This window comes from Wandonia haliotis (genome assembly GCF_039523435.1).
Lineage (GTDB): Bacteria > Bacteroidota > Bacteroidia > Flavobacteriales_D > Crocinitomicaceae > Wandonia > Wandonia haliotis.
In genome coordinates, this window is the sequence record NZ_BAAAFH010000003.1 from 57,672 (window position 1) to 436,613 (window position 378,942).

Annotated in this window: 331 protein-coding genes, 6 tRNA genes and 2 pseudogenes (1 of these 339 cut by a window edge); 172 read left to right on the forward strand and 167 right to left on the reverse strand. The window is 40.0% G+C overall.

The genetic code is table 11. The features are described from left to right. The 7 genes in view from ABDZ97_RS00760 to ABDZ97_RS00790 are tightly spaced (at most 60 nt apart) and all read right to left on the reverse strand, a layout consistent with a single transcriptional unit that may run on beyond the window. On the reverse strand, nucleotides 1–1,266 hold the 5' portion of the coding sequence (locus ABDZ97_RS00760) for a hypothetical protein (RefSeq protein ID WP_343784071.1). 108 nt of this gene lie to the left of the window's left edge; 1,266 of the gene's 1,374 nt are visible here — the first part of the coding sequence; the start codon lies at nucleotides 1,264–1,266; its stop codon lies beyond the left edge, outside the window. Nucleotides 1,267–1,299: 33 nt separating this feature from the next. Then, nucleotides 1,300–2,733 carry an oligosaccharide flippase family protein gene (locus ABDZ97_RS00765; protein WP_343784073.1) on the reverse strand — a complete coding sequence of 478 codons (1,434 nt, stop codon included), beginning with the start codon at nucleotides 2,731–2,733 and terminating at the stop codon, nucleotides 1,300–1,302. Nucleotides 2,734–2,774: 41 nt separating this feature from the next. Continuing rightward, a complete protein-coding gene (gene rdgB / locus ABDZ97_RS00770; protein WP_343784075.1) occupies nucleotides 2,775–3,350 on the reverse strand; it encodes an RdgB/HAM1 family non-canonical purine NTP pyrophosphatase in 576 nt (191 codons plus the stop codon). Then, entirely contained in the window at nucleotides 3,316–4,908 is a 1,593-nt protein-coding gene (locus ABDZ97_RS00775) for an O-antigen ligase family protein (RefSeq protein ID WP_343784077.1), read from the reverse strand. The genes rdgB and ABDZ97_RS00775 overlap by 35 nt, the downstream gene beginning before the upstream one ends. Nucleotides 4,909–4,911: 3 nt before the next feature. After that, on the reverse strand, nucleotides 4,912–6,570 hold the full coding sequence (locus ABDZ97_RS00780) for a S41 family peptidase (protein WP_343784079.1): 1,659 nt from the start codon (nucleotides 6,568–6,570) through the stop codon (nucleotides 4,912–4,914). Continuing rightward, nucleotides 6,551–6,937 (reverse strand): ribonuclease P protein component, encoded by a 387-nt coding sequence (rnpA, locus tag ABDZ97_RS00785; protein ID WP_343784081.1) that lies wholly within the window; start codon nucleotides 6,935–6,937, stop codon nucleotides 6,551–6,553. The genes ABDZ97_RS00780 and rnpA overlap by 20 nt, the downstream gene beginning before the upstream one ends. Nucleotides 6,938–6,997: 60 nt before the next feature. Further along, a complete protein-coding gene (locus ABDZ97_RS00790) occupies nucleotides 6,998–8,512 on the reverse strand; it encodes a GH3 family acyl-acid amido synthetase (RefSeq protein WP_343784083.1) in 1,515 nt (504 codons plus the stop codon). Nucleotides 8,513–8,699: 187 nt separating this feature from the next. Between ABDZ97_RS00790 and ABDZ97_RS00795 the strand changes: the two genes are divergently transcribed. Continuing rightward, entirely contained in the window at nucleotides 8,700–9,521 is an 822-nt protein-coding gene (locus ABDZ97_RS00795) for a universal stress protein (RefSeq protein WP_343784085.1), read from the forward strand. A gap of 50 nt (nucleotides 9,522–9,571) precedes the next feature. Here the strand turns inward: ABDZ97_RS00795 and ABDZ97_RS00800 are convergent, their stop codons facing one another. Next, entirely contained in the window at nucleotides 9,572–10,156 is a 585-nt protein-coding gene (locus ABDZ97_RS00800) for a DUF3109 family protein (protein WP_343785669.1), read from the reverse strand. A 157-nt stretch (nucleotides 10,157–10,313) separates the two neighbouring features. On the opposite strand from ABDZ97_RS00800, the gene ABDZ97_RS00805 reads away from it, so the two are divergent. Beyond that, nucleotides 10,314–11,126: a hypothetical protein gene (locus ABDZ97_RS00805; protein WP_343784087.1), complete on the forward strand. Its 813-nt coding sequence runs from the start codon at nucleotides 10,314–10,316 to the stop codon at nucleotides 11,124–11,126. 71 nt (nucleotides 11,127–11,197) lie between these two features. Here ABDZ97_RS00805 and ABDZ97_RS00810 read toward each other — a convergent pair whose 3' ends face one another. From ABDZ97_RS00810 to ABDZ97_RS00870, 13 genes are all read right to left on the reverse strand, one after another. Beyond that, a complete protein-coding gene (locus tag ABDZ97_RS00810; protein WP_343784089.1) occupies nucleotides 11,198–11,806 on the reverse strand; it encodes a hypothetical protein in 609 nt (202 codons plus the stop codon). 263 nt (nucleotides 11,807–12,069) lie between these two features. Further along, on the reverse strand, nucleotides 12,070–12,945 hold the full coding sequence (atpG, locus tag ABDZ97_RS00815) for an ATP synthase F1 subunit gamma (RefSeq protein WP_343784091.1): 876 nt from the start codon (nucleotides 12,943–12,945) through the stop codon (nucleotides 12,070–12,072). Between the two features lie 27 nt (nucleotides 12,946–12,972). Further along, nucleotides 12,973–14,547, reverse strand: a complete 1,575-nt coding sequence (gene atpA, locus ABDZ97_RS00820) for a F0F1 ATP synthase subunit alpha (protein ID WP_343784093.1) — start codon at nucleotides 14,545–14,547, stop codon at nucleotides 12,973–12,975. A gap of 55 nt (nucleotides 14,548–14,602) precedes the next feature. Beyond that, entirely contained in the window at nucleotides 14,603–15,136 is a 534-nt protein-coding gene (atpH, locus tag ABDZ97_RS00825) for an ATP synthase F1 subunit delta (protein ID WP_343784095.1), read from the reverse strand. Nucleotides 15,137–15,145: 9 nt separating this feature from the next. Then, nucleotides 15,146–15,646, reverse strand: a complete 501-nt coding sequence (gene atpF, locus ABDZ97_RS00830) for a F0F1 ATP synthase subunit B (RefSeq protein ID WP_343784097.1) — start codon at nucleotides 15,644–15,646, stop codon at nucleotides 15,146–15,148. A gap of 86 nt (nucleotides 15,647–15,732) precedes the next feature. Then, on the reverse strand, nucleotides 15,733–15,924 hold the full coding sequence (atpE, locus tag ABDZ97_RS00835; protein WP_343784099.1) for an ATP synthase F0 subunit C: 192 nt from the start codon (nucleotides 15,922–15,924) through the stop codon (nucleotides 15,733–15,735). A gap of 37 nt (nucleotides 15,925–15,961) precedes the next feature. Beyond that, nucleotides 15,962–17,011: a F0F1 ATP synthase subunit A gene (gene atpB / locus ABDZ97_RS00840; RefSeq protein ID WP_343785670.1), complete on the reverse strand. Its 1,050-nt coding sequence runs from the start codon at nucleotides 17,009–17,011 to the stop codon at nucleotides 15,962–15,964. A gap of 193 nt (nucleotides 17,012–17,204) precedes the next feature. Beyond that, nucleotides 17,205–17,597 (reverse strand): DUF6168 family protein, encoded by a 393-nt coding sequence (locus ABDZ97_RS00845; protein WP_343784101.1) that lies wholly within the window; start codon nucleotides 17,595–17,597, stop codon nucleotides 17,205–17,207. Beyond that, on the reverse strand, nucleotides 17,597–17,818 hold the full coding sequence (locus ABDZ97_RS00850; RefSeq protein WP_343784103.1) for an AtpZ/AtpI family protein: 222 nt from the start codon (nucleotides 17,816–17,818) through the stop codon (nucleotides 17,597–17,599). The genes ABDZ97_RS00845 and ABDZ97_RS00850 overlap by 1 nt, the downstream gene beginning before the upstream one ends. 8 nt (nucleotides 17,819–17,826) lie before the next feature. After that, nucleotides 17,827–18,264, reverse strand: a complete 438-nt coding sequence (locus ABDZ97_RS00855; protein WP_343784105.1) for a bactofilin family protein — start codon at nucleotides 18,262–18,264, stop codon at nucleotides 17,827–17,829. A 2-nt stretch (nucleotides 18,265–18,266) separates the two neighbouring features. Then, a complete protein-coding gene (gene porW / locus ABDZ97_RS00860) occupies nucleotides 18,267–20,957 on the reverse strand; it encodes a type IX secretion system periplasmic lipoprotein PorW/SprE (protein WP_343784107.1) in 2,691 nt (896 codons plus the stop codon). Between the two features lie 157 nt (nucleotides 20,958–21,114). Next, on the reverse strand, nucleotides 21,115–21,753 hold the full coding sequence (locus ABDZ97_RS00865; protein WP_343784109.1) for a YceI family protein: 639 nt from the start codon (nucleotides 21,751–21,753) through the stop codon (nucleotides 21,115–21,117). An 83-nt stretch (nucleotides 21,754–21,836) separates the two neighbouring features. Further along, nucleotides 21,837–22,772 (reverse strand): hypothetical protein, encoded by a 936-nt coding sequence (locus ABDZ97_RS00870; protein ID WP_343784111.1) that lies wholly within the window; start codon nucleotides 22,770–22,772, stop codon nucleotides 21,837–21,839. A gap of 155 nt (nucleotides 22,773–22,927) precedes the next feature. Between ABDZ97_RS00870 and hemN the strand changes: the two genes are divergently transcribed. Continuing rightward, nucleotides 22,928–24,292, forward strand: a complete 1,365-nt coding sequence (gene hemN, locus ABDZ97_RS00875; RefSeq protein ID WP_343784113.1) for an oxygen-independent coproporphyrinogen III oxidase — start codon at nucleotides 22,928–22,930, stop codon at nucleotides 24,290–24,292. A 12-nt stretch (nucleotides 24,293–24,304) separates the two neighbouring features. Beyond that, nucleotides 24,305–26,674, forward strand: coding sequence for a heavy metal translocating P-type ATPase (locus ABDZ97_RS00880; protein WP_343784115.1), 2,370 nt, complete (start codon nucleotides 24,305–24,307; stop codon nucleotides 26,672–26,674). A 5-nt stretch (nucleotides 26,675–26,679) separates the two neighbouring features. On the opposite strand, the gene ABDZ97_RS00885 is transcribed toward ABDZ97_RS00880, so the two are convergent. From ABDZ97_RS00885 to ABDZ97_RS00905, 5 genes are read right to left on the reverse strand one after another with little or no spacing between them, the layout of a single operon-like run. After that, nucleotides 26,680–27,141, reverse strand: coding sequence for an FKBP-type peptidyl-prolyl cis-trans isomerase (locus ABDZ97_RS00885; RefSeq protein ID WP_343784117.1), 462 nt, complete (start codon nucleotides 27,139–27,141; stop codon nucleotides 26,680–26,682). 36 nt (nucleotides 27,142–27,177) lie between these two features. After that, the gene (locus tag ABDZ97_RS00890) at nucleotides 27,178–27,972 is read right to left on the reverse strand and encodes a J domain-containing protein (protein ID WP_343784119.1); all 795 of its coding nucleotides are present in this window, start codon (nucleotides 27,970–27,972) and stop codon (nucleotides 27,178–27,180) included. Nucleotides 27,973–27,985: 13 nt separating this feature from the next. Then, the gene (locus ABDZ97_RS00895; RefSeq protein WP_343784121.1) at nucleotides 27,986–28,831 is read right to left on the reverse strand and encodes a DnaJ domain-containing protein; all 846 of its coding nucleotides are present in this window, start codon (nucleotides 28,829–28,831) and stop codon (nucleotides 27,986–27,988) included. Nucleotides 28,832–28,838: 7 nt separating this feature from the next. Continuing rightward, on the reverse strand, nucleotides 28,839–30,365 hold the full coding sequence (locus tag ABDZ97_RS00900) for a phytoene desaturase family protein (protein ID WP_343784123.1): 1,527 nt from the start codon (nucleotides 30,363–30,365) through the stop codon (nucleotides 28,839–28,841). Beyond that, a complete protein-coding gene (locus tag ABDZ97_RS00905; protein WP_343784125.1) occupies nucleotides 30,358–34,083 on the reverse strand; it encodes a 1-acyl-sn-glycerol-3-phosphate acyltransferase in 3,726 nt (1,241 codons plus the stop codon). Before ABDZ97_RS00905 ends, ABDZ97_RS00900 begins: the two co-directional genes overlap by 8 nt. 222 nt (nucleotides 34,084–34,305) lie before the next feature. On the opposite strand from ABDZ97_RS00905, the gene flxA reads away from it, so the two are divergent. From flxA to ABDZ97_RS00995, 18 genes are all read left to right on the forward strand, one after another. Further along, nucleotides 34,306–35,820 (forward strand): flexirubin biosynthesis tyrosine ammonia-lyase FlxA, encoded by a 1,515-nt coding sequence (gene flxA / locus ABDZ97_RS00910; protein WP_343784127.1) that lies wholly within the window; start codon nucleotides 34,306–34,308, stop codon nucleotides 35,818–35,820. 15 nt (nucleotides 35,821–35,835) lie between these two features. Continuing rightward, the gene (gene flxB / locus ABDZ97_RS00915) at nucleotides 35,836–36,567 is read left to right on the forward strand and encodes a flexirubin biosynthesis SDR family reductase FlxB (RefSeq protein WP_343784129.1); all 732 of its coding nucleotides are present in this window, start codon (nucleotides 35,836–35,838) and stop codon (nucleotides 36,565–36,567) included. Nucleotides 36,568–36,570: 3 nt separating this feature from the next. Next, nucleotides 36,571–37,794, forward strand: coding sequence for a beta-ketoacyl-[acyl-carrier-protein] synthase family protein (locus ABDZ97_RS00920; RefSeq protein WP_343784131.1), 1,224 nt, complete (start codon nucleotides 36,571–36,573; stop codon nucleotides 37,792–37,794). Further along, nucleotides 37,791–38,039, forward strand: a complete 249-nt coding sequence (locus ABDZ97_RS00925; protein ID WP_343784133.1) for a phosphopantetheine-binding protein — start codon at nucleotides 37,791–37,793, stop codon at nucleotides 38,037–38,039. Before ABDZ97_RS00920 ends, ABDZ97_RS00925 begins: the two co-directional genes overlap by 4 nt. Beyond that, nucleotides 38,039–38,902, forward strand: a complete 864-nt coding sequence (locus ABDZ97_RS00930; protein WP_343784135.1) for a lysophospholipid acyltransferase family protein — start codon at nucleotides 38,039–38,041, stop codon at nucleotides 38,900–38,902. The genes ABDZ97_RS00925 and ABDZ97_RS00930 overlap by 1 nt, the downstream gene beginning before the upstream one ends. Before the next feature lie 5 nt (nucleotides 38,903–38,907). Next, nucleotides 38,908–39,336, forward strand: coding sequence for a hotdog family protein (locus tag ABDZ97_RS00935; RefSeq protein ID WP_343784137.1), 429 nt, complete (start codon nucleotides 38,908–38,910; stop codon nucleotides 39,334–39,336). Between the two features lies 1 nt (nucleotide 39,337). After that, nucleotides 39,338–39,772 carry an acyl-CoA thioesterase gene (locus ABDZ97_RS00940; RefSeq protein WP_343784139.1) on the forward strand — a complete coding sequence of 145 codons (435 nt, stop codon included), beginning with the start codon at nucleotides 39,338–39,340 and terminating at the stop codon, nucleotides 39,770–39,772. Beyond that, nucleotides 39,739–40,857, forward strand: a complete 1,119-nt coding sequence (locus tag ABDZ97_RS00945; RefSeq protein ID WP_343784141.1) for a beta-ketoacyl synthase N-terminal-like domain-containing protein — start codon at nucleotides 39,739–39,741, stop codon at nucleotides 40,855–40,857. The genes ABDZ97_RS00940 and ABDZ97_RS00945 overlap by 34 nt, the downstream gene beginning before the upstream one ends. Next, a complete protein-coding gene (locus ABDZ97_RS00950) occupies nucleotides 40,854–41,456 on the forward strand; it encodes a 3-oxoacyl-ACP synthase (protein WP_343784143.1) in 603 nt (200 codons plus the stop codon). The genes ABDZ97_RS00945 and ABDZ97_RS00950 overlap by 4 nt, the downstream gene beginning before the upstream one ends. Before the next feature lie 6 nt (nucleotides 41,457–41,462). Beyond that, entirely contained in the window at nucleotides 41,463–41,720 is a 258-nt protein-coding gene (locus ABDZ97_RS00955; RefSeq protein ID WP_343784145.1) for a phosphopantetheine-binding protein, read from the forward strand. 73 nt (nucleotides 41,721–41,793) lie between these two features. Further along, a complete protein-coding gene (locus ABDZ97_RS00960; protein WP_343784147.1) occupies nucleotides 41,794–42,969 on the forward strand; it encodes a beta-ketoacyl-[acyl-carrier-protein] synthase family protein in 1,176 nt (391 codons plus the stop codon). 6 nt (nucleotides 42,970–42,975) lie between these two features. Then, on the forward strand, nucleotides 42,976–43,539 hold the full coding sequence (locus ABDZ97_RS00965; RefSeq protein ID WP_343784149.1) for a hypothetical protein: 564 nt from the start codon (nucleotides 42,976–42,978) through the stop codon (nucleotides 43,537–43,539). Continuing rightward, nucleotides 43,536–44,456: a beta-ketoacyl synthase chain length factor gene (locus ABDZ97_RS00970; RefSeq protein WP_343784151.1), complete on the forward strand. Its 921-nt coding sequence runs from the start codon at nucleotides 43,536–43,538 to the stop codon at nucleotides 44,454–44,456. Before ABDZ97_RS00965 ends, ABDZ97_RS00970 begins: the two co-directional genes overlap by 4 nt. A 34-nt stretch (nucleotides 44,457–44,490) precedes the next feature. After that, nucleotides 44,491–45,450, forward strand: a complete 960-nt coding sequence (locus ABDZ97_RS00975; RefSeq protein WP_343784153.1) for a hypothetical protein — start codon at nucleotides 44,491–44,493, stop codon at nucleotides 45,448–45,450. A gap of 97 nt (nucleotides 45,451–45,547) precedes the next feature. Next, nucleotides 45,548–46,258, forward strand: a complete 711-nt coding sequence (locus tag ABDZ97_RS00980) for a hypothetical protein (protein ID WP_343784155.1) — start codon at nucleotides 45,548–45,550, stop codon at nucleotides 46,256–46,258. Nucleotides 46,259–46,283: 25 nt separating this feature from the next. Further along, nucleotides 46,284–46,847 (forward strand): Crp/Fnr family transcriptional regulator, encoded by a 564-nt coding sequence (locus ABDZ97_RS00985; protein ID WP_343784157.1) that lies wholly within the window; start codon nucleotides 46,284–46,286, stop codon nucleotides 46,845–46,847. 71 nt (nucleotides 46,848–46,918) lie between these two features. Beyond that, nucleotides 46,919–47,608, forward strand: coding sequence for a deiodinase-like protein (locus ABDZ97_RS00990; protein ID WP_343784159.1), 690 nt, complete (start codon nucleotides 46,919–46,921; stop codon nucleotides 47,606–47,608). An 11-nt stretch (nucleotides 47,609–47,619) separates the two neighbouring features. After that, a complete protein-coding gene (locus ABDZ97_RS00995) occupies nucleotides 47,620–48,771 on the forward strand; it encodes a DUF3179 domain-containing (seleno)protein (RefSeq protein WP_343784161.1) in 1,152 nt (383 codons plus the stop codon). Between the two features lie 169 nt (nucleotides 48,772–48,940). On the opposite strand, the gene ABDZ97_RS01000 is transcribed toward ABDZ97_RS00995, so the two are convergent. Then, nucleotides 48,941–50,068 carry a pirin family protein gene (locus ABDZ97_RS01000; protein ID WP_343784163.1) on the reverse strand — a complete coding sequence of 376 codons (1,128 nt, stop codon included), beginning with the start codon at nucleotides 50,066–50,068 and terminating at the stop codon, nucleotides 48,941–48,943. 140 nt (nucleotides 50,069–50,208) lie between these two features. Here ABDZ97_RS01000 and dxs point away from each other — a divergent pair, with 140 nt between their 5' ends. Next, complete coding sequence (dxs, locus tag ABDZ97_RS01005) at nucleotides 50,209–52,167, forward strand: 1-deoxy-D-xylulose-5-phosphate synthase (protein ID WP_343784166.1); 1,959 nt, start codon at nucleotides 50,209–50,211, stop codon at nucleotides 52,165–52,167. 10 nt (nucleotides 52,168–52,177) lie between these two features. Here dxs and ABDZ97_RS01010 read toward each other — a convergent pair whose 3' ends face one another. From ABDZ97_RS01010 to ABDZ97_RS01035, 6 genes are all read right to left on the reverse strand, one after another. Continuing rightward, entirely contained in the window at nucleotides 52,178–53,146 is a 969-nt protein-coding gene (locus tag ABDZ97_RS01010) for a polyprenyl synthetase family protein (RefSeq protein WP_343784167.1), read from the reverse strand. Beyond that, nucleotides 53,146–54,009 carry a glucose-1-phosphate thymidylyltransferase RfbA gene (rfbA, locus tag ABDZ97_RS01015; RefSeq protein WP_343784170.1) on the reverse strand — a complete coding sequence of 288 codons (864 nt, stop codon included), beginning with the start codon at nucleotides 54,007–54,009 and terminating at the stop codon, nucleotides 53,146–53,148. The genes ABDZ97_RS01010 and rfbA overlap by 1 nt, the downstream gene beginning before the upstream one ends. A 67-nt stretch (nucleotides 54,010–54,076) precedes the next feature. Next, nucleotides 54,077–56,722 (reverse strand): efflux RND transporter permease subunit, encoded by a 2,646-nt coding sequence (locus tag ABDZ97_RS01020; protein ID WP_343784172.1) that lies wholly within the window; start codon nucleotides 56,720–56,722, stop codon nucleotides 54,077–54,079. A 150-nt stretch (nucleotides 56,723–56,872) separates the two neighbouring features. Continuing rightward, nucleotides 56,873–57,910, reverse strand: a complete 1,038-nt coding sequence (gene cydB / locus ABDZ97_RS01025; protein WP_343784174.1) for a cytochrome d ubiquinol oxidase subunit II — start codon at nucleotides 57,908–57,910, stop codon at nucleotides 56,873–56,875. 5 nt (nucleotides 57,911–57,915) lie between these two features. Further along, nucleotides 57,916–59,298 carry a cytochrome ubiquinol oxidase subunit I gene (locus ABDZ97_RS01030; RefSeq protein ID WP_343784178.1) on the reverse strand — a complete coding sequence of 461 codons (1,383 nt, stop codon included), beginning with the start codon at nucleotides 59,296–59,298 and terminating at the stop codon, nucleotides 57,916–57,918. A 79-nt stretch (nucleotides 59,299–59,377) separates the two neighbouring features. Further along, nucleotides 59,378–60,865: an NAD(P)H-hydrate dehydratase gene (locus ABDZ97_RS01035; RefSeq protein WP_343784180.1), complete on the reverse strand. Its 1,488-nt coding sequence runs from the start codon at nucleotides 60,863–60,865 to the stop codon at nucleotides 59,378–59,380. A 101-nt stretch (nucleotides 60,866–60,966) separates the two neighbouring features. On the opposite strand from ABDZ97_RS01035, the gene queG reads away from it, so the two are divergent. The 7 genes from queG to crtD all read left to right on the forward strand — a co-directional run bounded on the left by queG (nucleotide 60,967) and on the right by crtD (nucleotide 68,098). Next, on the forward strand, nucleotides 60,967–61,911 hold the full coding sequence (gene queG / locus ABDZ97_RS01040) for a tRNA epoxyqueuosine(34) reductase QueG (RefSeq protein WP_343784182.1): 945 nt from the start codon (nucleotides 60,967–60,969) through the stop codon (nucleotides 61,909–61,911). 104 nt (nucleotides 61,912–62,015) lie between these two features. Further along, the gene (locus ABDZ97_RS01045; RefSeq protein WP_343784184.1) at nucleotides 62,016–63,599 is read left to right on the forward strand and encodes a SulP family inorganic anion transporter; all 1,584 of its coding nucleotides are present in this window, start codon (nucleotides 62,016–62,018) and stop codon (nucleotides 63,597–63,599) included. 95 nt (nucleotides 63,600–63,694) lie between these two features. Then, nucleotides 63,695–64,318, forward strand: coding sequence for a methylthioribulose 1-phosphate dehydratase (gene mtnB / locus ABDZ97_RS01050; protein WP_343784186.1), 624 nt, complete (start codon nucleotides 63,695–63,697; stop codon nucleotides 64,316–64,318). A 1-nt stretch (nucleotide 64,319) separates the two neighbouring features. Further along, nucleotides 64,320–64,841 carry a 1,2-dihydroxy-3-keto-5-methylthiopentene dioxygenase gene (locus ABDZ97_RS01055; RefSeq protein WP_343784188.1) on the forward strand — a complete coding sequence of 174 codons (522 nt, stop codon included), beginning with the start codon at nucleotides 64,320–64,322 and terminating at the stop codon, nucleotides 64,839–64,841. A 6-nt stretch (nucleotides 64,842–64,847) separates the two neighbouring features. Beyond that, nucleotides 64,848–65,531 (forward strand): acireductone synthase, encoded by a 684-nt coding sequence (mtnC, locus tag ABDZ97_RS01060; RefSeq protein ID WP_343784191.1) that lies wholly within the window; start codon nucleotides 64,848–64,850, stop codon nucleotides 65,529–65,531. Next, entirely contained in the window at nucleotides 65,532–66,632 is a 1,101-nt protein-coding gene (gene mtnA / locus ABDZ97_RS01065) for an S-methyl-5-thioribose-1-phosphate isomerase (RefSeq protein WP_343784193.1), read from the forward strand. Beyond that, on the forward strand, nucleotides 66,629–68,098 hold the full coding sequence (gene crtD / locus ABDZ97_RS01070) for a 1-hydroxycarotenoid 3,4-desaturase CrtD (protein WP_343784195.1): 1,470 nt from the start codon (nucleotides 66,629–66,631) through the stop codon (nucleotides 68,096–68,098). The genes mtnA and crtD overlap by 4 nt, the downstream gene beginning before the upstream one ends. Here the strand turns inward: crtD and ABDZ97_RS01075 are convergent. After that, nucleotides 68,079–69,023, reverse strand: coding sequence for a hypothetical protein (locus ABDZ97_RS01075; protein ID WP_343784197.1), 945 nt, complete (start codon nucleotides 69,021–69,023; stop codon nucleotides 68,079–68,081). The two genes, crtD and ABDZ97_RS01075, sit on opposite strands and share 20 nt — an antisense overlap. Nucleotides 69,024–69,136: 113 nt before the next feature. On the opposite strand from ABDZ97_RS01075, the gene ABDZ97_RS01080 reads away from it, so the two are divergent. The 3 genes from ABDZ97_RS01080 to ABDZ97_RS01090 are packed head-to-tail and all read left to right on the forward strand — an operon-like array spanning nucleotide 69,137 to nucleotide 73,008. Continuing rightward, the gene (locus tag ABDZ97_RS01080) at nucleotides 69,137–70,366 is read left to right on the forward strand and encodes an OmpP1/FadL family transporter (RefSeq protein WP_343784199.1); all 1,230 of its coding nucleotides are present in this window, start codon (nucleotides 69,137–69,139) and stop codon (nucleotides 70,364–70,366) included. A 4-nt stretch (nucleotides 70,367–70,370) separates the two neighbouring features. Next, on the forward strand, nucleotides 70,371–71,675 hold the full coding sequence (locus tag ABDZ97_RS01085) for a hypothetical protein (RefSeq protein ID WP_343784201.1): 1,305 nt from the start codon (nucleotides 70,371–70,373) through the stop codon (nucleotides 71,673–71,675). Between the two features lie 19 nt (nucleotides 71,676–71,694). Then, a complete protein-coding gene (locus ABDZ97_RS01090; protein ID WP_343784203.1) occupies nucleotides 71,695–73,008 on the forward strand; it encodes a T9SS type A sorting domain-containing protein in 1,314 nt (437 codons plus the stop codon). A gap of 80 nt (nucleotides 73,009–73,088) precedes the next feature. Here ABDZ97_RS01090 and ABDZ97_RS01095 read toward each other — a convergent pair whose 3' ends face one another. After that, nucleotides 73,089–74,138: a M42 family metallopeptidase gene (locus ABDZ97_RS01095; protein ID WP_343784205.1), complete on the reverse strand. Its 1,050-nt coding sequence runs from the start codon at nucleotides 74,136–74,138 to the stop codon at nucleotides 73,089–73,091. Between the two features lie 106 nt (nucleotides 74,139–74,244). Here ABDZ97_RS01095 and ABDZ97_RS01100 point away from each other — a divergent pair, with 106 nt between their 5' ends. The 6 genes from ABDZ97_RS01100 to ABDZ97_RS01125 all read left to right on the forward strand — a co-directional run bounded on the left by ABDZ97_RS01100 (nucleotide 74,245) and on the right by ABDZ97_RS01125 (nucleotide 79,027). Continuing rightward, nucleotides 74,245–74,778 (forward strand): hypothetical protein, encoded by a 534-nt coding sequence (locus tag ABDZ97_RS01100; RefSeq protein ID WP_343784207.1) that lies wholly within the window; start codon nucleotides 74,245–74,247, stop codon nucleotides 74,776–74,778. 105 nt (nucleotides 74,779–74,883) lie between these two features. Beyond that, nucleotides 74,884–75,561, forward strand: coding sequence for a response regulator transcription factor (locus ABDZ97_RS01105; protein WP_343784209.1), 678 nt, complete (start codon nucleotides 74,884–74,886; stop codon nucleotides 75,559–75,561). Next, nucleotides 75,558–76,826, forward strand: a complete 1,269-nt coding sequence (locus ABDZ97_RS01110) for a sensor histidine kinase (protein WP_343784211.1) — start codon at nucleotides 75,558–75,560, stop codon at nucleotides 76,824–76,826. The genes ABDZ97_RS01105 and ABDZ97_RS01110 overlap by 4 nt, the downstream gene beginning before the upstream one ends. Nucleotides 76,827–76,887: 61 nt before the next feature. Next, entirely contained in the window at nucleotides 76,888–77,712 is an 825-nt protein-coding gene (locus tag ABDZ97_RS01115) for an HAEPLYID family protein (RefSeq protein WP_343784213.1), read from the forward strand. 59 nt (nucleotides 77,713–77,771) lie between these two features. Beyond that, nucleotides 77,772–78,221 (forward strand): PepSY-like domain-containing protein, encoded by a 450-nt coding sequence (locus tag ABDZ97_RS01120; RefSeq protein WP_343784215.1) that lies wholly within the window; start codon nucleotides 77,772–77,774, stop codon nucleotides 78,219–78,221. After that, the gene (locus ABDZ97_RS01125; protein WP_343784217.1) at nucleotides 78,218–79,027 is read left to right on the forward strand and encodes a DUF2490 domain-containing protein; all 810 of its coding nucleotides are present in this window, start codon (nucleotides 78,218–78,220) and stop codon (nucleotides 79,025–79,027) included. The genes ABDZ97_RS01120 and ABDZ97_RS01125 overlap by 4 nt, the downstream gene beginning before the upstream one ends. A 23-nt stretch (nucleotides 79,028–79,050) precedes the next feature. Here ABDZ97_RS01125 and ABDZ97_RS01130 read toward each other — a convergent pair whose 3' ends face one another. The 8 genes from ABDZ97_RS01130 to ABDZ97_RS01165 all read right to left on the reverse strand — a co-directional run bounded on the left by ABDZ97_RS01130 (nucleotide 79,051) and on the right by ABDZ97_RS01165 (nucleotide 87,445). Beyond that, a complete protein-coding gene (locus ABDZ97_RS01130) occupies nucleotides 79,051–79,758 on the reverse strand; it encodes a toxin-antitoxin system YwqK family antitoxin (protein ID WP_343784219.1) in 708 nt (235 codons plus the stop codon). 26 nt (nucleotides 79,759–79,784) lie between these two features. Further along, nucleotides 79,785–80,324, reverse strand: coding sequence for a hypothetical protein (locus tag ABDZ97_RS01135; RefSeq protein WP_343784221.1), 540 nt, complete (start codon nucleotides 80,322–80,324; stop codon nucleotides 79,785–79,787). Between the two features lie 57 nt (nucleotides 80,325–80,381). Beyond that, complete coding sequence (locus ABDZ97_RS01140) at nucleotides 80,382–80,963, reverse strand: YdeI/OmpD-associated family protein (RefSeq protein ID WP_343784223.1); 582 nt, start codon at nucleotides 80,961–80,963, stop codon at nucleotides 80,382–80,384. 33 nt (nucleotides 80,964–80,996) lie between these two features. Continuing rightward, nucleotides 80,997–81,371: a VOC family protein gene (locus ABDZ97_RS01145; RefSeq protein ID WP_343784225.1), complete on the reverse strand. Its 375-nt coding sequence runs from the start codon at nucleotides 81,369–81,371 to the stop codon at nucleotides 80,997–80,999. Nucleotides 81,372–81,553: 182 nt separating this feature from the next. Continuing rightward, a complete protein-coding gene (locus ABDZ97_RS01150) occupies nucleotides 81,554–83,236 on the reverse strand; it encodes an MBOAT family O-acyltransferase (protein WP_343784227.1) in 1,683 nt (560 codons plus the stop codon). Further along, nucleotides 83,236–84,465: a GDSL-type esterase/lipase family protein gene (locus ABDZ97_RS01155; RefSeq protein WP_343784229.1), complete on the reverse strand. Its 1,230-nt coding sequence runs from the start codon at nucleotides 84,463–84,465 to the stop codon at nucleotides 83,236–83,238. Before ABDZ97_RS01155 ends, ABDZ97_RS01150 begins: the two co-directional genes overlap by 1 nt. Then, on the reverse strand, nucleotides 84,462–85,976 hold the full coding sequence (locus ABDZ97_RS01160) for a GDSL-type esterase/lipase family protein (RefSeq protein WP_343784232.1): 1,515 nt from the start codon (nucleotides 85,974–85,976) through the stop codon (nucleotides 84,462–84,464). Before ABDZ97_RS01160 ends, ABDZ97_RS01155 begins: the two co-directional genes overlap by 4 nt. Next, nucleotides 85,976–87,445, reverse strand: coding sequence for a LysM peptidoglycan-binding domain-containing protein (locus ABDZ97_RS01165; protein WP_343784234.1), 1,470 nt, complete (start codon nucleotides 87,443–87,445; stop codon nucleotides 85,976–85,978). The genes ABDZ97_RS01160 and ABDZ97_RS01165 overlap by 1 nt, the downstream gene beginning before the upstream one ends. Nucleotides 87,446–87,595: 150 nt before the next feature. Here ABDZ97_RS01165 and ispG point away from each other — a divergent pair, with 150 nt between their 5' ends. Next, complete coding sequence (gene ispG / locus ABDZ97_RS01170) at nucleotides 87,596–89,500, forward strand: (E)-4-hydroxy-3-methylbut-2-enyl-diphosphate synthase (RefSeq protein WP_343784236.1); 1,905 nt, start codon at nucleotides 87,596–87,598, stop codon at nucleotides 89,498–89,500. Nucleotides 89,501–89,698: 198 nt separating this feature from the next. Here the strand turns inward: ispG and ABDZ97_RS01175 are convergent, their stop codons facing one another. From ABDZ97_RS01175 to ABDZ97_RS01195, 5 genes are read right to left on the reverse strand one after another with little or no spacing between them, the layout of a single operon-like run. Further along, nucleotides 89,699–90,577 carry a class I SAM-dependent methyltransferase gene (locus tag ABDZ97_RS01175; RefSeq protein WP_343784238.1) on the reverse strand — a complete coding sequence of 293 codons (879 nt, stop codon included), beginning with the start codon at nucleotides 90,575–90,577 and terminating at the stop codon, nucleotides 89,699–89,701. A gap of 6 nt (nucleotides 90,578–90,583) precedes the next feature. Then, a complete protein-coding gene (mnmG, locus tag ABDZ97_RS01180; RefSeq protein ID WP_343784240.1) occupies nucleotides 90,584–92,455 on the reverse strand; it encodes a tRNA uridine-5-carboxymethylaminomethyl(34) synthesis enzyme MnmG in 1,872 nt (623 codons plus the stop codon). A 60-nt stretch (nucleotides 92,456–92,515) separates the two neighbouring features. After that, entirely contained in the window at nucleotides 92,516–92,929 is a 414-nt protein-coding gene (gene ybeY / locus ABDZ97_RS01185; RefSeq protein WP_343784242.1) for an rRNA maturation RNase YbeY, read from the reverse strand. Between the two features lies 1 nt (nucleotide 92,930). Then, nucleotides 92,931–93,347, reverse strand: a complete 417-nt coding sequence (locus ABDZ97_RS01190; protein ID WP_343784244.1) for an ATP-binding protein — start codon at nucleotides 93,345–93,347, stop codon at nucleotides 92,931–92,933. Further along, nucleotides 93,337–96,672, reverse strand: a complete 3,336-nt coding sequence (locus ABDZ97_RS01195) for a hypothetical protein (RefSeq protein ID WP_343784246.1) — start codon at nucleotides 96,670–96,672, stop codon at nucleotides 93,337–93,339. Before ABDZ97_RS01195 ends, ABDZ97_RS01190 begins: the two co-directional genes overlap by 11 nt. A gap of 115 nt (nucleotides 96,673–96,787) precedes the next feature. On the opposite strand from ABDZ97_RS01195, the gene gltX reads away from it, so the two are divergent. From gltX to ABDZ97_RS01215, 4 genes are all read left to right on the forward strand, one after another. After that, nucleotides 96,788–98,305, forward strand: a complete 1,518-nt coding sequence (gltX, locus tag ABDZ97_RS01200; RefSeq protein WP_343784248.1) for a glutamate--tRNA ligase — start codon at nucleotides 96,788–96,790, stop codon at nucleotides 98,303–98,305. Nucleotides 98,306–98,308: 3 nt separating this feature from the next. Then, complete coding sequence (gene folB / locus ABDZ97_RS01205) at nucleotides 98,309–98,662, forward strand: dihydroneopterin aldolase (RefSeq protein WP_343784251.1); 354 nt, start codon at nucleotides 98,309–98,311, stop codon at nucleotides 98,660–98,662. A 46-nt stretch (nucleotides 98,663–98,708) separates the two neighbouring features. Beyond that, nucleotides 98,709–98,779, forward strand: a tRNA-Cys gene (locus tag ABDZ97_RS01210). Nucleotides 98,780–98,878: 99 nt separating this feature from the next. After that, on the forward strand, nucleotides 98,879–99,529 hold the full coding sequence (locus tag ABDZ97_RS01215; RefSeq protein ID WP_343784253.1) for a hypothetical protein: 651 nt from the start codon (nucleotides 98,879–98,881) through the stop codon (nucleotides 99,527–99,529). A gap of 38 nt (nucleotides 99,530–99,567) precedes the next feature. Here ABDZ97_RS01215 and ABDZ97_RS01220 read toward each other — a convergent pair whose 3' ends face one another. The 3 genes from ABDZ97_RS01220 to ABDZ97_RS01230 form a co-directional block, all read right to left on the reverse strand. Continuing rightward, nucleotides 99,568–100,851, reverse strand: coding sequence for a pyridoxal phosphate-dependent aminotransferase (locus ABDZ97_RS01220; RefSeq protein WP_343784255.1), 1,284 nt, complete (start codon nucleotides 100,849–100,851; stop codon nucleotides 99,568–99,570). Between the two features lie 132 nt (nucleotides 100,852–100,983). Continuing rightward, nucleotides 100,984–101,925, reverse strand: coding sequence for a T9SS type B sorting domain-containing protein (locus tag ABDZ97_RS01225; protein ID WP_343784257.1), 942 nt, complete (start codon nucleotides 101,923–101,925; stop codon nucleotides 100,984–100,986). Next, complete coding sequence (locus ABDZ97_RS01230) at nucleotides 101,912–102,466, reverse strand: RNA polymerase sigma factor (protein WP_343784259.1); 555 nt, start codon at nucleotides 102,464–102,466, stop codon at nucleotides 101,912–101,914. Before ABDZ97_RS01230 ends, ABDZ97_RS01225 begins: the two co-directional genes overlap by 14 nt. A 107-nt stretch (nucleotides 102,467–102,573) precedes the next feature. Between ABDZ97_RS01230 and ABDZ97_RS01235 the strand changes: the two genes are divergently transcribed. Next, a complete protein-coding gene (locus tag ABDZ97_RS01235; protein ID WP_343784261.1) occupies nucleotides 102,574–103,767 on the forward strand; it encodes a peroxiredoxin family protein in 1,194 nt (397 codons plus the stop codon). A 13-nt stretch (nucleotides 103,768–103,780) separates the two neighbouring features. On the opposite strand, the gene ABDZ97_RS01240 is transcribed toward ABDZ97_RS01235, so the two are convergent. Further along, a complete protein-coding gene (locus ABDZ97_RS01240) occupies nucleotides 103,781–105,196 on the reverse strand; it encodes a M28 family peptidase (RefSeq protein WP_343784263.1) in 1,416 nt (471 codons plus the stop codon). 10 nt (nucleotides 105,197–105,206) lie between these two features. After that, nucleotides 105,207–105,644: a ribose 5-phosphate isomerase B gene (rpiB, locus tag ABDZ97_RS01245; RefSeq protein WP_343784265.1), complete on the reverse strand. Its 438-nt coding sequence runs from the start codon at nucleotides 105,642–105,644 to the stop codon at nucleotides 105,207–105,209. A gap of 552 nt (nucleotides 105,645–106,196) precedes the next feature. Here rpiB and ABDZ97_RS01250 point away from each other — a divergent pair. The 8 genes from ABDZ97_RS01250 to ABDZ97_RS01285 all read left to right on the forward strand — a co-directional run bounded on the left by ABDZ97_RS01250 (nucleotide 106,197) and on the right by ABDZ97_RS01285 (nucleotide 116,324). Further along, on the forward strand, nucleotides 106,197–107,714 hold the full coding sequence (locus ABDZ97_RS01250; RefSeq protein ID WP_343784267.1) for a toxin-antitoxin system YwqK family antitoxin: 1,518 nt from the start codon (nucleotides 106,197–106,199) through the stop codon (nucleotides 107,712–107,714). Between the two features lie 9 nt (nucleotides 107,715–107,723). Continuing rightward, nucleotides 107,724–110,459 carry a PAS domain-containing sensor histidine kinase gene (locus tag ABDZ97_RS01255; protein ID WP_343784269.1) on the forward strand — a complete coding sequence of 912 codons (2,736 nt, stop codon included), beginning with the start codon at nucleotides 107,724–107,726 and terminating at the stop codon, nucleotides 110,457–110,459. A gap of 3 nt (nucleotides 110,460–110,462) precedes the next feature. Then, nucleotides 110,463–111,215: a response regulator gene (locus ABDZ97_RS01260; RefSeq protein ID WP_343784271.1), complete on the forward strand. Its 753-nt coding sequence runs from the start codon at nucleotides 110,463–110,465 to the stop codon at nucleotides 111,213–111,215. Nucleotides 111,216–111,360: 145 nt separating this feature from the next. Beyond that, nucleotides 111,361–112,917, forward strand: coding sequence for an L-piperidine-6-carboxylate dehydrogenase (amaB, locus tag ABDZ97_RS01265; RefSeq protein ID WP_343784273.1), 1,557 nt, complete (start codon nucleotides 111,361–111,363; stop codon nucleotides 112,915–112,917). A gap of 158 nt (nucleotides 112,918–113,075) precedes the next feature. Continuing rightward, nucleotides 113,076–114,467, forward strand: a complete 1,392-nt coding sequence (locus ABDZ97_RS01270; protein WP_343784275.1) for a PSP1 domain-containing protein — start codon at nucleotides 113,076–113,078, stop codon at nucleotides 114,465–114,467. Beyond that, nucleotides 114,448–114,924, forward strand: coding sequence for a gliding motility lipoprotein GldH (locus ABDZ97_RS01275; protein ID WP_343784277.1), 477 nt, complete (start codon nucleotides 114,448–114,450; stop codon nucleotides 114,922–114,924). The genes ABDZ97_RS01270 and ABDZ97_RS01275 overlap by 20 nt, the downstream gene beginning before the upstream one ends. A 13-nt stretch (nucleotides 114,925–114,937) precedes the next feature. Further along, nucleotides 114,938–115,123, forward strand: coding sequence for a hypothetical protein (locus ABDZ97_RS01280; protein WP_343784279.1), 186 nt, complete (start codon nucleotides 114,938–114,940; stop codon nucleotides 115,121–115,123). Nucleotides 115,124–115,166: 43 nt separating this feature from the next. Continuing rightward, complete coding sequence (locus tag ABDZ97_RS01285) at nucleotides 115,167–116,324, forward strand: 1-deoxy-D-xylulose-5-phosphate reductoisomerase (RefSeq protein ID WP_343784281.1); 1,158 nt, start codon at nucleotides 115,167–115,169, stop codon at nucleotides 116,322–116,324. On the opposite strand, the gene ABDZ97_RS01290 is transcribed toward ABDZ97_RS01285, so the two are convergent. Beyond that, nucleotides 116,325–119,777, reverse strand: coding sequence for a TonB-dependent receptor (locus ABDZ97_RS01290; RefSeq protein ID WP_343784283.1), 3,453 nt, complete (start codon nucleotides 119,775–119,777; stop codon nucleotides 116,325–116,327). A 152-nt stretch (nucleotides 119,778–119,929) separates the two neighbouring features. On the opposite strand from ABDZ97_RS01290, the gene ABDZ97_RS01295 reads away from it, so the two are divergent. Beyond that, a complete protein-coding gene (locus tag ABDZ97_RS01295; protein WP_343784285.1) occupies nucleotides 119,930–122,185 on the forward strand; it encodes an inorganic phosphate transporter in 2,256 nt (751 codons plus the stop codon). On the opposite strand, the gene mnhG is transcribed toward ABDZ97_RS01295, so the two are convergent. The 7 genes from mnhG to mbhE are packed head-to-tail and all read right to left on the reverse strand — an operon-like array spanning nucleotide 122,182 to nucleotide 127,881. Further along, complete coding sequence (gene mnhG / locus ABDZ97_RS01300; RefSeq protein WP_343784287.1) at nucleotides 122,182–122,568, reverse strand: monovalent cation/H(+) antiporter subunit G; 387 nt, start codon at nucleotides 122,566–122,568, stop codon at nucleotides 122,182–122,184. The two genes, ABDZ97_RS01295 and mnhG, sit on opposite strands and share 4 nt — an antisense overlap. Beyond that, on the reverse strand, nucleotides 122,561–122,836 hold the full coding sequence (locus ABDZ97_RS01305; RefSeq protein ID WP_343784289.1) for a cation:proton antiporter: 276 nt from the start codon (nucleotides 122,834–122,836) through the stop codon (nucleotides 122,561–122,563). Before ABDZ97_RS01305 ends, mnhG begins: the two co-directional genes overlap by 8 nt. Continuing rightward, the gene (locus ABDZ97_RS01310; RefSeq protein ID WP_343784291.1) at nucleotides 122,833–123,309 is read right to left on the reverse strand and encodes a Na+/H+ antiporter subunit E; all 477 of its coding nucleotides are present in this window, start codon (nucleotides 123,307–123,309) and stop codon (nucleotides 122,833–122,835) included. Before ABDZ97_RS01310 ends, ABDZ97_RS01305 begins: the two co-directional genes overlap by 4 nt. Before the next feature lie 5 nt (nucleotides 123,310–123,314). Further along, nucleotides 123,315–124,823 carry a proton-conducting transporter transmembrane domain-containing protein gene (locus tag ABDZ97_RS01315; RefSeq protein WP_343784293.1) on the reverse strand — a complete coding sequence of 503 codons (1,509 nt, stop codon included), beginning with the start codon at nucleotides 124,821–124,823 and terminating at the stop codon, nucleotides 123,315–123,317. Next, complete coding sequence (locus ABDZ97_RS01320) at nucleotides 124,820–125,173, reverse strand: Na+/H+ antiporter subunit C (RefSeq protein ID WP_343784295.1); 354 nt, start codon at nucleotides 125,171–125,173, stop codon at nucleotides 124,820–124,822. Before ABDZ97_RS01320 ends, ABDZ97_RS01315 begins: the two co-directional genes overlap by 4 nt. Before the next feature lie 5 nt (nucleotides 125,174–125,178). After that, nucleotides 125,179–125,592, reverse strand: a complete 414-nt coding sequence (locus tag ABDZ97_RS01325) for a Na+/H+ antiporter subunit B (RefSeq protein WP_343784297.1) — start codon at nucleotides 125,590–125,592, stop codon at nucleotides 125,179–125,181. Between the two features lie 3 nt (nucleotides 125,593–125,595). Further along, nucleotides 125,596–127,881 carry a hydrogen gas-evolving membrane-bound hydrogenase subunit E gene (gene mbhE, locus ABDZ97_RS01330; protein ID WP_343784299.1) on the reverse strand — a complete coding sequence of 762 codons (2,286 nt, stop codon included), beginning with the start codon at nucleotides 127,879–127,881 and terminating at the stop codon, nucleotides 125,596–125,598. Between the two features lie 198 nt (nucleotides 127,882–128,079). Between mbhE and ABDZ97_RS01335 the strand changes: the two genes are divergently transcribed. The 6 genes from ABDZ97_RS01335 to ABDZ97_RS01360 all read left to right on the forward strand — a co-directional run bounded on the left by ABDZ97_RS01335 (nucleotide 128,080) and on the right by ABDZ97_RS01360 (nucleotide 138,402). Continuing rightward, nucleotides 128,080–131,808, forward strand: a complete 3,729-nt coding sequence (locus ABDZ97_RS01335) for a PKD domain-containing protein (RefSeq protein ID WP_343784301.1) — start codon at nucleotides 128,080–128,082, stop codon at nucleotides 131,806–131,808. Nucleotides 131,809–131,904: 96 nt separating this feature from the next. After that, nucleotides 131,905–131,986, forward strand: a tRNA-Leu gene (locus tag ABDZ97_RS01340). Between the two features lie 515 nt (nucleotides 131,987–132,501). Continuing rightward, nucleotides 132,502–133,872, forward strand: coding sequence for an ATP-binding protein (locus tag ABDZ97_RS01345; RefSeq protein WP_343784303.1), 1,371 nt, complete (start codon nucleotides 132,502–132,504; stop codon nucleotides 133,870–133,872). After that, nucleotides 133,872–136,940, forward strand: a complete 3,069-nt coding sequence (locus ABDZ97_RS01350; RefSeq protein ID WP_343784305.1) for a hypothetical protein — start codon at nucleotides 133,872–133,874, stop codon at nucleotides 136,938–136,940. Before ABDZ97_RS01345 ends, ABDZ97_RS01350 begins: the two co-directional genes overlap by 1 nt. A 17-nt stretch (nucleotides 136,941–136,957) precedes the next feature. Beyond that, the gene (locus tag ABDZ97_RS01355) at nucleotides 136,958–137,698 is read left to right on the forward strand and encodes a PoNe immunity protein domain-containing protein (protein WP_343784307.1); all 741 of its coding nucleotides are present in this window, start codon (nucleotides 136,958–136,960) and stop codon (nucleotides 137,696–137,698) included. Between the two features lie 365 nt (nucleotides 137,699–138,063). Further along, nucleotides 138,064–138,402 carry a hypothetical protein gene (locus ABDZ97_RS01360; protein WP_343784309.1) on the forward strand — a complete coding sequence of 113 codons (339 nt, stop codon included), beginning with the start codon at nucleotides 138,064–138,066 and terminating at the stop codon, nucleotides 138,400–138,402. 217 nt (nucleotides 138,403–138,619) lie between these two features. Here the strand turns inward: ABDZ97_RS01360 and ABDZ97_RS01365 are convergent, their stop codons facing one another. From ABDZ97_RS01365 to ABDZ97_RS01380, 4 genes are all read right to left on the reverse strand, one after another. Next, entirely contained in the window at nucleotides 138,620–138,910 is a 291-nt protein-coding gene (locus ABDZ97_RS01365) for a hypothetical protein (RefSeq protein ID WP_343784311.1), read from the reverse strand. A gap of 119 nt (nucleotides 138,911–139,029) precedes the next feature. After that, nucleotides 139,030–139,704 (reverse strand): response regulator, encoded by a 675-nt coding sequence (locus tag ABDZ97_RS01370; protein WP_343784313.1) that lies wholly within the window; start codon nucleotides 139,702–139,704, stop codon nucleotides 139,030–139,032. Next, entirely contained in the window at nucleotides 139,701–140,468 is a 768-nt protein-coding gene (locus ABDZ97_RS01375; protein ID WP_343784315.1) for a sensor histidine kinase, read from the reverse strand. Before ABDZ97_RS01375 ends, ABDZ97_RS01370 begins: the two co-directional genes overlap by 4 nt. A 652-nt stretch (nucleotides 140,469–141,120) precedes the next feature. Further along, entirely contained in the window at nucleotides 141,121–141,729 is a 609-nt protein-coding gene (locus ABDZ97_RS01380; protein ID WP_343784317.1) for a hypothetical protein, read from the reverse strand. Between the two features lie 283 nt (nucleotides 141,730–142,012). Between ABDZ97_RS01380 and ABDZ97_RS01385 the strand changes: the two genes are divergently transcribed. From ABDZ97_RS01385 to ABDZ97_RS01475, 19 genes are all read left to right on the forward strand, one after another. Continuing rightward, entirely contained in the window at nucleotides 142,013–142,546 is a 534-nt protein-coding gene (locus ABDZ97_RS01385) for a Pvc16 family protein (protein WP_343784319.1), read from the forward strand. A 26-nt stretch (nucleotides 142,547–142,572) separates the two neighbouring features. Then, a complete protein-coding gene (locus ABDZ97_RS01390; protein WP_343784321.1) occupies nucleotides 142,573–143,232 on the forward strand; it encodes a hypothetical protein in 660 nt (219 codons plus the stop codon). Nucleotides 143,233–143,259: 27 nt separating this feature from the next. Continuing rightward, a complete protein-coding gene (locus ABDZ97_RS01395) occupies nucleotides 143,260–145,116 on the forward strand; it encodes a phage tail sheath family protein (RefSeq protein WP_343784323.1) in 1,857 nt (618 codons plus the stop codon). 33 nt (nucleotides 145,117–145,149) lie between these two features. Beyond that, nucleotides 145,150–145,599 carry a phage tail protein gene (locus ABDZ97_RS01400; protein WP_343784325.1) on the forward strand — a complete coding sequence of 150 codons (450 nt, stop codon included), beginning with the start codon at nucleotides 145,150–145,152 and terminating at the stop codon, nucleotides 145,597–145,599. A 25-nt stretch (nucleotides 145,600–145,624) separates the two neighbouring features. Then, nucleotides 145,625–146,083, forward strand: coding sequence for a phage tail protein (locus ABDZ97_RS01405; protein WP_343784327.1), 459 nt, complete (start codon nucleotides 145,625–145,627; stop codon nucleotides 146,081–146,083). After that, nucleotides 146,074–146,235 carry a hypothetical protein gene (locus ABDZ97_RS01410; protein ID WP_343784329.1) on the forward strand — a complete coding sequence of 54 codons (162 nt, stop codon included), beginning with the start codon at nucleotides 146,074–146,076 and terminating at the stop codon, nucleotides 146,233–146,235. The genes ABDZ97_RS01405 and ABDZ97_RS01410 overlap by 10 nt, the downstream gene beginning before the upstream one ends. Then, entirely contained in the window at nucleotides 146,235–146,870 is a 636-nt protein-coding gene (locus ABDZ97_RS01415) for a CIS tube protein (protein ID WP_343784331.1), read from the forward strand. Before ABDZ97_RS01410 ends, ABDZ97_RS01415 begins: the two co-directional genes overlap by 1 nt. A gap of 7 nt (nucleotides 146,871–146,877) precedes the next feature. After that, nucleotides 146,878–148,710 carry a type VI secretion system tip protein VgrG gene (gene vgrG / locus ABDZ97_RS01420; protein WP_343784333.1) on the forward strand — a complete coding sequence of 611 codons (1,833 nt, stop codon included), beginning with the start codon at nucleotides 146,878–146,880 and terminating at the stop codon, nucleotides 148,708–148,710. 17 nt (nucleotides 148,711–148,727) lie between these two features. Further along, nucleotides 148,728–149,027, forward strand: coding sequence for a PAAR domain-containing protein (locus tag ABDZ97_RS01425; protein ID WP_343784335.1), 300 nt, complete (start codon nucleotides 148,728–148,730; stop codon nucleotides 149,025–149,027). Beyond that, nucleotides 149,028–149,426, forward strand: coding sequence for a GPW/gp25 family protein (locus ABDZ97_RS01430; RefSeq protein WP_343784337.1), 399 nt, complete (start codon nucleotides 149,028–149,030; stop codon nucleotides 149,424–149,426). It abuts the gene before it with no gap. Nucleotides 149,427–149,437: 11 nt separating this feature from the next. Beyond that, complete coding sequence (locus tag ABDZ97_RS01435; protein WP_343784339.1) at nucleotides 149,438–152,491, forward strand: baseplate J/gp47 family protein; 3,054 nt, start codon at nucleotides 149,438–149,440, stop codon at nucleotides 152,489–152,491. A 1-nt stretch (nucleotide 152,492) separates the two neighbouring features. Further along, nucleotides 152,493–153,233, forward strand: coding sequence for a hypothetical protein (locus ABDZ97_RS01440; protein ID WP_343784341.1), 741 nt, complete (start codon nucleotides 152,493–152,495; stop codon nucleotides 153,231–153,233). Then, entirely contained in the window at nucleotides 153,205–155,115 is a 1,911-nt protein-coding gene (locus ABDZ97_RS01445; protein WP_343784343.1) for a hypothetical protein, read from the forward strand. Before ABDZ97_RS01440 ends, ABDZ97_RS01445 begins: the two co-directional genes overlap by 29 nt. Nucleotides 155,116–155,120: 5 nt before the next feature. Further along, entirely contained in the window at nucleotides 155,121–157,988 is a 2,868-nt protein-coding gene (locus ABDZ97_RS01450; protein ID WP_343784345.1) for a contractile injection system tape measure protein, read from the forward strand. A gap of 11 nt (nucleotides 157,989–157,999) precedes the next feature. After that, a complete protein-coding gene (locus tag ABDZ97_RS01455) occupies nucleotides 158,000–158,875 on the forward strand; it encodes a hypothetical protein (RefSeq protein ID WP_343784347.1) in 876 nt (291 codons plus the stop codon). 6 nt (nucleotides 158,876–158,881) lie between these two features. Continuing rightward, the gene (locus ABDZ97_RS01460; RefSeq protein ID WP_343784349.1) at nucleotides 158,882–160,243 is read left to right on the forward strand and encodes an eCIS core domain-containing protein; all 1,362 of its coding nucleotides are present in this window, start codon (nucleotides 158,882–158,884) and stop codon (nucleotides 160,241–160,243) included. A gap of 25 nt (nucleotides 160,244–160,268) precedes the next feature. Then, nucleotides 160,269–161,720 carry an eCIS core domain-containing protein gene (locus tag ABDZ97_RS01465; protein ID WP_343784351.1) on the forward strand — a complete coding sequence of 484 codons (1,452 nt, stop codon included), beginning with the start codon at nucleotides 160,269–160,271 and terminating at the stop codon, nucleotides 161,718–161,720. A 74-nt stretch (nucleotides 161,721–161,794) separates the two neighbouring features. Continuing rightward, entirely contained in the window at nucleotides 161,795–163,087 is a 1,293-nt protein-coding gene (locus ABDZ97_RS01470; protein ID WP_343784353.1) for an ATP-binding protein, read from the forward strand. 17 nt (nucleotides 163,088–163,104) lie between these two features. Beyond that, the gene (locus ABDZ97_RS01475) at nucleotides 163,105–164,394 is read left to right on the forward strand and encodes a hypothetical protein (RefSeq protein ID WP_343784355.1); all 1,290 of its coding nucleotides are present in this window, start codon (nucleotides 163,105–163,107) and stop codon (nucleotides 164,392–164,394) included. On the opposite strand, the gene ABDZ97_RS01480 is transcribed toward ABDZ97_RS01475, so the two are convergent. Next, nucleotides 164,395–164,760 (reverse strand): DUF983 domain-containing protein, encoded by a 366-nt coding sequence (locus tag ABDZ97_RS01480; protein ID WP_343784357.1) that lies wholly within the window; start codon nucleotides 164,758–164,760, stop codon nucleotides 164,395–164,397. It lies immediately after the preceding gene. A 68-nt stretch (nucleotides 164,761–164,828) separates the two neighbouring features. On the opposite strand from ABDZ97_RS01480, the gene ABDZ97_RS01485 reads away from it, so the two are divergent. From ABDZ97_RS01485 to nadD, 6 genes are all read left to right on the forward strand, one after another. Continuing rightward, entirely contained in the window at nucleotides 164,829–165,713 is an 885-nt protein-coding gene (locus ABDZ97_RS01485; protein ID WP_343784359.1) for a helix-turn-helix domain-containing protein, read from the forward strand. 77 nt (nucleotides 165,714–165,790) lie between these two features. Continuing rightward, the gene (purN, locus tag ABDZ97_RS01490; RefSeq protein WP_343784361.1) at nucleotides 165,791–166,360 is read left to right on the forward strand and encodes a phosphoribosylglycinamide formyltransferase; all 570 of its coding nucleotides are present in this window, start codon (nucleotides 165,791–165,793) and stop codon (nucleotides 166,358–166,360) included. Beyond that, entirely contained in the window at nucleotides 166,354–166,935 is a 582-nt protein-coding gene (locus ABDZ97_RS01495; RefSeq protein WP_343784363.1) for a MarC family protein, read from the forward strand. The genes purN and ABDZ97_RS01495 overlap by 7 nt, the downstream gene beginning before the upstream one ends. A gap of 50 nt (nucleotides 166,936–166,985) precedes the next feature. Next, nucleotides 166,986–167,855: a YicC/YloC family endoribonuclease gene (locus tag ABDZ97_RS01500; protein ID WP_343784365.1), complete on the forward strand. Its 870-nt coding sequence runs from the start codon at nucleotides 166,986–166,988 to the stop codon at nucleotides 167,853–167,855. Nucleotides 167,856–167,858: 3 nt separating this feature from the next. Next, nucleotides 167,859–168,428 carry a guanylate kinase gene (gmk, locus tag ABDZ97_RS01505; protein ID WP_343784367.1) on the forward strand — a complete coding sequence of 190 codons (570 nt, stop codon included), beginning with the start codon at nucleotides 167,859–167,861 and terminating at the stop codon, nucleotides 168,426–168,428. After that, nucleotides 168,425–169,036 (forward strand): nicotinate (nicotinamide) nucleotide adenylyltransferase, encoded by a 612-nt coding sequence (gene nadD, locus ABDZ97_RS01510; RefSeq protein ID WP_343784369.1) that lies wholly within the window; start codon nucleotides 168,425–168,427, stop codon nucleotides 169,034–169,036. The genes gmk and nadD overlap by 4 nt, the downstream gene beginning before the upstream one ends. 18 nt (nucleotides 169,037–169,054) lie before the next feature. Here the strand turns inward: nadD and ABDZ97_RS01515 are convergent, their stop codons facing one another. The 3 genes from ABDZ97_RS01515 to ABDZ97_RS01525 are packed head-to-tail and all read right to left on the reverse strand — an operon-like array spanning nucleotide 169,055 to nucleotide 171,461. Next, complete coding sequence (locus ABDZ97_RS01515; protein ID WP_343784371.1) at nucleotides 169,055–169,408, reverse strand: DUF4296 domain-containing protein; 354 nt, start codon at nucleotides 169,406–169,408, stop codon at nucleotides 169,055–169,057. Beyond that, nucleotides 169,408–170,748, reverse strand: coding sequence for a dihydroorotase (locus ABDZ97_RS01520; RefSeq protein ID WP_343784373.1), 1,341 nt, complete (start codon nucleotides 170,746–170,748; stop codon nucleotides 169,408–169,410). The genes ABDZ97_RS01515 and ABDZ97_RS01520 overlap by 1 nt, the downstream gene beginning before the upstream one ends. After that, nucleotides 170,745–171,461: a polyprenol monophosphomannose synthase gene (locus ABDZ97_RS01525; protein ID WP_343784375.1), complete on the reverse strand. Its 717-nt coding sequence runs from the start codon at nucleotides 171,459–171,461 to the stop codon at nucleotides 170,745–170,747. Before ABDZ97_RS01525 ends, ABDZ97_RS01520 begins: the two co-directional genes overlap by 4 nt. Before the next feature lie 102 nt (nucleotides 171,462–171,563). Between ABDZ97_RS01525 and ABDZ97_RS01530 the strand changes: the two genes are divergently transcribed. Both ABDZ97_RS01530 and ABDZ97_RS01535 read left to right on the forward strand, forming a co-directional pair. Then, entirely contained in the window at nucleotides 171,564–172,958 is a 1,395-nt protein-coding gene (locus tag ABDZ97_RS01530) for a choice-of-anchor B family protein (RefSeq protein WP_343784377.1), read from the forward strand. A gap of 48 nt (nucleotides 172,959–173,006) precedes the next feature. Then, complete coding sequence (locus ABDZ97_RS01535) at nucleotides 173,007–173,621, forward strand: hypothetical protein (RefSeq protein ID WP_343784379.1); 615 nt, start codon at nucleotides 173,007–173,009, stop codon at nucleotides 173,619–173,621. Nucleotides 173,622–173,657: 36 nt separating this feature from the next. Here the strand turns inward: ABDZ97_RS01535 and ABDZ97_RS01540 are convergent, their stop codons facing one another. Both ABDZ97_RS01540 and ABDZ97_RS01545 read right to left on the reverse strand, forming a co-directional pair. Beyond that, nucleotides 173,658–176,558: an ATP-binding protein gene (locus ABDZ97_RS01540; protein WP_343784381.1), complete on the reverse strand. Its 2,901-nt coding sequence runs from the start codon at nucleotides 176,556–176,558 to the stop codon at nucleotides 173,658–173,660. Further along, entirely contained in the window at nucleotides 176,555–177,814 is a 1,260-nt protein-coding gene (locus ABDZ97_RS01545) for a metallophosphoesterase family protein (RefSeq protein ID WP_343784384.1), read from the reverse strand. The genes ABDZ97_RS01540 and ABDZ97_RS01545 overlap by 4 nt, the downstream gene beginning before the upstream one ends. Before the next feature lie 167 nt (nucleotides 177,815–177,981). Here ABDZ97_RS01545 and ABDZ97_RS01550 point away from each other — a divergent pair. The 10 genes from ABDZ97_RS01550 to ABDZ97_RS01595 all read left to right on the forward strand — a co-directional run bounded on the left by ABDZ97_RS01550 (nucleotide 177,982) and on the right by ABDZ97_RS01595 (nucleotide 185,341). Further along, nucleotides 177,982–178,055, forward strand: a tRNA-Ile gene (locus ABDZ97_RS01550). 424 nt (nucleotides 178,056–178,479) lie between these two features. Next, a complete protein-coding gene (locus ABDZ97_RS01555) occupies nucleotides 178,480–178,896 on the forward strand; it encodes a hypothetical protein (RefSeq protein WP_343784386.1) in 417 nt (138 codons plus the stop codon). A 230-nt stretch (nucleotides 178,897–179,126) separates the two neighbouring features. After that, complete coding sequence (locus ABDZ97_RS01560) at nucleotides 179,127–179,453, forward strand: helix-turn-helix domain-containing protein (RefSeq protein WP_343784388.1); 327 nt, start codon at nucleotides 179,127–179,129, stop codon at nucleotides 179,451–179,453. Further along, complete coding sequence (locus tag ABDZ97_RS01565; RefSeq protein WP_343784390.1) at nucleotides 179,450–180,499, forward strand: DNA cytosine methyltransferase; 1,050 nt, start codon at nucleotides 179,450–179,452, stop codon at nucleotides 180,497–180,499. The genes ABDZ97_RS01560 and ABDZ97_RS01565 overlap by 4 nt, the downstream gene beginning before the upstream one ends. Continuing rightward, nucleotides 180,496–181,338 (forward strand): NgoPII family restriction endonuclease, encoded by an 843-nt coding sequence (locus ABDZ97_RS01570; RefSeq protein WP_343784392.1) that lies wholly within the window; start codon nucleotides 180,496–180,498, stop codon nucleotides 181,336–181,338. Before ABDZ97_RS01565 ends, ABDZ97_RS01570 begins: the two co-directional genes overlap by 4 nt. Further along, nucleotides 181,335–182,819: an AAA family ATPase gene (locus ABDZ97_RS01575; protein WP_343784395.1), complete on the forward strand. Its 1,485-nt coding sequence runs from the start codon at nucleotides 181,335–181,337 to the stop codon at nucleotides 182,817–182,819. Before ABDZ97_RS01570 ends, ABDZ97_RS01575 begins: the two co-directional genes overlap by 4 nt. Before the next feature lie 193 nt (nucleotides 182,820–183,012). Then, nucleotides 183,013–183,243 carry a type II toxin-antitoxin system ParD family antitoxin gene (locus ABDZ97_RS01580; protein WP_425542640.1) on the forward strand — a complete coding sequence of 77 codons (231 nt, stop codon included), beginning with the start codon at nucleotides 183,013–183,015 and terminating at the stop codon, nucleotides 183,241–183,243. A gap of 288 nt (nucleotides 183,244–183,531) precedes the next feature. Next, on the forward strand, nucleotides 183,532–183,906 hold the full coding sequence (locus ABDZ97_RS01585; RefSeq protein WP_343784397.1) for a hypothetical protein: 375 nt from the start codon (nucleotides 183,532–183,534) through the stop codon (nucleotides 183,904–183,906). Nucleotides 183,907–183,953: 47 nt separating this feature from the next. Then, a complete protein-coding gene (locus tag ABDZ97_RS01590; RefSeq protein WP_343784399.1) occupies nucleotides 183,954–184,319 on the forward strand; it encodes a DUF2200 domain-containing protein in 366 nt (121 codons plus the stop codon). Nucleotides 184,320–184,453: 134 nt separating this feature from the next. Beyond that, nucleotides 184,454–185,341: a LytTR family transcriptional regulator DNA-binding domain-containing protein gene (locus tag ABDZ97_RS01595; protein WP_343784401.1), complete on the forward strand. Its 888-nt coding sequence runs from the start codon at nucleotides 184,454–184,456 to the stop codon at nucleotides 185,339–185,341. Nucleotides 185,342–185,381: 40 nt separating this feature from the next. On the opposite strand, the gene ABDZ97_RS01600 is transcribed toward ABDZ97_RS01595, so the two are convergent. From ABDZ97_RS01600 to ABDZ97_RS01610, 3 genes are all read right to left on the reverse strand, one after another. Continuing rightward, nucleotides 185,382–185,999, reverse strand: a complete 618-nt coding sequence (locus tag ABDZ97_RS01600; protein WP_343784403.1) for a hypothetical protein — start codon at nucleotides 185,997–185,999, stop codon at nucleotides 185,382–185,384. A gap of 10 nt (nucleotides 186,000–186,009) precedes the next feature. After that, nucleotides 186,010–186,819: an alpha/beta hydrolase gene (locus tag ABDZ97_RS01605; protein ID WP_343784405.1), complete on the reverse strand. Its 810-nt coding sequence runs from the start codon at nucleotides 186,817–186,819 to the stop codon at nucleotides 186,010–186,012. 206 nt (nucleotides 186,820–187,025) lie between these two features. Continuing rightward, on the reverse strand, nucleotides 187,026–187,568 hold the full coding sequence (locus ABDZ97_RS01610; protein ID WP_343784407.1) for a hypothetical protein: 543 nt from the start codon (nucleotides 187,566–187,568) through the stop codon (nucleotides 187,026–187,028). A gap of 183 nt (nucleotides 187,569–187,751) precedes the next feature. Here ABDZ97_RS01610 and ABDZ97_RS01615 point away from each other — a divergent pair, with 183 nt between their 5' ends. From ABDZ97_RS01615 to ABDZ97_RS01645, 7 genes are all read left to right on the forward strand, one after another. Then, nucleotides 187,752–191,042: a choice-of-anchor I family protein gene (locus ABDZ97_RS01615; protein WP_343784409.1), complete on the forward strand. Its 3,291-nt coding sequence runs from the start codon at nucleotides 187,752–187,754 to the stop codon at nucleotides 191,040–191,042. Between the two features lie 159 nt (nucleotides 191,043–191,201). After that, nucleotides 191,202–191,465: a cbb3-type cytochrome oxidase assembly protein CcoS gene (gene ccoS / locus ABDZ97_RS01620; protein ID WP_343784412.1), complete on the forward strand. Its 264-nt coding sequence runs from the start codon at nucleotides 191,202–191,204 to the stop codon at nucleotides 191,463–191,465. Beyond that, nucleotides 191,446–193,635 carry a cytochrome-c oxidase, cbb3-type subunit I gene (gene ccoN / locus ABDZ97_RS01625; RefSeq protein ID WP_343784414.1) on the forward strand — a complete coding sequence of 730 codons (2,190 nt, stop codon included), beginning with the start codon at nucleotides 191,446–191,448 and terminating at the stop codon, nucleotides 193,633–193,635. Before ccoS ends, ccoN begins: the two co-directional genes overlap by 20 nt. A 190-nt stretch (nucleotides 193,636–193,825) precedes the next feature. Beyond that, nucleotides 193,826–195,334 carry a c-type cytochrome gene (locus tag ABDZ97_RS01630; protein WP_343784416.1) on the forward strand — a complete coding sequence of 503 codons (1,509 nt, stop codon included), beginning with the start codon at nucleotides 193,826–193,828 and terminating at the stop codon, nucleotides 195,332–195,334. Nucleotides 195,335–195,448: 114 nt separating this feature from the next. After that, nucleotides 195,449–196,843 (forward strand): cytochrome c oxidase accessory protein CcoG, encoded by a 1,395-nt coding sequence (gene ccoG / locus ABDZ97_RS01635; RefSeq protein ID WP_343784418.1) that lies wholly within the window; start codon nucleotides 195,449–195,451, stop codon nucleotides 196,841–196,843. A gap of 4 nt (nucleotides 196,844–196,847) precedes the next feature. After that, nucleotides 196,848–197,276, forward strand: coding sequence for a FixH family protein (locus ABDZ97_RS01640; protein ID WP_343784420.1), 429 nt, complete (start codon nucleotides 196,848–196,850; stop codon nucleotides 197,274–197,276). Nucleotides 197,277–197,278: 2 nt separating this feature from the next. After that, complete coding sequence (locus ABDZ97_RS01645; RefSeq protein WP_343784422.1) at nucleotides 197,279–198,028, forward strand: sulfite exporter TauE/SafE family protein; 750 nt, start codon at nucleotides 197,279–197,281, stop codon at nucleotides 198,026–198,028. Between the two features lie 350 nt (nucleotides 198,029–198,378). Here ABDZ97_RS01645 and ABDZ97_RS01650 read toward each other — a convergent pair whose 3' ends face one another. Both ABDZ97_RS01650 and katG read right to left on the reverse strand, forming a co-directional pair. Beyond that, nucleotides 198,379–198,930 carry a hypothetical protein gene (locus ABDZ97_RS01650; protein ID WP_343784424.1) on the reverse strand — a complete coding sequence of 184 codons (552 nt, stop codon included), beginning with the start codon at nucleotides 198,928–198,930 and terminating at the stop codon, nucleotides 198,379–198,381. Between the two features lie 519 nt (nucleotides 198,931–199,449). After that, complete coding sequence (katG, locus tag ABDZ97_RS01655) at nucleotides 199,450–201,756, reverse strand: catalase/peroxidase HPI (protein WP_343784426.1); 2,307 nt, start codon at nucleotides 201,754–201,756, stop codon at nucleotides 199,450–199,452. A gap of 100 nt (nucleotides 201,757–201,856) precedes the next feature. Here katG and ABDZ97_RS01660 point away from each other — a divergent pair, with 100 nt between their 5' ends. The 3 genes from ABDZ97_RS01660 to ABDZ97_RS01670 are packed head-to-tail and all read left to right on the forward strand — an operon-like array spanning nucleotide 201,857 to nucleotide 205,106. Beyond that, nucleotides 201,857–202,807 carry a LysR substrate-binding domain-containing protein gene (locus ABDZ97_RS01660; RefSeq protein WP_343784428.1) on the forward strand — a complete coding sequence of 317 codons (951 nt, stop codon included), beginning with the start codon at nucleotides 201,857–201,859 and terminating at the stop codon, nucleotides 202,805–202,807. Nucleotides 202,808–202,858: 51 nt separating this feature from the next. Further along, complete coding sequence (locus ABDZ97_RS01665) at nucleotides 202,859–203,980, forward strand: glycosyltransferase (protein ID WP_343784430.1); 1,122 nt, start codon at nucleotides 202,859–202,861, stop codon at nucleotides 203,978–203,980. Next, the gene (locus ABDZ97_RS01670) at nucleotides 203,967–205,106 is read left to right on the forward strand and encodes a glycosyltransferase (protein ID WP_343784432.1); all 1,140 of its coding nucleotides are present in this window, start codon (nucleotides 203,967–203,969) and stop codon (nucleotides 205,104–205,106) included. Before ABDZ97_RS01665 ends, ABDZ97_RS01670 begins: the two co-directional genes overlap by 14 nt. Nucleotides 205,107–205,125: 19 nt before the next feature. On the opposite strand, the gene ABDZ97_RS01675 is transcribed toward ABDZ97_RS01670, so the two are convergent. Then, on the reverse strand, nucleotides 205,126–205,845 hold the full coding sequence (locus ABDZ97_RS01675) for a cell division ATP-binding protein FtsE (RefSeq protein ID WP_343784435.1): 720 nt from the start codon (nucleotides 205,843–205,845) through the stop codon (nucleotides 205,126–205,128). A 145-nt stretch (nucleotides 205,846–205,990) separates the two neighbouring features. Here ABDZ97_RS01675 and ABDZ97_RS01680 point away from each other — a divergent pair, with 145 nt between their 5' ends. Both ABDZ97_RS01680 and ABDZ97_RS01685 read left to right on the forward strand, forming a co-directional pair. Then, on the forward strand, nucleotides 205,991–209,089 hold the full coding sequence (locus ABDZ97_RS01680) for a tetratricopeptide repeat protein (RefSeq protein WP_343784438.1): 3,099 nt from the start codon (nucleotides 205,991–205,993) through the stop codon (nucleotides 209,087–209,089). Further along, entirely contained in the window at nucleotides 209,061–210,788 is a 1,728-nt protein-coding gene (locus ABDZ97_RS01685; protein ID WP_343784440.1) for a TonB-dependent receptor, read from the forward strand. Before ABDZ97_RS01680 ends, ABDZ97_RS01685 begins: the two co-directional genes overlap by 29 nt. 462 nt (nucleotides 210,789–211,250) lie before the next feature. Here the strand turns inward: ABDZ97_RS01685 and ABDZ97_RS01690 are convergent, their stop codons facing one another. The 9 genes from ABDZ97_RS01690 to dprA form a co-directional block, all read right to left on the reverse strand. Further along, nucleotides 211,251–211,961 (reverse strand): hypothetical protein, encoded by a 711-nt coding sequence (locus tag ABDZ97_RS01690; protein WP_343784442.1) that lies wholly within the window; start codon nucleotides 211,959–211,961, stop codon nucleotides 211,251–211,253. 135 nt (nucleotides 211,962–212,096) lie between these two features. Continuing rightward, nucleotides 212,097–212,582 carry a helix-turn-helix transcriptional regulator gene (locus ABDZ97_RS01695; RefSeq protein ID WP_343784445.1) on the reverse strand — a complete coding sequence of 162 codons (486 nt, stop codon included), beginning with the start codon at nucleotides 212,580–212,582 and terminating at the stop codon, nucleotides 212,097–212,099. 15 nt (nucleotides 212,583–212,597) lie between these two features. Then, on the reverse strand, nucleotides 212,598–213,122 hold the full coding sequence (locus ABDZ97_RS01700; RefSeq protein ID WP_343784447.1) for a hypothetical protein: 525 nt from the start codon (nucleotides 213,120–213,122) through the stop codon (nucleotides 212,598–212,600). Nucleotides 213,123–213,398: 276 nt separating this feature from the next. Beyond that, on the reverse strand, nucleotides 213,399–214,190 hold the full coding sequence (locus tag ABDZ97_RS01705; protein WP_343784449.1) for a hypothetical protein: 792 nt from the start codon (nucleotides 214,188–214,190) through the stop codon (nucleotides 213,399–213,401). Nucleotides 214,191–214,451: 261 nt separating this feature from the next. Further along, complete coding sequence (locus ABDZ97_RS01710; protein WP_343784450.1) at nucleotides 214,452–214,751, reverse strand: HPF/RaiA family ribosome-associated protein; 300 nt, start codon at nucleotides 214,749–214,751, stop codon at nucleotides 214,452–214,454. Nucleotides 214,752–214,847: 96 nt separating this feature from the next. Further along, complete coding sequence (locus tag ABDZ97_RS01715) at nucleotides 214,848–215,192, reverse strand: BlaI/MecI/CopY family transcriptional regulator (RefSeq protein ID WP_343784452.1); 345 nt, start codon at nucleotides 215,190–215,192, stop codon at nucleotides 214,848–214,850. A gap of 128 nt (nucleotides 215,193–215,320) precedes the next feature. Further along, nucleotides 215,321–217,096: a T9SS type A sorting domain-containing protein gene (locus tag ABDZ97_RS01720; protein ID WP_343784454.1), complete on the reverse strand. Its 1,776-nt coding sequence runs from the start codon at nucleotides 217,094–217,096 to the stop codon at nucleotides 215,321–215,323. Nucleotides 217,097–217,271: 175 nt separating this feature from the next. Beyond that, the gene (locus ABDZ97_RS01725; RefSeq protein WP_343784456.1) at nucleotides 217,272–218,477 is read right to left on the reverse strand and encodes a C1 family peptidase; all 1,206 of its coding nucleotides are present in this window, start codon (nucleotides 218,475–218,477) and stop codon (nucleotides 217,272–217,274) included. Nucleotides 218,478–218,540: 63 nt separating this feature from the next. Next, entirely contained in the window at nucleotides 218,541–219,662 is a 1,122-nt protein-coding gene (gene dprA, locus ABDZ97_RS01730; protein WP_343784458.1) for a DNA-processing protein DprA, read from the reverse strand. Between the two features lie 153 nt (nucleotides 219,663–219,815). On the opposite strand from dprA, the gene kdsB reads away from it, so the two are divergent. After that, complete coding sequence (gene kdsB, locus ABDZ97_RS01735; protein ID WP_343784460.1) at nucleotides 219,816–220,550, forward strand: 3-deoxy-manno-octulosonate cytidylyltransferase; 735 nt, start codon at nucleotides 219,816–219,818, stop codon at nucleotides 220,548–220,550. Here the strand turns inward: kdsB and rnr are convergent. After that, nucleotides 220,547–222,709: a ribonuclease R gene (gene rnr, locus ABDZ97_RS01740; RefSeq protein ID WP_343784462.1), complete on the reverse strand. Its 2,163-nt coding sequence runs from the start codon at nucleotides 222,707–222,709 to the stop codon at nucleotides 220,547–220,549. The two genes, kdsB and rnr, sit on opposite strands and share 4 nt — an antisense overlap. 218 nt (nucleotides 222,710–222,927) lie before the next feature. On the opposite strand from rnr, the gene ABDZ97_RS01745 reads away from it, so the two are divergent. Both ABDZ97_RS01745 and ABDZ97_RS01750 read left to right on the forward strand, forming a co-directional pair. After that, entirely contained in the window at nucleotides 222,928–223,452 is a 525-nt protein-coding gene (locus tag ABDZ97_RS01745) for a ferritin (RefSeq protein ID WP_343785671.1), read from the forward strand. An 18-nt stretch (nucleotides 223,453–223,470) separates the two neighbouring features. Beyond that, the gene (locus ABDZ97_RS01750; RefSeq protein WP_343784464.1) at nucleotides 223,471–227,367 is read left to right on the forward strand and encodes an adenylate/guanylate cyclase domain-containing protein; all 3,897 of its coding nucleotides are present in this window, start codon (nucleotides 223,471–223,473) and stop codon (nucleotides 227,365–227,367) included. Nucleotides 227,368–227,429: 62 nt separating this feature from the next. On the opposite strand, the gene ABDZ97_RS01755 is transcribed toward ABDZ97_RS01750, so the two are convergent. Beyond that, on the reverse strand, nucleotides 227,430–229,559 hold the full coding sequence (locus ABDZ97_RS01755) for a M3 family metallopeptidase (RefSeq protein ID WP_343784466.1): 2,130 nt from the start codon (nucleotides 229,557–229,559) through the stop codon (nucleotides 227,430–227,432). Nucleotides 229,560–230,072: 513 nt separating this feature from the next. Between ABDZ97_RS01755 and ABDZ97_RS01760 the strand changes: the two genes are divergently transcribed. Then, a complete protein-coding gene (locus ABDZ97_RS01760) occupies nucleotides 230,073–231,014 on the forward strand; it encodes a hypothetical protein (RefSeq protein WP_343784468.1) in 942 nt (313 codons plus the stop codon). A 53-nt stretch (nucleotides 231,015–231,067) separates the two neighbouring features. Here ABDZ97_RS01760 and ABDZ97_RS01765 read toward each other — a convergent pair whose 3' ends face one another. The 12 genes from ABDZ97_RS01765 to lysS form a co-directional block, all read right to left on the reverse strand. Then, on the reverse strand, nucleotides 231,068–231,631 hold the full coding sequence (locus ABDZ97_RS01765) for a T6SS immunity protein Tdi1 domain-containing protein (protein WP_343784470.1): 564 nt from the start codon (nucleotides 231,629–231,631) through the stop codon (nucleotides 231,068–231,070). Nucleotides 231,632–231,714: 83 nt separating this feature from the next. Next, on the reverse strand, nucleotides 231,715–232,764 hold the full coding sequence (locus tag ABDZ97_RS01770) for a WD40 repeat domain-containing protein (RefSeq protein WP_343784472.1): 1,050 nt from the start codon (nucleotides 232,762–232,764) through the stop codon (nucleotides 231,715–231,717). 17 nt (nucleotides 232,765–232,781) lie between these two features. Next, on the reverse strand, nucleotides 232,782–233,480 hold the full coding sequence (locus ABDZ97_RS01775) for a hypothetical protein (protein ID WP_343784475.1): 699 nt from the start codon (nucleotides 233,478–233,480) through the stop codon (nucleotides 232,782–232,784). Between the two features lie 79 nt (nucleotides 233,481–233,559). Further along, the gene (locus tag ABDZ97_RS01780; protein ID WP_343784477.1) at nucleotides 233,560–234,759 is read right to left on the reverse strand and encodes an ankyrin repeat domain-containing protein; all 1,200 of its coding nucleotides are present in this window, start codon (nucleotides 234,757–234,759) and stop codon (nucleotides 233,560–233,562) included. Nucleotides 234,760–234,856: 97 nt separating this feature from the next. Continuing rightward, nucleotides 234,857–235,801 carry a hypothetical protein gene (locus ABDZ97_RS01785; RefSeq protein ID WP_343784479.1) on the reverse strand — a complete coding sequence of 315 codons (945 nt, stop codon included), beginning with the start codon at nucleotides 235,799–235,801 and terminating at the stop codon, nucleotides 234,857–234,859. Then, a complete protein-coding gene (locus tag ABDZ97_RS01790; RefSeq protein WP_343784481.1) occupies nucleotides 235,798–236,265 on the reverse strand; it encodes a DMP19 family protein in 468 nt (155 codons plus the stop codon). The genes ABDZ97_RS01785 and ABDZ97_RS01790 overlap by 4 nt, the downstream gene beginning before the upstream one ends. Nucleotides 236,266–236,599: 334 nt before the next feature. Further along, nucleotides 236,600–236,884 (reverse strand): ankyrin repeat domain-containing protein, encoded by a 285-nt coding sequence (locus ABDZ97_RS01795; RefSeq protein WP_343785672.1) that lies wholly within the window; start codon nucleotides 236,882–236,884, stop codon nucleotides 236,600–236,602. Nucleotides 236,885–237,099: 215 nt separating this feature from the next. Beyond that, nucleotides 237,100–237,840 (reverse strand): SDR family oxidoreductase, encoded by a 741-nt coding sequence (locus ABDZ97_RS01800; protein WP_343784483.1) that lies wholly within the window; start codon nucleotides 237,838–237,840, stop codon nucleotides 237,100–237,102. A 42-nt stretch (nucleotides 237,841–237,882) separates the two neighbouring features. Continuing rightward, the gene (locus ABDZ97_RS01805; protein ID WP_343784485.1) at nucleotides 237,883–238,272 is read right to left on the reverse strand and encodes a helix-turn-helix domain-containing protein; all 390 of its coding nucleotides are present in this window, start codon (nucleotides 238,270–238,272) and stop codon (nucleotides 237,883–237,885) included. 73 nt (nucleotides 238,273–238,345) lie between these two features. Next, nucleotides 238,346–238,696 carry a DUF5713 family protein gene (locus ABDZ97_RS01810; RefSeq protein WP_343784487.1) on the reverse strand — a complete coding sequence of 117 codons (351 nt, stop codon included), beginning with the start codon at nucleotides 238,694–238,696 and terminating at the stop codon, nucleotides 238,346–238,348. A gap of 96 nt (nucleotides 238,697–238,792) precedes the next feature. Continuing rightward, on the reverse strand, nucleotides 238,793–239,479 hold the full coding sequence (locus ABDZ97_RS01815; RefSeq protein WP_343784489.1) for a hypothetical protein: 687 nt from the start codon (nucleotides 239,477–239,479) through the stop codon (nucleotides 238,793–238,795). 258 nt (nucleotides 239,480–239,737) lie between these two features. Then, nucleotides 239,738–241,456, reverse strand: a complete 1,719-nt coding sequence (gene lysS, locus ABDZ97_RS01820) for a lysine--tRNA ligase (RefSeq protein WP_343784491.1) — start codon at nucleotides 241,454–241,456, stop codon at nucleotides 239,738–239,740. A 495-nt stretch (nucleotides 241,457–241,951) separates the two neighbouring features. On the opposite strand from lysS, the gene trpB reads away from it, so the two are divergent. Continuing rightward, nucleotides 241,952–243,145 (forward strand): tryptophan synthase subunit beta, encoded by a 1,194-nt coding sequence (gene trpB, locus ABDZ97_RS01825; RefSeq protein WP_343784493.1) that lies wholly within the window; start codon nucleotides 241,952–241,954, stop codon nucleotides 243,143–243,145. A gap of 52 nt (nucleotides 243,146–243,197) precedes the next feature. On the opposite strand, the gene ABDZ97_RS01830 is transcribed toward trpB, so the two are convergent. From ABDZ97_RS01830 to pheS, 12 genes are all read right to left on the reverse strand, one after another. Beyond that, nucleotides 243,198–247,019: an FG-GAP-like repeat-containing protein gene (locus ABDZ97_RS01830; RefSeq protein WP_343784495.1), complete on the reverse strand. Its 3,822-nt coding sequence runs from the start codon at nucleotides 247,017–247,019 to the stop codon at nucleotides 243,198–243,200. A gap of 246 nt (nucleotides 247,020–247,265) precedes the next feature. Then, nucleotides 247,266–247,736: an ExbD/TolR family protein gene (locus ABDZ97_RS01835; RefSeq protein WP_343784497.1), complete on the reverse strand. Its 471-nt coding sequence runs from the start codon at nucleotides 247,734–247,736 to the stop codon at nucleotides 247,266–247,268. Nucleotides 247,737–247,747: 11 nt separating this feature from the next. Next, the gene (locus ABDZ97_RS01840) at nucleotides 247,748–248,491 is read right to left on the reverse strand and encodes an ExbD/TolR family protein (protein WP_343784499.1); all 744 of its coding nucleotides are present in this window, start codon (nucleotides 248,489–248,491) and stop codon (nucleotides 247,748–247,750) included. Nucleotides 248,492–248,495: 4 nt separating this feature from the next. After that, nucleotides 248,496–248,969, reverse strand: a complete 474-nt coding sequence (locus tag ABDZ97_RS01845; protein WP_343784501.1) for a hypothetical protein — start codon at nucleotides 248,967–248,969, stop codon at nucleotides 248,496–248,498. Nucleotides 248,970–249,009: 40 nt separating this feature from the next. Continuing rightward, entirely contained in the window at nucleotides 249,010–249,840 is an 831-nt protein-coding gene (locus tag ABDZ97_RS01850) for a MotA/TolQ/ExbB proton channel family protein (RefSeq protein WP_343784503.1), read from the reverse strand. 86 nt (nucleotides 249,841–249,926) lie between these two features. Then, nucleotides 249,927–250,015 (reverse strand) — tRNA-Ser (locus tag ABDZ97_RS01855). Between the two features lie 97 nt (nucleotides 250,016–250,112). After that, the gene (locus ABDZ97_RS01860; RefSeq protein WP_343784505.1) at nucleotides 250,113–251,135 is read right to left on the reverse strand and encodes an asparaginase; all 1,023 of its coding nucleotides are present in this window, start codon (nucleotides 251,133–251,135) and stop codon (nucleotides 250,113–250,115) included. A gap of 55 nt (nucleotides 251,136–251,190) precedes the next feature. Continuing rightward, a complete protein-coding gene (locus tag ABDZ97_RS01865) occupies nucleotides 251,191–251,988 on the reverse strand; it encodes a TatD family hydrolase (RefSeq protein ID WP_343784507.1) in 798 nt (265 codons plus the stop codon). 63 nt (nucleotides 251,989–252,051) lie between these two features. Next, complete coding sequence (locus ABDZ97_RS01870) at nucleotides 252,052–253,119, reverse strand: glutaminyl-peptide cyclotransferase (RefSeq protein WP_343784509.1); 1,068 nt, start codon at nucleotides 253,117–253,119, stop codon at nucleotides 252,052–252,054. Continuing rightward, the gene (ytxJ, locus tag ABDZ97_RS01875) at nucleotides 253,116–253,544 is read right to left on the reverse strand and encodes a bacillithiol system redox-active protein YtxJ (protein WP_343784511.1); all 429 of its coding nucleotides are present in this window, start codon (nucleotides 253,542–253,544) and stop codon (nucleotides 253,116–253,118) included. Before ytxJ (ABDZ97_RS01875) ends, ABDZ97_RS01870 begins: the two co-directional genes overlap by 4 nt. Then, nucleotides 253,541–253,927 (reverse strand): bacillithiol system redox-active protein YtxJ, encoded by a 387-nt coding sequence (ytxJ, locus tag ABDZ97_RS01880; RefSeq protein ID WP_343784513.1) that lies wholly within the window; start codon nucleotides 253,925–253,927, stop codon nucleotides 253,541–253,543. The genes ytxJ (ABDZ97_RS01875) and ytxJ (ABDZ97_RS01880) overlap by 4 nt, the downstream gene beginning before the upstream one ends. A 2-nt stretch (nucleotides 253,928–253,929) precedes the next feature. Next, nucleotides 253,930–254,955, reverse strand: coding sequence for a phenylalanine--tRNA ligase subunit alpha (pheS, locus tag ABDZ97_RS01885; RefSeq protein ID WP_343784516.1), 1,026 nt, complete (start codon nucleotides 254,953–254,955; stop codon nucleotides 253,930–253,932). Nucleotides 254,956–255,165: 210 nt separating this feature from the next. Between pheS and ABDZ97_RS01890 the strand changes: the two genes are divergently transcribed. Continuing rightward, nucleotides 255,166–255,552 carry a hypothetical protein gene (locus tag ABDZ97_RS01890; RefSeq protein WP_343784518.1) on the forward strand — a complete coding sequence of 129 codons (387 nt, stop codon included), beginning with the start codon at nucleotides 255,166–255,168 and terminating at the stop codon, nucleotides 255,550–255,552. A 163-nt stretch (nucleotides 255,553–255,715) separates the two neighbouring features. Here ABDZ97_RS01890 and ABDZ97_RS01895 read toward each other — a convergent pair whose 3' ends face one another. Then, the gene (locus tag ABDZ97_RS01895; protein ID WP_343784520.1) at nucleotides 255,716–258,076 is read right to left on the reverse strand and encodes a ribonucleoside-diphosphate reductase subunit alpha; all 2,361 of its coding nucleotides are present in this window, start codon (nucleotides 258,074–258,076) and stop codon (nucleotides 255,716–255,718) included. 35 nt (nucleotides 258,077–258,111) lie between these two features. Continuing rightward, complete coding sequence (locus ABDZ97_RS01900; RefSeq protein ID WP_343784522.1) at nucleotides 258,112–259,089, reverse strand: ribonucleotide-diphosphate reductase subunit beta; 978 nt, start codon at nucleotides 259,087–259,089, stop codon at nucleotides 258,112–258,114. Nucleotides 259,090–259,526: 437 nt separating this feature from the next. Here ABDZ97_RS01900 and ABDZ97_RS01905 point away from each other — a divergent pair, with 437 nt between their 5' ends. The 4 genes from ABDZ97_RS01905 (at nucleotide 259,527) to ABDZ97_RS01920 (ending at nucleotide 263,041) form a co-directional block, all read left to right on the forward strand. Continuing rightward, the gene (locus tag ABDZ97_RS01905) at nucleotides 259,527–260,249 is read left to right on the forward strand and encodes a ComF family protein (protein ID WP_343784524.1); all 723 of its coding nucleotides are present in this window, start codon (nucleotides 259,527–259,529) and stop codon (nucleotides 260,247–260,249) included. A 3-nt stretch (nucleotides 260,250–260,252) separates the two neighbouring features. Continuing rightward, entirely contained in the window at nucleotides 260,253–261,311 is a 1,059-nt protein-coding gene (locus tag ABDZ97_RS01910; protein ID WP_343784526.1) for an NAD(P)/FAD-dependent oxidoreductase, read from the forward strand. 74 nt (nucleotides 261,312–261,385) lie between these two features. Then, a complete protein-coding gene (locus ABDZ97_RS01915) occupies nucleotides 261,386–262,591 on the forward strand; it encodes a sensor histidine kinase (RefSeq protein ID WP_343784528.1) in 1,206 nt (401 codons plus the stop codon). A gap of 36 nt (nucleotides 262,592–262,627) precedes the next feature. Beyond that, nucleotides 262,628–263,041 (forward strand): BrxA/BrxB family bacilliredoxin, encoded by a 414-nt coding sequence (locus ABDZ97_RS01920; RefSeq protein ID WP_343784530.1) that lies wholly within the window; start codon nucleotides 262,628–262,630, stop codon nucleotides 263,039–263,041. A gap of 75 nt (nucleotides 263,042–263,116) precedes the next feature. Here the strand turns inward: ABDZ97_RS01920 and ABDZ97_RS01925 are convergent, their stop codons facing one another. Continuing rightward, nucleotides 263,117–263,794, reverse strand: a complete 678-nt coding sequence (locus ABDZ97_RS01925; protein WP_343784532.1) for a DUF4412 domain-containing protein — start codon at nucleotides 263,792–263,794, stop codon at nucleotides 263,117–263,119. Between the two features lie 230 nt (nucleotides 263,795–264,024). On the opposite strand from ABDZ97_RS01925, the gene ABDZ97_RS01930 reads away from it, so the two are divergent. The 7 genes from ABDZ97_RS01930 to pyk all read left to right on the forward strand — a co-directional run bounded on the left by ABDZ97_RS01930 (nucleotide 264,025) and on the right by pyk (nucleotide 271,892). Then, a complete protein-coding gene (locus ABDZ97_RS01930; RefSeq protein ID WP_343784534.1) occupies nucleotides 264,025–266,769 on the forward strand; it encodes a TonB dependent receptor in 2,745 nt (914 codons plus the stop codon). Beyond that, on the forward strand, nucleotides 266,756–267,481 hold the full coding sequence (locus ABDZ97_RS01935) for a GLPGLI family protein (RefSeq protein WP_343784536.1): 726 nt from the start codon (nucleotides 266,756–266,758) through the stop codon (nucleotides 267,479–267,481). Before ABDZ97_RS01930 ends, ABDZ97_RS01935 begins: the two co-directional genes overlap by 14 nt. Nucleotides 267,482–267,711: 230 nt before the next feature. Then, entirely contained in the window at nucleotides 267,712–267,948 is a 237-nt protein-coding gene (locus ABDZ97_RS01940) for an acyl carrier protein (protein WP_343784537.1), read from the forward strand. 42 nt (nucleotides 267,949–267,990) lie between these two features. Continuing rightward, nucleotides 267,991–269,244, forward strand: a complete 1,254-nt coding sequence (gene fabF, locus ABDZ97_RS01945; RefSeq protein WP_343784538.1) for a beta-ketoacyl-ACP synthase II — start codon at nucleotides 267,991–267,993, stop codon at nucleotides 269,242–269,244. 5 nt (nucleotides 269,245–269,249) lie between these two features. Beyond that, nucleotides 269,250–269,969 (forward strand): ribonuclease III, encoded by a 720-nt coding sequence (gene rnc, locus ABDZ97_RS01950; protein ID WP_343784539.1) that lies wholly within the window; start codon nucleotides 269,250–269,252, stop codon nucleotides 269,967–269,969. Nucleotides 269,970–270,005: 36 nt separating this feature from the next. Continuing rightward, nucleotides 270,006–270,431 carry an IPExxxVDY family protein gene (locus tag ABDZ97_RS01955; protein WP_343784541.1) on the forward strand — a complete coding sequence of 142 codons (426 nt, stop codon included), beginning with the start codon at nucleotides 270,006–270,008 and terminating at the stop codon, nucleotides 270,429–270,431. A gap of 42 nt (nucleotides 270,432–270,473) precedes the next feature. Then, nucleotides 270,474–271,892: a pyruvate kinase gene (gene pyk / locus ABDZ97_RS01960; RefSeq protein WP_343784543.1), complete on the forward strand. Its 1,419-nt coding sequence runs from the start codon at nucleotides 270,474–270,476 to the stop codon at nucleotides 271,890–271,892. Between the two features lie 52 nt (nucleotides 271,893–271,944). Here pyk and ABDZ97_RS01965 read toward each other — a convergent pair whose 3' ends face one another. Continuing rightward, nucleotides 271,945–272,571 (reverse strand): YceI family protein, encoded by a 627-nt coding sequence (locus ABDZ97_RS01965; RefSeq protein ID WP_343784545.1) that lies wholly within the window; start codon nucleotides 272,569–272,571, stop codon nucleotides 271,945–271,947. A gap of 161 nt (nucleotides 272,572–272,732) precedes the next feature. Here ABDZ97_RS01965 and ABDZ97_RS01970 point away from each other — a divergent pair, with 161 nt between their 5' ends. The 13 genes from ABDZ97_RS01970 (at nucleotide 272,733) to ABDZ97_RS02030 (ending at nucleotide 285,462) form a co-directional block, all read left to right on the forward strand. Further along, nucleotides 272,733–273,641, forward strand: a complete 909-nt coding sequence (locus ABDZ97_RS01970) for a cell division protein FtsX (RefSeq protein ID WP_343784547.1) — start codon at nucleotides 272,733–272,735, stop codon at nucleotides 273,639–273,641. A 33-nt stretch (nucleotides 273,642–273,674) separates the two neighbouring features. After that, the gene (locus ABDZ97_RS01975) at nucleotides 273,675–273,917 is read left to right on the forward strand and encodes a DUF3098 domain-containing protein (protein WP_343784550.1); all 243 of its coding nucleotides are present in this window, start codon (nucleotides 273,675–273,677) and stop codon (nucleotides 273,915–273,917) included. A 9-nt stretch (nucleotides 273,918–273,926) separates the two neighbouring features. Beyond that, the gene (locus tag ABDZ97_RS01980) at nucleotides 273,927–274,718 is read left to right on the forward strand and encodes an undecaprenyl-diphosphate phosphatase (protein WP_343784552.1); all 792 of its coding nucleotides are present in this window, start codon (nucleotides 273,927–273,929) and stop codon (nucleotides 274,716–274,718) included. A 13-nt stretch (nucleotides 274,719–274,731) separates the two neighbouring features. Beyond that, nucleotides 274,732–275,445, forward strand: a complete 714-nt coding sequence (gene truB / locus ABDZ97_RS01985) for a tRNA pseudouridine(55) synthase TruB (protein ID WP_343784554.1) — start codon at nucleotides 274,732–274,734, stop codon at nucleotides 275,443–275,445. A 90-nt stretch (nucleotides 275,446–275,535) separates the two neighbouring features. Further along, nucleotides 275,536–276,585 (forward strand): tRNA preQ1(34) S-adenosylmethionine ribosyltransferase-isomerase QueA, encoded by a 1,050-nt coding sequence (gene queA / locus ABDZ97_RS01990; protein WP_343785673.1) that lies wholly within the window; start codon nucleotides 275,536–275,538, stop codon nucleotides 276,583–276,585. Nucleotides 276,586–276,666: 81 nt separating this feature from the next. Continuing rightward, the gene (locus tag ABDZ97_RS01995) at nucleotides 276,667–277,341 is read left to right on the forward strand and encodes a 2-C-methyl-D-erythritol 4-phosphate cytidylyltransferase (protein WP_343784556.1); all 675 of its coding nucleotides are present in this window, start codon (nucleotides 276,667–276,669) and stop codon (nucleotides 277,339–277,341) included. 135 nt (nucleotides 277,342–277,476) lie between these two features. Next, on the forward strand, nucleotides 277,477–279,006 hold the full coding sequence (gene purH / locus ABDZ97_RS02000) for a bifunctional phosphoribosylaminoimidazolecarboxamide formyltransferase/IMP cyclohydrolase (RefSeq protein WP_343784558.1): 1,530 nt from the start codon (nucleotides 277,477–277,479) through the stop codon (nucleotides 279,004–279,006). Between the two features lie 101 nt (nucleotides 279,007–279,107). Continuing rightward, a complete protein-coding gene (locus tag ABDZ97_RS02005) occupies nucleotides 279,108–280,133 on the forward strand; it encodes a rod shape-determining protein (RefSeq protein WP_343784560.1) in 1,026 nt (341 codons plus the stop codon). A 91-nt stretch (nucleotides 280,134–280,224) separates the two neighbouring features. Next, the gene (gene mreC, locus ABDZ97_RS02010) at nucleotides 280,225–281,001 is read left to right on the forward strand and encodes a rod shape-determining protein MreC (RefSeq protein WP_343784561.1); all 777 of its coding nucleotides are present in this window, start codon (nucleotides 280,225–280,227) and stop codon (nucleotides 280,999–281,001) included. Next, nucleotides 281,002–281,520, forward strand: coding sequence for a hypothetical protein (locus ABDZ97_RS02015; RefSeq protein WP_343784562.1), 519 nt, complete (start codon nucleotides 281,002–281,004; stop codon nucleotides 281,518–281,520). Next, nucleotides 281,517–283,364, forward strand: coding sequence for a penicillin-binding transpeptidase domain-containing protein (locus ABDZ97_RS02020; protein WP_343784563.1), 1,848 nt, complete (start codon nucleotides 281,517–281,519; stop codon nucleotides 283,362–283,364). Before ABDZ97_RS02015 ends, ABDZ97_RS02020 begins: the two co-directional genes overlap by 4 nt. Continuing rightward, nucleotides 283,361–284,755 carry a rod shape-determining protein RodA gene (gene rodA / locus ABDZ97_RS02025; protein ID WP_343784565.1) on the forward strand — a complete coding sequence of 465 codons (1,395 nt, stop codon included), beginning with the start codon at nucleotides 283,361–283,363 and terminating at the stop codon, nucleotides 284,753–284,755. Before ABDZ97_RS02020 ends, rodA begins: the two co-directional genes overlap by 4 nt. A 2-nt stretch (nucleotides 284,756–284,757) precedes the next feature. Beyond that, complete coding sequence (locus tag ABDZ97_RS02030) at nucleotides 284,758–285,462, forward strand: CPBP family intramembrane glutamic endopeptidase (protein WP_343784567.1); 705 nt, start codon at nucleotides 284,758–284,760, stop codon at nucleotides 285,460–285,462. Between the two features lie 15 nt (nucleotides 285,463–285,477). On the opposite strand, the gene ABDZ97_RS02035 is transcribed toward ABDZ97_RS02030, so the two are convergent. The 3 genes from ABDZ97_RS02035 to ABDZ97_RS02045 form a co-directional block, all read right to left on the reverse strand. Next, nucleotides 285,478–286,596, reverse strand: a complete 1,119-nt coding sequence (locus tag ABDZ97_RS02035; RefSeq protein ID WP_343784569.1) for a DNA polymerase III subunit — start codon at nucleotides 286,594–286,596, stop codon at nucleotides 285,478–285,480. Between the two features lie 95 nt (nucleotides 286,597–286,691). Continuing rightward, nucleotides 286,692–287,939: a hypothetical protein gene (locus tag ABDZ97_RS02040; protein WP_343784571.1), complete on the reverse strand. Its 1,248-nt coding sequence runs from the start codon at nucleotides 287,937–287,939 to the stop codon at nucleotides 286,692–286,694. Between the two features lie 85 nt (nucleotides 287,940–288,024). Then, nucleotides 288,025–289,182 (reverse strand): glycosyltransferase family 4 protein, encoded by a 1,158-nt coding sequence (locus tag ABDZ97_RS02045; protein ID WP_343784573.1) that lies wholly within the window; start codon nucleotides 289,180–289,182, stop codon nucleotides 288,025–288,027. 53 nt (nucleotides 289,183–289,235) lie between these two features. On the opposite strand from ABDZ97_RS02045, the gene ABDZ97_RS02050 reads away from it, so the two are divergent. Next, nucleotides 289,236–290,429, forward strand: coding sequence for an HU domain-containing protein (locus ABDZ97_RS02050; protein WP_343784576.1), 1,194 nt, complete (start codon nucleotides 289,236–289,238; stop codon nucleotides 290,427–290,429). Here the strand turns inward: ABDZ97_RS02050 and ABDZ97_RS02055 are convergent. The 3 genes from ABDZ97_RS02055 to ABDZ97_RS02065 are packed head-to-tail and all read right to left on the reverse strand — an operon-like array spanning nucleotide 290,406 to nucleotide 298,457. Next, complete coding sequence (locus ABDZ97_RS02055; RefSeq protein WP_343784578.1) at nucleotides 290,406–293,852, reverse strand: DEAD/DEAH box helicase; 3,447 nt, start codon at nucleotides 293,850–293,852, stop codon at nucleotides 290,406–290,408. The genes ABDZ97_RS02050 and ABDZ97_RS02055 overlap by 24 nt on opposite strands. A 24-nt stretch (nucleotides 293,853–293,876) precedes the next feature. After that, nucleotides 293,877–294,488, reverse strand: a complete 612-nt coding sequence (locus ABDZ97_RS02060) for a polysaccharide deacetylase family protein (RefSeq protein ID WP_343784580.1) — start codon at nucleotides 294,486–294,488, stop codon at nucleotides 293,877–293,879. A gap of 3 nt (nucleotides 294,489–294,491) precedes the next feature. After that, a complete protein-coding gene (locus tag ABDZ97_RS02065; protein WP_343784582.1) occupies nucleotides 294,492–298,457 on the reverse strand; it encodes a protein O-mannosyl-transferase family in 3,966 nt (1,321 codons plus the stop codon). A 179-nt stretch (nucleotides 298,458–298,636) separates the two neighbouring features. On the opposite strand from ABDZ97_RS02065, the gene ABDZ97_RS02070 reads away from it, so the two are divergent. The 3 genes from ABDZ97_RS02070 to ABDZ97_RS02080 all read left to right on the forward strand — a co-directional run bounded on the left by ABDZ97_RS02070 (nucleotide 298,637) and on the right by ABDZ97_RS02080 (nucleotide 300,401). After that, nucleotides 298,637–298,709 (forward strand) — tRNA-Gln (locus tag ABDZ97_RS02070). Between the two features lie 120 nt (nucleotides 298,710–298,829). Beyond that, the gene (locus ABDZ97_RS02075; protein WP_343784584.1) at nucleotides 298,830–299,846 is read left to right on the forward strand and encodes a hypothetical protein; all 1,017 of its coding nucleotides are present in this window, start codon (nucleotides 298,830–298,832) and stop codon (nucleotides 299,844–299,846) included. 3 nt (nucleotides 299,847–299,849) lie between these two features. Further along, nucleotides 299,850–300,401 (forward strand): hypothetical protein, encoded by a 552-nt coding sequence (locus ABDZ97_RS02080; RefSeq protein WP_343784586.1) that lies wholly within the window; start codon nucleotides 299,850–299,852, stop codon nucleotides 300,399–300,401. Between the two features lies 1 nt (nucleotide 300,402). On the opposite strand, the gene ABDZ97_RS02085 is transcribed toward ABDZ97_RS02080, so the two are convergent. From ABDZ97_RS02085 to ABDZ97_RS02100, 4 genes are all read right to left on the reverse strand, one after another. Beyond that, the gene (locus ABDZ97_RS02085) at nucleotides 300,403–302,868 is read right to left on the reverse strand and encodes a S8 family peptidase (RefSeq protein ID WP_343784588.1); all 2,466 of its coding nucleotides are present in this window, start codon (nucleotides 302,866–302,868) and stop codon (nucleotides 300,403–300,405) included. Between the two features lie 3 nt (nucleotides 302,869–302,871). Continuing rightward, nucleotides 302,872–303,864, reverse strand: coding sequence for an AAA family ATPase (locus tag ABDZ97_RS02090; protein WP_343784590.1), 993 nt, complete (start codon nucleotides 303,862–303,864; stop codon nucleotides 302,872–302,874). A 41-nt stretch (nucleotides 303,865–303,905) separates the two neighbouring features. Continuing rightward, entirely contained in the window at nucleotides 303,906–304,139 is a 234-nt protein-coding gene (locus ABDZ97_RS02095; RefSeq protein ID WP_343784592.1) for a hypothetical protein, read from the reverse strand. Nucleotides 304,140–304,450: 311 nt separating this feature from the next. Continuing rightward, a complete protein-coding gene (locus ABDZ97_RS02100; protein WP_343784594.1) occupies nucleotides 304,451–304,858 on the reverse strand; it encodes a hypothetical protein in 408 nt (135 codons plus the stop codon). 99 nt (nucleotides 304,859–304,957) lie between these two features. Between ABDZ97_RS02100 and ABDZ97_RS02105 the strand changes: the two genes are divergently transcribed. Then, nucleotides 304,958–305,158, forward strand: coding sequence for a helix-turn-helix domain-containing protein (locus ABDZ97_RS02105; protein ID WP_343784596.1), 201 nt, complete (start codon nucleotides 304,958–304,960; stop codon nucleotides 305,156–305,158). Between the two features lie 3 nt (nucleotides 305,159–305,161). On the opposite strand, the gene ABDZ97_RS02110 is transcribed toward ABDZ97_RS02105, so the two are convergent. The 9 genes and pseudogenes from ABDZ97_RS02110 to erpA form a co-directional block, all read right to left on the reverse strand. Continuing rightward, nucleotides 305,162–305,653, reverse strand: a complete 492-nt coding sequence (locus ABDZ97_RS02110) for a hypothetical protein (RefSeq protein ID WP_343784598.1) — start codon at nucleotides 305,651–305,653, stop codon at nucleotides 305,162–305,164. A gap of 11 nt (nucleotides 305,654–305,664) precedes the next feature. Continuing rightward, nucleotides 305,665–306,096 carry a hypothetical protein gene (locus ABDZ97_RS02115; RefSeq protein ID WP_343784600.1) on the reverse strand — a complete coding sequence of 144 codons (432 nt, stop codon included), beginning with the start codon at nucleotides 306,094–306,096 and terminating at the stop codon, nucleotides 305,665–305,667. A 555-nt stretch (nucleotides 306,097–306,651) separates the two neighbouring features. Beyond that, on the reverse strand, nucleotides 306,652–307,485 hold the full coding sequence (locus tag ABDZ97_RS02120; protein WP_343784602.1) for a site-specific integrase: 834 nt from the start codon (nucleotides 307,483–307,485) through the stop codon (nucleotides 306,652–306,654). A 13-nt stretch (nucleotides 307,486–307,498) separates the two neighbouring features. Further along, a complete protein-coding gene (locus tag ABDZ97_RS02125) occupies nucleotides 307,499–307,720 on the reverse strand; it encodes a HipA N-terminal domain-containing protein (RefSeq protein WP_343784604.1) in 222 nt (73 codons plus the stop codon). Then, a pseudogene (locus ABDZ97_RS02130) lies at nucleotides 307,717–307,913 on the reverse strand (helix-turn-helix domain-containing protein). Before ABDZ97_RS02130 ends, ABDZ97_RS02125 begins: the two are co-directional and overlap by 4 nt. Before the next feature lie 117 nt (nucleotides 307,914–308,030). Continuing rightward, nucleotides 308,031–309,299: a Fe-S cluster assembly protein SufD gene (gene sufD / locus ABDZ97_RS02135; protein ID WP_343784607.1), complete on the reverse strand. Its 1,269-nt coding sequence runs from the start codon at nucleotides 309,297–309,299 to the stop codon at nucleotides 308,031–308,033. Between the two features lie 12 nt (nucleotides 309,300–309,311). Further along, nucleotides 309,312–310,070: a Fe-S cluster assembly ATPase SufC gene (gene sufC / locus ABDZ97_RS02140; RefSeq protein WP_343784609.1), complete on the reverse strand. Its 759-nt coding sequence runs from the start codon at nucleotides 310,068–310,070 to the stop codon at nucleotides 309,312–309,314. Between the two features lie 132 nt (nucleotides 310,071–310,202). Continuing rightward, a complete protein-coding gene (gene sufB, locus ABDZ97_RS02145; protein WP_343784611.1) occupies nucleotides 310,203–311,651 on the reverse strand; it encodes a Fe-S cluster assembly protein SufB in 1,449 nt (482 codons plus the stop codon). A 23-nt stretch (nucleotides 311,652–311,674) separates the two neighbouring features. Next, the gene (gene erpA, locus ABDZ97_RS02150; RefSeq protein WP_343784613.1) at nucleotides 311,675–311,998 is read right to left on the reverse strand and encodes an iron-sulfur cluster insertion protein ErpA; all 324 of its coding nucleotides are present in this window, start codon (nucleotides 311,996–311,998) and stop codon (nucleotides 311,675–311,677) included. A 107-nt stretch (nucleotides 311,999–312,105) separates the two neighbouring features. Between erpA and ABDZ97_RS02155 the strand changes: the two genes are divergently transcribed. After that, nucleotides 312,106–312,387, forward strand: coding sequence for a hypothetical protein (locus tag ABDZ97_RS02155; RefSeq protein WP_343784615.1), 282 nt, complete (start codon nucleotides 312,106–312,108; stop codon nucleotides 312,385–312,387). A 5-nt stretch (nucleotides 312,388–312,392) separates the two neighbouring features. On the opposite strand, the gene ABDZ97_RS02160 is transcribed toward ABDZ97_RS02155, so the two are convergent. After that, the gene (locus ABDZ97_RS02160; RefSeq protein ID WP_343784617.1) at nucleotides 312,393–312,740 is read right to left on the reverse strand and encodes a hypothetical protein; all 348 of its coding nucleotides are present in this window, start codon (nucleotides 312,738–312,740) and stop codon (nucleotides 312,393–312,395) included. Nucleotides 312,741–312,854: 114 nt separating this feature from the next. On the opposite strand from ABDZ97_RS02160, the gene ABDZ97_RS02165 reads away from it, so the two are divergent. Next, the gene (locus ABDZ97_RS02165) at nucleotides 312,855–313,565 is read left to right on the forward strand and encodes a YebC/PmpR family DNA-binding transcriptional regulator (protein ID WP_343784619.1); all 711 of its coding nucleotides are present in this window, start codon (nucleotides 312,855–312,857) and stop codon (nucleotides 313,563–313,565) included. A gap of 150 nt (nucleotides 313,566–313,715) precedes the next feature. Then, entirely contained in the window at nucleotides 313,716–314,285 is a 570-nt protein-coding gene (locus ABDZ97_RS02170; RefSeq protein WP_343784621.1) for a CvpA family protein, read from the forward strand. Nucleotides 314,286–314,290: 5 nt separating this feature from the next. Here ABDZ97_RS02170 and ABDZ97_RS02175 read toward each other — a convergent pair whose 3' ends face one another. Next, nucleotides 314,291–315,415, reverse strand: coding sequence for a sulfotransferase family protein (locus ABDZ97_RS02175; protein WP_343784623.1), 1,125 nt, complete (start codon nucleotides 315,413–315,415; stop codon nucleotides 314,291–314,293). Nucleotides 315,416–315,536: 121 nt separating this feature from the next. On the opposite strand from ABDZ97_RS02175, the gene ABDZ97_RS02180 reads away from it, so the two are divergent. Both ABDZ97_RS02180 and ABDZ97_RS02185 read left to right on the forward strand, forming a co-directional pair. Then, on the forward strand, nucleotides 315,537–316,709 hold the full coding sequence (locus ABDZ97_RS02180; protein ID WP_343784625.1) for a lysylphosphatidylglycerol synthase transmembrane domain-containing protein: 1,173 nt from the start codon (nucleotides 315,537–315,539) through the stop codon (nucleotides 316,707–316,709). Nucleotides 316,710–316,784: 75 nt separating this feature from the next. Beyond that, a complete protein-coding gene (locus ABDZ97_RS02185) occupies nucleotides 316,785–317,954 on the forward strand; it encodes a lipase family protein (RefSeq protein ID WP_343784627.1) in 1,170 nt (389 codons plus the stop codon). A 59-nt stretch (nucleotides 317,955–318,013) separates the two neighbouring features. Here the strand turns inward: ABDZ97_RS02185 and aspS are convergent, their stop codons facing one another. Then, entirely contained in the window at nucleotides 318,014–319,777 is a 1,764-nt protein-coding gene (aspS, locus tag ABDZ97_RS02190; protein ID WP_343784629.1) for an aspartate--tRNA ligase, read from the reverse strand. A 418-nt stretch (nucleotides 319,778–320,195) separates the two neighbouring features. Between aspS and ABDZ97_RS02195 the strand changes: the two genes are divergently transcribed. After that, on the forward strand, nucleotides 320,196–320,555 hold the full coding sequence (locus ABDZ97_RS02195; protein ID WP_343784631.1) for a helix-turn-helix domain-containing protein: 360 nt from the start codon (nucleotides 320,196–320,198) through the stop codon (nucleotides 320,553–320,555). A 71-nt stretch (nucleotides 320,556–320,626) separates the two neighbouring features. Then, on the forward strand, nucleotides 320,627–321,535 hold the full coding sequence (locus ABDZ97_RS02200; RefSeq protein ID WP_343784633.1) for an NAD(P)/FAD-dependent oxidoreductase: 909 nt from the start codon (nucleotides 320,627–320,629) through the stop codon (nucleotides 321,533–321,535). Between the two features lie 60 nt (nucleotides 321,536–321,595). Here the strand turns inward: ABDZ97_RS02200 and ABDZ97_RS02205 are convergent, their stop codons facing one another. Continuing rightward, nucleotides 321,596–322,537: an aldo/keto reductase gene (locus tag ABDZ97_RS02205; protein WP_343784635.1), complete on the reverse strand. Its 942-nt coding sequence runs from the start codon at nucleotides 322,535–322,537 to the stop codon at nucleotides 321,596–321,598. Between the two features lie 185 nt (nucleotides 322,538–322,722). Between ABDZ97_RS02205 and ABDZ97_RS02210 the strand changes: the two genes are divergently transcribed. Next, a complete protein-coding gene (locus ABDZ97_RS02210) occupies nucleotides 322,723–323,280 on the forward strand; it encodes a DNA-3-methyladenine glycosylase I (protein WP_343784638.1) in 558 nt (185 codons plus the stop codon). An 84-nt stretch (nucleotides 323,281–323,364) separates the two neighbouring features. Beyond that, nucleotides 323,365–324,687, forward strand: coding sequence for an APC family permease (locus tag ABDZ97_RS02215; protein WP_343784640.1), 1,323 nt, complete (start codon nucleotides 323,365–323,367; stop codon nucleotides 324,685–324,687). Between the two features lie 13 nt (nucleotides 324,688–324,700). On the opposite strand, the gene ABDZ97_RS02220 is transcribed toward ABDZ97_RS02215, so the two are convergent. The 4 genes from ABDZ97_RS02220 to ABDZ97_RS02235 form a co-directional block, all read right to left on the reverse strand. Beyond that, nucleotides 324,701–325,363, reverse strand: coding sequence for a uroporphyrinogen-III synthase (locus ABDZ97_RS02220; RefSeq protein WP_343784642.1), 663 nt, complete (start codon nucleotides 325,361–325,363; stop codon nucleotides 324,701–324,703). Nucleotides 325,364–325,370: 7 nt separating this feature from the next. Continuing rightward, complete coding sequence (hemC, locus tag ABDZ97_RS02225; protein ID WP_343784644.1) at nucleotides 325,371–326,261, reverse strand: hydroxymethylbilane synthase; 891 nt, start codon at nucleotides 326,259–326,261, stop codon at nucleotides 325,371–325,373. 16 nt (nucleotides 326,262–326,277) lie between these two features. Then, nucleotides 326,278–327,555: a glutamyl-tRNA reductase gene (gene hemA / locus ABDZ97_RS02230; protein ID WP_343784645.1), complete on the reverse strand. Its 1,278-nt coding sequence runs from the start codon at nucleotides 327,553–327,555 to the stop codon at nucleotides 326,278–326,280. Between the two features lie 171 nt (nucleotides 327,556–327,726). Then, nucleotides 327,727–328,086 (reverse strand): hypothetical protein, encoded by a 360-nt coding sequence (locus tag ABDZ97_RS02235; protein ID WP_343784649.1) that lies wholly within the window; start codon nucleotides 328,084–328,086, stop codon nucleotides 327,727–327,729. Between the two features lie 178 nt (nucleotides 328,087–328,264). On the opposite strand from ABDZ97_RS02235, the gene ABDZ97_RS02240 reads away from it, so the two are divergent. After that, nucleotides 328,265–328,897, forward strand: a complete 633-nt coding sequence (locus tag ABDZ97_RS02240; RefSeq protein WP_343784651.1) for a LysE family translocator — start codon at nucleotides 328,265–328,267, stop codon at nucleotides 328,895–328,897. A 48-nt stretch (nucleotides 328,898–328,945) separates the two neighbouring features. Continuing rightward, nucleotides 328,946–330,640 (forward strand): hypothetical protein, encoded by a 1,695-nt coding sequence (locus tag ABDZ97_RS02245; RefSeq protein ID WP_343784654.1) that lies wholly within the window; start codon nucleotides 328,946–328,948, stop codon nucleotides 330,638–330,640. A 6-nt stretch (nucleotides 330,641–330,646) separates the two neighbouring features. On the opposite strand, the gene ABDZ97_RS02250 is transcribed toward ABDZ97_RS02245, so the two are convergent. The 4 genes from ABDZ97_RS02250 to ABDZ97_RS02265 all read right to left on the reverse strand — a co-directional run bounded on the left by ABDZ97_RS02250 (nucleotide 330,647) and on the right by ABDZ97_RS02265 (nucleotide 333,610). Continuing rightward, nucleotides 330,647–330,946, reverse strand: a complete 300-nt coding sequence (locus tag ABDZ97_RS02250) for a hypothetical protein (protein ID WP_343784656.1) — start codon at nucleotides 330,944–330,946, stop codon at nucleotides 330,647–330,649. A 195-nt stretch (nucleotides 330,947–331,141) separates the two neighbouring features. Then, nucleotides 331,142–332,473, reverse strand: a complete 1,332-nt coding sequence (locus ABDZ97_RS02255; RefSeq protein WP_343784660.1) for a hypothetical protein — start codon at nucleotides 332,471–332,473, stop codon at nucleotides 331,142–331,144. Between the two features lie 103 nt (nucleotides 332,474–332,576). After that, on the reverse strand, nucleotides 332,577–333,221 hold the full coding sequence (locus tag ABDZ97_RS02260; RefSeq protein WP_343784662.1) for a PHD finger domain-containing protein: 645 nt from the start codon (nucleotides 333,219–333,221) through the stop codon (nucleotides 332,577–332,579). An 8-nt stretch (nucleotides 333,222–333,229) separates the two neighbouring features. After that, nucleotides 333,230–333,610 carry a hypothetical protein gene (locus ABDZ97_RS02265; RefSeq protein WP_343784664.1) on the reverse strand — a complete coding sequence of 127 codons (381 nt, stop codon included), beginning with the start codon at nucleotides 333,608–333,610 and terminating at the stop codon, nucleotides 333,230–333,232. 403 nt (nucleotides 333,611–334,013) lie between these two features. Here ABDZ97_RS02265 and ABDZ97_RS02270 point away from each other — a divergent pair, with 403 nt between their 5' ends. Next, nucleotides 334,014–337,763, forward strand: coding sequence for a LamG-like jellyroll fold domain-containing protein (locus ABDZ97_RS02270; protein WP_343784666.1), 3,750 nt, complete (start codon nucleotides 334,014–334,016; stop codon nucleotides 337,761–337,763). A gap of 7 nt (nucleotides 337,764–337,770) precedes the next feature. Here ABDZ97_RS02270 and ABDZ97_RS02275 read toward each other — a convergent pair whose 3' ends face one another. The 8 genes from ABDZ97_RS02275 to panC all read right to left on the reverse strand — a co-directional run bounded on the left by ABDZ97_RS02275 (nucleotide 337,771) and on the right by panC (nucleotide 344,850). Beyond that, a complete protein-coding gene (locus ABDZ97_RS02275) occupies nucleotides 337,771–337,965 on the reverse strand; it encodes a hypothetical protein (protein WP_343784668.1) in 195 nt (64 codons plus the stop codon). A gap of 93 nt (nucleotides 337,966–338,058) precedes the next feature. Continuing rightward, nucleotides 338,059–339,873: a T9SS type B sorting domain-containing protein gene (locus ABDZ97_RS02280; protein WP_343784670.1), complete on the reverse strand. Its 1,815-nt coding sequence runs from the start codon at nucleotides 339,871–339,873 to the stop codon at nucleotides 338,059–338,061. A 2-nt stretch (nucleotides 339,874–339,875) separates the two neighbouring features. Further along, nucleotides 339,876–340,484 carry a hypothetical protein gene (locus ABDZ97_RS02285; RefSeq protein WP_343784672.1) on the reverse strand — a complete coding sequence of 203 codons (609 nt, stop codon included), beginning with the start codon at nucleotides 340,482–340,484 and terminating at the stop codon, nucleotides 339,876–339,878. Nucleotides 340,485–340,502: 18 nt separating this feature from the next. Beyond that, nucleotides 340,503–341,978, reverse strand: coding sequence for a hypothetical protein (locus tag ABDZ97_RS02290; RefSeq protein ID WP_343784674.1), 1,476 nt, complete (start codon nucleotides 341,976–341,978; stop codon nucleotides 340,503–340,505). 116 nt (nucleotides 341,979–342,094) lie between these two features. Next, a complete protein-coding gene (gene rfaE2, locus ABDZ97_RS02295; RefSeq protein ID WP_343784676.1) occupies nucleotides 342,095–342,607 on the reverse strand; it encodes a D-glycero-beta-D-manno-heptose 1-phosphate adenylyltransferase in 513 nt (170 codons plus the stop codon). Then, nucleotides 342,582–343,622 (reverse strand): lysylphosphatidylglycerol synthase transmembrane domain-containing protein, encoded by a 1,041-nt coding sequence (locus tag ABDZ97_RS02300; protein ID WP_343784678.1) that lies wholly within the window; start codon nucleotides 343,620–343,622, stop codon nucleotides 342,582–342,584. Before ABDZ97_RS02300 ends, rfaE2 begins: the two co-directional genes overlap by 26 nt. Beyond that, the gene (gene panD / locus ABDZ97_RS02305; protein ID WP_343784680.1) at nucleotides 343,623–343,973 is read right to left on the reverse strand and encodes an aspartate 1-decarboxylase; all 351 of its coding nucleotides are present in this window, start codon (nucleotides 343,971–343,973) and stop codon (nucleotides 343,623–343,625) included. 25 nt (nucleotides 343,974–343,998) lie between these two features. Next, the gene (gene panC / locus ABDZ97_RS02310; RefSeq protein WP_343784682.1) at nucleotides 343,999–344,850 is read right to left on the reverse strand and encodes a pantoate--beta-alanine ligase; all 852 of its coding nucleotides are present in this window, start codon (nucleotides 344,848–344,850) and stop codon (nucleotides 343,999–344,001) included. 105 nt (nucleotides 344,851–344,955) lie between these two features. On the opposite strand from panC, the gene ABDZ97_RS02315 reads away from it, so the two are divergent. From ABDZ97_RS02315 to glmS, 3 genes are read left to right on the forward strand one after another with little or no spacing between them, the layout of a single operon-like run. Next, nucleotides 344,956–345,780 (forward strand): glycogen/starch synthase, encoded by an 825-nt coding sequence (locus ABDZ97_RS02315; protein WP_343784684.1) that lies wholly within the window; start codon nucleotides 344,956–344,958, stop codon nucleotides 345,778–345,780. Next, nucleotides 345,780–347,093 (forward strand): DUF4270 family protein, encoded by a 1,314-nt coding sequence (locus ABDZ97_RS02320; protein ID WP_343784686.1) that lies wholly within the window; start codon nucleotides 345,780–345,782, stop codon nucleotides 347,091–347,093. Before ABDZ97_RS02315 ends, ABDZ97_RS02320 begins: the two co-directional genes overlap by 1 nt. A 3-nt stretch (nucleotides 347,094–347,096) precedes the next feature. Further along, nucleotides 347,097–348,941: a glutamine--fructose-6-phosphate transaminase (isomerizing) gene (gene glmS, locus ABDZ97_RS02325; protein WP_343784688.1), complete on the forward strand. Its 1,845-nt coding sequence runs from the start codon at nucleotides 347,097–347,099 to the stop codon at nucleotides 348,939–348,941. Between the two features lie 75 nt (nucleotides 348,942–349,016). Here the strand turns inward: glmS and ABDZ97_RS02330 are convergent, their stop codons facing one another. Further along, a complete protein-coding gene (locus ABDZ97_RS02330; RefSeq protein ID WP_343784690.1) occupies nucleotides 349,017–351,857 on the reverse strand; it encodes a TonB-dependent receptor domain-containing protein in 2,841 nt (946 codons plus the stop codon). A 78-nt stretch (nucleotides 351,858–351,935) separates the two neighbouring features. Then, nucleotides 351,936–353,255, reverse strand: a complete 1,320-nt coding sequence (locus ABDZ97_RS02335; RefSeq protein WP_343784692.1) for a hypothetical protein — start codon at nucleotides 353,253–353,255, stop codon at nucleotides 351,936–351,938. A gap of 262 nt (nucleotides 353,256–353,517) precedes the next feature. Here ABDZ97_RS02335 and ABDZ97_RS02340 point away from each other — a divergent pair, with 262 nt between their 5' ends. The 3 genes from ABDZ97_RS02340 to ABDZ97_RS02350 all read left to right on the forward strand — a co-directional run bounded on the left by ABDZ97_RS02340 (nucleotide 353,518) and on the right by ABDZ97_RS02350 (nucleotide 355,677). Continuing rightward, nucleotides 353,518–354,189 carry a response regulator transcription factor gene (locus tag ABDZ97_RS02340; RefSeq protein ID WP_343784694.1) on the forward strand — a complete coding sequence of 224 codons (672 nt, stop codon included), beginning with the start codon at nucleotides 353,518–353,520 and terminating at the stop codon, nucleotides 354,187–354,189. 30 nt (nucleotides 354,190–354,219) lie between these two features. Further along, nucleotides 354,220–355,227 carry a sensor histidine kinase gene (locus tag ABDZ97_RS02345; protein ID WP_343784696.1) on the forward strand — a complete coding sequence of 336 codons (1,008 nt, stop codon included), beginning with the start codon at nucleotides 354,220–354,222 and terminating at the stop codon, nucleotides 355,225–355,227. Nucleotides 355,228–355,311: 84 nt separating this feature from the next. Further along, complete coding sequence (locus ABDZ97_RS02350) at nucleotides 355,312–355,677, forward strand: hypothetical protein (protein WP_343784698.1); 366 nt, start codon at nucleotides 355,312–355,314, stop codon at nucleotides 355,675–355,677. On the opposite strand, the gene ABDZ97_RS02355 is transcribed toward ABDZ97_RS02350, so the two are convergent. Further along, on the reverse strand, nucleotides 355,667–356,923 hold the full coding sequence (locus ABDZ97_RS02355; RefSeq protein WP_343784700.1) for a glycosyltransferase: 1,257 nt from the start codon (nucleotides 356,921–356,923) through the stop codon (nucleotides 355,667–355,669). The two genes, ABDZ97_RS02350 and ABDZ97_RS02355, sit on opposite strands and share 11 nt — an antisense overlap. 116 nt (nucleotides 356,924–357,039) lie before the next feature. Between ABDZ97_RS02355 and ABDZ97_RS02360 the strand changes: the two genes are divergently transcribed. The 6 genes from ABDZ97_RS02360 (at nucleotide 357,040) to ABDZ97_RS02385 (ending at nucleotide 362,341) form a co-directional block, all read left to right on the forward strand. Continuing rightward, nucleotides 357,040–357,225 carry a Sec-independent protein translocase subunit TatA/TatB gene (locus ABDZ97_RS02360; protein WP_343784702.1) on the forward strand — a complete coding sequence of 62 codons (186 nt, stop codon included), beginning with the start codon at nucleotides 357,040–357,042 and terminating at the stop codon, nucleotides 357,223–357,225. A gap of 8 nt (nucleotides 357,226–357,233) precedes the next feature. Next, nucleotides 357,234–358,643: an Asp-tRNA(Asn)/Glu-tRNA(Gln) amidotransferase subunit GatA gene (gene gatA / locus ABDZ97_RS02365; protein ID WP_343784704.1), complete on the forward strand. Its 1,410-nt coding sequence runs from the start codon at nucleotides 357,234–357,236 to the stop codon at nucleotides 358,641–358,643. Between the two features lie 8 nt (nucleotides 358,644–358,651). Beyond that, the gene (locus ABDZ97_RS02370; RefSeq protein WP_343784706.1) at nucleotides 358,652–360,106 is read left to right on the forward strand and encodes a lytic transglycosylase domain-containing protein; all 1,455 of its coding nucleotides are present in this window, start codon (nucleotides 358,652–358,654) and stop codon (nucleotides 360,104–360,106) included. Between the two features lie 37 nt (nucleotides 360,107–360,143). Next, nucleotides 360,144–361,202 carry a DUF4837 family protein gene (locus ABDZ97_RS02375; RefSeq protein WP_343784708.1) on the forward strand — a complete coding sequence of 353 codons (1,059 nt, stop codon included), beginning with the start codon at nucleotides 360,144–360,146 and terminating at the stop codon, nucleotides 361,200–361,202. Between the two features lie 129 nt (nucleotides 361,203–361,331). Further along, entirely contained in the window at nucleotides 361,332–361,526 is a 195-nt protein-coding gene (locus tag ABDZ97_RS02380; RefSeq protein ID WP_343784710.1) for a hypothetical protein, read from the forward strand. A gap of 89 nt (nucleotides 361,527–361,615) precedes the next feature. Beyond that, nucleotides 361,616–362,341, forward strand: a complete 726-nt coding sequence (locus tag ABDZ97_RS02385) for a lysoplasmalogenase (RefSeq protein WP_343784712.1) — start codon at nucleotides 361,616–361,618, stop codon at nucleotides 362,339–362,341. Here the strand turns inward: ABDZ97_RS02385 and mfd are convergent. Both mfd and fbp read right to left on the reverse strand, forming a co-directional pair. Next, entirely contained in the window at nucleotides 362,338–365,694 is a 3,357-nt protein-coding gene (gene mfd, locus ABDZ97_RS02390) for a transcription-repair coupling factor (protein WP_343784714.1), read from the reverse strand. The two genes, ABDZ97_RS02385 and mfd, sit on opposite strands and share 4 nt — an antisense overlap. Before the next feature lie 60 nt (nucleotides 365,695–365,754). Then, nucleotides 365,755–366,780: a class 1 fructose-bisphosphatase gene (gene fbp / locus ABDZ97_RS02395; RefSeq protein WP_343784717.1), complete on the reverse strand. Its 1,026-nt coding sequence runs from the start codon at nucleotides 366,778–366,780 to the stop codon at nucleotides 365,755–365,757. 103 nt (nucleotides 366,781–366,883) lie between these two features. On the opposite strand from fbp, the gene ABDZ97_RS02400 reads away from it, so the two are divergent. Next, nucleotides 366,884–367,117, forward strand: coding sequence for a hypothetical protein (locus ABDZ97_RS02400; RefSeq protein ID WP_343784720.1), 234 nt, complete (start codon nucleotides 366,884–366,886; stop codon nucleotides 367,115–367,117). Here ABDZ97_RS02400 and ABDZ97_RS02405 read toward each other — a convergent pair whose 3' ends face one another. From ABDZ97_RS02405 to ABDZ97_RS02435, 7 genes are all read right to left on the reverse strand, one after another. Beyond that, complete coding sequence (locus ABDZ97_RS02405; protein WP_343784722.1) at nucleotides 367,118–368,926, reverse strand: hypothetical protein; 1,809 nt, start codon at nucleotides 368,924–368,926, stop codon at nucleotides 367,118–367,120. It abuts the gene before it with no gap. Nucleotides 368,927–368,988: 62 nt separating this feature from the next. Beyond that, entirely contained in the window at nucleotides 368,989–369,645 is a 657-nt protein-coding gene (locus tag ABDZ97_RS02410) for a CoA transferase subunit B (RefSeq protein ID WP_343784724.1), read from the reverse strand. 69 nt (nucleotides 369,646–369,714) lie between these two features. Next, a complete protein-coding gene (locus ABDZ97_RS02415; protein WP_343784726.1) occupies nucleotides 369,715–371,568 on the reverse strand; it encodes a hypothetical protein in 1,854 nt (617 codons plus the stop codon). 3 nt (nucleotides 371,569–371,571) lie between these two features. Continuing rightward, nucleotides 371,572–373,347 (reverse strand): ArnT family glycosyltransferase, encoded by a 1,776-nt coding sequence (locus ABDZ97_RS02420; protein ID WP_343784728.1) that lies wholly within the window; start codon nucleotides 373,345–373,347, stop codon nucleotides 371,572–371,574. Nucleotides 373,348–373,358: 11 nt separating this feature from the next. Further along, the gene (locus ABDZ97_RS02425) at nucleotides 373,359–374,054 is read right to left on the reverse strand and encodes a CoA transferase subunit A (protein ID WP_343784730.1); all 696 of its coding nucleotides are present in this window, start codon (nucleotides 374,052–374,054) and stop codon (nucleotides 373,359–373,361) included. A gap of 11 nt (nucleotides 374,055–374,065) precedes the next feature. Further along, nucleotides 374,066–376,393 carry a transglycosylase domain-containing protein gene (locus ABDZ97_RS02430; RefSeq protein ID WP_343784732.1) on the reverse strand — a complete coding sequence of 776 codons (2,328 nt, stop codon included), beginning with the start codon at nucleotides 376,391–376,393 and terminating at the stop codon, nucleotides 374,066–374,068. A gap of 93 nt (nucleotides 376,394–376,486) precedes the next feature. Further along, nucleotides 376,487–376,966, reverse strand: coding sequence for an Lrp/AsnC family transcriptional regulator (locus ABDZ97_RS02435; protein WP_343784734.1), 480 nt, complete (start codon nucleotides 376,964–376,966; stop codon nucleotides 376,487–376,489). A gap of 111 nt (nucleotides 376,967–377,077) precedes the next feature. Between ABDZ97_RS02435 and ABDZ97_RS02440 the strand changes: the two genes are divergently transcribed. The 3 genes and pseudogenes from ABDZ97_RS02440 to ABDZ97_RS02450 form a co-directional block, all read left to right on the forward strand. Then, on the forward strand, nucleotides 377,078–378,319 hold the full coding sequence (locus tag ABDZ97_RS02440; RefSeq protein ID WP_343784736.1) for a cystathionine gamma-synthase family protein: 1,242 nt from the start codon (nucleotides 377,078–377,080) through the stop codon (nucleotides 378,317–378,319). Nucleotides 378,320–378,385: 66 nt separating this feature from the next. Continuing rightward, a tRNA-Ala gene (locus tag ABDZ97_RS02445) sits at nucleotides 378,386–378,462 on the forward strand. Between the two features lie 174 nt (nucleotides 378,463–378,636). Further along, a pseudogene (locus ABDZ97_RS02450) lies at nucleotides 378,637–378,801 on the forward strand (IS110 family transposase); the annotation flags it as partial. Nucleotides 378,802–378,942 lie beyond the last annotated feature (141 nt).

A 378,942-nucleotide genomic window follows, 5' to 3' on the forward strand; every position in this document is an offset into this window, starting at 1 on the left:
TCTTACTAATACTCCAAAAAGGATCGCCGTAAACCCGACCGAAAATCCAAAAATCAGAATAAACAGTAGTGAAAACGTAAGTAATTCGTTCTTTCTAATCAGACGAATTTTTCGGAATACCCCACCACCTGAAAAGACAAATTTTAAGGTAAAAAAAATAAAAAGCATACTTTCAATACCACTCACCATTAAAAAAATGCTACCTGATTCCCAAAGAAAGGGGCGATAAAAAGCAGCAATCAGGGCTGCCGGGAATGTTTTAATCATCCCCCACAATGAATAATCCGTAACCCCCAGATCATATCTTTTTCCCGTATATAAATGGTTTTGTGCAAAATCCTGCTGAATTAATGCAGCCTCTTCCAGATAGGTTTCCGGTCCTAATGAACCCAAACTACCCTGCGATTGAAAGTAGACAGCTATAACACCTAATGTAACAATTCCTACCACCGTTCGGAAAACCAGTATCAGCATTTTATTATCACTCATTCTCCTCACAATTGCTGAACTAAAAGCCAGAAAGAGAGGTGGTAGTATAGCTATCAACATAAAGGGTCTTACATGATAAAGAATAAATAAGTAGAAGACGATTACACATGCACCATACCCTGATAGTTTTTGTTTCCCTGAAAAAATACCGAAGAATCGGTATACTAAAAACAGCAGGGAAATGTATATAAAGGTATCTTTAGAGATACCACTACACCAAATGGCAACTGTCGGAATAAACAATGTTGCAATTGCTGTGTATAATGGTGAAAGAATCGAATACGACCGTACAGTTTCAAAAAGACGCCAACTGGCAAGTGCAGATAAATAACTCAGAATAAGTGTTATTGCAATGTAGCTGTTAAATGTGAAAAAAGCCAGTATTGAAATCAACTTGGAAACAAACCAGCTTTCAGGCTCGCGATATATCCAGCTGGGTGGGTATCCCGTATGTAGATTAAATCGCTGAAACTGCATCCCGTGTACGGGCGTTGTAAACATTTCTTCAAAGTATGCCGAGGGATTGTCCCAGAACAGCCTGTTTAGATTAACTGCACCTTCCCAATATGCTACAGTATCTCCTCCCTGATAGTACAGTACGTAAACCGCAGCAAAAACAACCCCAAAGAAGAGTTTAAAAAGCACACCCGGAATGAAATACCTGCGGTCTTCACGATCAGCAATCCTTGCTCTTTTTCGAAAAGCAAAAAACAAGATCAGTAACAGCCAGACTAATCCAACACCCAAATCTACTATTCCGAACAGTTCGCCTTTCACAAAGTGAAGTTAATTAAATTCAATAAATGCGATCTATAGAGCTCCTGATTTAAGGAACCATGTTTTACGCAACCTGAATACAATAACTAGGATTACGAAAACAAAAGTCATCAAAACAATCTTAAAGAAAAAAGTATGGGTTCCGAAGTCCAAAGCTAAACGTGAAGAAGTGGTAAATAGTACGTGTACACATGCCACTCCTACCGCAGCCATTACTGTGAAAGGTTTTACTTCAAACGTATAAAACCGGCGGGAAATAACGAAAACAGTTGCATAATTTACGATACTTGCTCCCAAAGTAGCCAAAGCGGCCCCTTTGATCCCGAAAACAGGAATCAACCAGATGTTAAGTCCAATATTTAATATAGCCGCAACAACAGAAACACCTGCTATCCATTTTGTCCTGTTCTGTAAATTCATTCCTGGCGCAAACATGGATAGTCCCGAAAACCAGACAGAAAGATACAGCATCGGCATTACATCTGATGCCTGATAAAATGGTTTTTGTGTAAACAGTATTATGGTTTCTTCTGCAAATACAGACAATGTCGTAACAGCAAAAAGTCCACCAAAAACATACCAGTTAAACAAAACAGACATGTCTGTTTTCGTTTCTTTCTCTTTGTAACGCTGATACAATAGAGGTGCCATTGCCGTAGAAAACCCTGAAACAATCAGTGAAATGGCAAATGAAAATTTATACCCGACACTGTATACTCCAAGATCGGTTTTTGTCAAAAAGTAGTTGATACAAATACGATCCGTTAACGTCAGAAAAACATAGGCAACAGCGGCAGGAACAAGCGGCATGCTATATTTCAGTAATTTTTTCATCAATTTTTCACTGAAAAAGAATTGGTAATCCTGCTTAAGTTGGAAAAACTGATAAAGTAGTACAACCGGAACAATAGCGATGGTTGCATAAAACACCCCGTTTATTCCTTTATCCAATACAATGACAAAAAAGTAGGTGGCTAAAATTCCTAGAAGAGCATGTAAAAAAGAGGCTATAGAAAACTCTACCTTTCTCCGCAATGCCTGCAGGTGTCCACTGAAAAACAGAAACATTCCGTTCAGAATGATCGAGACAACTGCCAGTATATAGGTTTTAGTATGGCTTGGATGGGTAATTCCCAACACATCAAGTATCGGCTTTCTGAATACAATCGCGACCACACCTCCTAGTAACAAGGTTGTGATAATAAACACTAAAGCGGTAGATGAAAGATTTCTTTTCCGAATACTATCCTGATGTGATTCTCCGAGATACCGGGTTAATCCCTGTCCGATCTGAAAAGAAAATACCGCAGCAAAGAACATGCTGAATACATACAGCAAATCAAGGATTCCATAATCATTGGGAGAAAAATAGGTTGTAAACACGGGAATCAGTGCTAAACTGATTCCTTTTGCCAGAAAACCGGCCAATGTGTATATTGTTCCCTCTTTTAAAAAGTCCCGGATCACAAGTCTGGTAATTAGGATGAAAGGCTGAAATTAACCAATTATCACTGATTACGAAGAAAATCTATTAATTTTTGTACTGCTCTTCCCCTGTGGCTCATAGTATTCTTCTCTTCAAGACTCATTTCAGCAAATGTTTTTCCACAGTTCTCCGGTTCAAATACAGGGTCATACCCAAATCCATTTGTTCCGGATCTGCCTGCACGAATTATCCCCTCAACGATTCCTTCAAACTGCATAGGCTTCCCTTCCCAAATCAGATGAATCACAGTCCTGAAACGAGCTCTCCTGTTGGATTCTCCTGACAGTTCTTGCAGCAGCTTATCGATGTTTTTCTCATCTGACTTCTCCTCCCCTGCATACCGTGCTGATTTTACCCCCGGAGCTCCCTGTAATGCTTCTACTTCCAATCCTGTGTCGTCAGCAAAACAGGCTTTACCGAATTTTGAATAAATTTCTTCTGCTTTAATACGTGCATTCCCTTCCAGTGTTTCCGCTGTTTCGGGAATATCATCGTAAAACTCAAGATCGGCGAGTGACATTACCTTCATTCCATCAGGCACCAGAGATTGAATTTCCTGTGCCTTATTTCTGTTTCCCGTAGCAAATACTATCTCCATTGTTTTCTTTTTTTACAACTCCTGCACTAAGTACTATCAGGAAGAAGGCAACAAAGGTAGCACCTGTTTGTGTTTCCAGCGTGTCTTCCGTCAAATAAGAGGATACGACCACTATACCAAAAATAAAGGAATTAATCAGGTTCGCTTTCCATACCTGCACCAAAAATACGATATGCAGTATCAGAAATAATGCTATACCCGGAATTCCAAAAGTAACCCACATGGTCAAAAACTGTTGGTGTGTCCTGTGCCTGTTTTCGGGCAGAAGGCGTGTCTCCCTGACGTTATAATATTGCTGAAATGTATTTTGAATATCCCCAGTTCCCACTCCTAAAAGCGGATGGTCGCCAATAATATCCCAACCAGTCTCCCAGGACTCCAGCCTTTCCAGTACCGTTGAACCATTCGGATCACCTCCATCCCAATACTTTTGTAACTCCAGAGATACTATTGCCAAACGGGAACGCAAACCTCCGTAGGTATATACGACAGAAGCAACCCCCTGCTCAATATAACGGATATCCTCTTTGGAGAGTTTCTTTAAATCTGTAGCGTCCTTTCGCAGTCCTTTGGATGCCATGTACCTAATGAGTGTTCCATATATTTTATTTCCTTTAGCATCTAAACTGTCAATAGGAACGGAGGAATACTCGGACCAGTGTTGACGTAGTTCTTTTTTGCAGATATAATAAAAAACAAGGTTTCCGTTTTCTGTCAAATCACTTTCCAGTATATGTGTATACGTATTTCCAAGAGGTGTTGTGTATTCCAGATCTGCCGGAACCGGCCTTGTTTTTTTCTCCGGTAAAACGGCAAAAACCACCAGTGTTGTTACACTTACTATGATTAGCGGGTAAATAATCATTCCAACTATTCTTTTAGTTCCCGAATAGTTTTTTGACAAAAACCAGAATAACAGTGCTACTACCAGCAAACCGATTGCAAGAAATCCCGACAAAACCTGTGAGTACCAAGTATAATATAACAGCCATATTCCAATTGGAAAGAGAAGAGCTTTCTTCCAGCCTTCCTTTGCAAAACCAGAAAAGGCCAATACCAAAGCAACGAAACTGGCAAACACAACCATTAATCCGAAACGGATATGTGACACGAACAAGGATAAATCTCTAAGTTCTGTATGGCTGCCTGTCTCTCCACCCCGGAAAACAACCCAGTTGATGAAGGATAAAAGAGTAACAACAACAGTAAAAATAAATAGCAGGTAATTTATCCGTTTTTTATTCAACCCTTCTATTCCGGGAATGACTACCGGAAATAACAATAAGGGAAGCTTAATTCGTATATCTCGGAGGGCGTATTCGAAATCTGTTGTCCAGATGAGTCCGAAAATATGCAGGAAAAAAATCAGGAAAAGTAGAACCGCTACTTTATTCTTTGTAAAAAGAAGTATCTTCTTTTTGTAGTGTCCTTCAAGAATCCAGTTTACAGCAAGTAACAATCCCGAAAGACTGAGAACGATCTTATTAAGCGGCAAACCAACCGTTATTCCTGTTAACGCAAGAAAGTATAAAAAGCGATGAATCTTTGATCCAAACATGGGTTATTCTCCCGCAAGAATGGCTTTGTATTTTTCTGTATCCCCTAAAACCTTTACTGCCTCCACAAGTGCCTTATCACGTTTGAAGCTATTGATAATCCTTCCGTTCTGGTAATAGTATCGAGAAACAATTTCATTCTCCAGTAATTCCTCAATTTCTTCTCTGAACATATCCAAATCCCGCTCTTTAGAAGGGTGTACAAGTTGATATACCGACTTATACTCGGCAGACGTTGTGTCAAGGTATCCTTCCCGTTCAGCTACCTCCATAAACCTGTTGAGCATTTCTTCACTTGCTGTTGAGTAGGTAAAGTCCTTGCCTAACGCGAACTTCTTGAAAGCATTATAGGTTTCATCCGCTAGCTCAAACTGATCCGGCTTGGCAATTGTCGGATTATCAATTACAAATTGTGTCGTAAAATCAAAGATCACATTTTCGATCACCAACATGGCAGTTAATCGGCTGTACTCCTCTTCTTCTACCTTAACGTCCGGTTCAATACCACGACCATCCATTACTTCACGTCCATTTTTTGTAGTAAACGTCGCTAACAACGTCTCGTCTATTTCTTTTGCACGTTCTCCCTCTTTGCGGCTGGCATAATCCAGTTTTTGAATACATCTCCCTGAAGGCGTGTAGTACTTAGCAATAGTCAGTTTTACTTTCGATCCGTACTTCAAATCCATTGTACGCTGCACCAGTCCTTTTCCGAAAGTCGTTGACCCTACAATAACAGCCCTGTCCAAATCCTGAAGAGATCCGGAAACAATCTCACTTGCTGAAGCAGATCCCCCGTCTACCAATACCGCAACGGGAATTTCAAGATCAGTTGGTTTGTCCAATGCGGTGTACACCCGGTTTTCTTCCTGAATTCGTCCTTTCGTACTCACCACTTCCTGTCCCTTCGGAACAAACATATTGACTATTTTAACGGATTCGATCAGTAATCCCCCGCCATTTCCTCTGAGGTCAAAAATTAGTTTCTCCATCCCCTGACCTTTCAATTCATCGTACGCTTTTTTAACTTCGGCATACGCAGATTGTGTAAAAGAAGTCAACTTAATATATCCTATACCATCTTTCACAATCCCATGATAAGGAACATCCGGAATCTTTATCTCATCACGTGTAATTTTAATGGTCTTTTTTCCAACTCCGGGACGCTCTACTTCCACAGAAATAGAAGAGCCTTTTGGTCCTTTAAGAGCCGCACTTACTTCATCTGATGGTTTGTCCTTCATCGAAACTCCATCAATCGCCAAAATAACATCTCCAGCTTTCACTCCGGCTTTAAATGCCGGGTTATTTTCGTACGGTTCTGTAATAACAACGTGATCTCCCGAAGAACGAATCAGAGCTCCTATTCCTCCATACTGTCCCGTAGTCATCAATCGGTAATCTTCAATATTTGACTCCGCTATAAAAACCGTATACGGGTCTAATTCGCGCAGCATAGCATCAATACCGGCTTTCATTAATTTTCCGGGCACCGGCTTGTCTACATAGTACATGTCCAGATTCCGATAAATCAAATCGATCAGCTCCAGATTTTTAACAACTTCAAAACCATCACTCTGTGCTCTTGAAATCAGCGGATTCATTACAACCGCCAAAGAACAGATCAGGATCGATACTCGTATGTTATTCCAAATTGATTTCATGTACTATCCGTTTATACAGTTTCTTTATTTTTCGTTCAATATCGTGAAAATTCGGCTCCCTGTTACCTACATACAACAGAAATAGTGCCAATTGTCTGTTTTTCTCATTCAGCACCATTTCCAGTTCCTGCTTATTCAGTCTCAGGGCTTCCCGAATATAACGTCTTATCTGGTTTCTTGTTGTGGCTTTTCTGAATTTACGTTTGGGTACGACGATCACTACCTGAAAAGCAGCAGCATTTGGGTCACTTTTGTCTATATACTTAAGGATAAAGGGGATTTCTTTTACCTCCGTTCCCTTTTCATACACTTCCTGTAAGGTGCGTTTTGAACACAGTTTATATGCCTTGCCAAACGAATTGTCCACGGGGTAAAGGTAGTGAGAATTGGCATATAGCTTAATACCTTACCAAAAACAACTCTTGTTTTACCCCAAAAAGGATTTCCATTCTTCCAATTGCTCCGGCTTCATTACTCTTGGGAATTTATTTTGTCCTCCCAACTTCCCTTTGCGGGCGAGAAAATCAATGAAATATTCCTTTGGTAATAGTGTAACCGTCGGCTTGTCCAATGTATGTTTTCGTACTGACGCATAATCATCATTGATTTTTTGGAGTTCCTGATCCAGTAATAATGCCACTTCCTGATCCGAAACAATTTTATCTGTTCCAAGGTACCAGTGGTGACGAATTTTACCGTTCTTTACTGCATGTGCCGTGTACTCCGGGATATGAATACCGAGTTTTTCTGCTGTCTGCTGAATCCCTTTATTCATGTTATCAACCGAGAGATGTTCGCCACATATACTGAGGAAATGCGTAATTCTGCCCGTAATTCGAATCTCATAATCCAACAGACTGGTGAATCGTATGGTATCACCAATCAGGTAACGCCATAACCCCGAACAAGTTGATACAACAAGCGCGTAATCCACCCCTTCTTTTACCTCATGTAATGGCAACGCCACAGCTTCCGGACGCAACTTTCCGGTTTCGTCAAAATTGTTCCTGTCAAATGGAATGAATTCAAAATAGACACCGGAATTCAATAAAAGTCGCATACCTTTTCGGTTCCCTCCCTTCTGGTAAGCGAAGTACCCTTCACTCGCAAGGTATGTTTCCTGGAAAAAGACTTCCTGCCCGAATAACTTCATCAACTCCGGTTTGTAGGGATCAATTGCCACACCTCCATGTGCATATACTTTGAGAGAAGGCCAGATGTCATGAATCGAATTCAGATTATAGGTTTTAATAATGGATTTCAGCACCATCTCCACCCAGGCCGGAACCCCCGAGATAATACCAATATTCCACTTTGGAGCTTCTTTTACAATTGCACCCAACTTCATTTCCCAATTGGGTAAGCGGCTAATCGTTTTTCCCGGTTTCGAGAATTTGGAAAACCAGAAAGGAATTTTTCCTGCTAATATACCACTCAGATCACCTTCCTTGTATAGCTCCATGTCCTTTAACTGGCTGCTCCCCCCTATTATTAGTAATGATTTTTCGTAAAAATCCGTTTCCATTCCATAATCGTGCAGAGTCAGCATTTGCGTCAGGCTTACGCGCTGGAAATTTTTGATAAACGTTTCGGAAACAGGTATTCGTTTTGATGGAGATCCCGAAGTTCCGGATGATAAGGCAAAGTACTTCATTCTTCCCGGCCAGATCACATCTTTCTCTCCCTGCAAAGTCCGGGTTAACCATTTTTCGTAAAATTCTTCGTACGTTGTTATCGGAATTGCCGAAGAAAATTCGTGCAAGGGGGATGTCGATTGTAATATTTCCTTAAAGTTATATGTCCGTCCAAAATCAGTTCCTTTTGCTTTGTCTAAAAGCTTCTGGAGTACTTTGGTTTGCAGGGAATAATCAAACCGCTTCTTTTCCTCAAACTGGTTTCCCAATTTCGCCGTTCCCTTTAATATTGAGCCAATTAACGCCATAGGTTTAAATTTACAAAGAACGCCACATAGCCAGAACGTAACGTTATTACATAGTTAAGAAATTTTTATTTTCGATTTTCTTAAGAATTTAAAAAATTTTAAGCATATTAGTATCGCTAAAACTGGTTAGGTCAAGCTATTTATATGTATTTTTGACCTGACTTATAAAAACCAATAATACCCTGTTATGCAAAGGAAAAGCTTTATAGTGCCTCATGATTTTACCAGCGTTGCCAACTGCGCTCTGAGTCACGCACTAAAAACCGCAAAGATCGTTGACGCAGATGTCTACCTGTTACACGTTGTGAGTAAAGAAAAAGCAATACGAGAAGCTGAAGAAAAATTAGGACAAATTGCAGAAGAACACAAAGGAGAAGGTGTTACTATCCTACCTGCCGTTCGTGTAGGTAATATATTTGAAGATATAGGAGATTTTGCTGCCGAGCATCATGCACAACTCATTTTCATGGGAACACATGGCGCACATGGTTGGCAACACGTTACCGGAAGTCATGCTCTCAAAGTAGTTACGCACTCTTCGGTTCCGTTTGTTATTGTGCAGGAGAAAGAAGTAAAAGATACCGGTTATGATGACATCGTAGTTCCTCTTGATTTCAATAAAGAAACAAAACAAAAGCTTGTTCTGGTAGCCAATATGGCGACTTATTTCAATTCGCGGGTACATGTTGTTATTCCTGACGAAACTGATGAGTTTCTTCGCAATAAAGTTCTCGGGAACATTCAGTTCGCGAAGAAATTCTTCTCGGAACGAGATATCGAATTAACCATCACATTGGCTCCTAGTTCAGGATTCGATAAAGAAGTAGTTAAATACGCTGTTAAGAATGATGCTGACCTTATTGCAATCATGAACTTGCAGAAAAACAGCTTCCTTGGAATTCTGGGAGCAAATTACGAGCAATACATGATTACTAACGACGCACAAATTCCGGTGTTGATGGTAAATCCTATTGAGTCTGCATACGGGCAGAGTGTTCTTTTCTCTTAAAATAGAAGAAAAAGCTATATGAAAAGCAGTCTGTGTTTCAGGCTGCTTTTTTAATGCCCGGTATTTTCATTTTCCCAAACGGTGTCTGCCTCTTCCATCTGTTTGTAAAATACTTCTCCGTAGGCACGAATTAACGGCTCCTTAAGGAACTTATATACTTTTACGTTTAATTGCTCACCAAATGTACAGGCAGGCGCGCAAATCGACCAATATTCGTAGTTCAGGATCTGGAAAGACTTTGTCTTCTTCACCCGTATAGGATACAGGTGACATGAAATCGGTTTTTTGAAGTCCAGTTTTCCGTCATTATGAGCTGCTTCGATTGCACACTTTGTAATTCCCTTTTCATCAAAATACACAAAGGCACATTCTTTTCCATTCACCAATGTCGTAACCGGCTCATTAAAATCATCCGGATAACTTACTCCACTCTCTTCAACGGCTGCAATGCCTTCCGGTCTCATATACGGTTTGATCTCCTCAAGATGTTTCTCAATAATCTTCACTTCTTCTTCCGTAACAGGAGCTCCTGCATCCCCTTCAACACAACAAGCCCCTTTACATGCGTTCAGATCGCATACAAACTTCCGCTCAAAAAGCTCAGAAGCAACCAGTTTATCTTCTATCTCGAAAATCATAGTACAAAGGTAGAGAAATACTTTTTATCAATAACTGAATTAGAACATCTCTAATAATTGGTATTTTTAACCGGAATTCATTTTTACGAATGACTATAACACACATATTTCTGGCATATAATTTGAATTATCACTTTTAAACAAACATTGAATTATGAAGAAGTTATTTTACCTTATGTTTACGCTCGGTCTTACCACTACACTAAATGCTCAAAAAGCCCCTAAATATGACAAAATTTATTACAAGCCTGTTCATTTTGAAAATGAGGTAGTGAAGGTTGAAATTGACAATATTGTTTCTCTTCCGAAAGAGACAAAGTTTAGAATGAGTATAACCAATAAAACCGGAGATTATCTGATCTACAATTCGGAAGAAAGCAGCTTTACTATCCCCGATCAAAACGTTAGTGCTAAAGATAAAAGCTTTATTATTGAACCAAACGGGTCTAAAACAAAGGTATACCGTGCTTTCGGTGAAAACCTTAATACCATAGAGAGTTTCACGTATGTTTGTGAGGGGTTTTATCAGGTAAAAATGCAGAACCCTTTAGAAGCTGAGAATTTCCGTCTGCCTGTGGCGAAAAATAATTTTACCGTTGGTCCGTATTCTGTTTCACATGTTGGTCATAAAAAGGCGACTGGGAAAACAGATATAAAATTCACTGCCAATTATCAGGGGGACAATCTGGGGTTTATTTTCCCGGTCAATATAGCTGTCATAATGCCTGACGGTAATTCATACGCTACTGCCAACTCCAAAGTAAATCCGATCATTCTCAAAAAAGGCGAAAGTGATTCATTTTCTGCTTACTGGAACCGAATGCCCGGAGGAAGTAAAAACGACATGCAATTACGCGAAATGAACATTACCTTTCTGGGGGTTTTTGTAGAAGGAACACCTGTTAAAGTTGCAGGAAAATCAATAAGCATTGAGTGGGACGAGGCAATGACGGATGGAAAGAATTAATCCTCATTTTTGATATAAAAAAAGGGATAGCGTTACTCTATCCCTTTTTAGTAAAATTTTGTTTCTACTCGTTATGCTTTCTTCAAGATCTTGTTAATCAGAGCAGCTAGTCTTTTAGCAGAGATAGCATACGATTCTGCTATACGCGTCCCCGTATCATAATCAAATCCCATTGCCTGAGATCCCGGTGCTCCTGTAATCGTAAATTCAGCAACAATAGTATCCGGATTATCTACTTCTACAATTCGAATAATTGAGTTGGAGCTCGCCGGTTTTTTCATTACCCCAACATTGAAGCCAGGTTCAATAAAAGTTGTAACAACAATCATTTTATATTTTGCATCATCTGCATTCGGATTTACTTTAGCATACTGTGATCCTTTGTTGTATAATTCTATAAATTTCTCAGGAAAGCGAACTTCTTTGTCTCTTTCCCAGGATTCAGACCAACTGTCTCCTCTCCCGGATTCTTTTTCATTATACTCTTCAATTTTTTTCTTCTTGTAATCTTCTTCATTCTTAAATTTTCCAACAGAAAAATCGGAAAAATCAAATTCAAGAAGCATTTCTTTTTCGTTCTTTATAGCAGCCGGATTTCCTTTCGTTAGCTTCAGTTTCTGAGCGACAACACCCATTGGCAACAGAAAAGCCACCATAAGTACAGCAAATAACTTTTTCATAAGGTTTCTTTTTGCCTACTAAAATAACTGATTTTTAATACAAAACAAGAAAAATACAGTGAATAGGAATAAGAGTAGGTAATTCGCCCTACAAAAGCTACTTCGTACAATAACCATCATGGTTGTATCTTTATTACAAAAGACTCTTCAACGGATCGTTCTGTGGTTAAAGAAAACCAACGCATTTAAAGCTTTCCGTTAAATTCCTCTCACAAAAAAAGGAGCACCTAGCGATGCTCCTTTACTCTATTTCAATACTATACTTACGAATTCAACGCTTCAGCACCACCAACGATCTCAAGGATCTCAGCTGTAATAGCTGCCTGACGTGCCTTGTTGTATTCAAGTGTTAATGCACGTTTCATAGCTCCGGCATTGTCCGTTGCTTTGTGCATCGCTGTCATACGTGCACCATGCTCAGATGCCCATGAATCCAAAATGCCTTTGAATAATTGTATACGAATCGTCTTTGGAATAATATCCTCAACAATCTCCTGTTTATTTGGTTCAAAGATATATTCTGTCCCCAGGTCTTTTGCCTCTTCAGCAGGAACAATAGGCAAAAGTTGCTCTATCGTAACCTTTTGTACCGCTGCATTCACAAACTGGTTGTATACAATAACTACTTTATCATAGTTTCCGGCAATGAACTTGTCTGTCAAAAGATCAGCTAATTCAGCAACACGCTCGAATGTAAGATCATTGAATAACTCTTCAAGGTTATTCGGAAGTTCTTCATCCTTATTGATAAAAGAAGAGTTCTTGAATGCGTCCTTTACCTTCTTTCCTATCGGAAGAATAGTTACAGCTGCAGTACCATTGTGTTCATTCAACAATGCGTTTACACGCTTGATAATATTGTTGTTGAATCCACCACACAAACCTCTGTTAGATGTAATCGGAACGATCAATACATTCTTTTCTTCACGCACTTCCGAAAAAGGATTCTCGGAAAGGTCAAGTGTTGCACTCAGATTTCCTAAAATATCTCTCAGCTTTTCAGCATAAGGTCGCATCTGAACGATGGAATCCTGAGCCCGCTTCAATTTCGCAGCAGAAACCATTTTCATAGCAGAGGTAATCTGCATGGTCGAACCAACCGACTGGATCCTGTTACGTATTTCCTTTAAGTTTGCCATTTATCTGAAACTTGATTACTTTACCGATTAGTATTTTTCAGAAAGTTCAACTGCAACTTTCGCTAATACATCAGTCAAATCATCATTGATTTTACCTGCCTTCAACTGATCCAACACATCTCTGTGTTTTGCATCAAGGTAATTCAGGTACTCGTTTTCAAATTCTTTTACTTTGTTAACAGGTACGTTCTTTAACAACCCTTTTGTTCCAACATAGATAATAGCTACCTGCTTTTCTACTGACATCGGGTCTCCTTCTCTTTGTTTAAGGATCTCAACGTTTCTTGAACCTTTGTCCAACACTGATTTTGTAGCAGCATCTAAATCTGAACCAAACTTAGCGAATGCTTCCAACTCACGATACTGTGCCTGATCCAACTTCAATGTACCGGATACTTTTTTCATCGACTTGATCTGCGCAGAACCTCCAACACGTGATACAGAGATACCTACGTTAATCGCTGGTCTTACACCTGAGTTAAACAAGTCTGTTTCTAGGAAAATCTGACCATCCGTAATCGAAATAACGTTTGTTGGAATATACGCCGATACGTCACCCGCCTGTGTTTCAATTATCGGAAGTGCTGTAAGTGATCCTCCTCCTTTTACTACACTCTTAAGTGATGCAGGAAGGTCATTCATTCTCGCAGCAATCTCATCATCGTTAATCACCTTAGCAGCACGTTCCAATAAACGCGAGTGAAGGTAGAAAACGTCTCCCGGATATGCCTCACGACCCGGAGGACGACGAAGCAATAGTGAAACCTCACGATAAGCAACTGCTTGCTTTGAAAGGTCATCAAATACGATCAATGCCGGACGTCCCGTGTCACGGAAATACTCTCCGATCGCTGCACCTGCCAAAGGAGCATAGAACTGCATAGGAGCCGGGTCAGAAGCGTTTGCAGCAACTACTGTAGTATATGCCATTGCTCCTGCATCTTCCAATTTCTTAACAATTCCCGCAACCGTTGAACCTTTTTGTCCAACTGCTACATAAATACAATATACAGGTTGACCTGCGTCATAAAATTCTTTCTGGTTGATGATTGTATCGATCGCCACAGTAGTTTTACCTGTTTGACGGTCACCAATGATCAACTCACGTTGACCTCTTCCGATTGGAATCATCGCATCGATTGCTTTAACTCCTGTCTGAAGTGGCTCGTTTACCGGCTGACGGAAGATAACTCCCGGTGCCTTACGCTCAATAGGCATTTCGAACAATTCACCAGAGATAGGTCCTTTTCCGTCTATCGGATTACCTAATGTATCTACTACACGTCCAACGATTCCTTCTCCCACATTGATAGAAGCAATACGACCCAAACGCTTAGCTGTGTCACCTTCTTTAATTGTAGTGGAACGACCCAAAAGTACGGCACCCACATTATCTTCTTCAAGGTTCAACGCAATTGCCTGCAGTCCACCGTCGAACTCAATAAGTTCTCCGTACTGAACTCCGTTCAATCCGTAAATACGTGCAATACCGTCACCTACCTGTAGTACGGTACCAATCTCTTGTAGTTCCGCTTCTGAGCGAAATCCTGAAAGCTGTTCTCTTAAAATTGCAGAAACTTCTGCCGGTTTTACATCTGCCATATTACAGTTGTTTTAAAACTTGAACTCCGGTTTTCGGAGCCTTTAAAGTCTTTAATTATCTTGTTAAACGTTGTTTCAAATTATTCAACTGGCTCGATACACTTGCATCGATTCGTACGTCTCCCATCTCTACTACAAATCCACCAATCAATTCTGGATCAATTTCCTCTCTCAGTTCGATGTCGCCCTGTATAGAAGGCTTTATTTTTGCCAATATCTGCTCACGAACAGCATCATCCAGCCTGGAGGCAGTCAGCACTGTAACCTCAACGATTCCTTTATGTGCTTTATACTGCTCGATAAAACTAGCCGCGATGAAAGGAAGTAAATTCTCTCTGCGGTTTGCCGTTACCAAAGCTATAAATGAAGAAGTCAGCTGAGCAAAATCAGGAAATACTGCCATTAACACGTCCTTTTTCTTAGAACTGTTAATCACAGGGTTATTCAAAAATAACTGGAACTCCTTTGTCTCTTTCACTGCCTGAGCAAAAGTTATCATGTCAGCATAAACCTGCTCCAGCTGATTCTGTTCAATCGACAGATCCAAAAGGGCCTGCGCATATCTCGAAGCTGCTTTTGTTCCTTTCATCTCTTTCGATTAGTTTAAGCTGATATCTTCAGCAAGTTTTGAAGCCAATGTTTTTTGTTTCTCGTCAGAAGCTAATTCTCCACGAACAATCTTCTCTGCAATTTCTAACGAAACAGAAGCCACTTGTGTCTTCAATTCAGAAATAGCAGCAGCTTTCTCAGCATTAATTGCTGTACGTGCATTTTCCAATTCTTTTTCAGAAAGAGTTTTTGCCTCAGCTTTAGCTTTCTCAATCATTTGGTTTGCTGTTTCCTTCGCTTCGCGAATGACTGCATCACGTTCAGCACGTGCTTCTTTCATCATGCTTTCGTTCTGCGCCTGTAACGCTTTCATCTCAGCTTGTGTTTTCTCTGCAGCACTAATAGCATCCTGAATTTTATTCTCACGCTCTTCAATTCCTGAAAGGATCGGTTTCCAAGCAAACTTTTTCATCACAAGAATGATGATAAGAAGCAAAACTGCCTGCATCGCAAACAATCCAATCGAAAAATCATTAACTAATTTATCCATGTTCTAGGTATATCTTGTTCAATTATTTGTTCTGAAATAACCTTACCTTACAACCAACCGTTGCAAGGTAAGGAATTTTGTTTGGATTATTGTCCAAGGATCAAAGCACCAAATGCAAGACCTTCCAAAAGTGCACCGATGATGATCATCGCTGTTTGGATTTTACCTGCTGCTTCCGGCTGACGAGCGATACCTTCCATCGCTTTGCTACCGATCTGACCCAAACCGATACCTCCTCCGATAACGATTAATCCAGCTCCAATTAAATTTAGTGACATACTATTTATTTTGAACGGTTAAAAAATACAACTTAAATTAATGATGGTCATGATCTGCAACGGCAACACCGATAAACAGTGCCGACAACATTGTAAAGATAAATGCCTGCAGGAAAGCAACCAACAATTCGATTAAAAAGATGAACAAAGAAAGTACCAATGACATCCCCGTAGAACCAACCGGTCCGAAGGAAGCTTTCATCAACACCATCAAAGCGATCAAACTCATCATTACTGTGTGTCCTGCCGTGATGTTGGCAAAAAGACGAATCATAAGTGAGAAAGGCTTTGTGAACATCCCCAACACCTCAATTGGTGCCAGAATAATTTTCATAGGAACAGGAACACCCGGCATCCAGAAAATATGTTTCCAGTAATCCCCGTTTCCGGAAAACTGAACAATAAAGAAGGTAAACAACGCAAGCACCATTGTTACTGCGATATTTCCTGTAACGTTAAACCCTAGAGGAGTCAATCCGACAAGGTTCAGGATAAAGATGTAAAAGAATACCGTCAGCAGGAATCCCATAAAACGCTTATACTTCTTTTCCCCGATATTCGGACGGGCAATCTCATCACGTACGTATAGCACCAAAGGCTCAAGGAAACGACCTACACCTGTAGGTATCGGACCTTTTTTATACGATTTGGCAAGACTTCCGAACAACAACAACATCAACACAAACGCAAAGATAATTCCTACAACATTCTTCGTAACCGAGAAGTCCAAAGGCTTTGCATTTGTAACGTGACCTTCATCGTCATAGTCCACTGTTCCCAGCTCGTCTGTCTTGTAGATTTTCCCGTGGTACAGTGTATAGTAATTTCCTTTACTTTCAACGATCTCCTCTCCGTGATGGAACTTTGAAGACATGAAAACATGAAGACCGTCATCCCACAAAATTACCGGAAGCGGAAAACCATAATGTTTCCCGGTCTCTCCATCCGTAAAAAAGATAAAATCATGAGCATCCTGTAAGTGGTGATCAATATAATCCTTTACTTCCTCCGGCGTATCTACCTGTCCGCCACCTTTTCCGTGATGATCTTCTGAACTCCCCGCATACGCGAATCCTCCCGTTACCATCAACACCAAGGCTGTTAAATATCGAAATGATCTCAAAATGACGCCCATAACAATCTATAAACTATGTGTTATCCAAAAATTTGGTGCAAAAGTACACATTTAATTGTAATTACAAACTTTTTTATCGAATGAAGCGTCTTATTTAAACTCCCCATCCGGCAACAAACATTTCACCTGCCTTTGACTCACGTAATTATTGTTTGTTTAAAAAACGAAATACTGCAGTTGACTCTAAAATCATAAAAAGGAATAACGGTACTATTATCCCCACTTTTCCTGCCATCGCTATTCCTTCTGTTCCCAATGTTGTTTTGTAAAAAAGTAGCAGAAAAAAGCCTAGCTTGACCATAATCAATGCTAAAAAAGCCAGGCCTGTTTTATCCGGAACCATTGTACTTACAAATAATACTATTGAAAAAATAAAAATCGCAGACAGTGCAAAAAACAAATAAACTGCAAATAAGCTATAGTTCACAACTGTCTCTGTACTTTGTAATACGTACTGGTGTGTAAAAAACCCCGCTAACAGAAAAAAAACGGAAATAAGACTAAAAACCAGAATCTGCTTGATTTCTTTCGCCTGCATCAGTTATTCATTTTAATTACTTCCCGAATTACGGAAACGATAGCAATAAAAACTGCTATAAGTGTTACTATTTTAAAATATGAAAAAGACTCTGAAGGATATTTGTCATCGAGCCACTCTCCCAACAAACTTCCCAAATAAATCGTAATCCCCATCTGAAGTCCAAGCGAGGTAAATTTGATCCATTGCTTCCCGTTTCCAGGTTCTTTGGGAGATTCCATGTCTATACTTAGTATACCAGATCCTCTTCACGCTGTTCCTGAAGAACTTCATCTTCCGACTTTGCCGGTTTACGGTTTTCTTCTCCTTCACCCATACGGCAGGCTCCGTTAAACTCCGCACCATCTTCGATGATTAGTTTTTTTGTTGAAATGTCTCCGTTTATCTTGGCTGTCGCCCGTAAAATCAATAACTCCGAAATAAAAAGATCTCCATCTATGGTCCCTTCTATCTCTGCCTGTTTAGCATTTACGGTTCCTTTCACCACTCCTTTTGTGCCTAAAACGAGTTTAGCTCCACAATCAATTGTTCCGGTAACCACTCCGTCCAACCGGATACTGGTCAGTGTTTTCAGGTTTCCTGTAATCTCCGCCCCAATTACTAAACGATTCAGGTTCTCCGGCCCGTCTAGCATCATCTTCTCTTTCTGTCCCTTAAATACCGCCATAACTAATAAAAATCTTTATAGAATTTTAAATAACCATCCAGGTTTTTGTTGCCTATAAGTTTTACAAAATTATCATTCGTAATCAAAAATATCTGTCTGTCCTGTAAATCCCCAATATGTTTTTTCGTACGCAGGAAAGAAGTCAGGTATTTATTTCCTTTAGATTCATTCTCGAATTCGCGAACCATAAGGAAAGGGCGGTTTTCATCGAATTGTGACAATTGGACTTTCAATTTCTCTGAACTGAAAAACTCACGTCCGAAATTCGACACATTGGTCTTTGCTTCGTTTGTATTGTCGTCTTTCTCCAAAAGGATTATTACCATCAGCGGAGAAGAAGGGTTGTATTCAAATTCAGACTCGGTAGCACCAAAGTCGGCAATGATATCTTCTGAATATCCGTTTTTAATAATATCAATCATTAGTTGTGCTCTCTCCGCCTCAGGTGTACCCGGGAAGGACTCTATAACGAGTTCAAAAGCAGGAATTGTTTCTTCTTTCTCCCGGGTTAGCGCTGCCTGTGACATTGCCGACAGCAACATATAGCCCGATCGGTAAGCATTCGCCGGGTCATTCTCAATAATGGAATTCGCTCTGATTTTAACAATGGAATACATTCCCTGGCCAAAACGATCGACCACCTTCAGGTAATCATCCATGTCCAGTTTTTCCCGTTCCTTTTTCTTTATAAAGAAATTCGGATCACGGATAAAATTAGCGTAATCACTATTCGGATAATTATTCAGGATGTAGTTTTTATGCTCACTTACTTTCGCTTCATCCTTGCCCTGGTATAATTGATAGAGTTGGAAAGAAGAAAGTAAAATGTGTTTATCTTCAATCTTTCTTGAAATAATGTCTTCGTATTGCTCAATTGCCAGCTGGTCTTCTTCCAGTTCACCCTGATAAATTCGCCCTGCTTTGTATTTAGCTTCCAGCATCTCTTCCTGAAGAGCCGCTATAGAACTATCACCCTCAGGAATTCCGGCAAGTAATGTTTCAACTGCAAACGGATCTACAGGCTCTGTCTCTTCAGCAAGGCTGTCTGCCAACTCACCTTCTTCGGAAGTTCCGTCACCCATATCAGCAATTGTCGGCATTTTATTACTTCTTCTCCAGTCATCTTCAAACGTTCTTTGTCCCCAAATACGCTTAAAGTCCTCAAAACCTTCGGTTCTTTGTTTCTGATTATAGAAGTACCATTTACCTCCTGAACCGCCCTGGTTAGGCCCTGAAGAAGATGCTTGCATTGCTTGTATTTCAGCCAATCGTCTTGCTTCTGCCTCCTGTCTGATGCGTTCTTCTTCTTCAAGCTGTTTCTTTACCTTTTCTACAAATGCCAGTCTTTGGTCCTCAGGCATCGCAGCAATACGCAACAAACTATCATTGTGTTCAGCTGTCTCAATGGAAACAACAAGATCTTTTAATCGCATTGCCCGGGTACGAACCAGGTCATAGTTTTTATAATCTTCGGAAACTACCTGAACACAACTATCATAATACTTTTGTGCTCTGATATAATCCCGCTGTCCAAAACGAATGTCCCCCATTCGTTCATAACTCGCTCCTTTTTGACGGTCATTACTTACCGAATAATAAACAGATTTTGTAAATTTTTGCATCGCCAGATCAATCTCTCCTCCGGACTGATCCATATCTCCCAATGCAAAATAAATCTGATCTTTGTATTCTGCATTTTTCGAATCGCGCAGCATTTTGTTCAATTCTTTCCGCAGTTTCTCCCGGTTTGCTCCGGAAGAAGCCATAGCGCGATTAAGGCGAGCAGAAAAGTGCATATTAAACTTGGCCGTTTTGCGCAATGTCATTGTATAGTTCTCAACTCCCTGCGAATTGTTTCCATTACGAACTGACAATTGTGCCAAAATGTAATGCATACGTGCTGCTTCTTTTCGGTTCTTACAAGTACGAACGACTTCTACCATCGCCTTCTCCGCTTCTGCAAGCTTACCGGTTTCAATGTACAGATCCGCTTTGGCTTTGTTAAATTCGTACTCAAAATCTTTTGGGAGCTTTAGCGGTTTCTCCTTCTTTCCTTTTTTCTTCTTGTTTTGTTTTCGGATGATCTTCGACGAACTCTTTTCAGAGGATTTTTTCTCTTCAAGTGCCGTTTTCACCTTTTCACTGTCTCTTTCAATTTCTTTCAACAGAAGTTCCGCTGAACGGTAGTCTTTTAACCGCACATGTGATTTAACAATCCAGATCTTCGCCGTAAATTTGCTCGGTTTATTTTTGAAAAACTTGGTAACATATTCAAACTGATCGATAGCATCCTGATATTCTCCTTTGATGTATTTCGATTTGCCAATTGTCAACCAAACACGATCAATCCACTTATTATACTCTTCCTTTTTAGAACGCCCCTCCATTGATGGCATACTATGCCGGCTGATCACATTAACGCACTTCGAAACAGCCGTGTCTAAAGCAGGTGTCATCCCAAGAGCACTCTCTTCATCCGGCAAAGGTTCAATCGGCAAAATTTCCGTAAAATCCTCTTCCCGGTTCACCAGGTACCCCCGCATGGCCTCATTAATCAGTTCATTTGCATTAAACCATCCGTTGTATTTTGTAGTCGTCTGGTGATAAAACCGATTAAGCGCAGCATCCTTCTCTGTAGAACAGGCAAGGACTAAAGCAACCAACAATACAGCTGAAAATATATGTAGTTTCAATCTTGTCATGAAAAATCAAGCAACACAATGTTGCTTAGATAACTTAATTTGAACAAAATTATTTTAATTTCTCAAACTCAGAACGCAATTTAAAAGAAAAGCGAATAAAAAAACCCGAAATCAACATTTGATTCCGGGTTTTCAATTCAACAATAAATTAATTACAATCCATGTTCAGTTTTGTCTCAAAGGAAACATCTATAACTTCCCAAAGCTTAGATACTCCATCCGCTCCAATATGCAAATCATGACAAATCTTATTCAACTCCTCCACTCCGTTTAGCGCTTCAAAAGCTGCCAAATCAACAGTAGCCATAAATTTGAAATCTCCCTCTACTAATGTGTATGTTCCTTCCACCACCTTCTCTCTATTGTTAATTGTCATAACAACTTCGGCCTTACCATCATCTTTTAGTGATTGAACTTTTCCTGTCAGTACAGATGTATTCTCAAGCACCCCGAAAAAGGAATTTTTAATTTTTTCGTCACGTTCCGGGTTTTGTGTATTAATCGTCGCAATTGGAATGGAAAAAGACAAACCTTCCAATAGTGCGATAGGGTCATTTAACACTTCTGCTCCCTCGATATTAACTTCGTTGAACGTACCACTTACAGGTGTTTTCTCCGTAAATTTATACGCCGTCCACGTCATTTTGGAATTTGCCGGGTTGTAGGTATAGTAACATTCTTTTATTACTTTCTCCTCTACTTTTTCTTCTTCAGGTTCTGTTGATCCTCCGCAAGATGAAAGAATTACGGCTGCAGCTCCAAGTACTAACCAATTTATTTTATTCATTTTTAAAAATTTTTGCAATTAATTCTGTCCGAAGTTACAATTTCCTGCTTTGAAATCATAACTATTTATCGCTAAGTTCCTCTTTATTTCCAGTGAAACACATGTTTACTCATCATCTGCTTCAACCCTGATTGTGTCTCTGAAAAAAAGACAAGCTGTGCTGGCATTTCCAACGAATCATAGGTAAGATCAAAAACCTGTTTTCGGATAAACTCTCCTTCCGACATCATTGAGTCAATACATCTGTCAAATCTACCTGTATTGTCGTACAAATAACTGCGTTTTACTCTATTCCCATAAAACAAAAAATATTCTTCATCCGGATAACCAACCGGGTGTCTTTTTTTCTCATGGATTGTTATCCAACCCAATCCTGGAGTGTTGATTAATCTTTTATGCCAGTCTTCCGGTGTGCCTAGCGAAACTACTGTTCCAAACGGAAATGTATCCTTCACCTGTTCCGATTGTATAAACCACTCCTCTCTTCTGTCTTCCGGATCCATCTTTTTAAGTTGTATAACAGAATCTGAAATAATCCGGAACCTATTTTCACTCAATCCCGCATATTCAATTGCAACAGCACCCAAACCAAACAATTGTTGTACAATATCACTGGATTTCTTTTTCTGATTTGTAATAACAGGTGCCAAAAAATAATTACCCGAATACCGGAATCTCCTTTTGTGAATACTCTTTCTGTTATACAACAATTCTTCATCCAGATACCGTAGGGCATTTCGATAATAGGTATAATCCAGATTGCGCTCCAGTCGATATCCCGGATCAAGATTTAACAGACTATGCACCAATACGGAACGAATAGCAAGGCTGTCTGTAGCTTTTGCTGTGATCAGGTTTGGATTATAATAATCCGGTTCTCCCGATAAAAAAACAAGCTTTTCAGGCATAAAAATCTGAAAATCAGAGGGTGCATTTACAGGTTCCGGCGAAATAATTTCCGGAACGGGGGAAGAACAGGCTGTAAGCACCAAAATGAAGATCAGAAATACTTTAAACATGAATTTCCATTTTAACAATAATACGAATTTTTTGATGTACTCTGCGAGGAATCCTATTGTCTCCTGCCTTCTCCCGAAAAACAACTGATAAAAATTAGTCCGAAAACCTGACAATCGTCATATTTTAAACTATATAGCAAATGTAATTTCGCAATATGATTCTTAATCATGATTTAATAGCGAAATACAACGTCCCCGGACCACGATACACTTCGTATCCCACGGTACCACACTGGGAAACAGCACCTACACAGGAGCAATGGAGGAAATCTGTTCGTACACGTTTCGAGGAAACCAATGATGAGCAGGGTATTAGTATATATATCCACCTTCCTTTCTGCGAAAGCTTGTGTACGTATTGCGGTTGTAACACCCGGATTACTGTAAATCACGGAGTTGAAGTACCCTACATGAATGCAATTCTTAAAGAATGGGAGTTGTATAAAGAAACGTTTGGTGGCACGCCAAAAATTAAGGAGCTTCACCTTGGGGGAGGAACTCCTACCTTTTTCTCACCTGAAAATCTCAAAATTCTGGTTGAGGGGATTCTTAAAGACAGCCTGATCGCTGACAATCATGAATTTAGTTTTGAAGGACATCCCCGCAACACAACTGCTGATCATCTACAAGTATTATATGATCTGGGATTCAGAAGATTAAGTCTTGGGATACAGGATTTCGATGAAAAAGTTCAGATTACCGTCAACCGGATTCAGCCGTTTTACATGGTAAAAGAAGTAGTGGATGTTGCCCGAAGAATCGGTTATAAGTCTATTAATTTCGATTTGATTTATGGTCTTCCTTTCCAAACACTGGAAAGTATCGAAAGAACATTTTCGCTTGTCAACCAACTTCGTCCTGAGCGAATTGCTTTTTACAGTTACGCTCATGTTCCCTGGGTTAAACCCGGACAACGCCGATTTACGGAAATGGACCTCCCTTCTGATTCGTATAAGCGTGCCCTTTATGAACTCGGAAAAGAGCTTCTTGAGAATGCCGGTTATATCGAAGTAGGAATGGATCACTTCTCACTTCCAGAAGACGATTTATATATTGCCCTGAAAGAGCACAGACTGCACCGCAATTTCATGGGGTACACTACTGACCACAATGAGCTGATGATTGGTCTTGGAGTATCCTCTATCAGTGACTCATGGGACATGTTTGCTCAAAACGTTAAGGTAGTGGAAGAGTATTATCGTATTCTTGAAGAAGGTGATTTACCAATATACCGGGGGCACGTATTAAATCCCGAAGACCTTCTGATCCGTCGAAAAATACTAAATTTGATGTGTCACTTCGAAACGGATGTTGCAGATTTGATGCGGTACGAGCTACAGTGGATTATGATCAGGAACAAGTTAACTCCTCTCATTAAAGACGAGTTGGCAGCGATCAACGGAACAACAGTTTATATTCTGGATGCCGGTCGCCCGTTTGTCAGAAACATCTGTATGGCTTTTGACTATCGCATATCTGATCCGCGAAGTATGACAAATGTTTTTAGTACAACGGTCTGACATCCCTTTTTTATGGAAAAGTGTTATCACTGCGGGGACGATTGCGGAAAATCTCCCCTGATTTTTGACGGAAAGCCTTTTTGCTGTTCCGGCTGTAAAACGGTCTACAGTATTCTTTCTGAAAACGGAATGGGCACTTACTATTCCATTGAATCGGCTCCGGGAATCAAACCAAAAGATGCCGGTGGTAAATACGCCTTTCTTGATAATGAAGATCTTACACGCGAACTGGTTAATTTCAAAGAAGGAAATTTAACTAATTTCACCGCTTTTTTACCTGAGATACATTGCAGCTCATGCATCTGGTTACTGGAAAACCTTCATAAGCTTCAACCTGGTGTAAAATCTTCTCAGGTTAATTTCACAAAAAAGGAGGCTACTATTACGTTTGATCATTCTGTTATTTCACTTCGAAAGATGGCTGAATTAATGGACGCAATTGGCTATCCTCCTGCTATCGGCAAACCCCAGGGACAAAAAAATAAGATCATCAACAATCATTTTATTATCCAGCTTGGAGTTGCCGGTTTTTGTTTTGGGAATATTATGCTGTTTTCCTTTCCCGAATACCTCAATGTGGATGATACCTTTGATGAATACCGCAATTTTTTTGCTTATCTGATCTTTGCGCTTTCACTTCCCATTCTGTTCTTTTCAGCAAAAGATTATTTGATCTCTGCATATAAAGCGTTGCGCATAAAAGTTCTGAATCTCGATGTACCAATCAGTTTGGGGATTCTCGTCCTGTACGCGAAAAGTACGTATGATATTTTTTCAGGACTCGGTCCGGGATATATGGATTCTTTTGCCGGTTTCATATTTTTTCTTCTGGTCGGTAAATGGTTTCAGAACAAAACCTATCAGGCACTTTCTTTTGATCGGGATTACACTTCCTATTTCCCGCTTGCTGTTACGCGATTTACAGCAGACAATAAAGAAGAAATTGTACAAATTGAAAAAATAAAACCTGGCGACGAGCTTCTGATTCATAATGAGGAAATTCTTCCTGCCGATGCCATTCTCTTGGATAGTGAGGCGAGGATGGATTATAGCTTTGTCACCGGAGAGTCCGACCAGATAAAAAAATCAGCGAATGCTGTTTTGTTTGCAGGCGGAAAGTTAATTGGTAAATCTGCCCGGGTAAAAGTCAAAGAACAGGTAAAGCGTAGTTATTTGACTGATTTGTGGAATAATGAAGTTTTTAAACGTGAAAAATCAGGTCTGTCGAAAATTCAGGACACTGTTTCACGTTACTTCCTTCTTGTACTGCTTATTATTACCTGTATCATTGCCGGTTTCTGGTTGTGGATTGATCCTTCTATGGTTGTCCCGGTTGTAACAGCAGTATTGATTGTAGCTTGTCCCTGTGCGTTGTCGCTCTCCTATCCTTTTACTTTTGGCAATATCCTGAGAGCCATCGGACGCAATGGTTTGTATTTAAAAAACACCCGGGTAATAGAAGACCTGGATGAAATTACGGATGTTGTATTTGACAAAACCGGAACACTAACCCTTGGTTCTTCAAAAGATGTAACGTATGAAGGAGAGCTACTAACTCCGGATCAACTTGCTTTAATTGATTTTGCAACGCGCAGTTCAACACACCCCATGAGTGTTGCTATCCGTTCTTATATTCAGCACAACTACGAATACGAACCTATTTCAGGGGAGTTTGAAGAACATGCCGGATTAGGTATTGCAGCAAGTACTTCTTTGAATCAATTGAAAATCGGATCTTATCGTTTTGTTGATACAGAAAAAATTGATGAGGAAACCACTTCCTTTATCCAATGGAACGGTTACATTATCGGGCGTTTTTACATTCGTCAGGTATTCCGACCGCACATCGAAAACCTCATCAGTACGTGGCAGAAAAAAGGGTATAAATTGCATGTTTTGACTGGCGATAATGAGCGCTCACGAGACTCCCTCGAAAAGCTTTTCTCAGAAAGTTCTCTCCTGAATTTTCATCAGAGTCCGCAAATGAAACTGGAATATATCCGTTCGCTACAGGAAAATGGAAAACGTGTACTTATGTTCGGTGATGGGCTTAACGATGCGGGAGCACTGAAACAAAGTGATGTCGGAATTGCCGTTTCAGACAACATCTACCAATTCTCACCTGCATGTGATGGTATTCTGGACGCTGGACATTTTTCTAAACTTCCCAATATCATGGAGTTGGCCGCATACGGAAAACAAGCGTTAAAAATCTGCTTTCTGTTTTCCCTGCTCTATAATATCATAGGACTTTCCTTTGCCGCTACCGGAATGCTTTCTCCATTAATAGCTGCAATACTTATGCCGCTCAGTTCGATTACCGTTGTTTTCCTGAGTTTTATTCTGGTAACATTACGAGCAAAAAGAACAGAGTTGTTATAGCAGAATTAATTCAATACTTCCAGTATTTCGACATCAAAAATCAGGACTGTATTCGGAGGCACAGTGCTGTTTCCGTTCGGACCATAGCCCAATGCCGAAGGAATAAGTAACACTCCGCTTCCCCCCTGTTTGAATTTTGGAATTCCTTCCGTCCACCCTTTAATAACATTCTGCAGATTGAAAGTAACTCCGGAAACTGAACTTTGATCAAACGTATTCCCATTGGTATAATACCCGATATAAGCAACAGTAACGTCACTTGTAGATGTCGGATTCGAACCGCTTCCCTGCTGGTTGACAATATAATATAACCCACTCGCAGTTGACTCAGCTGTTAGATCATTATCCGCCAAATATTTTTCTATAATCTCTTTGTCTTTTTTCAGTTGTTCTTCAGCATCAAACGTATCTTTTTTACATGCACCTGTCAACAACGCAACTATTGAAAATAAAAGAAGTGTTCTCATGTCTCTTTTTGTCAAAAATAGTAAAATCAACTTATTCTAATTAAACCTCCTTTCGAGGTATTCATATGCCAGATTGATCTCTGTAAAACGTTCATGCGCCATTTCCTGCTCTTCTTTAGACATTCGAACAAATCTATCCGGGTGAAAGCGACGTACCATTTTCCTGTACGCCTGTTTTATTTCTTCAAAATCGACTGCCGTATCCAGCCCCAAAACTAAAAGATTCTTTTCCACTTCGGATTGCCCCTCTTCTTTCGGAACCTGTCTTCTGGTCTTGTTATAATACCGTTCCCGAACGCCTATAATTACTTTAAGCTCCTCTTCGGAAAAAGAAATTTTGCTCGCAACCCTAAATAAATATTCCATCTCCGATGAATTGACCTGTTGATTATAATACCCAAGATCAACCAACAAGTCGATAAGCTGCGTTTTTTCATCCTGTGTAAAGCGTTTTCTGACAAATCTTAACACACCTCTGGTATCTATCCCCTTGCTTATATAATAGCGTATGGTCTGAACAATCTCTCTTCCCGACAAAGAACTTTTCTCCTTTCGCAAAAAATACTTTGTCATATAAATCCGCTTCTCTCTCAGATCGTCCCGGTCTCTAATCAACATTTGTACAGCAATCATAACCGACACCTTAAAACGGGTTCTTTTGGTTTTGAAAGGTCGAAAAACAAAATTTTTATAGGCTTTCCTCAGCTGATAAATAGCAATCCAAGTACCTATGAAAATAAGTGCAAACACATTTAAACCAGAAGAAAGAATCAAGTTATCTCCAGCTGCAGGTTCATCTGTCAATGCAAAAAAGGTATCAATAGCACTCATTCAGGTAACATATTCAATTAAACCTTCCTTCCAGGTATTCGTATGCCAGATTGATTTCCGTAAATCGTTCGTGTGCCATTTCCTGTTCCTCTTTTGACATTCGTGCAAACCGATCCGGATGAAAACGACGCACCATCTTTCTGTACGCCTGTTTTATTTCTTCAAAAGAAACTAGTTTCTCCAGTCCAAGAATGCGGAGTGAAGCTTGTATCCGCTCATCATCTCTAACAGGCGTCTTTCTTGATTGTTGTTTTTCATAACGTTGAAAACGAATAGATAAAATTGCCGTTACCTGTTGCCGGTCTACTTCCAGAATATCTGCTACACGATTAATCATTGCAATCTCCCGAGGATGCGCCTGATGATCATAAAAAGCTAAATCTGCCAGAAAGTCAATCACCTGAATCCGTTCTGCTTCCGGCATTTTCTTTTGCAACCACGCCAATGTTGATTCGAGTGAAACATCCAATTTCAACATGTTTCTCAAATTCTCAAGGGAATAATCCATATCATTAGCAAACCTGTTCTTAAGATAGGATCTGAAATAAGTTGTTTGTTCCTTATAGTCCGAGATATCTTTCTTCATCATGTGAATACCCAAAACCACATACGCATCAAACAAGTTAACTTGATTGTAAGCTAATCTTTTCGGAAAAATTCCTTTTTGCCACATTCGGGTAGTACTAAAAAACAAAAAATACAACCCTATTATTATTGGTACTAACAAGAAAAGCATCGCCCACAAATTAGGGCCTTCCTCCCCCTGAGAATAAACCACTTCACTAAAATTCATTTGCTGAATAAGCCGTTGAATAGAATCATACGTAATTGTTTGTGGTATGTCGCCGGAATCTATCACTCTTTACTTAGTTTATCCGGTTCAGATCTTCTATCAATGTTTTCCCGTCAATCAGGTGCATACATGTAGCAAAGGCACTTACTGTAACACCAATAATACCATGCAGGTTTATGCTTTGTCCCGTCAGAAAAAAGTTCGGAATTTTTGTTCGTGGATCAACCATTGTCGCCACCGGATTGTCGGCATTTTTCTGAATACCGTACATGCTACCTGTCAGATCACCAATGTAGTTCTTATACGTCAGGGGGGTTGAACTGTAAACCGATTCTATTTTCTCCCTGATTTCCGGGAACACAACCTCCAGTTCATCCAATACTCTTTCTTCACATCTTTTTTTAAAACGATAATACGAATCGGGACGTTCTCCCGGAAGCGCAACCGTATTAAAACTCGTTTCCCATGGTTTTACTTCCGCATAATCCATATAGGTTAGAACAGACGCCGCTTCGGCATAGTTGGAATCGGTATCCGGCACTGTCATAGAAACCATTAACGTACAGGGCCAGGATTCATCAACCTTACCTTTTGCTTTCCACACCCCCTCCGGAGTTTTATGATGGTATATATTATAATTCAGATAAGGAAAACTTCCTGGTTTAAATTTTATATGCACAGAAAAAGCAGACTGCGTATCTGTCAGGGTAGTAATTCTACTGACAAATGCCTTTCGGAAGTTGGCTTCTCCTACAAGGCGGATACTTGCCTTCGGATGAAGACTGCTAATAAAGTCGAGGCCCTTTATTCTTCTACCGTCTGTCAAACAAACAGCAGCTACCCTTCCCTGTTCTATTTCACATTTCTCAACCTCTGCCCGCTTTAGTACTTCACCACCATTCTCCCGGATATTTTTCACAAGCAATTTGGCAATTTGGGAGCTTCCTTTCACACAACGGTGTGCACTTCTAATGTACCCGTCAACGACCAGTGCATGTACATAAAAGGGTGTTATTTCAGCGTTTGCACCGTATAACAAGCTATTTCCTGTTAACACCTCTCTGAGACGTTTATTACTAATCGTTTTTTCTAACATTTCCTGTAGAGAAGTCGTGAAGAAATCGCTAGAAAAATAGTCGGCCTGATCGTACCTGAGATTATACAATGGAAAAGCAGAACAAACGTCCTGAATCAAGCGACAATAGCCCTCAATTTCTGCTTTGCTCTCCGGAAAAACAGTTGTCAGTTGCTTTGAGAAATTATCATACCCTTGTGCTATCGGGTAGAATTTATCTTCGTTTCCAAAATGAATCCGATCTGCTGCATCTACATCCATACGAACAAGATTTAACCCCTCTCGAATTCCCAAAAATTTAAAAAACCGATCCAGATTGTTTCCTTTCGCAAGCGCTCCTATATAGTGAACACCTGTATCAAAGATTACCTTGTCACGGCTAAACACTTGTAAATTCCCTCCTATCTGGTGGTTTTTTTCAAGTACAACCACCCGTTTCCCATAACGCGAAAGCAATGCTCCACAGATCAATCCACCAAGCCCCCCTCCAATTACAACAACATCATATTCTGCTTCTCTACTCATTTTTGTTTTGAAGAATAAAGAGGTGATTAGATGTTGTTTTAGAGTGGGAAACCATCTCTAACTGTAACCTGTGCTTCTCCGCAAAGTCCTTCATAAATGTACTGGTAAAAAAGTGGAGGTCTCCCACCGTTTTATTGAACCTGACAATCTGTGTCGACAACACTTCGGTTCGCTCTGTATTTTTATGATGGTCCGGATCATCTGCAATACCATCTCTGACAAATAAAATACCGTTTTCATTGAGCCCCTTCAAACAGTTCTCCAGTACCTGAACCTGCTTTTCTTGCGGCATATAGTGTAAAACATCCATCAGGAAAATAGCGTCTGCATTTTCCGGATATACAGTTTCAATAGCAGCACAGGAAAAATGAATCGAATCATCTTTCAGATAACAGTTAGCAGCAATTTCTATTTTTTCTTCATCGTAATCATAACCATGAATGGTTCTTCCGGTGTCTGCTACTTTCAGGTAATAACTCAGAAAGCCCAATCCGCAACCTAAATCATATATGTTTTTTCGGTCATCGATCATTTCGTGATACAACTGATAGTTTGCTTTTTCAAGGCGGTATTTGATTCGGAAATACCATTCAATAGATGGTGTTTTGTAAAGATAATTCAATACTAAAACCTGCCGGATGTATCTTTCGTTTTTTCGCTCCTGTTGCAGACGCTTATATTCTTCCTTAAAATAACGACTGATTTTTTTCGTTTTTTCTGCATAAGTGGTTCCAAAACTTGTATCATCATAAGCGATTCTTGGAAGAGCCTTGACAGTGATCTCCCCATTCTTCAATAGAAAGTCCGACTTGGACATAGCAAAGTGGAATCCGTGCAATACAATCGGTTGAATGTCCAGTTTAAGCTCTTCCGCCAGATAAAAAGCACCTTTGTGAAATCTACCAATGTCTTCACTTCTGCTGCGTGTTCCTTCCGGAAAAATCATGATGGAATACCCATCATCAACCAATTGTCGGATGCGGGGCATCATATTTTCATACCCGTCCGAAGCCGGCAGGTAATCCGCATAACGCACTGCTGCTCCGAAAAAAGGAGAGTTATAGACCCATTTGTTGGTCATAATAATCACACGATGATCCAACATGATCATTACCAGAATATCTACAAATGACTGATGATTAGCAATAATCACTGCCGGTTTTTTATAATCCAGAAGGTCCCGGTTAATGATTTTTTTACGCAGGTTTACCATGACATACACCTGCGCCCAGGTAAACGCCTGCAGGATTCTGTGCATGGTTTTCTTCAGTCCTTTTTGCCCAAAAGGAATTATCTTAAAAATCAGGAGTGCGCCATAAATAATAACACAACCAGAAAGAAAAAACGAAAAAGCAAATACAGAAATGAAAAAACCCGACAGTGTTAACGGCGCTTTCCCTTTCTCTGTTCGTCCCGAAATGAAAAAATCAAATAGTATGGGCTGAACGACAAGGGAGATAAATAGAATAGAAATCAATCCGACAATACTGATTAAACCGATACTATGTATTGCCGGGTGTTCTGCCAGAACAAGTACACCCGTACCAACAATTGTTGTAATAGCTGAAAGGATGATTCCTGTTCGGAAAGAAGCCATACTGTTACTTCCTGTTCGAAACTTATTCAGCTTTCCTTCTGTAACAAAAATAGCAAAGTCATCTCCCAGTCCAAAAATAAAGGTAGTCACCACCACATTCACCAGGTTAAACTTAATGTCCATCCACCCGGCAAACCCAAGAATCCACAACCAACTTAGAATCATTGGGAGGTAAGTAATTAACGTCAGCTCAATCCGACCGAAATTAATCAGCAATACAACAAATACGATTAAAGAAGATACATATAGGATGTAATTGAAATCAGACTCTACAGCCTCTACCATCTTCGACGCCAGGTCCGATCGGTCTAAAACAACAAAATCATTGTCTGATCGCAAGGAGTTCTTAACCTCTTCCAGGTTTTCCCGCGAAGCAGTTATCACCGTTAATACAGTCGCTTCATCATTTTTTGAACTGACCAGCTTATCAAACAACTCTCCCGTAATCACAAAATCCTTTGGATCTATATCTTCCGGACGTTGTTCAATACGTTCCTTAAACTCGTTAAAGGCAATCTCCGAATATCCTGCTTCATCTGAAAAAACATCTAGTAATTCATATAGGTTTTCCTTGACCGGACTCCAATACCCCAACCATTCCTGCCACTTTCGTTCTTTTTGCTTTTCTGAAAAAAGATAGGAAGAAACACTCAAAAAACTACGAATCTCCCCCCTGTTCTCTGCTTTTATTAATTCTTTTGCCAGTTTTTCATTCTTTACAAGAGCTCCATCCAGATCAGCATCCCGAACTGCAACAAAAAGCCGTTTATCCTCTTTTGCCAGAAACCCGGTATGACGGGATTCTGCTTCACGAATTTCCTCCGGATAAAAATTCAGGGCATCCAAATCCCCTTCAAAACGCACTCGCGAAATTCCGGAAACCGCAATTATGGTCAGAACTACAGTTATTGCAATTCCCCATTTCCCTGAAATCTTTCTGCCCTTGAGAAAAGAACGTTCTTTTTTGCTTTTGGATTTTTCCTGTGCAAACTTCTCCACCCACTTGTCTGTCAACACAATCGGCAAAACAGACAACACTCCCAGTAAGGTTCCTACCAGGGAAAGTGCTGCGAAAAGTCCAAAATCATTGAGAATAGCCGAATTGGTAAACAAAAGAGCCCCGAAAGCTAATACCGTAGTGAGACAACCTATTACCAGTGGGTGAGACACCTCCAATATAGTCTCACGTACTGATCCCGTATGTTTAAGATGTGTAAAAAAGTGAAAAGAATAATCCATTATAATCCCAATCACCACTGCACCTGCCCCCAGTGCCAGGCCGGTCACTTCCGGTTTAAAATATCCCATCAGACCAAGACTGACAAGCAACCCGATCACTCCGGGGGTAAGGAAATAAAAAGGAATTGACCACTTGCGATAATACGAAAACAGCAAGAAGAAAATGATCAGTAAAGAAACAACTAATGTTAGCGTTGTATCCTTTTTCACTTGTCGGGCATTTGCCAGAGCTATTCTTGAAGGCGTAAAGTAATCAATTGTCAACCCCGATTGTTCTGACCTAGCATGTAACCAGCTCTCCATTTCCTCCAACACGGTTAACTTTTCAGGAGAAGTCAGAAAATCATTACTTAGTTTTCCTTTCAGGATGATTGTTGTATCCGCTAACGCATAACTGCCTTCTATTACTTCAATGCCCCCCTGAGAAGAACGCTTTCTGAACGCTGACAAAACAGGCGGGACCAGTCCCAACGGATCCTTAAAGAGGTATTTTTTAAAGAAGAATCCTTCGGGTGTATATAAACGATCATGATTCTCCTGCAATATAGCAGTGACTGTATCTCTATCAATCCAGGCCAGTTCACCCGTGTCTTTCAAATACGGTAACTGTTCATACACCAGGTCGTACAATTCACTGACATCAGGAGCTTCGTGCGTTAATTCCGTCAAATACCCCGGAAACTGTTGCAAAAGATCGTTGGAAACAGACTCTGCAACACGTTGCAGACTATCAAAATCAACTTCATCCGATGCAATTGAGATCAGCAGATCCTGATTTAACCCTTTGTTATTTAACAGGTCCGAATACTCCGCAAAGACTTCACCCCCATCGACAGACTTGGTGATATCCTGTAAAATCGTAAGCTTCACTATTCCATTCACTAGAACCGATGTGAACAGTACTGAAAGCAGGATAAAAAGCCACTTTCTAGACTTCCAGAACTTATACCATTTCACAAAAACTTTCCCCATGAATCTGCTTCAATACGACAAATGCCCGATTTCTATCTATCAATGGGGCAAAGTTAATTTTTTTATCTAATTTTGGCCTTTGTATTTTTGGGAGTCTTGTGACTATAGAATTGTGGAATTGAATCGTATAAAATGAGTCTTAATTTAACCGACTTAAAGTCATTTATTGATAAAAATCAACCGGTAACTTTAACTGAAAATCAGTTAAAGAATGTCCATGAATCATACGCTTTCTTAAAAGAATTTGCATCCAATAAAGTAATATACGGAATCAATACGGGGTTTGGTCCGATGGCTCAGTACAAGATCAGTGAAGAACACCTGAACCAGTTACAATACAACCTCATACGCAGTCACTCCAACGGAACCGGAAAAGCACTTTCTGAAAAACAGGTAAGAGCCGTAATGCTTTGCCGGTTAAACTCACTTTCTTTAGGAAAATCCGGGATCAGTCCGGGGGTTGTAGAGAAAATCACTGAATTTCTAAATGCAGATATCTATCCTGAAATTTTTGAGCATGGTGGTGTTGGAGCGAGCGGAGACCTTGTTCAGCTGGCTCACCTTGCTTTAGGATTGATTGGTGAGGGATATTCCTATCACAAAGGAGAACGTTTAAAGACCGCTGAATTACTTGCTCAAAAAGGAATAACACCTCTTGAATTACAACTTCGTGACGGACTTGCCATTATTAATGGTACTTCCTGTATGACCGGGGTGGGTGTTCTCAACTATTTTAATAGCAAGAATCTGTTGCATTTGTCGATCATTGCTTCTTCCATGTTGAATGAGATTATTTCGTCCTACGACGATTCTTTTTCACTGGAACTTAATGCAGCTAAAATGCATGCCGGACAGCAGAAGGTTGCAGCAGAAATGCGTGCAGCAGTATCAGGAAGTAAATTGATTCGAAAAAGAGAAGATTTTCTTTTCTCTGATACGGAGGAAAGCCGACAGAATATTTTCCGTGAAAAAGTTCAGGAATATTACAGTATCCGATGTGTTCCTCAAATTTTAGGCCCGGTTTGGGATACACTGGAAACTTCAAGAACTATTCTTGAGCAGGAAATTAATTCGGCAAATGACAACCCTATTGTTGATCTGGAAACACAAAACGTGTATCACGGAGGGAATTTCCATGGTGACTACATTTCACTGGAAATGGATAAGATGAAAATCGTTGTTACGAAATTAACCATGTTGGCAGAACGTCAGCTGAATTATATGATGAATGCTAAAATGAACGAAAAATTCCCACCGTTCCTTAATAAACAAACCTTAGGTTTGAATTTCGGTCTTCAGGGAATGCAGTTCACAGCAACATCCACAACAGCCGAAAATCAAACACTTGCCAACCCGGTTTATGTACATTCTATTACCAATAACAACGATAATCAGGATTTGGTTTCGATGGGTATGAACTCAGCAATACTGGCAGAGCGTGTAATAGAAAATGCTTATCAGGTTATGGCTATTGAGTTCATTGCAATCTGTCAGGCGGTAGATATTCTTGAGGTGGCACAGAATTTGTCAGAAACATCACAAAAATGGTATTCGGAGATTCGCAACCTGGTTCCTGTTTGTGAATCTGATGTACCTCAATTTGAACAAATTAATAAGCTGATCGGTTTTCTTAAAAGCCGAGTTTAATTTTTGATATCAGTTATGAAGTGTGCGCTAGTTACAGGAGGATCACGAGGAATAGGAAGGGCAATTGCCATTACCCTTGCTAAAGACCACGGTTATCATATTTTGGTGAATTATGCCAGCAATGCCGCAGCGGCAGAAGAAACCGTTACAACCATTCAAAACAATGGAGGCTCAGCTGAAGCTCTGGGATTCAGAGTAGAAAATTTTGAAGAAGTAACTACTGTTTTGGGAACATGGTTGGAAAAGAACCCGGAAAGCACCATTGAAACCATTGTGAATAATGCGGGCATCACACGTGATAATCTTTTACTGATGATGACCGAGAAAGATTGGGACGATGTGGTGGATACATCTCTCAAAGGAATGTACAATGTTACAAAAACGTTGATACAGCCATTACTTCGCAACCGATACGGAAGAATTGTTAACGTCGTTTCTCTGTCGGGATTAAAAGGGAACCCCGGTCAAATGAATTATTCTGCCGCTAAAGGAGGAATGATTGCGGCTACTAAAGCATTGGCACAGGAAGTTGCTAAAAGAAAAATCACAGTTAATGCGGTTGCTCCCGGTTTTATTGCAACCGACATGACTTCAGAGCTGCCTGTTGACCAACTAAAGCAAATGGTTCCCGCTAATCGATTCGGGGAGGTACAGGAGGTCGCTGATCTGGTGAGTTTTCTTGTTTCTCCAAAAGCTTCATACATTACCGGAGAGGTTATCAACATTAACGGTGGTTTGTATTCTTAATATATGAGAAGAGTCGTAATAACCGGAATTGGAATCTATTCTTGTCTAGGAAAAAACCTTGACGAGGTACGTGATTCTCTTTTTAAAGGGAAAAGCGGAATTATACTCAGCCAGGAACGTAAAGAGTTTGGTTACCGATCAGGGTTAACGGGGCATGTCGAAGAACCAGACCTGAAAAACTACCTTTCCCGTCGCCAGCGGCTGGGTATGGCTGAGCAGGTAAAATATGCATACCTGGCAACTCTCGAAGCATTGGAGCAGGCTAAAATTGATCAGGATTACATCGATGCCAACGAAGTAGGTATTCTGTATGGAAATGATTCGTGTGTACAACCTGTAATAGAAGCTATTGATACAATTCGCGAGAAAAAAGATACAACGCTTGTAGGTTCAGGGTCTATTTTTCAGTCCATGAATTGTACAACAACCATGAATCTTTCAACGATTTTCCGTCTGAAAGGAGTCAACTTTACCATCAGTGCTGCCTGTGCATCAGGTTCTCACTCTATTGGAATGGGATACTTTCTTATTCAGCAGGGATGGCAGGACACGATTATATGCGGAGGAGCACAGGAACTAAATGTATACTCATTCGGAAACTTTGACGGACTGGGTGCTTTTTCGATTCACGAAAGTGATCCGGCAAGCGCATCTCGTCCCTTTGATCGTGATCGCGACGGGTTGATTCCCAGCGGTGGTGGAGCAACCGTAATTCTGGAGTCATACGAATCGGCAGTAAAGAGAGGTGCTCCGATATTAGCAGAAGTGGTCGGATACGGGTTTTCATCAAACGGAGAGCACATCAGCAATCCCAATAAAGACGGACAAATTCGTTCACTGGAAATGGCTTTACGCCAGGGCAATCTTACTCCAAAGGATATTGATTACATCAATGCTCACGCAACGTCAACTCAGGTGGGAGATTATTTCGAAGCTCAGGCCCTTGGAGAAACATTCGATGGTTGTAATACCCCGGTTAGTTCGACAAAGTCCATGACCGGTCATGAGTGTTGGATGGCAGGGGCAAGTGAAATTGTTTATTCACTATTGATGATGCAAAATGATTTTATCGCGCCAAATATTAACTTTGCAAACCCCGATGAAGCATCGGAAAAATTAAATATTATTGCAGAAACCAAAGAGCAGAAGCTGGATACAATCCTTTCTAATTCTTTTGGTTTCGGAGGAACAAACTCTACACTAATTATAAAAAGATTTAAGCCATGACAGAACCAGAAATCGTTGAACGGGTAAACAGCTTTCTTGCAGAAGAATTTGAGGTGGATGCATCTGTTATCACGCCTGCAGGTTCGCTTAAAGAAACGCTTGACCTGGATAGTCTGGACTACGTTGATCTGGTAGTAGTCATTGAAAGTAACTTCGGCTTTAAAGTGAAAGGTGAAGACTTCGTGGGAATCAAAACATTCCAGGATTTCTATAACTACGTCTCTGCTAAGTTGAACAATAACTAATGTCATCGTGGGAAGGAAAAAGTAAGGGTTCAATACTCGGCTACCGGATTTTTGTCTGGTCGCTGAAAATTTTTGGTATCCGATCCGCTTATGCACTCCTTGTCCCGGTCACATACTTCTACTACCTGTTTTCCAAACGAGCCTCCAGTGCTCTTCGGGAATTTTATCAAAACATGTATCAGGATAACAAGAGTCACACTAAACTGATTCGCAAGACCTTTTTGGTTTTTGGAAGGACACTTGTTGATCGCGTTGCTCTAGGTATGGGTATGTATGAAAAATATAAATTCAAATCTACTGGAAGAGAATACATGCGGGAATCATATGAACAGGGAAACGGAAGTCTGTTGATCAGCGCTCACCTAGGAAACTGGGAAATAGCGGGAAACCTGCTCGAACAGTTAGAGATGCCTGTAAATGTTGTTATGTTGGATGCGGAGAACGAACAACTTAAATCCTATCTTCAGCAACAAAACAAACAGGCTACATTCACCGTTATTCCTATTAAGAACGACATGTCCCACCTGTTAGCCATACGCATTGCTTTACAAAAAGGAGAAATTGTTTGTATACATGGTGATCGGTTTGTTCCGGGTGCGCGTACAATGACAGCTGACTTTTTTGGAAAAGAGGCTCATTTCCCGCAGGGACCCTTTCAGGTGGCAGCAAAGTTCAAAGTACCCTATCATATTGTATTTGCCTTAAAAGATGGTAAGTACGGGTATAAATTTTTCTCTACACCTGCCCGCATATCGAATGATCCGAACAAGATTGTAGGTGATTTTGTGGAAGAACTGGAAAAACAAGTCTTATCCCATCCCGAACAATGGTTTAATTTTTATAACTTCTACGCTCAAGCTTAAAAATTATGACATTAATCGCACGAAATTCGATAGAAAAGCTGGTACCGCAACGCGAACCTATACTAATGGTTCACGAGCTTATCAGTCAGGAAGAAAAGAAAACAGTCAGTCGTTTTCACATTGCTGCGGACAATTTGTTTGTAGAAAACGGACAGCTTCAAGCTCCCGGGTTAATAGAAAATATTGCACAAACGGCAGCAGCACGAGCCGGATATGTATCTTTTTCCACAAATGAACCTCCAAAAATTGGTTTTATCGGAGCGATTTCAAAGCTAATTGTTCATGAGCTCCCTCAGGTGGAAGAGGAAATTGAAACGACTGTGGAAGAAATCAGCAGTTTTATGAATGTGTCCGTCATCAAAGGCAGTAGCGTACGCAATGGTCGCGTACTGGCAGAATGTGAAATGAAAATTTTTATCCAGGAAGATGTCTAAAATGCATAAACGGGAAGTGATAAGTCTGGAAATTGAAGGTGATATCCGATTCAGTGAGGTAGACTCCATGAATGTGGTCTGGCACGGAAATTATCTGAAATATTTCGAGGATGCCCGTGAAGCTTTTGGTATTCACTACGGAATGGCATACATAGATATTTATAACAGCGGATTTCTTACTCCTATTGTGAAAAGTGAAATTGAACATAAGTTTCCCCTGAAATATGGCGATAAATTCCGCACAAAAATAGCACTGGTAAAAACGATTGCCGCTAAAATAGTTTACGAATATGAAATACTGAATGTAACGACTGGTAAGATTAGTGCTGTTGGAAAAACAATTCAGGTTTTTATTGATAACCAGGGAGAACTTCAATTGGTGAGTCCCCGATTTTATAAAGAATGGTTCAACCGGATTCAATGGGAGAAAGAATGATTTATATAGGTGCTGGTAATATCTACAGCCCACTGGGTAAGTCCCTCAGTGAAAACTGGGAGAATCTGCTTGCGGGGAAAACAGCAATCCGACCTTATTCTTCCTTGAAACCTGAAGATCCACCTCTTTATCTCTCCCGGTTTGAAGAAAAAGGAAACTTTTACACCCGAATTTTTGACTGTATTGACACGACTCTTCTTTCGCTTGTGGGTCAAGAACCTGACTGGTCGAAAACCGTACTTATTTTTTCAAGTACAAAAGCAGATATAGAACAGTTAGAGTCCAGAAATATTGAACAATCATTGTTGGATTACACCTGTACTAAACTTCAGGAGAAATATCCTGCCAAAACTGCGATTACTGTATCCAACGCCTGTATTTCAGGTATTACAGCCCTTTTGTTAGCACACGATCTGATAAAAACAGGACAATATGAAAATGCCCTTGTCGTAGCCGCAGATAATTGTTCCACATTTGTCTCGGAAGGGTTCAAATCGTTTTATGCCATTGCTTCGGACTTCTGTAAACCGTACGATACCAACCGACAAGGCATTAATCTTGGAGAGGGTGTTGCTTCTGCATTTGTCAGCTCAGATCGTAATATATTTACGAATACACCCACGGCACTTTTAGGAGGAGCTTCTGCAAATGATGCCAACCATATTTCGGGACCAAGTCGTACGGGAGAAGGTTTGTTCAGAGCGACAAAACGTGCATTGGAATATGCCGGAAAGTCACCTGAACAAATTGATTACATCTCTGCACATGGTACAGCAACCCGCTATAACGATGACATGGAATCTATGGCGATTGACCGCCTGAACCTGAATGAGGTTCCCGTAAACAGTCTTAAAGGTTATTTTGGACATACTTTAGGTGCTGCAGGATTAATAGAAACACTTGTTACCATAGAACAAATGAATACGAATCTGATTCTCGGAACAAAAGGATTGGAAAACCCGGGAACAGTAAAACCCATTAACGTATTCCCAGATACTATTGAAAAGCATCTTAATACTGTTCTCAAAAGCGGATCCGGTTTCGGGGGATGCAATGCAGCAATCGTATTGGAAAAATTAAAATGATGGAGAGCCAACCCACATATTGCCGGATAACCGATGACCTTTGCAGTAGTAACGGACAAAAAATCCACAATACCCAAAAACTGCCAGCTCAGCAATGGTTTCGTTTTCTCTTTGACCATTTGGAACTGGAGTATCCTAAGTTTCATAAAATGGATGGTTTGTCCAAACTTGGCGTCCTTGGAGTAGAGTTTTTAAAAACAGTCGAATCACTTCCGACGGAAACAGATGAAATAGCGGTTGTATTTGTGAACAAACACTCCAGCCTTGACGCTGACCTTTCCCATCAGGAACAAATAGAAAAAGGAAGCGCCAGTCCGGCTATGTTTGTATATACCTTACCCAATATTGTGTTGGGTGAAATTGCTATTCGTAATAAATGGTATGGAGAACAACAGTTTTTCATAAAAAACGAATGGCCCCATGAATTGATACACGAGTATATTGTAACTATATTTGAACTGAACAAAGCCAACCGCATTATCATAGGTTATGTCGATTATTTCCAGGAAAAAACGGATGGTAAATGGGTCATTCTGACTCAGGATCAGTTCAACAATGAAAAAATACGCGAAGAAATAAACACTTTTTTTGATAAATAATTTTCCATGGAAGCATTAAAGGAAACCTTAAAACAACAGATTATTGAGCACCTGAACCTGGAAGAGCTGACAATAGCAGACTTCCCGGATGACGAACCGCTTTTCGGAGAGAATATCGGTCTTGATTCTATTGATTCTCTTGAATTGATTGTACTTCTTGAAAACGAATACGGTGCCAAATTATCCAGTCCTGAAGAAGGAAAGCAAGTATTTCATTCTGTGAATTCGCTGGCTGAGTTCATCTCCTCGCACCGCACTAAATAAACCTACAGGAATAGACGATTCACGACCTTCTGAATTGTTGTGCTCCGGCATTTGACAATTAAAAACGAGACGGATGAAAATATACATAACCGGTTTAGGAGCTGTTTCTGCGATTGGAATGTCCGTTGCTGAGCACCTGAAATCATTATTGGAGGAGAAACATGGCATTTCTAAAATTGAGCTTGTACGGGAGCTAAAAACACCCTATACAGGTGGTGAAATCAAGTTCAGTAATGCTCAACTCGCAGACCTGTTAGAGGTTTCGGAAAATGGTTATTCCCGAACAGCTCTTTTGGCTATGATTGCCGCCCGCGAAGCATTCCCCGTTACAGCACCTCCCTCCGACCGAATCGGGGTTATAAACGGAACCAGTGTTGGGGGAATGGATCTTACTGAAAATTTTTACGAAGAATATCTTCATGGAAATCTGGCTAATGCGTCTGTGATTCTTTCTCACGAATGCGGAACATCAACAGAGAATATCGCCCGGCTTTTAGGAATAAATGGCTACAAAACGACATTGTCCACCGCTTGTTCTTCGGCAGCAAATGCTATTATGCTGGGAGCACGACTGATGAAAGCAGGAAAACTCGATGCTGTTCTCGCAGGGGGAACGGATGCTCTGTCTGCCTTTACCGTAAACGGATTTAATTCCTTAGGAATTTATGACAGTGAGCTGAGTCGCCCGTTCGATAACACCCGTAAAGGGCTGAATCTGGGTGAAGGAGCCGGTTTTATTTTCCTTGAAACAGAAGAAAGTATAAAGAAAACAGGAAATCCTGTTCTAGCAAAGTTGATCGGATGGGGAAATGCCAACGACGCATTCCATCAAACCGCCTCATCTCCCGAAGCAACAGGTGCTAAGCTGGCTATGCAAAGTGCAATGAACATTGCGGGGATTCTTCCGGAAGAAATTGATTACATCAATGCGCATGGAACGGGTACAGAAAATAATGACAACACAGAAGTCAAGGCTATTTCTGATCTTTTTCCCGGAAAAAAACCTCCCTTTAGTTCTACAAAACAATATACCGGACATACACTGGCAGCCGCAGGCGGACTGGAAGCTGTTTTTTCGGTCTTATCCATTCAACACGGTATTATTTACCCGAATATGCGATGGAAGAATCAAATGGAAAACACTCCATTGACACCATCACAAACACTAGAACGTAAAGAAATACGTTGTGTTTTGTCTAATTCTTTTGGGTTCGGAGGAAATAATTCAACTTTGATTTTCAGAAAATAAAAAGAAATGCGTTGGCAAATTACATTTCTTAGTGCCTGTTCTCTCGTTCTTTTTTATTCCTGTACAGCTTACAGGGAAGATGATCAGAGACAAATCGTCTCAAAAGAAAAAATATGGATTGATCTGAATAAAATTGTTGGAACCTGGCAAATTATTGATGCCAAAGTCATCGATAAAGACAATCAATTTCTTAAGGAATGTAAGAAAGAATATGGATCCTACTGCCTTGCTCTTTTAGATTACTACAAACATGCATTTATTGGTTGTCAGCTGATCTTTAAAAGCACTTATGCAACAGAAATCTTGTACGTGAATACGGGAAAACAGCAAGAATATAAATTCCCAGATATGGAATATGGATCGTATGAAGCCTATCAGAACAACTCAAAAAGTAGTTCTTTTACACTATTTATCAATGGTTCTTCTTATTTTACAACGAATGATACCTCACACAATAATTATATAGAATATCAAGCCATCCCTGTAAGTGACACAGAGCTAAAGTTAAAATTTACAGAGGCTTCCAGCTTGCTAGAAATTAATTTTCTACTAAAAAAAGAACTCCAATGAAAACATACATTCACTCATACGCAACCATATCAAGAGTAGACTCTTTCGAAAACGGGATTGTATCCGGTGAATCCATAACTGTACATCCGGAAACTGTACATCCGAATTACAGAGAGTATATCACTCCTGCCCTCATTCGTCGCATGAGTCCGGTTGTAAAAATGGGAGTGACCGCAGGACTAAAATGTATTCAGGAATATTCCGGTGAGTTGGGAGGAATCGTTGTTGGAACGGATTTAGGCTGTTTACGTGATACGGAAAAATTTCTGGGAACAGTTGTCAAACACGAAGGACTGGCCATATCTCCCACTGCTTTTATTCAGTCTACGCACAACACGGTTGCAGGACAAATTGCTCTGACGATTGGAAATAACGGGTACAACATGACTCACTCGCAACAGGGAATTTCCTTCGAGTGCGCTCTGTTGGATGCACAATTACTCTCTTTTGAGACCAACCTGCCAACACTGGTCGGTGCTTGCGAGGAAAACATCCCTTTTTTAGGAGAAATGGCAAACGAATTTGGGCTTGAAAACACCGATCTTTCGGAAGGAGCCTCTTATTTCATGATTTCATCCGAAAAAAGAGAGGCAAAAGCAGCCATTACCGCTGTTCAAACCGGATTACATAAAGAGGAATTAGCAAACTACCTCTCTGACAAGTCGGTCGATTTTGTGCTATATGCTTCGCAGTTTGATCAGCTTCCTGATTTGCAACAATCTTCATTTGATTTTTCCGAATACTGTGGTAATTATGGAACAAATACAGCTTTCGGAACTCAACTTGCAGTAGAATTGCTCGAAAAACCCATCCAAAAGTTGGCAACAATAGAGTTGACTTCAGTACATCGTATCGCAGTGTTAAACCTGCACCGCAACAAAGAGGTAAGCTGCATTCTCGTAGAACGAGAAGCCTAGCCGATAAAGTTTATAATCTTACATAGTTTCTGTAATGAAAACGTTTCTAGCACTTTTTACTTTAGCACTTTCGGTTTTAGGTTATAGTCAGGACTATAACTTCAAACCAAACTGGAATGAAGGCACTGTTAAACACATTAAAATTGTCCGGATTGAAAGAACGTATGAAGATGAAACGTTAATTTCAGACACAACTCTATATAACGAAGCTCAGATTAAAGTTCTAAAAGATAACAGAAACGATTATACACTTGAAGTTCTTTTTGAAAATCAGGCATTGAGAGCAGCCGTAAGACTTTATGAAAAGCTCGGAGAAGAACTAAAAGATCTTCAGGACTTAAGATTAATCTTTTCCGTAAAAAAAGAAACCGCTGAATCTACATTACTAAACTGGAAAGAAGCCCAACGGTTTATGAATACCAGTTTTGACCAAATATATTCTGTTATCACCGATAAAGTTCCAGATGCTTCGCCTTATATTGAATTACTATTTTTACCATTACAGGAGATTTTCGACAACAAAGAAAACCTCGAAGAATACATGCAAACAAACATTGGTTATATTTTAATTCCTTTCAACAAGAACTTTCAGATTGGGAAGACCATTACCCACACAGAAACCCAAAAGAATCCTTTCGGCTCAATGCAAGAGATTTCTGCTACAACTTTACTAACACTTGAATCAGTAAATGAACACTCAAAAACCGGTACAATTCATCAGGAAATTAAACTCGATTTAACTGAATTTACAGAAATGATAAAGAGCATGGTGAGCAGAATGTCACAATCTGTTTCTGATGAAGAACTTAGCCCCGAAAAAATAAAAGAAATTGACGCATTTGAAATTGATGTTAAAAATAATCAGGTCATAATATTTAATTACGAAACAAACTGGGTAACTAAAGTAATTAGAAAAGAAGTTGTTTCTGGAGTCAACCCTAAAAAGGCGGTAAAAACAAAAAAGGAAACAATTACAACAATAGATATACAGTAAAGATACAGGCTTAATACATCTCTTTCGTTTTATTACTTTACTGAAATACTCAAAAGGTTGTTTCTATTCAAAACGATATAACTAATTCAATATCAGAATGAGAATATTCCAAAAAAAAATAACAACCCTTGCTCTTTACATAGTGACATTAGCTCTACTAACCAGTTGTTCAGTAAAAAATGATTGCAATAACCAATTTGAATTTGTTTCATGCAATATCGATTCTATTCCAATCCTGAATCTGGACATAACAAAACATCCCGATACGATTCGTAAAGAAATGAACAAATTGTATAACTCTGATCTCTGTAAAAATTGCTCTCTAGTAGACTTTAGGTTACCTTTTACGATTGATAATCAAAAAGGATATCTAAAAATTATGACAGATTTTGATTTTCCCGTTTGTGAAAATTGTCCTATACCCATTCGTCGAAGAAACAATTTTTCAATAATGATTAATTCAAGAAATCAATTGTCCGCGGGAGGAAAACTCATTCCACTTGATTCTTTACAATCAGAAATTAATAGATACTTAAGTACTGTGGGAATTGACAAAATGGGTCCTGAAAATTTTGGACAAGTAAACTTCAGAATGTTTTGGGATCAAAGTTCATCTATTGAGTTTTTAGATTCTGTTCTTATCTCCTTGTATTCTTCACATCTTTCATTTGTTTTAGCAGAACTAGAAAAAGAAGGAATCGATTTTTGTAAATTAGAAAAAACTACTATCAAACAATTGAAAGAAAAGTATCCGCTAAGAATAGAGTTTGATTTAGGGAAAATCGAAAAAAACAGTCCGAAACGTTGAAAACAGAAAAATAAACACACGTAAAATGGAATCATTCATCTCTTTTATCAGTCAACTCAGTGCTCTTGATGAAAAGGTAAAAGAAGAATTGTTGGAGATCGTAGAAACAAAGACGATCGCAAAAGGAAGAACCGTTTTTTCTCCTAACAGACGTTGTCAGGAACTCTTTTTTGTTAATTCAGGGCTGGTAAAAATGCTGTTTCATTCAGATGGTGATCAATTCATTATGCGCTTCTTCGAAGAGAACACTATGTTCACAGATCTCGAAAGTTCTAACACAAAGCGGCATTCAAAGTATGAAGTTATTGCTTTAGAAGATACCGAATTGGTTGTAGTCCCCTTTTACCCATTTGAGAAACTTTGCCTAAAACACCATGCCCTCGAAACTTTCTACAGAAAATTTCTCACCATTGCCAACCTCAATATGATGGCAAGAATCAAAGAAATGCTGGAAGAAGACGCGAAGAAAAGGTACGAAAACTTTGTGCTAAATTACCCTCATATTGTTCAACGAATAAATCTGGGTGACTTATCCGGGTATCTTGGAATTACTCAGGTATCATTAAGCAGAATTCGTGCACAGAAATAGCGTTTTTATCATTTGTTAAAAGAATTAGTATTTCATACGTCTAATTTTGCTCGTAATTACGCAAAAAGATTATGGAATCAAACAAGGAGATATCGGCCTACAATTACAAGCATTTTAAAGCAACGGATTACGATTTCACGAATTTTAAAGGACCAAAACCGGGCGAAAAGTACGTTGATTTCAAGGCAACTACTTTGGATGGAAAAACAGTTCGTCTGTCGGATTACCTGAACCAACCAGTTGTTTTGGATACAGGCAGTATTACCTGTCCTATGTATGCCAACTCCAAAACATCTATGATCGTTCTACAAAAAAAGTATCCCACCATACATTTTTTGCTCCTGTATGTTAGAGAGGCGCACCCCGGAAGCAGAACAAACGGAGTTACCTCCTTTCAGGAAAAAATGGTAAATGCAAAATCTACACTTAAGCTGTACAATGAGAGAAGAACTGTTTTGGTTGACGATCTGGAGGGCACAGCACATCAGCTGTATGGCGCAATGCCAAACATGACATACTTAATCGGAACAGATGGGATTATAAAATTCAGAGCGAACTGGACAAATATAGAAGCCTTAGAAAAAGCCATTGTAAACCCAACAGAACACTTCGTTGAAAAACAGGACTTCTATCCTGTTACAAAACCACCAATAAGTGTCGTTCTAAGGACGCTAATGGTTGGCGGTTTCAGAGCATTATATGAATTTCTTATCAGTTTACCACAATTAATTAGACAACACAAAGAAGTCGATTCCCTATAAAATCTTACGATATGACCAGTATGCTTTTTTACAGCCTTTCCTTTCTTTCAGTCATCATTGCATTTGGAGCCATTTATATTACAATGGTAGCAGCCTTCCCCACACAATGGACGTACTATCACTATCATTTTCGAAAACCCATAAACTGGTTATTATTTACCGGTTTGCTTATTTGGACAATTAGCATTTTTCTTCAGACAGACACTTTTCCCTTTTGGACAATAATCCCTCTCATTATTTGCGCACTGGGGCTTTTTCTAACGTATAAAATACACCAGGAGGTCTTTTTTAAAGCTGTCAATTTTCCGAAAATGACAACCAACCTTACCACTTTACCTATTAAAGAAGACATGGAGCTGGCAGTAATCGAATATGATGGAAAAACAAAATGCTATCCTCTGGATTATCTAATTCATCATCACATTCTGAACGACTCGTTCAACACAAAACTCGTTTCATTAACCTACTGTGCCATGTGCAGGAGTATCATTCCGTTCGATGTCACCGAAACAGGCCCCTTATTTGTGGGGTCCTTTAAGGGAGGAAACATGATTGTGGCAGACGTAAAAACAAAGACCTTTTTTCAACAGTCTACCTTTCAGTCAATACGTGGAAAACTACACCCCTCAGAGCTACAAATGATTCCTTTCCAGATATTGACATGGAAAGAAGTTAAAACCGCTCTCCAGAATCCGGAAGTTGCGATCGTAACATCCGATGATTTAAAAAAGTTCGAACTCCCTGTTCCCGGAATCTGGGACAAATTAATCAACTCAGAAAAAACACCGGGTGTTTCAAATAAAGATAAATCATTCCCTTCAAGAACACGGGTTATCGGAGTTAGAAGCACACCTCCCGGGGAAGAAGTTGTCTATCTGAAATCTGAAGTACTCGCCCAAAAGACGGTCAGGAATGAACAGCATAATTTCATATTGATACGTGTCGAAAATACCGTTGTGGGATTTACAACCAACCTATCCCTTGTTTATGAAAGACAACGGCTAATAGACAACTCTTCAAAAACAGAATGGACAATTAACGGAACGCACATAAAAGGTCCAGTTAACGAAAATCTATCTCTCCTTTCAATGTCTGATGAGTACTGGTTTTCCTGGAAAAAATTTCACCCGAAAAGTATTTTAATCCGGTTAGGTGGAAAGTAATACTCTGCGCACCCTTTCTTCTTAACTACATAAATTTGAACTATTTTTCCATTATAAAAAGAACAGTACGCGTTAATGGGTCACAAGAAGAGAACCTAACAACACACAAATACAAGAGAAATTGTGTTTTCTCTTGTATCACCTTTTGAACAGTTCTTTCACAAAAAAATTATCCCTTTATCTCCTCTGTTCCATCCGAATATCTGGCAAAGCGTCCTGATTTTCTATCATGTACCTGATCGTAACGACTCCAGGGCCATCCCCCGAATTGAGTCCGTTGGTATTCCATAAAGGCCTCCTGAATCTCTTGCCGGGAATTCATTACAAACGGACCATGTTGGACAACAGGCTCGTTAATGGGTCTCCCCTGTAAAACAAGTATTCTAGCTCCGTTTTCACCGCTCTCGATCTGTAAGTCTTTTGTTGGCTCAACATCAACAGCGTGATACTCCGGTATTTCTTTATCCGCTATACGGAGGTTCTTCCCATCATAAAAAAACAAGGTTCTGTTCACTCCCTCCTCCGTTGCGGGTAATGTGAACTCAGTATTGCCGTCCATTCGAATAACATAAACTCCCACATGATTATTCCTGTCAAATGCCCAGGATTCCTTTGGTGGAACAGGTGCCTTTTTTCCAAACAACTCTCCTGCCATTACTTCGATGTAAACACCTTCTTTGTGATAGAAATGAGGTATTTCTTCATTCCAGAACATCTTATAATCCGGTTCAGCCATTTTACTTTTTGCCGGTAAATTCAACCAAATCTGAAATAGCTCTAATGGATTTCTCTCCCCCTGCTTTAACAAAGGAAACATCTCTGAATGCATCAGTCCTTTTCCTGCCGTCATCCATTGTAAATCTCCGTTTCCATATCTTCCTGCTCCTCCTGCAGAATCAGCATGGTCCACCATTCCTTTTCGAACAACAGTTAGCGTTTCAAACCCACGGTGCGGATGTCCGGGAAAACCAGGTACTCTTTCACCGTGGTACATTCTCCACCCGTCTTTTATATGAAAATCAGAACCAATCTGTCTCCCTTCAAGGGAAGCCTGAGGTCCCATTTCCGCATTGCCTTCCGGGAAATCATCTTCATGATGCACACAAAACAAAAATGGATCCTGCGTTTGCCACTGAAAACCTAATGCCCGTATTTTTTTAATTGCTTCCATATCTCTATTTTTTTCAGAAGAACCTGAAGAACGAAACGCTCCCAAAACCGGGATAGCCGCTAAAGCCGTTGAACCCAACGCTATTTTCTCAAGAAACTTTCTGCGATCATTCTCTTTTCTTCCCATAGTATACACTTCTTTTTATTTACCAAGGTAAATATATGGTTTTTTACGAATTCTTCCAACAGCAGAACAAAATATTCCCCGGGATTGTTAGTTAAATACTCAAGAAAGGCCGTAAATTTGTATAGATTAAAGCCGTTAGGATGACGGAATATAAAACTGGTACATATCTCTCTCAAATTACTATTCCGCAGGATATGCGGGATAAATTTGCTTTGGAAGATCTTCCCCACATTTCAGAAGATGTTCGTCAGTACATTATTGATGTCATCTCCGAGATTGGCAACTCCCATTTCGGCGCGAGCTTGGGAGTAGTAGAGTTAACAGTTGCTTTGCATTATGTGTTCAACACACCTTATGACCAGCTAGTATGGGATGTTGGGCATCAGGCCTATGGACACAAGATTTTAACCGGCAGAAAAGAAGTGTTTCCCACCAACCGTACGAAAGGAGGAATCAGTGGTTTCCCAAAACGCTCAGAAAGCGAATACGACACGTTTGGTGTTGGTCACTCCTCCACCTCTATTTCAGGAGCATTGGGAATGGCTGTCGCGAGTAATTACAAAGGAGAAAAAGAGCGCCAACACATTGCAGTAATCGGAGACGGAGCGATGACTGCCGGACTCGCTTTTGAGGGACTGAACCATGCAGGTATGCTCAATGATGCCAACTTACTTGTCGTTCTTAACGATAATTGTATGTCCATTGATCCAAATGTCGGCGCTCTTCGTGAATATCTGACGGATATCACTACTTCTCACACGTACAATAAGGTAAAAGACGAAGTGTGGCAGTTACTTGGAAAGATATCAAAGTTCGGACCCAACGCCCAGGCAGTCGCTTCAAAAATTTCCTCCGCACTCAAAGGGTCACTCCTCAAGCAAAGTAATTTGTTTGAATCACTGAACTTTCGGTATTTCGGTCCAGTAGATGGTCATGACAGTATAGCTCTTGCCAAAATTTTAAACGACCTGAAAGACATACCCGGACCCAAGATCCTTCATTGTATCACAATGAAAGGAAAGGGGTATAAATTTTCGGAAGAAGGCGACCCTACCAAATGGCACGCACCGGGAATTTTTAATAAAGAAACCGGAGAAATAGTAAAAGTTGTTCCCAGCTCTCCACAACCTCCAAAATACCAGGATGTTTTTGGACATACCATTGTTGAGCTGGCTGAACAAAATGAAAAAATCATGGGAATCACTCCCGCCATGCCTACGGGGTGTTCACTGAACATTATGATGGAAGCCATGCCTGATCGTGCTTTTGATGTCGGTATTGCTGAGCAGCATGCCGTTACTTTCTCAGCAGGTCTTGCCACACAAGGTATGATTCCATTTTGCAATATCTATTCCTCTTTCATGCAGCGGGCTTATGATCAGGTGTTGCATGATGTTGCTCTTCAGAATCTGAATGTTGTATTTTGTCTGGATCGCGGTGGTTTAGTCGGTGCTGACGGAGCTACACATCATGGCGCTTATGATCTTGCCTATATGCGGAGTATTCCCAACATGATCGTATCCGCTCCCATGGACGAAATAGAACTCCGCAACCTGATGTTTACCGCCCAACAGGAAAATATGGGACCTTTCTCTATCCGCTATCCACGTGGTAAAGGAGTTACTACTAACTGGAAAAACCGAATGAAAGCTATTCCGGTAGGTCGTGGTCGTAAAATCTGCTCAGGAGAAGACATTGCCCTTTTATCCATCGGACACGTTGGTAATTTCTGTAAAACAGCCGTAGAACAGTTAAAAACGATTAATGTTTCAGCAGCTCATTATGACATGCGTTTTGTCAAACCAATTGACGAAACAATTCTACATGAAGTTTTCTCGCGATTTGATCATGTCATCACCATAGAAGATGGTTGTCTAATGGGAGGAATGGGATCTGCTGTTTTGGAATTTATGGCAGATAATAACTACACATCACGCGTTGTCCGGTTGGGGATTCCGGATCGGTACATTCATCAGGGAACACAGGAAGAATTATGGGCAGAATGTGGTTTTGATACGCAAGGTATCATTTTAAAAGTCTGCTCCGTTCTGGGAGTAGAGCCTCATCTTAAGAATAGGCTGGCAGGAGGAATGAAATAATTCTATTCTCTTATACTTCCCGGTTCATCAAATACTCAGCAACTTTTAAGAGAGGTTTTTTCTTTTCAACAGAGGCCGTAACAAGTTCCATTGACTCAAGCGCAAGAGCATAATGACGTTCCATCTCAATACGCGCCAGCTCTCTCACACCCAATTGATCGAAAATCTTTCGGGTTTCCTCAACTTTCATTTGTTCGTCGACCTCTTCTGATAATTCTTGCAACTTTTTCTGCTGGTCATTATCGGCTAATTCAAACGCTTTTAATAGTAAAAAAGTCTTTTTATTCGCCAGAATATCACCCCCTACCTGCTTTCCGAACTTATCCGGATCCGCATACAAATCAAGAATATCATCCTGCAACTGGAATGCGATACCTACATTCTCACCAAAACTATAAATCCGTTGTACATCATCTCTGGAAGCATCAGCCACTATTGCTCCCATTTCCAGAGCAGCACCAAGTAAAACAGATGTTTTCAGACGGATCATTTCAATGTATTCATCGATCGAAACATCGTCACGTGTTTCAAAGTCCATATCCATCTGCTGCCCCTCGCATACTTCCATAACGCGAACACTGAACGTATGCAAAAGCGTATTCAGATAAGTAACCGTATTCTGTGCCAGATAGTGATAAGCTACAACAAATAACGCGTCACCGGATAGGATTCCCGTCTTCTCAGACCATTTCGTATGTACGGTAGGATATCCACGCCTCAATGGAGCATTATCCATTATATCATCGTGAATAAGACTAAAATTGTGAAACAATTCGATCGCCAATCCTGAATTAAGTGCTTCTTTCGGATTCCCACCAAACAATTCAGCACTCATCATACTCAGAATAGGACGCATTCGTTTTCCTCCCAAACCAAGCAAATACGTAATCGGACTATACAGACCAGATGGTTCATCTTTGATCTTTAGCTCCGTAATTTCTTTTTCAATCAGCTGTTTATAAGCGTCAATGCCTTGCATCAGTCCTTTATTAAATTCAACAGATAATTGCCATATCCGCTTTTCACAAGAGGTTGTGCCAACTCTTTTAATTGCTCTTTATCGATAAATCTGTTCCGATATGCGACCTCCTCTATACAACCTATTTTTAACCCTTGTCTATCCTCAATGACCTGTACAAACTGACCTGCCTGCATCAAAGAAGGAAAAGTCCCCGTATCTAACCATGCTGTTCCCCTGCTAAGAACAGCCACTTTGAGTTTTTCTTCTTTAAGATAATGCGCATTGACATCCGTTATCTCATACTCCCCCCTGGCCGAAGGTTTTAACTGCCGTGCGACCTCAATAACCGAGTTGTCGTAAAAATAAAGTCCGGGAACAGCATAATTGGATTTCGGTTGCTCCGGTTTCTCTTCGATCGAAACCGCATTCATATCCTTATCAAACTCAACAACACCGTATCGTCTGGGATCAGAAACGTGATATGCATAAACAACTCCTCCCTCCGGATCACTGTTTTCCTTTAACAGTTCATCCATTCCGACACCATAAAAAATATTATCTCCCAGAATCAGTGCAACTTTATCCTCCCCAATAAACTCTTCTCCAATAATAAACGCCTGCGCCAATCCATTCGGTTCTGGCTGTTCGGCATACTGAAAATTACATCCTAATTGTGAACCGTCTCCCAATAATCTCTTAAAATGAGGAAGATCATGCGGCGTTGAAATAATAAGTATCTCATTAATTCCTGCACTCATCAAAATAGACAGGGGATAATAGATCATCGGCTTATCATAAATAGGCATCAATTGCTTACTGATAGCCAATGTAAGGGGGTGTAGCCTGGTTCCGGATCCTCCGGCTAAGATAATTCCTTTCATTATAGCGTCTTTTTATGCTAATTGCGCATAAAGTTCTCAAAAAAATAAGAACAAATGATTTCGAATCTTAGTTTTTATCCACATCAGTTGTACCTTCTGATTTCACCTGAAGATCATCCAGTTCAATATCTTCTTCCTCGTCCAATAATTCGAAATACGGTTCTTTAAATGACTTCGTACTTAACTTACGTTGTAGAGACAATAACAAGGAAGGAAGCACAACAAGATTGGTAATCATGGCCACCAAAAGGGTTAAGCTCACCAGAAGTCCTAATGCTTGTGTTCCCCCAAACTGTGATAAAGAGAACATATTAAATCCGAAGAACAGAACGATAGAAGTATAGAACATACTCAAACCTGTTTCCCGAAGGGCGCGAAGTACACACCCATTTAAGTCCCAGGCTCTGTTTTTGAGTTCCTGACGATACTTGGCAAGGAAGTGAATCGTATCATCTACCGAGATACCAAAGGCAATACTAAACACCAGAATTGTCGATGGTTTAATCGGAATATGAAAATATCCCATTATCCCGGCAGTTACTAGCAAAGGTATAAAGTTCGGAACCAAGGAAATTATTACCATTTTCCACGATCGGAAAAGGAAAGCCATCAAAATCGAGATAATGACAATTGCAAAGAAAAGACTCGTTAGAAGGTTTTTCACAAGGTATTGTGTTCCTTCAGCAGCCACAACCGAGGTTCCGGTAACTGTAAAGTCAAAGTACTGATTACTAATAGCCGACCGAAGCACCTCATCAAAATTATCCTTTTCGTAATATTCTCGTATCAGCTCTGGATTCATATCAAATTCCAACTGCTTATCCGCATCCCCTCCTGACAACAAATCTGTTGTTGCCATGTAAATACTATTATTACCAAAAAGAATAGAATCCGCGTACGTCGTTTCTCCTTCTTTGAATTTTACATAATAGTGCTCCAGTTGTTTTTTATCCGGGTTAAGAATACTGTCCAAAACAGGTTTGAGACTGTCTACCATTTCCGCAATCTCATATGACCCTATATCCAGGATTTGAAGGCGTACACGGAGTGTGGTATTGGTTGTATCTACTAATTCCTTTAGTGTAAATCCGCCCATACCATCCGCAGACTCCCGGAAATTATCAAAATAGGGCTTCAGAAAGCGACGATCCTTATTCGCAATTAAGCTATACTGATCGGGGTTATTCCCGTAATACGCCATATTAATGGCTTTTACAAAGTCGACCAAAGAAAGAGACTTGCTGAACAACGTATCTGCTTTGAAATACTGCTGCATTTCTTCTACTTTCTCCAGAGTAGACCGGGCAAAAAGTCGTCCGGGCTCTTTATAATTTACCATTACCTCGAAAGGAATCGCTCCCTGGAAGTGCTCCTGAATGAAGTTTACATCTTCCAGAATCGGATCTCCTTCAGGTAAATCACCCGTCAGATTTCCGGTTGCTTCTATCTGCGTAATTCCTATCGCACTAATCAGGATTACAACTCCTGTAGCTCCATAAACCCACTTTCTTTTATTGGAAACAAGAAAGGTGAATTTATCTACCAAGGTCCCGGTATATCTATTTTCAAGGTGCTTAAGGTGTCTTTCCTTCGGATTGTTTGCTAAAGAGAAAACAATAGGAATGATAGTAATGGAAAGCAGGAATACCATTAGAATGTTCACAGATGCGACAATTCCGAACTCAATCAGTTTTTCAGAGTTGGTGAAAATAAATGTTGAAAAACCAAGTGCTGTTGTAAGGTTGGTCATAAAGGTCGCATTTCCGATCTTTACAATCACCCGTTGCAGTGCTTTTATTTTATTCCCGTGGTGCGCAACTTCTCTATGGAATTTAGTCAGCAGGAAAATACAGTTCGGGATTCCTATCACAATCATGAGTGGAGGAATCAGCGCCATAAGAATAGAAAGGTGGAAGCCAAACAAACCAATGGAACCAAGTGACCAGACAACCGCAATTATCACAACAAGATTACAGATCAATACGACCCGTACCGAGCGGAAGAAAATGAAGAGTAAAAGAGAAGTAACTCCGATTGCCAGCGCAATAAAAATATACATTTCATTCAGCACCCGTTTACCAATTACAACGCGAATGTGCGGAAGTCCGGCAAAATGTATTTTTCCAAAATTGTGTTCATACGTCAATGCCAACTCTTCTATATCCAGCACAACATTTGCTTTCTTCTGATCAGATAAAAAGCTTTCGTCGACGGAAATAAGCATCAATGAAACACTTGTAGAATCATTAAACAGGATATGATCATACAGAGGATTCGTTCGAATTAACGTTTTAATTTCATCGATACTTTTTTCAACGTAATTCGTATCAACAAAAATAACTTCCGTTTCAAACTTTTTCTCCTCTTTGTTATTGACCAGCTCGACAAGGTTTGCTTCAGAGATAACCGATTCCACTCCCGGAATGTCCCGCACTTTATCTCCAAGTTCCTTCCATTTTTTAAAATTTTCCTCGGTATACAGTTTCTCGGACTGGATGGCAAAAACAAGGGTTCCCCCGTCTTCACCAAACATACTTTTAAACTTCAGGTAATTCCGCTGCGCCGGAGAATCTTTCGGGAGCATGTTCCCGTATTTGTTGTCCAGCTTTAATTTTGTAGTCGCAAAATAAGCAAACCCTCCGGTAATAAGGAGAATAACCGTTACGATTAACAGCCGGTTTCTAAGTATAATCTGAGACAGTGTTTGCCACATAGTTCTTTACAGTTCAAACCTACAAAGGTAATCAAATTGAGGTAGTATAGAGTTCCCTTTAGATTTTTTTGACCAAAGGCAAAACTCTGTCAATCATTCGGCTAAAAACGGGTATGAATAAAACACGGGCTATCTTTTGTCCTTTAACTGTCAATAACTCGTTTCATCCATTTTAACTTTACCACGAAAAGTGTAGTACACAATGGTTGTATAAGTGATAACCAAAGGCGTACCTATTGCTGCCATTAGCAACATTATGCCCAGTGTTTTTTCAGAAGCTGCTGCATTGTATATGGTAATGTGATACTCCGGATCAAGTGTAGAAAAAAGAAGGTTTGGGTATAAGTTTACTGCGACGATCATAAACATGAAAGCAGTAGATAGAGACGTAAAAATAAAAGCATACCCATATTTTCTCCGGGAAGCAAGCCTTGGAACGTTAGCAATACTCAAAAGAGCCAGAACAGGTACAAGGAACCAGGCCGGGTTTTCTTTAAAGACTTCCGTCAGGTGAGGAATAAATACCAGTGCGTATACCGAAGCAAAGGCAAAAGCAACCAGAAAGAAAACAATTCCTCCTTTTAAAAGTCGTGTCAATTTTGCGTACAATCTTCCTTCTGTCTTCAATAGCAAATAAATTGCACCATGCGTCATAAAAAGAGCGAGTGTCGTTATTCCAACTAATACCGGAAATGGTGTTAAAAATCCGAAAAAGCTGTCTCCACTGTAAGAAAAATCCGGACCTACTTTCAACCCCTGTAAGACATTGCCCACCACAACTCCTAACAAAAATGATAAAACAATACTTGAAATACTGTAGACAAAGTCCCACATTTTCCGCCACCATTTCATTGGCTCCTTACTCCTGAACTCTATTGAAATAGCTCTGAAAATAATGAACACCAAAAACAACATAAAAGGGGTGTACATAGCAGAGAAAAGAGTGGCATACATCACCGGGAATCCGGCAAACAGCGCTCCTCCTCCAATCACCAGCCAGACTTCATTTCCATCCCAGACAGGTCCTATCGCGTTCAAAGCAATTCTACGGCTTTCTTCTTTTCTGAAAAACAAATGCCATGCCCCTGCTCCGAAATCAAATCCGTCCAGAATGGCGTAACCGGAAAAAAGTCCACCAACCACTAAAAACCACAATGTAGGATAATCCAAACCAAACAGTGTTTCCATTTCAGTTATTTTTTTGATTCAAACAAATGCGCCATCTCCTTCTGGTTAGGTCGTACAGTTTCTTCTTTCGGATCGTATGGGCCATGTTTGATCTTTTTGGTAAGCAAATAAATAAACAGCAGGAATAGTATAAGATATACAATAAAAAAGAGAACCAACGAAAACACGATCTGATTGGCACTAACGGCCTGCGAAAACGCATCGGAAGTACGAAGAAGACCGTAAACCACCCAGGGCTGTCGTCCCATTTCAGCAGCAAACCAACCTGCCTGATTTGCTATCTGCGGTAAAATAACTGCAAGTGCAAACGCAATAAGCAACCACTTACTTGTAAAAAGACGTCCCCGCCACCATGCCCAGATACCGACAAGCGATAAAACGATCAACAACATTCCGATTGCTACCATAATATGGTAAAACTGAAAAACAGCATTCACCTGTGAGGGTCTTTCATCCTCGGGAAACGCATTGAGTCCGGTAACGTTCGATTCCTGATCACCGTGGAGTAAAAGAGACAATCCGCCAGGCACTTTTACGCCTGTCACTTCTTGTTTTTCCTTATCCACCCAACCAAAAAGATACATATCCGCAGGGGCAGAAGCCTCAAAATGCCCCTCTAAAGCAGCCAGTTTAGCAGGCTGATTCTTTGCTACTCCTTCTGCCGAATGATGACCTGTAAATAATTGTCCCAGTGAGAACACGGCGGCTACTACAAGAGCAATTTTCATCGCTTTCTTCGAGACCTCTACATGCCTGTTCTTTAAAAGATAGAAGGCGTGAACACTCAGTACGAGAAAAGCTCCTGCCAGAAAAGCACCAATCCAGACATGCGTCAATCTATCTACACTGGACGGGTTAAACACCATTTCCCAGAAATCTGTAATCTCCGCTCTTGCATGCATTCCCTCCCCAACAATTTTATAGCCTGCGGGAGTCTGTTGCCAACTGTTTGCTACAACAATCCAAACCGCAGAAAATAGAGACCCTAAAAAGACTCCGATAGTTGAAACAAGATGTACCCAGGGTTTTACACGGTTCCAGCCAAAAATGAGAATTCCAAGAAAACCACTTTCCAAAGCAAAGGCAAAAATACCTTCTGCTGCAAGTGCACTTCCAAATATATCGCCGACATACTTGGAATAGGTTGCCCAGTTTGTCCCAAACTCAAACTCCATTACAATCCCGGTAACGACTCCTATTCCAAAAGTAAGCGCGAAAATTTTTGTCCAGAATCGGGCAAGTATTTCGTATTCTTTATTTTTTGTATATAAAAAAAGGGACTCCATGATAACCATCAACAGTCCCAGCCCGATACTCAAAGGCGGATAAATGTAGTGGAAGGCTACGGTAAAAGCGAATTGAATTCGGGCAATTATTTCTACATCCATAGCTCCTGTTTTTTGACAAAGTTAGGTACCATATCCCTGGCTTTATGTAACAATTAGCACAGAAATCAAGCAAAAACAATTAGCTCACCGGATGAATACGCAAATGACCGGCAATATCTCCTGCCATAACAGCGTTTTCTCCCAACTGAGCCGCTGCCGCATCTCCTGCAAGTCCATGAAAAAATACCCCAATTAAAGCTGCGTCTTCAGGCGAGTAATTTTGTGCCAGCAAACCTAACAGTACTCCTGTCAACACATCGCCCGACCCCGCCGTCGCCATACCCGGATTACCCGTTGTATTGAAATAAATTCGGCCACCCGGAAGAGCAATGGCCGTAACCGCATCTTTAAGCACAACTAGTACATTATATTCTTGAGAAAACGCTCTTAAAAGCTCCAATCTTTCTAAAGAGTTATCGCTTTTTCCTACCAGTCGTTCAAATTCTCCCGGATGCGGAGTAAGAATACTTTTTTCCGGAATTTTATTCAACAAATCTCTGTTTAGTGCTAATGTATTCAACGCATCTGCATCCAGCACCATCGGTTTATCATATACCTGAAAAACGGACGACAACACTCGTACAGCCCCCTCTCCTACTCCAATTCCCGGTCCTACAGCTATTGCAGAATAATTCGAACCAACAGTCACACTTGTAACCTGATTTTCATCCGGGTCTACTGTACACATTGCCTCCGGAAGCGCTGTTTGCAGGATTGTATACCCACACCCTGGTATATGAGCTGTCAACAAGCCTGCTCCGCTTCTCAGAGCTGCTTTTCCAGCCAACACGGCAGCCCCCATTTTCCCTTTACTTCCCGCGATCAACAACCCGTGTCCGTAGGTCCCTTTATGCGAAAATTTCCGTCTGGGAAGAACCTTGCACGAGAGCATTCCCGAAGAAATATAAAACTCCCGATTCTCCATCCGTTCAATGTAATCCTGATTCAACCCAATCGGAATAACCCGCCAATCCGGAACGAACTCTGAAGACTCCGGTAAAAAGAAAGACAATTTGGGTCGTTCAAACGTACCCGTAAAATCAGATCTAACGACTGCCCCCTTTTCAAAAGGAATCCTATCGCACGGCAACCCGGAAGGGACATCTACCGACAACACAAAAGCGTGTGACCCATTGATCGCAGTAATCACTTCAGCAGCAATTCCACTAACTGGTCGTGAAAGACCACTCCCAAACAAAGCATCAACAACGACGTGCTCGTGATGAATTACCGGAATATCACCCTGATCTTTAATGATACAAACGTCTTTGATTCTCGAAAGGTTAATTTGTGTATCCGCCGCCAACATTTCGCTGTACCTTACCAAATACACATAAACCGTACACCCTTTTTCGCGTAACATGCGTGCAATCGCCAGACCATCTCCCCCGTTATTTCCGGTTCCGCAAAAAACATGAATCGTCTTCTTACCATGTATGTAGGGGATAATGGATTTAACAAACTCAGCGGAAGCCCTTTCCATAAGATCGATGGAAGAAATAGGTTCATTACGTATCGTAAAACCATCCGCAAGTCGTTGTTGTTCGGCTGTCAGTATCTCATTCATAACCCGGTTTCTTTTCGTTCTGAATTTAGGAAATAATTCGTAAAAAGACAACAAAAATCCGGCTGTCAGGTCTTCTTGACAAAAGAAAAAGCTATGCTTGAATGAATTATATTTGCAATGTGTCATTACTAGCAGAAAATACCCGTTTCATCAAGTCCCGTGCGCAGGAACTCGGATTTTTCTATTGCGGGATTTCTAAAGCAGAATTTTTAGCAGAAGAGGCTCCCCGACTGGAAAAATGGTTAAAAGCCAACATGAATGGGAAAATGAGCTACATGGAAAATCATTTTGACAAACGACTGGACCCCCGGTTGTTAGTTGAAGGAGCAAAATCAGTTGTTTCTCTGGCACTCAATTATTTCCCCGAAAAAGATCTCGCGGAAGACGATAAACCTAAACTGTCAAAATATGCCTATGGTGAAGATTATCATTTTGTGATAAAAGAGAAATTAACCGCGTTTATGCGCTCCATCCATGAAGAAATCGGAGAGGTAGGCGGGCGAATGTTTGTCGATTCTGCACCGGTTCTTGATAAAGCATGGGCCGTAAAAAGCGGAATGGGCTGGATGGGAAAACACACCAATATAATTACCCGTGAATCCGGTTCGTTTTTCTTCATTGCAGAGCTGATTCTTGATCTCGACCTTGAACCGGATGGACCGGTAAAAGATTATTGCGGAACCTGCACAAGATGTATTGATGCCTGCCCCACAGATGCAATTGTTGCTCCTTATGTAGTAGATGGCTCACGCTGCATTTCCTATCTTACCATTGAACTAAAAAATGAAATCATTCCCTCCGGATTTAAAGGTAAAATGGACAACTGGGCCTTTGGTTGTGATGTATGTCAGGATGTGTGTCCCTGGAACCGGTTTTCAAAACCAACAACAGAAGCCAGCTTCTTCCCTTCCGAACAATTAAAGAATATGCAAAAGGAAGACTGGCAGGAACTAACCCGGGAAGTCTTTTCCTCGCTGTTTAAAAACAGTGCTATAAAACGTACCCGCTATAAAGGTTTGATGAGAAATATAAACTTCCTCCAATAATTTCTGTTCCTTTTTGTGACTCTCCTTTGTGCGTGCTGCTGAATTGAACTACCTTTGCCTTTTCTAATTACAAAAGCTGTCTAGTTGACATTTTATTCAAAAAAATGAAGAAGTATTTCAATCTTTTTGATCTTTCACAACGCGTTGATTATAAAACAGAGATTCTCTCCGGGCTTACCGTAGCGATCGCTTTGGTTCCCGAAGCAATTGCTTTTGCTTTATTAGCAGGTTTGTCTCCCATCACAGGGCTGTATGCTGCCTTTTCTATCGGTCTTATTACATCCATTCTGGGTGGAAGACCCGGGATGATCTCAGGAGCGACTGGTGCCATTGCTGTTGTCTTTATTGGGATGACGGTCGAACTAAAAGAACGCCTGAATGTAACCGGCGACGATGTTGTTCAGTATATTTTTGCGACAGTAGTTATCGCCGGAATACTGCAAGTTTTAGTAGGGGTCCTGAGATTAGGCAAGTTTATTCGCCTTGTCCCTCACTCCGTTATGTTTGGTTTTGTTAACGGTCTGGCAATTGTCATTTTTCTTTCTCAACTGGATCAGTTTAAGATTAAAAACCTTGCAGGAGAGGCTGAGTGGATGACAGGTGCTCCACTTTTTATCATGCTCGCGCTCGTATTACTGACAATGTTGATTATCTGGGGACTTCCAAAACTGACAAAGGCGATTCCCAGTTCGTTAGCAGCTATCCTTATTATTTCGGCAATAACCATCGGTTTCGGGATCGATACTTCTACCGTAAAAGACGCTTTGGACGGAGAAACCATGAAGGCCGGATTCCCTCCTTTCAATATTCCACAAATTCCCTTTACGTGGGAGACCTTCCTCTTTGTGCTTCCTTATGCGGCTATTGTAGCGGGAGTAGGACTAATTGAAAGTCTGTTAACGCTGAATCTTATTGATGAAATTACACAAACGCGAGGTCGTGGAAACAAAGAATCTATCGCACAGGGAACAGCGAATATTGTTACCGGATTGTTCTCAGGAATGGGAGGCTGCGCGATGATCGGTCAATCACTGATTAATACCTCAAACGGTGCACGCGCTCGTCTTTCGGGAATTGTTGCGTCCGTTATGTTACTAGTATTCATTCTTTTCGGATCAGGACTGATTGAAATGCTACCCATGGCAGCACTGACCGGATTGATGATCATGGTTTCCATTGGCACATTCGAATGGGCGAGTCTTAAAACATTTAACCGAATGCCTCTGACAGACATCATTGTAATGTTGGTTGTAATGGTCATTACGGTTGTTTTCCACAACTTAGCTGTTGCCGTTCTTGCCGGAGTAATCATAGCTGCACTTGCTTTTGCATGGGAAAATGCCATGCGTATCCGGGCACGAAAACACGTCGACGAAAACGGAGTAAAGCATTACGAAATTTATGGTCCACTCTTCTTTGGTTCTGTAACTGCGTTTAATGAGAAATTTGATGTTCAAAATGATCCTGAAGAAGTAATTGTCGATTTTGCCGAAAGTCGTGTTGTGGATATGTCCGGGATAGAAGCTCTCAATGCGCTTACGGATCGATATGAAAAAGCAGGAAAAACAATTCATTTGAAACACCTTAGCCCGGATTGTTTACGCCTTCTGAAGAATGCGGAAAAGATTATTGATGTAAACATAATGGAAGATCCCACCTACAAAGTTCTTTCGGATGATATGGCTTAGTAAACAACCGCTTATCGATTGATTCAGATTCTATTAATTTTTACAGTCAAATACTAAATTGATCTTCGCGAAGTTTTTTACTTTTGGTTTAAGAAATGGAAGAAACTAAAGAAAAACGAATAGAGCTGGCTGCTTTCATTCGCTGGATAAATGAGAAAGGGTGGTCTCCAGGAACCTCCACGAATTACTCGTTTCTACACCCGGAGCAAGAGGACAAAATTGTCATTTCCAGATCGGGTATTGACAAAACGTATTTTTCAGAAGATGATTTCATGGAAATTGACCGGGAAGGAAAGCCAGCAAAAGGGTCTGAAGGTATAAAACCTTCTGCCGAAACACTAATTCATTGTGAATTGTATAATCTGTTTCCTTCTACGAGATACATTCTACATACACACTCCATGCCCGGCACCCTACTTTCCGGAAAGAAAGAATGGGAAGAAGCGATTACTTTTTCCGGATACGAAGTACTCAAAGGACTTCCGGGAATCTCTACGCACGAATCCGAGGTCGAGCTTCCTATCTTCGCTAACGATCAAGACATGGATCGGTTCCGTTTACTGATCAGGGATAATCAAAACCGTTTGCAGACAGGTGGTTTTCTGATGGCTAAACATGGATTATATGCCTGGGGAAATTCGCTTCAGGAAGCAAAAAGACACCTTGAAATTTATGAGTTTTTATTAACTTGTGAACTAAATTTATTGCAAATCAGATAAAATGGCAGTTTTAAGCATTCCGTCTACCGGTCAGGAGATCAAAGACCCTGCGGAAATTAAGCAATACCTCAATCAACGGGGTGTTTTCTTTGCCCAGTGGGAGGCAAGTGTTGTTTTTGAAGATACCGCTTCTCAGGAAGAAATACTGGAAGCCTATCGACATGAATTGGAGCCTTATATGTCAGCAAATGGTTATACCACTGCAGATGTAATCTCCATTAACAAACTAACTGAGAATTATGATGCCGTTCGGGCTAAATTTCTCTCAGAACACACGCATAGTGAGGATGAGGTGCGTTTCTTTGTAGATGGACAGGGGCTTTTTTGGTTCAATCTTGATGGACACGACGTTTTCAATGTCCTCTGTCAATCAGGGGATCTGATCTCTGTTCCGGCAGGAACCAAACATTGGTTTGATGCGGGTGAAAAAAATCCTTTTGTAAAGGCTATCCGCATATTTATTGACACTTCGGGATGGGTTCCCGAATATACCCACTCCGGTATTGAGCAAAAGTATATCTAGTTTACCATGAGTCATATCAAATGTATCTTAACTGACATTGAGGGAACGACAACTTCCGTTTCTTTTGTCTATGATGTCCTGTTTCCCTATTTCCGGGAACATATTCAGGAAGCATCTTCACTTCCATCTAACCTGATTAATCCGATCATCAAAGCAACGATGGATCAGGCCCATCAGGAAGGCAAAAACCTTACGACATCCGAAGAATGTCTGGAACAGCTGCGTCAATGGAGCATAGAGGACCGAAAATTTACTCCGCTAAAAACCCTTCAGGGATATATCTGGAAAAAAGGATATGAAGAAGGAAAAATAAAAGGGCATATTTACCCGGATGTTCTTCCCGCTCTTGAGGAATGGAAAGAGGAAGGAATTGATCTTGCTGTGTATAGTTCGGGTTCCGTGCAAGCTCAAAAACTTATTTTTGGTTATAGTGAAGCAGGTGACCTTACTCATTTGTTTTCCCGTTTTTTTGATACGAAAATGGGAGGAAAGAAAGAAACAAGATCTTACGAAAACATTGCTGAAGAACTTGATCTACAGCCGGATGAGATCCTGTTTCTCTCCGATGTGCCCGACGAACTGAAAGCTGCACGAGAAGCCGGGTATGAAGTTATTCAGCTCGTGCGACCGGGAACAAAAGCCTCGACACACTTTGACAATGTAGATGATTTTTCGCAAATTACTTTTTAAATGACACAAGAACGATTCAGAACGATTTGGTTAAAAGATGAAATAACCGTTGAGGTTATTGATCAACGATTTTTACCTCATCGGTTTATAACTGTAGAGCTTACTACCTGTTTTGACGCGGTAGACGCTATAAAGAAGATGATTGTACGAGGTGCTCCACTTATCGGTGCAACGGCTTCGTACGGTGTTTATCTTGCTTTGCTGGAGATTCAGAAAGGGGATAAACCTACAGAATACATTAATCAGGCATTTGAAGAACTGGCCAACTCCCGCCCGACAGCAGTTAACCTTTTCTGGGCTCTGGATCGAATGAAAAAAGCGGTTTTCTCGCAAAACACACTTGAAGAACAACTAAAAAGTGCTTTCGCAGAAGCCAACCAAATTGTTGAAGATGACGTGGAAACCTGTCGGATGATTGGTGTTCATGGTCTACCTCTTATTGAAGAAATTTGGGGAAAAAACGGACATCAAACAGTTAATATCCTTACTCACTGTAATGCCGGCATGTTAGGTTGTATCGAATGGGGAACGATTACTTCTCCGATATACCAGGCTAAAGAAAAGGGTATTGACATTCATGTCTGGGTGGATGAAACCCGCCCCAGAAATCAGGGAGCAAATTTAACTGCTTTTGAGCTTACCAAACATGGTATTCCCCACACGCTGATCGTCGACAACACAGGAGGGCACCTAATGCAACACGGTATGGTTGATCTGGTAATTGTAGGGACAGACCGAACAACCCGTCAGGGTGATGTTGCCAATAAAATTGGTACGTATCTTAAAGCTCTGGCAGCAAACGATAATAATGTACCTTTCTACGTTGCTCTTCCCTCCACAACTCTCGACTGGACCATTACCGATGGATTAAAAGAAATTCCCATTGAGCAACGTGATCAGAATGAAGTAAAAACCGTATTCGGGAAATTAGATACCGGTGAATTAGCTTCCGTACTTATTTGTCCTGAAACAACTCCTGCAGCCAATTATGGATTTGATGTTACACCAGCCCGATTGGTGACGGGTCTCATTACAGAAAGAGGAGTCTGCCCGGCATCGGAAGAGGGATTAACACGTCTTTTTCCGGAACACAAACGATGAAAAAATGCGCGGTCATAGGCTCGGGAATAGCAGGCTTGGCATCCGCCATACGCACTGCCAAACAAGGCTTTGCGGTTACTGTATACGAACGCAATGACCATCCGGGAGGAAAAATATCCCAATACATAAAAGATGGCTTTCGTTTCGATCTCGGCCCATCGGTTTTTACGTTACCCGAGCTTATTGATGAATTATTTACGCTTTGGGGTAAAGACCCAAGAGACTATTTTAGTTATACCCGGCTAGACCCTGCTTTTCATTACTTCTTTGAAGACGGAACCTGTATTGTTGCCCACGCAGATACAGATGAGTTTGCACGCGAAATAGAGGAAAAGACCATAGATAATGCTCAACAGGTAAAAACCTATTTAAAAGATGTGGCGCGGATCTATGACATTACCAACGAGGTATTTATTGAACAGTCACTTCATATTGCAACAAACTTTTTGAAAAGAAAAGTTGTCTCCGGAGTTCTTCGTTTCAGGCATATTCATGCCTTTCATTCTATGGATGCCGGCAACCGAAGATTTTTTATGGACCCAAGGAATGTACAACTATTCAATTACTACGCAACATACGTCGGTTCAAATCCACTGGTCGCCCCTGCAACATTGAATGTAATCCAGCATCTTGAGATTAATCTGGGAACGTTTATGTGCAATCAGGGAATGTATGGAATTGTAGAAGCACTCTACCAATTAGCTCAAGATGTGGGCATTAAGTTCGTATTTAACTCCGTAGTAACTAAAATACTAGTTGAAAATAACAGGGCGACTGGGATAGAGATCAATAAATCCGCTTTCTCTTTCGATATTGTGATTTCCAATATGGATATTCACAACACCTATGACCGATTGATTCCCGAAATAAAACCTCCCCGCCTTTCCTTAAACCAGCCACGCTCCAACTCGGTTATTGTACTGAACTGGGCTATGGACAAAACATTCCGCGAACTTGGTGTTCACAACATCTTCTTCTCACAGGATGAAGAAAAGGAATATAACACGATTTTCAACTCAGCCGAAGTGTGTGACGACCCAACTGTATATGTATACATTTCCTCTAAAATTGCTGAAAAAGACGCCCCTGAAGGATGTGAAAACTGGTTTTTACTGGTTACGGTTTCCTACGACAAAGGACAAGATTGGGAAACCCTGGTACAACAAACAGGAGAGAATATAAAAACCAAGTTATCCCGTATGTTAAAAACGGACGTTTCCCGGCATATTCTATTCGAAAACCAATTATCCCCACGTGATATTGAAAGTCGTTATTTAGCCTATAAAGGTGCTGTTTTCGGAAATAGTTCGAACGGAAAATTCGCCGCATTTCTCCGCCACCCCAATTTTAAACGATCCGTTAAAAACCTATACTTCTCAGGAGGAACAGTTCATCCCGGAGCGGGAATTCCAATGTGTCTGAATTCGGCAAAGATTGTAGAAAATCTTATTGAACGACATCATTAACCTTTCGTTTCTTATAATATGCAGCAAGATACTCTTGCTCTGACTGTCCGGGTGTTGGCGTTAGAATCCCTCTCACGTTAAGTCTCTCAAGATCCATCAAAGTGGAATATCCGGATCGAGAAACCACCGCTTTGGAAGACAGGAGCATTTTAGTTAGTTTTTCAGTAGGAATTTCTTTGTAAATCTCCACTTCTCCTATCTTCTCTTCCTTTGCCCGGTGAAAAAGAATAAAGGTTCTTTTGCCTTCTCTCTTAAATTGCTCCTTTACTTCTTCAAAGAATTGAAAATTATACGGCTCCGGACCTGAAATAATGGCAGCATATTCATATTTCTTTTCCCCGACGTGATAATAAGAAAACCGTGAAAGCCATCCGATATATAAAGCGTTCTTCCTTTTCGTTTTACTTAGTCTACCCGCAAGGCTCTCCTCCCCTTTCTTATCCGGAATCCAAATGAAATCAAACCTACTTAACCAGTAACCATATATCCACTGCGCCGGCATTTCCCACCACATCAAAGGTAAGTGCACCTGATGTGTTAGCAGAACAGAAGTGCATTTACGACTTCTGAAACCCATCCGCTGATCAGAAATAACAAGTTGAATGCCTAATTGTAACACTTTTTCGGTCACCCATTTCCTTTCATACTTCACCATTCGATCCAGTGATACAATGGATTTCAGAAGATCACGGGTAAAATTACCCTTTCCTGAAAATACAAACGGATACCCTTGTATCCTGATAAATTCAACCCCACTTATCTCTTTTCTAAACACCGCTTCCTGGTATTCATCACAAGCAATAAAAATTTGATTGTTCTGTTTCTGTAACTGAGCCAGCAAAGGAACACTACGCATAACGTGACCCAACCCCCAGTTAAGTGCCGAAAGCAATATACGCTTATGATTTACAGACGCAGGATTCATTTGTCAAAAGTAGGAATAACGCTAAAACGTACAAAAACAATGTGTTATTTCAATGAAAATTTTGTTCGAATTAATTTTTTATTAAATTTATGCAATCCTAGTATTACAGTCTTATGAAATTACGGTTAACGGTTTGTACCACACTACTTATCCTCTCTTCTTCTGCCATCAATGCACAAGGATTTCAGGTTAATTTTCAGGGTCAGAAACAACAGGGAATGGGATTAGCAGGAACGGGTCTTTATGTAGATGGTTCCAGTTTGTTCTACAACCCCGGGTCTATTGCCCTATCTGATGAAAACTCTTTTAATGTCAATTTTACCCCGATTTTTGCCAACACACTGTATGTCGATTCGGCAACAGGGGATGGGTACAGAACAAATTCCCCAATGGGAACCCCCTTTTCTGCTTATGGCTTATTCCAGTTTAAAAAAGACGCCCCTTTAAAACTGGGAATCGCTGTATATACTCCTTTTGGAAGTACTGTTGAATGGGAAGATAACTGGATCGGAAGATTTGCTCTTACACGGCTTCAGTTATCGTCTGTTTTCATTCAGCCAACCGTTTCATACAGAATTACAGAAAAACTAGGTTTGGGACTTGGATTAATCGTCAGTACAGGATCTGTCAACCTTCAACGGGATCTTCCTGTACAATTTGCTGATGGAACGTATGCAAGTGCAGAACTTTCGGGAAAAGCTCTCGGATTCGGACTTAATGCAGGTATTCAGTTTCAGGCAACAGAAAATCTTGGTTTCGGTTTTACTTACCGATCGCGAATCAATATGTCTGTAAAATCCGGTAGTGCTGATTTTTCGGTTCCCGGTTCATTGGAATCTAATTTTCCGGACGGACCATTTGAGGCAACACTTCCGCTTCCGCAAGTATTTACACTTGGTGCTTCGTACAAATTCGGAGAAAAGTGGACTGCCGTTCTTGACATTAATTACGTAGGTTGGCAGGCTTATGACACTCTTGCTTTTGACTATGAAACCAATACTGCTTCTCTAACAGACACCCGGTCGGCCAGAGATTACAAAAGTATTTTTGCTTTCCGTGGAGGGGTTTCCTATGATGTTATAAAGAGTCTCACTTTACGCCTTGGTGGAGGATTTGGTTTTACGCCTGTTCAGGACGGATACCTTACTCCTGAAACACCTGATGCTAACCGAATATACGGTACTTTCGGAATAAGCTACAAAATAGGAGAACACTTCTGTATTGACGCTTCACTGTACTATACACAAATGAAAAGAGGAGATACAAATCAGGAAACAAACCTGAGCGGAACATACGCAACCAAAGCCATTGCTCCGGGAATCGGTCTCATTTACAAATTGTAAGCCTATGAAAACAAATACGCTATTACTTACATTGTTTACAGGTTTAGTCTTCGTTTCCTGTAAACCGAAATACGAAGCCGAAGAAAACTCTCCCGGTGAAATGAATCCGGAAAGGTTTGTAATGATTGGTGGTGGAACGACTGCAGGCTATATGGATAATGCCCTTACAGCCAAAGGTCAGGAGAATTCTCTTGCTCAACTTATTGCAAACCAGTTGTCTCTTACAGGCGGAGGAGATTTTCGTCAACCTTTAGTAAGTTCAGGTTCAGTTGGGATTGGCTTACAAGGAAATTCCGCGTTACAACTTGGTTATAAAACGGATTGTAAAGATGTGACCTCTCTTTCCCCTGTTCCATTGGCAGAAAACGGAGATATCACTATTTTTCAGGATCAACTTTACCAATCCGGAAGTTCGTTTGGTAATTATGGTATTCCGGGAATGCTGATTGACAAAACAACCCTCTATGGATATAGCAGCGAAAACTTGTTCTACGCCCGGTTTGCCTCTGAAGCCAATGCAACCGTTTTGGGAGACGCCGTAGCTACATCTCCTACCTTCTTTGCTTTGTATCTGGGGGAAGAGGATATCCTTTACTATGCAAAAACCGGTGGTCTGACAGGCTTGATTCCTCCAGCCAGTTTTGAAAGTGTTTATCGTGCCGTTGTTACTGCACTTACAGGTACAGGAGCAAAAGGAATCGTCGCAACCCTTCCGGATGTCACGCAAACTCCTTTTTTCAGAACAATTCCTACAAACGGCTTAACACTGGACGCCCCTTCTGCTGATCTGTTAAATAGTATTTATTCCACGGTGGGTATCTCTTTTCAGGTGGGAGCCAATGCATTCGTGGTCAATGATCCGGGTGTTAATGCGTTTAACGCCAGAAAAATACTTCCTGATGAGTATTTGTTACTTAGTCTTCCTTTGGACTCTGTAAAGTGCCATCAAATGGGATCTGTATTTCCCATTAAAAATCAACATTATTTATCATTAGATGAAATTCAGAACCTACGGGATCATATAACTGCTTATAACTCCATTATCAGAGAAATAGCGGCTGAGTACGGTCTTGCTGTTGTTGAAACCGGACCTTTTTATGAAAATCTCCAAAACGGATTTGTTTACAATGGTGTTACAATGAGCTCAACATTCGTTTCAGGAGGAGCTTTCTCCTTGGACGGAACGTCTTTAAACGCAAAGGGGAATGCGCTCCTGGCAAATGAATTTATAAAAGTTATTAATGCAAAATTCGGGGCAACAATCCCACAAATCAATGCCGGAAACTATACTGCAGTACTGTTTCCATAATTAATAAAAACCATAACATATGAAACGATTTCTATTACTACTTTTTGTTGGCGCAAGTTCTATACATGCGCAGACACCTTGCGAATCAGGAAGGTACGCAGAAGATGTTTTCGCAAACTTTGTCGTTACGAGCGACATTGAATACGGATCAAACACAAACGCGGCCGGGAATACGACCACCCTTCTTCTTGATTTTTACGAGCCTGAAAACGATACGGAAACCGAGCGTCCTTTGTTGATTTGGGTGCATGGGGGAAGTTTTCTTGCTGGTTCAAAAACAGATATTGATGTAAAAACGTTTTCGGAACGTTTTGCCAAAAAGGGGTATGCCTGTGCCAGTATTAACTATCGCCTGGGATTCTTTCCCATTGATTCAACAAACGCGATAAAAGCTGTTGTGCGTGCTGTACAGGACTTAAAAGCAGCCATCCGTTTCTTCCGACAGGACAATGCAACAACCAATACCTATAAAATTGATCCGAATCGAATTTATATCGGGGGAAGTTCTGCCGGTGCTATCACCGCTCTTCATGTTGCTTATTTATCAGATGAATGCGAGATTGAAGATTACCTTGATGCTTCAGCTTTATCCGCATTAGGTGGATTAGAAGGAACAAGTGGTAACCCGGGGTATTCAACCGAGGTTTCTGCTGTTATTAACGGCTGTGGGGCATTAGGTAGGTACAGTTGGATGGAGGCCGATGAGGTTCCTTTATGCTCAATTCACGGAACGGATGATGGAACGGTAAAATACAACCGCGGTCTGGTTAATCCAGGGATTCCGATTATGTACCTTGACGGAAGTCGCATGCTTCATGAGCGAGCTTGTGCTATCGGAACAGAAAACTCCTTTTATACCTTTCACGGAGCTCCACACGTTCCTTATGCAGGTACCGGAGCTGCACAACTGGCGTACATGGATACGACGGTTAATTTTATACGAGACTTTCTTGTGAAACAACTTGGGTGTACAGAGACAGAGCTTCAACCGGCTAACAACTGGGCAGAATCAGCTTACTTGTATCCAATCGACTACTGCGACGGAAGCCCGGTTAATGAAGTTTGTCCGTTGGCCGGACTTCCTACAGCGGAGCTTACACAGTGGAATATGTATCCCAACCCGGCATCTAATCAGGTAACAATAGACCTTGAAGCAACAGGAAGCTATTCTGTTGCTATCTATGATTTGACGGGGCGAATCGTCTATCGTTCGAAAGTAAGCCAGGGAGCACACACAATTGCAACCGATCTGTTTAATTCAGGTAATTATTTTGTTCGTATAACCGATCAACAAACATCTTTGTCTGAAACGAAAAAACTTATAATCCAGTAAAGTAAACTATTCTTTTCATGAATAGAAAAAGCCGGAAGACAACAAATTGTCCCGGCTTTTTTCATTTTTTACGCGCACTCTTAAAACGACCAGTCGTGTTGATCTATCTCCATACAGCAAGCCGTCAATAAATCTATTGAAGCCTGGATATCCGCCTTATGTGCCATTTCTATTACCTGATGCAAATGACGTGTAGGAATAGAAACAGCTCCTGCAATAGATCCGCCCTCTGTCATCCGCTGAATTCCTGCCGTATCGGTACCACCTGCTGTTAAAATTTCGGGCTGCCACTTGATTTGTTTAGCATCTGCGGTTTTCTTCATGAAATCTACCATTCTGTAGTCACAAATTGTGCTCGCATCCATAATTTTTATCGCTGTACCCTCTCCCAGTTTCGTGATCATTTCATGAGGAGCCGCTCCCGGCAGATCAAAAGCAATAGTCGTGTCCAGACCAAAGCCAAAGTCCGGTTTTATCCGGAGAGAAGCTACATTTGCCCCACGAATTCCTACTTCTTCCTGGACAGTGAAAACTCCATATACATCGTAAGGTACTTCCTTTCCTTTTAGCTGACGCAATGTTTCAAGAAGAATAAACACAGCCAAACGGTTGTCCAGCGATTTAGAGTTTACGCACTCACCCATTTCAATAAACTCCCGTTCGCGGGTTATAGGATCTCCTATTTTTACATACTTTTCTATTTCTTCTTTTGGCAATCCGGTATCAATGAAATAATCAGACAATTTAGCCACTTTATTTCTTTCCTCCGGACTCATTACGTGTATCGGCTTACTTGCCATAACACCGATGATGTCTTTTTTTCCGTGAATAATCACCCGCTGGGCTGTGAGTGTTTTGGGGTCAAATCCTCCCAGTGTATGAAAGCGAATAAAGCCTTTGTCATCTATGTGCGTAACCATGAACCCTATTTCATCCATGTGGGCACCAATCATTACTTTTTTATCGCCTGTTCCCCGCTTGATCGCGTATACGTTACCCAGATTATCCGTTTCCACCTCATCAACTAAACCTTCCAGTTCCTGAAGAACCAGTTTTCGCACTTTTTGTTCAAAACCCGGAGCTCCTGGTGTTTTACAAATTTCAGCCAGTAATTTTATATTTATTGCCATATTTTTGATCTGCTTAATACTATTGCGAATTTAGTCAATTTTCTATGGTTTTGATTACGCTCTTTTGAGGAGACTATTTATTTTGCACTGGTAAAATTATGAGGTTATGATACGTATCCGACATCGATTCTCAAACAATAGTATTCATCCGGAAACGGAGATACTGATCCTGGGAACCTTTAATCCAGACACACCCGGAAACGCGGCCAATTTTTTCTATAGCCGGAGTAGAAATCACTTATGGAAACTCCTTCCCATAGCATTTAATGAACCCTCTCTCAAACAAGCAGAACGGAACGAAAAGCAACTTTTCTGTGAAAAACACCACATAGGTTTTACAGATCTTATTGAGGAAATAGAAGTAGAACCCGGACAAGAAGTCAATTATGCGGATGAGTATATTGATGGAAAAGTAACCCTATGGCAAGATGTCCTTTCGGTTATGAAGGGGTTAGATCGTTTAAAAAAAGTAGGCTTTACACGAAAAACGTTCGCCAAAATACCACACATCCGACAACAACTTGTTCCTGTTTCGGATTATTGTACAACCAATGGTATCTTTTTCTCTCATTTAACCACTCCGGCTCGTATATACAGTAAGGAAAAACAAGATGAATGGACTCGTTTTCTGACTCAATAAATCGTAACTTACCTGTGCTTTTTTGTACATTTGAATAACTGGGTTTTGTGGCACCAGACGTGCTATTCCAGAATCTTTCCAGTATTTGCGTTTAAAATTGCAGGAATGAAAATATTGATCGTTGAAGATGAGAAAGAGCTGTCAGACGTTATTGCCGGTTCATTGGAAAAAGAGCACTTTGTAGTTGAAACGGCTAGTGATTTTCATTCGGCATCTGAAAAAATTGCGTTGTATGAATATGATTGTATTCTGCTTGATATTACGTTACCGGGAGGAAACGGATTACAATTACTGGAAGAAGCAAAACGAACAGGAAAAGAGGAAAACATCATCATTATTTCTGCCAAAAACTCTTTAGAAGATAAGATTTCCGGACTTGCTTTAGGTGCAGATGATTACCTGACAAAACCCTTTCACATTGCTGAACTTAATGCCCGGATAAAAGCTGTTCTCCGCAGGAAAAAACTGGATGGAAAGAACATTATTGAAATTGCTAATCTGTCAATGGATATTAACGAACGACTCGTAACTGTAAGTGGTCATACACTTCAGCTTAACCGGAAAGAGTTTGATATTCTTAATTATTTCCTGTTCAATAAAAACCGACTTGTGACAAAAACTGCACTTGCCGAGCATGTTTGGGGAGATAGTATTGATAATGCTGACAACTTTGATTTTATCTACTATCAGATGAAAAACCTGCGAAAAAAACTTCAGGAAGCAGCGGCGGCAATAGAAATTGAGTCGGTGTATGGTGTGGGGTATAAACTCGTTGAAAAATGAAACTACTCAATCAGTCTCTAAAATACCTGTCAATTTCCATCCTGCTGATTGTAAGTTTCTGGTCAGTTATTTTTTATGTAAATATGATTGACGAAATTCACGACAGTATAGACGATGGTCTGGACAATTACAAATTATTGATTGTTCAGAAAGCGGATACGGACTCTACATTGTTGTCAAAACGTTATTTTGACGAGAGCAATTATGCAATCCGGGAAATCAGTCAATCTGCGGCAATCCGGGTGAAGGACACCTATGTTGACACACTGATGTATATGCCGGATGAAGACGATCTGGAACCGGTTCGAATGCTGACTACTGCTTTTGAAAATAATGGTCACTATTACGAGCTTAAAGTCATCAATTCGATGGTGGAAGAGGACGATCTTATTGAAGATCTTTTCTGGGCTGTTTTCTGGTTGTATATCATCCTGGTAGTAAGTATCATTCTGATCAATAATGTTGTACTTCGTCGTTTATGGAAGCCTTTTTATAATTTACTGGATCAGGTGAAGCATTTCCGGCTGGGGCAAAGCCGCAACCTTCCGGCTGTTACAACAAAAACAAGAGAATTTAACGATTTACAACAAGCCGTTAACACACTGCTTCAACATAGTTTGGAGACATTTGAACAACAACGACAGTTTATAGAAAATGCTTCGCATGAATTACAAACTCCTTTGGCTGTTGCTACCAATAAGCTTGAATTACTTTTGGAAAAAGGAACTTTGGAAAATGAGCAGGCTGAAAATATCTCTCAGGTTCTCCAGATGATTGAGCGCCTGGTACGTCTGAACCGATCTTTGTTACTACTTGCCAAAATAGAAAACCGGCAGTTCTTCGACAACCGAACCGTCTCTGTAAACGAAATAATTCATCAATCCGTTGAAGATTTGGAAGACTTTTCAGCATTTAAAAATGTGAAAATTACTGTTAGTGAAACAACAACAATAGAAGTCTTCGCTGATGTGGCTTTAATAGGGATCATTATCTCCAATCTCATCAAAAATGCAATTTTTCACAACGTTCCTGACGGGCAGGTTTTTATTTCTGTTGATGCAAACAAAATCCGGATTTGTAATACAGGCAAAAACGAGCCGCTAAATGCCGAAAAAGTTTTTAACCGGTTCTTTAAGTCAGATGCTGAACAAACCGGAACAGGTTTGGGACTGGCAATTGTAAAAGCCATCTGCAAGCTGTATGATTTCTCTGTTCATTACTCATTCGAAGGAGGTTTACACTGCTTTGAAGTTCGGTTTAAGTAGCTTTTTCTGACAGTTTCTCCTATTCCAGAATGTTTACAGATTCGTTTTGTTGTTTTGCTCCATGAAAGGATTAACGACAGTGTATATAAAGGAACTTGCCGCCCTACTCTTTCTATGTATTCCGGTAGTGGCACAGACACAAACGGACACAATGCAGCAAGCACGTCCCAAAGTAGCACATGCCGAACCGCTTTATGTGGATTTAGTGAGGGATCTGGGAGCCCGAAAAGGAGAACGAGAAATTAATGTCGGAGCTGAGTTTTCAGCAACCGGAAACTATAATGAATACAATCTGTTTGCCGAATACGAATGGGCTCCTGTTCATCGTTTGGGGTTTGAAGTTGAAGCGGTATTTTCCTTTTTTAGCAGGACGAACGAAAGTGAAGAAAACGTTCCCGCAAATAAACCGGATCGGTTAAAGCTCGCTACCCAGTATTCGTTCTTTGTTTCTGAAACGTATAAAACAACTCTTGCCCTGGGATATATGCACGAATTTGAATTAACTGACTACCAGACATTCAGTAAAGGCACGTGGGTTTCAGGAAATGTCTACAGTCCGTTTTTTGTTGCTGCCAAAAGGTGGGGAAACCATTTTCATACACTGTTGTACACCGGTCCGCAGTTTCATCAAAATTTTGCTTCAGGAGCCCTGACAACCACCTGGCAAATAAATACCTCTTTTCATTATATGCTTACCGGCACAAAGCACTTTATTGGGGTGGAAGTAAACAAAACAATTGGTCAGGGACACTTTGATGTATTTATTCACCCTCAACTAAAATTGAAATTATCTGACCGTCTGGCTATCGGATTTGTACTGTCCTTTCCGACTAACAAACGCACACATGGATTCGGGTCTTTTATGCGGATAATCTATGAACCCTAGTTTTCCAGATTGTTTCCAGATTCTCCATTTACCTTTGCTCTATATAAAAACAAAAAGATATGAAAAAGTACATGATGCTATTGACAGTAACCCTGTTACTCGCTGCAAACAGTAGTTTTGCACAGGATATTCCACAAAATCAGGTTCCTTCAGTAATTGTCAATAATTTTCAGAAAAAATTCCCTAAGGCATATGATATCGAATGGGAGCTTGACGGAACACTTTATAAGGTTGAGTTTGAGACCGGACGTATTTCAAAAGATCACGATGCCTGGTATGACAAAACAGGAGCACTGGTGCGTCTTAAAGAGGAAATAACGAAGGAAGAATTACCACAAAAAGTGCTGGAGTCTATCAAGCAGGAATTTAGCGGTTATCGAATGGATGATATAAAACGAGTTACCGAAGGAAGTGAAGTTTATTACCGGGTTGACCTGGAATCTTTTTCGGAAGAATGGAAAGTTGTATATGCTGAAAACGGTAAACTCATCAGTAAAGTAGCAGATTGATTTATTCAAAAGTCATAGTATCTGTTGGTATTGCTGTTATCTGTTTATTCGGCACAAAAGGACTCTCACAGATCAGCTCGCCGGGAATGGGAGATGCCAAAACGGCGAGTTGGTTTGCGCTGGGTCTGAAACAGGATTTTGGCCGGGAAAAGAAATGGGAATCGGTCTCATATATTGGATTAGGCAGAAAAAGCAATCCGGATGAATACAACCTGGTACACAAACCCTCTATTTTTGTCATAAACCAGGAATTTTTTCACCAATTTCATAATCGTTGGCAGTATTCCCTTGGTTTCAGTTACCGAAAACAGCATGAGTACACCTCAACGTATCCTTATGTACACAAAAACCCTGAATTCCGGCAGGAACTCCGGTCTTATGGTAGAATCCGTTATTCGTTAGGAAACGATCCGGTAAAAGCGACTTTTCAATTCAGAGAAGAATTCCGAAAATTCTATGGCCCCCGTTTCCGGTCTTTTTCAGAAGATTTACAATTCCGTTCCCGTTTACGAATGCAACTCACATGGAGTATCAATTCGACAAAAACACATCGTCTTATCGCCAGTGCTGAAGCTTTATTTTCTATCAGTAAAAAACATGCTCCGGAACAATGGACAACATTTGCATATCGCGAAAGCCGTTTTTCACTCTATTATTCACTACACCCCTCATCAGTTCCGATTACATTCAATATTGGTTATATGAACAATCTTTTGGGCAATCATTCTCCCCATTCTGTTCACTACCTAGCATTCGACATTATTTTTACAAACGTATTTTCGTCTCAAAAGGTAAAAAGTCAATAGTTCATTTCATCCATATAAATTGATTATTCAGAATCTTTATTCAACCATCGGGTTTCTTCTAACACCCCTGTTCTTGAGAATATTCTTAACGAGTCACTATCATAATCAATTATAGCCTTAAGTTCTTGTGTCTCGTAGTACACCCTGTGTTTACCAATTGGAATCCCATTTTTATCAATTGTTCCGATCAAAAGTGTTTCACCAGATACATACGGGACTATAATCTCTACTTCTTTATTGGCGGTATTTATAAAACCTTTATCAGGCAGAAAGTTGTTTTCTATAAGGTTTGGAAATGTTGCCCACATTTTTTTATTATCCTTCCAAAACGTTACAAATTTAGCTGCAGAAGAATTTGGTGAATACAACATTGCATACCCTTCTCTGTCCCCATTTTTATATGCAGTTTCTAATACTTCTCCATTTGCAAAATACTCAATACTTTTCCCCTCAAGTTTATTATTTTCATAAAACTCTCTTTTTACGAGTTGGTCTTTGGAATAAATCTTCCACTCTCCCTGTTTTCTTCCCAAACGATCCTGGTAATTGATCGAGTCTGTTTTTTTCTCTTCTTCTGAATTTGTATACAGCGATTTAGATTTCGAACTGACGACTTTAATTTTATCCTTTGTTACTTCCTCTGCGCAAGAAACAAAAAAACAAGTTAGTAAAACACAAGCTGTTACCCAATAGTTTCTCTTCTGGTTTTCATTTAATACGCTATTATCCATTCTATGCTTAAATTATGAAAAGACCTTTACCTTTTTCCCATCACAAAACGATACAAACTGACCGTTAATAAAAAGAATCCTATTTTAATCAATACTACTAGTAATAGAGCAAAAAAGCCATCCTCGAAGTCACTAAATAACCCCCACATATCAGGCAGATAGTCGCGATGAAATAATGTCAAGAGTATTACAAACCGTTCTACTGTTAGCAAGAAAAGTAAACTAATAAGTATTCGAAACACCAAAAACCTCCTTACGGGGTTTATCCGATATAGTTGGGTAAGCAAGAACCAAAACATTGCCTCTATCCAACCTACATGTCCGGAACATTTCACCCTATTAATTTCAGATTCCAAATAGAAAAAACCCGTTTTGGTTAACCATAAAGTAAGCCATATAAAACCACCATAAACAACTAATTGAACGGCACTTTTGTCAAAGTCTGATATAACTGTTTTGTCTTTTACTACCCATTTCAACAAAAAGTAAAGCATAGAATACCAACCGAATCCAACGAAAATATCAATTCGTATAAAATCTGTTAGAAAGTCAAGAATCTCACTCAATAGTTCATTTTTTAGCCTGTTTAATCTGACACGTTTTGCAAGAGAAGGTACTATTTTCTATCGAAACTGCTTTGGTTTCATTCCCTTTTCGGCAAGTTCGGAAATTTCATCTATTCGCTTTTGCCGGGTTTCCGGTCGCTTCGCAAGAACAATCCAGTGCAGGAGAGATTTTTTGGATGATTTACTCAAACTTAAAAAATAATCTTTCGCCCCTTTCCTACCCGCAAAAGCGTCCTCTAAATCATCGGGAATAATCAGCTCTTCAACCTCATCCAACAATGTCCATGAACCATTCTGTTTTGCTGTTTCAATGCTTTTAAAACCTGCCGGTGTCATTTCCCCGTTTTTAATCAAAACCTGTACTTTTTCCTTATTGATTTTCGACCAGGTACTTTTTGGCTTTCGCTTGCTAAAATATTGATGCGAACAGGTTTCGTCAATTTTTACTTTCTTACTGTCTATCCATCCAAAACACAAAGCTACATCAACAGCTTCACTCCAACTGATTGTCTTTTTCCCCGAACGCTTACTGTAAAACACAACCCATACACATGGTTCCGATTGATGGTTCTTTTCCAGCCACTTTCGCCAATCTGTACAACTAGTTGGATAATATATTTCGATCTCTTTTTCTGCCATTTATTTTGTCAAACTCCAGAAGTAAACATCCGGTTATTTTACTTCTCTGCTTTGTACATTAAACACGGTTCCTGCCGGATCCTGAATCCAGTGCATATTAACCGGAAGTTCCTCCAGTTCGTCACACGTATTCACACCTTTTGATTGCAAATAATCCGTCGCTTCTTCTACATCCGGCACAACAAGCTGTAACCAGGTTTCTGAATGCGTGTAATTGTCCACACAATCCAACCATAAAATGTTGTTGCCGAATTTTACAGCATGTGTTCTGGAAATGGTCGGATTGTTTATTGTTTTCTCTTCTACCTCCAACATCAAAACATCTCTGTAAAAAGCAACTGTTTTTTCGTATTTACTCTTGGGAATCTTGATTGCAATATTGATTCCTGCTTCAAATTTCACACTCATTGTATTTTTTTTGCGTTTATCATTTCGGATCGTTCAGAGAAACTACTTGATATCTTACCAATTAATACCCTGTAACCGCGTTACAGAGAAAGCTCGATCTTTTGTTAAATTTCATAAAGCATCTGATACAAATCGTCATACGCCCTTTGAACGAATACAATATATAACAAATCCTTGTCTTATTAGAACTGGAAATAAATAAACGGTTGTAGATCGCTTGAAATAAACTGGATGATAACGAACACTGTAATAACAGCAACAATTGCTTTAACAGGCATTGGAGAGGCAACAAACAGTTCTTTATACCAATCTTTGACTCGTGTCGGTAACCAATGAACGATAAAACCAAATAACATAGCGAAAAAGACCCATTTGTAGCTTGTCAAAATTTCCCAGGCAAGCCCCAACTGAAAATTGGTCTGCATACTGTGCCACATTTGCTCTACCGTTTCCAAATCTTCCGCCCGGAAAAAGATCCGCGTAAACGTAATAAAAACAAACGTGAAGGTAATAGCATAAATACGTACGAGAATTCCACTCTTATTCTTAAACGGGCTGATCTTCGACCAGTATTTGTGCCAGACAACACCCAATCCGTTCAGTCCTCCCCAAATGACAAAATTCCAGGAAGCTCCGTGCCATAATCCCCCGTATAGCATGGTAATCATAAGGTTAATATCCCTGATAATCGCTTTTTTCAGCCCCGGGAACAAATGGGCTAACCCGACGATTAAAAGAGCAACTCCCGCAAAAATAAGGAAGAACCACATGTTTCCGCTCAACAGAACAATTACCGTAAGAATGAGTGTAAGCGAAATCCATGTTCCCCAGGTTGAGTTCCTGTTTCCTCCCAATGGGATATACAGGTAATCTTTTAACCAGGTGGACAATGAAATGTGCCACCTGCCCCAAAACTCTGATGTACTCTGTGCTTTATAAGGCGAATTAAAGTTGGTCGGCAGATAGAAGCCCATAAGCATGGCTACACCGATTGCAATATCCGTATAACCGGAAAAATCACAATAGACCTGTAAAGAATACCCAAAAAGAGCCAGCATACTCTCAAACCCGGTGTACATTCCCGGATTATCGAATACCCGGTCAATAAAGTTGACGGCTATATAGTCTCCCAACACCATTTTTTTAACCAGTCCGTTAAGAATGAGGAAAACAGCCATTCCAAAAACACGCTTAGAAATGGAATACGGTTGATAAATCTGCGGAACAAATTCATTCGCACGAACAATCGGACCAGCAACTAATTGCGGAAAAAACGAAACATAAAACCCAAAATCAATCAGGTTTTTAACCGGTTGTATCCGCTCACGGTAAATATCAACTGTGTACGAAATCGTCTGGAAGGTGAAAAAAGAAATTCCTACCGGCAATATGATTTTATTAACATCAAAACCAGTTCCCAACCACTCATTGGACCAGTGTGCCAGGTGGTTAAACACTTCATAATCGGTATGGAACACCTGATTATAGCTTTCGGTAAAGAAATAAGCATATTTAAAATACACCAGTACCCCAAGGTTGATCGTAACACTGAGAACTACCAACCAAAGTCTTTTGCGCTTAGAAGTACTCCTGTACACTGCATTTCCGATGTAAAAATCAGTAACGGTACTGAAAAGCAATAAAAAGAAGAAAAACTCACTTGTTTTGTAGTAGAAAAACAAACTGATCAGAAACAAATACCCGTTTCGAAGCGCAATTTTCTTATACACGATGGCATACACTGCATAGGCAATTATGAAAAAGCCCCAAAAGCTAAAACGTGTGAAGATCATCGGTGCAGAGGGGTTGTAACTCAGCACATGGGACAGATAGTTCCAAATTTCATTCCAATTCAGCCAATCCATTAGTTTTCTGCTATTAAGTAATTTTCATACGCTTCCATAAGCGCGTTAAAAAGCAAATCTCCGATCAGGTTATATCCCTCCCGGGTAAAGTGTATTCTGTCTTTTTTCAATAAATCACGTGCTTTCCAGATGTTTGCACTTTTCAAACCTCCCATTACAGCAAACATGTCCCACACAGCTCCATTGTGTTTCTGGGCTAACTCATACATTGCTTCCTGTACGATGACTCCGTTTGTATTGAGTTTTTTATTGTAGCCGTAACTATCATTATTGGTCAGGAAAACAAAGAATGTATTCGGGTTGGCTGTTCTGATCTGCCTGATAATTTCATCATAATTGGCTATAAATCCTCTTTTTGTAAAGTTTGATCCGTGTGCGTCGTTAATTCCGATTCCGAAAAACACAATATCCGGATTAAGTACCTGCATGTGTTGTTCAAACAGCTCACATTTCAGAAACGACCCTGTACTTGCACCATTTACGCCTATCGAATTATACGTAAAACCCGGTTCATCATTCTCCAGGTAAAACCCATACAGAATAAACCGGTTTTGCAGTGAATCTGTCTTAGTAAACCCTAATTCCAGCGTGTCCACCGGGGTAGTAAGTTCTATAACTGAAAAACCTGAATCCGGATAGTGATGGATTTGTGCCGAATCACTTCCCAACCACTTCATTTCATAAGAAAGACTGTCTACTTCGTGCAATACTTTTATTCTATTGAAACGGTGTGGCAGGTTCTTTTTGGTATCAAAAGTAATCTGAACAGAGGCGGTTGTGTCAGAGGTATAAACACTAATACCCGAAGCGCCAAGTTTTGTATCCAGTGTTCTGCTTACATTTCTGACATGCGACCAGTCTCCTGTATAGTCAACACGATAGTCGTAAGGGCCGTTGGTTCTTGCAATACGAAAAGGAAACACGAGTCCTCTTGCTCCCTGCTGGTTGGGAATATAGCCCCCTAACCATTGACGCATGCGGTTCGAGTAAATATCTGCCTGAATGTGAGATCCTCCAAAATGAACAACATTTATTTTTCCTTCACCAAAAAGCATCAGGTTTTCCATCTTTTTGAAAAACACATCTGCTGACTCTGTTGAACCGGGAAAATGCAACTCTGCCTGATCCGTATGGATATAATCCGCATCCGGAATTTCAGCACGTATCGGCTGCCCGTATACGTTAATCATTACTAAACAAAACCCTATCGCTACAATCCAATCTCTCATTTTTCCTTTTTCTTTCCTTTCTGTCGATTCAGATAGTGCTCATAATCCAACATGAGCGATTCGTAAAATATCTCTGCAATTTTTGACGCTCCCCGTGGTGAGAAGTGGATATAATCTTTTGCTGCCAGCGGCGGGTCCGAATCTACCCAACTTAACATCGAATTTTTCCCACCCATAACCTCATACATATCGAAGTAGGCACCGCCCACCTCAAAAGCAGCTTCCTTAAGCGCGTCCCTTACATCCGGCAGGTTCGGATAGGTTTGCATTTTCCCATTAATGTTTTTTGACATATCTGAAGGACCTATGACAAGTAGGGAAGCTTCCGGACAAAGGCTTTTTATTCGCTTCATATTTCGCAGAAATTCTTTTCCAAAGTTTTCGGCCTTTTTCTTCGTATCTACATACGGCATAACGTTTCCACCAAACTGAAGAATAATAAGTTTCGGATGCAGCGCATCGTACATTTGTTTCGTCAACTGACCATTTAATTTGTAGAAAATAGTTCCGGAACCACCTCGCATGGAAATATTATCCATGTGGATTCCTGTTGGAGTCTCCAGCGAAATACCGTACACCTCAGGGCTGGCAGCTCCTCTAAAAGAAACCGTAACCGAAGAAGGTGCTTTCTCAAGATCAAAAGAAACAATCTGTAGAGAAGTATTAGCTTCAATCTGGCGACTTAGCTCCTGTCCGTCAAATGACAACACCAACTCTACAGGCGCGGAATTATGTCCCATAAATACCCGCACTCTATTAAAATTTCGCACAGTAGCGTGTGTATTCTTTCGTGGAGAGTACGAAACATAACCACTTGAAAATGTTTTCTCAACCAAAACGCTATCCAGACTGTCTGCCATGTAATTATTGTACTTACACATAACAGCCAGAGCTCCGTATCTTCCGTCTTCGGCAAAAGGTCCTTTTCCTCCGAAAGCGGTGTATCTTGTCCAGTTTTCAGACGCAGACTGGTAAATTGTCTGACTATGTGTAATAGCTCGAGGAACTAACATTCCGACACCACCACCACCAAAACGAGCCTGTAGTTTTTTTCTTACGAACGAAGTAATCCGGTCTTCTTCTATCTGGGAATCTCCGTAATGCAGGATGCGGACACCCTGATCATTACTTCCTATCGTTGCCAAAGCATTGAAAAAAGCATCCAGACCATCTCTTTCTTCATTTCCGTATTGCAACCTTGTTGGATCTGCCTTCGCTAACGCAGCCGCAGCGTCAATACTATCCTGAACCGATTGATAGTGGGCATCCCGAAGTTGATCCAAATGTGCCTGTAAACTATCTTTGCGCGCTTGTATTAATGCTTCAACATCAATCTTTTCGTCCTCATTATTACCCAAAGCATCCTGTAGACTTACAAAGTAAAAATCCTTACCGGCAACCCTTACCCCTTCCTCAGGAATAAAAAAGGCTATTGCTCCCAGCATTGCAAAAACAAGCGTCAAAAAAAGTAAGACCTTGTACGGAGGGAATTTCTTTGATTCTTTTTCCATTACCGCGTATAAATAGTTAATTTCTGTCCGGGTTGTATACGACTACCAATATTATTCCAACGCATAATATCGGTATCACTTACCTTATACTTCTGACCAATCGCCCACAACGTATCACCGGATTTAACAACATAAACAATTTTTTTGGCACCGGTCGGAACAGCCGGTTTTTCGGCTACCGGTTCTTTGTTCTGTTTTTGAGTTGAAACGTCCGGTTTAACCTCCTCTCCCTTTGCCGCCGCATCCTTCTGACTTCGTGTCATGTGATCAAATGCAGCGAAATAAGCACTGTCTTTACACGGAACGCGAAAGAAAACATCCCAATATTTAGGAAGAACATTACTGGAGAAATCATTTATTTTCTTGATTTCTTCCAAGCCCGGACCAAACCAACGGGTTAAATCCCTGAAATACTCACCCCTGTTTGTTCGGTAAAAAACATAACAACTATCTTCTTTCTCCGGAAAAAACATCTCTCTTTTGTAGCTGCTGATGGAATCTTTCATCAACAAAAAGCTTTCTTTTTTATTGACCGGAATAACCAATGTATTTCCCGGTAAAAGGAACTCATTATAGAACTGAGGATTATAGGCTTTTATCTCCTTTTTATCCAAATTGAGAACAGCAGCCACTTGTTCCAAATAAACCGTATCGTTTACTAAAACCTTTTCCGTTTCCCATATTTCTGAAAACGGATATCCCTTTGCTTTCCATTCCTCTTTTTTACCCCAGACAAAAGCAGCAGCGCACATTGCCCAATAAAAATCTCTGGAAGGGTGTTGTATGTTCGGATAGATCTGTTCAAAACGGGACGTCTGTGGCGTTGCATTTTCTGCCTTTCGAACGGTGGCCGCCCCCAAAACAAAAGCAGCTAACTGAAACGAAGGTTCGTCAAAATGATTCTTCAAATCAGAAAGATAACGTTCCGCAACACGTAATTGGCTTTCAAGAAAAAAACGGTCATCTATTGTTTTATCTATCTGACAATTATAACGTTGTGCAATTGGTGATGGGATAGAAAGTGGTGTACTGCTTTCTTTTGCCTCGTAGCTTAACAGGAGTACATTGGAAAAAACTAAAGAACGTAACACATTACGTAGTTCAGGAGAAACCGTCTTAATCTTTTCTTCCTCGGATTCCATAAGCCCTAACCAGGTTCGGGTATATTGGTCGGGTTGTGTTGTATAAAAATCAATATACTCTGCTATAGTCTTGTCGTAACCGTCATACCAGTTACCCAGATATTCCTTCAGAAAAGTTTCAACTTCTTCCCGGGAATATTCCGGAAATTTTTTGAGCGGAGTTGATTTTACCAATTCATTATCAAGCTTGTACTTATAAAAAACGGACTGTGCCTGTTCGGCAAAGCGAGCCTTTAATTGCTGCATATACTCCCTATCCGCTGAAAAAGCAGTAACAGAACACAATAGCAATACCCACACAACCTGTTTACCAAAAGAAAACTTCATAGAGTAAAAGTAACGTGAACAAGGCGGCTAATTGTACATTGTGTCTTATTTTTTTAACGGAATACTGTGGAAAGCAATTACAGTTGTCGATAACGAACAAAAACCGCTAACTTTGCAGGGTTGATCGGGATGAAAAAATATTGCGATAACATGGTCTCTTACAGACGTTTCCCTACAACAGAAGTTGCTGTGGGAGACATTCGTATTGGGGCAGAGCATCCGATTGTACTTCAGTCGATGACAACATCCGACACAATGGATACAGAAGCCGTTGTTCGTGAGTGTATTCACATTTATGAGGCGGGAGGAGAGCTTGTGCGGCTAACTACTCCATCGGTTAAAGAGGCACGTCATCTGGCAGTTATTGCTACCCGTTTAAAAGAACTGGGATACCTGATTCCCCTAGTTGCCGATGTCCATTTTACACCAAATGCAGCAGAAATTGCTGCCGGAATCGTTGAGAAAGTACGAATCAACCCCGGAAATTACGCTGAAAAAAAACACAAACTACAGAAGGAATATACGGAAGCTTCTTATCAACAAGCCTTATCGGAAATAGAAGAGAAATTACTTCCCTTTATACAGGTTTCTAAAGAACACCAAACAGCGGTTCGGATTGGAACCAATCATGGATCACTTTCAGATAGAATTGTGAACCGTTTTGGTGATACTCCGCGCGGTATGGTAGAGTCAGCAATGGAATTCATCCGCATTTTTGCAAAACACGATTTCCATAACCTCATTATCTCCATGAAAGCAAGTAATCCGCTAATAATGATTCAGGCGTATCGCTTACTTGTTGCAACAATGATCGAAGAAGGATACGCCTACCCTCTTCACCTTGGTGTAACAGAAGCCGGAGACGGAGAGGACGGAAGAGTAAAATCCGCAATTGGTATAGGAACACTTCTTGAAGACGGGATTGGCGACACGATCCGTGTTTCCTTAACCGAAGCTGCTCACAAAGAAATTCCTGTTGCAAAAAAAATTGCAGATCGTTATTCTCAAAAAAAAGTAAGTCCGTATTCAAATTACGAACTTTACTATAATCCTTATGAATATTCCCGAAGAAAAAGTGTACTTATTCACAATATAGGAGCTGACAAAGTTCCTGTTATTATACATGATTTATCATCACTGGAATCACTAAAACGCAGCCATTTATTTTCTATAGGCTATCAGTACAGCGTACCGCTTGACAAGTGGGAAATCAGTGACCAGGCCTGTGACTATATTTATACAGGAGAAAAAACCATCGATTTTGAACTCCCGGGAACACTTCAGGTAATTCAGGATTTCAACGCCTGGCTTTCTAAAGGAAAACATCCGACTCACTTACCTTTATTAGACATCAAAACATACTTATCCGATAAAGAAAAAGAGCTTGGTTCAACTAATTTTTTCGTTTCTATAAAACACGATGAGATAAAGTATTTACAACAGATTAATTCCTTTGAAAGTCAAAACAGATTGGTGTTTCTCTTTGAACCACATCCGGAGTTTCCTGTTTATTCTTCCCGTCTTTTTTTCTCAGAACTTACTAATTACAAATTAGAAAATCCAGTAGTCCTTTCTTCAATAAACCAACAAACTGAATACGAAACCTACAGAATTCACACCTCCATTGATTTCGGAGCATTACTCATTGATGGTTTCGGAGATGGTCTTTGGATAAACAATATAGCCATTCCTCTTCGCGAAAGAAATGCCAATGCTTTCTCCATTCTACAGGCTACCCGTACGAGAATATCACAGACAGAATATATTTCCTGCCCCTCCTGTGGACGAACTCTATTTGACTTACAAAAGACCACGGCAAAAATAAAACAGGCCACTCAGCACCTCAAAGGAATCAAAATCGGAATTATGGGGTGTATTGTAAACGGACCGGGAGAAATGGCTGATGCTGATTACGGATACGTTGGATCAGGACCCGGAAAAATAAATTTGTACAAAGCGAAAGAAATTGTAAAGCGGAATGTTCCTTCCCAAAATGCGGTGGAAGAATTGATCACCTTAATAAAAGAAAACGGAGATTGGCGAGAACCGCGATAAAACCAGAAAAACAAGCAAAAAAACACCCCGTTTATTTACACTCTAAGGCAAGATCAAAAAACCTCAATGTGATTCCTTTTCAAGAACAAAAACAAGCGCTTAAATCGCTTTAAAAACACACATCAGGTTCTTCTACTATTTTAATCAAGCTTGAGATGTTTATAAGAAAAAAACAGTAAACAACTGATTAACAGTCAATTACTTTTTAAATACATAAATTTGGCTCGAAAAGCCATTTTCATCAGCTTTACGGTTGGACTTTACTCCATTCATAAAAGCACGCATCAAAGAACCGCCCTTATATTTCTCGGAAAGCATACTTACATAGTACGCATCAAATTTCATTGGTGCTATTTCTACCAATTCAAGTCCAAACGATGTTGATAGATTTTTAATATCTGAAGGGGAAAAATGATACAGGTGTCTTGGTAAATCATACGCGGCCCAGAGCTCCTTATAACTTTCCGCATCAAAAGACATACGATTTGGAACAGCTATAATTAAATAGCCGCCTGGTTTTATACGATCTACAATGTTTTCAAAATCACGTTTCAGATGATATACATGTTCCAACACATGCCACATAGTAATAACGTCAACACTCTCCTTTGGTAATTCAGAAAACTTATCCAGAGGCGATGTTTGTATTCCAAATTCTTTTCCTGTGAAACGTCTTGCATCATCATCCGGTTCAAAGCCTTTTGCATCATATCCCGCTTTCTTTAGAATATTCAAAAAATGACCAGTCCCACACCCATAATCTACAACAACTCCTTTTTCACAAAGTCCCTGAACAAGTTTAAGCTTCTTCTTAAGCGTATAGTTCCGAACCCAATTATAGACACTATTTATCAGTCCTTTTTTGGAAGAAGAATGTGAAACATAAACATCACTTTTATAGTATTCTCCTATTTTATTTTCCGACGGAATTGGGCTTGTAAACCAAAAACCACAAGACGAACACTCAACAATAGAGAACTCCTCCCCTGTTATCATGTGGTCTTTACTGATCATTACTTTTTTAAAATCTGTAGCATTACAGATTGGACAATGTGCTATTTCGACTAATTGTTTCACGTGAAACTACCTTCCAAGATAAATTAATAAAACACTAATATCGGCAGGAGAAACCCCACTTACCCTTTTAGCCTGACCAATTGTTGCCGGCTGAATTTTACTTAGCTTTTGCTTTGCTTCTGTACTCAAACTAGAGAGCTTAGAATAATCCATATCTGTAGGAATAGATACTTCTTCGAGGCGACTTAGTTTTGCGGCCATCTCCTCTTCCCGATTTATATATCCCTCGTATTTCATTTGTATTTCTGCTTGTTCAACAACAGAAGCATCTACTATAGCGACCTCCTCTACCAACTTTATTGTCTTTTCAGAAAGAGAAACAACATCTTCTAAACTAATGTTCGGGCGGGTAATTAATGAAGATAACTTTACTTGCTGACTAACCGGAGAGCTATTACGCTCTTCTAATAAAGGATTCACTACCTCTGGCTTTATACCTTCCTTATTACAAGAGTCAATAATACGTTTTGTAAAATCGTTCTTATACTCCACTTTTCTTAGTTGTTCATCTGATATCATACCCAGAGAATAACCAACCGGGGTTAAGCGAATATCTGCATTATCCTGACGCAACAGGATTCTGTATTCAGCTCGCGAAGTAAACATACGATACGGTTCCTCCGTTCCTTTTGTGATCAGATCATCAATAAGAACACCAATATAAGCTTCTGAGCGACTTAACACAAAAGCATCTTCTCCCCTAACCTTCTTGTGTGCATTAATTCCCGCCATTAATCCCTGGCAAGCGGCTTCCTCATAACCCGTAGTACCATTTATCTGACCCGCAAAAAACAAATTATCAACCAACTTCGTCTCCAAAGAATGCTTCAATTGTGTTGGTGGAAAATAATCATATTCAATCGCGTATCCAGGTCTAAACATTTTCACATTCTCAAAACCAGGAATTGTTTTCATGGCTTCAAACTGAACTTCTTCCGGTAAAGAAGTACTAAATCCATTTACGTATATCTCAACCGTGTTCCACCCCTCTGGTTCAACAAAAATCTGGTGACGATCCCGTTCTGCAAAACGATTTATTTTATCCTCAATAGAAGGGCAATAACGAGGACCGGTACTCTGTATAGCACCATTAAACATTGGTGAACGATCAAAACCCGAACGCAATATTTCATGCGTAGAGGTGTTTGTATATGTTATATGACAAGCCCTTTGAGTAGCTAACGGCTTGGTGTCCCAAAAGCTAAATTTTGCAGGTACTGCATCCCCCTCTTGAACCTCCATCTTCGTATAATCCAAAGAACGCCCATCTACACGTGGCGGTGTTCCGGTTTTCATTCTTCCGGACTCAAAACCTAGCTTAACCAACTCTTCCGTTATACCAAATGAAGCACCTTCTCCTGCACGTCCACCACCATATTGCTTCTCACCAAGATGTATTAACCCATTAAGGAATGTACCATTCGTCAAAACAACAGAACGAGCCTTGATATCCATACCCATTCTTGTTTTCACACCAATAACTTTACCACCCTCAACAGAAACACTAACCACCATATCTTGCCAGAAATCCACATTGGGATTCGACTCCAAAAGCCACCTCCACTCAAGAGCAAATAGCATTCGATCGTTCTGCGTTCGTGGAGACCACATAGCCGGACCCTTACTTCTATTCAACATTCTAAATTGAATAGCACTTTTATCCGAAACCAAACCCGAACCACCACCTAAAGCATCAATTTCACGCACAATTTGACCCTTCGCCACACCACCCATTGCCGGATTGCATGACATCTGAGCAATTGTATTCATATTCATTGTCACAAGCAGAACCGAACTACCCATTTTAGCAGCAGCATTCGCTGCTTCACAACCAGCGTGTCCTGCACCCACCACCACTACATCATATTCTTTTAACATAACCAATGTTTCACGTGGAACAAAATTAAGAAGAATGTAATCAATGTTTCACGTGAAACACTATCGCTTACCCAAATAATAATCTTCCTTCTCTCTCATAACAAGCTCTTCCTCGTCCGACTTATCTTTATAACCACACAAGTGCAACAAACCATGGACAACCACCCTATCTAATTCTTCTTTAAATTCAATCTCTAACCCCTTCGCATTATCAGCAACACGATCCGAACTCACGAATAAATCACCAGAAACAACAGGCCATTCAGAGTAGTCAAACGTTATTATGTCCGTATAATAATCGTGATCCAAGTGTCTTCTATTCACATCAAGAAGATAATCGTCAGAACAAAAAACAATTGTAATATCCCCTAACACTTTCTCCTCCTCTAAGGTCACTTTCTCAAACCACGAAACAAAAAATTCCGGATCTAATCCCGGAATTTCAACATCTTCGTAAAACAACTCAACACTCATCTTATTTCACAAAATATAGTAATACTTTACTTCCATTATCTTCAAAAACCACTTCGTCTGCCAAAGACTTCATCAAGAAAACTCCTCTTCCATTTGGCTTTTCAATGTTTTCAGGCGCTGTAGGATCAGGCAAATTCATAAAGTCAAATCCTGCTCCTTCATCCTTTATGGCATAACACACCTTATCACCATTTGATAATACTTCCAGGATGATTTTCTTCCGTTCATCATTCTTATTTCCATGAACAACAGCGTTATTTATAGCTTCAGTAACTGAAATTAACACATTCCCGAAACTATCCTCTGATAAGTTCAAACTATCACCTATCTTCTCCACCAACCCTTCTACGACATGAATACTATCCAGGTTTGTATCTAAAACCATACGCTCCACAAGATCATTTTCGCTATTTATCATCTAACAAAACCTTATTAAAATATTCCGCAGCTTTGCGTTTATAATAATTATTTAATCCAGGAGTTTTCAATCTCAACATCTCTATTTCACGCTCCTTTCGCTTCTTATACTCCGCAAATTGAATAAGGTTACGGTTTTCCTGATTTTTTGCTGTTTCGCTTTCTCGTTTCTCCTCCCATTCACGTTCCTGCAACGCTTTCTCACTCTCCAACAGTCTTGTCAAAATCTCTTGTTGACGTTCGACAACAAACTTATCTCTACGATTCACAAGATCTTTTTCCTGACGTTCTAACTCTTCAATCAACGGATTAAGTGCATTTCCAGATCCTTTCCCATCTTTATTCAACTCCTGTCGTAGCTTCTCAAGCATCTTACGCATAGCCGCCTGCTCAGCCGCCATCTTGGCAACTTCCTTGGAACTCATACCTGGCAACCCCATACCTCCCTGACCTCCGGGTTGATTTCCTGGTTGTTGCCCAGGCTCTTCTCCACCGGGATTAGATCCTTTACCCTTCATTTTCTGAAGTTGCTTCTTCAACATTTCCTTCATGTCTCCCATGCTCATTCCCTCAGATGGTTTACCTCCCGAACCACCGGGATTTTCACACTGCCCTGAACCTTTCATCATGCTTTGCATTTGCTGCTGCATTTGCTCTAATGATTCATTCAGTAACAACGCAAGGTTGTTATAACCAGTCATAGCAAACTGCTGTTTAATCATTAGTTCATTCAACAAACGATCATGCATCAGAGGCGTTATATCCATAAAGTTTCTATCAATTGATTTCAGTTCTGTATCTATTATTCCAGCAACCTGAGGAACTCTTTCCGCCAAAGCAACAAGACTGTCTTTTACCACAACATGATCGTCCATAAGCTTTCTTTGTCTATGGTTCAATTTAGTTACTTTCGGATCCTCTGCAGACAAAGCACTTAACTCATTCATAATAGCTTCCTGATCGAAAGAAAGTCGCATCAGATTTTCTAATAAAGCACGAAGCGCTTCCATATCTTCTCCCTGTTGCTGTTGTTTTTGTGCCTCCATTTGAGCTTGTATACTATCCTTCATTTCTTTCATCTTGTCAGATGCGTTCTTTTGATCCTCATTTGCCTTTTCTCCTTTATTCTTCTCAAGTTTGTCACTCGCTTTCTGCATATCATCAGAAGCTCCCTCTTGTAGTTCCTTTTCCTCGTCTATATCAAAAGGTCGCTTCAAATCCTCATTCTTCTCTTTTATTTCCTCCAAATCATCTAATAGTTGCTCAAACTCCTCTTTCAGTTCTTCTTGTTCCTCCTGTTCACCTCCTCCTTGCTCTTTACTCAATTCCTCTTGTTTCTCCTGTAACTCCTCCAGATTGGAAAGAAAGTCTTTCATTGCTTCCTCCACCTCCATCTTTTTCAACATTTCCATGGTTCGATCCATCTGACGATTCATTTCTTCTTTCGTCAGTTCCATGTCTTCCATTTTATCTTCGACACCATTCATGTCGTTCTTCTCCATCAACTCCTGAAGCTCCTTCAGCAACTCCTTCATCTCATCATCCAGTAGTTTATCTAACATTTCCTCCAGTAGTTTCTGCTTCTCCAATAGCTCTTCGTCTACTTCGTCAAACAGCTCCTTCTCCTCTATTGTCTTTTCCAATTCCTCTTTTGCTTTCTCAACACTATTCTTTAAGGTCTCTTGCTGTTCCATAAGTTGATCCAGCATATCTTTCTTCTTCCAAGAATCCATTTTTTTATCCAGATTCGCCTTTCGAAAAGACTCCATATTCTTTTCAAATTCTTTCATCTCCTTCTGCAATTCGGACATCCCGCTTTGCGCATTAGAATAGGCTTCCTTTCTTTTTTCTTTCAACTCATCCTTTGTCGGCACCTTGTAGATAAATGTGTTACTACGGCTTCGTTTGGGTCCATTTACCCCATCATTATCATACACCTCAAAGTAATAGGACAACTCCTCACCAGCCTCCAAGCCGATATTTCTTAGATCCAACATATGAAAGAATCTGCCACCTGTAAATGACACTCCAGGGATACTCACACGAACAACAGAATTTTCTCCTTTCACTTGTGAAACAAATGTTACCCGAGAAATACCATAATCATCCTTTACTGTTCCTTCAAAAAACCGCAATAACTCAGATAAAGAGTCTTTTGTTTCGCTTACTTCGATAGAAGGAAAAGCGTCCTTTATGACATCCACTTGTTTTGAAATTTCCTTATCATCCCCACCAAACTGATTCTCTAAAAGCACCGTAAAACTTTCACTATTCATAAAAGAACGCGAAAAATCAATTGCTTCTGAAAACGAGTAAACCGAATCCGCAAACCGGACTTCTGTCGAAACAACATTATCCATTTGCCCTGTAAACCGAATTTTTGCACCCTCAGGAACTGTTAAAACAACCGGATTAGTAATGGTTTCATTTTCCTTTCCCAAATAAGTTGGGTATTCAATCAACGCTTTGAAGTTGCTCAATTTCGAGCTTCCAAAAACATCTACCTGATAATTAGAAGACCTGTAACCATTCGCATCAAAATGAAACGTAACATCTTCCTTTACTTTTGGTAAAGTATATTCGAAAGAGTTCCCAGAAACTTTTCTCATTAGAAAACGACCGTAATTAGAGTTCAAAAACACTTTCTCCGGTAACTCTTCGCCTTTTGTTACAACATGTAATACAACATCTTCGCCTTCCTCTACCTCTTTGCTCAGGTCGGCTAAAACAAAAGAAAAAGGTGCCGGGGGAATAAACTCTTTATCATAGTTTACAATTCGTTCCGAGCTTTGAACAATAATTTGCGGCTGAAAGATCAAAACCGAAACAAAAACAAGTAAAACAGGTATTACGTAACGCAAGAACTTTCTGTTCTCTTTAAAATCAATCGCTGCCCCAAAAGAAAACCGCGACAGCTGTACAGACTTCTGACGTATGGCTGCCTCTAGCATCTCTGTATTTCCTGTGTCAGATTTTCTCTCCGATAATTGAAGCGTGTTAATAATCTTGTCATCAATATCCGGGATTAATTTTCCAATCAGTAAAGCAGCTTCTTCAGCATTCATCCTTTTACCGATTTTATTCAATTTTAATAACGGATCTATCAAATAAAACCAACCCAAACCACTGAAAGAAAAAACAAGAACAAAGAACAAAGTTGTTCTAATAGCCGAATTAAAAGAACCAAAATACTCAAGGTTAGCAACGATCAGAAACAACAGCAATGTGATTCCGACAAAGAGCATAACTCCACGTATCAAACGATTTAAATAAAACCGCCTGATAAATTCCTCAACCTGATTTAAAAGTCCTTCGTATGCATTCATATTACAATCTCTACTCAATAGAATAACTTACTAAGGTAGTAAATATTGCTGAATCAATCTGTTTAAGCCGTCTGTAGAACGTTACAATGTTTTATCTTTGCACAAAAAAATTATTATGTCAGATACACCTGTTCGCGTTCGATTTGCGCCGTCACCCACCGGACCACTTCACATGGGAGGAGTCAGAACGGCACTTTACAATTATCTACTGGCTAAAAAAAGCGGTGGTTCTTTTATTTTGAGAATAGAAGATACTGATCAAACCCGCTTTGTTCCCGGTGCGCAGGAGTACATTATTGATGCACTTAACTGGTGCGGTATTATTCCGGATGAAGGTCCGGGCATAGGTGGAGAATACGGTCCTTACATCCAGTCTGAAAGAAAACCAATGTATCGCCAATATGCTGAAGAATTAATCCAAAAGGAAATGGCCTATTATGCCTTCGACACAGCAGAGGAATTAGAGAATATGCGTGAGCAGGCAAAAAAAATGGGAATGCCCAACTGGCAATACAATTGTGTCACCCGAACGAATATGAAGAATTCGCTCACTCTTCCTGCTGATGAAGTACAAAAGCGTCTTGAAAACGGAGATCCTTATGTTATTCGTATGAAAATGCCGCGTAATGAAGACATCCGTTTTGAAGATCAAATCCGTGGGTGGGTGGTTGTAAACACCAATAACCTGGACGATAAAGTTTTATTCAAAAGTGACGGAATGCCGACGTATCACCTGGCAAATATAGTCGATGATCATACAATGGAAATCACGCATGTAATACGTGGAGAAGAATGGCTACCCTCTGCTCCACTACACATGTATATGTACCAGGCTTTCGGGTGGGAAGCTCCAAAATTTGCACACCTTCCCCTACTCCTTAAACCGGACGGAAACGGAAAATTATCCAAACGTGACGGAGATCGATTAGGCTTTCCTGTTTTCCCAACAAACTGGGAAACAGCAGAAGGAGAAGTATATACTGGTTACCGTGAACAAGGTTATTTTTCAGGAGCTTTTGTAAACATGCTTGCGTTTTTAGGGTGGAATCCAGGTACCAACCAGGAAATTTTCTCAATGGAAGAGCTTATTAACGCATTCAGCATTGAGCGTGTGGGTAAAGCAGGAGCTAAATTTGATCCTGATAAGACAAAATGGTTCCAGCAGCAGTACCTAAGAAATACGGATAATTCGAAACTCGCTGAAATCCTTAAAAAAGAAGCTGATCTTTCCTCGTATTCTGACGATTATCTAGCTCATGTTTGTGAGTTGATGAAAGAACGTGCCACTTTTGTAAAAGATATCTATACAGAAGGCGCTTATTTCTTCGAAAAACCTCATTCTTATGACGAAAAAACCGTTAGTAAGAAGTGGAAAGAAGGAACGACCGAACTCATGCAGGAATGGAATACCCGAATGGCTTCTCTTCCAGGTTTCACAGAAGAAACAATCGAGGTAGCTTTTAAAGCTTTCCTTGAAGAAAAAGAAATGGGAATAGGAGCTGTACTTCCTAATTTCCGCGTTCTGATTACCGGAAAAGGAATGGGACCAAGTATGTTCTCCATCTGCTCTCTTTTAGGTAAAGAAGAATGTCTTTCTCGCATGGAAGAAGGTATTTCCAAAATAGGAAAATAAACAATGAAGCATATTATAGAAGTCAACGGTATAAAGCTTTACACAAATCACGGCTGCTTGCAGGAAGAAGCTGATATTGGCGGGCACTATACCGTTGATGTTTCCATGACAACTGATTTTTCACTAGCTGCAAAAGAGGATGATCTAAGCAAAACGATTGATTACGTACTTATTAATCAGATCGTTCACGAGGAAATGATGCAACGCTCCAAACTAATTGAACATGTCGGACAGCGCATTATTGATCGCATAAAAAGAGAGTCTAAAAATCTATTTTCCGTACGTGTTAAAGTAACAAAAATCACACCACCCATAAACGGTGATGTGGATAATGTGGCGATAATTATTGAAGAATAGTTTTTCTTTACTTTTTTTTATTAATTTTGTGACCCGCATGGAAAATGGTCCTGTGGCCGAGTGGCTAGGCAGAGGTCTGCAAAACCTCGTACAGCGGTTCGAATCCGCTCGGGACCTCATACTAACCCTCTGATTTTCAATAAGTCAGAGGGTTTTTATTTTCTTCAATTCCTCTTCTCCTGAAATTCGTTAACTTTGAACGCAAATCCCATTTGTATGAAGAGTATCAAAAATGGCTTGCTGCTTCTCCTTTCTTTATTCCTATTCAATTCCGCAAAAACACAATTGAACTATGAAATCGGTGCAGAAGTTACTGCAGCCAGTTTCTCAACGTTCGGTGGAAGTGCAGGTGGTGGTGTAAAGTTTTCTATGGTCACTGAAGGAGGACTTGCTTTTGGTCCCTCTTTCCGCTATCAACACTTCTGGAGTAAAAACAACTATACAGGAGTAGGAAACTCGGGTTCTATTTATGGTGGCGGTCTTTTCCTTCACTATCGTTTTTATGAATGGTTCTTTGTTGGTGCCGAGTTGGAGATGCTTAAGAATCCTTTTGGATCAGTTAATCAAGGTGTACGTCCCGAAAAATGGACTCCAACTGCTTTTCTTGGGTTAGGTATGTCGAAAGAATTCCTTATTAATGAATTTCCGATACGTCTAAACGTTGGTATTCTATACGATGTTTATGATGGTGTCAGAGAAGATTTAAATTCACAACCTTCCCCACTCCGCAATGACTATTTTATCAAGTTGGCTGATCCTATTAATCCGAATCTGGGACGCTATCTTCCCATCATATACAGAATTGCATTATTCATTCCTCTTAATCGGAAAAAGGCTGAAAAAGAAAACGAGGAAGAAGATTATTGATCTTTTCCCCGTTCACTTTTCTTTGCATATTCTGTCCGCTATTTTAATTTTTCCAGTGCAATCCGCAAGGAATCCAGAGCGTCATTTACATCTTCAAGAGAAGCAGTCCCTACAGAAAGTCTGAACCAGGGTGAGTCTTTTTCAGCTCCAAAAGCATAGAAAGGAACCAAAGCTATCTTCGCTACATCCAAAATATACTTTGTAACATCCTCCATTGATTCAAGTTTCTTCCCCTCCTCTGTCGTTTTACCACGTAAATCCAATTTCACTGTTAAATACATGGCTGCCTGCGGTCCAATTGCTTCAACCGGAAAACCTTCTTCCTGAAGTTTGCACAAACCTTCGTAAAAACCATTCAAACGTTCGCTTATACGCACTCTAATTGTATCCAGAAAGTGTTCGTACGTTTTCCCGTTTTTTAAGTAACGAGAAGTCGCTATTTGCTCCGCACGTGGTGCCCAAGCACCCACATGACTCAAAATTGATTTCATTTTTGAAATGATACGTTCCGGACCAAACGTCCAGCCAACCCTTACTCCGGTAGCCGAGAATGCTTTTGAAATTCCATCCACAAAAATGGTGTAATCACGTAATTCCGGATAGAGTGAAACAGGATCAACATGCTTAATATCTCCATACGTAAGCGCTGAGTAAATCTGGTCATACATAATATAGACCGGTTTCTCCCCTTCCCCTCTTCTTTGATTTTCAGCTATAACCAATTCACAGATATCCCGCAAAGCCTCTTCTGTAAAAGTGGTACCTGTAGGATTCAGAGGAGAGCATAATGCCAGTAAAACCGTATCCTTAATAAATGGTTTTATGTCTTCAGCTGTCGGCATAAAATTGGTCTCAGGTTTTGTCTGAACACAAAGAGCTTTTGCTCCTGATAAATGGCAATAATGGTTATTATTCCACGAAGGAACCGGAAAAAGGACACCATCTCCCGGGTCAATAATAGCTTTGTATGTAGCATAAATTACCGGGCGCGCACCACCAGCAATCAGAATTTCATCGGCACTATAATTCAATTTCTGCATTCCAGAAATATAGCTTGACACAGATTCCCTTAACTCTGCCATTCCGTTTCCTGCCGGATAATTTGTCTCTCCGGACAGATATGCATTAATAATTTCCTGCTTTAGTTCTTCCGGAATTGGAAAAATCGACGGATTAAAATCACCTATTGTAAAATTGTAGATTTTTTCACCGTTTCGAATTTTTGTATTCACCTCTCCGGCCAGTTTTATAATCTCTGAACCTATAAGATTTTCAGCCATTTGCGAAACAGGAAGATGTTTCGATGCAGTTCCTTCATTCATGATAAAAAGAAAATAATTTGTTCATCAAAAGTAAGAAACTAAAACTGTATAGTTTAGAATTTGTTGTACTGAAATTAAAAAAGCGGGATCTGTTAATAAGATCACCGCCTTTCCTTTTGTCTATGAAATTTTCTATCGTACTATTTCAAGAGATTGAACAAACGGTTTACCCGAATTGTTCACCGCTGTCCCAACTTCGATCTGATATACATATCTTCCTGCCGGAGCAGGCTCCCCATCTGGTAAAGTTCCGTTCCATCTAAAATCAGGATCTTCACTTCGGAACACAACACGCCCTCTTAAATCATAAATTTCTATTTTGAAATAAGAAAGTATCTCCTTCGCTTTAATAACAAGGAAATCATTATCTCCATCTCCATTTGGCGTAATAATATTTGGCAATTTCTCAGAGAAAATTGTCGCTGATTCCTCTTTATGATGAACCAATATTTCATCATTTGTTGCCTCATCTATGACTGGAATTTCATTCTCAGCCGAACTCTTACTAGCGGAATCCCTTCCATTATTCACCTTCTTATCTTCCGTAACCGGATTACCCTTACTATTTGCTGTCGAAGTCTCTTTTAGCTCTTCAACAAGCTGATCTAAATCAACCATTTCGGTTTCCTCTACAGGGGATTCAGAAATATCAGTTTTAATTTCCTCTCCCTCCTTCTGCATATTATCCCGTTGTGCTATCTCACTATCTGATGAACTATTCTCTGTAACAACCAACGTCGTTTCATCTCGTACCAACTCATCATCAGTAGCAGTACTTTCAGGATTGATTTTTACCTCATCAGAAGACTCTTCTATGAAGTTTTTCGTGTGTAGTTCTTTAGTTTTCTTAGTTGAAGAACCCTCAGCAACAAAGTAAGAAATCAATCCTATTGTACCGATAGCAGTAGCAGCTATAATGAGTTTTGATGCAATACCTAATCCGGCAGAACCTGAAGCAGCAGCATTTGCTCCGACCTGTTGAGAAATAGAGCTCCACAGATCAGCATTTACGGGAGCTTCATAACTCCCCAGCTCCTCTCTAAAAAGCTTCTCTATATTTTCAGTCTTCTTCACGTTTTATCGCTCTTGTTTCTAATTTTTCAATGCAATCACGCAAATACGCTCTTGCTCTTGAATATTGTGATTTAGACGTGTTTTCACTAATCCCAAGTTCATTAGCTATCTCTTTATGACTATATCCTTCTATAGCAAACATATTGAACACTATTCTGTATCCGTCCGGGAGTGTAGATAAAACACGTAACAGTTCCTCTGCTGCAAGCTTACCACTGATCATTTCATTATCGCTCAACATATATTGTAGCTCATCCACATCACTGTGAAAAGCATGCTTTTTATGTTTTCGGATCAGATCAAGTGAAGTATTTACCATAATCCGACGTATCCAGCCTTCAAAAGAACCGTCCATCTTGAATTCCTTTATTTTGGTAAACACTTTTACAAAACCTTCCTGAAGGGCATCCTGTGCTTCTTCTTCCGATTTGCAATAACGCAAACAAACTCCCATCATCCTGCCAGAGAACATGTCATACAACTGCTTTTGAGCTCTTGGATTTCCGGAAACACATCCTTCAATCAGTTCCGCCTCATTCATAACAATTTGTACTTCTATCAGACATCAAATATCGAAAATAAGTTGCATCGCATAGAAAAAATTGAAGGAATCTCATTATTTTCAGCGCATTGAAAATAGACTTCCTAATGAAATATTATATTCTTGCGATTGGTATTATAACGTTACAAATCAATTCTTTATTTGCTCAAAAAACACCTACCAACGGTAGATGGAATGGGTACCTGCAACTTCATAAAAATACTGTTCTTCCTTTTCAGTTAGATATTTCAGAAGATACTTTTGAAGTAGTTAACAATACTGAACGTATTCTTCTTGAAGTCCGAAAAGGAGAGGATTCAACAGATCTTTTATTCCCCGATTTTAACTCTTTTCTTCGTGTGAAAATTGAATCCGAAAATTCTATTCATGGTTTTTGGTATAACCGACTTAAGGGAGATAATTATAAAATTCCTTTTTCCGCCAAGCCGTACTTACCCCTGGACGATGTTACTTCGGTAAATGTATCCGGAAAATGGGAAACTACTTTTTCTCCTCAATCTGAAGATGCTTATAAAGCTTTAGGTGTTTTTGAACAAAATTCAAACGTTGTTACGGGTACTTTTCTAACGGAGACCGGAGATTATCGCTTCCTTTCAGGTACTATACAAAATGACAAACTGGTAGTCAGTACCTTTAATGGTTCTTTTGCCTTTCTATTCACAGCTACAGTAACCGAAAATAAACTGGAAGGTATGTTCTATAGTGGTAATCACTGGAAAACTAATTGGGAAGCTTTAAAGAATGAAAATTTTAAACTCGCTGATGCCGATTCGCTTACTTATGTTACAAATGAGGAAATCCCGGTAAAATTTGAATTTCCGGATCTGCAGGGAAATACCTTCTCCTACCCTAATCCTGATTTTGAAGATAAAGTAGTAATTATTCAGCTGATGGGTAGCTGGTGTCCGAATTGTCTGGATGAATCGCTGTTCTATAAGTCACTTTATGAAAAGTACGCAACAAAAGGTCTGGAAATCATTTCGGTTTGTTATGAAATTCCAAAATCTGCAGAACAAAGAGTGGAAGGAGTAAAAAGAATGAAAGCTAAAAATGATCTTCCCTTTCATTTTGTTATTGCCGGCAGTGCAAAAAAGGATTGTGCATCAAAACACTTTCCTATGTTAAATGATATCATGTCCTTCCCTACATCTATCATTATTGATAAATCAGGAAAAATACGAAACATTCACACCGGGTTTTCAGGACCCGGAACAGGAGACTATTATCTTGAATACGAAAAAAATACTACTCAATTAATAGAAGAATTATTATCCGAATAAGCAGTAACTGAATTTATTTCAGTTTGTTAACAACAGGACGCTCTTCGGCATTTGCCAGTTTCCAGGTTACCAAAAAAATCAAACGGGTAACACTCTCTAATTTTTCAAAGTCTATTTTCTCGACTGTATCTGTAGGTTGATGATAGTCTTCATGAACTCCGGAAAAGTAAAAAATAGAAGGAACGCCATGAACGACAAAATTATAATGATCGGATCGGTAATAAAACCGATTGGGATCATCTTCCGAATTATATCTGTAATCCAGACGGATCTTTCCTAATTCTTCCGCTGCAGCTTCATTCGTTTTATGCAAATCATCACTCAACCTATCTGAACCTATTACATAAATGTACGCGGGATCTTCATTTAAATCATCTGACCTTCCGATCATATCTATATTCAGGTTGGCTATCGTATTATGCATCGGAAACACCGGATTCTCTGAATAGTATTTCGATCCTAATAAACCTTTCTCCTCTGCCGTAACCGGCATAATAAGTATGGTTCGTAAAGGTCCCTGCCCTGCTTTTTTTGCAAGCGCCAGAGATTGAGCAATTTCCAGTAAAGCAACAGTACCTGATCCATCATCATCCGCGCCATTGTATATTACTCCATCTTCTTTACCTAAATGATCATAATGGGCTGTCAAAACCACAACTTCGTCTTTCAAAACAGGGTGAGATCCCGGAATAACCCCCAAAACATTTTCCGTTTCAATCACTTCTACCCCATCATTCAATCGTACATTTCCCTGTAGTAATTCCTTTAATTGTCCGGAAGGTTTTTTCATCCATTTCTTAACCTTTCCTGACAATTCAAAACTCTTCTTATCAACAAACAATGAAGCAAAAGAAGTTTTTACATTACCCGGAAAAACCAATCTGGCTTCGTTAAAATAATGTCCGTATAACTCATTAAAATTATCCCAGTCTTCAATCAAAAAACCAACTCCTCCGAATCCTGCCTTCTGAACATCCTTTATTCTTCCGAATAATTCACGATACGTTTCCTTCCCCTGAACAAGCAAAGCATATTCATGTTCTTTCCCAACATTATTCGAAGAAAAAGGAATAAACTCTATATTCTCTTCCTCTATCGTATTCGGCCCGGTATATAAAAACTGACCAGGAAAAGATAATCTCGTACCATTAACCTCCAGTTCTCCACCCGGAATTACTTTATGAAGTTCAAATTTCTGAAAATATGAATCTAATACTTCTGCTTGCTCAAGTCCATAGGTCGCAAAATGCTCACTCAGATAAGCAGCTGCTAACTTTTGTCCTTTTTCACCTGTTCCTCTTCCTTCAAAAGCATCAGAAGCAATAATCTCAAGGTGCCTTTTCAATTCTGCTCCTGTAATAGAATCCATAAAAGGTTGCTGACCATAAACAGATACAGTCAGAAAAAGAACGACAAACAATAAACGCATAATCTGATAATTAAGAGCAAGCAATTTTATTCACCCGATTGGCGTGTCTTCCTCCTTCAAATTCTGTAGAGAAGAAAGTATCTACCATTTCTATTGCAGCCTCCCTACTGATAAACCGGGCAGGAAGTGCAATTATATTTGCATTATTATGTAATCGTGCCAATTCTGCAATTTCAGTTTCCCAACACAAAGCACAACGAATTCCCTGGTGTTTGTTGGCCGTCATACTAATTCCATTTCCACTTCCACAAATCAATATTCCCAGTATATCCTCATTATTTTCAACAAAATCAGATACCGCGTGTGCATAATCAGGATAGTCAGTACTATCCGCAGAATAAGTTCCGTAATCTTTTACCTCATACCCTTTCTCTGTAAGATACTCTTTAAGGTATTCTTTCAATTCAAAACCTGCGTGATCACAACCAATAGGAATAATTCTGGACATTTCTTAGCTATTTAAACAATAATAAACCTCTGTAAACAATACTTCTTGCTATTCGGTTTCAAAATTAGTGCTTATTCACAAACAAGGCAATTTATTAACATTAAAGAAAAATGTGTTTATGTAACTAATTAATAATCAGTAATACATATCTCCATTTTATCCACAGTGAATTACTACTTACTGTTAAAACGATGTGTGAAGAAATCAATAATAAACTATTGCTATTCACAAAAAAGAAACTGTATATACAAGAAAACGAATTTACCAAGTTAGAATAGGGTCATTTTGTAATGAGTTATTAACGATAGAATAAACGTATATCAACCCATTATTTCCTAAAATTAAATTCACATTAAGAATATTCACAGTTTTGTTGATAAGCTATCCAAAAACACCTGAATCAATACATTCCGAAAAAAAGAACTGTTGAAAACATAGCTTTAAAACTTCATAAGTTATATTTACAACTGTAAAGTGTATTATTTTTTCACATTATCCACAGCCTTAATAAAGAATAATAAAATCTCTTTTTAAATAAATTTATTTTTGATTATGATAAAAGAAAGCATTGCAAAAGAGTACTTGGTGTTTAGTATTTTTCTTGCTATCTTCTTTTCAGGATCTCTTTTTGCACAAAATGATACTATCAGATTTTATTACCAGGATAGTTCTGTACACAGTGCAGGAGTAATGCTTAACGGACAACCAGAAGGATTGTGGGAAACCTATTTTCAAGGAGGTACTTTAAAAAGTAAAGCTAACTGGAAAAATGGAAAATTAAATGGGATGTCTTCTTTTTATCTTCCTGATGGTATATTGATAAAAACTATAGAATATTCTAATGGATTAAAAAATGGTTATACTACTGAATTTGATTCCACAGGAAATAAGATACTGGAACTACCCTACGAAAGAGATACGTTAAACGGAACAGGATATCGTTATTATCCTTCAGGTATCTTAAAGGAAGAGTTCTTTTACTCAAATGGAAAATTAGATGGTACGCTCCGTAAATATGGTGAAGATGGTCGTTTAACAGGCATTTCCCGCCTTGAAGAAGATAGCCTTATACAAGAGACCAGTATTAATCAACTGGATGAAAACGGAAGAAAACAGGGGTTTTGGGAAATAAAGGATAAGGAAGGAAATCTTCTGGAAGAAGGTAAATACAAAGATGGTAAACGCAACGGTTCGTTTCGAAAATATGATAAGTATGGTCGTGTAAGTCATTTGGAAGAATATGTGAATGGAAAACGGATTAAACAGCAGGAATTTTCTTCGCTACGTTTCGAAGAAAAATACCACGAAGAGTCAGGACTTTGGTCTAGGGGACCAGAAAAGAACGGGGTAAAGATAGGAACACACCATTTTTTCGATTCTACCGGAAATGTATTGTTTTCGGAAGTCTACCGGGAAGACACATTAGCGGCCAGAGGAATAGTATCAGATGCAGGGATAAAAGACAGCATGTGGCTTTATTTTTTTCCCAATGGTCAAAAAAGTTCAGAAGGATCTTATCAGCAAGGTCAAAAAACAGGAAAATGGATTTTCTACTATCCGGATGGGAAAAAGGTACAACAGGGATATTACAGGGAAAATCTTCCACATGGTTCGTGGGTATGGTATTATTCTAATGGTCAGGTAAGAGCTGAAGAAAACTATTACAAGGGAAAATTGGAAGGAACACAAATTGAGTATGATTCATTAGGTAAATGCATTACACAGGGGATATATGTGGGAGGAGTAAAAGATGGTGACTGGTTTTATTATGTGGGAGATCATAAAGAAACCGGAAGATATGAAATGGACTACAGACAGGGTGAATGGATCTATTATTACAATGACGAACAAATTGTTTTTAAGGGAGAGTTTAAAGATGATAAGCCGGTAGGTAAACACAGAGAGTGGTATGGCAATGGTAGTTTAAAATCAATCAAACGATACAAACCAGGGGGAAGAAAACATGGAAAATGGAAATTATTCTATAAAGATGGTTCCATAGAACATACCTTATACTACAAAAATGGTAAATTGGTCAACATTGATGGAAAAACTGTAAAAAAAGATTAAACTTAACCGGTGCAAAAACATTCTTTACATAAAAAAGAAATTCACTTTTATCAGTATACTGACAGAGAAGATGATTTTAGAAGATTAAGCCTGATATACGGATTCAGTGCCCTTTTTGTACTTCCTTTATTTACTATACTGGCATTTAATACAGATATTCCTGATATTTATGCATACGTATCCATGTTTGCTTCCGGATATACATTTTTGGTTATTTTGGTAACCTATCTTGTGACCCCGCTGAGAACCTGTATTTTTCCTTTTCATTTTTTATTCTTCTGCGGAGCGACATTGTTTTTGGGGTGGGACCTGATACAATCCGGTTTTCCACCTGTCCATAAAATACCTTTTGTATTTCTGTATGCGGTTATTGTTATTTCGCTGCAACGATTTTACTACACAATCATTTACAATACGCTGATTGCTGTTTCGATCAGTATTGCGGGAATTTTATTCAGTGAATTTTCGAATCAGTTAATTGCACTCGGAAGTCTTGTGTTTATAGCAGGATCTGTTTCTGTACTTTCTCTTTATTCCCGGAACAGGATGATAAGCAGAATACAGGATTATTCCATGTACCTGTCAGCTATTATCAATCAACCTGGAATTGGAATTGCGCTTATCCGTAATGAACATAAACCAGAAATTGTTGATTACAACAGCTATTTTATCAGTTTACTAGGATTGGACGAAGATATCTCGGATCAGGAAACAAAAAGTTTATTAGAAAAGATCATAGCGGAGAGAAATAAATCAGGAGGAAACCGATTTGAATATGAAATAGAAGAAAAACAGCAATGGGTAGAATTATTTCTGGATGAAATTGAGTTGTACGAAGGAGTCTTTTTATTGTTAAAGGTTGTAGATATAACCCTTAGTAAAGAACAAAGAGAGCTGATCCACAGGAATGAAACAAGATTCAGATTGTTGTTTGAAGAAAGTAACGATGCCATCTTTATTATGTCAGGTGGAAAGGTTATTAACGCTAACATGAATGCCGTTGGATTATTCCAGAAAAGTCAGGAAGAATTACAGGGTACAAATTTATGGGATTTTGGTGCACCGCATTTAGACAGCGAACTCCTGAAAGAACACTTTGAACGTTTGGATGAGGTAAATAACAAAGTGCGTCTGGAGTGGGATTTTATCCGTACAGATGGTAAAATTATTCATGTAGAATTATCTCTCATTCTCATGTTTGCTAACGGAGAACGTTTTGAGCAATGCGTTGTACGGGATATTACCGAACAGAAGAATCATGAACATCAGTTAAAAACTACACAACAGACATTCAAAAACATTATAGAGAATATTCCGGAAGCTATCTTACTGTTTACAAGAAATACAGTAGTTTTTGCCAATACAGAAGCATACCGTATGTTGAATTTCACATCAGATTCTATTTATTCGGTAGAGTTGGATGAATTATTCATTGATAAAAACAAAGACATTTTTATTAAAGCCATCAATAACCATGGTCCGTCTAAAAAACTGGTGAATGAACAGATAGAAATTCAGCGTTTTAACAGTGATGAAAAAATAGATGTTGAATTTACGCTTACTAATACCATTTTCAACGGTGAAAAGGTATCTATGCTGATAATCAAGGATATTTCACTTATCAACAAACTGGCGGGTCAGCGATTCAGAGCGGAAGTGGCGGAGGAAATGAACAAAAAACTGGTTCATGAAATTGAAGAGCGACGAAAAACAGAAAAACTGTTACAGGAACAATCACTGAAGTTAAAGGCAATTATAGAAAACTCGTCCAACACACTTATCTGGACGGTTAACAGGGGTTTTGAATTATTAATGTTTAACGAATATTTTCATTCCACAATCTTCCATCTTTTTTCTGTGGAATTATCAGAAGGTGTAAACATGGTTGACCTGTTTACCACATATATGGATGAAAAGGAGTCAGAAGCTTTTCGAAAGGGAATGAACAAAGTACTGTCGGGTCATTCCACACAAATTGAAAATAAACTGAGTATAGGAGAAAAAAAGTACTGGATTGAAACTTTTCTCAATCCGATAATTGATACGGAAGGAAATGTGATAGAAATTTCCTGTGTTTCCCACAACAGTACGGAGAAGAAAGAAACCGAACAGGAAATCATCAATTCATTGAGGGAAAAAGAAATCTTACTTAAAGAAGTTCACCATAGAGTAAAGAACAATCTGCAGGTTATTTCTAGTATCCTAAATCTTCAGAGCTCCTATGTGACAGATGAAAACACGAGAAACATACTTCAGGAATCTCAGAACAGGATTAAATCAATGTCTTTTATACACGAAAATCTGTATCAGAAAGACCGTTTTTCGTCTATTGATTTTTCGGAGTATATTTTTAATTTATCGAACAATTTAGTACATTCATATCAAATTTTTGATAATTTAGTAGAAATTAAATACGACATGGAAAAGATCCATTTGAGTTTGGATCAGGCTATTCCATGTGGATTAATTGTTAACGAACTTGTTTCTAACGCACTTAAATATGCTTTTCCTGAGAATTTTGACAATGGTGAATTGTTAATAAAGCTTAAGAAAAAGGATGAAAAAATTGAATTGATGATAGGAGACAATGGAATAGGTCTGCCCAACAATTTGGATATCAACAAAACGGACACTTTAGGGCTTCAACTTGTATTAACACTGATCGATCAGTTGGACGCCGATGTTGAGATTAAAAGGGAGGAGGGTACAAAATATTTCATTACTTTTGAACTTTTAAACGTGTAAATTATGCCGAAGACGAATGTATTGGTAGTCGAAGACGAATCAATTGTATCAAAAGATATTCAGCACAGCCTGAAAAAGCTGGGATACAATGTGGTTGGAGCAGCTTCTACAGGAGAGCGGGCCATTGAATTGGCAAAAAGCGAAAAACCGGATATCGTACTTATGGACATTATGCTGAAAGGTGAAATGAACGGTATAGATACAGCGGATGTTATGAAATCGGAATTTGGTATTCCGGTTATTTTTCTGACGGCATATGCGGATGATTCAACATTATCAAAAGCGAAAGTTACCGAACCATACGGATACATAATCAAACCATTCAAAGAAGTTGATTTGCACACAACAATTGAAATGGCGCTTTATAAGCACAACAAGAACAAAGAAGTTGAAAAAGAGCGTGATTTGTTGTATTCAATTGTTGAAAACAAAGATAGTCAGGAGTTTATTTTCGTTAAATCCAACAGTCGTCTGGTGAAGTTGAACACAAAAGATATTTATTTTGTGGAAGCATTAAAAGACTACGTGGTTATTAACACATTGGATAGCCGGTATACGATCCATTCTACAATGAAGGATATTGAAAAGAAACTTCCCGGAGATCAGTTTACACGTGTTCACAGATCGTATATTGTTCGATTAGATAAAATACAGGCTATTGAGTATCCGAATTTACATCTTGAAAACGATAAAAAGATTATTCCGATCGGTGGTTCTTACAGAGATGAACTTCACAATAAAATTAACCTGGTATAAGGTTGAGTAGGAAATATAAAACTGAAAAAGAGCTGTCCCTTTAAAGGCAGCTCTTTTGGTTTTTATTAACAGCTTATTAGCGTTTCGGACTGGTGATATTTAACAATTTTACGTAATTTTGCATAGAAATTTTAAAACTACGGAAATGGCTGAAACGCTGATTGACTCGGGAATTAAAGAAATTCTAAATCAACTAGGAATAAACGAAATTAATAAAGGAGCTTCTACAGGTTCTTACTGGTTCAATACCAGAGGAGAGAAAATAGACTCAATTTCTCCGGTAGACGGACAATTGATAGCTTCTGTTAACGGAGCAGGAGAAAATGACTATGAAGCTACAATCATAAAAGCGCAGGAAGCCTTTTTGGAGTGGCGTATGGTTCCGGCTCCGAAAAGAGGAGAAGTAGTTCGTCAGCTTGCTGAAAAGCTTCGCGAATACAAAGAGCCTCTTGGAAAACTAGTTTCTTATGAAATGGGTAAATCCCTTCAGGAAGGTTTGGGAGAAGTTCAGGAAATGATCGATATCTGTGACTTTGCTGTTGGTTTATCCCGTCAGTTGCATGGTCTGACTATGCACTCAGAGCGTTTCGGACATAGAATGTATGAGCAATACCATCCGTTGGGAATTGTCGGAATTATTTCAGCATTTAATTTCCCTGTGGCAGTTTGGAACTGGAATACAGCGCTTGCCTGGGTTTGTGGAGACGTTTGTGTTTGGAAACCATCAGAAAAAGTGCCATTAACTGCGATCGCTTGTCAGAAAATTACAGCTGAGGTTTTTGCTGCTAATGATGTTCCTGAAGGCGTTTCCTGTTTGGTAATCGGTGATGCGGAAATTGGTAAACTAATGGCTGCTGATAAACGTGTTCCTTTGGTTTCTGCAACAGGATCGACTCGTATGGGTAAATCAGTAGGAGCTACAGTAGGAGAAAGACTAGGACGTTCATTACTTGAATTAGGAGGAAACAACGCAATTATTATCACACCGGATTCAGATCTTAAGATTGTTGTTCCCGGAGCTGTTTTCGGAGCTGTTGGTACAGCAGGACAACGTTGTACTTCAACGCGTAGATTGATCATTCACGATAGCATTTATGATAAAGTAAAAGATGCAATTGTTAATGCGTATAAACAATTGAAAATCGGTAATCCGTTGGATCAGAACAACCACGTTGGACCACTTATCGACAAAGATGCTGTAAACATGTATCTGGCAGCTTTGGATAAAGTAGTAGAAGAAGGTGGAAACGTTTTGGTTCCGGGTGAAGTTCTTTCGGGAGAAGGATATGAATCAGGATGTTATGTACGTCCGGCTATTGCCGAAGCAGAAAATACATTCGAAATTGTTCAGCACGAAACATTCGCTCCAATTTTGTACTTAATGAAGTACTCAGGAGGTGTTGAAAATGCAATAGCGGTTCAAAATGGTGTTCCTCAGGGATTATCTTCAGCCATAATGACAAACAATCTGCGTGATGCGGAGAAATTCCTTTCGGCTGCCGGATCAGATTGTGGTATTGCTAACGTCAATATCGGTACATCAGGAGCTGAGATCGGTGGTGCTTTCGGTGGAGAAAAAGAAACCGGAGGAGGTCGTGAATCAGGATCAGATGCCTGGAAAGTATACATGCGTCGTCAGACAAATACAATAAACTATACCGACGAGCTTCCGTTAGCTCAGGGAATAAAGTTTGATTTGTAAGAAAGAATAATTTTTGAGAGAGGCTGATTCGGTAAGAGTCGGCCTCTTTTTTTGCTCCTAACTATCAGAGACTTTGAGAAATCAACAATTGATAACTCATAAATCGTTCGTTGGAGCGTTTAAAATTTATGTAACTTTACAACAAATAATTTGAAACTATGGGATGTGCGAGTTGCTCCAATTCAGGAGGAGTTCCGCGCGGTTGTAAAAATAACGGTACTTGTAGTTCAGGTGGATGTAATAAACTAGGTGTGTTTGACTGGCTTTCCAATATGGTAATTCCGGGCGGACAGAGCCAGTTCGATATAGTTGAAGTTCGCTTCAAAAACAGCCGTAAGGGCTTTTTCAGAAATACACAAAACGTTTCCCTGCAAGTAGGGGATGTTGTAGTTGTTGAAGGAAGCCCCGGATTTGATGTCGGAGTTGTATCAATCGTTGGTGAATTGGTACGCATTCAGTTGAAGAAAAAAGTACCGGGATTTAAGCCGCACGAAGCTCGGAAAATATATAGAAAAGCTACACAGGAAGATATTAATCTGTGGAAAGAGTCGCGTGAAATGGAGTTTGAAACCATGCATAAAGCGCGTAAAATTGCGGGTAGACTTGGCTTGGAAATGAAAATTTCCGATGTTGAATTTCAGGGAGATAAAACAAAAGCAACATTTTACTATACAGCTGATCAGCGGGTGGATTTCAGACAGCTGATTAAAGATCTGGCAGAAACCTGTAAAGTACGGATTGAAATGCGCCAGATTGGTGCCCGTCAGGAAGCTTCCCGTTTGGGAGGAATAGGTTCCTGTGGTCGCGAACTTTGCTGTTCGACCTGGTTAACGGATTTCAGATCTGTATCAACCAGTGCGGCAAGGTATCAGCAGCTATCATTGAATCCGCAGAAACTGGCGGGGCAGTGTGGTAAATTGAAATGCTGTCTGAATTATGAGTTGGATATGTACCTTGAGGCGCTCAAAGATTTTCCGTCAACAGAGGTAAAGTTACATACGGAAAAAGGGACGGCGTTTCATATAAAAACAGATGTTTTTAAACGAGTTCTCTGGTATATTCATGAAACGAATGAGGTAGGAGCTTCTTCGGGATTAATAGCGCTTTCTCCTGAGAGAGTATCCGAAATCATAGATCTGAATAAAAAGAATAAAAAACCACTTGACCTGAAGGAATTCAAAGAAGAAGTGGAAGTAGCAGTACCGGATTATACCAATGTTGTAGGTCAGGATAGCCTTGACAGGTTTGATAACGTTTTCAAAAAGAAAAAGAAGAAAAAACGTAAAAAGCCGGTAGCAAAAGCACAGGACAATACAGCGAATACAGATACTACAAAAACAAGTACACCTCCGCGTCAGAAAAATAATAACAGACCCAGACCGGAAAGAAAAACAAATCCTTCTTCCGGAGCAAATAAGGAGACCCGGGAGAAAACGACAAAGGATGCAACAGGTAATGCACCACAGCAAAACCCGGCAAATAAGAAAAGAAGAAACAATAACAACAGGAATAGAAAACCAAAACCAAAGAATGGTGAAGGCAATAATTAGTGGAATAGCAGTTGTATTTTTACTAGTAGGATGCGGTCCTAAACCCATTTATGAAGACACGTATGATTTTACGGATCATTTCTGGGGTTCCGGTGAATCACCTCGTTTTACTTTTAGTGGTAACGATACTTCTGTTTTTTATAACTATGTTGTTACACTTCGGACAACACCGGAGTATGAATACAGTAATCTTTGGGTTTTCATGTACACAAAAAACCCGGATGGGAAACAGCGGAAAGACACCTTGAATTTTCCGTTGGCAGATCCGGATGGAAAATGGCTGGGAAAGAAAACAGGTTCTATTGTAGAACATGAAATGCTTATAGGTTGGCAGAAAAAATTCCCGGCTTTAGGTGAATACGAAATACGTTTTGAACAAGCTGTTCCCGATCCGGAACTTAAACATGTTTTGGATTTGAGTTTGCGTGTTATAAAAGCAGAAAATACGAACAAATAAATCCACATAAATCATGACAGAACAAGAAATACTCGAAAAAATGGATGTTCTCAAATCCAAACTTACCGGAAACATTTTTGAGGACGGAGAAGTGATGCAGGAGATTTATGAACTTAAGAAAATCTTGCGTCCTGAGATTGAGACCAATCCTGAGTTGGATGACTTCGATGACGAAGGATGTTTGTACTGCGGAAGCTGATACAAACCTACCCGTTGTTTAAATATAAAACCAGCTTCCGGAAATGGAAAAGAAGAAAGGCATTGCAATTTTAGGTTCTACAGGTTCTGTAGGAACACAGGCGTTGGAAGTAATAGCGGCCTTTCCGGATCAGTTTGAACTGGTTGTTTTAACAGCAAATACGAATGCAGATCTTTTAATTGATCAGGCAAAAAAATTTCAGCCCAATACCGTTGTTATAGGAGATGAACAACGGTATGAAGAGGTAAAAAACGCTCTCTGGGAAGACGATATAAAAGTATATACCGGAGATGAGGCATTACAGCAGGTTGTGGAAATGGGAGAGATTCAGGTTGTACTGACAGCAATCGTTGGTTTTGCCGGACTTTACCCAACACTTCGGGCAATAGAAGCAGGTAAAAATATTGCCCTTGCAAACAAAGAAACACTGGTTGTAGCAGGAGATCTGGTTACACGAAAAGCCAAAGAAAAAGGGGTGTCTATTTATCCAGTGGATTCTGAACATTCGGCTATTTTTCAATGTTTGGCAGGAGAATACCACAACCCGATTGACAAAATATACCTTACTGCATCAGGAGGACCGTTTTTAGGTAAGAAGCGAAACGAGCTAGTATCCGTTTCTGCTGAAGAAGCACTAAATCACCCAAACTGGGACATGGGGAACAAAATCACAATCGATTCGGCAACCATGATGAACAAAGGTTTGGAAGTGATAGAAGCCTATTGGTTGTTTGGACTAAACCCTGAACAGATAGATGTCATTGTACATCCGCAATCAGTCGTTCATTCACTGGTTCAGTTTAGTGATGGATCTATTAAAGCGCAGATAGGGAATCCAGATATGAAACTTCCCATACAGTATGCGCTTACGTATCCGTATCGTTTTCCGGGAGAAACACCACGTTTTGATTTTATGCAATATTCTAACTGGACATTTGAAAAGCCGGATAAAGAGACCTTCAGAAATCTTCAACTGGCGTATGATGCTCTTGAAATGGGAGGTACAGCGCCATGCGTACTAAATGCAGCTAACGAAGAAACGGTGAAGCTCTTTCTGGATGGTAAAATAAGTTTTTTACAAATAGCAGAGATAAACGAAACGGTTTTACGATCAACAGAGATAATTATTTCTCCTGATCTGGAGGATTACAAACGAGTGGATGCATTAGCCCGCGAGAAGGTCTTAAAAGGGTGTTTTTAACTAGAAAAATGCCCGTAACTCAACACCACCTGTGTGTATCGCTTTATTTTCTTCTGATTTTCGGCCATTATACCGTAATGAAAGCTGTAAATTTTTACCGATGTTACGCTGATAGTTTATTCCCCATGTAAAATTGGTTCCGGGTCGTAATGCTTCAAGCATTTCGAAACCTACAGAACTATTAAAATCTCCGTTAAAACGGATGCCTATTACATTAAAATTACCTGATAAACTTCCTTTTTCTGCCTGATTATAGCGGATTTCTAATCCAATATCATGAATTACTGCTTTTTCAAGGTTCCCGAGCGTATTATTTTTTTCCTCACCCCGATAAAACAGAGAAACCCGAAACGCAGTATTGGGTTGATAAATAAGTTCAGGTTTAAGCTTAACATAATTGATAGCAAAATCCCGACCGCTTGTATAATCCGCCTCAGATCTTCTTTCTCCTAATTCGCCACTTATTTTTAATGTAAATTTCCGCTTTATATTCCATCGGGCATTCAATTGGTGATACATATTGCTGCGTTGGTCAAAACCGTTTGCGAGAAGAATTTTGTTGTTGGTTGACAGGTAAGTATAATCCGCTCCAAAAATCTGGTTAGTTCGATTAAAGAAAAAAGTATTTCTTAATGAGGAAGAAGCAGAGATGAGGTTTGTGTCAACAGCAGAAGAAATAAATGGATTAAATGCATCAGCTCCTGTTTCGCTGTCCGTTTTTCTTGAAACCCGCAATTGCGTTTGATTGGAAAAGCGCGATAGTAACTTTAAAAAACCTTTTTTTCGTCCCCAGACACGTTCGGGCTGAAGAAACAAACTTTGGCTGAATTCATTGGTAAACGTGCGAATGTACTCATCTGAAGGAGTAAATATACGGACATAATTTGCCTGATCTTCATAGGCAGCGACTTCAAATTCATTCAAGTCTTTTACACCATCGCCATTATAATCTATCCAGGTATAAACACCACTCCCTACGGCAACTTCAACATAAATGAATTCCCGTTTCAGTTCCAACCCGCTTCCGACCTCGTAAAAAGTAGAACTTCTGATTGCTCCTTTCCAGACATTCAAGTTGTATTCTATTCGTCCTAAGAGGGTATTTTCCGGTTCCTGACTGATCAGGTTTGTATCACGAATTTCTAGCATACGGTAGTTTACCAGTGTACGCAACTGAGAATTTGGATTACTAATCCAGTCGAAACTTCCTCCCAGGTTTCGTGCTACAGCAGCATTTGCCAACCGAAAGGAATCACTGATCTGATCATCCCGTTGACGATAATAGATTTTGAAATTGTTTTTAGCAGAATCGGCCTGCATGATATAAAATTGCCAGTCGATAAACTGATAACTGGTTTTGTCCAATGTATGTATTCCGTTTGTTGGTTCAACCTGATTGTACTCGTGCTCGTCTTTAAATCCAACACGAACTTTCCAGATTGTTTGTGAAACATCGATCATGTGTCGGGCAAACAGAGAACTTTTTAAACCGGTTGTGCTTACAACACTACTGGTCCAGTTAGCAGAAAACCCCCGGTGTTTCCAGTCGCCGTTTAGTCCGCCCTTAAACCCGGTAAAATTGTTACCCCAGGCAAATGTTTCTCCTACAATGCCCACAAATCCTTTTTGGAAACGTTCAAAACGCAAATCAGTATTCCCGATAAACTGATACCCCGAAAGCTGCTCATTCAAAACGTTCCAGTCTCGTTCAAATTCGGCAGTTCTGAAACGTTCAACAGGAACAAAATTTTCACCAATAAATTCTATTCCCGTATTGGACTTAAAAGACCATTTTGCACTACTATCACGACTGAGCGGATTATCTGTTACCAGTCGTACTTTTGCTCCTACCGACTCATTGTCTCCCCGATCCAGTTTTGAAAAAGTGTTGATATCATTGTTCGTATAAGACACTTCCGAAAAGAGTTGCATCTTTTTTCCAAGGTTGATTTCAGCTCCTGCCGTTATCATTTGCCGCTTTTTGGGTGTAATGATAATCCGAACCGGTTCATAATTTCCCTGTGGTATTCCTCCCACCGGAGCGACCCATTTATACACTCTTCCCGAGGCAGTAAAACGATCAAAGACGTAGTTTCCCCTGTTTTCACCCACCATACTGAAAGAGGGAGAGAAAAAAGCAGAATCAGGGCTGACTGAAAAAACCAGTACGGAGTCATATCCAAGGCTGTCTGTGAGTGCATACATCACCTGATTATCCCGAAAACCGATACTATCAATTCCATAGATCAATGCCTTATCCAGACTGTCACCAATCGTAGAAAGGTAAAATCGTTGCTCGGGAGATAAATCCTGTTGTATGGTTTGGTTTTTCGCATCCTGTTCCGAATACGCATTTAACCAGGCTTTTACTTTGGGTCCGTTGTATTCAATTCCGCCGTTAAAAAGCGATCGGGCATAATTCTGGTCCGAATACTGAAACTCTACAATAATCCGCGAATCTTTATTAATGGGTTGGCGCGGAGTAAATGTTATCTCAGAAGTGTTGTAGTTCATTACATAATCATATTCCTGCCCACGTTCCAGTTCCACACCATTAATAAAAACGCGCTCGGTACCTGCCAAAACAATAATGAAGCTTTCATTTTCTGCTCCCCTCAGACGATAAGGACCCTGATTTCCTTCTACACCTTGTATTTGCTGACGATTAAACTTACCTTTTGAAAAGGCTCCACCGCCGTAAATTTTCCATGATTTTGTTTTTTCCTCATCCAGAAAAGAGCGGTATTCTCCGGTTAACCCTTGCGCTCTTTTGTTGTAGGTCATAAAATAGCCAGTAGGTTTCTTTAACCAAAAATCTCCTGCAATTAATTTAAAATCATCATTGTATAACTGGATAAAAAGCTGGTCAAACTCCTGAAGCTTATTTGTGTTCCCGTCTGCCTGAATAGGTATGTTATCGTCGGATAGTGAAGCCATCAGTTTGAGATTGGGAGAAATGTCACCGGATAGCTGCATATTCAATGTAGAATTTACCGATAAGTTTTGGGCATTCCCGATATTAATTCCCCGGGAAATACTTCCCGACTTTTTAAGACCCGAACCTCCGAAAAAATCCTCTGTTTGAGGCTCGGCACCATAAAGAAACGGGTTTTCCAAACCAGGCTTTGCATTATAAACAATACTTGTGTCCTTATGGAATGCAGGAGAGTGGAGGTTAAAATCAAAGACTCTGTATTCTGCTAAAAGAGTATCATTAAAGTGAGCTAGTAAACGGATCGCATTTTGTGTGGTATCGATTTTATATGCAACGTTCTCTCCCGAAACGGTTGTTAAAGAGAAAGAAGGCCAGTAAATTGTAAGTGAATCCAGTGTATAAAGCGAATCTCCTGCAACAATTTTTTTTGTACGCAGTGAATTCTCCTGAGCTCCGGAAAAAAAAACCGGGCACAAAAAGAGGAAAAGCAACAACCGATATATAGTCGTAATTCTCAACAAAGCTAAGATACAAACGTACGGAGAAAGAAAATGTTATGACGAAGAAATAAGCAGAATCAAAGGGTTAATAGTAGCTTAACACAAACTAAAAAACAGCGTAACTTCATTTACGTCTGATTTGGACACATTTGTCCTTAATTTGTTGGCAGATGGGAGACTATTATTTATATCTCGTACTACTACTGTTCGTTCTGGCAGTAATTGATTTGGTAATAGGAGTCAGTAATGATGCCGTAAACTTTCTTAACTCCTCTCTTGGTTCCCGTGTTGCCGGAAGAAAAGTAATTCTGTGGATTGCAAGTGCAGGGATCTTGCTCGGCGCTCTGAGTTCGGGCGGAATGATGGAAATTGCACAAAAGGGTATTTTCCACCCGGATAAGTTCTTCTTCGATGAGATTATGGTGATATTCCTGGCAGTAATGCTTACGGACATTATTCTACTTGATTTCTTTAATACATTCGCACTTCCGACATCCACAACGGTATCCATCGTTTTTGAGCTTTTAGGTGCAGCAACAGCACTGGCGATGTACAATGTTATAACCGGAGGAGAAAGTCTCTCAGAACTTTCAGAGTACATAAACGGAAGAAATGCGCTGATCATTATTTCAGGAATCTTTCTTTCTGTTCTTATTGCTTTTTCAGTCGGTTTACTGGTACAGTATGTTTCACGTCTGATTTTTACTTTTCACTATGAATCTGTAAATAGACTAGTAGCTCCTTTATTTGGTGCCGTTGCCATAACCAGTATTACATATTTCATGTTGGTAAAAGGGCTGAAAGGAGCCGGATTTATGAGTACGGAAGCAAAAGACTGGATTGCTGGCAATAAATTACTGATTGTGGGCTTGAGTTTTGTTTTCTGGACAATTGTAAACTTTGTTCTGGCTACGTTTAAAGTAAATATACTTCGTGTGGTTGTACTTATGGGAACATTTTCTCTGGCAATGGCTTTTGCGGGAAATGATCTTGTTAATTTCATCGGGGTTGCTATCGGAGGACTTACCAGCTATGAGGCATATATCAGTAGTGGAGTAGAGGCTGTTCAGCTCAATATGGAAGTGTTAAATAATCCGGTTAAGTCTAACACGATAGTGCTTTTTGGGGCGGGAGTTGTAATGGTTCTTACGTTATGGTTTTCACGAAAAGCAAGATCCGTTACGGAAACGGAAATCAATCTGGGCAGACAAGGATTAGGAACAGAGCGGTTTAAACCGAATACCTTATCCCGACTTTTGGTGCGTGGAGCAATTTTTACAAGTAAGTACACAGGGAAAATCGTTCCGGAAAAGATTAGAGAAGATATTGAAGAACGATTTTACCCGAGACAGAATGAAATTGACCCCCCGGCATTTGATCTTGTGCGGGCGTCAGTAAACCTGATGGTGGCGAGTTTGCTTATTGTCATAGCTACTTCATATAAATTGCCTTTATCGACAACGTATGTTTCGTTTATGGTTGCTATGGGAGCTTCTCTTGCCGACAGAGCGTGGGATAGAGACTCGGCTGTTTTCAGGGTTTCGGGAGTTATTCACGTTATAGGGGGTTGGTTGTTTACTGCGATCCTTGCATTTTCAGCAGCAGCAATTTTTGCTATTATTATATTGAAAACAGGTATATATGGTATTGGTGGATTGGTATTACTGGCTTTTTTCCTACTATTAAAGAACACCTTGAGCCACAGAAAAAAAGTACAAAACTCAACTCAACGTCAACGACCATTATTCCTGATGCGCAATCCTTCGGAAGAGGTACTCTTTAATGAAAGTAAAAATGAGGTACAGTTTACCCTGAATCTTGTCCGTAAAACCTATAAACAATCCATTAAGGGGCTATTGGACGAAAGCAGAAAGAACCTTCGGAGAGCGAAATCCAAATCAGATGAAATAAAAGAAATTTCAGATGATCTGAACCGGGCTTTTTTGTATCATGTTCAGGCGAGTAAGCATAAAGAAGCAATTCACATGCAGTTCTTTATTTCGGTAATCGGGCAGGTACAACACTTGTCCGTGATAACATCAAAACTGTCCGAAATATCATCTGAGTATGTCGAAAATGAACACACACCGCTGAAAAACGAATTCAAAAGGGATTTGGAAAATCTGGAAGAGGCGATTCGTGATACATATAAACTGCTGGATGATGCCATTGAGAAAAATAGTATACGATTACTGAGAAAATCTGTTGAGCAAATGCGGGAGGATACGGTCAAAATACAGAAGTTGATCATCCGTGTATTTAATCATGATAACCAACAAATGAGCCCCCGGTTAAGTTACCTGATTGTTTCAATCTATATCCGTACAGTGGATATGATTAATGCATCTATTCATTTAGCAGATTATTACCTGGAGTTTCTGAAAGCTATTGATGAAAGTAATGTTCCTGAGCTGAAAGAAAGTTAATTTTGTTCCTCTGTTCTCTTCTGTTCTTCTTCCGAACTCATTAACTCACGGGTACGTTTATCATATTTTCCCTTCAGGTCGTCCATTACTGAGCGTTTCCACAACGGTGTCCCGACAAAATAAGAGGTTCTCCCGATGAGGTGGGCGCCAATAGGAGCTGTTAAGAAGAGAAATATAATAATGGCCAGTGCCCGTGTAGTGGTAGAAACTTCAAAAAAATACAATGCTGTACCGGCTAATAACAGACCAACACCTAATGTAGCTGCTTTGGTAGTAACAGAAATACGCAGGTACAAATCCGGCATACGTACCAGTCCGACTGCAGCAAGCAGGATAAAAAGAGTCCCCAGCGAAATAACAACAATCATGAATAACTCATTCATTTTTCTTTCTTTTTTCAAGGTAATAGGAAAAAGCGACCGTACTCAGGAAAGCTATGAGCGCGAGTATCATAGCAATATCGAGAAACGTCTCTCGCTTATTGACAATGCTGTAAACAGCAATAATACCGATCCCTATGGTTATAAGTAAATCCAGTGCGACAACCCGATCCGAAAGGCTGGGCCCGATGAGAAACCGGATGAAAACCAAAACCCCTGATAAACTCAGGATAGGTATAATAATGTAATGGATATATTCTTGTAAAGTCATCGTAGAATTGCTAATAATCGTTTTTCAAAACCATTTTTAATACTCCGGATAAACTTCTCCTTATCCTCAATATACATGGCGTGTACATACAACACCTTTCTGTCGTGGGAAACATCCAGACTAAGTGTTCCGGGAGTAAGAGAGATCAAATTCGCCAGCAGGGTAATTTCAAGGTTACTTTTAGCGTCCAAAGGAACTTCGACAATTCCGGGTTTCATATAAAATTTCGGAGTCACAACATCAGCTGCAACTAAAATATTTGCCCGGAATAATTCATAGAGAAAGTAAAAAAAGAAACCAATGATCCGGGGAGCAAGGTAAAAATACTTATTGCTTTTGTTGGTGTGACTGATAATCCATAAAACGAAAAAACTAAGAATAAAACCAAAGACAAAATTAATCACTTCCAGACTTCCGGTCAGAAACATCCAGACAATTGTGAGTATAATATTTAATAAAAACTGTATTCTCATGCTACTTAGGGATTAATGGTTTTGAAAACAGCCTGATAATATTGTTCAGTATTCAGTAATTCGTTTGAAATACGTTCAGCCAGAATTTGGATGTGTTCGGCTCCGAAACTGATATAAAGAGTCACTAAGCTCAATAAGATAATGGGAACAATAAAGGCCGCTTTTTGCTTAAATGAATACGTGTTAAAACCATTTTCGGGAAACTTACCCGGTTTGGGTTTGGCTACAACCTGATTCCAGATTCGGGCAATTATAAACAAGGTAATAAAACTTGCGAAAATCATAAATGCCAATAGGGTATAATTCCCGCTAGAGAGAGAAGCACCAAAAAGGGATAATTTCGGCCAAAATCCCGACAAGGGAGGAATTCCTACAAGAGCAAACAGGGGAATTGCTATCAGCAGGGAAATTTTCGGATAAGCGTTGAGTAATCCACCCATTTTTTCGAGCTTACTGCTTCCCATAATAGAAGAGGTAAGTCCACTAATAAGAAATAAGTTGGATTTGATAATTATATCGTGGAACATATAGAAAACAGCACCGATTAAAGCCACTTGAGAATTCATGCTTAATCCTGCGATCATGAAACCAATGTGACAGATAATGAGATATGAGAAAACCTTGATGATATCTTTTTGAACCAAAGCTCCCAAACCACCACTTAATAAAGTAAGTGCTGCGGTAACCATAATCAACGTTGAATTAAACTCATCCAAGTCAAATATCAAGGTAAAAACCCGGATAAGTGCATACACGCCTACTTTGGTAAGGAGACCTCCAAATACTGCTGAAACGGCAGCAGGAGGCGCATGATACGAAGCTGGTAGCCAAAAGTAAAGAGGAAAGACTCCTGCTTTTATTCCAAATCCGGTAAAAAAGATGATAGCAATCAATTGTACAAGCCCTTTGTTTTCTATCTGCGGAATAATTACAGACAATTCAGCCATATTCAACGAACCGGTAATACCATATAAAAGAGCAATAGCTGTCAGGAAAATAATAGAAGCCAGCATATTGAGTGTAAAGTACTTTACTGCCCCTTCAATTTGATGATGACGCCCACCCAACGTAAGAAGAACAAAGGAACTGATAATAATGATTTCAAACCAGACATACAGGTTGAAAATATCCCCTGTAAGAAAAGCTCCTGTCAACCCCATAATCAAAAGATGGAAAATAGGGAAGTACCCGAATTTGATTCGCGAAGAGATAACCTTTTCACTGGAATAAATAGAGGCCGCAAGCGCAACAATATGGGTAAGGACAACCAGTGAAGCACTGAATGTGTCTGCTACCATAGTAATTCCGAAAGGAGCAGCCCAGTTTCCGGCTTGTAAGGCAGTTGTTCCGTTTTGCCAGATAAAAACAAAAAGAGAAACAGCAAGCACTAACCCGAATGAGCTTGATAAAATACTCAGTAACCGCTGCGTTTTAGGGTTTCTCCAAAAAAACATCAGGAGAATTGCAGTGATTGCCTGGTAAAGGATGGGATATATAATAAAGTTTGTTGTCATTCTATTTTATCTGTTGTGTTCATTTGATCCAGGTCATCGGTTTTGACTACCTGATATGCCCGCTTAATTAATACGATTGCGAAAGACTGCAACCCGAAGCTGATGACAATCGCTGTTAGTATCAAGGCCTGGGGAACAGGGTCGGCAAACCCTTCTGCAAGAACTTTTTCCTCTCCTGATATAATAGGAGGGTTTCCTTCAACCAAACCACCCATCAGAAAGATAAGAAGGTTGATGGCATTTCCCAGTAAAACCAGTCCGATAATAAGCTTTACAAGACTTCGACGAAGGATAAGGTAAATCCCCGCTGCGTATAAAACGCCTGTTAATATTGCAAGTATCAGTTCCATAAACGTTATGCTGATTCAGATATGGTAAATATGATAGTTAAACTTACTCCGATAACGACAAAATACACGCCTATATCGAAAAACAAAGGACTTCCGATCATTCCGATTACGGGAATGGGGTCTTTAAACCATACTCCCGTCATGAAAGGGAGTTGTTTTAACACCATGGGGGCAAATCCACTTCCCAGACTGAGTGTTAACCCGGCAGGAATAAAAAAACCGGGATGCACGCGCAGTAAGTTCTTGGTATTGGATAAGCCATTGGCAAAGGCATGTAGAACAAATGCAATGGACGCAACCAGTCCTCCTATAAACCCTCCTCCGGGCAAATAGTGTCCCCGGAGTAAAACAAACACGGAGAACAGCAACAACAAAGGAAGCAGATAGTTGGATGCTGTTTTTAATATAATACTTTTCATGTTCTATTTTTCACTTTTCTTCAATCGTAACTTCAATAATCCGAAAACGCCGATGGCAGCGATGGATAAGACGGTAATTTCTATCAGGGTATCTATTCCCCGGAAATCAACCAGAATAACGTTTACAACATTTTTTCCTTTTGCTTTCAGGTAGGAAGACTCCGCATAAAACTCACTGATCAATCGTGCCGGAGATTCGTTCATAACCTCAAGAGCAAGCAAAGTAATCAACGCACCAAATGCCAACGATACAACACCGTCACGGATTCGTAACCGATTGTTTGTTAGCTTCAGATAAGGAGGAAGTCGATACAAAACGAGTACAAATAATATAACCGTCAACGTGTCTATCGTGAATTGGGTCATGGCAAGATCGGGAGCACTGAAGAATACGAAAATGAAACACATGGCGTAACCAACTACTCCCAGTCCGGCAACAGCTGCCAGCCGAGATTTACTGAATACTGTGAAGATAATGGCAACAAACATAATCGAAACGACCACCACTTCTCCCCATTCTAAAGGAGTCCAGATCAATTGATCCAGATATGTGAGCGGGCTTCCGATCAGGTGGTAAATCAGCGCGGTAATCAATGCTACGATAATAATGAGGACGTAGTTTCGTAAATGACCATTTTGAGCCGTTCTGGTCCAGAAAGCAGCCATTTTTTCAAACAGGAGAGAAGCTTTCAGTAGAATTGTTTTGGGTGCAATCGGGTCAAAACGGGAAATAAACGTTTCTTTTTCGGGATTTAATTTCCAGAAGCGATATAACAGGATTGCCAAAAGAATAGTACAACCACTAAGCAGAAGAACAAGGTTGAATCCGTGCCAGATTTTCAGGGGATGGAAATCCTGTCCCCCGGTTACCTCATAAGCAGGGATAATGATTCCTTCGAGTAATCCGGGGAAAAGCCCGAATACAAGGCTTCCGGCAGCCAGAAGTACAGGGGGAAACCAAAGTACAGCAGAGGGCTTCGCAATACTTTTCTCAGGTTTGGGCCCGGTAAAAGGCTTAATTCCAACGGCAAACCCGGCATATCCGAGAAGAAAATTAGTAAGCACAGCAACAACCGTTGTCCAGATCATAGCGCTGTGCAACGTTCCTTCGTAAATGAGATCTTTACCAATAAAACCAATAAAAAGTGGAATTCCCGCACTTGAAGCAGCTGAAACAAACCCGGCAATAGCAACCGGCCACATGAAGCTGCGTAAACCTGATAATACAGTCAGATCCCGCGTACCCGTTTTGTGATCTACAATTCCTGTTACAAGGAATAATGCAGCTTTGTATAAAGCGTGAACAACAATAAACACAAGAGCTGCACTTAGCGCATAACTATTCCCTAATCCAATCAGAAAAACCAATATTCCCAAAGCACTTATGGTAGAATAGGCAAGTACTCCCTTCATGTCTGTTCTGAAAAGAGTGTGTATAGCAGCATATACCATTGTAATGGCTCCGAAAAGAATAAGCACGGGACTCCACCATTCATTAAGTGAGAAATGTGGAGAGAAACGAAGTAAAAGAAAAACACCTGCTTTTACCATTGTTGCGGAATGCAAATAGGTTGATACAGGAGTAGGGGCTTTCATTGCTCCGGGAAGCCAAAAGTGAAAAGGGAATTGTGCTGACTTGGTAAACGCAGCAACCAAAAGAAAGATCAACAATAGAACTGAGGATGTACCTGAACTAAATACTTCAGTCATTTCTGCCATTTCACTAATACGTGAAGTACCAGTAAGACCTCCTGAAAAAATTGCAAAGGAAAGCAAAAAAAGACCTCCAAAACCAGTAATGGCAAGGGCTGTAATAGCGGACTTTCTGGAACCTTCCTGAGTATTATTAAAACCAATCAGAAAGAAAGAGCTTATACTTGTTAGTTCCCAGAAAATAAACAACAGAAAAACATTATCAGAAAGAACCAGCCCAATCATGGAGGCCATAAACAGACTCAGATACGCATAAAACCGGGAGAGTTTTTCATGACCCTTCAGATAGTTGGAAGTATAGAAAAACACGAGTGTTCCCACACCCGTGATTAGCAACAGAAATAAGGTAGAAAGCCCGTCAATTCTGAAATTCAGATCAATACCGAGAGAAGGAACCCAGGAATAGGTAAAATCAACAACCTCTCCCGAAGCTACTTGTCCTGAAAAGGAAACAAAGTAGACAAACAGAATCAGGGGTAATAAAGCGAAAAGTTTCGCCGTCTTTTCAACCAAAATTTTTTTGGAAAAAGCAAAAACCGGGGCGAGAATAAAGCCTGCCAGTACAGCTGCAATCATCAGGTATACATTTTTTTGCTAATTTAAGGTTTATCTGATAGAAAAAGAAGAATTTCAGCGTGTGACTCTGTTTCCAGACGCCTTTTACAAAGGCATTATGTTAAAACGCCAGCCAACTTTATTTCTGATCTGTTCGTCATGAAAACAGTTAAAGAACCCAAACCAAAGTTGTTATAAACATACCGAAACACATAATTTATGAATTTACAAAGCCGTATATTGTTTTTAAGTTTTTTACTGATGTGTCAGGTTTCTGCCCAGGTAACCGCAAACTTTTCGGCTTCTCCGAGAAGTGTTTGTGTGGGTGAACCCATCAACTTTACGGATCTGTCATCGGCTTCCGGGGGCTCCATTTCTTCCTGGTTATGGAATTTCGGAGACGGAAATACATCAACACAAGCGAACCCGACTCATACCTACACAGCAGCGGGGAATTACAATATAACGCTTACGGTTTCAGACGGATCTGTTTCTGTTGCAGAGGTAAAAGCAAATTTTATAACGGTACATCCGCTACCTGCGGTTAGTTTTCAAACACCTTTATCCGGATGCGAAGTACCCTATTCTCCTGTGTTTTCAGCGATTCAACCACAAGGAAACTATACGTATGCATGGGATTTTGGAAACGGACAGACCTCAACTTCGGCTGCTCCTTCGGGAATTGTGTATAATCAGGCAGGCAGTTATGAGGTCAATCTGAGTGTAACAGCAACAGAAACAGGTTGTCAGAATGATTTGACGCAAACGATAACAGTTGCTCCCTTTTCAGCGGAATTTCAGGTTAGTGAACAACAGATTTGTTTAGGCACAGCAATTTCTTTTACAGATATTTCCTCTGGTTCTCCGGATACCTGGTCCTATGATTTGGGTAACGGAGCAGTATCATCCAGTCAGAATCCGGTGTATACGTATCAGAACCCCGGTGTGTATACGGTTATATTAACAACTGGTAATACAACGACGGGTTGTAATGATACCTACTCTATGGAAATAGAGGTCTTTGATCGTCCTTCTCCTTCATTTGACATCCAACCGACACACGGTTGTTCACCTCTTACTGTTCAGTTTACCAACACCTCTCAACCTTCAGGAGGAAGCTTTGAATGGAATTTCGGAAACGGACAAACTTTTTCCGGTGCCAATCCTCCGGATCAGGTGTATCCGAATAACGGAGTCTATTCTGTTACACTCCAGCAGATGGATGAAAATGGATGTTCCTCTACAGTAACGATGACGGATTTGATAGAAGTTTCGTCACTTATTGTCGGTTTTGAAGCAGATATACTGGAAGGCTGTGAAGAGCTTCAGGTGAATTTTACGGATACATCATCTTCTCCGAACCCTATTGATAACCCGATTACATCCTGGCAGTGGGATTTTGGTAATGGTAATACATACAGCGGACAAAACCCGCCTTCGCAACTGTTTTCGGAAGGAGAGTATACCATTACACTGGTCGTTTCTACAGATGGGGGATGTCAGGAAACAGCCATTACACAGGACTATATCCAGGTGGGAGTTCCTCCACAGGCAAGCTTTACTTATACGCCGACATCTGAATGTGCCAAATCTGACTTTGAATTTGAGAGTACAGTCACTGTTCCGGTTCCATACGATGAAGAGGACATCCGGTATGAATGGGATTTTGGAGACGGAGGGACGGCAACTGACCCAAACCCTACGTATAACTACCCGATTGATACAGGTTACTTTGATGTACAACTGATTGTTTATTTCAGAGGCTGCCCAGATACGGTAGTGACAACCGATGCGGTTTATATCATTGCACCTATTGCCAATTTTTCACCCGAAAGCATGTTGTTTTGCAACGAAACATTACCATTGGAGGTTGATTTTAACGATCAGGCAATTCTGGGAACCGTTAATGATGATGTAGAAATGATCTGGGACTTCGGAGACGGAAATGGGACAACCTTTCTTTCTCCTGCTATTTTTTCAGGATCAGATCAGGGTTCTACCAGCAATACATATACCAACTATGGTACGTATTTTATTAAACAGGTGGTTCATAATTATACTACCGGGTGTTCGGATAGTATAACAAGAGAAATCAATATTTCTCAGCTCATTCCGGATATTGCGATGTCGGACGATACAATATGTCGCTTGTCTTCGGTCTTTGTTTCTAATAATTCTACAACATCCCATCCGATTATTAATACGGTTTTTGACATGGGTAACGGAACGGTTGTACAACAAGGAAGTGTGAACGAACTCTATCAAAATTCAGGAGCTTACGATATTAGTATGCAGGTAACCAATAGCGCAGGTTGCACTGAAATCTATACACATGAAGACTTTATTGTCCTACAGGAACCAACCGCACACATTTCTCCGTCGCAAAGTGCGGGATGTGTACCCTTGACCGTATCATTTGGCAACACTTCGCAGGTGCAGGGGAATGGCGTCCCTCTGGCATCATTTGAATGGACATTTGAAGATGGAAGCCAGCAAACCACCAATGACCAGTCACAGAATGTGTCCTATACATTTACCCAGAACGGAACGTATACTACGACAATGGTAGCAACCGATGCCTATGGCTGTGTTTCCGACCCGGTTTCTGTTACGACAACACTTACGTCTCCTACGGCTGCTTTCGATGCTCCGGATGTAGTTTGTAATGAAGCTCCCTTTTCAGCGATTAACCAGTCTACAGATTATGTGTCTTCGGAATGGTTGATTAACGGACAGAGTGTTTCGGTAACGGATGATCTGGAAAGCTTTTTTGCTATTGAAGATACGGGTCAGGTATCTACCACCAACACGATTGAGTTAATTGTAACAGATCAGAATGGATGTACGAACAGCACAACAGCTACTATTATTGTTTCCATTCCGCAGGCTGAAGCAGACTTTTCTTTCACAGGATCTAATATAAACGACGAAGGAGAGTTTGTTTGCCCCCCCGTTTTTGCCGATTTTACGGATGAGTCCGGCTCGTATGGGGCAATTACACAGTGGAGCTGGACTTTTGGAGACAATAATGCATCTACACTCGAAAACCCGAGTAATACGTATGTTTTTGCAGGGACATATTCGATCTCTTTAGCGGTTACGGATGAATACGGTTGTTCGGATGAGGTGATATACGAGGACATCCTTGTGATCGGGGGGCCTTCAGGGGTTGTGGAATGGACAAGTGTTGGTACACTTTGTGAACCGGCTTATTTGTTTACTCCTTCCGAATTGGTGAACGTGGAAACAATTACCTGGCAAATGGGAGACGGGGAAGTAGTAAATACGCTGGAACCTTTTGAATATACATATTCATCACCCGGAACGTATTTGCCACTCGCCATTATTCAGGATGGAAATAATTGTTCGGTGGAATACCCCATGCCGCCGATTACTGAGATAATTACACCGGTAGTAGCTGATTTTTCGGTTAATCCACAGGAAACGGATGTATATAAACCGATGAATATTTTTGATCAATCCTACGGAGGAACCGGGGGGCTGGTAAACTGGGAATGGTTTTTTGGTTCGGATTCCTTTTCTACGGAAACAGGAGGAGGGTTTTCTTACGAATGGCAAAAACCGGGGTATTATACCATCCAGTTAGTTGTAACAGATGCACTGGGTTGTACGGATACCACATCTGTTCCGGTAATTATTAATGCAGATTTGTACATACCCAACGTATTAACAGCAAACGGAGACGGAATAAATGACCTTTTTGTGCTCAAAGAACCGGTATTTACTTCATACGACATTGTCATTCTTAACCGATGGGGAAATGTTATGTACGAGGCATTTGATCAGGATGGTGTATTATTGTGGGACGGAAAGAATAAATCCGGGGAATTGTGTTCGGAAGGGGTGTATTTTTATAAACTGATAGGCACGCAATATGATGGAGTAGCGGTCAACGAGCATGGATTTTTGACATTGGTTCGTGAGTAGCCGATCTACAGGGTAAATTTATTTTAAGAAATAATTGCACGTAACGACAATTATCGTAAATTTGCATGCCCTAAACAACAATTATGTTGTTACCCCGCCCGGGTGGCGGAACTGGTAGACGCGCTGGATTCAAAATCCAGTTCTTTCGGGAGTGCGGGTTCGATTCCCGCCCCGGGTACAAAAAGCAGAGTTTATCTCTGCTTTTTTTGTTTTACAGCTCCCCGATAGTAATATTCCGGACAACTACTGCAAAAAACGGAAAAATAAATCAAGATAATAATAGTATAACCGCCTGATTATAAATAATAAAATCATGTAAAAACGGAAAAATAAAGTAAGATTATTCTCTTTTTCCAATCTTTTCCGGCATCAGATCAATCCACGAATTATTGCTAAACACTTTGTAATTAGTGTTTTATATGTTTTTCCGAATACAGAATAAATGGATCGGGCAGAGTTTATTTTTCCCGTTTTTATAGTTAATGTCTGCATTTAATTTATTGATTATCAATAAATAAATCATTATTTCAAATAAAAACAGGCGTAATTATTACGATTTAATTTTTCCGTTTTGATAACGACGTGTCCTTGACTTTACAAAATCCGTTACGGAACTTTATACGTTCGGTAAATCAATATAATTCAGTGTGATATATGTATAATGAGTATGAGAAGAACCATTCTGGCTTTCAGATGGATACAAACAAAGAGAGCCAACACCCGACAATAGAAGGTGTTTCCAATCTTACTCATGCCATTATTGCTGATATGCATTGGTTGTTAGAGATTATTGATGGTCGTATCAGAGAATTAAAGGACGGCACATTTTTTTCTCTAAACGACTGTCCGCCACCGGAGGGAGCTGAAACAGATTCGGCTTATAACAGAATCATCCGGCAATTTAGCCTGGATACAATGGAAAGATTATTGCTAATCTGTAGTATCGTTCCTCATATAGCTCCGGAGAGATTAACAGAAAAAATGCGGGACAGGAACAATCATCTTAAATTACTTTACCCGGAGTTTGGGGGGTGTATTGATCCTTTGTTTTATAATTATCTGGCAACACAGCAGACATTACTTTTTCTTTTGGCAGGAAAAGATAAAACAAATACGGTTTTTTATCAGCTGGCTTTACATAACAGTGTATTGGTAAAAGAAGGAATTATTACGTTTGAGAATGTTAACGCAGCTCACCAATCTGTAAGTGAACTGAATAAGATTCCTGTACTGGCCAAAGAGTATCTGTTTTACTTGCAATCGGGCAACGAACCCCGACCGGATTACGGAAGTGCTTTTCCGGCACGTTTGATAACTACGGATATGGATTGGGACCATCTGATTCTTGATGTAAATACAGAAAAGCATATTCAGGAGCTGATGCTTTGGGTCGAACACGGAAAGACTCTACTTGAAAAGAGCAAGATATTTGGGGTTTCCTACCCTTGCTTGTTTTATGGCCCTCCGGGAACAGGAAAGTCCCTGACAGCAAAATTAATCGGTAAAAAATATAAGAAACATGTTTTTCGTGTCGACCTTTCGATGATTGTATCTAAATACATTGGTGAAACGGAAAAGAATCTCGCCTATTTGTTTGACCGGGCAAAAGGTAAAGATTGGATTCTTTTCTTTGATGAAGCAGATGCCCTGTTCAGTAAACGCACCAGTATAAATTCATCCCAGGATAAATGGGCAAATTTGGAGGTAAACTATCTGCTACAGCGTATGGAAGAACATCAGGGGCTTACTATTTTGGCGACCAACTTAAAAAGCAATATCGACAGCGCTATGATCCGGCGTTTTCAGTCAATCATTTATTTTCCTGTTCCGAAAGAAGCCGAGAGACATAAATTATGGCATCAATTGCTCCCGAAACCCTTTACGTATGATGTAGCTGTTCGCATAGATAAATTGGCTGAAATTGAGTTGTCAGGAGCAAACATTGCTAATATTCTGAAACTCTCCTGCCTTTTTGCTCTAAAAAATAACACGTATGCATTGAGAAATGAGTGGGTAGATCAGAGTATCAGACGCGAATTAATAAAAGAAAACAAAACGCGCTGATGAGTGAAAAAGCCCCACAGAATAAAGTTGAGCAATCTGAAACCGCTTTCAGTGAGCAATTACGTGTTGTAGCGAATCACTGGTGGGGACAGGGTTTGGATACACCGGGAGAAGAGGAGGAGAAAGAAGACCTGATAGTTGCGTTGGAAGAAATGCATGTTCAGCGGTCAGTAATAGAGCACCTGGATATAAAAGCACTTGCGAATCTGGTCGATTTGATACAACGTTTTAGATCCGGGACTCCACCTTCAAAAGGTATGTTTAGTAGTTCGGACGCATTTGCTATCGGTGATTTATTTGAAAAAGTGCTGTCCGATAATCGTATATATTCTCTTACATACCGGAATGAACAGGAAAAAGAGACGTTAAAAATAGAGGTACATCCTGATGAGCAAAACAAGTATGTCTGGGTTCTGTTTTCGTATACAGGGTTAGGATTGAAAGAACCTGTCTTTTTTGAATATGCTGCTTATCCGGAGTCACCTACTGAGAAAATAGAAGAGGCAGAACAGACGAAAGAGGAGTTAGTAAATCGGCTCAATGCGTATGGAATTGTCGACGCTGAAATTAGAAGACTGACTCCTTTTCAGTTGGAACGTCTCATTCAATTGTATACCAGTTTTCTGTCAGAATATCAGGAACGGGGAAGCTACAGGGGCTACTTTTATGGTAAAGAATTAGATACAGAACAAGGTCGGGAGCGCTACCGTAACAATAACGAAAGAGGAAACTATTCGTGGTATTTGTCAGCTCAGAAAAAAACAAATCACTTCGGTACAGAAGTTGTACATTTTTATTATCAGGATGAAAACCCGGTTTCTCAGGTAAAAAATATAAGCTTTGATGTTAACTTCTCCGATACTTCAGGATATTATGAGAGCAGTGAAACAGCACAAAGCATAGAAAAATCCGTAGCAGTGGAGAGCAATAGTGAACCCCTCTTTCAGCCGGAAACGCATTCAGAAACAGATGACCAGATAGTAACGACAGAGTTACAAAAAGAAGAAAATACCCCGGAAGTTATAGTACAACCGGAACCGGAAACGATTCTGGAGGAAGAGATCGCTGAGGATAAGGGACTTCATCAGGAAAAGGTTTCTTTAGAATCGGATGAAGGAGAAGAGGATATAACGGAGTTGGTAAGTGTGGAGGAGAGTTTGGTTATAGAACCGATTGATGCCGAACCGACCATTCATCCTTCTGATATTTTGTATGAAAAAGTGCCTCATGCAACCTGGAATAATACGGGGTATTCTTTTTACAGACGTGACGGAAAACCCCTTTCTTCAGGGGAAGTCTATACATTTATACGGAAACAGAAAAAAGAAGGAAATCCGGAGTTTTTAGAAGCGTTTAAACCGCATATAAAAGGAAAAGATGCGGAAGGAACCTCCCCGACGTTTGAGATCAGAAACTCAAAGTACAGGTATTACGCGTATTCATTTGATCCGGATTGGGGCAAAAAGGAGGAGGAAGAGCCTGAAATAACGAAAACAGACGAAAAGTATATAGGAAAGAAAGTTTATGAGACAGCATTTGTACGGGTAAGAACTTCCGAAAGAGAAAAGTTTGCAGGAATTCGTTTGCACGATTTTCCATCACCGGAAGGTAAAAACACAAAAGGAAAAGGTGCTAAAGTTTACACCGGAGGAACAGGTCTGACTATACTGGCTTATGGTAATGATGATGCTTCAGGGTGGATATTGGTGCAGACACCTGATGGGCAAACAGGATGGATAGCCGAAAGCTGGACGAAGAAAGCAAAAGTTGGCGATGATACACGTTATACGCTACGCTACGTAGAAAAAGGTGAAACGATAACAGATTTGCTACGTGAAATAGAAGATGTAGATCGTGACATAGGTTATGATAACAAATTATTTGCAAATGCACTGTGGTTATTGAATAAAGATAACCCCGATGTATATATAAACCAAAACAAATACAAACAAAGTCTTATCAATAATGCAGCAAAAAATGCTGTAGACCCATGGGATGCAGAGAAACGGGCAATACTTCAGTCAATTGAAGTAAAGCAGGGGGCACAGGTAAAAGTACCAACCAAACAAACGATCGATCAAATGATTGCCCGGGGAACAATTGAAGTGCGCCCCGATTGGGTAACAGCAGGCATAAAAACAGCCCGCATTATAGAAGGACTTCTGGAGGGTATTCCCATTGGTATATATGAACAAGCCAAAGACACGGTAACGGGCATTTGGGACATGATCAAAAGTATTTTCACAGGAGAAATACTGGATCAATTGGTCGATCTCTACAATGCTCTTTGGGAGATGAGCTGGGAGGATGTTAAAAAGCTGCTATTAGGTTTGCTGGGTATAGATCCTGACGAATTTGAAAGGATATGGAACAGCAAGAATATTACGACAGTTGAACGTTACAAATTCATTGGTGAAATCATTGGCCGTCTCATCTTTGAAATTTTGATCATTGTATTTACCGGAGGCGCGGCATTAGCCAGGTACAGTTCCAAAATACCTGCATTAGCAAAATTGAGCAGAAGCCTGCAAAAAGCAAAGAAAATTATTCCGGACAATGTTGCTGATAAGTTGCGTAAAACAGAGAAAGCAACTGATAAAGTGGATGAGGCGGTTGTCTTGCCAGTAAGAAGAAAATTTGATCCAAAAACAGCAACCGCTAAACAAAAAGGTAACTTTGGGGAAATCGTTTCAGATAAACATTTGAGAAACAAACATAATTTGAAACGTATAGGAGACGATCCTCCTAAAACCATAGATGATAAATTAAGAAAAGGAATTGATGGGATTTATGAAAACAATACTCCACCGCCAAAGTACGTTATTAATGAATCAAAATATGGTCAATCTCAATTGAACCAGACCAAAGATGGAAAACAAATGTCGGATGATTGGATTAGAGGCAGTGATAGATTAGAAGATCAGGTTGGATTACACGAAGCAAAAAAAATTAGAGAAGCACTTAAAAAGGGAGAGGTTGATAGAGTGCTAAGTAGGATTGATGAAACAGGAAAAGTCACTACAAAGAAATTGGATAGTAAAGGAAATATAATAGGTGATTGGCCTTAACAAAAATTAATTATTATATGAAGTTAAGAGATGAGTTAAACAACAGGGAAGGATATCAAGAAATTATTGAATTTTATACAAGTTCTATAAATGAATATGAACAAGAGATTGAATTGCTCCTGGAATATGAAAAGAAAGGAATACAAAAATATTCAAATCCTAATTTAGAAATTATTAAATCTACAAAAGAAGAGTTGAGGAATGCGTATTATAAAATTTTAAAATCAATGTATTCGAAAGGGGATACCATCGAAGGTATATTAGCGATTTATTTGAAGTTGATTTCATATTTCACTGAAACATGGAAAAAATCAAATGGATATGTTCAAATGCTTGAGATGTTATCCATAGGGATAATGCTAAAAATTGGTGACAAGGATTTCAAATTATTAATTGAAGCAGTAAAAAAAGATGATCCTCAAGATTTATTGATTGACACTTTAATTAGTTATAGAGATGAAAATTGGAAACAACTATCAGGTAAATTGATGTGGAATAAGCCATATAAGGCATTACAGGAGGTAATTTTTTTAGCTAAAGAGGATAAAAACCTATCTTTAGAAAGATTGCATAAATACCTCAAAAAAGAATGGTTTAGAGGTGCGGTAGAGATTCAAACGCATAAGAGCAAATTTAATATCCATTCCGGCTATTGGAGCTTTGAAAGCGGAGCATTGGTAAAAATTTTGGAATTGGATGACGCAACTCTAAAGGATCAACAGTATTATCCTTATGATATGGTACATTATAAAGAATAGTATTTTGCCAAAACTACAGACGAAGTTAAAGAAGCCGATATAATTCCTGATGTAAAGAAAAAATATGGTGATGGAAATGTGGTTTTCTACTATCCAATACGGAAAGCCCTAATAAAATTGAATATAAAGTTTATTCAGATTGTGAATGGGATATGATTATTAATCAAGAAACAATAGATCCGATTAACATTCCGCAACCTATATTTGATGTATGGAAATGTCCGAAGTGTGAGCGGGTTTATATCTTCAAAAATGATGAAGTTTATAGAGTTTACACCATGGAAACGTAAAATTGTCAACGGAAAACAAATGGGAAGGACTCACGGTGAATACGAAGAAATAACACATTTTTTAAATATTGATTAATGAGAAACAGAGTAATTACTGTGCCAAAAAATAAAGACGCACAAGAGGATTTAAACTATGACAGAGCTAATCAATTAGATTTAATAGAATGGAGACTTACAGATGAAGAATTTAATAAGCTTTATACATTGAATGTATTTGAAATTATTAATTCTACTTGTCAAGTTCTGATTGATGATTTTGAGGATGAAGAAATCACAGATGCTGTATCGTTACAGAAGGTAAAAACTATCTTAGATGAAATGATATTTAAGGATCCGTTTCCTGAATTAATACAAATGAAAGAGATAACAGAATATGCCTTAAATTATCGCACAGGGCTATTTTTCTTTTTCTAAACAAGTAATCAGCCAATAAAATTAATCACAAAAGGTTGTTCTTATATTAATTAAATTAAGAAATAATTCGCAAAACGTTCTTTGGATGATCCTGATTTTTATAAAGCTGTCCACAAAAGGAGAAGGCTACAAATACCGTAATCAAAAAAAGCAGGCAATTCACATCACCTGCTTCCTTTCGTAATACTATGTAGAGTAAAGCATAAAAAGAAAATATTTACTCTTTCTCTTCCCACACTTCTTTTGTTTTTTTCAGTTTTTCTTTTGTAGTGTCAATGGCCTCTTTCGTTTCTTCTTTAGTCTTTTCCCATCCCTCTTCAACAGATTCTTTGGTTTCCTGCCAGCCTTCTTTAAGATCCTCTTTTGTTGCATCTACTTCTTTTTCGACACCTTCACGGATCATTTCCCGGTTTTCCTCTCTTGAGGTATCTTCTTCATTTCCATTGCAAGCAGTAAATCCCAACAAAACAACAGATCCCAACATCAAACTCATTACTAGCTTTTTCATAATTATTTGTTTTTTTAGATTCACTAACAAACTACAAAAAAAGAAGGGTTGAACCCATTTATTTAGCGTTTTTTAATATTTTTTCATCAAAAACAGCTGTTTTTTTGATCAATTTTGGGTTAAACCGGAAAATCGTCTAAATCCAGAATATTATTTTGAATCGCATAAATTACCAGACCGGCAACATTCTTCGCCCCGGTTTTGGTAAAAAGATTATTCTTGTGTCCCTCGACTGTTTTGGCAGTAATGAAAAGGGCATCACCAATCTCTTTTGCTGTTTTCTGCATACAAATAAGCTTCAGGATCTCAATTTCCCGTTTGGAAAGTTCGGACCCTTCTACCAACAGCGGTTTCGGTGTTTTGGAAGAAATCTGGTAGCGAAGCTTATCGACCTGTTCTTGTGTAAAGTAGATACCTTGCTGATGTACCGTAGTAATGATTTCCTGCAAATGAACCGGAGATATTCCTTTTGGAACAAAAGCAGAAGCTCCGCTTTTGAAAAGAAACCCAAGTGAAGAATTTTGGTAATAAGAAGAAATGACAATGATCCGTATAGAAGGAAAATGCTCTTTCAGGTGTTGAATGGTATCCACACCATTCATTTCCTTCATTTTCAAATCCAGCAATAATATTTCGGGTAAAATGGCTGATTCTGCTTCAAGCTTTTCAATCAGATCCCTCCCGTTGCAAGCGGTGAAGATCACATTAAACCCGTTACATTTATTAAGAAATTCTTCCAGTAGTTTTGCTACAAGTTCATCATCGTCTGTAATGGCAATTGAAATTTCCTTCATGACTTATTTCTATTTTTTAGGTCAAAAACAAAAACGGATGTAGTTCCTTTTTCCCCCGATTTAATCTTGTAAACTCCTTTTAAATAAAGGACGCGTAATTCTATATTTTTCATTCCCAGCCCCTGTGACATGGCTTCCACATCGAAACCCTTACCGTTATCACGCACTACCATACTAATACAATTATCAGTGATCCGGATCCCGATAAAAACTGCAGTTGCTTCAGCGTGTTTGTTACAGTTAACAATTAATTCCTGTAAGATTCTTGTTACCTGAAGCTTAACATCACCAGGGTGGGGAGTTGCGGTGCGAATGTCTTTGTGAAAAAGAATGGAAAGATGCTTTTTCCAGGCTTCCACCATATTTTCTATCAGGTCACAAAGCTCGATATCATCCAGCATTGGGGGACTCAGGTCATGAGAAACTCTCCGCGCTTCATTGATACTCTCCTCCAACAACCGGTCTGTTTCATCAAAGTTGTATTCTATCTGGTTCTTTAACCGAAGTATGGTCAGCTTTCCGATCAGAGAATCATGTAAATCGGCTGCTACCCGTGCCCGTTCTCGTTCCTGAACCACAACACTTGTTTCCATGAGTTTTTTCTGATATTCAAGTTGTAGACGGGACTCCTTCAATTTACTTTCAACCTGTCTTTTGACATTAATATAAACCAGTTTTACGATAGAAACCGTAAGCAGAGATACCATTACAGCGGCAATTATGATCCAAATTGCAATTGTTTTCGGGTCGAGCCATTTTTCCATATCTCTCTAATTAAAAAAACGTAAAACGAAATCGTCAGAATCAGATTAAAGCACCAGAAGTAAAATTTTACCGAAGAAGGTACATTGATCAAAAAGTTGAGTGGCAGGAAGAAAATCAGATTCAGAGAAAAATAAACAATAAACACTGAATTGAGCTTCATGTCTGAATAATCGGGTTGTTTTTTTCCGATACCCTCAAACAAATAGCTGATAGCCATAAGCAGTATAAGAAAAGAGCCAACCACCTTTGAATAAGGTTGAAATCTCTCAGGACTACTGGTTCCGGCCAAATACAACTCGATTACAATAAATACAACGGCGGCTGAAGTCAGCAAGATATACTTTTTTTCTTTTCGCCGGAACAGGCAAACAAGGTAAAATGCGGTAAAAAAAACCAACTCAAGTAAGCTGAAAATCAGGATGAACAATAAATTATTCCCGTAAATTTCGCCAATTATCCGGCTAAGGACATCCGTACCAAAACAAATAGCCAGATAAACAAGCAGGAAGCGATATCGTGTCTCCGTAAATTTATAAAAATACGTGCCTATTATGATGCCCAAAAGCAGCAAAACAGGCACTGACAAAGTCGATATGCTCAAAAACCTGAAAAAGGTCATGATTCCGTTGTTGATTACCGATATCTACCGAATTAACAGCTTAACAAATAAAAGCTAGATTCCGGGTACTCTGAATCAAAAGGAGGTACCGGACGCACGGTGTCAAAAAAGCGGGCCTTTTCCTCCTCGTGATCAACGGTAACAAGATCTGCCCGATAACCGGTTATTTCCTCACTGGATACTCTCAGGGCAAAGTAAGTAACATATTTACACGATGCCTTCATGTAAGAAGAAGGAAGATTAAAGGCAAGAAATAGACCATCCGGTGTTTTTGTTTGCTCAGGAACCCATTGCTTATAATGCGTATTCCAGTTATTGATTCTTTTTTTGGCATCCAGCTCACTGATCTCTGGTGTTCCCCCAACGGTTTTAATTACTACGCTTTGTATGATAGCATTAAATAAAGCTTCATCACTACTTTTCTTATCATCTTCTGCAGGGATAAGAAACATATACATAGTTTCTGTTTTGGGGCAAACTCCCGGGTAAACATGAAAGTTGGAGGTTATTTTTTCTCCTTGTGGGATAAAATAAAAAGCATCTCCCTGTCCAAGGTAGCTAAGAACCTTCTCCGGTTCATTTCTGATAGATTTCCAGTACTGAATACAATCGGTTATTTCCGAAAAGCTGTTTAGTTTCATAGTTCATTTGTTTTACTCCGTAAAAATTGCAGTTATCCAAAAATAAGATTTTAAACGCAAAAACAAAGAATAATCAATGTTTGCGAAAGGTTTTTACCTGCATAAAGTATAAACGGAAAAGGAAAAAGAGAAACATTCGGATATCCGGACATTAATTTGCTCTACAAAATTGTACAGCAGGAAACCCCTGTTTTTATAAATCAGGGGTTTTTACCTGTAGTCAATTAAAGAGTATGAGAGAGATTTGTATAACACAAGATTTAGATGTTTTAATCCTTTTGTAATGATTGCAGCAGTAGTAAGTCATATTTCGGAAATTCTTAACGATACGATTAAGCGGGATTTTAATCTAAGCAGGGATATCGTTAAGATTCAGCCGATTGAAGACAAGGTTACTGACGGTGCAATAACGGTTTCACTTCTGAGCATGGAGCGGGATACTTCTGCCGGGATTGCGTTTTCAAAGAAAAATGTTTCGGATAAGTTCAGTAGCAAGGGCAACCCTCCGTGGAACATGAATCTGTATATTCTTGTCTCGGCGGTTTTTCCGCAAAAGCAATACGAGGAAGCACTGCAGCTGATTACACATGCATTGAAAGTTCTCCAGGAAAACCAAATCTTGTTTTTTGAACAGTCGGGAACGCATTTTACGTTGGAACCGGTAAACCTGACACTACAGGAACTGTCCAATGTATGGAGTATTTCCGGAGGATCTTATCACCCATCCATAATCTGTAAAATCAGAACCATTACAATCGATAGCAATACCATTACACAAATTGATTCTTCAATAAACAGAAGGGAGGTTAATGTATGAGTTCTTTTGATCAATATAGTTGCATTTTGTCAGTTCATGTAGAACATGAATACTACGGCGATTCACTAATACCGGTCGAATTGATCCCTGAAGATCAGACGGCGATGTATTTAAGAAAGTATGATATTCAGGTGAAAAGAATGAATAACTCCTGGAATTTGTATAGCTCAACAAGAACCAGTGAATTTTTCAAGGAAGATAATGAGTTTTTGAGCTTTGCGATCAAGCCACTTAACAACACATTTTATTTTGTTTCGGCACAAGTTTCGTCTACTGACCAGGGATGTAAGGTTGTAGAAGAAGCGGTAGGAATTCCCCGAAGAATAGACATTGCTGTTGAGCGAAAAGAAGTGACAGTTAGCATTAGTTCTCTTTCGAAATATTTTGAATACATCGTTTTTCCAACGAAGAATAGCCTGGGTAAAGACTTCACGCTAATAGATGCCAGAAGAATGGTTGAGTTTGACAGTCCCCAGATTATCTTATGGGAGAATGGAGAAAAAGTGTTACAGTTCCTTAGTAAGGACAAAGTAAAACTAACGGAGAAAAGCGCATTCAATCTACGGATGATTGAGAAGTCAAAATTCGGAGAGCGTGTTGTGTTAAGTAATGTACTAAGGCCCAGACCGCAAAGTGCATCGATATACAATCCCCAAAAAGCAATTACAGCCTATTATACGGTTTAATAAATTATAATTAAAAATCAACATGTTATGTGTGCAATGAAAACCCCCGGGGTATATGTTGTTGAAAAAAACGCTTTCCCCAATTCCGTTGTCGAAGTTGCTACTGCTGTCCCGGCTTTTATCGGATATACAAAATTCGCGAAGAATGGCAATAAAACACTCAAAAACACTCCCTGGAGAATCAGCTCTCTTGCTGAGTATGAGTACTATTATGGCGGAGCGCCAACACCAACGTTCGAACTTTCCAAACTGGAAGAAGGAAGCTCGGACTTGCTTATTGATAAAGAGACAGTGAAATCAGCACTTTCTTATTGTAAAGGATTGATTCCTACCGTACGAAAAGCAGTTACCGAATTAGAGAAAATTACAGCTGCATCCGAAAAAGATTCGGAAAATGCAGATAAATATGAACCGCTTATCAATGCTGCAAAGGAAAAGGTTACTAAATCAGTAGAGGCACTGAAAGGAATCGTGACCGATTTTCAGGGAAGCATGACAGAAGCTTATGGTGATGATAATGATATCGTTAAAGGAATAGGCGAAATTGTCGGTCAGATAGGTGATGACGTTACAGCTGAAACAATAAGCGGCGTAGACACGGCCATCGGAGAGTTGATCTTAAAAGTGAATAGCACTTCAACTCCAGCCTTGTACTACGACCTTGCACGAAAAGATGATTACAACCTCTACTATCACTTGCGTTTCTTTTTTGCAAACGGAGGTGGTCCTTGCTATATCGTTTCTGTAGGGAACTACGAGGAAGATCTGGAAAAGGACAAACTGGAAAAAGGAGTGGCTCTTTTACTAAAAGAACAGGAACCGACAATAGTATTGGTTCCGGAAGCCGTTTATCTGAAAGAAGCTCAGGAATGTTACGACATTCAGACTACAGTATTAAAACACTGTGGAGCGGATATGAAAAATAGGGTGGCTCTACTGGATGTATACGGTGGACACAAAGACCGGAATGATGAGTCCGGGGATGTAGTAACCGATTTCCGGGAGAAAATTGGCACTGAGTTTCTTGATTTCGGAGCCGCATACTATCCCTGGTTGAACACATCGATTGTAGCAGACAACGAAGTGAGCTACAAGAATATGCTGGAAAGCTGGGACAACCTGAAACTTTTGTTAGGAGTACACTCCTTATACCTTGGAACCTATATATCACAACTGGAAGAAGTTATTGCCGCAACTAAAAACGAAAAACAAGTCGACCCCAATGAAGAACGCACCCTGCACAAGGTGTTTTCGAAACAAAGCCCGATCTACGCTGCAATTGTAAAGGCAATGCTTCAACAGCTTAACCTCTTACCACCTGCTTCAGCCATGGCAGGAATTTACACACTTGTGGATAGTACGAAAGAAGTGTGGAAAGCACCTGCAAACATAAGTCTCTCCAACGTGACCAGCCCTACCGTGAATATTTCACACACAGACCAGGAGGATTTAAATGTTCCACTAAATGGGAAAGCAGTGAATGCTATCCGCTATTTTGTGGGCGAAGGAGTTAAAGTCTGGGGTGCAAGAACCCTGGACGGAAACTCCCTCGATTGGCGGTACGTGAACGTACGAAGAACAATGATCATGCTTGAGGAATCCATTAAGAATGCAACAAAAGCTTTTGTTTTTGAGCCGAATACAGCAAATACATGGGTGAGTGTACGGAGTATGATAAGCAATTTCCTGAACGGAGTTTGGAAACGGGGAGGATTGGCAGGAGCCAGCCCGGATGATGCGTTTAGTGTTCATATCGGATTGGGAGAAACCATGACTCCGGAAGATATTCTGGAAGGGATCATGCGGATAACGATCCTTGTTGCTGTAGTGCGTCCGGCAGAATTTATCGAGATTACATTCCAGCAGCAGATGCAAAAAAGCTAACACTACAAATTACTAATTATAAATCATTGAATTATGGCAGGAGAAGCACAAGATAATGTATGGCCCTTACCCAAGTTTTACTTTCAGGTAAAACTTGGAGATACGGAAGTCGCTTTTCAGGAAGTATCCGGATTGGATATCGAAGCACAGATCATAGAATACAGACATGGAAACAGCAAAGAGTTTTCTACGATCAAAATGCCCGGAATTAAGAAAACCGGAAATGTGACACTGAAAAAAGGTGTGTTTGTTAAAGACAACGCTTTCTGGGACTGGTTCAACCAGATCAAGATGAATACCATAGAAAGAAAAACAGTGGTAATCAGTTTGCTGGATGAAGAAGGAAACCCGACAATGGTCTGGACATTGAATAATGCCTGGCCAACAAAGATTACCGGTACAGACATGAAGTCTGACGGAAATGAAGTGGCAGTTGAAACAATTGAAGTAGCTCACGAAGGGCTCACAATTGAAAATGGCTGATAATAGATAACAGTAACAGGAAAGAATGGCTGCTAAAGCGAAGGATTGGGAACTCCCCGTTGCGTTTTATTTTCAGGTGCTGATGCAGGGAACAGAATTCTCCTTTAAAGAGGTTTCCGGTTTGACAACAGAGTTGGAAACAGAAACTATTACAGAAGGAGGAAACAACGATTATTCGTATGTTGTTCCCAAGCAGGTAAAGCACGGAAACCTGGTTCTGAAGCGGGCACTGAAACCGTTGAATCAGGATGACGTAAAGTGGTTGTCTACATTCTTTAACGGCAGTCTGACTTTCCCTGTTTCTACGGTTTCTATTACAATTAACTTACTACAAAAAGACGGGAAACCACTATACTCCTGGAATTGTCACAATGCCTACCCTGTAAAATGGGAAACAGAACCGTTGGATTCGGAAAAAAACAACATACTGATTGAGACATTGGAGTTTACGTATACAACAATTGAACGTGTACCATGCCAATAGTCATAAAGGAAATACAAGTAAAAACAACTGTTCAGAAACAACCGGAAACAACTTCGGTTCAGAATGATCAGCTTGTGCTTATCAAGAGGGAAGTAATGCGTGAGGTGAAAGAATACCTGCGCAGAGAACACCTTAGAAAATATGAGCGATAATGGCAGATAAGATAAAGATAGTGAATGCGTATGATGGTGGACAAAATGCTGAATTTGTCACCCAGATTAACCCGGCGTCTGTAAAAATAGGTAAGAAAATTTCCTATGAAAAAATTCAGGCGATGGGAAGGGAAGAGCATCTTGCCCGCTACAAACATCATGAGCCATCTTCACTCTCTTTTGATATATACATGGATGATACAGGTGTCGTTCCCGACAACAAAATGTCTATTCAGGAACGAATAGACCAAATGGAGGAAGCGATATACAAAAAGAAGAAAGATTTGGGAGAGCCTGGCTATGTTATACTGGTTTGGGGAACCATTATCTTTCATGGGCGAGCAGAATCAATAGACATTGATTACACGCTTTTTGCTCCGGACGGGACTCCGCTAAGAGTAAAGATATCTCTTTCGTTTGTGGGGTATTTCAAGGAAAGCTCTTTTAAAGGGTCGGTCTCTCAAACAGCTAATGTGGTTACTTTCCAGTCGGGAGATACATTGGCGGCTAGTTGTGCTAAAATATACGGAGATGCATCGTATTGTGTAGAAGTAGCTGCTCAGAACGGAATGGATAGCATCCGCAATACTCCACCGGGGACTACTGTACAGTTTCCCCCGGTATCACGAAACTAAATAACTTATGGAAGAGAGTACAAGCTATACGGCCCTGTCAGTTTATGATGATCAACCGGAAGAAGGTGCTCTTTCTATTAAAATATACATCAACGGTAAAGAGCTGGACACCAAATATGGGTTGGTTTCAGCCTGGATTCGGAAAGAGGTAAATAAAATTGGTAAAGCAGAACTGAATTTTAAGGCCTGGAGTGAAATCGAGGCAGAAGAGAGTTCGGATAGCGAAAGCAAAGAGTTTACGCCAGGTAATTCTATTCGTATCGAAGCCGGATATATGAGTACAACCAGTGAAGAAGCAGTCTTTGAGGGGATCATTATCTCACAGAATCTGGAGATTGATCAACAGGAAGACGCAATGCTGAAAGTGGAATGCAGGGACTATATGTACCTGTCTACTCTTGTGCCTAAAACCAATGTATTTACAGAGGTTGATGATAAAAAAATCGCGAATACAATTATTGGAAACTACAGCCCAATCGAAGGGTCGGTGACAGGAGCAGACACCAAGCACAATGAGATTACCCAGTATAACACGACCGATTGGGATTTTCTAATTGAACGGATTAGAGACAATGGTCTGTGTATCATCACTGAAGGAAAGAAAATGACGATAGACAAACCGGTACTTTCTGGAAGTCCTGTTTTCAAGTTTACTTTCGGAGATAACATTGTGAGTGTTAAAGGAAAAATGCAGGCTTCCCAACAGCTTTCCAAGGTTCAGGTATTGGCATGGAACAGTAAGGAGCAAAAACTCATGCGGGTAGTTGCCGACAAAGCCTCGGAAAATGACCAGGGAGATTTATCGCCTTCAGATCTGGCCAAAGAAATGGGAGATCAGGAGCTGACCCTTCAGACCAGTGAATATACGGATGATGCAAGCCTGAAAAAGTGGGCAGAAGCGAAACTGCAGGAAACCAACCTGAAAAGGATACAGGGAGATGTTGTTTGCAAAGGAACAGCAAAAATAACGGTTGGTTCGGTCGTCGAAGTCGAAAAAGTGGGCAGACATTTTGATGGGACAGCCTATTGTGGAGCGGTAGAGCACGAAATGAAAGACGGTGGGTGGCTTACCACTGCTTGTATGGGATATCCGGATGATGGTTCATCGGCAACAGGGAGCTCCGGAAAAGCGAAAAACAAACAGGACAAAACCTCTGCTATAAAGGGGCTACAAATAGGGAAAGTCGTACAGATTGATAAAGATCCGTCAAAAGAATACAACATCCAGGTTGAAGTTCCCCTGTTTGAGAGTGAAGACCCGAATAAAGTTTGGGCAAGACTGAGTACTTTCTGGGCAAGTGATCAATACGGAGCATTCTTTTTACCGGATGTCGGAGATGAGGTTATTCTGGGCTTTTTAGATGATGACCCCAATAAGCCTGTGATTTTAGGGAGTATGTATAGTAGTAAACTTCCCCCTGCAAATACACCGGACCAGAAAAACAATATTCGGAGTATCGTAACCAAATCGCAGATGAAACTGGAGTTTGAGGAAGAGAAAAAGAGTATAACACTTATCACTCCGGGAAAGAATAGCATTGAAATCAGCGATGATGGTAAAAGTATAAAGCTAACGGATCAGAATAGTAACAAAATTGAAATGACAGATAGCGGAATTGTTATCGAGTCAGCAAAAGGGATCACGCTCAAGGCCAAAACAGATGTAACCATTGATGCAGGAACAAGTGTTGATATAAAAGGCAAGTCAGCAGTTAACTTAAAAGGGGCCAACATAGAAGCGAAAGCAGACATTGCTTTTACAGGAAAGGGAAGCGCATCGGCAGAATTATCCGCAGGTGGGCAAACTGTCGTAAAAGGAGCAATGGTCATGATTAATTAATAAAGTGAGAATAAATAATGCAACCGGCAGCTAGAATAACAGATATGCACGTATGCCCGATGGTAACACCGGGTCTCCCTCCGATACCCCATGTCGGAGGTCCGGTTTCGGGACCGGGAGTTCCGACAGTGCTGATTGGTAAACTGCCTGCGGCAGTCATGGGAGACATGTGCGTTTGTGTTGGTCCTCCTGACAGTATAGTAAAAGGTTCGGCGACTGTAATGATTGGTGGTAAACCAGCAGCAAGAATGGGAGACACATGTGCCCATGGAGGAACCATAGCACTTGGTTGTATGACGGTAATGATAGGAGGATAAATGAAAGACAAAGAATTTTTAGGTATAGGCTGGGAGTTTCCTCCCTCCTTTGATAACCTGGGAATACAGTTGTCGGAGAGAGAGGAAGATATTAAGGAAAGTCTTCGGATTTTACTTACTACTACTAAAGGAGAGCGGGTTTTTCGCCCTGAATACGGATGTAATATCCGTAGATGGGTTTTTTCTAAGATGAACCGTTCTGAAAAGACACTGATTATTGATACGATAAAACAGGCGATCACGAAAGGGGAACCAAGAGTAACAGTAACCAACATTGATATAGAGATAAGAGAAGAACAGGACGGCATTTTGTGGATACAGATAGAATATCTGATTAATGCTACAAACAGCCCGGATAATATGGTCTTTCCCTTTTATTTCAGAGAGGGAGAGGGCTAAAAAAGACGATAATGTGGGATAACGACGGATTGAGTAATGATAACAGGCGGAGGCGTGTTTCATCGCTTCGGTATCCGGACTTGTTGGATAACAAGCTCGGCGAACTGTTACGTCAATCTGTTTCGATAGCTTCTTTCCTTAAATTTCACCCGACTACCAGTAATTCCGGGATACAACCACAAGGACATTTTGATCAACTTCTGACCCGTCTTATAGGAGAAAAAGTAGATAAAAATCTTGAAAAAAGAATAAAAAAGGGGGAAATGGAACCCTCTTTGGCAGTGCTTCTCAATTTTTTGGAGAACCTTTCGGCGACGACGGAAAAATTCAATACACGTTGGGAAGAGTACCCGGCCTGGTATCTTGAAAAAGTGTTAAAAGTAAAACCTCTCCCGGCTGTGGGAGATAAGGTATGGGTTACGTTTAACGGCTCAGGAGAAGAATCGTTTACAATTCCCAAAAACACAAGGTTCAAGGTTAATAAAGAAGAGAACAAAACAGCCTATTATGAACTGGTAGAAGACACTACGGTTCATGCAATTCGAATCAAAGAATTATACCTTTTAGAAGTAAACAAAAAAAAAGAAAACAAGGAAAAACCTTATCCGGTGACATCTCTTTCTTTGACAGAACTTGGATTACAGGATGCTGTCGTAACAACTAAGCAAAGAAAGATGTGTCGATCAGGAATACGGATAAATTCTCCGGTATTGTTGCTTCGTGAGGGAAGCAGAGCCGTGACAACCACGTTTATTCCCAGAAATTCCGGATGGAAAGAAGAATTGAAAATAACCTCTTTTAATGCTGTTTTTCAACTTACAATCAGCACAGAAGAAGGCTGGGAGGAAATAGAAACCTATACAGTAACCGAAAAAGAAGGAAAACTAATTGTTGATTTTCGGTTGCCGGATTTTTTTCCGTCTACAGCACCCTGTACGTACGAAGTACATCAGTTTGAATCCACTTACCCGGCAATCAATTTTTATATCAATTACGATGCGGTTGACAGTCAGCAATCCTCCCTGGAAAAATTTCTTCTGAATCAGGTTCATATAAAGACGAAAGTTGAAGCTGTAAGCAATATACAGGTGTATAATGAATTAGGTAAAATTGATAATTCAAAACCCTTTTCACCTTTTGGAATAGCATCAGAAAAAGGAGCCTGGTTTACTATTGGTAATTATGAGATGAATGTGAAAGACACAAAAAGTCTTCACATCAACTTTTTTTGGGAAAAACTTCCTGAACATCCTATGGGAATGGAAGGGTATTATGACGGATACGGAGAAAACATCACGAATGATTCATTCGAAATATCTGTAAGATACCTTTCTGATTTTCAATGGAGAAAAGTAAGAGGAGAATACGAATTCCCTCTTTTTTCTTCGGAAAAAGAAAGTAAAAAACTGATAAACTGGAGTTGTATTGGTCCTATTGATGTTGAAAAAATGCCCGTTATTGGTCAGGAGGAGGAAGAATATGAATATTCGCTCCAATCCCGGCACGGCTTTCTGAACTTTACACTTACCCGACCGGATATGGGGTTTGGAGAAACGGTTCATCGGCGCGTATTCGCAGAACAAATGATGAAAAACAGCAGGAGGAAACAAAAATACCCTTCTGTACTTCCTCCTTTGCAACCTAAACTGAAAAGAATTACGCTAGATTATGAAGCGGAAGATAGTATTGACATTCGGATCGGAACCGGAAAAGGAGTGAGTATGATTCAACCCATTGTTCCGTTGGATAATGTGGTATCCCGAAAAAACTATCAACAGGAGACCATTTCTTTTGTACCTGATCAGGAAGACCGGAACCTCCTACTCGCACTCGAGAATATTCGTCCCGGAATGTTAGTGAATTTGTTTTTTGAAGTAGCTCCCAGAGAATATAAAGACTTACGCAATAATTCATTACACCTTCAGCGGCAGGAGCTGAAACAGATCAGAATGTATATTGGTAATCCCGGAAACTGGCAAAAAATGCCACTTTCGTTTATTTGCAAAGATGAGACAATTGCCTTATTGATCAGTGGAAGGATTCAGTTGCAATTTCCTGAAGTGCTGTCTGAGCATCTGTATGATGACAGGGGGTTATTATGGTTGAAAATTAGCTATGACAATGTAAAAGATGTGATTTTCCCGGATTTAAAAGCTGTTTTTGTAAATGCAGCCAGATTGGAAATGTCGTTGCCGGAGGATCCGGCAGACTGGACGGAGATCAACAGCGGGAGTGGTGAACTTTCGGAAGACACACTTATTCCGGAACTGGGAGGAATTACTGGAATTTCACCTTTTTATGGAGGACGGACACAGGAAGATGCGGACGAAATGCTGATGAGAATTTCGGAGTACACTACCCATAAGGGACGAGCAGTCACTCCAAGAGATTACGAACGACTTATTCTTCAGGAATTTCCCGAAGTAGCCAAAGTAAAATGCATTGTTAACAAGGGTGGAAAAAGAGATAAAAGTATTCACCTTGTAGTGCTCCCCAAAAACACAGGGGTTTTTGGTAATCCTTTACGACCGTTGACACCACCGCATTTACTCTTTTATATTGAAAAATACGTTCGGGGAATTTCGTCTTCCTATGTACAGAGAATCAACGTGATTAATCCGGTTTACGAAGAAGTAATCATTCGTTGCAGAATTGAACCGGTAGGATACTTTTCGGTGAAACGAAGAAAGCAACTCACAGAAAGGATAAACCAATTCATTGCTCCCTGGCGCTATACCGGGGAGCTTCCGGCTTTTGGTTATGTGATTGATCTTGAGAAAATGTACCATGCGATTCATGAAGAATTCGGTTCGGAAATAGAGATTTCCGAGTTTTCGGCAATTCGTATTGAGAAGGAAAAAGAGAGTTTCGTTTTACACGACTTTTTGTATAAAAAACCCGGAGAAGGTGATTCTGAAACCATAATTTATCCCACTGAGGCACATAGTGTTTTTATTCCTGCCAACGATCACATTTTCTACAGGAAAGGAGAAGAAATTCCGGACATATTCGGGATTCATGAAATGAAAATTGGGGAGAGTTTTATCGTCCAAAAAAAGAAATAATATGGCAATACGAAGCAGACAAATATTGAAAGATTTTTTTAGTGATGGAAAACGACCTTCACAGGAAGAGTTCAGAGATTTAATTGATTCGGCAGTCAACATTCTTGATGATGGCTACTCGAAAGATGCAAAAGACGGATTAAAGCTCGCACCCAAAAACGATAGTAATACCTTACTGTCAATGTGCACAAAGTCAGGAGCACCACCTTCCTGGATATTTACAATTAATGATGCGGAAGACCTGCTCATTGAGCGGAACACTCAGGGACATACACATGATGATTCAGAAGGAGATAGAGAACCTTCCATTCTGCTGAATGCTCCAAAAACAACAGTCATAGGAGATATTGAAATCAGAGGAATAAAAAAAGGAACTTCCGTTACACCCGAATTTGCACCGGTGGCAGATGGAAAATGGCATGATATTACAGGAGACCTGTATGGAATGTATGCGATGGAAATCATGGCCTCCGTTTGCGGAAAAAAAGGATCGGGGGAGTATGCTGTTTTAATGGCCTGGGCAACCAATTGCTATGGAAGCCATAACCGAATCCGTCGACTTCAATCACATTTTGGTTTTTTCGGACATAAACTAAAGTTGAGATGGAAGAAAGGAAAAAATCAGGCTTGTCGCCTACAGATAAAAACCCGATTGAGATACAAAGCCGGACAGGCACAGCCAATAGATTGTCACATCACATACCTGCATAAGTATGAACGAACTGCATCTGAAAAAGCGTAAGAAGGACGAAAACTATTATAGTGAACTCCAGGAAAGAACCCGGTTGCGACTGGCGGAACTTAGTGGAAAGGTATGGACGGACTTTAATGTACATGATCCGGGAGTTACCATTTCCGACTACCTGAATTACGCTTTGTATGATCTGGACTATCGTTTACAATTTCCTTTTGAGTCGTATCTCTTCTCATCCGATCAGGACAAAGATTTCACCCAAAAAGGACTTTTTGCACGCGAGGACATATATGTTAGTATATCTCCGGAAACGGGCAGAGAAAAGGTGCGAAAAAGTATCGTTACTACTGAAGACTATGAAGAATTGTTTCTGAAAGAACATGCTGACATTCTGTATCAGTGCCGGGTTCGGTTTGATAGGGAGGTTGAAAAATATAAAATAGACCTCTTTCCGCGATATGATGGTTTAGATGAGGAAGAGCAGAATGAAATTATCCGCACAGTAAAAAGAACCTACCACAAGAACAGAAATATCGGTGAAAACATATACAGTATTTGTGTACGGGATAAACAGGACGGAAAACTACACAAAGGATACAGACGGAAATCTTCTTACGAGTTTCCGGAATTTGCGAATGAAGAGACCGTTGAGAATAAAATAAAACCGTTTTCGGCTAATTACCACACCATTCAGAATGATTTTCCGGAGAATTATGGAATAGGAGAAAGAGGGATCCCCGATCAGGAAAACACGGAATATGTACACAAAGTGTTACAGTTGAAAGCGTACCTCCTGATGTTTGATCAATTGATGGCAGATCAGCTGCAACAAGCGAAGAATGTTTCTGAATTATTTGACCTTTCGGAAAAGATTCCTGCAACGCGATTACCTGAGGTCTCTATCGTTGACGGCGATCGGATAGTAGATCCTGCTAAAAGACAGCGGGTTGTTGAAGAAATCCAGGAAAAGATGTTCTATCACACACAGAAGTTTCGCTACCTGAATTTGTTAGATGTCATATACGGAGAAGATACACGCACCTTGTTTGGAAAGAAAAACATTCCGGAACTGAATAAGAAAAGAGCACTTCTCTTGCAGTCGTTACCTAAAATAAATGAAGCACGATTCCGGTCACTTAACATATTTGAACCCAACAGTATTCCGGTTATACAACACCTGATAGAAACCATTGACGGAGATGAAGTGTCTGATCGTCCCGTACACTATGACGGTGTCCGGGTATTGACAGACGAAGATTTTTTTGATCGTTATCGTTTTCTCCTGAGCCCCTACAGGGATTACATATCGGAAGAAATAAGCTTTACAGATGTTCCTGACAGAAAGGTTCTTTACAACAAAGAAAGGTGGTTTGGTATTTTGCGACTACACATGAATCTTGTTTGGTATGGAGTGCTTTTTGAAAGTTTTCTGGTGTACGGAACAGAAATCGAAAACTACAAAATCATGGAAGCATCCGATGAATATTTGTTGGTTTTCTTTCACCCTGAAAAAAAGATAGGAATCAATATGAGCTTGTTTTTTTCAGATAGAGAAAGATTGATAGAAATGACCCATCTTTTTCTGGCGTATCTCCGAAAGATAAAAAACGAAGGAAATATGCAATCGTTTTATCTGTTAGAGCATATTCTTTTAGATGAGACAGACCCGGAAGAGAACAGCAAAGTTTCTATTGTCATTTCAGAAAATGAACGAACAGAACGAACGGAAATCATGTTGAGAGAGCGTTTGCCGGCACATTTACAAATCACCCTCTATTACCTGCATCCGGAAGCCCACGAGAATTTTCATCTGATCTACTTTGGATGGAGAAAAGCGTTGGCAGAGGAAAATAATGCTGATGAAAAAACCTACGCAACTGCCTTGCGGGCATTTTTAACACATGTAAAAGATACAGCAAAAGAAATATGAATCAGGTGCAAAAAATAGTATTCCGGTTTTTAGGTGAGAACGAATCCTTTTTTCGGTCTCTCTATGGACAGTGGGATCATTTTTGGATCAGCAACCTGGAAAAGTCAACCGATAAAATACTGACAAAACTGGATGACCCTTCCTATAACATTGAACTGGATTCTCTTGAATTGGAATTGGGATCGGTTTCCGAAAGTCAATTTAACCGACATTTCTTACGAATGTATGAAGAACAACTGGAAAACGCTCTTTTGAAACAACTTTATGAAGATGCACACAAAACAGTTCGAAAGACACCAATTCATCAAAGAAAATCCGCTTTATTGTTTCATTTTTTACTGCATGGTTCTCTTCCGTGGAGTACCATTTCTGATAGCAGAGATATCAATGCATTATTTATTTCTGTGGCAAAAAATGAGTCCGGAGCACTGCGGAAATTTTTGCAAACGTATGGCCATTATACAGGACTTCAACAACGATTGGTATTTCAGTTAGAAGATAAAGCACTGGAAGAAGGTATCAGGGTAATGGCTTCCGGAGAAAGTCATTTCGTTATTTCTTATGTGCGTTTCGTACAATCCCGACATCGCAAAATACAAACTCCCCAAATCAGTCAGACACCTTATCACAAAACCGTTTGGCAGGTTGTTTATGCCTGGTTATTGACGAATCGGAGTTCTTTTTTCAACAAGAAAGTATTTCTGCAACAAACGATTCAGCAATTGGCACAAAGGTATCGGATGACCTATTCGGATCTGTTGTATTTACTCCTCATTCGTCCGGATCTGGAACCCGGATATCCGGTAGAATTGATGACATTGTTGAAAACACTCAGGGATGATGAGCAGAAGGAGATCGAGAGCGGTGTAACGGATTGGAAAAAGTTATATGACTTGCTCAGAATAGCAGGAAAAGAACAATCCGCCTGGATTGTAAGCCAAAACCAGAAAGAACAATTGATTCGGATACTGAAAAAAGAGGATAATTACCACTTTTTGCAATTGCTTAAAGAACGTCAGATATTAGGATTGGTAAAAGAATTACTGCCGCAAGAACATGAGTTTGTAAAAACCTATGCACATGAATTGGAGCAACATAAAGACAAAGGTATGTTGCAGGGGAAAGCGGGAAGTGAATTCCGACTGGTGAAGTGGCAAATTATTTTCCCTGTATTATTAGAAAATAATGGAACAGGATTCAACAGGCGTCATTTTGTCTGGCGGGTTATTCAAAAAGTGGCGGCGCATTACAATCTGAAAGATTCGGATGTATTGTATTACCTGTACGAGCAGGGAGTTGCAGAAGGGATGAGTAAAGAACTCATAATGCTTCTCCGGGAAATCTATCTGGAGGTAAAAGAGAAAGAAGTAATAAACACAAAAAGCATATTTTTTGAACAATCTGCTCAGGAAATCGTGCAATATCTTTTTACCAACAAAAGCTTACCACAGATAGCGCGTGAACAGTTACAGCGTTTTATTAAAGACGAGACAAAGAGAAATCAACTGATCGGTAACTTTACCGAAAGTCAGCACCAGCAACTAGTCATAACGCTATACCGGAAAGAGAGTGCTTTTATTCTTTCTTATGCCAAATCAATTGACAGGCAGGAAAACAAAGGAATTCTACAGGGAAAAACAGCCGGAAATTACAAAGCCCTTAAATGGCAGTTTATCCATAGTGTATTACTTGAGCCCAAAAATCAGGTGTTTAATAAGCGGTATTTCGTTGAAAAAGTAATCCGGAAAATTGCGGCGCATCACAACGTAAAAACAGAAGAATTGATCCTTCTTTTTTATACAGAAACACAAAATAAAGCATTCACCCTACCTTTTGATCTGACGCAGGTACTGAAAGAGTTATACGACAAAACAAAGGTGAACCAAACGGAGGTGACGGATAAAAATAAAGTCGAATTCCTGAAAGAAGAAAGCGATGAAAAACGGAGTAAGGCAAAGCAATTGTTGATCAGGTACTTTGGACAGGACATCCGTACTGAAAGGTTGATTGATGCACTCATCCGACAACCTGATTTTGTATTGTATCTGGAACCCGTTTTACGATTAGAAAAAGAGTTGAGACAGATTGTAAAATCGTGTTTTCAACAGGAAATAGACAAACGGTTTATACTAACAATTTTGTTGCGTTTGTCGACATATCCGGATCGCCTGAGTATAGTAGACATTGCATTGAAAATAATCATAGAACTATTGCAGAAAGGAACAAGCAGTGAACAACAAGCTTTAGAAAAACAAATACTGAAACTGGCAGAGAAAGATGATCTGTTAAAGGAAACCCTGAAAAAGAAAAGTCAGTTATTGGATGTGACTTCGCAAGAATTGCAGGAAGAAGACCTTCTGATAGAATCCGGAGACCTTCCCTTATCGTTTATTTACAATGCTGGTTTGATTCTTTTGGCTCCTTTTCTTCCACGCCTATTCAATCGGTTAGAGTTAACGGAAAAAGGAAAATTCAAAGATAGAGAGGCAAAAGTAAAAGCATTATTTCTGATGCAGTATGCTGTTTTCGGAACCACAGATTTTCCGGAACACGAACTGCAACTCAATAAACTTCTGGTAGGGTTTAAAACGGGTATTCCTGTTCCGCGTTCAGTTGTACTGACGGAAGAAGAAATGCAGGTAACTGACGGAATGTTACAAGGAGTAGTTCAACACTGGAGTAAAGTGAAAACGATTGATGGTTTGCGGGAAGGTTTTTTGCAGCGGGAAGGAAGGTTAGAAGAACAGGAAGAACAAATAGACCTTATTGTTGAAAGCAAAGCATTTGATGTTTTACTGGACAATATCCCGTGGAATTTTAAAACAACAAAATTCAGTTGGATGGAAAAACCCATTCAGGTGAGTTGGAGGTAAAAAGAGAACGTATGAAAACAATGATCCAACAAAAAAACATGTCCCAACCTGAAAAAAGTCAGTCGGGAAAACAAAGTACGTTACCAACAGTTTTACAGGCGTATAAGGATAGGATCACGCAACGCCAATCAGTAGAAGAAGAGGAACTGTTACAACCGAAGTTTGATCCTTCTCAGATGAAACAAAATAGTATGCAATTCCATACACAATCTAATGTTGTCCAAAGAAAAGCGTCAAGGGAACCAATACAGTTAAAAACACAGATTCTTTCACAACAAGATCAACAGTACAACTTTGGTACCGGAAGTATAAACGTTGGGAAATTTGTGGAAGTAGGACTGGATCCAAACGATATGCACCAGGGACAAAGTGCTAATCTCAACACTGCTCAGGATGATATGATGTCAGCAATTAGAAGTAAATGGGGAATTACAGGCGGAGGATTAGTGAAGGGACATTTGTGGAATGATAATCTCGGTGGAAGTGCCATGAATTATAATTTGTACCCGATCACGAAGGCTGCTAATAGCGACCATTTGGGATACGTTGAAAATAAAGCAAAAGAATATGTTTGGAATAAACAACCTATTTATTATCGAGTTGAAGTTGATGCAAACCCGGTAATTACTGACCCCAAAGCTGATTTTGACTGTGAAATACGTTCATGGGATCCTACGACAGGAAAGCTAGGTTCACGATTGTTTGGACCGGTGACTATTGAATCAGATTTAAATAATGTAGGGGCCTATAATGAAGCCTATGAAACTTATACAGGTAACACTGCAGACAGGCAAAAAAGACCTAAAAAACCGAAATGGGCTCAAAACCCGAAGACACGTGTTGGTGAATTGACAAAGCAAGAGTTGAAGGAAAGGCAAAACCAATAGATAAAGATGAAAACATTAAAAAACACTTCATATCAAAACAAGCAACACGGAACGGTGCAGAACAAGATGGAACAACAATCATCTAAAGCATCTATTCTTCAACTCTACAAAGATAGAATTGATCAAATGCAGGTTGTAAGTGAGGGGGGAGTTCCGCTCCAACGTCAATCCAACAATACTGGTTTACCCGACAACCTGAAAAGTGGAATCGAAAACCTTTCCGGTTACAGTATGGACGATGTAAAAGTGCACTACAATTCCTCGGAGCCGGCAACTTTGCAGGCACACGCGTATGCTCAGGGAACAGATATTCACGTTGCACCCGGACAGGAAAAACACCTTGCTCACGAGGCCTGGCACGTTGTACAACAAAAGCAGGGGAGAGTAAAACCAACCATGCAAATGAAAGGAACAGTTCCTGTAAATGATGATGGGGGATTAGAAAAAGAAGCAGATGTGATGGGGAGTAAGGCACAACAATCACAAACGATTCAAAGACAACCATGGAGCCTAGAAGACCTTGATGGTAAAAGTACAGATGTTGAATGGACAACGACCAATTTGAAAGGAAGTACCGTAGGAGTAAAAATGGTTGCAAATCCACTTGGACCTGAGCATTTACAAGGCGGTCCTCCTAAATCATCATCGTTGAAAAAGGTGATGTCTAAACTTCCTACAAACCCCAAGTTGCCAAATAATCAAAAATATATTCGGGGACATCTTTTGAACGATAATGTAGGAGGTCCGGGTGAGGATTACAATCTGTTTCCGATTACTGCAAACGCAAATAAAGAACATGAAAACAAAATAGAAAGTGTAGTTAAGCAGTGGGTTAATAATGAAAAACAATGGGTAAAGTATGAGGTTGATGTTAGCTATGACAAAAAGAAGAATGGTCATATAGATAGTGTGTTTGATTGTAATGCAGAAGTTCTGGGGTCTTCTAAGGCTGTACGGGCAAGGATAACATCGGAATTTGATGAAACACATACTGGAAAAGCAAAGAAAACAAGAGGAGATAACCTTGCGATAGGAAAGCAAGCGGCCAAATTTAATCCGTTGTGGTCAAAAACAAAGACTAAAACAGCTGCTTTGGATAAGGATGTTATAGAAACATTGAATTTTCTTTTTAGTGTTTACCCACAGGAAACAAGAAGTTATTTATTGTCTCTTAGAGGTGTTGGTGATGAATCTGTCAATGCAATTGAAAGTAGTCTGGAAGAAGACATTATAGATATGAACAGCTTTGCCGGAAGAGAAATTAGGGCTTATAACAGAATTTTTAAGTATGAGGATTTATTGGGAGAGCTAGGGGGACTTTTTCTAGACCTGATGGACGATGAGGATTCTATGGAATTGGAGGAGTAATAATTCAAATCAAAATAGTTGAATAATGAAAGCAGCAGTAAACAAATCAGAACCGATTCAAAGTAAGGAGAAAAGCGCATCTAATCAAAAAGGAATAGGCAGCGTTTTACAAGCCTATAAGGAGGGGATGACGCAGCTTCAATCTTTGGAGAAAGAACCTGTACAACGTAAACCGAATAACACAGGACTTCCCGACAACCTGAAAAGTGGAATCGAAAACCTTTCCGGTTACAGTATGGACGATGTAAAAGTGCACTACAATTCCTCCCAACCGGCAACTTTGCAGGCACATGCGTACGCACAGGGAACAGATATTCACGTTGCACCCGGACAGGAAAAACACCTTGCTCATGAGGCCTGGCACGTTGTACAACAAAAGCAGGGGAGAGTGAAACCAACCATGCAAATGAAAGGAACAGTTCCTGTAAATGATGATGCAGGATTAGAAAAAGAAGCAGATGTGATGGGGGCTAAGGCGCTACAAATGAAAAGTTCCAATTCAGAAAACAAACTAGTTTCTAATAATAATTCGAATTTATTACAATTAAAATCTGAAGTTGTTTGGAATTCACAACAATTCAATTATCTCGATAGAAACGGAGAAAGGAAAACAAAAGAAGTTGGAGGATCAATGACTGCTATGCTTGATCCAGATACTCCTATTAAAGGAGCAAATGCAAAATCTACCTTTCAAAAGGATATGTATGATGATCTTAAATTGTACTGGAACCCTGGAGCTAAATATTGGGTTCGCGGACACTTACTTAATGCAAATTTAGGTGGTCCTAATGTAGCTCCAAATCTCTTTCCAATTACCGGGCATGCAAATGGTGATCATCTTAATTATGTAGAAAATCATGTTAAGAACTGGATAATTGGCGGGAAGAAAGTAAAATATTCAGTAATAGCAAAACAGGAGACAGGTGACGTAACTATTGGTCAAGAATCTGTTCCTAATGCAGCAGGTTCATTAAATTGTCAGGCAGAAATAATTGGAGAGGACAAAAAAATAAGTAGGTTAATAAAGTCTGAACCCGTTCAGAGACCGAGTAAAAATGGAGCAGTACTTGCAGGACATACTTCTAGCTGGCAACGAAATGAATTTCAGGGCGACAACCAATATGATAAGCTCTTTATTGATTGGACCGAAGATCAATTAAAATTCACTCTTCATCTAATTAACAATAATTTTAATTATCGCGATGCAATTAGTTCTGTACCAATAACATTAGATGAACTAGGGGCAATTCATGATACACTAAATGAAATAAAATCTATAATCGAAAATGAATCTGAAGATCATGATTTGAATGATGGAGAATCTTCCGATACACAAACGGATACTGTTGGAAGTCAAGTAATAAATGCAGCATTAAAAGAATGGCTACAAACTAGTTTTTCTGATTCAAAAGCTGAAGAGTGGCTGACGGCTAAACGTGATAGTAACACGATAAATGAGTATAAGTATAGTTCTTGAAAATAAACTAATTAATATATTCTGAAATCCAGATTTGAAAAAGAAGGGGGACATTATCCTAAATAACTAAAAAAATGACAATATCCTTTCAATTGTTACTCCACACCGCTTTCTCGCTTTACTTCCGGCACGAAAGCGAATACAACTCCCTGCGGGAAATTTCGTTGGGTGACGATGAATTGTCAACACTTACCAAACGTGAATTAACCTGGGAAGAAAGGATAGTTTTACTATTGGCTATTATACCACATATCTACCCACAGGCACTGGATTTGTTTTTCATTCAAAACAAAGAACTGGATCGCCCATACACTGAATTTGGCGGATGGAAGGGAACTTCACATGGCGGTTTTCTGCCAACAGGAGAGACAGCAGCGTTTATCTTATCCGTTGATAATCCGGAAAACCGCTCGTTGGTTGTGCAATTGTTTAGCAAAGAACACTGGTTCCATCAGGAAAATATTTTGCGTTTGGAAGATCAGGGTTCCGGAGAGCCTTTTTTAAGTGGAAAGCTTATTGTTTCTGAGGAATTTCTTGCAAAAGTGTTGAACAATGGCGTGTATCGACCGGATTACAGCAGTGATTTTCCTGCTAAAAGGGTGGAAACGCAGTTGGAATGGGAAGACCTTGTGCTACCATATCATTTACGGGAAGATTTGGAGAACATTTCCCAATGGTTGGAGCACGAACAAGAGATACGATTGCGATGGAAGTTGAACAAATACATTAAACGAGGATACCGCTCTTTGTTTTATGGTCCGCCGGGAACAGGGAAAACACTGGCAGCTTCTCTTCTCGGGAAAAAACATGAACTGGAAGTTTATCGGATTGATCTATCCATGGTCGTTTCCAAATACATTGGTGAAACCGAAAAAAATCTGGCTAAGATCTTCGACCGGGCCGAACATCAGAACTGGATTTTGTTTTTTGATGAAGCAGATGCGCTGTTTGGAAAACGTTCGGACACCAACTCTTCGAATGACAGGCATGCTAATCAGGAAGTAGCTTATTTGCTACAACGAATAGAAGATTTTCCGGGAATGATAGTGTTGGCAACCAACCTGAAAGATAATCTGGATGAAGCATTTTTCAGGCGTTTTCAGTCAGTGCTTTACTTCCCCATGCCGGATGAAAGCTCCAGGATGCGATTATGGGAACAGATGCTACCCGCAGAGTGGATGGAAGCTGCTGATCCGGATCTTCTTTTGGACGCGGCACAAATAGAACTTTCGGGGGGGAGCATGATCAATGTTGTACAGCGCTGTGCGCTTCAGTTGTATCAGGCAGAAAAGCCGGTGTTGACAAAAGAAATTCTGGATGAAGCCATTCGGAAGGAACAGGAAAAAGAAGGGAAAATAACGTATTAAAAATTAAAAAAGCAGGCATGAAAGCGATTCGATTACTCTTTTTGTGGAGCACAGCAGGTTTACTGTTTCCGGTAAATGCGCAGGAATATAAATGCTATACCTGCGAAACAGGATATGATGGAGGCGTCTTTGAAATATTTACATTGCATGACAGTGTGGTCGTAACGGAAACCGTTTACGATACGGTCTACATTTCAGAATTAAATGACCTTACCGGGCATTTTAACATGTCATTTGATGAATTTTTTCATTCATTTTCAGAATATATCCGAAGCAGAGACACCGTAAAAAGATCTCCGGCAGAAACAGTATACCTGAGTGATATTCAGGCAACACTACATGCGTATATCAGAAAGTACAGGTATGTATTGAGCGAATATCAGGTTGATTTTTCAAAAGACCGGTTTAAAATTCATAAAAACGAAAAAATTTTACCGGACAACCTTCCCGACTCAATGCCCCTGGATATTATGTTCACATTACAGGGAAAGTTAAACACAACCAACTTCCTGAAAACACCAAACCAACAGGTAAGGGTCGTTTACAAGATTTTTTCAGATATCGTAAATGCATCGTATAGGAATCGGTATAAAAAAGTAGGCGTTAACTTTTATTTTCCGGACTTCTCCTTCCACGAAAAGCGTGCGATGGCACAGTTTGTCAAATCAGTAAGTCTTGTTGTGGACAGCACCAGAATTCCCGAGATAAGAAACCTGCCGCTTTACTTTACATTTGACACGGAAGAAGGTAAAAACAACCAAAGTTACCTGGTCGGTTTGTCCAGTATGGTTGATAGTGTATTTTTAGCGACTCCCGATGCTTCAATGGCGCTTACCTTTGAATCTTTACATAGCAAAGAGACATTGGATATTCCCTGGATGAAGCAGTTACTGAATCAATTCTATCTTGCCCGGTTTGACACGGGAGATTTTCCTGAAACCAGTGATCAGGCACTATTGATTGAAGATGTGAAAACACTGATGAATGCCGACTATCCGGATGCCTATTGGGAATATTATCTCCTTTCTATATTCGGAATATTATTTATTCTCTTAATAGGAAGCATGTGCTATATTTTTCTTCCTTCCTTCGCAAATTTTGTTCACGAGTATTCGATGTACGTGTTTGCCGGAGGGATATTACTGGTATTGGAAATTTATCTATTATTCGTATTCATGGTAGAATCCATGTCCAACACGGTTGTGTTTTCATTTCAGAATAATAACACCATGCTTTTACTCCCGGTAATGCTCATATTTGTTATACCTCTTATTAAAAAAGTAATCAGAACGCGTGAAAACCCATAATTACTGAGTCTTTTGTTTTTTGTAATTAGAAGAAAACAAATAACACCAGATAACCCGTGACAATCGGTAATTTATAGGGGCCAGAAGGAGAATAGGAAGAATTAAAAAAGGAATCATCCGAACATCCAGAAACTCATCAAAGAAAAACTGGCACAATACAAATACGGCAACACACTCAGCCACAGTAAGTGCATAACTTACGTACATAGCTCCGAAAAAGAAACCCGGTTCCTGTTCAAATTTTGTATGACAATGGGAACATGTTTCATTCATTGTGCCCGCCCGGAAAGGAAAAGTGTAATTGAACATTTTACCTTTTTTGCAGACCGGACACTTTCCGTGGAGTATATTGGATAAAAGACTCATTTTTATTTGCAAAGGTTTTACATTTTATTGAATAAAAAAGTACCTTTAACAGACAAGTTATAGGACAAATGACGCAACACAAGGGAGACATGTTACCCATCCTCAATATAGAATCATTTAGCAGAGATGAAATAGATTTTCACTATGTCAATGATTTCAGAAACCATATTGCTACTCATCAGGATCAGGTGACAGAGCCTCATAAACACGACTTTTTTTTATTTGTTTTGTTTACGAGGGGAAACGGATTTCATGAAATTGATTTTGACAGGTATGAGATCTGTCCCGGTAGTTTATTTGTCATTTGTCCCGGACAGACACACTCCTGGACAGTCTCGGATGACATCGACGGATACATTTTGTTCCATGCGGCAGATCAGGTGTTTAATAAAGGAAGTTTTCCAACCGGAGCCACTACGGGGTTTAATCAGTTTTCACACCTATTGTTGAATACAGAAGAACTCCAAAGACAGGAACAATTGTTTCAAAACCTTTTACAGGAATATAGGGGAGACAATATGTTTCGCAACAAGATGTTGGTTGCATTGATACAGGTTTTACACGTTGAAGTCCTGCGAATCGGGTACGCAAACAGCCATAAGGACACAAAAGAAAATTACCGGAGAATACAACAGTATAATGAACTGATTACGTTAATTGAAACCCATTTTATTACTGAAAAACGCCCTGCATTTTACGCTGATAAAATGAACTTTTCAATCAAACACTTGAACCGGATAACCAATCAGGTAATCGGGAAATCCACCTCGCAGCTTATTTACGAGCGGATCTCCGTTGAAGCAAAAAGAATGCTTGTACACTCAGACAAAACGATCAAAGAGATTGCCTATTCTCTTGGTTTTGAGGATAGCGCCTATTTTTCGCGTTTTTTCAGAAAAGAGAATAACAGTACACCTAAACAATTCCGGCAGAAGTATCTGGGAACCGTATAGCTGAATTCGGTTGAAGCCATTTCCGAACAAAAAAATGTAGGACTTATTAGTCTGTATGTCGTACCTTTGTGCCCGCAATGAAAAAACGATTGGCCATATTTGCTTCCGGCAACGGTTCTAACGCAGAAAAATTAATGCATTATTTTGCTGAAAACCCGTACGCAGAAGTAGTACTTGTTGTTTCCAATAAATCAGATGCAGGTGTTCTGAAGCATGCAGAAAATCACACGGTGGAAACATGTGTGTTTGAAAATGCAGATTTTGTGTCAGGAGAGGAAGTATTAGCGAACCTGCAACAAAGAGACATCGATTATATTGTGTTGGCAGGATTTCTTCGCAAAATCCCGGATACACTGATTGCAGCGTATGCGCGCAGAATTATTAATATTCACCCGGCTTTATTACCTAAATTTGGTGGGAAAGGCATGTATGGCATGCACGTACATACGGCTGTGAAAGAAGCAGGAGAAACGAAAACGGGAATTACCATTCACCTTGTTGATGAAGAATTTGACAACGGGGAACACCTGGCACAGTATACCTGTCCTGTAAATGCAGAAGATACTCCGGCAACCATTGCCACCAAAGTTCAGTCTTTGGAGCATCAGTATTTTGGTCCAACCATTGAAAAATATATTACATGTTAGACGGATTTTCTTTATCTGAAATGGGTAAGGCTACTATGGTCTTATTCGCAGTAATTGACATAATTGGTTCTATTCCCCTCATTATTAAGATAAAATCAGGAGCGGGTGAGATTTATGCCTGGCGTACTTCTATTGTAGCCATGGGGATTATGCTGGCCTTTCTTTTTCTGGGTGAAACGCTTTTGGGATGGTTAGGTGTTGACATTAAGTCCTTCGCTGTTGCCGGTTCTTTAATTCTTTTTGCAATGAGTCTGGAAATGATTCTGGGAATTACCTTGTTTAAAGAGGAAGGAACTCCAAAAACAGCATCCATTGTTCCCCTTGCTTTTCCTATCATAGCCGGAGCGGGTTCTATGACGTCTTTGGTTGCGTTACGGGCTGAGTTTGAGGCGATAAACATTGTGATTGCCATACTTATTAATATAACCATTGTTTATATTGTACTGAAACTTACACGACAATTCGAAAAATTATTAGGACCGGGAGGTTTGGCAATCATCAAAAAAGTATTTGGTATTATTCTGCTTGCTATTGCCGTAAAACTGTTCACCAGCAATATCAAGGAGTTGTTCTGATTCGTACAGAGTTCTCGTAAAATAACTACTTTTGTCAAAAGAATAAGCACATGTTGCACTCAATGACAGGTTTTGGTAAGGCTTCGGGAACTTACCTTCAGAAAAAAATAACAATCGAAATCCGATCGCTGAACAGTAAGTCTCTTGACTTAAATGTCCGTTTGATTCCTTTGTATAAAGAAAAGGAGATCGAATTGCGTAAGCAAGTCGGGGCTTGTCTTGAAAGAGGGAAAGTAGAAGTAACCATTGCCGTTGAGAATAACGGTGAAGAGCGCAGCAGCGTCATTAATAAAGCAGTTGCGCGTGCCTATTTCAATGACATTAAAGACCTGGAGCAAGAGTTGGGAGTGAAATCGCCTGACCCGATCAGCCAATTACTAAGGATGTCAGATATTTTTGTAAATACCCGTGAAGAGCTGGATCCGGAAGAGTGGACATTTGTGTCAGAACTTGTCGATGAAGCATTGCATCAGATGGAGGACTTCAGAATGCAGGAAGGAAAAAGCTTGCAGGCTGATTTTTCAGAACGGATAGCAGAAATTCGTGCTTTATTAGGCGAAGTGCAGCAATACGAAGAAGAGCGAATCATCACGATAAAGGAGCGCATGCAAAAGGCGTTGGATGAAAAATTGGGTGAAGCATTGGACCAGAACCGACTGGAGCAGGAGTTTATCATGTATATTGAGAAACTGGATGTTTCCGAAGAAAAAGTACGTCTGGCAAATCACCTGAATTATTTTGAAGAAACAATGGCTTCAGGAAAAGGAGCCGGGAAGAAACTAGGCTTTATTTCGCAGGAAATCGGGCGCGAAATTAATACACTGGGAAGCAAATCCAATCATGTGGAAATGCAAAAACTAGTTGTACAAATGAAAGATAACCTGGAGAAAATCAAAGAACAGGTTCTGAACACACTGTAAATTATGACAGAGGGTAAGTGCATCATATTTTCAGCTCCGTCAGGGGCAGGTAAGACAACAATCGTACATCACCTGTTATCCGGAGATTTTCCGTTGGAATTTTCCGTTTCGGCTTGTTCCCGTGATCCGCGTGGTCATGAAGAAGAGGGCAAGGACTATTATTTTCTGGGCGTTGAAGGGTTCAGAAAAAAAATTCAGGAAGAAGCATTCATTGAATGGGAAGAAGTTTACCCGGATCACTTTTACGGAACGCTGAAATCAGAAGTAAAACGTATTTGGGAACACGGAAAAGCAGTTATTTTTGATGTGGATGTCATTGGAGGTTTAAACCTGAAAAAGCAATTCGGGGATGCGGCACTTGCTATATTTGTACAACCACCGTCTGTCGAGGAACTGGAAAAAAGGTTGCGTTATCGCAGTACGGAAACAGAAGAGAAAATCAGACAACGTTTAAACAAAGCATCGAGCGAGTTAAAATATGCGGATCAGTTTGATACAATTATTCTCAATGATAATCTTGAAAATGCTTTTGAACAGGCAGAGAAAGTGGTGAAAGAATTTTTGGAAGAATGAAAGTAGGACTTTATTTTGGCACATATAACCCTATCCACATCGGCCATCTGGTTATTGCAAATTACATGGCGGATTACACGGATTTGGATCAGATATGGTTAGTTGTAACACCGCAAAATCCACTTAAAAAGAAAGCCTCTCTTCTGGAAGACTATCATCGGTACGCATTGGTGGAAATTGCGATAGAAGATAATGATAACCTGAGAGTAAGCGATATTGAGTTTAAGCTTCCGAAACCTTCCTATACTGCAACGACATTAGCCCACCTGAAAGAAAAATATCCTGCTCACGAATTTTGCCTGATTATGGGAGAAGACAACCTTCGTACCCTACATAAATGGCAGAACCATGACATTATATTGCGGGACCATGAGATTTATGTGTATCCCCGTGTGCTTACCATTCAGGAACAGCAGGAAGCAGATCAGTTGGGTTATAAACAGGATAACGGATTTATGGAACACGAGCATGTACACATTTGTGATGCTCCCGTTATGAAAGTTTCTTCAAGCTTTATACGCAATGCAATAAAAGAGGGGAAAAGTGTTCGCTATTTGCTGACAGATCCGGTTCACAAGTATATTGACGAAATGAATTTCTACCGATAAGGAGCAGCGTTAACCCACTTATTTAGGAAGTTGTACTTCCCGTATGGTAAGTGTATCGCTTATTTGGGTCAGAATTTCCTCCATTTGATCCGGAAACTTGCCATAATACAACAGAGAGCTCTGAAAACGATCGTAATCAACACCATGTTTACTGAGAAGAGAGTCTCCGCTGGCAATCATGATTTGTGTGTAATTATTCAATTGAACATACTTTCCCTGTACATGAGCTTCCAGAACGACCAAATCGGTTAAAACACGTGTAAAAGAGTCTCGCGGAATCAAGTCATCCGGAGCATCAATGGATATTGACCGGGCTTCACAAGATGCCAGAACTAACACTATTCCGAATAAAAAAATACCCAACCTGTACATTAGCGGTCAAAATTGAGACGCATTCCGGCATTTTCTTCCACAATCTCCGTACCATTCCAAACAACTTTACCGTTTACAAACGTAGCCATAATGTGATGGTCAAAAGTTACTCCTTCAAAAGGAGACCACCCACATTTATACAGCAGATTGTCACGAGTGACGGTTGTGGAAATTTTAGGATTGATCAAAACCAGGTCAGCATAGTATCCCTCACGAATAAAACCACGTTTATCAATTTGGAAAAGCTCGGCAGGAGCATGACACATTTTTTCGACAATGCGTTCCGGAGATATCTTTCCTTCTAATGATTTCTGGAACATGGCCTGAAGAGCATGTTGTACCAGAGGTCCACCGGAAGGAGCGTTAAAATACGTTTGCTTCTTCTCTTCAAGTGTATGTGGTGCGTGATCCGTAGCGATAACATCAATTCTGTTGTCGAGGACAGCTTCCCAGATTGCATCCCTGTCTTCAGCCCGTTTTACGGCGGGGTTCCATTTAATCAAGGTTCCTTTTTCCTCGTAATCGGCATCAGTAAACCACAGATGATGGACGCAGGCTTCTGCTGTAATGCGCTTCTCTTTCAGCGGAATATCATTTCGGAAAAGAGACAACTCCTTCGCAGTACTGATATGTAAAATATGAAGTCTTGTGTTGTGCTTTTTGGCTAATTCAACAGCCATAGAAGAAGAAAGGTAACAGGCTTCTTCAGAACGAATCAGCGGGTGGGCAGAAATAGGCACATCCTCACCATACTGTTCTCTGTATGTTTCTATATTTCGGCGAATTGTAGCTTCATCTTCACAATGCGTAGCAATCAGCATAGGAACTTCCGAAAAAATCCGATCCAATGTGCTGCGTTGATCTACAAGCATGTTTCCGGTAGAGGAACCCATAAAAACCTTTACTCCGCAAACCGTGTCCGGATTTGTCTTTAAAACTTCCTCTATGTTATCATTAGAGGCTCCCATGAAGAATGAATAATTTGTAACCGCTTTTTGAGCAGCGATAGCATACTTGTTCTCAAGAAGTTCCTGTGTAAGTGTATTCGGCACGGTATTCGGCATTTCCATAAAGGAAGTTATACCTCCCGCTGCTGCTGCTCTCGATTCGCTTGAAATATCCGCTTTATGGGTTAAGCCTGGTTCGCGAAAATGAACCTGATCGTCAATAGCACCCGGAATTACATACATTCCCTCGGCACTGATTTCTTTAAATCCCTCAGGGGTATCAATCCGTTCTTCTATTTTTGTAATAATCTTATCCTCAATTTGAATATCAACGTGTTTTCGTTTTCCCTCGTTGATAACCAAACCGCCTTTTATTACAACACCTTTGCTCATAGATTCATTTTTTTCATTTTCCAGACACCCCAGAAAGCTTCTTTAAAAATTCCGATGCTCATTTTGGATTCACCAAATTGCCTGTCAATAAATGTAATGGGAACTTCTGCGGGACGAAAACCATGCTTTACAGCCGCATACTTCATACAAATCTGGAAAGCATATCCTTTAAACCGGATGTTATTAAAATGGATTGTTTCCAGAACTTCTCTTTTGTAACATTTAAACCCTGCTGTTGTGTCTTTTATACTGATCCATAGTACCATGCGTACGTAGATCGATGCAAAATAAGACATCAGGATACGATTTATCGGCCAGTTTTTTACTTTCCCGCCTTTACAATACCGCGAACCAATACTAAAATCTCCTTTACCGTTTTTACAAGCTTCATACAAACGGATCAAATCCTCCGGATTGTGCGAGAAATCGGCGTCCATCTCAAAAATATACTCATAGTCTTTTTTCAGACTCCAGTTGAAACCATGAATGTAGGCCGTTCCAAGTCCTTGTTTTCCCTGCCTTTCTTCCAGGTGTAAACGCCCGGGAAATTCAAGCATTAAAGAGCGTATAATTTGGGCTGTTCCGTCAGGAGAGGCATCGTCAATAATCAGAATATCAAACGCTTTGTCAAACGAGAAAACCGTTCGAATCATTCGTTCGATGTTGTCTTTTTCATTATATGTTGGTATAACTACAACGCTGTCAGATGCCATAAGTTCTTTCTGGTTCGCTAAGATAAAGCAAATCTGTCGTAAAATGTAATACGTTTGGCTTTTCTTCGTTTTTCCTATCTTTACAGTAACTTTTTTTAACAAATGCGTCAGGTACCTGTTTTCCTTGTTTTTTTGCTCTTGTTCAGCACACTTGTTGCACAGCAACATAAAAACGTGTTTTTATTGGACAACTGGACGACAGATACCCTGATGACACATGGTTTTGATGAAATATCATTCAACGAAACCTGGGGATTTGTAAAAGATGGAGAAGAGTACGCGGTTATTGGTTCGACAGAAGGCACCCACTTTTTTCACATTACGGAGGACGACAAGTTAGAGCCGGTTGATTTTGTTCGGGGTAAGTTTTCTTCTCCGCAAGTTGTCCACCGGGACTTTCACGACTATGGAGGTTATCTATATGCTGTGTGCGATGAAGGTTCCAGTTCACTTCAGATCATTGACCTGCAATATCTTCCTGATTCGGTTCATGTAGCAGCTGAAGACAGTATTCAGTTCGGACGAATACACAATATTTTCATTGACAGTTCTTCCGCATTACTTTATGTTTGCAAGCTGACTCCTTTAATTTCGAATCCTACATTTTCTTTTACATCAATGAAAGTATTTTCTCTGGCAGATCCGCTAAATCCGGTAGAAGTATTCGGGGGATTTGAACACATTGGGGAAGTACACGATGCTTATGTTATAAATGATACCGCCTATTTGAATTGTGGCTATGATGGTCTGCATATTTATGATTTTTCGCATCCTTCCACACCGGTTCTTTTGGGTTCCATGACCATTTATCAGGATCAGGGGTATAACCACTCAGGATGGCTTTCCCCGGATAGAAAATATTATTACTTTGTTGACGAAACCGAAGGAAAGCGGATAAAAAAGGTAAACGTTGAGGATATCGCCAACCCGACAATTGTCGGAATCTTTGGTTCGAATTTTACGCAGGGTTCTATTCCACACAATGTAATGGCAACGGATAAACTGATTTTCGTTTCGTATTACAATGAGGGGTTCAGGGTATATGATACCCGATTTAAACCACCCAAGGAAGTAGCGTATTACGATACGTATCCCAGTGATGAAGGATTGGCTATGACAGGAGCATGGGGTGTATACTCTTTGCTACCCAGCAAAAGAATTCTGGTTTCAGACATGAAAAACGGGTTGTTTTTGTTCCGGTTTGAACAGGAAGTATTTGAAGTTCCACCGTCTTCTGTACCATTCAGTGTTTTCCCCAATCCGGCAGCATCCGGTTCAGAAGTAATTTTCCGGTTTTATGAAGATAATATCAGCAAAATAAAATTTTATCTGTACAACAATTTGGGGCAGTTAATCTATTCTGAATCCAATGAGTTTAACGATTACTGGAAAATCCGGTTGGATTATGCAGCGGGGAGTTATAACTATATTGTGTATTATGAAAACTACCTCGGAGAGGAAACGTTACGACAGGGCCACCTGATTTTGCATGACTAATTTTTGATTTTCTTAGATTAGCATATTGAACTCTACAACAAAATCAGTATGCATCGTTTTTTATTAGCATTATTATTTATTATTCCGTTTTTGAGCTTTTCTCAAAATGATACTGTAGTAGAAAAGATTAAAACCAGACATTGTAACTATGGAGGATTAGACTACAGAGTGTCTTCTATTAACGGATTATATGCAGGCTATAATTACTTGTATAAAGAACTTTTTTCGTTCAGATTCGAATCTGGTATATGCATGAGAAAGGCAGAAAACTTACCGGAAGATTATGTGGGCGGTTTAGGAAAAGGAGATCCTCAGGAACTCTTACTCTCTTTTGTAGGCATGGGAGGGGTTATTTTAGATTTGACTGGAAATGGAAAGTTTCGTATAAACTTTCAGATTGGTGGAGGTGCATTAAGTTTCAGAAAATACAAGGACTGGAAGAAAATAGAGAGTTCGTCTGCATTTGGGAAGGTATTTAACAATAATTACTCTTATAACCAAGACAATTTTTGGAAAGCTTGTTTTGTGGTCGCCCCCAGAATTGAAATAGCATTTCTTCCTTATTTGGGAATTGCTATAACACCAGTAGCAGTATTCAATGGTTATAAAAATTACTATGGCGTGCAAATTGGAATTATGGGAGGAAAACTAAGAAGAAAATAAGCATGAAAAAGCGGTATCAGAGAAAGCTTTTTTCTATTACCAGGTAATAATAGTTGCGTCGTTTTCAGCAAAAAGATCCCGGGTATGTTCGTGGCAGGTAAACAGAATTACCTGTCTCCCGATACCGAATCGGTTCAATGCTTTGGCAAGGTTGGCAGAACGGTGCACATCAAAATTGACCATGACATCATCCAGAACAACAGGAAGAGGTTCGGAGCTTTTTTCATACTCTTCGATAAGTCCCATCCGAAGGGCAAGAAGCAACTGTTCCCGGGTACCACGGCTTAGTTGCTCTACTGTTTTGGTTTTTCCCGAAGTATCGATTAGACTCACGTGTTTTTCACTCAGGGAAATACGGAGATCTTCGTAGGTATTAGCGGTTATTTCCCGAAAATAGTCCCGCGTATAGGTAATTACTTCCGGTTGTTTTTCAGTTTCATACTTCTGTTTACTATCAGAAAGTACACGTAATGCTATTTTGGTTGTCAGCCATTCTTTTGCAGCATCATCCAAACGTGTTTGCAGTGCTTCACGCTCGTTGAGCAGGGCATACATTTCGTCCGGTTCAAGAATGTGACGAATTTCTGTTTTACATTCGGCTAGTTCCCGATTCTTTTCTTCGTAAGTCTTTTCAGTGGTTTCAGCCAGCTCTTTTGCCTCTATGGTTGCAATTTGTAAATCAGAAGGGTTGGTTTGGGTTAATGCTTCTAGGGTTTGTTCGAAATTATCCTGTCCGCAAATGGATTGAATCGCTTTGCTGGTTGTCTGTAGTTGCTCTTCTGCTTTTTGATAGACTTCCTGTTTTTCAAAGCGGGCATAAAATTCTTGTTCCGAAGAAACTCCTGTCAACTGAAACAGTTGATCTATTTTTTCTTGTAGCTGAAGTGTTTCTTCCTGTTTTTGGTGTATGCTTTTTTCTATCTTTTGCAGATTTTCCTGTAATTGATCATGGCGTAACCGGATAGAGGCATTCTCCTCAAGTTGTTGAATCAGAATAAGTGCTGTGTTATAATTTGGAAGCTCATTTTTCGGCAAAACGATACGGAGCTTCTCTTCAAAATCCTCTTTTGTTTTTGTGAGGTGGAGTAGGGTGTCTTCAGCTTCTTTTATCCGTTGGTACTGTTTTTTTAATTCATCTACTCCACTAAGGAAACTCTCCATGGAACGGGGAGTTAGTGTTAAAGGCAGCTGTTTTTCACGCAGTAATTGCTCCCACTCCTTTTGCAGATTCTCACTTTCGGAAAGGATACTTTCTTTCTTATTCTCTTCACTTTTTTGTTGACGGGAAAGTTCTTCGATTTGGCGCTGCAATTCTTTTCTTTTCGCAGAAAGTGTCCGGTAATTCTGCAATTTGTTTTCCAGCTCTTTTAATCGACGGTTCATCTGATTTCCGTCCTGAACAGGTGCTACAGTTTTGCTTTTAGCTGTGTTGCGGAAAATGAAAAAGAGAAGTAAACCGGCAATTAACAACAGTGTTCCTCCTAAAAGGGTGTTGTACAGCAACAGGAATCCTGCAGCAATGAGGGCACATCCTGCAGCAATGATTCCGGGTAAAAAACTCTCTTTTCCGGATGTAGGTGCGGTGGAACCGGAGAGTGCTTTTTGAAAGAGCGTGTCTGTTTCTATACGTTCGCGTTCTACTTCTTCTGCTTTAGCAGTACTGTTGATACCTGTTTGCCGGATTTCTGTATCTACCTCTTCCAGCTGACGTGTTAAGTCTGCATGAGTTGACTGGTACTGAAGAAGCTGTTCCTCAGTTCGGTCCAGTTTTTGTACGAGTGTATGCTGTTGGTCGTATATTTCGACTGAGGTATTGCGTAACTCAAGCGTTCCCTGTATTCCGATAAGTATATCAGGTTGTACAGATTCTCCCAGTTGTGACAAAACAGAATCAATTTGCCGCTTTGTTGCGACAATCTTCGCTTTTTCCTGCTCAATTTCGATAGCTGCTTGTCTGTAGAGTTCTAGGGTTGATTTAAAATAATCAAGTACATGAGCGTTCTTATCGAGATTCTTATTTGTTTTTAGCGTAGCCAGTTCGCGTTTCAGGTCTTCGGCTTCTGCGGTAAATTGTGTAATTAACTTCTGTGCAGCATTGAATTCTGCCTTATATGCGAGATAATCTTCCCGGATTTGTTGCGGATGCAGGGTGAAGGAATCACGCCCGGAAATTATCTTTTTTGCTGAAACGTATTCAACAAAATGAGGGTATGCACGCTCAAGTGCTGTAAGACGATTTGCGTTTAGAATAGTTGTTTTGCGCTGTTTGGCAAGTTCGGCACATTCGGATTCCAGTTGTTTGAGTAACTCTGTAAGCCGGTTGTAATCATCCATTTTTCGCCGTAAATCAGCGATTTTTCCTTCTCTTTCCTCAATTTGATTGGTCAGTTCGAGTAGAATCTGTTTTTTCCCTCCGGACAGGTAATACTCTTTGCTGTGTGTAACCAGATCTTTTTCAAATCCTCCGAAATCGACACCGGACAAACCCATTCCCAGAGAAAAAATACGATCTTCCATTCCGCTGTCACTCAGCTTTCCTATGGAAATTAGCTCATCCAGAGTTATTGCATAGACATTCTGATATAAATCAGAAGACGCATTTCCCATTAGTTGCTGGTACTCGTGCTCTTTACTGGTTGTTTTGCCTTTGTAGACAAAATGAAACTGATGGTTTTTCCCCTCACGGTAAACTGTGACTGCTTCATTAGCGGAATTAATCAGTGAAATACTTCCTCCGTGTTTCCCTCCGTAAACAGGAGACCGCCTTTCATCCTTAAGCCGGGGGTAACCAAATAAAGTAAAACGGATAAAATCGAGAAGGGTAGATTTTCCGGCTTCATTTTCTCCGTACAGTACCGTAACACCTTCCGAAAAACCACTGATTTTTTTATCATGGAAGGTTCCGAATCCATCAATATGTAAATGGTCTATTTTCATTGTTCATCCGGATTGGTGAGCAGACCGGAAATACATTTCCATTTTGCCCGGTTCAGGAGTTCAAGGATTTCTTCGGAATTGCTGATTTCAGGAACATATCGACCTACTTTTGCTGTTTTCAACTCTTCCATGATTTCTTCAACCATCCGGTCTCTTTTCTCCGGATCATTTTCATACAGTTCAAACTGTCGGATCAGATCGCCGATAAAATCGGAAGCCAGTTTACGTTCTTCCAGATCGATGACAGGAAGTGTGCGATTGATGATCCGATCCAGATGTACAAAAGTTCCGCTGTAAGAATTTTCTTCGTTAAAGGCGCGAATCAATTCATCCAGTTCGTCCTGCTGCGACAGGAGTTCATGCAGTTCAGACATTCCTGTTAATTCCAGTCGAAGTAAACAGGATGACCCAGACGACAGTTGTTCCATACGTATCTTTTCCAGAAGATTGAACAAACCGGAAGTATCATTAACCCCTTGAATATCCTGAGAGAGATAAGTGAAAACAACCGCACTCAACGGGACAAACTGTTTGCTTGAAACCCTTCCGTTGTCTACTGCGATGAGGTAACACCCTTTATCTCCGGTTTCGTTAAAGTGACGTCCCTGAAGGTTTCCGGGGTAGATGACAACCGGAGCAGATTCGTTCACAACTTCCCGTTTATGGATATGCCCCAACGCCCAATACTCCATTTTTGATGCCCGTAGCTCGTCCATTGTAAAGGGGCAATAGGGATTCTTATGTTCTCTTCCTGCCAGCGTACCATGTAACAGTCCAATGGCAAATTGAGCGGAGTCAGTGCGTTGAAACTGCTGAACCAGTCGCCTGTCTTCGACCTTTTGTCCGAAACTTACACCATAAATAGCGGCAGTTTCCCCCTTTTTATTGGTGAACTCTTTCTTTTCGACTGTATCTGGACCAAAGCGGTGAACATTGTCAGGAAGCGTAAAGTTTTTTGCCCACTGGTTAAGTGGGTCGTGATTTCCACAAACCACATAGACCTGTATGTCGTTGGATTTTAGCTGCTCAAGTCCTCTGAAAAAACGATACTGAGCGCTCAAACTCCCTGAATCACTGTCAAAACTATCTCCGGCAATCAGAAGGAAATCAACCTGCTCGTCAATACAGGTTTGAATCAACTTTTCATACGCATGAATTCCACACCGCACCAGAGCTTGTCCCAATTCCCTGTTTTCAGAATGGATACCCTTATACGGACTTTCGATATGGAGATCAGCTGCGTGGATAAATTTCATGCCGGAACCAACAATTTGAATGTGCTAATATAACAAGAAATTACCTTGAAGCCTATATACGATCGATCTGTCAGAATGCCTTTTTTTACAGTTCTTATGCAGATATTTGGAAATATTCTTTTCATCGCTTACATTTGCACACTCCAAAAAAGTCCGTTTTGGATACAGGTCCTATAGCTCAGCCGGTTAGAGCACTTGACTCATAATCAAGGGGTCCCTGGTTCGAGCCCAGGTGGGACCACAGAAAGAAGCTCAATCGAAAGGTTGGGCTTTTTTTTATGCGTATAGCCCAGCCTTAAACGTTTCTAAACAGATGCAATAGACGAAACCATAACTGATGTGACGTTTAATGGTAAAATCACCAACCATATAAGGGATTAACTAACATTAGCGATTTAACCTGGTAACCCAATTGCATTATATTCAAACCTTTTTAGGACATAGCAGTAGTAAAACAATAGAAATAGATAACGATGACATTTTCAAGCATTCAAAATATTCGAGGTCCGTTTGATGATTTGTGAAATTATTTGCAAATCTCTAGGCTTTAATTTATTTTGCTACAAATAACTACACCAAAAGGTGTACAAAGCCAACAAATGGTTGTTCGGTTTGTAGTCTGATGGTGGGGTTATAATTAAGCTGTGCTTCATTATAAGAACGAAATGCGAAAAGTGCTTTGGAGAAATAGATGGTTAAGTTGTATTAATGAATTGACATCATTAGAACTTCAAAGACAGTCATGGACTGATAAAAGGAACTCAAATCCACATTGGTCATTCGTGGAATTTATGTGTAGCTATTTTGACGACTTAGGTATCGATAATAACTACGAATATCAATTGAAGCAAGGTTGGATTACAAAAACGGAATTTGACTCGATTTTGGCATGGCATCAACTACTCGACAAATATGACTCGCCAAACAAAGATGATTATGATGTTGAAGCCATATTAACTGACAAGAAATGGCGGATGATTATCGAAGAAGGTGAAAAGGCAAAGAATGAATTGAGTGCAATTATAAGTGACGAAGAGAAACGGGTTCTATTCGAAGAAATTGATTACAAACAATACTCGTGATTGAACTTGAAAAAGAATAAACGAAAGCACAACAACACCTATACGCAGTGTCCCGAAGGGCATTGCGTATAGCCAAACACGTTGTATGCCATTGGAATACGCCAGAAGCACATTTTAGCATTTTCGGCTTTTGCCAACCCACAAATCCAATGCTAAAAAACCAAAAGAGCTGAAGTTTTTCCAACGCACGAAGTAAATATTACTAGTAAAATATATATTTTTGTCAAAAAATGACAAGTCTTATAAGGATCACGTTTGGAGAGTATATCCGGCTTTTACGAAACGAAAACGAGTTGACCTTAACTCAACTTGCTGCCAAATTGAACTTGGACTCTGCAAACTTGAGCAAAATTGAGAACGGGAAACGTGATTTTGATGAAAAGAGATTGCCAAAACTTGCTGAAATATTCAAAATCAACCTCAAAGAATTAAGAAATGAATATATCACCGACCAAATCGGGAAACAGATTTACGAAACAAATTGCACCAAACAACTTTTACAAGTTGCTGAAGAAAAAGCAGAATACAGAAGAACGTTAAAAGAAAAAGTAATATGAAAATAGTATCATTTTTTGCGGGTGCAGGTGGACTTGATTTAGGATTTCAAAAAGCAGGTTTTGACGTTATATGGGCAAATGAATACGACAAAGAAATTTGGGAAACCTACGAAAAAAATCACCCAGATACAGTGCTTGACAAAAGAAGTATCGTGAATATTCCAGCAGACGAAGTTCCAGAATGTGACGGAATTATTGGTGGTCCACCTTGCCAAAGTTGGAGTGAAGCTGGAGCCGCAAGAGGAATTAAAGATAAAAGAGGTCAATTATTTTACGATTTCATTAGAATATTAGAAGCGAAACAACCTAAATTCTTTTTAGCCGAGAATGTAAGCGGAATGTTAATTTCCAAGCATTCAGAAGCATTGGAAGGAATTAAAGAACTTTTCAGAAATGCAGGAATTGGCTATGAACTTTCTTTTCAAATGCTAAACGCTTCAGATTATAATGTTCCCCAAGACCGAAAAAGAGTATTTTTTATTGGGATTAGAAAAGACTTAAATTTCAAATATCAATTTCCAACAGAGACATTCCCAAAAATCACATTAGAAACAGCAATTTCTGACTTAAAAGAAAGCGTTTTACCAGCTTTAGAATATAATAATACAAATGGAGATAAATGTGTTGTGCCGAATCACGAATATATGATTGGTAGTTTTTCTACAATATTTATGTCAAGAAATCGTGTTAGAAGTTGGGATGAACAATCATTTACAATTCAAGCAGGTGGTCGTCACGCACCAATTCATCCACAAGCACCAAAAATGAAATTTATTGAGCAAAATGTTCGAGTTTTTGTGCCAGGGAAAGAACATTTATACAGAAGGTTAAGCATAAGAGAATGTGCAAGAATTCAAACTTTTCCTGACGAATTCATTTTTCATTACAAAAAAGTTGCGGCAGGCTATAAAATGATTGGAAATGCTGTTCCAGTAAATCTTGCAAAGTTTTTAGCCAATAGTATAAAAGAACAACTAAAAACAAACGAAAATAAAGTTGAAAAACAAAAATCAATCAAAAAAGTAAAAGAAGCATTGATAGTATGACAAATATTTTAGAAGCAATCTACAATATCGTAAATCAAAAGAATTTTGAAATACGTGCAATGTATTCAGGTAGAAATCGAGCAAACGGAATGGGAGACGCTCTTGAAAACTACATCAAAGATGCCTTTGCAGGAACTTTTGGAGTTTCTGACGAATTGCATAAAATGCAAACCTATAATCAAAAATTCTCTTGGTTAGGCTCACAAAACAATCCGCCAGATATAATGATAAAGGGTGGAGATGCAATTGAGGTTAAGAAAACACAAAGTTCAAGTTCAAGTTTGGCATTAAACAGTAGTTATCCAAAAACGGATTTAAGACACACAAGTCCAATGATTACAAAAGAATGCAAAGAGTGTGAAGATTGGATCGTTAAAGATTTGATTTATTGTGTTGGGCATACAACTGATACAAGTTTAAAATCTTTGTGGATGGTTTATGGTAATTCTTATGCAGCCAAACACGAAACCTACCAAAGAATTAAAACGACAATTTCAAGCGGAATTAAAACAATTCCAGATGTTGTTTTTGCAGACACTAAAGAATTAGGACGAGTAAATCAAGTTGACCCATTGGGGATTACAAATTTGAGAATTAGAGGAATGTGGCAAATCGAAAATCCAAGGAAAGTATTTAATTATTTACATGAACCAACCGAGAAAGATTTTGAATTGGTTTGCATAATTCCAACTGAAAAATATAATAATTTCCCGAAAGACAGTAGAACAAAACTTGAAGAACTAAAAGAAAATGGATTTAGCATTGAAAACAAACAAATAAAAGACCCGAATAATCCTGCTAAATTAATGGACTGTAAACTTATAAAACTTTTGGTGTGAAACTAAAAAACCTCCATCTAGAAAATTTTAGACATTGTGAAAATACTGTCATTGAATTTGGTAACAAAATTACTGTAATATCTGGTCAAAATGGAACAGGAAAATCATCCATTCTAGGATGGATTGCACAACTTTGTGATTTTAAAGAAAAATTCAAGAGACTGAATGGAGAATACTTTAAAGAAGACTTTAGTAAAGTTTTCCGTTTTTGCCCTGAAAAAGATTATCCATACAACTACAAAGTAAAATTTGAATATGATGATGGTGGTCTTGTCCTAAATGAAAAGATAATAAAGACAAGGTTTTTAGAGGCAAGTAAAACAGCAAAATCAAGATACCGTACTGATTTTGATGGCAGAGGAAATGCAATTGATTTCCCGGTTATATATTTAGGATTGAGAAGGCTTATTCCTTTAGCAACAGAAGGAAATATTAAACTTGAAACACATAATTTATCAAGTAAAAATGCGAATTATTATTCAGCACTATCCAAAGAAATTCTAATACTTAATGACGATAAAATAAAAGCAGAATCTGTTAAATCGCTAAATAAAAAAGTGTTGGCAATGAAAACGGGTAACTATGGTCATCTTGGCAATTCTGCAGGTCAGGATAATATTGGGCAAATACTATCTGCTTTAATGTCATATGAAACACTTAAAGAACATCAAGGAAAAGATTATAAAGGTGGTATTCTATTGATAGACGAAATTGACGCTACTCTATATGCTGGCTCGCAAACTAAACTGATTGATAATTTGTTTAAAGCGACCAACAATTTAGACTTACAAATAATTTTCACGACTCATTCCCTAGAAATTTTAGAGCATCTTAAAGATAAATTAGGTCAAGACACGATCGTGAACTATTTAAAAATAGATGATGGTAAAGTTAATAATGTAATAAATCCAACATTTGAATATATATCTAACAAGATTAAAGTACAGATTGGAGAAAAGGAAAAAGTTAGTAAAACACCTTTCATCTGTGAGGACAAAGTAGCTGAATATTGGATTAAAAACTTGTTAAATGGGTCTGATTTGAAAAACTTAATTTCTGTAGAAAAAGGACCTTTTCCATTTGGAAGTATGATTAATATGGCAGAATCAAATCACAATATTTTCAAAAATGTAAGGTTTGTATTAGATGGTGATGTAAAAAATAATTTGAAGGGTAAAAAAACACCTCCCAAAACAGTATTTCTTCCTGATAATTGCCGACCAGAAACAATTATGTACAATTTTATCTACAGCCTACCCGACACAGATGCTTTTTGGGATGATCTAAATAATTTCACCAAACAAGTTTGCTTTGCTGATTATAGAAATGGTAAAGACAAAGGTGTCGTTAAAAGATGGCTTGAAGACATAAGATGGAAACCTTATTTTGGAACTGGATATGCTAAATTGTTTAACCGTTGGAAAAAAGATAACAAAGATGAAGTAGAAAATTTTCAAAATGAAATAAGGAAAATTATTTAGCTAAAGTCATACCTATTGTCAAGTCGCTCAAAGCCAACCACACGAACCAAAACTTGTCAAAGAGTATGTCTACAAACACTAAAAAAATAAAGCACGACAACACAACAAAATGTATAGTGCATACCCCTACGGGATACGCACCATACACAAACCGTTGCATGCAACTTGCTTACGTTACCAAGATTTGGTATATATGATTAAAATAAACCCCGAAAGGGGAAAAACACATCAATATCACTCGGAAATCATTAAAGAAGAAGTGAAATCTGGAAGGTACGGTTCTGGAAGCGAAGTTATTCGTTCTGCTTTAAGAGTTTTAGGAAGAGAATTAATTAAAGCTCTCGAAATTGGAGAACAAAGCGGATTTGTTGAAAATTTTGATCCAAAACAAAACCTGGAAGAATTGCATCGCCAGTATTTATGAGTAAAACAATTACCGAATAAGTCAAGAGGTGAAATGACTTGAGGAAAATCTGGGCTTACACACTAAATAAATGGTCGAAAGAACAAGCTGATAGGTATTACGACTTAATAATTGCGGAGATTGAATTCACACTTCGGTAATCAAAGCTTTTGTTTTTTTGTATCTTGCTTACAGTGTTGCTGTTTAATCCCGAAAAAGAAAAAATTGCAGTTGATTTTAATGTTTTGTTTTTTACATAAGGACATGAGCTTGAGACGACAAATAGTTATATTAAAAATGATTGTGCTTATGACGGGTTTGGCTGCATACGGACAAACAGAAACGAACGAATGTGATACTATATATGAGTTTGCAGAGACTATGCCAAAATATGGACAAGAAGACTCAGAGTTGATGGAATATTTTAACAAAAACGTGGTAACAGTTCTTTCTGATTGCTATGAAAGGGAAGCTATTCTTATTTCAAGAATATATGCTATACTCACAATCTCTCGTGAAGGAAATGTTATAGATGTAGAGTTTAAAAAACTTCATGCAACAGAAGAATGTAGAGAGTTTTTAAAGGAAAAAATTCTAAAAATGAAGGGTTGGACTTCTGCAAAACAAGGAAATAGAAAGGTTTGTTGTAGATTCAAATGGCCGATTACTATTAATTTGAAATAAGAATCAATTAGTACTGTTTTTAACGGGATTATTACACCAAAAACAACATGAAAACAACCCCTGAACACAATGAACGAATAGCGAAGCTGACATTTGCGTCGGTGTATCCACATTATGTTACAAAAGTTGAGAAAAAAGGAAGGACACAAGAAGAGCTACATCAGGTAATAGAGTGGCTGACGGGGTTTGATACGATGAAGCTGGAAGAACTCATCGACCGGAAAGTAACCTTTGAAACCTTTTTCGAAATGGCAACATTGAATCCGAATGCTAACCGGATAACAGGAATTATCTGCGGCTATCGGATAGAAGAAATTGAAAACCCACTCACGAAACAGGTTCGTTATCTGGACAAATTGGTGGATGAATTAGCAAAGGGTAAAAAAATGGAAAAAATCCTGAGAACGGTTTAAGAGAGAAAGATCAGATTATAGATAAAATTAACATGATTCCGGTCAGGAATCCCCAAAGTCTGCAAAACAAACTACGATACTCCGCTGAAAGATGGTAAATTTGCCGCGCACGAGTAAGTTGAGATAAAAATCAGATGCGGAAGATTACAGAGATACTGACAAGACCCTACCCCTATTTATTTTCCACCCGTAGAAACATAATGATAGCATTGGCTGTCGGACTGCTTGTAGCGGGAATTAATTTTGCGGGAATTCAGCAAAGTACACTGGATGTATACCGATTTGGCAAATTAACGGTTATTGCGCTTGCAGGAGTGACAACCTGTGTTGGAATTCTGCTCGTTATAGAAGGATTACCCCGGTTGGTTTTCTCCCAACGTGTTAAAGAAAACTGGACGACAGGAAAGGAATTTCTGCTGGTTGTATTCCTTTTGATAGTAATCGCCTTTTTGAACAACCTTGTTTTTTTCTCAATTACACGAAATACTAGTTTGGTAGACTATTCGGATCATTTGTTGAATTCCATTTATTTTGCTGTTCTTATCGGGAGTGTTCCGACAGCTCTGATTATCTGGCTCAACTATACAATTATCCTTCGCAGAAATCTTGCAGCGGTTAACTCCTACAATCTACAACTACAGGATCGACTGAGCAAACCGGTAAACACCCTGTCAGAACAATTGGTTAGAATTCCCACACAAAACAAAAATGAGATACTGGAATTCGATGTGTATCAATTTTTGTACGCCCGTTCGGAAGGCAATTACCTGGAGGTATACATGCTTATGCCCGAAGAAGTCAAGAGAATCGTTTGTCGTCTTTCTTTACAGCAGTTGGCAACGGATTTGGAAGAATACACGTTTCTATTTTCTCCGCATCGTTCTTTTTTGATCAATATGCGACACATCGTATCTACTTCGGGGAATGCGCGAAATTATCGGGTACAGTTGAAAAACGTTGATGTAGAAATTCCGGTTTCACGTACAAAATTTGAAGCCTTTAATACAGCTTTTGAAAACTAAAAAGCGCCTTCCTCAGGAGAAGAAAGCGCCTTTTACCGGGCTAGTTGAAATAATAACCAAAACCAATTGAAGGAAGGAATCTGGAGTCAAAATCGGCGAGTCGGGATCTTCCGCCGTCCAAAACCCCTTTCAGCGACAGCCAGGCTTCACACTTGATACTGAATTGCCGGATACGTACCCCAATAGATTGAGAGATTCCGTAATCAAAATACGTGTAATGATGTTTAAATGTCCTCTCGTGATTATCAAAGTCGGTTTTCCAGGTACCCTTTGAAAAGGTGTGCGTTACACCGGCATACGGTTCAACACCAATAAAAAAGTGTTTTTTCCGAAACGGGTACAGGAGTAGTTCACTGACAAAGTAGGCGCCCCCATCCAGTGTAAAACCATCTACATATTCGGTAAACCGGTTGGAGCTTTCCTGCAAGTAGCTGTGACGTGACGCAATACCCATGAACCATTCGAGATGTTGTCCCGAATGAATCGCCCATTTGGCTTTTACGATACTCCCGAAATGTGATCCGTAACTGGTATTGATAAAGTCAGAGGAGAGTAAAAAATCAAGTTTGAAAGGATGTGACTTTCGTGTACTGTCGGTTTGTGCAGATACTCCGTAAGAGAATAAGGAAGTAAGTGCAATTACAATGAATTTTTTCATGTTTGTGTGATTAAGGGATGAGCGATAAACCATTTTCGAAGCTGACAATCGGACTGTTCCGGTGAGAAGTGTTTTCCAGTTTTTCGTACTGAAAATGTAAACTGTCATAATCCCGGAGAAAAAGCTGTTCAGTAAATGCACCAAAAGCAAGATTCATTGACGCCCCTTCCAGATCCCCCATGGTCATATACAAATTCCCGGGTAAAGCCCCGGATTGTTTCGAATAGGCTTCTTCCGACTGAAACAAATAAGCATTATACCACATCAGATTCGGACTCGCAGCGATAATGGTTGTAAAAGGATGTTCAATATCCTGCTGAAGGAACACATACGTACTGAAAAATCCCCCCAGAGAATGTCCGTACAAGGTTCGGCTTTTAACGGGAATACCCAATTCCGTTTCAACGTTGGGAATAAGTTCTTCTGTCAGGCAGATCAAAAAGTTCTTTCCCCCTCCGGATTCTCCCGGGAAGTCCGGATCAGCCGGATAGGAGAAGTCCCGTCCTCTCAGGTTTTTACCCTTATAGCCGATTCCAACAACAATGTGATCGGTCTTTCCCGTTTTATGAATGACTTCGGCAGCTTCCCGCAGATAGTCGTCACCATCCAGAAGATAGATCATTTTTGCCGGAGTTGCCGGATTGTAGGTGTTGGGGATAACAGCCCTGATTGAATACGTTGTTTGCGTTTGTTGGGAGTACAGATCAAAAGCATGGATTTCTCCAAGTTCCGATAGTTTTTCTTTTTTGCACGAACTTAATGTCGCCATACCTAAAGCGAACACTAGAAACGAGCGATACAATTTTCCACCAGTTTTCATATTCTTTTTTTGAAATTAAATCTGGGGCAAAAGTAGAGAGGTGTCCGATGGTTTTTTTGCTGAAAACCTTACTATGGTGTGGAATGACGTGATTTTGGGATGAAATGGCAGGGAATGACTAAGCCTGTTTTTGTAGAGGTAAAAACAGAGGGTAAGAAAACGAACAATACCAGAATCCGTTAGCAGATCAAAACAAATATACTTTTTCAAAAAACAAGTCCGAGAGAGCCCCCAACGACATACTCCTGCTGTTTACTAAATTCATTAACAAGAGTAAAACCACAGTGAAAACCAAAAAAGAACTGGCCGATTCTGAATTTCATTCCCGGTTGTATTTGTAATCGGTACAAGCTAGTCATATCCAGCGTGGAATAGAGATTTCGTTTCTGAAAAGCAACACCCTGTAAAAGGGTGGTATAAACGGACCATTTGAACTCCTCTTTGTTTATCATGTAAATACCACCACCGATTCCCAGCCGAAGTCGATTAAGACTTCCATAAAAACGGGCATCTCCGCTCTGTTCTTCGAGTTTGTAAATACTATTTTGAGGTCCCAGTGTAAGTTCGCCGAAAACACGTTTATTTCCCATGCGGGCCATTATGTCAAAAGCAATTAATCCTACCGCTTCTTTTTTCGAAAAGGATTCGTGCTCTACCTGACATTGAAGCCCCATCCGGATAGTTTGGGAACGAAGTGTATACACCCCGGGTAACAGAAACACGACAAAAAGAAAAAGAAGCTTTTGCATTCTGGAAAAGTACTAATTTTCATAAAGAAAAGCGCAGAAGCACGTGCAGAAACGGAACATAAAATTCAGGTAATAGTGCTTTAACAAGGCTTAATACATATTCAAACAAGCGTAACCATTCGTTAATGAACGGTTGGTATGCATATTTCATCTTTGAAGTGAAATAATTAAAACACAATAAAGATGAAAAAAGGTTACCTGGTGATTGCCATTGGTTTAATCACATTTTTACAATCGACAGGGGCTTTGGGACAAAATCCCGGATTGTTGATTTCCGAGTTTTTGCAAAACCCTTCGGGGACTGATTCACCCTATGAATATGTTGAGCTACTTGCGACAGATGATATTGATTTTTCGGTGACACCTTATACAATTATCGTTACAAACAATGGAACTGCTCAGGCCGAAGGTTGGGTGACAGGTGGAACCTATACGTATGCATTTGAAATTTCTACAGGTACGGTTAGTGTCGGAGATGTAGTTTATGTGGGAGGGACATTAATGGCTCCTGTAGGAACAAAGTTGCGGATGATCGACACGGGTGTTGATGGAGGAGACGGAGGAGTAGGTAACGCTACATCCAGTGGGGTAATTGGAAACGGAGGTGCCAATGCAGATGGAATAGGTGTGTTTAATGTTCCTGTTTCGTCGATTACATCTTCTACTGTCCCAACAGACGCTGTTTTTTTTGGTACAGGAATTGGTGCTGCTGAAGTAAATGGCGGAGCAGACGGATACGAGCTTCCGGTGAATGACCTGTATAGCGGCGGAAAACTCACAGCTTCCAGCGCGTATGTTGTAGATGCCGATTTAACTGTGGCTTCGGGAATGTTTGACTTAACAACAAATACGTTTGTCATTCCACGAACATTCTCTTCAGGAACTGCTACTGAAACTTCCGAAATACTTTTTGGGAATGCTGCTCCCGTACAGATTGGTTTTGATGAAAACAACAGAACCGTAAACGAGGATGCCGGAACTATTTCGTTTACAATGACTCCGCTTAATGCTTCATCAAACCTGGCACAATTTGATTTGGAGATCGTTGGTTTTTCTACAGCAACAGATCAGTCGGATTTTTCAATTGCGCAAATGTCGTATACTATTCAACCCGGGGTAACCACTCCGATCACGGTGTCCGTAGAAATTCTGGAAGATCTTCTGGAAGAACAGTCAGAGTACATTACACTAACGATAGTAAATGAAAACAATGTACAGGTTAGCGGAAACCCTTCGATTACCCTATACATAACCGATAACGACAGAATACTACCGGCTGCAACAAACGAAGTAAAACTTCAGTTGCTGACTAGCTTTTCGAATGGAGCAGAAGACCTTTCTTCGGCAGAGATTACAGCATACGATGAAGGATCTTCTCAACTGTTTATTGCGAACAGCGTGGCAAACAACATTGATTTTGTAGATTTTCAGGATCCGTCAAATCCGGTTCTTGATTTTTCATTCAATGTAGACTCAATTGGTGCTGTAAATAGTATCACTGCCTACAATGGAGTAGTAGTGGTTGCTTTAGAGAATCTTGATCCGCAACAAAACGGGTATTTACTTTTTCTGGATGCAGACGGTAACTGGTTAAATCGTATCGAAGTAGGAGCAATGCCGGACATGGTGACTTTCAACCATGCGAAAGATAAAATCCTGGTGGCAAACGAGGGAGAACCAAATGATGATTACACGACAGACCCGGAAGGAAGTATCAGTATTGTAGATTATTCAGCGGGAGCGGCTGCTCTTACACAATCAGATGTTACGATGATAACTTTCACAGCGTATAATGGTCAGGAAGCAACCCTTAGAAATCAGGGCATTCGTATTTTCGGACCGGGAGCATCCGCTTCTCAGGATTTTGAACCGGAATACATTACCGTTTTGGAAAACGATGAGGTTGCTTATGTTTCCCTGCAGGAAAATAATGCACTGGCAGTACTTGATTTGGTAAACATTACGGTAGAGGATATTCTGCCATTGGGTACTATAGACCACAGCCTTTTTGGTTTTGGTATGGATGTAAGTAATGTGACAGAAGGTATTAACATTGCTAATTTCCCGGTAAAGGGAATGTTCCAGCCGGATGCCATCTCATCTATTACAATTGACGGGTCGTCTTATATCTTTACAGCCAACGAAGGAGACTCGCGTGATTATGGCGGATATAGTGAAGAAGCGCGAATTAAAAACCTTGTGCTTGATCCGACTGTTTTCCTGGATGCAACGTTCTTACAAAGAGATGAAGTTTTGGGAAGATTAAACACGACACTGGCAAATGGCGATGCGGATAATAACAACCAACACGAAGAAATTTACACCTACGGAACCCGTTCATTTAGTATTTGGGATGCGGACGGAAACCTTGTTTTTGACAGCGGTGACTGGTTTGAACAAATTATTGCAGCAGATCCTGTCTTTGCAGAAATGTTTAATGCAAGTAATACGGGAATGAGTACAAAGAACCGCTCAGATGATAAAGGTCCTGAACCGGAGGGAATCGAAACAGCATACATTAATGGAGTGCCTTTTGCCTTTGTTTCGTTGGAAAGAATAGGTGGAGTAATGTTGTTTACTATCAGTGACCCGACAGCTCCTCAATACTTAGGTTATTACAACAACCGGGATGTTGTTACCAACGGACCGGATAAAGGAGCAGAAGGTTTGCTTTATATCGAAGCAGATGCATCCCCGAATGGCAAGGCACTTTTGATTCTTTCCAACGAGGTTTCCAGTTCATTAACCATCTTCCAGGTAGAGACTTGTCAGGAGTTGTCAGGGTTGACAATTGCTACTACAGACGGAACGGACGAGTATTGTGAAGGATTTTCTACTGAAATCGTCGCGACATCTTCTTCTACTTTGGATTACCAGTGGAATCTTGATCATTCGGAAATATCCGGAGCAACAGAAAGCTCTCTGGAGGCTGATACACCGGGAGCCTATTCGGTTTCTTTTACCAACACAGCTGAATCCTGTTCAGGAACAACAGCGGCATTGGATATTGAAGAATTGCCGGCTCCTGTTCCAACAATCACCAGTTCGGATGACGCACTTACAACAGAGGTGTTTACTGGGTATGAATGGTATTTTGAAGGAAGTGCGCTTCCCGATTCGGATCAGCAGATCTGGACACCTACAGAAAACGGAGATTATACCGTTGTAGTAACCGGAAGTAATGGATGTGAAGGAACTTCTGCGGTGTACACGGTAATGGGGCTATCCCTATCTGATTTTGAAAATCCTACATATACGGTTGCTCCTAATCCGGCTAATGAGACGGTAACCATTTCAACACAGGCTGACTTTAATGTTGCGTTGTATGATGCGGGAGGAAACCTTGTACACAAAAGCGAATCACAGAATAAAGGAGCAAATATTGCTGTTTCCGGGTTATCTAATGGGGTGTATTATATACAGATCACATCAGAAACGGTATCGGAGACATTTAAATTAGTCGTGCAACACTAAGCCGACAATCTGAAAATAATCGTGACAAAGCCTTCTGAGTAATCTGCTCGGAAGGCTTATTTTTTTGATTAAAAACCAGATAGGAAATGAAACCGGAAATAAATTAACTTCCAATTTTTGAGTTAGTTATATTTTCGTATATTTCGTCATGACAAAATCATGACAAAAGTCATTTTACTACCTGATGCTTGTCACTTACTTTGCTCGTTGAAAGAACTTACTTTGCCGATAGATATGGGAATAATATACATGATGATAGCGGTTAGTTTACTCCTTGCAATAGTCTTCCTTGTGTCCTTTATATGGGCGACAAAGGACGGACAATTTGACGACGACTACGCTCCGGCTGTTCGCATACTTTTCGACGAAGAAACAAAACAGGAAAAAGACAAAAAACAAATAGATGGAAATCCAGAAGTTTAGTTACGACAATGTGATCGTAAAGAAGTTCGCTTATGCGACTATTATTTGGGGAATCGTAGGAATGACTGTCGGGCTTATAGCAGCTCTTCAGCTCGCTTTTCCACAGTTTTTTAACGACCACCTTTCGGTTAAATATATTTCCTTTGGTCGTATTCGTCCCTTGCATACGAATGCTGTGATTTTCGCTTTCGTAGGAAACGCAATTTTCACGGGGGTTTATTATTCACTTCAACGTTTGTTGAAGGCCCGGATGTGGAGTGGTGCGCTTTCCAATATTAACTTCTGGGGGTGGCAGTTTATTATTGTCTGTGCTGCTATTACACTTCCTTTGGGATACACAACCTCAAAAGAGTACGCGGAACTGGAATGGTGGATCGACATCCTGATCACATTAATGTGGGTTGTATTCGGTCTCAACATGTTCATGACAATTATTAAGCGTCGTGTAAAGCACTTGTATGTAGCCATCTGGTTCTATATCGCAACGTTCGTAACAGTAGCAATGCTGCACATATTTAATTCATTTGAAATTCCGGTTTCATTTATGAAAAGTTACTCGTGGTATGCCGGAGTACAGGATGCATTGGTACAGTGGTGGTATGGACATAATGCTGTGGCATTCTTCCTGACAACACCATTCCTGGGGTTGATGTATTACTTCGTTCCGAAAGCAGCAAACCGTCCGGTCTATTCATACCGTCTTTCAATTATTCACTTCTGGGCTTTGATCTTTATCTATATCTGGGCAGGACCTCACCATCTTTTGTACACAGCACTTCCTGATTGGGCACAGTCACTGGGCGTTGTTTTCTCTGTAATGTTGATCGCTCCGTCTTGGGGAGGAATGCTGAACGGACTGTTGACACTTCGCGGAGCCTGGGACAGAGTGCGTGATGATGTTACATTGAAATTCATGGTGGTGGCTCTTACCGCTTATGGTATGGCAACTTTTGAAGGACCACTGCTTTCCCTGAAGAACGTAAATATGATCGGTCACTATACTGATTGGATTATTGCACACGTACACGTTGGTGGACTGGGATGGAACGGAATGTTGACGTTCGGTATGTTGTACTGGTTGTATCCTAAATTATGGCAAACAAAATTGTATTCAAAATCGTTGGCAAACACGCACTTCTGGATTGCTACCCTGGGAATTATCCTGTATGCAATACCGATGTATGTGGCAGGTTTTATGCAAGGTTTGATGTGGAGACAATTTGCAGCTGATGGTACATTGATGTACAAAGACTTTTTGGAGACCGTTACTGAGTTGAAACCGTACTACATCTTACGTTCATTAGGAGGATTGTTGTACATCTCAGGAGTAGTTCTGATGGCATACAACCTTATCAAGACCGCTCGTTCAGGGTCATTCCTGAGAAACGAAGAGGCAGAAGCTCCGGCTTTGGCAAAATCTTCAGGAGGACGTAAAAAAGGAGAATACTGGCACAAGTCTATCGAACGTAAACCAATTCGTATGTTGGTGATCAGTTTGATCGTGGTGGCCGTGGGAGGAATCATCGAGATTATACCGACCATTATTGTCAAAACCAATGTGCCGACAATTTCAACTGTAAAACCTTATACTCCGCTTGAATTGGAAGGTAGAGATATCTATATACGGGAAGGATGTAATAACTGTCACTCACAGATGATACGTCCCCTTCGTTTCGAAACCGACCGCTACGGAGAATACTCAAAAGCAGGTGAGTTTGTATACGATCACCCATTCCTGTGGGGATCAAAACGTACCGGTCCTGATTTGGCAAGAGAAGGAGGACTTCGTTCCAATCAGTGGCATTACAGTCACATGATTATGCCGAAAGAAGTTTCTGCAAACTCGATTATGCCGGCATATGCATGGATGGCGGAAGACGATCTGGATATTTCATTGACAGAAAGAAAAATAACAGTGATGCGTCAATTGGGCGTTCCTTATCCGGAGGGATATGAGAAACAGGCAGTTGCCGACCTGAAAGTACAGGCACAGGAAATCGCAGCGGATATCGTTAACAATATGTCAAAGAATCCGACTCAGGAGAAAATTGATGATCTGGCGAAAAAGGATATTGTTGCTCTGATTGCTTATCTGCAACGATTGGGTACGGATATCAAAGCTGTAGAAGTTGAAGAAAATGTTGAACAGACAGCTCCGGCTGCCGAATAACCAAAAGAGATGTTAAAGTTTATAAAACATCACATGTCTACGATCGAGAACATTGAGATATTTCCAATCATCTCCCTGTCCATATTCGTAGGATTCTTCGCGATACTTCTGTACCGTGTGATACGAATGAAAAAAAGTGAAATATCGGAAATTGAAAATATTCCCTTTGAGGATTAAAAACCGGAAGACAATGAAAAAGCAAATGAAGAAATATATCCTTGGAGCATTGGTACTGGTCGCGTATGGGTTACAATTGCACGCACAGGACGGTAAAGAGTTATTTGAGACAGTATGTAGTACCTGTCATAAAATCAATGATAACTCGACAGGTCCAAAATTGAAAGGTGTACGTCAATTGTGGGCAGATGCAGAAGAATCTGATTTATTGTACGAATGGGTGAGAAATCCGGCCGGATTGATAGAAAGCGGAAAAAGTAAGCGGGCAATTGTTGCTGAAGCATACAGCCCGACAAAAATGACGGCACAAAATCTTACCAACGAACAGATCGATGCTGTTTTTGATTACGTAGAGAATTGGCAGCCTGAGCCTGAAGAACCAGAAATTGCGGGTGACGGACAGGTAGCTCCTACGATTGTTCAGAATTACAAGGAAAATCAGAAAATGTTTTACTGGATGATTGGAGCCATGGTGGCATTGTTGATCGCAATTATTGTAATGGCTTCTTCTATTCAATCGTTCATGAAGTCTGACTATTTCAAAAAGCGAATGAAAGACGCTTATGACCGTCAACATGGGGGAGGTGCACAAAAACTAACCATGCTTGCTTTAATTGTCGGGGCATTGTCTTTCCCTGCTGCTTCTATGGCACAGTCAATGGATATAGGAGCCGATGAGGTTCTCTTCAAAATAACAACCAGTGACCTTTATCTTGTAGGAGCAATCAATATCGTATTACTGTTTGTGTTGATTTATCAGGCGCGTCTTTTCCGGTCACTGTACCGAATGACACTAACTCCGGAACAGCAAAAATCCGTTGAAAGTGAAGGAATCACAGCTAAGAAGATCAATAAAATCCTTACGGATGCTGTGGATATCGAAGATGAGCAGTCTATCCTGCTGGATCACGAATATGACGGAATTCAGGAGTTGGATAACAACTTACCACCATGGTGGGTTTGGGGATTCTATGCTTCGATTGTGTTTGCGGTGATTTACCTGTTTAACTATCACATCCTAAAAACGGCTGACTTACAGGTGGCTGAATACGAGAAAGAAGTAGCTCAGGCAGAGATTGAAATTGCTGAATACCGAGCTAAGATGGCAATGAATGTGGATGAGTTCAATGTAACGTTACTTACAGATGAATCTGCTTTAGCAACTGGTAAAACATTGTTTACGAAAAATTGTCAGAGTTGTCACATGGAAGATGGACGGGGAGATATCGGACCGAACCTGACGGATGATTATTGGATTTACACCAATGATATTGCAACCGTGTTTAAAACGGTAAAATACGGTACGCCGAACGGAATGCCGGATCATGAAAAGAAACTTAACCCTATAGAGTTACAACAGGTAGCCTCTTATGTATTATCTTTAGAGTATGTAGCAGGTAAAGAACCTGAAGGGGAATTAATGAAGAAACAGGAAGTTGAAGAGACAACTCCTGATGAAACTGAAAATTCATCAGAAGAAGAATCCGTTGATGAGGAATCTGGTGATTCAACAGAAGAATAATCAAAAAAAGCCTCATCAGAAATGATGGGGCTTTTTTAAAGTTTGTGATTGTGACTAAAGTCGCAGAATAACACGAAGAGAGTAAATAATTTTCCACTAGTAAATGCCACAAACATGGAAGAACAGGAAACGTACAGAGATAAAATCGCTACAGTTGATGAGAAGGGAAAACGGATCTGGATTTTTCCTAAAAAACCATCCGGGAAGTTCTATGACTACCGGAAATGGGTAAGTTATTTATTGTTGGTATTCCTGTTTGCCGGTCCGCACATTAAGATCGGTGGAGAGCCGATGCTTATGTTCAATGTTATTGAGCGAAAGTTTGTCATATTCGGACAGGTTTTCTGGCCACAGGATTTTTACATTTTTGCTATCGCCCTGGTGCTCATGGTGGTTTTTATCGTCCTGTTTACTGTTATCTACGGTCGTTTATTCTGTGGATGGGTCTGCCCCCAGACGATTTTTATGGAAATGGTTTTTCGGAGAATTGAATATTGGATTGAAGGTGACTGGACACATCAGAAAAAACTTGATCAGATGCCCTGGAATGGGGAAAAGATCCGAAAGAGAATCCTGAAGCATGCTATATTCTGGGGAATTTCATTCCTGATTGCCAATACGTTTCTGGCTTACATAATCGGGGCGGATGCCTTGTGGGAAATTCAGACAGCGAACCCAATGGAACATCTGGGAGGGTTAATCGCTCTGATTATTTTCACCACAGTGTTTTATGCCGTTTTTGCACGGTTACGGGAGCAGGTTTGTACAACGATATGTCCCTACGGACGACTACAGGGAGTTTTGCTGGACCGCAATTCAATAGTAATTACGTATGATCACGTACGAGGAGAAGAGCGGGGAAAATTCAGAAAAAATGAAGATCGAAAAGAGTCTGGAAAAGGAGATTGTATTGATTGTGGTCAATGTGTAAACGTCTGTCCTACAGGTATCGATATCCGAAACGGGACGCAACTAGAGTGTGTCAATTGTACTGCTTGTATAGATGCCTGCGACCACATGATGGAGTCCGTAGGACTGGAAAAAGGATTAATTCGCTACGATAGTGAGAATGGAGTGAATACGGGAACCCGATTCAGATGGACGAGACGAATTAAAGCGTATACGGCTGTATTGGCGCTTCTTTTAGCAGTTTTGGTTGTACTTGTTGTGACACGTACAGATTTTGATGCAACAATTCTGCGACAGCGGGGGGCGACTTATCAGGAGTTACAGGATGGACGTATTAGTAATATTTACGAGATTGACCTGTCCAATAAAACGAAAAAGGAATATACGGTGGAACTGCGTATCCTGGAAGGAAAAGGAGAGATAGAAGCGGTCGTCAAAGACATGGTGCTTTTACCTGAAAAACACATGCGTGAACGATTTCTGATTAAAATGGATCAGGATGACGTGAAGAAAGGAAAGAATGAGCTTATTATCGGAATATACGGAAACGGAGAACTGATTACGAAAGCAAGAACAACATTTATCGGACCATTATTGTAAAAAGATGAACTGGGGAAAAGGAATAACCATTGCGATTATAGCATTCATGACATTTATCGTTGTACTGATTGTCAACCTGATGTCAAAGAATGTGGATTTAGAGTATGAAGATTATTATATGAGAGAAGTTTCGTATTCGGACAGAATTACGGCAGAATCAAACGGATTACCTTTTGTAAGAACAACACGGGTTCAATTTACGGAGGATGCGTTGGTAATTTTATTACCGGATGACTTTCCGGCAGTTGATTCCGGTCTGGTGCATTTTTACAGACCGGATAATGCCGGAGCAGATGTGCGAATGGAACTTACCAATGAGAAAGAACAATTCTTTCCGATCAAATTATTTAAATCGGGAAGATATGAGATCAGAATGGAGTGGACTGGAGACGGGAAGCCGTATTTCCTGAAAAAAACCGTATTTGTTCAGTAGTTATGGAAACATTAATAGGAGTTGCTGTTTTATTGGGGTTGGGGTCGAGTTTACATTGCCTTGGAATGTGTGGACCGATAGCTTTTGTGTTACCGCTGAACCGAAGTAGTTTTGGCACCAAAATTTCCGGAACCCTAGCGTACAATTTAGGACGTGTCGTTACGTATGCGATCCTGGGAGCTGTTTTTGGTTTTATAGGAAAGAGTTTTGAATTGATGGGCATTTTGCAAATTATGTCTGTGGTATTCGGTGCTTTGATAATTCTGGCAGTTATTTTTCCCCGGCTGATAACGCGTTTAGCTCCGGTTAATCGGGGGTATCTCAGATTCAATAACTTCATTCAAAAGAAGCTGGGATATTTTCTCAAAAACAAGTCGGCTTCAGCTCTGTTTACCATAGGTCTACTGAACGGATTATTACCTTGTGGTATGGTGTATATGGCGTTGATGGGATCGTTGGTATACGGTTCAGTTTCCGAAGGTGTTTTATTCATGGTTTTCTTTGGATTAGGAACGATTCCGGCAATGGGTACAGCAACCTATTTTTCAAATGCAATATCGTCAGGTTTGCGGAAGAAATTTCAGAAAGCTGTCCCATACGTAATGGTCGTTTTCGGTGCTTTAATTATTATCCGTGGTCTTAATTTGAACATTCCCTATTTATCCCCTCAGGTAAAGATGAATGCAGAAAAAGAAGTAACTATGAGTTGCTGCTCAAAAGCAAAGACCTGTGATGTTCAGGCAGAGGAGTAAGGTAAAGCCTCTCGTATTTTAGTTAGTAGTTTTCATCTTTGTTTAAGTATAAACGTAAACAAAAAAGCCCACTAATTAAGAAAATTGCTAATTATAATAAGTGTTGTACCCGAGTGTATCTTATCTCTTTAATTTATTATTAAAGCCCATTCTCTCATGCAGGATTCGCACGACCTCAATTGTGCTTTTATCTGTTTCCTGATAAAAATAATAGGCCTCAATGTTTTTTGCCCTTTCAGTTCCGGACATTTGTCAAAATTTATTTCCCATCATTTTAAGAGAGCAAATTACAGTGAATTCCTTATCGAAATTTAGCCGCAATGAGCTATACACATATTGTGCAACGGGTTTTATATTCTACTTAATAGGAATCCGCTAATTATAAAAATCAAGGATGTTAAAACAAATGGTTTTTTGCTTTTATAAATGTCGGAAATTAAATTCCAGCAATACATATAGATGAAAATAGGAACCATAAAACCCAAATAAGGAAAGTCGTTTTCAATTGAAATGTCCGTTTCGCCAATCACCCAAATCATTCTTATTAGGAAGAGTAGTGTTCCAAAAAAAATCCACATGGAGTTTGTCTGTGCAAATCGCAACTTTGTAGTTTTTCTTTTTATTCTGGCAAACGGTCTGCTCATCCAGAGATAGGTTGTAAAGCAAAAGGCGAAGGCAACTGAAGTAAACCCGATTAAAGTCAGATAATAAAATGTGAGTTCATAATCAATAACTCTATTCCAACTTGACTCAGCTACAACAGTCCTAAATTCAGCTATTTTTGAAATTTGCCGAAATAATGTGTTGAAAGTAAAACTGAATCCAATTCCAATTGCAACACCGCTATAAAATTGGAATTTTCCAATTTCGTTAACTGTAAAGTCAGATTTGATATTTTTCAATTCAGCGTTATTATTTTACTACCATTTTAATCACTTCAGTACCTTTTTCGTTTACCGCTTTTAGCATATATATATTCCGGGAGGAAGATCTAAATTGTAATTTTTATAATTTACTTCATAAGCAGTATTGCTCAATTTTCCATGAAGGAGCTATTCCTTTAAGTATGCCTTTTTTCATTGTCAGTTTTTCATAAATGACGCCCAACATACGTATAACCCCACCATCAGACTACAAAGCTGTCAACCATTTGTTGACTTTGTGTACCTTTTGGTGTTGGTATTTGTACCTAAACTAAACATTTTCTGAGGATTGACAAATTATTCTTTTTTTAGCAAAAGAACTTCTGAAGAGTTTACAACCCCTCATGCTTACATGTGTGTAAATTTTTGTTGTTCTGCTACTTTTGTCCTCGCCATCATACAAACGATCGGCTTTTTTCTTTTTTAGGGATAAGAATAGAAAAAGTAAAAGACCATCCACAGGTTGCGAATGGTCTTTTTTGATTTTAGGGGTTTATTCTATTTCAAATCGTAACGATCCAGTTGCATTACTTTTACCCAGGCAGCTACAAAATCCGTAACAAACTTTTCTTTTGCATCGTTGCTGGCATATACTTCAGCAAGAGCGCGTAATTCTGAATTGGACCCGAAGATCAAATCGGCACGACTTGCTGTCCACTTTTGCTTTCCTGTTTGTCTGTCGTACCCTTCGAAGACTTCCTGAGTAGCATCTACCGCTTTCCAGATGGTATTCATAGCAAGCAGGTTTACAAAGAAATCATTGGAAAGCGTTCCCGGAGCAGTAGTAAAAATGCCCTGTTGCGATCCGTCGTAATTTGTTCCTAATACACGCATTCCACCGATTAGGACGGTCATCTCCGGAGCCGTTAAGGATAAGAGTTGAGCTTTGTCAATCAATAACTCTTCCGTAGAAACCGTATAACTTGTTTTCAGATAATTACGGAAACCATCAGCCATTGGCTCAAGAACACTAAAAGAGGCAGCATCGGTTTGGTCTTGCGTTGCATCTGTACGTCCAGGGACAAACGGAACTTGAATAGTTATACCTGCGTTCTCTGCTGCTTGTTCCACACCGACACTTCCGGCTAATACGATCAGATCGGCAAGTGATATTTTACTGCTTTTTGATTGGTTGTTAAAAGTAGTCTGAATGTCTTCCAGTTTAGCAAGAACCTTCTTCAATTGAGCAGGATTGTTTACTTTCCAGTTTATTTGTGGTTCAAGACGTATACGTGCGCCATTAGCTCCTCCCCGGAAATCAGATCCTCTGAAAGTAGAAGCGGAAGCCCAAGCTGTAGAAACTAATTCACTTACAGTTAATCCGGAAGAAGCAATCTGTTTTTTCAGGGTAAGGATTTCTTTATCATTTACGAGTTGGTAATCAACAGTGGGAACAGGATCCTGCCAAATGAATTCTTCTGCTGGAACCTCTGGTCCCAGGTGTAATGCTTTTGGTCCCATATCCCTATGTGTTAACTTGTACCAGGCGCGGGCAAATGCTTTTTGAAATTCATCCGGATTTTCGAGGAACCTTCTTGAAATTTTTTCATAGATCGGATCAAAACGAAGTGAAAGGTCGGTGGTCAGCATTGTTGGTCTGTGTTGTTTCTCCGAATCAAAAGCATCAGGAACCATCACTTTAGGATCTTTTGCGACCCATTGGTGAGCACCTACGGGGCTTTTGGTTAATTCCCACTCTTCCCCGAAAAGACTCTTAAAGAAACCATGTCCCCATTTGGCAGGTGTAGTAGTCCAGGTAACCTCCAGTCCGGATGTTATGGCGTCTTGTCCTTTACCGGATTTGTAGCTGCTCGTCCATCCGAGTCCCTGCTCTTCAATACCTGCTGCTTCAGGCTCCGGTCCTACATGAGATGCAGGCCCCGCACCATGTGTTTTTCCAAAGGTATGACCACCAGCTATCAACGCTACTGTCTCTTCATCATTCATTCCCATTCGACCAAATGTTTCGCGGATGTCTTTTGCCGCTAAAATCGGATCGGGATTTCCGTTAGGCCCTTCGGGATTCACGTAGATCAACCCCATTTGAACAGCAGCTAACGGATTTTCCAGTTCTCGATCTCCCGAATAACGATTATCATCAAGCCATTTGGTTTCTTTTCCCCAGTACACATTACTTTCCGGTTCCCAAACATCTTCCCGTCCTGCACTGAATCCGATCGTTTCAAACCCCATCGATTCCAGTGCCACATTTCCGGTCAGAATCATAAGATCCGCCCACGATATTTTGCTTCCGTATTTTTGTTTTATAGGCCAGAGCAGTCTTCTTGCTTTGTCCAGATTGGCATTATCCGGCCAACTATTTAAAGGGGCAAACCGTTGCTGACCTTCACGAGATCCGCCCCGACCGTCTCCGGTTCGGTAGGTACCTGCGCTATGCCAGGCCATTCGGATAAACAGCGGTCCGTAATGCCCAAAATCAGCCGGCCACCAACTCTGTGAGTCAGTCATGAGATTACGAAGATCATTTTTCAACGCTTCATAATCGAGTTGATTAAAAGCCGCTTCGTAATCGAAATCTTTACCCATTGGATTCGACAATTCGGAGTGTTGCCTCAAAACGGATAAATTTAACTGATTAGGCCACCAATCCTTATTGGTTGTTCCTTTCATTCCGGTTGCGGGTGTTGTTTCTTCTGTTCTGGAAGAGGTGCCTTCGGAGTGATTCTTCGCGTTCTGTGTTCCCCCTGAAGCATGAAAAGGACAGCCAGCCATTCCTTCTGAAGCATCTTGCCCTGTCACATTGAAAACCAGAACTGTAAATGCAATTCCTAATGATTTTTTCATAATGTATTTATTTAAAGAGTGATCGTTTTTATTTTTCAAAATTATGTCGTTATTTTGATCTACAAAAACTATATTTTCAATATTAATATTGACACCATCAATGAATATTCAACAATTTCAATACATTATAGCTCTGGCGGAGTATAGACATTTTGAACAGGCTGCAGAAAGTTGCTTTGTAACGCAGTCAACCCTTAGTACGATGATTGCCCGTTTCGAAGAAGAGATTGGTATTCCTGTTTTTGACAGAAAGAAGAAACCGGTTGAACTGACAAAAGAAGGAGAGCTAATTGTGGAACAACTAAAACAAATCAACAAAGAAATTGACAATCTTACAGTAATTACACAAGAAATTAAAGGAGAAGAAAAGGGAAGTTTGAGCATTTCAGTAATCCCGACTGTGGCACCATTTCTACTTCCGAGGTTTTTACACAGTTTTGCCGAAAAATTTCCAAAACTCGATATTCAGGTTACAGAACAAACGACAAGCGAGATTATACGCAGAATCAAGTCCCGGGATTTGGATATAGGTATCATTTCTATTCCTGTCCATGAAAAGGATATTATGGAAGTGAAACTCTATGATGAACCATTTGTCTTTTATGACTCATCTGTTTGTACTGCTGACTTTATTACAGCCAGTGACCTCGATGTCAGTAACCTGTGCCTGCTGGAGGAAGGACACTGTATGCGAACACAAGTACTTGAGCTGTGTGATGTCCATGAAAAGAAGATTAACAATAAGCTGAATTTTCGCTACAAAGCAGGCTCCATTGATAGCCTGTTGCGGTTTGTAAAAGCAAACAAGGCCTCAACACTCTTGCCGTACTTGTCAGCCATTGAACTTTCTCCGGAAGAAAGTAAAAAGATCGGTCAGTTTACGAACCCGGTTCCTTACCGTACCATTGGTTTGGTAGTACATCGTCATTTTGTAAAACATAAAATTTTGAAGCACCTTGAAACGGAAATACTAGAGCGGGTAAGCGCGGTTTTACCGGAAAGAGATCTTGTCGGTCAAAAGTTGATGCCGATTGGAACAGAGAATTCGTAAAAATAGAACCTAAAAGGTAGAAGTATTCCTGACTTTCGTAGTTTTGTCGAGGTGGCAGCAAGAAAACATATCATTGTATCCGTAACAAACGATCTGGTAACGGACAATCGGGTCGATAAAGTCTGTTCTTTTCTTATGGAGCAGGGCTTTATAGTTACGCTTGTCGGCAGAAAAAGAAAAAATAGTCTTCCTATGCCGGACAGAAAGTACAAATGTGTGCGCATGAAATTATTTTTTGACAAAGGCGCATTGTTTTATGCGGAATATAATATTCGCCTGTTTCTGTTTCAGTTGTTTCACAAAAGTTCACACCTTTTAGCCAATGATCTTGACACCCTTTTGTCTGGATATCTGGCAGCAAAGATCAAAGGAAACCGGTTGATTTACGACACGCATGAGTATTTCACAGAAGTTCCCGAGTTGGTGAGCCGACCCCGCATTAAAAGAATCTGGGAGCGTATAGAAGAGTGGATTTTCCCGAAGTTAGAGGCGATTTACACTGTGAATGACTCGATCGCTTCGCGTTACAGTGAAAAATACGGGAAGAACGTTCGTGTTGTGCGGAATGTCTCACGTAAATGGACGCCCAAAGACATTGTACCAAAAAGTGAACTGGGAATTCCGGAAGACAAGAAACTATTGATTGTTCAGGGAGCCGGCATCAACATCGACCGGGGAGTAGAGGAGGCAGTGGAAGCCATGAAATATACAGAAGGGCTGTTTCTTATGATTGTTGGAGACGGAGATGTCGTTCCGCAACTAAAAGAACAGGTAGCGCGAGAGCAGTTGGGAGACAAGGTGCGGTTTTATGGAAAACGACCCTTTAATGAATTGATGTACTATACATTTCATGCAGATTTCGGGTTAACACTCGACAAAGACACCAACCTGAACTATCGGTTTTCATTACCCAATAAAGTATTTGACTATATTCACGCAACCACACCCGTACTGGCATCGGATTTGCCGGAAATTCGCAAAGTGGTGGAAGGATACCAGGTGGGAACATTTATTCCATCGCATGATCCGAAAGAATTAGCAGCGTTCTTTATGGAGACCGCCCGAAATGAGGAACAGTTGACCTACTGGAAGCAGAACTGCCAGCGAGCGGCAAAAGAGTTGTGCTGGGAACACGAAGAAGAGGTTTTAAAAGAGATTTATGAAGTCAGCTGATACGTCCGGAATACATATTGTTTCATTCGATGTCCCTTATCCCTATAATTACGGAGGAGTAATTGATGTATATCATCGTTGTAAAGCATTGCGGGAAATCGGTATGCGTGTTATCCTGCATTGTTATGAATATGGAAGGGGAGAACAGGATGCGTTGCTTGAGGTAGCTGATGAGGTGTTTTATTACCAGCGGGATACGAACCCTTTTTTACTACTTTCGGCAGTTCCGTTTATTGTGAGAAGCAGGGCCGATCAGGCGTTATTGAAAAACCTGAAAAAAGATACCTTTCCAATCCTATTTGAAGGAATCCATACGTGCTATTTTATTAGTCATAAGTCATTACAAAACCGGTGGCTGGGAGTTCGGGCACATAATGTGGAACACCATTATTATGAAGAACTGGCGAAGATTGAACCGAAATTAAAAAAGCGGTTGTTTTTCCGTTCGGAGGCAATAAAACTAAAACAGTTCGAACGTATTTTTTCCTTCGCGGATGAAATTCTGACCGTAACCCCCAAAGACAACGCCTATTTTCAGGAACACTATGGTAAAGGGGTATACGTTCCTGTTTTTAACCCCTTGCATTGGGGAGCGGGAGAAAGAGGGACAAAGTCCTATGCACTTTTTCACGGAAACTTATCGGTCATGGAAAATGAGAATGCGGTTCGCTATATCATAAATGATCTTTGGGAATCGGACAATGGACTGGAACTGGTCATTGCAGGAAAAGACCCCTCGGAAAGCTTTACAAAGTGGCTGGCTTCCCGGAATTTTAAGATTAAAGTACTTCCCAATCCGGACAACGAAGCACTAAACCGACTGATCCGCGAAGCAAAAATCAATCTGTTACCCACGTTTCAAAATACCGGAATTAAGCACAAATTATTGAATGCTCTGGCAAACGGAGGATATTGTTTGGCAAATACAACTATGGTTGAAGGAACAGGGCTGGAAGAGCTGTGTCAGATCGCCAATACTCCTTCTGAATGGAAAGAAAAGATACGTGAATTAGCAACCCGACCTAATAATCCGGCAGCTTTTGAAGAAAGAACAAATAAGCTGAAAGCAATTTTTGATCTAGAACTCAATGCGAGATTGATACGCAGTTTGACAGAAGCAAAGTAAACCGGTTTTTGCTTTTTTCTTATTCCTCCCGTTTACTGTCTCCGGAAGAGAACGGGTCGAAATCCTTCATGGTAGTAAGTGTCTTAATCTTCCCTTCTTCCACACGGATTACGCGGCCTCCGAATTGTTCCATAAGCGAAAGATCATGCGTAGCCATCAACACAGCGGTTCCCTCTCCGGCTATGGCAACAAGTAATTGCATAATCTCTTTCGACGTATCGGGATCCAGGTTTCCGGTTGGCTCATCCGCCAGAATGATTTCCGGTTTATTGATAAGCGCACGGGCAATAGAGATACGTTGTTGTTCTCCTCCTGAAAGTTCATGCGGCATACGGTATGCTTTTTCTCCCAATCCAATCAGGTTGAGTACTTCCATTCCGCGTTGTTCCATGGCCTTTTTGCCTTTCCATCCGGTGGCTCTCATAACAAAAACAAGATTTTCCATCACCGTTCTGTCCATGAGCAGTTGGAAGTCCTGGAAGACAATTCCGATCTTCCTGCGAAGAAAAGGTACATGTTTACGTTTGAGCTTGCGCAGATCAAACCCTGCAACAGAACCGGTTCCGTCAGCCAGCGTTGCTTCTCCGTAAAGGGTTTTCAACAGACTACTTTTCCCGCTTCCTGTTTTACCGATCAGGAAAACAAACTCACCCTTTTTCAGTTCAAGATCCACATCAAACAGCACCAGATGATCCTGTTGATAGATCTTCCCATTATGAATATCAATTACCTTTTCCACCACTACGAAAATAGTACAGATAAAAGAGGTTACCGAACGACAACAGGAAATTATCTTAACATGATAGGGTGTAAAACTTTTGAAATGCCCGCCTGAACAGCTCTAAACTAGGTGTAACTTTATAGTTTAGAAAAGTTATTTGGACATGGTACGTATTTTGCTTGTGGCTTGTTTAGTGATTCCTATGCTACTAAATGCGCAGGAGACAGAGAGATACAACTCTGATGATGCGCTATTCTACCGGGCTGAAGAATTGTTCCAGAAAGAACAATACAGCGCGGCTCGTGAGGAGTTTGCCCGCTACATCGCAACCTGTAAACCCTCCAATGCCCCTTTTTATGTAAAAGCGAGGTATTACGAAGGTATGTCCGCTCTGGAGTTATACAATGATGATGGAGTAAAGCTGCTGGAGCAGTTTCTCACAGATTTTCCGGAGACCATATACCGCCACCAAATCTATCTTAGGCTTGGAAAGTATTATTACCAAAAGAAAAAATACAAGGAAGCAATTCTTTGGTATGAAAAACTGGATAAACAGGATGTTCCCGAAGCGGATCGAAATGAGTATTTTTTTAAGTTAGGATATGCGCATTTTCAGGAAGGGAATTTTTCACCTGCACGGGATGCTTTTTTCGAAGTAAAAGATTCGCAAAGCCAGTATGCGGCTCCGGCAACTTATTATTACGCGCATATTCATTATCAGGACAAGTCCTACCAGACCGCGTTGGAACATTTTGAACGCTTGTTGGACGATGCGCGATTCAGAGAGGTAGTTCCGTATTATATCACACAGATCTATTATTTACAGGGAAATTATGAAAAGGTAGTTGAGTTTGCTCCGGCAATTATGGATTCAATGGCTACGGCAAATTCTACGGAGATCAATCACCTGATCGGGGATGCATATTACAAAATCGGGAAGTACGATGAGGCTGTTCCTTTTCTGCGGGAGTACAATAAGACGGCAAAAACGACACGAGAAGACGATTACCAGTTTGCTTTTGCTTTGTACAAGTCAGCAGCGTATGAAGAAGCAGTAACGTATTTTGATAAAGTTACTCGAAAGAAGGACGAACTGGGGCAGGTTGCTTTTTACCACATCGGAGAGTGTTATTTGAAATTGGAGAACTATGCCTATGCACGAACCGCTTTTGAGCAGGCTTCTTTTCTTGATTTTGATGAAAAAATTCAGGAAGACGCGTTGTACAACGCCGCGATCTTATCCTACAAGTTAGATATTAACCCGTACGATGAGGCGATTGAGGCGTTTGAGTTGTATCTGGAACGTTATCCGAACTCTAACAAACGGAAAGACGTGTACCAGTATCTGGTAAATGTGTACATGACCACAAAAAACTATGAAAAAGCACTTCATTCTATTGATGAAATCGGAACTCCCGATATCCGGATGAAGAGCGCCTATCAAATGATTGCTTTTAACAAAGGAGTAGAAGAATTTACAAAATCCGATTATGAAAGGTCGATAGCCTCTTTCAAGTTGGTGTCACGCTACCCTGTGGAAATAGAATTAATCGGGAGAGCCAATTACTGGATCGCGGACGCTTATTACCAGATGAAAAATTATGAGCAGGCTATCCAGGCCTATCGTTATTTCCTTGCAAACGGGGGAAGCTTGTTGGGGCAGTTGAGAGCCGAGGCGTATTACAATATTGGTTACTCATACTTCAATCTGAACGATCGTATCCAGTCAGTAGAAGCTTTCAGAACGTACACACAACAAACGTTTGTTACGGATCAGAAAAAACTGGCAGATGCCAATATGCGGATTGCAGATGCTTTTTACCTGAGTTCTCACGAAGAACCGATAAAGAACGATGCGGCAATAGAGTATTACGAAAAAGTGGTGCAGGCCAATCAGGGCTTCAGTGACCGTGCCCGTTTCTACCAGGCAAAATGTTATGGTTTCAAAGACCAACGGAATAAGCAATTACAGTCTTTACTGGACATTATCAACAATTATCCTGGATCGCCTTATCTGGTCAAATCCATATTTGAAGCGGGAATTGTAACACGGAACCAAAACAAGGACAATGAGTCTATCCGTTATTTTGAGCAGATCTTAAATGATCACCCCAATAATATTCTGGCAAAAGACGCTTTGTATGAATTGGGGGTGACTTACCTGAGAAAAGCAGATTATGAAAAAGCGGAAAGCTATCTGAATCGTGTTTTACTGGAGTATGGAGGAGATGAGCAGATTTGTAAATATGCTTCGCAAAAGATGATTGAGGTTTACCAGAAGTCAGGAGAGCCGTTTAAGATTACGCAACTTGCCCACAAATATCCTTGTGCGGGAATTACAGGCGATCTTCAGGATTCTATTTATTTCAATACAGCGTATGACCTGTTTCTGGATAGTAATTACCGGGAGGCAATACCTAAATTTATTGAATACCTGGATGCTTATCCGGAAGGGTTGCAGAAAAACCGGGCAGTGTATTTTATTGCACAATCGCATTATATCCTGGGAGAAGAAGAACAGGCGTATACGTATTATCTCCGGGTTTTGGAGGGCGATCAGCGGGCTTATCATGAAACGGCTCTTGCACGGGCGGCGGTTTATGAATACAACACCGGAAATTATGCAGATGCGATACTGCATTACAGCCGATTGAAAGAGGAAGCATCCACACCGCAAAGGATTTATGCAGCTCACCTCGGTTTGATGCGTTGTCATTTCTACCTCGAAAACTGGGCAAATTCATACGAAGCAGCTAAAGTTGTATTCGAAAACGGATTGGCAGAACAATCAGAAAAGCTGGAGGCACAATTTAGTAAAGGTGTTTCACTGGCCCGACTGGAGCGTTACGATGAAGCACTGGAACCGTTAAACTATGTCATTTCAAAGACATCTACTGTTTTGGCTGCGCAGTCAAAATACACACTGGCTGAAATCTATTACCATAAGGGGGAATATAAAACATCAGAAAATCACATTCGTGAACTACTGAAAATGAAACCCGCCTATGATTACTGGATTGCCAAAGCGTTAATCTTGCAAACCCGAAACCTGATTCAGGTGGAAGATTTGTTCCAGGCTGAACATACATTAAACTCGGTAATTAATAATTATACCAACCAGACCGATGGTATTCTGGATGAAGCCAATGAATTAATGCAGGAGTTGATGCAGCTCAAAGACAAACCGAAGGACCTGGAGGAGAAAGGAGATTACATCATTGAAATGGAAGAAAATGCGCAGGAAGGAGGTCAGAATGAATAAGGTAAAAGCACTTTTAGCGGTTATAGTATTGACGTTCTCTGCAGCGGCACAAAATGAAGGCGGTTATACGTTCGTGTATGAGGCTGAACGGGAAATAGAACCTGTTTTTCGTATTGCTGAAAAACCTTCCGTATTGGATACCGTAATGCCTGTTCCGCAGGTAAGTTATCCGCTATTGTCCTTGAAAAAGGAGCATAGTTTTGAACTGGAAAAAATAGATCCTGCGCGAATTAAATTGGTTGATAAATTACCACAACTCTACCACAGCTATGTGAAGTTAGGTTTTGGTAATTATACAATGCCACTGGGTGAGGTGTTTATTAACTCAACGCGTTCCCGGAAATTTCATTGGGGGATTAGCGCAAAACACCATAGTTCATGGGGAAAAATAAAAGGATATGCCCCGTCTCAGTTTGACCGTACCCGGTTGGACGCTTACGGTAAAATGATCGAGAAGGAGTACACCATTACAGCAAAAGTGAACTATTTTAACCAAGGGCATCATTTTTATGGCATTCGTAATGAAGATGTTCCCGGAGATAGTATTCGCCAACGGTTTAATAATACAGGTGTGTTTGGAGAATACCACTCGCATAAGAAAGACAGTGCGAACCTGAATTACAAGATTGGCGTTGAATACAACAATTATTTTGACAGAAAACGTGCGGATACATTGGAAAAATGGAAGGCTCGTGAAAACTATCTCGGAATCTATTCTTCGTTTGATTACAAGTTGAAAACAGAAGTGTATGCCGCTGATTTTAATGTCCGGTACAACAACTATAAATACGGAATTGAAGATTCAACATTGATCGGATTGGATTCGGGGTTTGTAGACAACAACGTACTGGTAAATATTAAGCCGAATATTACCACCATCGGTAAGAATGGAAAATGGTCGGTGAACGTCGGGGTGGACCTTGTACTGGACGCGAGGGAAAAAACGAAATTTATAGCTGTTCCGCTGGCAAAATTCCAGTATTCCTTCTTCAATGACATTCTTATTCCGTATGTAGGATTAAACGGAGGCGTTCGCCAGAACACGTTCAAACGTGTGAGTCAGGAGAATCCATTCGTTTCATCTAATCTTGAATTGAGAAATGAATACAACGCCCTGAACCTGAACGGAGGGATCAAAGGAGTATTGTCAAAGAAGGTTTCCTTTGATGTTAATCTTTCTTTCGGGAAATTCACCAATAAATTACTGTATGTGGTGGATACAGTTTATTCCGGAGGCAATCGTTTTACGGCAGTTTATGACACTATGAACATAACCCGGATAGAGGGAAGTATCTCCTATCAGGCAAATGAAAAACTGAAAATTGATCTGATCGGGCAGTATTACAGTTACATGACACGGTTCTATCCGTACGCATGGAACCTACCGGAACTGGTTATAGGGCTTCGTGGTCATTACAACTTGTTTGATAAGTTTTATGTGAATCTTGATCTGACAATGCAGGGAGGAAGAAAAGCGATGGAGTATGCTCTAGGAGAGGATATCCAGGAGGAAGAGTTATTCTATTACAGGAAACTGGGCTTCCTTGCAGATGCAAATCTGGGGATTGAATACCGTTATAATAAACGGATATCGGCTTTTTTACAGTTCAATAATTTTGCAGCGCAACAATACCAACGCTGGCAAAATTATCCTGTTCAGAAATTCCAGGTTCTGGGAGGGGTAACATTCCGATTCTAATACAAGAACAAAATATGAAAAGCACGACATTTTGGGTCGTGCTTTTTTCTTAGACAATATTGTACGCAGCTATTTCTGTTTTTATATTTTGTTAGATTATTTGCAGGTACTGAGAACTAATCTTTTTACCATTTTTTTCGATAAAATGCCGAAGAAGTTAGATTTTCTGTGAATGGTATTTTAAGCGTTTTTCGTTGTCAATTCAGTAAATAATGAAATGGTCAGAATTGTAGTTTTCCGTGTCAATGCAAATAAGTTGGTCAAACTCTTTAACTTTATGCCCTGTGTTTCTGTCAATAAGTGTAAAAACAGAAGGTCCAGTCGCAGCACAATTACCTCTAAACAAAATTGTCTTGTCAAATTCTTTGATTAAATGAAAACCAACTCTATAAGTGATTGCATATAAACCACATCAAGTGTATCAATTATAGATTGTGACAATATAGCTGCTGTTAGCAGTAGTTAATTTCTGTCCTCTGTGATTTCGATCTTCCTTATTTCCGGATGTTTCAACAGACATTCTGTAAATTCAGCTAATTCACAAATAAGAGAGATTGTGTCTTTTGTTGTCATTGCTGTTCTCTCGTTTTCTTTAAAATGAATTTCCGATTGAGCATTCTTATAATGAACCTCTTTCGGTTGCTTAAACTGTGGTCTATAATAGCCGTTGTTATGAATGGTATTTCTTAGAGCGTCTAGGCAAGTAATAAAATCTTCTGGAAAACAACCCACTATTTTATTGACCTTGTCCAATGGCTTTCCTTTGCCTTCAGCCAGATTTAATTTGTCAATAATAATTCGAATAGTTGTTTCAAGTTGATGATAAAATGAATGAAAAAGATAAAACCGAATAGATTGATCAATGTCTTTGAAGTGACCAAGGTATCCAGATTCTTTCATTAATTCAAAGGTGTAAGTTTGAATGAAATCTTTATCCCAATTTTCTTGTTTGATGTAATCCACCGTTCTGTCGAAATGAAATCTCACGGATAATGAAGCTGACATATATCGACCCAATGTTCCTGGTCTAAAATCTCTTTGCTTAAAAAGATCAGGCTCGTTCTTTAAATACCATTTCAGTCCTGCGTTTAATCCTTTTTCTAAATTGATTAATAGTTTACAGAACAACGGATAATTATGTAAAACTTCAGCTTCTATTTCTTCTTTCCTCATAATTGCTGGTAACAGTTCCGCGTAGGCGTTTATGCCGACACTCGAATATAGGGAATTTTGGCTTAACGCTTAGAGTGTGTTATGCGTATTAATCTTTAGTGTTTTTGAATTTCTTGTTGCAAGTATTTTGCAAAATTAAATAGCTAACAAATCGCTTAAATTGAATTTATCATATTCACCCCGATGAGATCGTTTCGCTTCAATTAATTCATTCTTAAGCTGCACTTCAAGCAGTATTTCCGCATTTATTTTAAATAGCTTTTCAAGCATTAGTGCGTGTTCAATGCTAAATTTTCTCTCACCGTTAAAATACTTGTTAATATTTCTAGGTGAGATATCGATATACTCAGCGAATGCTCCTTTCTTGATTTTAATTTGTTTGAGAAGTGAATTTAAAAACTGACCTAAAAGAATAATATCTTCAGGGTTCTCATTGTCGGCATAGTTCTTTAACGAAAATCGAAATCCAGTTAAAATGTCATTTATCTTTTCTTCCGAAGATCTTTTTTCATATAATCGACGTCTATATTCTCTAATTGAATCATGTTCCTTTTTTGTCAATTCTTTTGAAATGTTACCACCAATAACATCATCAAATTCTATTTTTTTATCTTTTTTCATTTTACAATCTTTTAATTAAGCTAAATCATCCTCATCACCTAAATATTCTTCAATTAAAAGTCGACTTTGGTTTTGGTGTATTTCCATATATCCCCAAGGATTCATAACAGTACCATACTTATCTCGATACAATTTTTCTAATTTCTTTTGATCCTCTTCGTTATTACTAAATGCCTTAAAAGTTAAAATACCTTTGTCCTCATCTTGCCCCTTTTCAAAACTTAAACCACATGCATAAGCAATTAAACAGCCAGATACCCTCTTGTATTTTCCTTCCGATCCCTTGTTATGAGGAGCAACTTCCAAATAATCCATGAAAGGCCCAAATGTATCATGCATTGAAAAAATCATACAACCTTCTATTATCTTAGGTGTATCTTCCTTTACCAAAATAAATGCCGTTTTATCTTTTGGTAAACTATGCTTATTAAAATTGAATTGCCAAGCATCTTTTACAGAAGGCATTTCTTTAGCATTTCCCTCCTTAATGATTCCTCTTATTAATTCATTCGAGTCAACTTCTAATATTAGTACTTTCATTAATTGTTCTCATATTTTTCTGCTTGTTATTCTATCAAATATACATAAAAAACGTCAAATATGTATGATTTATTTTTTAAGTCGTCAAAATTGTATGAGAATAAGGTGGGGATTTTTTGAAGATAGTGCGTCTTTATTGCGCATAACGTTTAGTATATGGCAAGTAGGGAAGTAAAAAGCAATATCCGCCAGCTGGCGGTGTTGGTTAGTAAATAGCACAGACCTTTCGTAAACCACTGAACGCCCTATTTGCTATATACCGTGTTAGCTAATTTTTTAATCTTTACCGCATTGACATTCTTCAATTAAGTTTTCTTGGTGGTAGTTGATATAATCTCTAGCAGCCAAAAGCACTTTGTCATAATCAAAATTAAGACTTCTAACGAAGAGCCCTTCATAGAAGTTATTGGTGTCAAGCCCTTCAAAAGATTTGGTATGCACGATTTCGTCTCTGAAATTCTTTAAGTCTTTGATTAAATCGTATTTGTGAGTGAATTCGCCAACAAAATTCTTTCCTTCAAACTGAGGCACCTGAGGAATTACTTTTTTTATTTTCTCCAAGAACTCAATATGTCGCTGTATCTGTAATTTGTCGAACAGTTCAATTCTTTTGTTTTGGATTTTTCTTCTGTATTCAAAATCTGCTGGAATTGATTTGTTGATAAATGCCTCAAGAGATAAAAACAGGAAAATGATAAAATTGGATGCATTAGAATAATACCAATAGAAATCTCCATTTACAGCATGAAAATCTTTGTAATCAGCAGAAAGTTTAGAGAACAGCTCATCTCGTCTGCTCTTTATCGTTTTGTGGTAATGTAGTGCTGTATCAAAGTAAATAACAATTGGATCTGGTTCTGGGATCAAATAGATTTTTCCTTCGTTTTCGTATTTAAAGGTTTGAACCATTTTGTTATCCTCTGTAAAAGCATAAGCAAAATATCCATCCATTCTTTTGTCGGCTATTTTTGTCAATTCAACTTCATCAACAGGAGCGTTGTTTAATACTTCTGCTGCCCCCTCTGATAATTGAGCAAGCTTGACATATTTTTTAACTAAGTGCTTCATGTTTTTTCATTTCAGGAATTGTAGCTAACTAATATACACACACACCAAAGGTGCACGATCACCCGAATGTAGCATAAAATTATAAATCGTCAAAGGGGCTTTTTATGTTTTGTAAACTACTGGTAATGAAGTGTGTGTAAAACCTCTATTGTGCTGCTACTTTTGTGCTCTAAAAGCCCTTGTATGTACCTCAGATCAGTTCTGCTTTGTTAAAAGAATGTCTTGTACTGTTCTTTTTCTTATACATTATCGCTATAAATACTAGTGTGCCACCAGTTCGTCTTTTCTCTTTTTTAGTTGAATTTCCAAATCTTCGGAAACTCCGGCTGCTGCTGCTTCAAAACTTGCTTCATCACAAGTGGCATGAATCTGAGGTCCGGGTAAACTGATTTTCACCTCACAAATCCATCCTTTACCTTTTGTCTCCTTTTCGGATTTAAAGAAAACATCTGCGCTGATGATCCAGTCAAATTTTCGTTTAAGATTATCCAGTTTTTTGTTTATTATTCCTTCAGCAATTGGATAATGCTCGGTATTAATGAATTGAATGTTAACTTTCATATCTTCAAATTTTATGCGTTAATGTTACCTAAAAGTAACATGAACAGAAAATAGAGAAACTGATGAAAATCAGGCTTTGAACTGATTTTAACCAGGTTATTTCAATAAATCATCAAGCGTTTTTGTCTTGTTGTAATAGGAGAGAACAGCTTCGGTATTATTATCAAAATACTTTGTAATAAGGTGCTTTGCCAACTCGTCCCGATACGTTTCCTTGCTAATTTTGGGAGTGTAGATATACCCTCTTCCTTTCGGTTTGTGTCGGACAATTTTCTTTCGTTCAAGAATCCGGATAAGGGTGGATACTGTGTTGTATGCCGGTTTGGGTTCAGGATAGAGAGCAAGAAGATCCGTTACGGTTGCTTGTCCTAATTCCCATAAGCGCAACATAACCTGCTCTTCAGAAGCAGTTAATCTCAGTGTATCCTTTTCCTTTGTCATAGGCACGTAAAGCAGAAGCAATTACAGGGTTCATTTTACAGTGCAAAGGTATTAAAAAAAGAAACAGGGTATCAGGAAGAGGATCGGGCACGATTTTTCGTACCCAATCCCTTCAGAAATCACAACACTTATTCTTTTACCCATTTAATAATCTGGTGATTGCCTTCTGCTGCTACTTCAATAAAATAAATGCCGGTAGCAAATGTCGCAGTAGATAAAGTATGTTCATGACTATGTGACGTTTCGGATGAAATAACCTGTCCGTATTGATTCATAACACGAACAGTAAATTTTTCAGCTACAGCTGCCTGAATCAGAACAAAATCAGCTCCCGGATTAGGATAGGCAACGGCTGCAAGAGTATTTACATGTTCTGTTATACCTGAAGTACCGCCCTGTCCTCCTTCTACTTCATTATGAAGTTTGATAACAAACAAATCTGTAAAGCCGGTAGACGTCAGATTAGCTTCTCCTTCTCCTGCATCACTATCCAGCAAACCGGCAAAATTACCACCAAGATAAACACTTCCGTCAGTGGCGAGAGAAATCGCCGTTGCATGACTGTAGTTACCTGAAAGTGTATTTGTAGCATAATATTGTGTGTACACAAACTCCCCGTCTCCTTTCAATTTTAGCATAACAGGTCGGTATTGTGCATTTGTTCCTACGATCGAATCACCGACTCCGGGATTCATGTCGGTTGGTCCGCCAATAAAACCTGCGATATATAGATTATTCCCGGAGTCTACCGTGATATCGTAAAAAACGTCTTCTTTCCCGTTTTCATCTCCGATAGCTGCTGCCCAATTAAGTGTTCCTCCGGAACTGTATTGAATGATGTAAGCGTTAATAGACAGGTCGAAATTGAGCAAGAATGAATTTTCAGAAGGATCAACCTCCATTTCTCCAACGAATGTACCGATGAAACTGACATTTCCATTGTTGTCTACAGCCAGTTTAGATGCGTTATCCACATAGGCATTTCCCATTCCATTTGACCACTGATATTCTCCCGATTCATTCAGTTTACAAATGAAAATATCGGTTTGTCCGAATACAGGTAGTGTTTCAACAACGTTCGGATCCGGGTTCATATCATTCGGATTATAATAAACACCGGAGGTCGTATATTCTCCGGTAATGTAAATACTGTTGGCTGCATCAACTTCTATACTTTTAATGGAATGAGCAACTATTCTTTTTACCCAGATAAATTCCCCGTTTTCGTTGAGTTTTAGTACATATTGTGCCATTTTATCCCCTTCGTTTAGTTCAGCATCCGGGTTTCCTTCTTCAAACACCATGGGGAAATTGCCGTTGGAATAATATTTTCCGCCGACAATGAGGTTTCGATCATTGTCAAGAGCAAGTGCCATAATTTTGTTGGAATTGGCAATGTTTCCTACTCCATAATCCTTAACCCATAAGAAGTTACCATTTGCGTCTAACTTTAGAACAAAAGCACTTGTCCCAACTCCCATCGGGTGGCTTGTCAGGCTTTGTTCTCCCGCACTCGGATCAAAATCAACTGTTCCGGTAAAAAAACCACCGATGTAAATATTATCTGCGTCATCCACAACAATATCGGAAATAATATCTTCGTCCTCATCACCTCCAAAAGTAAAGGCCCAAAGAAGGTTTTTGTCCTCATCGTATTTGGCAATATAAGCATCTTTTAACCCACTGGATGTAAGTTGAGTCGTTCCGGCATTCGGATCAAAATCTCCGGTACCCTGCAAGATACCGCCTATAATAAAGTTGTTTTGGCTATCTGTTGCCAGAGTTGCTATCGAATTATTGGCCGTTCCTATGGCTGTTGCAAAAGACCACTCCAGTTCCTGGGAGTGCGCAATCTGTGTGAATAATGATCCGCACAGGACAGGGATAAGTAAATGGTTTTTCATGTTGTTTTTTGAACAAAGTTAGGCGGTGAATGACTACAGGTAAATACGCCGAATGTCTTATTCTTGCAACAACAAAGCGGATGGGAGAAATGTGCTGAAAAACTGAAGAAGCGGTAGTGATGCAAAGAAAAAGGTGCTGCAAACCGCAGCACCTTTTTCTTATCAGTAGCCGTATTTATAGTTTTAACTTGCTGCGGATATCCTTTGGAAGGGCATCCTTATGCAAGTAAACATTAATAGTTTTATATTTAAAATAGTTTTGAGAAACATACAAATACCCTTCCGGGTGATTTCCGGTTCCCCACGAGTTTTTCACAAGATAAAATGGCGTTCCGTTAGCTTCTTTATAAAGCCCGGTGATATGCATACCATGGTCATCCTGAGTGGTTTTGTTGTCATATCCTTCCTGACGTAATTCCTGAGTGATTGCAAGCTCTTTTACCGGTTGAAGGAAAGCATTCGACTCACGTTCAGCGCCTGCATCCGAGAAGTTTTTATTGTCAGCACCTTTTATTTTTATTGTTGACGGATCTTCCGGAACAATAGCGATCCCTTCTCTGAAGTTGAACCCGGATTCGGAAACGTCTGCCCCCCAAGCTACTGTATAGCCATTTTTCAATGCTTCTTCAGTTACGCGCACCATATCTTCCAACGGAACATTATAACTTTTTCCCCATGCCCAGTTGTCCGGAATAGCCAACATGCACTCCTCATAAAAAGGATGGTTGGTGAACGAAGTGATACTTACATAATCATCCATGTTTAAACCGATGTGTTTTGCAAAGCTCTCAGGCGTATACTCTTTTCCTTTGTAAGTAAACTTTTCAGGAACAGCACCTAGATAAGCATCCAGAATCCCTTTTAGTCCGTTTTTCCATACCGAAGAAAGAGAGGTTCCTTTTCTCATGTTTTTGACGTATTCCAACACGCCATTTACATAACCTTCTACAGCACTGAACATCTCACTGTGATTGTGTTTATCAGAACCATAGTTTAACCCCTGATAAGCTTCGGAAGGAACTATCCCATATCTTTTAATAACGTAGGGGATATCATGAAAAGCCCCTCCTTGAGAAAAGTTTACTGTTCCTCCCATTCGGATATACTTCTCAGCTTTTTCCTGATACGCATTTCGCACAATGAACATTTCGGATAAGGTAGGGGCATCTTTTACTCCTTTTCGAATCAGTTCAGACTCAAAAAAGGAAAGAGCTGAAAAACTCCAGCAAGTACCTGTATACCCCTGGCTCAGTACGGGAGTAGCATCGTGATGAGCTACTTTTTCAAATTTATATTCACTATTCTCCTTGTTGGTAACAACTTGGGAAAAAGAAGTACCTATGAAAAGACAGGCACCGATAAGTATGGATATTTTTTTCATTTTTATTTGGTTTTGGGAGGTGAAAATAGTGAATATATGATGAAACATCAAGAAACACGGAAATTAGCAACGAACCAGTAATTTTTCACCCAACTGATACCTTTTCCCGGGAAGAGCCTGTAAAAAACCTGAAAGTTCCATTTTTAACAAAAGGCTGCTTAATTGAGCTCTGGGTATCTGGCTGATAACGGAAATCGCATCAAGCGATAACTTTTCTTTTTCCCGGAGTAGTTCGAAAATGAGTTGTTCATTATGATCTAGCGCTTCTGAAAGGGCAAGTTGTTCTCCAGTTTCATTTTTTTCGGGAGTCCAGCCCATATAGGTCAGAAGTTGTTCCGGAGAAGTTAATAAATGTGCTTTACTTTCGGCAATAATACGGTTACATCCTCTTGAGTACTGTGAATAAACCGACCCCGGAAAAGCAAACACATCTTTGTTATAATCATTGGCAAACTCACAAGTGATCAGAGAACCTCCCTTGGTGTCACTTTCTACAATAATTACAGCATCAGCGAGCCCGGCAACAATCCGGTTGCGCATAGGGAAGTTGACACTGTCAGGAATAGTTCCGGGGATATACTCGGTCAATAGTCCGCCATTTTCAAGCATCTTTTCGGCAAGACGTTTATGTGCTGCTGGATAGATTCTGTCCAGTCCATGTCCGAGTACACCGATTGTGGGGATGTTTTCTTTGACACAAAGTTGATGGGTTATACCATCAATGCCATGAGCAAGCCCACTGATGACTGTGATTTGTTTGTTTTGTAATGTGGTTATGAGGTTGCTGCAAATTTGTTTTCCATAGCTTGTTGCATTTCGGGTTCCCACAACGGCTACTGTTCTTGGTGGATTACTATCAAAGTTACCCTTTCCGAATAGAAATACAGGACCGTCTTCGGTCTGTTTTAATCTTCGGGGATAGTTGTCATCGAGGTAATAAAAAATCCGATGGTTTTCTTTTGTAATTTGTTCCAGCGTGATCTCTGCTTTTGCCAACGCGTTTTGTAAGTTTTTTTTCGAAAATCGGGTGTTGCGGATTCCGGGTATCTTGGAGAGTACAGCTTTGCGTTCTTCAAATACGGCTTGTGCTGAACCGAGATAAGCGATTAGGTTTTTAGCTTTAATGCTTCCGATCCCATCAATAAATGTAAGGGCAAGCGGAAATCGATAATCTGCTGTTTTCAAGTTGTGTACGTTTAGGTTAGGACTACAAATATACGAAACGGTTTCTGATAAATCAACTAAAACAAGCAGGTGTAATGAGTCCTGTTGTAAGGAACAGGCAACCGGATATCTGTTGAATAAAGCTAATTTTGTATGTTTGAAAAAAACGAACGCATGTATACATTAGGAATTATTCCTGCCCGTTATGGCTCATCCCGTTTTCCCGGAAAACCATTGATTGATCTGAAAGGTAAATCAATGATCCGAAGGGTGTATGAGGGAGCTGAAAAATGTACGCTTTTTAATGAAGTAGTAGTAGCAACGGATGATCAAAGGATTTACGATCATGTGACTAGTTTTGGGGGCAAGGTAATGATGACAGCTGATGTACACCAAAGCGGAACGGATCGCTGTGGCGAGGTGTTAGGGCATTTCCCTCAGGCAGATCTGGTGGTGAATATTCAGGGAGATGAGCCTTTGGTAGACGCGCGTCAGTTAGAGTTGCTGATTCGTGCATTTGATGACAACTCTGTTCAGATTGCGACGTTGGGAAATCCAAATCTGACCCATGAAGATCTGAATAATCCGAATAGGATAAAACTGGTGAAGAACAAGGCAGACAACGCGTTGTATTTTAGCCGGAGTGCAATTCCTTTTGGAGCAAAAGTGCCTCAGGAAGAATGGTTGAGTAAGTTTCCGTACCTGAGACATATTGGGTTGTATGCATACCGGTCACAAACGTTAAAAGAACTGATACAACTTGCTCCGGCTGATCTTGAGTTGTGGGAATCACTTGAACAGCTTCGATGGCTGTATAACGGATATGCTATCCGTGTGGTTGAAACAGAGATTGAAACCCCAAACATTGATAGTCCTGAAGACGTTGAAACGGTGCTTAGAATGCTTTAATCAACAGGATCTGTTAATTCGAGATCAATCGTTCGGCGGCGGGTATCAACTTCTTTGATGCGAACCCATATGTCATCACCAATATTAAACTCTTCTCCGTGACGGGCTCCTACGATACGATAGGTGTCTGCATCGAAGTAATACCGGTCACCGGGGATGGAGTCCATTGGGACAAGCCCTTCACAACGGTTCTCTTTCATTTCAACAAACATTCCAAAGTCTGTAATACCGTTGACAATACCCTCAAACGTTTCTCCCACATGGTCTTTTACAAATTGGACCTGGAAGTACTTGGTAGAGTCCCGTTCTGCTTCTACAGCCTTACGCTCCATTCTTGAAGTTTGTTTCCCGATTTCGTTTAATGTCGGAAGACCATACGGATTTGGTCTTTTCTCCAGCATAGCATGCAAGATTCTGTGTACAACCAAATCAGCATATCGGCGAATAGGGGATGTAAAGTGAGTGTAATATTCGAATGCTAATCCGTAATGACCGATGTTTGTTGTTTCGTAATTGGCTTTTGCCATTGAACGAATAGCCATGGTCTGAATAATCGAGTACTCATTTTCGTAACGGATATCATTTAACAGTTTATTGATACTGCGCGATATGTCATTTTCGTTGGAGAATGTAATGTCGTAGCCAAATTTTTCAATGAACAGTTTGAATGTTTCAATTTTACCCATGTCCGGTTTATCATGTGTCCGGTAAATACAAGGGGTTGCCGGGTGGTCTTTATCTCCTTTTCCGATAAATTCGGCCACATGTCTGTTAGCGAGCAGCATAAATTCTTCAATGAGCTTATGCGCATCTTTAGAGACCTTTATAACCACTTCTTCCGGTTGTCCGACATCATTTAATCGAAAACGAATTTCTTCAGATTCGATATTCATTGCACCGTGCTTTAGTCGCTGCTTCCGATAGATTTTTGCGATTCTGTCCAGATCGCGGATAATCTCTGCGAGTTCTTCTGATTTTCCTTCAATAACTTCCTGAGCCTGTTCGTAGGTAAATCTTCTGTCTGAATGGATAACGGTTTTCCCGAACCATTGTCGTACGACTTTATCCTTATCATCGAACTCAAAAATTGCTGAAAAACTGTATTTATCCTCATTGGGACGTAACGAGCAGGCAATATTGGAAAGTTGTTCCGGAAGCATGGGTATAACGCGATCCACAAGATACACGGAGTTAGAGCGTTTCAACGCCTCGGCATCCATAGGCGATCCCATGGTAACGTAATGACTGACATCAGCTATGTGTACACCGATTTCTTTGTTGCCGTTTTCGAGAATTCTGTATGATAACGCATCGTCAAAATCTTTTGCGTCGGCCGGGTCAATGGTGAACGTAAATACATCTCTGAGGTCGAGGCGTTTTGCAATCTCTTTTTCGTCCAGTTCGATGGATGTTTCTTCTGCCTGTGCAATAACTTCCTGAGGAAACCGGAAATCAATTCCGTTATCAACCAGAATAGAAATCATTTCTGCATCATTGGTTCCGGGCATTCCGAGAACTTCAACAACTTCTGCAAAAGGACTGTCAGCTCCTTCCGGCCAATCCGTGATACGAACAAGGGCCTTTTGTCCATTTTGTGCACCGTTTAACTTCTCTTTAGAGATAAAGAAATCGACATTCATGCGCTGATTATCCGGAATCAGAAATGCGAACCGTTCATTGACCTGCAGTACTCCAACGTAGAACTTTTTGTCACGTTCAATAACGTCAATGACTTTCCCTTCGTCGCGATTAGCTCCCCGTTTAATGATTTTAACCTTTACCCGGTCTCCGTTCAGGGCTTTCCCCGTATGTTTGGGTTGTATAAAGATGTCGTTTTCTCTGTCCTCTACTACCAGATAGGCAGCTCCTCGAGCTGTGAAGTCAATTGTTCCCTCAAATTCTTTTTCGGGGTTATTGTAACGAAATTTCCCCCGTACTACTTCTTTAAGCAGATGTTGGGCAGCTAGCTCTCCTAAAATTTTATGAACCAGTTTGCGTGTTTCGCTATCATTAATAGAAAGAGTATTACTGATTTGTTTATAGTCAATTGTATGATCAGGATTGTTTTCGAAATAATGAAGAATCCCGTCTTTCAGTACGTTCTTAAGTTTGTTTTTTCCCGACTTGCGCGGTCCTTTGCGATGTTTCTTTTTTGCCATGCACTAAATTCTGTAAAGGCGAAAAGTTATTCTTTTCAACTTAGACTAATTCTAAAATTCGAAGGTAACACTAATTTATAACTATTCCATTCGAATAATTGTTAATAGATTGATAACTTTGACAATGAGTAAAATGGAGGCTGATTCAGCCTGTTTATGTTTGCAAATTACTTGGTTATTTGCGAAATTTTATTAGATTTAATAACAAAAACAGATTCATAATGAACAAACACATCGAAGAAGTATTAAATAGCCAGTTAAAGAAGGAGGCATCGTCGTCTCAGTTTTATCTGGCAATGGCTTCATGGGCAGAAACAAACGGACTCAACGGAACAGCAAAATTCTTATACCGGCATTCAGACGAAGAGCGTATGCATATGTTGAAGTTGGTGAAATTTATCAATGAACGGGGAGGAAAAGCAATTATTCCTGCCTTGGAGCAACCGCCCGTTAGTTTTGATTCGGTACTAAATGTTTTCGAGCTATTGCTTGAGCATGAATTGGGAGTAACCGACAGCATCAATAATGTGGTTGATATTTGTTTGAAAGAGAAAGACTACACTACGTATAATTTCATGCAGTGGTATGTTTCCGAACAGTTGGAAGAGGAAGCACTGGCACGTACAATTCTGGATAAATTGCGCATGATCGGAAATGACAAGGGAGGCTTATACCTTTTCGACCGGGATCTTGAGAATTCAGCTATCCAGGTTGAGAATGCTGCTGCCGGAGCTGCGCAGTAAGCGGTTTAAATATATTTTATGAAACAACTCTTATTCTGGGGAGTACTCTTTATTTTGGGAAGCGTATGTTGGGGACAGTCTAACATACGCTTTCAAAATTATTCCATTAACAGTGGTTTGTCGCAAAGTTATGTGACAGACATTCTTCAGGATGAAAGTGGGTTTATCTGGGTATGTACACAAGATGGTCTGAACAAGTTTGATGGCTATGAGTTTCATATCTTTTCCGCAGACCGGACTAATGGTATAGAAAGCAATTACTTTAACTGCGGGATAAAGGCATCAACTGGGTTATTATGGTTTGGTACCCAGCAGGGATTAGTTTCGTATGATCCCAAAAATGAAAGGTTTCACTCATTTGTTCCTGAAGGAAAGATCAAGGATAAATCGATCGTTAGTATTGCAGAGAACGAAGCCGGAGACTTATTTGTATTATTTGACAACAGGGGGATATATCGGTTCTCTCCTGTTTCAGAAAAATTTTATCCGCTTTCAAATGCGGTAAATGACGGGTCAATGACCCGTCTTAATTATTACTTTTCGTATGGACTTTTTGTATCAACGATTGACAAGGGGTTACTGGTCTATTCAGACGGGAAAGTCCGACCACTGACGACTTTGGATAGCACGGGAGTTACAGAGCCGATAAAAACAATTACAGCCTACGAATCGGGATCTTTTCTTGTAGCTTCTTTAAAGGACTTGTACCTATGGGATGGTCACTCGGATTCATTGAGCCCTTTCATTTTTGATTTTAGCGCGAATTTTCCGGGGACAGAAATAGAAGACATTAAAGTGCTGGATAATGGCACTGTCCTGATTGCCACTGTTTCTTCCGGTCTTATCGAGTTGCAATTCGGAGAAGAAGAAACCCGAATTTTTAGATACAGACAGGATATTTTCCAGAAAAACACATTGCTTAATGACCAGACGACCCGTTTGTTTATTGATAGGGATGGACAGCTTTGGGTTGGTACGCAGCGGGGATTCGGAACATTTAATCCGAATTATTTGGGTTTTTTAGGTGTAGGGCCTTCGGGTAATCTGGAACAGGGTCTTCCAACTCCCAGTGTATGGTCATTTGCAGAGGATAATGATGGAGATTTCATTTTTATAGGAAATAGTAATGGAATTTCCCGATTTGACAGAAACCGGAACAGTTTTAATCACTTCTATAGAGAAGCACAGGTAAATTTGATCCGTAAAGTGGATATGCCGGCTCTTTCGTTGTTCGTCCTTAATGAAAATGAATTACTTGTCGGGTGTTTGGATGGATTGTATAGACTGGAAATTAATCCGGAAGACGCTTCTTCATACCGGTATGTTAAACTACCTCATAAGCGAGGTGTTTCTTCGGAATACGACAGGGTTTACCAAATTGTACAGGTAGATGCGGACAGGTATTTACTGGCCACACGCGGAGGTATTTGCCTGGTGAATATTGATACCGGTTTGTACACCTATGTTTCGAATCATAAAGGACTGGGTTCGGTTAAGTATATTTTTAAAGACGTCTTTGATAAATTTTGGATTGCGCCTGCTAACGGAGGGGTGTACCGATGCATTCTTCTGCATAACGGGGAACTGACCATTCAGTCTTCCTCTTTTAACACACACCTTTCTAAAATCGTAAAGGGAAATGTGAATGTCATTCACCAGACGAAACCCAATGTATTTTGGTTAGGGACTTACGGGGACGGTCTGATAAAAGTACATGTTACAAATAACCAGATTGAGCAATTTGATGTAAACAAAGGTCTTCCTAATAATGTGATATATGGAATTTTGGAGGATGAAAACGACAATTTGTGGTTAAGTACCAATCGGGGGCTTTCCAAGTTCAACAAGAAGAAGGAGAATTTCATTAACTATTCGGAGATAGATGGTCTGATGAGTAATGAGTTTAACATCGGGGCATTTTTTAAAACGCGAAAAGGAGAGCTATACTTTGGGGGAATTTATGGGTATAATCACTTTCTCCCCTCAGATCTTCAGGAGGGACGACAGAACTTAACCGTTTTTCTTACCGATCTTCATATTGGGAATAATAAAGTTTTGCCCGGACAGGAAAACGGAATCCTTTCTACTTCTATAGCATTTACGAGAGAGATTCGACTTAGCCATCGTCAACGAAACATACAAATTCAATTTGCTTCGAATGATCTGGCAAATGCTTCGCTTGTTGAATACAGGTATTTTCTGGAAGGAAATGACGAAGATTACACCTATCTCGGAAGTGAGAACAGTATTATGCTTAACTCACTTTCTCCGGGGGTATATGAGCTTAAGATTTTTGCCAAATCAGTATATGGAGAGTGGAGCAACCGACCTACAACACTGATTATTCATGTAGAACCGCCGTTTTGGATGACCTGGTGGTTCAGAATAGTTGTACTTGTTTTTATAGCGTTGGCATTGTTTATTTTTTACAGAGTCAGGTTAGAGAAGCAACGTAGACGTATGGTACGGCTTGAAATGAAAATTGTCGAGCGAACAAGCGAAATCCGCGATCAGAACAAAAAGATTGAAGAACAGAAGAAAAAGATTGAGCAGCAGAAACGAGAGGTTGAAGAAAAGAAACAACTGCTGGAACAGGAAAAGGAAAAAGTAGAAAAGCTATTGCATAATATCTTACCGGAAGATACGGTGAAAGAACTGAGCGAGGTAGGAAGTACGAGTGCAAGAGCTTATAACAGGGTGTCCGTGATGTTTACCGACTTTGTCGGTTTCACGAAGATTGCTAATCAGATGCCACCGATTGATTTGCTGAAACGGTTAGATCTTTTCTTTTCTAAATTTGATGAAATCATTGAAAAATGGAATCTGGAAAAGATTAAGACAGTAGGGGATGCCTACTTATGTGCCGGAGGAATGCCTATCCGAACGAAAGAAAACCCTATTCAAACTGTTCTTGCCGGTCTTGAAATCCAGCAATATATGAAGCAACAGACTGAGATAGAAAAAGCTCAGGGAATCACCCCCTGGCAACTCAGAATAGGGATTAATACCGGAGAAGTTGTTGCAGGAGTAATTGGTAAAAAGCGCTATGCCTACGACATCTGGGGGGCGACAGTAAATCTGGCGCAACGGATGGAAACAAATGGAAAGCCGGGGAAAGTGAATATTTCGGAGTCGACGTATGAGGCTATTCAACCGTATTTTGAATGTACGTTGCGCGGTGAAGTCATGACCAAAAACAGTGGTCTGGTAAATATGTATTTTGTAGATCGGATCAAGCCGGAGTTAAGCGCGGATGAACACGGTGTGGTTCCGAATGAACGATTCTGGAAGATTGTAGATCTTCACCTGTACAGTTCCATCAACTACATGAAGGCAGAGCGTACGATCCACAATTTACTGGAGGAAAGACTTTCTCCGAAATTGTATTATCACAGTATCTGGCATACAAAAGACGTTACGGCTGCTGTAGAACGACTCGCATTAATGGAAGGAATTACAGATGAAGGTCTTTTCCTGCTTAAATCTGCGGCGTCATACCACGATGCGGGATTCATTGAGCAGTATGAGAAGAATGAGCCGATTGGAGTACGTCTGGCAGAGGAACACCTTCCTAAACACGGATACAGTGAATCTCAGATCCAAATCGTAAAGGATTTAATTTATGCGACACAAATTCCACATAAACCTAAAAACAAACTGGAAGAGATTATTTGTGATGCAGATCTGGATTATCTGGGTCGCGATGATTTTCATGAAATTGCCGATAAGCTGAGAAGGGAATTGCGCGAGCATGGTAAAATTGACAGCGATCGCAAATGGGATGAGATTCAAATTTCTTTCCTTACGCAGCACAAGTATTTTACGGACTCGGCCATTAAGCTTCGTCAGGCAAAGAAGTCCAAACATGTGGAAGAGATTAAAGAGCGGTTGGCGAGGGATGAATACAAAGATTAATGGAAAGCAAGAGAATAAAAAAACGGGTGAACATACATTCACCCGTTTTTGTTTAGTTAGAACTAGTTCAGTCCTCGTTTCTTCAATAAAGGTTCAATACCTGGTTTTGCACCTCTGAATTTAACGTATAATTCCATAGGATCTTCTGATCCTCCTTTTTCAAGAATATTTTCACGGAAAGCCTTTGCTGTTGCCTGATCAAACAAGCTGGTCTCTTTGAAAGCCTGATACGCATCTGTATCCAGAACTCCCGACCAGATATAACTGTAATATCCGGCAGAATAGCCTCCGGCAAAAATATGACTGAAGTAGGTGCTTCTATAGCGGGGAATAATTTCTCCGATTAGCCCTATTTTATTCATCGCTTCTCGCTCAATTGTATTGATATCACCCTCAAGTTTTCCATTAGTCGTGTGATAATGCATATCCAGTAACGAAGCTGCCAGGTATTCAGTAGTTGCAAATCCCTGATCAAATGTACCGCTTCGCTGAAGCTTTTCTATTAAAGCATCCGGAATAACCTCTCCGGTTTTGTAATGCTTGGCATATTCTTTCATGAATTCAGGATCTCCGGCCCAGTTTTCCATTACCTGAGAAGGAAGTTCTACAAAATCCGTATAGACATTGGTTCCTGCAAGACTTTTGTACTGAACATCTGATAACAATCCGTGTAAGGCATGTCCGAACTCGTGGAAGAATGTTTCTACTTCGTCAAAGGTTAATAGGGAAGGCTTATTTGCCGTTGGTTTTGTAAAATTGCACACAATAGAAATAACAGGCGCTTTGCGTTGTCCGTTTTCAACACTTTGAGAACGGTAAGAAGTCATCCAGGCTCCTCCACGCTTGGAAGTTCTGGGGTGAAAATCCATGTAGAGTACGCCGACATGCTGACCATTCTTTTCCTTTACTTCATAAGCAACGACTTCGCTATGATAAACAGGTACGTTGTCAAGTTTTACAAACTGAAGCCCGTAAAGACGATCGCAAAGGTCAAAAATCCCGTCACGAACGTTATCAAGACTGAAATACTCACGAATTTCTTCTTCATTAATTTCATAGCGTTCCTTACGGATTTTCTCGGTATAGTAACGCCAGTCATACGGTTCCAGTTTAAAGCTTTCACCGCCTTCGCTGATTTTTGCCTGCAGATCTTTTGCTTCTTTCTTTGCTTTCTCCAAAGCCGGCTCCCAAAGTCGATTTAACAAGGCATATACTTCATCAGGAGTACCGGCCATTGACTCTTCCAATTTATACGCAGCATGGTTTTCGTACCCTAGTAACAGTGCTTTTTCAGCACGTAACTCTACTAATTCACGAAGGACTTCTTTGTTATCGTTTTCGTTGTTGTTGTTTCCCCGCATCTGGTAAGCTTCCCAAATTTGTTTACGCAGGTTACGGTTGTCTGCATATTGCAGGAAAGGCATTACACTAGGATTATGCAATGTGAATAACCATTTACCTTCCATACCTGCTGCTCCTGCTTCACGGGCAGCCGTTTCAATCAGATCATCGGAAAGTCCGGACAAATCACTTTTCTGATCAATGACAAGTTGAAAATCATTGGTTTCAGCTAATTGGTTTTGACCAAATTTAAGCGTCAAAAGCGAAATTTTCTCGTTGATTTCTCGCAAACGTCCCTTTTTATCTTCGGGAAGATTGGCGCCTCCTCTTACGAAAGATTTGTATTGATTCTCAAGAACCTTAGTTTGTTGACTATTCAAATTCAATGTAGCTTTGTTTTCCCATAGAGTTTGAATACGGGCAAAAAGCTTTTCGTTTAGCGCAATATCATCCCGGTGTGCTGACAGTTCCGGAGAAATTTCTTCGGCAATAGCCTGAATTTCATCGTTGGTATTCGCAGAAGAGATGTTGTAAAACACACTGCTAACGCGCGAGAGTAACTCTCCTGAATTTTCAAGTGCAAGCAACGTGTTTTCGAAAGTGGGAGCTTCCTCATTGTTGATGATTGTCTGGATTTCATCTTTCTGTCGTTTGATTCCCTCCCGGAATGCCGGAAGGTAGTGCGCCTCACTAATTAGGTCAAATGGAGGAACTTCAAACGGGGTATCGTATTTTTCTACAAAAAACGGATTCATTTTTTCCTTGGGTGTTGTTTTGTGATCATTTTCTTCTGTTCCGCATGCGGATAATAACCCGACAGCAATTACAGAAACGGAAAGTATTCTTTTCATAGTTTTCTTATTTTTAACCAACCAGTTCTACAGTCAGATCCTTGTCAGTTTTAGTTACTTTGTTCTACTGTGTTTTGTCCGTATTTTTACCACGGTATCTTACCGCTCCAATATAGTAATCAGATGCACTTCTGTTTTCTTTGGGAAGAAAAAATACTATACATCAGTTTTTTCGTTATCGGTAAGTTTACTATACCAAGTGCTCATAGTACTTAATGACAAATACACATTGACTATTGCGAGCGAATTTACTACTTTTTCCTCAAATAGTTATTGACCGGGTTTTTTTAAGTAGGTGATGTGTTTGCTGGTTATTCATCTTATTTTATTGCAAAAAAAGTGTCTTTAAAATAGATGCTGGAATCAAAGTTAGTTTATTGCTATTCAACTATAATTGGTCAGCTAAAAACGAGTTGTTCTGCTAACAATCATTAAGTTAAAATTATTTGAGTAACGACATCTAACAACTCAGTTTTTCATTAGATTTGCGCACATTAAAAATTAAAAAGTTAGATGAAAAAACTGATTTACTATTCTGCTTGCATTTGCCTTTTAGCGGCAACATCATGTTCCAGAAATTTTGAAAATAAAGAAGAGGTATACGAAACCAATGTAAAAGGGTTTTTTAATATGAACGATGAGGATGAAAATCCTGCATTTACTATTCTGGCACTTGAAAAGGTTATTAATGATTGGGATGGCGGAGGAGACAATCCGGCCTACGAACCATCAGCAAGTACGGATAAACTTATTAAAGTTGAGATCAAAGGAGAAACGACAGCTTCTGATGTTGATTTAGGGATTACAGAGGCAAATCTTGAATTGTTTGATGCGAAAAGTAAAAAAACATATTCACCAATTGTCTCTCTAAGTAATGGTGTAACATTCGGTGGATTGATGGAAAGAATGGCATCCGGATATGTTGTTTATAGCATTCCGATGGAATCTAATTTAGATGATTTATACATTGGAATTAATAAAGAATTAGCTACTGCGGATTTAAGTAAAGTAGATGTTGCATCACTACTTCCGTTGAAGAAAAATGGAGCTTTGGAAGAAAGCACTATCGCTATCAATCAAACGAAAGTTGTAGAAGACATAATCTTTGAGCTTCAGAAAACATATGTTTTCGGTAACTTAACTGTAAATGTTTCAGATGACGTTGTGGCGAAGTATAAAGAAACATATTTCGATGATCCTGCAGAAGCGTTTATTAAGCTTGAAATTGAAGTACAAAACGGTTCTTCTTCTGATAATGCTTTTGTTGATGAACCTTACTTGGTGACTGAATATGGGATCTATAGTAAAGTATATGATATGGGTGAATTCCCCTCAACTATAGAGCCAAATGGAACGTATAAAACCTCGTTGTACTATAAGGTTCCGGCTGGAACAAAAATTCTTGGTCTTATAGGTGAAAACATGGAAGGTAAAGACTACTCTATAGAGTTATAAGTAGAATTAATAAGTAATTTAACACCCTTGCATTTTATGCAAGGGTGTTTTTTTTACATGGTCATTTGAAACACAAGCTCCTGATAAACTTGTGCATTTCCTTTCTTTAAATATTGAATTTCTTCAGCTCCTCCCATCCCTAATACCGGAGTGAAAGTGAAAATTTCGTTATTGGCGAGCTCACCTTGTTCTTTTATTGCATTTTTGAACAGTTCTTCTCTCAACCAATACTCCCTAAATTCCTCTTCCGGTAAAGAATCTTCAAAAAACGATTCTAAACTCCAGTTTAGTGTTTCGATATTACGAAATTGGATGTCTATAATACAAACATCTTCGTCAGTTTCTGTAAGTTTCCTGTAGTAAAACAACTCGCCGAACCCCGTTATGGCGAAAGGAACATAGTTTTCAACTTCTCTACCTAACCACGTCCACAGCACAGGTTCGTACTCTTTTGGGTTAATCAGTTCGATTGTTCCCTTATTGTACTTGCCAAAACCGTCAGATCTCCACAAGTCAAGTAACATTTCAGGAACTTTATCTTTATAGGCTGATATTATTTCAGCCGTCACCGGAATTGAATTCTCGGCGATTTTATATGCATTTTTAAACTTTTCCATACCTGTTTTAATGATGTTATTCTCTTATTTAGATCTGCATTTTACTTTAGGATAAAAAATGATAGAGCTATTCATCCTTTAATTTATGGTTGATCTCTTTTGGTAAAGATAGGCTCTAACCCTCGTATGTTTACCTTTACCACTTTGTAATTGTCTAAAAGTGCTACAAAATGATCATCATCTTGCCAAATCATTGCGTAAGCATAGTCAATCAAATTACGGTTAAAAATACGGTAGCACTCATCATCCATGTGTGCGCTAATTAGGTGTAATAATCCCGATCGGTCATTTACTAAAAAACGACGACCATTTGGGCTCAATACCGGTAAGGTTGTCCATGCGGTACACGAATAATCATCTTCGTCTTGCCCGCTATGCTTTACGCCACTCTTTCCCTCATAATACAGTCTTTTGATTTCCTCCAAATCTTCATCCAGTGTGAGAATAAAGTTTTTGTGTTCAAAAGGAATCCAATATTTTTGATTCTCTTCGGAATAAAAAAGTTCTCCCGAGCTGCGAAGTTCTTTTGTTTTGACAACTTCTTCGGTTTGAAAATTAAGGATGCTTACTCTTTTTCCATTTGCTTCTAGTACGGCAATATAATTTTCATTTTCACGGTGCAAACAAATTCCTGAGATATAGTCAAAATCATTTCCATCCAACTGTTTTATTGTTTTTACCCGATCTAATGCTGTGTTCATTACAAAGATTTCATCAGAATTAGTTCCGATAATAAAATCATTCTTGGTCCATACCAGATCAGAGATATATGCAGTGGTTACGGCTTCGGTAATGCGTTCACCGGTTTTAGCATCAAATATGGCAATGTTTTTATGATCATTTGAAGCTACAATTTTTGTTTTGTCCGGACTCACGGCAACGGATCTTCCATACCCCTCAATGGTATACAGCACATTTCCATCCCAATCCCTACTGATCATGAATTCTTTCCAGCTTGCACAAAATCCACTTGACAAACGAGCCAGACGAAAATCTCCTTTTACCGAAGAATACGTAAAATCATACGGTTCAGGGATGATATGATATTCTTGTCCGTCATCGACATAATCTTCAGGAAATTCTTTTTCTACAATATCTAAGAAGTTGCTTTTAAAGCGTTTAAAAAAACTCATATTTTAAATGATTATCATTATTTTTTGGATCCAACAATTATTTTCCAAAGATTTCTCAAAGACTTCTTTGTTACGGAATCCTCAGTTTTTTCTACGATTTCATCCAGTGTATCTTCCCATCTTTTTCTTTCAGTGGATAAGTAATCAGAAATATCGCTTGGGTCAGGCACCTCAATTTTTACATTTTCATTGACGTAATCGCTGCCTGTACTGAATCCGGCAGAATCAAATTCCTGGTATTTTTTTAAATGATCTGCCCATTTAGGGTCTGTCATAGTGATTCTGTACATTGCCCAGGGAATTCTATTATAATCTTTCCAAAAATCTCTCCAATGCTCTTGCCAGGTATAGTCCCAATCTTCATGATCTTCATCCACTCCATCTTCTATGCACAGCGCATCCATTTTTTCATGTGCTTCTTCTTCATCCCAGGGTAAATTTTCAGCTTGGTAAATAAGTACATCTTTTATATACGTATCGACCAGTTCGTCTAAATCATCAGGTAAATATTTTTCATGCGGAATGGCCTCTCCTAAAGATCCATTGGGTATTCTTTGATAATTGTCGCCAAAATCATAGGCTTCGCTAATCAACAGTTGCAAGGCAAAATTTTTATCCTGCGGAAACGGACCTGCATCCGGGTGATCAAATTTTACTAGTAAATCAATATAGTCATCCTTTTTCTTCATGACTATCATTTGCCATAGTGTGCTCATAAATTTTGAATTATAGTTTTTGGTTAATCGTATACAACGTTTAGACAGCGCATAATGCGTTTATATAAAAGCTTTTACATTAAGACAATAGCCTTGCTAATTCTTCATCATTCCAATGTTTTGCTACCTCAGCAGGTTTTGTTCCTACAGGAAATACAACGAATTCCTTTGTACTCTCTGCATTCACATCCGCACCGTTCTCGAGTAATATTTCAGCCATTCTTCGGTGTCCCCCTAAATCCGCCAGAAAATGAAGAGGTGTCCATCCTTTTTCGTCTTTAAAGTTGGAGAATTTATTGTCATTTAGTTTATAGTATTCTTCCAGCCCATCCACTCTTTTACTTCTTGCTAAATAATGGAGTGGTGTAATTCCTGACTTATCTTTTACATCAAATGTGGCTCCAGCGGCAATCAAGTTTTGCATTAAAGCAGGCTCTCCGATAGAACAAGCATACAGTATTGCACTATGTCCTTCATCTCCTTCGTCCTCAAAATTTGCCCCATTTTTTATTAAATAAATAATGAGATCAACGGTTTCCCAGTAGTTTAAATGCTCTTTAGGTGCCCAGGACAATTCTTCGCAAATTTCTTCCTGTTCCCAAGCCGGTAAAACTCTACCTAAGCTATCATCACCGGTATAAGGATTTATATATCGAAAACAGCCATTTATAATTTCATATTTTACGTTAACCCCGTCATTGGATCCCACAGAATCCCAGTTTTTTATCATAGATTCTTCCAAGTAGATCAGTGCATTCAATAACGGTGTTAAATTGTTATTATCTACCGTATTTATATCAGCCTTTTTATCTACTAAAGTTTGTGCAACACATATTTGACCTAATGAAGCGGCGGTATTGAGCGCTGTTCTGCCAAAAGCATCTTTATGTTCCAGATCAATTTCTTCAATTCCTTTCAAATCAAATATGTCTAAAAAGTCAATAGCTGCTGCCAAATGAAGTAAAGAACCTCCTTTATCCGTTACTACTTTTATGTCAGCATTATTTGCCAATAGGAATTCGCATATACTAAATTCCTTTTTTGATACTGCTAATTGTAGTGGGTAAAAGGATTGGTTATCCGGAATATTGGGGTCTGCTCCATTTTCAAGGAGTAGTTTTACAATATTTTCAAACCCATTAAATGCAGCACAATGCAGCGCCATAGAATTAGGTCCTTTGTGGTTTACATCTGCCCCCAGTGAAATACATTCCACTACTTTTTCTTCATCTCCGTTTTCAGCGGCAATAATTAGTTCTGCGTTACTATCTCTATCCATTTCTTAATTTTTTATCTTGTTTGATTTCTTTTTACGGTTGATGATTATCCCTCATTTTAACTCTTCCTGCTTGGCAGCTTAACACGCTCTCTTTTCGTTAAAAGAAACCGGTAAAAAAGGGATTTTCGATCTTATAAATTTTGTAGTACTCTTTTTCGTCTTTTAATTCATAATTCAAATGTATTTTGATAAAAAACTCGAAATACTTTTCCAGCTCTAAACCTGGAAAATCGTACAGGGCATGTTTTATTATATCGAGTAAGTTTTCTGCTTTTTTAGTATGAATAGGAACCGTGAGTGTCACTTGATATTTATTCACTTTCTCTAGTGGCAAATCAATTTGATCATCAATTCTTTTTTGCTGATTATGCTTGTTATTGCCGGGTGACATTAGGGAAGTCTGAAAAACCTCAACATCCGATTCATCTTCATAGATATAATGATTTTCGTGCTGCAATGTGATGAAAAAAGTTAGGTTCTCTATTCGAACTTCTTCTAAAAAATCGAGTGTCACATCAATGGTTAGTTCACTGATATCATAATTTTCAAGGGTTGTTCGCTCAAAACTATTTTTTAACGAAAAGTCAATTTCTTTAACATCTTCAAACTCGATTTTTGTAACATAGCAATCCACTTTTCGTGCTTTAGGTGCAATTAATTCTTTCAGTTCGGAATTGCCACTACAATCAATTTCTATTGCATTTTCTAGAGCGAGGTGAGTCAATTTATTAAAAGAACATCTTACATTTTTAGCTTTGGGAGCATGCAGTTCTGTTAATTTGTTTTCGGAGCAATTCACCTCCTCAGCATTATCAACCCGCAATGAAATCAGTTGATTTTTATTGCACCCTACATAAATGGCATCAGGAGCTTCAAGTAATTTTAGTTGATTGTTTCTACAAAAAACTTTTACTGCATTTGTTGTAAGTTGCTGTATTTTTTGATTACCCGGAACTTTTAAGATGCCATCTTTATCTACTTTTAAGGAAACCTCTTTTCCTTCAACATCTACAGCCAATGCGTAATATTCTTCTTTATTCAAAACTGTTCAATATTTTCGGTTACGTAAAGCAAGTTTTGGTTGAGTATATATTCACCTAACTGATAAAACTCATCCGATAATTTATACCATTCTTCATCCACCTCATTATCTTCTGGTAAATCCTCTAAAATTTTTCTGCATTCTTCCAGATCATCAGGGATCGTTTTAGCCGGATATATTTCTATTGCTTTTTGAAAAATGTCATCCACTTTGGTGAGTCCTATTTTTTGAAAAACAACCAACCCTTGAGATATCAAACTATTTGCGTTGTTGTAGAAAAAAGAATTGATTCCTCCCCCATTTATATTGTCTTGAATAATTTGAGAAATAATCAGCGGTTTTTCCACTTCATTTAATCGGTCAATGTATCGGCCGTCCTCACATTTATCCCATAGTTCATCAATAATTAATTCGTAAATCTCTTTTTTATTGTCAACTTTTAATTTTTCTAAATATTGTTTCATAATATTTCAGTTAAAACAATCAGTTTCACACTTGAAGTAAAACGTACAATACTTTTTATTTTAGGAGTGTTTTCTGTGCACGTTTTATCATTAAAATCCATATAACTCCCACCTGCTTTTTCAAGGTGCGAAATCTTATATCCGCCTTAACAAATAACATATAATTTGAGCATTTTCCCATCTCTTTTTACGCCAAAAATGTAACCTTCATCATTTATTAGGTAAGATGTAACATTGACCGGGTAAGATGTTAGGTTGAAAGAGCAAAATATGGGGTGAAAATAAAAGTTACAGTGCCTTCCCATCTCGATCTTTAGTGATTCTAACTTCTGAATTACTTAATCGTGGGTTTTTCATATTTATCAACTCTTATATTCACCGTAATACTTAACAATAGTTTAAGTATTTCCTTGTCGCAACTCATTTCAATAGCCGCTTCGTAATTGGTGTAATTTTTAAATTTCAGGTAGGGATCGGCACCATTTTGCAACAGAATCTCAACCATTTCAACATTGTTTTGATGGATCGCTTTAAAGAGCGCATCTGCACCTTTTTTATGCCTCATGGTTACATCGGTATTATGCGCTTTGAAGAAAATTAATAATCCATTTTTTTTCAGTTGTTTACATGAGTTTCTTCATGGTGTTTAACAGCTGTTTTTGGTTAATTGAATAAACGCTATCTACGGTGATTAGTTGCATGTATTACCAGTTGATTTAGGGAGTAATCACCTAACTATCATGAAGACAATAAACTAGCATAAATAAAATTTGAGAGAGTGCTAAAATAAGCGAGAACAAGTAATGATTTTATAACCAGTGTTTGCAGCGTTTGTTATGCCATTCCACCATTTATTCCAAAGTTTTGTCCTGTAATCCATTGAGATTTTTCGGAAGCTAAAAACGAAATGATTGAAACAATATCATCTACCTCGCCAATTCTACCAAAGGCTGATAAATTTGCAATTCTGTCAATTAGTTCTTGTGGTTTGTCCTTGCGAAATAATTCTGTATTCAAGGGTCCCGGTAAAACAGAGTTAACGGTAATTCCTTTGTTTCCGATTTCTTTAGCAAAAACTCTTGTCATTTGCTCTACAGCTGCTTTCGTGGCGGAGTAAATAGCATAAGTTGGCATCATTAATCGGGAAGTAGTACTTGAGATATTGATTATTCTTCCATTCGTTTCCAATTTTTCAGCAGCCAGTTTCATCATCAGGAAAACACTCTTTACATTGATAGAAAATTGACGGTCAAACTCTTCTTCAGAAAAATCTTTCAGGAATTTTGTGATCATGATTCCGGCATTGTTTACTATAATGTCTACTTTTCCAAAGTGTTCAATCGTTTTAGTAAATAATTCATTTACTTCCACACTTTGGCTAATGTCCGCTTTTATAGCAATAGCATTTCCGCCATTTGAGACGATTTCTTGTACAACTGAATTGGCTTCTTCCGGACTAGCGTTGTAGTTTATAATTACGTTAGCGCCTTTTTTTGATAACTCAATTGCGGTTTTCTTTCCCAAACCTCTTGATGAGCCTGTTACGATTGCAGTTTTGTTTTTTAATTGTGACATGTAATCTCTATTTTATAGAACAAAAGTAAAAGAGGAAAGAGGTTATTTACTGGTGAGAGTTTCAGAATTTTTATGTGATTGGAATTTATGCTTTCTATAAGCAGATGGCGTTTCACCGGCATGCTTTTTAAAGTATTTGGTGAAATTGGAAGGTTCGAAAGTAAGTTTATAGGCAATATCAGCAATTGTCTGTTCAGGATTATTTAAAAGACTTTTTGCAACGGTTATGGTTTTTTCATTACAAATATCACAAGGAGATTTCCCGGTTGTTGCTTTGATTGTGTTACTAAGGTGAGTTGGGTGTATGTGCATTATTTCTGCCACATCATGAATTTCTAAAAAATCGTCCACCTCTCCCTGAACAATTTTTTCTAAATGATTATCAAGAATAGTCGTAAATTCTTTTGTTATTTCTTCAGGTCTTTTGATCATTTAATTTACTTTAAAAGTGTCAGGGCTAGTTAGACTAAACTGCATTTCAACCCAGTTTAAGCTTTGTAATATTTTACCATTCCCGTGTTGCGATCAGTTCTTCAATGTCTGCATCATAACCATAGGCTTTGGCTATCAGTTCAAAGTCTGCGGCTAAACATTCTCGTGCTCCAGTCTCTATTTCACTATTATTATCAAAGAATTCATCCTGTAAATCATTTATCTCATCAGTTGCTGTTTGTGTCAATTGATATAGTCCCTGGAGATCATTTGGTTTTTGTATTTCAATTTCCTGACATAGTTTCAAAAGAATACTCTTGCATTTATCCACCAAAAACGTTGGAAAATAAGAATCGTTATACATGCAATCTAAAAAGGCATAATTTTTAATGGTCGAATTGCTTAACTCTGATTGTTCAATCATCTTATTATTGCTTGAATTTTGGGGTATACTTGAATTACATGAAAGTAACCCTACAAATAATAAAAAACAAATAGTTTTTGTCATGTTTAAAATTGATTACAACGATTCAAATAATTTATGATTCATTGGCAGCTCCCAAATCTCAGTTTCATAATTATAGTATAACCCATACCATTTGATTTGAACCGAGCTGGGATGAATTTGATTTATTTTATTCAACAAGGTATCGATTTCTTCCTCATTTAGCCTTTTGCAACCTACAGAAAATCTAATCCAGTCTTTTTGGTTATAGTTGATTTCGGAAATAAAAAAAGCAATAGTTTCATCGGGGTCTGAGCCAGCAAAGTATGTGTGTTCAGGGCTATTCGATGAGATGCTGATTGGATCAAAATCTACTGTCGGAAAAACAACTTTGATTTGGTTTAAAACAACTTCCAACTCCAATTTTTTTTCTGCTATAAAGTCAAAACTTGCCTGTGTAAATTCAGATTTTTTATAAGATATAAACGTAATGATTGATTCGTAACCCACTAAAGTTTCGTTTACACAATTTCTTAATTCATTGAAATTTGGAGTTTCTCCGAAATCAAGCAGTGCTGCTTCAATAAAATCAACACCGCGGGCAGATCCAAATCCAATCCCTAAATTCATCAGGCTGGCGTCTAACGATGAATCGACTGATTCTAATTCTCTTTCAGTGATTTGTTCAACAAAATCAATTCTTAATTTGAGGTCACACGCCCAATCGGAATCCGTAATATTTGGTTGAATTTTTTCTTTCATCTAACGAAGTGTAACAAGTTGGCTAAACTGTTTCTGTTCCAACCGAAACCCCTGTTGAGGTCGGTTATTGCATCTAAGTTATTTTATAAACGTCACTTGGCAAGACAAATGGTCCGGATTTTTGCTTTTTTCGCTTTGTAAAGGAAATAGAACCCGACTGAAATAAAAAGAGTAACTAGCAGCTTACAAAAACACACAGCTGAAAAGCTGTGTGTTTTACTTAATTAGTAGCTAAAAGCCTTAATATTGCTGGAGATATTACTCTTCAATGAGATCAACCATCAAATTATCTTCAATTTTCGTCACTTTCGTTAAGCCTAATTGCCCAAGTGCCTTGATTCCTTTGTCCCATTGTTTATTAGATAAACCAGATTTATCTTTTAAGTCATTCAAATTCATTGACTTATGCAATGAAATGATATCAAAAATAACCTTTTCATTTTCAGCTAATTCAACCGTTTTCTTCTCTCCAAACTTCTCAGGTCTCATTTGCGGGAAGAAAAGTACTTCCTGAATGGCGGGATTATCGGTCAGGAACATTATTAAACGATCCATTCCTATTCCCAGACCGGATGTAGGAGGCATTCCGTATTCCAGTGAACGAAGGAAGTCCTGATCGATTAATCCATTAGCTTCGTCATCACCTTTTTCAGCCAGACGAACCTGATCTTCGAATCGTTCACGCTGATCGATGGGGTCATTCAATTCGGAGTATGCGTTTGCTATTTCTTTTCCGCAAACCATTAACTCAAAACGTTCTGTCAATTCCGCATCGTCTCTGTGGGATTTACATAACGGAGACATTTCTTTCGGGTAATCAGTGATGAATGTAGGTTGGACATAATTCCCCTCACATTTTTCACCGAAGATCTCATCAATTAATTTTCCCTTACCCATGGTGTCGTCAACCGGTATCCCCATTTCTTTGCAGGCAGACCGAAGTTCATCTTCTGATTTGTTTTTGATATCAAATCCGGTAAACTCAAGGATGGAGTCACGCATGGTAACGCGTTTATAGGGAGCCTTAAAGTCAATTTTATGTTCTCCAAAAGTACATTCTGTCGTTCCGTTTACAGCAATTGCACAATGCTCAAGAAGACGTTCGGTGAAATCCATCATCCAGTTATAGTCCTTGTACGCAACGTAAATCTCCATGGCTGTGAACTCAGGGTTGTGCGTTCGGTCCATACCTTCGTTACGGAAGTTCTTAGAAAATTCGTAGACACCATCAAATCCTCCTACGATCAGACGCTTAAGGTACAGCTCGTTGGCAATACGCATGTATAAAGGAATATCTAACGCATTGTGATGTGTGATAAAAGGACGTGCGGCAGCTCCTCCCGGAATCGGTTGAAGTACCGGCGTTTCTACTTCCATATAACCGGCATCATTAAAGAACGAACGCATAGCATTGAACAAACGGTTTCGTTTGATAAAAATTTCTTTGACGTGTGGGTTTACAACCAGGTCAGCATACCGCTGGCGATACCGCATCTCGGGATCGGTGAACGCATCGTGCACTTTACCTTCAGAGTCTGTTTTAGGCAACGGAAGAGGTTTCAGTGACTTACTCAACAGAGTCAATTCTTTTACTAGTACAGATGGTTCGCCTACCTGTGTTTTAAATAGCTCTCCCTTTATTCCGATAAAGTCTCCAAGATCCAGTAACTTTTTAAAGACATCATTGTAAAGTGTTTTGTCGTCTTCCGGGCAGATCTCGTCACGGTTGATGTACACCTGAATGCGTCCGGATGAGTCCTGTAACTCTGCAAAGGAAGCTTTTCCCATGATTCGCTGAGACATCATACGTCCGGCAAGGCACACCTGTTTACCTTCTTCGAAGTTCTGTTTTATTTCCTTTGTTAATGAATTAACCGGATATAAATCAGCTGGATAGGGATTTATTCCCATATCTCTCAACTTCTGCAATTTCTCTCTTCGGAGAATTTCCTGATCGGAAAGATGTGCAACACTCATGAGTTGTTTTTTTATATTTTTATTGATTCTAACTCACTATACATTTTGCATAGTCGTGCAAAGATAAATAATTGTAGGGAAACTTGTTCGTGCCGAATTGAGCCGAAAAGAATGTGGATAAGCGGTGCGTTTTCGATAGCCTGTTTTTTTTAAGAGTAGATTAACAATCGATTTGTTTTTTGTTATACATCAAAATAAAGTCTACATTTGTCTTTCGTTAGACAAGAATGAATACACAGATGAAACAATATTGGTGGTGGCAATTTCGCTTTCTAAAAAGGGGAGAGTTGGGTTGTTCTATCGTATAGTTTCTAGTAAATAAATCGTGAAAAGAAAAAAACCGTCGGTCTTCCCGGCGGTTTTTTTATGCAAAATTTTTTGAAAATGATATACCGGAGAACCTGGCGGGAGCCCCGCCTGAAGTAAGAAGAAAGTAAGTGGGTTGCAACATGTGACTGTAAGAAGAGTATTTGTAGAATTTTAGAAAAAAGAAAGATGGAAATTTTAAATAAAGTGATAGAAGTAGAACCGGTAAAGGAAATGTTGGATTACCAGGGGAAATACGGTGAATATGGTGGAGCGTTTGTACCACCGGTTTTGGAAGAACAATTGGAAAAATTGAGTGTGTGTTTTGATGAGATTGTAACGACGGAAGAGTTCGGAAAGGAATATATAGCCATTCTGAAAGACTACGTCGGAAGACCCTCTCCGCTTTATTATGCGGCAAATCTAAGTAAGTACGTTGGTTCACGCATTTATCTGAAGCGGGAGGATTTGAATCATACAGGTTCTCACAAAATTAATAATACGATAGGTCAGATTCTGTTAGCAAAGAAGATGGGAGCGACTGAAATTATTGCTGAAACGGGTGCGGGACAGCATGGTGTAGCAACAGCAACAGCATGTGCTTTGTTGGGAGTGCCCTGCAAGATTTTCATGGGGGCTGTAGATATTCAGAGACAGGCATTAAATGTAAAACGAATGGAGATGCTGGGGGCAGAAGTCATTGCCTGTGACAATGGCACACAAACACTAAAAGACGCAGTTGATGCAGCACTAGGTTATTACATTGAACATCCTGATTCTTATTACTTGTTGGGTTCTCATGTCGGACCACATCCATATCCTAAAATCGTAGGTTATTTTCAAAGTGTTATTGGTAGTGAAGCGAAACAACAGATTTTGGAAAAAGAAGGGCGACTTCCGGACGGTATTTTTGCCTGTTTAGGCGGAGGCTCCAATGCAATAGGTTCGTTTTCTGCTTTTCTTGCGGATGATGAGGTTGCAATATACGGAGCAGAAGGTGGTGGCGAAGACAGGAATGGTAATACTGCCGCTACATTAACCTACGGGGAACCGATTGTCTTTCAGGGAACGTATTCCTATTGTCTGACTGATGAAAAAGGCGACCCAACATTTTCAAAGTCTGTTGCGGCCGGGTTGGATTATCCGGGAATCAGTCCTCAACATGCGTATCTGAAAGACACGAAGCGATGTGATTATCATTCGGTTACTGATCAGGAGGCATTGGATGCTTTTCGATTACTTTCCCGCCTGGAAGGTATTATTCCTGCGATTGAATCTTCACACGCCGTTGCATTGGCAGTAAAAATGCTGAAAAATAAAGGTCAATTAGCTATCGTTACTATTTCCGGTAGAGGAGATAAGGACGTTGAACGCGATTTTTAGAAGTATAAAAAGAACAGCCCGGTTTTCAGGGCTGTTCTTTTCTTCTATTTTTTTAGTTTTTCACTACTTTTCGTGTAACAATTTGTCCGTCTTCCAATACAACCCGAAGCCAGTATGCCCCGTGTTCAAGATCACTACAATTTACCTGATTAGTGTTTCCAGATAATTGAAGTTGTCCCAGTGCATTAAACAACTCGTAGTACTCAATTGGTGAAGTTGATTGAATGTGTAAGGTGTTTTGTACGGGATTGGGGTAGACAGAAAAGGTCTGTTCTTCATACTCATTTGCAGAAAGAGATGAGGTTGTATTCCATGTCACGTTGTCAATAGTTAGTGACTTGTGATCACCATTAGGAATGATGCGCAGGGCAACGTATTTATGGTCAGTAACGACAGGAATAGCAACTGAGGTATAGGTATTTCCTGCTTCCGGTGTGATAAGACTTCCTGCTGAAATAAATCCGTTATAGTTTGTTTGGTTATCCAACGTTCCGACCTGAATCAACATATTTTCACTTGAAGTGATAATATCAAATTGAAGTGCATGTTCTCCATCAATTGTTGATACGGGAGGAGATACCATGTAAAAATCATCTGTACCATTCATGAAACTATAGAACTGGACAGTCTTATCCTGATTTTCGGTAAGGTTAAACATTGGAGATGAGTGGCTGGCATCCCAGCATTGCTCAGGGAAAGTAGTAAAGTCATTGAATGTATACAGGAAGGTTTCAACGGGATTGCAAACATCCTCAAAGATTACCTCAAGTTCTATTTCGTCAAATTTCGTATTGTCTTCCAGGGAGGTTGCCCGTATAGTAGCGGTTCCTTCTGCTATTCCGGTTGCTATTCCGGTTACATCAACATTGATGTATGCAGCACCGGATTCAACACTCCAGGTTACAGATTGGTTTGCCTCAACCGGTGTAATAGTGGCTATCAGTTGGAGTGTTCCGTTTTCTTCTGTGATGATTGCGGGAACATTTCCTTCGGTAGTTATTTCAACTGCTGAAACTTCAACCGGGAGAGGAGCCTGTTTAATACATCTGATTGCGGAACCCTGACCTCTGTATGCTCCTGCGGAAGGGTTTGCGATTGTGGACCCGACATAGAAATATTTTCCACCCAGGCTGGATGTTGTTGAGCTCCAGTAATACCCCCTTTCTCCTACAAATGTAAACTCTCCGGAGGTTGAGCTTCTGTGACCTGTTGCAGGAAGCTTAAGACTACTTGCAAAAGCACTCGCCGGGTTGGTTATGTTCTCTTCCGTTTTGATAGTCTGCCAGTCTTGCTGAATTGGGAGTTGCCAGTCAGAACCAAGTAACTGTTTACAGGGATCGCAACCGTTAGTTTCATCTGTGTTTTCCGGATTTTCAGCCGACCATGTATCCGTTTCCAGGTTGCCGGACCACCAGGATTCTGAGGAGGCAAAAAATACTTCCTGACCATTCAACCCGGCGGGATTGTTTGGAGAAGGTAGTGTATTGCTGACTGTTGAGTTTCTAAGCTGGTGTCCATCATTCCATCTTCCCCATTGGAAAAGGTCTCCATATCCGTCCTGATCATCAAATGTTAATGCTACCTGTTCACTTCCCAGGTTTTGTTGTAGCCAGATGTTTCCGTCCGCAGCGCGAACAGTTGTATAGCTTACGGTTTGTCCGTTATAGACAAGTGTAATGCAGCCGGTGTCACCTGTATTTTCTCCCGGGTCAACGTTGTCACATGCCGTGTTTCCGTCAGTTTCCTGTATGTCAAGCGTATATTCTTCGACCTGTCCCGCCCTTAGATTGGAAGCACACGGACCTTCTATCGAGTTTTCAGCGTCATCATCCGAGTATGCTGCCACATTTGTGTTTTTGATAATACGTAAAGTAGCTTGTCCTGCTACTGCATCTGAAGGGATTGTTATGTTCGCAGTAATCGTATGGGCATTTGCCGGATTAGCTGCTTCCAGTCGACCAATATAGAAACTTTCTCCCTCGTCTTCAAAGCTGTTGTTTTGATTAAAATCAATGTAAGCCATTACGTCACTTGGAAAAGTGCTGGAGGGTCCTTTTACTGAGATCGTATATGTTTCTCCTTGATTGACAGGTGTTATAATTGCACGGAAATCTTCGTAATCGGGAGTCGTTCCCGATGTAAAGGGAGAAATATTGTCAATGGTATTAAACAAGACGTGTGTGATCATATTACCGTCTGAGTTATATTCGAATTGCGGAAAGCAATCGGGAACTGTATTCAAATAGAGTTTTGAGTAAGCAATGTTATCCGATAGTCCTGCGGCAAAAAGATCCATATATCCATCAGTATTAGCATCTATCCAGAGATGTCTCGAGGTACTGACGGGTAAAACATCAGGTAAATAGGTCGTATTTGTACTAAATGAACCGGTACCGTCATTGATGTAAAAATTTTTGCTGGCAATGTTGTTGTTCAGCCCCATTTCAAAAATATCCATGAAGCCGTCATTGTTGACATCAACAAAAGTGGCATCACCGAAGTAGACACCCGCAAAGCCTGCGTTGGCATCACTGAATGTATTGTCTCCGTTATTCAGGTATAGTTTTCCACTTGCTGTATCTGTTGTGAAGCCATTGATTAATATGTCCACAAATCCATCATTGTTGATATCACATGTGTCTACACTTGAGAATCGCACTCCTTCAAGTCCTGTGGTAGTTAACTCTGTGAATGTTCCATCTGTATTATTCAGATATAAGTGTGTTCCTGATACATAAGAGTTGTTGAAGCCTGTGATCAGAATATCAAGATAGGAGTCGTTGTTGATATCGAGCATTTTAACATCGCTGAAGTAAGTTCCCATGAAATAGGATGATGAAGCGTGGAAGTTGCCGGTGTTGTCTTGCAGATAGAGTTTACTTATATAACCTGATTCGGCTGTACCGTTAACAAGAATGTCTTTATGTCCATCATTATTAACGTCACCAATAGCGATGCTTCCGAAACTTGTACCAGCTATGTTTTGTGTATTATCTTGCGTAAATCCTCCCTGACCATTGTTATAGTATATATAGGTTACGGGAGTACTGATGTCGGTGTTTGTTCCACTTATGACAAAATCTTCTAAACCGTCATTGTTGAGGTCTGCCACAGCAATAGCTGAATTGGAAACGGGTAGGAATGCCTGAGCGTCTGAGAAAGTACCATTTTGTTCCAGTTTATATAGTCCGAGAAATCCTCCGTTATTGTTGTTTTGTATTCCGGAGACAAGTATTGCCTTTTCACCGGAAGAGTTTAGTGTAATAGCTGCGCAATCCCCATAGTATACTCCTACAGGATCATTTGAAACAAGAGGGGGAAGTACATTGAGTGAGTAATCTTCTATCTGACCTGCGGAGATTACATCATTGCAGGGATCAGTTGCGTAAGAATCGACGTTTTTAATGATGCGCATTCTTGTTATACCGATTGTGGCTTCCTGTGGAATTATGATAGGGAATGAAATCAGTTGTGCATCGTCACCGGTACTATTTGTGATGTTAGTGGGGAGTTCATATTTTTCATTTTGCGATGCTGAATTATCAAATATGCCATCCTGATCCCAGTCAATATAGACCGTGAGATAATTTGTATTGTTCCCATTGGTATTACCTGCAATGTTGAGGATGTATTCCTGACCTTTTAGTACGGTAGTTTGAACAGAACTAAAATCCTCATAATGTGGAACAGTAGTAGAAATTTCCGGAGTGGTTTCGTTATTGATCGATCCAAAAAGAACCAGCGATATGGGTTCTGTTGCTCCATCGGGTTGGAGTGTGGGTTGGCAATAGCTTTGTGCGTTCATGTAGTGAACAGGTAGGGTTAGTGCGAGTAGGGAAAGTGATTTTCTGAGTTTGCAACGTAACGTGTTCATGTTATTTATTTAAAATTCGAAGCAAAACTAGATAGTTTATTTAGTCTTATTCTAAATAGTGGAGAGTAAATTTACTACCAAGAATAAGGGTTTGTAGGGTAATTTCACTACCATATCCTTTGGATAAGACCGGAGATTGCACTGGTAGAGAGGTCAAAAATAAAATCAGGTGAACCACGATGAGGGTAAAATAAAAAACTCCGAAGAAATTTCTCCGGAGTTTTTGTATGTAATCTTGAGTTGAGACTAGTATTTGGGTTTCCCCTGTTCGGCTCCGTATGCAACTTGCAGAGCTTTTACATCACGAAGCGCTTCTTTTACTTTGTAAATATAACCGTAACCAACTTCTTTGTCTGTCTTCAGACAAGTAATTACGTTTTCAATTTGCGCTCCTTTATCATCGACTTTTACACGCTTCCATTTACCAATGTTCTCCGGGTCACCAAATTGTCCGTCCAATTGCAGACGAACCTGATCTCCGAAATTAGCCTTCAAAGGTTTACCTATGAAAACGAAGTCAATTTCATTCCGTTGTTTGAATGGAGTAAGATCCACTGTTTCTGTCGACTTAGGTCGCTCTACTTTTACCATAGGGTCAATATCCTTGGAAGTGGTAGCAACCATGAAGAAGAACAGAAGCATGAAGATAATATCAGGCAATGCAGATGTGTTAATTGCCGGTGATGCTTTTCCTCCTCCTTTTTTAAACTTTGCCATAGTTTCCTGTTTTATTGCAAATCTGCAGGTTTTAATTCTACGATACGCTCAGGAACAAGAACTTCAATCAAAGCGATCTCATCCTTGTACAGGGTTCCTTTACCGTCAAGGTCACGTTTTTGAACCATGGTACGATAAGGAATTCCGTAAATCTCCTTTGCTTTCTCATCGCGAATATCATTGATCGCAGATTTGATTTCATTCATAATTGCTATCAGGATATCGTAGTGCGTTTTCGTTTGCAATTCGATCTGAATAGCTGCTGAACGGTGCATTTCGCGGTAAGGTCCTTTCAAGGTGTTGATCACCATAAGGCGCTTTTCCCACTCGCTGCGCTCTGCCATTTTGAATTCGATTACTGCCGGATCTTCGGTTGCTTCCAAGTATTTATCAATTGCTGCGATACTGGTATCACAGGTGTATTTGTTCACAGGAAGATATTCCGGAAACTCTCCATCAGTTTCACTGACCATATTAGCGCGATAGAACATATCTATCTTTTCTTTGATATCCGGAATTTCCGTCAAATCTGTTCTCACCATGATTTGGTTCTGTGCATTAGCACGAATCTTCATCAGGTTACGTTTACGAACGTCAATTTCTATATTATCCGGAACATCAATCTTAACAGACATCTGGCGCAACATTCCCGTATCTTTATCCATGGTTGTAGTAACCAGGAAGAAGATCAACAGAAGGAATGCGATATCCGCCATCGAACCTGCGTTGATTTCCGGTATTGCTCTTTTTGCCATAATCTTAGTTCTTTAGATATCTGAAAAGCGGACTGATTAGCATAGCAAGGAATCCCAATGCGATGGAAAAAATTGCTAAATATAATCCGGCTTCAGAAGCTTTAATTGTTCCTTCATCGATTCCGTCTTTCATTGCAACTGGTGTCATTTCACCACCTGCAAACATGTAAAATACAAGGAAAGCGACTCCGGCGAAAGCATATCCTAAAACAGATTTCAATGCTTTCTTTGTATCAAGAATAAGATTGTAAATGAAGAAACCTACAATCAGGATTACTCCAACAATAATTATTCCTAAAGCGTAGTTCATTGATCCGGACATCGGTCCTCCTGCAATAAACTCCTCTTTTTCTTCAACGGTAAGTTCACTTACCGGACCCGGATCACTGCCTATTACCCATGCAACAAGGACTATTCCAAGTATTGCAAGGACAAACTTGACAATGTTCAGGATCGTACCTACTTTATTATTTCCCATAATTGAAAATCTTTTTAGGGTTCGTTCGGATCACTCCGGATTACTTAGAAGTAACTTTGTACTTCAACATCATATCAACTAAAGAGATAGAAGCATCTTCCATTTCGTTAACAAGGCTATCCATCTTAGCAATGATATAATTGTAGAAAATCTGAAGAACGATCGCAGCGATCAAACCGAATACAGTTGTCAAAAGTGCTACCTGGATACCACCCGCAACTGTTGTTGGAGCAACGGTACCTTCACGTACGATGTCAGCAAATGCCTGAATCATCCCGATTACCGTTCCCATAAATCCAAGCATCGGTGCCAATGCGATGAACAATGAAATCCAAGAAATACCTTTTTCCATCAATCCCATTTGTACACCTCCGTAAGAAACAACTGATTTTTCAACCATTTCGATTCCTTCGTCAGCGCGATCCAATCCCTGGTAATATATTGATGCAATTGGTCCACGTGTATTACGGCAAAGTTCTTTTGCTGCTTCAACACCACCGCTTTGCAATGCATTTTCAACATCATTCATAAATTTACGTGTATTGATCGTAGAAATGTTAAGGTAAATAATACGCTCAATTGCAAGAGCTACACCTAAAACAAGACAGATTAATACGATCCCCATCCATAGAGGACCACCAGTAAGGAATTGCTCCTTTAAAACATAAACCAATCCTTCTCCTTCTTCAGCGGTTGCTGTTGCCGGGTCAGCATCTGCTGCTGGTTCATTTTGTGCCAATACTACAGGCATGTTGTCTACTTGGTCAGCTGAAATTATTTCAACTTTCGCTTCTTCATTAGCTGTTGCAACTGTTGCAGTTCCCAACATCATCGTGGCAGCCAGGGCCATTACACTAAACACTTTTCTCATGGTCTCAAAGATTAATAAATAATCGTTTTTCTAAATTAAAAAAATTAACTGTTTATTTTATGTTAAGCATTAATTTACAACTCTAGCGGAGAGAGAGGGATTCGAACCCTCGGTACCGGTTTCCCGGTACACACACTTTCCAGGCGTGCTCTTTCAACCACTCAGACACCTCTCCGTCTGTAATTTTTACCTACTAGGGCACTAAAGTACAAAAATATTTTTTCCAACAAATGCCAAATGCGATGAAGTTAATTTTCTCTTAACACAAAAAATTACATTTCACCACAACATTCTGTTGTTAACAGTTCTATCTTTTCTTCTCTTGTTAAATGGGTAGCACAAACGTGCATCATTTTAGCAATAGCAGCTTCTGTCGTCAGTTCACCTCCGCTAACAACACCCAGCTGAACAAATTGGCGGCTTGTTTCATATTTTCCCTGTTCAACTGCTCCACTGGAACATTGCGTAATGTTGAGAACAATACCACCACTTTGGATATAGTTGTCAAGGAGTTCAATGAATCTGCGGTCTGCCGGTCCGTTCCCTGCTCCATAAGTTGACAGGATAATACCTTTTACTTTTTTGATGTCAAACAAAGGGGCATAGGCAGAAAAAGGAAGTCCCGGAAATAATTTTAACAGCGCAATTTCTTCCCGAAAATCAGGATGGAATTGTACTTCGCTAAGGCGGGTTCTGAATAGTGCCTGCTCATTAAAGCGAATGTGCACACCGGCAACCGCTAACTCCGGGTAATTTCCACTTTTGAAGGCTTCAAACTCACTTGCTGAAACTTTTGTTGTTCGGTTTCCTCTGTAAAGCGAGTACTCAAAATACACAGCAACCTCCTGAACCACCGGATCTCCATTTTGATCTTGAGTTCCTGCAATTTCAATCGCAGTAATGAGATTCTCTTTACCGTCAGTTCGAATGGTACCAATGGGGAGTTGAGAACCCGTAAGAATAACCGGTTTTTTTAAACCCTGAAGCATGAAACTAAGAGCAGAAGCTGTATATGACATGGTGTCCGAACCGTGAAGAACGACAAAACCATCAAAGTCAGTATAATTATCGTAAATGATCTGCGCAAGTTTTCGCCACATGGCAGGTGTCATCTCAGATGAATCAACCGGTTTTTCGAATGAAACAGCTTGAATGTCTATTTCCAACCTGTTCAGTTCGGGTACCTGGTCATATAGATGGTCAAAATCAAAAGCAACAAGAGAACCGGTCGTATGGTCTGTAACCATACCAATAGTCCCTCCTGTATAAACAATTAATACTTTTGACTTTTCCATTCTCAATGTTACTAAATTAATTTGTAAACGGTTTGTATATCCCTGCGTGAACTATTCACAGTGTCTCTTTATTGAGTAAACGGTTCAGTTTCGGGAATAAGCGGTAGGCATTAGCACTGGTTATTTTCCCTATTTCTTCTTCGGAGATTCCGTATATTTCACTCAGGTTACTGGCTATCAGTGGTATGTAGGCACTTTCATTCCTTTTTCCTCTGTACGGTACAGGGGCAAGGTAAGGAGCGTCAGTTTCAAGAATTAGATGCGAAGGATCTATTTCGGAAAGAACTTTATCCAATCCTGAATTTTTAAATGTGCTGACACCTCCTATTCCCATCATGAAACCACCGTAGTCAAGAATTTTTTTTGCCTCCTGTAGCCCTCCGGTAAAGCAATGGAATACTCCGGTAAGCTCAGCGCAATTCAGATCATCCAGCTGTTCAAACAATTCTCCGAATGAATCGCGGGCATGAATTACAATGGGGAGTTGTAGTTGTAGTGCCTGCTGTACTTGTCTTCTGAAAGCCTCAATTTGAAGCGGTAAGGTACTTTTGTCCCAATAGAGATCAATACCTATTTCACCGATAGCAATGATCTGGCTTTTGTCAAAAGCAGCTTCTATACGGAGCAACTGTTCTTCATAGTTTTCATCTACGGAACAGGGATGTAAACCCATCATGGGATAACAAACTCCGGGAAAGTCACTTACCATTTTTAGTAATGGAGTACAGCTATCAGCATCTATATTAGGAAGGAGCAATTGTTTCACTCCGGCATCTAGAGCGCGTTGAACGATTTCTTTCCGGTCATCATCAAATTGCTCAACATAAAGGTGTGTATGTGTATCAATAAACATACGGACAAAGATAAAGAATTGACTACTGTTTTGCAGTTTGTCAGAATGAATTTGAAATGTTTATCATGGATTTACAAACTGTACTTCGAAAAGCTTCGACCAGTTTTTTCCTGTAAGGATAAAATTACCAGTTTTAGTATTGTAAGCGATTCCGTTCAGAACATCTCCGGAACCCTTGCCTTCACGGACCACATCTCCACAGTCAATTTTTTCCAGAACCTTTCCGTTAGCAGGATCTATCTTCAGTACATAGTCTTCCTGATAAACGTTTGCGTAAATAAAACCGTTGAGGTATTCCAGCTCATTAATTGCCCGGTATTCCTGATTGGATCCAAAGATTTGTATGGAACGCACTATGTCAAATGTTTTTGGATCTCTGAAAACTACTTCTGAAGAACCGTTAGACATAATAAGATGTTTTCCGTCGTTTGCAATTCCCCAGCCCTCGCCAAAGTACTGAAATTCTCTTTTCAATTCAAATGAATTCACATCATAGACAAAACATTTGCGGGCTTCCCAGGTAATCTGGAAAATTTCGTCGTTAAGTATGGTGATCCCCTCTCCAAAAATATAATCAGGTACATCTACAGAGCGAATAGTTTCACCGGTTTCCAGACGAATTTCCATTAATTTACTTTTCCCGGTTTGTCCGGTTCCTTCGTAAAGTTTTCCGTTGTACATTTCCAATCCTTGTGTATAACTGGTCGTCTGGTGAGGATAGGTACGCATAATTTTAGCAACTTTCAATTCAGGATAAATATCTGAGAAAAGTGCGATGGTACGATTAACAATAAACTCTTCTCCTTCGGCATCAGTTCCCACAATACGGATCGTGTGAAATCCGACATTCAGATCTTTTGTTGCAAGAGAATATTTCGCCTGAATACCCACATTTTTCTGTTCATTCAGTAGGGAATCTCCCAGAAAAAGCTGAAGTTGCTTCAGTTCCTGACCATCTACAACGTTGGTTCTGATTTCGAGCTGATCGCCGACAACAAGTTGAGCATTGTCGGAAGGATTACTTACTGTAAAGGGAGCCTTTTTTCGTTGTTGCTTAGGAGTGACAGGCGATTCTTCGCAACTTGTAAAAAGTACTGCGGTAAGGGCAAAAAGGGCAAAAAATAATCTCATTGTATTCGAATATGCTTTTTAATGTCTTTCCATTTTATAGCGGTATGAGAAGCGCTATAAAGAACCTTTCCCTGGTGTAAAACGATGACCTGAGGAGATTCGTGTTTCACTCCAGTTTTTTCTTCCACGTAATTAGAAACAGAACGGTAGGCTAACAAATCCAGGTAGTATGCGTCTACTGCTTCCCGTTCAATTTTTCGTTTCTCAAGATGCCTTTTGGCGCCTTTTGAGATGTTACAGGCCGTACTGTGTTTGAAGATCAGAACAGGCTTTTCCGCACTTTTTTTATAGAGCTGGTCAACCTGATCCGTTGATGTTAACGCTGTCCACCCTGAAGAAGGGGTTTCCAATCCTGATCTGAATGACTGAAAGGAAAGGAAAATGAATGAAAAAACGGATAATAGGATAAGAACAACTGATTTCATGCCTGTACAGCTTTTTTGATCTGGGAAGCTTTAATACCATTGTGAGATGCCTGATGTATCACTTCTCCGTTTTTAATAACAATAACCTGAGGGGATTGGTGCAAAACACCGGTCAACTCTTCTATTTTATTGGAAACATCCCGAAAACGGATCAGATCTATAAAATAAGGAGTAACTTCTCCTTCCTCAAGATCCCAACTCTTTTCCAGTCCATGGAGTGCCATTGCAGAAATGGAACACCTTGTACTGTGTTTAAAGAACAGAATCGGTTGTTGTGAAGAATTTCGAATGATTTCCTGTAATTGTTCAGGATCTTCTATTTGAATCCATGTGATGGATTTTTTGGATTGATCTTGTTTTTTACCGAAAGAAAAGAGTCCCATAACTATGCCGAAATAAATTGTTCAAGGAAGCGTAAATCGTTCTCACTATATAGTCGTAAGTCATTGACGCGGTATTTCAATTGGGTGATACGTTCTATACCCATTCCAAAGGCAAATCCGGAGTAGACTTTTGAGTCAATCCCGCAGGCATCCAAAACATTTGGGTCCACCATACCACATCCCAGAATTTCAAGCCATCCGGTATATTTACAAACATTACATCCTTTACTATTACAGATAGTACAGGAAATATCCATTTCTGCACTGGGTTCTGTGAAAGGAAAATAAGAGGGACGTAGTCGGATTTCTGTCTTTTCACCAAACATTTCTTTAGCAAAGTACAGAAGTGTTTGTTTCAAATCGGCAAACGAAACTTTCTTATCGATATAAAGTCCTTCTACCTGGTGGAAGAAGCAGTGTGCCCGGGCAGATATGGCCTCATTTCTGTAGACCCGTCCGGGTGAGATTGTACGGATCGGAGGTTTTTGATTTTCCATTACGCGTACCTGTACAGAGGATGTATGCGTACGCAGTGCCCACTCCTGATCTCCCTCTTTTTCAACAAAGAAGGTATCCTGCATATCTCTAGCCGGGTGTTCAGGCGGGAAGTTGAGTGCCGAGAAATTATGCCAGTCATCTTCTACTTCCGGTCCTTCGGAAATAGTGTACCCGATTCGTTCAAAAATGCTGATGATTTCCTTTCGAACGACCGAAAGCGGATGTCGTGCTCCGATTTCAAAAGCAGATCCGGGACGGGAAAGGTCTATCTTTTCGGTGTTTCCGGAAGCGTTGTTTTCGAGGTTCTCTTTTGCTTCGTTGAATCTTTGTTCAGCGATTTCCCGTAATCCGTTAATGAGTTGTCCGAATTCTTTTTTCTGTTCGTTGGGAACGGTTTTCAGAAATCCATATAACCCTTTAATGGCCCCTTTCGCTCCGATATATTGAATACGGTAGGCTTCCAGTTTAGCAGCATCTGTTAATTCTGCTGCTTCAATTTCTTTCTTTAACTCCTGAATTTTATCTGTCATCTTCGAAAATCTTAACCTCGGTACAAATTACGAAATTACGAAATTGTAAGTGATTTTAGGCCGTGGGGGCATAATTATTGATTTGCCTGTATGTTGACTTTTAAGAAAAATAACCAACGGGTGTAACTTTTTTCCGTCTAAATGGTTAAAGGATTGTAGAAAGATAAACTATTTTGTAACTTCGCTACCTGCGATTTAGAATATATACTTATGAAAAAGAGAGCAATGCGGTCGGTATTTTTCCTTGGATTGGCAGCTATGTTAGCTGTTCCGGCAATAGGATGTCGTAAAAAAGGTGATACAATTGTACGGATCATGGTGAAGGACGTTTCAAATGCTCCTGTTGCAAATGCAATGGTTCGTTTGTACGGACAATCTACAATGGATCAGGCTCCGGGAGCAATAACGGCAAACGATACTGCTTATACCAATTCATCAGGGATTGCTGTTTTTGATTTCAACGATGAATATCAATTGGGACAGGCCGGTGTTGCGGTATTGAACATTCTTGCAAAGAAAGATGGAATGACCGGAACCGGAATCATAAAAATTGAAGAAGAAACTACTTCTGAAGAGACTGTATTTCTTCAGCCGTAATAGAATTAACAGTATTTGAACGTTAAGCCACATCAGAATTCTGACGTGGCTTTTTTTATATCAAAAGATTATTTATTAGATGAATATATTCGAAATAAAAAAGCCATCCCTAAGGATGGCTTCAAAATGTATAAGTGGATTTTAATTTAAAACGGCACAATTATCAACCACTACACATTTCACAATTATCCGGATCATCAAGAGAACATGCTATTTCGGCTTGTTTATCCTCGATCGTTTTTGCTGTGATTTTTTGCGATGTTACAGCCTTATCAACCGTAAACTTAATAGCGTCTGTAGCAGCTTTTGTTCTCAGGTAATACATTCCTGTCTTAAGTCCTTTCTTCCACCCGTAGAAGTGCATAGATGTTAGTTTACCGAAGTTTGCATTTTCCATGAAAATGTTCAACGATTGAGACTGACAAATGTATGCTCCACGGTCAGCAGCTTGTTCGATAATCACTTTTTGTGAAACTTCCCAGGCTGTTTTGTAAAGATCTTTGATCTCTTGTGGAATTTCGGAGATATTTTGAACAGAACCATTCGTTGCCATCAATCTCTGACGCATTTCAGGGTTCCATAATCCTTCTTTAACCAGGTCTCTTAACAAGTGCTTGTTTACGATGATAAATTCACCGGAAAGTACACGTCTTGTGTAAATGTTGGATGTATAGGGTTCGAAACATTCGTTGTTACCCAGAATTTGTGCTGTAGAAGCTGTTGGCATTGGCGCCATAAGAAGTGAGTTGCGAACTCCATGTTGCTTAACTTCTTCTTTTAACACATCCCATTCCCATCTCGAGGTAGGTGTTACACCCCACATATCGAATTGGAAAATTCCTTTTGAAACAGGAGATCCTTCAAATGTTTGGTAAGACCCTTCAACTTTCGCAAGATCTTTGGATGCTGTCATTGCAGCGTAATAAATTGTTTCAAACACTTCTTTGTTCAGCTGAGCTGCTTCCGGAGAGTCGAACGGGTAACGCATCATAATATAGGCATCTGCAAGCCCCTGAACTCCCAATCCGATTGGACGATGACGCATATTAGAGTTACGAGCCTCTTCTACCGGGTAGTAGTTGTTGTCGATAATTCGATTCAGGTTAACTGTTGCCTGATAGGTTACTTCAAATAATTTATTGTGATCAAAAACTCCGTCTTCAACAAACTTTGGAAGAGCAATGGATGCGAGGTTACATACAGCAACTTCATCAGGAGCGGTGTACTCGATGATTTCCGTACAAAGGTTCGAAGACTTGATTACTCCAAGATTTTGCTGGTTCGACTTGCTGTTTGCAGCATCTTTGTACAGCATGTAAGGAGTTCCTGTTTCAATTTGTGATTCAAGTACTTTGAACCAAAGGTCCTGAGCTTTAATCGTTTTTCTCCCTTTTCCTTCACGCTCGTATTTTTCATAAAGCGCTTCAAACTCTTCTCCGAAAGTATCGGAAAGTCCAGGGCACTCGTGTGGACACATCAACGTCCAATTACCATTGCTTTCAACGCGTTTCATGAATAAATCCGGAATCCAGAGTGAGTAGAACAGGTCGCGTGCACGTTGTTCTTCTTTACCATGATTCTTTTTCAGGTCAAGGAAATCAAATATGTCTGCGTGCCATGGTTCAAGATAGATAGCAAAAGATCCTTTTCTTTTTCCTCCTCCCTGATCCACGTAACGGGCAGTGTCATTATAAACGCGAAGCATAGGAACGATACCGTTAGATGTTCCGTTTGTTCCTTTGATATAGGATCCTTTCGCACGGATGTCGTGAATTGAGATTCCGATACCTCCTGCTGATTGAGATATTTTCGCGCAGGACTTTAATGTTTCGTAGATTCCGTCGATGCTGTCTTCTTTCATTGTCAGAAGGAAGCAAGAGGACATCTGTGGTTTCGGAGTTCCGGCATTAAATAATGTCGGAGTTGCATGTGTAAACCAACCTTCGGACATAAGGTTGTAAGTCTTGATAGCTGATTCAATATCCGCTTTGTGAATACCAACGGCAACACGCATTAACATATGCTGTGGACGCTCTGCGATTTGTCCGTTTAGTCGTAGCAAATAAGATCTTTCCAGCGTTTTGAACCCAAAATAATCATAGCGGAAATCACGGTCGTAAATGATACTAGAGTCCAGTACATCACTATTTTTATTGATGATTTCGTATACATCATCAGCGATAAGTGAAGCACGCAACCCTGTTTTCGGGTCGATATAATTATACAGGTCTTCTACAACTTCTGAGAAAGTTTTCTTAGTATTTTTATGCATATTGGACACGGCAATACGCGATGCCAGCAATGCATAATCAGGGTGATCAATAGTTTTAGAAGCAGCAACCTCAGCAGCCAGATTATCAAGGTCTGTGGTTAAAACTCCGTCGTACAGACCTTCAATGACTTTCATGGCAACCATTTCAGGAGAAACCAATGGGTCAAGTCCGTAACACATTTTTACGATACGAGCTGTGATTTTGTCAAACTTCACAGCCTCTTTGCGTCCATCTCTTTTTACTACATACATAAGCGTCCGATATATGGGTTATAATTGATTTATAATTAAAAATCTTCGTCAAGTTTGAAGGTCTGATTTTCCTTCCCGGCCATAACTCCGGCTTTTTGGTATTCAGCAACACGTTTCTCAAAGAAGTTGGTTTTCCCCTGAATTGAGATCATGTCCATGAAGTCAAACGGATTGGTTGATCCGAAATGTTTTTCACATCCAAGTTCTGCTAATAAACGGTCTGCAACAAACTCAATGTATTGAGACATCAGGTCACTGTTCATTCCGATAAGTTTTACGGGTAAAGCGTCCAGAATGAATTCTTTTTCGATTTCTACCGCATCCAGAATAATCTCCTTAACTTTCTCTTTAGGAAGTTTGTTCACAACGTGGTTATTGTACAACAGGCATGCAAAATCACAGTGCAGTCCTTCGTCTCGGGAAATCAGTTCGTTAGAGAAAGAAAGTCCGGGCATTAATCCTCGTTTTTTCAACCAGAAAATTGAGCAGAATGAACCGGAGAAGAAAATTCCTTCTACTGCTGCAAATGCAACAAGACGTTCAGCAAATGATCCTTCCTCTATCCAACGAAGTGCCCAGTTCGCCTTTTTGCGAACACAATCAAGTGTGTCTATTGCATTAAACAGGTAGTTCTTTTCTTTAGAGTCTTTAATATACGTATCAATAAGCAGCGAATACGTTTCAGAATGGATATTTTCAATAGCCACCTGGAATCCGTAGAAGAATTTCGCCTCTGTATACTGTACTTCAGAAAGGAAATTCTCTGCAAGATTTTCATTTACAATACCATCTGATGCTGCAAAGAATGCCAGTACGTGTTTTACGAAATGTCGCTCGTCGTCATTAAGTTTATTTTCCCAGTCAATAAGATCCGGAGAAAGGTCAATTTCCTCTGCTGTCCAGAAACTGGCTTCTGCTTTTTTGTAAAACGCCCAAATGTCGTCGTGTTGGATGGGAAACAAGACAAATCTGCCTGTGTTTTCCTCCAAAATTGGTTCTTTTTCCTGTGCCATTTTTTAAAATATTATCGTAAAAATTACTAGCGAAGCCGGTTCCCAGACTTCGAAATAATTGATTATTAATTACTGTTTCGTTTTCCTCTTTACTTTTGGCGACCCTGATGCAAAGTATATCAGTAACCGTTCTGATGAGGCAGTACAAAAATTGTCAAAAAAACGCCTTTAACCAACTAAAGAAATTCACAATTCACCACACTTATCAACAACCCTCTTCTCAATCCCTTAGTGCACAAAGCCTTCATGTTTTATTAACATCAATTTAAAGATATTCACAGTGTAAAGCAAAACTTTTATCGAAGAAATGAACGTTTTAATCTCAAAATACTAGTATTCCGCTTCTTCCCTGTTTTTTCTATAAATTTACGCTAAAAGGGTTGCGTTTTTCAAAGAAAATACTTTATCTTTTACACATCCTGATGTGAATTACTTCTATGCTGACCAGTCTACAATATTCGGTACAAAAATATCTTCGCGGGCTACTCCATTTTGTATATCCGGAATACTGCGTTGTGTGTGCTGAACTTCTTCCCGAAGGAATGCAGGATATTTGTATTTTTTGTGAAGATAGTTTGATGTACACCTATTATGAAAAGTTCAAAGAAGATTCGCCTCTTGATGAACTTTTTTATGGTAGGGCACAACTGGAAAGTACGTTTAGTTTACTTAATTTTTCCAGAGGAACTTCGACACGAAAAATTGTACACCAGATTAAGTACAAAAACAATAAACCGTTGGCGCATTTCATGGGAAGAAAAATGGGGAGGGCATTACACGAAAAATGGAAAGAAGGGTTTCCCGATGTTTTGATTCCGGTTCCCCTGCATCCGAAAAAATTCTATCTGAGAGGATATAATCAAAGTGAATTACTGGCAAAAGGAGTTGCTCACGAAACAGGGATAAAGGTGCTTGTGTCACTATTGAAACGAAGGGTGCATACGCAAACGCAGACGAAGAAGGGGAAATATGCGCGGTGGGATAATGTGGAGGATATTTTTACTGTAAATCATCCGTTACGATGGAAAAATAAGCACATTTGTATCATAGACGATGTAATTACCACCGGATCAACTCTGGAATCCTGTATCAGAAAACTGAAAGAGGAAATACCGGGGGTGAAAATCAGTGTGATAAGTCTTGCAATGGCAAAAAAATAAAGTATGCAGTATCTTATTGTGGGTCAGGGGTTGGCCGGAACAATGTTGGCTCACCAGTTTTTAAAGACAGGAAAAACATTTAAAATTATCGATCCGGGAGTGAATGAGAGCTCAAGGGTGGCGGCCGGAATTATGAATCCGATTGTGTTCCGTAGAGTGACAAAGAGCTGGATGGTGGATCAATGTTTGTCTGAAGCTGTTCGCCAATACCGGGAGTTGGAAGAGTTACTGGGCGTTCGGTTTTTATTCGAAAGAGAAATCCGAAGAGCTTTCTCAAGTGAACAGGAAAAGGAATGGTGGGAACAAAAATCTGCTTTAGAAGAGTTTAACGGATATATCGACTCTCCAGGTTCCGCGACACCACCACCAACCTACCTGAAAGCTCCTTTTGGAAATGAAATGGTGCATCGGGTTCATTATGTGGAAACCAAAATGTTTATTGATACAAACCGTTCGTTTTTTAAAGAGAAAGGCGTTTTACTAGAGGATACTTTCGATTACGACTGCATTACAGATGAAGGATGTCTGCTAGATGGCATCCGGTTTGATAAGATTATTTTTTGTGAGGGATACCAGTCCCGTAAAAATCCGTTTTTCAGCTATTTGCCTGTAAACGCAACAAAAGGACAGATCCTTGATTTGGAGATACCACTGGTGACGAATCGGTCGGAAGTATTGAATAGAAAATGTTTTGTTCTCCCTCTCGAAAACGGCGCGTTTAAAGCAGGGGCAACCTATGAATGGGATTCACCGGATACATTGATTACAGAGGTTGCTCGAAAAGAACTGGAGGAAAAAATAGAAGGACTCCTTGACGTACCTTTTTCTGTTACCGGGCAGGAAGCAGGAGTGCGGCCAACAACGGATGATAGAAGACCATTGTTGGGATGTCACCCTGAAAGAGATGATCTCTACTTCTTCAATGGACTGGGAACGAAAGGGTATCTTCTGGCACCCTATTTTGCCGGAGAGATTTTTTTAAGAGTTACGGAAAACAAACCTGTTCTGAAAGATGCGGATTTGGTTCGGTTTGCAAAACGGCGGAATCTGAAAAACTCCTGATATGCTAAGAATGTCCCAACTTAGATTTTTTGCTTACATTTAACCGACTACAACCAGGATAAACGTACTGCAAAATGTCTGAAAATAAGGTGGAAAGACTTGAAGAAGTCCGGAGATTAAAAACAATAAACCTGTACACATTATTTGCCGGTATTACTATTCTTTTTTCCGGTATCTACGGGTTGTTTCTTGATGATGGAATTTATGGTCTGGTCGTTCTTTTTACATTACCCTTTCTGGCAATGGTTCCATTGTTAAACAGAGCAGGACATAGTCTTGTTGCCGTCGCTGTCCTGGTTCATATATGTAATTTTTCAATCGTTGTTTTTAATTTGGGGTATGGGCATTCTACAGGTTCTCAGGCATTTATTTTTCCGATCATTGCCGGGATTTCCTTTCTCAATCCTCTACCCAGACATAAGATAGAGTTTTGGGTGCACATGATTTTGAGTGTGTTTATTCATGCTTTCATCTTTGCAACAGATCGTTTTTTTGGTAGTTCGGCAGTTCCTTCCAATAAATATGTAACCTTGGAAACCATCAACTATGCGTTGAGTTTGCTGGTAACAGTATATATATTGTATCAGCATAATTCCAAGACTGCTGTTGGGAAGGAGCAATTAGCGAGTCAGCTCAGAACAAATGAAGACACCCTTAGTCAATTGGGAAGTGTATTGAAGGATAAAGAAGTTCTGCTTGCCGAAGTGCATCACAGGGTAAAGAATAACCTTGCTATAATTTCAGGAATGTTGAATCTGAGTAGAAATCTGGGGAAAGAAACAAATGTAGATGCGGTTTTACAAGAGTGTTCCAACCGGGTTATTTCAATGGCAATGGTGCATGAAAAATTGTATAAATCAGGTGATCTCAGCCGGATTTCATTTCATGAATATGTAGATGATCTCGTAAAGGATATTCACCGAACTCTGGTGGTCAACAAAAATATACAGTTGAGAACCCGGCTCGATGAAATCTTTTTGGATATAGACAGGGCAATTCCGGTAGGGCTTATCGTTAACGAAGTTATTACCAACAGTATCAAGCATGCTTTTACAGATGGTAAAGAGGGGATAATAGAGGTGGATGTGAGAAGAAGTAATAATTCTGTTTATCTTATGGTGCGAGACAATGGGAAGGGAATGCCGACAGAGCAAAACCAGGAGGACAATGAAAGTCTTGGTATGATGTTGATAGAATCTCTTACACAACAGATAGACGGAACGTATGAATTTGCAAACAATGATGGAGTGAGTTTTGTTCTTAGGTTTCCGATAGAATAATTTCTAATTTTGTGTAGAATTTAAAAATAGAAAGATATGTATCCTCCAGAATTAGTTGCCCCAATGAAAAGGGATCTTGTAGATAATGGTTTCACAGAGTTATTGACGTCTGAGGAGGTTGATAAAGCATTGACCGATAAAGAGGGATTAGCCATGGTAGTGGTAAATTCTGTTTGTGGTTGTGCAGCCGGAAGTATGCGTCCGGGAGTTAAGCTTTCATTGAATAATGCCAAGAAACCGGCAAAACTATACACCGTGTTTGCAGGTGTGGATCGTGAAGCAGTTGAACAGGCGAGAAAATATTTTCTTCCTTATCCTCCCTCTTCTCCATCTATAGCATTGTTTAAAGACGGAAAGTTAGTTCATTTCATTGAGCGTCATCATATAGAAGGACGTACAGCAGAAATGATCGGTGAACACCTTGCTGCAGCATACGACCAGTTTGCATAAAGACAATACCGAAAAAGAGTAATAACAAAAGGAGCGTAGTACTACGCTCCTTTTGTTATTGTTTAGAACCCGGGTTTATCGTCCCTGTCCCATTTGCTTCAATTCTTCTGCTGACTTTTCAACGTAACCTTCCGGAATAGTCATATCGAACAAATCTTTCCCTTTGATTTTTTTGTTGTATTCTGTCAAAGAGAAAGCCATAATCATAGGTCCTTGTTGCATACTGAATTCAACCGGGAAACCAGGGACACCTTTCTGGTTTGCCATGTTCAAACCTCTTTTGTCGCTGATTTGGATATCTTCTGTATACCACATTTCTAATTCCTGACCTTCTTCTGTAGTAAGGATAGCTTTCTTACAGTTCAACCCTGCAATTTCTTTGCTCTCATCAATCAATTCGATGTCCAGATCAACTTCCTCTTCTGCTTCTTCCTCTCCTTCTTCTGCACTAAGCTCGTCAAGTGTTGAACGCGTAGCTATTTTTCCCATCATACCTGACATAAGGGTCAGAGTTTCCTCCTTCTTAAGGTCTGTGATCATAGTAGTATTCATCATACTACCCATTTTCGTGTCTACTCTCGAAAAATCTTCCGAATAGAAAATTTCCATTGTTGCATCAGTAAAGAAGCTCTTCATCATTTCTACCTGGGGATCATCACCTTGAATATCGATTGTATATTTCAGGTGCCCCTCCTGTGCATTTGCTGTGAAAACAAATAGGGCCGCAAATGCCAAACCAATTAATCTTTTCATAGTTATTTTAATTTAGACCACTAAAATACAAGAATCCGGCCAAACTTTATACAAAAGAAAGGGGGAAGAAACAGAAAAGATGATGGGAGGAATAATATATTGTTGAGTGGTGTAGAAACCCAATCCGGAATAAAAATGAGATAATCACGATTCTGAACCGCTCATACTTTTTTTTTAACAGACCTGTAACTTTCTTCTAACTTCGTATTCTACATAAAAAACAGATTTTCATGTTGTTTACGAAACGCTTTCTTTTATTTATTGCGTTATTGATCTCCTTTGTATCGGTTGGGCAGGATAAAATGAAAATTTCCGGTGTTATCAATGATACCTTAAATAATAAGCCACTATATAATGCCTCTGCAGTAATTATCAGGATCAGGGATTCTGTTTTATTAGATTATACCCGGACCGATCTTCAGGGAAGATTTGAATTTACAAATCTGGATATTGACACGGTTGAGTTACTAATTACGCATCCAAAATTTCTGGATCAGTCTTTTTATATGTTCGGAAGTGAGGACAATTATGAATTTCATATTCCCAATATAATTCCGTTGGAGAAAACAAAGGAAATCAGGGAGGTTGTAATTTTTGCCAGCAAAGATCCCATTTACTATAGAGGAGATACGCTCGTGTATGTGGCGGACTCATTTAATGTGAAGCCTAATGCTGTGGTAGAAGATTTATTGAAAAAACTACCGGGAGTAGAAGTCGATAAGGATGGAAAGATAAAGTCTCAGGGAAAAGATGTTGAAAAAGTGCTCGTGGATGGGGATGAGTTTTTTGGTTCGGATCCTCTTATTGCTACACGTAATCTTGGAGCCAGAGCCGTAGAGTCAGTGGAGGTGTACGAGAAAGAAAGTGAGAATGCTGAGAGTGGAAGTACAGAGACGGTACAAATAATGAACCTGAAACTGAAAGACGAAGCTAAGAAAGGATACTTCGGGCGTATTGCGGCAGGTTCTGACTTCCAGAAATTCTATGAGGGAGAAGCGTTAGCAAGTGTGTTCAATAAAGACCTTAAAATTTCCGTTTTCGGTCAGGCAACCAATACTCCGAACTCAGGATTCAGTTGGTCGGACATTAATCAGTATGGTTTGGATAATGAACGCCAGAACATCATAGATGAAGATGGAAACTGGACATTTATTGGAAGTACACCCAGAGATGGTCTTCCCCAATCTCTGAAAGGCGGGTTTTATTTTTCGGATAAGATCGGAGAAAAAACAAAGTTGTCAGCTAATTATACCTACAATGACAATCAGGTTATCGCCAACACGAACAAAACAACTCAGTATTTCCTTGTGGATACAACGTATTCAACAGATGATACAGGATCGGATAGAAATCGTTTGCAACAGCATATTGCCAACATTGGGTTTGAACAAAAGTTTGATTCGTTGACAACACTGGAGATTAAACCCCGTTTTCAGTTCAACAAGACAACACAACGCAGTGAAAGTACAACAGAGTTCTTTGATGCTGACAGAAATTCGTTTAGCGAGACAAATGTTCTGAATGAAACGGGTTCTGAAGAAATGTCTTTTTCCAATATTGCTAAACTGACAAGGTTGTTCAAGAAACGATTCAGGAAACTGGAGGTGACCTATCAGTTTGATTACAAGAAAAACACATTGGAAGGAGTATTGGAGTCAAGTAGCGGTTTGACGTTCATGGACTCAACGATTCAGTCGTTTAATCAAAAGAAAACGGGGAACCTTGAGGGGGCCGGTCATTTGGCTCGGGTTTCATATCATGAACCTCTTTCCAAACTTTGGCGACTGGAATTTGAATATCAGTTCAACCAGTTTAAAACCGATCAATCGCGTTCTTCGTTTAATCTGATCGGAGAGGAGTATAATGAGTTAGACTCCTTGTTTTCGAACAGTTTTGAAAATGAACAGATGATTAACTTCGGAGGTGCATTTGTGCGTTTTGAAAACCCGAAGCATTTGGTCCGTTTAGGTGCAAGAGTGCGGAATACGCAAATGGATAATTTCAATTTGTTTACAGGAGACAGCTTTAAACAAAATGTCAACAACCTATTACCCGGATTCCGGTATGCCTATAAAATAAAGCAAAACAGCCGGCTGAATTTTAATTATAATACAGATGCCCAATTGCCGTCAATAAGCCAGCTGCAGCCGTTACAGGACAATACAAATCCAAACCGAATAGTAGTAGGTAATCCGGATCTGAAGCCGACTTATACACATACGATGAGGTTAAATTACCACTTATTCAAACCGATTACTGGATTTTACACATGGGCAGGTGCATACTTTAGTTATATTAATAATGCTTTCTCCAGCTCTTTGCTATATGATCAGTATGGTAGAACAGTGAGTCAGTCGATAAATGTCGATAATAATTACTTTGGTAATGTGTATGCCGGAACAGGGATTCCTCTGTATAAGCAATTACTTAAGATGAATATAAATGCAAATGCGGGAATAAGTTCAATCAACAATAAAATTAACGGTTTGGATAACCGAACGATCAACAATTCAGTGGGTGGAGGACTTGATCTTGTGTTTGATAAAGATTCTTTGTTTTTTGAAATTGGAGGATCTATCAATTACAACGCCCCTAACAGTACATTAAATTCGGGAGCCAATCAACCCTATTTCACCCACAATTATAACGTCAACTTTGCCTGGGATATTTTCTGGAATATTACACTTGCAACTGAAGCAAGGTATGTGATTCAGAGTCAGCGGGCTGATGGATTTAATCTGAACTACTTCATTTGGGATGTGTCCGTGAAAAAGAATTTCCTGAAAGACGAAAACCTTGTGCTTGAATTGCGTGCGAACGATTTACTGAACCAGAATATTACGGCGTCAAGGAACATTCAAACCAACATCATTGTGGACAACCGTACCCAGATTATCAGCCGATATTTCCTGGTAAAACTTACGTATAACTTTAAGAACAAAATAAAAGCTGTAGATAGTGATGAAGAATTTTAATAGATTAGGTTTTGTTCTTTTGTCCTGTTTTCTCTTTTCTGTAGGATATTCTGAAGGGCAGATTCACGCAGGTAAAATTACTTTTGAGCGAAAGACAAACCTCCATAAAAAGTTCCCGGATCAGGAAATGAGAAGGTGGATCGGCGACGAGAAGTATAAGTACGATATGTTTTATTTGTACTTTAATGATACGATGAGTGTCTTTCTTCCGGAAGAGATCAATATGAACGACCGAAGCAATTGGACCACGGTGAGGAATAAAGTGATTTCTTATCTTCAACGGGATCAGCGATACAGTCTCCTGAACGTTTGGGGGGAGGAAGTCGTGGTAGCGGACACATTAAAACACAGAACGTATAAGATAATTCCTAAGAAAAGGGAAATAGCGGGGTACAATTGCCAAATGGTACGTTTTGATCAGAATGATTCTATACGTATTTATCTTTGGTATACGGATGCCATCCTTCCATCCGTTGGTCCTGAATCTTATCTTGGACTACCGGGGGCTATACTTGGTTTGGCGACGGAAGACGGCGGGGTAGTCTACTTTGCGACAAAAGTGGAAGAACTTGAGCCGGATTTTCAGCAGGTTTTACCAAAGTTCAAGACCAACAAGAGTCTTACGGAAATTGAAATGATAGAGGAACTATCGAAACGGTTCGCCGGTAGCCCCTGGGGTGATAAGGCAATTAAAGAACTGTTTATGTGGTAAATATTCGATTGCTCCGTAAAAAGCGCAACCGACAGGTAATGAGACGAATTGTAATGCACGCATCAGAAATTAATCATTCAAACACCTCAAAATTCAGGCAATTTGTAATTAACAGGGAAAGGAAAGGCAGAAATATTAACAATTTCCCCAAGCAATATTCGCATGAAAATTTTGTTTTTTGGTTGAGATATTATTTCTTTGCGGCTGAATTAATCCTTAAATAGAAAGAAATGTCTGATATCAAATCAAGAGTAGTATCTATTATCGTAGACAAGTTAGGTGTTGAAGAGTCTGAAGTAAACAATGAGGCGAGCTTCACAAATGACCTAGGTGCAGATTCTTTGGATACTGTAGAATTGATCATGGAATTCGAAAAAGAATTCAATATCGCTATTCCAGATGATCAAGCAGAGAAAATACAAACTGTTGGTGATGCGATTTCTTACATTGAAGAAAACGCGAAGTAATCAGCTTTTTAACTGATCAGGACTGATTTTTAAATTTTGACTATGGAGTTAAAGCGCGTTGTTGTAACTGGTTTAGGTGCACTTACCCCAATTGGGAATAATCTTGAAGCATATTGGAATGGCTTAACACAAGGAGTCAGTGGTGCTGCGCCCATACAACAGTTTGACGCTTCCAAGTTTAAAACTCAGTTTGCCTGTGAGGTGAAAGACTTCAATGTAGAAGACTACATTGACAGAAAAGAAGCAAGAAAATTAGATCAATTTGCACAATATGCCATGGTTTCCGTAGAGGAAGCTATGGCTGATGCAAATTTTGATCTTGAAAAAATCAATGTGGATCGTGCCGGAGTAATCTGGGGATCTGGTATTGGTGGTTTAAAGACGTTTCAGGACGAGTGTCAGAACTATTTCAGTGGTGATGGAACACCTCGTTTTAATCCGTTCTTTATTCCGAAAATGATTGCTGATATTGCAGCAGGTCACATTTCCATTAAATATGGATTCAGAGGGCCTAACTATTGTACAGTGTCAGCTTGTGCATCCTCTACGAATGCTTTGATTGATGCCTATAATCTTATCCGTCTTGGTAAGGCGGAGATTATGATTACAGGTGGATCTGAAGCAGGAGTAAACGATGTAGGTATAGGTGGATTTAATGCCCTGAAAGCACTTTCGACGCGTAATGATGATCCGAAAACAGCCTCTCGTCCTTTTGATAAGGATCGTGATGGATTTGTTTTAGGTGAGGGAGCCGGTGCAATTATTCTTGAAGAATATGAGCATGCCGTAGCCCGCGGAGCAAAAATTTATGCAGAAGTTGCCGGAGGAGGAATGTCCGCTGACGCATACCATATGACAGCACCACACCCAGAAGGGTTAGGAGCAATCAACGTAATGAAATCCACGTTGGAAGATGCCGGAATGAATCCGGAAGAAATCGACTACATTAATGTTCACGGAACGTCTACTCCTTTGGGAGACGTCGCTGAAACAAAAGCGATCAAAGCAGTTTTCGGAGAGCACGCATATCAACTTAACATCTCTTCTACTAAATCAATGACAGGACACTTGTTAGGTGCTGCGGGAGCAATAGAGGCAATTGCCTGTATTATGTCCGTTAAGCACGACATTGTTCCACCGACTATCAACCATTTTACGGATGATCCGGACATTGATAATGCTTTGAATTTCACATTCAACACCGCTCAAAAGCGAACCGTGAACGCGGCACTTTCGAATACATTCGGTTTCGGTGGACACAATACATCAGTTATTGTAAAGAAATTTAAGGCTTAGCAAACTTGTTTTGGAAAAAACTATTTGAGAAAAATCAAAAATCGGATAAGGATTTACAGCTGATTAAGTTTATCCTCATTCGTTTCGGATACCGTCCTAAAAACCTGGAACTTTTTAAGGAGGCGTTAACGCATAAGTCTTATAGTAATCTTTCCAACGATCCCAGTAATGAACGTCTTGAGTATTTAGGTGATGCAATTCTGGATGCAGTAATAGCTAATTTCTTATTCCATAAATTTCCGGACGAGGATGAAGGCTACCTTACAAAGGTAAAGTCTAAACTGGTTAGTCGTAAAACTCTCGCGGAATTGGGAGAGGCAATGGAAATTGCAACTGTCCTGAAGTACAACAAAGGACGTTCAATTAATTTATCTACGTTACAAGGGAATGCGCTGGAAGCGTTAATCGGAGCGGTATATCTGGATGCCGGATTTGATAAAGCGAAGAGCATCATTGAACAATATATTTTCCGGAATTACATTGATCTCTCAAAGACACTGGAAGAGGAAATTGATTTTAAGAGCAAATTGTTCATTTGGGCGCAGAAAAATAAGTTGGAACTTGAATTTGAGATCATTTCGGAATCTAACGAGGGGTCACATTGGGTGTACACTTCTCAGGTAATTATCAACCGGCTGGCCTACGGAAGAGGGACGGGAACCTCCAAAAAAGCTGCCGAGCAGGAAGCAGCAAAAGAGACCCTGGTTTTGATGGGCGAAATCTAGTGTTTTATTCAAAGAATTTGGGTAATTTCGTTCGTAATGGCGAAGTATACATTACAGATTGAAAGTGATTTTGAATATGAGCTCATTGGAGTATGTTCACATCATCAGGATTACCGGGTGATATGGGAACTGAATCATCATCTGAACTGGGCGTTTCAAAAATCAGAGGAATACTACGCAAATTACACAAAAAAGGGTGTGTTTGTGTCAGAGCATAGTACGTACACTTTCTGTGATGAAGAGAATGGTATAGATTATCTTTTTATTAAGAATAAGGCACAAGGCAAATTTCTGTTGCCGGAATTATCGCAAATTGATTTCTTTATCTTCGTAAAAGATAACTTTGTGTTTGAAATGGAGGATTTATTAGCCCGTATTCGTAAAGTTCCTGCTGTTGTGACAGCTTTTTCTTATGATCCGGAATCGATAAAGTCCTGTGAACAATTAGTGATATTTGAATAATATGATTTTCGGTACTACACCGGAGAGACAAATAAAGAAAGTATGAAAAAAACAAAAATAGTGGCAACCATTGGTCCTGCATCTTCTTCCAGAGAAGTTCTGAAAGAAATGATCCTAAAAGGGGTAAATGTGTGCCGGATTAACTTCTCACACGGTTCGTATGATGATCACGCGGCTGTGATAGAAACGATTCGTGGTTTAAACGATGAAATGGGGTTGAACGTAGCTGTTCTTGCAGATTTACAAGGACCTAAAATCCGTGTAAGAGAAGTTGAGAACAACGCAGTTGAATTGGTTCAGGGTGAAGAATTAATATTTACAACGGATAAGTGCCTTGGGACTAAAGAAAAGGTTAGTATCTCGTACGAAAACCTGCCAACTGATGTAAAACCTGGGGAGACAATCCTGATGGATGACGGAAAACTAGTTGTTGAAGTTGTGAAATCAGATGGGAAGAAAAATGTAACTACAAAAGTTGTGCACGGTGGTATTCTTTCCTCGAACAAAGGTGTGAACCTCCCGAATACGCGGATATCACTTCCTTCTCTTACGGAGAAGGATCGATTGGATCTGGATTTTGCATTAAGCCATAATGTGGATTGGATCGGGCTTTCCTTTGTTCGTTCTGCGCGAGATATAATTGAACTGAAGCATATTATTTCTGTAGGAAGAAGTAACGCAAGAGTGATTGCGAAGATTGAAAAACCGGAAGCTCTTGAGGATATTGATGAAATCGTACGAACCAGTGATGGACTTATGGTAGCACGTGGGGATCTTGGGGTAGAGATTCCGATGCAGAAAGTACCATTGATTCAAAAAATGCTGATTCGAAAATGTCTGCAACATGCCAAGCCAATTATTGTCGCTACGCAGATGATGGAAAGTATGATAACCAATATTTCACCTACACGGGCAGAGGTGAATGACGTGGCAAATGCTGTTCTGGACGGAGCAGATGCGGTAATGCTTTCCGGAGAAACATCTGTCGGTAAGTTTCCGGTAAAAGTGATTGAAGCCATGTCGCAGATTGTTACCGAGATGGAATCCTTTGAAGGAATTTATAATAAGGAAGAAGTACCGGAGAAGAATCAAAACCGGTTTATTTCGGATTCGGTTTGTTTTAACGCTTGTCGTTTGGCGCAACGTGTAGAGGCAAAAGGAGTAATAACAATGACCTTTTCCGGTTATACAGCGTATAAAATTTCTTCACAACGTCCCAAAGCAACTATTTTTGTGTTTACCGGAAACCGCCAGATTCTGACGCAGCTTAACCTAGTTTGGGGAGTGCGTGGGTTCTATTACGACAAGATGGTAAGTACCGATCACACGATAGCAGACATTAAGTATATTCTTAAAAAAGAAGGATTGCTTGAAGAGGGAGACCTCGTTATCAATATTGCTTCTATGCCGATAGAAGAACAGGGGAACTCAAATATGTTGAAATTAAGTTATGTTGAGTAAATAAAAAAAGGCGGTTGAGAAACCGCCTTTTTTGTTCAACATCTATACCAGATTATTTGGTCATAGTAAGATTCAATTTGAAATCCACTTTTGGAGAAACACGCTGATCCGGGTTTTCAGGATCAATCGCTAAACCAGGAAGGTTTAATGATGCGATGTCTAGTGTAAATTCTCCTGCCGCAGTGATTCCGCTTTCCGTAATAGTTACAGTAGCAGGAACATCAACGTCCATTTCCAATCCAATTACAGAAAGTGTTCCTGTCATCCCATCTTTGTCAAGAGACTTTAGTGTGAATGTAGACTTTCCGAATTCTGCAGTATTAAAGTAATCAGCAGAGTTCATGTGACCAATAAACTTCTGTCCCATTTCCTCACTCATCGGATTAGGCTCATTCAATGTAGTCATGTCCATAGTAAATGAACCTTCTACAAACTTGTCTCCCTCCATTACAACTGTTCCGGAAGCAACTTTTACCGTCCCGGTGTGAGAGTGATCTACATCTTCTCCGATCAGGTAATGACCTGTCCATTCAAGAGTTGTTGCTTCAGAGTCAACTGTATACGTAGTTTTCTCAACAGCTTTCTCTTCTGTAGCTGATTCCTCATTTGCTACTTCTCCTGAGCAGGAAGTGGATGCCAAAGCAGCCAAAACGAACATGCTTAAAAATACTTTCTTCATAGCGATATTATTTTATTTCTTAAAAAGATACACAAATATAGAGAAATTCTTTTGATACTTACCATGGTATTTAATTTATTTTTCATTTTCAACGATGGTGTGTTATCAAAAAACGAATAAGAAATAAATAAGAGTCCTGTGAATTTCCTACTTTCGTACTAATGTCACAGGTAGGAAAAAAATACAGCAGACGCGGATTGCAAACGAGTTATGTTTCCACAGTAGTTGGAATCTCTCTTGTTCTGACGATGTTGGGTGTTGTACTGGCAATTGTACTGGGTCTGGCCGGTTTGAAAGAGAATGTTAAGGAACAGATTCAGGTGGATTTGTTTTTTTCAGCTGAAAAAACACAGGATGATATTAAATTAATTGCCAGGGAAATGGAGAACTACCCCGAAGTAAAATCGGTGAAATATGTTTCTTCCGAAAGAGCCTGGGAAGAGTTTGAAGAGATTACTCTGCAAACCGGAGATTCGTTAGCCGGGGCAGGGTTTGATCTTTCTGTTATTGATGGAGAAATTCCAATTCCTCCAAGTATTAGTTTCCATCCGAAAGCAGATTATGCAAATGAAGACTCCATGGAAGCTTTGCGCGTAAAACTGACTGAAGCTTTTCCTGCAATTACCGATTTTAACCTTAACAGAGAGTCGTTGCAGGATGTAAATATCGGTTTCGACAGGATCGCTTATATAATATTAGTCATTGCCGGCTTACTACTGTTGATTGCTTTTGCCATGATTAATAACACCATACGTCTGGCATTGTACTCGAAACGCTTTATCATAAAGACTATGCAGCTTGTGGGTGCAACGGCAGGGTTTATAAGACGTCCGTTTATTGTGCAGTCATTCTTTCAGGGAATTTTTGCTGCTATAATTGGTATGGGCTTGTTGATGGCAATTATTCACCTGACAAATGAATTTCTGCTCAATATTTCAGATTTATTGGATATAATGGTGTTATTGAAAGTATTCGGTGCAATTGTGGTGATGGGAATTCTGATCAGTGTTTTTTCGACGATTATTGCTCTTAACAAATATTTGCGAATGAAACTCGACGATTTGTACTAAATTAGTGCTTTCATTCAGGATAAAAGAACAGATATGAGTAATAAACCAACAATAGAGTTTGCATTTACGAAACCAAACTACATCTGGCTGATTATCGGTCTGGCTGTTAATATTCTAGGTTTTGTTTTGATGATTGGAGGAGCTTCGGAAGATTTCTCACAGTTTAATGAAGACGAACTGTTCAGTCCGCTTCGTATAACTCTTGCACCGATATTAGTGGTGGTCGGGTATATCATTATGCTGTATGCTATCATGAAATCCAGCCACAAGAAATAGTAACAATACATGTCACTTATAGAAGCTATAATCCTTGGTATAATTCAGGGATTAACCGAATTTCTTCCGGTAAGTAGTTCCGGACATCTTGAGATAGGAAAAGCCTTGTTTGGTTCTGAAGCGATGCCTTCCGAAAGTATGCAATTTACGGTTGTGGTTCACGGTGCAACGGCTTTGAGTACTATTGTTGTGTTCCGTAAAGATCTACTCCAAATTATCCGGGGCTTATTTCAATTCAGGTTGAATGAAGAGTTTTTCTTTTCCCTAAAAATCCTTTTGTCGATGATTCCTGCTGCCGTAGTGGGGGTGTTATTCAATGATGAGATTGAGCAGTTGTTTAACGGACAAATTCTTTTGGTGGGTGCTATGTTAGGAGTTACCGGGCTATTATTGTTTTTGGCGGACAGAGCAAGAGTGACCGATAAGCAGGTGTCATTTGGTTCGTCCATCATAATTGGAATTGCTCAGGCAATAGCTATTTTACCTGGAATATCGCGCTCCGGAGCGACAATTGCTACTTCAGTCTTGTTGGGGGTGGATAAGTCACGTGCTGCACGATTTTCTTTTTTAATGGTTGTTCCTCTTATTCTCGGTAAAATGGCAAAGGATGTTCTTGACGGAGCCTTTAGTGAAGGAGTTGGGTCAATGTTGCCGCTGACGGCTGGTTTTATAGCCGCATTTATTGTTGGAGTAATAGCCTGTACCTGGATGATTTCACTGGTAAAGAAAAGCCAATTAAAGTATTTCAGTTACTATTGTTTTGCTGCAGGGCTGATCAGCATTGTTCTTACATTAATATAGTTACCGCATAATTTTGAATTCATTAGAACGTACATTTGATTTCCAGACAGGAGAGTTTTTGTTAGTTGATAAAGAGTTACACTGGACCTCTTTTGATGTTGTAAATAAACTACGCTGGCACATCCGGAAAAAACTGGGAATCAAAAAAATAAAAGTGGGTCATGCCGGAACGCTGGACCCTTTAGCTTCCGGGTTATTACTTATCTGTACAGGGAAGAATACGAAGCGAATTGAGGAACTGATGGCAGACAAGAAAGAATATACGGGAACTATTCTTTTGGGTAAATCAACTCCCTCATTTGATCTGGAAACACAGTATGATAATGAAGCACCTGTTGCGCATATTACTAAAGAGCTTTTAGAGGAAGCCCGAAAAAGTTTTTTAGGTGAGCAATTACAGACACCACCGATTTTCTCGGCAAAAAAAATAGACGGGAAACGCGCGTATGACCTGGCGAGAGCTGGCAAAGAGGTTGAAGTAAAGAAAAGCAGGGTAGAAATTACTGATTTTGAAATTGATAGTACACGTTTCCCGGAAATTGATTTTCGGGTAGTATGCTCAAAAGGAACCTATATACGAAGTCTCGCTTCAGATTTTGGAAAAGCGGTTGATTCTTTGGGAACACTGGTTGCATTGAGAAGGACTAAGTCCGGAAATTTTGATGTGGAACAGGCGAAAACCGTCGAAGAATGGATCGCGCTGATTGATTCTGCGCCAAATACTTGAAATAGGTCATCTTTTTTTGTACCTTTGCAGACTTTTTACCCATTGCGGTTGTAGTAGTTTGAACAACATAAAAATTTTGGCGGCATGAAAATGAAATTGTCCGAATTCAAGTTTGATTTGCCAGAAGAGCTTATCGCTGAGTTTCCTTCTGATAATAGAGATGAATCACGCTTGATGGTCGTGCACCGCGACACAGGAAAAATAGAGCATCGTCTGTTTAAAGATATCATAGAATATTTTGATGACGGAGATGTAATGATAATGAATAATACGCGTGTTTTTCCTGCCAGAATGTACGGAAACAAGGAAAAAACTGGAGCGAAGATTGAGGTATTCCTGCTTCGTGAATTGAACCGCGAAAGTCTTTTGTGGGATGTATTGGTTGATCCGGCAAGAAAAATCCGTATTGGAAACAAATTGTATTTCGGAGAAGATGAATCATTGGTTGCTGAGGTAATTGATAATACAACATCCCGTGGTCGTACACTTCGCTTTTTATTCGACGGACCTTACGAAGAATTTAAAAAGAAAATTACCGAGTTAGGTGAAACACCCTTGCCGAAATATATAAAACGAGACGTTGTTCCTGAAGATGAAGATCGTTATCAGACGATTTATGCAAAAGTTGAAGGGGCAGTTGCTGCACCAACGGCCGGGCTACATTTTTCACGTGAACTATTGAAGCGTTTGGAGATTAAGGGGATTGATTTTGCTGAAGTTACGCTTCATATCGGTTTGGGAACATTCCGTACGGTTGAAGTGGAAGACCTTACCAAACACAAGATGGACTCTGAGCAGGTTGTTATTTCGGAACAATGTGCTGACAAGGTAAATAAAGCAAAATTAGCAAAGAAAAAGGTGTGTGCGGTAGGTACCACTTCCATGCGTGCTATTGAGACATCTGTGTCTACAGAAGGGTTGTTGAAGCCGTTTGACGGTTGGACAAATAAATTTATTTTCCCTCCTTATGATTTTAGCATTGCGGATTGTCTGATTACCAACTTCCATACACCACTTTCTACATTGCTTATGATGATTTCTGCTTTTTGCGGACATGAGTTAATGATGGAAGCATATCAGGAAGCAATTAAGGAAAAATATCGTTTCTATTCATACGGAGACGCAATGTTAATTCTGTAAAAGATTAGCGTATAAGATCAGAAGGCGGTTCGCAATTAGCGAGCCGCTTTTTTCGTATATTCACATTGAAAATCAATTACTATGCATAATTCAGTTATCATTACCGCTGCAGGTATCGGAAAACGAATGGGAGGAGCTGTTCCCAAGCAATTTTTGCCAGTTGCAGGAAAGCCGGTTTTGATGCACACGATGGAAGCATTCTATGCGTTTGATCCGGGATTGGAATTTATATTGACACTTCCGAAGGAGTGGGAGGAGTACTGGCAAAAATTGTGTGGAGAATATGATTTTACATTGGTTCATAGAGTTGTTACAGGAGGAGAGGAGCGATTCCATTCGGTGAAAAATGCGGTTAATCACGCAACAGGAGAGTTGATAGCTATTCATGATGGTGTACGACCGATGGTAAGTAATGAAACCATAAAACGAGTGTTTGAAAGTGCACAAATTCATCATGCGGCAGTTCCTGTGGTTCCGGTTAGTCAGTCGATCCGGAAGGTTACTGAACAAGGTAGTATGAGTCTGGACAGAAGCGAATACTATATCGTTCAGACTCCTCAGGTATTTACCCGAAAGATCCTTATTGAATCGTATAATCAACCGTACGATTCGACTTTTACGGACGATGCTTCAGTTGTTGAAAACAGAGGGTATTCTATTCATACAGTAGAAGGCAATGATGAGAATAGTAAGATAACTACCCAGAAAGATCTGAAGTTGGCAGAGCATTATTTTTCGTCTCAGGAAGAGGCCTGAAAACCAACTTGTTTTTGACAGTAGAGATTTGTTTCTCCGGAGAGACGAAATTCGCGGATTTTCTTTTTCATCAATGCTTTTAATTACCGTTAGAATGTGCTAATTTTGCGTTCTTTAAAAGCAGGCAGTATCATTATGGCAGACTCAAAGAAAATCAAAAGCGCTTTAATTTCAGTTTTTGACAAAGCTGGATTGGAACCAATCATCCGGGAATTAGCTAAAAATCAGGTTACAATATACTCGACAGGAGGTACTCAGGCATTTATCGAAGACCTGGGAGTGAATGTAGTTCCTGTCGAAGATCTTACTTCGTATCCTTCTATTTTGGGAGGGAGAGTAAAAACTTTGCACCCAAAGGTGTTTGGAGGAATTTTAAATCGCCGTGATTTAGCAGATGATCAGCAACAAATTGCTGAGTATGAAATCCCGGAAATTGACCTGGTGATCGTTGACCTGTATCCTTTTGAGAAAACAGTTGCTTCCGGAGCAGATCAAGCGGCAATTATTGAAAAAATTGACATAGGAGGAATTTCTCTTATTCGAGCTGCTGCCAAGAACTACAAAGATGTGGTAATTATACCTTCTGTTGATCAGTATAGTGAGTTTGTTGAAATCCTAGAAAAGCAGAATGGAGAGACAACATTGGAACAAAGAAAGTCTTTTGCAAGAGACGCATTTAACGTTTCCTCTCATTACGACACACATATTTTCCGATATTTTAATCAGGGAGAAAAGGAGTTGTTTAAACAAAGTATTCAGGACTCTCAGGTGTTGCGTTACGGAGAAAATCCACACCAAAAGGGAATTTTCCATGGGGATATGGGCGCCATCTTTGACAAACTTCACGGGAAAGAATTGTCATACAATAACCTGTTAGATGTTGATGCGGCGGTAAACCTGATGGAAGAGTTTAAAAATGACGGACCAACATTTGCCATTTTGAAACACAACAATGCTTGTGGATTAGCAACTCGTTCTTCGATAAGAGAAGCGTATAAGGATGCGCTTGCAGGAGATCCTGTTTCTGCTTTTGGTGGAATACTGATTGCAAACACTAAAATTGATGCGGAAACTGCAGGAGATATCAACGAGTTATTTTGCGAGGTTGTTATTGCTCCGGACTTTGAAGAAGCCGCTCTGGAGGTTTTAAAAAGTAAAAAGAACAGAATCATTTTGCGTCAGAAACCGGTTGAGTTACCGGCCCGTCAATTCAGAACCATTCTGAATGGAGTGTTGGAGCAGGATAAAGATTTTATTTCAGATAAAAAAGAAGATTTCGAATCGAAAACATCAAGTGTACCAACTGCTTCCCAGATGGAAGATTTGGAATTTGCCAACAAACTAGTGAAGCACACCAAGTCAAACACTATCGTTTTAGCAAAAAACAAGCAGTTGCTTGCCAGTGGGACAGGACAGACATCACGTGTTGATGCGTTGGTACAGGCCATTCACAAAGCGAAGTCATTTAAATTTGATTTACAGGATGCTGTAATGGCTTCAGATGCTTTCTTCCCCTTCCCGGATTGTGTGGAAATTGCAGGGAACGAAGGAGTCAATGCTGTTGTTCAGCCAGGTGGATCCATCAAGGATGAATTGTCGATTAATTATTGCAATGAAAACGGGATTGCAATGGTCTTTACCGGAAATCGTCATTTCAAGCACTAAAAAAGCCAGTTCATCGAAAATATTAAAAAAAAGGGCGTGTTTGTGAAATTAATTGATTAAAATTGATAATGTTGAACTACAAGCTATTATTATAACCGCAAATGGGATTATTTGATTTTTTAGTACAGGAAATTGCAGTTGACTTGGGTACAGCGAACACGTTGATTATCATGAATGATAAAGTGGTCGTTGACGAGCCTTCAATTGTTGCCAAAGACATTCAGACCGGTAAAATTGTTGCGATAGGAAAGAAGGCGCAACAGATGCACGGTAAGACGCATAAATTGATCGAAACGATACGCCCCCTGAAGGATGGAGTGATAGCAGATTTCCAGAGTGCTGAACAGATGATCCGCGGTATGATAAAGATGATAAAGCCGGGTGCCCGTATGTTCAACCCTACGTTGCGGATGGTAATTTGTATTCCATCAGGGATCACGGAGGTGGAGAAACGTGCTGTACGTGATTCATCAGAACACGCAGGAGCAAAAGAAGTATACCTTATCCACGAACCTATGGCAGCAGCTATTGGTATCGGTATTGATGTTGAAGAGCCCATGGGAAACATGATCATTGATATCGGAGGAGGAACTTCTGAGATTGCGGTAATTGCACTTGGTGGAATTGTGTGTGATAAATCGATTCGTGTTGCCGGTGACGATTTTACCAGCGATATCGAAGATTATATGAGAAGACAGCATAATATTCTGGTTGGAGAACGAACTGCCGAGCAAATCAAAATCGAGGTAGGAGCAGCTCTTCCCGAGTTGGATAACCCTCCCGGAGATTACGCAGTTAGAGGACGTGACTTAATGACGGGTATTCCTAAAGAAATTGTTGTATCGTACACAGAGATTGCTCATGCGCTTGACAAATCAATTTCGAAAATTGAAGAAGCGATTTTAAGTGCTTTGGAGATGACACCACCAGAATTATCGGCAGATATATACAAAACAGGAATTTATCTTGCCGGAGGAGGTTCTATGCTCCGCGGATTGGATAAACGTATTTCAATGAAAACAAAACTCCCGGTACACATTGCGGAAGATCCGTTAAGAGCTGTGGCGAGAGGAACCAGCATCGCTCTGAAGAACATCGATAAATTCCAGTTCCTTATCAGAGATTAACACTATTTAATTACCGCCAGAAGGCGGTTTTTTTTCGTATTTTGCTATGCGTAATTTGATAGCCTTTTTAAAGAAGTTCCAAATTTTCTTGGTGTTCGCAGTGTTACAATCCATTGCGTTGGCTATCCATTTCTCATATCAGAGTTATCCCAGAGCACGTTTTATGAGTACGGCAGGTGACGTTTCCGGAAAAATAATGGAAATCCGCCATTCGGTGACCAAGCACTTTAATCTGGACAAAGCAAACCTGAAACTTCAGGAAGAAAATATTGAATTAAGAAGGCAATTACCGGTAAGTTTTATTCCGCTTCAGTCGGGAATGGTGAAGATCAACGATACATTATATCGTCAGCAATTTGAATACCTTCCGGCTACTGTATTGAATTCCACGTATGATAAAAGAAACAATTTTCTTACAATAAATACGGGCGCATTTCAGGGGGTGGAAGAAGGTATGGGAGTGTTTAACGGAGAAGGGGCTGTTGGATATATCTTTAAAACGTCAGAACACTTTTCACTGGTTAAAACAATCCTCAGTGATAATGTTAATCTTGATGTCTTTTTGTCCAGTGGAGCATTCGGCTTACTGAAATGGGACGGAAAATCATCTTCGGAAGTCTATATTACTGGAATTGCTAATGATATTGAAGTCCGTGTAGGAGACGTTGTAAAAACCAGAGGAACAGGCGGAATATTTCCAAGAGGTATTGTTGTCGGGCATGTCTCGGAAATTAACACCGTGGAAGGAGATCCCCTGTGGGAAATTCACGTAAAACTTGCAGTTGATTTCAGAAGCATCAGTGATGCCTATGTCATCAAGAATTTACTAAAAGAAGAATTTGATAATCTCCAAATATCAAGGGAATAGATGAAGAATAATTTTGTCTTCCATAGTGTTTTATTTCTTACTCTGATTCTCAGTCAGATTCTGGTTTTTAATCAGCTGGAGATTGGTTTGGGGATCCACATTATGATCTATCCGATGTTTGTGTTGGCCTTGCCTTTTGATATGCGTCCAGCAACAGTAATGATTCTTGGATTTTTGACCGGAATTACAATCGATTGGTATACGAATAGCTTTGGGTTACACGCTTCTTCGGCTGTATTTTTGGCTTATCTCCGACCAAAATTGTTTAGCTTTCTTGAACCCAGAGAAGGGTATGACACGCTCAAAAGACCTCTCTTGAGAGACATGGGAAGAAACTGGTTTTTTACAATTTATGCTATTGGACTATTACTTCACCACCTGTGGTTTTTTACTTTTGAGATCTTTAAGTTCTCCGAAATATTTTTTATCTTACAAAAAGCACTGTTAAGCACTTTCGCTTCGTTATTGATGATTACAATGATTCAGATAATCTTTTTCAATAAGCAAAAGGAATTATGAATTTTGAAGGAAGAAAATATATTATTCTGGCTCTTTTTCTGGGAGTCGGTATTATTTATTCTTTCAAACTGTTTTACATGCAGGTGGTTGATGATACCTGGAAGCACAACGCAGAACAGATTTCGGAAAAGCGCAGAGAAGTTACCCCGCCGCGCGGAGTGGTCTATGACCGAAATGGTAAAAAGATCATTGCCAACCGACCGTATTACAATCTGAATTTTATTGAAAAAAACATCACGCACCTCGATACCCATGCTTTGGCAAAACTACTGGAAGTTGAAGACACCTTTATCCGATGGCGTTTTCAGGAGATAGTCAAACAGGAGGGTACATACAAGGGAAAATCAAACTATCGTAGGAACAGGGTTTACGCATTTGTCAGAGACCTCACCAAAGAAGAAATTGCCCGGATAGCTCCTGAGTTGTATAAATTCCCGGGATTCTTCGAAAGTCCGACATCCATGAGAGCTTATCCGTTTGCGAACGGGGCGAATATAGTCGGTTATCTGGCCGAAGTCAGCGAGAACGAAATACAGAAGGATGACTTTTACAGAAGGGGAGATCAAATTGGTAAAGCAGGGATCGAACGGTATTACGAAAAAGAACTGAGGGGAAAAAAGGGGGTGAAATATCTTTTACAAGATGCACAAAATAACGCAACCCAATCATACGAAGGTGGAAGGCTGGATACGATGGCGGTGCAGGGAGACAACCTTATTTTGGGTGTCGATATCGACCTGCAGGCATACGGTGAAAAGCTAATGACGAACAAACTGGGTTGTATTGTGGCTATTGAACCCGAAACCGGGGAGATTCTGGCATTGGTTTCTTCACCTTCTTACGATCCGAATTTATTGGTAGGAAAGCGAAATATCGCGGCAAACTATCCAAAATTAATCACGGATGAATTAAAACCGCTGTATCCAAGACCCTTACAGGCAGAGTACCCTCCCGGTTCTATTTTTAAACTGACGCAGGCGCTGATCGGAATGCAGGAAGGCGTAATAACAAAAAACTCATCATTCCCCTGTACGAAAAGCCTGGTCGGGTGTCACAACCATCCGACGGCACAGAACGTAGAACAGGCGGTTCAGTTTTCCTGTAATCCCTATTTTTATTATGCAACGAAGCGAATCATAGAGCAAGGAAAATCAAAAAGCGTTTTCAAGGATGCTGAGATCGGATTAAAAGTGTGGGAGGAATATCTGCATAGTTTCGGGTTGGGTCAGAAGTTGGAAACAGATATTCCGGGAGTTCGTGCAGGATTGATTCCCGGAGTTGATTTCTATAATAAATGGTACGGAGAACACCGGTGGGCTTTTTCCACCATACGTAGTAATTCAATTGGTCAGGGAGAAGTAAAGCTTACACCTTTGCAGATGGCAAATCTTGCTGTAATTATGGCAAACCGGGGATGGTATTATACGCCTCATTTTGTCCGTTCCATTGGTGAGGGAGGTCCGTTGGAAGCCTTTAGAAAGAAACACTATACAATGGTGGATTCTGTACATTATGCTCCTATAGTAGAAGGAATGCGTAAAGTTGTGGAAGAAGCCGGAGGTACGGCAAGACGTGCCCGAATTGAAGGGGTCACTGTTTGCGGAAAAACCGGGACAGCCCAAAACCCGCATGGAGAAGACCACTCGGTTTTCATTGCCTTTGCTCCGATGAATAATCCGAAAATTGCTATAGCTGTATTTACAGAAAATGCAGGATTCGGAGGAACATGGTCAGCTCCGATTGCGAGTCTGATGATTGAAAAATACCTGAAAGGAGCTATAACAGATGAGGCAAAAGAAAAACGGATTCTGGAAGCGGACTTATTACCAAAAAAGAAACAATGACCAGAAATTATTCATTGACAAAGGAAATGGATTGGACCTTGTTCGGATTATATCTGATCATGGTTGTTCTGGGAATCGGGAATATATATTCCGCCTCGTATAATGAAGAGGCTCCATTTTTGCTGGATTTTACCCAGAATTATGGAAAACAAACCATGTTTTTTGGTATTTCTCTCTTTTTAGGGTTTATTATTTTTCTGTTGGATTCAAACTTTATCCGTAAGTCAACCGGGATCATATATGGAGTTGTACTTGCCATGTTGATTATGGTACTGTTTACCACGCCGATTAACGGAGCAAGAAGTTGGTTCGGAGTAGGAGGGTTTGGTATTCAACCATCCGAATTTGCAAAAATCAGTACAGCGTTGGCTCTGAGTGCCTACGTCAGTAAAGTAAATATCAAATTGCAGGATAAGAAGTCCGTTTTGATTGCAAATCTGATTATGTTGCTGCCTATGGTGTTTATTGCCTTGCAGCCTGATGCCGGGACATTAGTTGTCTTTACATCATTTCTGTTTGTACTTTACCGCGAAGGAATTACCTATGATCCGCTGATTGTTTTCATTATTAATCAGTTTCCGGGGGTTCGAATCAAAAAGACAATTATCGGGAGTAACTTCATTCCGATTTTATTCGTGGTAATTTTCCTTTCCGTCACTACACTTCTGATCAATGAGAATGAAGTGATGATTCCTTTTACCTACATTCCTCTGAAAGGGGTAAATATCATACTATTCATATTTGCAGTTCTGACGATCTTATTCGTATTATTTGTACAGCGTTTTATAGCAAAGAGAGAGCGGTCTAAATTATTAGCTCTTGGTATTGTAAGTGCGGTACTTCTCAGTGTGTTGGTGTTTTTTGTGGATTTTGCGTTTGATAAACTAAAAGAACACCAGAAAGACAGGATAGAGTTAGTATTAGGACTGAAAGAAGATCCGCACGGAAAAGACTATAACCGTTTCCGGGCGATGTCTGCAGTAGGATCGGGAGGCTTTTCCGGAAAAGGGTACAAAGAAGCAACACTGGCATCTCCTCGTTCCAACCACGTTCCTGAACAGGAAACCGATTTTATATTTTGTACATTATCCGAAGAATGGGGGTTTTTAGGAAGTATTACCATTGTGACCATTTTTATGGCATTCCTCATTAAAACGATCATGATAGCAGAAAGACAGCGATCCGTATATAACCGGATTTATGCGTACAGTGTCGCCATGATCTTTTTCTTCCACTTTTCGATAAATATCGGGATGAATATCGGGTTGGTCCCGGTGATAGGAATTCCGCTGCCCTTCTTCAGTTATGGAGGATCATCATTGCTTTCCTTTTCAATAATGGTCTTCATCCTTCTGAAACTGGATAGTGAACGCAAAGAAATTCTCAGATAGATATGAAAGCTGTTTTTTCTTCTTTTCTGAAACTATTTGCCCTTCTTTTGATGGGCATAATACTGTCCTCCGTTGCACAAGCTTATCTTGTCAAAGGGAATTTGGAATCGGACATGCTGTCGGGGCATACCGCCGGATATTTCTTTTCTCTTTCGTTATTTCAGATATTTGCTTTTCTACTCCCTGCTGTTGTCTGGTTGAAATATATTGAACCATTCGAATTTATCCCGGAGACGAAAGGAAAAGTGCTTTCCTATATGTATGCCATTCTCTTTTTTGTTATCACGTATTTTCTGGCTAATGCCCTCAACGAGTGGATAACACATTGGAGTAAAGTGTATTTACCGGACTTATATCGTTCTACTTTGGGAGATACAGAGATGATAACGGATTTAATAAAAAATCCCCCTTCGATTTGGTATCCGTTGATAGTAGTCGGAATCATACCTGCCATTGCAGAGGAATTGTTTTTTCGGAAAGCTATTTTCGGGTTTTTGAAGCAAAAGTCAGGATCTTTTGTTCATGCTGCTTTGCTGAGCTCTTTATTGTTCGCAGGGGTACATTTTCAAGTATTACAACTTCTCCCTATTTTTCTTTTGGGTTTTGCTTTGGCGTTTGCCTATAATGCTACAGGATCTATTATAGTACCCATGTTTTTACATGCGATAAATAATAGTATTCAGGTACTGATTCTGTATTACGCGTAATAAGAAGAAGGTACATCAGGCAAAGTGAATATAGCGCATCACCTTAAAGCATAAATCGGTAAAAAGAATTTTAGCATTGGCATTTCTTTCAAGATGATAATGCGCATCGCTGAACTCTTTCATAAACTCCTGAATATTGTTTCCGGTAATGAAACGGGAGAAATTTTTTAGGAAATCGGCTTCTTCTTCGCTAACCCGTGTCATTTGGTCTCCGACATAATTGTTCAGAATACTTTGCCGAAACATGTGTAATGCATAGCGAAGAAAATTCTTCTGATCTTCTTTTGTAACGGAGGCCATTTTTTCTGCCCACTGAATCATTGCAATGACATCCTTTTTATAACACACCCGCATACATTGTACAAACAATTCCCGATTGATATCTTTTTGCTGGTGTTCTCCGGAAAGTTCAAGTGCTTCTACCCAATCTCCATTAGCCAAAGCCGCCTGGCTGGCAGCCGCTTGTTCATTCAGGTTAAACCGCGTCTTAAGTTCGTTTTTTATGAGATCATCCGGAATTCGGTTCAGCTTTACGAGCTGTGTTCGGGAAAGTATCGTGGGCAGAATGGAGTCCGCATTTTCAACCAACAGGATGAAAAGTGTTTTTTCTGGGGGCTCTTCCAGTATTTTTAACAACTTATTGGAACAGGTTGTGTTCATTTCCTCAGCCATCCAGATCATCATGATCTTATAACCACCCTCAAATGATTTCAGGCTTAGTTTCTTGATGATCTCCTGACTTTCATCTGTTCCGATTACCGGTTTTCTTCCTTTTTCATCAATAGTTAATGTCCACTGATTTAAATTGAAATAAGGATTTTCCTTGATTTTCTGACGCCAGTTTCCCAGAAAAAGATCTGATTTACTGCCGAGTGTAAGAACCGTAGGAAAAGAAAAGTGAAGATCAGGGTGTTGAAGCTGACTTACCTTTTGACAAGAGGGGCAGGTACCGCAACTATCTGTTTCTGTTCGGTTAGAACAGAGAATATACTGTGCAAAAGCCAGCGCTATAGGGAGACCTCCGAATCCGGGATTTCCAAGCAAAAGTTGAGCGTGACTAATCCGGTTACGGCTCACTTCTTCAACGAGGTGCTTTTTGACCCCTTCCTGACCTATGACATCTTTAAATTGCACGAGGTAAATTTAGTTATTATTAAGTAAAAGGATTTGATTTAAACTAAAAAACCCCGGGTTTTGTCCGGGGTTTCTGAAAGTCACTTTATCAGAAATTATTTCTTGTATTTCTTTTTCAGTTTCTTGATTTTTTCGTCTACTTTAGCTTGCTTTTCATCTAGTTTTGTATGAGAAGCATTGATCTTTTCCTGCTCTGCTTTTGCTTTTTCGGCATCAATCTTACCTTTTGCTATTTTCTTATCAAGCTTTTCCTGATCTTTTTTCAAGCCATCGCGGTTACTCTTAATTTTGTCTTGTTCGTTTTTCAGCTTTTCGGCACTTTTTTGATAAGCTTCTTCAGCTTTTAGTTGCTTTTCAGCTTCTTTGGCGGCTTTTTCGGCTTCTTTAGCGGCTTTCTCAGCTTCTTTTTTCGCTTTTTCGTCCTCTTTCGCTTTTTTCTCAGCTTCTTTCTTTGCCTGTTCAGCCTCTTTTTTCTGCTCCTCGGCTTCTTTTTGTTTTGCTTCAGCTTCTTTTTTCGCTTTATCTGCCTGCTCTTTCGCTTCCTTTTCAGCTTTTTTAGCGTCTTTTTCAGCCTGAGCTTTTGCTTTTTCAGCTGCTTCTTCTGCTTTAGCGGTAGCTTGCTCTTCTTCCAGTTTCTTTAACTGTTCTTCGCGTTGCTTCTGAGCTTGTTCACGTGCAGCGGCATCCTGTTGAGCTTGTTGCGATGCATCTTCCAGTGTTTTTCCGGATTCAGCTGCAATTCGGGCTGCTTCCGCTTTTTTCTCTTCGGCAGTTTTAGCCGCTTCAGCAGCACGTTTTTCAGCTTCTAAGCGCTCCGTTTCGGCTTGCTTGGCACGTTCTTGTGCAGATTCAGCCTGTGCAGCTGTTTTTTCTACATCCGATTGAGTTTTTTCTGTCTTTTCTTCAATTTTAGTGACTTTTTCAGCTCCTTTTGCTTCGATCCCCGAAACATTAGAAGTTACTTCAGTAGTAATTGTTCCGCTTCCTTTAACAAGGGCAATATCATACTGACGTCCGTTTTTTAGATAAACTCCGGATAAAATATGAGTTTGGTATCCGTCCATCTTCACTTCAATATTCACCGGAGAATTATGATAATCTGTAATGGAAAGACCGGCAATTCCTTTACTGTCAGAAGTTGCCTGGCTCACAGATTGTCCTTTCTCAATGATTGAAACAGTAGCTCCTTCTAAAGGAGAAGTACCGAAAAGTACTTTTACACTTACTTTAATAGCACCGTGTTTAAGTTCACTGATTTCAATTTTTGTACCCTGAGAAGCGTTTGATAAAAAAGGAGTCCCGACTAACAGTAAAGTAGCGACAAGTATAGATTTCATTTTCATAGTTACGATTTTTTGTCTAAAATAACATAATTTTCAAATCAGAGCAATCAGACACTGCGTTAAATTGTTGTAAAATCGGGATGTTTTACGAAAACAGACTAATGAATCGAGGTGTAATTGCCAGTACGGAAAAATGATTTTTGACCCTTAGTTTTCCGGCATTACCCAGTTGAACCCGGATAGCATAATCGCGAATGAGTTGTTCCAGACAGTCACTCCATTCTTCGGGAGTGGAGGCAAGGAACCCTGTAACGCCATGTTGGATAATTGTCGTATTAACTCCCACAGGAGAGGCAACAGCGGCAATTCCTAACGCCATATATTGAAGAGCTTTGAAACCACATTTCCCTTCTGCCCAGATATCAGGTTGAAGGGGCATGACTCCGATGTGCAACTCCGCAAGATCCTTTATCTCGGATGCTTTATTCCATTTGATAAATTCCAGGCTCTCTAAATTGTAGTGTGGCGGTTGGTTGGAGATGATCCGAAACCGAAAGTCATATTTTTTCTCAAGATTCTGCAGAATAGGAATCAATTCATCCAGATAACGCATGGTCGTATGTGTACCGGTCCATCCGATAATTAATGGTTGATGATCGTGGTTTGCAGATTGATTGTGATGACCTTCCGTGTCAATTGTCGTGGGAATAATCTCGACGTGTTTTGTATATCGGGAAGCAAAGTCTGCCAAATACTGATTGCCTGCAGAGACTTTATACGACCATTTTATGATGTACTTTACTTTCCAGTAGGCCTTCAATCGGTGAAAAAGTGCATTGGTATCACTATAATTCGGCAACCAGATGGCATCATCAAAATCATAAATAATACGTTTTCGCAAGAGCTTAGCGATGATCCATTCAAATACGGGAGGACCGAGGTGCGCAGCTTCCCGATGAATAAATACAAAGTCAGCTTTTCTTAACTGGAATAACAAGAGCCATCTTCTGCAAAAGGCCCGGATCATACCCGAAGCTTTGTGGATTACTTTTCCTTTGGCGTACAGGTTTTGCCATGCTTTTTCATCTAAGAAAGGATGGTAGTGTACATCGAAACCGTTTTGTTCCAGTGAAGCGAGGTACTGCTCAAATCGAAATCGTTGCGAGGGAGCTTCCGATTTGGGATAAGGAGCAAGTATGTACACCGTTTGGTTCATGAATTTGCTATTCAGTGGGCGAAGGTACAACAAGTTGCGAATTTCTCGCAGAAAAAGCGTAACAAATCCTGTGTTCGTGCGTATCATAGAGGCACAACTGAAATTTGAAAGAGATTTCGTAAAATTTGTATATTTGTAATATGATACCATCTCAATACGTCAGCGAATTATTACTCAGACACAACTGTTTGATTATACCGGGTTTCGGTGGTTTTGTTGCACGTTATGCTCCCGCAAAAATTGATTGGAATCGTGGCGTGATAGCTCCTCCGTCCAAAGAGTTACTTTTTAATAGTCACCTGATTCAGAGTGATGGGTTGTTTGCAAATTATCTGGCAAATGTCCGTAACATCTCTTTCGAAGAGGCTGAACAACTATTGAAAGAACTGGCTTCGGATTGGAAAGGTCAGTTGAGTGAAGGGAAGCGTATTGAGATCGAAAAGGTCGGTATTCTCTACAAGGAAACTTCCGGTGTAATAGCGTTTGAACAAGATCGCTTTTTTAACTTACTGTTAAGTTCTTTCGGACTAAAAGAAGTAACGTTTATTTCGGAAAAAGAAGAGAAAGTTACAGAACAACCGGTTTTGAAAAAGGTTGATCTGCAGGAAGCGATTGAAGCCCCGGAAAAGGTTGTGGCGGAAGAGCCGAAAGAGCTAAATGTTATACCGATCGGAACCTCTATCCGGAAAGGGAATCCTGTACAGGAAGTACCATCGGACGATGAAAAAATTATTCCGATTAACACGAAGAAGACGAAGAGTGGTTTCGGATGGAAATATCTTGCTGCTGCAGCAATGGTTCCTTTTGGGTTCTTCGCTTATTGGATTCCGATGAAAACAGATGTTCTGGAAAGCGGAAAAATAGCTTTGGCTGATTTTAACCCATTCAGAACGGTTCCCGAGTCTGTCTATTCTGCTGAAAAATTGTCGGATACAGGTGTGGCAGAAGAATTGCACTACGACTGGGAAGAATTGACAAAAGATTTACCTCGGGAAATAGAAGTGTTTAATTACCGTTTCAACGAGAATCTGTATATACCTGTTCGGCTGATTGCAGACGAGAAAACAGCCTCAACTGGACAAACAGAAACCGTTGTTGTGTCTCCTCAATATTCAGGGAATTATCACCTGATTGCTGGTTGTTTCAGTTCTCAGGAGAATGCAGAAAATCTTGTGACGGACCTAAAGAACAAAGGATATGCTGCACGTATTCTGGATGTAAACAAAGGATTACACAGGGTTACCATAGCTTCTTTTGAGAATCAGTCAGCAGCAGCAACTGAAATGAATACATTTTCTTCTCAGGGAATTTCAACCTGGGTTTTGAAGAAGTAATCCGTCTTTTCTGAAAACAACATTTATTTTCCAGTTCCGTTCGGATACTACCCGAAAAAGCGTCATCATTTTTTGTAGGGCTTGTTCGGATAAATAAGGGTCAAAGAAGGTTATTTCTCTTTTTTCGTTATCTATGGAACTTTCTAATCCAAATAAAGTGCGTGAAGCCGAGCCAAAATTGGTCGCTTCCGTTTCCAGCATTCTCAGATAAACTTTCAATAATTCTACACCACGATTGTCAGAAGGAGGGAAATCAGTGTGATGTATAGAATGGAAAATATGTATTCCTTTTCGGGCACGGGTAAATAGGACATTTATCCGCTTTTCGCCCCCGCTTTGATTGAGGGGACCAAATCGAAGCGCAAACTTCCCGTCAGCATCATATCCATAACCGATACTGACAACCAGAATGTCACATTCATCCCCCTGAATATTTTCCAGAGTAGACAGAAAGATACTTCCTTCATCTACTTTTTGGTTGAGAACCGGAGAAGCGTGTTGGGTGATTTCGTGTCGGATAAGATCCAGCTGTGCTTCCGAAAAAGCAACAATTCCCAGTTGGTCGTTGGGTGCAAAATCAGGAAGTAGCTCATTGAGCCATGCGACAAGTTCTTTCGCTTCCTGAACATTACTCCTGTTTTCGAAAAGAGCATCTTTCACAAAATGTCCATGTATCCCTGAATACGAAGGCAGTTGACTTCCCGGAAGGATTTTCAATTTGCCTCCGTAAAAGTAATGGTTGCTGAAAGAAATCAGGTTTTCATGCAGGCTTCTGTAGTGTCCGAGGAGCATGTGCGCATTAAAATGAAATAGCCCTCTGTTCAGAATATCTTCCCGCTCACGCGTACCACTTGTAAAGTAGACAGAAGGAGGCATTTGCATGGGATCGCCAACAAGACAGACTTTGGCAGATCGGTAAAGTGCCGGAATTGCGTGTTCCGTAGGAATCTGACTGGCCTCATCCATTACGAGAAAATCGAAAATTCCTTTTCTGTTGGGTACAATTTTAGACAGGCTCAACGGATTGATCAACAAAATAGGTTTCAATAAATGAATCCAGTGTCGGGCCGGAGAATCGAGAAGTTCCCGTATCCCCGTATGTTGACGGATTTTATTAAATTCTTTGACCAGAATGGATCGCCCTTTGCGTAGTTCAGTTTTCAACTGTTTTTGTTCCTGACTGAGCTGGGCGGCGGGTGTGGAAAGAAGCAAGTGATAATCCGAAAATTTTTGTGAAATGCGGTAAGCGAACTCCTGTGCGGAGAGTTGACAAAAGGTGTCTTCTTCCCGAATTAATTGTTTCAGATCTTCCTGAAATTCTTCTCCTGAGTAATGATACAGCTCGGGATGGAATTTTGCAAAGTTCTCTACCTGTCCGAGTGTTACTAATTCGTGTAAAACTGAAAAATCATGCACGCCCGGTAACTCATAAAAAAAGACTTCATCTGTTTTCAGCAGGTTTTCTATGGATTTGCGGTGAGCGGATAAAAAATCAACTTCTTCTTCAATGCGACGAATTATTTCATTTAGAGAAAGGGATGCTGATACATGAATGTTTAATGTAATAAACCGATGAATCTGCGTAATTTCCCTGGAGTGTCGGACTAACTGTTGGAGTAATTTTTCAGAACTACTTCGTAAAGTCTTGACCAAGTGTGTATCCAGTTCATTGTATTGCCGGATCAATGATTCGAACAAAGGAATTTCTGTTTCCGGATAATGTACCCCATATTTAATGAGTTGCGCAGCTATTTTGCTCTGTTCTTTCTGTTTTTGGAGAATGTCTTTTTTCAGAGAAAGCGCCTGTAAGGCAAGTTTTCTTGAAAAGACTACCGGTGCATAATCTGCAATAAATCGTGCCTTCCATCTGCGATAGGATAGTGACCAGTTCTTTTTCTCTGTAAAAACTCTCAGTGCTTCTTCCAGTTCGGTATCGCTCCAGTTCTTTTTCCATTTTTGTTGCTCGTAGGGAGCTGTGTTTTCCAGCTCACGGGTCACCTTGAGGTACTTTCCGGATAGTTTCCGAAAACGTTTCTGATCAGTTGATTCGTGTTCAAAGAGTGCTTTGTTGCGAGAAAAAAGTTCATGACTCAATACCTGCGCGTGAATTGTTTTTCGATAAAGCACAGCCCATTCGGAAAGCGGATAATTTTCTGAAACTTCCTCTATTTCCTGAGAAAGAAAAGTTATTGTCTTCCGGATAATGGTGAGATCGGTTTTTAGAGACCCGAGAGAATCATCACGGAAGAAGACAGAAGGTTTAAGACAGAAGCAGCTGCAGTTTGAAAAGGATGTTCCATACTGCAATGCATATTGTGTAGCTAAATAATCAAGTGTAGGATGTAGTTTTTCCCAGGTATCTTTTTTCGGAACCGAATGAAACAGAGGGGAAAGGTTGTTTGGAATAGAACCGATAACCGGAAGACCCTGTAATCGGCTTAGTTTGTTTTGCAGAATTTCTTTTTTAGCCGGGTAGGAAGCAATTTGTGGTTGCTTAACAGGTGTGTTTTCAACAAATAACCATGTTTCCTTCAGGGATTGTATAAAGTCTGACTTTTCTTTCTCTGTATGAAAAACAGAGGCGCAAAATCTGTCTAGTCCAATAGATTCAAAACGGGTTTTGATCACTTCCAGTGCTGCCAGTTTTTCAGAAGCGAGAACCGTTCTTTTCCCGGAAAGAGCATGCTGAAAAAGTGTATTAACGATCAGTTGGCTCTTTCCTGAACCCGGAGGACCAATAATTACCAGATTTTCTCCATCCTGTATTTTGGTAATGGCTTCCTGTTGATAGGTGTCGAGCGGAAAAACACACGCTTTTTCAGGAAGTGAATTTGTTGGTTCATTTCTTCTTTCCCCGTTAAAAAAAGTACCGATCAGTGAGTCTTCTGAATGTTGGTCCAGAAGGTAATCATCCATGTCTTTTAAAAGGGAAAAACGATGGTAATGAAAATTGCCCAACAGAAAACAGGGTTGCAAATTCCAGTCGGTAACCTCGGGGAGTGATTCCGAGTCTTGTATCTCAATACCGAAAAGTTCTTTTAATTTTCCTGAGAGAAAGGGATTGATAAACGTTTCTTCCTGTATACTGAGCCGGATTTCATTTTTGATTTTGTCTGTAGAATAAAGAACTTCCTGAAGCCGGAAAGGACTCCGGAAATTTTTCTTTCCATCATTCCACTCGAGTATATGGGTGACAAGTGAAAGGCTGTTTACACCCGAGTTCTGTCGGTAGCGCTCTGCTTCTGCTGCTATCTTTTTCCAGACAGGGGTTATGGGAATCCGGATTTCATTTTGTTCGACAGAGTTTCCTTCCAGTTCCAGAAAACCTTTTCCCGATTCAGGGAGGTGAATGAGCACATCATTTCCCGAAGAACGGAGGAGTTCCTCTTTCCAGGCGATAATTTGCTCTTTCCAGCTATTCATTCTGATCGTGTCGTTTGATCAAAATTACTGAATTCGTTTGAATTGGATTCCTTTTTCCTGTCCCCATTTCAAAAGCAAAGGAAGTATGATTTTGAGTTGTTTTTCGGCTTTTACGTTGTCGTGTAACACAAGGATGTCGCCTTGTTGGTAGGATCGTATATAACGATTAAAGACATCATGCATATCAACATTCGGATCAAAATCATAAGTCAGGAAAGACCACATAATTGTGCGAAAATCCGCGCCTATTTTTTTTTGTTGGGATCGTTTTATTTTTCCGTAAGGTGGTCGGAACAACGATGAAGAGATATGTTGTGAAGCTTGATTGACATTTTCCAGATAGTCGTGAAAAGATGTCTTCCAGCCGTTTACATGATGCATAGTGTGATTTCCGACGGAATGCCCCTGCCTGAGAATTTCGGAATACCGTTCGGGATAGTTAATCACATTATTTCCCACACAAAAAAAAGTAGCTTGTGCGTCATGTTCCTGTAATGTATCAAGAATCCAGCTGGTCAGCTTTTCGGTTGGCCCGTCATCAAAAGTAAGATAAACAACAGACTCGTTACAAGGTAAACTCCACGTTTGCCCGGGGTAAACCCGACGGAACAAACGTGGAGTCCGGTAGAATTTCATTATTTAATTCAGTTCAATACCATGCACTAAACCAAGTCGAAGCGCCTGATCTTCAAGACTAAGTATTGCTGCGCTATATTTTTTGTTGGCTCTGTCTTTACCTGCGTCTGCTTCTTTCATGGAGGAAACCAACGATTTGAATCGGTTTCGGAACCCTGAAATATAACGTTCTGCTCGTGCTGTGAAAGCATCTTTCACTCCTTTTTCTTCAGCAACACCGTACATATTCAGATAAGCATCCATGGCAGAGAACATAAACACATCTATTTCCTGTGCAATATATGGTCTTGAGTCAAGAACGAAATCAATCGTTGCTTCCAGATGATCGGCAACTTTCATGGCAAGTGCTTCAGCTTTTTCATTTGCTCCGACAATATAAAGAACACGTGCGTACTCATGTACTTTTCCGTCTTCGTAATTGTACAGATAATCCAATCCTGCTCCTTCAGGAAGCGGTTGTCTTGATGTATTCGGCTCACCATAATCAATAACGTTCTCAAGCGGCAGAACTTCCATTGCATAGTCAATTACACGGACAACATCTTCTTTTGCCTGATCCCGCAATTCGATTGCTTTGCTCAGTTCGTTACCGGTTTGCAGTGAGTCAGCCGTTTCTGATAAAAGATCTATTTTCTTTGTTTGCTGATCATATTCACGTGCGTATTGCTCTGCAAGAACAAAGAAGTAATGACGGTATTGGCTGGTATGCCTTCTTACATAGTAATCAACCAAAGTAGAAAGATCTTTTTTGTTCCCCCACTTATACACCTCCATCAGGTTTTTATCCAGCTGTTTCAGATTCACTTGTTCTCCTTTAACAGGATGTAACTTGTAAACCATTCCTTCCATTGTTACATAACCGGACTGGAACAATGCTTTTCCAACTTCAGAAGCATAAGGACTTGAGAAGTAGATGTTTCTTTCCCAGTTAAAGTTGGAAAGAATATCCATCATAATAACCTGTTCTTTGGTGATCGCTGAAACGGGGATTCGGAAACGAACTCCTTCTTCTGACACCTTGCTTAACTGGTCTTCACGGATGATCCTGTTTTCCACCAACTTTTGTTTGTCATCTACCGGGATAATAAATCCGGAAGAAGGGAAAATACGAAGAGTTTCTATTCTGCCTCTTCCTTCACGATTCATCAGGTAATCATCATTTCTTGTGAAATCCAATGCGTAATCGATAGGTAAGTAGTCGATTGCATCTTCCAGATTCTGCATGTTTTTCTGAACCTGATCGAACATTTCTTTCGAGATACCTCCCTGTGAGCTACTTTGAAGCAAAGTGATAGACAACTTCATAAACTGGTTAAAGTCTGCAAGTGTTGCGTCACCTTCACGTGGTTCCGTCAGGAAAGTCATTACTTCCGGGTTTCGTGATGCAATTTCCGTTTTTCCAAGTAGATTGGCCAATGTGAATCCTGCATTTCGGAAGGCCGTGTTAAAGATTTTCTGATTCGCTTTAATCTTTTCACTATAGACTTCATCAACAAGTGCCTTGTCGTATGAAGTTGCCATGTCCATATAGGAATTCAGGAAATATACAGCATCTGTTTTTCCTATGTGCATCGCGTACTGGTCTTCTCTGAACTTAATCGGCAATGGTTCCGATTCATACGTTTTCATCGTCATTTGTTCCGTGTACCAGTCTGTTTGAAGAAGTGACAGGTTACTTACCCGTACACTCGTTTTATGTCCTTCTACCTCCTGAAGATACCATAACGGGAAAGTATCGTTATCTCCATTGGTAAAAATAATAGAGTTGTCTTCACAGGAATTGAGGTAATTTTTTGCAAGATCAAGGGCAGGAGCTCTTCCGCTTCTGTCATGATCGTCCCATCCCTGAACAGCCATTACAATAGGAACGGCCAAAGAAAGAAGCAGTGCAACAATTGCGCCGTGGTGTTCCTGTTTGAGTTTTCCTCTGAGACCATACATAACACCTAACGCTGCCATTCCTACAACTGAAATGAAAAGCCAGCTAAGCGATCCTGAATAGTTTCCTGCATTCAAATCTCCTACAAAGAACACAAGTAATCCGGCTCCTGTAACTATAGCACCCGCTTGTAGTTGTTCTTTTTTCCAACTTGTAAAGGCATCATAGAGAGCGTAAACACCCAGACCTATCCACATGGCAAAGGCATAGAAGGATGCGGCATAAGCATAATCACGTTCACGCGGTTCGTAAGGCTTTTGATTCAGATAGACAACAATAGCCAAACCGGTAAACAGGAATACCAAAAATACGACAAAAGCATCTTTGGGAGCTTTGTAGAAATGGAATACCAGACCGATCAAACCGAGAATAAGAGGTAAGAAAAAGAACGAATTATTACTTGGGTTGTCTCTGGTGAATAAAGGAGCCTTTGATTGATCTCCAAGTCGTTGTGAGTCGATAAAATCAACACCGGATTTCCAGTTTCCACGCATTACGTCTCCGTGTCCCTGAATATCATTCTGACGACCGGCAAAGTTCCACATGAAGTAACGGAAATACATCCAGTTAATCTGATAGTTTACAAAATACGTAAGGTTTTCACCAAATGTAGGTAGACGTTGACCATCGGTTGTGGCAATAGCTGGTTTCCCACTATGAGAAGGACCGTTACTATTGTAACCGGACCATTTTTTGTAACCGTCTACTTTGCGTTGGTCCTGACTCCAGAACATACGTGGGAAGACGGTCATGTGTTCGCCGTGATAAACATATTTCTGATTTTTACCATCGTTCACCATGAAATATTTCTCGACGATTTGGGCGTTATTGTCTTTCGCAAATTCTTTTGCCAGACTTTCGGATTTGAACCCTTTAAGTTCTTTATCTCCTTTTGTTACGACAAATTTTCGTTGGAAAACAGGGGATTTGTCAGCTGTTTCTTTGGGTGCTGAATTCCAGTATTCTCCGTAAAGAATCGGCCACGATCCGTATTGTTCTCTTTTCAGATAGGAATGAAGTGTAACAAGATTCTCCGGGTCATTTTCATCCAACGGCGGGTTGGCATTGGATCGGATAACAATCGTTGCAAATGAGCCATAACCGATGAATAGTACAACCAGACCGAGTATTGCTGTATTAGCAATCGGTAAGTTTTTCTTCTGTGTTATGAACAGCCCTACTACGAGTAAAAGAATAACCGCAATGAAGAAGAAAATAGCTCCCGAGTTAAACGGCATGCCAAGTGTGTTTACAAAGAAAATCTCTGTTTTGGACGCCAGTGAAATTGTTCCCGGAATAATTCCTTCCTGAATAAATGCAAGGGCAATTACTCCTATGATACCCGTTACAAAGAAGCTAAGTGTATTAACATTTTCCCACTTATTAAAGTAGATAACATAAGCGATGGCCGGAATAACCAATAGTCCCAAAAGGTGAACCCCGATAGCCAGTCCAAACAAGAACATGATAAGAATAAGCCAGCGGGTTGAACTTTTGTGGTGAACAAGTTCTCCGAACTTTACAGCGTCCGACTCTTCGTCCCATTTAAGGATCGCCCAGAAAATGGCAGCCGTAAACAGCGAGGACATTGCATATACCTCACCTTCAACAGCAGAAAACCAGAAGGATTCAGAGAATGTATAAGCCAGAGCGCCAATAAATGCACTTCCCTGGATAGCAATTATTTGTCCTTTTGTTAACTGTCGGTTATTGTCTTTAAAAGCAATCTTCTTTGCCAGCATGGTGATGGACCAATACATAAACAGGATCGTGAACGAACTGGATAAAGCCGACATGGAGTTGACCATCATCGCAACATTCTCCGGATCGACAAAGAAAGAGAACAGACGTCCTACCAACATAAAGAAAGGAGCCCCCGGAGGGTGTCCTACTTCTAATTTATAGGCAGCAGTAATGTACTCGCCACAGTCCCAGAGGCTGACCGTGTCTTCAATAGTTATCAAATAAACGATCGTGGCAATTGCAAAAGTAAGCCAGCCGCCTATAAGGTTTGTTTTTCTATAGTTCATGTTCTTTGATTACGTAATGGTCTTGCGAATTTATAAATATATCCGTTGAGGTAAGGGTGAAAAGTGGTAAAAAATCATAAAAACACGTGTTTAAACCAACAACAGCCCCGTTTTTTTCAACTTTTTTTGAATGCTTCTCTTGCTAATAAGAAAAAATGTATTACTTTTGTGCCCACAATTGTCCCATGGTGTAACTGGCAACACGTCTGATTTTGGTTCAGAAGAGTCTAGGTTCGAGCCCTAGTGGGACAACAAAAAGCTTCATCATCAGGTGGAGCTTTTTTCTTTTTAGGAATTGCCAAAACTTTGCCGAAAAATCTTATTTCTGAATTTGGATGTTATATTTGCGATAGGTCAATACACTAACCAATTATGAGTCCAGAAGAAAGAGAGAAGGAATACAGAAGAATGCAGTCTGTATTCAAAAAAGATAGTCGAATCAAGGAGTGCTTTCATCACAATAAAGAAGAATGTGAAGGAAAGATTAAACAGTCTCACAGTATTCAAAGGAATGGGAGGTTATCAATTATTGAAGGTGAGGTTAACGGAAATCAATCAATTTATACTTTTACTAGCTTCAAGTCTTCACCAGAAAGAATGTTACAATCTCTGGTTCCAATAGGTAAAAAGGAAGCATCTACATTCTTTGGATTTTGTGATTATCACGACACTAATTTATTTTCTCCAATTGAAAATTTTGAATTTGACGATAGTGATGAACATTTGTTTCTTCATTCATACAGGTCTTTTGCTCATTCATATCACAGAAAGCAGGAAGAAGTTAATATTTATAGTAATCCCGAATCTGACTTTATCAAAACCTTACCCCCACAGTTTGTAGATACTTTTATCGAGGGGTTACAAATGGGAGTAAACGATGTGAAACCACACAAGGAAAGCTTAGATAAAGCATTGGACAATAAGGAGTATGACTATTTGGAATATCTTGTATATGAAAAGGACGGGCTTTATCCGTTCGCTGTTTCTTCAGGAATGTCTCCTAGAGTCTCTTATTCTGGAAAACCTATGAATAATCATGTAGACGAAACTCTACCATGGTCTATGCCTCTGATTACCTTTCTTCCAGATAAAGCCAAGACTTTTGTAATTATAGCAGCCTTTCCTGACGATAAAAATGCTGTGAACCTGTTAGATGAGTTATACGAACTAAATGACTATCAGTTAGAAAGAGCAATTACATCTCTAATAATTGCTAATTGTGAAAATACATTTTTCTCACCCAAAGTGTGGAGAAAAATGAGCGACAAACAAAAAAGAGAATTACTCAACGAGTTTGAAATAAATACAAATGGCATGCAGTATCGGGATAAATTCTTTCACAGCAGGTTTAATTTCTTTTCGGATTTCTTTGAAATTTCTAATCTTTAGAATATGGGAAGAGCAAAGAAAAACTGGGAAGAGAATGTTTTAATTATAGCGTTAGTAATAATCGTTATAATCTTAATCTACTTAGTTACTGTAGGAAAGGTTAATCTTACCAGTAAAATTGATAACGAGAAAGATGAGTCAATAGACCTAGCAAGGCACAGACATGCAAAGCTAAAAGCCCATCTTGACAAACAAGAGAGTTTAAAGACGAAACTTCAAAAACTTTTTAAACGAATTTATTTTGTGATTAGAGTGCTTATTATAGCAGGATGGAGTGTAGGTGTCTTTACCTTAATAAAGTTTAATTTAATCAAAGATATTGGAGATTTTCTGGATTATTCTCAATTGCTCCTAATCGCCTTGTTAGTTATACATTTCCTAACCTTTGGTACTATTTCTAATTTGAAGAGCTTCCTTGACAATATCAAAGGAAGGCTTGAAAATAGGATATGGGGTAAATACATAAATATTGACGAGAAGATAAAAAGCAATAAAAAAGAAATTAATTCGCTTGAACAACAAATTCTAAAATCAGAGAACGGCCCCCGAAACTGAATTAGGTTTCAATTTCGATCTCATTCTCTACTTTTATACTCTGATAAATAGGGATATTCGCCCCGAGTATCTCAATAGATACGGTTAAAGCGTAGGGCACTTCCTTTTTATTTTTGTCCCAACCTTTGTGCCCCCTTACAGCAAGACTGATTTCTTCTGGCAACTCATAAGATTTGATAACTGTCCAATCCTTTTGAAGAGAGCTGTTAGTTCTGTTTATTCCTTCAACTGTACCGTGGTCACTTCTGGCTTTAATTTTCCAATCGAAATGACTCATTTCCTTACGAGCATCTTGATCGTAATCTGTTGCTTCTTCTTCAATTTCTTTTAAAGCGTAATCTTTAAACTCTTCATACGATTCTCCAATCTTAGCGGTTGACCAATCAACCCAAGTAGCTAGATATGATTTCGTTCTGCGTCTAGTACGCCTAATTTGAGAAGTAAATGCCAGTGTTACTTCAATTAGAATGTCATATTCATCTCCTTGCCCTCTAAGCTCTTCAGGGATTTTTAAAGAATAAATGTGTCCTTCCTCAGCGCTTATATTTCCCGTGTTGTAAAATGTGATTCTATGCTCGGTGTTCTTTGTAACCCTATCGAGCGAAGGAACTCCGTATCCAAAATGTTCTATGCTACTCCTTACTGGATTTAAAAAGTGTCCATTTGGAAGCCTTGCTCCTTGTGCTATAAAAGCACGAATTAGGTTATTCCCTTCGTCTGGATACAGTTGTTTTAAACGAGCTGCAATATGAGAAACCTTTGGCGTTGCAAATGAAGTCCCAACACTATCCCTTCCAATCGCGCCTCCTCCATGTAGGGTTGATCGTATAAGTTCAGGAGCTAATGACTGATGCTCACGAACTTGGTTTAAACCATTCTTCGAAGCAACTAAAGCACCTCCGTATTCAACAACATCTGGTTTGATATGCCCCCAGATCCCGCTACCAATACGTGAGAACGCAGAAACATCTCCTTGCCCTCCTAAAGAAGTCCAGTTAACATCATCGAAACTACCTCCATTCAAAGACCCCACTGATAGCGAAAAACTACTTTGTGAAGGGTTTGCCAATCGACAGTAATTTTCCTGCAAATAATTGGGGTATTCCTTCCCATTTGATAAATAATATCTAATGTCTGGAAATGGGATATTACCAACTGAAATCAAAAATAACGAATCTGCTTCATGAGTTAATTTGTCAAGAACAGCACTCCAAGTAGACATGTGTCTAGTTCTATGGGGAGATTTTGAACTTACTGATAAATTGAAGATTGAAATATCTGCATTATTACCTACTATTTCCTGCATCAAACTTGCAGGGTAATTATGTTTTAATCCATTATTGGCATCTAGGATTCTCAAATTTCTAACGAAACAAGGTAATTGGTAAGGACTAGTTAATCCTGTAACCCCATTTGGATACAAAATTGCCCCTGCAACTTTTGTTCCATGCCCACCTCCTGTAACTTGGTCAGCAGTCGAGGTGTCTCCATCTACATACGATTGGGAATTTCCCTGTTTGATTGACGGAGAAATTAATCTATGTCCTTCCATGATGCCACTATCAATAACTCCAACTTCAATAGCATCATCATTTGGAGGTTTTACCTCCAAGTCTATTTCAGGTAATTCACTATCAGTACCATCAATACCTGAAATTTCTTCAATTTCTGAAACCTCAAATACGAATTGGTAATTTACAACAAGGTCTTTAAGCCCTTTCCCTGTGATTGAAACCTCGCAACCAATACTATCTTCAAGATAAACTAAAGAGCTTGTTATTTCTCCGTAATGAGCAATGAAATCTTGAAAGTGAGATTCCCTTTGCATTAGAAGCTCATCTCGTTCTTCAAGTTTTTCACGATACTTACGCAACCTTGTCTCTCCGCCTCGTTTAGTTGAATCGGGTTCTTTGCCAATTGGTTTAGCGAATGCAATAGAAACTTCCAAATTATAGACCTCATCATCTCTGATGTTTTCCCATTTCGCATACATCTCCTCGGATAAGATATGCTTTGGCTTCCAGTCTTCTCTATTTCCTTCGAATATCTCCCAGAAGTTAGCGATATTACCTGAACCACGTTCAGAAGTAATAAAGTCTGAAATTTTTTCTTCTAATGAACGGAAATTATCCAAAGACGCACCAATGATATAACCCTCTTCTTCTTCGGAAATTATTTCAATACCAAAAGCTTCAAGATCAAATTCAGCATCAATAATAGCTGGGTTAACCTGAATAAAAATTGGCACTATTTCCTCATCTATTGAAGCTAGATTATTTTGTTCTCGTAGATCAAAAGATTCCTTCCAATGCTCTTTTTTTTCAGTCGTCCACCGTTGAAGTTTCTGGCTATGCCCCTGTCTATTATTTTTATTTTCCTCGGTTCTCGGATTAGGCTTACCCCCTCCTTGCAAACGAGGTTTTCCCTCTAGTTTCTTTACAAACTTTAGGTGGGGGAATTGTTCCATAAATTAGCGATTGATGGCTTGATTTTCTTCTAGTGCATTATTCAAATCCTCGGGAGAGATTTCTTGATTGGAATTGATAATCGCCTTTTTTGCAGCATCATTAGCAATTTTCACAATGATGGCGTAAGACATGCCAATCATTTTCTTTGAAAAGCTTTTAAGATTGACTTTCGAACTCAATTTAAGCGCAGAAAAGCAAGTCTTTAAAAGTTGAACTATCTCCTTTTCACTTGGTTTAGGTAATTCGATAAAGTCATCAAACCTTCTAAATAAAGCTTTATCCAAACTTCCCTCTAAGTTCGTTGTAGCAATCAATATTCCTTCACCATCATATTCTTCAAGCAACCCCAGAAGTATGTTTACTATTCGGTGGATTTCTCCAACATCATTAGAGCTTACATCTCTTTGTTTTCCAATAATATCGAACTCGTCTAATAGTAAAACGCATGGGTAATTCTCTATACTATCGAATAGGTTTTGAAGATTTGATGCCGACTCTCCAAGATAGGAGGATATAATAGAGTCAAATCGAACCTTATAAAAAGGTAAGCCTAAGTCCCACGCAATACGTTCAGCCCCCATAGATTTACCACATCCAGATGATCCATAAAACAAAATCTTCTTTCGTGGCTTCAAACCATGATGAGCCAGTCTTTCTCTTGCTAGGTACTCTTTTTCAATACGCAAAATCTTACTCTCAACATCAGGAGAGAGTACCATTTCATGTCTTAAATGTTCATGCTCAATATGCGATGCTAAAGGGAGCTTGTATCTTCGATCAACGGGTACTCTATATTCCTTTGCAATTTTAAGGGGTGAAGGCGATTCTTCTCGTTGAGATACATTCTCGCTTAAAATCAAACTTAGTTTACTAGCTAACTTTGAATGACCTTTTCGCTTTTCATCCTCGATTATGCTGTAAGCGACTTTCATCAAGGGAGAGTTTTCTTCCCCTTGAATGGACTTAAATAACCGTGTTAAAAGTGCTTGATTCATACAAAACAAAGGTATGAATTAAAGTCGATTTTGCCTAATCCCTACTTGTTTAGTAATTCAGAAGGTTCTTTTAATATCTTGTATTCTTTAGATATATAAAACGGTGACGGAGCTTGTTTCAAAACATTTGTAGTTGATGTAACAGACACAAAAGCAATAACCTCAAAATACTCCACATTCGTATTATCAGCCACCTTAGCTTCTGCTTCCTTTTGCTCAACGATTACAAGTAATTCATCTGCTTCCATCTTTTTAGCTTCAAATTTCTTTTTCAAGTCCTCAATAGTTGAATTACTTGAATTGCTGAACGCATCTTGATTACCCTCTGTCAAATCGGAATACATAGCACCAAGCTCCTTTGCATCCTAAGCTCTTTTGCTTCATCAATAATAGCTTGCAAGTCCTCCGTTAGGTGTTTAACTTCAAGTTTCATTTTTGTTTCTGAATAACTTGCCTCGGCATTAAGATTCGTGTCTACTTAACTCTTTTGGTCTTCATCAATTTCATTAGTTTTTAGAACTGTGGTGTGATTTGCATTACAAGCAAATAATGAAAGGGATATAAATAACATCATTGAATTAATTTACTAACGTATATACCTATATTTAGTTCTAAGATGGTTAGGATTATTATTGATTTGTAGTAACTCTAGAATACCTGGGTAAGTAGTTATATCTACTTTGTATTGGGCTTTATTTAGAACTACATGATCACACTTTATATCAAATAACATAGAACTACGCATAGAACTATAACAAGTTCCATTGTCATAAAAATTCATATATTCTCCTTCAAACCCGGATACTGTACTATGCTCCAATCCATTATCTTCTACTAAATAAGTGCTTTCTAATATCCAAGTATACCCTAATATTTGACCTGTCACATTTTCTTGCATGCATGGTACAACCGGAGGAGTAGGTTCTACAGTCTCTTTTTTGCAAGAGAGAGCGGAAATGGTAATTGTAGCCAAGATAAACATAGTTTTCTTCATTTCTTTTCAATTTTAAGTTATTATTAGTAACAGCATGTATATAAGAATACTTACCGATGGGTCATTACAAATATAACACGCATTCCTGACTTTTCGGTCATGGAAAACAAAGAAATTTTATTGACCCTTGCGAATCGGTTGAAAGAGTTGAGAAAACAAAAGGGTGTTACCCAAGAAGATGTGTACAATGACACGGGCATTCATGTTGCCCGAATTGAACAAGGGAAAAGGGATATTAGCTATACTACGTTGTGTAGATTAGCGGAGTATTTCCAAACCAATCTCGATTTCTTCCAATAAAGACTAACTTATTGGTGAAAAATATACCATAGAACCATTCTTTACCTCAAGACACTTTACAGGCAAGCTCTCAAATTCAATATTATATTGACTTTTAAAATAAACCAATAGAATGTCGAGGTTTTTAAGAGCCTTATTCATGTGTACATCATATGTCATGAAACTCTTCTCTCCATCAATCGTTTCTGGATTTTCATGACATAAATATCTTGCGCGCCTTGAGAGATTCATTAGCTTAACATAAGCCTTATATTGCTCCTCATTGAATTTGGTAATGGACAATTTATTTTCGGGATTCAAAGCAAACTTCACATCAGAATGAGACCGATAATGCATATTGGACATTTTTGCTATGTGAGCGTTAGCCAGGTGTACAGCAACATAAAAACACGTAGTTACTTGCCAGTCCCAATGATCGTTACATTGTTCATTAATTTGTTTGAGGAAAGCTAAATTTCGTTTAGCCTGGGCTATGTGTTCTTCAAATGATGCCACAGGCTTTTCTTTTACTGACCGATAACGTGATAGTGTTCTGGGACGGTTATCTGATCTAGTTCCTCAACAATTGTAGTCGAAATGTGAAACCCTTCGTCGTGATATTTTGCATTCACTTTAGCCTCTGCCATGATTAGATTGTCTTCTGATTTTTCGTCATCATTCTTCAATTCAATCCAAGCCAAAATTTTTGAATTACCCATGTCCAACGCCAAATTGTTATACTCCACACCACGTTTCTTGATTTCCGAAAGAAAGTCAATAATCATTTTTTCAATGAAGTACATTGTTGAAGCAACACGTGTTTGTCTTAACACATCTTCAACATTATCTGACATGACAGCCTTATAGAATGCCTTTGTTTCGTCCGATGCAAGATCTTCAGTCATTAAAAACTTGTCCATTTCTATAGATGAGATTAGACCATTGAACCATGTGTCCATCTTTTCTGCATCAGTGCTTCCAGCAATCGACTTAAGTTGTTCGTTAACCATACAAACGCCTTATTATTGATTTGATTACATAGCTAATATCCGAAAACTAGCTCATTTAGGTTTCGTTTAACTATAATTTAAACTTATTCTAAATAACCTGTTCGAGTGAACAAAGTTAATGAATTCATTAACATGATAACAAATTTTACGCCACATTCCCCCAAAAGAACCCATGTTGGTTCACCAAATTTGCGTGTTCTTCCTTTGTCACCTTCACATACTTCAAGAACACCTTTTCTGTTCTGTGACCTGTAATTGCCATGATTGCTAAGGTTGGCACACCCGCCTTGTGCGCGTTGGTCGCAAAACTTCTTCGTGCGGTATGAGATGAAACAAACTCGCATTTGGATTTTCTAGTTGTGATTTTCTTACCTCCACATGTTCTCGTAAGTGAAACCAATTCCGTCAATCCGACAATTCGACAAACGTCCTTTATGTATTCGTTGAACTTTTGGTTTGAAATCAATCTTGGTGTTCCGTTGTACTTATCTAATATCGCCTTTGCTATCGGTGTAAGGGAATGATTACTTCTTCATCTGTTTTTTCTGTACGTACCTTTAGCATTGTTCCATTATTGATTAAGCTATCATTGTTCAACTTATCGTAGTCTTGCGAACGTACACCTGTATAACAAGCCAACAGAAATAAATCACGCACATTGTCTAAATGTCTATTTGGCAATATTGTCATTTTCATTCGTTGAAGTTCGGTTTCGTTCAAGTAGATTGCTTCTGATTCTTCCGACGGCTTTTTGAAATAACGACTGCGATATATTAAGTTTTCGTGCAATCCTTCTTCAAATGCGGAATGAACAATTGTTTTAAAATTCTTAATTATGTTTCCTACTGAGTTGGTAGATAAGTTTAATTCTGAAACACAATATGCCACCAAACTGTTGTAAAAAGACAAGTCAATTTTGTCAAATGTCAATTTCACACGCTTAAATTTTTCAGAGTTTTCCAACTTAACCAATGTATTGTTTAGTTGTTTAAGAGTTGCGGGTTTCCTTACTCCAACTGAATTTTCGATGAAACGTTTAGCGTAAATTACAATTCTCTGGCCGTTGTCAATTGAAAAATCGGGGTCGGTCAACTTTAAGCGTAGTTCATTTATCCCATTTGCTAGATTGGCTCTTGAAAGTTCACCTTTCTGTTGTAGTCCACGGATCAAAGCCAGTATTTCGGACTTGAATGTGTTGATTAGAATATTGGTTTCTACACCACCTGCATCCTTTACTGTTTGAGTTTTAGAATTGAACTTTCCTTCTTTGACAGAAATACCCAAAGCACATTTGGTTCTGATTACTGATACTGAAATGTCGGCATACAGATATTGCATACCCGACTTTTGTTCACTCTAATGCTTTCGGATAGTTTTTAACCATTCGTTTAAAAGTTCCTTCAATTTGCTTTTCTGTATAGGGTTTATCAGTCACAGGCATGGTAAATGTGATGAATTCATCGGAATGTTCCTTCACATACGACGGATCGTACTGAAATACGTCTTCTCCTCCATGGATTTCCGTGATCGTTCCTGCAAGGGAATCTTTATAGAATACTTTTCCCTGTCTCAAAATTCAATGTCTTTACTGTTTACCGGGGCTAATTCATGTCCGAACATACTAAGAACCAGATTAACCTTGTCCAGATTCAGGTTTTTATTTTGCGAAGAACAGTAAGTGCAACACCAGCTCGTTCTACAAGCTCTTCTTGTGTAAGGTTTACCTCTTTTCTTCGTTCTTTGACGAACTCTGCCAGTCCCTTCATTATATGCAAAAAGATATAATTACTGAATAAGAGATCCATCAACTAAAAAGATGGATGGCAAAAACAAACCCCGATCAAAACTGACCGGGGCTATTTTATTTCTTTTTTGGAGTACTACTAAAACTCCCAACCGAAACGCTCCAACAGCATATTGTCGATATGGGCGCGAACTTCTTCCGATTCGATAGTGTCAAGTACATCTGCGATAAAAGCGGAAACCAGTAGTTTACGGGCATTTTTTTCACTTAATCCACGGGCGCGCAGGTAGAAAACAGCATCTTCATCCAACTGACCGGTAGTGGAGCCGTGCGAACATTTTACATCATCGGCGTAAATTTCCAACTCAGGCTTCGAGTTGACTGTTGCATTTCCGGAAAGTAATACGTTACCATTCGACTGGAAAGCATTAATTTTTTGTGCATCTTTTCGTACAAACACTTTTCCGTTAAAAACAGCTGTCGAATCGTCATCCATTACTCCTTTGTACAGCTCATTTGATTCACAGTTAGCAACTGTATGATCTACTGTCGTATGATTGTCAACGTGTTGTTTCCCTTTAGTCAGATATGCTCCGTTCAGGTGGGTGTTGCAGTTTTGTCCCAATACATCAATGTTCAGGTTATTGCGCACCAATTCACCATTTAAGGTAATCGTATTGATTGTAAAAGTAGAGTCTTTATCTTGTTTTACCTGTTCCGTTGCGATCTGGTAATTCGCTTCACTTTCATACTGGATCTTATTAATGGTAAGATGTGCATTTGCTTCTACAACCACTTCCGTAATGCAATTTGAAAAACAATTTTTCGCATCCTGTGAATAATGACCCAGGATAATCTGTCCGGCTGAACTTTTCTCAGCAATAATTACATTTCTGATGTTCGCAATGGCAGTATCTCCGGATTGGATGTAAATTACTTCCACCGGTTTGGAAAGTTGTTTCCCGGAAGCAATTTTTACGGCAATACCGTCTGTGGCATACGCCGTGTTAAGTGCAGTAAAGATATCTTCGTTCGAAACAGGAACGGTATTTCCTGCAATCCCTTTTGCCTCTTTTAAAGGAGCAATCTCAATCCCTTCTTCAGTAGTGAAAGAGGAAAGTGATGCAGAGAAGAAACCGTTTATAAATACCAGAACATGACTGTCAAGGTTTTTGATTTTAAAAGCATCAATGGAGTTCACCGAACCGGGTTGGATAGAGAATTCCTTCTTGCTGATCTTGGTCACGCGCGTATATTTCCACGCTTCAACACGAGTTGTCGGAAAATCCATCTTTTCAAGATTCTCCAATGCCTCACGACGTGAATTTTCGTCTAAAACTCCTTCTTTGAAAGTAGGTTGTATAGAATCAGTAAAGCGTTTTACGGCACTTTCTGTCATTGTGTTCATACTTAAAAGTTTTTAGGCCATTTCGCCCAATTCCTGCTTAATCCAGTCGTATCCTTTTTCTTCCAGTTCCAATGCCAGTTCTTTTGGCCCTGTTTTTACAATTTTTCCATTGTAAAGAACGTGAACAAAATCAGGTACAATATAATCCAACAAACGTTGGTAGTGTGTGATAACAATGGTTGCATTGTCTTTTGACTTCAGCTTGTTAACTCCGTTTGCTACAATGCGCAATGCATCGATATCCAATCCGGAATCAGTTTCATCAAGAATTGCCAATTTAGGCTCAAGCATTGCCATTTGGAAAATCTCATTACGTTTTTTCTCTCCACCTGAGAAACCTTCGTTTACAGCACGTGAAGCCAGTTTGGCATCCAGTTCAACCAGTTTGGATTTTTCACGAACCATTGCCATAAAGTCTTTTGCCGAAATAGGTTCCTGTCCTTTGTGTTCACGGATTTCATTCAAAGCGGTGCGCAGAAAGTTGATGTTAGAAACTCCCGGGATTTCGACAGGGTATTGGAACGCTAGAAAAACCCCCTCGCGGGCACGTACTTCCGTATCCATATCCAGAAGATCTTTCCCTTCAAAATCAACTTCACCGTCTGTCACTTCGTATTCTTCACGACCGGCAAGAATAGAAGCCAGTGTGCTTTTTCCTGCACCATTTGGGCCCATGATTGCATGAACTTCTCCCGGTTTAACCTCAAGGTTCAATCCTTTTAATATCTCTTTACCTTCGATTGAGGCGTGTAAGTTTTTGATGTTTAACATAACCTTTATTTTAGTGGATCACAGATTTCTTACTGAAGCCGGACCCATTTTCTTTGTGCGTTTTTTACTAGTTGATAAAACCTTTTGTTATTTATTCATGGGTGTGTACAAACAACAAGTTTCAAATCAAATTTATCCCACTGACCCTTCAAGGGAAATGGCGAGGAGTTTTTGTGCTTCTACGGCAAATTCCATGGGAAGCTGATTCAGGACTTCTTTACAATATCCGTTTACAATTAGTGAAATTGCTTTTTCTTCGTCAATTCCACGTTGCAGACAGTAAAAAATCTGATCTTCTCCGATTTTCGAAGTCGTTGCTTCGTGCTCGATTTTTGCCGAACTGTTTTTACATTCAATGTAGGGGAACGTGTGTGCTCCACATTCATCCGTCATTAGCAGGGAGTCACACTGTGAGAAGTTCCTTGCGTTATGAGCGTTTTTATGAATTTGTACCAGTCCGCGGTACGAGTTTTGTGATTTTCCGGCAGAAATACCTTTTGAAATGATGGTGGATTTTGTGTTGCGCCCCAGATGAATCATTTTTGTTCCGGTATCAGCCTGCTGGTAGTTGTTAGTTACAGCTACACTATAGAATTCTCCTACGGAATGATCACCTTTCAGAATACACGAAGGATATTTCCAGGTTACTGCGGAACCGGTTTCGACCTGAGTCCACGAGATTTTTGAATTTGTATGACAAATTCCCCGTTTGGTTACGAAGTTAAATACCCCTCCTTTTCCGTCTTTGTCTCCTGGAAACCAGTTTTGAACTGTTGAGTATTTGATTTCAGCATTATCCAAAGCAATAAGTTCGACCACTGCTGCGTGAAGCTGATTCTCGTCCCGTTGTGGAGCTGTACAGCCTTCCAGATAAGAAACATACGAGCTTTCGTCTGCAACAACCAGTGTGCGCTCAAACTGCCCGGTTCCTCCTTCATTGATACGGAAATAGGTAGAAAGCTCCATCGGACACTTTACGCCTTTAGGGATGTAGCAAAATGACCCATCCGTAAAAACGGCAGAATTTAAAGCCGCATAAAAGTTGTCCGTTTTCGGAACAACTGTCCCCAGATATTTCTTTACAAGATCAGGATACTCCTGAACAGCTTCTGAGAAGGAGCAGAAAATAATTCCAAGCTCTTTCAGTTTTGCTTTGAATGAAGTTGCTACCGAAACAGAGTCCATAACAAAGTCGACAGCCACACCGGTTAACCGCTTTTGTTCTTCGAGTGAAATCCCCAGTTTTTTCATGGTTTCTTTCAACTCAGGATCTACATCGTCCCAGCTTTCATATTTTTTTGATTGCTTGGGAGCAGCGTAATACGTGATTTCCTGAAAATCCGGTTTTTTATATTGTACGTGTGCCCACTCCGGTTCGATCATCTGTTGCCAGATTTTGAAAGATTCGAGACGGAACTCAAGTAACCATTCCGGTTCATTCTTCTTTGCGGAAATCAACCGGATAATATCTTCGTTCAAACCTTTCGGAACACGTTCAGATTCAATATTAGTGACAAATCCGTACTTATATTCTTTCCCCTCCAGGTCCTTTGCCAATTCATGTTCTGTGTATTCAGCCATACTGTATTTTTCTTTTGGGAGAATTAAATAGAGAAACTTTCACCGCATCCGCATGTTCTGTCGGCATTGGGATTAACAAAAACAAATCCTTTTCCGTTCAATCCTCCGGTGTAGTCGAGCGTTGTACCAATAAGATACAAATAACTTTTCTTATCGACAACAATTTTTACACCATTGTCTTCGAAGGCTTTATCCCCTTCCTGTTCCTGGCTATCAAAGTCAAGTTTATACATCAGACCGGAGCATCCTCCACCCTGAACACCAACTCTGATAAAACTATTATTTTTCCCTTCTTCAGCCATCAATTCCTGTGCTTTGTCTCTGGCCGCATCCGTTATCTTAATCATTTCTTTTTCAATTAATTGGGTGAAGTTTCTTATTTAGATTAAATTTAAATTAAGAAGAATCACGCTGCAAAAATACCTATTTTATGGTATTGCGCCAAATATTTTAAATGCTAATCGGTAACTTCGTTACGGAATTAACTTTCTATCATCGTAAAGCACTATCTGAAATGAGAATAGTTTCGTTTTTTTTACTCTCCCTTTTCATTTTTTCCTGCTCTTCAGGTACAGTTGAAGAAGAGATGCAGGAATATTGTTCCTGTCTTCGTAAAAACCTTCATAATCCTGAAGGGAGAGATGAATGTCTGGAACTTATGGAAGCTATTCTCGACAAGTACAGTTACGACCCTGATGCCCTGAAAGAGATCATGGAAGTAGCTGAAAATTGCTAGTTAACCTACACTGCAAATTCGGTATCCTGTGCAAAATACTCTATAATAGCTTCTTTCATCAGGTGCTCCTGTTCCCGTTGACTCAATACAGGTAATTCTTTTTTCAGTTCAAAGTGAGGCCATCCGTCTTCGTCTCTTCCTTTAAACTCATAATGTCCGGAAGGCATAAGAACGGTACAGACCGCAATGTGCATCAAATCCATTTTTTCGTTCTTTTTGAATTTTCTGAATCCCTGTCCAAGTTCCTGTACACCAATTAAAAACAAAATAGACTGAACATCCAGTCCTCCTCCAAACTTTTCGTCTAATATTTTTACCAGCTTCTGAAAGCGTATTTCTATGTCATAATCCATGGTGCAAAGATACTTCTGATGTCGTAGAAAAGGATTTAAAGCGAGAAAAATTATCGATTTATCGCAACAACAAAATCAATTTCTTAATTTTACACACCTAAAAAATCTGATAAGATGGGAAGAGCATTTGAATACCGTAGAGCAGCAAAAGAGAAGCGATGGGACAAGATGTCCAAGTTATTTCCGAAACTGGCGAAAGCAATTACGCTAGCAGCTAAAGAAGGTGGCACTGACCCGGATATGAATGCGCGACTGCGTACTGCGATTCAGAATGCAAAGTCGCAGAATATGCCGAAGGACAACATTGATGCGGCTATCAAGCGTGCACATCAGAAAGATGTGGCAGATTTTACGGAAGTGAATTACGAAGGAAAAGGTCCGCATGGTGTTTTGGTGTTTGTGGAATGTGCAACAGACAATACAACACGGACAGTTGCTAATGTGAAGTCGTATTTTAATAAAGCCGGAGGAGGCGTTGTTCCTAACGGATCACTGGAATTTATGTTTTCCCGAAAAGCTGTTTTTGAATTTGATAAAACAGACGATATGGATCTGGAAGAACTGGAGTTTGAGTTGATTGACGCAGGACTGGAAAGTATAGAGGAAAATGAAGGCACTGTTTTTATATATGGTGATTACACCAACTTCGGTTCACTTTCGACAGCGTTGGAAGAAAAAGGAATTGAAGTAGGGAAATCCAGTCTGCAGCGTATTCCAACGTCTCCGGTTGAGTTTACAGAAGAGCAACTGGCGGATATCGAGAAAATGCTTGATAAGATTGAGGACGATGACGATATTCAACAGGTGTTTACGAATATCGCCTAGATAGAAGGAAAAATAATCATTTTGAAAAGAGACGCATTGGATGTGTCTCTTTTTGTTTTCCTGTGCCGGGGAGAGATATCAACAATTCAGGTTGGATTAGAATTGTGAACCACTTCTCCCGGCAATTAGGATAATGGCTATTTTCGCTTTGTGAATTATCTGGACTTCATAATTATTGCGCCTTTGCTCTATGCAGCCTGGAAAGGATTTAAAAAAGGTCTGATCGTTGAGGTGTTCACACTACTTGCTTTACTGGTAGGAATTTATGCCGGTATTCATTTTTCTGACTGGACGGCATCCAAAATCGAAGATTTATTTGAAAAGGATTTTGAGTATTTACCTGCTGTTGCCTTTTCCATTACTTTTTTAGCTGTTGGAGCAATGGTGTATTTTGCCGGAAAGACGCTCGAGAAAATGGTAGATGTAGTCAACTTAAGTCCTTTAAACAAAGGGTTAGGAGTGCTTTTCAGTGTGATAAAAATGATCTACACAATTAGTATTCTGTTTGTATTACTTGAGTCATACGACCCAAACAGTAAATTTATTCCGGAGGACAAAAAGGAAAATTCACTTCTGTACGAACCGGTAAAGAAGACATCTGTTTTGACCATGCCTTTTATTGAAGAAACACAGTTGTATTTTAACAAATGGCAGGAGGATAGTCTTACAGTAGAAGATGGAATAGAGATTCACCAGAAACTGGATACCTTGTCCAGATAACCCTTTCACTGCTTTTTTTCATAACCGTATTCCTGAAACATAAAGTCCCATTCCCGATTGATTTGCTCTATTTTTTCCCGGGGTATAGGTTTGTGTTGATTTTTCTTATACGATTTGCCGGATGCTACTTCTTGCCCGATAAAAGAACTAACTTCGCTAAAGTCTCCGAGCTTGATTTGATCGTAAACTTGTTGAAGAATTTCCATTGGTTTTTTTTCAAACTCCGAGTAACGAATCTCGACAAGTTGGTCGGGACGTAATTGCTGCTTGCTCTTTAAAAAGTTTTGATAGGTATCGCGATAGGAGTCAATGATAAATTGCTCCAGTTCTTTTTCATGTGCGCGATTCAGCGCCATTTTGGGCAGAATCTTTTCCAGCAATCCCTCATTGGAGATATAGACTTCGTAAGGATTTCTGTGAATGTGAATAAAGCGGGCATTCGGATAGCGTTTAAGAATTTCATCAATTCGCGCTGTATTCAATGGGCTTTTTAGCAACATTTGTTGATTTCCGTTTGCCAGAATTGCCTTACGGACGAAGTAATCCAGTTTTTTGCTCCATTCTTCTTGCTGTTTTTTCGTTTTGGGATGGATACAATCCTCACAGGTTTCTTTGATTCGTCTCGGGAAAACATATCCGTTGACGAGTGAGAAAGGAGTCATATTGGCAAGGGCAAATTCTTCCTCACTGGGTGATTCGGCAGAGATTTTAACGTTATCCTGAGGGCGTGTTTCGGGCATCACCGAATTAAACAGTTTTCGCATTCCCTTTCCGAACAGAAGAAATAAATGTGGGGTGAGCACCTGATAGGTAGAAGGGTAAACAAACTTAGGATCGGAACCCAGAAGGTAAAATAAATAAGTTGTCCCACTTCGAAAATACCCCACGATAAATACAGGATCTTTACAGGTGACTTTTTTAATTTTTCGGGCAAAAAGAAGGGCTTCCAAAATATGAAAAGGACTACTTAAAAGAGCCATCAACGTAATCATAATTGCCTTAGGCCAGTAGATCGGATGAACATTCCATTTATTTCTTACTAATACACGTATCCATGTCCACAGGTCTATCCCGAAGGCGGTGTGTTGGAAAAGGTCAAAAGTGTCTTTTGGTGTGTATTTTATTTTCATAGGTGCTTACTGCGCGTTTGCAGAAACAAATATACGTATCAGGGACAGAATCAAAATAGTTTGTCGGGGAAAACCTCTTCCTGAAGAAGAGGATGTTTTCCAAAATCCGTACTTTTAAGCGATGAAAAGCGATACGAATGTTTTAAACCAGCTTCGGGGGTGGCGGATCTGGATTCCGCTACTTATCGGTCTGTCCATTTCGATATGGCTATTGGTACGGAGTCTCAATGAAACACGTTTTATTGAAGTTTCGGGTACAGAAACCGGAACCCATTCATGGAAGGACAGCAATGGAAATGGTGAAGTTGACTTCTGGATCGCTGAAGAATTTACCCCGGATGCTTCCGGAAATTACAGACAGGAAACCCTGACCGATGTTTTAAAAAGTATTGACTGGACACTTCAATCGGTTTTTTGGCTGCTTGCAGCGTTTCTTATGATGGGATTGAGAGACTTTGGTTATATGTTGCGGATCAGGACGCTTACTGATAAACAACTAACCTGGAGACAGTCCTTTTTTGTAATCATGATCTGGGAATTTGCTTCTGCGCTTACACCGGGAGTTGTAGGGGGAACAGCAGTTGCCATGTTTATCCTGAACAAAGAAAAGATAAGTATGGGGCGTTCTACCGCAATCGTTGTTATTACAGCTTTGATGGACAACCTGTTTTTCGTTTTGATTGTCCCTGTTCTTTTATTGTTCATTAATTATGATGCGATTTTTCCTGATACAGCTTTAAGTGTGAAACACAGTATTACGTATTTCTTCTGGACCGGATACACGGTGATGTTAGTTATTTGTATCCTGCTTTTTCTTAGTATTTTCCTGTTCCCCGGTTTAATCAAACGGCTGTTGACTTTTTTTACACGCATTCCTTTTTTAAAACGATTTAAAGAAAAAGCAATTCATACAGGGGATGAGGTAAAGTTGACTTCTTCCCAGTTCAGAGGTAAACCCCTTTCGTTTTGGTTACGTGTTTTCTTAAGCACGTTGCTTTCCTGGTCGGGTCGCTATCTGGTGATCAATATGATTATGATTGCTTTTTTACAAATTGGGTTTGTAGATCACTTATTGATTTTTGCCAAGCAGTTTGTTATGTGGGTTATGATGTTGGTAAGTCCGACACCGGGTGCGAGTGGTGTGGCGGAGTGGGCGTTTTCATCCTTGTTAAGTGATCTGGCGCCTTCGGGACTTGTGATTGTTTCACTGGCATTAATCTGGCGGCTTATAAGCTACTTTCCGTATTTGTTTATCGGAACATTTTTGCTGCCTAGGTGGCTGAAGAAAAAATAGATACGGACTGGTTTTTGTAAGAGATAGAGTAACGATTTTGACTTTTTTTCGTTAGATAGTAGAGATTGAAGGAGTATGAGGATTATATATATACTACTGTTTTTTGTTTTTCCCGGCTTGCTATCGGCGCAGGTGCAACCGGGTTTTGATAAAGGAGAAGCACTGGAAATGATCCGGATCTGTAACAGCCATACCTTTTTAGAAATCTACAGTACGGATAAGGCGATCATACCGTCAGGATATACACGGATTTATTCGTCTACTCCTACTATTATGGACAATATGTTCCAGGTTTATACATCAGGAAAGGTAGGCGTAATCCACTTCAGAGGTTCAACGGTTCATCCGAATAGCTGGATAGAGAATTTGTATTCTGCTATGATACCGGCTACGGGTTCGATGACCGTTTATGACAGAAAAAGAGCCTACACATTTGCCAGAGATAGAAATGCAGCAGTCCATAGTGGATTTGCGCTTGGTGTGGTATTGATGTCCGATGAAATTATTCAGCAGATACAGGTGTTGAATAGAAGAGGGATTTATGACATTTTGATTACCGGGCATAGTCAGGGAGGGGCACTTGCTACCATGACTCATGCTTATCTCGAAAATTTGGAGGAAGGAGTAATTGCTTCTAGGAATAGATTCAAGATGTATGCGTTTGCTAACCCCATGACGGGAAATGAGGTGTTTGCTGATGAATACAACAAACAATTTACTGCGAGGGGGGTAAGTTTCCGGATTATTAATCCCGGGGATATTGTCGCATCATTACCCTTTACATATAGTGACGAGGAAATGTTTTCCGCTGAGAATATTATATCCTGGTTGAGTGGTGAAGAAGAATTTGACATCGGAAAGCTTGGACTTGAATTGGTCATGCGTAAGTTCAAAGACGGACTTTCGTCGTACATTAAAAAGTCGAATCAGTTGTTGCATAAACTGATTGCTAAACAGGCAGGAGAGATCATATTTCCGGATTACGTGGATGATATAAAATACGTTTCTGTGGGTGAATTACACAAACTGGAGCCGTTCTCGTATCCTGAAATAATTCTGGATTCTTCCGAAATTGCCCCGGGAAACCTGTCGGATTATGAACCGCTTCCGGATGGGCGTTATATGAAAAAGGAACCCCGCTTTTTTCAGCATAAACCGTATAATTATTATGTGAATCTTGCACGGGAATACTCCGAACAGGACTACAGAAAAATCAGGATGAAATACCTGAAAGAAAATCTGTAAAAGAAAAACCCGGTCGTATAAACAACCGGGCTATCGGAAATATCTCTTTCAGGAAGAAACTATTTTTCTTCTTTCGTAAGTTCTACTTTTAATGAAAGTTCATCAAGCTGTTCCTTGTTTAATGGAGCAGGCGCGTCAATCATAACGTCACGACCTCTGTTGTTTTTAGGGAAAGCTATATAGTCGCGAATTGATTCGGATCCACCCATCGTTGCTACCAGTCGATCCAGTCCGAATGCTAAACCTCCGTGCGGTGGAGCACCGTATTCAAACGCGTTCATTAAGAAACCGAATTGGGCCTGTGCCTCTTCTTTTGTGAATCCAAGAAGGTCAAACATTCGGGCTTGCAGCTGACGATCGTGGATACGAATGGAACCTCCTCCCAACTCTACACCATTCATTGCGAGGTCATACGCATTTGCACGTACTTTCCCCGGTTCACTGTCAATAAGGTGAACGTCTTCAGGTTTTGGTGATGTAAACGGGTGGTGCATAGCATGCCAACGCCCGGATTCTTCGTCCCACTCCAATAGCGGGAAGTCAAGTACCCAAAGCGGCTTGAATACATTCGGGTTGCGAAGACCAAGTTCATTACCCATGTGCAGGCGCAATTCATTCATTTGCTTACGTGTTGTTTCAAGGTCACCACTCAAAACCAGTAATAAATCTCCCGGATTGGCTCCGGCAGCATCTGCCCAGGCTTTTAAATCTTCCTGATTGAAGAATTTGTCTACGGAAGATTTGTAGCTTCCATCCGGGTTACACTTTACATAAATCAACCCTTTTGCGCCAATCTGCGGACGTTTTACCCAATCTGTAAGTGCGTCCAGTTGTTTACGGGTGTATTCAGAGCAATCTTCGGCGTTAATGGCAATAATTGTTTCGGCGCTGTCAAAAACCTGGAAGCCTTTTCCTTTGGCTACCTCATCAAGGTATACAAACTCCATCCCGAAACGGATATCAGGTTTATCAGATCCGTATTTTTTCATCGCATCTGCGTATGACATTCGCGGGAAATTTCCTTCAAATTCAGTACCGCGTATTGTCGAGAAAAGATGTTTAACCAGTCCTTCGAATGTTTGCAATACATCTTCCTGCTCTACAAACGCCATTTCACAGTCAATCTGGGTAAATTCTGGCTGGCGGTCAGCACGAAGATCTTCATCCCGGAAACATTTAACAATCTGATAGTAACGATCGAATCCTGAAACCATCAATAACTGTTTAAACGTCTGTGGAGATTGAGGAAGTGCATAGAACTCACCTTCATTCATACGGCTTGGAACGACAAAATCTCTTGCTCCTTCCGGAGTTGATTTAATAAGATATGGCGTTTCCACATCGATAAAATTCTGGGCATCCAGATATTTGCGGGTTTCAATCGAAACCTTATTGCGCAAAAGTAATTTTTGTTGAACGGGATTACGGCGCAAATCCAGGTATCGGAATTGGGCGCGTAATTCTTCTCCACCGTCTGTCTCATCTTCAATCGTGAAAGGAGGTGTTTTTGAGCTGTTCAGCACGATAAGTTCTTCTACCTGAATCTCAATTTCTCCGGTGGGAATATTTTTGTTTTTACTCGCCCGTTCGATCACCAAACCTGTTATTTGTACAACGAACTCCCTTCCAAGCTTGCGGGCCTGTTCACAAAGAGCAGCGTTCACCTCCATATTAAACGCGAGTTGAGTTACTCCGTAGCGGTCTCTAAGGTCAATAAAGGTCATTCCACCAAGGTCCCGCGAACGTTGTATCCATCCTGCAAGAGTTATTTTTTCTCCAATATTCTCAGCGCGCAAGGCACCACAAGTATGAGTTCTGTACATGTTCTGAAATTTGAATGACAAATTTAACAAAGTATTGGCAGTAGAAGAAAAATGGGAACTAAATTATACGAGTAATGTGCTGTCAGCGACCTGATTGTTGAGACCTGATAATTGAAAGAAGAAAACCGTAAGCCGAAAACAATTTTTACTAAAGTGTGTATTTTGAAATTTTTTGTTTCTGTTCCACTCTTTTCGGGTGTACTATGAAAAATTAAAAATTCAGAAAAGAATTGGGTTTCGGCATTTTTCTATATAATAACGACTTAAATTTCTAGTAATATGATGGCTATGAGGAGTTGAATGAATAGCAGTAAGATGAAAAGTGGGCTGTTACTGTGCTGTTTCCCGGGTTTACTTCTCTTTTATGTAAAAAAAATAGGAATATTATTTCTCTTTTTGCTTCATATACTTGTGAAGCATGATACATAGAGGGGAAATAGTGGAAAAGGCGGTTCGCGAAAGTGGTTATTCAATAACTAAGTTGGCAGATCGTTTGGGAAAAAGCAGAAGGCATATTTATAACCTGTTTGCTAATCCCGAGTTACCTGTTGAAACTATCCTGGAAATCGGTAAGATTATCCATTATGATTTCTCTTCTTTATTACCCCGAATTAGTAAATATTTTGCCAGGCTGGAGAAGGAGACGTTTAACGAACGTGAATTGCAATATATCCAGTCTTCCGAGACGGTAGAATTTTGGAAGAACAAGTATCTGCTATTGCTGGAAAAGTATAATACCTTATTGGAGAAACGCGAAGTAAACCGGGAAAAGGAGTAATTTCATTTATGCAACATTGTTGCATAAGATGCGTTTTGTCTTATCTTTGTTGCAAATGCAAACAATAAGGTATGTTAGGAAACACGAATTATGAAGCTATTGTCATAGGAGGTAGTTATGCGGGATTGTCTGCGGCAATGTCGCTGGGAAGGTTGATGAGGCGGACACTTGTGATAGATAGCGGCAAACCTTGTAACGCTTCTACACCACATTCTCACAATTTTCTTACACAAGATGGGAAAACTCCGGGAGAGATTTCACAGATAGGAAGGGCACAGGTTGAAAAATATGACACGGTTACGTTCAGGGAAGATTTTGTGGTGAGTGCCGATAAAACGGAAAACGGTTTTGAAGTTAAAACATTATCGGGAACTGTTTTTAACGGGAAAAAATTGATTTTTGCTACAGGAGTCCGGGATGTGATGCCTGACATTGAGGGATTTGCTGATTGTTGGGGAATTTCGGTGATTCATTGTCCATATTGTCACGGTTATGAATATCGTTCAAAGAAAACAGCCGTATTTGCCAATGGTCCGACAGCAGTACACTTAGCCGCATTGTTAAAAAGTTTAACACGTGAGGTAATTGTGTTAACGAATGGTACTCCGGAATTTTCAGCAGAGGAGAAAGAGACCCTGGAAAAGCTGTCAGTAGATATTATTGCATCCGGAATTGATTATATCAAGCATGAAAACGGACACCTTGATCGCATTGTTTTTAAGGATAATACGGAGCTGATTTGTGAGGTGATGTATGCACGGATTCCTTTTATTCAGCATTCGGAAATACCCAAATTACTAGGCTGTACTCTGACAGAGCAGGGACATATTGAAACCGATAAATTACAGAAAACAACGGTTCCCGATATTTTTGCTTGCGGCGATGCTACTTCTCCGATGAGGTCAGTAGCTAATGCCGTAGCAGCAGGAAATCTTACCGGGGCTATGGTGAATAAAGAACTGGCAGAAGCAGAAATGTAGGAAAACAGAACTAATAACAAAAGGCAGCATAATCTTGCTGCCTTTTGTTGTATATCAAGATTATAAATTGATTTTCAGTACGTCAAGATCTTCCTGATCCAGGTGCAGTTGAGGTGCAGCAATAAGATCCTCCAATTGCTTGTTGTTCGTGGCGCTGACAATCGGAGCTCCGATGTGGGGCTGAGCCAGTAACCAGGCCAGTGCAACGGTTGCAGGAGAAGAGTTGTGTTTGCCGGCTACTTTGTCCAACGCATCCAATATCGCCAGTCCATTTTCATTCAGGTAGTGTTTAACACCTCCTCCTCTCTGGCTCTTACTGAGATCGGCTTCTGAACGGTATTTACCAGTCAAAAATCCGGAAGCAAGTGACCAGTAGGGGAAAACAGCAAGGTTATACAGCTCTGCTAACGGAGCATATTGTGTTTCGTATTGCTCACGATCAATGAGATTGTAATGAGGCTGAAGAGCAACATATTTAGGCAAGCCGTTTTTGTCAGCTGCTTCAAAAGATTGTTGTAAACGTTCGGGTGAAATATTGGATGCAGCGATATAACGTACTTTTCCAGCTTTGATAATTTCCTGGTAAGTTTCCAGTGTTTCTTCAACAGGAGTTACCTTATCATCAAAGTGCGTATAATACAGATCGATATAATCTGTTTGCAAGCGTTGAAGTGATTCATCTACAGATTGGAGAATATGTTTTCTACTGATATCAAAACCATGTTCTTGTGTTTCAGATCCTACTTTGGTGGCAAGTACAATTTTGTCTCTGTTTTTTCTTTCTTTCATCCATTTGCCAAGAATAGACTCTGATAGTCCTCCTGTTCCGTTTACCCACCAGGGATAGGTGTCTGCAGTGTCAAAAAAGTTAAATCCTGCTTCTGTAAATTGATCCGCAATAGCAAAGGACTGTTTTTCATTTAGTGTCCAGCCGAAAACATTTCCTCCGAAATTAATACGGGAAACTTCCAGATCTGTATTGTTAATTTTGAATTTGTTCATGTTGATTTGAATTGGACATTTTTCTGTCATCCACTGAACGGAAAATCAGAGAATGACGGGTTATACAATCTTTGTTTTTTCATTTTTATATCATTTTCTGCGCAATGATATGTCCTATAAAAGTAAGAAAAGTTTGATGAGACACAGGCGGATCCTGTATATTCGTTTTGTTAAAAAAACAGAATATGTCCTATTGTACCTATATAGAAACAATCCCCTCGGAAGAGCGCAAACTTCTTCACAAAGACTATCACGATAACCGATATGGATTTCCGATTGACGATGATGATGAGTTGTTCGGTAGGCTGGTGATGGAGATTAATCAGGCGGGGTTAAGTTGGGAAACGATCCTTCGTAAAGAAGTAGCATTCAGGAAAGCATACGATAATTTTAGTATTGAGAAGATAGCAGCCTATACGGAGGAAGACAGGAAGCGTCTTTTGACAGATGCCGGAATTATCAGGAATAAGTTAAAAGTAAATGCAGCTATTGAAAACGCAAAGGTGGTTTTAGCATTACAGGAGGAATTTGGTTCATTTAAAAAGTGGTTGGATCATCATCATCCGTTGTCAAAAGAAGAATGGGTACGCTTATTCAAGAAACATTTTCGATTTACAGGAGGTGAGATCGTAGGAGAATTCCTGATGAGTTCGGGGTATCTCCACGGAGCACATGCAGAAGATTGTCCTGTTTACAAGGAAGTTCTACGGTACAAACCCCGATGGTTGGATAGAGAAAAATAACAATGTGTTATACAGGTCGGTTATTGATATTCTCAGATATAATTCGCAAATTTCCGAATCTGTACAACTGGATAAAAACAAGAAATGACGCAGCATAGAAAGAGGAACAAAGAACTGGGGCTGCCTGAACTGATTGCTATCGCATTAGGCGGAATGGTCGGGGGAGGGATCTTTACCATACTCGGAATTTCCGTTTCCATGATTGGAAACCTTACTCCCATAGCGATCATAATAGGCGGGCTGATTGCTGCCCTGGCGGCCTACAGTTATGTGAAGTTGGGTTTATATTACAAAGATGAGGGGGCGACCTATTCATTTTTTAAGAAGACCTATCCAGGATCGAAGTTTTCGGCGTCTATGATTGGCTGGTTCATTATATTCGGATACATCAGCACTCTGGCACTCTATGCCTACACATTTTCCTCTTATGCTATAAGTAGTACGGATTTTGCAGACAATGTGCTGCTGAGAAAACTCATAGCCGTTGGAGTAGTAGGTCTTTTCACTGCGATTAATGTCTGGAGTGTAAACGGAATGGGGAAGATAGAAGATATAATGGTGTACACCAAACTGGTGCTGCTGGTTATCATTTCAGTAGTCTTGATGCAGCATGGAAATACGGACTTCCCGACTTTTATAGACAACCTTGTTACCGATGCAGAAAATTCAAATTTCTTTTCAATCCTCATCGTGGCTTCTATCACATTTGTAGCATACGAAGGGTTTCAGTTGGTGATAAATGCGGTGAATGAGATGACAAACCCGGAGAAGAATATTCCACGGGCAATCTATTCCGCCATTACTCTGGCCATCCTGATCTATGTAGTTATTTCTCTGGGTGCAATTTTTGCTATCCCTACGGAAAACATCATTAAAAACCAGGAGTATGCTTTAGCAGCCGGTGCCGGAGAGGCAATCGGATCGTTGGGAACAAACATTGTTATCCTGGGAGCAATTTTAGCGACCAGTAGCGCGATAAGCGGGACAGTGTTCGGTTCTTCTCGCCAAATGGCAGTGGTAGCTAAAGACGGTTATTTTCCGAAAGGGTTAGCTATTCGGAAAAACAACATTCCCAGAAACGCAATACTTTGTATGGCAGCCTGTGCCAGTCTGTTGATTCTTGCCGGAGGGCTGGAGTTGATTCTCGAATTCGGAAGTATCACGTTTTTACTGGTTTCATTATTAATGGCTGTAGCAAACCATAAGATCAGGGCGCAGACAAACTCTTCTACATTGTTAACCACTTTAGCAATTATCGGACTTACGATCGGGGGAGGGCTGATTTTGTATTATGAACTGACTACGAAATGGGGAGAGATGGTCTCTATACTTGTATTGTACGCAATCCTATCTGTCGGAGCGTTGATTTTTGCAAAGCGCAAAGAAAAGCGGGAGGTAGCTGAGTAGATTGAATAAACGATCAGTGCAGAAGCGGCGTAATAAACCGGATTATTTCTTCTTCCGAAATTCCGGAGAGAACCCGAGAGCTATACCCGCATTCTGAAATGTAGTTTTGCGTTGTACTGCCGAATGCCAATAGAATCTGTTGATTAGTAATAGCGTTGGTTTTCAGGAACGAACGGAAATTAGAAGGACTCGAAAAAATCAGCAGATCGGGAACCGGAAGTATCTCACGAGGGAACGCTACTGTTTCATAAACAACAAGATCCGTATATTGATGACTACTAAGGGCTTGTTGCATGGTACGATTGGAAACAGAGGATTGTGGAAATAAAACGGTTTTTGAACCAACCCAGTTTTTAAAATCCAGAGCAATTTTTTCCGGTTGAGTGGGGGTGCTTCCGGTGAAATCAACAGTAATACCCCGTTCCTGTAAAGCTTTGGAAGTATTTTCCCCGACGGTAGCTATCTGTTGTCCGGGAAGAATAGCGGCCTGTTCCAAATAAAATGAAACGGATCGGGGGGAAGTAAAAAACAGGACATCAGTTGTAGGAATATCAGTCGCAATAACCGGTTTGAAACCGATCAGAGGAAGAGCAATCAGCTGTAGATTATGCTGTTGACAAAATGCTGCTAATTCTCCTTCCTCTTCAACCTTTCGACTGATAAAAAGCGTTTTCATACGATTGTCAGTCCTGTTCTTCCTGTAAGTCCTGAACGATGATGTCTACAATTCCCTCAAGGTCATCTACTTCGTACTCTTCCCAGATAGCTCCTTCTTCCCAGTTGGTACTGAAAGAAACAAAAACATGATGGTCATCCGGGCAATAGACTCCCAGCGGAAGTTGACATCCTCCGTCTAACTTATTCAGTACTCCGCGCTCTACGGCGATACGGCGACGAACTTCAGGGGTATCCAGTTGGCGAAGAATTTCTGCAAGATCAGTATCCGTTTCACGAATCTGAAGTCCGAGTACACCCTGCGCAGGAGCGGGGATAAATTCACGGGGATTGAGATCCACGACAGCGAATTCCGAGAGATCAATATTCAGGCGGGAAACTCCGGCTTTGGCAAGAAGGATTGCGTCATAATTTCCATCGCGTAACTTTTGAATCCGTGTAGGGACATTTCCTCTCAGGTCTTTAATCTCAATATCCGGACGAAAACGCATCATTTGTGATTTTCTTCTGGCAGAAGAGGTTCCGGTAATTGCTTCTTGCTTCAACAGGAAGGTCTCATTGGCATCAACTGCTTCCTTACGGATGAGCAATAAGTCGGCGGGATCTTCGCGTTCGGAAACGGCGGCAATTACCAATCCTTCAGGAGGATTGGTTTCCAGGTCCTTATGAGAATGAACCGCCAGGTCAATTGATTTTTCAAGCAACGCTGCTTCAATCTCCTTGGTAAAAAAACCTTTACCTTCCATCTTATCAAAACTGAGGTGCTGGATAATATCTCCTTGTGTTTTGATAATTTTGATTTCCACTTCACACCCGATGTTTTCGAGCTGTGATTTTACATGATGAGCCTGCCAGAGTGCAAGATCGCTTCCTCTGGAACCAATGATAATTTTTCTCATAGTCTGCTTGTTTTTATCAGGATTTGACCAGAATTTCTTTCGCCATTTTCATAGGAACACTGATGTATTTTTTTTCGATAAAGTCCAACATCTTTTCCAGTGTTTCCCGGGCAGAATCATCCAGATTGTCCATATCCTGTGCAAAAACGGCTTTTGCCGTTTGTTTGATATCTTTTATTTTTTGCGGAACATCGCGCATCGCTATTTCCACCTGACGTTGTTTGTACATCATGCGGAAAGTGTCCATTTCTTTCAGTAGAATTTCCTCTACATGTCTGATTTCCTTGGCGCGTTCTTTCAAATTTGCCTCACTAATTACCTTCAGGTAGTCTACGGAAATATGCTTTACAGCAAACCGGTCTGCGATTTGAGGGTCCAAATCATAAGGAATAGCAAGATCGATTACCGTTTTACGGGTAGTATCTCCCTGGAGGAGGTTACCGTATATATCCGGAGTAATAATATGTCCTTCAGCGCCTGTACAGGTAATGATTACATCAAACCCGTTTGCGTATTCCGGAAGATCTGTCAGCGGGAAAGCTTTTCCTTTCAGTTCACCTGCCAGTGTTTGTGCTTTGGAAAGCGTACGGTTGAACACCACAAAGTTCGTAAAGCCATGCTTCTTCAGAAAGCGGCTCATATTCGTGTTGGTTGCTCCGGCTCCGATGACCAGAAAGCGGGCGGTAAGCGGAATATTCATCTCTTTTAACCTGTGATAGGCAAGAGAAACAACCGATACGGGTTTGGTAGAAATGGAAGTATTGGTATAGACCTTTTTAGCGGTCTCAATAGTATGACGCATTAACAGACGGATAAAATCTCCTGTTAGTCCCATACGTTTGCAGGACTCAAATGAGGAACGCACCTGCGTGATAATTTCACGTTCTCCGATAACCATAGAGTCAATGGAGGACGCCACGCGTAAAATATGTTCAACAGCAGACTCTCCTTCGAAGACCTCAGCTGCCTTTACAAAGCCGGCGCGTGTGCTTTCTTCCATATCCGGATAAAGATCGAAGAAAAAACGCTCCAGAAAATCCGGAGTACATTCACCAGCGGAAACCAACATGAATTCTACACGGTTACAGGTAGATAAGAAAAGGAGTTCATCTAATTGAAGCATCGATTTCACCTGACGAAGTCGCAATTCCTGCGCGTCCGGTTCAATATGCAGCTTTCCGATATCTGCTACTTCAAGGTTTTTGTGCGTAAATGCTATAACTTTAAAGTCTTTCAATGCTCTTTTCTTTGTACCGCAAAAATGGTATAGAAAGGTTAAACCTTTGTCATACATTTGTCAGTTTTTTGCAATTTAAATTGATTTTAAATAAGAGGCTGCCAGTCTGCGTAAACACTACGATTGTGAAAAAATCGGAAAGGAAATCCCGAAGAAAAAACAGAATAGATAGGAAGTGGTAAAAGAGGAATAAAAAATCCCGGATGAGAATCCGGGATTATGCACTGATTAATATAAAGCTTCTTTCAGAGCCGTTCGGTAATCTTTGATTTCTTCACGGTTGATTTTGTGTTCATAATCCTTCAGAAGATTCAGGAAATAGATAAGGTTTTCATTATCTTCAATCTCCAACGGATATTCACCGCCGTCTTCATCTTCTTCGTATTGCGCTTCAACGTCATACGCGTTGTTTTCTTCAAGGTACTCGTATGTCAGACGAATAGACTTCGTTACCAAAGGATCTTCTTCCTGAAGCGCATATTCGCGAAGCTTTTTCAACTTCGGTACAAGTGCTTCGACGTCAATTCCGTCTTTCTCAACAATGGCAATGAGTTCGTCTATTAATTTATTAGCTGCTGCAATTTTCATGCTTAATGATTTTGTCACAAAAATAGAAAGAACATTAGTTTGCCGAAAAAAACAACCTATTATTTTTCAGAAATATTCATTTTTTCTTTATCTGTCGGTAAAATGCATCCGGCTGATTTTTATCAGAAAAGAGGAATACTAAAATTGTATTACTATTTTTGCTCAAAAAGCAAATATTTTGGGAGTAGTAATATTAAAAGGAATAATGACCGGTCTGGTTTTGAGTTTTATGCTCGGTCCGGCGTTCTTTTTACTCCTCGAAACAAGTTTGAAAAAAGGAATCCGTGCTGCCGCGGCCTTAGATTTGGGAGTTTTGGTTTCCGATTTGATCTACATCGGGCTTGCTTACTTTTTTTATAATGAGGTCAGTTCTTTGACCGAAAGCGAAAACCAGGGATGGTTACAGATTTTCGGAGGAGTTATTCTCATCATTTATGGGGTAATAACGGCCATGAAGAGGACAAAGGGAGATATCAAAGCTGACTTTGTACAGAAAGTGCACAACCCGAGAGATTACTGGGTGCTATTCCTCAAAGGGTTTTTCCTGAACATTGTCAACCCGATGGTCATTTTTTACTGGTTTGGTGTAATAACCATAGCGGCCGCAAAAATTGAAGACGGAGACACGTACATCGTACTTTTTATCTCAACGATTTTGTTTACGTTTTTCTCTATTGACCTGCTCAAAATCATAGGCGCAAAGAAATTAAGAGGATTTATTACACCTTATCTGCTCAAGCGACTTAACCTGTTTACAGGGTTTATCCTGATTATCTTCGGTCTGGTGTTAATTATTCGTGGACTGTTGTAACCGATTCCCTTTTTATCGTTATTATCTTTGTAGAAACTTTATAGAATTATGCGTACGCTTTTCATAGCTTTTTCTCTTTTTATTTCTTATTTCTCTTTTGCTCAGGAAGTTCGTAAAGAGAACCTTTCAAAACCGGTTCGGTCGTATTGGGACTTTAACAAAATACAGATCCAGAGTAAAGGGTATTACTATGTAGACGAGCTGGGAGAAACAGGGCTGAAACATGGTAACTGGACGTATTACAACAAAGCAGGTAACGTTGAAGAGGAACAAAATTATTACAAAGGAAAATTGCACGGAGCAGTTAAATTGTTCTATACCGAAGACCAGCTAAAGCAGGAAGGGTATTTTAAACTCGACAAACAGGATAGCGTATACCGGGAATGGTATGAAAACGGCAACCTGAAAGAGGAGGGATACTATACCAATGACTATCCTTCGGGAAAATGGAGTTATTATTACCCTGAAGGGAATCTAATGATGGAGGAAGAGATTGTCGATAGTACCAATTTCCTGGTTTCATTTTATCTGCCGGATTCCACGCAAACGGCTAAAGACGGAACAGGAGAGACGCGAATTTACTATTCGCTTGGTAAAATAAAAGAGCGGTATTCCTATAAAGACGGGTTAAAAGACGGTGCTTTTGAAGAATACCACCTGCTCGGACACAAAGAAGTGGAAGGGTATTACAAAGCAGGAGAAAAAGACGGAAGCTGGAAACACCGATTCTATACGGGATCTTTGGAAAAAGAGGTGAGTTACAAATCAGGATTGCTGGACGGACCCTATACCTTATACTATGATAACGGAAAGGTAAAAACGGAAGGAGAATATGAGCAGGGGAAGAAAACAGGAACGTGGACATGGTATACAAACAGAGGAACGGTTGATATGACCGGGACATTTGAAAATGATCAGCAACACGGTGAATGGCGATACAATTATCCGACTGGAGAGTTATCGTATATTGCGAATTATCAGGAAGGTTTAATGCATGGTGAATGGAAGTATTTCTATAAAGATGGTTCCAAATTCAAAACGGGAACCTACCAAAACGACCAGAAAGACGGAACCTGGCGAACCTGGTACGAAAATGGTCAGCTGCTTATGGAAGGAGACTACGTTGCCGGAAAGGAACAGGGCGAATGGCGGAACTATTGGGATGACGGGAAGATCAAAAATATCGGAAATTTTAAAGACGGGGAACTAAACGGTGTCTGGGAATCGTATTACCCGAACGGAAAACCGAATATTATCGGGACCTATAAAGACGGGTATAAATCAGGAGAATGGATAGATTATTTTGAAAACGGAAAACCAAAAGACATTGGTAATTATAAAGTTACTTCCCGTAAGTCAAAAGTGAATAAAGGGCGTATGATTTATGAGAGTGTCCGTCATGGAAAATGGCAGTCTTTTTCGTCAAAGGATTACCAGCTGACAGAGGAAGGTGAGTACAAAAACGGTGAAAAAACCGGACAATGGATTGCCTACCACAAAGGAGGAAGAGTTCCGGCAGTTATTTCTGAATACAAAGACGGGAAACTGGATGGAACGATGAGTGAATATGCCTGGAGAGGAAAAGCTCCGATCAGTGAAACGGAATACAAAAATGGGTTGAAACACGGTAAAATGATCGTGTACGACAAAAGAGGACGTAAAGTGCTCGAAAAGAAATTTGAGTACGGAATGGAAGTGATAGAGAACAAGCAGCAGCAACCGGGTTATTTTTCTCCGAAGTAGTTTTTCTTAATCAGTTACTGTTCTTTTATTACCACAAGCAGCGCATATTTTAGCTTTTGGTGTCCTGTATGGTTTTCCACAGTCAGTGCCATACATTCCTATGGCGTGATGCATAATGGCATTGGGTTCAGTTTCTCCAAATCCGGTTATATCATTATAATAATCCAATAACTCCTTGAAACGCTCCTGAGTGTCCTTTGTTAAAACTTTAAAACCTTTTGCATAAAGTTGAGAAGCGATAGCGTACTCTTCCTTATCAAGCATAGGAACATCCATTTTGCATCTCCAACAATATTTGTACTCCATTACTCTCCTATTTTCGTTACAATCTCTAGCATTGTTTAATGAACAAATTTCAAATGTACTACAACGGTCGAGTATAAGCGTAGTTAGGGATTAGAAGCACTTCACCGTATTTCGACCTATGTGCTTTTTATCTTTATTTGCCTTAAATCCAGTACCAAACTCGCATTACGTATAGCCATTGTGTACCATACGTTTTTATTCGATTTTTGTCATTTTAACGATTTTTTCAGCAATTTCAATTAGTTCATTAAGATTAGGTTCATTTTTATTCGTTATTTTTTTCGTTTCTCTTTTTCTTAAAGGATCTTTATGAATTTCTTCTAAAGCTGTTTTAATATAATGAACATATTCTTCGTTTCCTTCTGTACTATTTTTCTTTAATTGTTCAGAGAAACCGACAATAGCCTTTGATAAAACCATCTTGTACGCATAGTCTTCAATTATGTTTTTTTGCTTAGTGTATTGATTAGCACAAAAAATGGCTCCGATTATAGGTAATGGTAAAAGAGATATTCGTCCAATTATAATTCCAATATTATCATTATGAGACTGTAAAATCCAAATACCTAACACAATAGTAAGAAGTAAAGAAATAATCGCACCAATTAGCCAACCTCCAATAATCCATTTATTATTTGCGTTATCGTATTGACTTTGGAAAGAAGCACTGATACCTTCAGCAGTTTTATAATTCAATGCTTTTTTAGCGGATTCAACTAATTGTTTTGATTCGTGTAATATATTTTTTCTTTCTTCCTCGTATTCATTAAGTTTTTTGTTGTTTTCGAGTGTATTTTGTTCTAATATGTCTAATCTTTCTTCTCTGTCTTGAATTTTGTTTGAAAAAACTGTTATCAGTTTTTCATTTGATTTACTCTCGGTAAGGGACTCAGCTATTTCTTCAAGATTTTCTTTCGCAATTTCCTTCATAGATTCTAGCTCATTATTAATCTCTTCAAGATTTTCAGCTTTTTCTGTTATTTCATTTTTTCTTTCAATGATTTTTTTAAGTTGATTCTCTATTTCGTTCAAATTTTCATTACTCTCCTTAAATTTTTTATTGATGGAAATTTGAGTTGTAACTAAATCCTCTTTTATTTCTTTAGATTCAACTAGTAATTGTTGTAATTGAATTTTGATCTTTCTTACATCTTCTATTTCTTTCTCAAATTCAATTTGACGCTCACTTATACTTCGAACATTATAATTTCGTATTTGAACTTTTAATGCTTCAAATTCAGTTATAAAATTATTGGGTGTTGTTAGATAAGTTTCAATTTCAGTAAGATTTGTCTTTATTGAGATTCTTTCATCATAAGTAGATATTTTAACAAATTTTGATGGGTATTGAGTTAGAGTAGAAATATCTGTTAATAATACTTCTATTCCAGCTATTATTCCCTTAAATGAATATTCATTTTCATTCCCAAAAGTACCAGAAGAGTATTCATTCAGATTTAGTGATTTTATTTTTTTACGAATACTATCTCTTTTGTCTCTAATTTGATTGATTGTACTCAATTCCATTTTTGTCGTTCAAATGTGTGGTAACGTTTTGGCGCTTGGCGCCGTTTTTCTGTGTTGCGCCTGCGGCAGAAAAATGGAGCTAAACGCCTGTTAGCAACAGATTTTAATAATCTTCTTCGTTTTCTTTACAATCATCACAAATTCCACCGTTAACATTATATTCATGTCCTCCACATTTTGAACAGGTGTTTTCTAATTCATCTTCACAATCGCCACAATAATCATCCGTCGAAAACATAAAATTATCTATTTGCCCACATCTTCTGCAAGTGTGCTCAATTTCATCTTGACAATTGTAACAATATTCATCATATGAGTCTTTTACATCGCCACATTTTGGACAAGTAACTGATTCATTGTCATTTTCTAAATCATTTTGAAAACTTGTTTCATCTGTAGAGGTACATTCTTCACCTAAAATTTGAATTTCATATTCATATCCTTTATCACTAGTAAAGGAACAATACCCGTCAGAATCTAATTCTTCTGGATAGAAATGATCCTCATCTAACCATCCACCATTTCCCCAGTAAATTGTTGTTACTTCGTTGCTTTCAACTTCAACGTTTAAATTGTAAGATGACCTTGTGCCTGTATTAGGATTGTAATAATTAATTTCAGCACAATAAGTTCCATCTACATAACCATTTTCATCTATAAATTCTTCTTCATAATCATTTGAATTAGAACCACAAGAAACTGTCAGAAATAAAATAACCAACGATAAGAGAAAATTTGCCTTTGTCATAATCATATTTAATAACAATAATTGCTTAAACAAATATTCCATTTGTCACCATCTTGGTCATAACCTTGTAAATCATAAATGGAATTATTAATACAATCACATGTCACTTCGTTTCCACAGAGCAAATATGATTTCAATTTTATTACACTTGCTTGACCTTCTCCCCAAAAAATTATTGCGTATACCGAATACATTTCATAATCATAAGAACTAGTAGCTTGATTAAGCTCATAACCAGTCATAAATGTTACCTCAACCGTGTATTTTTTTGACCAACCATATTGCTGTTCATATTTAACAGTAGCCGTTCTTCTGCATTTTGCATCCGATTTAGACCAAATCATAAGACACAGTAACGTTAGGATTAATGGTAGAATTCTTGTTCTCATAGTTGTATCATTATTTGTTGCTAACTCGTTTATATGCACCCCAAAAACATACCTATACAACCATTATACGAGGAAGGTTTGTGTAATTTTTGGTAAGGCATACGGTTCCAAAAGTAACATTTTTTTCAAATTATTCAACAGCCTCCTGTTTTCCACAAGTTTTTAATAATCAAACAGGTATGGGGTTTTTGTTTGGAGGGGGTGAGTTAGGAAGATTGCCCCTCCGGCAATCCTTTTTTCAAGGAATACGACCCTTAAATACAACAAAGACGTGCCCCGAACCATGCTAAAATGGGCGTAGAGAGATTTGGAGTATGAATACATCATTTCTGAGGTACAGGCGATAAAAATTGTTGCTCTGTATAGTCTTTTTGACCTAAATTTGCTGAAGAACTGTTCTACTATGGGTAAAAAAAGGACTTGTTGTGTACTACTATTTCTGATTGTTTTTTCTTTTTCATTTGGGCAGAATTCGCTCAGAATCGGGGGACCGATTAACTATGTTAGTGTGGGTGATCTGGATGTGCCAGGGAATCAGCTCACTGTAGAAGCACTGATTCACTATACTGGGGCTTCTGTCAATATTGTATCGAAACATACAGATCCGTCCAATGTAAATTATCTCTTGCGGATAGGGAGCTTTGAAATAACAACGACTTCCGGATTTGCCAACTTTGGAGGGGTGGCTGCGGCTGGTGTATCCCTTGTACAGGGAGAAACCTATCATGTTGCTGCTACCTATAATGGGCAGTATCTGCGCTACTACGTGAATGGCTGTCTGACAGGTGAAATGGCCTGGACAGGGAACATGGTTACCAACAATCTGCAAACTGCAATAGGTCAGCAATCGAATTGTCAATGTGAACAGTTTAACGGATATATTGATGAGGTGCGTATCTGGAATGTCGCGCGCACTCAGGCACAGATTGCCGCCAATATGCTGGACTTACCCAATCCGACCACACAGGCAGGACTATTGGCATATTACAAGTTCGAAGGAAATTATACAAACGCACAGGGAAATGCCGCCTGGAACGGAGTAGCGGTAGGTTCTCCCCAATTTGAACCGATCCCTTATCCATATCCGACAACCATCGGTGTGACAGCGACCAGTTCTCCGGTAGTTTGTTCAAACACATCTACCGGGGCGATTGATATTGCGGGCAATGGAGGCTATCTTCCGTATTCGTATTCGATAGATGGAACGAACTTTTCTGCATCGTCGTCATTTGCAAACCTGGCTCCGGGCAATTATACGGTATATGCCCGTTCAAACACCAATTGTTTTGCCACCTCTACCGTCACGGTTCAGGATCAGCCTGCTCTTACTGATAATCTCGTAACAACAGATGTGACCTGTAATGGTGCGGATGACGGTTCGGCTGAAATTACCCCGGCCGGAGGAAACGGACCCGCTTATACGTTTCAGTGGTCAACAGGGACGACGAATAACCAGCAGATTACAAACCTTTCTCCCGGAAATTATTCTGTATCTGTTTCCGATAGTTGTAAAATGGAGGGAAATGAATTGGTAAATAACGGTCATTTTGAAGGAGGAAGCACCGGGTTTACGAGTGATTATACATATTGTAATGACTGCTTTTCAGGTGTAAATGACCTTCCGGGTGGAAATTACCTGGTTAGTAATGACGCTAGTCTTCACCACGCTTCTTTTCAGGGGACGGGTAATGGTGGAACCGGTAATTTTATGATTGTAAACGGAGCGCAGGTTGCCAATACAAATGTTTGGTGTCAGACGATTGCAGTACAACCCAATACCTATTACGTATTTTCTGCGTACGTGGCATCCATGCATCCAACCTCTCCGGCTGATTTGCAGTTTAATGTCAACGGAAATCTTCTGGGGCAGGTTTTTACAGCTCCTTCGGCAACGAATGTCTGGAATCGGTTTTTCTCCACCTGGTATTCGGGGGCAAGCACAACCGCAACAATTTGTATTGTGAATCAGAATATAAACCCGGGAGGAAATGACTTTGGTTTAGATGATATTTCATTTAAAGAATGTGTTTCCTGTGAGTTGCAAACCAATTTTGCCATTACTGAACCAACAGTTTTGTCTGCCAGTGTATCCGTCACAAATGAGATTTGCGGAAACAATAACGGAGAAATTGCCGTCACAGCCACAGGGGGAACGGGGACAATACAGTACAGTATTGATAACGGGGTGAATTTTCAGACTTCTTCGGTTTTTCAAAACCTGGCTCCCGGAAACTATACAATTCAAGTCACTGATGCGAATAATTGCAATACAACAGTTACAGCCACTGTCGGAACAGATGGAGGGCCTGTAGTATCAGCGGGCAATGATCAGACTATCTGTGCGGGACAAACCGTAACGTTATCCGGTTCCGGGGCAGATACCTATACCTGGGATAATGGAGTTATGGATGGGGTCGCTTTTGCTCCTTCGGGAACAACAACCTATACCGTAACAGGAACAGATGCGTTTGGCTGTACAGATACAGATGATGTGACCATTACAGTTTTATCTCTTCCGTCAATAGATGCAGGTGTTGACCAATCAGTTTGTTCAGGAGCTTCGGTAACATTATCCGGCTCGGGTGGTGACAGTTATACGTGGGACAATGGAGTAACCGATAATCAAGCCTTTACACCTGCTGTCGGTACGGTTACATATACGGTTACCGGGACAGATGCAAATGGTTGTTCCAACACAGATAATGTAACAGTAACGGTTTGGGGATTACCTGTGATAGATGCCGGAACTGATCAATCAGTTTGTTCGGGAACTTTGGTAACATTATCCGGCTCGGGTGGTGATAGTTATACGTGGGACAACGGAGTGACCGATAATCAGGCTTTTACACCTGCTGTCGGTACGGTTACATATACGGTTACAGGAACAGATGTCAAGGGTTGTTCTAATACAGATAATGTAACAGTAACGGTTTGGGCATTACCTGTAATCGATGCCGGAGCTGACCAGTCGGTTTGTTCGGGAACTTCGGTAACATTATCCGGCTCGGGTGGTGACAGTTATACATGGGACAATGGGGTCGTCGATAATCAGGCATTTACCCCCGCTGTCGGTACGGTTACATACGCCGTTACGGGAACAGATGCGAATGGTTGTTCCAATACGGATAATGTGAGTGTTACTGTATTTCAACTTCCTGCAATAGATGCGGGGAATGATCAGGTGGCATGTGACGGAGATTTAATCACGCTTGCTGCTTTGGGTGGAACGACATATAGTTGGGACAACGGTGTGATTGACAATCAGCCTTTTTCGCAGGCAGTAGGGGTTGTTACGTATACTGTTACCGGAACAGATGCAAACGGATGTGTCAATACGGATCAGGTACAGGTAACCGTGCATTCGCTTCCGCAACCAACATTTACCGTAGACAACAACAAGGGGTGTGCTCCTTTGCAGGCGCAGGTAATCAATACAACACAGGGAATGGGTTCCGGAACCTGTGTCTGGAATTTTGGGAATGGTATTTCTTCTGCATCCTGTTCGGGAAATTTACCGGAATATGTCTCTCCCGGATGTTATGATATCGAATTGACTTTTACGGACCAGAACGGCTGCCAGGGAGTTGCTTTGTTGTCTGACGCTGTTTGTGTGGATGCTGATCCGGTAGCCGATTTTTCCGTTTCTCCAGTCGAAATCTCCAGTATTGATCCGGTAGCCTATTTTACGAATGAATCGCAGGGTGCGGATACCTACCAATGGGAGTATGGTGATGATAGTGGACAATACAGTGAAGAATCCCCCTCACATGAATACGAAGAAGCCGGTCAGTATACGGTGCAACTGATAGCAATTAGTACAAACGGTTGTCGGGATACGACTACGAAAGAGCTTTTTATCCGGGACGAACTTATTTTCTTTGTCCCCAATACGTTTACCCCGGACGAGGATAAATACAACGAAGTTTTCCAACCGGTATTTACCTCTGGATTTGATCCGTATAGTTACAAACTATTGATATTTAACCGATGGGGAGAAATTCTCTTCGAGTCGAATAATGCGAGTGTGGGGTGGGATGGAACCTACGGTGGAAAAATAGTGCCAAGTGGAACCTATATCTGGCAGATTCGTTTCGACCGGACACAGACAGACAACCCGGAACTTCACCAGGGACACGTCAATTTATTGCGATAGGGTTCTGTTATTTTGAAACTTTCTGTCGACTCCACCCGAGACGACGGAAAACAATAAGCGCAAACCCGAAAGCACCCAAAAAAGCCAGTCCCGAAAAAGCAATGGACTTCACCAGTGGTTCACCGGATTTAATACAATAAACAAGAATATTAAGGCTGAAAAGCAGAGCAAAGGTTAACTGATAAAAACGCCTGTCATTCATAATTTACACATTGCGATTAAGATAAAGTTAACTAAAAAAATGAGCCTTGCAAAAAATGAAATGTTAAAAATGCTCAGGTAGAATAGATCGTCTTTAGCGCAACACATTGACTGATCCTGTGAAACGCAAAGACGGAGATACATTCGGGTTGGTAGGCGACACAATAAAAATATATACGTATGTCCCTGTAGGAACAAAGCTTCCCTGATACGTCCCGTCCCAGGTTACGGCATCCGCTTCTGCCCTACCTTTTTGAGAAACAATAAGCTCTCCCCAACGATTGAAAACAAGCATTTCCAGATCATATATTTCGGAGGTTTGTGCAAAGAAAAAGTCATTAATCCCATCTCCGTCAGGGGTGAAAGAATTGGGGGCGTAAAACACGAACATTGCCGGGATAGTAATACGGTGATAAGCGGTATCAATACAGCCGCTTTCGGATTGTTCAGCGATTAACCAGACATCAAAACTGGTTTCTTCTCCGTTTGTAGTGAAGGTATGTATAAAATTGGTTGTATTGTCCGGGCTTAGCAATTCATCATTGACATACCATTCAAAAACATTTGCTCCGTCCGAAAGATTGGTGATCATATAATCAGAAACAAAATCTTCGTAATCGACGCTGTTGATTTGAAAGTCCGCCTGAATACTGATGTCTTCAATATAAATGGAATCCGGAAAAGACCAACATCCTTCTGCATTCTGATAGCTGACCATTACAGTTCCTCCTATAACATCTCCCCAACTGATAGTAGCAGAAGGGCTTCCTTGTCCATCTTGTACGGATGCCCCGGAATTATCAGGAAAGCTCCATTCGTACCAGGGTTGGTTTGGAGGTGTTGTTACCTGTACTGGTGAATGATTATAACAGGCTGTTTCTTCTGCGGAAATTACCGGAGCTACCGGAGTTCTGTGTGCCAGAGCATAATGTTCCTGAACAAAATCGGACTGACGGTACGCTTTGTGGTAAACATAATTGATATCCGGAGTAGAGGAGTAGTCATAAATAGCTTTCCAGGTGGGGTTATCCCAACGGGCGATATCCGGATAAACGCCATCTGTTGCAGGAAGTGAAGCAAAATCAAGATCAAAATTGCTGCTTGAATCTGATGCGTTAAACGTATAAAAATAATCCGTTTGAATTTTACACAGAGACGTGTCTTTGTCTGAAGATGGAGCTCCTGATAAATCGGGAGAATGGTGATGGAAAGTAACATGAGCAGTGTCCGAAGAATTGCCCGGTAAAAGTTCAATTTTAATCGGACGGTGCCTGAAACTGTTTTCTGAAGATCCGGTAGGTATCAGGTTGGACGCTCCGGTATGAACTACCTTTTTTATTACTCCGTCCTCATCTGTACTGATGATTCCTTCTGCCATAAATGTAGCGTCATATACGATTGCTCCTGCATCCGGATTGTCAAGGTACAGAAACCAATCTTCTACAGCGAGTTCCCGCTGTGTAAGATCCAGTTGATTTCTCACACGTATGTGTTGTTGTTGCTCTTTTTTGTCGGTTCCGGTTAAAAGAAGATCATAAAAAGAGGAAATACTATCCCCGGAGAAAAACTGGTAATCTCCGTACATTTCAACTAACCCACTGTCAATGCGAAGCCGACCATTATTGATCCAGTCCTGTTGTACTTTATAGTTGCCATCTGAGATTACAGATCCTGCATTCTGAAGCTCAAAATTTCCGGGATTCTGATCACTGTAGGTTTGAATAAGACCATGGTGAGATAAGAGAGCCAAATTCCCGGATATTACACAATTTCCATAGGTGTGTACTTCAGCATTCCTGGCAATAAAGAAAGTATCTGCTGCAGAGAAAAGCGTTGGTTCATTTTGTGCGGAAACGGACAGGCCGATCAATAGCCCCAGTAAACCGATACAGGATATGCGATAAATCATCTTTATTCTAACGTTACCTGAAATTGTTTCATCTCTTGCGGAACTTCAAAAATAGAAGGATCAAGACGAGTTTCTTCGGCAGTAAGATCAATCGTATACGATCCGGTTGTTTTGTTTACAACAATTTTTCGGGGAAGTTTTTCAATTTGGAAGGCATCCAGCAGTTCATACAGAGGATCGTTAAAAAAAGCAGATAATCCACTGAGGTTGATGTTTTCAGGGCCAATATAGGCAATTGCTGTGCCGATGTCCGAAACGAGCGTGTAGCCTTCGCAATTGAAACCATCTATCATTAATGCGTCAGTTTTGGTTTGCCGCTGAATTTTCGGGATCTGATTTTTTTCGACTTCGTCTTTCAGAATCGAGTAATACCCTTTTTCCTCAAAAAGCGGACTGTCCATACAAATTTTCACCTCCTGCCGGTTCGAAGAAACGAGAATTTTGTAGTTGCCTTCAGGTGTGTCCGAGACAATAGCAATTTGATTTCCCCGGACGAAAAAATGAAATCGGGTAGTTACACCATCCTGAATTTTAGTACAGTGAATGATGCCTTCAAACGCAACTGACGTGAAGGTCAGAAAAAGACTGAATATGATAAGAATATGTTTCATGTCTGGTTGTTATTTGGGTTAATTACCGATTTTTCCCCGAACTGAATACGATTGATAGTCACCATCCGGAAGAGAAACGGTTCCTGAATGTTTGACAGCAAAACCACCTGCTCCGGGGACCGAATTGTTAAACGAGTTGTTGATGAGATTGGCGAGGCTGTTCAGTGCAGATGAGAACCCGGGGATAGGAGCACAAACATTACCGATAAAAGGAATGTTTAAACAAATTTCCAGAGAAGTCCCTCCGAAATCTACAGGTTGTGAAGAAGCCGTTCCGGGTTCTCCGAAGTCACCACCTCCGCCACCTCTGGCAGTAATAGCAATAGTCCCCTGTACCGGACCCAGTGAAAAGTTCTGAGAGAAACTTTCATTCACAGGTGCTCCTTCATCGTCATCGTATTCTGATTCTGCATTATTTCCGTTAGACCAGATTCCTACTACAGTTGAGCAGGAACCCTGAGATCCGCCACCACCAAGTCCGTCGGGCATTCCTCCGCTTCCTCCGGCTCCTGCGGCGATACAAAGTGTGAAAGGTCCCAGGTTAATAGGTTGGAATGCACCGACTGTAAGCCCTGCTCCACCTCCCCCGTAAATCATTCCCGAGTTGCGAATTTCAGCATTACAGTTTATTTCAAAAGCTGTTCCTCCGTCTTCTCCGTTTTGCCCCATAAGCTGTGGACCGTTTCCTCCTTTTCCAAAAACATACCCCCGGTTTCTAATTCCGATATTGCAATTGGGATTGATTAACCCTGTTGTAAATGCGGGGGTTGTTGCGCTGGCGGAACGAATGCCAACATGATCCTCAATGGTTACAACAACACAATTGTTACCGCTCACCCCGTTATTGGAAAGATCATAGTTTACCTGATCTGTTGAAATTGTTACTTCATCACATGCCTGAAGCGTCACTTTTACTGATTTTGCAAGGGCAGTTTCTTCACAAAAAGCAAATACAGTAACAAAATGATCTCCTCCCGTTTCAAACACACTGGTTTGAATAGTAATAGTTACGGTGGTAGTTCCCCCGGTTGTTTCATACTGATCTAATCGGACAGTAGATTCCGGTGAAAAGGTATGTACAACAGAAAGATTAACCGGAAGGTTCTGACCGGAGTTGGTGGATTGGCTTACAGTTACAGGAATTGTAAGAGAGAGTGCTGTAGCCCGGTTGAGTGTATAACTCGCCTGTTGAAAGGCTAGATCAAGGGCACAATCGTCGCAATTCTTTAAATAACTTGGAATCCAGCACGTACCGTTGTAAATTTCTTCCTGATTATCATCCGTGTTGTAAATAATCAAACCGGTTGCCGGAGTTGTAATAGCATCACGTTGTGTAACGCTTAACCGGGGAACCAGTAGTCCCTGGTGATCTGATTCAAGATGCAACACAGCTGTCGGGTCTGGAGTAGCGGTATTAATCCCAACATTATTGTTCTGAGCAAAAACTAATGATTGTAGAAAAACAAAGAAAAATATAATCCGTTTGCGTAGCATGATCCGATAATTTGAGCAAAATTAGAGATCATAAGTTGGCTGTAAATAAGCAGATTATTAAATATAGATTAACGGATATAAACTCAGTTTTAGCTGACTGAACTTTTTTCTTGTGATTACTTTTTCATGCGCTCAATGGTCGCAGTTGTTGAAAAACCGTCAACAAGATTGATCGTAACAACTTCTCCTCCGTTTTTCCGTACAATATCAGAGCCAACAATGTATTTTTTTGCGTCAGGATTGGTTTCGTTCGCATCATAATCCCCACCTTTTACCAGTACATCAGGGATGATTTTTTCAATAATAGAAAGAGGGGTCTGTTCCCCGAAAATAACAACGAAATCCACAAACCCCAATGCTGCCAACAGCATACTGCGCGCATGTTCTGGATTTACGGGGCGATTAGGTCCTTTCCCCTGATCCCGCACTGATGCATCATCATTCATGCCGATAACTAGGATGTCTCCCAATTCGGCAGCCTGAGCAAGATAGGTGATGTGTCCAAGATGAAGGATGTCAAAACAACCATTTGTAAAGACAACCTTTTTACCATCCTTCTTAAGCTCAGAAAGGCGCTGTTCCAGATCGTCGGAACCAATAATTTTATCCTTTATCTGACTCAGAATCATCTTCAGAAGTTATTTTAAAATTTTTAGAAAAGAAAAACAAAGAGATCAGACCTAAAACGATCATCATTAATGTCTGAACTCCCCAGGTAATAGTTGCCAGAGCATAAGCGGTATCATGTGCCCCTGTTCCTGTATAATCAGGGAAAGCATAAAAAGTAATTATACTACCGACAAATACAGGATAGACTCCAACACCGCCATTGGTCAGCATAATACCGATGGTTCCGCCGATAAATGCCATCAGAATTCCACTGAGAGGAACTTCTTTGGTTTCTTCAAGCGAAAGAAAGCAGACTCCGAAGAAAACAACATAAAGAATCCAGATCAGAAATGAATAAAAAGTAAATGAAACTGGGTTTTTAGACCTGAACACAGACAATACACCTTCTTTTATGTTTAGAAGCAGTTCAACCACTTTCTTGCGAAGCGTCGGTTTTAGTGCGAAAAAAACAATAGCCAGCGCAAAGAGAATTACAACGGCAAGAATAATCCACAGCAGCAAATAATTGGATGTATCCCCGGTATTCTGAGCATCAGCCGGAAACAATTTGGCTTTTAATGCAAGAAAATCATCAAAGCTGACAGAAATAGTAAACAGAAAGATAATTCCTAAAATAGCTACATCGATTGCCCGCTCAGCGATAATCGTTCCGAAAGAACGTGCAAAAGGAATCTTATCCGACTTGACGAGCATTCCTGCCCGGGATGCTTCTCCTGCACGGGGAATGAGCATATTAACAATGTACCCCACCATAATGGCATGATAGCGATGAGCAAATTTTGTCTTATACCCCATCGGTTCAAGTAAGTACTTCCATCTGTGTGCACGGGCGAGGTGACTCCCAAGACTAATAACAAGAGAAAGAAAAATCCATCCGTAATTAATCTCATACATTTTACGGAAAAAATTCTCCTTTTGGGTATCACTCATCTGATCATAGAAGTACCAAAAAAGATAAACCCCGACAAGGGTCGGAAGAACAATCTTGATAATTCCGATGAGTTTCTTTTTCAATTATTCGATCAGATTGGTTTGTTCATTGGGAAAAACCAGGCTCGGTTTGAAGGAACGGGCCTCCTCAAAATCCATAAAACCGTATCCGATAATGATGACGATATCGTTTACTGCACATCGCCTTGCTGCAGGTCCGTTAAGACAAATAGTCCCACTTCCCCTCTCACCTTTAATAACATACGTTTCAAGGCGCTCTCCGTTGTTACAGTTAACCACCTGAACACGCTCTCCTTCAATGAGGTTGGCGGCGTCCATTAGGTCTTCATCAATGGTAATACTACCAATGTAATTAAGGTCAGCCTGAGTTACCTTAACCCTGTGAATCTTTGATTTACAAACTTGAATCTGCATTTTTTCCTTTAAATACGCGACAAAGTTAAGGAATAAACTGCAGATTATCTATCAAACGGACATCACCACAATAGGCAGCGATGCAACAGATTGATCCTGAAACCCATTCGCTATGTAGTTCAGACAGGTTTTCAGGGTGCACAATACTAATATATTCTGTTCGGATAGAAGTCATATCGAGGTATTCTCTCATCTTTTCTTTCACATCATCCGGAAGATGATCGGAACTCAACTTTTTTCCTAGCTGAAGCGCTTTATATAAGTAGGTAGCTTCTACTCGCTGCTCGTCGGAAAGACGTTGGTTGCGGCTACTTTTTGCCAAACCTGACAATTCACGTTCGGTAGGACAGGCAATAATTTCAACAGGGAGCTCCAAGTAATTAACCATGTGTTTGATGATGGCTACCTGCTGAAAATCCTTTAACCCGAAATAGGCCTTTTGAGGGCGGATCAAATCAAAAAAGCGGTAAACCACATTGACTACTCCCTCAAAATGACCGGGACGGAAAGCACCTTCCATAACCGTATTAAGGGGAGCTAAAGGAACCGTTACAAGAGATGTCTCATCCGGGTAATCGGGATACACTTCAGTAACTGAAGGGATAAACACAGCATCGCAACCTGCACTTTGCAACAGAAGAATATCCTCTTCTATCGTGCGCGGGTATTTTTCCAGATCTTCCGGGTTGTTGAATTGTGTAGGGTTGACAAAAACACTACAGATGACAAAGTCATTTTCACTTTTTGCCTTGCGTATAAGAGAGAGGTGGCCTTCATGCAAGGCTCCCATTGTTGGAACGAACCCGGTTTTTTTCCCGGACTCTGCCTTTTCTTTCCGCCACTTACCTACTGTTTCCGCTGTATATAGCTTATCCAAAATAGTTCTTTTTTAGAGAGACAAACGGGCAAAACTATTCTTTTCTGTTGAATTTCCGCTTTTTTTTATATATTTTTGTGGTCTATTTACTAATTCGACTCTTTTATGGAGAAAAAACGAGTACTATTTGTTTCGCAGGAAATTAACCCTTTTCTGCCGAAGTCAGAAATTTCAACCGCTGTCCGTCGTTTATCACAGGGAATTCAGGAAGCGGGAAAAGAAATCAGAGTATTTATGCCAAAATTCGGTTCTATCAATGAAAGAAGACACCAGTTGCATGAGGTGATTCGTCTTTCCGGAATGAACCTGATAATAGATGACCAAGATCATCCGCTGATAATTAAGGTAGCTTCGATTCCTTCAGCGAGAATGCAGGTATACTTTATTGATAACGAAGAGTACTTCAAGAGGAAAGCAGTTTATTGTGAAGAAAGCGGACAGCCTTGTGCAGATAACGATGAGCGTTCTATGTTCTTCTGTAGAGGGGTTTTGGAAACCGTAAAAAAACTGGGTTGGAAACCGGATGTTATTCACTGTAACGGGTGGATGACGGCATTTATGCCGATGTACCTGAAAGAAGTGTACGGACAGGATCCGCATTTTCAGGATACTAAAGTGATCTATTCATTATACGAATCAGGATTTAAGGATAAGTACTGTGAAAGATTACCTGAAAAATTGAAATTTGATGGTTTCAGTGATGAAATGATTGATAAAGTGAAAGAAGGGACTTGTGAGTCTCTTACACATTTGGCGATGGATTACTCTGACGGTGTAATTTTATGTTCAGAGAATGTGTCAGGAAATACTAAAACTCATTTTGAGTCGTTATCTTCGCACAAGCTGGATTTTAATCCGGAAGAAACACAGGTTAAAGTTTTGTCTGATTTTATAGACAAGGTGATTGAAGAAGAGGTATTGATATCATAATGAAGAATCAAATAAAGGAAATGAAATGGCGGAGGGTGGTTAAGCTCTCCGCTTTTTTGCTGCTGATAGTAAGTGTTGTCGCTGCTTGTAAAAAACCGGAAAATACAATCGGAAAAGAAGTATATGATCCGGAGGCTTTATTAGATGCTGATGGTGTGGATACGTTTCAGTTGATTACGTATTGTGAGTTGGACGACTCCGTAATTTCCAGCGGAACGAACAATGTTTTGTTGGGTTCGTATAACGATCCTGTTTTCGGGGAAGTGGATGCCGGATTTTATTCTCAGTTTCGATTGCCTACAAATAATCCTGATTTTGGGAATATCGGAGATATTGTTGTCGATTCTGTAGTCTTGAGTCTTGAGTACGATGATCATTACGGAGAGGTTACAGCTCCTCAGACCTATCGGGTGTATCGTATGCAGGAAGACCTTTATCTGGATACTTTGTATTATAATTTTCAGGATAAACTGACGGAAGCAACTTCTCTTGTACCTATGGGAAGAGAAGTTATTCAACCCAAGCCGGGAGAAGAAGTAATGCTGGCAAATGATACACTGGATCCTCAGTTACGTATTCCGCTTGAGACCAGTTTTGGCTGGGAAATTATCAATGCATCACAGAATGGAACGCTGGTAGATAATGCTACATTCCTGGAGACGTTCAAAGGGCTGTATATTACCACAGAGAATGGTCCGTGGACGCAGGGTGAGGGATCAATTCTTATGTTGGATCTTACGGATCCTCAATCATTGATTACCTTGTATTATACACAGGCGGGAGAGCAAAAAGAATATACATTACTGGCTAATTCATCCTGTGCATATTACAACCGACTGAAATTTTCAAATGCTGGAAGTAAATCCCGGTTGGTACTGGATAATCCGGATCTGGGGATGTATGAATTTTATGCGCAATCAGGATTGATCCGTGCAAAGATTGATTTTCCTTCTGTCAAAGACATAAACAGTAAAGCTGTAGTGCATAGGGCGATTCTTTATCTTCCGGTGAGTTATTTTACCGGAGGAGAGTTCTTCCCGAGTCTGGTGACCCGTGCAATGGCAGATGTTGGAGGTGTTGGAGATAATGTAGGTATTGTTGAAGGAGAATATAACAATACTTTTAAACGCTACACTTTTGCATTGACAAATTATGTTCAGGATTTGGTTAAAGAAGAAGGGTTCGCGACGGAATTTGGCGTAAAAATTGCCCCGTATTCTTTCGGAGGTTCTACAGAACGTATTGTGTTTAATGGTCCCTGGACGACCAACAAAGAAAAACCGAAATTAGTTATCACTTATACAGAGTATTAGTCTATGTGTGGAATCGTAGCGTATATCGGGAACAAAGATGCGTATCCCGTGTTAATTAAAGGTCTGAAAAGACTAGAGTATCGTGGGTATGATAGTGCTGGAGTAGCGATCATGAACAACGCCGATATTAAGACGTACAAGAAGAAGGGGAAAGTGGTGAACTTGCAGGAATTTGCTGAGAAACACGATCTTTCCGGTACTATTGGAATCGGACATACGCGTTGGGCTACTCATGGAGAGCCAAATGATCAGAATGCACACCCTCACATATCCGGAGACGGAGACCTTGCGTTAGTGCACAATGGGATCATTGAGAACTATGATGTTCTGAAAGAAGGTCTGAAAGCACGAGGGCATGTTTTCTCAAGTGAAACGGACACAGAAGTTTTAGTGCACCTGATCGAAGATATTAAGCGTCACGAAAAAGTTGATCTTGAAGAAGCCGTTCGATTGGCGTTAAGTAGTGTCGTGGGTGCTTATGCTATTGTTGTACTTTCAAAAGAAGAACCAAACCGTATTGTAGCGGCAAGGAAATCCAGCCCTCTGGTAGTGGGTATTGCAGATAACAATGAATTTTATCTGGCTTCAGATGCTACTCCTATTGTGGAGTACACGAAGAATGTGGTTTACCTGGAGGATGAAGAGATTGCAATCATTGACCGGGAATCCGGACTAAAGATTATTGATATTCGAAACCGGGAGCAAACACCTTATGTGCAGCAACTGGAATTAGAGCTGGAAGCATTGGAAAAAGGCGGATACGAGCATTTCATGCTAAAGGAAATCTATGAGCAGCCTCGTTCTATTTACGATTGTTTCCGAGGAAGATTAAACGTAGAAGAAGGTTGGGTAGGTCTTGGCGGAATCAAGGACTACGAACGGAAGTTGGTAAATGCTAACCGGATTATTATGGTAGCCTGTGGTACTTCCTGGCATGCCGCGCAAGTAGGTGAATACCTGATTGAAGATCTGGCAAGAATTCCGGTAGAAGTTGAATATGCAAGTGAATTCCGGTACAGAAACCCGATCATTAATGAAAATGATGTGGTAATTGCAATTTCTCAATCGGGAGAAACAGCAGATACACTGGCAGCAATAGGACTTGCTAAATCAAAAGGGGCTACTATTCTTGGAATATGTAATGTCGTAGGGTCTTCCATATCCCGTGTTACGGATGCCGGATCTTATACGCATGCAGGTCCGGAGATCGGAGTGGCTTCTACTAAGGCTTTTACTGCTCAGGTAACCGTATTGACGTTAATGGCACTTTCCATTGCGCGTAAGAAGGGAACACTTGGTGAGTCAAGACTGCGTGCCCTGTTGGGTGATCTGGAAGCAATTCCTGCTAAGGTCGAGAAAGTACTTGAAAAGAGTAATATTGTTGAAGAAGTGGCGGCAGTGTATAAAAATGCTGCTAACGCGTTGTACTTAGGAAGAGGAAATTGTTTTCCTGTAGCTCTTGAAGGTGCGTTGAAGTTAAAGGAGATCTCTTATATCCATGCAGAAGGATACCCGGCGGCGGAAATGAAACACGGTCCGATTGCGCTTATTGACGAAGAGATGCCTGTAATCGTTTTAGCGACAAAAGGAACTTCGTATGAAAAAGTAGTGTCCAATATTCAGGAAGTAAAAGCACGGAAAGGAAAAATCATAGCGATTATTACCGAAGGTGATGTGCAGGTAAAAGAACTGGCGGATCATTATATTGAAATTCCGGATACAGATGAAAATCTGGTTCCCCTATTGGCGACCATTCCTTTACAATTGTTCTCCTATTATGTGGCAGTAATGCGTGGGTGTAATGTGGATCAACCACGAAATCTGGCAAAATCAGTTACGGTAGAATAACCGGAGAAAATACATAAAATAAGAAAGGGATGCCGTTTGAGCATCCCTTTCTTTATGAAGTTATGAAAGAATAAACTAGAATGTGAATCCGTATTTTATACTGATTCCTACTCCTGGTTTGTATGAGGTGTAAAACTGGTCTTCCGCACCATGCGATTTATACACCAGTGATACATCGTCGTTTAATAAGTTTGAAACCGTTAGCGTAAGTCTTGAACGTGACTTTTTACCAAAGTTTCTGTACGCATTAAAATTAAGACTGTGGAAAGGAACTGTGTACACATCAGGTACACGCCCCGAACCAATAATTGTCAATTGTTCTCCCTGTACATTGTAGGCAAGAGAAATACTGGTTTGGCTTTCAGGGATTTCATACGAAATTCCTGCGTTGATAGCGAATGGTGATTGTCCGGTCATTGGGCGGTAGTCTTTTAGTACTTCTCCTTCACGCAGGTTCGTTTCCCGTAATTCATATTCTGTTTGCTCTCCGTCTACCAGTACGTCGTGCATATTTACACGTGACTGTACAAAGGAAGCATTCAGGTTAAAAAAGAATCGGCTGAAAAACTTCGATTTAGATTCTTTTGCAAAAGCTTTTCTGAACTCAACTTCCGCTCCAAGAAGATCAGCTTCTCCTGAATTACGAGGTTTGATATTGTCCGGCTGTTGTGGAAATGCAACCATTTCGATATGTCCGTCAAATTGCTTGTAGAACACAGAAACAGCGATTACTTCACGCGGAGTGATGAAAAACTCATAACGGAAGTCATAGTTATTGACACGTGTCTGATTCAGATCGATATTACCGTTGAATGTACGCTTGGTAATCGGATCATAGATCTGTGCAATTGACTTTTCCCGGAAACTCGGACGGGCAACCGTCTGGTTAAATCCAAGACGAAAGTTCATACGTTCAGTAACTCCGTATACAACATTGGCAGAAGGAAGAATGTTGAGTTCATTCATTGTATTCTGATCGGTATAAATTACGTCACCATTGTTGTTTTGTCCGGTATAGAACATATCCACTTTTTCAACACGTACACCATATACAAGCTTCAGTTTTTTCCATAAACTGTGTTGCGCCATCACATAACCTCCGAAAACATTTTGTCGTGCAGAATAGTTATTCGCCGGCTGATAGTTTCCTATGGTATAGGTACCGTTTCTGTAGTTGGGCGAAGTAGGATCCGCAGACCAGATCTGATCATCCTGTAAGAACCAGTCGGGATCTAATTTGATATCGTTCAGATTTGTTCTTCTGTGTTTGAATGAGAATACTTCAAAATCACGGAATTTTAAAGCGGCAAGAGCACCTGTCTTAATGAAGGCTTTCTTGTTTTTTCCAACCGGAATTTTAAAATCGATCTTAAAGTTCTCACTGAACTCATTCAAATCCCTCCAGAAGCGATCTATTCCGGAACCATTCCCTGTACTCATGGTTGTATCGCCATCTGTTACGGAGATACGTGTTTCGCGGAAATCAGGGTCGTAAACACGAGAGTAAGAAAATGCATTATTCCACTCCATCTCAAATCCTTTGAACTTGTGCGTTCCTCCCAACAGGAAAGAAGACAGTGTCCGGGAAGTATATGTCAATACATTCTCGATCAATCGGGCCTGATTCTGGTTGAAATCCTGATTTACACGTTGAGCAGCGGAAGATTCTCCTCCCTGAACACCCAAAAGTGTTGCTGTGATCGTACTCTTTTTTGTTTTGATAGAACCGGAAACAAGAGCACTCATTAACGTGTTGTTTTTTCCGACATTACCAATACGTGTAATGTTTTTCAATAATTCGTGCTGTGATTTATCTGTATCTTTCAGGTAATCATTGGACTGAAAGTCACGATAGAAAACGTGCTCGTTGGAATAGTTAAGAACAACATTGTATCCGAGCGTCAGCCCTTCTTTCTTATTAATTTGATTTCCGTGATAAATAGAGAAAGATCCATTCGGAAGTGCTGTTTTGGATTTAGCACTTAATTCAGGATTAAAGGAGCGTGTTACATCTTCCAGATAAGGATCAGCAAGTACTTCATCCGGAATCTTTACTTTCGGGTTAAAGTTAAGTTTTCGGGAACCGTTATCAAAACCAGCCCAGTCAAAACCTCCCCGGTCGTATAAGATATAATCTTTATTGAATGTCATTCCCGGAGTAAACCCGATACCAACACCAATTTGTGTTGTTTTTGATTCCGGAAATTTCTTTGTAACAACATCTACCATTCCTCCCGTAAAGTCTCCGTAAAGGTCAGGAGAGAAAGTTTTGAAAACAGAAACATTTTCCAGAACTGCAGTCGGGAAAATATCCAGTTGTACTGAGTTTCCATCGGGATCAAGTCCCGGGATCATCATCCCGTTTAATGTGGTAATTGTATATCGGTCTCCAAGTCCCCGTACATATACATTTTTACCATTTTGAACTGTTACTCCGGTTACACGCTTGATTGCTCCTGACAAATCAGAATCACCTACTTTTCGGAAGGATTGTGCCGAAAGTCCGTCAGAGACAACAGCCGCATTTTTTCGTTCCATCAAAATCGCAACATCTGAATCCTGTCGACGTGCTTCGTAAACGACTTCTACTACAGCAAGTGTTTTACTGGTTAGCACAACGTCAAGCATTGTTGATTCGCCTGGTTTTATTTCAAGTTCTTTGAAAATCTGTGGCTGGTATCCCACGAAGGAAACCTCAACGGTGTATTTTCCGGGAGTAACCTGGATTGAATAATTTCCGTCAAAATCGGAGATTGCTCCGACACCGGAAAGTTCCATTACGCGAACAGTAGCACCGTAAAGAGGACCACCCTCTTCTCCGTCTGCGATATTTCCGCGTAAAAAACCTTTATTCTCTTGTCCAAAGACAACTGTCGAACTGAGAAGTAGTACAACAAAAGAGAAAAACTTAAACATAGCTAGTGATTTTATTTTTATTACATAACCCCGGGACTATTAATCCCGGGGTAGTTGAAAGTAAATTTTGTTGTTATCTTACAATTGTCCACGCTCAGCAGCAAGAGTCCAAGAGAAGATTGAAGTTGAAACTGTAGCTCCGGATCCTGCTCCGTTAATTTCTCCCTCAGCAGCAGTTTGATCATTTGCTACTTCAGTTGGACAAGCTCCGGCAGTACTTGGATATACTGATACAGTCTCAGAAATTGCACAGTTTACAAAGCTAAGGTCACCGGCAACCAATCTTGAAAGTGCATCCGCTTGTTGCTCACATGCGTCATTGTACTTTGTTCTGATTTTGATTGCTTTTCCACCGATCGAAGTGTAATCAAATGTTACATTTTCGATAGTTCCCTGTGCTTTATCTTTAAAGTCAGCTGGAGATCCGTCAGTTGCTCCGTCAGACTTAACAAGTCCGTTACGCAAAGTGAATTTTCCAGTTGTGTAAGTTGTTCCTTCAGGACCATCGATCTCAAGACCTTCGTCAGTTCCGATTCCGTCTCCGTGGATAACGATAAAGTTTTCGATAGTACCTGAATAGTTCATGTCAAGATCCAATCCGTCATCTCCCTGGTAGTATACCAAAGCGTTGTCGATATCTACAGTTCCACCGAAACACTCGATACCATCATCCAATGTTGCGTAGATCTCAATGTTTGAAATTTCAGTAGTAGAACCAACACCACCAAGTGTCAATCCGTTTAGCTCATTTCCTTCTCCGATTGAAATACCACCGTGACGGATAGAGATGTATTTAAGTTTACCTGAGTAATCACTTGGGTTAGTTCCTCCGAAAAGTCCCTGACCATCACCAGCAGGAATTCCTTCAAGGTTTGTTTCTGTATCTCCTGACTGAGCTGAGATAGGAGCACGTCCAAGGATAGCAAGACCACCCCATTTTTCGTTATCAGTTCTTGAAAGGTTAGTTCCAGCTGTTTCTCCTACTTTAATGTTGTCAAGGATAGAAGTAAAGATAATAGGTTGAGAAGCTGTTCCTTCAGCCAAAAGGATACCACCTCTTTGAACGATAAGAGCAGAAGCAAGGGATTCCTGTCCTTCAGCACCTTTAATAATAGTTCCTGGTTGGATTGTCAAAGTAACCCCGTCCGGAACATATACTTTTCCGTTAAGTACCCAGATCTTATCTGCTGTCCATGTTTCATCTGCAGTTAAAGTACCAGACTTGTTTACTGTTCCTTCAACCTGTGTGTACGTACAAGATCCGTCATCTTTTTTCGCATCTTCGCTATAATTATTAGCATTAGGATCTGTACAACCTTCTTTTTTACAAGAAGTAGACATCATTGCTGTCCCTCCGATTAGAAGTGCAGCCGCAATTGTTTTGAATTCTAATTTCATAACTTTCATTAAATTGTTTGGTGCAAAGTAAAACCTACCTTGTTATTCCATTATTTAAGCAATGTTATGTTCGTGTTAAGCGATGATAACACAGGGGTGTGTTTTTTAGTAAAACAATGATTTTCAAACTATTGTAAATTTTTATAGGTCAGGGATTAAAGATTTCTTAACGTTTACCAAATATCCTTAATGATTGAATAACACTGTTGTAAGATTCTACCCATATTGCTGTTGTAGTTTCGCATTGCTAAATAGTAAGAAGATGAAAGAGACAATTCTATTGGTAGATGACGAGCCCGATATTTTAGAGTTTTTAAAATATAATCTGAAGAAAGCCGGATACATTGTAGAAACAGCCAACAATGGAAGAGAAGGAATTGAGAAAGCGAAGGACGTAAAGCCCTCCCTTATTTTGCTTGATGTGATGATGCCGGAAGTCGATGGAATTGAAGTATGTCATGTGTTGCGCAGTGAAATGAAAAATGAAAACCCGCTGATTGCTTTTCTTACGTCACGTTCTGAAGATTATTCACAAGTAGCCGGTTTTGAAGCCGGGGGAGACGATTATATTACTAAGCCGATTCGTCCGAGATTGCTGATCAGTAAGGTTGAAGCATTGTTGAGAAGAAAGAATCGTTCATTTAGCTCAAGTGCCATTGATAATGAACTTTTCAGACTGGACAGAGATCGTTTTTTATTAGTGGTTAACGGTGAAGAATTCCAATTACCACGAAAGGAGTTTGAATTACTGGCGTTGCTTACTTCCAAGCCCGGTTATGTGTTTACGCGCGATAAGATTATGGCCGACGTGTGGGGAAATGATACAGTTGTTGGTGAAAGAACCATTGATGTTCATATCAGAAAATTGCGTGAAAAGATAGGAGATGATTATATTCGAACAATTAAAGGAGTCGGATATACGTTTAAGGGGTAATTGAGAAATATAAAACCATATCAAATTATATTGGCAACCAGTGCGATAGTTGTTGTTATCGTATGGGTTTTGCTATTCCTGTTTTGCAAGTATATCGGAGAGATTGATTATTTATATATCTTTTTGTTCGGATTACTTGTAGGCGGTTTGTCTTTTGTTATCCATTTTATATCTGTAGAGCGTTTTCTGCACAGCCGGATTAAATTTATTTACCGGGCTATCCGAAAAGGGAAAATGACACGTGAAACAGACTTCCACATCAGTATGAAAGAAGATGTGCTGAGGAATGTCACGGTTGAAGCAAAAAAATTCCTCGAGCAAAGGAATACGGAGATTTCGAAACTTAAGGAACAGGAAGAGTTCAGAAGAGAGTTTTTGGGAAACCTGGCTCATGAATTAAAAACGCCTGTTTTTTCTATTCAGGGGTATATCCTGACGCTTTTGGAAGGCGGTTTGGAAGATGAAAATGTAAACCGTTTATTTCTGGAACGCGCATCGAAAGCGGTGGACAGAATGACCGGTATTCTGGATGATCTGGACGAAATAACAAAGCTTGAAGCCGATAAGATTAAATTACTGATTAAGCGTTTTGATATTATTGATCTGGCTAAAGACGTGATGGAAAGTCTGGATTTTTTAGCAAAGGAAAAAAATATCACACTTAGATTTGCCAAAAAATACGACCCGATTTATGTAAAGGCAGATCGCGGGAAAATTGGTCAGGTACTCACGAACCTGATTAAAAATTCGATCAGCTACGGAAGTGAGAACGGAGAGACAACTATCCGGCTATTCCCGATGGAAGATACCATTCTTATGGAAGTAGCAGATAACGGTGCCGGGATTGAAGAAGAAGAACTTCCCCGCCTTTTTGAACGTTTTTACCGGGTTGAAAAAAGCCGTAACCGCCATGAGGGAGGTTCCGGATTGGGGCTTTCCATTGTGAAGCATATTATAGAATCGCACGGACAAACGATTAACGTGCGAAGTACAGTGGATGTAGGTTCTACATTCTCATTTACACTTGAAAAAGGCTAAACTGACAAAAATCAGCACGAAAAGCGGTGTTGGTTATTTCTTACTCTCAATGTTTTTCCGTTTTTTGCAGGTAAAAAATTTACTATGAGTATTTTAGTTTCCAACGACCGAATCCTTTCCGAGATACAACGTGAATTCAGTGAGAAGTTTTCATTCTTAAAGATTGAGTTTTACCACGGAGAACATGACGAAGGAGAAGGTTCATCGGATAAGAGAATGATTGATACTTCGTTGTCTGTAGGTCAATTGCGAAATGGGAATGCTGCAACGGAGTTTAGCATTCATGGAAATCTGAAAACAGCAACTTTTGAAGAAACATGGCAGGAAACATTTGGATTTTCAGTTCAGGTGTTCAGAAAGTCTGGGAATGTTTGGTTGCAAACTACCACAACTGATTCGTGGACACTTGCAGAGCAGCAACGCGAAGCAGAAGAGTCGGCTAGTCTGTAACGGAAATTATTCCGGGGATGATTTTCCCGTAAGCAGCTTTGTATAGTAAAACGCCATTTTTTAAGCTGTAGACTTCCTGTGCGCCACGTGCAGTTTCTTCAGGATCAAATTCGATTTTCTGAGAACAACTATCAGCCAGGTATTTTTCATCGAAATGTGTGATGACCTGTCCTGCATGATATTTCTGAACAATGTTGTCCGTGTCACCAACGCCAGAGTTGCAGACCAAAGGAATTTGCATTGCCATAAGCTCTCCCTGTTTGGTCGGTGAGCTTGCCATCTTTGAATAAGTCGGCCGAATAAAGAAAATGGAAAGGTCGAAAACAGATATATGCAGGGGCACTTTATCATGTGAGCAGGAAGTAACGATAATGTGGTCGGGATTAATTCCGCGTTCCTTTGCTTTTGTGACAATATTCTCCCGTTTTTCACCACTTACAAATAAAAACCGGGCGGAGGACTGTTTCGTTTGAAGAACGGAAAAATAGTCCAGCATTTCTTCCAGCATATACCAGGTGCCAATAGATCCAACATACCCGAGAACGAAATCAGTATCAGAAATTCCCAGTTGATTACGTAGTTGTTGCTTGTCCTGTACCGTTACATTTTCCGGATTAAATAGATTCAGGTCGGCACAACAGGGAATAACCGTGATCCGTTCTCCATGCGTACCGCGTGATACTAACTCTTGCCTGGCACGTTCGGTTAAAGAAATAATATGATCTGATTTTTCAAGAAATTCAGACTCTTTCCGTTTGAAAAAATTGTAGATAATTCTGTAAACCGGGCTGCTCAAATTCCAGATACCACCCTCTACCCTCTCATCGGCCCAAAAGCCACGCATATCAAACAAAAACGGAGTGTCAAAGCGTTTCTTCATCCGAAGGCCAACCATTGCTGAGATATAGCTACGACAATGTACAAGGTGGAAATAATGTTTTCTGTGAAGATCAAAAGCCAGTTTTCGCATGGTACGAATATCCCGTAATGTAGACAATACGGGTGGTTTTTTTCTGTACTGTTGCGGATACCATGAAATTCCTGCCTCCTCACAAAACTGCTGAATAGCTTGTTTATTCTGCTGATAGCGTTCCGGTTTTTCGAAGCTGATCAGGTGAAAGGAGAACCCTTCTTTTGAAAGCTCCCGAAGATAGGGTAAAACCTGTGACTGACCTAAAGGATCAGTCATTCCGTCATACGAGATGTATAGTACATTATATCCCACCGGGTAAAGGTACAACTTCATAGGTGAAAACAGAGAAGTAAACCCGGCAAAAATCGGGATACTCTTTATTTTTTATGCGTATACTGTTATTACTTCATTTTTCTGTAACTTTGTCGTATATATCAAATTTTGATACAATGATTTTAGGTGTATTTGGTCCCTGGCAAGTTATTTTGATTGTAGCGATTGTGCTACTTTTATTCGGTGGAAGAAAAATTCCGGAACTGATGAAAGGACTTGGTAAAGGGGTGAAAGAGTTCAAAGATGCTTCTAACGGATCAGCTGATAAGAAAGACGATTCGGGAGAAGAGGAAAAAAAATAATCAGATTCATGTATAATAATTTTGCTGAAGTAAAACAGGCGATCGCTTCGGGTAGTTCGGTATTGGATATAGTCAATACATACCTGAGTGAGATTGAACGCCGGAAAGAACTGAATGCTTTTTTAGAAGTTTTTGAGGACACGGTCCGCGAACAGGCGAAACGAGTTGATGAGAAAATAAAATCGGGAACTCAGGGACGTCTTGCGGGGATGGTAATTGGTCTGAAGGATAACATCTGTTTCAAAGGGCATAAAGTTTCTGCTTCATCAAAAATATTAGAAGGGTTTGAATCACTTTATAGTGCTACGGTAGTTGAACGGCTGCTGATGGAAGATGCGGTAATAATCGGACGACTCAATTGTGATGAGTTTGCAATGGGAAGTTCCAACGAGAATTCTGCATTTGGACCGGTGAAAAACGTAGTGAATACTTCCTGTGTTCCCGGAGGATCTTCAGGAGGATCTGCTGTTGCAGTAGCTGCCGGACTTTGCACGGTTGCTTTAGGGAGTGATACCGGAGGGTCAATTCGCCAACCGGCATCGTTTACCGGAACAATCGGTGTAAAACCGACTTATGGACGTGTAAGCCGTTACGGTCTGATAGCGTATGCTTCTTCATTTGATCAGATCGGACCCTTTACAAATTCGGTTGAAGACGCAGCACTGGTATTAGAAATAATTGCCGGAAAAGATGAGTATGATACGACCGCTTCATCCCGACCGGTTGGAGAGTATACTCTTTCTGACACACCTTCTTCCAGAAAAATTGCAGTCATTCGCGAAGCAGCGAATCACGAAGGAGTAAATGAAGAAGTACGGGCAAAATTTGAGCAACTGATCCAACAATTGACAGATGCAGGTCATCAGGTAGAGGAAGTCAGCTTTCCATACATGGATCAGATGGTACCAACGTATTATGTACTGACAACAGCAGAAGCTTCTTCCAATTTGTCGCGTTTTGACGGAGTACATTACGGACATCGCAGCCAGGTTGCCGAAGGAGTAGAACAAACGTATACAAAATCCAGAACAGAAGGTTTTGGACCGGAAGTAAAACGAAGAATTATGGCGGGTACTTTTGTGCTTTCACACGGGTACTATGACGCATATTATACAAAAGCACAAAAAGTAAGAAGAGTTTTGCGGGATAAAACAGATGAAATTTTCGCTGATTTTGATTTTGTCCTTCTTCCTACAACACCAGATTCAGCTTTTGAGTTGAATGCAGTGAGTGATCCGATTCAAATGTATTTGCAGGATATTTTTACTGTTCACGCCAATCATACGGGAAACCCTGCAATTTCTCTTCCTTTGGGTAAAAAATCGGACGGAATGCCTTTTGGTATCCAGCTTATGGCTAATCATTTCGAAGAAAAGTCACTGTTAGAGTTCAGTGATTATCTGATGAAAATGAATTAGTTTTGAGCATGAGGAATTGCCTGATAATAGCATTGATTTTATTTAGTTTTTCTGGCGTATTTAGCCAGGAAAATAACACAGGACCTTCTGTTGAGAATGAAGACACGCTGGTTTTTGAGCGTTTCATGGAAACAATGGAGGAAAGCTTACGTCTTTATCGTGAAGAGTGGACCGTGGATGAAGATTATGATTCAATAACCCGGGCGTTAGGATACGAAGAAGATCATGTACCGGTATTTAGTGACTCTGTAATTTGTCAGCGACTTATTGATCTGGACAAAACATCTCCATATCCGTTTGATTGTGATCCTTCGGTGTTGAAAAATATTCAGTTCTTTAACGAGAAAAGAAGAAGCTTTATCAAAGTTACATTAGGGCGATCGCGGTTGTATTTTGATATGTTCGAAGCAACACTGGATAAATATAACCTGCCTTTGGAGTTGAAATATCTTGCCGTTATAGAAAGTGGGCTTCGTCCTCAGGTGCGTTCGCGTGCCGGGGCAATGGGACTTTGGCAGTTTATGTATGCCACCGGAAAAATGTACGGATTAACTCAGAATTCGTATGTAGACGAACGAATGGATCCGGTAAAGGCAACGGATGCAGCCTGCAGGTATCTGAAACGGCTGTATGAAATGTATGAAGACTGGAATATGGCACTTGCGGCCTATAATGCAGGTCCGGGAAATGTAAACAAAGCTATCCGGCGTTCGGGAGGTAAAATGACGTACTGGGAAATACGCCCTTTTTTACCAAAAGAAACACAGGGGTATGTTCCTAATTTTATTACTGTGGCGTACATGATGACCAATCATACGCTGCACAATCTGATTCCTGCTCCTGCTCCTGCACTTGCTCATGAAATTGACACCGTTTGTTTAAAACAGGGTATACGTATGCGTACGCTGGAAACGGTATTGGATTGGCCGTCTGATAATATTCACTTACTGAATCCGATCTATAAACACGATGTAATTCCTGATACGGATCCGAAACAATGTATTTCTATTCCTCTTGAGAAAGTAGGACTATTTATTGAGTTGGAGGATAGTTTATATCGAACAGACAGCTTGTTTTTCCACAAACCACTTCCGGGTCAGGAAGGTACGGAAGAACGTACAATTACTACTTCTTATCACAAGGTGAGAAGTGGAGAGACCCTGGGGGCAATAGCCAGAAAGTACGGAACAACAGTAAATGACCTGATGAATTGGAATAACCTGAAATCAACCCACTTGAAAATCGGTCAGACGTTACGTGTTGAAAAGGACAGTAGTTCCGGCTCTTCTAATGTTTCCGGGAATACCAGTTCGGGACCGGCAAAATACCATACTATCAGATCGGGAGAAAACTTCTGGAGCATCGCCCAAAAATATGGCACGACTGTTGATGCAATACAGAGATTAAATCCCGGTGTAAGGTCATCTAACCTGAAGATCGGGCAGAGAATACGTATTCAATAAGTAAGACGGCTACTGTTGTCTTGAAATGATGATGCACATGAAAAGAATTACAATTTTTATTGCGCTGGCTTTTTTGTTATTTGCCTGTGATGACTTTACCAAAGGAAAAAAAGGAGGTGCGCTTGCAACCGGAAAACCAGGAGAGGTTTTAGTAGTATGTACGGATGATCTTTGGAACAGTGGGGAAATTGACTCGCTGATTTACGCGCTTGCTAAAGAAGAGGAACCTTATTATCCTTTGGAATACGCATTCAAATTTTATCAGAAGAATGCCGGAGGATTTAATCATATTCACAAAAAAGTACGAAACATTCTGATCATCCAGCAACAGAATAACGCGCAGTTTTCTCCTGCTAAAGTGGAATTTGTAAGAGATAAATGGGTAAAAGGGCAATTGGTGACCGAAGTGACATTTAAAGAGAAGGCAGATTTGCTTCAGGTGGCTAAATACGATGCCGAAAAAATCGCCCATCGCTTTGAGGAAAGTGAAATAGACCGTATCGTTGAAGCAAACCGGTTGGCAAAAATGAAACCGTTGGCGAAAAAGATTTATGAGAAGTATGGTGTGTATCTTGATTTTCCGTCCGGATCAGAAGTCAAATCGGATAAAGATATTTTTTTGCGGATAGATATCCCGGAGCGGTCAAGAGAAATGAAACTGGACGGAGGTCCTGCGTATGAAACACAGCGCGCTAATTTCATCCTTTCATCATGGTTGATGTGGCAGGTTGACTATACAAAAAAAGAACAACTGGAACCGAAGAATTTATTGCACACACAGGATAGTATTTTAAAGATTTACGCACCACATCACAAAGAGGGTGCTTACATGGCAACAGAATATGACAGCCTTGTATATCCGGTTTCTCAGGTGTTTGAATACAATGATCTGTATACTGTTGAAATAAAGGGACAGTACCGTATGAACGGAAGAGATGATGTATTTATGGGAGGGCCATTTGTAAGCTACTCTTTTGTTCACCCCAAAACCAACAAGTTGATTACAATGTTTGGAATGGTACACGGCCCAAGTGAACCGCTAATTAATTATATACGGGAGCATAAGGGGCTATTCCGCACATTACATCTGGAATAAATTTTTCATAGAAATACTGTGCCTTCTGGCTTTCAACCGGTTTGCGTTTCTAAAGTAGAATTTAACAAATGAGAGTATACTAAAAGAGCAAAATTTTAGTTATATTTAGAGAAACAAAAACCAGAAGTTATGTTAGAATTGTGCAAGGAAATTTTAGCAAAGGTTAGTTTTGATCGTTACCTTTTCCAAAAGGAGTTAAAGAAAGCGATAAAGTGGATTAAAAACCCATCGGAACTGAACCAATTGAAAGCCTGGTGCATTCGGGAGTTCGGAGAAAGATATCCGACAATTATTGAAAGAACATTTAGCACGGCGATGGCCTAAAATGAAAATTGAGAAGAGAAAGCGGGTATTTTACCCGCTTTTTTTGTACGAAAAAAGGTAGATTAGATACGTCGTAATTGAATTAGTGGATGGAAACAAAAAAGTGGATGAAGGGACTTCCGGTAATTTTGTTCATCATTACAGGAGTTGAAATTTGGGCAGATCTTACTGATAAAATTGGATTAGTTTATCTGACCAAACCAATGTTGTTGTTACTGCTTGTTAGTACTGTGATTCTGTATCGAAAAGCGTTTGTGTCGAAGGCTGCATTTACCTTTTTATTAGCGGCACTTACTTTGTCACTGGGAGGAGACATTTTTCTTATGATTCGTGAAACAGACTTGTTCGTTCCCGGATTAGCCAGTTTCCTATTGGCGCATGTGTCGTATTGTTTTCTCTTTTGGAAAGATATCCGGCGTAATAGTGAGGGAAAAAGGGATGTTTATACGTGGCAATACATCATTGTATTTCTCTTATTGTCATTTCTCGTGATTCTCCTTGGTGTTCTTCTTCCTCATATTGCGGCAAACAGCGAAACAAAGCCATTGGTTATTCCTGTAACGATTTATGCGATCGTGATTACAACCATGGGGATTTTTGCTCTGTTGCGGAGAGGAATCAATGTCCGGTCTTTTAGATTGGGTTTGATAGGAGCTCTTTTTTTTATCGTTAGCGATACGGTGCTTGCTCTCTCCCTTTTTATGGACATAATTCCTTATTCGACCCTTTGGATTATGAGTACCTATGTGCTGGCGCAGTACCTGATAACACGTAGTGCCCTGATTAATACTACAATTCCGGCTACAAGTAATTAATCTCTGATTTGAAGAATACTTTGCAGGTTCTCAATAGCTTCCTGCATGGTAGTTACGGAGTTATATACCAGACGAAGTTTATTGTTCTTTTCGCTCATATTAACCCCGGTTGGTCCACTTTGTATGTATTTTAAAACCTGTGTAAAGCGTGGGGACTGGTAATAAGGAGAATCCTGATTCGTAACAAAGTAACCAATCATTTTCCCGGCTTTAAATACAAGTTTTTCAAAGCCGATTTCCCGGGCAATCCAACGTAATTCCATAGAAAGGAACAGATCTTCCACCTGGTAAGGAACCTGACCAAAACGATCGATCAGATTCTTTCTGAACTCTACCAGAGCTGTTTTGTCCGAAAGATTATCCAGTTCCTGATACAGGCTCAATCGTTCTGCTACATTGTTAACATAATCATCGGGAATTCGAACTTCGAGATCCGTTTCGAGAATGCAGTCGGCCGTATAATAATCCTGCCCCGGCATTTTATCATATTGGGTATCTTTGAACAACTCTTTAAACTCATTCTCACGCAGTTCTTCGATTGCTTCATTCAGGATTTTCTGATACATCTCAAAACCAATGTCGGCAATGAATCCGCTTTGTTCGGCACCGAGCATATTTCCTGCACCCCGGATATCCAAATCTTTCATAGCAATATTAAACCCGGATCCCAGGTCGCTGAACTGTACCAGGGCTTCCAAACGCTTACGGGCTTCTGTTGTAAGATTATGAGCTCTCGGAGCAATGAGATAACAGAAACCTTTCTTATTAGAACGACCTACACGTCCGCGTAACTGGTGCAGATCACTCAGTCCGAAGTTCTGGGCATCATTAATGATAATCGTATTGGCATTAGAAATGTCAATCCCCGATTCGATAATCGTGGTGGCAAGAAGAACATCGTATTCGCCTTCAATAAAGCCCATCATGATCTTTTCGAGCTGCTTTCCGTCCATTTGTCCATGTCCTATCGCAACCCGGGTTCCCGGAACAAGTCGCTGAATCATCCCGGATACCTCCATAATGTTTTGAAGGCGATTGTGTACAAAATAGACCTGTCCGCCTCTGGAAATTTCATACGATATGGCATCGCGTATGGCTTCTTCGTCAAAAGCGATATGCTGAGTGAGTACCGGCTGACGGTTTGGGGGAGGTGTATTGATAATACTGAGGTCACGGGCTCCCATTAATGAAAATTGCAAGGTTCTGGGGATAGGAGTGGCGGTTAATGTCAGGGTATCAACCGTCTCTTTCATCAGTTTCAACTTATCTTTTACCGCTACCCCGAACTTCTGCTCTTCATCAATAATCATTAATCCGAGATCTTTGAACTTGACATTTTTTCCGACAATTTTATGCGTTCCGATCAGAATGTCAATTTCTCCAGCTGCCAGTTTTTTCAGCGTCTCAGTTACTTGTTTTGCTGTTTTAAAACGGTTGATATAATCAACAGTGCAGGGAAAGTCTTTCAGACGTTCTTTAAACGTACGGTAGTGCTGTAGTGAGAGAATAGTTGTGGGTACAAGTACGGCAACTTGCTTACTATCCGTTACCGCTTTGAAGGCTGCACGAATAGCAACTTCCGTTTTACCGAACCCTACATCCCCACATACCAGTCTGTCCATGGGGGTGGCAGATTCCATGTCTTCTTTGATGGCTACCGTCGTTTTTAACTGATCGGGAGTGTCCTCGTACATGAAAGAAGCTTCCAGCTCATTCTGTAAATACGTATCGGGAGAAAAAGCAAAACCGGGTTGGCTTTTCCGTTTTGCATATAACTGGATGAGATCAAAGGCAATTTCTTTGATCTTTTTCTTGGTCTTGTTTTTCAGATTAGACCAGGCTTGTGTGCCCAGTTTATTCATTTTCGGAACAGTTCCCTCTTTTCCGGTAAACTTGGAAATTCTGTGCAGCGAGTGGATAGAGACGTACAATACGTCGTTATCTTTATAAATTAACCGAATGGCTTCCTGCGGTTTTCCGTTAACATCTATCATTTCCAGTCCGGAAAACTGCCCGACTCCATGATCAATGTGTGTTACATAATCTCCTTTCTGAAGATTATAAATTTCTTTCAGAGTGAGAGCCTGCTTTGCCTGTCTGAAACCTTCCTTGAGTTTAAAGCGGTGATAACGTTCAAAAATCTGGTGATCGGTATAGCACACCAGTTTCAATTGTTCGGAGATGAATCCTTCATGAATCGCGATGGGCATAGGAGAAAATTCTACTTCAGCACCTATGTCCTCAAAGATATCGTAAAGCCGCTCAATCTGCTTGGGCTGATTTGAAAAGATCAGGTTGTCCATGCCCATTTTCCGACGGGCAATCAGATCGTCGCGCAACATTTCAAAATTCTTATTGAATGCCGGCTGACCTTTGAAATCAAACTGGACCCGTAAATCTGATTGAAACGTATTTTCGTTTCCAAATTCGATAACTGTGAAATCGGAAATTTCTTTTTTCCAATCGGATTTATGGTAATACAATTCACTGGGAATCCGATGTTTTACAGGGCTATCACCGAGTTGATCGTATATTTTTACTGCTTTTTCATAATCCTGATCCAAACGACCCTCCATCAAATCGTATGATTTTAGCCAGATTGTTGATTGGTTACCTGCAAACTGTAGAAAAGAAGCATTGATTTCCTGCACGATCTTTCCCTGTACGTTAGGAACGATAGAGAAAAATTCATGTGATTTGAAACTCAACTGGTTTACGGGATCAAAATTCCGGATGGAGTCCACTTCATCCCCGAAAAACTCGATCCGGAAGGGGTTGTCGTTAGAATACGAAAAAACATCCAGAATTCCCCCGCGTATTGAAAACTGTCCCGGTTCGTATACGAAATCGACGCGTTCAAAACCATATTCCATCAATACCTCATTCAGAAAATCCAGACCGTATTCCCTTCCTTTTTCAATCCGAAAGGTATTTTTAGTCAGGTTCTGTTTGGTGGGTACTTTTTCAAATAAAGCTTTGGGGTAGGTAACAACCCATGTATTATTAGTTGAGTTGATTCTGTCCAACGCTTCGGCTCTTGCTACTACATTTGCATTGTCTGTTGCTTCAACTTCATAAGGAGTGCGATAAGAAGCGGGGTAAAAAAGTATATGCTTTTCTTCGGGGAGTAAGCTTTCCAGATCATTAAAAAAATACGCGGCGGCTTCTTTGTCTTCCAGTATGAAGATATGGTTTCCCGGAACCTGACGGGCGAGTGCTGTTGCGCATAAGGCACCGGAAGCTCCTACAAGCCCGTTCCACTTTATTTTTGCCCCTGCAAATTGAAGTTGCTGGGCTGTTTCATCTATCTGGGGTAGCGTATTGAAACGCTTTAAAAGATCCGGTATTTGCATTTTAAAACGTTGCCCTTTTTCCATGTGATGAAATCGGGACAGAAAATCTGAGTAAAACTATTATGCGTCAATTTTTTTGTTTGCGTATTCTTCGATCAGTCCCATAACCTGCTCTACCATTTTCTTCGATCCGATAAATAGGGGAGTACGTTGATGCAGACGTTCCGGTTGAATATCCAGAATGCGTTTACGGCCTGTAGTCGCCAGACCACCTGCCTGTTCTGCTATAAAAGCAAGTGGATTACATTCGTAAATCAAACGGAGTTTTCCTTCCGGATTTAATGTCGTATCGGGATAAATGTAAATACCTCCTTTAATCAGACTGCGATGAAAGTCAGCAACCAATGAACCGATGTAACGACCCGAATACGGACGTCCTGTCGGAGGATCAACCTGTTGACAAAAGTTGATGTATTGTCGTATTCCTTCTTCACAGATCAGCAGGTTACCTTCATTCATGGAATAAAGGCGACTTGTTTCCGGCATTTTCATATCAGGGTGTGAAAGGCAGAATTCCCCGATTGAAGGATCCAGCGTAAAACCATTTACACCACATCCGGTTGAATAGACCAACATAGTGGAAGAACCGTACAGTACATAGCCGGAAGCTACTTGTTCCGTTCCTTTTTGAAGCATATCTTCAAGTGTTGCCAATTCCCCGGCGGGTGATGTTCTTCTGTATATGGAGAAAATGGTTCCGATAGATACGTTCACATCAATATTGGATGAACCATCCAGAGGATCAAAAAGAACGACGTATTTACCATTTCTGGAAATCTCGTTATCAAACGCAACAAAATCATCATTTTCTTCTGAGGCAATACCACAGATTTCTCCTCCGGTTTTAAACGCCTGAATAAAACGTTCGTCAGCGATTACGTCCAGTTTTTGTTGTTGTTCTCCCTGAACATTTACATTGCCCTGAGCTCCAAGTATATCAACTAATCCGGCGCGGTTTACTTCACGGTTTACGATCTTTGCAGCAAGAGAAATATCGTTTAAAATTCGTGATAATTCGCCCGTTGCAAAAGGAAATTCAGCTTGTCTTTCGAGGATAAATTCATGTAAAGTGGTAACTCCCTGCATCTTGAAAATGATTTGTTTTTGCAAATATCGTGAAAAGAACGGAGAAAATTAATTGTTCCCGCAATTGAAGACCTTGAAAGGGAAAATTAAGTAACTTTACACTATGAAAAAGTTAGGACTTTTTTTACTGGTAACCGTTGTGATTTTGAACAACACGGCATGGGGACAGTGTGCTATGTGTAAAGCAACTGCCGAAGCGGGACAAAATAATGAGATCGAGTTTGGTCGCAACATCAATATTGGAATTATCCTGTTGATGATTGTTCCTTACGTGATTTTGTTTCTCTTGTTCAGAAAACAGATTGTTCGTGTTTTTAAATCACTTACGAACAAATAATCAGTACCGTTTCTGAAGAATAGAACGGGATACGGTTGTTCTGATGTCTTGTGCTTCGACTCCGTTAGGGTTGTAGATAAAAAGCTCGTATTTCCCGGTATAGGTTTCGTCCAGATAGAGTTCCCACTGATTACTCTCTCCAATTTCTAACGTAATTGTTTCTCCTGTGTCGTTTTGTTTTAACAGGGCAATAAAGTCAGGGACAGGATTTGTCTCAGTGTCAATTGTAATGCGAATTCGGGTATACTGGTCATCTGCTTTCTCTTTTTCTTCAAATTCAAAGAGTGTTTTGTAAAGATCTGTTGAGGAAATGGTCGTAGTTATTGAATCCGTATATTTTTTAATTTCTTGTGGGGCCGATAAGGGCTGCAGATCATAACGAAGTACTTTTACCTCATACGGTGGTTGACCGGAGACAATATATTGCCCCATCGGTGTGATGGATTTTAATTCTGTAAATCGTGTAAAAAGATCCTTTTTCAGACCCATTTCACGATCTCCGAAGTGACTTTCCCAGATGATCAGTTCCCCACCTTTCAGTCGCTGCAGTTCTTCTTCAAAAAAGTGAAAGGGACGTTGCTGAAAACGGCCTTCCGTATTCTTAAGATTCGAATGAACGGAATAAGCCACCAACGGATGGTAATAGAAAACGTTTGGAGTATTGTGTTGTTCAGCATATTCTTTAGCCCATTTTCCGGTTTCCATTACCGCCAGTTCATTTGGAGAAGCTTTTTTGGGCAGGGGTAATTTGTCTATTTGAAAGACACTCCATCCGATACATACAAGGGAGAAAACCTGGCTGAGGACAATCCGTTGCGAAAACACATAATTGATGACTACAATTCCTGCTACCAGCATTCCGGGTAGCCCCTGAGTCGCCAGACGACTGAGACCGGCCGCTCCACTATTTCCTGTTGCCCATAAATAGGAATGAGTAAGGAGAATACCGGCATAAATAATAAAGAGATAGAGTGAAATTTCTTTTGACGGTTTCGGAAAATTCTTTTTGAGGAAAGACACAAGTAATCCGACAATCAGAAAGAAAAGGACTACTGCTCCCAATGGTCCCAGGTGGGAATTCCGGTTCGTGTAATAATGGAGCCAATCTCCTCGTCCGTAAATACTTTCTGCTCCCTGGTAGGGGTTTTGTGTGAAATACCACCAAAAATCGTTGAGTACGAGTCCTCCGATCAGGGAATAAAGCAGAAATCCTGAAAAGAGCAATGGGATGATTTTGAACTGTTTGTAATACAGAAGTGCGATTATGCCGAGTAAAACGAGAAACTGACCTTCGCTTCTGCTAAAAGGAGTCAGCGACAACAACAGAGCAAAGTACATGAACTTTTTTCGGACCAGAAGTAAGGCACTTAACAGAACCAGTAATCCAAAAAGCGGCTCGGTCATTCCTCCCAGTACATTGGTAGTATAATCGGGAACAGTAAGCAATACAAAAGGAAAGATACAGCTGAGAATCGGACGAACGTTTAAGATCGTAAACAGACGAAAAGCAGTCAGACAAGTCGCTGCAAACACCAGAATATTAAAATAGATATAAGTGGTAAATCCAAAATAAGAAAAAGGAGATGAAAGCAGGGTGAAAAGCGGCTTCCCCCAGTGATTCAATAAATTAACAGGTTCTGTAAATACCTGTTGAGCAATAAAGTAATGAGCCAGACCATCTCCGACATCAACGGGAACTTCGTTCAAATGATGCATGAACAGGAGAAAAAGACAGGAGAGTCCGGTAATGAACAAGAAATAAACCCGTGTACTGTATACAGAAAAGAATTTGGCAACAAGTTTATCCATGAATTGTCAGTCAATACCGTAAGAACGTCATTTTATGCCTGAAAGTATAGATGGGCGGGGAATTATAATTGCATTTCAGGCACATTGTCCGGAACGATCAGATCCCCTTCCGTTTTAGCAATGATTTCCTCCACGCTAACTCCCGGCGCTCTTTCAATCAGATGAAATGCATTATCTTTTATCTCAAGGACAGCCAGGTCGGTCACTACTTTTTTGACACAACCTACTCCCGTTAAGGGAAGCGTACAGGATTTCAGAATTTTTGATTCTCCGGCTTTGTTTGTGTGCATCATGGCAACAATAATGTTCTCAGCGGAAGCAACAAGGTCCATTGCTCCTCCCATACCCTTGACCATTTTACCCGGTATTTTCCAGTTGGCAATATCACCGTTTTGTGCTACTTCCATAGCTCCGAGTACCGTTAATTGAACGTGCTGTCCGCGAATCATAGCAAAAGAAGTGGCTGAGTCAAAGAAAACAGCTCCTTTGCGTGCTGTAATCGTTTCTTTACCCGCATTGATCAAATCCGCATCTTCTTCACCTTCTACAGGGTAGGGCCCCATCCCAAGAATTCCGTTTTCAGATTGAAATTCAACTTCAATTCCTTCGGGAATATAGTTGGCTACCAAAGTAGGAATTCCAATTCCTAAATTAACATACCAACCGTCTCTTAACTCCTGAGCAATGCGTTGCGCTATTTGATTTTTGTCTAATGCCATATCTAACTTCTTTTCGCTTTACAAATTAAGCAAATTTTGTTGGTTTCAGATGGAAAAACCGTTTTGTTTTTATTCCGCTTCAAGTACAAAAATTTCCACTTTTCCGCTGTGTACAAGAAATTCCTTTTTCTTCTGATTCCAGAGGTACAGAACGAGGTAATCCGTTTCTTCGTCTATCCGGGGAATAACAAAAGACTGGGAGAAGGCTCCATCACTGTCTTTCCATTCTTTTTTTAGCCAGTCTAATCGCAGTGGTTCCTGTATAACCTCACTCTGATCCGGTCGTTTTTGAGAAACAGTCAGCGACATATAGGAAGGTGCTGCCTTTACGTCCAAAACACTTTGAACTCCGATATATAAGGGCTTTCCTCTCAGCGAATCAGGAATTGGAAACTGGATAAATTCGAAGAACTCGTTGTCGTTGTGTACCCAGTTGGTGATGCCTGTGGTGTCTGTAATTTTTTCTTTGCGCAATGTTTGTGTTCTTTCGTACAGATTCAGATTGTTTATAGGAGTTGCATTGACTTTCTTATACGAGTTGAGAAATCCGGGAGGTAATTCCCTTTTTTGATCCACAATCTGAAAATCGCAGAGGGTATCGATGTGGTTGCTGTATAATAATCTTCCCTGTTTTCCTCCCTGCTGATGATTCATATAAAACCAACACAGTTCCTGAGTAACATAGCCTCCCACAGTTAAGGGATACTCGGATGTGTTTTCCTGACTAGAAATATAATCGAAGAAATCCTGAGGTGCACGTTCTTCCATAGAAAAGGAAGCCGTGTAAAGATTAACAGAAAAGAGGAAATGAACGGGAACATAGAGAGGAAGGCAGACGATGAGTATCCGGAGTGTTTTGGGTAATGCAGCGGAACTGAGACCAATGGTGAAAATAAGGGATGCTATAAAATAAGGGTAGAGATACATAGCGGCTCTGTCCTCCGGAAAGTTGACATCCAGTATATAGCGTGTACCGAAAATAGCAAAAATAGATCCGATCAATAGGTATACCCAGATAAATTGAGGTAATGTGATCAACTCTGGCAGTGTATACTTCTGTTTCCACCAGTCAAAAAGAAACACAAAAGCAATGACGAGAGTGAGCAGAATGAGTACTCCTGCTATTGCAGTCGAGTAGTAACCGAAGAACAATTCACTGAGCGTATTTCCCGTATAATCCCAAAAGCCTGATTTTCCACCGTAATATAACGCTCCCCTGTTCTTTAATTCAAAAGCAAAGTTAACGAGAGGAGAAAAGAGAGCAATTGTAACCAAAACAAGAACAAAATGCCCCAGTTTTATCTGGATAACAGCTTTTAAACGAACAATAACAATCAATATCGGAATCAGAATGAGTACAGAAGAATAAATCAGCGTGAGGTTCGCAGCTGTTGCAAGGAAAAAAGCAAATAGTGTTGTGGCAAGCCATAGTGCAGTCTGTCGCTTGATATAGTTGCGTAAAGCATAGATCCCGAAAAGTAAAAAAGCCATTGACATCCCATAGCCTCTTACTTCTCCAAAATATTCAAACATGTAGTGTGCCATGATAAGCGAGAGGAATAGCGACCACTTACCTATTCGAAACTGCACCGGAATTTCCGAAGCAATTTTCCAGGATGACCACACATAAAGCGGGTAGGAAAGAACATTAGGTAATCGGAGCGCCCAGGTTTCACTGCCAAATACAAGATAACTCCAGTGACTCAGGAGTGAATTGAGAATATGGTTATTGGCATCCCAATGTGCTTCGGGAGGGAAAAAAACACCGGTCTGGATATAGTAAAAGAAGGTCGCTACTTCATCGTGAAGAATCGGGGTGTATATCGAACGGAGTATAAGATAAATGAAAAGAACAATACCAATGAATGCGGCAATTCGGGACTCGGTAGAGAATGTAGTACTTTTGGGATGAGTAGTATTCATAATTTACAGTTGGTATAGGGTGTACGAAATTTTAATAGGATCGTGTTGCTGTAGTTTCGGATTGTATAAATACAGTCTCACTTCATCTGTGTTTTCGGGAATCAGAGGAATTGGAACAGAGAAGGAAAACGGTGTTCCGTCAGCCCAGTGTCTTGAGAAATGATTCATTGTGAAATAGCGGGTTTCAATTGCTCCTCCTTCCTGATCGAAGAAGCTGACTACCCAGGTCAAATCCGCTATTTTTTGAGGGAATTTGGAGGCTGTTTCTACAAGCAAGCAATAGTCCTTCTTTAAATCATACTCTTTACTGAACAGACTGCCGATACCCATAAATTCATAATTACCGGGTTGGAAAGTGTAAGTAAATGACTGAATTTTAGCGGCTGTTCGCATTTTTTTAGCTTGATACAGATTTACTCCCTGTTCATCCGAAACGACAAGTTGATATTCCTTTAGTTCGTTTTGGTATTTTTTCTGATCCTTCTGTGTAAGTAAAAGATAATCTGTTGCAGCAAAATGTTCCCTCTGAATGTGATACGTTGTAGGAACTCCTTTACCGAAGATGGTGTGTTCAGCATAGAAAATACGATCCAGATAATCTGACCCTCCAACACTTTTCATGGGGTTTTTGTCTGCGGACAGGATTTGATAGATTTCTTTTTGTACAGCGTGTTCAGCCCAATAATTAACGTATTTGCTATTGATGAAACAGAGGGTGAATACAGTCAGAGGGATGGGAATAAATGTACTAATGCGGGCAGATCCATTTTCCTGGTTGCTCATAAAGAGAAAGTTACCGATCAGCAATAAAAAAAAGTACAGAGCAGTTCTGGATAGAGGTCCCTCTCCCTCCAGTAAATAAATGGAAAGAACCGTTCCTGTTACGGAACCCAATAGTATTGCCGGAAATACAATTTCATGTCGGGTCAGACTAGCCACTCCAAATTTTAAGAGGAAAATGATCAGGCTAACTAAAGCGATCAGGATGAGTACGAAAATAAGATAGGCTAACCATTTATTTTTCGACTGGTACAATAGCTCATTAAGTGAAACAAGATTGGTAATCGGAAACCCGTGTTTACTGCCGAAATACAGTAGTCCGCTTTTTTTCATATCTGCAATGTGCAGAACGAAAAGGAATAGCGTGGTAACAGAAGAGACTGAAAATCCGATTTTGTTGCGTATGCTGAATTCTTTCTCCCGCAACAGGATAAGTGCACAGATCAGTAAAAGCATACTGAAGGCAAAAAGTAAACTCAATTGTGACCAAAGTCCGGCTATGGTGATCAGAAGAACTAACCAGGGAGTTAATGGGTTTCGTTGCTTTTGAAAATCAAATACAAGACTAATGGCATAGAGTAGAAATGCATACGACATCCCGTACCCTCTGGAAAGTGAGAAAAACTCAAGAATGGGATAAATGGTTGTTAGCGAAACAAGTACAATCCAGAAGCTTGTCGGAGATTTTTTGTGCTGAGCGAGTTTATAGGCCGCGAAGAAATAAAGCCCGAAAAACAATAGATTCGGTATACGCAGTGCAAACGTTGAATGTCCGAATGCGGAAGCGGAGAGATACGACAGAACAGAATTCAGTAAATGATTATTGGCATCCGCCTGTGCTGCCGGAGCCAGAAAATTTCCAGGTTCGACATACAGAAAATAGGTGAATGCTTCATCCGGTATGAGCGGAACAGTAATTGCCCTGATTACTAAAAAAGAAAACAGTAGCCCGAAATAGGAAGCTACTGCCCACTTTTGTTTTTTATCCGGAATAAACATCCTGTTCGGGATTATAATTTACGAACAGTGCGTCGTTCTATGCGTTTTTCAAATGTGTCGCCCTGGAAGATGCGTTGTACAAAAATTCCAGGTGTATGGATTTCATTAGGATCTAATTCGCCTGCCGGAACAAGTTCTTCCACTTCTGCAATGGTAATCGTTCCTGCCATGGCCATCATCGGATTGAAATTCCGGGCAGTTCCTTTATAGATGAGGTTTCCTTCTGTATCTCCTTTCCACGCTTTAACAATACTGAAATCAGCTGTTAACGCTGTTTCTAGTATGTGAGGTTTTCCGTTAAATTCACGCACCTCTTTTCCTTCGGCAACTTCAGTACCATATCCGGCCGGAGTAAAAAAAGCGGGGATTCCGGCTCCTCCTGCACGGCATCGTTCTGCGAGAGATCCCTGAGGGATGAGGTCAACTTCCAATTCTCCGGAAAGCATCTGACGTTCAAACTCATCATTTTCTCCGACATACGAAGAAATCATTTTTCGGATCTGTCGATTTTGTAAAAGAAGCCCTAAACCAAAGTCATCCACTCCGGCATTGTTGGAAATACAGGTAAGTCCTTTACATCCCATTTTTACCAGTTGAGCAATTGAATTTTCAGGAATTCCGCACAATCCGAATCCACCTACCATGAGGGTCATATTGTCTTCAATGCCTGCAAGTGCTTTTTCTACGTTCTCAACAACTTTGTTCATCTTTTCTTACTTTAAAATCCAAAATCAATAATAGATCCGCCATCTCCGCTTTCTCCGGAACAATTCATAATCGACCGGTCATAGCCATCTGGCATTTCAAAATCTGCAGTTGATAGTTTTATCTTCTTATCTGCATAAATCGCTTTCATATAATGTCCGAAAATCGGTAGTGCCATTCTAGCTCCCTGTCCCCAGGCCATAGAGCGAAAACGCACGGCTCTGTCTTCGGCACCAACCCAAACTCCTGTGACAAGATCAGGGGTTAATCCCATATACCAACCGTCCGAGTTATTTTGCGTGGTACCTGTTTTTCCTGCCATAGGAGCAGTGATTCCTCCCCATGGACGCCATGCTGCACGAAGACTACCTCCTGTTCCTCCGTCAACCACTCCTTTCATCATAGCAATGGTTGTATAGGCAAGGTGTTCGTTCATCGATTCACGGGACTGTGGTTGACCTTCATAAATTACTTTTCCGTTGCGGTCTTCTATCCGCATGATAACAAGAGGCTTGTTGTAAATTCCTTTGTTGGCTATGGCCGCCTGAGCCCCTACCATTTCATAAAGAGAAAGGTCCATGATACCCAGACACATTGCAGGAACAACGTCCTCTTCCCGTAGTTCAATTCCCAAATCACGCATCAACTCAGCTACAGCCTGTGGTCCCTGAGTAGCCCCCATTTCAGACATGATTTTTACCGTAATATTGTTTTGTGAATTGGCTAATGCACGTTTAACGGTTACTAAATCTCCTGTTACTTTTGTTCCGGGGTTCGGACACCAGGATTTCATTTTAGTGGGAGATTCGGGAACGTCCATGCAATAAGCAATGTCCGCGTATTTTGTACAGGGTGTAGTCACACCAAAGCGAATTCCGGCACTGTAAACGAAAGGTTTTATGGTCGAACCAACCTGTCTTTTCCCAAGCTTTACCTGATCGTATGCAAAGTGGTCGAAATTAATTCCACCTACCCACGCTTTTATGAATCCTGTCTGGGGTTCGATCGACAATAATCCGGCACGAAGGAAACTTTTGTAGTAACGGATGGAATCCCGGGGCGTCATAACCGTGTCTATTTCTCCTTTCCAGGAGAATATGCTCATTTCTGCCGGGGTATCAAATTGCTTTAGAATTTCTTTCTCCGAAAGTCCTGCGTCTTTGGCATTTCGATAGCGGTCCGAGCGTTTGATGGCACTGTTCATGATCGCATTGATCTGTTCCTCTTTAATGGTATTGGCAAAAGGGAAGTTCTTTGTGCTGGCATTATTTTTATCAAACTCCGGTTGAAGTGTTTCTTTCAGGTGTTTTTCCATTGCATCTTCGGCATGTTGTTGCATGCGAAGGTTGATGGTTGTATAGATACGGAGACCGTCCTCATAAATGTCATACGGCTTACCTTTACTGTTGGTATACTTATACGATCCGTCTTCGTTTTTCTCCGATAACAGATGTTGTACATCGCGACGTAAAACTTCCCGGAAATAGGGAGCAGGTCCACGTTTGTGATCGGCTTTCTGGTAATCAAGTTCGATAGGTAGTTCGCGGATGGAGTCGTACATGGCACGCGTAAGTTTTACGGTTACTCCTTCGCTGTCACTGTTTTTTAACCACTGACTCAATACGACATTACGACGCTCAAGTGCCATTTCGGGACGTTTGATCGGGCTGTATAGTCCCGGGTTTTTGCACATTCCAACCAAAAGAGCTGCTTCCTGGATGGAAAGCTGATCCGGTGTCTTGTTGAAATAGACCCGGGATGCAGATGAAATTCCGATGGCATTGAAAAGAAAATCAAACTGGTTGAGATACATGGTGATGATCTCTTCTTTGGTATAGGCTCTTTCCAGTCGTGTTGCCAGAATGTTCTCACCGAGTTTCTGGCGTAATCGTTCCCAGGTTGATTTAGCCGGATCGGTAAAAAGTATTTTAGCCAACTGTTGCGAAATGGTACTGGCTCCACCTTTGTTTTGTCCCAAAGCAGCAGCCGACACAGCTCTTCCCAGTGCCTTGGCATCAATGCCGGGATGACTGTAATACCTTTCGTCTTCCGTTGCAATCAGAGCGGAAAATACGTTTTGGGAAATTTGATTGTAATCTACATTTTTTCGGTTTAGACGCCAGTACCTTCCCAGTTCTTCTCCGTTGTCCGAATACACGATAGAAGCCTGAAGATCGGGCGGGTTTTCGAGCGTTTCATAGTCAGGGAGGTTCGCTTTTGACTGCTCCAACATGAAATAAAGCGCTAAAAAAGGGCTTAATGCTCCTAACCAAAGAAGGATAAGAATGGTTCGTTTCGTTTTCTTTGAAAATTCCTTTTTTTCCTTTTTCTGCTTTGCCATGTCACTCTATTGATGTGGTAAAAATACAAATATTAACGATTTTCAAGGAGAACCGGTTACAAAGCTTTTCACAAAAAACGCTAAAAAGAGAAATCAGTAAATACTACCCTGATCTTTGATGAGTTTCAGAACGAAGTTGCTATGTAGTTTTGAAATGTGATCAATCTTGGAAAGTTTGGAAACAATAAACTCACGATAATCCTCTATATCGCGGACGGCGATTTGCAGAAGGTAGTCAAAATCTCCTGAAATGTGGGCGCAAAGCTGTACTTCCGGAAAAGCAGTAACGGAACACTCAAAGTCGTCCAGAAACTCCTGTGTGTGCACTTTTAGAGAGACCTGTGTAAATACAGTGAGTTTCTTCCCCAGAAGGGCAAGATCAATCTCGGCATGATATCCTTTGATAAAACCATTGTTTTCCAGTTTTCGGATACGTTCGTAGGTGGGAGTATAGGTCAGGTTGAGTTCCTGCGCCACTTCTTTGGTGCTCAATTTCCCATTTTTACGGAGCAACTGGAGAATTTTCAGGTCCAGTTCGTCCGTGCGGAAAGATATTTCATCTTTTTTTTGCATTCGAATTCATTTTTTCAGGTGAATTGTCAGAAATAGTAATCAAATATAGATAGTATATCTAAATAAATGAAACTTATTGGATAGATCATTTGTATTTAGGAAATTTGTAAGATGAAGAAGATGAAACCGGAAAGTTTGATGATGTCTCACGGGTATAAACCGGAGTTATCAGAAGGAGCGATTAAGTGCCCGATTTTTCAAACATCTACGTTTGTATTTAAATCGGCAGAAGAAGGAAAAGCATTTTTTGAATTGGCGTACGGCCTTCGGGAAAAAGACCAGGATGAGGAATTGGGGTTGATTTATTCCCGGATTAATAATCCGGATCTGGAGATTCTGGAAAACCGCCTTTGTCTTTGGGATGAGGCAGATGATTGTGCTGTTTTTGAAAGCGGAATGGCCGCTATTTCTACAGCCATGTTGTCTTTTTTAGATCCGGGAGATCTGATTTTATTCTCGAACCCGGTGTACGGAGGGACGGATCATTTTATTCGTCACGTACTGCCTCGTTTTTGTGTGGATGTACTGGCATTCAACCCTACGGACAGCAAAGAAGAGATTATTCGGATGGTGGAAGCATCCGGAAAGGCGGATAAGTTGAAAATGATGTACCTGGAAACGCCGGCCAATCCGAATAACCAGTTGACGGATATCGGAATGTGTCGCGAGATCGCGGATCATTTCTCGACGGAAGAGAAGCGAGTTATTCTGGCGTGTGATAATACATATATGGGACCGGTTTGGCAGCATCCGATTAAGCACGGAGCAGATTTGGTTTTGTATTCCGCGACAAAATATATCGGGGGACACAGTGACCTGATTGCCGGAGCTTGTCTGGGTTCGGCAAACTATATGGCAAAGGTGAAAGAATACCGTACTTTCCTCGGAAATATGGCGGCACCTCATACGGGATGGCTTTTAATGCGAAGTCTTGAGACGCTGAAAGTACGTATGGACGAGCAGGCAAGAAATGCATTTCATGTAGCTGCTTTTCTGAAAGATCATCCGATGGTCGAAAAGATTTACTTCCTGGGGTATCCGGAAAATGATCGTCAGAAAGCAATTGTCGAGAAGCAATGTCTTTCGTATGGAGCGATGATTTCTTTTGACATCAAAGGCGGAGAAAAAGAAGCTTTCCGCTTTTTGAACGGATTGCGCTTGATAAAACTTGCCGTGAGTTTGGGAAGTACAGAATCATTGGCAGAACATCCTGCGACTATGACACATATTGGTGTGGATCCGGAGGATAAGAAGCGTTTTAATATTTCGGACAAACTGGTACGTCTTTCAATCGGTGTGGAAAACTACGAGGATCTGATCGCAGATATTTCGCAGGCACTGGACAAGGTGTAGAAAAAAGAGTGGATCCGATTCGTTATTGGAACTTTTTAGATATTTTAGCCTCGTAATTGAGGCACTGGGGATGTAGCTCAGTTGGCTAGAGCGCTTGACTGGCAGTCAAGAGGTCGTCGGTTCGAGCCCGATCTTCTCCACCAAAGCGGACAAAGAGTTAAAACACTTGCTTTGTCCGCTTTTTTGTTTTTTTAAACCCTTGGTATAGTTGAGAATGGGCGCGAATACTTCATCTAATTCAGTGGTTCGATTTTTTCTCCTCTTGACTTATCAACTTTTGTTTCTCGACCATTCTCTAATTCTGTGCCAAGAAGTAGTTTGTCGCTTGTAAAACCAACAAAGCTTGTCGAGAATTGTACCAAAGGATAATTGCGAGAGGAAAATCGAAAAAGCTAGCATTAATAGCTGTGGCCAATAAATGAATCAAACAAGTCTTCGCTATTGCAAAATCAGGATTGGTTTACGACGAAAATTACCGAAGTGTAAATCCCGTATTGTTTTCAACAATAGTTGAATTTTTTCTTGGATTTTACCACGGTTCATTGTTATCCTCTTTTTTCTATCTCCACGAAACAACTCGATAATCCGAGTAATTTTCATCCATATCTTTCATTCTATTTTCT

What these genes read in the sequence shown, in the direction of transcription:
- rdgB (WP_343784075.1), bottom strand. Translation starts at nt 3,350, where the DNA reads ATGGAGATAGTATTTGCTACGGGAAACAGAAATAAGGCACAGGAAATT.
- ABDZ97_RS00775 (WP_343784077.1), bottom strand. Translation starts at nt 4,908, where the DNA reads ATGTTTGGATCAAAGATTCATCGCTTTTTATACTTTCTTGCGTTAACA.
- ABDZ97_RS00780 (WP_343784079.1), bottom strand. Translation starts at nt 6,570, where the DNA reads ATGAAATCAATTTGGAATAACATACGAGTATCGATCCTGATCTGTTCT.
- ABDZ97_RS00790 (WP_343784083.1), bottom strand. Translation starts at nt 8,512, where the DNA reads ATGGCGTTAATTGGCTCAATATTAAAGGGAACGGCGAAATTGGGAAAC.
- ABDZ97_RS00795 (WP_343784085.1), top strand. Translation starts at nt 8,700, where the DNA reads ATGCAAAGGAAAAGCTTTATAGTGCCTCATGATTTTACCAGCGTTGCC.
- ABDZ97_RS00805 (WP_343784087.1), top strand. Translation starts at nt 10,314, where the DNA reads ATGAAGAAGTTATTTTACCTTATGTTTACGCTCGGTCTTACCACTACA.
- ABDZ97_RS00810 (WP_343784089.1), bottom strand. Translation starts at nt 11,806, where the DNA reads ATGAAAAAGTTATTTGCTGTACTTATGGTGGCTTTTCTGTTGCCAATG.
- atpG (WP_343784091.1), bottom strand. Translation starts at nt 12,945, where the DNA reads ATGGCAAACTTAAAGGAAATACGTAACAGGATCCAGTCGGTTGGTTCG.
- atpA (WP_343784093.1), bottom strand. Translation starts at nt 14,547, where the DNA reads ATGGCAGATGTAAAACCGGCAGAAGTTTCTGCAATTTTAAGAGAACAG.
- atpH (WP_343784095.1), bottom strand. Translation starts at nt 15,136, where the DNA reads ATGAAAGGAACAAAAGCAGCTTCGAGATATGCGCAGGCCCTTTTGGAT.
- atpF (WP_343784097.1), bottom strand. Translation starts at nt 15,646, where the DNA reads ATGGATAAATTAGTTAATGATTTTTCGATTGGATTGTTTGCGATGCAG.
- atpE (WP_343784099.1), bottom strand. Translation starts at nt 15,924, where the DNA reads ATGTCACTAAATTTAATTGGAGCTGGATTAATCGTTATCGGAGGAGGT.
- atpB (WP_343785670.1), bottom strand. Translation starts at nt 17,011, where the DNA reads ATGGTAACGGGAGGATTCGCGTATGCGGGGAGTTCAGAAGATCATCAC.
- ABDZ97_RS00845 (WP_343784101.1), bottom strand. Translation starts at nt 17,597, where the DNA reads ATGCAGGCGAAAGAAATCAAGCAGATTCTGGTTTTTAGTCTTATTTCC.
- ABDZ97_RS00850 (WP_343784103.1), bottom strand. Translation starts at nt 17,818, where the DNA reads ATGGAATCTCCCAAAGAACCTGGAAACGGGAAGCAATGGATCAAATTT.
- ABDZ97_RS00855 (WP_343784105.1), bottom strand. Translation starts at nt 18,264, where the DNA reads ATGGCGGTATTTAAGGGACAGAAAGAGAAGATGATGCTAGACGGGCCG.
- ABDZ97_RS00865 (WP_343784109.1), bottom strand. Translation starts at nt 21,753, where the DNA reads ATGAATAAAATAAATTGGTTAGTACTTGGAGCTGCAGCCGTAATTCTT.
- ABDZ97_RS00870 (WP_343784111.1), bottom strand. Translation starts at nt 22,772, where the DNA reads ATGTTTAAAGTATTTCTGATCTTCATTTTGGTGCTTACAGCCTGTTCT.
- hemN (WP_343784113.1), top strand. Translation starts at nt 22,928, where the DNA reads ATGATTCTTAATCATGATTTAATAGCGAAATACAACGTCCCCGGACCA.
- ABDZ97_RS00880 (WP_343784115.1), top strand. Translation starts at nt 24,305, where the DNA reads ATGGAAAAGTGTTATCACTGCGGGGACGATTGCGGAAAATCTCCCCTG.
- ABDZ97_RS00885 (WP_343784117.1), bottom strand. Translation starts at nt 27,141, where the DNA reads ATGAGAACACTTCTTTTATTTTCAATAGTTGCGTTGTTGACAGGTGCA.
- ABDZ97_RS00890 (WP_343784119.1), bottom strand. Translation starts at nt 27,972, where the DNA reads ATGAGTGCTATTGATACCTTTTTTGCATTGACAGATGAACCTGCAGCT.
- ABDZ97_RS00900 (WP_343784123.1), bottom strand. Translation starts at nt 30,365, where the DNA reads ATGAGTAGAGAAGCAGAATATGATGTTGTTGTAATTGGAGGGGGGCTT.
- flxA (WP_343784127.1), top strand. Translation starts at nt 34,306, where the DNA reads ATGAGTCTTAATTTAACCGACTTAAAGTCATTTATTGATAAAAATCAA.
- flxB (WP_343784129.1), top strand. Translation starts at nt 35,836, where the DNA reads ATGAAGTGTGCGCTAGTTACAGGAGGATCACGAGGAATAGGAAGGGCA.
- ABDZ97_RS00920 (WP_343784131.1), top strand. Translation starts at nt 36,571, where the DNA reads ATGAGAAGAGTCGTAATAACCGGAATTGGAATCTATTCTTGTCTAGGA.
- ABDZ97_RS00925 (WP_343784133.1), top strand. Translation starts at nt 37,791, where the DNA reads ATGACAGAACCAGAAATCGTTGAACGGGTAAACAGCTTTCTTGCAGAA.
- ABDZ97_RS00930 (WP_343784135.1), top strand. Translation starts at nt 38,039, where the DNA reads ATGTCATCGTGGGAAGGAAAAAGTAAGGGTTCAATACTCGGCTACCGG.
- ABDZ97_RS00935 (WP_343784137.1), top strand. Translation starts at nt 38,908, where the DNA reads ATGACATTAATCGCACGAAATTCGATAGAAAAGCTGGTACCGCAACGC.
- ABDZ97_RS00940 (WP_343784139.1), top strand. Translation starts at nt 39,338, where the DNA reads ATGCATAAACGGGAAGTGATAAGTCTGGAAATTGAAGGTGATATCCGA.
- ABDZ97_RS00945 (WP_343784141.1), top strand. Translation starts at nt 39,739, where the DNA reads ATGGTTCAACCGGATTCAATGGGAGAAAGAATGATTTATATAGGTGCT.
- ABDZ97_RS00950 (WP_343784143.1), top strand. Translation starts at nt 40,854, where the DNA reads ATGATGGAGAGCCAACCCACATATTGCCGGATAACCGATGACCTTTGC.
- ABDZ97_RS00955 (WP_343784145.1), top strand. Translation starts at nt 41,463, where the DNA reads ATGGAAGCATTAAAGGAAACCTTAAAACAACAGATTATTGAGCACCTG.
- ABDZ97_RS00960 (WP_343784147.1), top strand. Translation starts at nt 41,794, where the DNA reads ATGAAAATATACATAACCGGTTTAGGAGCTGTTTCTGCGATTGGAATG.
- ABDZ97_RS00965 (WP_343784149.1), top strand. Translation starts at nt 42,976, where the DNA reads ATGCGTTGGCAAATTACATTTCTTAGTGCCTGTTCTCTCGTTCTTTTT.
- ABDZ97_RS00970 (WP_343784151.1), top strand. Translation starts at nt 43,536, where the DNA reads ATGAAAACATACATTCACTCATACGCAACCATATCAAGAGTAGACTCT.
- ABDZ97_RS00975 (WP_343784153.1), top strand. Translation starts at nt 44,491, where the DNA reads ATGAAAACGTTTCTAGCACTTTTTACTTTAGCACTTTCGGTTTTAGGT.
- ABDZ97_RS00980 (WP_343784155.1), top strand. Translation starts at nt 45,548, where the DNA reads ATGAGAATATTCCAAAAAAAAATAACAACCCTTGCTCTTTACATAGTG.
- ABDZ97_RS00985 (WP_343784157.1), top strand. Translation starts at nt 46,284, where the DNA reads ATGGAATCATTCATCTCTTTTATCAGTCAACTCAGTGCTCTTGATGAA.
- ABDZ97_RS00990 (WP_343784159.1), top strand. Translation starts at nt 46,919, where the DNA reads ATGGAATCAAACAAGGAGATATCGGCCTACAATTACAAGCATTTTAAA.
- ABDZ97_RS00995 (WP_343784161.1), top strand. Translation starts at nt 47,620, where the DNA reads ATGACCAGTATGCTTTTTTACAGCCTTTCCTTTCTTTCAGTCATCATT.
- ABDZ97_RS01000 (WP_343784163.1), bottom strand. Translation starts at nt 50,068, where the DNA reads ATGGGAAGAAAAGAGAATGATCGCAGAAAGTTTCTTGAGAAAATAGCG.
- dxs (WP_343784166.1), top strand. Translation starts at nt 50,209, where the DNA reads ATGACGGAATATAAAACTGGTACATATCTCTCTCAAATTACTATTCCG.
- ABDZ97_RS01010 (WP_343784167.1), bottom strand. Translation starts at nt 53,146, where the DNA reads ATGCAAGGCATTGACGCTTATAAACAGCTGATTGAAAAAGAAATTACG.
- rfbA (WP_343784170.1), bottom strand. Translation starts at nt 54,009, where the DNA reads ATGAAAGGAATTATCTTAGCCGGAGGATCCGGAACCAGGCTACACCCC.
- ABDZ97_RS01020 (WP_343784172.1), bottom strand. Translation starts at nt 56,722, where the DNA reads ATGTGGCAAACACTGTCTCAGATTATACTTAGAAACCGGCTGTTAATC.
- cydB (WP_343784174.1), bottom strand. Translation starts at nt 57,910, where the DNA reads ATGGAAACACTGTTTGGTTTGGATTATCCTACATTGTGGTTTTTAGTG.
- ABDZ97_RS01030 (WP_343784178.1), bottom strand. Translation starts at nt 59,298, where the DNA reads ATGGATGTAGAAATAATTGCCCGAATTCAATTCGCTTTTACCGTAGCC.
- ABDZ97_RS01035 (WP_343784180.1), bottom strand. Translation starts at nt 60,865, where the DNA reads ATGAATGAGATACTGACAGCCGAACAACAACGACTTGCGGATGGTTTT.
- queG (WP_343784182.1), top strand. Translation starts at nt 60,967, where the DNA reads ATGAATTATATTTGCAATGTGTCATTACTAGCAGAAAATACCCGTTTC.
- ABDZ97_RS01045 (WP_343784184.1), top strand. Translation starts at nt 62,016, where the DNA reads ATGAAGAAGTATTTCAATCTTTTTGATCTTTCACAACGCGTTGATTAT.
- mtnB (WP_343784186.1), top strand. Translation starts at nt 63,695, where the DNA reads ATGGAAGAAACTAAAGAAAAACGAATAGAGCTGGCTGCTTTCATTCGC.
- ABDZ97_RS01055 (WP_343784188.1), top strand. Translation starts at nt 64,320, where the DNA reads ATGGCAGTTTTAAGCATTCCGTCTACCGGTCAGGAGATCAAAGACCCT.
- mtnC (WP_343784191.1), top strand. Translation starts at nt 64,848, where the DNA reads ATGAGTCATATCAAATGTATCTTAACTGACATTGAGGGAACGACAACT.
- mtnA (WP_343784193.1), top strand. Translation starts at nt 65,532, where the DNA reads ATGACACAAGAACGATTCAGAACGATTTGGTTAAAAGATGAAATAACC.
- crtD (WP_343784195.1), top strand. Translation starts at nt 66,629, where the DNA reads ATGAAAAAATGCGCGGTCATAGGCTCGGGAATAGCAGGCTTGGCATCC.
- ABDZ97_RS01075 (WP_343784197.1), bottom strand. Translation starts at nt 69,023, where the DNA reads ATGAATCCTGCGTCTGTAAATCATAAGCGTATATTGCTTTCGGCACTT.
- ABDZ97_RS01080 (WP_343784199.1), top strand. Translation starts at nt 69,137, where the DNA reads ATGAAATTACGGTTAACGGTTTGTACCACACTACTTATCCTCTCTTCT.
- ABDZ97_RS01085 (WP_343784201.1), top strand. Translation starts at nt 70,371, where the DNA reads ATGAAAACAAATACGCTATTACTTACATTGTTTACAGGTTTAGTCTTC.
- ABDZ97_RS01090 (WP_343784203.1), top strand. Translation starts at nt 71,695, where the DNA reads ATGAAACGATTTCTATTACTACTTTTTGTTGGCGCAAGTTCTATACAT.
- ABDZ97_RS01095 (WP_343784205.1), bottom strand. Translation starts at nt 74,138, where the DNA reads ATGGCAATAAATATAAAATTACTGGCTGAAATTTGTAAAACACCAGGA.
- ABDZ97_RS01100 (WP_343784207.1), top strand. Translation starts at nt 74,245, where the DNA reads ATGATACGTATCCGACATCGATTCTCAAACAATAGTATTCATCCGGAA.
- ABDZ97_RS01105 (WP_343784209.1), top strand. Translation starts at nt 74,884, where the DNA reads ATGAAAATATTGATCGTTGAAGATGAGAAAGAGCTGTCAGACGTTATT.
- ABDZ97_RS01110 (WP_343784211.1), top strand. Translation starts at nt 75,558, where the DNA reads ATGAAACTACTCAATCAGTCTCTAAAATACCTGTCAATTTCCATCCTG.
- ABDZ97_RS01115 (WP_343784213.1), top strand. Translation starts at nt 76,888, where the DNA reads ATGAAAGGATTAACGACAGTGTATATAAAGGAACTTGCCGCCCTACTC.
- ABDZ97_RS01120 (WP_343784215.1), top strand. Translation starts at nt 77,772, where the DNA reads ATGAAAAAGTACATGATGCTATTGACAGTAACCCTGTTACTCGCTGCA.
- ABDZ97_RS01130 (WP_343784219.1), bottom strand. Translation starts at nt 79,758, where the DNA reads ATGGATAATAGCGTATTAAATGAAAACCAGAAGAGAAACTATTGGGTA.
- ABDZ97_RS01140 (WP_343784223.1), bottom strand. Translation starts at nt 80,963, where the DNA reads ATGGCAGAAAAAGAGATCGAAATATATTATCCAACTAGTTGTACAGAT.
- ABDZ97_RS01145 (WP_343784225.1), bottom strand. Translation starts at nt 81,371, where the DNA reads ATGAGTGTGAAATTTGAAGCAGGAATCAATATTGCAATCAAGATTCCC.
- ABDZ97_RS01150 (WP_343784227.1), bottom strand. Translation starts at nt 83,236, where the DNA reads ATGGATTGGCTGAATTGGAATGAAATTTGGAACTATCTGTCCCATGTG.
- ABDZ97_RS01155 (WP_343784229.1), bottom strand. Translation starts at nt 84,465, where the DNA reads ATGAGAGATTGGATTGTAGCGATAGGGTTTTGTTTAGTAATGATTAAC.
- ABDZ97_RS01160 (WP_343784232.1), bottom strand. Translation starts at nt 85,976, where the DNA reads ATGGAAAAAGAATCAAAGAAATTCCCTCCGTACAAGGTCTTACTTTTT.
- ABDZ97_RS01165 (WP_343784234.1), bottom strand. Translation starts at nt 87,445, where the DNA reads ATGAAGTTTTCTTTTGGTAAACAGGTTGTGTGGGTATTGCTATTGTGT.
- ispG (WP_343784236.1), top strand. Translation starts at nt 87,596, where the DNA reads ATGGTCTCTTACAGACGTTTCCCTACAACAGAAGTTGCTGTGGGAGAC.
- mnmG (WP_343784240.1), bottom strand. Translation starts at nt 92,455, where the DNA reads ATGTTAAAAGAATATGATGTAGTGGTGGTGGGTGCAGGACACGCTGGT.
- ybeY (WP_343784242.1), bottom strand. Translation starts at nt 92,929, where the DNA reads ATGAGTGTTGAGTTGTTTTACGAAGATGTTGAAATTCCGGGATTAGAT.
- ABDZ97_RS01190 (WP_343784244.1), bottom strand. Translation starts at nt 93,347, where the DNA reads ATGATAAATAGCGAAAATGATCTTGTGGAGCGTATGGTTTTAGATACA.
- ABDZ97_RS01195 (WP_343784246.1), bottom strand. Translation starts at nt 96,672, where the DNA reads ATGAATGCATACGAAGGACTTTTAAATCAGGTTGAGGAATTTATCAGG.
- gltX (WP_343784248.1), top strand. Translation starts at nt 96,788, where the DNA reads ATGTCAGATACACCTGTTCGCGTTCGATTTGCGCCGTCACCCACCGGA.
- folB (WP_343784251.1), top strand. Translation starts at nt 98,309, where the DNA reads ATGAAGCATATTATAGAAGTCAACGGTATAAAGCTTTACACAAATCAC.
- ABDZ97_RS01215 (WP_343784253.1), top strand. Translation starts at nt 98,879, where the DNA reads ATGAAGAGTATCAAAAATGGCTTGCTGCTTCTCCTTTCTTTATTCCTA.
- ABDZ97_RS01220 (WP_343784255.1), bottom strand. Translation starts at nt 100,851, where the DNA reads ATGAATGAAGGAACTGCATCGAAACATCTTCCTGTTTCGCAAATGGCT.
- ABDZ97_RS01230 (WP_343784259.1), bottom strand. Translation starts at nt 102,466, where the DNA reads ATGAATGAGGCGGAACTGATTGAAGGATGTGTTTCCGGAAATCCAAGA.
- ABDZ97_RS01235 (WP_343784261.1), top strand. Translation starts at nt 102,574, where the DNA reads ATGAAATATTATATTCTTGCGATTGGTATTATAACGTTACAAATCAAT.
- ABDZ97_RS01240 (WP_343784263.1), bottom strand. Translation starts at nt 105,196, where the DNA reads ATGCGTTTATTGTTTGTCGTTCTTTTTCTGACTGTATCTGTTTATGGT.
- rpiB (WP_343784265.1), bottom strand. Translation starts at nt 105,644, where the DNA reads ATGTCCAGAATTATTCCTATTGGTTGTGATCACGCAGGTTTTGAATTG.
- ABDZ97_RS01250 (WP_343784267.1), top strand. Translation starts at nt 106,197, where the DNA reads ATGATAAAAGAAAGCATTGCAAAAGAGTACTTGGTGTTTAGTATTTTT.
- ABDZ97_RS01260 (WP_343784271.1), top strand. Translation starts at nt 110,463, where the DNA reads ATGCCGAAGACGAATGTATTGGTAGTCGAAGACGAATCAATTGTATCA.
- amaB (WP_343784273.1), top strand. Translation starts at nt 111,361, where the DNA reads ATGGCTGAAACGCTGATTGACTCGGGAATTAAAGAAATTCTAAATCAA.
- ABDZ97_RS01270 (WP_343784275.1), top strand. Translation starts at nt 113,076, where the DNA reads ATGGGATGTGCGAGTTGCTCCAATTCAGGAGGAGTTCCGCGCGGTTGT.
- ABDZ97_RS01275 (WP_343784277.1), top strand. Translation starts at nt 114,448, where the DNA reads ATGGTGAAGGCAATAATTAGTGGAATAGCAGTTGTATTTTTACTAGTA.
- ABDZ97_RS01280 (WP_343784279.1), top strand. Translation starts at nt 114,938, where the DNA reads ATGACAGAACAAGAAATACTCGAAAAAATGGATGTTCTCAAATCCAAA.
- ABDZ97_RS01285 (WP_343784281.1), top strand. Translation starts at nt 115,167, where the DNA reads ATGGAAAAGAAGAAAGGCATTGCAATTTTAGGTTCTACAGGTTCTGTA.
- ABDZ97_RS01295 (WP_343784285.1), top strand. Translation starts at nt 119,930, where the DNA reads ATGGGAGACTATTATTTATATCTCGTACTACTACTGTTCGTTCTGGCA.
- mnhG (WP_343784287.1), bottom strand. Translation starts at nt 122,568, where the DNA reads ATGAATGAGTTATTCATGATTGTTGTTATTTCGCTGGGGACTCTTTTT.
- ABDZ97_RS01305 (WP_343784289.1), bottom strand. Translation starts at nt 122,836, where the DNA reads ATGACTTTACAAGAATATATCCATTACATTATTATACCTATCCTGAGT.
- ABDZ97_RS01310 (WP_343784291.1), bottom strand. Translation starts at nt 123,309, where the DNA reads ATGAGAATACAGTTTTTATTAAATATTATACTCACAATTGTCTGGATG.
- ABDZ97_RS01315 (WP_343784293.1), bottom strand. Translation starts at nt 124,823, where the DNA reads ATGACAACAAACTTTATTATATATCCCATCCTTTACCAGGCAATCACT.
- ABDZ97_RS01320 (WP_343784295.1), bottom strand. Translation starts at nt 125,173, where the DNA reads ATGGAACTGATACTTGCAATATTAACAGGCGTTTTATACGCAGCGGGG.
- ABDZ97_RS01325 (WP_343784297.1), bottom strand. Translation starts at nt 125,592, where the DNA reads ATGAAAAGTATTATATTAAAAACAGCATCCAACTATCTGCTTCCTTTG.
- mbhE (WP_343784299.1), bottom strand. Translation starts at nt 127,881, where the DNA reads ATGATTGCAGCTGTACTGGCAGGCTTTATTCTCGCCCCGGTTTTTGCT.
- ABDZ97_RS01335 (WP_343784301.1), top strand. Translation starts at nt 128,080, where the DNA reads ATGAATTTACAAAGCCGTATATTGTTTTTAAGTTTTTTACTGATGTGT.
- ABDZ97_RS01345 (WP_343784303.1), top strand. Translation starts at nt 132,502, where the DNA reads ATGGATACAAACAAAGAGAGCCAACACCCGACAATAGAAGGTGTTTCC.
- ABDZ97_RS01350 (WP_343784305.1), top strand. Translation starts at nt 133,872, where the DNA reads ATGAGTGAAAAAGCCCCACAGAATAAAGTTGAGCAATCTGAAACCGCT.
- ABDZ97_RS01355 (WP_343784307.1), top strand. Translation starts at nt 136,958, where the DNA reads ATGAAGTTAAGAGATGAGTTAAACAACAGGGAAGGATATCAAGAAATT.
- ABDZ97_RS01360 (WP_343784309.1), top strand. Translation starts at nt 138,064, where the DNA reads ATGAGAAACAGAGTAATTACTGTGCCAAAAAATAAAGACGCACAAGAG.
- ABDZ97_RS01365 (WP_343784311.1), bottom strand. Translation starts at nt 138,910, where the DNA reads ATGAAAAAGCTAGTAATGAGTTTGATGTTGGGATCTGTTGTTTTGTTG.
- ABDZ97_RS01370 (WP_343784313.1), bottom strand. Translation starts at nt 139,704, where the DNA reads ATGAAGGAAATTTCAATTGCCATTACAGACGATGATGAACTTGTAGCA.
- ABDZ97_RS01375 (WP_343784315.1), bottom strand. Translation starts at nt 140,468, where the DNA reads ATGGAAAAATGGCTCGACCCGAAAACAATTGCAATTTGGATCATAATT.
- ABDZ97_RS01380 (WP_343784317.1), bottom strand. Translation starts at nt 141,729, where the DNA reads ATGAAACTAAACAGCTTTTCGGAAATAACCGATTGTATTCAGTACTGG.
- ABDZ97_RS01385 (WP_343784319.1), top strand. Translation starts at nt 142,013, where the DNA reads ATGATTGCAGCAGTAGTAAGTCATATTTCGGAAATTCTTAACGATACG.
- ABDZ97_RS01395 (WP_343784323.1), top strand. Translation starts at nt 143,260, where the DNA reads ATGTGTGCAATGAAAACCCCCGGGGTATATGTTGTTGAAAAAAACGCT.
- ABDZ97_RS01400 (WP_343784325.1), top strand. Translation starts at nt 145,150, where the DNA reads ATGGCAGGAGAAGCACAAGATAATGTATGGCCCTTACCCAAGTTTTAC.
- ABDZ97_RS01405 (WP_343784327.1), top strand. Translation starts at nt 145,625, where the DNA reads ATGGCTGCTAAAGCGAAGGATTGGGAACTCCCCGTTGCGTTTTATTTT.
- ABDZ97_RS01410 (WP_343784329.1), top strand. Translation starts at nt 146,074, where the DNA reads ATGCCAATAGTCATAAAGGAAATACAAGTAAAAACAACTGTTCAGAAA.
- ABDZ97_RS01415 (WP_343784331.1), top strand. Translation starts at nt 146,235, where the DNA reads ATGGCAGATAAGATAAAGATAGTGAATGCGTATGATGGTGGACAAAAT.
- vgrG (WP_343784333.1), top strand. Translation starts at nt 146,878, where the DNA reads ATGGAAGAGAGTACAAGCTATACGGCCCTGTCAGTTTATGATGATCAA.
- ABDZ97_RS01425 (WP_343784335.1), top strand. Translation starts at nt 148,728, where the DNA reads ATGCAACCGGCAGCTAGAATAACAGATATGCACGTATGCCCGATGGTA.
- ABDZ97_RS01430 (WP_343784337.1), top strand. Translation starts at nt 149,028, where the DNA reads ATGAAAGACAAAGAATTTTTAGGTATAGGCTGGGAGTTTCCTCCCTCC.
- ABDZ97_RS01435 (WP_343784339.1), top strand. Translation starts at nt 149,438, where the DNA reads ATGTGGGATAACGACGGATTGAGTAATGATAACAGGCGGAGGCGTGTT.
- ABDZ97_RS01440 (WP_343784341.1), top strand. Translation starts at nt 152,493, where the DNA reads ATGGCAATACGAAGCAGACAAATATTGAAAGATTTTTTTAGTGATGGA.
- ABDZ97_RS01445 (WP_343784343.1), top strand. Translation starts at nt 153,205, where the DNA reads ATGAACGAACTGCATCTGAAAAAGCGTAAGAAGGACGAAAACTATTAT.
- ABDZ97_RS01455 (WP_343784347.1), top strand. Translation starts at nt 158,000, where the DNA reads ATGAAAACAATGATCCAACAAAAAAACATGTCCCAACCTGAAAAAAGT.
- ABDZ97_RS01460 (WP_343784349.1), top strand. Translation starts at nt 158,882, where the DNA reads ATGAAAACATTAAAAAACACTTCATATCAAAACAAGCAACACGGAACG.
- ABDZ97_RS01465 (WP_343784351.1), top strand. Translation starts at nt 160,269, where the DNA reads ATGAAAGCAGCAGTAAACAAATCAGAACCGATTCAAAGTAAGGAGAAA.
- ABDZ97_RS01470 (WP_343784353.1), top strand. Translation starts at nt 161,795, where the DNA reads ATGACAATATCCTTTCAATTGTTACTCCACACCGCTTTCTCGCTTTAC.
- ABDZ97_RS01475 (WP_343784355.1), top strand. Translation starts at nt 163,105, where the DNA reads ATGAAAGCGATTCGATTACTCTTTTTGTGGAGCACAGCAGGTTTACTG.
- ABDZ97_RS01480 (WP_343784357.1), bottom strand. Translation starts at nt 164,760, where the DNA reads ATGAGTCTTTTATCCAATATACTCCACGGAAAGTGTCCGGTCTGCAAA.
- ABDZ97_RS01485 (WP_343784359.1), top strand. Translation starts at nt 164,829, where the DNA reads ATGACGCAACACAAGGGAGACATGTTACCCATCCTCAATATAGAATCA.
- purN (WP_343784361.1), top strand. Translation starts at nt 165,791, where the DNA reads ATGAAAAAACGATTGGCCATATTTGCTTCCGGCAACGGTTCTAACGCA.
- ABDZ97_RS01495 (WP_343784363.1), top strand. Translation starts at nt 166,354, where the DNA reads ATGTTAGACGGATTTTCTTTATCTGAAATGGGTAAGGCTACTATGGTC.
- ABDZ97_RS01500 (WP_343784365.1), top strand. Translation starts at nt 166,986, where the DNA reads ATGTTGCACTCAATGACAGGTTTTGGTAAGGCTTCGGGAACTTACCTT.
- gmk (WP_343784367.1), top strand. Translation starts at nt 167,859, where the DNA reads ATGACAGAGGGTAAGTGCATCATATTTTCAGCTCCGTCAGGGGCAGGT.
- nadD (WP_343784369.1), top strand. Translation starts at nt 168,425, where the DNA reads ATGAAAGTAGGACTTTATTTTGGCACATATAACCCTATCCACATCGGC.
- ABDZ97_RS01515 (WP_343784371.1), bottom strand. Translation starts at nt 169,408, where the DNA reads ATGTACAGGTTGGGTATTTTTTTATTCGGAATAGTGTTAGTTCTGGCA.
- ABDZ97_RS01520 (WP_343784373.1), bottom strand. Translation starts at nt 170,748, where the DNA reads ATGAGCAAAGGTGTTGTAATAAAAGGCGGTTTGGTTATCAACGAGGGA.
- ABDZ97_RS01525 (WP_343784375.1), bottom strand. Translation starts at nt 171,461, where the DNA reads ATGGCATCTGACAGCGTTGTAGTTATACCAACATATAATGAAAAAGAC.
- ABDZ97_RS01530 (WP_343784377.1), top strand. Translation starts at nt 171,564, where the DNA reads ATGCGTCAGGTACCTGTTTTCCTTGTTTTTTTGCTCTTGTTCAGCACA.
- ABDZ97_RS01535 (WP_343784379.1), top strand. Translation starts at nt 173,007, where the DNA reads ATGCATCGTTTTTTATTAGCATTATTATTTATTATTCCGTTTTTGAGC.
- ABDZ97_RS01540 (WP_343784381.1), bottom strand. Translation starts at nt 176,558, where the DNA reads ATGAAAATAGACCATTTACATATTGATGGATTCGGAACCTTCCATGAT.
- ABDZ97_RS01545 (WP_343784384.1), bottom strand. Translation starts at nt 177,814, where the DNA reads ATGAAATTTATCCACGCAGCTGATCTCCATATCGAAAGTCCGTATAAG.
- ABDZ97_RS01555 (WP_343784386.1), top strand. Translation starts at nt 178,480, where the DNA reads ATGCGAAAAGTGCTTTGGAGAAATAGATGGTTAAGTTGTATTAATGAA.
- ABDZ97_RS01560 (WP_343784388.1), top strand. Translation starts at nt 179,127, where the DNA reads ATGACAAGTCTTATAAGGATCACGTTTGGAGAGTATATCCGGCTTTTA.
- ABDZ97_RS01565 (WP_343784390.1), top strand. Translation starts at nt 179,450, where the DNA reads ATGAAAATAGTATCATTTTTTGCGGGTGCAGGTGGACTTGATTTAGGA.
- ABDZ97_RS01570 (WP_343784392.1), top strand. Translation starts at nt 180,496, where the DNA reads ATGACAAATATTTTAGAAGCAATCTACAATATCGTAAATCAAAAGAAT.
- ABDZ97_RS01580 (WP_425542640.1), top strand. Translation starts at nt 183,013, where the DNA reads ATGATTAAAATAAACCCCGAAAGGGGAAAAACACATCAATATCACTCG.
- ABDZ97_RS01585 (WP_343784397.1), top strand. Translation starts at nt 183,532, where the DNA reads ATGACGGGTTTGGCTGCATACGGACAAACAGAAACGAACGAATGTGAT.
- ABDZ97_RS01590 (WP_343784399.1), top strand. Translation starts at nt 183,954, where the DNA reads ATGAAAACAACCCCTGAACACAATGAACGAATAGCGAAGCTGACATTT.
- ABDZ97_RS01595 (WP_343784401.1), top strand. Translation starts at nt 184,454, where the DNA reads ATGCGGAAGATTACAGAGATACTGACAAGACCCTACCCCTATTTATTT.
- ABDZ97_RS01600 (WP_343784403.1), bottom strand. Translation starts at nt 185,999, where the DNA reads ATGAAAAAATTCATTGTAATTGCACTTACTTCCTTATTCTCTTACGGA.
- ABDZ97_RS01605 (WP_343784405.1), bottom strand. Translation starts at nt 186,819, where the DNA reads ATGAAAACTGGTGGAAAATTGTATCGCTCGTTTCTAGTGTTCGCTTTA.
- ABDZ97_RS01610 (WP_343784407.1), bottom strand. Translation starts at nt 187,568, where the DNA reads ATGCAAAAGCTTCTTTTTCTTTTTGTCGTGTTTCTGTTACCCGGGGTG.
- ABDZ97_RS01615 (WP_343784409.1), top strand. Translation starts at nt 187,752, where the DNA reads ATGAAAAAAGGTTACCTGGTGATTGCCATTGGTTTAATCACATTTTTA.
- ccoS (WP_343784412.1), top strand. Translation starts at nt 191,202, where the DNA reads ATGACAAAAGTCATTTTACTACCTGATGCTTGTCACTTACTTTGCTCG.
- ccoN (WP_343784414.1), top strand. Translation starts at nt 191,446, where the DNA reads ATGGAAATCCAGAAGTTTAGTTACGACAATGTGATCGTAAAGAAGTTC.
- ABDZ97_RS01630 (WP_343784416.1), top strand. Translation starts at nt 193,826, where the DNA reads ATGAAAAAGCAAATGAAGAAATATATCCTTGGAGCATTGGTACTGGTC.
- ccoG (WP_343784418.1), top strand. Translation starts at nt 195,449, where the DNA reads ATGGAAGAACAGGAAACGTACAGAGATAAAATCGCTACAGTTGATGAG.
- ABDZ97_RS01640 (WP_343784420.1), top strand. Translation starts at nt 196,848, where the DNA reads ATGAACTGGGGAAAAGGAATAACCATTGCGATTATAGCATTCATGACA.
- ABDZ97_RS01645 (WP_343784422.1), top strand. Translation starts at nt 197,279, where the DNA reads ATGGAAACATTAATAGGAGTTGCTGTTTTATTGGGGTTGGGGTCGAGT.
- katG (WP_343784426.1), bottom strand. Translation starts at nt 201,756, where the DNA reads ATGAAAAAATCATTAGGAATTGCATTTACAGTTCTGGTTTTCAATGTG.
- ABDZ97_RS01660 (WP_343784428.1), top strand. Translation starts at nt 201,857, where the DNA reads ATGAATATTCAACAATTTCAATACATTATAGCTCTGGCGGAGTATAGA.
- ABDZ97_RS01670 (WP_343784432.1), top strand. Translation starts at nt 203,967, where the DNA reads ATGAAGTCAGCTGATACGTCCGGAATACATATTGTTTCATTCGATGTC.
- ABDZ97_RS01680 (WP_343784438.1), top strand. Translation starts at nt 205,991, where the DNA reads ATGGTACGTATTTTGCTTGTGGCTTGTTTAGTGATTCCTATGCTACTA.
- ABDZ97_RS01685 (WP_343784440.1), top strand. Translation starts at nt 209,061, where the DNA reads ATGCGCAGGAAGGAGGTCAGAATGAATAAGGTAAAAGCACTTTTAGCG.
- ABDZ97_RS01690 (WP_343784442.1), bottom strand. Translation starts at nt 211,961, where the DNA reads ATGAGGAAAGAAGAAATAGAAGCTGAAGTTTTACATAATTATCCGTTG.
- ABDZ97_RS01695 (WP_343784445.1), bottom strand. Translation starts at nt 212,582, where the DNA reads ATGAAAAAAGATAAAAAAATAGAATTTGATGATGTTATTGGTGGTAAC.
- ABDZ97_RS01700 (WP_343784447.1), bottom strand. Translation starts at nt 213,122, where the DNA reads ATGAAAGTACTAATATTAGAAGTTGACTCGAATGAATTAATAAGAGGA.
- ABDZ97_RS01705 (WP_343784449.1), bottom strand. Translation starts at nt 214,190, where the DNA reads ATGAAGCACTTAGTTAAAAAATATGTCAAGCTTGCTCAATTATCAGAG.
- ABDZ97_RS01710 (WP_343784450.1), bottom strand. Translation starts at nt 214,751, where the DNA reads ATGAAAGTTAACATTCAATTCATTAATACCGAGCATTATCCAATTGCT.
- ABDZ97_RS01715 (WP_343784452.1), bottom strand. Translation starts at nt 215,192, where the DNA reads ATGACAAAGGAAAAGGATACACTGAGATTAACTGCTTCTGAAGAGCAG.
- ABDZ97_RS01720 (WP_343784454.1), bottom strand. Translation starts at nt 217,096, where the DNA reads ATGAAAAACCATTTACTTATCCCTGTCCTGTGCGGATCATTATTCACA.
- ABDZ97_RS01725 (WP_343784456.1), bottom strand. Translation starts at nt 218,477, where the DNA reads ATGAAAAAAATATCCATACTTATCGGTGCCTGTCTTTTCATAGGTACT.
- kdsB (WP_343784460.1), top strand. Translation starts at nt 219,816, where the DNA reads ATGTATACATTAGGAATTATTCCTGCCCGTTATGGCTCATCCCGTTTT.
- rnr (WP_343784462.1), bottom strand. Translation starts at nt 222,709, where the DNA reads ATGGCAAAAAAGAAACATCGCAAAGGACCGCGCAAGTCGGGAAAAAAC.
- ABDZ97_RS01750 (WP_343784464.1), top strand. Translation starts at nt 223,471, where the DNA reads ATGAAACAACTCTTATTCTGGGGAGTACTCTTTATTTTGGGAAGCGTA.
- ABDZ97_RS01755 (WP_343784466.1), bottom strand. Translation starts at nt 229,559, where the DNA reads ATGAAAAGAATACTTTCCGTTTCTGTAATTGCTGTCGGGTTATTATCC.
- ABDZ97_RS01760 (WP_343784468.1), top strand. Translation starts at nt 230,073, where the DNA reads ATGAAAAAACTGATTTACTATTCTGCTTGCATTTGCCTTTTAGCGGCA.
- ABDZ97_RS01765 (WP_343784470.1), bottom strand. Translation starts at nt 231,631, where the DNA reads ATGGAAAAGTTTAAAAATGCATATAAAATCGCCGAGAATTCAATTCCG.
- ABDZ97_RS01770 (WP_343784472.1), bottom strand. Translation starts at nt 232,764, where the DNA reads ATGAGTTTTTTTAAACGCTTTAAAAGCAACTTCTTAGATATTGTAGAA.
- ABDZ97_RS01775 (WP_343784475.1), bottom strand. Translation starts at nt 233,480, where the DNA reads ATGAGCACACTATGGCAAATGATAGTCATGAAGAAAAAGGATGACTAT.
- ABDZ97_RS01780 (WP_343784477.1), bottom strand. Translation starts at nt 234,759, where the DNA reads ATGGATAGAGATAGTAACGCAGAACTAATTATTGCCGCTGAAAACGGA.
- ABDZ97_RS01790 (WP_343784481.1), bottom strand. Translation starts at nt 236,265, where the DNA reads ATGAAACAATATTTAGAAAAATTAAAAGTTGACAATAAAAAAGAGATT.
- ABDZ97_RS01800 (WP_343784483.1), bottom strand. Translation starts at nt 237,840, where the DNA reads ATGTCACAATTAAAAAACAAAACTGCAATCGTAACAGGCTCATCAAGA.
- ABDZ97_RS01805 (WP_343784485.1), bottom strand. Translation starts at nt 238,272, where the DNA reads ATGATCAAAAGACCTGAAGAAATAACAAAAGAATTTACGACTATTCTT.
- ABDZ97_RS01810 (WP_343784487.1), bottom strand. Translation starts at nt 238,696, where the DNA reads ATGATTGAACAATCAGAGTTAAGCAATTCGACCATTAAAAATTATGCC.
- ABDZ97_RS01815 (WP_343784489.1), bottom strand. Translation starts at nt 239,479, where the DNA reads ATGAAAGAAAAAATTCAACCAAATATTACGGATTCCGATTGGGCGTGT.
- lysS (WP_343784491.1), bottom strand. Translation starts at nt 241,456, where the DNA reads ATGAGTGTTGCACATCTTTCCGATCAGGAAATTCTCCGAAGAGAGAAA.
- trpB (WP_343784493.1), top strand. Translation starts at nt 241,952, where the DNA reads ATGGAAATTTTAAATAAAGTGATAGAAGTAGAACCGGTAAAGGAAATG.
- ABDZ97_RS01830 (WP_343784495.1), bottom strand. Translation starts at nt 247,019, where the DNA reads ATGAACACGTTACGTTGCAAACTCAGAAAATCACTTTCCCTACTCGCA.
- ABDZ97_RS01835 (WP_343784497.1), bottom strand. Translation starts at nt 247,736, where the DNA reads ATGGCAAAGTTTAAAAAAGGAGGAGGAAAAGCATCACCGGCAATTAAC.
- ABDZ97_RS01840 (WP_343784499.1), bottom strand. Translation starts at nt 248,491, where the DNA reads ATGGCAAAAAGAGCAATACCGGAAATCAACGCAGGTTCGATGGCGGAT.
- ABDZ97_RS01845 (WP_343784501.1), bottom strand. Translation starts at nt 248,969, where the DNA reads ATGGGAAATAATAAAGTAGGTACGATCCTGAACATTGTCAAGTTTGTC.
- ABDZ97_RS01850 (WP_343784503.1), bottom strand. Translation starts at nt 249,840, where the DNA reads ATGAGAAAAGTGTTTAGTGTAATGGCCCTGGCTGCCACGATGATGTTG.
- ABDZ97_RS01860 (WP_343784505.1), bottom strand. Translation starts at nt 251,135, where the DNA reads ATGGAAAAGTCAAAAGTATTAATTGTTTATACAGGAGGGACTATTGGT.
- ABDZ97_RS01865 (WP_343784507.1), bottom strand. Translation starts at nt 251,988, where the DNA reads ATGTTTATTGATACACATACACACCTTTATGTTGAGCAATTTGATGAT.
- ABDZ97_RS01870 (WP_343784509.1), bottom strand. Translation starts at nt 253,119, where the DNA reads ATGAGATTATTTTTTGCCCTTTTTGCCCTTACCGCAGTACTTTTTACA.
- ytxJ (WP_343784511.1), bottom strand. Translation starts at nt 253,544, where the DNA reads ATGAAATCAGTTGTTCTTATCCTATTATCCGTTTTTTCATTCATTTTC.
- ytxJ (WP_343784513.1), bottom strand. Translation starts at nt 253,927, where the DNA reads ATGGGACTCTTTTCTTTCGGTAAAAAACAAGATCAATCCAAAAAATCC.
- pheS (WP_343784516.1), bottom strand. Translation starts at nt 254,955, where the DNA reads ATGACAGATAAAATTCAGGAGTTAAAGAAAGAAATTGAAGCAGCAGAA.
- ABDZ97_RS01890 (WP_343784518.1), top strand. Translation starts at nt 255,166, where the DNA reads ATGAAAAAGAGAGCAATGCGGTCGGTATTTTTCCTTGGATTGGCAGCT.
- ABDZ97_RS01895 (WP_343784520.1), bottom strand. Translation starts at nt 258,076, where the DNA reads ATGTATGTAGTAAAAAGAGATGGACGCAAAGAGGCTGTGAAGTTTGAC.
- ABDZ97_RS01900 (WP_343784522.1), bottom strand. Translation starts at nt 259,089, where the DNA reads ATGGCACAGGAAAAAGAACCAATTTTGGAGGAAAACACAGGCAGATTT.
- ABDZ97_RS01905 (WP_343784524.1), top strand. Translation starts at nt 259,527, where the DNA reads ATGCTGACCAGTCTACAATATTCGGTACAAAAATATCTTCGCGGGCTA.
- ABDZ97_RS01910 (WP_343784526.1), top strand. Translation starts at nt 260,253, where the DNA reads ATGCAGTATCTTATTGTGGGTCAGGGGTTGGCCGGAACAATGTTGGCT.
- ABDZ97_RS01915 (WP_343784528.1), top strand. Translation starts at nt 261,386, where the DNA reads ATGTCTGAAAATAAGGTGGAAAGACTTGAAGAAGTCCGGAGATTAAAA.
- ABDZ97_RS01920 (WP_343784530.1), top strand. Translation starts at nt 262,628, where the DNA reads ATGTATCCTCCAGAATTAGTTGCCCCAATGAAAAGGGATCTTGTAGAT.
- ABDZ97_RS01925 (WP_343784532.1), bottom strand. Translation starts at nt 263,794, where the DNA reads ATGAAAAGATTAATTGGTTTGGCATTTGCGGCCCTATTTGTTTTCACA.
- ABDZ97_RS01930 (WP_343784534.1), top strand. Translation starts at nt 264,025, where the DNA reads ATGTTGTTTACGAAACGCTTTCTTTTATTTATTGCGTTATTGATCTCC.
- ABDZ97_RS01935 (WP_343784536.1), top strand. Translation starts at nt 266,756, where the DNA reads ATGAAGAATTTTAATAGATTAGGTTTTGTTCTTTTGTCCTGTTTTCTC.
- ABDZ97_RS01940 (WP_343784537.1), top strand. Translation starts at nt 267,712, where the DNA reads ATGTCTGATATCAAATCAAGAGTAGTATCTATTATCGTAGACAAGTTA.
- fabF (WP_343784538.1), top strand. Translation starts at nt 267,991, where the DNA reads ATGGAGTTAAAGCGCGTTGTTGTAACTGGTTTAGGTGCACTTACCCCA.
- ABDZ97_RS01955 (WP_343784541.1), top strand. Translation starts at nt 270,006, where the DNA reads ATGGCGAAGTATACATTACAGATTGAAAGTGATTTTGAATATGAGCTC.
- pyk (WP_343784543.1), top strand. Translation starts at nt 270,474, where the DNA reads ATGAAAAAAACAAAAATAGTGGCAACCATTGGTCCTGCATCTTCTTCC.
- ABDZ97_RS01965 (WP_343784545.1), bottom strand. Translation starts at nt 272,571, where the DNA reads ATGAAGAAAGTATTTTTAAGCATGTTCGTTTTGGCTGCTTTGGCATCC.
- ABDZ97_RS01970 (WP_343784547.1), top strand. Translation starts at nt 272,733, where the DNA reads ATGTCACAGGTAGGAAAAAAATACAGCAGACGCGGATTGCAAACGAGT.
- ABDZ97_RS01975 (WP_343784550.1), top strand. Translation starts at nt 273,675, where the DNA reads ATGAGTAATAAACCAACAATAGAGTTTGCATTTACGAAACCAAACTAC.
- ABDZ97_RS01980 (WP_343784552.1), top strand. Translation starts at nt 273,927, where the DNA reads ATGTCACTTATAGAAGCTATAATCCTTGGTATAATTCAGGGATTAACC.
- queA (WP_343785673.1), top strand. Translation starts at nt 275,536, where the DNA reads ATGAAATTGTCCGAATTCAAGTTTGATTTGCCAGAAGAGCTTATCGCT.
- ABDZ97_RS01995 (WP_343784556.1), top strand. Translation starts at nt 276,667, where the DNA reads ATGCATAATTCAGTTATCATTACCGCTGCAGGTATCGGAAAACGAATG.
- purH (WP_343784558.1), top strand. Translation starts at nt 277,477, where the DNA reads ATGGCAGACTCAAAGAAAATCAAAAGCGCTTTAATTTCAGTTTTTGAC.
- ABDZ97_RS02005 (WP_343784560.1), top strand. Translation starts at nt 279,108, where the DNA reads ATGGGATTATTTGATTTTTTAGTACAGGAAATTGCAGTTGACTTGGGT.
- ABDZ97_RS02015 (WP_343784562.1), top strand. Translation starts at nt 281,002, where the DNA reads ATGAAGAATAATTTTGTCTTCCATAGTGTTTTATTTCTTACTCTGATT.
- ABDZ97_RS02020 (WP_343784563.1), top strand. Translation starts at nt 281,517, where the DNA reads ATGAATTTTGAAGGAAGAAAATATATTATTCTGGCTCTTTTTCTGGGA.
- rodA (WP_343784565.1), top strand. Translation starts at nt 283,361, where the DNA reads ATGACCAGAAATTATTCATTGACAAAGGAAATGGATTGGACCTTGTTC.
- ABDZ97_RS02030 (WP_343784567.1), top strand. Translation starts at nt 284,758, where the DNA reads ATGAAAGCTGTTTTTTCTTCTTTTCTGAAACTATTTGCCCTTCTTTTG.
- ABDZ97_RS02040 (WP_343784571.1), bottom strand. Translation starts at nt 287,939, where the DNA reads ATGAAAATGAAATCTATACTTGTCGCTACTTTACTGTTAGTCGGGACT.
- ABDZ97_RS02045 (WP_343784573.1), bottom strand. Translation starts at nt 289,182, where the DNA reads ATGATACGCACGAACACAGGATTTGTTACGCTTTTTCTGCGAGAAATT.
- ABDZ97_RS02050 (WP_343784576.1), top strand. Translation starts at nt 289,236, where the DNA reads ATGATACCATCTCAATACGTCAGCGAATTATTACTCAGACACAACTGT.
- ABDZ97_RS02055 (WP_343784578.1), bottom strand. Translation starts at nt 293,852, where the DNA reads ATGAATAGCTGGAAAGAGCAAATTATCGCCTGGAAAGAGGAACTCCTC.
- ABDZ97_RS02060 (WP_343784580.1), bottom strand. Translation starts at nt 294,488, where the DNA reads ATGAAATTCTACCGGACTCCACGTTTGTTCCGTCGGGTTTACCCCGGG.
- ABDZ97_RS02065 (WP_343784582.1), bottom strand. Translation starts at nt 298,457, where the DNA reads ATGAACTATAGAAAAACAAACCTTATAGGCGGCTGGCTTACTTTTGCA.
- ABDZ97_RS02075 (WP_343784584.1), top strand. Translation starts at nt 298,830, where the DNA reads ATGAGTCCAGAAGAAAGAGAGAAGGAATACAGAAGAATGCAGTCTGTA.
- ABDZ97_RS02080 (WP_343784586.1), top strand. Translation starts at nt 299,850, where the DNA reads ATGGGAAGAGCAAAGAAAAACTGGGAAGAGAATGTTTTAATTATAGCG.
- ABDZ97_RS02085 (WP_343784588.1), bottom strand. Translation starts at nt 302,868, where the DNA reads ATGGAACAATTCCCCCACCTAAAGTTTGTAAAGAAACTAGAGGGAAAA.
- ABDZ97_RS02090 (WP_343784590.1), bottom strand. Translation starts at nt 303,864, where the DNA reads ATGAATCAAGCACTTTTAACACGGTTATTTAAGTCCATTCAAGGGGAA.
- ABDZ97_RS02100 (WP_343784594.1), bottom strand. Translation starts at nt 304,858, where the DNA reads ATGAAGAAAACTATGTTTATCTTGGCTACAATTACCATTTCCGCTCTC.
- ABDZ97_RS02105 (WP_343784596.1), top strand. Translation starts at nt 304,958, where the DNA reads ATGGAAAACAAAGAAATTTTATTGACCCTTGCGAATCGGTTGAAAGAG.
- ABDZ97_RS02115 (WP_343784600.1), bottom strand. Translation starts at nt 306,096, where the DNA reads ATGGACACATGGTTCAATGGTCTAATCTCATCTATAGAAATGGACAAG.
- ABDZ97_RS02120 (WP_343784602.1), bottom strand. Translation starts at nt 307,485, where the DNA reads ATGCAATATCTGTATGCCGACATTTCAGTATCAGTAATCAGAACCAAA.
- sufD (WP_343784607.1), bottom strand. Translation starts at nt 309,299, where the DNA reads ATGAACACAATGACAGAAAGTGCCGTAAAACGCTTTACTGATTCTATA.
- sufC (WP_343784609.1), bottom strand. Translation starts at nt 310,070, where the DNA reads ATGTTAAACATCAAAAACTTACACGCCTCAATCGAAGGTAAAGAGATA.
- sufB (WP_343784611.1), bottom strand. Translation starts at nt 311,651, where the DNA reads ATGGCTGAATACACAGAACATGAATTGGCAAAGGACCTGGAGGGGAAA.
- erpA (WP_343784613.1), bottom strand. Translation starts at nt 311,998, where the DNA reads ATGATTAAGATAACGGATGCGGCCAGAGACAAAGCACAGGAATTGATG.
- ABDZ97_RS02155 (WP_343784615.1), top strand. Translation starts at nt 312,106, where the DNA reads ATGCTAATCGGTAACTTCGTTACGGAATTAACTTTCTATCATCGTAAA.
- ABDZ97_RS02160 (WP_343784617.1), bottom strand. Translation starts at nt 312,740, where the DNA reads ATGGATTATGACATAGAAATACGCTTTCAGAAGCTGGTAAAAATATTA.
- ABDZ97_RS02165 (WP_343784619.1), top strand. Translation starts at nt 312,855, where the DNA reads ATGGGAAGAGCATTTGAATACCGTAGAGCAGCAAAAGAGAAGCGATGG.
- ABDZ97_RS02175 (WP_343784623.1), bottom strand. Translation starts at nt 315,415, where the DNA reads ATGAAAATAAAATACACACCAAAAGACACTTTTGACCTTTTCCAACAC.
- ABDZ97_RS02180 (WP_343784625.1), top strand. Translation starts at nt 315,537, where the DNA reads ATGAAAAGCGATACGAATGTTTTAAACCAGCTTCGGGGGTGGCGGATC.
- ABDZ97_RS02185 (WP_343784627.1), top strand. Translation starts at nt 316,785, where the DNA reads ATGAGGATTATATATATACTACTGTTTTTTGTTTTTCCCGGCTTGCTA.
- aspS (WP_343784629.1), bottom strand. Translation starts at nt 319,777, where the DNA reads ATGTACAGAACTCATACTTGTGGTGCCTTGCGCGCTGAGAATATTGGA.
- ABDZ97_RS02195 (WP_343784631.1), top strand. Translation starts at nt 320,196, where the DNA reads ATGATACATAGAGGGGAAATAGTGGAAAAGGCGGTTCGCGAAAGTGGT.
- ABDZ97_RS02200 (WP_343784633.1), top strand. Translation starts at nt 320,627, where the DNA reads ATGTTAGGAAACACGAATTATGAAGCTATTGTCATAGGAGGTAGTTAT.
- ABDZ97_RS02205 (WP_343784635.1), bottom strand. Translation starts at nt 322,537, where the DNA reads ATGAACAAATTCAAAATTAACAATACAGATCTGGAAGTTTCCCGTATT.
- ABDZ97_RS02210 (WP_343784638.1), top strand. Translation starts at nt 322,723, where the DNA reads ATGTCCTATTGTACCTATATAGAAACAATCCCCTCGGAAGAGCGCAAA.
- ABDZ97_RS02215 (WP_343784640.1), top strand. Translation starts at nt 323,365, where the DNA reads ATGACGCAGCATAGAAAGAGGAACAAAGAACTGGGGCTGCCTGAACTG.
- ABDZ97_RS02220 (WP_343784642.1), bottom strand. Translation starts at nt 325,363, where the DNA reads ATGAAAACGCTTTTTATCAGTCGAAAGGTTGAAGAGGAAGGAGAATTA.
- hemC (WP_343784644.1), bottom strand. Translation starts at nt 326,261, where the DNA reads ATGAGAAAAATTATCATTGGTTCCAGAGGAAGCGATCTTGCACTCTGG.
- hemA (WP_343784645.1), bottom strand. Translation starts at nt 327,555, where the DNA reads ATGTATGACAAAGGTTTAACCTTTCTATACCATTTTTGCGGTACAAAG.
- ABDZ97_RS02235 (WP_343784649.1), bottom strand. Translation starts at nt 328,086, where the DNA reads ATGAAAATTGCAGCAGCTAATAAATTAATAGACGAACTCATTGCCATT.
- ABDZ97_RS02245 (WP_343784654.1), top strand. Translation starts at nt 328,946, where the DNA reads ATGCGTACGCTTTTCATAGCTTTTTCTCTTTTTATTTCTTATTTCTCT.
- ABDZ97_RS02250 (WP_343784656.1), bottom strand. Translation starts at nt 330,946, where the DNA reads ATGGAGTACAAATATTGTTGGAGATGCAAAATGGATGTTCCTATGCTT.
- ABDZ97_RS02255 (WP_343784660.1), bottom strand. Translation starts at nt 332,473, where the DNA reads ATGGAATTGAGTACAATCAATCAAATTAGAGACAAAAGAGATAGTATT.
- ABDZ97_RS02260 (WP_343784662.1), bottom strand. Translation starts at nt 333,221, where the DNA reads ATGACAAAGGCAAATTTTCTCTTATCGTTGGTTATTTTATTTCTGACA.
- ABDZ97_RS02265 (WP_343784664.1), bottom strand. Translation starts at nt 333,610, where the DNA reads ATGAGAACAAGAATTCTACCATTAATCCTAACGTTACTGTGTCTTATG.
- ABDZ97_RS02270 (WP_343784666.1), top strand. Translation starts at nt 334,014, where the DNA reads ATGGGTAAAAAAAGGACTTGTTGTGTACTACTATTTCTGATTGTTTTT.
- ABDZ97_RS02275 (WP_343784668.1), bottom strand. Translation starts at nt 337,965, where the DNA reads ATGAATGACAGGCGTTTTTATCAGTTAACCTTTGCTCTGCTTTTCAGC.
- ABDZ97_RS02280 (WP_343784670.1), bottom strand. Translation starts at nt 339,873, where the DNA reads ATGATTTATCGCATATCCTGTATCGGTTTACTGGGGCTATTGATCGGC.
- ABDZ97_RS02285 (WP_343784672.1), bottom strand. Translation starts at nt 340,484, where the DNA reads ATGAAACATATTCTTATCATATTCAGTCTTTTTCTGACCTTCACGTCA.
- ABDZ97_RS02290 (WP_343784674.1), bottom strand. Translation starts at nt 341,978, where the DNA reads ATGCTACGCAAACGGATTATATTTTTCTTTGTTTTTCTACAATCATTA.
- rfaE2 (WP_343784676.1), bottom strand. Translation starts at nt 342,607, where the DNA reads ATGATTCTGAGTCAGATAAAGGATAAAATTATTGGTTCCGACGATCTG.
- panD (WP_343784680.1), bottom strand. Translation starts at nt 343,973, where the DNA reads ATGCAGATTCAAGTTTGTAAATCAAAGATTCACAGGGTTAAGGTAACT.
- ABDZ97_RS02315 (WP_343784684.1), top strand. Translation starts at nt 344,956, where the DNA reads ATGGAGAAAAAACGAGTACTATTTGTTTCGCAGGAAATTAACCCTTTT.
- ABDZ97_RS02320 (WP_343784686.1), top strand. Translation starts at nt 345,780, where the DNA reads ATGAAGAATCAAATAAAGGAAATGAAATGGCGGAGGGTGGTTAAGCTC.
- glmS (WP_343784688.1), top strand. Translation starts at nt 347,097, where the DNA reads ATGTGTGGAATCGTAGCGTATATCGGGAACAAAGATGCGTATCCCGTG.
- ABDZ97_RS02330 (WP_343784690.1), bottom strand. Translation starts at nt 351,857, where the DNA reads ATGTTTAAGTTTTTCTCTTTTGTTGTACTACTTCTCAGTTCGACAGTT.
- ABDZ97_RS02335 (WP_343784692.1), bottom strand. Translation starts at nt 353,255, where the DNA reads ATGAAATTAGAATTCAAAACAATTGCGGCTGCACTTCTAATCGGAGGG.
- ABDZ97_RS02340 (WP_343784694.1), top strand. Translation starts at nt 353,518, where the DNA reads ATGAAAGAGACAATTCTATTGGTAGATGACGAGCCCGATATTTTAGAG.
- ABDZ97_RS02350 (WP_343784698.1), top strand. Translation starts at nt 355,312, where the DNA reads ATGAGTATTTTAGTTTCCAACGACCGAATCCTTTCCGAGATACAACGT.
- ABDZ97_RS02355 (WP_343784700.1), bottom strand. Translation starts at nt 356,923, where the DNA reads ATGAAGTTGTACCTTTACCCGGTGGGATATAATGTACTATACATCTCG.
- ABDZ97_RS02360 (WP_343784702.1), top strand. Translation starts at nt 357,040, where the DNA reads ATGATTTTAGGTGTATTTGGTCCCTGGCAAGTTATTTTGATTGTAGCG.
- gatA (WP_343784704.1), top strand. Translation starts at nt 357,234, where the DNA reads ATGTATAATAATTTTGCTGAAGTAAAACAGGCGATCGCTTCGGGTAGT.
- ABDZ97_RS02370 (WP_343784706.1), top strand. Translation starts at nt 358,652, where the DNA reads ATGAGGAATTGCCTGATAATAGCATTGATTTTATTTAGTTTTTCTGGC.
- ABDZ97_RS02375 (WP_343784708.1), top strand. Translation starts at nt 360,144, where the DNA reads ATGAAAAGAATTACAATTTTTATTGCGCTGGCTTTTTTGTTATTTGCC.
- ABDZ97_RS02380 (WP_343784710.1), top strand. Translation starts at nt 361,332, where the DNA reads ATGTTAGAATTGTGCAAGGAAATTTTAGCAAAGGTTAGTTTTGATCGT.
- ABDZ97_RS02385 (WP_343784712.1), top strand. Translation starts at nt 361,616, where the DNA reads ATGGAAACAAAAAAGTGGATGAAGGGACTTCCGGTAATTTTGTTCATC.
- mfd (WP_343784714.1), bottom strand. Translation starts at nt 365,694, where the DNA reads ATGCAAATACCGGATCTTTTAAAGCGTTTCAATACGCTACCCCAGATA.
- fbp (WP_343784717.1), bottom strand. Translation starts at nt 366,780, where the DNA reads ATGCAGGGAGTTACCACTTTACATGAATTTATCCTCGAAAGACAAGCT.
- ABDZ97_RS02400 (WP_343784720.1), top strand. Translation starts at nt 366,884, where the DNA reads ATGAAAAAGTTAGGACTTTTTTTACTGGTAACCGTTGTGATTTTGAAC.
- ABDZ97_RS02405 (WP_343784722.1), bottom strand. Translation starts at nt 368,926, where the DNA reads ATGGATAAACTTGTTGCCAAATTCTTTTCTGTATACAGTACACGGGTT.
- ABDZ97_RS02410 (WP_343784724.1), bottom strand. Translation starts at nt 369,645, where the DNA reads ATGGCATTAGACAAAAATCAAATAGCGCAACGCATTGCTCAGGAGTTA.
- ABDZ97_RS02415 (WP_343784726.1), bottom strand. Translation starts at nt 371,568, where the DNA reads ATGAATACTACTCATCCCAAAAGTACTACATTCTCTACCGAGTCCCGA.
- ABDZ97_RS02420 (WP_343784728.1), bottom strand. Translation starts at nt 373,347, where the DNA reads ATGTTTATTCCGGATAAAAAACAAAAGTGGGCAGTAGCTTCCTATTTC.
- ABDZ97_RS02425 (WP_343784730.1), bottom strand. Translation starts at nt 374,054, where the DNA reads ATGAACAAAGTTGTTGAGAACGTAGAAAAAGCACTTGCAGGCATTGAA.
- ABDZ97_RS02430 (WP_343784732.1), bottom strand. Translation starts at nt 376,393, where the DNA reads ATGGCAAAGCAGAAAAAGGAAAAAAAGGAATTTTCAAAGAAAACGAAA.
- ABDZ97_RS02435 (WP_343784734.1), bottom strand. Translation starts at nt 376,966, where the DNA reads ATGCAAAAAAAAGATGAAATATCTTTCCGCACGGACGAACTGGACCTG.
- ABDZ97_RS02440 (WP_343784736.1), top strand. Translation starts at nt 377,078, where the DNA reads ATGAAGAAGATGAAACCGGAAAGTTTGATGATGTCTCACGGGTATAAA.